The sequence below is a fragment of the Rhodococcus sp. MTM3W5.2 genome, assembly GCF_001984015.1.
In the GTDB taxonomy this organism is placed as follows: domain Bacteria; phylum Actinomycetota; class Actinomycetes; order Mycobacteriales; family Mycobacteriaceae; genus Rhodococcus_G; species Rhodococcus_G oryzae.
The window spans coordinates 3597565-4058937 of sequence record NZ_CP019572.1; the positions used below are offsets into that span (position 1 = coordinate 3597565).

Annotated in this window: 296 protein-coding genes, 6 tRNA genes, 3 rRNA genes and 58 pseudogenes; 132 read left to right on the forward strand and 231 right to left on the reverse strand. The window is 67.9% G+C overall.

Annotation, left to right across the window (positions count from 1 at the left end):
- Positions 1-120: 120 nt before the first annotated feature.
- Together BTZ20_RS29080 and BTZ20_RS29085 are read right to left on the reverse strand one after the other, a co-directional pair.
- Positions 121-483 carry an alkaline phosphatase D family protein gene (locus BTZ20_RS29080; protein ID WP_262982483.1) on the reverse strand — a complete coding sequence of 121 codons (363 nt, stop codon included), beginning with the start codon at positions 481-483 and terminating at the stop codon, positions 121-123.
- Positions 484-533: 50 nt separating this feature from the next.
- Positions 534-1295 (reverse strand): annotated as a pseudogene (locus BTZ20_RS29085) (alkaline phosphatase D family protein); the annotation flags it as partial.
- Between the two features lie 841 nt (positions 1296-2136).
- On the opposite strand from BTZ20_RS29085, the gene BTZ20_RS16465 reads away from it, so the two are divergent.
- The 8 genes and pseudogenes from BTZ20_RS16465 to BTZ20_RS29880 all read left to right on the forward strand — a co-directional run.
- Entirely contained in the window at positions 2137-3093 is a 957-nt protein-coding gene (locus tag BTZ20_RS16465; protein ID WP_077042107.1) for a LysR family transcriptional regulator, read from the forward strand.
- Positions 3094-3399: 306 nt separating this feature from the next.
- Positions 3400-4368: a glycoside hydrolase family 5 protein gene (locus tag BTZ20_RS16470; RefSeq protein ID WP_223263366.1), complete on the forward strand. Its 969-nt coding sequence runs from the start codon at positions 3400-3402 to the stop codon at positions 4366-4368.
- Between the two features lie 5 nt (positions 4369-4373).
- The gene (locus tag BTZ20_RS28180; RefSeq protein ID WP_223263367.1) at positions 4374-4550 is read left to right on the forward strand and encodes a hypothetical protein; all 177 of its coding nucleotides are present in this window, start codon (positions 4374-4376) and stop codon (positions 4548-4550) included.
- Positions 4551-5371: 821 nt separating this feature from the next.
- A complete protein-coding gene (locus BTZ20_RS27310) occupies positions 5372-6091 on the forward strand; it encodes a hypothetical protein (protein ID WP_077042108.1) in 720 nt (239 codons plus the stop codon).
- 104 nt (positions 6092-6195) lie between these two features.
- Positions 6196-7080, forward strand: a complete 885-nt coding sequence (locus BTZ20_RS16480; protein WP_077042109.1) for an Ig-like domain-containing protein — start codon at positions 6196-6198, stop codon at positions 7078-7080.
- A gap of 113 nt (positions 7081-7193) precedes the next feature.
- Positions 7194-7778 (forward strand): hypothetical protein, encoded by a 585-nt coding sequence (locus BTZ20_RS16485; RefSeq protein WP_145982313.1) that lies wholly within the window; start codon positions 7194-7196, stop codon positions 7776-7778.
- 265 nt (positions 7779-8043) lie between these two features.
- Positions 8044-8817, forward strand: coding sequence for an Ig-like domain-containing protein (locus BTZ20_RS29090; RefSeq protein ID WP_077042111.1), 774 nt, complete (start codon positions 8044-8046; stop codon positions 8815-8817).
- 8 nt (positions 8818-8825) lie between these two features.
- A pseudogene (locus tag BTZ20_RS29880) lies at positions 8826-8963 on the forward strand (Ig-like domain-containing protein); the annotation flags it as partial.
- 2 nt (positions 8964-8965) lie between these two features.
- Here BTZ20_RS29880 and BTZ20_RS29095 read toward each other — a convergent pair.
- On the reverse strand, positions 8966-9094 hold the full coding sequence (locus BTZ20_RS29095) for a hypothetical protein (protein ID WP_262982484.1): 129 nt from the start codon (positions 9092-9094) through the stop codon (positions 8966-8968).
- A gap of 542 nt (positions 9095-9636) precedes the next feature.
- On the opposite strand from BTZ20_RS29095, the gene BTZ20_RS16500 reads away from it, so the two are divergent.
- The 5 genes and pseudogenes from BTZ20_RS16500 (at position 9637) to BTZ20_RS16520 (ending at position 14595) form a co-directional block, all read left to right on the forward strand.
- The gene (locus BTZ20_RS16500; protein ID WP_077042113.1) at positions 9637-11280 is read left to right on the forward strand and encodes a beta strand repeat-containing protein; all 1644 of its coding nucleotides are present in this window, start codon (positions 9637-9639) and stop codon (positions 11278-11280) included.
- 141 nt (positions 11281-11421) lie between these two features.
- Positions 11422-11724: pseudogene (locus BTZ20_RS28200) on the forward strand (WhiB family transcriptional regulator); the annotation flags it as partial.
- A 281-nt stretch (positions 11725-12005) separates the two neighbouring features.
- Positions 12006-12821 (forward strand): tyrosine-protein phosphatase, encoded by an 816-nt coding sequence (locus BTZ20_RS16510; protein ID WP_077042115.1) that lies wholly within the window; start codon positions 12006-12008, stop codon positions 12819-12821.
- An 83-nt stretch (positions 12822-12904) separates the two neighbouring features.
- Entirely contained in the window at positions 12905-13390 is a 486-nt protein-coding gene (locus BTZ20_RS16515) for a hypothetical protein (RefSeq protein WP_189636485.1), read from the forward strand.
- A 71-nt stretch (positions 13391-13461) separates the two neighbouring features.
- Positions 13462-14595 (forward strand): nitronate monooxygenase, encoded by a 1134-nt coding sequence (locus BTZ20_RS16520; protein WP_077042116.1) that lies wholly within the window; start codon positions 13462-13464, stop codon positions 14593-14595.
- 3 nt (positions 14596-14598) lie between these two features.
- On the opposite strand, the gene dinB is transcribed toward BTZ20_RS16520, so the two are convergent.
- The 3 genes from dinB to BTZ20_RS16535 are packed head-to-tail and all read right to left on the reverse strand — an operon-like array spanning position 14599 to position 17376.
- Entirely contained in the window at positions 14599-15873 is a 1275-nt protein-coding gene (gene dinB, locus BTZ20_RS16525; RefSeq protein WP_077042117.1) for a DNA polymerase IV, read from the reverse strand.
- A 27-nt stretch (positions 15874-15900) separates the two neighbouring features.
- The gene (locus BTZ20_RS16530) at positions 15901-16461 is read right to left on the reverse strand and encodes a GNAT family N-acetyltransferase (protein ID WP_223263368.1); all 561 of its coding nucleotides are present in this window, start codon (positions 16459-16461) and stop codon (positions 15901-15903) included.
- A 60-nt stretch (positions 16462-16521) separates the two neighbouring features.
- The gene (locus tag BTZ20_RS16535; protein ID WP_145982314.1) at positions 16522-17376 is read right to left on the reverse strand and encodes a helix-turn-helix domain-containing protein; all 855 of its coding nucleotides are present in this window, start codon (positions 17374-17376) and stop codon (positions 16522-16524) included.
- On the opposite strand from BTZ20_RS16535, the gene BTZ20_RS16540 reads away from it, so the two are divergent.
- A complete protein-coding gene (locus BTZ20_RS16540) occupies positions 17375-17869 on the forward strand; it encodes an SRPBCC family protein (RefSeq protein ID WP_223263369.1) in 495 nt (164 codons plus the stop codon). The two genes, BTZ20_RS16535 and BTZ20_RS16540, sit on opposite strands and share 2 nt — an antisense overlap.
- A gap of 127 nt (positions 17870-17996) precedes the next feature.
- Positions 17997-18809 (forward strand): hypothetical protein, encoded by an 813-nt coding sequence (locus BTZ20_RS16545; protein ID WP_077042119.1) that lies wholly within the window; start codon positions 17997-17999, stop codon positions 18807-18809.
- Positions 18810-18891: 82 nt separating this feature from the next.
- Here the strand turns inward: BTZ20_RS16545 and BTZ20_RS16550 are convergent, their stop codons facing one another.
- Positions 18892-19689 carry an Fpg/Nei family DNA glycosylase gene (locus BTZ20_RS16550; protein WP_077042120.1) on the reverse strand — a complete coding sequence of 266 codons (798 nt, stop codon included), beginning with the start codon at positions 19687-19689 and terminating at the stop codon, positions 18892-18894.
- The gene (locus BTZ20_RS16555) at positions 19690-20163 is read right to left on the reverse strand and encodes a ribose-5-phosphate isomerase (RefSeq protein ID WP_077042121.1); all 474 of its coding nucleotides are present in this window, start codon (positions 20161-20163) and stop codon (positions 19690-19692) included. It abuts the gene before it with no gap.
- A gap of 62 nt (positions 20164-20225) precedes the next feature.
- On the opposite strand from BTZ20_RS16555, the gene BTZ20_RS16560 reads away from it, so the two are divergent.
- The gene (locus BTZ20_RS16560) at positions 20226-21098 is read left to right on the forward strand and encodes a M48 family metallopeptidase (RefSeq protein WP_411269077.1); all 873 of its coding nucleotides are present in this window, start codon (positions 20226-20228) and stop codon (positions 21096-21098) included.
- 76 nt (positions 21099-21174) lie between these two features.
- Here the strand turns inward: BTZ20_RS16560 and BTZ20_RS16565 are convergent, their stop codons facing one another.
- Positions 21175-21417 carry a hypothetical protein gene (locus BTZ20_RS16565; protein ID WP_223263370.1) on the reverse strand — a complete coding sequence of 81 codons (243 nt, stop codon included), beginning with the start codon at positions 21415-21417 and terminating at the stop codon, positions 21175-21177.
- A 113-nt stretch (positions 21418-21530) separates the two neighbouring features.
- On the opposite strand from BTZ20_RS16565, the gene BTZ20_RS16570 reads away from it, so the two are divergent.
- From BTZ20_RS16570 to BTZ20_RS16580, 3 genes are all read left to right on the forward strand, one after another.
- Positions 21531-22103 (forward strand): TetR/AcrR family transcriptional regulator, encoded by a 573-nt coding sequence (locus BTZ20_RS16570; protein WP_317616043.1) that lies wholly within the window; start codon positions 21531-21533, stop codon positions 22101-22103.
- 245 nt (positions 22104-22348) lie between these two features.
- Entirely contained in the window at positions 22349-23551 is a 1203-nt protein-coding gene (locus tag BTZ20_RS16575; RefSeq protein WP_223263371.1) for an LLM class flavin-dependent oxidoreductase, read from the forward strand.
- A complete protein-coding gene (locus tag BTZ20_RS16580) occupies positions 23548-24609 on the forward strand; it encodes an alcohol dehydrogenase catalytic domain-containing protein (protein ID WP_077042122.1) in 1062 nt (353 codons plus the stop codon). Before BTZ20_RS16575 ends, BTZ20_RS16580 begins: the two co-directional genes overlap by 4 nt.
- 68 nt (positions 24610-24677) lie before the next feature.
- On the opposite strand, the gene BTZ20_RS16585 is transcribed toward BTZ20_RS16580, so the two are convergent.
- The gene (locus BTZ20_RS16585; RefSeq protein ID WP_077042123.1) at positions 24678-25289 is read right to left on the reverse strand and encodes a DsbA family protein; all 612 of its coding nucleotides are present in this window, start codon (positions 25287-25289) and stop codon (positions 24678-24680) included.
- A gap of 212 nt (positions 25290-25501) precedes the next feature.
- Between BTZ20_RS16585 and BTZ20_RS16590 the strand changes: the two genes are divergently transcribed.
- The 4 genes from BTZ20_RS16590 to pepN all read left to right on the forward strand — a co-directional run bounded on the left by BTZ20_RS16590 (position 25502) and on the right by pepN (position 31143).
- Positions 25502-26734: an NAD(P)/FAD-dependent oxidoreductase gene (locus tag BTZ20_RS16590; RefSeq protein WP_077042124.1), complete on the forward strand. Its 1233-nt coding sequence runs from the start codon at positions 25502-25504 to the stop codon at positions 26732-26734.
- Positions 26735-26839: 105 nt separating this feature from the next.
- Entirely contained in the window at positions 26840-27241 is a 402-nt protein-coding gene (locus BTZ20_RS16595) for a YciI family protein (RefSeq protein WP_077042125.1), read from the forward strand.
- On the forward strand, positions 27238-28485 hold the full coding sequence (locus BTZ20_RS16600; RefSeq protein ID WP_077042126.1) for an RNA polymerase sigma factor: 1248 nt from the start codon (positions 27238-27240) through the stop codon (positions 28483-28485). Before BTZ20_RS16595 ends, BTZ20_RS16600 begins: the two co-directional genes overlap by 4 nt.
- 81 nt (positions 28486-28566) lie before the next feature.
- A complete protein-coding gene (pepN, locus tag BTZ20_RS16605) occupies positions 28567-31143 on the forward strand; it encodes an aminopeptidase N (protein WP_077042127.1) in 2577 nt (858 codons plus the stop codon).
- 87 nt (positions 31144-31230) lie between these two features.
- Here the strand turns inward: pepN and BTZ20_RS16610 are convergent.
- The 3 genes and pseudogenes from BTZ20_RS16610 to BTZ20_RS16620 form a co-directional block, all read right to left on the reverse strand.
- Positions 31231-31700 (reverse strand): annotated as a pseudogene (locus BTZ20_RS16610) (DUF5130 domain-containing protein).
- Positions 31687-31943: pseudogene (locus BTZ20_RS16615) on the reverse strand (hypothetical protein). Before BTZ20_RS16615 ends, BTZ20_RS16610 begins: the two co-directional pseudogenes overlap by 14 nt.
- 63 nt (positions 31944-32006) lie before the next feature.
- Positions 32007-32669: an HNH endonuclease gene (locus tag BTZ20_RS16620; protein WP_083742712.1), complete on the reverse strand. Its 663-nt coding sequence runs from the start codon at positions 32667-32669 to the stop codon at positions 32007-32009.
- A gap of 153 nt (positions 32670-32822) precedes the next feature.
- Between BTZ20_RS16620 and BTZ20_RS16625 the strand changes: the two genes are divergently transcribed.
- The gene (locus tag BTZ20_RS16625; protein ID WP_145982315.1) at positions 32823-33218 is read left to right on the forward strand and encodes a globin; all 396 of its coding nucleotides are present in this window, start codon (positions 32823-32825) and stop codon (positions 33216-33218) included.
- Positions 33219-33286: 68 nt separating this feature from the next.
- A pseudogene (locus tag BTZ20_RS16630) lies at positions 33287-34875 on the forward strand (glycoside hydrolase family 13 protein).
- A gap of 6 nt (positions 34876-34881) precedes the next feature.
- Here BTZ20_RS16630 and BTZ20_RS16635 read toward each other — a convergent pair.
- From BTZ20_RS16635 to BTZ20_RS16675, 9 genes and pseudogenes are all read right to left on the reverse strand, one after another.
- Positions 34882-35568 carry a hypothetical protein gene (locus tag BTZ20_RS16635; RefSeq protein ID WP_077042129.1) on the reverse strand — a complete coding sequence of 229 codons (687 nt, stop codon included), beginning with the start codon at positions 35566-35568 and terminating at the stop codon, positions 34882-34884.
- On the reverse strand, positions 35561-36013 hold the full coding sequence (locus tag BTZ20_RS16640; RefSeq protein ID WP_257017437.1) for an acyl-CoA thioesterase: 453 nt from the start codon (positions 36011-36013) through the stop codon (positions 35561-35563). Before BTZ20_RS16640 ends, BTZ20_RS16635 begins: the two co-directional genes overlap by 8 nt.
- A gap of 17 nt (positions 36014-36030) precedes the next feature.
- Positions 36031-40918: pseudogene (locus BTZ20_RS16645) on the reverse strand (NAD-glutamate dehydrogenase).
- A 96-nt stretch (positions 40919-41014) separates the two neighbouring features.
- A complete protein-coding gene (locus tag BTZ20_RS16650; RefSeq protein WP_077042130.1) occupies positions 41015-41437 on the reverse strand; it encodes an acyl-CoA thioesterase in 423 nt (140 codons plus the stop codon).
- 3 nt (positions 41438-41440) lie between these two features.
- A pseudogene (ettA, locus tag BTZ20_RS16655) lies at positions 41441-43119 on the reverse strand (energy-dependent translational throttle protein EttA).
- Positions 43120-43229: 110 nt separating this feature from the next.
- Positions 43230-44395, reverse strand: a pseudogene (locus BTZ20_RS16660) (lipase family protein).
- A 148-nt stretch (positions 44396-44543) separates the two neighbouring features.
- A pseudogene (locus BTZ20_RS16665) lies at positions 44544-45670 on the reverse strand (alpha/beta hydrolase family protein).
- Positions 45671-45744: 74 nt separating this feature from the next.
- Positions 45745-46214: pseudogene (locus BTZ20_RS16670) on the reverse strand (single-stranded DNA-binding protein).
- A 163-nt stretch (positions 46215-46377) separates the two neighbouring features.
- The gene (locus tag BTZ20_RS16675) at positions 46378-47031 is read right to left on the reverse strand and encodes a TetR/AcrR family transcriptional regulator (RefSeq protein ID WP_077042131.1); all 654 of its coding nucleotides are present in this window, start codon (positions 47029-47031) and stop codon (positions 46378-46380) included.
- A gap of 138 nt (positions 47032-47169) precedes the next feature.
- On the opposite strand from BTZ20_RS16675, the gene BTZ20_RS16680 reads away from it, so the two are divergent.
- Positions 47170-48126 (forward strand): oxygenase MpaB family protein, encoded by a 957-nt coding sequence (locus BTZ20_RS16680; RefSeq protein WP_083742713.1) that lies wholly within the window; start codon positions 47170-47172, stop codon positions 48124-48126.
- 3 nt (positions 48127-48129) lie between these two features.
- Here BTZ20_RS16680 and BTZ20_RS16685 read toward each other — a convergent pair whose 3' ends face one another.
- Both BTZ20_RS16685 and BTZ20_RS16690 read right to left on the reverse strand, forming a co-directional pair.
- Complete coding sequence (locus tag BTZ20_RS16685; RefSeq protein WP_077042133.1) at positions 48130-49068, reverse strand: serine/threonine dehydratase; 939 nt, start codon at positions 49066-49068, stop codon at positions 48130-48132.
- A pseudogene (locus tag BTZ20_RS16690) lies at positions 49065-51093 on the reverse strand (cytochrome c oxidase assembly protein). The gene BTZ20_RS16685 and the pseudogene BTZ20_RS16690 overlap by 4 nt, the downstream one beginning before the upstream one ends.
- Positions 51094-51215: 122 nt before the next feature.
- On the opposite strand from BTZ20_RS16690, the gene BTZ20_RS16695 reads away from it, so the two are divergent.
- Positions 51216-51289, forward strand: a tRNA-Arg gene (locus tag BTZ20_RS16695).
- A 110-nt stretch (positions 51290-51399) separates the two neighbouring features.
- On the opposite strand, the gene BTZ20_RS16700 is transcribed toward BTZ20_RS16695, so the two are convergent.
- From BTZ20_RS16700 to BTZ20_RS16710, 3 genes are all read right to left on the reverse strand, one after another.
- Positions 51400-51837 carry a hypothetical protein gene (locus BTZ20_RS16700; protein ID WP_077042134.1) on the reverse strand — a complete coding sequence of 146 codons (438 nt, stop codon included), beginning with the start codon at positions 51835-51837 and terminating at the stop codon, positions 51400-51402.
- 168 nt (positions 51838-52005) lie between these two features.
- Positions 52006-52779: an Ltp family lipoprotein gene (locus BTZ20_RS16705; RefSeq protein WP_145982316.1), complete on the reverse strand. Its 774-nt coding sequence runs from the start codon at positions 52777-52779 to the stop codon at positions 52006-52008.
- A 388-nt stretch (positions 52780-53167) separates the two neighbouring features.
- Positions 53168-54925 (reverse strand): DUF2252 domain-containing protein, encoded by a 1758-nt coding sequence (locus BTZ20_RS16710; protein ID WP_317616046.1) that lies wholly within the window; start codon positions 54923-54925, stop codon positions 53168-53170.
- 774 nt (positions 54926-55699) lie between these two features.
- Here BTZ20_RS16710 and BTZ20_RS16720 point away from each other — a divergent pair.
- From BTZ20_RS16720 to BTZ20_RS16735, 4 genes are read left to right on the forward strand one after another with little or no spacing between them, the layout of a single operon-like run.
- On the forward strand, positions 55700-56515 hold the full coding sequence (locus BTZ20_RS16720) for a 3-hydroxyacyl-CoA dehydrogenase family protein (protein ID WP_077042135.1): 816 nt from the start codon (positions 55700-55702) through the stop codon (positions 56513-56515).
- On the forward strand, positions 56512-56796 hold the full coding sequence (locus tag BTZ20_RS16725; protein WP_077042136.1) for an acyl carrier protein: 285 nt from the start codon (positions 56512-56514) through the stop codon (positions 56794-56796). Before BTZ20_RS16720 ends, BTZ20_RS16725 begins: the two co-directional genes overlap by 4 nt.
- A complete protein-coding gene (locus BTZ20_RS16730; RefSeq protein ID WP_077042137.1) occupies positions 56789-57895 on the forward strand; it encodes an acyl-CoA dehydrogenase family protein in 1107 nt (368 codons plus the stop codon). Before BTZ20_RS16725 ends, BTZ20_RS16730 begins: the two co-directional genes overlap by 8 nt.
- A complete protein-coding gene (locus tag BTZ20_RS16735; RefSeq protein ID WP_077042138.1) occupies positions 57853-58944 on the forward strand; it encodes an HAD-IIIC family phosphatase in 1092 nt (363 codons plus the stop codon). The genes BTZ20_RS16730 and BTZ20_RS16735 overlap by 43 nt, the downstream gene beginning before the upstream one ends.
- Before the next feature lie 702 nt (positions 58945-59646).
- On the opposite strand, the gene BTZ20_RS16740 is transcribed toward BTZ20_RS16735, so the two are convergent.
- From BTZ20_RS16740 to BTZ20_RS16870, 25 genes and pseudogenes are all read right to left on the reverse strand, one after another.
- Positions 59647-60309 (reverse strand): O-methyltransferase, encoded by a 663-nt coding sequence (locus BTZ20_RS16740; RefSeq protein ID WP_077042139.1) that lies wholly within the window; start codon positions 60307-60309, stop codon positions 59647-59649.
- 638 nt (positions 60310-60947) lie between these two features.
- Positions 60948-61364 (reverse strand): acyl carrier protein, encoded by a 417-nt coding sequence (locus BTZ20_RS27315; protein WP_223263372.1) that lies wholly within the window; start codon positions 61362-61364, stop codon positions 60948-60950.
- A gap of 11 nt (positions 61365-61375) precedes the next feature.
- The gene (locus tag BTZ20_RS16750; RefSeq protein ID WP_262982485.1) at positions 61376-62329 is read right to left on the reverse strand and encodes an SDR family NAD(P)-dependent oxidoreductase; all 954 of its coding nucleotides are present in this window, start codon (positions 62327-62329) and stop codon (positions 61376-61378) included.
- Positions 62290-64290: a polyketide synthase dehydratase domain-containing protein gene (locus BTZ20_RS29100; protein WP_189636487.1), complete on the reverse strand. Its 2001-nt coding sequence runs from the start codon at positions 64288-64290 to the stop codon at positions 62290-62292. The genes BTZ20_RS16750 and BTZ20_RS29100 overlap by 40 nt, the downstream gene beginning before the upstream one ends.
- Complete coding sequence (locus BTZ20_RS29105; protein WP_262982601.1) at positions 64218-66524, reverse strand: type I polyketide synthase; 2307 nt, start codon at positions 66522-66524, stop codon at positions 64218-64220. The genes BTZ20_RS29100 and BTZ20_RS29105 overlap by 73 nt, the downstream gene beginning before the upstream one ends.
- Positions 66525-66563: 39 nt before the next feature.
- Positions 66564-67228 (reverse strand): annotated as a pseudogene (locus tag BTZ20_RS29110) (beta-ketoacyl synthase N-terminal-like domain-containing protein); the annotation flags it as partial.
- Positions 67229-67305: 77 nt separating this feature from the next.
- Positions 67306-67386 (reverse strand): annotated as a pseudogene (locus BTZ20_RS29885) (hypothetical protein); the annotation flags it as partial.
- Positions 67387-67907: 521 nt separating this feature from the next.
- Positions 67908-70538: a non-ribosomal peptide synthetase gene (locus BTZ20_RS16770; RefSeq protein ID WP_077042145.1), complete on the reverse strand. Its 2631-nt coding sequence runs from the start codon at positions 70536-70538 to the stop codon at positions 67908-67910.
- A complete protein-coding gene (locus BTZ20_RS29120; RefSeq protein ID WP_262982602.1) occupies positions 70535-71383 on the reverse strand; it encodes a condensation domain-containing protein in 849 nt (282 codons plus the stop codon). Before BTZ20_RS29120 ends, BTZ20_RS16770 begins: the two co-directional genes overlap by 4 nt.
- The gene (locus tag BTZ20_RS29490) at positions 71383-73317 is read right to left on the reverse strand and encodes a phosphopantetheine-binding protein (protein WP_411269078.1); all 1935 of its coding nucleotides are present in this window, start codon (positions 73315-73317) and stop codon (positions 71383-71385) included. Before BTZ20_RS29490 ends, BTZ20_RS29120 begins: the two co-directional genes overlap by 1 nt.
- Positions 73214-74953 (reverse strand): non-ribosomal peptide synthetase, encoded by a 1740-nt coding sequence (locus BTZ20_RS29130; RefSeq protein ID WP_077042148.1) that lies wholly within the window; start codon positions 74951-74953, stop codon positions 73214-73216. The genes BTZ20_RS29490 and BTZ20_RS29130 overlap by 104 nt, the downstream gene beginning before the upstream one ends.
- Positions 74950-75507, reverse strand: a complete 558-nt coding sequence (locus tag BTZ20_RS29135; protein ID WP_317616047.1) for a condensation domain-containing protein — start codon at positions 75505-75507, stop codon at positions 74950-74952. Before BTZ20_RS29135 ends, BTZ20_RS29130 begins: the two co-directional genes overlap by 4 nt.
- A complete protein-coding gene (locus tag BTZ20_RS29140) occupies positions 75426-78173 on the reverse strand; it encodes a non-ribosomal peptide synthetase (protein WP_077042150.1) in 2748 nt (915 codons plus the stop codon). The genes BTZ20_RS29135 and BTZ20_RS29140 overlap by 82 nt, the downstream gene beginning before the upstream one ends.
- A complete protein-coding gene (locus BTZ20_RS29145) occupies positions 78107-79684 on the reverse strand; it encodes a condensation domain-containing protein (RefSeq protein WP_145982320.1) in 1578 nt (525 codons plus the stop codon). The genes BTZ20_RS29140 and BTZ20_RS29145 overlap by 67 nt, the downstream gene beginning before the upstream one ends.
- Before the next feature lie 14 nt (positions 79685-79698).
- Positions 79699-80919, reverse strand: coding sequence for an AMP-binding protein (locus tag BTZ20_RS29890; RefSeq protein WP_411269155.1), 1221 nt, complete (start codon positions 80917-80919; stop codon positions 79699-79701).
- Positions 80893-82169: pseudogene (locus BTZ20_RS29895) on the reverse strand (condensation domain-containing protein); the annotation flags it as partial. The gene BTZ20_RS29890 and the pseudogene BTZ20_RS29895, both read right to left, overlap by 27 nt.
- Positions 82170-82380: 211 nt before the next feature.
- Positions 82381-82605 carry an MbtH family protein gene (locus BTZ20_RS16815; RefSeq protein ID WP_077042154.1) on the reverse strand — a complete coding sequence of 75 codons (225 nt, stop codon included), beginning with the start codon at positions 82603-82605 and terminating at the stop codon, positions 82381-82383.
- Between the two features lie 105 nt (positions 82606-82710).
- Positions 82711-83169 carry an acyl carrier protein gene (locus BTZ20_RS27325; RefSeq protein WP_189636488.1) on the reverse strand — a complete coding sequence of 153 codons (459 nt, stop codon included), beginning with the start codon at positions 83167-83169 and terminating at the stop codon, positions 82711-82713.
- A 268-nt stretch (positions 83170-83437) separates the two neighbouring features.
- A complete protein-coding gene (locus BTZ20_RS27330; protein ID WP_189636489.1) occupies positions 83438-83980 on the reverse strand; it encodes an SDR family NAD(P)-dependent oxidoreductase in 543 nt (180 codons plus the stop codon).
- Positions 83905-85557 carry a polyketide synthase dehydratase domain-containing protein gene (locus BTZ20_RS16830; RefSeq protein WP_077042156.1) on the reverse strand — a complete coding sequence of 551 codons (1653 nt, stop codon included), beginning with the start codon at positions 85555-85557 and terminating at the stop codon, positions 83905-83907. Before BTZ20_RS16830 ends, BTZ20_RS27330 begins: the two co-directional genes overlap by 76 nt.
- A gap of 170 nt (positions 85558-85727) precedes the next feature.
- Positions 85728-88309 (reverse strand): annotated as a pseudogene (locus BTZ20_RS16835) (type I polyketide synthase); the annotation flags it as partial.
- A complete protein-coding gene (locus BTZ20_RS16845) occupies positions 88309-90141 on the reverse strand; it encodes an acyltransferase domain-containing protein (RefSeq protein ID WP_411269156.1) in 1833 nt (610 codons plus the stop codon). The gene BTZ20_RS16845 and the pseudogene BTZ20_RS16835, both read right to left, overlap by 1 nt.
- Before the next feature lie 180 nt (positions 90142-90321).
- Positions 90322-91333: pseudogene (locus BTZ20_RS29900) on the reverse strand (polyketide synthase); the annotation flags it as partial.
- A 2238-nt stretch (positions 91334-93571) separates the two neighbouring features.
- Positions 93572-95002 (reverse strand): DUF2252 domain-containing protein, encoded by a 1431-nt coding sequence (locus tag BTZ20_RS16865; RefSeq protein WP_077042161.1) that lies wholly within the window; start codon positions 95000-95002, stop codon positions 93572-93574.
- Between the two features lie 122 nt (positions 95003-95124).
- Positions 95125-95655, reverse strand: a complete 531-nt coding sequence (locus BTZ20_RS16870; RefSeq protein ID WP_077042162.1) for a DUF1269 domain-containing protein — start codon at positions 95653-95655, stop codon at positions 95125-95127.
- Between the two features lie 475 nt (positions 95656-96130).
- On the opposite strand from BTZ20_RS16870, the gene BTZ20_RS16875 reads away from it, so the two are divergent.
- A complete protein-coding gene (locus BTZ20_RS16875) occupies positions 96131-96412 on the forward strand; it encodes a hypothetical protein (RefSeq protein ID WP_077042163.1) in 282 nt (93 codons plus the stop codon).
- A 240-nt stretch (positions 96413-96652) separates the two neighbouring features.
- Here BTZ20_RS16875 and BTZ20_RS16880 read toward each other — a convergent pair whose 3' ends face one another.
- A complete protein-coding gene (locus BTZ20_RS16880; RefSeq protein WP_145982325.1) occupies positions 96653-96859 on the reverse strand; it encodes a hypothetical protein in 207 nt (68 codons plus the stop codon).
- Positions 96860-97155: 296 nt separating this feature from the next.
- On the opposite strand from BTZ20_RS16880, the pseudogene BTZ20_RS16885 reads away from it, so the two are divergent.
- Positions 97156-98291: pseudogene (locus tag BTZ20_RS16885) on the forward strand (N(5)-(carboxyethyl)ornithine synthase).
- Positions 98292-98349: 58 nt separating this feature from the next.
- Here BTZ20_RS16885 and BTZ20_RS27340 read toward each other — a convergent pair.
- From BTZ20_RS27340 to BTZ20_RS16905, 4 genes are all read right to left on the reverse strand, one after another.
- Entirely contained in the window at positions 98350-98520 is a 171-nt protein-coding gene (locus BTZ20_RS27340) for a hypothetical protein (protein WP_169310514.1), read from the reverse strand.
- Between the two features lie 113 nt (positions 98521-98633).
- On the reverse strand, positions 98634-98885 hold the full coding sequence (locus BTZ20_RS16895; protein WP_077043777.1) for a hypothetical protein: 252 nt from the start codon (positions 98883-98885) through the stop codon (positions 98634-98636).
- A gap of 14 nt (positions 98886-98899) precedes the next feature.
- The gene (locus BTZ20_RS16900; RefSeq protein ID WP_077042166.1) at positions 98900-100072 is read right to left on the reverse strand and encodes a fatty acid desaturase family protein; all 1173 of its coding nucleotides are present in this window, start codon (positions 100070-100072) and stop codon (positions 98900-98902) included.
- Between the two features lie 25 nt (positions 100073-100097).
- A complete protein-coding gene (locus BTZ20_RS16905; RefSeq protein WP_223263815.1) occupies positions 100098-101153 on the reverse strand; it encodes a ferredoxin reductase in 1056 nt (351 codons plus the stop codon).
- A gap of 193 nt (positions 101154-101346) precedes the next feature.
- Here BTZ20_RS16905 and BTZ20_RS16910 point away from each other — a divergent pair, with 193 nt between their 5' ends.
- The 3 genes and pseudogenes from BTZ20_RS16910 to BTZ20_RS16920 all read left to right on the forward strand — a co-directional run bounded on the left by BTZ20_RS16910 (position 101347) and on the right by BTZ20_RS16920 (position 104105).
- Positions 101347-101964 (forward strand): TetR family transcriptional regulator, encoded by a 618-nt coding sequence (locus tag BTZ20_RS16910; RefSeq protein WP_083742719.1) that lies wholly within the window; start codon positions 101347-101349, stop codon positions 101962-101964.
- Between the two features lie 59 nt (positions 101965-102023).
- Positions 102024-102949 (forward strand): annotated as a pseudogene (locus tag BTZ20_RS16915) (LysR family transcriptional regulator).
- A gap of 115 nt (positions 102950-103064) precedes the next feature.
- Entirely contained in the window at positions 103065-104105 is a 1041-nt protein-coding gene (locus BTZ20_RS16920) for an FUSC family protein (RefSeq protein ID WP_077042168.1), read from the forward strand.
- Here the strand turns inward: BTZ20_RS16920 and BTZ20_RS16925 are convergent.
- Positions 104080-104796: an HNH endonuclease family protein gene (locus BTZ20_RS16925; protein ID WP_077042169.1), complete on the reverse strand. Its 717-nt coding sequence runs from the start codon at positions 104794-104796 to the stop codon at positions 104080-104082. The genes BTZ20_RS16920 and BTZ20_RS16925 overlap by 26 nt on opposite strands.
- 136 nt (positions 104797-104932) lie before the next feature.
- On the reverse strand, positions 104933-105499 hold the full coding sequence (locus tag BTZ20_RS27345) for a hypothetical protein (RefSeq protein WP_077042170.1): 567 nt from the start codon (positions 105497-105499) through the stop codon (positions 104933-104935).
- Between the two features lie 188 nt (positions 105500-105687).
- On the opposite strand from BTZ20_RS27345, the gene BTZ20_RS16935 reads away from it, so the two are divergent.
- The gene (locus tag BTZ20_RS16935) at positions 105688-106491 is read left to right on the forward strand and encodes a TetR/AcrR family transcriptional regulator (protein ID WP_077042171.1); all 804 of its coding nucleotides are present in this window, start codon (positions 105688-105690) and stop codon (positions 106489-106491) included.
- On the opposite strand, the gene BTZ20_RS16940 is transcribed toward BTZ20_RS16935, so the two are convergent.
- Positions 106473-107456, reverse strand: coding sequence for an endonuclease/exonuclease/phosphatase family protein (locus BTZ20_RS16940; protein ID WP_077042172.1), 984 nt, complete (start codon positions 107454-107456; stop codon positions 106473-106475). The two genes, BTZ20_RS16935 and BTZ20_RS16940, sit on opposite strands and share 19 nt — an antisense overlap.
- Before the next feature lie 78 nt (positions 107457-107534).
- Positions 107535-108776, reverse strand: coding sequence for a PucR family transcriptional regulator (locus tag BTZ20_RS16945; RefSeq protein WP_223263374.1), 1242 nt, complete (start codon positions 108774-108776; stop codon positions 107535-107537).
- Between the two features lie 238 nt (positions 108777-109014).
- Between BTZ20_RS16945 and BTZ20_RS16950 the strand changes: the two genes are divergently transcribed.
- Entirely contained in the window at positions 109015-109869 is an 855-nt protein-coding gene (locus BTZ20_RS16950; RefSeq protein ID WP_077042173.1) for an alpha/beta fold hydrolase, read from the forward strand.
- Positions 109866-110447, forward strand: a complete 582-nt coding sequence (locus tag BTZ20_RS16955; RefSeq protein WP_077042174.1) for a DUF4203 domain-containing protein — start codon at positions 109866-109868, stop codon at positions 110445-110447. Before BTZ20_RS16950 ends, BTZ20_RS16955 begins: the two co-directional genes overlap by 4 nt.
- On the opposite strand, the gene BTZ20_RS16960 is transcribed toward BTZ20_RS16955, so the two are convergent.
- Positions 110420-111754, reverse strand: coding sequence for an MFS transporter (locus BTZ20_RS16960; protein WP_077042175.1), 1335 nt, complete (start codon positions 111752-111754; stop codon positions 110420-110422). The genes BTZ20_RS16955 and BTZ20_RS16960 overlap by 28 nt on opposite strands.
- A gap of 10 nt (positions 111755-111764) precedes the next feature.
- Positions 111765-112973, reverse strand: a complete 1209-nt coding sequence (locus BTZ20_RS16965; RefSeq protein WP_077043780.1) for an amidohydrolase family protein — start codon at positions 112971-112973, stop codon at positions 111765-111767.
- Positions 112974-113035: 62 nt separating this feature from the next.
- Here BTZ20_RS16965 and BTZ20_RS28240 point away from each other — a divergent pair, with 62 nt between their 5' ends.
- The 6 genes and pseudogenes from BTZ20_RS28240 to cmrA all read left to right on the forward strand — a co-directional run bounded on the left by BTZ20_RS28240 (position 113036) and on the right by cmrA (position 118873).
- The gene (locus BTZ20_RS28240) at positions 113036-113725 is read left to right on the forward strand and encodes a hypothetical protein (RefSeq protein ID WP_223263375.1); all 690 of its coding nucleotides are present in this window, start codon (positions 113036-113038) and stop codon (positions 113723-113725) included.
- Positions 113650-114408 carry a glutamine synthetase gene (locus tag BTZ20_RS28245; protein WP_223263816.1) on the forward strand — a complete coding sequence of 253 codons (759 nt, stop codon included), beginning with the start codon at positions 113650-113652 and terminating at the stop codon, positions 114406-114408. The genes BTZ20_RS28240 and BTZ20_RS28245 overlap by 76 nt, the downstream gene beginning before the upstream one ends.
- 141 nt (positions 114409-114549) lie before the next feature.
- Positions 114550-115230, forward strand: a complete 681-nt coding sequence (locus BTZ20_RS16975) for an SMI1/KNR4 family protein (RefSeq protein WP_145982326.1) — start codon at positions 114550-114552, stop codon at positions 115228-115230.
- 178 nt (positions 115231-115408) lie between these two features.
- Complete coding sequence (locus BTZ20_RS16980; RefSeq protein ID WP_077042177.1) at positions 115409-115936, forward strand: PadR family transcriptional regulator; 528 nt, start codon at positions 115409-115411, stop codon at positions 115934-115936.
- A gap of 87 nt (positions 115937-116023) precedes the next feature.
- Positions 116024-118053, forward strand: a pseudogene (locus tag BTZ20_RS16985) (FAD-dependent oxidoreductase).
- Positions 118054-118069: 16 nt separating this feature from the next.
- Positions 118070-118873 (forward strand): mycolate reductase, encoded by an 804-nt coding sequence (gene cmrA / locus BTZ20_RS16990; protein WP_077042178.1) that lies wholly within the window; start codon positions 118070-118072, stop codon positions 118871-118873.
- A gap of 287 nt (positions 118874-119160) precedes the next feature.
- Here the strand turns inward: cmrA and BTZ20_RS28250 are convergent, their stop codons facing one another.
- Positions 119161-119388: an RGCVC family protein gene (locus tag BTZ20_RS28250; RefSeq protein WP_223263376.1), complete on the reverse strand. Its 228-nt coding sequence runs from the start codon at positions 119386-119388 to the stop codon at positions 119161-119163.
- A gap of 241 nt (positions 119389-119629) precedes the next feature.
- Between BTZ20_RS28250 and BTZ20_RS17000 the strand changes: the two genes are divergently transcribed.
- Both BTZ20_RS17000 and lysA (BTZ20_RS17005) read left to right on the forward strand, forming a co-directional pair.
- Positions 119630-120652 (forward strand): beta-ketoacyl-ACP synthase III, encoded by a 1023-nt coding sequence (locus BTZ20_RS17000; protein ID WP_077042179.1) that lies wholly within the window; start codon positions 119630-119632, stop codon positions 120650-120652.
- A 104-nt stretch (positions 120653-120756) separates the two neighbouring features.
- The gene (lysA, locus tag BTZ20_RS17005) at positions 120757-122100 is read left to right on the forward strand and encodes a diaminopimelate decarboxylase (RefSeq protein ID WP_077042180.1); all 1344 of its coding nucleotides are present in this window, start codon (positions 120757-120759) and stop codon (positions 122098-122100) included.
- Here the strand turns inward: lysA (BTZ20_RS17005) and BTZ20_RS17010 are convergent.
- Together BTZ20_RS17010 and sigJ are read right to left on the reverse strand one after the other, a co-directional pair.
- Complete coding sequence (locus BTZ20_RS17010) at positions 122097-123287, reverse strand: NAD(P)/FAD-dependent oxidoreductase (protein ID WP_077042181.1); 1191 nt, start codon at positions 123285-123287, stop codon at positions 122097-122099. The two genes, lysA (BTZ20_RS17005) and BTZ20_RS17010, sit on opposite strands and share 4 nt — an antisense overlap.
- Before the next feature lie 80 nt (positions 123288-123367).
- Positions 123368-124309 (reverse strand): RNA polymerase sigma factor SigJ, encoded by a 942-nt coding sequence (gene sigJ, locus BTZ20_RS17015; protein ID WP_077043781.1) that lies wholly within the window; start codon positions 124307-124309, stop codon positions 123368-123370.
- A gap of 139 nt (positions 124310-124448) precedes the next feature.
- Here sigJ and BTZ20_RS28255 point away from each other — a divergent pair, with 139 nt between their 5' ends.
- A complete protein-coding gene (locus BTZ20_RS28255; RefSeq protein WP_223263377.1) occupies positions 124449-124991 on the forward strand; it encodes an AMP-binding protein in 543 nt (180 codons plus the stop codon).
- The gene (locus BTZ20_RS17020) at positions 124955-126109 is read left to right on the forward strand and encodes an AMP-binding protein (protein WP_223263378.1); all 1155 of its coding nucleotides are present in this window, start codon (positions 124955-124957) and stop codon (positions 126107-126109) included. Before BTZ20_RS28255 ends, BTZ20_RS17020 begins: the two co-directional genes overlap by 37 nt.
- Before the next feature lie 62 nt (positions 126110-126171).
- Here BTZ20_RS17020 and BTZ20_RS17025 read toward each other — a convergent pair.
- Positions 126172-128018 (reverse strand): annotated as a pseudogene (locus BTZ20_RS17025) (helicase HerA-like domain-containing protein).
- A gap of 116 nt (positions 128019-128134) precedes the next feature.
- On the opposite strand from BTZ20_RS17025, the gene orn reads away from it, so the two are divergent.
- The gene (orn, locus tag BTZ20_RS17030; RefSeq protein WP_077043782.1) at positions 128135-128734 is read left to right on the forward strand and encodes an oligoribonuclease; all 600 of its coding nucleotides are present in this window, start codon (positions 128135-128137) and stop codon (positions 128732-128734) included.
- Between the two features lie 88 nt (positions 128735-128822).
- Positions 128823-128895, forward strand: a tRNA-His gene (locus tag BTZ20_RS17035).
- Between the two features lie 89 nt (positions 128896-128984).
- Here BTZ20_RS17035 and BTZ20_RS17040 read toward each other — a convergent pair.
- On the reverse strand, positions 128985-129566 hold the full coding sequence (locus BTZ20_RS17040) for a CGNR zinc finger domain-containing protein (RefSeq protein WP_077042182.1): 582 nt from the start codon (positions 129564-129566) through the stop codon (positions 128985-128987).
- An 83-nt stretch (positions 129567-129649) separates the two neighbouring features.
- On the opposite strand from BTZ20_RS17040, the gene BTZ20_RS17045 reads away from it, so the two are divergent.
- The gene (locus BTZ20_RS17045) at positions 129650-130528 is read left to right on the forward strand and encodes an NAD(P)-dependent oxidoreductase (protein WP_077042183.1); all 879 of its coding nucleotides are present in this window, start codon (positions 129650-129652) and stop codon (positions 130526-130528) included.
- Positions 130529-130613: 85 nt separating this feature from the next.
- On the opposite strand, the gene BTZ20_RS17050 is transcribed toward BTZ20_RS17045, so the two are convergent.
- Positions 130614-131759 (reverse strand): L,D-transpeptidase, encoded by a 1146-nt coding sequence (locus tag BTZ20_RS17050; protein WP_411269157.1) that lies wholly within the window; start codon positions 131757-131759, stop codon positions 130614-130616.
- Between the two features lie 365 nt (positions 131760-132124).
- Here BTZ20_RS17050 and BTZ20_RS17055 point away from each other — a divergent pair.
- A tRNA-Lys gene (locus BTZ20_RS17055) sits at positions 132125-132197 on the forward strand.
- 108 nt (positions 132198-132305) lie between these two features.
- Here BTZ20_RS17055 and BTZ20_RS17060 read toward each other — a convergent pair.
- Together BTZ20_RS17060 and BTZ20_RS17065 are read right to left on the reverse strand one after the other, a co-directional pair.
- Positions 132306-132790: pseudogene (locus tag BTZ20_RS17060) on the reverse strand (hypothetical protein).
- An 8-nt stretch (positions 132791-132798) separates the two neighbouring features.
- The gene (locus BTZ20_RS17065; protein WP_077042185.1) at positions 132799-133020 is read right to left on the reverse strand and encodes a DUF3618 domain-containing protein; all 222 of its coding nucleotides are present in this window, start codon (positions 133018-133020) and stop codon (positions 132799-132801) included.
- A 126-nt stretch (positions 133021-133146) separates the two neighbouring features.
- Here BTZ20_RS17065 and bcp point away from each other — a divergent pair, with 126 nt between their 5' ends.
- The gene (gene bcp / locus BTZ20_RS17070) at positions 133147-133620 is read left to right on the forward strand and encodes a thioredoxin-dependent thiol peroxidase (protein WP_077042186.1); all 474 of its coding nucleotides are present in this window, start codon (positions 133147-133149) and stop codon (positions 133618-133620) included.
- Between the two features lie 15 nt (positions 133621-133635).
- Here the strand turns inward: bcp and BTZ20_RS17075 are convergent.
- From BTZ20_RS17075 to BTZ20_RS29505, 5 genes and pseudogenes are all read right to left on the reverse strand, one after another.
- Positions 133636-134981 (reverse strand): annotated as a pseudogene (locus tag BTZ20_RS17075) (dipeptidase).
- A gap of 33 nt (positions 134982-135014) precedes the next feature.
- Positions 135015-135491: a hypothetical protein gene (locus BTZ20_RS17080; protein WP_077042187.1), complete on the reverse strand. Its 477-nt coding sequence runs from the start codon at positions 135489-135491 to the stop codon at positions 135015-135017.
- Entirely contained in the window at positions 135491-136960 is a 1470-nt protein-coding gene (locus BTZ20_RS17085) for an APC family permease (protein ID WP_077042188.1), read from the reverse strand. The genes BTZ20_RS17080 and BTZ20_RS17085 overlap by 1 nt, the downstream gene beginning before the upstream one ends.
- A 171-nt stretch (positions 136961-137131) precedes the next feature.
- Positions 137132-137482, reverse strand: a complete 351-nt coding sequence (locus tag BTZ20_RS29500; protein WP_317616048.1) for a TetR/AcrR family transcriptional regulator C-terminal domain-containing protein — start codon at positions 137480-137482, stop codon at positions 137132-137134.
- Complete coding sequence (locus BTZ20_RS29505) at positions 137386-137937, reverse strand: TetR/AcrR family transcriptional regulator (protein WP_317616049.1); 552 nt, start codon at positions 137935-137937, stop codon at positions 137386-137388. The genes BTZ20_RS29500 and BTZ20_RS29505 overlap by 97 nt, the downstream gene beginning before the upstream one ends.
- A gap of 66 nt (positions 137938-138003) precedes the next feature.
- Between BTZ20_RS29505 and BTZ20_RS17095 the strand changes: the two genes are divergently transcribed.
- The 3 genes from BTZ20_RS17095 (at position 138004) to BTZ20_RS17105 (ending at position 140534) form a co-directional block, all read left to right on the forward strand.
- The gene (locus tag BTZ20_RS17095; RefSeq protein WP_077042189.1) at positions 138004-138975 is read left to right on the forward strand and encodes an ATP-binding cassette domain-containing protein; all 972 of its coding nucleotides are present in this window, start codon (positions 138004-138006) and stop codon (positions 138973-138975) included.
- Positions 138972-139751 carry an ABC transporter permease gene (locus BTZ20_RS17100; RefSeq protein ID WP_077042190.1) on the forward strand — a complete coding sequence of 260 codons (780 nt, stop codon included), beginning with the start codon at positions 138972-138974 and terminating at the stop codon, positions 139749-139751. Before BTZ20_RS17095 ends, BTZ20_RS17100 begins: the two co-directional genes overlap by 4 nt.
- 93 nt (positions 139752-139844) lie before the next feature.
- Complete coding sequence (locus BTZ20_RS17105) at positions 139845-140534, forward strand: TetR/AcrR family transcriptional regulator (RefSeq protein WP_245220990.1); 690 nt, start codon at positions 139845-139847, stop codon at positions 140532-140534.
- A gap of 8 nt (positions 140535-140542) precedes the next feature.
- On the opposite strand, the gene BTZ20_RS28260 is transcribed toward BTZ20_RS17105, so the two are convergent.
- The 5 genes from BTZ20_RS28260 to BTZ20_RS17125 form a co-directional block, all read right to left on the reverse strand.
- The gene (locus BTZ20_RS28260; protein WP_223263817.1) at positions 140543-140818 is read right to left on the reverse strand and encodes a TipAS antibiotic-recognition domain-containing protein; all 276 of its coding nucleotides are present in this window, start codon (positions 140816-140818) and stop codon (positions 140543-140545) included.
- Positions 140734-141306 (reverse strand): MerR family transcriptional regulator, encoded by a 573-nt coding sequence (locus BTZ20_RS17110; RefSeq protein WP_223263380.1) that lies wholly within the window; start codon positions 141304-141306, stop codon positions 140734-140736. Before BTZ20_RS17110 ends, BTZ20_RS28260 begins: the two co-directional genes overlap by 85 nt.
- Before the next feature lie 2 nt (positions 141307-141308).
- Positions 141309-141788 (reverse strand): DUF6194 family protein, encoded by a 480-nt coding sequence (locus BTZ20_RS17115; RefSeq protein WP_223263381.1) that lies wholly within the window; start codon positions 141786-141788, stop codon positions 141309-141311.
- A 111-nt stretch (positions 141789-141899) separates the two neighbouring features.
- Positions 141900-142316, reverse strand: a complete 417-nt coding sequence (locus tag BTZ20_RS17120) for a holo-ACP synthase (RefSeq protein ID WP_077042191.1) — start codon at positions 142314-142316, stop codon at positions 141900-141902.
- The gene (locus tag BTZ20_RS17125; RefSeq protein WP_077042192.1) at positions 142316-151645 is read right to left on the reverse strand and encodes a type I polyketide synthase; all 9330 of its coding nucleotides are present in this window, start codon (positions 151643-151645) and stop codon (positions 142316-142318) included. The genes BTZ20_RS17120 and BTZ20_RS17125 overlap by 1 nt, the downstream gene beginning before the upstream one ends.
- Positions 151646-152233: 588 nt before the next feature.
- Here BTZ20_RS17125 and BTZ20_RS17130 point away from each other — a divergent pair.
- Entirely contained in the window at positions 152234-152749 is a 516-nt protein-coding gene (locus BTZ20_RS17130) for a hypothetical protein (protein WP_077042193.1), read from the forward strand.
- A 66-nt stretch (positions 152750-152815) separates the two neighbouring features.
- On the opposite strand, the gene BTZ20_RS17135 is transcribed toward BTZ20_RS17130, so the two are convergent.
- Entirely contained in the window at positions 152816-154315 is a 1500-nt protein-coding gene (locus BTZ20_RS17135) for an MFS transporter (RefSeq protein ID WP_411269079.1), read from the reverse strand.
- A gap of 141 nt (positions 154316-154456) precedes the next feature.
- Between BTZ20_RS17135 and BTZ20_RS17140 the strand changes: the two genes are divergently transcribed.
- The gene (locus tag BTZ20_RS17140; RefSeq protein WP_077042195.1) at positions 154457-155083 is read left to right on the forward strand and encodes a TetR/AcrR family transcriptional regulator; all 627 of its coding nucleotides are present in this window, start codon (positions 154457-154459) and stop codon (positions 155081-155083) included.
- A gap of 13 nt (positions 155084-155096) precedes the next feature.
- Positions 155097-155180, forward strand: a tRNA-Leu gene (locus tag BTZ20_RS17145).
- Between the two features lie 90 nt (positions 155181-155270).
- Here BTZ20_RS17145 and BTZ20_RS17150 read toward each other — a convergent pair.
- The 5 genes from BTZ20_RS17150 to BTZ20_RS17170 form a co-directional block, all read right to left on the reverse strand.
- The gene (locus BTZ20_RS17150) at positions 155271-155633 is read right to left on the reverse strand and encodes a hypothetical protein (RefSeq protein WP_145982327.1); all 363 of its coding nucleotides are present in this window, start codon (positions 155631-155633) and stop codon (positions 155271-155273) included.
- Between the two features lie 42 nt (positions 155634-155675).
- Positions 155676-156071 carry a hypothetical protein gene (locus tag BTZ20_RS17155; protein WP_077042197.1) on the reverse strand — a complete coding sequence of 132 codons (396 nt, stop codon included), beginning with the start codon at positions 156069-156071 and terminating at the stop codon, positions 155676-155678.
- Positions 156072-156158: 87 nt separating this feature from the next.
- Positions 156159-156803, reverse strand: a complete 645-nt coding sequence (locus BTZ20_RS17160) for a DNA alkylation repair protein (RefSeq protein WP_077043784.1) — start codon at positions 156801-156803, stop codon at positions 156159-156161.
- A gap of 14 nt (positions 156804-156817) precedes the next feature.
- A complete protein-coding gene (locus BTZ20_RS17165; RefSeq protein ID WP_077042198.1) occupies positions 156818-157210 on the reverse strand; it encodes a VOC family protein in 393 nt (130 codons plus the stop codon).
- Positions 157207-157491: an ArsR/SmtB family transcription factor gene (locus BTZ20_RS17170; RefSeq protein ID WP_077042199.1), complete on the reverse strand. Its 285-nt coding sequence runs from the start codon at positions 157489-157491 to the stop codon at positions 157207-157209. The genes BTZ20_RS17165 and BTZ20_RS17170 overlap by 4 nt, the downstream gene beginning before the upstream one ends.
- Positions 157492-157770: 279 nt before the next feature.
- Here BTZ20_RS17170 and BTZ20_RS17175 point away from each other — a divergent pair, with 279 nt between their 5' ends.
- The 3 genes from BTZ20_RS17175 (at position 157771) to BTZ20_RS17185 (ending at position 159783) form a co-directional block, all read left to right on the forward strand.
- A complete protein-coding gene (locus tag BTZ20_RS17175; RefSeq protein ID WP_189636493.1) occupies positions 157771-158943 on the forward strand; it encodes an MFS transporter in 1173 nt (390 codons plus the stop codon).
- Between the two features lie 88 nt (positions 158944-159031).
- The gene (locus BTZ20_RS17180) at positions 159032-159427 is read left to right on the forward strand and encodes a transcriptional regulator (RefSeq protein WP_077043785.1); all 396 of its coding nucleotides are present in this window, start codon (positions 159032-159034) and stop codon (positions 159425-159427) included.
- A complete protein-coding gene (locus BTZ20_RS17185) occupies positions 159424-159783 on the forward strand; it encodes a DUF3817 domain-containing protein (protein ID WP_077042201.1) in 360 nt (119 codons plus the stop codon). The genes BTZ20_RS17180 and BTZ20_RS17185 overlap by 4 nt, the downstream gene beginning before the upstream one ends.
- A gap of 243 nt (positions 159784-160026) precedes the next feature.
- On the opposite strand, the pseudogene rdgB reads toward BTZ20_RS17185, so the two are convergent.
- The 11 genes and pseudogenes from rdgB to BTZ20_RS28265 all read right to left on the reverse strand — a co-directional run bounded on the left by rdgB (position 160027) and on the right by BTZ20_RS28265 (position 167019).
- Positions 160027-160643: pseudogene (gene rdgB, locus BTZ20_RS17190) on the reverse strand (RdgB/HAM1 family non-canonical purine NTP pyrophosphatase).
- The gene (gene rph, locus BTZ20_RS17195) at positions 160636-161424 is read right to left on the reverse strand and encodes a ribonuclease PH (protein WP_027499784.1); all 789 of its coding nucleotides are present in this window, start codon (positions 161422-161424) and stop codon (positions 160636-160638) included. Before rph ends, rdgB begins: the two are co-directional and overlap by 8 nt.
- A 26-nt stretch (positions 161425-161450) precedes the next feature.
- The gene (locus tag BTZ20_RS17200; RefSeq protein WP_077043786.1) at positions 161451-162209 is read right to left on the reverse strand and encodes a cyclic nucleotide-degrading phosphodiesterase; all 759 of its coding nucleotides are present in this window, start codon (positions 162207-162209) and stop codon (positions 161451-161453) included.
- Between the two features lie 107 nt (positions 162210-162316).
- On the reverse strand, positions 162317-162982 hold the full coding sequence (locus BTZ20_RS17205) for a rhomboid family intramembrane serine protease (RefSeq protein ID WP_083742721.1): 666 nt from the start codon (positions 162980-162982) through the stop codon (positions 162317-162319).
- 15 nt (positions 162983-162997) lie between these two features.
- Positions 162998-163960: a PLP-dependent cysteine synthase family protein gene (locus tag BTZ20_RS17210; RefSeq protein ID WP_077042202.1), complete on the reverse strand. Its 963-nt coding sequence runs from the start codon at positions 163958-163960 to the stop codon at positions 162998-163000.
- Between the two features lie 6 nt (positions 163961-163966).
- Positions 163967-164239: a MoaD/ThiS family protein gene (locus BTZ20_RS17215; RefSeq protein WP_077042203.1), complete on the reverse strand. Its 273-nt coding sequence runs from the start codon at positions 164237-164239 to the stop codon at positions 163967-163969.
- Positions 164187-164681, reverse strand: a complete 495-nt coding sequence (locus BTZ20_RS17220; RefSeq protein WP_077042204.1) for a Mov34/MPN/PAD-1 family protein — start codon at positions 164679-164681, stop codon at positions 164187-164189. Before BTZ20_RS17220 ends, BTZ20_RS17215 begins: the two co-directional genes overlap by 53 nt.
- A 27-nt stretch (positions 164682-164708) precedes the next feature.
- Positions 164709-165771: pseudogene (locus BTZ20_RS17225) on the reverse strand (P1 family peptidase).
- An 11-nt stretch (positions 165772-165782) separates the two neighbouring features.
- Complete coding sequence (locus BTZ20_RS17230; RefSeq protein ID WP_077042205.1) at positions 165783-166358, reverse strand: DUF2017 domain-containing protein; 576 nt, start codon at positions 166356-166358, stop codon at positions 165783-165785.
- Between the two features lie 47 nt (positions 166359-166405).
- Positions 166406-166741: an ATP-dependent Clp protease adapter ClpS gene (gene clpS / locus BTZ20_RS17235; RefSeq protein ID WP_077043788.1), complete on the reverse strand. Its 336-nt coding sequence runs from the start codon at positions 166739-166741 to the stop codon at positions 166406-166408.
- Between the two features lie 20 nt (positions 166742-166761).
- Positions 166762-167019, reverse strand: coding sequence for a hypothetical protein (locus BTZ20_RS28265; RefSeq protein ID WP_223263886.1), 258 nt, complete (start codon positions 167017-167019; stop codon positions 166762-166764).
- Here BTZ20_RS28265 and BTZ20_RS17240 point away from each other — a divergent pair.
- The 3 genes and pseudogenes from BTZ20_RS17240 to BTZ20_RS17250 all read left to right on the forward strand — a co-directional run bounded on the left by BTZ20_RS17240 (position 166913) and on the right by BTZ20_RS17250 (position 170837).
- Positions 166913-168164, forward strand: a pseudogene (locus tag BTZ20_RS17240) (nicotinate phosphoribosyltransferase). The gene BTZ20_RS28265 and the pseudogene BTZ20_RS17240 sit on opposite strands and share 107 nt — an antisense overlap.
- A gap of 9 nt (positions 168165-168173) precedes the next feature.
- On the forward strand, positions 168174-168782 hold the full coding sequence (locus tag BTZ20_RS17245) for an isochorismatase family protein (RefSeq protein WP_077043789.1): 609 nt from the start codon (positions 168174-168176) through the stop codon (positions 168780-168782).
- Positions 168783-168807: 25 nt separating this feature from the next.
- A pseudogene (locus BTZ20_RS17250) lies at positions 168808-170837 on the forward strand (ATP-dependent DNA helicase).
- An 11-nt stretch (positions 170838-170848) separates the two neighbouring features.
- Here BTZ20_RS17250 and BTZ20_RS17255 read toward each other — a convergent pair.
- The 3 genes from BTZ20_RS17255 to glgP form a co-directional block, all read right to left on the reverse strand.
- Positions 170849-172171 carry a diacylglycerol/lipid kinase family protein gene (locus tag BTZ20_RS17255; RefSeq protein WP_077043791.1) on the reverse strand — a complete coding sequence of 441 codons (1323 nt, stop codon included), beginning with the start codon at positions 172169-172171 and terminating at the stop codon, positions 170849-170851.
- Position 172172: 1 nt separating this feature from the next.
- Entirely contained in the window at positions 172173-173597 is a 1425-nt protein-coding gene (locus tag BTZ20_RS28270; RefSeq protein ID WP_223263382.1) for a DUF2252 domain-containing protein, read from the reverse strand.
- Positions 173598-173672: 75 nt separating this feature from the next.
- Positions 173673-176261, reverse strand: coding sequence for an alpha-glucan family phosphorylase (gene glgP / locus BTZ20_RS17265; RefSeq protein WP_077042206.1), 2589 nt, complete (start codon positions 176259-176261; stop codon positions 173673-173675).
- A gap of 130 nt (positions 176262-176391) precedes the next feature.
- Here glgP and BTZ20_RS17270 point away from each other — a divergent pair.
- From BTZ20_RS17270 to BTZ20_RS17280, 3 genes and pseudogenes are all read left to right on the forward strand, one after another.
- Positions 176392-178397: pseudogene (locus BTZ20_RS17270) on the forward strand (alpha-1,4-glucan--maltose-1-phosphate maltosyltransferase).
- The gene (glgB, locus tag BTZ20_RS17275; RefSeq protein ID WP_077042207.1) at positions 178394-180598 is read left to right on the forward strand and encodes a 1,4-alpha-glucan branching protein GlgB; all 2205 of its coding nucleotides are present in this window, start codon (positions 178394-178396) and stop codon (positions 180596-180598) included. The pseudogene BTZ20_RS17270 and the gene glgB overlap by 4 nt, the downstream one beginning before the upstream one ends.
- Positions 180598-182030, forward strand: a pseudogene (locus BTZ20_RS17280) (metallopeptidase). Before glgB ends, BTZ20_RS17280 begins: the two are co-directional and overlap by 1 nt.
- A gap of 69 nt (positions 182031-182099) precedes the next feature.
- On the opposite strand, the gene BTZ20_RS17285 reads toward BTZ20_RS17280, so the two are convergent.
- The 3 genes from BTZ20_RS17285 to BTZ20_RS17295 all read right to left on the reverse strand — a co-directional run bounded on the left by BTZ20_RS17285 (position 182100) and on the right by BTZ20_RS17295 (position 184712).
- Entirely contained in the window at positions 182100-182987 is an 888-nt protein-coding gene (locus BTZ20_RS17285; RefSeq protein WP_077042208.1) for a tetratricopeptide repeat protein, read from the reverse strand.
- An 83-nt stretch (positions 182988-183070) separates the two neighbouring features.
- Positions 183071-183433: a DUF3817 domain-containing protein gene (locus BTZ20_RS17290; RefSeq protein WP_077042209.1), complete on the reverse strand. Its 363-nt coding sequence runs from the start codon at positions 183431-183433 to the stop codon at positions 183071-183073.
- A gap of 85 nt (positions 183434-183518) precedes the next feature.
- Positions 183519-184712 (reverse strand): acetyl-CoA C-acetyltransferase, encoded by a 1194-nt coding sequence (locus BTZ20_RS17295; RefSeq protein ID WP_077042210.1) that lies wholly within the window; start codon positions 184710-184712, stop codon positions 183519-183521.
- 90 nt (positions 184713-184802) lie between these two features.
- Between BTZ20_RS17295 and mce the strand changes: the two genes are divergently transcribed.
- Positions 184803-185282 carry a methylmalonyl-CoA epimerase gene (mce, locus tag BTZ20_RS17300; protein WP_077042211.1) on the forward strand — a complete coding sequence of 160 codons (480 nt, stop codon included), beginning with the start codon at positions 184803-184805 and terminating at the stop codon, positions 185280-185282.
- A gap of 83 nt (positions 185283-185365) precedes the next feature.
- Positions 185366-186337: a hypothetical protein gene (locus BTZ20_RS17305; RefSeq protein WP_077043792.1), complete on the forward strand. Its 972-nt coding sequence runs from the start codon at positions 185366-185368 to the stop codon at positions 186335-186337.
- On the opposite strand, the gene BTZ20_RS17310 is transcribed toward BTZ20_RS17305, so the two are convergent.
- Together BTZ20_RS17310 and nucS are read right to left on the reverse strand one after the other, a co-directional pair.
- On the reverse strand, positions 186318-186620 hold the full coding sequence (locus BTZ20_RS17310; protein ID WP_077042212.1) for an ATP/GTP-binding protein: 303 nt from the start codon (positions 186618-186620) through the stop codon (positions 186318-186320). The genes BTZ20_RS17305 and BTZ20_RS17310 overlap by 20 nt on opposite strands.
- A gap of 20 nt (positions 186621-186640) precedes the next feature.
- A complete protein-coding gene (gene nucS / locus BTZ20_RS17315; RefSeq protein ID WP_077042213.1) occupies positions 186641-187315 on the reverse strand; it encodes an endonuclease NucS in 675 nt (224 codons plus the stop codon).
- 93 nt (positions 187316-187408) lie between these two features.
- Between nucS and BTZ20_RS17320 the strand changes: the two genes are divergently transcribed.
- From BTZ20_RS17320 to BTZ20_RS17330, 3 genes are read left to right on the forward strand one after another with little or no spacing between them, the layout of a single operon-like run.
- Entirely contained in the window at positions 187409-188968 is a 1560-nt protein-coding gene (locus BTZ20_RS17320) for an adenylate/guanylate cyclase domain-containing protein (protein ID WP_077042214.1), read from the forward strand.
- A gap of 52 nt (positions 188969-189020) precedes the next feature.
- The gene (locus BTZ20_RS17325) at positions 189021-189383 is read left to right on the forward strand and encodes an MmcQ/YjbR family DNA-binding protein (RefSeq protein ID WP_077042215.1); all 363 of its coding nucleotides are present in this window, start codon (positions 189021-189023) and stop codon (positions 189381-189383) included.
- 24 nt (positions 189384-189407) lie between these two features.
- Complete coding sequence (locus BTZ20_RS17330; RefSeq protein ID WP_077043793.1) at positions 189408-189719, forward strand: antibiotic biosynthesis monooxygenase family protein; 312 nt, start codon at positions 189408-189410, stop codon at positions 189717-189719.
- Between the two features lie 168 nt (positions 189720-189887).
- On the opposite strand, the gene rrf is transcribed toward BTZ20_RS17330, so the two are convergent.
- From rrf to murA, 4 genes are all read right to left on the reverse strand, one after another.
- Positions 189888-190004, reverse strand: a 5S ribosomal RNA gene (gene rrf, locus BTZ20_RS17335).
- A 120-nt stretch (positions 190005-190124) separates the two neighbouring features.
- Positions 190125-193252, reverse strand: a 23S ribosomal RNA gene (locus BTZ20_RS17340).
- Between the two features lie 339 nt (positions 193253-193591).
- A 16S ribosomal RNA gene (locus BTZ20_RS17345) occupies positions 193592-195106 on the reverse strand.
- The 16S, 23S and 5S rRNA genes sit together here, the layout of an rRNA operon.
- 623 nt (positions 195107-195729) lie before the next feature.
- Positions 195730-197001 carry a UDP-N-acetylglucosamine 1-carboxyvinyltransferase gene (gene murA / locus BTZ20_RS17350; protein WP_077042216.1) on the reverse strand — a complete coding sequence of 424 codons (1272 nt, stop codon included), beginning with the start codon at positions 196999-197001 and terminating at the stop codon, positions 195730-195732.
- A 619-nt stretch (positions 197002-197620) separates the two neighbouring features.
- On the opposite strand from murA, the gene BTZ20_RS17355 reads away from it, so the two are divergent.
- Positions 197621-198199 carry a cob(I)yrinic acid a,c-diamide adenosyltransferase gene (locus tag BTZ20_RS17355; RefSeq protein WP_077042217.1) on the forward strand — a complete coding sequence of 193 codons (579 nt, stop codon included), beginning with the start codon at positions 197621-197623 and terminating at the stop codon, positions 198197-198199.
- An 84-nt stretch (positions 198200-198283) separates the two neighbouring features.
- Here BTZ20_RS17355 and BTZ20_RS17360 read toward each other — a convergent pair.
- From BTZ20_RS17360 to BTZ20_RS17405, 10 genes and pseudogenes are all read right to left on the reverse strand, one after another.
- Positions 198284-198705 (reverse strand): annotated as a pseudogene (locus BTZ20_RS17360) (DUF2550 domain-containing protein).
- Between the two features lie 177 nt (positions 198706-198882).
- Complete coding sequence (locus tag BTZ20_RS17365) at positions 198883-199620, reverse strand: SDR family NAD(P)-dependent oxidoreductase (protein ID WP_077042218.1); 738 nt, start codon at positions 199618-199620, stop codon at positions 198883-198885.
- Positions 199617-201074: a class I adenylate-forming enzyme family protein gene (locus tag BTZ20_RS17370; protein ID WP_083742723.1), complete on the reverse strand. Its 1458-nt coding sequence runs from the start codon at positions 201072-201074 to the stop codon at positions 199617-199619. Before BTZ20_RS17370 ends, BTZ20_RS17365 begins: the two co-directional genes overlap by 4 nt.
- Positions 200971-201228 carry a hypothetical protein gene (locus tag BTZ20_RS27350; protein WP_189636495.1) on the reverse strand — a complete coding sequence of 86 codons (258 nt, stop codon included), beginning with the start codon at positions 201226-201228 and terminating at the stop codon, positions 200971-200973. The genes BTZ20_RS17370 and BTZ20_RS27350 overlap by 104 nt, the downstream gene beginning before the upstream one ends.
- Positions 201229-201251: 23 nt before the next feature.
- Positions 201252-202898 (reverse strand): long-chain fatty acid--CoA ligase, encoded by a 1647-nt coding sequence (locus BTZ20_RS17380; RefSeq protein WP_077042221.1) that lies wholly within the window; start codon positions 202896-202898, stop codon positions 201252-201254.
- Positions 202892-203392 carry a cold shock domain-containing protein gene (locus BTZ20_RS17385; RefSeq protein WP_077042222.1) on the reverse strand — a complete coding sequence of 167 codons (501 nt, stop codon included), beginning with the start codon at positions 203390-203392 and terminating at the stop codon, positions 202892-202894. The genes BTZ20_RS17380 and BTZ20_RS17385 overlap by 7 nt, the downstream gene beginning before the upstream one ends.
- An 11-nt stretch (positions 203393-203403) precedes the next feature.
- Complete coding sequence (locus BTZ20_RS17390) at positions 203404-204249, reverse strand: SAM-dependent methyltransferase (RefSeq protein WP_077042223.1); 846 nt, start codon at positions 204247-204249, stop codon at positions 203404-203406.
- Complete coding sequence (ccrA, locus tag BTZ20_RS17395; protein ID WP_077042224.1) at positions 204246-205535, reverse strand: crotonyl-CoA carboxylase/reductase; 1290 nt, start codon at positions 205533-205535, stop codon at positions 204246-204248. The genes BTZ20_RS17390 and ccrA overlap by 4 nt, the downstream gene beginning before the upstream one ends.
- A gap of 45 nt (positions 205536-205580) precedes the next feature.
- The gene (locus BTZ20_RS17400; protein ID WP_077042225.1) at positions 205581-206354 is read right to left on the reverse strand and encodes a thioesterase II family protein; all 774 of its coding nucleotides are present in this window, start codon (positions 206352-206354) and stop codon (positions 205581-205583) included.
- A 45-nt stretch (positions 206355-206399) separates the two neighbouring features.
- Positions 206400-216308 carry a type I polyketide synthase gene (locus BTZ20_RS17405; RefSeq protein WP_077042226.1) on the reverse strand — a complete coding sequence of 3303 codons (9909 nt, stop codon included), beginning with the start codon at positions 216306-216308 and terminating at the stop codon, positions 206400-206402.
- A 367-nt stretch (positions 216309-216675) separates the two neighbouring features.
- Here BTZ20_RS17405 and BTZ20_RS17410 point away from each other — a divergent pair, with 367 nt between their 5' ends.
- Entirely contained in the window at positions 216676-217617 is a 942-nt protein-coding gene (locus BTZ20_RS17410; protein WP_077042227.1) for a hypothetical protein, read from the forward strand.
- A 79-nt stretch (positions 217618-217696) separates the two neighbouring features.
- Here BTZ20_RS17410 and BTZ20_RS28275 read toward each other — a convergent pair whose 3' ends face one another.
- The 5 genes and pseudogenes from BTZ20_RS28275 to BTZ20_RS17425 form a co-directional block, all read right to left on the reverse strand.
- A complete protein-coding gene (locus BTZ20_RS28275) occupies positions 217697-218248 on the reverse strand; it encodes an acyl carrier protein (RefSeq protein ID WP_223263383.1) in 552 nt (183 codons plus the stop codon).
- Positions 218185-223860, reverse strand: a complete 5676-nt coding sequence (locus tag BTZ20_RS17415; protein WP_223263384.1) for a type I polyketide synthase — start codon at positions 223858-223860, stop codon at positions 218185-218187. The genes BTZ20_RS28275 and BTZ20_RS17415 overlap by 64 nt, the downstream gene beginning before the upstream one ends.
- 86 nt (positions 223861-223946) lie before the next feature.
- Positions 223947-225527: pseudogene (locus BTZ20_RS28280) on the reverse strand (type I polyketide synthase); the annotation flags it as partial.
- Positions 225528-225578: 51 nt separating this feature from the next.
- Positions 225579-232349, reverse strand: a complete 6771-nt coding sequence (locus BTZ20_RS17420) for a type I polyketide synthase (RefSeq protein ID WP_189636496.1) — start codon at positions 232347-232349, stop codon at positions 225579-225581.
- Positions 232286-237856 carry a type I polyketide synthase gene (locus tag BTZ20_RS17425; RefSeq protein WP_083742726.1) on the reverse strand — a complete coding sequence of 1857 codons (5571 nt, stop codon included), beginning with the start codon at positions 237854-237856 and terminating at the stop codon, positions 232286-232288. Before BTZ20_RS17425 ends, BTZ20_RS17420 begins: the two co-directional genes overlap by 64 nt.
- 452 nt (positions 237857-238308) lie before the next feature.
- Here BTZ20_RS17425 and BTZ20_RS17430 point away from each other — a divergent pair, with 452 nt between their 5' ends.
- Positions 238309-238797 carry a VOC family protein gene (locus BTZ20_RS17430; protein ID WP_077042230.1) on the forward strand — a complete coding sequence of 163 codons (489 nt, stop codon included), beginning with the start codon at positions 238309-238311 and terminating at the stop codon, positions 238795-238797.
- Between the two features lie 55 nt (positions 238798-238852).
- Here the strand turns inward: BTZ20_RS17430 and BTZ20_RS29165 are convergent, their stop codons facing one another.
- The 11 genes and pseudogenes from BTZ20_RS29165 to BTZ20_RS17515 all read right to left on the reverse strand — a co-directional run bounded on the left by BTZ20_RS29165 (position 238853) and on the right by BTZ20_RS17515 (position 297376).
- A complete protein-coding gene (locus BTZ20_RS29165) occupies positions 238853-242200 on the reverse strand; it encodes a type I polyketide synthase (protein ID WP_262982487.1) in 3348 nt (1115 codons plus the stop codon).
- Between the two features lie 213 nt (positions 242201-242413).
- Positions 242414-247826: pseudogene (locus tag BTZ20_RS28295) on the reverse strand (SDR family NAD(P)-dependent oxidoreductase); the annotation flags it as partial.
- 65 nt (positions 247827-247891) lie between these two features.
- Complete coding sequence (locus BTZ20_RS17455) at positions 247892-254113, reverse strand: type I polyketide synthase (protein WP_223263386.1); 6222 nt, start codon at positions 254111-254113, stop codon at positions 247892-247894.
- A gap of 28 nt (positions 254114-254141) precedes the next feature.
- Complete coding sequence (locus BTZ20_RS29180; protein WP_145982334.1) at positions 254142-259517, reverse strand: type I polyketide synthase; 5376 nt, start codon at positions 259515-259517, stop codon at positions 254142-254144.
- Between the two features lie 51 nt (positions 259518-259568).
- A pseudogene (locus tag BTZ20_RS26840) lies at positions 259569-265873 on the reverse strand (type I polyketide synthase); the annotation flags it as partial.
- A complete protein-coding gene (locus tag BTZ20_RS17480) occupies positions 265867-268701 on the reverse strand; it encodes a type I polyketide synthase (protein ID WP_077042233.1) in 2835 nt (944 codons plus the stop codon). The gene BTZ20_RS17480 and the pseudogene BTZ20_RS26840, both read right to left, overlap by 7 nt.
- 17 nt (positions 268702-268718) lie before the next feature.
- Positions 268719-273550 (reverse strand): annotated as a pseudogene (locus tag BTZ20_RS28305) (type I polyketide synthase).
- Positions 273547-279396: a type I polyketide synthase gene (locus tag BTZ20_RS17490; RefSeq protein WP_145982336.1), complete on the reverse strand. Its 5850-nt coding sequence runs from the start codon at positions 279394-279396 to the stop codon at positions 273547-273549. The pseudogene BTZ20_RS28305 and the gene BTZ20_RS17490 overlap by 4 nt, the downstream one beginning before the upstream one ends.
- A complete protein-coding gene (locus BTZ20_RS17505) occupies positions 279369-290405 on the reverse strand; it encodes an SDR family NAD(P)-dependent oxidoreductase (protein WP_411269080.1) in 11037 nt (3678 codons plus the stop codon). Before BTZ20_RS17505 ends, BTZ20_RS17490 begins: the two co-directional genes overlap by 28 nt.
- Complete coding sequence (locus BTZ20_RS29185) at positions 290384-293587, reverse strand: type I polyketide synthase (RefSeq protein WP_077042237.1); 3204 nt, start codon at positions 293585-293587, stop codon at positions 290384-290386. Before BTZ20_RS29185 ends, BTZ20_RS17505 begins: the two co-directional genes overlap by 22 nt.
- Positions 293588-294583: 996 nt before the next feature.
- Positions 294584-297376 (reverse strand): helix-turn-helix transcriptional regulator, encoded by a 2793-nt coding sequence (locus BTZ20_RS17515; RefSeq protein ID WP_223263387.1) that lies wholly within the window; start codon positions 297374-297376, stop codon positions 294584-294586.
- Positions 297377-298886: 1510 nt separating this feature from the next.
- Between BTZ20_RS17515 and BTZ20_RS29905 the strand changes: the two genes are divergently transcribed.
- Both BTZ20_RS29905 and BTZ20_RS29910 read left to right on the forward strand, forming a co-directional pair.
- On the forward strand, positions 298887-299093 hold the full coding sequence (locus tag BTZ20_RS29905; RefSeq protein WP_077042240.1) for a transposase: 207 nt from the start codon (positions 298887-298889) through the stop codon (positions 299091-299093).
- Positions 299074-299424, forward strand: a complete 351-nt coding sequence (locus BTZ20_RS29910) for a transposase (protein WP_411269158.1) — start codon at positions 299074-299076, stop codon at positions 299422-299424. The genes BTZ20_RS29905 and BTZ20_RS29910 overlap by 20 nt, the downstream gene beginning before the upstream one ends.
- A 603-nt stretch (positions 299425-300027) precedes the next feature.
- Here the strand turns inward: BTZ20_RS29910 and BTZ20_RS17535 are convergent.
- The 21 genes and pseudogenes from BTZ20_RS17535 to argS form a co-directional block, all read right to left on the reverse strand.
- Positions 300028-300405 carry a F0F1 ATP synthase subunit epsilon gene (locus BTZ20_RS17535; protein ID WP_077042241.1) on the reverse strand — a complete coding sequence of 126 codons (378 nt, stop codon included), beginning with the start codon at positions 300403-300405 and terminating at the stop codon, positions 300028-300030.
- Positions 300406-300411: 6 nt separating this feature from the next.
- Positions 300412-301860 (reverse strand): F0F1 ATP synthase subunit beta, encoded by a 1449-nt coding sequence (atpD, locus tag BTZ20_RS17540; RefSeq protein WP_027503030.1) that lies wholly within the window; start codon positions 301858-301860, stop codon positions 300412-300414.
- A 4-nt stretch (positions 301861-301864) separates the two neighbouring features.
- Positions 301865-302836, reverse strand: coding sequence for a F0F1 ATP synthase subunit gamma (locus BTZ20_RS17545; RefSeq protein WP_077042242.1), 972 nt, complete (start codon positions 302834-302836; stop codon positions 301865-301867).
- Positions 302837-302885: 49 nt separating this feature from the next.
- Entirely contained in the window at positions 302886-304529 is a 1644-nt protein-coding gene (gene atpA, locus BTZ20_RS17550) for a F0F1 ATP synthase subunit alpha (RefSeq protein ID WP_077042243.1), read from the reverse strand.
- 67 nt (positions 304530-304596) lie between these two features.
- Positions 304597-305421, reverse strand: coding sequence for a F0F1 ATP synthase subunit delta (locus BTZ20_RS17555; protein WP_077043794.1), 825 nt, complete (start codon positions 305419-305421; stop codon positions 304597-304599).
- A gap of 5 nt (positions 305422-305426) precedes the next feature.
- Positions 305427-305986, reverse strand: a pseudogene (locus BTZ20_RS17560) (F0F1 ATP synthase subunit B).
- Positions 305987-305995: 9 nt separating this feature from the next.
- Positions 305996-306247, reverse strand: coding sequence for an ATP synthase F0 subunit C (locus tag BTZ20_RS17565; protein WP_077042244.1), 252 nt, complete (start codon positions 306245-306247; stop codon positions 305996-305998).
- A gap of 69 nt (positions 306248-306316) precedes the next feature.
- Entirely contained in the window at positions 306317-307096 is a 780-nt protein-coding gene (gene atpB / locus BTZ20_RS17570) for a F0F1 ATP synthase subunit A (protein WP_077042245.1), read from the reverse strand.
- Between the two features lie 361 nt (positions 307097-307457).
- Positions 307458-307955 carry a hypothetical protein gene (locus tag BTZ20_RS17575; RefSeq protein WP_083742733.1) on the reverse strand — a complete coding sequence of 166 codons (498 nt, stop codon included), beginning with the start codon at positions 307953-307955 and terminating at the stop codon, positions 307458-307460.
- Positions 307956-307965: 10 nt separating this feature from the next.
- Complete coding sequence (locus tag BTZ20_RS17580; protein WP_145982339.1) at positions 307966-309186, reverse strand: glycosyltransferase family 4 protein; 1221 nt, start codon at positions 309184-309186, stop codon at positions 307966-307968.
- Positions 309173-310525, reverse strand: a complete 1353-nt coding sequence (gene glyA / locus BTZ20_RS17585) for a serine hydroxymethyltransferase (RefSeq protein ID WP_077042247.1) — start codon at positions 310523-310525, stop codon at positions 309173-309175. Before glyA ends, BTZ20_RS17580 begins: the two co-directional genes overlap by 14 nt.
- Positions 310522-311189 (reverse strand): annotated as a pseudogene (locus BTZ20_RS17590) (L-threonylcarbamoyladenylate synthase). Before BTZ20_RS17590 ends, glyA begins: the two are co-directional and overlap by 4 nt.
- Positions 311190-311295: 106 nt before the next feature.
- A pseudogene (gene prmC / locus BTZ20_RS17595) lies at positions 311296-312194 on the reverse strand (peptide chain release factor N(5)-glutamine methyltransferase).
- Between the two features lie 60 nt (positions 312195-312254).
- On the reverse strand, positions 312255-313334 hold the full coding sequence (gene prfA / locus BTZ20_RS17600; protein WP_077042248.1) for a peptide chain release factor 1: 1080 nt from the start codon (positions 313332-313334) through the stop codon (positions 312255-312257).
- 149 nt (positions 313335-313483) lie between these two features.
- Positions 313484-313717, reverse strand: coding sequence for a 50S ribosomal protein L31 (rpmE, locus tag BTZ20_RS17605; RefSeq protein ID WP_027503018.1), 234 nt, complete (start codon positions 313715-313717; stop codon positions 313484-313486).
- Between the two features lie 233 nt (positions 313718-313950).
- Complete coding sequence (gene rho / locus BTZ20_RS17610) at positions 313951-316086, reverse strand: transcription termination factor Rho (RefSeq protein ID WP_077042249.1); 2136 nt, start codon at positions 316084-316086, stop codon at positions 313951-313953.
- Between the two features lie 365 nt (positions 316087-316451).
- Positions 316452-317384 carry a homoserine kinase gene (thrB, locus tag BTZ20_RS17615; RefSeq protein ID WP_077043796.1) on the reverse strand — a complete coding sequence of 311 codons (933 nt, stop codon included), beginning with the start codon at positions 317382-317384 and terminating at the stop codon, positions 316452-316454.
- A 29-nt stretch (positions 317385-317413) separates the two neighbouring features.
- On the reverse strand, positions 317414-318502 hold the full coding sequence (gene thrC / locus BTZ20_RS17620) for a threonine synthase (RefSeq protein ID WP_077042250.1): 1089 nt from the start codon (positions 318500-318502) through the stop codon (positions 317414-317416).
- A complete protein-coding gene (locus tag BTZ20_RS17625) occupies positions 318495-319808 on the reverse strand; it encodes a homoserine dehydrogenase (RefSeq protein ID WP_077042251.1) in 1314 nt (437 codons plus the stop codon). Before BTZ20_RS17625 ends, thrC begins: the two co-directional genes overlap by 8 nt.
- Entirely contained in the window at positions 319801-321228 is a 1428-nt protein-coding gene (lysA, locus tag BTZ20_RS17630; protein ID WP_077042252.1) for a diaminopimelate decarboxylase, read from the reverse strand. Before lysA (BTZ20_RS17630) ends, BTZ20_RS17625 begins: the two co-directional genes overlap by 8 nt.
- On the reverse strand, positions 321225-322877 hold the full coding sequence (argS, locus tag BTZ20_RS17635; RefSeq protein ID WP_077042253.1) for an arginine--tRNA ligase: 1653 nt from the start codon (positions 322875-322877) through the stop codon (positions 321225-321227). Before argS ends, lysA (BTZ20_RS17630) begins: the two co-directional genes overlap by 4 nt.
- A 121-nt stretch (positions 322878-322998) precedes the next feature.
- Between argS and BTZ20_RS17640 the strand changes: the two are divergent.
- Both BTZ20_RS17640 and BTZ20_RS17645 read left to right on the forward strand, forming a co-directional pair.
- Positions 322999-323917: pseudogene (locus BTZ20_RS17640) on the forward strand (DUF3105 domain-containing protein).
- Between the two features lies 1 nt (position 323918).
- Positions 323919-324698: a DUF305 domain-containing protein gene (locus BTZ20_RS17645; protein ID WP_077043797.1), complete on the forward strand. Its 780-nt coding sequence runs from the start codon at positions 323919-323921 to the stop codon at positions 324696-324698.
- Between the two features lie 54 nt (positions 324699-324752).
- Here the strand turns inward: BTZ20_RS17645 and BTZ20_RS17650 are convergent.
- A pseudogene (locus tag BTZ20_RS17650) lies at positions 324753-327132 on the reverse strand (phosphoketolase); the annotation flags it as partial.
- A gap of 135 nt (positions 327133-327267) precedes the next feature.
- On the opposite strand from BTZ20_RS17650, the gene BTZ20_RS17655 reads away from it, so the two are divergent.
- Positions 327268-327343 (forward strand) — tRNA-Arg (locus BTZ20_RS17655).
- A gap of 133 nt (positions 327344-327476) precedes the next feature.
- On the opposite strand, the gene BTZ20_RS17660 is transcribed toward BTZ20_RS17655, so the two are convergent.
- The 3 genes from BTZ20_RS17660 to BTZ20_RS17670 form a co-directional block, all read right to left on the reverse strand.
- Positions 327477-327845 (reverse strand): nuclear transport factor 2 family protein, encoded by a 369-nt coding sequence (locus BTZ20_RS17660; protein ID WP_077042254.1) that lies wholly within the window; start codon positions 327843-327845, stop codon positions 327477-327479.
- A gap of 154 nt (positions 327846-327999) precedes the next feature.
- Entirely contained in the window at positions 328000-328839 is an 840-nt protein-coding gene (locus tag BTZ20_RS17665; protein WP_077042255.1) for an SDR family NAD(P)-dependent oxidoreductase, read from the reverse strand.
- Between the two features lie 125 nt (positions 328840-328964).
- Positions 328965-329660, reverse strand: a complete 696-nt coding sequence (locus BTZ20_RS17670) for an SDR family NAD(P)-dependent oxidoreductase (protein WP_077043798.1) — start codon at positions 329658-329660, stop codon at positions 328965-328967.
- A gap of 142 nt (positions 329661-329802) precedes the next feature.
- Here BTZ20_RS17670 and BTZ20_RS17675 point away from each other — a divergent pair, with 142 nt between their 5' ends.
- Positions 329803-330636 carry a helix-turn-helix transcriptional regulator gene (locus tag BTZ20_RS17675; RefSeq protein WP_223263824.1) on the forward strand — a complete coding sequence of 278 codons (834 nt, stop codon included), beginning with the start codon at positions 329803-329805 and terminating at the stop codon, positions 330634-330636.
- Here BTZ20_RS17675 and BTZ20_RS17680 read toward each other — a convergent pair.
- The 5 genes and pseudogenes from BTZ20_RS17680 to BTZ20_RS17700 all read right to left on the reverse strand — a co-directional run bounded on the left by BTZ20_RS17680 (position 330596) and on the right by BTZ20_RS17700 (position 336618).
- Positions 330596-331630, reverse strand: coding sequence for a TIGR03617 family F420-dependent LLM class oxidoreductase (locus BTZ20_RS17680; protein WP_083742734.1), 1035 nt, complete (start codon positions 331628-331630; stop codon positions 330596-330598). The two genes, BTZ20_RS17675 and BTZ20_RS17680, sit on opposite strands and share 41 nt — an antisense overlap.
- A 7-nt stretch (positions 331631-331637) precedes the next feature.
- Positions 331638-332764, reverse strand: a pseudogene (locus BTZ20_RS17685) (3'(2'),5'-bisphosphate nucleotidase CysQ).
- Positions 332761-334623, reverse strand: coding sequence for a sulfate adenylyltransferase subunit CysN (cysN, locus tag BTZ20_RS17690; RefSeq protein ID WP_077042256.1), 1863 nt, complete (start codon positions 334621-334623; stop codon positions 332761-332763). Before cysN ends, BTZ20_RS17685 begins: the two are co-directional and overlap by 4 nt.
- Positions 334623-335549, reverse strand: a complete 927-nt coding sequence (gene cysD, locus BTZ20_RS17695; RefSeq protein WP_077042257.1) for a sulfate adenylyltransferase subunit CysD — start codon at positions 335547-335549, stop codon at positions 334623-334625. Before cysD ends, cysN begins: the two co-directional genes overlap by 1 nt.
- Positions 335550-335646: 97 nt before the next feature.
- Complete coding sequence (locus BTZ20_RS17700; protein ID WP_077042258.1) at positions 335647-336618, reverse strand: IclR family transcriptional regulator; 972 nt, start codon at positions 336616-336618, stop codon at positions 335647-335649.
- Positions 336619-336709: 91 nt separating this feature from the next.
- On the opposite strand from BTZ20_RS17700, the gene BTZ20_RS17705 reads away from it, so the two are divergent.
- Genes BTZ20_RS17705 through BTZ20_RS17715 form a run of 3 tightly spaced genes read left to right on the forward strand, consistent with a single transcriptional unit; the run spans position 336710 to position 339848 of the window.
- Positions 336710-337876: a DUF1214 domain-containing protein gene (locus tag BTZ20_RS17705; RefSeq protein ID WP_077042259.1), complete on the forward strand. Its 1167-nt coding sequence runs from the start codon at positions 336710-336712 to the stop codon at positions 337874-337876.
- 7 nt (positions 337877-337883) lie between these two features.
- Positions 337884-338666, forward strand: a complete 783-nt coding sequence (locus BTZ20_RS17710; protein ID WP_077042260.1) for an SDR family oxidoreductase — start codon at positions 337884-337886, stop codon at positions 338664-338666.
- A gap of 45 nt (positions 338667-338711) precedes the next feature.
- Positions 338712-339848, forward strand: coding sequence for a sulfotransferase family protein (locus BTZ20_RS17715; RefSeq protein WP_077042261.1), 1137 nt, complete (start codon positions 338712-338714; stop codon positions 339846-339848).
- Between the two features lie 64 nt (positions 339849-339912).
- Here BTZ20_RS17715 and BTZ20_RS17720 read toward each other — a convergent pair whose 3' ends face one another.
- A complete protein-coding gene (locus tag BTZ20_RS17720) occupies positions 339913-340404 on the reverse strand; it encodes a MarR family winged helix-turn-helix transcriptional regulator (RefSeq protein WP_083742735.1) in 492 nt (163 codons plus the stop codon).
- 109 nt (positions 340405-340513) lie between these two features.
- Between BTZ20_RS17720 and BTZ20_RS17725 the strand changes: the two genes are divergently transcribed.
- Positions 340514-340864, forward strand: coding sequence for a rhodanese-like domain-containing protein (locus BTZ20_RS17725; protein ID WP_077043801.1), 351 nt, complete (start codon positions 340514-340516; stop codon positions 340862-340864).
- A 24-nt stretch (positions 340865-340888) separates the two neighbouring features.
- On the opposite strand, the gene BTZ20_RS17730 is transcribed toward BTZ20_RS17725, so the two are convergent.
- A complete protein-coding gene (locus BTZ20_RS17730) occupies positions 340889-341437 on the reverse strand; it encodes a hypothetical protein (protein WP_077042262.1) in 549 nt (182 codons plus the stop codon).
- Between the two features lie 236 nt (positions 341438-341673).
- On the opposite strand from BTZ20_RS17730, the gene BTZ20_RS26855 reads away from it, so the two are divergent.
- Entirely contained in the window at positions 341674-342048 is a 375-nt protein-coding gene (locus BTZ20_RS26855) for a hypothetical protein (protein ID WP_077042263.1), read from the forward strand.
- A 42-nt stretch (positions 342049-342090) separates the two neighbouring features.
- On the opposite strand, the gene BTZ20_RS17740 is transcribed toward BTZ20_RS26855, so the two are convergent.
- Both BTZ20_RS17740 and BTZ20_RS17745 read right to left on the reverse strand, forming a co-directional pair.
- Entirely contained in the window at positions 342091-342933 is an 843-nt protein-coding gene (locus tag BTZ20_RS17740) for an alpha/beta fold hydrolase (RefSeq protein ID WP_077042264.1), read from the reverse strand.
- Positions 342930-344722: pseudogene (locus tag BTZ20_RS17745) on the reverse strand (N-acyl-D-amino-acid deacylase family protein). The gene BTZ20_RS17740 and the pseudogene BTZ20_RS17745 overlap by 4 nt, the downstream one beginning before the upstream one ends.
- A 100-nt stretch (positions 344723-344822) precedes the next feature.
- On the opposite strand from BTZ20_RS17745, the gene BTZ20_RS17750 reads away from it, so the two are divergent.
- A complete protein-coding gene (locus BTZ20_RS17750; protein ID WP_077042265.1) occupies positions 344823-345461 on the forward strand; it encodes a TetR/AcrR family transcriptional regulator in 639 nt (212 codons plus the stop codon).
- Here BTZ20_RS17750 and BTZ20_RS17755 read toward each other — a convergent pair.
- Genes BTZ20_RS17755 through BTZ20_RS17765 form a run of 3 tightly spaced genes read right to left on the reverse strand, consistent with a single transcriptional unit; the run spans position 345458 to position 349126 of the window.
- The gene (locus BTZ20_RS17755; RefSeq protein ID WP_077042266.1) at positions 345458-346528 is read right to left on the reverse strand and encodes an ABC transporter ATP-binding protein; all 1071 of its coding nucleotides are present in this window, start codon (positions 346526-346528) and stop codon (positions 345458-345460) included. The genes BTZ20_RS17750 and BTZ20_RS17755 overlap by 4 nt on opposite strands.
- Complete coding sequence (locus BTZ20_RS17760) at positions 346525-348090, reverse strand: ABC transporter permease (RefSeq protein ID WP_077042267.1); 1566 nt, start codon at positions 348088-348090, stop codon at positions 346525-346527. Before BTZ20_RS17760 ends, BTZ20_RS17755 begins: the two co-directional genes overlap by 4 nt.
- Before the next feature lie 4 nt (positions 348091-348094).
- On the reverse strand, positions 348095-349126 hold the full coding sequence (locus tag BTZ20_RS17765) for an iron ABC transporter substrate-binding protein (protein ID WP_077042268.1): 1032 nt from the start codon (positions 349124-349126) through the stop codon (positions 348095-348097).
- A 194-nt stretch (positions 349127-349320) separates the two neighbouring features.
- Here BTZ20_RS17765 and BTZ20_RS17770 point away from each other — a divergent pair, with 194 nt between their 5' ends.
- Positions 349321-349527, forward strand: coding sequence for a (2Fe-2S)-binding protein (locus BTZ20_RS17770; RefSeq protein WP_027502064.1), 207 nt, complete (start codon positions 349321-349323; stop codon positions 349525-349527).
- An 89-nt stretch (positions 349528-349616) separates the two neighbouring features.
- A complete protein-coding gene (bfr, locus tag BTZ20_RS17775) occupies positions 349617-350102 on the forward strand; it encodes a bacterioferritin (RefSeq protein ID WP_077042269.1) in 486 nt (161 codons plus the stop codon).
- Here bfr and BTZ20_RS17780 read toward each other — a convergent pair.
- The 5 genes and pseudogenes from BTZ20_RS17780 to BTZ20_RS17800 form a co-directional block, all read right to left on the reverse strand.
- Positions 350081-351130 carry an SRPBCC family protein gene (locus BTZ20_RS17780; protein WP_223263388.1) on the reverse strand — a complete coding sequence of 350 codons (1050 nt, stop codon included), beginning with the start codon at positions 351128-351130 and terminating at the stop codon, positions 350081-350083. The two genes, bfr and BTZ20_RS17780, sit on opposite strands and share 22 nt — an antisense overlap.
- The gene (locus BTZ20_RS17785; protein WP_077042270.1) at positions 351127-351432 is read right to left on the reverse strand and encodes an ArsR/SmtB family transcription factor; all 306 of its coding nucleotides are present in this window, start codon (positions 351430-351432) and stop codon (positions 351127-351129) included. Before BTZ20_RS17785 ends, BTZ20_RS17780 begins: the two co-directional genes overlap by 4 nt.
- Positions 351433-351595: 163 nt before the next feature.
- Positions 351596-354831 (reverse strand): annotated as a pseudogene (locus tag BTZ20_RS17790) (arabinosyltransferase domain-containing protein).
- A gap of 141 nt (positions 354832-354972) precedes the next feature.
- A tRNA-Cys gene (locus tag BTZ20_RS17795) sits at positions 354973-355043 on the reverse strand.
- 61 nt (positions 355044-355104) lie between these two features.
- Entirely contained in the window at positions 355105-356298 is a 1194-nt protein-coding gene (locus BTZ20_RS17800; protein ID WP_077042271.1) for an MFS transporter, read from the reverse strand.
- A gap of 114 nt (positions 356299-356412) precedes the next feature.
- On the opposite strand from BTZ20_RS17800, the gene BTZ20_RS17805 reads away from it, so the two are divergent.
- The 3 genes from BTZ20_RS17805 to BTZ20_RS17815 are packed head-to-tail and all read left to right on the forward strand — an operon-like array spanning position 356413 to position 358716.
- The gene (locus BTZ20_RS17805) at positions 356413-357237 is read left to right on the forward strand and encodes an SDR family NAD(P)-dependent oxidoreductase (protein ID WP_077042272.1); all 825 of its coding nucleotides are present in this window, start codon (positions 356413-356415) and stop codon (positions 357235-357237) included.
- A gap of 39 nt (positions 357238-357276) precedes the next feature.
- Positions 357277-357810: a MarR family winged helix-turn-helix transcriptional regulator gene (locus BTZ20_RS17810; protein WP_077042273.1), complete on the forward strand. Its 534-nt coding sequence runs from the start codon at positions 357277-357279 to the stop codon at positions 357808-357810.
- A 27-nt stretch (positions 357811-357837) separates the two neighbouring features.
- Positions 357838-358716: a hypothetical protein gene (locus tag BTZ20_RS17815; protein WP_189636500.1), complete on the forward strand. Its 879-nt coding sequence runs from the start codon at positions 357838-357840 to the stop codon at positions 358714-358716.
- A gap of 30 nt (positions 358717-358746) precedes the next feature.
- Here BTZ20_RS17815 and BTZ20_RS17820 read toward each other — a convergent pair whose 3' ends face one another.
- From BTZ20_RS17820 to BTZ20_RS17840, 5 genes and pseudogenes are all read right to left on the reverse strand, one after another.
- Positions 358747-359523, reverse strand: coding sequence for an enoyl-CoA hydratase (locus BTZ20_RS17820; RefSeq protein ID WP_077042275.1), 777 nt, complete (start codon positions 359521-359523; stop codon positions 358747-358749).
- On the reverse strand, positions 359520-360434 hold the full coding sequence (mmsB, locus tag BTZ20_RS17825) for a 3-hydroxyisobutyrate dehydrogenase (protein ID WP_077042276.1): 915 nt from the start codon (positions 360432-360434) through the stop codon (positions 359520-359522). The genes BTZ20_RS17820 and mmsB overlap by 4 nt, the downstream gene beginning before the upstream one ends.
- Positions 360431-361564, reverse strand: coding sequence for an enoyl-CoA hydratase/isomerase family protein (locus tag BTZ20_RS17830; protein ID WP_411269081.1), 1134 nt, complete (start codon positions 361562-361564; stop codon positions 360431-360433). Before BTZ20_RS17830 ends, mmsB begins: the two co-directional genes overlap by 4 nt.
- Positions 361565-361568: 4 nt before the next feature.
- Positions 361569-362708 (reverse strand): annotated as a pseudogene (locus BTZ20_RS17835) (isobutyryl-CoA dehydrogenase); the annotation flags it as partial.
- A gap of 7 nt (positions 362709-362715) precedes the next feature.
- A complete protein-coding gene (locus BTZ20_RS17840) occupies positions 362716-364221 on the reverse strand; it encodes a CoA-acylating methylmalonate-semialdehyde dehydrogenase (protein ID WP_077042277.1) in 1506 nt (501 codons plus the stop codon).
- Positions 364222-364526: 305 nt separating this feature from the next.
- On the opposite strand from BTZ20_RS17840, the gene BTZ20_RS17845 reads away from it, so the two are divergent.
- Both BTZ20_RS17845 and BTZ20_RS17850 read left to right on the forward strand, forming a co-directional pair.
- Positions 364527-366203 carry a sulfatase-like hydrolase/transferase gene (locus BTZ20_RS17845; protein ID WP_083742738.1) on the forward strand — a complete coding sequence of 559 codons (1677 nt, stop codon included), beginning with the start codon at positions 364527-364529 and terminating at the stop codon, positions 366201-366203.
- Between the two features lie 122 nt (positions 366204-366325).
- Positions 366326-367105, forward strand: a complete 780-nt coding sequence (locus BTZ20_RS17850) for an SDR family NAD(P)-dependent oxidoreductase (protein WP_077042278.1) — start codon at positions 366326-366328, stop codon at positions 367103-367105.
- Between the two features lie 10 nt (positions 367106-367115).
- On the opposite strand, the pseudogene BTZ20_RS17855 reads toward BTZ20_RS17850, so the two are convergent.
- A pseudogene (locus BTZ20_RS17855) lies at positions 367116-367876 on the reverse strand (SWIM zinc finger family protein).
- Positions 367873-370722, reverse strand: a complete 2850-nt coding sequence (locus BTZ20_RS17860) for a DEAD/DEAH box helicase (protein ID WP_077042279.1) — start codon at positions 370720-370722, stop codon at positions 367873-367875. The pseudogene BTZ20_RS17855 and the gene BTZ20_RS17860 overlap by 4 nt, the downstream one beginning before the upstream one ends.
- A gap of 105 nt (positions 370723-370827) precedes the next feature.
- Between BTZ20_RS17860 and BTZ20_RS17865 the strand changes: the two genes are divergently transcribed.
- The 4 genes and pseudogenes from BTZ20_RS17865 (at position 370828) to BTZ20_RS17880 (ending at position 373649) form a co-directional block, all read left to right on the forward strand.
- Positions 370828-371145, forward strand: a complete 318-nt coding sequence (locus tag BTZ20_RS17865; RefSeq protein WP_077042280.1) for a hypothetical protein — start codon at positions 370828-370830, stop codon at positions 371143-371145.
- A 106-nt stretch (positions 371146-371251) separates the two neighbouring features.
- Complete coding sequence (locus BTZ20_RS17870) at positions 371252-372199, forward strand: esterase/lipase family protein (RefSeq protein ID WP_077042281.1); 948 nt, start codon at positions 371252-371254, stop codon at positions 372197-372199.
- A gap of 106 nt (positions 372200-372305) precedes the next feature.
- Positions 372306-372764 carry a hypothetical protein gene (locus BTZ20_RS17875; RefSeq protein ID WP_077042282.1) on the forward strand — a complete coding sequence of 153 codons (459 nt, stop codon included), beginning with the start codon at positions 372306-372308 and terminating at the stop codon, positions 372762-372764.
- A gap of 103 nt (positions 372765-372867) precedes the next feature.
- Positions 372868-373649, forward strand: a pseudogene (locus BTZ20_RS17880) (shikimate 5-dehydrogenase).
- An 83-nt stretch (positions 373650-373732) separates the two neighbouring features.
- Here the strand turns inward: BTZ20_RS17880 and BTZ20_RS17885 are convergent.
- Positions 373733-374572 (reverse strand): LysR family transcriptional regulator, encoded by an 840-nt coding sequence (locus tag BTZ20_RS17885; protein ID WP_077043803.1) that lies wholly within the window; start codon positions 374570-374572, stop codon positions 373733-373735.
- 129 nt (positions 374573-374701) lie between these two features.
- Between BTZ20_RS17885 and BTZ20_RS17890 the strand changes: the two genes are divergently transcribed.
- Positions 374702-375403, forward strand: a complete 702-nt coding sequence (locus BTZ20_RS17890) for an SDR family NAD(P)-dependent oxidoreductase (protein ID WP_223263389.1) — start codon at positions 374702-374704, stop codon at positions 375401-375403.
- A 73-nt stretch (positions 375404-375476) separates the two neighbouring features.
- Here BTZ20_RS17890 and BTZ20_RS17895 read toward each other — a convergent pair.
- The 8 genes and pseudogenes from BTZ20_RS17895 to guaD all read right to left on the reverse strand — a co-directional run.
- A pseudogene (locus tag BTZ20_RS17895) lies at positions 375477-376460 on the reverse strand (IS481 family transposase); the annotation flags it as partial.
- Positions 376457-377641 carry a Cmx/CmrA family chloramphenicol efflux MFS transporter gene (locus BTZ20_RS17900; protein WP_077042284.1) on the reverse strand — a complete coding sequence of 395 codons (1185 nt, stop codon included), beginning with the start codon at positions 377639-377641 and terminating at the stop codon, positions 376457-376459. The pseudogene BTZ20_RS17895 and the gene BTZ20_RS17900, both read right to left, overlap by 4 nt.
- 266 nt (positions 377642-377907) lie before the next feature.
- Positions 377908-378771, reverse strand: coding sequence for a sulfurtransferase (locus tag BTZ20_RS29190; RefSeq protein WP_262982611.1), 864 nt, complete (start codon positions 378769-378771; stop codon positions 377908-377910).
- Positions 378757-379248, reverse strand: a pseudogene (locus BTZ20_RS29195) (O-acetyl-ADP-ribose deacetylase); the annotation flags it as partial. The pseudogene BTZ20_RS29195 and the gene BTZ20_RS29190, both read right to left, overlap by 15 nt.
- A gap of 79 nt (positions 379249-379327) precedes the next feature.
- Positions 379328-380897: pseudogene (locus BTZ20_RS17910) on the reverse strand (molybdopterin-dependent oxidoreductase).
- Between the two features lie 102 nt (positions 380898-380999).
- Positions 381000-382265 carry a serine hydrolase domain-containing protein gene (locus BTZ20_RS17915; RefSeq protein WP_077042286.1) on the reverse strand — a complete coding sequence of 422 codons (1266 nt, stop codon included), beginning with the start codon at positions 382263-382265 and terminating at the stop codon, positions 381000-381002.
- Between the two features lie 91 nt (positions 382266-382356).
- Positions 382357-383136: a glucosamine-6-phosphate deaminase gene (gene nagB / locus BTZ20_RS17920; protein WP_077042287.1), complete on the reverse strand. Its 780-nt coding sequence runs from the start codon at positions 383134-383136 to the stop codon at positions 382357-382359.
- Positions 383137-383193: 57 nt separating this feature from the next.
- A complete protein-coding gene (gene guaD / locus BTZ20_RS17925) occupies positions 383194-384576 on the reverse strand; it encodes a guanine deaminase (protein WP_077042288.1) in 1383 nt (460 codons plus the stop codon).
- Positions 384577-384664: 88 nt separating this feature from the next.
- On the opposite strand from guaD, the gene BTZ20_RS17930 reads away from it, so the two are divergent.
- Positions 384665-385105, forward strand: coding sequence for a VOC family protein (locus BTZ20_RS17930; RefSeq protein ID WP_077042289.1), 441 nt, complete (start codon positions 384665-384667; stop codon positions 385103-385105).
- Positions 385106-385172: 67 nt separating this feature from the next.
- Positions 385173-386423 (forward strand): benzoate/H(+) symporter BenE family transporter, encoded by a 1251-nt coding sequence (locus tag BTZ20_RS17935; RefSeq protein ID WP_083742739.1) that lies wholly within the window; start codon positions 385173-385175, stop codon positions 386421-386423.
- Here BTZ20_RS17935 and BTZ20_RS17940 read toward each other — a convergent pair.
- Positions 386398-387084, reverse strand: coding sequence for an alpha/beta fold hydrolase (locus tag BTZ20_RS17940; RefSeq protein WP_077042290.1), 687 nt, complete (start codon positions 387082-387084; stop codon positions 386398-386400). The genes BTZ20_RS17935 and BTZ20_RS17940 overlap by 26 nt on opposite strands.
- An 83-nt stretch (positions 387085-387167) precedes the next feature.
- Here BTZ20_RS17940 and BTZ20_RS17945 point away from each other — a divergent pair, with 83 nt between their 5' ends.
- Together BTZ20_RS17945 and BTZ20_RS17950 are read left to right on the forward strand one after the other, a co-directional pair.
- Positions 387168-387575, forward strand: a complete 408-nt coding sequence (locus BTZ20_RS17945; protein ID WP_077042291.1) for a helix-turn-helix transcriptional regulator — start codon at positions 387168-387170, stop codon at positions 387573-387575.
- 15 nt (positions 387576-387590) lie between these two features.
- A complete protein-coding gene (locus BTZ20_RS17950; protein WP_077042292.1) occupies positions 387591-388043 on the forward strand; it encodes an acyl-CoA thioesterase in 453 nt (150 codons plus the stop codon).
- Between the two features lie 47 nt (positions 388044-388090).
- Here BTZ20_RS17950 and BTZ20_RS17955 read toward each other — a convergent pair whose 3' ends face one another.
- The 3 genes from BTZ20_RS17955 to BTZ20_RS17965 form a co-directional block, all read right to left on the reverse strand.
- Positions 388091-388708 (reverse strand): TetR/AcrR family transcriptional regulator, encoded by a 618-nt coding sequence (locus tag BTZ20_RS17955; protein ID WP_077042293.1) that lies wholly within the window; start codon positions 388706-388708, stop codon positions 388091-388093.
- 334 nt (positions 388709-389042) lie between these two features.
- On the reverse strand, positions 389043-390074 hold the full coding sequence (locus tag BTZ20_RS17960; protein ID WP_077042294.1) for a phosphotransferase family protein: 1032 nt from the start codon (positions 390072-390074) through the stop codon (positions 389043-389045).
- 40 nt (positions 390075-390114) lie between these two features.
- Positions 390115-391350: an acyl-CoA dehydrogenase family protein gene (locus BTZ20_RS17965; protein ID WP_077042295.1), complete on the reverse strand. Its 1236-nt coding sequence runs from the start codon at positions 391348-391350 to the stop codon at positions 390115-390117.
- A 245-nt stretch (positions 391351-391595) separates the two neighbouring features.
- On the opposite strand from BTZ20_RS17965, the gene BTZ20_RS17970 reads away from it, so the two are divergent.
- The 7 genes and pseudogenes from BTZ20_RS17970 (at position 391596) to BTZ20_RS18000 (ending at position 399546) form a co-directional block, all read left to right on the forward strand.
- Complete coding sequence (locus BTZ20_RS17970) at positions 391596-392981, forward strand: cytochrome P450 (protein WP_083742740.1); 1386 nt, start codon at positions 391596-391598, stop codon at positions 392979-392981.
- A gap of 54 nt (positions 392982-393035) precedes the next feature.
- Positions 393036-394444, forward strand: a pseudogene (locus BTZ20_RS17975) (cytochrome P450).
- Positions 394445-394459: 15 nt separating this feature from the next.
- A complete protein-coding gene (locus BTZ20_RS17980) occupies positions 394460-394828 on the forward strand; it encodes a DoxX family protein (protein ID WP_077042297.1) in 369 nt (122 codons plus the stop codon).
- A 149-nt stretch (positions 394829-394977) separates the two neighbouring features.
- Positions 394978-396066: a pyruvate dehydrogenase (acetyl-transferring) E1 component subunit alpha gene (pdhA, locus tag BTZ20_RS17985; protein ID WP_077042298.1), complete on the forward strand. Its 1089-nt coding sequence runs from the start codon at positions 394978-394980 to the stop codon at positions 396064-396066.
- The gene (locus BTZ20_RS17990; protein WP_077042299.1) at positions 396063-397040 is read left to right on the forward strand and encodes an alpha-ketoacid dehydrogenase subunit beta; all 978 of its coding nucleotides are present in this window, start codon (positions 396063-396065) and stop codon (positions 397038-397040) included. The genes pdhA and BTZ20_RS17990 overlap by 4 nt, the downstream gene beginning before the upstream one ends.
- A 12-nt stretch (positions 397041-397052) precedes the next feature.
- Positions 397053-398299, forward strand: a pseudogene (locus BTZ20_RS17995) (dihydrolipoamide acetyltransferase family protein).
- 38 nt (positions 398300-398337) lie between these two features.
- Positions 398338-399546 (forward strand): annotated as a pseudogene (locus tag BTZ20_RS18000) (MFS transporter).
- A 262-nt stretch (positions 399547-399808) separates the two neighbouring features.
- Here BTZ20_RS18000 and BTZ20_RS18005 read toward each other — a convergent pair.
- The 3 genes from BTZ20_RS18005 to BTZ20_RS18015 are packed head-to-tail and all read right to left on the reverse strand — an operon-like array spanning position 399809 to position 402680.
- On the reverse strand, positions 399809-401233 hold the full coding sequence (locus BTZ20_RS18005) for an NAD(P)(+) transhydrogenase (Re/Si-specific) subunit beta (RefSeq protein WP_077042300.1): 1425 nt from the start codon (positions 401231-401233) through the stop codon (positions 399809-399811).
- Positions 401233-401565 (reverse strand): NAD(P) transhydrogenase subunit alpha, encoded by a 333-nt coding sequence (locus BTZ20_RS18010; RefSeq protein WP_027501548.1) that lies wholly within the window; start codon positions 401563-401565, stop codon positions 401233-401235. Before BTZ20_RS18010 ends, BTZ20_RS18005 begins: the two co-directional genes overlap by 1 nt.
- Entirely contained in the window at positions 401565-402680 is a 1116-nt protein-coding gene (locus BTZ20_RS18015; RefSeq protein WP_077042301.1) for a Re/Si-specific NAD(P)(+) transhydrogenase subunit alpha, read from the reverse strand. Before BTZ20_RS18015 ends, BTZ20_RS18010 begins: the two co-directional genes overlap by 1 nt.
- A gap of 252 nt (positions 402681-402932) precedes the next feature.
- Between BTZ20_RS18015 and BTZ20_RS18020 the strand changes: the two are divergent.
- From BTZ20_RS18020 to BTZ20_RS18030, 4 genes and pseudogenes are all read left to right on the forward strand, one after another.
- A pseudogene (locus tag BTZ20_RS18020) lies at positions 402933-403309 on the forward strand (DUF488 domain-containing protein).
- Positions 403306-403461, forward strand: a complete 156-nt coding sequence (locus BTZ20_RS27365; protein WP_189636501.1) for a hypothetical protein — start codon at positions 403306-403308, stop codon at positions 403459-403461. Before BTZ20_RS18020 ends, BTZ20_RS27365 begins: the two are co-directional and overlap by 4 nt.
- Before the next feature lie 10 nt (positions 403462-403471).
- Positions 403472-404308 carry a maleylpyruvate isomerase family mycothiol-dependent enzyme gene (locus BTZ20_RS18025; protein ID WP_077043805.1) on the forward strand — a complete coding sequence of 279 codons (837 nt, stop codon included), beginning with the start codon at positions 403472-403474 and terminating at the stop codon, positions 404306-404308.
- Positions 404308-404940: a Type 1 glutamine amidotransferase-like domain-containing protein gene (locus BTZ20_RS18030; RefSeq protein WP_077042302.1), complete on the forward strand. Its 633-nt coding sequence runs from the start codon at positions 404308-404310 to the stop codon at positions 404938-404940. Before BTZ20_RS18025 ends, BTZ20_RS18030 begins: the two co-directional genes overlap by 1 nt.
- A 43-nt stretch (positions 404941-404983) precedes the next feature.
- Here the strand turns inward: BTZ20_RS18030 and BTZ20_RS18035 are convergent, their stop codons facing one another.
- The 3 genes from BTZ20_RS18035 to BTZ20_RS18040 all read right to left on the reverse strand — a co-directional run bounded on the left by BTZ20_RS18035 (position 404984) and on the right by BTZ20_RS18040 (position 405729).
- Positions 404984-405163, reverse strand: a complete 180-nt coding sequence (locus tag BTZ20_RS18035; protein WP_077042303.1) for a hypothetical protein — start codon at positions 405161-405163, stop codon at positions 404984-404986.
- Positions 405164-405174: 11 nt separating this feature from the next.
- Complete coding sequence (locus BTZ20_RS29200) at positions 405175-405309, reverse strand: hypothetical protein (protein ID WP_262982491.1); 135 nt, start codon at positions 405307-405309, stop codon at positions 405175-405177.
- A gap of 171 nt (positions 405310-405480) precedes the next feature.
- Complete coding sequence (locus BTZ20_RS18040) at positions 405481-405729, reverse strand: hypothetical protein (protein WP_077042304.1); 249 nt, start codon at positions 405727-405729, stop codon at positions 405481-405483.
- 407 nt (positions 405730-406136) lie between these two features.
- Here BTZ20_RS18040 and BTZ20_RS29515 point away from each other — a divergent pair.
- The 7 genes and pseudogenes from BTZ20_RS29515 to BTZ20_RS18075 all read left to right on the forward strand — a co-directional run bounded on the left by BTZ20_RS29515 (position 406137) and on the right by BTZ20_RS18075 (position 415573).
- A pseudogene (locus BTZ20_RS29515) lies at positions 406137-407607 on the forward strand (wax ester/triacylglycerol synthase domain-containing protein).
- 70 nt (positions 407608-407677) lie between these two features.
- The gene (locus BTZ20_RS18050) at positions 407678-409894 is read left to right on the forward strand and encodes a glycerol-3-phosphate 1-O-acyltransferase (protein ID WP_223263392.1); all 2217 of its coding nucleotides are present in this window, start codon (positions 407678-407680) and stop codon (positions 409892-409894) included.
- Positions 409891-411324 carry an HAD-IB family hydrolase gene (locus BTZ20_RS18055; RefSeq protein WP_077042305.1) on the forward strand — a complete coding sequence of 478 codons (1434 nt, stop codon included), beginning with the start codon at positions 409891-409893 and terminating at the stop codon, positions 411322-411324. The genes BTZ20_RS18050 and BTZ20_RS18055 overlap by 4 nt, the downstream gene beginning before the upstream one ends.
- 209 nt (positions 411325-411533) lie before the next feature.
- Entirely contained in the window at positions 411534-412532 is a 999-nt protein-coding gene (locus BTZ20_RS18060; protein WP_077042306.1) for an alpha/beta hydrolase, read from the forward strand.
- A gap of 148 nt (positions 412533-412680) precedes the next feature.
- Complete coding sequence (locus tag BTZ20_RS18065; protein ID WP_077042307.1) at positions 412681-413823, forward strand: UDP-N-acetylglucosamine--N-acetylmuramyl-(pentapeptide) pyrophosphoryl-undecaprenol N-acetylglucosamine transferase; 1143 nt, start codon at positions 412681-412683, stop codon at positions 413821-413823.
- Positions 413820-414833 carry a GDP-mannose 4,6-dehydratase gene (locus BTZ20_RS18070; RefSeq protein WP_077042308.1) on the forward strand — a complete coding sequence of 338 codons (1014 nt, stop codon included), beginning with the start codon at positions 413820-413822 and terminating at the stop codon, positions 414831-414833. The genes BTZ20_RS18065 and BTZ20_RS18070 overlap by 4 nt, the downstream gene beginning before the upstream one ends.
- Before the next feature lie 116 nt (positions 414834-414949).
- The gene (locus BTZ20_RS18075) at positions 414950-415573 is read left to right on the forward strand and encodes a DUF4232 domain-containing protein (protein WP_077042309.1); all 624 of its coding nucleotides are present in this window, start codon (positions 414950-414952) and stop codon (positions 415571-415573) included.
- Between the two features lie 89 nt (positions 415574-415662).
- On the opposite strand, the gene BTZ20_RS18080 is transcribed toward BTZ20_RS18075, so the two are convergent.
- Both BTZ20_RS18080 and BTZ20_RS18085 read right to left on the reverse strand, forming a co-directional pair.
- The gene (locus BTZ20_RS18080; RefSeq protein ID WP_077042310.1) at positions 415663-416808 is read right to left on the reverse strand and encodes a hypothetical protein; all 1146 of its coding nucleotides are present in this window, start codon (positions 416806-416808) and stop codon (positions 415663-415665) included.
- Complete coding sequence (locus tag BTZ20_RS18085; protein WP_077042311.1) at positions 416805-417062, reverse strand: hypothetical protein; 258 nt, start codon at positions 417060-417062, stop codon at positions 416805-416807. The genes BTZ20_RS18080 and BTZ20_RS18085 overlap by 4 nt, the downstream gene beginning before the upstream one ends.
- A 349-nt stretch (positions 417063-417411) precedes the next feature.
- On the opposite strand from BTZ20_RS18085, the pseudogene BTZ20_RS18090 reads away from it, so the two are divergent.
- Positions 417412-418781: pseudogene (locus tag BTZ20_RS18090) on the forward strand (FAD-binding oxidoreductase).
- Positions 418782-418790: 9 nt separating this feature from the next.
- Here BTZ20_RS18090 and BTZ20_RS18095 read toward each other — a convergent pair.
- From BTZ20_RS18095 to BTZ20_RS18110, 4 genes are all read right to left on the reverse strand, one after another.
- Positions 418791-419171: a hypothetical protein gene (locus tag BTZ20_RS18095; protein ID WP_077042312.1), complete on the reverse strand. Its 381-nt coding sequence runs from the start codon at positions 419169-419171 to the stop codon at positions 418791-418793.
- A 30-nt stretch (positions 419172-419201) separates the two neighbouring features.
- The gene (locus BTZ20_RS18100) at positions 419202-419738 is read right to left on the reverse strand and encodes a DUF3558 domain-containing protein (RefSeq protein WP_223263393.1); all 537 of its coding nucleotides are present in this window, start codon (positions 419736-419738) and stop codon (positions 419202-419204) included.
- A 78-nt stretch (positions 419739-419816) separates the two neighbouring features.
- Positions 419817-420200, reverse strand: coding sequence for a hypothetical protein (locus BTZ20_RS18105; RefSeq protein ID WP_077042313.1), 384 nt, complete (start codon positions 420198-420200; stop codon positions 419817-419819).
- A 24-nt stretch (positions 420201-420224) separates the two neighbouring features.
- Positions 420225-420761, reverse strand: coding sequence for a DUF3558 domain-containing protein (locus tag BTZ20_RS18110; protein WP_223263394.1), 537 nt, complete (start codon positions 420759-420761; stop codon positions 420225-420227).
- 185 nt (positions 420762-420946) lie between these two features.
- Here BTZ20_RS18110 and BTZ20_RS18115 point away from each other — a divergent pair, with 185 nt between their 5' ends.
- The gene (locus tag BTZ20_RS18115; protein WP_077042314.1) at positions 420947-422005 is read left to right on the forward strand and encodes a T3SS (YopN, CesT) and YbjN peptide-binding chaperone 1; all 1059 of its coding nucleotides are present in this window, start codon (positions 420947-420949) and stop codon (positions 422003-422005) included.
- 44 nt (positions 422006-422049) lie between these two features.
- On the forward strand, positions 422050-423003 hold the full coding sequence (locus BTZ20_RS18120) for a S1 RNA-binding domain-containing protein (RefSeq protein WP_077042315.1): 954 nt from the start codon (positions 422050-422052) through the stop codon (positions 423001-423003).
- Positions 423004-423097: 94 nt separating this feature from the next.
- On the opposite strand, the gene BTZ20_RS18125 is transcribed toward BTZ20_RS18120, so the two are convergent.
- From BTZ20_RS18125 to BTZ20_RS18145, 5 genes and pseudogenes are all read right to left on the reverse strand, one after another.
- Positions 423098-424126 (reverse strand): pyridoxal phosphate-dependent aminotransferase, encoded by a 1029-nt coding sequence (locus BTZ20_RS18125; RefSeq protein WP_077042316.1) that lies wholly within the window; start codon positions 424124-424126, stop codon positions 423098-423100.
- A pseudogene (locus tag BTZ20_RS18130) lies at positions 424123-425177 on the reverse strand (3-oxoacyl-ACP synthase III family protein). Before BTZ20_RS18130 ends, BTZ20_RS18125 begins: the two are co-directional and overlap by 4 nt.
- A 2-nt stretch (positions 425178-425179) precedes the next feature.
- Positions 425180-425854, reverse strand: a complete 675-nt coding sequence (locus tag BTZ20_RS18135) for an SRPBCC family protein (RefSeq protein ID WP_223263395.1) — start codon at positions 425852-425854, stop codon at positions 425180-425182.
- A gap of 14 nt (positions 425855-425868) precedes the next feature.
- A complete protein-coding gene (locus BTZ20_RS18140; RefSeq protein ID WP_077042317.1) occupies positions 425869-427539 on the reverse strand; it encodes a thiamine pyrophosphate-binding protein in 1671 nt (556 codons plus the stop codon).
- A gap of 321 nt (positions 427540-427860) precedes the next feature.
- Positions 427861-429003, reverse strand: coding sequence for a patatin-like phospholipase family protein (locus tag BTZ20_RS18145; protein WP_077042318.1), 1143 nt, complete (start codon positions 429001-429003; stop codon positions 427861-427863).
- Positions 429004-429140: 137 nt separating this feature from the next.
- On the opposite strand from BTZ20_RS18145, the gene BTZ20_RS18150 reads away from it, so the two are divergent.
- A complete protein-coding gene (locus BTZ20_RS18150; protein ID WP_077042319.1) occupies positions 429141-432377 on the forward strand; it encodes a DEAD/DEAH box helicase in 3237 nt (1078 codons plus the stop codon).
- A 3-nt stretch (positions 432378-432380) separates the two neighbouring features.
- Here BTZ20_RS18150 and BTZ20_RS18155 read toward each other — a convergent pair whose 3' ends face one another.
- Complete coding sequence (locus BTZ20_RS18155) at positions 432381-432992, reverse strand: TetR/AcrR family transcriptional regulator (protein WP_077042320.1); 612 nt, start codon at positions 432990-432992, stop codon at positions 432381-432383.
- 61 nt (positions 432993-433053) lie between these two features.
- Between BTZ20_RS18155 and BTZ20_RS18160 the strand changes: the two genes are divergently transcribed.
- Positions 433054-433989 carry an NAD-dependent epimerase/dehydratase family protein gene (locus BTZ20_RS18160; RefSeq protein ID WP_077042321.1) on the forward strand — a complete coding sequence of 312 codons (936 nt, stop codon included), beginning with the start codon at positions 433054-433056 and terminating at the stop codon, positions 433987-433989.
- Between the two features lie 21 nt (positions 433990-434010).
- On the forward strand, positions 434011-434337 hold the full coding sequence (locus BTZ20_RS18165; RefSeq protein WP_077042322.1) for a GNAT family N-acetyltransferase: 327 nt from the start codon (positions 434011-434013) through the stop codon (positions 434335-434337).
- A 10-nt stretch (positions 434338-434347) separates the two neighbouring features.
- On the opposite strand, the gene BTZ20_RS18170 is transcribed toward BTZ20_RS18165, so the two are convergent.
- From BTZ20_RS18170 to BTZ20_RS18215, 12 genes and pseudogenes are all read right to left on the reverse strand, one after another.
- On the reverse strand, positions 434348-434881 hold the full coding sequence (locus tag BTZ20_RS18170) for an LpqN/LpqT family lipoprotein (protein WP_077042323.1): 534 nt from the start codon (positions 434879-434881) through the stop codon (positions 434348-434350).
- Complete coding sequence (locus BTZ20_RS18175; protein WP_145982341.1) at positions 434874-435713, reverse strand: hypothetical protein; 840 nt, start codon at positions 435711-435713, stop codon at positions 434874-434876. Before BTZ20_RS18175 ends, BTZ20_RS18170 begins: the two co-directional genes overlap by 8 nt.
- A 162-nt stretch (positions 435714-435875) precedes the next feature.
- Positions 435876-436877 (reverse strand): hypothetical protein, encoded by a 1002-nt coding sequence (locus BTZ20_RS18180; RefSeq protein WP_077042325.1) that lies wholly within the window; start codon positions 436875-436877, stop codon positions 435876-435878.
- Positions 436874-437173 carry a hypothetical protein gene (locus BTZ20_RS18185; protein ID WP_077042326.1) on the reverse strand — a complete coding sequence of 100 codons (300 nt, stop codon included), beginning with the start codon at positions 437171-437173 and terminating at the stop codon, positions 436874-436876. Before BTZ20_RS18185 ends, BTZ20_RS18180 begins: the two co-directional genes overlap by 4 nt.
- Before the next feature lie 377 nt (positions 437174-437550).
- On the reverse strand, positions 437551-438015 hold the full coding sequence (locus BTZ20_RS18190) for an HNH endonuclease family protein (RefSeq protein WP_077042327.1): 465 nt from the start codon (positions 438013-438015) through the stop codon (positions 437551-437553).
- Between the two features lie 3 nt (positions 438016-438018).
- Positions 438019-439533, reverse strand: a complete 1515-nt coding sequence (locus BTZ20_RS18195) for a class I SAM-dependent DNA methyltransferase (RefSeq protein ID WP_077042328.1) — start codon at positions 439531-439533, stop codon at positions 438019-438021.
- A 401-nt stretch (positions 439534-439934) separates the two neighbouring features.
- A complete protein-coding gene (locus BTZ20_RS18200; RefSeq protein WP_077042329.1) occupies positions 439935-440669 on the reverse strand; it encodes a hypothetical protein in 735 nt (244 codons plus the stop codon).
- Positions 440659-441081 carry a hypothetical protein gene (locus BTZ20_RS26860; RefSeq protein ID WP_145982342.1) on the reverse strand — a complete coding sequence of 141 codons (423 nt, stop codon included), beginning with the start codon at positions 441079-441081 and terminating at the stop codon, positions 440659-440661. Before BTZ20_RS26860 ends, BTZ20_RS18200 begins: the two co-directional genes overlap by 11 nt.
- Before the next feature lie 514 nt (positions 441082-441595).
- Positions 441596-442345, reverse strand: a complete 750-nt coding sequence (locus tag BTZ20_RS18210; protein ID WP_077042331.1) for a restriction endonuclease subunit S — start codon at positions 442343-442345, stop codon at positions 441596-441598.
- Positions 442346-443009: 664 nt separating this feature from the next.
- Positions 443010-443354, reverse strand: coding sequence for a type I restriction-modification enzyme R subunit C-terminal domain-containing protein (locus BTZ20_RS28330; RefSeq protein WP_411269082.1), 345 nt, complete (start codon positions 443352-443354; stop codon positions 443010-443012).
- Positions 443355-443446: 92 nt separating this feature from the next.
- A pseudogene (locus BTZ20_RS29915) lies at positions 443447-443731 on the reverse strand (hypothetical protein); the annotation flags it as partial.
- Positions 443641-446568: a DEAD/DEAH box helicase family protein gene (locus tag BTZ20_RS18215; RefSeq protein ID WP_223263397.1), complete on the reverse strand. Its 2928-nt coding sequence runs from the start codon at positions 446566-446568 to the stop codon at positions 443641-443643. The gene BTZ20_RS18215 and the pseudogene BTZ20_RS29915, both read right to left, overlap by 91 nt.
- 870 nt (positions 446569-447438) lie before the next feature.
- On the opposite strand from BTZ20_RS18215, the gene BTZ20_RS18225 reads away from it, so the two are divergent.
- Both BTZ20_RS18225 and BTZ20_RS18230 read left to right on the forward strand, forming a co-directional pair.
- Entirely contained in the window at positions 447439-448029 is a 591-nt protein-coding gene (locus BTZ20_RS18225; RefSeq protein ID WP_077042332.1) for a T3SS (YopN, CesT) and YbjN peptide-binding chaperone 1, read from the forward strand.
- A 152-nt stretch (positions 448030-448181) separates the two neighbouring features.
- Positions 448182-449531, forward strand: coding sequence for a T3SS (YopN, CesT) and YbjN peptide-binding chaperone 1 (locus BTZ20_RS18230; RefSeq protein ID WP_083742742.1), 1350 nt, complete (start codon positions 448182-448184; stop codon positions 449529-449531).
- Between the two features lies 1 nt (position 449532).
- On the opposite strand, the gene recD is transcribed toward BTZ20_RS18230, so the two are convergent.
- From recD to recC, 3 genes and pseudogenes are all read right to left on the reverse strand, one after another.
- Positions 449533-451383 (reverse strand): exodeoxyribonuclease V subunit alpha, encoded by a 1851-nt coding sequence (gene recD, locus BTZ20_RS18235; RefSeq protein ID WP_077042333.1) that lies wholly within the window; start codon positions 451381-451383, stop codon positions 449533-449535.
- Positions 451380-454699: pseudogene (locus BTZ20_RS18240) on the reverse strand (UvrD-helicase domain-containing protein). Before BTZ20_RS18240 ends, recD begins: the two are co-directional and overlap by 4 nt.
- Positions 454657-457919 (reverse strand): annotated as a pseudogene (recC, locus tag BTZ20_RS18245) (exodeoxyribonuclease V subunit gamma). Before recC ends, BTZ20_RS18240 begins: the two co-directional pseudogenes overlap by 43 nt.
- Before the next feature lie 207 nt (positions 457920-458126).
- Here recC and BTZ20_RS18250 point away from each other — a divergent pair.
- Entirely contained in the window at positions 458127-461339 is a 3213-nt protein-coding gene (locus BTZ20_RS18250) for a protein kinase domain-containing protein (protein ID WP_077042334.1), read from the forward strand.
- Positions 461340-461373 lie beyond the last annotated feature (34 nt).

Here is a 461373-nt window from a genome sequence, read left to right on the forward strand (position 1 = left end):
ATATGCCGGATGACCGCACCAACCGACGGCCGGTTGCCCCTACCTGAGTACAGGTAGGGGTCGACCAGGCGCTCCGTTCCGGTTGCCTACGCCGACGGGGTGATGTGGTCTTGCTACTGGTCACAGGGTCTCGATCACCGGCTGCCCGGCCGGGGTGCGCAGCGCCTTCGTCGTCTCCACGCCCGAGTTCGGGTTCAGCTTGTCGACGGTCCGGAACTGGAAGCGCGCCTGGGCCGCGTCGACCTCGAGAACCCCGTAGCCGTGGCCGACCATGTCGGCGTGCTTGACGTGCGGGTTCTTGGCGCGCCTGCTCGCCTCCTCGGCGCGCGCCCCAGCGGCGCCGCCCTTACCATCTCCTGTGTTGCCAGAAGTGACCGACGGAACGACGAACTCGACCCCCGCCCGGCGGGTGCCGGGCGCATTGACCTGGGCACCGCTCGCCGTGCCCGGCGCGAACCCGGTATCCCACAACTCGCCCCCCACCCGTCGTGGTCGTCACCCGTCACCAGCACCAGGTTCTCCACCGACTGCGCCGCGGTGGACAGGATCTCGGTTCGCTCGGCGCCATAGCCGTCCCAGGTGTCCAGGTATCCCCGGGCACCATCGTCCGCAACCACCATGCCCATCATCATGTTGGCGTTCGCGACCACCTTCCAGCGGGCATCCGACCTGGTCATGCCGTCGAGGAGCCACCGCTTCTGCGCGGCGCCGAGCATGGTCCGGCCCGTCGCCTCTGTAACGGCGCAGGCGGTGGCGTCAGTGTCGCCACACGGCTGCCTGTCGCGGTACTGCCGGGTGTCGGGCGCGAACAGCTCCACGGTCTTGCCCACCCGCAGCGAGCGGTAGGTGCGTGTCGGGTCGCCGGCAAAACGCGGAACCGGCATGTGCTCGAACCACGACTGCCACGCCCACTGCTTCTTCTGCTGGAATCCGATCGCGGAGTCGATGTCCGCGACCACCGGGGACGTCCAGCCGTCCTTGCTGTAGTTGTTGCGGAACTCGTGGTCGTCCCAGATCGGGATGAACGCGTGCTGACTGTGCATCTGCCGCAGATTTTCGTCGGTACGGTACTGGCGGTACTTGTCCCGCATGGCGTCGATGGTCTGCGGGAACACGTTGGTCGAGAAACCCCGGACGCCGGGCTTGGTGAACTCGTACACGTAGTCGCCGAGGCACACGACGAAGTCGAGGTCCTCCGCGGCGAGATGCCGGTGTGCCGCGTAGTAGCCGTCCTCGAAGCCCTGGCAGGTGAACCAGCCGATGCGGACCGGCTCGTTGGAGTCGGCGGGCCGCAGCGTCCGGAAGCGACCGACCGGCGACTCGCCCCGTTACCCCGAAACTGGTAGTAGTAGGTCTCCCCGGAGCCAGTCCGTTCACATCGAAATGCACTGTGCCGTCGGCATCTTCACGTACCTGAACCCGCTCGGCGAGCACCGGGCTGGACAGGTCCTCCCGCTTCGAGACGACCAACGCCAATTCGCCACCCGCGCCGCTGCTACCAGCACTGCCGCTGCCGAGGCTGCCGGTCCCGAGGCTGCCGGTGGCGCTGCCGGTTCCCCCGCCGCGCCCACGCGCGTCCACAAGGTCGCGCCGTCGGTGCGCGGCACCCCGGCCATGACCCCGTTACCGAACTCGGGGTTACGTATCAGCCCAGCCCCGCCATCGGGGGCCTGGCGGAGGACGGGCGTGGCGTTCGCCGCGGCGGGCAGCAGGGTCGCGCCGCCGAGCACGGACAGGCCGGCCAGGAACGCGCGGCGGGAGACGTTTGCGGGCGGAAGGGACACAAGCCACCTCTGGTGCGGTAGGGACAAATTCTCGACGACCCTAAACGTGAACGATCTGTTCCGCTGTTTTTTTCTGCTGTTCACCAACCGAGCGATCTAGCTGTTCTGTTTGCGCTGCGTCGGCATCGTTCACCCCACATCAGCCATGATCGTTAGCCGGCGCCACAAAACCGCGGAGACAGGGACTATCGCCGTCTGACGGTCGCCCGGCAATGGAGACTCGGACTGATGCATGCCAACCAGAGTCGGACGTACCCGGCTGGCCCCCGCCAACCATGTGAAGTACAAACAGACGGCTCACAGCGAGTGATAGTCCTTGACAGGCCACGGCGTCGTCGTACACTTTCGCGCCATGGAGCTCCAGACGCGTCAGCTACGCTACTTCGTCGCGGTCGCCGAGGAGCTGAGCTTTACCCGCGCCGCCCAGCGCCTGCACATCGCGCAGCAGGCCTTGAGCGCACAGATCAAGCAACTGGAACAAAGTCTCGGTGTGGTGCTGCTGACCCGCACCACACGCAGCGTGACCCTCACCGCCGCCGGTGCCGCGTTCCTCGAGGACACCAGCGCACTGCTGGCGGCCCTCGACGACGCCGTCGAACGCGCCCTCTCGATGGAACACGGCGAGAACCAACGGCTGGTCCTCGGCTTCACCGAGGGCGCCGCGCTGATCCTGACCGAACCGATCATGTCGGCCTTCCGTGACCGCCACCCCGGCGTCACCATCGAGATGCGCCAGTTCAACTACGACGATCCATCCGGCGGGCTCAACGACCGGTCGGTGGACGTGGCCTTCGTGCGACGCCCACTCACCACGGAGGGCATCGACTTCGAGACCCTGTTCCGCGAGCCACGGATGGCGATGATGCGGGCCGATCACCCCCTTGCCGCCCGCGCCTCGGTGACCGTGGCCGACCTGATCGACGAGCCGATATTCGGCGCCGCGACCACCGACGCGGCATGGAATGCGTACTGGGAACTCGACGACCACCGCGGCGGGAAACCCGGGCGGGTGGTCTCCCGCTCGACCACACTGCTCGAGGAATTCCAGAAGGTCGCGGCCGGAGTGGGCATCGTGGTCACAGTGGCGTGTGCGCGCTGGATCCCCTACCCGGGGGTGACACTGGTGCCCATCGCCGACGACCAGCCCTCCGAAGTCGCGGCGGCCTGGCAGGGCGACAGCGACTCGACACTGGTCCGCTCGTTCATCGACGCCGCCATCCGGGTCCGCGACGCGCGCCCGGACCTGGTCAAGCGGCTCGAGGACCCCGACCTCACCGAACGGACGATGCCCACCCTGATTCCCTACTGACAACGGAACCGTTGTCAATCCATCCGGAAATCAGTGTTTCTCTTACCTATACATCCGACCTAGAGTCTCTGTCGTTGGACCGTCCGGACTGGGCGGACCAACCCGATGAAGGCACCGGTCCCACCTGACCGATGCCTGGCGACCGCACGCTGACCCGCACGAATCCCGCGAGCAGCCGATCCGGCCCGCGCGAGCTCCGCGCATCGCCCATCGAGTAATACGGCCAGACCCGCGGCCAGCGGGTTCGTCCTGGGCATTCGCCCAGCGGAGAGGTGAAAGATGTCGTCACGAGGCCGAATTCTTTTCGTGGCACTGACTTTGCTGTTCGCCGCTGCCTCGGTCCAGCAGGTGTCCGCGCACGCTACCGAGCCCGCCGGATGGACGCTTCCCCGCCTCACCGTCACCGACGGGGCCATCACGGATGCGACCGGACGGACGGTGCTGCTGCGGGGCGCGAACATCAACCAGCTCAACGACTACGCCCACAACGAGCCCGCGCTCGCGACGACGGCGCCGCTCGAGCGCGCCGACTTCACCGGCATGGCCGCCCAGGGTTTCAATGTCGCCCCGCTGACCTTGGCCTGGTCAGCGCTCGAACCCACCCCCGGCGCATTCGACGAGGCCTACGTGGCCAAGATCCACAAGGCCGTGAACGATGCCAAGGACCACGGCATCTACACCGTGCTCGACATGCACCAGGACGCATGGGGCAAGGCCCCGGCCTGGGCCACCCTCACCGACGGCTGGAGCACCTGCACCCTCGGCGGCCAACGCGAGACCTCCCCCGCCGTGGCCCGCTCGTTCCAGAACTTCTACGACGACACCCAGGGCATCCAGGGCCACCTGGTCAACACCTGGGCTCGACTGGCAGGCGAATTCAAGGACGAACCCACGGTCGCCGGCTACGACCTGCTCAACGAACCCAACCCCGGACTGCGCGACCCCATCACCGCGGCCGATCAGATCCGCCGGTACTACCAGCGCGCGATCACCGCGATCCGACAGGCCGAGTGGGGATGGTTCGGCGATCCGGCCGCAGACGCCGCGAACGTCGACCGATTCGTCGACGCCATGAACGAGCACCGGATGGGCGGTGCCTGGTGGTCATGGAAGCAGGCCTGCAGGGATCCGTACGCCGTCGGTGGCGGGACCACCAGCAAGCCGCAGGGCAACGTGAACAAGATTGACTGCCCCTCCGGCCGGCTCATCGGACTGGTCGACGAGTTGGCCCGACCGCTGTCGCGCGCCTACCCCCGCGCCGCCCCGGCACCCTGACCACGGTGACCGAACGCGGCTTCACCGGCGCAGGCGTTGGGCGCCTCGAGGCCTGGCATCCGGGTGCCGAGCGTCCGGGCCTCGACACCGCCAACGTTGCCGACATCACCCTGACCCGAATCGAGGGCGGCTGGCGGTTGACCGGAAATACGGCATGCACCTATCGAGTCACGAAGAACTGAAACACCCTCCGGGAGAAATGTATCGAAGGCCCACCCATCGATAAATAATTGAATTAATAACCGATCGGTATGTTTGCGGTGCACCCGACACCCAGATCACGGCAAGGTAACCACCGTGCCCAACTTCGGCCGTTCATCGCCGCCATAAACCTGCGATCCGGCCAAGATCTCGATACACGAGGTGACGTGGCGCGCCTACGGATCCACCCGCGAATCACCGCCACTCCGGCCCGGTCACCCACCCCGACTGCATTGCGCAGTAGCCCGTCCTACCAGCATTAATACCAAAGAACGCCGTCAGTGACGCCCCTGCCCCCAGGGGCGTCAGACGCATGCCCGGACACCTCCGCCGATGGGCTCGGCCATGAACAGTCGATGAACTCTCGCCCAACTCTGCCAATTTCGATAGATCCTATAACAGAACGATATACAACCCCGTGATCTTTTCGTGAAATAGCCCACCCTTGACCGTTTCCTCGTGGTAAGAATTACTCCGCCGCAACACTCACTGCTTGCGGCACGAATGAGAAGAACGAATCAAGGAGAGAACACATGGCAACGTTGTCCGCAGCGATCGAGACCGTCAGCACCATCATGTCCGTCATCAAGACGCTGCAGTCGCTCAGCTGACGGCCGGGGGCCGCTGAACTCCCGAGGTGCACCGGCCCCGTGACCGCCCCACTGTGATCGCCCTCGCCTCCACCGGCGACGCGACGCAGTAGGGGTCCCGTTTATCGCGGCGCCTGGACCGCCCAGGCGCCGCGATAACCACCCCGGTCGGCCGCCGGCTTGACCGCATCAGAAGAGAAGCAGGTAGATCTATGCAGTCGAATACCGCTCGTCGCATCGCCGCCCTCGCGGCGGTGACCGTGCTGCCGGCCGGGCTCCTCGGGGTCGGCGCAGGCGTCGCGAACGCCGAAGACTCGGACTGTGCCCAGTCCAGCCACGACACCAAGAACGACCCCAGCACGGTGTGGATCACCCACACCTACGACAAGTCCGTCGCCGCGGCCGAGTTCGCCGCCGGCACCAACGTCACCTACAAGATCGTCGTCGGCACCACCAGCATCGGTAACCCCTACGTCAACACCATCCGCGACTATCCGCCGGCCGGCTTCGGCAAGCCCGTCTCCGTGAAGGTCACCGCCTTCCACCTCATCGGCGGACAGAAGACCGAGGACGTGACCCCGGACGAGACCGACGACGGCGGTTGGCGGGCGAGCAGCACCGGCTGGTTCGTCAACTCCGGCAACCCGGTGACCGCCGAGTTCACCTACAGGGTCCCGGACCGCGCCGCCACCGGCGCGGCGATCACCAGCGGCGGCATCGACGTCAGCGGCACCGTCGGCGTCGGGGCCAGGCGCGAGAACCTCAGCGCTTGCTTCAAGGTGCGCGGGAAGAACCCGGGTGAGGCCACTCTCGGCAGCATGGACGGTGCCGGCGTCGGATCCACCGAAGGTCAGCTCAGCTCCACCGGCTCGATCGACGAGGTCCTCGGCGACACCATCACGCGAGTCATCAAGAACCTCGGCGGAAGCTAGCCGCCCAACTGTCGCTCCGGCGCCGCGGTCTGGCGCCGGAGCGACGGATCATCCACCAACGCGGCGGCGTCCGCGGTGACGCCGCACCGACCAAGGGAACACCCATGGCACACCGAACAACCACCCGCACCATCGCCGCAGGCGCCGCCACCACACTCGCCCTCGGCGCACTGGCCTTTCTGACCACCGGCGTCGCCCACGCCGACCCCCGAACCCTCACCTGGGACGACGGAGCCTCCCACTTCACCCGCACCATCACCAACGAAACCCCCGCCCCCGGCGAAACCATCACCATCAGCACCAAGTTCGAACGCACCAACTCCACCGACGAAAAGCTCGACTGGGTCAAGGACTTCCACCCCACCTGCCTGACCTACGTCTCCGGCTCAGCCACGCTGACCGACAACAGCGGCCCCCACACCATCGAGCCCTACCTCGACATCCAGCCCGGCTTCATCGCCGCCGACTTCAACGCCACCAGCTACCGGGTGACCGTCAAGCAGAACACCGCACCCGCCACCCTCAGCGCCCAATACAAGGTCGGCGCCGACTGCGCCCGCGACATCGGCCTCCAAACCGGCATGGACTACAGCGGATCCCTCGGCGCCGGCAACTACAGCACCAAGGGCCCCTCACTCACCGTCGGCAAGGCGAACACCACCACCACCCTCGCCCCCGTCACCGGAGCCAAAGTCGGCACCACCTCCACCCTCACCGCCACCGTCACCCCCGCCGCATCGGGCGGCACCGTCACCTTCAAGGACGGCGACACAATCGTCGGCACCGCCTACGTGGGCGCCGACGGGACGGCCACCGCCCAGTGGTCTCCCGCCAAGTCGGGCAATCGCACCATTAGCGCCGCCTTCTCCGGCACGAACACCACCAAGGCCTCCACCGCCAACGCCACCGTGTCCGTCGCGCCCGAAGCCGGCGACGGCGGCGGCAGCCTCGGCTCCCTCGGTTCCCTGTTCGGCGGCTTCGGCTCCTAGCTGACAACCGATTCCGGGCTCCGGCGTCCGCACTCGTGGCGCCGGAGCCCCGCCCCCACAGCCCGCGGCGACGTCACGTGACGTTCTTTGGCCGCACGATCAAAGGAATACTCATGGCTTCTCGAAACATGATGCGCGGCATCGCTTCCGGCGCGGCAACTACTCTCGCAGCCGGCGCGCTGACCCTCCTGAGTACGGGCATCGCCGGCGCCGCCACCGCCAACATCACCTGGGACGATTACTACTCCCATTTCACCCGCACCGTCAGCAACGCCACTCCCAACGCGGGCGAGATCATCACGGTTAGCACGAAGTTCGAACGAACCAACTCCACCGACGAAAAGCTCGATTGGGTCAAGGACTTCCACCCCACCTGCCTGACCTATGTCCCCAACTCGGCGAAGCTGAACAACCAACCCGTCGAGCCCTACCTCGACATCAAGCCCGGTTACATCGCCGCCGACTTCAACGCCACCAGCTACCGGGTGATCGTCAAGCAGAACACCGCACCCGCCATCCTCAGCGCCCAATACACGGTCGGCACCGACTGCGCCCGCGGCACAAAACTGACCACCGGCATGGACTACAGCGGATCCCTCGGGTCCGGCAGCTACGGCACCAAGGGCCCCGCGATCACGGTCAGCTACCTCACGCCCGGAGGCGGAGCAGGCTCCCTCGGCTCCATCTTCGGCTCCTAAGTAACACAACGGCTTCCGCCGACCACCACCACGGAAACCACCCCTGACCCCGAGCTCCGGCGCCCTGCCCTCGCAGGCGCCGGAGCCCGGACCCCTCACAGCGCCTGCGGCGACGCCCATGGCCGCACCGATCACAAGGACACACCCATGGCACACCGAGCAACCACCCGCACCATCGCCGCAGGCGCCACCACCGCACTCGCCCTCGGCGCACTGGCCTTTCTGACCACCGGCGTCGCCAACGCCGCCCCCGAACCATCGACTGGTGGGACGGAAACTCCCACTTCACCCGCACCATCACCAACGAAACCCCCGCCCCGGCGAAACCATCACCATCAGCACCAAGTTCGAACGAGGCAACTCCACCGACGAAAAGCTCGACTGGGTCAAGGACTTCCACCCCACCTGCCTGACCTACATCCCCGGCTCAGCCACCCTGACCGACAACAACGGCCCCCACACCATCGAGCCCTACCTCGACATCCAGCCCGGCTTCATCGCCGCCGACTTCAACGCCACCAGCTACCGGGTGACCGTCAAGCAGAACACCGCACCCGCCACCCTCACCGCCCAATACAACGTCGGCGCCAACTGCACCACCGACGGCGTCGCCCTCCAAACCGGCATGGACTACAGCGGATCCCTCGGCGCCGGCAACTACAGCACCAAGGGCCCCTCACTCACCGTCACCAACGCCAACTCCACCACCACCCTCGCCCCCATCACCAACGCCAAGGTCGGCCAGGCCTCCACGCTCACCGCCACCGTCGCACCGGCAGCCGCGGGCGGCACCATCGAATTCAAGGACGGCGACACCATCCTCGGCACCGCCCCCGTCGGCGCCAACGGAACCGCCACCCACCAGTGGACCCCCAGCGCTGCCGGTGCTCACACCATCCACGCCACCTTCTCCGGACGCGACGGCGTCAACGGTTCCACCACCACCGCACAGGTCACGGTTACCGAAGCCCCGGTCACCGACTCGACCACCACCCTCACCCCGTCACCGGCGCCAAGGTCGGCACCGCCACCACCCTGAAGGCAACAATCAACCCCGCCAACGCCGGCGGCACCGTCACCTTCAAGGACGGCAACACCATCCTCGGCACCAGCCCCGTCGGCGCCGACGGCACCGCCACCTACCAGTGGACCCCGGCCGCCGCCGGTGCTCACACCATCAACGCCGACTACTCCGGCCACGGCACCACCAACGCCTCCACCACCCACGCAACCATCACCGTCGCCACCACCGGCGGCGGCAACGGCGGCGGCAACGGCGGCAACGGCGGCGGCAGCCTCGGCTCCCTCGGCTCCATCTTCGGCTCCTAAGTAACACAACGGCTTCCGCCGACCACCACCACGGAAACCACCCCTGACCCCGAGCTCCGGCGTCCGCCCTCGTGGCGCCGGAGCCCGGACCCCCTCACAGCGCCTGCGGCGACGCCCATGGCCGCACCGATCACAAGGACACACCCATGGCACACCGAGCAACCACCCGCACCATCGCCGCAGGCGCCACCACCGCACTCGCCCTCGGGGCACTGACCATCTTCGGCACCAGCGTCGCCAACGCCGCCCCCGAACCATCGACTGGTGGGACGGCAACTCCCACTTCACCCGCACCATCACCAACGAAACCCCCGCCCCCGGCGAAACCATCACCATCAGCACCAAGTTCGAACGAGGCAACTCCACCGACGAAAAGCTCGACTGGGTCAAGGACTTCCACCCCACCTGCCTGACCTACGTCCCCGGCTCAGCCACCCTGACCGACAACAACGGCCCCCACCCCATCGAGCCCTACCTCGACATCCAGCCCGGCTTCATCGCCGCCGACTTCAACGCCACCAGCTACCGGGTGACCGTCAAGCAGAACACCGCACCCGCCACCCTCAGCGCCCAATACAACGTCGGCGCCAACTGCACCATCGGCGGCGGTGCCCTCCAAACCGGCATGGACTACAGCGGATCCCTCGGCGCCGGCTACTACGGCACCAAGGGCCCCTCACTCACCGTCGCCAAGGCGAACTCCACCACCACCCTCGCCCCCATCACCGGCGCCAAAGTCGGCACCGCCACCACCCTCACCGCAACCATCACCGGCGGCACAGCCGGCCAGACTGTCGAGTTCTACGACGGCACCACCAAAATCGGTAGCACCGGCCTCAACTCCAACGGCACCGCCACCTTCGCGTGGACCCCCACCACCGCAGGCAACCACGCCATCTCCGCGAAATTCCCCGACACCGCCACCACCAACGGCTCCCAATCCGCGCCGCAGACCGTCCAGGTCACACAAAACGTCAACTCCACCGTCGCCCTGGCCCCCATCACCAACGCCAAGGTCGGCCAGGCCTCCACGCTCACCGCCACCGTCAACCCGGCAGCCGCCGGTGGCACCATCGAATTCAAGGACGGCGACACCATCCTCGGCACCAGCCCCGTCGGCGCCAACGGAACCGCCACCCTGCCCTGGACCCCCAATGCCGGCGGCGGACACACCATCCACGCCGCCTTCTCCGGACGCGACGGCGTCAACGCCTCCACCACCACCGCACAGGTCACCGTCGCCGAAGCCGACGTCAACTCCACCGTGGCCCTCGCCCCGGTCACCGGCGCGAAGGTCGGCACCGCCACCACACTCGCCGCCACCGTCGCTCCGGCCGCCGTGGGCGGAACCATCGAATTCAAGGACGGCGACACCGTCCTCGGCACCAGCCCCGTCGGCGCCGACGGCACCGCCACCCTGCCCTGGACCCCCAGCGCCGGCGGCGGACACACACTGCACGCCAGCTTCTCCGGGCGTGACGGCGTCAACCCGTCCACCACCACCGGGCAGGTCACCGTCGCCGAAGCCGACGTCAACTCCACCGTGGCGCTGGCCCCGGTCACCGGCGCGAAGGTCGGCCAGGCCACCACGCTCACCGCCACCGTTGCTCCGGCAGGTGCGGGTGGCACCATCGAATTCAAGGACGGCGACACCGTCCTCGGCACCGCCCCCGTCGGCGCCGACGGCACCGCCACCCACCAGTGGACCCCGGCCGCCGCCGGTGCTCACACCATCCACGCCGCCTTCTCCGGGCGTGACGGCGTGAACGGTTCCACCACCACCGGGCAGGTCACCGTGGCCGAGGCACCGGTCGACAACACGAACTCGACCACCACCCTCACCCCCGTCACCGGCGCCAAGGTCGGCACCGCCACCACCCTGAAGGCAACAATCAACCCCGCAGGCGCCGGCGGCACCGTCACCTTCAAGGACGGCACCACCATCCTCGGCACCGCCACCGTCGGCGCCGACGGCACCGCCACCTACCAGTGGACCCCCACCACCGCCGGTGCTCACACCATCAACGCCGACTACTCCGGCCACGGCACCACCAACGCCTCCACCACCCACGCAACAGTGACCGTCGCACCCACCGGCGGCGGCAACCCCGGCACCGGCGGCGGCAGCCTCGGCTCCCTCTTCGGCGGCCTGTTCAGCGGCTTCGGCTCCTGAGCTAACAACCTGCCACAGGTCTGTTCCCGGCCGCATCGGCCGGGAACAGACCCTCCTGCCGGCGCCGACCCCGAGCATCCGGGCCCGCCCCGTACCCCACGTTGTCCGTCAGCTCTGTTTTAGTGAAAAGCACTCCGCGACATGATCAATACCCTTGGCCGCCCGCACACCGACCTCATCGACGCACCCGGAAGCTGGGTCGCGCAGGCTTATTGCCGCTTCGGTGACCCTGACAGGATGTTCGTAAGGGGCTCGAGGAAGCAACGAGAGGCCGCCACGCTCTGCGAGCACTGCCCCGTCATCCTCGAGTGCGGAGCTGATGCCCTGAACAACCGAGTCGAGTTCGGTGTCTGGGGAGGAATGACCGAATGCGAACGGCGAAAACTGACGGCGCTTTACCCGCGTATCGAGTCGTGGGCCGACTTCATCGCACAGGCACGCCGCCGCGCCCGGCCGCGGCGCAACGTCCTCGACGTCGCGCCACCGGGTGACCGGTACCCACCGATTGCGCCGGCGGGTACCACGCCCCGCGACCGACCCGCACCGGCATCGGTGGAAGCCACCCATCGACCACGTCGGCATCCACATGTTCCGGGGACCTACGCCCGGGCCACGTAGGTACGGCATACGGCAGCGGTGGCGACGGGGAACCACCAGATCAACGTTCACGAAATACCGGCCCGCCCGGTCCGACGGGCCCACGAACGAGAAGAGGAGAACCTTCCATGTCCCACCGAAACCTCGTCCAGGCCAAGTCGGCGGCGATACTCGCCCTGACCGCCGGCCTCCTGCTCGCTCCCGCCCCGTCGATCGCCGCGGCCGCACCGACGCCGGTCGTCGCGTCGACCTCGGTCGACCACTCGCTGCACCTGACGGGGGCGCCGAATGCCCGCGACCTCGGCGGCTACACCACCACCGACGGGAAGAGCGTTCGATCCGGGCTGGTGCTGCGCAGCGACGCGCTCACCGCCCTGACCGCGGACGACCTGGCCAAGCTCGTGCAGCTGAACGTCAAGACGGTCGAAGATCTGCGGACCACCTACGAAAGGGTGCTCGGACCGGACAAGCTCCCCGCAGGCGCCACCTCGCAACACCGCGACGTGACCGGCGGAAACCTGGTCACTGCGATCACGATGAAGGACCTGGGGCAGTTCTACAAGGTCATGCCCAGCAATTCCGACGCCTCCGCCGCGTTCCGGGCCGTCCTGCTGGACATCAAGAACTCCCCCGATACGGTGCTCTATCACTGCAAGAGCGGGAAGGACCGAACCGGCTGGCTGTCGGCGGTACTGCTAACGATCCTCGGCGTCCCGCGCGAGACCGTGAACGCGGACTTCATGCTCAGCAACGAGTACGTCGGCGCCGGTGGCGGAACGGGCAGCCTCGGGAGCAGCAATTCTGATCACGTGGAGCAGGCCTGGCTCGATTCCGCCTTCGCCACTGTGGACCAGAAGTACGGCAGCTTCGACAACTACGTGAGCCAGGCGCTTGGTCTGACGAATCAGGACGTCACCGCGCTGAAGGCAAAGCTGCTCAGCTGATCGGGGATCGGGCGCCCGCGCCTGGTGAACACCCCGCCATTCGACACGCAGCCTGTCACCGAGACCGATTGGTGACAGGCTGTGTGTTCCAGACGATCTTCCGGATCGGCACCATCCTCGGCGCGGACGTGGACAACCAGATCACCGCGCTCTTCCAGAAGAGTCGGCTGCTCAAGATCCGCGGCAGTGACAGCCCCTTCGTGTTCGTCTGGGGTCAGGACGTGACCGCGGCCATGGTGCAGGCCGTGGTGGGCACTCGCACCGGGATCTTCAACGTCGCGGGCGACGGATCCATGACCATCGACGAGATCGCGGCCGAACTGGGCAAGCCGACCATGTCGGTGCCCGCAGACCTGGTCCGCGCCGGCCTCTGGGCAGGGCGGGCACTGGGACTGACCGCCCACGGCCCCGAGCAGACCAAGTTCCTGCAGTACCGGCCCGTGCTCAAGAACGATCGACTCAAGCACGTGTTCGGGTACACACCGCAGTACTCGACGAGGGAGGCCTTCGCCGCGTGGCGGGCCGCCCGCGGCTCCGTCGCCACCATGGTCCAATCGCACGATTCGTAACCAATCAGGACTCCCGCGACTACGGTGGAACTTGTTTCAGTCTTCCACCGCTGACAGTGTAGGAGTGCCGCATGCACACCCCCCTTTGCGACGAACTCGGCATCGAGTTCCCCATCTTCGCGTTCACCCATTGCCGCGACGTCGTGGTCGCCGTGAGCAAGGCTGGCGGCTTCGGCGTCCTCGGAGCGGTCGGGTTCACACCCGAGGAGCTCGAAATCGAGCTGAAGTGGATCGATGAGCACATCGGCGACCACCCGTACGGTGTCGACATCGTCATCCCGAACAAGTACGAGGGCATGGACTCGAACCTGTCCGCCGACGAACTCACCACGATGCTGCAGTCGATGGTGCCGCAGGAAACCCTCGACTTCGGACGCAAGATCCTTACCGACCACGGTGTGCCCTTGCCTGACGACGGCAACGAGAACGCGTTGCAGCTTCTCGGCTGGACGGAGGCCACAGCCACCCCGCAGGTCGAGGTCGCGCTGCAGCACCCGAAGGTGACGCTCATCGCGAACGCGCTCGGCACGCCGCCTGCGGACATGATCAAGCACATCCACGACGCCGGCCGCAAGGTCGCCGCCCTGTGCGGCTCGCCCTACCAGGCCCGCAAGCACGCGGACGCGGGCGTGGACATCATCATCGCCCAGGGCGGCGAGGGCGGCGGACACTGCGGCGAGGTCGGATCGATCGTGCTGTGGCCGCAGGTCGTCAAGGAGGTCGCCCCGGTGCCGGTGCTCGCGGCGGGCGGTATCGGCAGCGGCCAGCAGATCGCGGCGGCCCTGGCCATGGGCGCACAGGGCGCCTGGTCGGGCTCGCAGTGGCTGATGGTCGAGGAGGCCGAGAACACCGCCGTCCAGCAGGCTGCCTACGCGAACGCGTCCAGCCGGGACACGGTGCGCAGCCGGTCGTTCACCGGCAAGCCGTGCCGGATGCTGCGCAACGACTGGACCGAGGCGTGGGAGAAGGACGGCAACCCCGAGCCTCTCGGAATGCCGCTGCAGTACATGGTCTCCGGGATGGCCGTGGCGGCCACCCACAAGTACCCGGACGAGACCGTCGACGTCGCGTTCAACCCGGTCGGCCAGGTCGTCGGCCAGTTCACCAAGGTAGAGAAGACCTCGGCGGTCATCGAGCGCTGGGTCCAGGAGTACCTCGAGGCGACGGGCACCCTCGAGCAGCTGAACGCTGCCGCGAACGCCTGACGGTCACTGATCGGGGAGGATCGGGACGCTGTCACCGCGATCCTTCCCGAGCAGGGCCGCCCGCGTGACGGCCACCGCCCCGAACCGGTCCCGGACCGAGTCCAGCGCGGTGTCGAGGGCGGTGACTTCCCGCGGCGCCCGCTCCGCCGCCCCTGCCTCGAGCTCGAACGGCAGCGCCAACTGCTCGGCACCCTCGCGGTCGAGGTTGGTCAGCGCGACACCGATCAGCGTCAGCCCCTGGCCGAGAATCATCGGCCGGGCCTGGTCGAGCAGAACGCGCACCGTGGACAGGATCGTCTCGGTGCGGGCCGTCGCCTGCGGCAGCGTGAACGAGCGGGTGGCGCGGGCGAAGTCCGCAAATCGCATCCGCACGACCACGGTGCGACAGACCCGGCCAGCGCGGCGGAGGCGCCGCGTGACGCGGTCGACCAGCGCGGCGGCGAGCGCGTCGATCTCCGCCTGGGATCTCGGCCTGCGCCCGAGCGCGTGCTGGGCGCCGATCGAACGCCGCCTCGTTCCCGTATGCACGCGGCGCGAGTCTCGTGCCCAGGCCAGTGCGTGCAGATGTCGCCCCGCCGCCTGGCCGACAACGGCGGCGAGTTCGCGTTCCGGTAGCACCGCCATCTGTCCGACCGTGGCTATGCCGTAGTCACGGAGCTTGCGCGAGGTCACCGCGCCGACACCCCACAACCGCTCGACCGGAAGGGGGTGCAGGAACTCGAGCTCGCGATCCGGAGGGACGAGCAACAGCCCGTCCGGCTTACCGACGGCACTGGCCACCTTCGCGAGGAACTTTGTACGGGCGATCCCCACGGTAATCGGCAGCCCGACTTGCTCGCGGACCTCGCGCCGCAGCCGGGAGGCGATCTCGAACGGGGTGCCGGACACCCGGCGCAGCCCCCCGACGTCGAGGAACGCCTCGTCGATCGAGATGCCCTCCACCAGCGGGGTGGTGTTCCGGAAGACCTCGAACACGGCCCTGCTCGCCTCGGCGTAGGCCGACATCCTCGGCCGCACGACCACCGCCTGCGGGCACAGCCGCAACGCCTGCCCTCCGTTGCTCGGCGTCCGTACGCCGAATGCCTTCGCCTCGTAGCTGGCGGCGAGCACCACACCCCCGCCGACGATGACCGGCCGGCCCCGCAGCGACGGGTCGTCCCGCTGCTCGACCGAGGCGTAGAAGGCATCGAGATCGGCGTGCAGGATCGTGGCGTCGGCCCTGGCCGGCTCCGTAGGCGAGGGCGAGGGCGGAAACGCTGCACGATCGGACACGAACATATGTTCGCATCGGGCACCGACAGTCCGCTACCCCCGCGGCCCCCGATACATTCGCCACACCTCGGGCCCGTGGTCGATCGTGATGTGCCCCGCGATCGAGAACCCGTGACGCTCGTACAGAGGCAGGTTTCGGCGGGTCGCCGTATCCAGCCACACTGCGTGGCCCGCGCGGTCCATCTCCGCGAGCCCCGCGGCGAGCAGATCGCCGCCAAGCCCACGCCCCTGCGCCCCGCGGGCGACCCCGATCGTCGCCAGAAGCCACGCGTCGCCCCAGGAGCCCATCGCCGACAGTTGCTCCTCCGCGTCCGTCATTCGCAGGAACCGGTCCCCGTGCAGCTCGGCGATGGACGCGAGAACCGATTCGTCCGGAGGCGACACGTCGGGAGGAATGAAAGCGACCACGCCATTCCGGTCGGCGTCGATATACGCGAGACCATGCGGCACGGCCATGTGTTCGAGGTACAACCGTTGAAGCCCGCCCACCCGCTCCTCGTGCAAATCGGCTTGGACGCACCACCTCGTCCAGGGATAGTCGGCGAAAGCCTCCCCGAGAACGGACGCTGCGCGGTCCAGATCCTCTGCCGCCAAGGGTCGAATCGAGATTTCCATACCGCACTTCATCACGACCCACAGTCCCGACGAAAGTGATTATTCGGACATGGACCCGACGGGGCGGGGCGGCTCGGCGAGCGTTTCGTCAGGCGACAGCAGCGCCCGCACCGCACCCGGAGTCCGGCCCAGGTGGGCGCGCATCGTCCTGGTCAGGTGGGCCTGGTCGGCGAACCCGAGGTCCGCGGCGAGTACCGCGAGGTCCCGCTCCCCGCCCTCGAGCCGAGCCAGCGCCCTGCCCACCCGGACCCGGTTGCGATAGCGGGTGACGGAGACACCGGTGACCGCGGTGAAGTGACGACTCAGCAGGAACGGCGACACCTCCAGTGCGCCCGCCAGCGGGATCAGCCCGTCGGATCCGGGGGCATCGTCGAGGATCGCCGCCCTGGCGTCGGCCACCAGCGACCGGCCGCGCGCGCCGGACCGGATCCGGGGTCGCGCGTCGCCCGTGACGCGCGGCACGACCTCCCCGACGAGCCCCACCAGTTCCTCGGCGACCGCGAACCCGACGTCGCCGCTCCCCGCCGCCAGGAGCAGCCGCCGATGCCACAGTTCCACCCTGGCATCGACGTAGAGGTCCGCGACGGGCGGCGCCGCTGGGTCGCCCGCGATCGAGTGCCACAGCTCGGTGCCGATGTCGATCGAGGTGCAGAGGTCGCCGCCGACGGGATGTGCGAACCGCTCCTCCTGGCCCGGTCGGCCGAGGTAGGCGGTGGTCCGGTCCAGCACCGATTCGGCTCCGTCGGCCCGACGCAGGAACCGTCCCGCCCGCACGAGCACCAGCCGGTGATCGTCGTGGCACTCCGGATCCGACCACGCGGCGTGCTCGCCGGCACAGGTGACCGCCCAGGCACTGAACTGGGGCGACTCCGCGATCCGCGCCGCCGATTGCATGAGGAAAACGCTACGCGCGGCCACCGACACGGGACCGCAAAATGTTCAAGACGAGCGGACCGATGGAGGGGCACGCTCGGGTCATGGCATACATACGCACCGAAACACTCGTCGACACCACCCCGAGCGCGCATGGGATGCGCTCCGCGACTGGGGTGCGCTGCACCAACGCCTGGCCGCCGGGTTCGTCACGGACACCACCATCGACGGGGGCGACCGGATCGTCACGTTCGGCGACGGCTCGGTTGTCCGCGAACGGCTGGTCGCGCTGGACGAGTCGGCCCGCCGCCTGTCGTGGTCGATCGTCGGCGGGCCCTACGAGCATCACAACGGGTCGGCCCAGGTGTTCGCCGAGAGCGATGGCCGCACCCGATTCGTCTGGATCGCGGACGTGCTGCCGGATGCACTGGCGGACCGCACCACGGCCATGATGGAGCTCGGCACCAGCGCGATTCGCCGAACCCTCGAGGGCGACCGGGTGCGCGGCGGGTAGCCGTCGGGCTGCGGCGCAGACCACACCGCTCGACGCGATGCCAGGGGGGCAGTTCCGCGACGGCGAGCACCTCCGGATCGCCGGTAGGCTGGGACTCGTCCGATTTGTCCCCATGGGAAGGCCCCCAGTGGAACTCCTCCTGATCCTCGCCGTCATCGGTGTCGTCGTGTTCCTGGTCATGAGAAGCCAGAAGCGCTCGGTCGGCCACACCGCCACCCAACTCGAGGACGCCAAGGCGGACGCGCGCCAGGCGATCGAGCGGCTCGGCGGCCAGGTCTACAACCTGACCGGCACCGACATGGCCTCGAAGCAGGCCCTCGCCGACGCGTCCGAGCGACACATCGCGGCCGGCTCGCAGATCGACCAGGCCAACAGCCCGGCGCAGGCCCGCCTCGCGAAGCAGACTGCGCTGGAAGGCCTCTACTACATCCGTGCCGCGCGAACGGCGATGGGGATGGACCCGGGCCCCGAGGTTCCGAGCATCGACGGCCAGCGCGCCGCGGGCGAGGTGACCGAGAACCGGGACATCGAGTTCGAGGGCCGTCAGGTCTCGGCTTCCCCGAACCCGTCCCCGCGCACCCCGAACTACTACCCGGGCGGTCGCGTCGCGGGTCGGCCCGTCCCGGCCGGCTGGTACTCCGAGCCCTGGTGGAAGCCGGCGCTCGTTGCGGGCGCGTGGGGCGTGGGCTCGATGTTCCTGTTCTCCGCTATGTTCGGCGGCATGGCCGGTGTGCCCTATGACGCGCAGGCTTTCGAGAGCGGCGCCGGCGACGGCAGCGACGCGGGCGGTGGCGATGCGGGCGGCGACGCCGGTGGCGAAGGTGGCGACGCGGGCGCCGACGCCGGCGGTGACACGGGCGGCGGCGACTTCGGGGGCGACGCCGGTGGTGGCGACTGGGGCGGTGGCGATTTCGGCGGCGGCGACTTCGGCGGCTTCTAGGACTGCTCTACGAATTTCGGCAGGATTTCGGCAGGATTTCACCCGCTTTCCGGGCGAAATCCTGCCGAACTCGTTTGACGCCTCAGACCGACTGACAGGTCGGGCACCAGAACAGGTTGCGCGCCTTCATGACCGAGTGGGCGATCGGCGTGCCGCACACGCGGCAGGCCGATCCCGTTCGGCGGTACACGTAAGTACGCGGGCGGTCCTTGGCGTACGCCGGCTCGCCGTTGTCGTGCTCGGGGTGCACCACGTGCATCTTCCCCCGCCGGACACCGACCTTCATCAGTGAGACGAGGTCTGTCCACATGGCATCCCATTCAGCCGTACCCAGCCGCGCGCCGGGGCGGTTCGGGTTGATCCCGTGCCGGAACAGCAGCTCGGCCCGATAGACATTGCCGACCCCGGCGATCACCTGCTGATCCATCAGCAGTGCGCCGATCGCGTTCTGCGACTTGGAGATCCGGCGCCACGCCCGCGCGGGGTCGGCGTCGGGACGCAGCGGGTCGGGGCCCAGCCGTACCTCTAGTGCGCGCAGCTGGGGCTCGTCATAGATCTCGCAGGCGGTCGGCCCGCGCAGGTCGGTGCCGATCTCGGCCCCGACCATCCGCATGCGGACCTGGCCAACCGGCGTGCCCATGGGCAGCGGGAGATCGGTGAACTTGCCGTACAGCCCGAGGTGCACGTGCACGATCAGGCCCGACTCGTAGTGGTGCAGCAGGTGCTTGCCCCACGCCTCGGCCCGGACCAGGACCCGGCCGTCGACGCTCGCCGCTCCGGACTCGAACCTGCCCTGCGGGCTGGACACACGAACGGGAGCACCGGCGAAGTGTCGCTGGTGCTCCCGTGCGAGTCGGTGGAGAGTGTGACCCTCGGGCACTCAGGCCTCGGGCAGGGCCGGCGGCACGCCGGTGCGCTCGTACTCGGACAGGATGTCGATGCGCCGCTGGTGCCGCTCCTCGCCCGACCACGGGGTCTCGAGGAACGCGTCGACGATGGCAAGGGCCTCCTCGAGCGAGTGCATCCGGCCGCCGATGCCGATCAGCTGGGCCTTGTTGTGCTGGCGCGCGAGCTGGGCGGTCTCCACGCTCCATGCCAGGGCGCAGCGGGCGCCGGGCACCTTGTTCGCGGCGATCTGCTCGCCGTTGCCGCTGCCGCCGAGCACGATGCCCAGGCTGCCCTCGTCCTCGACCACGCGGCGCGCGGCCTCGACGCAGAACGCCGGGTAGTCGTCCACGGCGTCGTACACGTGGGCGCCGCAGTCCACGGCCTCGTGGCCGTTCGCGGTGAGATGGTCCTTGATCTGGTTCTTGAGTTCGAAGCCTGCGTGGTCGGCACCTAGGTATACGCGCATGTGTCGATTCTGACAGGTCGGCGCGGCGACCCCGGACCCGACCACGAATAGGGTTTGTCCACATGGAGCAGTTCCCACCCACGATCACGCATCACTCGCCCGTCCACCCGGCCCCCGGATTCGCGCCACCGCAGATGCTCCCGCCGCGAGGGCTCTCTCCGTGGGGTATGCCGATCCGGCACCACTTCGAGATCCCGTTGCTGATCCTGTCGATCGCGACCACCGTGGTGGCCTACCTGGTGTCGATCGCGCTGATCGCCTCGGGCGCGCTGGAGCCGTGGGTCATCATCGTGCTGCTCGCACCGATCCTGCTGTTCTTCGCCCGCGGCCAGATGTACGCCGCGCAGCGTGTCAACGGCGTGAAGATGACGCCGACCCAGTTCCCCGACGGCTACCGGATGCTGGTCGAGGCGGCAGCGCGGTTCGGCATGCCGCAGGTGCCCGACGGCTATGTCGTCCTCGGCAACGGTCAGATCAACGCGTTCGCCTCCGGCCACGGCTTCCGGCGGTACGTGGTGGTCTACAGCGACCTGTTCGAGATCGGCGGCCAGGCACGCAATCCCGATGCACTGGCGTTCATCATCGGACACGAGGTCGGGCACATCGCGGCGGGCCACACCTCCTACTGGCGCCAGCTCGGCATGTTCGCCTCCAACTACATCCCGGTGATCGGGTCCTCGCTCTCGCGCGCGCAGGAATACACCGCCGACAACCACGGGCTGTGCAACCGTCCACACGGGGCACCGGGCGCGATCGGCGTGCTCGCCGCGGGCAAGTACCTGATGAGCCTGGTCGGGTTCGACGAGATGGCGGACCGGGCCAGGACCGAGCGCGGGTTCTTCCCCTGGCTGGTGAACATCCTGTCCGGCCATCCGGTGCTGACCTGGCGCGCCGCCGCCCTGCGGGACCGCTCGCGCCACGGCCGGGTGTTCTAGCCGGCGACCTGCTCGCAGTGCGCACGGACCCGGCGGTGGTCCGGATCCACCCAGCCCTTGGACTCCGCATAGTCGATCATCGCCACGAACCGGGGCAGCCAGCCCTCGCCGCGCAGGGGGTGGCTGCGCACTGCCCCTCGAGGGCGCCGATGTCGAGCCAGACGTGGTCGCCATCAACGGTGCCCCATGCGCCCAGCGCGGCGGCGGCCCGTTCCCGGTCGCGATCGCCAAGCACGGTGACCGCCAGACTGGTGAACTCGTCGACCCCCGTCAGTTCCACCGTTGCCACGGCCTCGCGAAGGTCCACCTCGAGCTGCATCTCGTACCCGCTTCTACCCAGGACCGACCACATAACTGGATCAGTTGATTGAATCGTTGAGCCCATTTGATGCCATGACCCCACCCATGTCAAGGGTGTGCGAAACTCTCGACATGTCCACCCCGAACCAGAACCGTCAGGGCAACGCCACCCGAATGCGCCTGGTGAAGACGGCCGAGAAACTCTTCGCCGCCCAGGGTGTGGACGCCGTGTCGATCCGGGCCGTCAACTCGGCCGCCGGGCTCGGGCCTGCCTCGGTGCATTACCACTTCGGCTCGAAGGACGACCTGCTGGCGGCGGTCCTCCTCGATCTCGGCGGCGCGGTCCGCGACCAGATCCGGATCAACGTAGACCGACTCGCCGCATCGCCCGTCCCGCCGACCGCAGACACCCTGGTTCGTGCCGTCACCGAGCCCTATCTCGAACTCGTACTCCGACAACGCGTCCGGGGCATGCGATGGGTCAAGATCATCGCGCAGATATCCCAGGAGGGACATCCGGCCCTCGAGGCCACGGGCCAGCACGTCGACGAGAGCCTGCTCGATCAGGTCCGCCGCGCGTATCCACACTCCGACCCGGACCGCCTTCAGCTCCGCTGGGCGATCTCGGTGATGGGTTTCCTTCAGGCACTGGGCCGGGCCGACGAGTGGAGCCACGGCGCCGGCCGCCTCTCCCCGAGGACCTGACGAGCTTCTATGAGGACCTCGTCGTCTTCGTCGTCGGCGGCGCCGACCGACTGCTCGGCTCCTGACCCACCGACAGGGAACCGGAAATCCACACCTTCGCACGAGTGTCCACTCAGCGGGAGATTTTTGGATCAGTTGATCCAGTTCGGTGATAGAACTGCGGACAGGCGGATGTGATGCCGCTCACTCCGAATGCCGACCGCCTCGATCCCCCTCCCCAGGGCCGGCACCCACCTGTCAAGGAGATGACGCTCGTGTGGACCACCGATTCGATCAAATTCGGCGCCTTCCTCGCGCCATACCACCCGCTGAACGCCGATCCCGCGCTGCAGCTGCGCCGCGACATCGACCTCATGGAACACCTCGATCACCTCGGCTTCGACGAGGCGTGGATGGGTGAGCACCACTCCACCGGCGCCGAGATCGTGCCCGCCCCTGACCTGTTCATCGCGGCGGCCGCGGAGCGGACCGAACGGATCCGGTTCGGCACCGGGGTCACCTCGCTGCCGTACCACCATCCGCTGGTCACCGCGGACCGGATCACGCAGCTCGACCTGCAGACCCGCGGCCGGCTGATCTTCGGCACCGGCCCAGGCAAGATCCCGCTCGACGCGCACATGATGGGGATCAATCCCTCGGACCAGCGCCGGATGCAGGGCGAGGCCCTCGAGGCGATCCTCGCGCTGCTGCGCGGCGAGGTCGTGAACATGGAGACGGACTGGTTCACCCTGCGTGACGCCCGCGCGCAGCTGCCCACCTACAACCCGGCGGGCATCGAGATCGCGACCGCCTCGACGATGTCCCCCAACGGATCGGTGCTCGCGGGGACCCACGGCCTCTCGCTGCTCTCGCTCGCCGCCAGCTCCCCAAGCGGATTCGACGTCCTCGATCGCAACTGGGGCGTCTACGAGAAGGTCTGCGCCGAGAACGGGCACGTCGCCGACCGGTCCACCTGGCGACTGGTCAACCCGATGTTCCTCGCCGAGACGCGGGCCGACGCGGAGCGCGCGGTGAGCCGCCGGATCGACTCGATGGCCGCCTACGTCAACCGGCAGACCGGTCAGAACCCGGACTGGGCGCAGACCCCCAAGGGGATCATCGACCAGTGGCGGGGCGACACCCTCGGTGAGTTCGGTCAGGCCATCATCGGCACCCCTGACGAGGCGATCGCCCAGATCGAGCGGCTGATCGAGAAGACCGGCGGGTTCGGCACCATGCTGATCCTGCACGTCGACATGGCGAACTGGGAGGACACCAAGCGCAGCTACGACCTGTTCGCCTCCGAGGTGATCCCACACTTCAAGAACCGCAACGCCGGCCGCGAGGCCAGCCTCCAGTTCGCCGAGGACAACCGCGACTACCTGCTCGGCGGCCTGATCGGCGCGATCACCAAGGCACACACCGACTACTACGGCCAGCCCGCCGAGACCGCAGGAGCACAGGCATGAAGGCAGCACAGTTCAGCGACGGCGCGTTCACGGTCGCCGAGGTCCCGGATGCGCCCGCGCTCGCGCCCGCTCAGGTCCGCATCGACGTGACCGCCTGCGGCATCTGCGGCAGCGACCTGAGCATGTCGAAGGACCCGTGCCGGTTCGTGCACGTCGCCGAGAACGCGGGCTATCCGCTGGCAACCTTCGACACCGACCGGCCCGTCGTCCTCGGCCACGAGTACGCGGGCATCGTGTCCGAGGTCGGTTCGGCCGTCACCGATTTCGCCGTCGGCGACCGAGTGGCGGGTATCGGGCTTGCGACCGACACCACGACCGGCATCCCGAAGATCATCGGGTTCTCCAACGAGTACCACGGCGCGTTCGGCGAGCACATCGTCGTCGACGCGTTCTGGGTCCGGCACGTCCCCCAGGGTCTCTCGCTCGAGCACGCCACCCTGGCCGAACCGCTGCACGTCGGCGAGATGCACATGCAGCAGTCCGGCCTCACCCCCGCCGACTCGGCACTGGTGATCGGTTGCGGCACCATCGGGCTCGGCGCCATCGTCGCGGCCAAGGCCCGCGGGGCGCAGCTGGTGATCGCGTCCGAGCCGTCGCCGAAGCGGCGCGAGCTCGCCGCGAAGATGGGCGCCGACATCGTCGTCGACCCGAACGAGCAGGACCCGATCGAGCTGTGGAACCAGATGGTCGCCGAGGGCAACACCCTCGTGGGCCAGGCGGGCGCGGGCATCCTGATCGCGTACGAGTGCAGCGGCAGGGCCGGGATCCTGGGCACCCTGATGCACACGATGCCGTTCAACTCGCGGATCCAGGTGCTGGCGGCGCCGTTCGGCGACGAGACGATCATTCCGGTGGTGGGACAGTTCCGCCGGATCGCGATCAACTTCGGCCACGGTCCGTACGAGAACGCCTACGACATCACCCTGCAGCGGCTGGCCGACGGCGAGATCGACGCCGAGGCCATCATCACCGGCCGGGTCGGGCTGGACGGCGTCGCCGAGGCCTTCACCGCGCTGCGCGACCCCGAAGAGCACGTGAAGATCCTCGTGCTGCCCTAGGCGGCTCCGCCGCCCGTGAGTCCTTCTGGCCCACCACGGGACCAAAAGGACTCACGGGCGCGTAGCGCCTACTCGAAGGAGGGGTCCTCGGTCCGGGTGCGCTTGAGCTCGAAGAAGTGCGGGTACGACGCCAGCGCGACGGTGCCGTCCCAGACCCGGCCGGCGTCCTCGCCCCGAGGGATGCGCGAGAGCACCGGGCCGAAGAAGGCGACGCCGTTCACGTGGATGGTCGGGGTGCCGACATCGGGACCGACGGCATCCATCCCGGCCTTGTGGCTGCGACGCAGGTCCTCGTCGTGCGCGTCGGTGTCGGCTGCCGAGGCCAGGTCTGCGGGCAGGCCCACCTCGGCCAGCGCCTCCGCGATCACGGCCGGGAAATCCTTGTTGTTCTGATCGTGGATCCGGGTCCCCATCGCGGTGTACAGCGGCAGCAGCACCTCGTCGCCGTGTTCCTTGGCCGCGGCGATCGCGACCCGGACCGGACCCCACGCCTTCTCCATCATCGCCTGGTATTCCTCGGGCAGATCGCGCCCCTCGTTCAGGACCGCAAGGCTCATGACATGGAAATTCGCCTCGATGTCACGGACCTTCTCGACCTCGAGGATCCAGCGCGAGGTGATCCAGCACCACGGGCAGAGCGGGTCGAACCAAAAATCGGCGGTATCCCTGGTGTCACTCACGGGCTGCTCCCCTGTCTTCTCGTCACGGCTGTCGGCGCGCTCATCTGGTGGGGACCCGTCACCGACGGGTCCATTCGTAGGCAACCACCGATCGGACCGAATGCTTCCCGGCCGAGAAGCCCCTACCGGATGACGGTCGGCAGTAGGGTCGACAGCAGCGCCATCAGGACCGTTTTCGTCACAATGCAGTGTCTCGAACGGAGTGTGAGGACATGTCACCGAACCGTACGTTCGTGATCGTCGGCGGCGGGCTCGCCGGAGCGAAGACCGCGGAAGCCCTGCGCGAGAAGGATTTCGACGGCTCGATCGTCCTGCTCAGCGCGGAGGACCACCTCCCGTACGAGCGGCCACCTCTGTCCAAGGAACACGTCGCGGGCAAGAAGGCCCTCGCCGACTTCACCGTGCATCACGGCGACTGGTATCGCGACCACCACGTCGACCTGCGGCTCGGCACCACCGCCACCGCCCTCGACCGCGACGCCCACGAGGTACGACTGCCGGACGGCTCGACGCTCGGCTACGACAAGCTCGCGCTGGCCACCGGTTCGCGCTCGCGGCGACCGCCGATCCCGGGTTCCGACGCCGCAGGGGTGCACTATCTGCGCACGATCGAGGAGTCCGACGGCCTGATCGGCGCGCTGGAGGCGGATTCTCGCCTGGTCGTGATCGGCGCCGGGTGGATCGGACTCGAGGTGGCCGCCCAGGCCCGCGAGCGCGGTGTCGTCGTCACCGTCATCGAGTCCGCGGCGCTGCCTCTGCTCGGGTCCCTCGGCCCCGAGATGGGCACGGTCTTCGCGGAACTGCACCGCGAGCACGGCGTCGACATGCATTTCGAGGCCACCGTGGAGGAGATCACCGCCGACGCCGGGCGGGTCACCGGGGTCCGCCTCGCGACCGGCGACGTGCTGCCCGCCGACGCGGTGCTGGTAGCGGTCGGGGCGCAACCGAACGTCGAACTCGCCGAGCAGGCCGGGCTCGCGGTGGACGGCGGGGTGCTCGTGGACGCGGGCATGACCACGAGCGACCCCGACATCGTCGCGGTCGGCGACATCGCGGCGCAGCAGCACCCGGTGCTGGGCACCAGGATTCGCGTCGAGCACTGGGCGAACGCCCTCAACCAGCCCGCCGTCGCCGCGGCGACGATGCTCGGCAGGCCCGCCGAGTACGACAACCTGCCTTACTTCTTCACCGATCAGTACGACCTGGGCATGGAGTACGTCGGATACGCACCGACCGGCGGGTACGACCGCCTCGTCGTGCGGGGCGACGTGACCCGGCGCGAGTTCGTCGCATTCTGGCTGGGCGGGGACAACAGGGTGCTGGCAGGCATGAACGTCAACGTCTGGGACGTGACCGACGCCGTCAAGAAGCTGATCACCGCGGGCGAACCGGTCGACCCGGCCCGCCTGGCCGACGAGTCGACACCGCTCGACCAGATTGCATGACCTGAATCACACCCCTCTCTCGTAGAAGTGTGTCGGGAGAGCCTGCCCGGCTCCGTCCTACCCATGAGAGCGCCACTAGGGCGCACCCGACCGAAGGAGCCGACGATGAAGTACATGCTGATCAAGACCTACAGCGAGGCCGCGTACTGCGATTCCCCGATCCACGAGTGGGAGCCGAAGGACATCGAGGCGCACATCGACTTCCAGCGCGCGCTCGGCGAGCAACTGGCCGCATCCGGCGAACTGGTCGAGGCCCAGGGGCTGGCCGGGCCGGACCAGGCGCGCATCGTCAGCTCCGACGGCCGATCCGCGCCGGTGGTGACCGACGGGCCGTTCCCGGAGACCAAGGAGTTCCTGGCCGGATACTGGATCGTCGACGTGGACAGCGCCGAGCGGGCGGTGGAGATCGCCGCGCAGGCCTCGGCGGCCCCCGGACCCGGCGGAAAGCCGATCGGCGAGTACATCGAGGTGCGCGCGATCATGAGCGCCCCGCCCACCGATCAGTGACCTTCCCACCCTCCGACGACACCGAGGACCTGCTGCGCGAACTCCGGCCGCAGGTCCTCGGTGCCCTCGTCCGACGGTTCGGCGACTTCGCCGCCGCCGAGGACGCGCTCCAGGAGGCGCTCGTCGCCGCCGCCACGCATTGGCCCACCGACGGTCTGCCCGACAATCCACGCGGCTGGCTCATCCAGGCCGCCCACCGGCGCATGACCGACGCCATCCGCGCCGACGCGGCCCGCCGGAACCGCGAGGCCGTCGCTGCCGGGCGGGAGCCGACCCGGCCTGCCGACATCGCCACGCCGGATCGGGACGACACGCTCGCCCTGTTCTTCCTCTGCTGCCATCCGGCGTTGTCGCCCGCGAGTGCGATCGCACTGACGCTGCGCTCGGTCGGCGGGCTCACCACCGCCGAGATCGCGCGGGCCTTCCTGCTGCCGGAAGCGACCATGACGCAACGGATCACCCGCGCCAAGAAGCGGGTGGCCGCCCTGGATCGGCCCTTCGCGGTGCCGGAGTCCGGGCAGTGGCACGAACGCCTCGACGCGGTGCTGCACGTGCTGTACCTGATCTTCACGGAGGGCCACGCCAGCACGTCCGGCCGACAGGTGCGTCGCGCGGACCTGTCGGCGGAGGCGATCCGACTGAGGCGGGCGATCCATGGCCAGCTGCCCGACGATCCCGAGGTCGCCGGGCTACTGGCGCTGATGCTGCTCACCGATGCGCACCGCGCCGCCCGCACCGGTCCGCGCGGGGAACTGGTCCCGCTCGCCGAGCAGGATCGCAGGCTGTGGGATCGCGAGGCGATCACCGAGGGCGTCCGGCTGACGACGACGGCGATCGGGCACGGGCTGACGGGCCCCTATCGGATCCAGGCCGCGATCGCCGTGCTGCACGCCCAGGCGACGAGCACCGAGGACACCGACTGGGACCGCATCCTCTCGCTCTATCGTCTGCTCGAACGCGTCGCCCCGAATCCGCTGGTCACCCTGAACCTCGCGGTCGCAACCGCCATGGCGCATGGTCCGTCCGCGGGTCTGGATCTGATCGCCGCCCATCAGGACCAGCTGTCGGGCACCCATCGGCTGGCCGCCGTCCGAGCCCACCTGTACGAGATGGCAGGCGAAACGCCCAGCGCCGTCGTCGAGTACACCGTCGCCGCGAACAGCACCCCCAGCATCGCCGAACGGGACTACCTCATCCTGCGCGCGGCCCGCCTGCGCGGCGAAGTCGGGACTGACCGGTCGTGAGCGTGCGCATCTCGTGATGGGATGGACCCGAGAGGTCAAGCCTCGACACACATCCGTCCCCGATCACGAGGAGCGTCCGACGTGGCCCCACCGAACCTGACCCGCGAGCAGGCAGCACAGCGGTCCGCGCTGTTGAGCGTCGACAACTACCGCATCGAGCTGGACCTGACCGACGGTGACGGCAAGCCCGGCGAGCACACCTTCTCCTCCCGCACCACGGTCACCTTCGGCGCGACGGAAGGAGGCGACACCTACATTGACCTGATCGCGACCGCCGTCCGCAGCGCCACCCTCAACGGCGCTGCCCTCGACATCACCGGGTACGACGAGTCCACCGGCATCGCGCTGACCGGCCTGGCCGAGCGCAACGAGCTGATCATCGAGGCGGACTGCGAGTACTCGCACACCGGCGAGGGCCTGCACCGCTTCGTCGATCCCGCCGACGGGTCGGTCTACCTCTACTCACAGTTCGAAACCGCCGACGCCAAGCGGATGTTCGCCTGCTTCGACCAGCCCGACCTCAAGGCCACCTTCGACGTCACCGTCACCGCGCCCACCGACTGGCAGGTCATCTCGAACTCGGCCGTGGTCGAAACCCTCGCCGCCACACCGGGACTGCACCAGTTCCGCACCACCCCGAAGATGAGCACCTACCTCGTCGCCCTGATCGCCGGGCCGTACGCGCGGTGGACCGACGCCTACACCGACGAGCACGGACACATCCCGCTCGGCATCTACTGCCGCTCCTCGCTCGCCGAGCACATGGACGCCGAGCGGCTGTTCACCGAGACCAAGCAGGGCTTCGGCTTCTATCACCGCAACTTCGAGGTGCCCTACGCCTTCGGCAAGTACGACCAGCTGTTCGTCCCCGAGTTCAACGCGGGCGCAATGGAGAACGCGGGCGCGGTGACCTTCCTCGAGGACTATGTGTTCCGCTCCAAGGTGACCCGAGCGTCCTACGAGCGCCGCGCCGAGACGGTGCTGCACGAGATGGCACACATGTGGTTCGGCGACCTCGTCACCATGACGTGGTGGGACGACCTGTGGCTCAACGAGTCCTTCGCGACGTTCGCGTCGGTGCTGTGCCAGTCCGAGGCAACCGAGTACGTCAACGCATGGACCACCTTCGCCAACGCCGAGAAGTCCTGGGCGTACCGACAGGATCAGCTGCCCTCCACCCACCCCATCGCCGCCGACATCCCGGACCTCGCCGCGGTCGAGGTGAACTTCGACGGGATCACCTACGCCAAGGGCGCGAGCGTGCTCAAGCAGCTCGTCGCGTACGTCGGGCTCGATCCGTTCCTGGCCGGCCTGCGCGCCTACTTCAAGGAGCACGCGTTCGGCAACGCCACCTTCGACGACCTGCTCGCCGCGCTCGAGCACTCGTCCGGCCGGGATCTGTCCGACTGGGGCGCGCAGTGGCTCAAGACCACGGGGCTGAACATCCTGCGGCCGGAGTTCACGGTCGCCGAGGACGGCACCTTCTCGTCCTTCTCCGTGCTGCAGGGCCGCGCGGAGCCGGGCGCGGGCGAGTACCGCGTGCACCGCCTCGCCGTCGGCATCTACGACGACGTGGACGGCAAGCTGGTGCGCACCGAGCGCATCGAGCTGGACATCGACGGACCGCGGACCGAGGTGCCCGAGCTGGTCGGGGTCGCTCGCGGCAAGTTCGTGCTCGTCAACGACGACGACCTCACCTACTGCTCGGTGCGGCTCGACCCGGATTCGCTCGCCGTGCTGATCGAGCGCATCGGCGACATCGCCGAACCGCTGCCAAGGACGCTGGCGTGGTCGGCGGCCTGGGAGATGACGCGGCAGGCCGAGCTCAAGGCCAGGGACTTCGTCGAACTGGTGCAGCGGGGCGTCGGCGCGGAGACCGAGGTCGGGGTCGCGTCGCGGCTGCTGATGCAGGCGCACGCCGCCCTCGGCAGCTACGCCGAGCCCGGCTGGGCGAACGAGACCGGCTGGCCCGGCTTCGCGAACCGGCTGCTCGAGCTGGCCAGGGAGGCCGAGCCGGGTTCCGATCACCAGCTGGCCTTCCTCAACTCGCTGACCTCGGCGCGCCTGCAGCCCTGGCACACCGAGGTGCTGCAGGAGCTGCTCGACGCCGATCCGGCGACCGTCGGGCTGCCGGGGCTGGTGGTCGACACCGACCTGCGCTGGCGGTTGGTGCAGGCGCTGGCGGTGGCGGGCGAGGTCGACGCGGACGGCACCGAGTCGCCGTTCATCGACGCCGAGGCGCAGCGGGATCCGACCGCGGCCGGTGTCCGGCAGGCTGCGGCCGCACGGGCGGCCCGGCCGCAGGTGGCGGTCAAGGAGCAGGCCTGGGCGACGGTCGTCGGCGACGACTCCGTCCCGAACATCACCGCCCGCGCGATCATCGCCGGCTTCGCGGTGCCGGGTCAGGGCGAGCTGCTCCAGCCGTACGTGACCCGGTACTTCGCCGATATCGCCGACGTCTGGGCGCGTCGCTCCAGCGAGGTGGCGCAGACCGTGGTCGTCGGCCTGTATCCGGCCTGGTCGATCACCGAGGCCTCGGTCGCGGCGGCCGACGACTTCCTGGCCGGTGACCATCCGCCCGCGCTGCGCAGGCTGGTGGTCGAGGGCAAGGCCGGGATCGTGCGCGCGCTGCGGGCGCGCGCCTTCGACGCCGGCTGACCCACCCCGGAAACGACCGAAGGTGCCCCTCACGCGGAGAACCGCGTGGGGGCACCTTCGGTCGAAGCGGAGTGTGCCGGGGTGGGACTAGCGCACCGCGATGGCCGCGCTCATCACGCGGATCGCGCTGACCAGGCCGTCGATCAGGTCGGCCTCCCGAAGGAGGACACCGCGGCGGTCACGCCTAGCTGCACGACCCGGTCGGTGACCCGATCGGCGACCTTGCGTCCTGAGCGGATCTCGATGGCACGCTGGTTGGGCGAGACCGCGATCAGCACCGAGCGCTCGGCCTCGGGGGTCTTCGGGAACAGCGCGTCGGCGCCCGCCGCGGTGTCCTCGCCGAGATCACCGATGAACGCGTTGAAGCGCACCTTGGTCGACCTCGTGGCGTCGGTCATCGCGTCGTCGAGGGCCACCAGCTCGTCCACGCTGAACGGCAGGTCGTCGAAGGGATCGCCGGCGCGGTGCACGCCCGAGACGCGGCCGCTCGCGGTCACCACCGAGCCCACCGGGAGCTCGGACTCGATCACCGCCGGGAAACTGCTACCACCTGCCACTTGCCGAACCTCCGATCAGATCTGCGGATCCGGACTCGATGGCCGCGTGCCCGCCGTGGTGACCGACCGTCACCTCGTCGACCGCGGACCACAGCACCGGCTTGTGGGTCCATTCCTCGTCCAGCGAGTAGTGCGCGGGGGTGGTTCCTGCCACCGGCTTGGCCAGGTAGCACAGCCCGCGATGATCGCCGTGATGAGCGCAGGGATCCCTACGAAGATCAGCGATGTCTCAAGAATGCTCACGCCCCAAACCGTAGCCCAGTGCGCCTGAAATTGTGCCGTCGGGGCCACCTCGAGATCGGACGTTTACGCAGCGCCCTCGCCGAGGTAGCGCAACCACACCGGGTCGAGTTCCTTGGTGCTCGCCAGCAGCCGCCAGTGCTGCCCCTTGGGCGGCACCAGGGCGGCCCGCAACGTCCAGCCGAGCTCGCTGAGAAGCTTGTCGGCTTTGCGGTGGTTGCAGGGCGCGCAGCAGGCCACGCAGTTCTCCCAGGAATGTCCGCCGCCCCGGCTGCGCGGGATCACGTGGTCCACGGTCTCCGCCTTGTCGCCGCAGTACGCGCAGCGGAAGCGGTCCCGGTGCATCAGCGCGGCCCTGGTCATCGGGATCCGGGCCCGATAGGGCACCCGCACGTAGTTGCGCAGCCGGATCACGGAGGGGACCTGCACCGACCAGCCGGCGGAATGGAGGACCTGGCCGTCCGGGTCCTCGTGGACGGCGCTGGCCTTCTCGCACACAAGCAGGACGACGGCCCGACGGACGGGGAGCGCGGTGAGCGGCTCGTAGGTGGCGTTCAGAAGCAGCACCCGGCGCTTCACCCAGGAAGGAACCGCGTCGTCCTCACCTGGGGTCGAGGGTCTCAGACCCTCGTCTAGCACTTGCAGCGGAGAAGCCCCCGATCCCCGCGGCAGGCGGGCATCAGTGGGCTGGAGTTGTCGGTGCGCTCGGGCGCTGTGCGAGTTCTTCATGCGACCTCCGGGAAGATTGCTCCCAAGTTGACCACGGATGGCCTGCTCGCGCACGTCCATTTGGTACAAAGATGCAGGACTTTCGGTGAACAACCGATGACAACACGAGCGCGTCGACGTCACGGCGCGAGTACGGGCACAATGGACGCCGACATGACTGATGCCGAAGTGAGCTTCTACGAAGCGGTGGGCGGAGCCGAGACGTTCCGCAAACTGACCGCGCGGTTCTACGAGGAAGTGGCGAAGGACGAGATCGTCCGGCCGCTCTACCCAGAGGAGGACCTCGGACCTGCCGAACGCCGCATGCGGATGTTCCTCGAGCAGTACTGGGGCGGCCCGCGAACCTACTCCGACGAGCGCGGACATCCCCGGCTCCGGCTGCGGCACCAGCCGTTCCGGATCGGTCCGATCGAGCGCGACGCGTGGCTGCGCTGCATGCACATCGCGATCGCGTCGATCGACGAGGCCACCCTCGACGAGCCGCACCGCCGCGCCCTCATCGACTACATGGACATGGCCGCCGCCTCGATGGTGAACTCGCCCGTCTGATCGGCGCGAACCGGGCCACATCCCGCCGAAGTCGTGCTGCCCGGACAGGTTTGGCACTATGTCTCCCTGTGACCACTGACGAGACCGTGCCGGAGACAACAGATCCCTGGTGGACGAACGCGGTCTTCTATCAGATCTATCCGCGTTCCTTCTCCGACTCCAACGGCGACGGCGTCGGCGACCTTGGCGGCGTCCGCGACCGGCTCGGGTACCTCGAGCTGCTCGGCGTCGACGCCATCTGGCTCAGCCCGGTGATGCGCTCGCCGATGGCGGACCACGGCTACGACGTCTCCGATCCGCGCGACATCGATCCGTTGTTCGGCGACCTCGAGGTGATGGACGCGCTGATCGCGCAGGCGCACGCGCGGCGGATCAGGGTCACCATGGATCTGGTGCCCAACCACACCAGCGTGGAGCACCCGTGGTTCGCGGCCGCGCTTGCAGCCGGGCCTGGCAGCCCCGAGCGGGCCCGCTACCACTTCCGCGACGGCCTGGGCGAGGACGGCGCCGAGCCGCCCAACAACTGGCCGAGCATCTTCGGTGGGTCCGCCTGGACCCGGGTCACCGAACCGGACGGCTCCCCGGCCAGTGGTACCTGCACATCTTCGCCCCCGAGCAGCCGGACCTGAACTGGGACAACCAGGAGGTCGCCGACGACCTCGCCGCCACGCTGCGGTTCTGGCTGGACCGCGGCGTCGACGGTTTCCGGATCGATGTCGCGCACGGCATGGCCAAGCCGGAGGGCCTGCCGGACTACGACTGGGAATCCAACCGGCTCCTGAGCAACGACGACAACGACCCGAGGTTCAACAACCCGGGCGTGCACGAGATCCACCGCGGCCTGCGCAAGGTGATGAACGAATATCCCGACACGGTGGCCGTCGGCGAGATCTGGGTGCGCGACAACGAGCGCTTCGGCGAGTACATCCGGCCCGACGAACTGCACCTGGGCTTCAACTTCCGCCTCGCCGAGGCCGAGTTCGGCGCCGACAGCCTGCGCGAGGCCATCGAGAACTCGCTCGGCGCGGTTGCCGCGGTCGGCGGCACCCCCACCTGGACGCTGTCGAACCACGACGTCGAGCGTGAGGTCACCCGCTACGGCGGCGGCGAGATCGGCCTGGCCAGGGCCCGCGCCATGGCCGTTGTCGAGTTCGCGCTGCCAGGGGCGGTCTTCATCTACAACGGTTCGGAGCTCGGGCTGCCGAACGTCGACCTCCCGGACGAGGCGCTGCAGGACCCGGTGTGGGAGCGGTCGGGGCACACCGAACGCGGACGCGACGGTTGCCGGGTCCCCGTGCCGTGGGAGGGCGCGACACCGCCGTTCGGCTTCAGCTCGACGGAGACGTCCTGGCTGCCGATGCCGCCGGAATGGGCCGATCGCACCGTGGAGGCGCAGATCGAGGACGTGACGTCCACGCTGTCGCTGTACCGGTCCGCAATCGAGCTGCGGGCCCTGCGACCGGAGTTCTCCGGCAACGAGATCGATTGGTACGGAAGCCCGTCCGGTTGCCTGGCCTTCCGCCGACGCGGCGGGCTGGTCTGCGCGCTGAATGCCACGGATGCGCCCATCCCGCTGCCGCCGGGAGAACTGCTGCTCGCCAGCGCCCCGCTGGTGAACGGGGAGCTGCCCCCGAACGCGGCGGCCTGGCTGGTCTGACGGGCGTCAGCGGCGCACGGTCAGCCCGATCTCGCCGCCTCGCCTGCTGTACACGGTGCCGAAGCGTGCGTCCATGCGCAACCAGGTCTTGGTCGCGCGCACCCGCACCATCTCGGCCGCGTCGATGCGCTCGAGATCGACGGCCGCGGTCATCGGATCCGAGCTGACCTGCGGGATGAATCCCATTGCGGCCAGCGCGAACACCGTGCGCATGGACACCCCGACGAGCTCGCCCGCACCCTCGACGCTTAGCACCTCCTGCGCGAGCAACGAGGCAGGCGGGCCGTGGCTGCTGCCGTGCTCCTTGGCCAGCGCCGCGCCCTGCTGAGCCAGGTCGATCAGTACCCGGGCCGGAACGTCGTCGATGTGTGCGAAGCCGGCCTCCGGCGGCAAGGCGCCCCGCCAGGCCGAATCCATCGAGAAGCCGGGGTCGATGTCGGCGCCCGCGGCCCCGGTCACGCCGCGCAGCAGTCCGTCACCCGCGGCGGAGGTGTCGTCCGGGCTGATCCGCCCGGAGACGACCCGCGCGGCGAGCGCGTCGAAACCCGTCGGGACGAAGGCCACCAGTCGACCCTCGTCCCGCTGCCGCATCCGGACGATCACCGCCTCGTCCAACCGGATCGCCCTGGCGAGGAAGGTCGCGAGGTTCTCCCGTTCGCCCGCGTCCGGGATGGTCAGGACCCGCTCATGCACGCTTCCACTGCTCCAGGTACTCGCGCTCGGGTGCCGTCAGCCTGCGCAGCCGCTGGGTGTCGATGTCGAAGGCGGCGATCTGCGTCGAGGCCACGATCGACGGTGCCGAGTCCGGCGCGGCGCCGCCTGCCCGCACCTCGTACCCGATGGTGAAGTCCACGGCACGGACCGACTCGATCCACATGAGCACGTCCAGTGGGCCGTCGTCGTGCCGCAACTGGCCGCGGTAGCGCACGTGCAGGTCGGCGATCACCGCGCCGTCCCGGAGGGTGACCGTCGGCCTGCCGTCCTCGAACAGCCACGGGATGCGCGCCTCCTCCAGGAGGGTCACCATCCTCGCGTGGTTGATGTGCTGGAAGACGTCCATATCCGACCAGCGCACGCCGACCTTCGTGTGGAAGCCGACCGCAGCCGCGGTCACCGACCCTGACGTTTCGACGCTCAAACTTCGATCCCTTCCGATCAGGTGCCCGCTCCGCGCACCATGCTGCGAACCTGACGCGCCGCCACCGAGAGCGTCGCGAGGTCAAGCGTCCCAGACTCCGCGATCTCGCCGAGAGCTGCCCTTGCCCTACTCAGCCGGGACGAGTTCGACGACTCCCAGTCCAGGATCTTCTCCTCGGCCGTCTCGTCCGGCTCCCCGCCCGCGAGCACATCGAGAGTGAGCGAGCGCAGCGAGCTGTACAGGTCGTCGCGCAACGCGAGCCTGGCCAGCGAATGCCACCGGTCACCGCGCTCGAGACCCGAGATGGCGGTGAGGAATCCGTCGATCCCGAGGCGCTCGTCGAGCGCGTAGTAGAGCTCACCGACCTCCTCGACCTCGCGGTCGCTGATGTCCGAGATGTCGATGATGTCGAGCGACGGGAACCCGTCGAGCAGGCCGTACACCCGCCGCGCGAGCGGCTCGGGGCAGCCGTGCTCGACCACATGGGACATCCGGGTGGTGAGGTCCGTGACGTGATGTCCGCGCAGCCAGTTCGGGAGTTTCGGGGTCATCGCGCGGACCCGCGCGGCGTACCTGTTGATCTCCGCGCCCACCGCGACCGGCTGCGGACGGTTCGACAGCAACCACCGCGCCGCCCGGTCGAGCATCCGGCGCGATTCCAGCGTCAGCTCGTCGGCCACCATCGAATCGATGGGCGCCTCGCGGATGTCGCTCCACACCGTGCGCAGGTCGAAGATCTCGGTCGCCGCGGTGAAAGCCCTGATGGAGTCGGTACTGCTCGCGCCTGCCTCCTCGGCGAGCCGGTACGCGAAACTGATCCCGCCGAAGTCGATGGCCTCGTTGGCCAGGATGGTGGCCACGATCTGCCGGCGCAGGCGATGCGACTTGATCTGCCCGGCGAACCGCTCGCGCAGCGGCCGCGGGAAGTACCTGGGCAGCCTCACCGCGTAGGTGTCGCTGTCGGGCAGCTCGCTCGCGAGCAGATCGTCCTTGAGCGCGAGCTTGACGTGGGCGAGCAGGGTGGCCAGCTCCGGAGAGGTGAGGCCGGTGCCCTCCTGCAGTCGCTCCTCGATCTCCATGGGTCCGGGCAGGGCCTCGATTTCCCTGTCCAGCCCACGACGGGCCTCGAGCGCGGTGAGTTGGCGCGCGTGCACCCCCAGCATCGCAGGGGCGTCGGCGCGGGAGGTGCCCATCAGGTCGTTCTGGTCGATGTTGTCGCGCAGCACCAGACGCGACACCTCGTCGGTCATCGAGGCGAGCAGACCGTTGCGCTCGGCCGCGGGCAACGCGCCGCCGCTGACCGCGGTGTCCAACAGGATCTTGATGTTGACCTCGTGGTCGGAACAGTCGACGCCCGCCGAGTTGTCCATCGCATCGGTGTTGATCCGGCCGCCCGCGAGGTCGTACTCGATCCGGCCCCGCTGCGTCACCCCGAGGTTGCCGCCCTCGCCGATCACCCTGGCGCGCAACTCGTTCCCGTTGACCCGCACCGGATCGTTCGATTTGTCGCCGACGTCCGCATGGGTCTCCGTGGTGGCCTTGATGTAGGTGCCGATCCCGCCGTTCCAGAGCAGGTCCACCGGCGCGCGCAAAATCGCCCGCACCAGCTCCGGCGGTGACAACTCGGTGACGTCCTCGTCGAGGCCCAGCGCCGCCCGCGCCTGCGCGGTCAGCGGCACCGACTTGCGCGAGCGGTCCCACACCCCGCCGCCAGCACTGATGAGGGCCGGGTCGTAGTCCGCCCACGAGGAACGCGGCAGTGCGAAGAGCCGTTCCCGTTCGAGGAAGGACCTCGAGGCGTCCGGGTCGGGGTCGAGGAAGATGTGCCGGTGGTCGAAGGCCGCGACCAACCGGATGTGCGGGCTGAGCAGCATCCCGTTCCCGAACACGTCGCCACTCATGTCGCCGATGCCCGCGACGGTGAAGTCCTCAGCCTGGGTGTCGATCCCCATCTCACGGAAGTGCCTGCGCACACTCACCCAGGCACCCTTGGCCGTGATCCCCATGGCCTTGTGGTCGTAGCCGACCGAGCCGCCCGACGCGAAGGCATCGCCGAGCCAGAAGCGGTACCGCGCCGCCACGTCGTTGGCGAGGTCGGAGAACTGGGCGGTGCCCTTGTCCGCGGCCACGACGAGATAGGTGTCGTCGCCGTCCCTGCGCACCACCCGGTCCGGCGGCAGCACCACCCCGGTCGCGGGTTCGACGTTGTCGGTGACGTCGAGCAGGCCGGAGACGAACAACCGGTAGCAGGCCTGCCCTCCGCGAGGAGCGCCTGCCGGTCCACCGCCGGGTCCCCGGTCGCCGCGGGCGCCCGCTTGACCACGAATCCGCCCTTCGCGCCGACCGGCACGATCACGGCGTTCTTCACCGCCTGAGCCTTGACCAGGCCGAGGATCTCCGTCCGGAAGTCCTCCCGGCGGTCCGACCAGCGCAACCCGCCACGGGCCACCGGACCGAATCGCAGGTGCACGCCCTCCACCCGCGGCGAGTAGGCGAACACCTCGAAACGCGGTCGCGGTTTCGGTAGTTCGGCGATCTGCTGGGGGTTGAGTTTGAACACCAGGATGTCGCGGGGGTCGCCTGCCTCGTCGGTCACGTAGTAGTTCGTCCGCAGCGTGGCCAGGACCAGCCCCAGCATCCCGCGCAGGATCCGGTCGGCGTCGAGGCTGACCACCTCGTTGATCCGGTCGCGCAGCTCGGCAGCGAGCTCCTCGGCACGCTGCGCCGAGGCCCGGTCGGGATCGAAGATCGACCGGAACAACTCGACCAGCAGCCCGGTCGTCTGACCGTGCTCGATCAGCACCCCCTCGATGTGGAACTGGCTGTACGGAAATCCCGCCTGGCGCAGGTACTTCGAGTACGCGCGCAAGACGGTGGCCTGCCGCCACTCGAGCCCGGCCCGCAGCACCAGCTCGTTGAACCGGTCGGGTTCGGACCGGTCGTACCAGACGGCGGTGAAGGCGTCGGTGAACCGGTGCTGGAGGGCGAGCGCCCTCGTCGACTCGATGGTCCTGTCCACCTCGTCCAGCTCCGAGTCCAGGTTCTCCCCGACCGTCGCATCGACCAGTTCGGGGGCCGCGGACAGCCCGAAATCGTAGATCCAGCACGGCAGCCCGTCCGGACGGACCACCCGGTACGGCCGCTCGTCGAGCACCTCGACTCCGAGGCTCTGCAGCACCGGCAGCACCTGGCTGAGCGAGACCCCCGCACCGCTGATGTACAGCGTGAAGCGCCACTGACCCGGTCGGGCGTCCTTGTGCCGGTACAGCTTCAGATCGATCGCCTCGCCTGCCAGGGCCTCCAGGCGCGCGATGTCCCTGACCGCTCGCGCGGCGTCGAAGTCCTGCTTGTAGGCCTCGGGGAACGCCGCGGCGAAGCGCTGCGCGGTCACCGAGGTCACCGACGGCTCGGCCGCGACGGCGTCGAGGAGGTCGTCCTCCCACGCCCTGGTCGCCGCCGCCAGCATCGACTCGATCCGCTCACGGTCGCCTGCCGAGAGCTGCGCCGACGACGGGGGCACGTCCGGCCCCTTGTGGATGGTGAAGTGCACCATCGCAAGATCCGATTCGGTGACCCTCGCGCTGTACTCCAGCATCCCCCGCCCAGTTCCCGCAGCAGAATCGACTGCATGGCCAGCCGAACCCGCGTGGTGTAGCGGTCGCGGGGAAGGTAGACCAGCGCGGACGTGAACCCGCCGAACTGGTCGTCTCGGAGGAACAGCCGTACCCGCCTGCGCATGCCGATGGCCAGCACGGAGGTGATGGTCTCGTACAGGGTCTCGGTGTCACTGGAGAACAGCTCGGTGCGGGGGAAGGACTGGATGACCTCGAGCATCCGCTGGCCGGAGAACGAACCGATGTCGAATCCGGCCCGTTCGATCACCGTGCGCGCGCGTCGCTCGATCACCGGGATGTCGAGCACGTTCTCGTGCAGCGCTGTCACCGTGAACACGCCGACGAACCGGTGCTCGCCGGTGATCGCACCGTCACCGTCGAGACCGGTGACGGAGACGAAGAACGGGTACACCGATCGGTGCACCGTGGCGGGCGCCGCCCCCTGCGCGAGCAGCAGGATGGGACGATCGACACTGAATTCGGGTGCGGGCAGGTCGATTCGGTGATCGGCCACCGATGCCGCGCCGAGCACCCCCAGCCCGCTCTCGGGCACGATGTGGGCGAGCGGGCGCCCGTGTTCGCCGGGATCCCGGAACTCGTACCGCCGGTAGCCGAGGGTCATGAAGTGCCCCTCCGACATCCAGCGCAGCAGCGCGGCGGTGTCCCTGATGTCGACCGCCCGGTACCCCTGCGGTTCTCGTTCCGCGAGCGCATCCAGATGCTCGGCGAGCACCAACTGGCCGTAGCGCATCGCGTCCGCATCGGCGATCACCTGCCGCACATCCGAGAGCACATCACGGACCGCGTCGCCTGCCCCGGCGAGCGCGTCCGGGTCGGTGGTCGGATGCAGCAGGACGAGCATCCAGGACTCGGTGAGTAGTCCGGCTCCGGCCGCCGTGCCGTTGACGAGCACGTCGAGGAGGCCGCCGTCCGGATCGCGCCGGACCTGGAAGACCGGATGGATCAGCTCGGTGACCGTGATACCGAGGCGGGCGAGCAGCGCCATGACCGACTCGACCAGCAAGGGCATGTCATCGGTGACGATCTGCACGGCGGGCTGGCCGGGCAGCGGCTCGAGCACCCGCGACACCGCGTCGCCGGCAGGGCGGCGCGAGGCGAGTTCGAGGTGGGTGCCGAACACCCTTTCGGCGTCGGCGCTCGGGAGCCCCGGCGACCCTGCCCAGTCGATGTTCCTGAAATACACATCGCGGACCCCGTCGAGGCGGGAGACGAGGTCAGCGGGCAGGCCCATCGTGGCCCCGTGGTCGAAGCGATCGGCAGATCTGGTCATCTCGCGGCCCACTCCCCTGGTCGAACTGACGTGACGGGTGTGCACGTCTGAGCCTAACCGCGGGGAGCGGGACGAGAGGTGAACTGACGGCGCCCTCTAGCGCACCGTTTCCGTGATCGCGTACTCCGACAGCACCGATCGCTCCAGTTCCGTGAGCGGAACCGACGTTTCGGTCTTCACGTCGAACCGCACCATCACCGCGTCCGCGACGCCACAGGTGACCCCGTGGACGTCGCGGAACAGGTGACGGACACCGAACGAGGAGTTCCCGACCGCAAGGACGGACACCTCCACGGTGACCGGGCCCGACTCGTCGGTGATGGGCTTGAGGAACTCGATCTCCATCTTGCGCACCACCATCGCCGACGGACGCACGCCGGCCGGGAAGACCCGCTCGCGGAAGAACTTCACCCGCGCTTCCTGTGCGTACTCGAGGAAGAGGGTGTTGTTCACGTGGCCGAGGCGATCGGAATCGCCCCAGCGCACCTGAACCTCGCAGGTGTAGACCTTGTTCGGCACGTTCTAGCCCCGGGTGAGCTTGCGGTGGGTGACCCGGTGCGGCCGGGCCGCGTCGGCACCGAGCCGCGCGACCTTGTTCTCCTCGTACGCCTCGAAGTTGCCCTCGAACCAGTACCAGGCCGCCTCGTTGTCGCCGAAGGCACCTTCCCAGGCCAGGATGTGCGTGCAGGTCCGGTCCAGGAACCAGCGGTCGTGCGAGATCACCACGGCGCAGCCGGGGAATTCCTGCAGCGCGTTCTCGAGCGAGCTGAGGGTCTCGACGTCGAGGTCGTTGGTCGGCTCATCGAGCAGGATCAGGTTGCCGCCCTCCTTGAGGGTCAGCGCCAGGTTCAGCCGGTTGCGCTCACCACCGGAGAGCACGCCCGCGGGCTTCTGCTGATCCGGGCCCTTGAACCCGAAGGCGCTCACGTACGCGCGCGAGGGCATCTCGTTCTGGCCGACCTCGATGAAGTCGAGTCCGTCGGAGACCGTCTCCCAGACCGTCTTGGTCGGGTCGATGTTGGCCCGCGTCTGGTCGACGTAGCTGAGCTTGACCGTCTCGCCGACCTTGACGGTCCCCGAGTCCGGCTCCTCGAGCCCGACGATGGTCTTGAACAGGGTGGTCTTACCGACGCCGTTGGGACCGATCACGCCGACGATGCCGTTACGGGGCAGCGTGAAGGACAGGTCCTTGATCAGCAGACGGCCGTCGAAGCCCTTGTCGAGGTTCTCGACCTCGACCACGACATTGCCGAGGCGCGGCGGGGTCGGGATCTGGATTTCCTCGAAGTCGAGCTTGCGGTGCTTCTCGGCCTCCGCGACCATCTCGTCGTAGCGGTCGAGGCGGGCCTTGCTCTTGGCCTGGCGGGCCTTCGCGCCGGAACGGACCCAGGCGAGCTCCTCCTTGAGGCGCTTCTGCAGCTTCTGGTCCTTCTTGCCCTGGACCTCGAGTCGCGCGGCCTTCTGCTCCAGGTAGGTGGAGTAGTTGCCCTCGTACGGGTAGAGCCGGCCGCGGTCGACCTCACAGATCCACTGCGCGACGTGATCGAGGAAGTACCGATCGTGGGTGACGGCGAGGATGGCGCCCGGGTAGGCGGCCAGGTGCTGCTCGAGCCACAGCACGGACTCGGCGTCGAGGTGGTTGGTGGGCTCATCGAGCAGCAGCAGGTCGGGCTTGCTCAGCAGCAGCTTGCACAGCGCGACGCGGCGCTTCTCACCGCCGGAGAGGTGGGTGACGGGCTCGTCGGCCGGGGGCAGCGCAGCGCGTCCATCGCCTGCTCGAGCTGGGAATCGATCTCCCAGGCGTCGGCGTGGTCGAGCTTCTCCTGGAGCTCGCCCATCTCCTCCATGAGCTCGTCGGAGTAGTCGGTGGCCATCAGCTCGGCGATCTCGTTGTAGCGCTTGAGCTGCACCATGGTTTCGCCGAGGCCCTCCTCGACGTTCTCGCGCACCGTCTTGGTCTCGTCGAGGTGCGGCTCCTGCATCAGGATGCCGACGGTGGCGCCGGGCGCAAGGAACGCCTCGCCGTTGCCCGGCTGGTCGAGTCCGGCCATGATCTTGAGGATGGAGGACTTACCCGCGCCGTTCGGGCCGACGACACCGATCTTCGCGCCCGGGTAGAAGCTCATCGTGACGTCATCGAGGATGACCTTGTCGCCGTGCGCCTTGCGCACCTTCTTCATCGTGTAAATGAACTCCGCCATGGCGACCAGAGTATCGGGACGACCGGCGACTCCCCAATCCACACGGACCTACGGCTCGATCTGCGGCGAGCCACGACCGAGTCGCGACCCGCCGCAGGTCAGCTAGGGGTTCAGGCAGTCCCGAACAGCGACCGCACGAACGCGGTCAAATCGGGCAACGCCTCGAACACCGACATCCCATGGGTACCGGTGTACGACCGGAACGTCACCGGCTGGCCGGCCAACTGCAAGTCGGCTGCGAGCTTCGCGCCGAGCGGGTACGGGACGGTCTGATCGCGCAGTCCATGCCCGATGAACACGGGCCGGTCGTAGCCGGTGGTGGGGACCGCGAGGTAATCGCGCATGGCAGAGCGGAACATCTCGTTGTCGAGCGGCTTGCTGAGCATCTCTCCGACACCGAAGGTTCCTGCGTGCTTCTGGAGGGGACGAAGCACATGCTCTCGGCGGTCTTGACCAGCTCGCGACCGGCCGGGCTGAGGTAATCGCCGATCGGCAGATCCGGTCGGGCCGCCTGCATCCCGTTGACCACGTACGCGGCGAATGCGGTCAGCCCGTTCAGCCCGAGATTCGGGAAGCCGGGACCGCCCAGCGGAAAGAGCAACTCGAGGTTCGCCGGGGTCCCCGTGGCGACCGCGCCGCGGTAGTCGAGCTCCGGTGCGTACCGAGTCGCCTCGTGCGCGGCGAACATGGCGGCGTGGCCGCCCTGGGAGTGCCCGACGACAACCCAGGAGGGCGAGAGCTCGGGCGTCACCTCGCGGGCCGCCCGGACCATGTCGATGACCGACCGGCCCTCGCTGCGCCCGTGCAGGTAGGCATGGGTTCCCTCGGTGCCGAGCCCCACATAATCGGTAGCGACCACCGCGTAGCCCTGCCCCAGCCACGCCGAGACGTAGTCGCGGGTGAGCGCGGTGACGTCGAATCCGAGCGCGGGCGCGCAGTCGTCGCCGACGCCCGTGGTGCCGTGTGCCCAGGACACCACCGGCCAGCCGCCTGCGGGCGCGGTTCCCTTCGGCAGGTAGACGGCTCCGGTGCTGAGCGCGGGCGCCCCCGTCGGACCCTCGGTCCAGTACGTGAGTTGGCGCGATCCACTCGCTGCCGCGCCGACCTCCGCGGCCACCGGAAGGGCCTTGTCGGCCACCACCGTGCCTGGTTCGTGGACCGGATCCGCCGCGGCCTGCCCGGCGGCCGGCACTGCCAGGGCCAACACCGCCAGCACGGCCGCGCCTGCGCGCAGGCCGAGGCGATGCCCAGCAGCGCGCCCGAATTCGAACTTCATCGTGTTCCCCACCCTTGGTTGGTTGTCTGTGCGGTCCCCTTGACGGGCTCCGGACTCGGTGCAGCGTAGTACCCAGACGCGGTCACGACTCGCAAAACAGGACACTCGTCCAGTCACCAGCCGCCGACGCCCACTCGCGGGCGGCCGGTCAGCGGATCAGCGGCTCGACGAACGCCATCGAGTCGGCCGACGAGGCCCCGAGGCTCTCGCCGTGCCCGGCACCCGGGTAGGCGACGAACCTCACGTCCGACCCGGCGCGTTGAAGGTCCGCGACCAGCTTCAGCGTCAGCACGATCGGCACCACGGTGTCGGCGGTGCCGTGCCCGATGAACAGGGGCCGGTCGTACCCACTGATCGGCACGCCCAGATAGTCGGCGAGCGCCGATCGGATCTCGTCGTCGCCGAGCGACCGCGAGAACAGCTCGCCCACCTGCACCCCCGCGACCTGGGGAGCCAGCTCGGGTGAGCAGAGACGCTCTGCCAGCCCCGCCAGTTCCCGCCCGCGCGGCGACAGGTAGCTGTCGAGGTCCAGGTCGGGTCGGGCCGACCGCAGCCCGACGATGGTGAACAGGGAGAACGTGGTCAGCCCACGCAGCCCGAGGTTGGGGAAACCCGGACCGCCGAACGGGAACAGCTGTTCTAGGTTCGACGGTGCACCGATCGCGACCGCGCCGCGGTAGTCCAGGTCCGGCGCGTACGTCGTCGCCTCGTTGGCGGTGTGCAGGGCCGCGTGCCCACCCTGCGAGAGCCCGATCACCACCCATCGCGGCGAGACCCCCGCGTCGATCGTCCGGGCCGCCCGCACCATGTCGATCACACTGTGCGCCGCGGCCTTCCCGTCGAGATACGGCAGCACGCCTGGCGTCCCGAGACCGATGTAGTCCGTCGCCACCACCGCGTACCCCCGCGCCAACCAGTCCTGGAGGTAGGCGGACTCGATGGCCTGCGGCCCGGTCATCGAGGGCGCGCACTGATCGGACACCCCGATCGTCCCGTGCGCATAGGACACCACCGGCCAGCCGCCCTCGGGGCCGGCCCCGGAGGCAGATACACCGCCCCGGTGCTGGTGGCGGGGGCACCCCAATGGTCGGCGGTGGCGTAGGTGAGGCGGTACGCCCGCCCGGTCCCCTGGACCCAGAGCTCTCTCGGCATGTCCTGCACCGCGATGACCGATCCGGGTGGTGCGGGGGCCGCCGCGGCGGTGCCGGATCCGACCGACACAGCGGTCATCGCGGCGACGATCAGGACCACGACCAACAACCTCAGGCGTGCCATGCGAGCCGCCCCCTCACCTGACGGGAAGACTCCTCAGCCTATGCCGCCGCCGTGACCGAAATGCCCGTTATCGGTCAGCTCGCCCGGAGCGCCGGATCGAGGCCCGCCCCCGCGAGGTCCCCTTGACCGCGCTCCGACTCCCCGGCCCCCAGGTCCGCGTCCGGCTCCACGGACTGCGACGCCTTGGGCGCACGGTCGAGCCTGGCTCGGCAGCGAGCCAGGTCGGGGCCGACCGCGCTGGCGCGCATCTCCAGGTCGGCGCGGTCCACCCCGTCCTTGGTCGTGTACTCGTTGGTTCGCAGCTGCCCACAGGCGATCACCGGATCCCCCTTCATCAGCGAGGCGCCGACGCCCGCCACCAGCCGCCGCCAGCAGGTCACCGTCAGGTAGAGGGTGCCGCCGTCTGTCCACTCCCCGGTCGAGCGGTCCTGCCGCCTGGTGTTGCTCGCCATCCGAAAGCTGAGCACCTCCTCCCCGAGTTCGTTGGCCGCTTGACCGGATTGGTGATCACGGTGCCGACCACCGCCGTGTGCGTCTCGTACATGTCGTTCCCCCTTGGCATCCGTGGGCCACGCGGCCCCTCGATGCCAGCGTCCCCCGTCGGGTCGCCGGATTGTGGCCGCGGACGAATCTGTGGATGAACGGATCCGATGTCCACAGATACGCGAAAACGGCCACACGGGAACGCGATTCGTCCCACCGGCGTGCTATCGGGCGGACGGACCCGAGGTGATCGTGGCGGCCAGCGCCCCCGCGTAGGTGACGAGTCGCTCACTCGAATAGGTGGTGGGGTCACTGACCGCGAGCCTGCCGAGCATCTCGGCAAACGAGAGCATCGTGTGGGCCAGCAGCACCGGGTCCAGACCGGCCAGTCCGGGCTCAAGCGCGATCCCGGTCCTGGCCAGTTGCTCTGCCCTCACCAGCACCGCCGCCCGTGACGCGCGGAGGTGTTCCTGATACTCCACCGGAGCCTGGTCGGGTGCGGTCAGGATCAAGCGCCACCGGGTGGGGTTGTCCACCACGACGCGCACGAACGAGGACACCGTTCCCGCGTAGGCCGCGGCCGGACCCAGCGCGGTGAGGTCGGTCGGCATCGCGGCCATCACCTGCTCGATCGCGCGCCGGTGTTCGCGCTCGAGCAGCGCCGCGACCAGCTCCGCACGGGTGCGGAACACGTTGTAGAGCACCGGCTTCCCGACGCCGGCCTCCGCCGCGACGGCCTCCATGTTCAGCTCATGCAGGCCCGACCGCCCGGTCACCTCCACCGCGGCGTCGAGCACCTGGTCACGGCGCTCCGCCGGCGGCAGTCGCGGCGCGTACTTGCGTCGCGGGCGCTCATCCGCCGTGTGCGCTCTCGTCATCGACCCACCTCCGCGTCCACCTTAGGGTCCGCCGCTCGCGGGCCTTCCCCGCCGGACCAATGCTACGCAACCGTTGTATTCACCGAAGACAATTGCTACGGTCGCGTTGTATTCACCAAACGCGCCGGAGGAGACACGATGAGCGAACCCCGCATGCTGGCCGACCGAGGCTGGCCGTTCGATCCCTCGCGCAGGCGCGAGGACAACGGCTTCTTCGGGCCGGGATCGCCGACGTGGAAGGTCTGGACCAATCCGACCGCCCTGCTCGGGTTTCAGCGCTCGGTCACGCTCGAGCACTTCGATCCCTTCCTGACCGCCGCGGTCGCCGACGCCAAGGGGATCTACCTGGACCCGAGGGGGCGTCTCGACGGCACCCTCTCCTACTTCCTGATCGTGGCGGTCGGGGACGCCCGTTCGGCCATCGAGACGTCCGAGCTGCTGATGCGGGTGCACGCGAAGGCCACCGGGATCGAGCCGATCAGCGGGCAGCGGTACAGCGCCAACAGCCCCGACAGCCAGCTGTGGATCCACGTCACCGGGTGGCACTCGGTGCTCAAGTGCTACGAGATGTTCGGTCCCGGACCGCTGAGTCCGAACGAGGAGGCCCGGTACTGGGCCGAGTGCGCCGTCGCCGCCGAACTGCAGACCTGCAAGCCCGCGGACATCCCGCGCTCGCGCGCCGAGGTGCACGAGTACTTTTCCGCCGTGCGCCCTCGGTTGTGCACCTCCGAGCGGGCCATCGAGGGCATGCACTATCTGCTGCGCACCCGATTCGGGAAGGACCGGCTCGCCCTGTGGGCGATGAGTCGGCTGATGGCCCCCGCGACGATCGCCACCCTGCCGAGGTGGATGCGTGAGCTCGGCGACTTCGATCAGCCCGCGGTGGTCGACCGGGTGGTCACGCCGCTCGCTCGCGCCGCAGTGCGCGCCACGAGCAATCCGCGAACCGAACTGGCCGTGGTCAAGCGCCTGCTCCCGGCGACCCATTCGGTCCTCGACCAGCACTTCAACGGGGCGCCGCCGGTGCGTGCGGAGACCGTCACCCCGTCGGCGGCCCGTGAGCGCTACGGGGCTCGGGCGGGGCGGCCCGCGTAGCGGCTAGCCCGTGGGCAGCGTCGTCGGGTCCGTGTTGGCGCCACAGATCACGGCGGCGACCCGCTCCCCCTCTGCCGGCGCGTAGGCGCCGCTGAGCAGGGCGGCGATCGGCGCGGCCGCCGCGTGCTCGACCGCCAGCCGGAACTCGCGCCACAGCAGGTTTCGTGCCTCGGTGATCGCCTCGTCCTCGACCAGCACCGAGCCGATCCCGGTCCGGCGGGCGACATCCATGGCGATGTCACCGAGTCGGGTCGCACCGAGCGCGTCGGCCGCGATGCTGTGCACCGCCACGTCCACCGGAGAGCCGGCGGCGAGCGCGGAGCTCAGGGTCGGTGCGCCGCTCGGCTCGACCCCGACGACGGACTTCTCCCCCTCGAGCGCTGCGGCGATACCCGCGACGAGTCCGCCGCCACCGACCGCGACCAGCACCGTGTCGGCCTCCGGCACCTCCTCGGTCAGCTCGAGACCGACCACCCCCGCGCCCGCGACCACATCGGGCAGGTCGTAGGCGTGCAGCTGCTGGGCGCCGCGCTGCGCGGCGATGGCCGACGCCCGGACATATGCGTCCGCGTAGCGCTCGCCGTCGAGCACGACCTCGGCGCCGAGCGCGCGCAGCCGATCCACCTTCACCGTGGGTGCCGCGGCCGGGACGACCACCGTGCACACGATCCCCAACATCCCGGCAGCCGTGGCTGCCGCGATCCCGGCGTTGCCGCCGGACGCGATCACCACCGGCGAATCACGGTGCGCGCCATCCCGGTTCAGCATGGCATTGAGGCTGCCACGGATCTTGAACGAACCACCGAGCTGCAGTTGCTCGAGCTTGAGCGCGACCGGGATGTCCCCGCCCGGCGTCGGCAGGACCACCCGGAGCACCGGGGTCCGCCGAACCAGGGGGCCCACCCGCTCCCGCGCGGCAAGCACCTCCTCGCGGGTGGTCACCGACCGGCTTCGTTGTCTCGCCGCGCCAGCTCCGCGAACATGGCGTTGTGCGCCGCGAGCTCGGCATCGTCATCGCGGTCGGCCGCACGATCGACTCGCTTGGCCGTCTTCTCGTCGCTACGCGACCACTGCACCAGCAGCGCAAGCATCACCAGCACGAGCGGGATCTCGCCGGTGGCCCAGGCGATGCCGCCGCCGAGCCGCTGATCGCCGATGAGGTCAGCGTTCCAGTCCAGGCCGAGCGCCCGGTAGTACCAGCCACCCATCACCTCGCCCATGCTCATCAGCGCGATGCCGAAGAAGGCGTGGAACGGCAACGACCCGAACACCATCGCCAGCTTGGTGATCGGCTGCAGGTTGCGCGGCGCGGGGTCGATGCCGATCACCACCCAGTAGAAGAGGTAGCCGCTCAGGATGAAGTGCACATTCATCAGCAGGTGCGCGCCGTGCGAATCGAGCGTGGCACCGAAGATGCCGCCGAGGTACAGGGCGTAGAAGCCGCCGACGAAGAGCACCGAAGCCACCAGCGGATGGGTCAGGAAACGGGACACCGGGCTGTGCAGCGCGGCCAGCAGCCACTCGCGCGGACCGGGCACCCCCTTGGGCCCGGCCGGGACAACGCGCGCAACGCCAGGGTCATCGGGCCGCCGAGCACCAGCAGCACCGGCGCGAGCATCGACAACGCCATGTGCGCACCCATGTGCACGCTGAACACCGCGGGCGAGTACCTGCCCAGGCCCGACGAGGTGGCGACCAGGAGCGTCGCGCAGCCAAGCACCCAGGCGATGGTGCGGCCGACCGGCCACGTGTCCCCGCGCTTGCGCAGCCGTCGAACGCCGAGCAGGTACACCACCGCCATGATGATCGCCGCGGTGCCGAAGATGAGGTCGAAGCGCCAGTCGAACGCGAGCTTCGCGAACGTCGGCGGGCCATCCAGGTTGTAGCCCAACTGCACCTCGGTCGGGGTCGGGTTGATGTTCTCCGCGGGGGCGGTGTCCGGCCGAGGCCGACGGCGATGCCGATGGTCGCGGCGAAGATGATCGCCTCGCCACCCGCGAAACGGATCAGCGGGCCACGGGCCGTCGGGTCGGCGGCCAGCGCGGGCAGCGCGCTGCGCCGCTGCAGGTAACCGAACACGCCCAGGACCACCAGGGCCACGGTCTTGGCCACGAGCAGCCAGCCGTAGGTGCTGGTGAACAGCTCGCTCAGCGGCAGCCGCACCAGTCCGTTGAGGACACCGGAGATCGCCATCACGACGAACGCGACCGTGGCGACGTTCGAGAACCGGCGCGTCGCGACGTCGGTGTACGCACCCCGTCTGCGCGCGTGCGCGAGCAGCGCGAACAACCCGCCAGCCCACAATGCCGCGGCGACGAGGTGCCAGATCAGGCTGTTGGTGGCCAGGTCGTGCGATCCGCCGGAGGAGGAGTGCCCGGTCAGCGCGAGCGGCATCAGAGTGGCGACGCCAAGCAGCAGCAACGCCGGTGTCCAGGACCAGCGCAGGATCAGCCGCGTACCCACCGCGAGCAGCACCGCCAGGATCGCGGTCGATCGCCACGCGCCCGCGAGCTCGATCTGTGGGATCGCCTTCCAGAGGTTGGCGGGCTGGATGGCCGCGCTCAGCGGCTGACCGGAGGTGTCCGAGACCGTCAGCGGCACCAGGACCAGCGCGCAGGCAGCCCAGACGATCGCGGCATTTGACGCGGTGCGCACCGCCCGGTAGCCGTCGACGTCGAGCACCCCGCTGCGCTGCGGCGGCACCAGGAACGCGGCGAGCAGCAGCGACCCGATCGCGAGGACGGCGGCGACCTCACCGGCGGCCTTGACTGCCGGCAGTCCGTAGGTGGTGAGCGGGCCAGGGTCGGGGATGCCGAGCAGCACCAGCGCGTCCGAGGCGGACAGCCCCACGATGATCGCCGCGACCAGCCCCGCGATGATCCCGAGCGTCACGAAGATCGGTACCGAGTTCTCCCCCGCCCTTCGGATCGGCGACGGGGCGGAGGGGGCGAGCTCGGGTGATGCCATGCCCACAAGGGTAGGAGGCGCGCGCCTGTCGGGTTCGTCCAGGTTCGCCGACCCGTAAGCGAACCTATCGAATATTGGTCATGGTTACCGGTAGACTCCGGACCCGATCCTTCGCGGATCACGCCTCCGTAGCTCAGTTGGATAGAGCAAGAGCCTTCTAATCTCTAGGTCGCAGGTTCGATTCCTGCCGGGGGCGCTCAATACCTGCAGGTCAAGCCGCTTTTTGGGGAGGCTGTATCGGGGTCATTCCCTCCGCGTTCCCTCGGGATCTCTTGGCGAGCCCGAAAGCACCCGATCCGATCACCCTCAGAGCAGACCCTTCGCCGACAGCCAACGATCCCACTCCGCGACTGCTGCCTGCCCCAACTCGATGGCGTCGCGCTCGTCATCGTCAACGAGAACCGTCCATATGTACTGGGTTGACCCGCCCGCGCTCCCCACGTTCTTCAGTACACCGTCGCTATCCACGACCGCTTCAGCGACAGGCACCCGAATTGTCACCCCTTGCCCGACAACCTCGGCGTGAACCTCGCTCTTGGTCCAGCTCGGCTGGGTCAGCTTCAGATGCTTCGACCCGTTCGCGATGTCACGAACCGCTGGCAGCACGTCGGACCCCTTGAACAAGGCCGTTAGGTCACTCTTCAAATGCTTGGTTTCAGGCGAACAAGAGATCCAGTCCTTCAGGTGAAACGCGTCCTGAAAAAAGTGGTAAAGCGCATCGCGTGCAGCGGCACTGTCCAGCATTCCGCCAGCACTGCCTGCTTCCTCCAGCCGTCGGAGCGACCTAAGCATGCGCTTGTACTTGCCCGCAATTCCGCGATGCCGGAAATGTTCGGGTCCGAGCCCGCTGAGGGATCGATGGGCGAACTGAGTTAGACGACGATCGCGATAAGTGTGTCGATCCACAGAGGATCAATACGCTGCGTTGGCTCCGTACTCAGCTTGCGCACTCGTAAATCCTTCGTACTCAATTTGTTCGATCAGTCCCGACTTCGAGAACGACGTCATTTCGAGGTACTCCGCGGCCTTCAACGCAGCCTGCTTGTTCCAGTCCACGTTCAGGCTGTCCACTGCGTACGTCGCATCCTCAGTGGAGAAGTCTTCATACTCAAGCTGTTCGATCAGTCCGCTGTGAGAGAAGGCAGTCATGTCGATGTACCGCTGGGCGGTCCGGGTGGCGTTCCGCTGACTGGAACTCACCTGAGGCTTGGCCGGGGCAGGCGCTGGTGCTGCCTTCGGTGCGGGTGCGGGTGCGGGAGCGGGAGCGGGCGGAGGCGCAGGCGGTTGGAAGGTGATGGGTTCCGGTAGCTCTGCCTTGCTGAGTGCCGGGGCAGGGGCGGGCACCTGAGACGCGCTGGACGCTGGCACCTCCGTACGTTGCACCGTCTCCGGTGCGCTTGCGGAGGCAGCGACGCTTGTCGCCGCCGCGGTCGACTCGTTGTCACCCTTTTCGTTTGCCGTCGAGACGCCGATGATGCCCACGACGAGGGCCAACGCCCCTGCCCCGATCAAAATCGATTTCCGCTTGCTCGACCCCTCCGGCGAAGGCTCAGGGCTTGGCCCTGTCTGATCGCCCGCAAAGCGGATCTGGTCGGTCCACCGCTGCCCATCCCATTTACGCTCGAATCCCGGCCGATCCGCTGCCGGATACCACCCTTCGGCCCACTGCGGCTGCTGCTCGTTCAAGGTCTCCCCCTCTGTAGGTAATCGGTTGAATACGCTATCGGGACACAGACCACCCCATGAGGATTGGAGTGGTCTGTGTGTCCCTATTCGGATGAATATCGCCGAAGCCTGAGCCTCAGCAGCGCCCGCTTGCTGCCGCTTGAACCGCTCGGACCTTCTCAGCGCGCTCCGCGGCCGAGGCGGCCTGCCACTCCGGCGACTTCTACATAAGGGACAAGAGCCCCTCGGCGGCTTCCTTCCGACTCACCGGCTTGCCGAGCGCGCCCTGGGATACCGCGTAGTCCAGGTACGCCTTCGTGTCGGCACAGACCGCGGAGTAGCTCGTCGCCGGAGGTCGGCTGGGTGCCACCACCCTCGGAGCACCGGAGCCGGCGTCTTGGTCGCGGGTTCACTCCCGTTGCGCGGTGATCCGGCCGTCGGCGATCGCCTCCAGCAGCGCCGCGTGGTCGCGGGCGTTCTGGTCCGCGTAGGTCTCGGCGAATTCCGTCAGCGCCTTGTCGAAGTCGTCGTCCGAACCGAGGTACCCGGCGATGGCGAACCGGTCACCTGCGCGTGCATGCGCGAACGCGACAACGCGGGCGCAGAGCCGGCCGTAGAGGGCCATCAGGTCGGCGGACATGGTCTCGATGACCGCCGAGCCCTTGCCGTCGCGCAGTTGACGGACGTAATAATCCCGGACCGTCCCGTTTACGTCGGGCCCCTGCTGCCAACCCAGGAGGATGTCGCTGGCGGCCTGGATCACCCGCTGCCCGGCCACGACGCGTTCGCCCTGGTTCGGATAGGACGGACCCTCCAAGTATCCGGAAAGGACCGACGGCCCTGCCTCCTTGGCCTGCAGGAACAGCGGGTCGCCGCCGGGACCGACGAGAAGGATGATCCAGGCGCGAGTGCCGACACTGCCCACGCCTACGACCTTCCGTGCGGTCTGGACATATTCGAAGCGATCGAACAGGACACGTCGCGCGGGTTCGAGGGTGTCGCGATATTCACGTAGCCGCTGGACCAGCTCACGGTTGATCTGCGCGGCTTCGGTGTCGCTGAGGATCTCCTCGAGGGGGGCGATCAGCGGCGGCGCGCTCACGATCCGCGGTTGCCCGTTGTGCATCGTGGTCAGTTTGGACAGCGCCTGCATGCTGTCGCGGCCCCAGGATTTACGGATCGTCTTCTGGACACGCTTACGCGTCGAGGAGTCCAGGACATCGCGGAGCTCGTCCAGTTGCGCGGTCGCGTCGATGTGGGCGTAGCAGACCGCCAGCTCGCCGCGATTGGCCTGGTAGGTCATCGTTTCGCGGTACTCGGCCGCGCACGCGCGGGCGATACGTTTACGCTGCTTGCCGGTGAACCCGTTGTCGCGACCGGCGACGGCGAGGCTCGCGACGAGCCTCTTGAGATCCCATTCGAATGGTCCGGGATAGGTTTCGTCGAAGTCGTTGAGGTCGAAGGCGAGTTCGCGTTCCGGTGTCGCGAACAGTCCGAAGTTGCTCAGGTGGGCGTCCCCGCAGAGCTGGGTGTACAGACCCGTTGTCGGGGCGTGTGCGAGGTCGTGGGCCATCACCAGCGCGGCGCCTCGGTAGAACGCGAACGGCGAGTCGGCCATCCGCCCGTACCGGATGGGGAGGAGTTCCTGGACCCGGGTGGAGGCCTGGGACTCGAGCAGGCCGACCGCGTCACGGTCGGCGGTCGGACCGTGTTCGGCGATGACGCCGAACGGGATCCGGCGCCGAACCTTCTCCCCGTGTTCGAGCTGGCCGCCCGGGTCGGGCGGCCGACCGCACCGGCGGGTCGCAGGCCGGAGAGCGTGTCCAGTTCTGTCATGGCGTGATCCCTGAATGGAGTCGTCCGCGGATGGGGATCCGCCCTGACGCCGGCTGTCACTTCTGTGGGGTGGATGTGCGGGCGGCGTCGGCCCAGCAGCGACCTCGGGGCCCGACCCGCTGATCACCACGGTCACCCAGCGGGCGCTAGGGTCGATCTCGAGCAACAACGCCTTGACCAGTAGGGTCAGCGGAACCGCTAGCAGCACACCGAGGGCGCCGAGCACCGCGGCCCAGAACACCAACGACAGGAAGGTCACCGTTGCGCCAAACCCGACGGCGTCCCCGACGCACTTCCGCTGGATAACCGACCGGATGACGAAATTGATCACGCCGTAGGTTCACGATGACTCGGTGTAGTCAGGCAGCACCGATGCGAGCTGCCCCGAGGAGAGCACCAATGCCTCGGCGATCCCAATCACGATCAGGTACACAGTCGCCAGCGCCACGACCATGCCGATCCAGGGGCGCCAGCCGCGCCGCTAGGCCGCGACCTGGATGGGCTGGACGGCGATGGTGAGCGTCAAGGCCAGGAACACCAGGCCGAGTACGGCGGAGGAGAGCTTCATCCCGCCGATGGTCACGACCGGCGCCGGCCGCGGCCAACAGCACGATGAGGCCGCGGGGAATCGCCCACGAGACGGGGGCACCGCCGCCGGTTGCAGGGCGGACTCGTCAGCCACATCTACGTCGCCTCCTGCCGCTGGCGCGGATCGCTGGGTGCCAGCCTTCGCAGATACGTCGCAGACCACATCCACCGAAACAGGTGACGACACACGCGCGTCGGGGATCAATGGACAGGTCGAGCGATGACCCGGAATCACCTCTTACGGACGCCGGAGCCTCATGCAGATCAATGCAATGCCAGGTCCAAGAGCCCGCGGGCACCTCAATATGGCGCTTAACCAGCTCATTATCATCGGAGCGCCGACCCCAGCCAGTTCGTTAGCCGCGCGACAACGTCGCAAATAATCTGTTCCACAACGGTATTCGAGATGTTCACGATCTGCCGAGAACCAGTCCGTCTGCTAAGGTAGCGGCCGACAGGGGGTCGTTGTGGAAACCAATTCAGCACCAGGCTTTCTCGCTGTGCTCGGCGGGGGGTGATGGGATCGGGTATCGCCGCGATGGCGGCCGGCCATGGACTACCGGTCCTGCTTGTCGATCTTGACCAGTACGTGCTGACCCAGACCCGATCCCGGATCGACCAGCATCTTCGTCACGCACAATTGCTCTCGGCCCTACCCGCCGACCGCGCTCCTGCGGCGGTGCGCACGACGACTTCGATACACGATACCGAGGGTGCGATCGCCGTCATCGAGGCGATCACCGAGCAGGTAGATCTGAAGCGCCTGGCCCTGACCGAGGTATCGCAGGTCATCGCACCAGGAACACCGTTGGTCTCCAACACATCCGGTATTCCGATCGACGAACTAGCCGAAGGGCTGCCGAGATCTGCCGACCTGGCAGGGATCCACTTCATGAACCCGGCCTATCTCATCAACACAGTGGAAGTGATCCAGGGTCCCCGCACGGCGCCGGAGATCATGGCCGCCGTGATGCGGCTACTCGAGGAGCTCGATCGCCGTGTGATCGTGGTACAGGACGCGCCGGGCTTCGTCACCAGCCGGCTCCTGCACCCGATGCTCAACGACGCCGCCCGCATCGTCAGTGCGGGCATCGCGAGCGTCGAAGCAACGGACCTGCTAATGCAGGACTGCCTCGGGCACCCGACCGGTCCGTTACGGACAGCGGATCTAATCGGGCTGGACAATCTGGCTGATTCGCTTACGGCACTGTACGAACGCACTGGCGAGGAGCGATTCCGCCCGTGCGAGTTGCTGCTGGACAAGGTGGAGAAAGGACAGCTCGGCCGCAAGTCTGGCCAGGGCTTCTACAAGTACGGAGGGGATTTCTCGTGACATCCGAACAACTGCTGGCAACCGGTCCCGCCGCCCGGGAGGCCGTGCGAGACGCGCTGGTGAGATTCCTTGAGGAACGTCTGAAGACGACGGTGACCGCCGATCAGGATCTATTCGCGTGCGGCCTGGTGAATTCGATGTTCGCCATGGAGCTGGTGGTCACGATAGAGCAGCTGTTCGGTGTGGCGATCGTTGGACCGGATCTGCAGCTGGTCAACTTCCGGTCGGTCGATGCGATGACTGACCTGGTTCTCCGACTACAATCCGCCGACGGTGCCTGATTCGCTGGACGAGAGCCGGGCAGCGATCGACACAGCGGTGGGCGATCACGCCGAATCATGGGATCGCACCGGACTCATTCCGCTGACGGTATTGCGGGAGCTCGGCACCCGCGGTCTGCTCTGTGCCCAGGTTCCGATCGAACACGGAGGGATCGGCTACAGCAGTCTGCTCACAGGCCGGCTCGCTGCCCATACCGGCAGCCGTTGCAGCTCGCTGCGCAGCGTGATGACCTCACAGGGTATGGCAGCGTGGACGATTCAGCGGATGGGCGATGCCAAGCAGCGGCGCCGCTACCTCACCGAGCTGACCGGCGGGTCGCTGGCCGCGGTCGGTTTCAGCGAACCGGAGTCCGGTAGCGATCTGTCGACCATCACGACGCGGATCGTCCAGGATGGCGATTCCGTGGTTCTAACCGGTCACAAGGTGTGGATGACCGCCGCGCACTATGCAGATCTGCTCGTTACCATCGCCCGCTACGGCGATGAGGCCGCCGCGGTGGTCGTTCCCGCGACCGCCGCCGGGGTGCGGGTGGAGAGGATCGCCGATCCGCTCGGCTGCCGCGCCGCCGGACATTCCGATGTCCAGTTCGATGAGGTGCGACTTCCGGTGAGCAGTGTGCTCGGAGGTGGCGGACAATCACTACCGATGCTGATCACCACCGCGCTGGCCTACGGCAGGATGTCGGTGGCCTGGGGCTGCGCCGGCATCCTGCGAGCCTGTCTGGCGGAGGCGACCGCACATGCCCGCTCGCGCAAGCAATTCGGCAAGCCGCTCGCCGAGCATCAGCTGATCGGACGGCATCTCGCCGAACTGTTGGTTGCCGAGCAGGTGACGACCCGAACGTGTGAACATGCCAGCCGCAGTTGGGATTCCGGCGCTCCAGAGCTGGTGATCGACAGCGTGCTTGCCAAGCACGTGGGCGCGAGCAACGCCGTGCGGGGCGCCACGTCGGCGGTACAGGTTCTGGCCTCGGGCGGCGCCAGGGACGGCGGATCGGTCGCGCGCGCCTACCGCGACGCGAAATTGATGGAAATCATCGAGGGGAGTACAGAGATATGTCAACTGATACTGGCTCAACACGCCCTGACGCTACGGTAAAATGCCTGGTCTGGGACCTCGACAACACGGTGTGGGATGGTACCTTGCTTGAGGACGCCGACGTCACGCTCGCCGATTCGGTGGTCGAGGTGATCGCAGCCCTGGACGCGCGGGGCATCCTGCACTCGATCGCCAGCAAGAATGATCATGACCTGGCCTGGTCCCGTCTCGAAAAGCTGGGTATCGCACAATATTTCGTTTTCCCGCAAATCGGCTGGGGCCCAAAGTCGGCGTCCGTTCGCAATATCGCCGAGCAGCTAAACTTCGCGCACACCGCGATCGCCTTCATCGACGACCAACCCGCCGAACGTGCGGAGGTGAATTTCCACCTCCCACAGGTGCGCTGCTATCCACACGACAGCATCGCAACGCTACCCACACTTTCCGAATTCAGCCCGCGCACAGTCACGGTCGACTCGCGGCGCCGCCGGCAGATGTATCAGGCGGGATTCAGCCGCAATGCCGAGCGCGCCGCGTTCGCCGGTCCCGATGAAGCGTTCCTGCGCAGCCTGGAACTCGAACTGCAGATCCTCCGGGCCGACGCCCTGGAAATCTCCCGGGTCGAGGAATTGACCCTGCGCACCAGCCAGATGAACGCCACCGGTGTCCACTACTCCGCCCGGACGCTACGCGAACTGTGCGCGGACACCGGGCACGAGGTCTTGGTCGCCTCGCTCACGGACCGGTTCGGCCCGCACGGCGCGATCGGGGTGCTGCTGCTCGAAAAACTGCCCGAGCGCTGGCATCTCAAACTGTTGGCGACCTCCTGCCGGGTGGTTTCGCTCGGTGCCGGCGCGGCGATCCTGAACTGGCTGACGGATCAGGCTGCCCGTGCGGATGTACATCTGGTCGCGGATTTCCGCGCCACCGAACGTAACCGGATGATGGAAATCGCGTATCGCTTCGCGGGTTTCACAGATGCCGAATGCGGATGTTTGCCCGCCGACGCCACGACGGCGGGCCTGCAACGCCTACACATGGTGCCCGAACGCCGGCCGGTGCCGGACGTCATGCGCATCGACGCGGTTGACCTAGTGACTGCGGCCTAGGCGCACTGGCCGCCGGACATTGGTGACGATGCGGCGAGCTGACAAGACGATATATTCGACAGACGTGCGAGGTTGTCTAGGAACGCACCGATTCAGGGGCACTTCGTGTCCCACCGCAATGCCCCAGTATCGGAGTATGGTCGGATGCGGCTGGCTCGTTTGTGTCGTCGGGGACCATTGGCCGCTGCGACGGTCCAACCGAACGATTTCACGTCGGCCCACAAAGCCAAACGGTAGGCTCCAACCCCGCCCCGGCGATATGCCGAGGGCCTCGCGGCCGTCGGGTCCGTCGCGGCTCGGCGGCCAGCTCTTGGGTCGTAACCGAGCCGGCGGCCGCCGATTCGCTCCGGCGGCGTGCTGATGGCCCACACGATCATGGCATCCACCACTACCGCGAGCTTGCGGCCCCCACCTGCTGTCAGCTTCGGCGGTGCGCTGCCAGGTCCCGTCCGACGCCCAGCGGCGATGCCGCTCGTAGTCGGTTTCCAATTGCCGTAGCGTTCGGGCAGATCCCGCCACGACACCAGGGTGTGCACCGGAAAGGGATTCCATCGACCGCTGTTCGGTGATCAGCCCACCGATGCCCCTGCGGCTCCAGCAACGCCCACTGCACATCGGTCAATTCATGAGGCCGAATCATGTTGGGCGGGTATCCGTACCCTCCCAACCTCTACCGGACAGGCCCTCGCCTCGCTTTCCGCCTCATCGCTTACGGACGACGGTGATGCCGTCAGCCATAGCAAGCATAGTCAGGTCGACCCGCTCGTCGTCGCGCAAGAAGGCGTTCAGTTCGCGGATCGCCATCGTATCCGGATCCACAGCGACCGGATCGGCCACCCGGCCGAAGAACAGCGTGTTGTCGACCACGATTAGACCACCGGGTCGCACCAGCGTAAGGAGCTCTTCATAGTAGCATCGGTAGTTAGCCTTATCCGCATCAATGAACGCGAAATCCACGCTGTCGCGGCCCCATTCGGCAGTCAGTTCAGGGAGAGTCGCGCTCGCGTCGCCGATCCGGACCTCAATCCGGTCCGTCACCCCGGCCCGCTCCCAGTAGGGTCGCCCAATCGCGGGCCACCGGTCGCTGACATCACAGGTCACCAGGCGCCCGCCCGGCGGGAGCACCCGCGCCATGCACAGGGTGCTGTATCCGGTGAAGGTGCCGACCTCCACCACCGTGGCCGCGCCTGTAACCGCGAGCAGGAAGGCCAGCAACTGCCCCTCCTCGGCCATTACCTGCATCTGGTAGCCCATAGGGTATCTCACGGTCTCCTCGCGCAGTTCCCTCAGGATCACGTCCTCGCGCAGGGAGTTGTCCCGCAGGTAGTCGAGCAGTTCCGGGGAAAGCGTCGTCTGATCAGCCATCGTGGTCCTGATTCTCCTGTGCCGTTGAAAGATTCGATGGGATGCCGAGGCGGTTGACCAGACCGAATTGCTCCGCTTCGGAAGAGATGTGCAGTCTGGCCATGCCGCTCGGCCGCCGCGTCCGCACCCGACTCCCAGCGTGGCCAGGAGGGTTTGCAGGCGCAGTGCGAGTCGGTTCCCGCGCCTCGTCGCCTTGCCACGATCTGGGGCGGTCCCGCCTCGAGTTCGACCAGCCCGTCGATCGAGTCGATGCCAGTGGCCCCGCCGGAGCCAACTCCGTGCCCGGCTGCGAGTCCGGCTGCCGACGAACTCGAGCAGCCGAACACCAAGATGGCAGACAGCCGCAGACCCGTCGGCCGCGAGTCATAAACCCTTCTGCTGTCAGCAAGCAAGTAGCGCATGGTGTTCCCCCACCCGAACTGAGCAGGGGCTCGCATCGTTGCGGCACCGAACGGCACGATGCCACGACCAACCTTGAGTTGAAGGCGTTTCTCCTCATCACCGTTGCCGACTGCCCAAGACATGTCGAACTGTCCTGCTGCCCGCGTCCATATCCGTAGTGGACTGCCGTACATCGTCGCTGGACAGACACGGCTGTACATCCTCGCGCGCTAGTTTCAGCACCGCATCCAAGATGCCTATCTCCCGAAAGCGCTCAAAGGGCACGGAAGCCAAGAACCGGCGGACATCTCGCTCATCGCCCACGCTGGCCCGCTGGGGCGCATGACTATTGGTGATCTGTTGGAGCAGTTGTGTGGTGACGGCGTGGGGGTGGGGTGCTCGAAGACGAGGGTGGCGGGCAGGGTCAGTCCGGTCGTGGTGTTGAGCCGGTTGCGGACCTCGACTGCGGTCAACGAGTCGAATCCCATGTCCTTGAAGTTGCAGTTCGGGTCGATCGCGCCGGGCCCGTCATGGCCAAGGACCACCGCAACCTGGGCGCGGACCAATCCGAGCAGAACCTCGCGCTGTTCGGGTTCAGTCAGTCCGATTAGTCGCTGCGGCGATGCCGGATCAGATACCGTGGCGCTCGCGCCCGCGGTGCGCCTTGGCCTCACAACCAGTTCTTTCAGTATAGGGGGGTGTGGGCCTGTGCTGCCAATGTTGGTAGATCGAGCCGGGCGGCCATGACCGTGGCCAGGTTCTGTGCGAGTGCGGCGTCGAAGAATGCCAGGCCTTGTTCGTCGGACATGCCGAGGAACCCGCGGCTGATTCGTACGGTGTCGGATTCCCTGAGGGAGCTGGTCATTGCGGTGTTCATCGCCCACAGTCCCCACGCGATGGAGGTGGCTGGCAGGCCGTGTGCGCGTCGGTGTTGGGCGAGTCCATCGAGAAAGGTGTTTGCGGCGGCATAGTTGCCTTGTCCGGCTGATCCGATGACGCCCGCGGCGGAGGAGAACAGCACGAACATCGTCAGGTCCAGGTGCCGAGTCAGCTCGTGCAGATGCCACGCCGCGTCGGCTTTGGGCGCTAACACGGTATCGACCCGGTCCGGGGTCAACGAGGCGATCACCCCGTCGTCAAGCACACCCGCGGCGTGCACGACACCGGTCAGCGGATACTCGACCGGGACCGTGGTCAGTAGTTCCGCGAGCGCCGCCCTATCCGACACATCACAGGCCACGACCCGTACCCGAGCACCCAACCCCGTCAACTCCGCCACCAACTCCGCCGCACCCGCGGCGGCGATCCCCTGACGACTGGTCAACACCAACGACCCGACACCATGAACCCCCACCAGGTGCCGGGCGACCAGACTACCCAAACCACCCGTGCCACCGGTGATCAACACCGTCCCACCCGACGTCGTCGTGTCAGGGTCTGCGGGGATCGTCAGGACGACCTTACCGACATGGCGTGCTTGGCTGAAGAACCGGAAGGCTTCGGGGGCTTGATGAATGCCCCATGCCTGCACCGGAAGACGGTTGATCGCACCACTATCGAACATGACGGCGAGTTCAGCGAGCATGTGCTGGATCCCGTCTATTCCGGCGTCGAACATATCGAATGCCTGATAATCCACCCCGAATACTGAGCGACGACCTCCTGGCTGTTGCGTATGTCAGTTTTGCCCATCTCTAGGAAACGTCCGCCCCGCGGCAGCAACCGCAACGAGGCATCGACGAACTCGTCGGCCAGGCAGTTCAACACGACATCCATTCCTTGACCGCTGGTGGCCTGGAGGAACTCGGCCTCGAACTCGAGCGTCCGTGAATTCGCGATGTGTTGTTCATCGAAGCCCATGGTCCGTAGCGTGTCCCACTTGCCGAGGCTCGCAGTGGCAAAGACGTCCATGCCCCAATGTCGGGCCAACTGCACCGCTGCCATACCTACCCCACCAGTGGCGGCATGCACCAACAACGTCTCTCCCGACCGCACCCCGCCCAGATCCTTCAAACCATAGTAGGCCGTCACGAACACCGCTGGGATCGCGGCGGCCTCGGCGAACGACCAGCCTGCTGGGATCCGTGTGACAAGACGTTGATCCGTGATCCCCACCGAGCAAATACCACTCGCTATGAAGCCGTACACACTGTCCCCTGGTGCAAGGTCGACCACTCCCGGACCAACGTCGAGAACCACACCGGCACCCTCGCCCGGCAAGGTTCCCCAAGGCAATTGCACGACACCGAGCGCGACCAGAATATCCCGGAAGTTCAACCCAGCCGCGCGCATCGCTATCCGAACCTGCCCTGATTCGAGCGTCTCGCCGGCCGGCGGATAGACCGCGAGCTCCAGACTGTCGAACGAGCCCATGTCGCCAACTTCCAGCCGCCACGGTAGTTTCTCGGGCGTAGCCAACATCGAGTCATGGGGTACTCCTGTGGCTCGAGCCCTATGCAGAACACCCTTACGGATCGCGACCTGCGGTTCCTGTGATGTCACCAGCGTCGCAGCGAGTCCCGTGAGATCCGCGGTGTCGAGGCGTTCGATGGGGTCGGTGTCGGCGAGCACGATCCGGCCGGGATTCTCTGACTGCGCCGACCGCACCAGACCCCACACCGCCGATCCAGCCGGATCGGTGACGTCCTCACCGGCCACGCCCACCGCACCACATGTCAACACCACCAACGTGCTCGCCGCGAACCGTTCTTCCCGCAACCACCCCTGCAACACGACCAACACCTCATGGGTAGCGCTGTGTACCCGCGTCAGCACATCGGTGTCGGTGCGTCCAGCAGTGGTTCGCATGTCAAGCACGACCACCGGTGGTGGTGTCCGCTCACCGATATCGATCCAGTCGGCGTAGAACACGACCGGAGCAACCGCAGCCGACGACGCCGGTTCGGAGACCGCCGGTAGCGGCGTCCAGTGCACGATGTGGAGACGCTCGCGCGCCGTGGTGGTGGTGGTGAGATTTTCGGCGGTCACCGGTCGTGAGGCGAGCGACTGGATCGATATTACCGGGCTGCCGGTTTCGTCGGCGACCTCGATCGATACCGCATCCCCACTGTGGGGAGTGATGCGGGCACGGACCACCGAGGCCCCCGTCGCATGCAGGTTGATCTTCTCCCACGCGAACGGCAATGCCACGATCGAGTCTTCGTCGCGGCCTGCGAGCGTCGCGTGCAGAACGGCGTCCAGCAGCGCGGGGTGCAATCCGTAGCATTGCGCATCGGTGACCGGCTCGGGCAGCGCGGCCTGCACGAACAGGTCCTTGCCACGCCGCCATACCGCTTGCAGGCCCTGAAATGTGGGGCCGTACTCGTATCCGGCCTCGGCTAACCGATCGTAGAGACCGTCGATCTCCACGGCTACCACGCCCGACGGCGGCCACACCAAAAACTCCGCCGAATCATCCACCACCACAGCCGCGGTGGTGGCGGCGGAGGTGACCAGGCCGCGCGCGTGCAGCGTCCACTCCGGATCACCATCCTCGACACGGGAATACACCGATGCCGCCCGGGACTCTACCGCCCCGGCGCTCTCGCCGGCTGCGGCGATGTGGATTTGGATTTGAACGGCGGTGTCGGTGGGCAGCACCAGGGGGCCATCAGAGTGAGTTCCTGTATCACCGGGCAACCGACTTCGTCACCGGCGCGGAACACCAACTCCACCAGCCCGGTGCCGGGCACCAACACCACCCCATCCACCGCGTGATCTCTTAGCCACGGGTGAGTAGTCAGCGACAACCGACCCGTTACAGTGACCCCACCCGACTCCGGTGACGCCACCACCGCCCCCACCATGGGATGACCCGCCGCCACCAGTCCCAATGCCGCCGCGTCCGCGGGTACCACCGCGTCCAACCAGTAACGGCGCCGTTGGAAGGCATAGGTCGGAAGTTCCACCCGCCGCGCACCGCTACCGCGGAACACCGCCTCCCAATCCATGACCACACCCGCCACATCCAGCTGTGCCAGCGAACGTAGGAACCGGTCCATGCCACCTTCATTGCGTCGCAGCGACTCGACCACGAGTGTTTTTCGTCCCTGCATGGTCAACGCTTCGGCGGATTCCTCGATCCCCAACGTCAGCAACGGATGCGGGCTGGTTTCAACGAAGACGTTGTGCCCGTCGGCCAGCAACGCCGCGGTGGCTTGGTCGAAACGAACGGTCTCCCGCAGATTGCGGTACCAATACCGGGCATCCAACCCGGCCGTGTCCATCACCGCACCAGTCACCGTGGAGTAGAACGGCACTTGCGAAGACCGTGCCGTCACACCCTCGAGCGCATGCAACAACCCCGCACGCAATGACTCGACGTGCGCGGAATGTGCCACGAAGTTGACATCAGGAACGGTCCAACGCATCACTCCTTGTCCGGACAGGATCCGCTCGATCTCTGCGAGAACGGTGGGGGGCCCGGATATAACGACTGATCTTGGTCCGTTGACCGACGCGACGGAAACTCTGTCGGAGAATGGCTCGATCAGGGCGTTGACCCGTTCGAGTGTGTCAACGATTGAGAGCATCGCGCCGTGACCAGCCAGGTCGGTCAGTGCCCGTGAACGAAAGATGACGATCTGCGCGGCGTCGTCGAGCGAGAGCGCGCCCGCGACGTGAGCCGCAGCTATCTCACCCTGAGAGTGGCCCACCACCGCGTCGGGGACCACCCCGACCGAACCCCACAACTCCGCCAACGACACCATGACCGCGAACAACACAGGCTGCACCACATCGACCCGATCCAGCGACGGCGCCCCCGCCGATCCCCGAACCACCTCGATCAACGACCAATCCACCCATGGCGCGAACGCCTCTGCACACTCGGCCATCTTCCGCGCAAACACCGGTGCGGTATCCAATAACTCCCGGCCCATTCCCGCCCACTGCGCGCCTTGACCTGGGAATACGAACACCGTCCGCCCAACAGTCCCCGGCGCCCCGGTGACACCTTGCACGAGGTTGCCTGTCGGGGTCGCCTCGATCAACGCGGTCAAACCCGCCAGCAATTCGGTCCGGTCAGCGCCAACCACCACCGCCCGGTTCTCGAATCGCGACCGGCCTGAGACCAACGACCACCCCACATCCACCAAATCCAATCCCGGATGCCGCTCCAACAACGTCGACAACCGACGTGCTTGGCCCGCCAACGCCTCCCGCGACCGTCCCGACACCACCCACGGCACCGAAACCAGATCCATACCACCAGCTGCCCCGGTGATATCGGTCGCATCGGTGTCGGTGACATGGGTGGTGTCCGCAGCGATGACGTTGGTGGCTGGGGCTTGTTCGAGGATGACGTGGGCGTTGGTGCCGCTTACGCCGAAGGAGGACACACCCGCTCGGCGTGGGCGATCGTCGGTTTCCCATTGTTGATGGCCGACGAGAAGTTCCACTCGTCCGGTCGACCAGTCCACATGCGTCGTGGGGGTTTCCACGTGAAGTGTCGCGGGCATGATCCCGCGGCGGATCGCCTCGATCATTTTGATGACCCCGGCGACCCCGGCCGCGGCCTGGGTATGTCCGATGTTGGATTTGATCGAACCCAGCCACAATGGCCGCTCCGCCGGACGATCCTGCCCGTATGTCGCCAACAACGCCTGTGCCTCGATCGGGTCACCCAAAGTCGTTCCTGTGCCGTGCGCCTCCACCACGTCGACCTCGTTCGCGGCCACCCCAGCGTTCGCCAACGCCTGCCGGATCACCCGCTGTTGTGACGGACCATTCGGCGCGGTCAACCCATTGGACGCACCGTCCTGATTCACAGCCGAACCTCGGACCAACGCCAGCACCTCATGCCCCAGCCGCCGCGCCTCCGACAATCGCTCCATCACCAACACGCCGGCACCCTCGGACCACCCCGCCCCGTCTGCGGTCTCCGCGAACGACTTACACCGCCCATCCACCGCCATGCCCCTCTGCCGCGAAAACTCCACGAAAATCCCGGGCGACGCCATCACCGTCACCCCACCCACCAACGCCAACCCACACTCCCCCGACCGCAGCGACTGCACCGCCTGATGCAGCGCTACCAACGACGACGAACACGCCGTGTCCACCGAGACCGCCGGACCCTCCAACCCCAACAGATATGACACCCGCCCCGACACCACACTCGAGGCCAACCCTGTAAGCGCGTAACCCTCCCCGCCCCCGTCGCCGACCCTGCGGCCCTCGGAATAGGACTGGCCCGTCATTCCCATGAACACGCCGGTCGCTGACCCGTGTAGGGATCTCGGGTCGATCCCGGCCCGTTCCAACGCTTCCCACACCGTCTCCAGCACCAAGCGTTGTTGAGGGTCCATGGCGATCGCTTCGCGGGGGCTGATCCCGAAAAACGCCGCATCGAACTCGGTGACTGCATCGAGGAACCCCCCTCGCGCGCATACGATTTGCCGATCGCATCCGGGTCCGGGTCGAACAATCCGGCCAGGTCCCAGCCCCGATCGGTTGGGAATCCCGACACGACGTCACGGCCCTCGGCCACGACCCGCCACAGATCCTCGGGGAGTCGATCCCACCGGGGAACCGACATCCCATACCCACAATCGCGACGGGCTCCGAAATTGTCCTCGAAATCTTGTGGTTTTCGGTACGCAGGCGTTCGGCCTCGGTAAGCGACAGCCGGAGCGCCTCAACGAGCCGATCTCGAGAGTCAGACATTTGAATTCCCTCCGAAGTTTTGGATCTCATACGCAGCTCAAAGCTCGTACCTCTAATACTGATCACACACAGAATCAGAGATGCCACTTAATCAAATTGATCACCCCAAGGTCACTACGGCCTCGGCTCACTCTAGCGACTGCCGACCTCAATCGAGCCGATGAAGAATTGATGACAATGTGGGACCAATATAGTCCAGGGCTTTCGGGTGCATCATCTCGTTGTGCCCGAAGGGCACCTGATGAACCTCTACGCCGCCGGCAATATAGGGTTCCCACTCCTTAGCCGAATCTCGTTTTTCACGGCCGTCCTCACGGTTTGCCAAAAGAGCACTACATCACCATGAAAAACTTGGGGAATATAACCCGTGATCAAATCTATACCCTGCCTGAGAGATTCTTGCATCCCTTGCAAAGTCGATTCGTCGAGCGCAATGTCGAGTATGCCGACCCTGCTCGGTAGCTGCTCCGCCGGTATACCGAACGGATGATCACCAAATTCTGGGATTTCGAAATTCTTAGTATTCGCGATAGGATCCGAATCCAGTATGATCAACATTTCAATACTCTCATCACGCGCCTGAAGTTCGGTTGCCATAGCGTGGGCGACCACACCCCGAGCGACCAGCCCAGCAGCCTGTACGGTCCCGTGGATTGAACATGGCGGATCTGATCGACATAATCCGCGGCCATTTCCTGCAACGTCGACGGCACAGGCTGTGTGCCACTGACCGCTCGCTGCTGCAGGCCATATACCGGATAGATCGGGTCGAGATAGCTGAGCAGGCCGGAGTACGACCAACTCAGACCGCCTCCCGGATGGATGCAGAACAGCGGCGTAGCGCTACCTGTTGCCCGCAGTGGCAACAGAACATCAATTCCATAGAGAGTCCCGGCAGCCCGGTCCAGCATTGGCGCGAGCCGGGCCGCTGTCGGTGCCTCGAACACGGTCCGGATCGGGACCTCCACCCCCAACACCGTACGAATCCGACTGATCAGCCGGGTCGCCAACAGCGAATGCCCACCCAAATCGAAGAAATTGTCGTCGATCCCGACCCGCCCGAGCCCGAGCACCTCGGCGAACAATCCCGCCAAAACCTGTTCCTGCTCGTCACGCGGTTCCCGATACTCCACCCGCGACACAAACTCAGGTTCCGGCAACGCCCGCCGATCCAACTTCCCGTTCGATGTCAGCGGCAAACCCTCCAACACCACCACTGTCGCCGGCACCATGAACTCCGGCAACCGATCCGCCACATATCGCCGGACCACACCACCATCGACCACATCAGCTGTGCGACCAGGCACCACGTACCCGACCAACTGCTTACCCAACTCGCCGGCATCACGAGCCACCACCACCGCCTGCGACACCCCCGGATGCGCTGCCAGCACCGACTCGATCTCCCCCAGCTCCACCCGGAACCCACGCACCTTCACCTGATCATCGACCCGCCCGACGAACACCAGCTCCCCCGATGCGGTCCACCGCACCAGATCCCCCGTGCGATACAACCGAGACCCCACCGGCCCGAACGGATCGGCCACAAACCGCGACGCCGTCAACCCCGCCCGACCGCGATACCCCCGACCCAACTGCGCACCAGCGATATGCAACTCCCCCGGAACACCGATCGGGACCGGCGACAACCACGAATCCAGCACGAACACCCGCATATTGGCCAACGCGGACCCGATCGGCACCGACACACCGTCGAAACTCTCCGCAGGCTCGAAGGCGCGACAGGTCGCGAAAGTCGTTGTCTCGGTGGGCCCGTACACGTGCACAACACGCGTCCTGGGACACATCCGTAAGGCACGCCGGAATACCTCCGGTGGCATCTCCTCACCGCCGGTCCACACCTGATGCAAACTCGCAAGCGCGTCAGGACACTCATCGAGGAGCAACTCGAACAGCCGGGTCGTGAGAAACGCCGCCGTGACTCCGTTCTCGGCCAACACCCGAGTCAGTGTCGCGATATCAGTCCGGCCCGGCGGCGCAACGACAACCCGACCACCATTGGTCAGTGGAGCCCAGATCTCATACGTGGACGCATCGAACGCCACCGACGAGTGCATCAGAACACTGCCGTGCGCACCATCACGCCACACCGGCTTCGACACAAACGCCGCAACATTCCGATGAGTGATAGCAACACCTTTCGGCACACCAGTCGAACCGGACGTGTAGGTCAGATACGCCAAATTCTGTGGCTGCACCACGACACCCCAGCCATCCTCAGCCACGATGTCCACCCCAAGTGTGTCGAGACAAAGATGTGATATTGCATTGTGGGGCAGCATTATTGCGGTATCGGAATCGGTCACCGTGATCACCGGGGCGGCATCAGTGAGCATGAACTCCAGCCGATCCGAGGGATACCCCGGATCGATCGGCAGATAAGCCCCACCGGCCTTAAGCACGCCCAGCAGCGCCACGATCAGATCCGCCGACCGCGGCAACGCCACCGCCACCACGGTCTCCGGCCCCACCCCACGCGAAATCAGCACCCGCGCCAAACGATTGGACTCACGATCGAGCTCCGCGTACGTCAACGACCGATCCCCACACACGACCGCAACCGCATCCGGAACCCGCTCAACCTGCCGCGCGAACAGCTCCGGGATCGTTGTGTGCGGCACCGGTACCGCGGTGTCGTTCCACGCCTTCAACACCAGCTGTCGTTCAGTCTCGTCGAGTAGATCTATCGACCCGACACAACCATCCGGATCAGCAACCACCTGATCCAGCACCCGCACAAACCTAGCCACCAATGTCTCGACAGTGCCCAGATCGAACAGATCCGTCGCATACTCCACCAACCCACCCCACCCGCTGCCGAGCTCGGCATCGACAGAGGACGCGTCCGCGATATTGAAGAACAGATCCATCCGCGATGTGCCGGTCGACACAGGAATCCAGCTGAGGTCTGCATCAGGGAAACTCAAGTTCGCTGACTCGTTGTTCTGGAATGCCAGCATCACCTGGAACAGGGGATGATGCGCCGGAGACCGGACCGGATTGAGCAACTCGACCAGCAACTCGAACGGCGCGTCCTGATTCGCATACGCCGCCAGAGCTTTCTGTTTGACCTGAGCCAGGATCCGGGTGAACGACACCGCCGAGTCGACAGCAACACGCAACACCCAAGTGTTGACGAAGAACCCGACCAAATCGGTCAACGCCTCATCGGTGCGACCGGCGATGGGTGATCCGATCGGGATGTCCCCCCGCCACCGAGCCCAGACAACAACACCGCCAGCGCCGACTGCAGCACCATCGACACCGTGGTCCCCTCGCGGCGAGCCAACCGCTCCACCCTCGCGCGAGTCCAGGCATCGATCTCGAACGGCACGACGCCACCACGGTAGGAAGCCACCGGCGGGCGAGGCCGGTCGGTCGGCAACCGCAACAGTTCGGGCAACCCGGCAAGTTCAGCTCGCCAGTAATCGAACTGCTGCGCGATCAACGAGTCCGGATCCTGCGGATCTCCCAACAACTCCTGCTGCCACAGGCTGTAATCGACGTACTGCACCGGCAACGGCACCCATTGCGGATCCCCACCCTGCCGCCGCGCCGAATACGCCTGCGACAGATCCCGCATCAACGGCCCCAGCGACCACCCGTCCGCAGCGATGTGATGAACCAGAAGCATCACCACGTACTCGGCCGGCCCACAACCGAACACATCGACCCGCACCGGGATCTCACCCGCCAGATCGAACTCATACCGCACCGCCCGCTCCAGCGACGCTTCCAACTCCCCCGCCTCGACATCGACCACCGACACTGGCACCTCGACCTCGCCAACCTCGAGGACCTGCTGCACCGGCACGCCATCTGTTTCCAGGAACACCGTGCGCAACACCTCGTGCCGGGCGACCACATCACCCACCGCTGCCCGCAACGCCGACACGTCCAACACACCCACCACGCGCAAAGCAATCGGCATGTTGTAAGTCGCCGACGGGCCTTCGAGCCGATGCAGGAACCACAACCGCTGCTGAGAAAACGACAACGGCACCATCACTTAGCTGCCTTTCGGTTCATCTTGCGCAGGACGGGTCGACGTGACGGGCCCAACTCCGCCCATCTGAGCTTCAGCTCCGCCACTGTCGGCGCCTCGAACACGGTCCGGATCGGGACCTCCACCCCCAACACCGTACGAATCCGACTGATCAGCCGGGTCGCCAACAGCGAATGCCCACCCAAATCGAAGAAATTGTCGTCGATCCCGACCCGCCCGAGCCCGAGCACCTCGGCGAACAATCCCGCCAAAACCTGTTCCTGCTCGTCACGCGGTTCCCGATACTCCACCCGCGACACAAACTCAGGTTCCGGCAACGCCCGCCGATCCAACTTCCCGTTCGATGTCAGCGGCAAACCCTCCAACACCACCACTGTCGCCGGCACCATGAACTCCGGCAACCGATCCGCCACATACGCTCGAACTCCGGCAGCCAGGAGACCGGCCTGTGGGTTGTTGGTGCATCTCGCAAGATCAACGACCGGTACCGGTGCCGAATACACGTCAGTCAAATATCTGCCGTCTACAACCGATGACTCGACAAACACCGCATCCATACAATCCCGTTGTGCAGACCACGTGACCGAAGTAGTGAAACCCAGTTGTCGGCCAAGGGCACACAGATCTTCCGGCAGCAAACCAGAGGGGCGTTCTCCCACCTCGATAAGCATCGACTCTGTCCCCAGCAGCCCTCCATCGGCTACTGGCTGCCCGACCCGGATACGGTGCGCTGCGCGAACCTCGTCGACCAGCCCGGCATGCGGAATGCCGGTGACACGGACACAACCATCACGCCACCCCGCCAGTAGAGACTGCAAGCGATCACGATCAACGAATCGCACCTGCGATACCTCCGCCACCGATAGCACCGAAGCCGGCCCCTTACGGAGGGTGACGTCGTAGCGGTATCGAGTCAACTCGTTGACTGCTAATCCTCGCTTGAGTTCGATATCTACCGCGGCGATGTCGCCAAAGACATCAGCAAGCGCAGAGAAATACTCTGGAGACGCCAGCAGCTCTTGTTCGCCTGAAAGGCTTCGACGCACCCGATCCCGAACAGCCGAAGGATCGTCTCCTCCACCGTGCGCAATTGCCACTCCTGTGGCAAATTCCTCGAGCAATGTCAGATTCCGAATATCTCCAACAAATACAGCACCACCGGGAGCCAGCAACCGCAACGCCTGTGCGATAACCCTGCGAAGATAGCTCTCACTCGGGAAGTACTGGATGACCGAGTTCAAGACTACGGTATCGAAGTGCCCTTCGGGCAGTCCCGTAACGTCATCGGCCGCCCGGACATGCAGAGAGACTCGATCAGCCCAATCAACACCCAACCCCTGTAAATCCCGTGCAAGCTTATCGATCGTTACTGGGGAAAAATCGGTAGCCCAATACTCCTGACATTCCGGCGCCAATTGCGAAAGCAACAGTCCGGATCCAACACCGACCTCAAGCACACGCCCGAGACCCGTCCCACGGATCTGATCCACAGTCGCTGACTGCCACTCGCGCATCTGCTCCACGGCGATTGCCGAGTCCGAGTAGCTGCTCTTCCAGACCGAAAAATCTGTGCCAAAAGCCACTCCTTGCGGATCCTCGACATATTCCGCTGCCGAGTACAGATCGTCATAAACACGACGCCATTGCTCGACAATCTCCTCGCCTCCGCCGACATCGGCTGCGCGGTCGGGCACCACGTACCCGACCAACTGCTTACCCAACTCGCCGGCATCACGAGCCACCACCACCGCCTGCGACACCCCCGGATGCGCTGCCAGCACCGACTCGATCTCCCCCAGCTCCACCCGGAACCCACGCACCTTCACCTGATCATCGACCCGCCCGACGAACACCAGCTCCCCCGATGCGGTCCACCGCACCAGATCCCCCGTGCGATACAACCGAGACCCCACCGGCCCGAACGGATCGGCCACAAACCGCGACGCCGTCAACCCCGCCCGACCGCGATACCCCGACCAACCTGAACACCCCCACATACAACTCACCCACAACCCCAACCGGGACCGGCTCCAACGCCGCCCCCAGCACATATACCTGCACATTCGCCAACGGCGACCCGATCGGCACATCACCAACGACTTCGTCCCCGGCGCCGACAGCGAAAGCCGTAACAAACACCGTCGCTTCCGTCGGCCCATACCCGTTGACCACCCGAGCATCCGGGTTCAGCGCCCGCGTACGTGCAATCACAGCTGAGGTCAGGGCCTCGCCGATGTAGACGACTGTGTCGGCGTTGATCGGTGTGCGGACATTGTCCAATACCTCGACGAACGCCGACGGCACGGTACTGACAACACTTCCGGACCAGCCATCCTGCTCGGAAAGAACCAGCACGTCACGCACCAGCTCCACAATCCCGCCCAGGCACAAGGTCGCGAAGATCTCGAAGACGGAAACGTCGAACGCTGTCGATGTGCTGGCCAGCACGCGCGACAACCCATCCTCGCCAAGGATCGCGGCCACCGCTCCGACATTGCTCGCCACGTTGCGGTGGGTGATAGCCACGCCCTTCGGTGTGCCGGTGGAGCCGGAGGTGTAGATCAGGTACGCCAGATTGTCCGGATGCGGCCGGCAGCGGTTCTCGCTGTCGGTGAGGGACTCGGCCACCGGGTCGAGTGCACCGACTCGCTGATCGATAACCAGCCGGGGTGTGGCCGTGTCGGGCAAACTCTGTGCCGTGACCTGGTCGGTGATTATCACCAGCGGGGCGGCATCAGTGAGCATGAACTCCAGCCGATCCGAGGGATACCCCGGATCGATCGGCAGATAAGCCCCACCGGCCTTAAGCACGCCCAGCAGCGCCACGATCAGATCCGCCGACCGCGGCAACGCCACCGCCACCACGGTCTCCGGCCCCACCCCACGCGAAATCAGCACCCGCGCCAAACGATTGGACTCACGATCGAGCTCCGCGTACGTCAACGACCGATCCCCACACACGACCGCAACCGCATCCGGAACCCGCTCAACCTGCCGCGCGAACAGCTCCGGGATCGTTGTGTGCGGCACCGGTACCGCGGTGTCGTTCCACGCCTTCAACACCAGCTGTCGTTCAGTCTCGTCGAGTAGATCTATCGACCCGACACAACCATCCGGATCAGCAACCACCTGATCCAGCACCCGCACAAACCTAGCCACCAATGTCTCGACAGTGCCCAGATCGAACAGATCCGTCGCATACTCCACCAACCCACCCCACCCGCTGCCGAGCTCGGCATCGACAGAGGACGCGTCCGCGATATTGAAGAACAGATCCATCCGCGATGTGCCGGTCGACACAGGAATCCAGCTGAGGTCTGCATCAGGGAAACTCAAGTTCGCTGACTCGTTGTTCTGGAATGCCAGCATCACCTGGAACAGGGGATGATGCGCCGGAGACCGGACCGGATTGAGCAACTCGACCAGCAACTCGAACGGCGCGTCCTGATTCGCATACGCCGCCAGAGCTTTCTGTTTGACCTGAGCCAGGATCCGGGTGAACGACACCGCCGAGTCGACAGCAACACGCAACACCCAAGTGTTGACGAAGAACCCGACCAAATCGGTCAACGCCTCATCGGTGCGACCGGCGATGGGTGATCCGATCGGGATGTCCCCCCGCCACCGAGCCCAGACAACAACACCGCCAGCGCCGACTGCAGCACCATCGACACCGTGGTCCCCTCGCGGCGAGCCAACCGCTCCACCCTCGCGCGAGTCCAGGCATCGATCTCGAACGGCACGACGCCACCACGGTAGGAAGCCACCGGCGGGCGAGGCCGGTCGGTCGGCAACCGCAACAGTTCGGGCAACCCGGCAAGTTCAGCTCGCCAGTAATCGAACTGCTGCGCGATCAACGAGTCCGGATCCTGCGGATCTCCCAACAACTCCTGCTGCCACAGGCTGTAATCGACGTACTGCACCGGCAACGGCACCCATTGCGGATCCCCACCCTGCCGCCGCGCCGAATACGCCTGCGACAGATCCCGCATCAACGGCCCCAGCGACCACCCGTCCGCAGCGATGTGATGAACCAGAAGCATCACCACGTACTCGGCCGGCCCACAACCGAACACATCGACCCGCACCGGGATCTCACCCGCCAGATCGAACTCATACCGCACCGCCCGCTCCAGCGACGCTTCCAACTCCCCGCCTCGACATCGACCACCGACACTGGCACCTCGACCTCGCCAACCTCGAGGACCTGCTGCACCGGCACGCCATCTGTTTCCAGGAACACCGTGCGCAACACCTCGTGCCGGGCGACCACATCACCCACCGCTGCCCGCAACGCCGACACGTCCAACACACCCACCACGCGCAAAGCAATCGGCATGTTGTAAGTCGCCGACGGGCCTTCGAGCCGATGCAGGAACCACAACCGTGTCTGCGCGAACGACAACGGCACCCACTTCGGACGTGCCTGCACCGTCAAAGCCGCGCGAGCCGATCCCGCCGTTCCCAGCATTGGCGCGAGCCGGGCCGCTGTCGGTGCCTCGAACACGGTCCGGATCGGGACCTCCACCCCCAACACCGTACGAATCCGACTGATCAGCCGGGTCGCCAACAGCGAATGCCCACCCAAATCGAAGAAATTGTCGTCGATCCCGACCCGCCCGAGCCCGAGCACCTCGGCGAACAATCCCGCCAAAACCTGTTCCTGCTCGTCACGCGGTTCCCGATACTCCACCCGCGACACAAACTCAGGTTCCGGCAACGCCCGCCGATCCAACTTCCCGTTCGATGTCAGCGGCAAACCCTCCAACACCACCACTGTCGCCGGCACCATGAACTCCGGCAACCGATCCGCCACATATCGCCGGACCACACCACCATCGACCACATCAGCTGTGCGACCAGGCACCACGTACCCGACCAACTGCTTACCCAACTCGCCGGCATCACGAGCCACCACCACCGCCTGCGACACCCCCGGATGCGCTGCCAGCACCGACTCGATCTCCCCCAGCTCCACCCGGAACCCACGCACCTTCACCTGATCATCGACCCGCCCGACGAACACCAGCTCCCCCGATGCGGTCCACCGCACCAGATCCCCCGTGCGATACAACCGAGACCCCACCGGCCCGAACGGATCGGCCACAAACCGCGACGCCGTCAACCCCGCCCGACCGCGATACCCCCGACCCAACTGCGCACCAGCGATATGCAACTCCCCCGGAACACCGATCGGGACCGGCGACAACCACGAATCCAGCACGAACACCCGCATATTGGCCAACGCGGACCCGATCGGCACCGACACACCGTCGAAACTCTCCGCAGGCTCGAAGGCGCGACAGGTCGCGAAAGTCGTTGTCTCGGTGGGCCCGTACACGTGCACAACACGCGTCCTGGGACACATCCGTAAGGCACGCCGGAATACCTCCGGTGGCATCTCCTCACCGCCGGTCCACACCTGATGCAAACTCGCAAGCGCGTCAGGACACTCATCGAGGAGCAACTCGAACAGCCGGGTCGTGAGAAACGCCGCCGTGACTCCGTTCTCGGCCAACACCCGAGTCAGTGTCGCGATATCAGTCCGGCCCGGCGGCGCAACGACAACCCGACCACCATTGGTCAGTGGAGCCCAGATCTCATACGTGGACGCATCGAACGCCACCGACGAGTGCATCAGAACACTGCCGTGCGCACCATCACGCCACACCGGCTTCGACACAAACGCCGCAACATTCCGATGAGTGATAGCAACACCTTTCGGCACACCAGTCGAACCGGACGTGTAGGTCAGATACGCCAAATTCTGTGGCTGCACCACGACACCCCAGCCATCCTCAGCCACGATGTCCACCCCAAGTGTGTCGAGACAAAGATGTGATATTGCATTGTGGGGCAGCATTATTGCGGTATCGGAATCGGTCACCGTGATCACCGGGGCGGCATCAGTGAGCATGAACTCCAGCCGATCCGAGGGATACCCCGGATCGATCGGCAGATAAGCCCCACCGGCCTTAAGCACGCCCAGCAGCGCCACGATCAGATCCGCCGACCGCGGCAACGCCACCGCCACCACGGTCTCCGGCCCCACCCCACGCGAAATCAGCACCCGCGCCAAACGATTGGACTCACGATCGAGCTCCGCGTACGTCAACGACCGATCCCCACACACGACCGCAACCGCATCCGGAACCCGCTCAACCTGCCGCGCGAACAGCTCGGGCACCGTCATATTCTCCGCGACAGCATCCGGATCCGGATCCGGATCCGGATCATTCCACTCCACCAGCACACGGTGACGTTCGTCCTCACCGAGAAGATCGATCGCACCCACCCGCATATCAGGATCGACTGCTACCGCCTCCAAGATCCGTATCCATCGGGCAATTAGTGACTCCACCGACGACCGCTCGAACACATCGGTGCGAAACTCCACCACACCGCTGACGCCAGCATCGGCGCCATCGCGATGTTCCGACAGGCTGAAGGCCAGATCCATCCTGGCCGTGCCGGTTTCGATAAATTCGGGGCGGACCGCGAGGCCCGGCATCTCGATATCGCCTTGGGCTGTGTCGTCCCAGGCAAGCATCACTTGGAACACCGGATGATGGCTCAGCGCTCTGGTCGGGTTCAGCATCTCTACCAGACGCTCGAAGGGCACGTCCTGGTGAGCGTAGGCCTGCAGGCTGCGTTCGCGAACCCGTGCGAGGAGCTCGCGGAAGGTGGGGTTGCCGGAGAGGTCAGTACGCAACACCAGCGTGTTCACGAAAAACCCGACCAGCTCGTCCAATTCTTCGTCGGTGCGGCCGGCGGTGGGTGATCCCAGCACGATGTCATCGCCGCCCCCATACGCGACAACAGCGTTGCCAGGGCACCGTTGAGGATCATGAACATACTAACACCGCAACGCTGCGCAAGTTCCCCGAGCCTGGCGTGCAGTCCCGCAGACCATGAGACGGGTATCCAGCCGCCATCATGGGAATTGACCGGTGGATTGGCCCGGTCCACCGGTAGTGCGATCCGCTCGGGCAGGCCCGCCAGCGCTTGTTTCCAATACGTTGTCTGCACGGCCAGCGGACTTTCCGGATCGGACTCCGCACCAAGCACTGCACGCTGCCAGAGCGTGTAGTCCACATACTGCACCGGCAGCGGCGCCCATCCCGGCTCCCGGCCCTCGCGACGAGCGGTATAGGCGAGACCGAGGTCCCGTAGGAGCGGGCGAATCGACCCGCCATCACCGGCGATATGGTGCATAACCACCACCAGCACGTATTCGCCCCGGCCCTCGATAAACAACCACGCTCGCATCGGGATCTGTGATTCCAGATCGAATGCGTACCGCACCGCCGCGTGCACGGTGATCTCCGCTTCCTCGCTGCTAGAATCTATGGTCGTCAGGATCGGGCCGGCATCCTCGACCGGTAGCACACACTGGTATGGGACACCATCGGCGTCGGGGAACACCGTCCGCAAGGTCTCGTGCCGGTCCACCAGGTCGACGAACGCCGCCGTCATCGCCGCCGGATCCACCGAACCGGTCAAACGTATGACCCACGGAATATTGTAGGTCGGCGACGGGCCTTCGAGCCGATACAGGAACCACAACCGTGTCTGCGCGAACGACAACGGCACCCACTTCGGACGTGCCTGCACCGTCAAAGCCGCGCGAGCCGATCCCGCCGTTCCCAGCATCGGCGCGAGCCGGGCCGCTGTCGGAGCCTCGAACACGGTCAGGATCGGGACCTCCACCCCCAACACCGTACGAATCCGACTGATCAGCCGGGTCGCCAACAGCGAATGCCCACCCAAATCGAAGAAATTGTCGTCGATCCCGACCCGCCCGAGCCCGAGCACCTCGGCGAATAATCCCGCAAGAATCCGTTCGTGTTCCGTATCTGGGGCCCGGTATTCGGCCTGAGACGCGAACCGCGGCGCAGGCAATGCCCGCCGGTCCAGCTTCCCGTTGACCGTCAATGGGAACTCATCCACAACCTCAATCGCCGCAGGCACCATATGTCCGGGCACCCGCGTCGACAGATACGATCGCAACACCCCGGGCAGGGCATCGACGTCGGTATCGTCGGCGCGGTCGTCCCCAGCCACGGCAATGACATACCCGATCAACCGCCCACCGCCATCGTCGGCGATCACAACCGCACGCTCCACACCGGGATGCGACATCAGCACCGACTCGATCTCGCCCGGTTCCACCCGGAACCCCCGGATCTTGACCTGATCATCGGAACGGCCCAAATACTCCAACTGGCCGTCGTCTCGCCACCGCACCAAATCTCCCGTGCGATACATACGACCACCAGCAGAATCGAACGGATCGGCCACAAACCGCGTCCCCGTCAACCCCGCACGCCCCAGATACCCCGAGCCACCCCCGCACCCGACACGTACAACTCACCCGCAACCCCCACCGGCACCGGGTCCAACGCAGCCCCTAGCACATACACCCGTACGCCCGACAACGGGCCACCAATCGGAACGCCCGCACCGACCGAGGCCTCGGACAACGGCCCACTCATCGTCGCGCACACCGTTAACTCGGTCGGCCCATACGCATTGACCATCGTCCTGTCCGTCGCCCACGCGGCGACCAGCTCCACAGAACATGCTTCGGCAGCTACGACAAGATGGGTGACGGACAACAGCTCCCCGCGAGGCACCGTGCCGAGCACTGTGGGAGTCAAGGTTGCGTGCGTTATCCCGAACTCGGCTACCAACGCGGCAAGACCCTCGCCAGTCAGAACTCTCTGCTCCTGCAGGATCAACGCCGCTCCTGAACCCAAAGCCATTGTCAGTTCCCAGAACGCTGCATCGAAGCCTACGGATGCAAACTGCAGCACCCGACTACCGACGCCGACACCAAGACAGCGGATCTGATTCCCAGCCAGGTTCCCGGCACCGACATGGGTAGCGATGACGCCCTTGGGCACACCGGTAGATCCCGAGGTGTAAATCACGTAGGCGGTGTTGAGCGGATGCAGTGGCCGTATGCGATCGGCGTCGACAACCGGGGCGTCGTCATAGCCCGTCAGCAGGCGGATGGTCTGTGGAGTGCCGATCGTCAGGACCGGTAGTCCGGGATGCTCAAGCACACCACAGTCCTCGTCGAGGGAAACCCCCAAAATCGGCGCGGCGTCAGCAAGCATGAATGCGACGCGATCAGCCGGATAGCCCGGATCGATCGGCAGATAAGCCCCACCGGCCTTAAGCACGCCCAGCAGCGCCACGATCAGATCCGCCGACCGCGGCAACGCCACCGCCACCACGGTCTCCGGCCCCACCCCACGCGAAATCAGCACCCGCGCCAAACGATTGGACTCACGATCGAGCTCCGCGTACGTCAACGACCGATCCCCACACACGACCGCAACCGCATCCGGAACCCGCTCAACCTGCCGCGCGAACAGCTCGGGCACCGTCATATCCTCCGCGACAGCATCCGGATCCGGGGCATTCCACTCCACCAGCACACGGTGACGTTCGTCCTCACCGAGCAGATCGATCGCACCCACCCGCATATCAGGATCGACAGTCGAGGCGAATGCCCGGACCAACCGCATGAAACGCTCATGATGGTCGGTCACGCTCTGCGCATCATGCACATTCCCATTCGCAAGAAGGTCGATACGCGTGCCGCTCAAGTCGGAGCCGTTGTGTATGACGAACGAGGCGTCATCTACGCGACCGATCGACACGTTATGTACAGAAATCCCATTGCCGGCGAAATCGAAATCATAATCGAACCCCGCGAAGTTAAGATTTAGCCCGAACAGATGATCTAGGCCGCCCTTCAAACGAAGATCACGGGCAATATTCTCCCCACGATATCGCTGATGCCATACCGCTTCTCCGATTTCGCGGGCCACGATATTGACGAGCTCTGCCACCGACATTCCCGGATGCACCGGTATCCGCAGCGGCACAACATTCGACACCATACCCGGAATCTTTCTCAATTTCGCAGAGAATCGTGCGGCTACGGGCAGCCCGATTACGATATCCAGCTCACCAGTTGTACGATGAAGGAGGATGATCGCTGCCGCAACCAACAGCGCCGGGTAGTGGGCTCCACATCTCTCAGCGAGATCACGCAGGGTTTTCGTCTCAGTTGCCACGAGGTAGTTTGTTCGCCGAATAACCGAATCGCTCGACACTTCCAATTTTCCGGCAAATCGCACCGCTTCCGGAATATCGACGAGACGTTTGGCCCAGTAATCCCTATCCGTGGAGTAGTTATCAGAATCCCGGTACGACTCGTCCTCACTTACCAACTCACGCAACGACCCGAACTCCGGATCCGACGGCTCCACACCGGCAACGCGTGCATTATAAATCTCGGCAACGCGCCTGGCAATAAGAGATAGTCCCGTCCCATCTATTACGATGTGATGATAGCTGTGATACCACATATACCTATCGGCCTGCAGTTTGAACAACGCAAAGGCAAAAGCGGTCCACACTCCAGTCGCATAGGACTATTGATCTCCGATGATATCCATTTCAGGGCTTCAGCGTCAGGATCGGAACTATCGGCGAGATCGAATACATGGAAAGTCCATTCGGAAAGTTCTTCAATATACTGATACACATTGCCGTCAGCTTCGACAAAGCGAGCCCGAATGGACTCGGCTTCAAGTACTACCTGCCGGGTTGCACTCTCCATGAGGTCAGAGTCGACGGGTCCGAAGATTTCTAGGTATTCACCAGCGCGATAGTCAGCTGATTGCGGGCTCAGCTCTTGCGCAATCCAGATCTCATATTGCGCCGCAGTCAACGGCAGGTGGATACTTTTCCCGGAAAACTGACCCATAGCCCAGCACTCTCCCCTGATGAGATTCGCCAGTAGCAGGCAAAAAGCTCTGAAGCTGCTTCTTTACCCGAACCGGCATGAAATGTAAAGCGTCATGAATTCATATGACAAATACCTGAAGCATACGCCCAAATTTCGATAGTCGAATTTACCCAGAAGGACAGGTGACATCGTCAGCTCGCCCATGGGCGGGAATATCGACCAGCAGAGTTCAGGCGGGATCTTTGCCCCTCATAGCTTCTCGCAAGCCCTTCGGTCGCATATCAGTCCAGTTATTCTCGATGTATTCCAGGCAAGACGATCTCGAGTCTTCACCGAACACTGCGTTCCACCCCGATGGAACAGCCGAGAATGCCGGCCACAACGAATACTGCTCCTCTTCGTTGACCAGGACGTAGAAACGGCCAGTTTCGTCATCAAATGGATTAGTAGACACAACAATCTCCTTCGATCCTGAAGCTCTCTACAGCCTCACCACGGCCATCATCTTCGTATACGACGGCCTGCCATTGTCAATAACGAAAGCAGTCTTGCCTTGGAGTCACGTTCCGGACTCTCTCGCATCTCTGCCGGTTTCCATCGCAAGACTAATTAGACTATCAACATCCAGATCATCGATCGACCTTCCTTCAGATGTCGAGTCGTTGATGAAATCATCCGATGTCGAACCAACCGCCATGCCACCGAGAATGGACATAAGTTCATTCCGACGCACTCTAACTTCAGGAATTTGGCGAAGCCTGCTAAGGACTTCTCGCTCGAGATCCGAAAGACTATCGTTGTTGAACGGTATCCCAGACTCAATGTATTCGGCAGCTGCACGCGGGGTGGGATGGTCGAATATTAGTGTTGCCGGAATAGCAAGGCCCGTGGCACTACCTAGCTGGTTCCGCAATTCAAGGGCAGAAAGCGAGTCGAAACCCAATTCCTTGAAGTTTCGAGACTCACCGATTGCGCTTTGGTCAGCGTAACCAAGAACGGCCGCAATCTCTCGTTGCACTAGGCCTAGGATCACCCGGATCCTTTCCGGGTGAGTCAAGCCTGCTAGCTCGGCGTGCAAACCACTACCTGGAGCCAAATCGGTCGTCGTGGCCGACCTGCGCATGCGTGGAACCAGATCTCGTAGTACGGGGGACAGTGCCTCCGGCCAGGCTGACGTCGTCTGCACAGCCATCTCGATACGGGCCGCGGCAACTGCGGGATGCTCGAGGCTAATGGCCTGATCGAATAAGGCCCGGCCTTCCGCGGGCGTAAGGACCCGAATACCACTACGACCCCAGCGCGCGGTGTCGGTCTCGCCGAGCCGGTCGGCCATCCCCGCCCCGAGGCCCACGGCCCCAGGCGATTGAGGTCGCTGCCAGTCCTTCAGCCTGTCGGTATTCCGCCAGGGCATCGAGGAAACTGTTGGCCGCTGCGTAGTTGCCCTGTCCCGGCGAGCCGATCACGCCGGCCAGCGAGGAGAACAACACGAACAACCCCACCTCGGCGCCGCGTTCGCGCAGTGCCTCGTGCAGCCACCACGCCGAGTCGGTCTTGGCGGCCAGCACCACGTCCACCCGCGCCGGGGTCAACGCCGAGATCACCCCGTCGTCGAGCACACCCGCTGCATGCACCACACCCGACACCGGGTGGTCCTGCGGCACCTCGTCCAGTAACGCCGCGACCCCCGCCCGTGTCGACACATCGCACGCCACGACCTTTACCGCCCGGGCACCCAACTCCTTCAGCTCACCGACTAGCTCGCCGGCACCAGCCGCGTCCGGGCCACGCCGACTGGCCAGCACCAGCGATCGCACCCCGTAACCGGACACCAGATGCCGGGCCAGCAACGCACCCAGCCCCCGGTCCCACCGGTGATCACCACCGTGCCACCAGCCACCCGCTCGGCCACCGGCACCTCCTCGGGAGATACAGCCAGCGCCGAGATGCGCTGGAGTCGGGGGACGAACAGTGCGCCGGCCCGCACCGCCATCTGCGGCTCCCCGACCGCCAGTACTGCTGTGAGCAGTGCCGCGGTCCCCTCGCCTGCCAGCCCGCCCGCGGTATCGATATCGGCAAGCACGAACCTGCCCGGTACCTCCGACTGCGCCGACCGCATCAAACCCCACACCGCGGCCGCGGCCAGATCCGACACGGCACCCGAGGCCACCGCCACTGCACCCGAGGTCAGAACCAGCAGCGTCGAGGATGCGAACCGTTCCGCCGCGGTGAACTGCTGGACCACTGCCAGCACCGACGACACCCGCGCATGTACACCCGCCACCGCTGCGTCGGCGGTGGTCACGGAACGGGCAGCAGCTGTCGTATCACGCAGATCCAACACCACTAACGGCGCTACCGGAGCCGTCTCGCCAGATTCGATCCCGGCCACATCTGACCACGCTTGATAGGACACCGTGTTGACGCCCGCATTGGCCGCGACGGGCTTCCAGTCCACACGCAGGAGCGGATCTCCTGCCCGCGTGCTGGTGTCGAGCTGCCCTGCCGCAATCTCACGCAGGCTCAGCTGACCGATCGACAGCACCGACCGCCCGGATTCGTCGACCACTTCGACCGCCACACCGGATGCCGTCTTGGTGATCCGTGCCCGGACCGATTGGGCACCCACCGCGGCCAAGCGGACCCGTTCCCACGCGAACGGCAACCGCGGCACCGCACCTGTGGCCGGATCCAAGATCAACACCTGCAGTACTGCGTCGAGTAGTGCTGGATGCAGGCCGAAACCATTAACGGTGTCCGCGGGCAGCCCCGCTTGCACGAACATCTCGTCGCCGCGGCGCCAGATCTTCTGCAGGCCTTGGAATACCGGTCCGTACTCATGGCCAACCTCAGCGAAATTCTCGTACAGGCCGACGACGTCGACCTGTAATGCACCAACCGGCGGCCATTGCTCCCACTTTGATTCCGCGTCTTCACAGATCATGTCTGCGGCAGTGAGTGCGCCTCGCGCGTGTAGGAGCCATTCCCCGGCGCCAGTGTCGCGCCGAGAGTAGACAGTGACGGCGCGGTCGCCGCTGTCGTGGTCGGCGGCACCGACCACGACCTGCACGTAGCGGGCGCCGTCTTCGGGTAGCAGCAGAGGGGTCAGCACGGTCAGCTCCCGCAAGTACGGAGTCCCGGTTTCATCTCCCGCGCGGATAACTACCTCGACCAGCCCCGTCGCCGGGAACAGTGCTACCCCGTTGACCCTGCAGTCAACTAGCCACGGCTGAGTTTGCAGCGACAACCGGCCGGTGACGACCACACCCCCGGTATCGGGCAACGACACCACCGCACCCAGCAACGGATGCCCGGCAACAGCCTGTCCCAGCGATTCCGGGTCTACTGCGAAGCCGCCGGTGTTCATCCAGTATCGGGTGTGGTCGAAGGCGTAGGTGGGCAACCCCACCCGCGGCGCTATGCCCTGAACGGCTGCGGGTAGCATTGCAGCCCAATCGATTCCAGCACCATTGGTATCCAGGACCACGGCCGCGGACACCGCGGTGAGGACCTGGTCTCGGCCACGCCGCAACACCGGCACCACCGTGGCGTCCTGACCCCGAGGGTCTGCTGGATCAACGCGCTCAACCCGCCATCGGGGCCAGCGACCACGAACCGTGATCCACCTGCGCCCGCGAGCGCGGCGATCCCGTCGGCGAACCGCACCGTGCCACGCACATGCTCGACCCAGTACCGCGGCGAGGTGTGCACCCCGCCCACCGGGGCCTCGGCCGCGGTAATGCTGCCGTCGAGGTTGGACACCAGCGCGATCTGCGGTGACCGCCACGACAATCCCTCCAGCACCGATAAGAAATCCCCGAGCATCGGGTCCATCAACCGGGAATGGAACGCATGCGACACCCGCAACCGCGTCACTCTCCACCCAGCCTGCTCGGCAGCGGCGCTGACCTGTTCCACCGCCGCGGCTTCACCGGAAACCACCACCGAGGAGTCACTGTTGACCGCCGCGATGTCCGCCCCTTCGACACCGGCCAGCAAGGCCTGCACCACCGACACCTCGGCACCGACCGCGGCCATCGCCCCACCCTCGGGCAAGCCCGCCATTAGCCGCGCCCGCGCCGCGACCAAGGTCACCGCATCACCCAAATCCAGCACCCCGGCCGCATACGCCGCGGCGACCTCACCGATCGAATGACCGGCCACCGCGTCCACGCTCACACCCCACGACTGCAGCAGATGCCACACACCCACACCTACCGCGAACAGTCCCGCCTGCGCATACAGTGTGTTGTCCACCAACCCATCGGCATCGGCGGTCGTGTCGTCGCTCCACAGCACCGCACCCACCGACAGCGGCCCTGCCAGTCCCAACCGGTCGTCAAGCAGTCCGACGGCCTCCTCGAACGCGGCCGCGAACACCGGGAACGCCTCACACAAACCCTGGCCCATCCCCACCCACTGGGATCCCTGACCCGGGAACACCAGCACGGTCTTCCCGCCCACCGCACCCCCAGCCGCCACCCCGCGGATCACCTGCGCAGCCTCACCACCGGAGGCCAACACATTCAACCCGTCAAGCAGCGACTGCCGGTCGCTACCGACGATCACCGCGCGATGCTCGAACCGGGAACGCCTCAGCAACTCCCGCCCCACCGACACCGCATCGGCCCCGGGCTCGGCTATCAGAAACTCGTGCAACCGGCGCGCCTGCCCGGACAACGCCGCCACCGACCGCGCCGAGATAACCCACGGCATCGGCCCACCCGACGCACCTGACGAGGCATCGTTGGCGGCCGAAGCCGCCGAATCGTCTGCCCGAAAAGCGATTTCGCCGCCGCTGGTGACGACAATGCTCGCCGGTGCCTGCTCCAGGATGACATGAGCGTTGGTGCCGCTGATACCGAAGGAGGAAACACCCGCCCGACGCGGACGTCCATCCTGGCTCACCCAGTCCCGGGCCTCGGTGAGCAACTCGACCGCACCGGCTTCCCAGTCCACGTGCGAGGACGGGGCATCGACGTGCAGGGTTCTCGGCAGCCGCTGGTGCCTCATGGCCTGCACCATCTTGATCACACCCGCCAGCCCGGCCGCGGCCTGGGTGTGCCCAATATTGGATTTGATCGATCCCAGCCACAGTGGATTCTGCGCTGCCCGGTTCCGGCCGTAGGTCGCCAGCAACGCCTGCGCCTCGATCGGATCCCCGAGCCGGGTCCCGGTGCCGTGGGCCTCGACCACGTCTACCTCGCTCGCCGACAGGCCCGCATTGGCCAGAGCCCGCCGGATCACCCGCTGCTGTGAGAGCCCGTTCGGGGCAGTCAATCCGTTGGAGGCGCCGTCCTGGTTCACCGCGGTACCCCGCACTACCGCCAGCACCTCGTGCCCCAACGCCCGCGCCCGCGAGAGCCGCTCGACCACGAGTACGCCCGCACCCTCAGCCCAGCCGGTGCCGTCGGCGGCCTCTGCGAACGACTTACACCGGGCATCCGGCGCTAACCCTCGCTGCCGGGAGAACTCGACAAAGATCTCTGGGTCCGCCATCACGGTTACGCCTGCAACCAGCGCCATCGAGCAATCACCACCACGCAGTGCCTGTACTGCTTGATGCAACGCCACCAGCGACGATGAGCACGCGGTATCCGTCGACACTGCTGGCCCCTGCAAACCCAGCACATACGCCACGCGACCCGACACCACACTCGCCGCGCCGCCGGTCAACCGGTAACCCTCACCATGATCCGACGCCAGCTCCATGCCGGTTGAACTTGCCCCGTATTGACTAAGCGCGGCATCAAACACGCCAGCGAACACACCGGTATCGCTGCCCCGCAGGCTTAGCGGATCGATACCAGCATGCTCGAGGGCCTCCCACACCGTTTCCAGCAGCACCCGCTGCCGGGGATCCATCGTGACCGCCTCGCGCGGGCTGACCTCAAAGAACCCGGCATCAAACAACCCAGCCTCATAGAGGAACCCGCCCTCACGCACATACGACTTACCTACCACCCCGGTTCCGGATCAAATACCGCATCGATGTCCCAGCCACGATCGATCGGGAACCCGCCGATCGCGTCTACCTCCTCGGCGACCAGCGACCACAACTCGTCCGCCGAGGCGACTCTGCCCGGGAACCGGCATCCCATACCCACGATCGCGATCGGCTCGGACACCTCCGTCGCAAGCACTGCCGGAGACGCCGGCACTAGCGACTCGGCAACGAGGGGACCTGGTGGCAAATAAGCTCAGCCACAGCCTCGGGCGTCGGATAATCGAAAATCAACGTCGCCGGGAACAATAAACCCGTCACTGATTCAAGGGACTTCCGAAATTCCAATGCCGTCAGCGAATCGAAGCCGAGACTCTTGAAGCTAAGCCTAGAATCAATCGCGCGGACATCTCCATAAGCCAGCACATGTGCGGCTTGCTGTCGGACGACATTCAAAGCGGCGTTTAGATGTTGGTCTGATGGCAGACCTGCCAATAACTCGGAGAGAGGCACTCCTTTAGTTGCAACTCCGTCTGCAACTTCAGCAGTCTTGTCTTCTGCTGATTGTGCGTCTACAATGCTAGAGCTTCGATAGAGGCTGCTGTTTGACATTCGCTGACGGTCGAAGGCGTAGGTGGGCAACCCCACCCGCGGCGCTATGCCCTGAACGGCTGCGGGTAGCATTGCAGCCCAATCGATTCCAGCACCATTGGTATCCAGGACCACGGCCGCGGACACCGCGGTGAGGACCTGGTCTCGGCCACGCCGCAACACCGGCACCACCGTGGCGTCCTGACCCCCGAGGGTCTGCTGGATCAACGCGCTCAACCCGCCATCGGGGCCAGCGACCACGAACCGTGATCCACCTGCGCCCGCGAGCGCGGCGATCCCGTCGGCGAACCGCACCGTGCCACGCACATGCTCGACCCAGTACCGCGGCGAGGTGTGCACCCCGCCCACCGGGGCCTCGGCCGCGGTAATGCTGCCGTCGAGGTTGGACACCAGCGCGATCTGCGGTGACCGCCACGACAATCCCTCCAGCACCGATAAGAAATCCCCGAGCATCGGGTCCATCAACCGGGAATGGAACGCATGCGACACCCGCAACCGCGTCACTCTCCACCCAGCCTGCTCGGCAGCGGCGCTGACCTGTTCCACCGCCGCGGCTTCACCGGAAACCACCACCGAGGAGTCACTGTTGACCGCCGCGATGTCCGCCCCTTCGACACCGGCCAGCAAGGCCTGCACCACCGACACCTCGGCACCGACCGCGGCCATCGCCCCACCCTCGGGCAAGCCCGCCATTAGCCGCGCCCGCGCCGCGACCAAGGTCACCGCATCACCCAAATCCAGCACCCCGGCCGCATACGCCGCGGCGACCTCACCGATCGAATGACCGGCCACCGCGTCCACGCTCACACCCCACGACTGCAGCAGATGCCACACACCCACACCTACCGCGAACAGTCCCGCCTGCGCATACAGTGTGTTGTCCACCAACCCATCGGCATCGGCGGTCGTGTCGTCGCTCCACAGCACCGCACCCACCGACAGCGGCCCTGCCAGTCCCAACCGGTCGTCAAGCAGTCCGACGGCCTCCTCGAACGCGGCCGCGAACACCGGGAACGCCTCACACAAACCCTGGCCCATCCCCACCCACTGGGATCCCTGACCCGGGAACACCAGCACGGTCTTCCCGCCCACCGCACCCCCAGCCGCCACCCCGCGGATCACCTGCGCAGCCTCACCACCGGAGGCCAACACATTCAACCCGTCAAGCAGCGACTGCCGGTCGCTACCGACGATCACCGCGCGATGCTCGAACCGGGAACGCCTCAGCAACTCCCGCCCCACCGACACCGCATCGGCCCCGGGCTCGGCTATCAGAAACTCGTGCAACCGGCGCGCCTGCCCGGACAACGCCGCCACCGACCGCGCCGAGATAACCCACGGCATCGGCCCAAAACCAAACGAAACTACCTGCGTATTCGCATCCGACTCAATCCTTTGGGCCGAACCAAAAACAACGTGATAGTTCGCGCCCCCCAAGCCAAATGACGACACTCCACCATAAACACGAGATCCGCCTGGATGCCCGGACAGTTCAATCGTCTCAGTTGGGACCGTGAGATTCAGGCCAAGAAGGTCAATCCGATCACCAGACCTTCTAAAGTTTCTACTTCCAGGAAATTTCTGATGCCACAAACTAAGCGCTGCCTTAATTGCACCAGCTATTCCGGCAGCAGCATCCAAATGTCCAATATTCGCCTTGACCGAACCAACAGCCAGCGGCCCATTCGTTCTCACTGCACCTATGGCGTCGCCAAGCGCAATAGCCTCCGCAACATCGCCCAATTTCGTCCCAGTGCCGTGCGCTTCAATAAATCCAATACTATCAACCGAGACTTCAGCACCCTCAATTGCCCGTCGAATCAATTTGGCCTGCGCACAAGAATCTGGAGCGACTATCCCGAAATTGGCACCGTTGCCACCGGCGGCTGTACTGCATAGCTCGGCATAAATCTTCCCACCCAAATTCTTCCTTAACGAAGATGCCATCAGGAGAACAACACCCCCGCCTTCTCCAGGCACAAAACCGTCGGCACGCTCGTCGAATGGGAAGCACTCACTTCCAGGAGACACCACTCCCAGCTTGCTCAGATCGTGAATTCGATCATCCTTGCTAACAAAGTTGACCCCCCCACAACCGCGATATCTATTTCCCCTGACAGAATTCCTCTATAGGCAAGATGCATCGCAGCGAGCGACGATGATTGCCCGGTGTCAACAACAATGCTCGGCCCGTCAAACCCGAAAAATGCGACAGCCTGTTTGCGATAAACGAATTGCTCAATCCTGCTACAGATGAATCAATTCCCCCATTTTGAGTAACTCCAGTGACATGGTCGCCCGTCGAGCCAATATAGACTCCAATGCGGCTGCCTTCAATGGCGCCCACGGGAACTCCCGCGTCCTCAAACGCCTCCCACGCCATTTCGAGCACTAGCCGCTGCCGGGGATCCATTGTTGACGCTTCACGAAGCGAGATATCGAAGAACCCGTTGTCGAACCAGTCTGCATCTTCGATGCAATTCAACCGAAAATCATCTCGACCCAAACGTGAAACCGCCCCGTTAGGCAAAGACGAACCGCCCCCTTTTGCCAGGAGCATTCTCCAGAATTCATCGGGTGTGTTAGCACCCGGAAACCGGCAAGACAAACCAACTACATCAACTTGCACAAAACCCCCCAACTAGAAACAGCAAACTCCCCCACCCAGTACGCGGAATTGATTACTGAAGTAGTTGCTCTAAGTTGCCTCAAGATATCATTGGTCACATGCCCCGTCAATCCTACGGAGCAAATGTTTGTGTTAAACATTTCAGAACTACTTTCATATTCCACCAGTTCGACTCTCACGCTCTCGCCGAAGCCGATCGGCCCCACATCGGTTCCAAAAAACTACGGTGAAGTGATCAGCCGCAACCACGTCTACGACCTCCGAGCTACCCCCGGGGCCGTGGCTGCACTTGGACCACAAGTCAGTCGCTCAACCCAGAGTCCTAGGACTGCTGTGCCAAGCATCGGCGATACGATGTGCGATATATAGGGTGTTCCACCAATCGCGTACCGTCCGCCACCAGTGTCACAGGTTGATGGCGCCTCGGGTGCAGGTGAAGCTGTTTCCGCAGACCCACATCTGGGCGACGTCCGCACACACAGTGAGCACGCCTTTCCGCCCAGGCGGCAACCATGGCCAACCCGGTAGATACGCGATGCGGATCCGCTGCCGATAACCTATTGCGCGAGAACGGCATTGGTGCTTCCAGTTACCGGGTCCTCACGCGCGGGAGCAGGCACACCGAAGGGACTCATTTCGCACAGGAGCGACGAGCCTTCCGGATAGGCTCCGGCGACGCCGAGCATGAGTTCGCTCATCTTCGCCGCCAGGCCGAGCTGTATGGCGGGGCCTTGTCCACCCACTGGTGAGCTACGAACGCTGAAGAGTAATGCGGAGCCCCTTGGCGATACGGTCGAGGTGCACCGACTCCAGCGGGCATGCGGGGCGGGAGCGCGGGAGCGCGCAAACCCAGCCTGAACCTGAACTCCGGACCTCAGCAAGTCCGAGTCCACGTTCCCGTACCAGCGTGGGGCTTCCGGGCTTGTATGGCGAGGCGCCCCGTGGTCGAACGGGCGGGTCCCTAACGTACCGCAAGAGACCGTAGTGACTGGCTCGTGGGCTTCCTCACTCAACCGGCCAGCGGGTTGACTCAAAGAGGGGTCTGGCTTCGCCACGGTCTCCGTCAGCGGCCTGGCTCAACACAGGAACGTCACCGGAGCCGGTGGCCGGAATTCGGAACGCCGGCAGGGGATACCCCTAACCAGATGACGCGAAGGTTGCATCGGTGATCGTGGTCGGCATCGACATGCACAAGTCCACCCACACCACGACCGCGGTCGACACCACCGCGAACACCGACCTTGGCTCAATCCGGATCAACGCGTTGTTCTACGACTACGCCCAATTGATGACCTCGTCGAAACCGAGGCCGGACCGTACTCGGTCCGTAGAGTACGCCTCTGGTCTCGGCCACCGCCTCACCCAATGGCTCATCAGCCGGAGAGGGGCCGCGGTCAATGTACCGTCGACGCGACAGCCCGAGTGTGGGAACCCTCCCACCCCCGCCGACGCAATAGTGACTGCATTGACGCGGTAGCGGCCGCATGTGTCGCATTCAGTGACGGCGACTTTCAGCCAGTCACCCCGGAAGGACAGCTCTGTCCTCCGGATCCTCGACGAACGCCGGACCGACCTGGTCAAACAGAAGGGCCGGCGGGATCGAGACGACTTCGCCACCGAGGGACGCAGCCAACCGTGCTTCAACTTGCTGTGTGAGCGGGCAACAGAGCTCCATCCACTGGTATCGCAATCGCAACCTCGTAGCTAGATTCAATCGACACACGCGGCACGTTCAGACCCTCCCGCGCCGACTGCGTGAGCGACTGCAATTGCTGGGCGAAACGAAGGACGTTGGACTTGCCTCTGTTGTTCTGCCCCCGATCAGGTTGATCTTCCTGAGGGTTCCCAACAATTGCAGGTATCCGTGGAAGCTACGGAAGCCTCGAATACCGATACCGTGAAGAAGCGGTTGCATGCCGCCATTTCATCAGCCCGCTGGTCGAATCGTCTGTGCAGCCCCCAGCGACACGGCTACCTATGTTAGCGATGGCCAGGCCACCGCTTTTGGAATCTAGGTCATCACTACTTCACCTGGCTAGTGTCCAAACCCAGACGGGTCCAATTCTGATCGGCACTGGGATGACAGCAGTGGGCACCGTCACTCCTCGACCAACGCAGCCAACACCTCAGCCGCCGACCATTCCTGCGAAAACGACACGACCCCGAAGGTGGAGTGGATTTAATGGTCGATCGCGAATGCGCAGCAGCACGCGGACACCCCAAATCGGCTGGCATACATCACGACTCCCGGTGCGCGGTGATCCGGCCGTCGGCGATCGCCTCCAGCAGCGCCGCGTGGTCGCGGGCGTTCTGGTCCGCGTAGGTCTCGGCGAATTCCGTCAGCGCCTTGTCGAAGTCGTCGTCCGAACCGAGGTACCCGGCGATGGCGAACCGGTCACCTGCGCGTGCATGCGCGAACGCGACAACGCGGGCGCAGAGCCGGCCGTAGAGGGCCATCAGGTCGGCGGACATGGTCTCGATGACCGCCGAGCCCTTGCCGTCGCGCAGTTGACGGACGTAATAATCCCGGACCGTCCCGTTTACGTCGGGCCCCTGCTGCCAACCCAGGAGGATGTCGCTGGCGGCCTGGATCACCCGCTGCCCGGCCACGACGCGTTCGCCCTGGTTCGGATAGGACGGACCCTCCAAGTATCCGGAAAGGACCGACGGCCCTGCCTCCTTGGCCTGCAGGAACAGCGGGTCGCCGCCGGGACCGACGAGAAGGATGATCCAGGCGCGAGTGCCGACACTGCCCACGCCTACGACCTTCCGTGCGGTCTGGACATATTCGAAGCGATCGAACAGGACACGTCGCGCGGGTTCGAGGGTGTCGCGATATTCACGTAGCCGCTGGACCAGCTCACGGTTGATCTGCGCGGCTTCGGTGTCGCTGAGGATCTCCTCGAGGGGGGCGATCAGCGGCGGCGCGCTCACGATCCGCGGTTGCCCGTTGTGCATCGTGGTCAGTTTGGACAGCGCCTGCATGCTGTCGCGGCCCCAGGATTTACGGATCGTCTTCTGGACACGCTTACGCGTCGAGGAGTCCAGGACATCGCGGAGCTCGTCCAGTTGCGCGGTCGCGTCGATGTGGGCGTAGCAGACCGCCAGCTCGCCGCGATTGGCCTGGTAGGTCATCGTTTCGCGGTACTCGGCCGCGCACGCGCGGGCGATACGTTTACGCTGCTTGCCGGTGAACCCGTTGTCGCGACCGGCGACGGCGAGGCTCGCGACGAGCCTCTTGAGATCCCATTCGAATGGTCCGGGATAGGTTTCGTCGAAGTCGTTGAGGTCGAAGGCGAGTTCGCGTTCCGGTGTCGCGAACAGTCCGAAGTTGCTCAGGTGGGCGTCCCCGCAGAGCTGGGTGTACAGACCCGTTGTCGGGGCGTGTGCGAGGTCGTGGGCCATCACCAGCGCGGCGCCTCGGTAGAACGCGAACGGCGAGTCGGCCATCCGCCCGTACCGGATGGGGAGGAGTTCCTGGACCCGGGTGGAGGCCTGGGACTCGAGCAGGCCGACCGCGTCACGGTCGGCGGTCGGACCGTGTTCGGCGATGACGCCGAACGGGATCCGGCGCCGAACCTTCTCCCCGTGTTCGAAGCTGGCCGCCCGGGTCGGGCGGCCGACCGCACCGGCGGGTCGCAGGCCGGAGAGCGTGTCCAGTTCTGTCATGGCGTGATCCCTTGAATGGCTGTCGTCCGCGGGTGTGGCCTGGGTTGCAGCCTGCGCGGCCGCGGCGGCGGGCGCCTCCCCCGATGAGGGTGATCTGCCCGACCGCCCGGACCGTGACGTTCTCAGCTCTTGGTCGCCTCGTCGATCTCCTTGCTGACCTGCTCGGCGTCCGCCTCGAGCTGCTTCTTCGTCACCTTGGCTGCGCGTTTGAGCGCCTTCTCGACCCGCGCCTCGACATCCGTCGCCGCGATGACGATCAGCCCGCTGTCACCCTCGTCGAGCAGCTCACCCACCTCCTTGAGGTCGGAGCGGCTCATCCCGGCGGCGACGTGCCCGCCGAGCGCCCCGAGACCGGCGCCGCCGGCGCCGCCCAGCAACAGCCCGGCCCCGAGCCCGACGGCGGGGAACAGCGCCACCAGCGCGCCCCCGACCAAGCCGATGCCGAGTCCGCCCCAGGCACCCTGCCGGGTCGGCTGCTCATGCTTCTTGACGATCTTGACCTTGCCCTTGTCCGTCCGGGTGATGACGGCCGCGTCGTAGGTGTCGACCAGATGGAGCTCGACGTAGAGGTCGTGGATGGCGTCGTAGTCGGCGATCGCGGCGTCCTCCGAGTCGTAGACCGCCGCGAGCAGAGCGAATGTATCCATGGCCATGGGTTCCTCCAGAGGGTTGTGTCCGGCAATGGGTCGTCGTCCGGCTTCCAGCCTCGACACCCTCGGCGCGGGTGGCATCCCCCAAAACGGGTGACCACGGAGCGTGGCATCCCGCCGCCGACGCAAACGGCCAAAATCGGTGGCGAATTCCTGCAACATTGAACCAAGACCCGGCGATATACAGGGTTGAGGTGAGTCCCCATGACGGACAGTTGTGCCGCACGGCGTTCCGGAGCGGGTGGTGGACCAGACCGCGGGCATTTCGCGGTGGCCACCTGCCGCTCGCCACCGCCCCTGCGACCGCGCGTTCCCTGATCGCGCCCAAGGATTCCGGATCGCCCTGTGCGGTCGCCGGAAGTCAGATAGGCGTTGCCGTCCTCACGAGCGGTGGGCGGGAATTGCTCGACTGGTGCGCCTCGCGTTCAGTTGCGATCACACCGCTCACCCGTGAAATACCCATGAAGGTGGCAAGAAGATGGACCTCGAAATGCTCGAGAAGCTGATCGATCTCATGAGCAAAGTGATGGACATGATGGGCGGCATGCAGGGCGGCGGAGGCGGAGGCGCCGGCCCCTGGGCAGCCTCGGTGGAGGCGGCAGCCTCGGATCGTGATCGAGCGCCCCTGAAGGAAAGGCTCTCGGCCCACTCCGCCGGGGGCCTTTTCTCGTCACAGTTGCCTGGTGACCGCGGACGGGGGTCGCGATCTCCTCTGTTCCAGTCGTGGACAGGCGATCACCGCGCTAGTGTTTTTACCTGACTCTTGGCGACTCCGTGGAGGTGCGCTATGGAAGTGGCCGCACCGTACGGCGCGATCCGAGCTCTCATTCCTGCGCGAAGTCCGTCGCCCCCAGCCGCCGACACGACCTGCCGACTCTACGGCGACTGAATTGGATCATGGCCATCCAAACCAGTATTGGAGTCCTGCAATGAATCCGACCAAATCTCTTGCCGCGTCTGCGCTCATCGTCGTCGCCCTCGGCGCCGGAGCGGGAACCGCCTACGCCCAGCCCGCGGTGGCCCCGCCCCCTGGCGCCGAAGCCGTCTCGGACGCGATCTGGCCCGACAATCCCACCAAGCAGTCCGCCTTCGATGCCTTCGCCACCGAGGTCGCCGTCGGCTGGGGGAACGGCGGCGCGCAGGGCGCGCTGATCGGGCTCGGCGTCGGCGCGGGCGTCGGGTGCCTGTCGATCTTCCCCAACTTCATCGCCGGGTGCATCGTGGGCGGCGTGATCGGCGCTGGCGTCGGTGCCGTGAACGGGATCAAGGATTCCAATCCGAAGGTGATGCCCGCATTCGACAAGCTCCTGGCGACCCCTGAGGTCGGGGCGCAGCGATTCGCGGCGCCGATCCCGGCGCCGCGATCTCATCCATCTGCGTCGGGCGAAGCGGGACGTGCCCTAGACTCCGACCGGACGCCATCGCACAATCGTTCGAAGTCACGCCGCCCGTGGCCCACGGCCTGCAATAGGCAGGCATCACCAGTTAAGGGCGCACTTGAACATGCTCCGTCTCGGAATCACGTCGAACTCACACAAGGAAAACGAGCACCGGCTCCCGATCCACCCCTGCACCTCGAGCGAATCGACGCGGGGCTCCGCGAGCACATCTACCTCGAGCGCGGGTACGGCGAGCACTTCGGGATCCTCGATGAGCAGCTGGCCCCTCTCGTCGCGGGCCTGCTGTCGCGCGAGCAGCTCATCGCGACCTGTGACGTCGTCCTGATCGCCAAGCCGCTCGCGGAGGATCTCGCGCAGCTGAGGGAGGGCCAGGTGCTGTGGGGGTGGCCGCACTGCGTCCAGGACGCGGCGGTCACCCAGCTCGCCATCGACCGGCGGCTGACCCTGATCGCCTTCGAGGCGATGAACCACTGGACGGCCGACGGTTCGCTCAGCCTGCACGTCTTCCACAAGAACAACGAGCTGGCCGGCTACTGCTCGGTGCTCCACGCCATGCAGATCGCCGGGTCGACAGGCGACTACGGTCGCCGGCTGCGGGCCGCCGTGATCGGCTTCGGCGCGACCGCCAGGGGCGCGGTCACGGCACTGAGCGCGCACGGCGTCCACGACGTCGAGGTGCTCACCGTCCGCGGGATCAGCGCGGTCGGCGCGCCCATCCACTCCGCCCGGATGGTGCAGTTCGACCACGACGACGCCGACCCGCGCCGCAGCCACGCCCACACCGAGCGCGGTCGCGTCCCGGTGGCCGGATTCCTCGCCGAGCACGACATCATCGTCAACTGCGTCTTGCAGGACACCGACGCGCCGCTGACCTTCCTCGCCGACGAGGATCTCGATTCACTCGCACCGGGCACGCTGATCGTCGACGTATCCTGCGACGAGGGAATGGGATTCAGCTGGGCGCGGCCGACGTCGTTCGAGGAGCCCACCTTCGAGGTCGGCAACAACGTCGTCTACTACGGCGTTGACCACAGCCCGTCCTACCTGTGGAACTCCGCCACCTGGGAGATCAGCGAAGCGCTGCTCCCCTATCTCGCGACCGTGCTCGGCGGGCCCGCAGCCTGGGATGCGGACACGACCATCCGGCGGTCCATCGAGATCCGTGACGGGATCGTCCAGAATCCCAGCATCCTGTCATTCCAAGAGCGCTCACCGGATTATCCGCACGTCCAGCTCTGACGATGACGTGGTCCGCGCCGACGGTAGTCGGTGCGGACCCGCTCCCAATCTGCGCGCCCTACTTCGTCGCGCCCTTGCGCACCACCGTCAGCTTGTGCAGCCGCGAGGAGATCCGCTTGTCGTCGCTCCCCCGCAGCAGGGCGATTCCGGAGCGGATCTCCTCCACCGCCCAGGTGCCGGCAGTATCCGAAATATGCACCAGGTCGCCGACCTGAACTGCCTCACTCATCGCCGTTCTCCGCATCCACTACTCCAGGCGGGCACGTGACACCGTCCCGCCGATCATCATCAGCTGGGTCAATTATCACGCGCCGGGCGCGGGGTGTCGCAGACGGGCGGCGACTACTTGTCGGCGGGGCCCTCGCCGCCGTCCGTCTCGCCCTCCACGACGTCCGGTTCCTCGTCGGCGGCGTCCGCCTGCGCCCGCTTCGACGCCTCGCGCATCTCGATGCCGTCGGTAATCCAGTCGCCGATCTCGCGGGTCACGTCCCGGACCGCGCCCGCGATGATCATCGCGATCTTGCCGACGTGCGTGGCCCCGGACTCCGTCAGCTCCTGCACGGTGTCCTTGCGTCGCTCGAACTTGCTCACCATGGACGCGTCACCTCTCACGCTGTGGCCTTCTGACGTTCGACGATAACACCGGGAGCGGACTCGGAGCCGGTCAGGAACGGCGGCAAAGCGAGCTTGAAGATCTTGCCCCACACCGATCCGATCTGCTTGAAGAAGCCGCCGGTGTTGTACGGCAGGCCGTGCTTCTCGCACAGAGCCCGCACATGCGGCGCCATCTCGGGATAACGGTGCGCCGGGATGTCGGGGAACAGGTGGTGCTCGATCTGGTGCGAGAGGTTGCCGGACATGATGTGGAACAGCGGGCTGCCCTCGATGTTCGCGCTGCCGAGCATCTGGCGCACGTACCACTGCCCCTGCGTCTCCTCCGCGGTCTCCTCCTCACTGAAGGTCTGCACTCCCGTCGGGAAGTGCCCGCAGAAGATGATCGAGTAGGTCCACAGGTTCCGGACCAGATTGGCGCTCGCGTTGCCGAGCAGGGTGGTCACGAACAGCGGGCCGGTCAGGGCCGGGAACACGATGTAGTCCTTGAGGACCTGGCGACCGGCCTTGCGCCACATGCCCTGCAGCAGCGGCTTGACGTCGTGCCACTTCCGCTTGCCCTTGACGATGTTCTCGGTCTCGAGATCGTGCAGCATCACGCCCCACTCGAAGAAGACCATGAGCGCGAACGCGTAGACCGGGTTGCCCAGGTAGTACGGATTCCACTTCTGGGCCTCGTCCATCCGCAGGATGCCGTAACCGATGTCGCGGTCGCGGCCGACGATGTTGGTGTAGGTGTGGTGCATGTAGTTGTGCGAGTGCCGCCACTGGTCCGCGGGGCACACGGTGTCCCATTCGAAGACCCGCGAGTTCAGGCCCGGTTCACGCATCCAGTCGTACTGGCCGTGCATGACGTTGTGGCCGATCTCCATGTTGTCGAGGATCTTCGAGATGCCGAGGGCACCGACGGCGGCGAGCCAGAACGGCGGCAGGAACCCGAGATACATCAGGCCACGGCCTGCGACCTCGAATCCACGCTGGGCCTTGATGATCTTGTAGATGTACTCGCGGTCCTGATCGCCGAGATCGGCGACGATCCGGGCGCGCAGCTCGTCGAGTTCGCGTCCGATCTCCTCGACCTGCTCGTAGCTGAGCACGATCGGGGCGGTGGTCTCCTCGTTCTTCGCGCCGCCGAGGAACGGCAGCGTCGGGATGGACAAACCGAGCATGGGAGTTCTCCTTGGTCGAAGGTGATCAGATGTCGACGGAGACGTCGCCGACGGCCGCCGAGATGCACAGCTGGATCGGCTGGTCGGGGTCGGAGTCGGTCTCGCCGGTCCGCAGGTTCCTGGTGCAGCCGGAGGTCTTGACCGCGGTGCAGGAGAAGCAGATCCCCATCCGGCACCCGTACTCGGGAGTCAGACCGGCGGCCTCCGCCTGTTCGAGCAGGCTCGCCCCCGAGTTCTGCGCCGTCACCCCGGACGAGGTGAAGGTGAGCAGTCCGGTGGCGTCCTCGTCGGCGGCGACCGGGGCGGTGAACTCCTCGGTGTGCAGCCGTTCGACCAGCCCTGTCCGGACGAAGTGCTCGCGGACCCCCCGCATCAGCCCGGGCGGGCCGCACAGGTAGGTCTGGGCCTCGCCGTGCCAGGGCGCCGCGGTCTCGAGGTGCTCGCGCCCGAAGAAGCCGTGCAGGTCGCCGCCCTCCGGCTGGCCGGTGTAGGCCAACACCACCCGCACGTTGTCGCGACCCGCCACCAGCTGGGCCAGCTCGTCGCGGTGGGCCACGTCCCGCTCGGTGTCGGCGTAGTGCAGGAAGGTGATCTCGCCGTCGTGCCCCTCGTCCAGGAGGGTGCGCAGCATCGACAGCACCGGCGTGATGCCGCTGCCACCGCTGATGAGCAGGATCTTGTCGGGCCTGCGAGCGGGCATCCGGAACACCCCGTCGGCCTGCGAGAGGCTCACCACCAGCCCGGGATGGGCGTTGGCGTGCAGGTACTGCGACACCAGGCCCTGCGGGTGCGCCTTGACGGTGAGCTCGATGCGGCCGTCCGCACGATGCTGCGAGCAGGCGGGCGAATAGCACCGCGTGTGCCGGACACCGTCGATCACGACCCCGATCTGGACGAACTGACCGGCCTCGAAGCCCCGCCACTGCCGCGTGGGGCGCAGCGTGAGGGTGACGGTGTCCGCGGTCGTGCGGCGCACCTCGGTGACCTCGGCCCGCAGGTCGCGCACGGTGGCCATCGGGTTCACGAGCTCGAGGTAGCGGTCGATCTGGTGCGGGGTCGCCATCGCCTCGAAAAGCGACATCAGCGAGAGCCGACGGATTCCGGTTCGGGTCTGCAAGGTCACCACGGCCTCCTTGTTTGAGAGTTTCAGTGAACACTCGTACACAAACAAGTGTGTCAGGAAGTACCAGGTAGATGTCAACCCCAAGGGATATGTGACGCCGATTACAGCCCGGTCGTACACGGAACAAGTGAACACACATACACTGATTTCCGTGACCGAACCGGAGAGCAGGGCAGAACGCAAGGAGCGCACAAGGACGGCGCTCCTCGACGGAGCCCTCGAGCTACTGGAGGACCGCAGTTTCGCGAACCTGAGCCTGCGCGAGGTCGCGCGGTCGGCCGGGATCGTCCCGACCGCGTTCTACCGGCACTTCGCCTCGATGGACGACCTGGGCGTCGCCCTGGTCGAGGACAGCATGCGAATGCTGCGCCGGATGCTGCGCGAGGCCCGCCGCGACCCCAGCGCCAAGAACGCGGGTGCGTCGCTGGAGATCCTGCTGCGGCAGGTGCACGCGCACGAGGGCCAGTTCCGGTTCCTCAGCCGCGAACGCTACGGCGGCGTCGCCGAGGTGCGGCGGGCCATCGCCTCCGAATTACGTTTGTTCGCAAGCGAACTCACCATCGACCTGTCCCGCGTTCCTGGCCTGTCCGAGTGGGAGGTCGAGGACCTCGAGATGGCCGCCGATCTGATCGTCAACACGATGATGTCCACCGTCGTCAATGTCCTCGAGGTCGATCAGCGCGACGAGCGCGAGGTGATCGCGCGCGCAGAACGCCAGCTGCGGCTCATCATGATCGGGATGGGCGGCTGGCGGTCCGGGCCGCGGTAGGCACTTCTGACCACTGCGTTCGGCGCCCGGCCGCGCGCAGGGACGTGGTCGAATAGGCCATGCAGTTCCGCCAACTCGAGTACTTTGTGGCGCTCGCCAGGGAGCGACACTTCGCTCGCGCCGCGAGCGCCTGCTTCGTATCTCAGCCTGCGCTGTCGGAAGCGATCCGCAAGCTCGAGCACGAACTGAAGGTTCCGCTGGTCCGACGCGGGCGCGCCTTCGAGGGCCTCACCCCGAGGGCGAACGGCTGGTGCCGTGGGCCCGACGCATCCTGGCCGACCACGATCTGCTCAAACAGGAGGTCGCGGCGCTGCAGACCGGCCTCACCGGCGAGCTCCGGCTCGGTGTGATCCCGGCGGCGTCGACAACCGTCGCGCTGCTCACCGATCCGTTCTGCGCGGAGCACCCACTCGTCCGCGTCCAGGTCCAGTCGAGCCTGCGGTCGGCCGAGATCATCGAGCGAATCCGCCGATTCGAACTGGACGCCGGGATCATCTACCCGGACGGTCAGGACACCGCCGACCTTCTCGTCACCCCGCTGTACGAGGAGCGACACGTACTCGTCGTGGGCGGTGAACTGCTCACCGGCAGATCGGACACCATCGATTGGCCGGATGCGCTGGAACTACCGATGTGCCTGCTGAACAAGGGTATGCACGGCCGCCGGCTCATCGACGATGCGCTGGCCGCACTCGATCTGGCCGCGACTCCGCAGCTCGAAACCGACTCCGTGGTCACGCTTCTCGCCCATGTCGGCACCGGCCGCTGGGCGAGCATCATCCCGCAGGCCTGGCTTCGCAGCCTGGCCCCGACCGCGGGCACGCGCGTGCTGCAACCGGCCGGCCCGTCGGTCTCCGCCCGGGTGGCGCTCGTCACCGCCGCGGCCGAGCCCGGCTCGGTACTGACCCGCGCCCTGATCCGGACCGCGCAGTCCGCAGGCATCGATGCCGCGCTGCGCGGACCGTCCTGGCCCGCGGCCGACTGACACCCTCCGCCCGATCGGCCGCGCCTATCGAACGTTCGGAAACGCGTCTTGGACATCCGCGGCACCGCCCGTGAGACTGAGATCCATTCCCACGGACGACGATCGGAGTACCTCCTTGCGCGCGGCACCGGCACGTCGACTGCTCAGCGTCGGCCGCGTCGAGAACGACCACCTGCACGCGGGCCGGGTCGCGATCGGGCTGATCGTTCCCGGGCTCGTACTGGTACTCGTCGGCCGCCCCGACCTGATCATCTACGCCGTCTTCGGATCGTTCACCGGCATGTACGGCCGGTCCGAATGCCACCGCGAGCGACTCCGGCATCAGGTGCAGGCGAGCGCGGTGCTGCTGACCGGCATCGGCATCGGCCTTCTGCTGTCCGGCCTCCACGCCCGCCCGTCGGTCCTCGTGGTCACCGCGGTCGGGTTCGGCGCCATGGGATCACTGGTGACGGACCGGCTCGGTCTCCGACCCGCGGGCCCGTTCTTCGGGATCTTCGCGCTCGGCGCCGTCGTCGCCGTCCCGGCCGGCCACGTCGCACCCCTTGCGGCCCTGTCGATCTGCGCCGCGACGGCACTGCTCTGTATCGCCGTCGGCCAGTCCGGCTCGATCCGTGCCCCTGCCGTTCAGCTCGAGACGTCCGTTCGGCGGATGAACCCGGACGATGGACTGAGGGCCTCGGAAGCGTTGGTCCAAGCCACGCGCTACGCACTGGCCCTCTCGCTCGCAGGCGCGGCGGGGCTCCTCCTCGGGATCGGTCACCTCAACTGGGCCTTGGCTGGCGCCGCCGTTCCGTTGGCCGCCACCGACGCGCGCAGCCGCGTCTATCGCGGCATCCATCGCGTGCTGGGCACGGTCGCCGGACTCGGCGTCGCCGCCGCGCTGCTCCTACCGGACCTGCCTGCGACCGTGCTCGCCATCCTCGTGATCGCCCTGATGTTTCCGACCGAGTTGTTCATGACGCGCAACTACGGCCTGGCCATCGGGTTCTTCACGCCGTTGATCATGCTGATGACCGAACTGGCCGACCCGACCGAGCCGTGGGCGCTCCTCGAAGCCCGGGTGATCGCCACCCTCGTCGGAGTCGCCGCGGGCGTCGCGGTCGCGGTCGTCACCCACCGACCTCGGGCCTCTAGCAGGACGCGAGCACTCGCGTGATCGCGTCCTTCTCCGCCTGAGTGACCCACAGTCGATAGGCGGCCTTGACCTCGACCTGCTTCGAGACGTAGGTGCACCGGTACGGCTTCGCCGGCGGCAGCCACGTCGCCGCATCGGCGTCCGACTTCTGCGCGTTCGTCGGGCCGTCGACCGCGAGCAGGTTCCGCGGATCGTTGGCGAAGTCCCGACGGGTCGACTCGTCGAGTTGCTGCGCACCCTTCTGCCAGGCGTCGCTGAGCGCCACCACGTGGTCGATCTGGACCGCGCTGGAAGTGCCCGAACCGCGGGTGAACGCGATCGACTTGCCGGTGTACGGATCGTGCAGGGTGCCGGTGAGCACGATGCAGTTCCTTGTCCCCGGCTTGACCGTCGTGTCGACGAGGTCACGGGCGAGGATGTCGTTGCGGGTGTCGCAGCCGTTCCTGCCGCCCGCGACGGTGACATCGTCGGTCCAGGACTGTCCGAACTGATCGCGCGAGTACCCCGTCTTGGGTGCGCGGCCCTTGACCGGGATCGTCTCCAGCGTGGCGAGGGTGGCGGCCACCCCGTCGGCCTGGGCGCTACCGGAGTCGCCCGCACTCCCGGTCGGCATCGCCTCCGCCGCAGGAGCAGCGCAGCCGGCTAGGGCCAGTGCGGCCACCGCGGTGGCGATCAGGAAGAGACGCGGACGGACGGCCGAACGAAAACGCAAGGGGAACTCCTGTTCGAGATGTGAGCGGGCCGCCCAGTATGGCGCACAAAGGGGTCGGTCCCCGCGCGACGCGCGGGGACCGACCCCTTTGTTGACCCACATCACGGACCTGGTGCGGTCCTGATGCGCATCGCGGCTAGCGATGATCCCGGACGATCGGTCCGGACTGGTCGCGATGGTCGCGGACGATCGGTCCGGATCCATCGGAAGGCCCGACGATCACGCCACCGGGCGGGTTCGGGTCGACCCCGTCTCCCCGATGATCGCGAACGACGGGATCGGAAACCGGGCCAACGGGTCCCGGCTCGACCGGGTCCACCACCGGACCGGGATCCACCGGACCGGCGGGCGGCGGGACCACCGGATCGGCCACGGGTCCGCCGGGCTTCGGACCAGCCGGGCCGCCCGGGTTCTGACCCACCGGTCCGACCGGGTTCGGACCCACGGGCCCGACCAGACCCGGAACCGTCGCCGCGTCGACCGGTGCCACGACGGCCCCCTGTCCCACACCGCCACCCGTGGCGCGGCTCGTGCCCGAGCCCGGTACGACCGCGCCCCCCGGCCCGACCGGGGCGTCCACGCTCGTGGCCGTTCCCGGATCGGTGTGCGATGCGATCGACACGGCACCGACCCCGGCGAGGGCGATGGCGGCGACCGCCGCGGCCGAGGCGATGATGGTGCGGGTCATGGTGGTCTGGCGCATGGGATGTCGCTCCGTTCGGGTGGGTGTCGGTTTCGAATTCAAGAGTCGCCCGCCGCGCCGTTTCCCGAAACACACCCAAGGGTGAGCAATCCGCTCCCCCTGCTACCCCGTTCGGGCCCGCCACACACCCAGGCCTGGATGCCGAGCGCGACCGCACCGAACACTGAGCCGGCGGGGAAACGAGGAGAATGTCCGGTGTGACGTCAAAAAAGGAGGGGCCCTCCGATCCCGCCCGCACCCTCGGACTGCTGTGGGGGCTGCGTGGGAGGGCCGGGCGCAAGGGCCTGACCGTCGAGGCGATCGTGGCCGCGGGCATCGAACTCGCGGACGCCGAGGGCCTGGACGGGGTCTCGATGAGGCGCGTCGCCGACCGGCTCGGTTCCGGTGCCATGTCGCTGTATACGCACGTACCGAGCAAGGACGACCTGGTCGACCTGATGCACGACAGCGTGCTCGGCGGCCTCTACGCGGATCTCGACGAACCCGCCCTTGCACCGGGCGGATGGCGCGGCGGCCTCGCGTTCATCGCCGCCCGAAACTGGGATCTCTACCAGCACCACCCCTGGATGCTCCAGCTCGTCGGGATGCGTCCCGTCCTCGGCCCGAACACCGTCCGCAAATACGAGGCCGAACTGAGACCGCTGGACGGAATCGGCCTCTCCGACATCGAGATGGACTCGGTCCTGACGCTGGTGTTGACCCATGTGGTCGGGACCGCCCGCCTGCTCGTCAGCGTCGGCGCGACCGCGGAGAAATCCGGGCTGACCGACGCGCAGTGGTGGGACCTCGTCTCGCCGACCCTCGAACGACTGATGGACCCCGCCGAGTTCCCGGTGTCCGGGCGGGTGGGCGAGGCGGCCGGGACCGAGTTCGAGTCCACCGGAGATCCGGTTCACGCGCTCCGATTCGGGCTCGACCGCATCCTCGACGGCGTCGCGGTCCTGATCAGCGAACGGACGCCGTCGGTCCCGGGTCAGTCGGAACCGGAGTAGTCGTCGGGGGCGTTCAGGTCGATCTCCGCGACCACGCCGCGGTGATCCGAACCCGGCAGGTCCACCGCCTCCGCGTTCACCGCAACCGCCCCGGAGACCAGGATGTGGTCGATCCCCAGCACCGGGGGCCACCAGCGGTCAGCCGGATAGGTGCGCAGCACACCGACACCGGACTGCTCCGCCGCGTCGCTGTACCCGTCGCCGATCAGGGCCCGGAACTGCGCGTGATCGTAGGTCGCGTTGAGATCGGCGCCCATGATCACCGGCTCGCCGCGCCCGCGGAGACCCTGCAGGATGTCGCGCACCTGGCCCATCTCCCGGGACCACGTCGTCGTCTGCGGGCGGGGCCAGGGTGGCAGCGGGTGGGCCGCGACCACCATGAAGGGCCGCTGCTCCGGTTTGTGCACCCGCGCGGAGACCATGTTCAGCACGAAACCCATGTGCTCGGTCTCCTCGCTGATCGGGTGTCGGCTCCAGATCCCGGTCCCACCGCCGCCCCACTCCATCGGTCGCAGGTACCGGTACGGCAGCTCGGCGTCCAGACCGGCGGCACCGAGCTGCGGGATCGCGCCGTCGGTCAGCTCATTGACCGTCAACACATCGACGCCCCGCGAACGGACCTGCGCGACAAGGGCTTCCGGATTGCCCTGCCCGAAGAGGATGTTCGCCTGCATCACCGTCAGCTCCGGGTCACCGTCGGAGGCACGGTCGCCCAGGTACAGCGGCAGCTGCGTCCACGCCGCGGCCGCCACCACCACCGCCGCGACCGCAGCCCCGACCCAGTGGCGCGTACAGGCCAGCGCCGCAAGGCCGACCACGCCGCACGCCATCAGGAACGGCGCGAACGACGCGAGCACGACGAGCACCGTGGCCGTCGAGTCCAGGTAGTGGGCGAGGACACCCACCGCGCCCGCCAGCACCGCCGCCCACCCGAGGGCCGTCACCGTCCATCGAACCCACCGCATCGAATCCCCCTCGTGCTCACGGTTCCGGATCGCCGCGAGCCCTCCACTATGCCCGAGACGGTCCGCGGGGCCCTCCGCTCAGCCGATCGCCCTGCGTGCCGCCAGCGCCGCCCCCACGTGCGGGAGGTCTGCGGGGTCCGCCGGGTTCAAACCCGTCAGCTCCGCGACGCGCCGCATGCGGTAGTCGACGGTATTGGCGTGTACCTGCAGCGCGGACGCCGTCGCGCGGCGGTTCAGTCCGCTCGCCACATAGGCCTCGAGAGTCTGCATCAGCTCCGGCCTCGCGACCAGCGGCTCGAGCAGGCCTGCGAGTTCGGGGTGTGCGGGGCTCGGCCTGCTCAGCTGATACTCGAGCAGCACGTCTCGCAGCCGGTACAGCCCGGGCGGGCGGCCCGATCGCGAGATGAGCGCGATGATCTCGGCCGTCTGCTCCACCGCCGCGGGCACCTCGGCCGGAACCGCGACCAGCGCCGCCGCCCGGATCTCGGTGCCCACCACCGCCTGCGCGCGATCGATCATTCGTTTCAGCGCCTCCCATTCCGGCGGATTCCCCGGGCACGGGATCAGGGCCGTCCCACCGGTGCTGTCGATGACGGTGAGCGCAGGCTCCCCGGTGATCCGGTCCAGCTCGGCCTGCAACCTGCGCAGCTTTCGTCTGCCCGCCACCGTCCCGCTGACGCCGTCGCCACGCTCGTCGACATGCTCCCCGATCGACAGGCTCATCGCGAGATAGTGCGGGGCGAGGCGGAGCCCTGTTCGCTGCGCGATGGCGTCCAGGGGCTCCCCCGCGACCAGCGCGGCCATCAGCGAGCGGCGACCGGAGTTCTCCTGACTGTCCATGATCTGGCGCTCCTCGAGGTACGACGAACTCACCTCGAGGGTCAGCTGGCGCAGGAAATCGAGCACCATCACCGTGATCGTCTGAACGTCGCCGATGTCGCCGGGTTCGGCGTCGGCGAACAGTTCCTCGGCCGCCATCCCGATGCCGACGTGGTACGCGTGCAGCACGGCATCGAGTGGGACGCCCTCCTCCGCGCGTCGGGCCGAGGAGTTCCGCTGTTCGACGAACTCGGCCTTGCGCCCGGGCCGACGCTCACGGATGAGCGTCGCGAACAGTTCCATGTTGTGGTGCACGATGTCCGCGATCTCGCCCTGCACCACCTCGTGCGGCAGCTGCTTGTAGATCGGCAGGTCGTCGACGAGGCGCTCGATCACCGCGGCGGTCAGGTCGGTCGCTGCGGCGTCCAGCCAGTTCGCCACCGACCGTCCTGCGATTCGCAGGGGCTCGTCATCGCGGACCCCACCATTGGCAATCGTCACAGTTCACTCCCGAAAACCCCTCGAGTACCACGCCGCGTCACCTGGTATCAAAAGATACTTAGCATGCTTCCGGAACCGGACGAACCGGATCGGCCGATGCGCTCACCTCATCGTCACAAACCCCGGGCACACGGCCGAAAGTGTGCACGGTCGGGGCCGCCACGAATGTCGCCCTTTTCGAGGCCCGAGCGGTAATCTCAGCCATACCGGGCATGCAACGACGAGCGTTGAGGGACAAATGGATTCCGTGGACGATCGCAGGCACACCGCAGTGACCGCCGGCGGGCTCACCTTCGACGTCGAGGACTCCGGTCCCGCCGACGGACCCCCGGTCGTGCTGCTGCACGGCTTCCCGGAGACCTCGGCATGCTGGCGCCCGCTGACCCCGCTGCTGACCGCGGCCGGCCACCGGGTGATCGCGCCGTCGCAGCGCGGCTACTCCCCCGGCGCGCGACCGGTCGGGGTCGAGCACTATTCGATCGAACTGCTCGGCGCCGATGTGGTGGCCCTGATGGACGCGACCGGTATCGCGTCGGCACACCTGGTCGGGCACGACTGGGGTGCGGTGGTCGCCTGGTGGCTCGCCGCACACCACCCCGAACGCGTCGCGAGCCTGACCGCGGTGTCCGTTCCGCACCCGTCCGCGTTCGGCTGGGCGCTGCGCGAGGATGCGGACCAGCAGAAGCGGTCGCGCTACATCGGTGTCTTCCGGAATGGCCAGGTGGCGGAGAAGTTGCTGCTCGACGACGACGCCAAGCGCCTGCGCGCGGCGTACGGGGACCTCGACCCCGATCAGGTCGCCGAGCACGTGCGGGCCCTCACCGAGCCGGGCGCGCTCACGGCCGCACTGTCCTGGTACCGCGCCATGCGAGCCGACTTCGGCGGCATTCCATCGGTCCGGGTGCCCACCACCTACGTCTGGGGCTCCGCCGACGAGGCACTCGGCCGCGCCGGCGCGGAGCGCTGCGGCGAATTCGTGGACGCGCCTTACCGTTTCGTCGAGCTCGACGGCGTCAGCCACTGGATTCCGGAACAAGCACCCGACGCGCTGGCCGAAGCGGTCCTCGCGCGAATCGAAGGGAACGAAGAATGAGTGGTATCGCGGTACTCCTGGTCGGTGTCGTCCTCTGCTTCTGGGGCATCGGCTCGTTGCACGTCGCGGTGCTCGCCGCCGGCTTCGGGCTCGGCTGGCTGATCGCGGACCTGTTCAACGCCTCGCTGACGACGCTGATCCTGTTCGCGCTCATCGGCGCAGTCGCATCGTGGGTGGTCACCACGCTGATCTTCAAGTTCTCCGCCTACTTCATCGGCGGCCTGACCGGCGCGATGGCGGGCGCGAAGATCGCGGACGTACTCCAACCCGGGGACAACAACTGGGCGCTCAGCGGGATCGTGATCCTCGCGGTCGCGGTGGCGTCCGCGTTCCTCGCCGACAAGTACCGGGCCAGGGCGCTGCTGTGGCTCACCTCGATCGGCGGCGCGAGCATGATCCTGGCCGGCCTGGGACGCACCAGCGACACGCTCGCCTTCCTGCACGAACCGGAGGCCGGGTGGGAGCAGGTCACCTCGACCCTGCTCTGGATCGCGCTCGCCGCGGCCGGTTGGATCGTGCAGCGGCGACTGTTCGCCGACAAGCTCAAGATTCAGACCGACGAGCGCTCGCGGCGGTAGTCGCGCTCGGGCGCCCGCACCGGCAGCACGGCCGCCAGCCCGAGCGCCAGCACCACGAGCAGGCCGACGATGCCGGCCCGATCGCTGGCGAAGAGCCACGCGAACACCCCGAACAGGGTCGGCGCCAGGAACGAGACCGCCCGGCCCGTGGTCGCGTACAGGCCGAACATCTGCCCCTCCCGGCCGGTCGGGGTGATCCGCACGAGGAAGGTCCGCGACGCCGACTGCGCGGGGCCGACGAAGACGCACAGCAGCAGCCCGAACACCCAGAACGCCACCGGACCCGAGACCACCAGCAGGATCCCGCCGGCCACCAGCATCGCGGCGAGAGACGCGACGATGACCGTCTTCGGCCCGAGGGTGTCGTCGAACCGCCCGGCCGCCAGTGCCGCGACCCCGGAGACCACGTTCGCGGCCACGCCGAAGAGCAGCACGTCGGAGGCCGCGATGCCGTAGACGTTGACCGCGAGGACCGCGCCGAAGGTGAACACCCCGGCCAGGCCGTCACGGAAGAGCGCGCTGGCGAACAGGAACCCGACGGTGCGGCGATCCGCGGTCCACAGCTCCTTGAGGTCGCGCCACAGCACACCGTAAGAGGCGAAGAACCCCGCCTGGGCCGCTCCAGGATCGGCCTCCGTGCGGGGCAGCTCCGGCACGGCGACCAACACGGGGATCGCGAACGCCGCGAACCACAGTGCCGCCACCAGCGCCACCATCCGGATGTTGAATCCCCCGTCGGTGCTCAGGCCCAGCAGTCCGCGGGTGTCGCCGTCGCCGACGATGAACCCGAAGTAGCAGACCAGCAGCAACACGATGCCGCCGAAATAGCCCATCGCCCAGCCGAACCCGGACACCCTGCCCACGTTGGCCGGGGTGGACACCTGGCGAAGCATCGCGCTGTAGGGCACCTCGGCGAGCGTGAACAGGACCGACCCGATGCCGAGCAGGGCCAGCCCGGCCCACAGGTATTGGTACCGGTCCTCGATCAGGAACATCGCCGCCATCACGACCACCACCGCCGCCGTGAGGAACGCGAGCGAGCGCCGTCGGTGCCCGGTCGCGTCCGAGCGCTGCCCGGTGACCGGCGCCAGGACCGCGATCAGCAGGCCGGAGGCACCGAGCGACCATCCGAGCCATGTGCTCGCCGAGATCGAGCCAGGCAGGTCGTCGCCGACCGCGTCCGTGAGGTACACGGAGAAGACAAACGTGACGATCACGGCGTTGAACGCGGCCGAGCCCCAGTCCCACAGCCCCCACGCGAAGACCTGCTTGCGGGTGACGCCGGTACCGATCGCCGCGGGGCCCATGACCGCGAGCCTAGGCGAGCGAACCGCGTCCGGCGCCCCCGTCGTCGAGACCGTATGCGCGGCGGGCGTTCTCCGCGGCGATCAGGTATGCGATCCGCTCGGCGTCCCGCTCGGACCAGGCATCGCCCTCGACTCCCGCCGACAGGAAGTCCGACAGCGCGCGGCGGAACAGCATGGCGCTGACGTGGAACAGCTCCGGCAGCCCGTAGCCGTCGGAGGAGAACAACACCGAACCGAAGGGGGCGAGTTCGAGCAGTTCGGCCACCACCTGGCCTGCCCGGCTCCCGACGTTCTGCACCGCGAGGCCGACATCGACGAAGACTTGGTCGAACACCTGCGCCAGGCAGCCCGCGTTCCGATGAAAGGGGTACGTGTGCAGCAGCATGATCGGCACCCCGCAACCGGCCGTTGCACGCAGCAGCGGCGCCAGCAGCAGCGGATCGCAGCGGCCGAGATCCGCATCGGCGTCGCCGAATCCGGTGTGGAACTGGATCGGCCGACCGAGATCGACGGCGGTCCAGATCAGGAACCGGATCAGCGTCTCGTCGGACAGCCGGATCGGCGCGCCCCGTTCGATCCCGGCCGCCCACCGCACGGCCGCGGCGGCCACCTGATTCGTGGGCGGACGATCAGGGGCCAGATCCAGACCGACCCGATACGCCGCGATCGACTTGAAGCCGATCGCGGTCGCCGCCTCGGCCGCAAGACGGTCCCGGCAGGTCTCGACGAAATCGCCCGGGCCATGGGTGGCGATCACCCGCTCCGCGACCGTTTCGAGCCGGACGATCTCCCGCGCCGAGGCCCCGGCACAGGCGGCCAGCTCGTCCGGCGAGGTCAGTCCGTCGGACCGAAAGCCCGTGTCCACGAGGAACTCGGAGATCCCGGCGCCCCGCAACAGCCGCCCGGCCACCTCGTCGGAGCCGAGCTCGGCGCGGCGCGCGAGGTAGTCGTCGGCTGGCGCGTGCGGTGGCAGGTCGAGTACGGGGCCACACAGGCGCCGGACCGCGAGGCCGACCTGGGTGTCGAACAGCGTCCCGTGCCAGCGACCGGGCGCATCGGCCTCACAGAGCAGCGATTCGAACCCGGCCCGGTCGAGTGGGCCCCGCACGATCCCGTGGCAGTGGTGGTCGACGAGCGCGATCTGCCCGACGAGCTCCTCCAGGCGCCGTTCGCCCGGTCTCGATGGCCGCGCCGACGTATCGTCTGAGGATCGTGCCATGACCGCCATTCTGCCGCTGAACGGCAATCGCCGCTGATCAGAGACCGCGCGAAGGAGCCGCAATGGACCGGGACGAGCGTGAGCGGCGGGCCGCGGAGGCCGGCCCGGTGGCGGCCCGGCTGGCCGATCAGGGCGTGGTCGGGGTGGCGCTCACGTGGGTCGACAACAGCGGGATCACCCGGACGAAGGCGGTCCCGGTCGATCGGCTGGCGAACGCCGCGTCCTGGGGCGTCGGCGCGTCGCCGGTGTTCGACGCGTTCGCGACCGACGATTCGATCATCGCGGGCCGCTGCGCGGGTGGGCCCGTGGGCGACCTGCGGCTGCTGCCGGACCTGAACCGCGCCGTCGCCCTCGCCGCGCAGCCCGGCTGGGCGTGGGCGCCCGCCGACCGCTACACGCAGGACGGCACGCCGCACCCGCAGGACGCCAGGGACGTCACCCGTCGCGCGGTCGCGGCACTGGCCGACGCCGGCCTGACCGCGAAGTCCGCGATCGAGGTGGAGTGGACCCTCGGGCTCGACGAGGACGACTTCGTGCCCGCCACCCGCGGGCCCGCGTATGGGTTCACTCGGCTCGTCGAACACTCGGACTACCTGGCGGACCTGCTCACCGCGCTGCGCGAACAGGGCGTCGCGGTGGAGCAGATCCACCCGAGTACGCGGCCGGCCAGTACGAACTGTCCGTCGCCGCCGAGGATCCGCTCGGCGCCGCCGACACCTTCGTGTTGGTACGCGAGACGATCCGGGCACTGAGCGCCGACCGAGGCCTGCGCGCCTCCTTCTCCCCGAAGGTGGTGGCCGACGGCGTCGGGAACGGCGGCCACGTGCACCTGTCCATCTGGCGCGGCGGGGTGAACCTGCACGACGGCGGCGACGGGCCCTGCGGCATGACGGACGCCGCGGAGTCCTTCGCGGCCGGCATCCTGCACAGGCTGCCCGCCCTGCTCGCCGTCGGCGCACCCTCGGTCGCGAGCTACCTGCGACTCGTTCCCGGCCACTGGGCGGCTCCGTTCCAGGCGTGCGGCCACGAGAACCGCGAGACCGCGCTGCGCCTGATCACGGGCAGCCGCGGCGAGGAGGGCCGCGCGGCCAACCTGGAGGTCAAGGTCCTCGATCAGTCGGCCAACCCGTACCTGTGCCTCGCCGCGCTGATCTTCGCCGGCCTGGCCGGGCTCGCCAGGCCGTCCCGCCTGCCCGCGCTGGTGGACGTCGACCCCGCCTGGCTGAGCGAGGACGAGAGGGCCCGGCGTGGGATCCCCGAGCTGCCCGGCACGCTCGCCGAGGCCACCGATGCGTTCGAGGCCGACGCTGTGCTGGGCGCGGCGTTCGGGCCGGAGCTCGCCGCCACCGTCATCGACCTCCGACGCGCCGAGGTCGCACGTTTCGCCGACTCGAGCCCTCAGGAGATCGTGGCCGCGCTCCGCTGGGTCTTCTGACCATCGTGTGTCGAGTTGCAGCGAAGATTGACAGGACGCGCCTGCACACCTTGACCGAGGTCGGGCGTGTCGGACGCGCCTGTCTATGTAGGTGTGTCACCGCACCCAGAGACATGTCGTCGCATCCATCAGGATGTGAGCATGAAACGCGCGCAAACGTACGCGGACCGGATCGCCGAGATCCTGACCGGCCTCGACCGACTGCGAGAAACCGATCTGAAGACCACTGTCGTCTCGCTCGGCGACCGGGAGGTCATCGGCTACAGATGCCGCATCCACGGGGCAGCCGTGCATCGCTACGAGCACGCTGCTCCTGCGGACCCGGACGTCCTCTCGGCATTCGAGAATCGGCTCGGCGCCGGCCTTCCGGCCGACTACTTCGAGTGGATCACCCGGGTGGGCGACGGCGGAGCCGGACCGATGCTCGGACTGCTCCCGCTGGCGCAGGAGGCCGAGGATGTCGCGATCGACTACGCCGCGGACTTCCCCTTCACCGCCGAGCGACCCTGCCCGCCCGCCGCCGAGGACTCCGAGTTCCAGTGGTCGGCGAACATCGGCCGGATCCACCGAGGAGCGACATTCCTCGCGGACGAGGGATGCGGCATGTACAACCTCCTGATCCTGCGCGGCCCGGCCGCGGGGCAGGTGTGGTGGCACAGCTACGAGCACGCCGCCGCGCTGCCGGCGCTGCACCCGGACACCCGCGAGCCGCTGACGTTCCTCGACTGGTACGAACTCTGGCTCGCCCGCGCCCTCGATCCGGACGTTGACCAGGTGGGGAGCTTTGCTGAGTTCACCGATCACGGTGCGAACCACGCCTGAGGTGTCACGTTCCCCCTGCAGCGCGGTTGCGACGACGATCGCCGGGTGTCCTTCGTGCTGGTCCATGGGCGCCGAGCGGAGCGCAGCGTAGGACGTGGCCCGGAGTTCGCCGAGAGGAAGACTTCACTAGCTATGAACTCAGTTGCATAGTCTCCTCGTTGCATAGATACTCGACCCCGTGGCACTCGAACATGCGCTGTTGGTCTCGCTCTCCGAACACTCCGGGTCGGGATACGAGCTCGCGCGTCGATTCGACAAGTCCATCGGCTACTTCTGGAACGCCAGCCACCAGCAGATCTACCGCGTGCTCAAGCGGATGGACGAGGCCGGATGGGTGGACGGCGAGACCGTCGGCCAGGACGGCCGCCCGGACAAGAGGGTCTACCGCGTCAGCGATGCCGGCCGCGCCGAGCTGCGACGGTGGATCGCGGAACCGACCGAGGCCGGGAACCTGCGCAACGAGCTGGCGGTGAAGATCCGCGCCGCATCCTTCGGCGACCTCGATGACGTTCGCGCCGAGGTCGGCAGGCACCGCGACGACCACGCCAGGCGACTCGAGGTCTACCGACTGATCGAGAAGCGAGACTTCCCCGCACCCGACCGACTGTCCGGCACCGACCTGCACCAGTACCTGGTCCTGCGCGGCGGCATCCGCGTCGAGGAGGGCTTCACCGCCTGGTGCCAGGAGGTGCTCGATGCGCTGTGAACCCTTGTCGCTCCGCGGGCTCCGCTCCTGCACCCCTGACCCCGACCCCACCACTCCAGCCCGAGTCCGACCCGAAAGGCCGCCCACGTGAGCAACCCGTACCCGAACCTGTTGTCCCCGTTGGATCTGGGCTTCACCACGCTCCGCAATCGCGTGGTGATGGGCTCGATGCACACCGGGCTCGAGGACCGCACTCGCGACATCCCGAAGCTCGCCGCGTATTTCGCCGAGCGGGCCCGCGGCGGCGTCGGCCTCATCATCACCGGCGGCTACGCGCCGAACCGCACCGGCTGGCTACTGCCCCTCGGGCCAAGCTCACCACCCGCAAGGCCGCGACGCTGCACCGCGAGGTCACCGACGCCGTGCACGCCGAGGGCGGCAAGATCGCCCTGCAGATCCTGCATGCCGGCCGGTACTCCTACCAGCCGTTGAGCGTGTCGGCCTCCTCGATCAAGGCCCCCATCAACCCCTTCCGGCCCCGGGCGCTGACCGGCCGCGGCGTCGAGAGCACCATCGGCGACTACGTGCGCTGCGCGGAGCTCGCGCAGTCCGCAGGCTACGACGGCGTCGAGATCATGGGCGGCGAGGGGTACTTCATCAACCAGTTCCTCGCGGCCCGCACCAACAAGCGCAAGGACAAGTGGGGCGGCAGCGCCGAGAACCGGCGCCGCTTGGCGGTCGAGATCGTGCGGCGCACCCGCGCGGCGGTGGGGCCGAACTTCATCATCGTCTTCCGGCTGTCCATGGCCGACCTCGTCGAGAAGGGCCAGACCTGGGACGAGATCTCAGCCCTGGCAACCGAACTCGAGGATGCCGGCACCACCATCATCAACACCGACATCGGCTGGCACGAATCTCGGGTGCCCACCATCGTCACCTCCGTGCCGCGGGCGGCCTTCGTCGAGTTCACCGCCAAGGTCGCCGCGGCCGTGTCGATCCCGGTCTGCGCGTCGAACCGGATCAACATGCCGGAGGTCGCCGAGGAGATCCTCACCCGCGGCGACGCCGAGCTGATCTCGATGGCCCGGCCGATGCTCGCCGACCCCGACTGGGTCCGCAAGGCCGAGACCGATCGCAGCGACGAGATCAACACCTGCATCGCCTGCAACCAGGCCTGTCTCGATCACGCTTTCGTCCGCAAGAACGTGTCCTGCCTGCTCAACCCTCGCGCCGGCCGCGAGACCGAGCTGGTGCTGGCACCGACCAGGCGGGCGAAGAGCGTGGCCGTCGTCGGCGCCGGACCCGCCGGTCTGTCCGCGGCCCTCGGCCTCGCCCAGCGTGGCCACAGTGTCGACCTCTTCGAGGCGGGCGCCGAGATCGGCGGCCAGTTCGGCATCGCCCGGCGGATCCCCGGCAAGGAGGAATTCGCCGAGACGATCCGCTATTACACCCGACAGCTGGAACTGAACGGCGTGAAGGTGCACCTGGGCACCAGGGTCGATGCCGGCCGGCTCGCCGAGGGCGGGTACGACGAGGTGGTCCTCGCCACCGGGGTGACCCCGCGGATTCCGAGCATCCCCGGCATCGACCACGCCAGCGTGCTCTCGTATGCCGAGCTCGTCCGCGACGGCAGGCCCGTTGGCGACCGCGTCGCGGTGATCGGCGCCGGCGGCATCGGCGTCGACGTCTCCGAGTACCTCACCCACGCCAGCTCCCCCACCCTCGACCTGGACGAGTGGAAGCGGGAGTGGGGCGTCACCGAGTCCGACACCGCGCCCGGCTCGCTCACCGCGCCCGCGACCGAGCCGTCTCCACGGGAGGTGTACCTGCTCCAGCGCAAGCCCGGCCAGATCGGCGCGCGACTCGGCAAGACCTCCGGCTGGGTACACCGGGCCGCCCTGAAGAAGAAGGGCGTGCACCAGCTCTCGGGTGTGAACTACGAGCGGATCGACGACGAGGGGCTGCACATCACCTTCGGCGAGAAGCGCGAGCGCCCGCAGGTCCTCGCCGTCGACAACGTGGTGATCTGCGCGGGCCAGGAATCGGTGCGTGAGCTCGAAGGCGACCTGGCCACGGCAGGGGTGACGACGCACGTGATCGGCGGGGCGGACGTCGCGGCCGAACTGGACGCCAAGCGGGCCATCGAGCAGGGCACCCGCCTCGCGGCGGCGATCTGACCGCTAGCCTGAGCCCGTGAGCCTGCCTACCCCCACCCCTGATTCCCGCGCGGTCGTGACCGGCGCCTCCTCCGGCATCGGCGAGGCGCTGGCCACCGACCTTGCCGCGCGCGGATACTCGCTGATCCTGGTGGCCCGTCGCGGCGACCTGCTCGACGCGCTTGCGGCGAAGCTGACCGCGGCGCACGGCGTCGAGGTCGAGGTCCGCGCGGTCGACCTGTCCGATCGAGACCAGCGCGGCACCCTGGTCGACGAGCTCGCCGAGCGCCAGATCAGCATTCTGTGCAACAACGCCGGGATCGCCACGTTCGGGCCGGTGTCCGAGCTGGACCCCGCCTACGAGCGGGCCCAGGTCGAGCTCAATGCCGTTGCCGTGCACGACCTCACGCTTGCCGTGCTGCCCGGAATGGTCGCGCGGGACTCCGGCGGCATCCTCATGGTCGGATCGGCGGCCGGCAACATGCCGATCCCGAACAACGCCACCTACGCGGCAACCAAGGCGTTCGTGAACACCTTCTCCGAGTCGCTGCGCGGCGAGCTCACCGGTACCGGCGTACACGTCACCCTGCTGGCCCCCGGCCCGGTGCGCACGGAGATCCCGGACCCGGCGGAGGCCTCGATCGTCGACAAGCTGGTTCCCGATTTCTTCTGGATCTCCAGCGAGTACACCGCCAAGTTGTCGCTGGACTCCCTCGCGAAGAACAAGATGCGCGTGGTGCCGGGCATCCTGAGCAAGGGCATGTCGGTGGCGGGCCAGTACAGCCCGCGCGCGGTGGTCGCGCCGATCGTCGGCACGTTCTACAAGAAGCTGGGGGGCTAGCGCGCCCACCACGGCCAGCTCTCCTTCGATCCTGCGTCGAGAACCCGGGAAACTGATCTCTTCCACAAGATAGTTCGGCTAAGTTCACGACTACGCCGGACGACCGGCGACAAAGAAAGTCGGAGGACACCATGGAATTTGTTGGCTCTGTCGCCGGTATTGCGCAGATGGTCATCGGCACCATCCTCGCCAACACCGGATCGGGGGTTCCGGCTCCGGCTGGTGAACCAACACCCGGGTTCGGCTCGCGGGCGCGAGCCGAACCCGGGTGTCACACCATCCCTCGTTCAGTACCGGGTGTAGTGATGCCCGATCACCTGCTCACCGGCGCAGATGCACTTGCGTTCGAGGTGTCGGTCCGAGGTCGCGGCGCAGAACCGAGTACCGAGCGCATCGTGAGAATCGAGGCTGTGCGGGCACACCGGACAGGACGGCGAGGATTCGAAGGCCTGATCAGGGCTGGGTGACGCAGAGTCTGTTTGAGGATTCGACACATCGGTCGGGTTCGACGCCATGGCGGCGCTCCAGTTCTCGGCCCTTCGCCTGCGGACCGGTTGGGCGCCGAGGACGACATGGCTTGACCGCGCATATTCGAATTGCCCTCGACATCCACGACGCTACTCTTCCCCGACTGACCCGTCGGGACCCTCTCGACACCTAGGGGGCGATCGGTGCCCCTAGGGTGCCTATCGTCCGGCCCGGCCAGGACCCACTCTGAAGCGGCAAGACAACATCCGCCGTATCAGGAGATGAACGATGGCCGCCCCGATCACCGCCACCACCGGCTCACCGCACAGCGCCATCGTCGGGCTCGGGGTGTACCGCCCGGCCCGCATCGTCGACAACGCCGAGATCTGTCAGAGCATCGACTCGAGCGACGAGTGGATCCAGACCCGCTCCGGGATCAAGACCCGTCGGTTCGCCGGGCCGGAGGAGTCGATCCTCGAGATGTCCGTCGCGGCGGGACACCGCGCCCTTGCATCGTCCGGGGTTGCGCCCGAGCGGATCGGCTGTGTGATCGTCGCGACGTCGACCTACCTCTACCAGTCGCCTGCCGTCGCCCCGCAGATCGCGCACCGGCTCGGCGTCTACGGGGCCGCATTCGATGTCTCAGCCGGGTGCGCCGGCTTCTGTCATTCCCTTGCGGTCGCCTCCGACATGGTCCGCGGCGGCAGCGCGGAACACGTCCTGGTCATCGGCGTCGAGCGGATGAGCGAGTGCCTCGACATGACCGACCGGACGACCGCGTTCATCTTCTCCGACGGTGCCGGGGCCGTGGTGGTGGGACCGTCGCAGACTCCGGGGATCGGGCCGGTCGAGTGGGGCTCGGACGGATCGCAGTCGAATGTGATCCGCCAGGCCCCGTCCTGGGATGCATACCGCGACAATCCCACCGGGCCGCGGCCGACCGTCAAGCTGGACGGGATGGCCGTGTTCCGTTGGGCGGCATTCGAGATGGAGAAGGTCGCCAGGGCCGCGCTGGACCGGGCGGGCGTCGCGCCCGAGCAGTTGGACGCCTTCGTCCCGCACCAGGCGAACCTCCGGATCACCGACATCATCGCCAAGCGACTGGGACTCTCGCCCGATGCCGCGGTCGCGCGCGACATCGTCGACGCAGGCAACACGTCGGCGGCGTCGGTCCCCCTGGCGATGGACACGCTGCTCCGGTCCGGCGAGGCTCCCGCGGGTGGCACGGCGCTGCTGATCGCGTTCGGGGCGGGGCTGTCCTACGCCGCACAGGTGGTCACGCTGCCCGCGAACGCCGATTCGTCAGCATGACGTCAAGCCGTGACGGCTCGGCGTCAAGGTCGTGTCAGGGGCCGTGTCCACGCGCCCGAAGGCGAGTACTCCGGAGGGTGAACCATCACCCCTAGGAGAACCCGGTGACCCTTCTCGACATCTTCCCGTCACTCCGCTCGGCCATGTCCCCGCGGCTCGATCCCGCGGTGTGGCCGATCAACACCCACCACGACGAGCACGGCCGGATCACCGTCGGCGGCGTCGCATTGTCGGATATCGCCGACCAGTACGGAACGCCGAGCTACGTGATCGACGAGCTGGACGTCCGGCACCGCTGTCGCACCTACCGCGAGATCTTCCCTGAGGCCGAGATCGCGTACGCCGGAAAGGCGCTGATGACCCGGGCGCTCGCCTCCTGGGTGAGCCAGGAGGGGCTGGCCCTGGACGTGTGCTCGGCCGGGGAACTTGCCATCGCCCTGTCGGCGGGCGTCGACGCGCGCCGAATCATCATGCACGGCAACGCCAAGACCCCCGCAGAACTCACCGCCGCCCTCGATGCGGGCGTCGGCCGCATCGTCATCGACTCGCACACCGAGATCGTGGTCCTCGGCTCGACGCTCGACCACAAGCAGGACGTCCTGGTCCGGGTCACCCCGGACATCGACGTGCACGGACACCGCGCGGTCCGAACCGGCGTGGCGGACCAGAAGTTCGGGTTCCCCATCGAACACGGTCAGGCGGACGCCGCGATCAAGCGCGTACTCGACCAGCCACACCTGAACCTGATCGGCCTGCACTGCCACCTGGGGTCGCAGATCACCGATCCCGAGCACTTCGGCGCCGCGGTGCACCGGATGATCGCCCAGATGACTCAGGTGTACCACGATCACGGACTGATCCTGACCGAGCTCAATCTCGGTGGTGGCCATGCGGTCTCGTACGGATTCGATGACATGCCCCTGGACCTCACCCAGCTCGCCTCGACCATCGAGGACGCGCTCGACGAGGCATGCGCGCGGCACCGGTTCCCGCGGCCGCGGATCACCCTCGAACCGGGCCGTGCCATCGTCGCCAGGTCGGGCGTGACGGTGTACCGGGTCGTGTCCGTCAAGCACATCGAGGGCGGGCGTACCTTCGTCTGCGTCGACGGCGGCATGAGCGATAACCCCCGCGTCTGCCTCTACGCGGCCAGGTACAGCGTCGCCCTCGCCAACCGCCATCCGGTGGGCGCCCAGGTTCCGGTCACGGTCGCGGGACGGCACTGTGAATCCGGTGACGAGCTGGCGGTCGACGTGCACCTGACGGCCGACGTGCGCCCCGGCGATGTACTGGCGATCCCCGGGACCGGCGCCTACCACCACGGGCTCGCGTCCAACTACAACTCGGTGGCCAGGCCGCCGATCATCGCGGTGTGCAACGGCTCAGCCCGCGAACTGATCCGTCGCGAGACGATCGACGACCTGCTCCGGAGGGAATCCTCGCTCTAGCCGCGTCGCGGGGTGACGAGGCCGGATTCCACTACGCCGGTTGCCGCAACGTGTCGGCGGCGGCTCGGCAGCAGCAGGGTCGGGTGGCCGATACTCCAGGCCGCGCCCGAACAGACGAACTCCTTGACGCGTGCGGCCGCCCTGCCCGTGATAGCGGTGGACTTGGCCTGATCATCGGGAGTCACGAACTGGATGATTCCATCGCGGCGCCCCAGGCTGATGCACTGGAAGTTGTAGCCGATCGTGGTCTCGGGGACCTCGCGACCGGTCAAACGTGCGGCGAGGGCATCGGCGGCCTGCCACGCCATCGGTCCGCCCGAGGCGCAGGACATCCGCAGTGGTTTGCCGCCCGCGCCGTCGGCGAGCGCGGCGTCGCCGACGGCGTAGACATCGGGGTGCGAGACCGAGCGCATGGTGGCGTCGACCACGATCTGTCCGGTGTCGGACACCTCGAGTGCGGTTGCGGCCGCGAGCGGGTGCGCGGCGAAGCCCGCCGTCCACACGGTCAGCTCGGCCGGGATCTCCCTTGCGGCACCGTCGATCACGGCGCCGGCGGCGACACGCGTGATGTCGATGTGGTCGTGGACGGTGATGCCGAGCCGGTCGAAGGCGCCGCGCAGATGACGCTGGGCCTTCTCACTCAGCCAGTCGCCGACGACTCCGCGGGCGGCGATCGAGACCGCGAGATCCGGCCGGGTCTCGGCGATCTCGGTGGCGGCCTCGATGGCGGTCAGGCCGCCGCCGACGACCACAACCGTTGCGCCCGGTACCAATTCGCTCAGCCGCGCCCGCAGCCGCAACGCGGCCTGCTTTCCTGCGACGCCGTGGGCGTACTCGGCGACACCGGGGATGCCGTGGTCGGCGCCGGTGCTTCCGAGTGCGTAGACGAGGCTGTCGTAGCCGAGGGACTCGCCACCCTCGAGGTCGACGGTCTTACGGTCGACGTCGACTCCGGTGACCAGCGCGGTCACGACCCGCACGCCGGTGCCGGCGAAGTACTCACGCAACGGGCGGGGGCGCAGATCCTGACCGGCCGCGAGCTGGTGCATGCGCACCCGTTCGACGAAGTCGGGGTCGGCGTTGACGAGGGTGATCAGGACGTCGTCGCGGTGCAGTCGCTTGGCGAGGCGACCGGCGGCGGTGGCTCCGGCGTACCCGGCTCCGAGGACGACAATGCGGTGCTTCATGGCTCGCTCCTATCGGTGTGGACTCACCTCCTGAACCGGATAGGCGCGCGATCCCTGACACGAACCGTGTGTGATGTGGGTCACCACGTGACGGCGAGGGGGCTGTGCAGGCCCTCCGCCTCCCACTGGTGCGCGATGCGGCCCAGCTTCTCGGGGTTGACCTGGATGTGGACCGCCGCGATGCCGTCAGGGGTCACGTCGAGGGCGAAGACGGCGAAGACCCGGTCACCAACCTGCGCCAGCACGCCGGGGCCGCCGTTGACCACGCAGGCGTAGAACACCGGATCGCCACCGACATAGCGGCGCTTGGCATCGGTCAGACGGAACGCGTGGGCCAGGTAGCGCGCGATCTCGTGCGCACCGAGCACCGGCGTCTTGCGGGCCGGGATCCGGCCACCGCCATCGGCAACGCCGACCGCATCGTCGGCGAGCAGCCGGATCAGCGGGTCGGTGTCGCCGCTGAGGACCGCGGCGAGGAATTCCTCGACGATCCGCCGCGCGGCGGCCTCGTCGACCGTGGCGCGGGAACGCCCGGTGACATGCTGCTTGGCCCGCCGGTAGATCTGCTGACAGTTCGACTCGCTGAGGTCGAGGATCTCGGCGATCTCGCGATGGGAGTGGCCGAACGCCTCGCGAAGCACGTAGACCACGCGCTCGTTGGGCGAGAGCCGCTCCATGAGCAGGAGCATCGCGAGGGAGACCGACTCGCGCTGCTCGGCGGTGTCGGCCGGACCGAGCATCCGGTCTCCGGCCAGCACCGGCTCCGGGAGCCACTGTCCCACATAGGTTTCCCGCCGGGCCCTGGCCGAGGTGAGCTGATTGAGGCAGAGATTGGTGAGCACCTTCGTCAGCCACGCCTCGGGCGTCTCGATCCGGTCCCGGTCCGCCGCGTGCCAGCGCAGGTACACGTCCTGCACCGCGTCCTCGGCATCACCGGCCGACCCGAGCAGCCGGTAGGCGATCGCCTCCAGGCGACCCCGGGAGGCCTCGAACAGATCGGCCTCATCGGCACTGAGTGTCATCGCCCCATGGTCGGCCATGCGCGCGGGCGGTGTCCACCCGCAGCCACCGACACGAGCTGTCGGGTACCCATTGGCACGATCCTTACCGCCGAGTAAGTTACCGGGGGGCTGTGGCCGTCGCCGCAGCGGAATACCCCGCGTGAGTGAGGACACCGCCGAGATGCCGAGCGTTACCGGAGCAACCGACCTACTCAAGGGACTCGTCCCCGTCACCAAGGCGGGCATCGTCGGTCCGATGGGCCCGAGCAGGCTCGCCGGCGTCGTTTCCGCCTGGTACCAGTGGGACTTCACCGCGGGCGGCCTGCTCGCGGTGGCCGCGCGCCGCGACGGCGACCGGATCGCCGTCATCGACGACCGCGGGCCGATCAGCTACCGGCAGCTCAACTCGGACGCCCACGCGCTCGCCGCCGCGCTGCACGGGCGTGGGCTGCGCGAACGCGGGCGGATCGGCATCCTGGCCCGCAACCACCGCGGTTTCCTGATCGCGATGGGCGCGTCCGCACGACTCGGCACCGACCTGGTGCTGCTGAACACCGGGGCCTCGACCACCCAGCTCGCAGAGGTGCTGGCGGAACAGAAGATCGACTGGCTGCTGGTCGATTCCGAGTTCACCCCGCTGCTGACGGACACGGCCCCCGGGTCGCGGTGTTCGCCGACGCGGAGCCCGCGGAGCGTCCAGTAAGCGCCGACGCGGAGCGGGTGGGCTTCGAGGACCTGCTCGCGGACGGGCGGCGGAGCACCGCACCGCTGGCGCGCCGCCCGAGGCGCGGCCGGATCGTCGTCCTCACCTCCGGCACGACCGGCACCCCCAAGGGTGCGAACCGGCCGGAACCGCGCAGCTGGATGCCCGCGTCCGCCCTGCTCTCGCGGCTGCCCCTGCGTAGCGCGGAGACCACCGTCGTCGCCTCGCCGATCTTCCACACCTGGGGCCTGGCCGCCGCGCAGGTCGGCCTGGCCCTGCGCTCGACCATGGTGCTCGCCCGCCGATTCGACCCGGCCGCCACCGTCGCCCAGATCGCCGAGCACCGGGCCACCGCGCTGTGGGTGGTGCCGACGATGTTGCAGCGGATCACGGATCTGCCCGCCGGCGATCGGGACGTCGATCTCTCCACGCTGCGGGTGATCGCGGCCAGCGGCTCGGCGATCCCGACCGGGGTGGTGCACAAGACCTTCGAGGTGTTCGGGTCCGTGCTGTACAACTTCTACGGCTCCACTGAGGTGAGTTGGGCGTCGATCGCGCAGCCGCACGAGCTGCGTGAGCACCCCACCACCGCCGGCCGTCCCCCGCTCGGGACCGTCGTGCGGATCCTCGACGATCGCGGCCACGAGGTGCCGCACGGCACCGTCGGCCGTGTCTTCGTCGGCAACGGAATGCTGTTCGAGGGCTACACCCGCAGCGGGAGCGAGAAAGAGATCAGCGGCGGGCTGATGTCCACCGGTGACCTGGGGCACTTCGACCCGTCCGGCCTGCTGTTCCTCGACGGACGCAGCGACGACATGATCGTCTCCGGCGGCGAGAACGTCTATCCGCGCGAGGTCGAGAACCTGCTCAGCGAGCTGCCCGGGGTGCTGGAGAACGCCGTCGTCGGCATCGACGATCCGGAGTTCGGCGCGCGGCTGGCCGCCTACGTGGTGCGCACCGACGACCCCGAAGGCGCGGGCCTGACGGAGGACGGGATCAAGTCGCACGTGAAGGCGCACCTTGCCCGGCACTGTGTCCCGCGCGAGGTCGCATTCCTCGACGAACTCCCCCGCAACCCGGCGGGCAAGGTGGTTCCCCGCCTGCTCCCGAAGCCCTAGGCGGCTGCGCCGCCTGTGCGCGGTTGACGAGTCCATGGACTCGTCAACCGCGCACAGGTGCGTCAGCGCTTGCGACGGCGGCCGGTGCCGAAGATCGAGCGCGAGATCTCGCGTCCGGCGACGGTCGCCGCCGACCGCAGGAAGCTCTTGACCGCGCTGTTCTCCATGATCCGTTCCACGGCGCTCGGCTCGTCCGGCGGCGGGGCGGCAGGTCCGGCAGATCCGGCAGGGCGGGCGGCAGGTCGATGCCGTCCGCGTTCGGCGCGCCGGACACGCTGGCCGTCAGCTTCTCGTAGGCCGATTCCCTGTCGATGGTCTGGCCGTACTTCGCGTGCAGCGGACTCGCCGCGGCCGCCGCCCTGATCGCCGGCTCACCGATGGTGTCCATCAGCGACCGCGGCGGCGGGATCTTGGCCCATGCCACCGGCGTCGGCGCGCCCTTCTCGGACAGCACCGTCACCACGGCCTCACCGATGCCGAGCGAGGTCAGCGCCTTCTCCAGGTCGTAGTGCTCCGTCTTCGGGTAGGTGCGAACCGTCTTGTTCAGCGCCTTCTGATCGTCCGGGGTGAACGCGCGCAGGGCGTGCTGGATCCGCGCACCGAGCTGCGAGAGCACGTTGTTGGGAACGTCCGTGGGCAGCTGGGTGCAGAAGAACACACCGACGCCCTTCGAGCGGATCAGCTTGACGGTCTGCTCCACCTGCTGCAGGAACGCCTTCGACGCGTCCGTGAACAGCAGGTGCGCCTCGTCGAAGATGAACACGAGCTTGGGCTTGTCCACATCGCCGACCTCGGGCAGCGTCTGGAACAGGTCGGCGAGCACCCACATCAGGAAGGTGGAGAACATCACCGGGCGGGCCGCCTGCGCGCCCAGCTCGAAGAGCGTGATGATGCCCTTGCCGTCCGGCCCGACCCGCAGCAGATCCTCGGTCTCGAGCTCCGGCTCGCCGAAGAAGGTGTCACCGCCGTCGGCCTCCAGGTTGACCAGCGCGCGCAGGATCACGCCCGCGGTGGCCGAGGAGACCCCACCGATGCCCTTGAGGTCGGCCTTGCCCTCGTCGGAGGTCAGGTGCGCGATCACCGAGCGCAGGTCCTTGAGGTCGAGCAGCGCGAGGCCCTGGGTGTCCGCCCAGTGGAAGATCAACCCGAGCGTCGACTCCTGGGTTTCGTTGAGCCCCAACACCTTGCTCAGCAGGATCGGCCCGAAGCTGGTGATACTCGCGCGCACCGGGATACCGATACCCTCGGTGCCGAGCGAGAGGAACTCGACAGGGAACCCCGTCGGCACCCAGTCCGTGATGCCGGTCGAGACGGCCCGCGCGACCATCTTCTCGCTCGACTCGCCTGGCGCGGAGAGCCCGGACACGTCGCCCTTGACGTCGGCCATCACCACTGGCACGCCCGCTGCCGAGAGCTGCTCACAGATGCCCTGCAACGTCTTCGTCTTGCCGGTACCGGTCGCGCCCGCGACCAGTCCGTGCCTGTTGATCGTGGCGAGCGGGATCCGGACGCGCGCAGCGGGATCCACGACACCGTCGACGATCACCGTGCCCAGCTCCAGCGCCGCGCCCTCGAACGCGTAGCCCGCGGCGATCTCCTGCGCGGCCGGGCTCGGTGCCGCGGCGGTCTCGACCGGGGCGGGGGCGGCCTCGGCGGGAGCCGCTGCGGCGGGCGCGGCTTCGGCCGCAGGAGGTGCGTCGACCGGCGCCGGCTTGGCCGGGGTCTTCGCCGCCTGGACCCGCGCGGCCTCGGCCGCCGCCTGCTCGGCGGCCTGCGCCGCCGCCAGCGCCTCGGCCGCCACGCGGGCGGCCTCCTCGGCAGCGGCCTTGGCCGCCTTGGCCTTCTCCTCGAGCGATACCGAGTCCACCTGTGGAGCGGATTCACCGGATGAGGTTGGATCCACCGTCATTCATGCCCTCCTCGGAGCGACAACGTCGTCGAATGTGTCCGCCGCCGCCCAGCCGACCGGGCTCCGAAGCGACCAGTTGACCTTAACCCGGCCATGGGCTGACTACTGTGTTCCTGGTGCAGGACAAACTTGTGTGGATCGATTGCGAAATGACCGGACTGCGGCTCGGCACGGACAAGCTGATCGAGGTGGCCGCGCTGGTCACCGACAGCGATCTGAATGTGCTCGGAGAAGGCGTTGACATCGTCATCCACGCCGACGACGCCGCGCTGGCCGACATGCCCGACGTCGTCAAGGAGATGCACGAGCGCTCCGGACTGACCGAGGAGGTGCGCCGGTCGACGGTGACGCTCGAGGAGGCCGAGCAGCAGGTGCTCGCCTACATCCGCGAGCACATCCCCGCCGCGGGCACCGCCCCCCTTGCCGGCAACTCGATCGCCACCGACCGCGGATTCCTCGCCAGGGACATGCCCGCGCTCGACGAGTACCTGCACTACCGGATGATCGACGTGAGCTCGATCAAGGAGCTGTGCCGGCGCTGGTATCCCCGGATCTACTTCGGTCAGCCGGAGAAGGGGCTCGCGCACCGTGCTCTGGCGGACATCCAGGAATCCATCCGCGAACTCAAGTACTACCGACGGACCGCATTCGTCGCGGATCCCGGCCCCACCACCGACGACATCGCCGCGGTCGTCGAGGATCTGGTCGCCGAATAGATATCGATTGGCATTCCGGCGACGAGTCAGGCTAATATCGTGCACGCCGATACGGAGCAGCCCGCAAGGGTGAAACCTGACGGCAATGGTGACTGTAGTTCAGTTGGTAGAGCACCAGGTTGTGATCCTGGCTGTCGCGGGTTCGAGTCCCGTCAGTCACCCGAAGAGAACGCCCCCCGACTCCGGTCGGGGGGCGTTCTCCGTTTCCCGAGACTCGGCGAATTGTCGCCAGGGGCCGCGCCTGCCGCGCTCACGCGCGGTTTTTGAGCGCGGCCTTCTTGGACTTGTTGCCACAGGTGTTCATCGAGCACCACCGACGATTGCGGCCGCGGCTGGTGTCCACGAAGAGGCCGCGACAGTCCTGGTTGCGGCACGCCGTCACGCGGGGTCGCACCGGCCCACCGAGCACGTCGATCGCGGACCGCGCAACGATGCCGAGCCCATCGCGCACGGGGCGCCGAGAATCGGTGGACCACATGACCTTCCCCTGTTCGTCGAGCATCGGAAAGGCCCGGGTGTCGCGGGCCAGTGCGTTGATGGTCTCGCGGTCGTCCGGATCGGGCTCGCTCCCCTCGGCAACCGCAGTGCCGACCCGGTGGATCGCTTCGCGAAGGTCGCGCGCCGTCGCGAGATCGGCTGGCGCCGCGACTGCGCCGAGAAGCCGCAAGCCGGTCGCGTCGAGCCAGGCGGTGAGGCACGCCGCGTCGACGAGGCGTTCCCTTCGGGCGCCGTGCCGATCGGTGAGGGTCGCGGTGAAGCGGAACGGCAGGTACTCGTTGTCCAGCCGGAACGGCGGGGCGTCTGCGGCCTGTGCGGATTCCCGTGCACTCATAGAACCATCTTAGATGGTTCCCGTTCGGTCGCCTCGTGGCATAGTTGAACCGTCTTGAACGGTTCACATGGAAGGTTGTCGAGATGAGCGGTGTCGCCGTGGTCGGGTTGGGGTCGATGGGTGCCGCAGTCGCCCGTAACCTGCTGAGGACGGGCCACGAGGTGGTCGTGTGGAACCGCAGCCGCGCGCCCGTCGACGAGCTGGTTTCCGAGGGCGCACGCGCCGCGGCTGACGTCGCGGACGCGTTCGACACGGGCGTGGTGCTCTCACTACTGGCTGACGATGCGGCCGTTCGTGAGGTCTTCCTCGACAGCGGGGTGCTCGACACCACGACGGCCGGCGCAGTGCACGTGAACCTGTCGACGATCAGCCCGGCGCTGGCTCGCCTGGCGGCGCAGCGTCATGCCGAGCACGGCGTTGGCTACGTTTCCGCCCCGGTGTTCGGGCGAGTCGCGGTCGCCGAGGCGGGACAGCTGAACATCGTCACAGCCGGTGACGCGAATGTGGTCGCCCGCATCCAGCCGATCCTTGACGCGATCAGCGCGCGCACATGGCCGATCGGAGAGGACCCGGCGCAGGCAAATGTCGTGAAGATCGCGGGAAACCTGGTAATAGCGTCTGCGATTCAATCACTGTCGGAGTCGGTCAGCCTCGCCGAGCGTGCCGGGGTCGACGCCGCCCGCCTGGTCGAGGTGCTCACCTCGACCATCGTCCCGGGGCCGGTGTACACGAGCTACGGGGACCTCGTCGTCCGGCGCACCTACGAGCCGGCCGGATTCTCCACGGTTCTCGGCCGCAAGGATGTAGACCTGGCCCGCGCCGAGGCTTCCGCCCACGGCCTGACCTTGCCTGTCGGCGATCTGCTCTCGACACTCCTAGGCGACGCGATCGAGGCTGGACGTGGCCGCCAGGACTGGGCGAGCCTCGCCGAGATCCAGCGCCACCGCCAGACCGACTCCTGACCGCCCGTCGACGTGCGACCCCGTCGCCCGACGACGAGGGCCCCGCAACCCTTGTGGGTGCGGGGCCCTCGCCACGGTCGCGAGATCAGGCGTTGCCGGCCTTCCATGTCGCCCACGGGATGTTCCAGTCACCGAGTCCGTCGGTGCCGGACAGCGTGCCGCCGACGGTGTTCTTCACGATCGTCAGGTCGCCGCGCTTGGTGTTCTCGAACACCCACCGCGCGTTGGCCGGGCTCAGGTTCAGGCAGCCGTGGCTGACGTTGGCCGAGCCCTGGTCCCCCACCGACCACGGCGCGGAGTGGAAGAAGATGCCGCTGTACGACATTCGGGTCGCGTAGTCCACGGGGGTCTTGTAGCCCTGCGGGGAGTTCACCGGGACGCCGTACGTGGACGAGTCCATGATCAGGTGCTCGAAACGGTCACCGATGATGTACACGCCGTTGTCAGTTGGCGAGCTGTCCTTGCCCATCGACGTCGGCATCGTCATGACCACCTGGCCGTTGCGCTCGAACGTGACCTGCTTGGTGTTGTCGTCGGCATACGCGATCATCGAGTCGCCGATCCGGAACTCACGGTGCTCGTTCGCCTGACCGAACAGGGTGCCGCCGAGGTTGCGGCCGAAGACGTTGACATCCACCGTCACCGCGGTGCCAGGGGCCCAGTAGTTCTCGGGACGCCAGCGCACCTCGCGGTCGTTGACCCAGTAGAAGGCGCCAGGCACCGGCGGGTTGGTGACGACGGTGATGGCGTCCTGCGCGGCCTTGCGGTCGGGGATCGACTCGTCGAACTGCACCGCGACAGGCTGGCCGATCCCGACGACGTCCCCGTCCCCCGGCATCACGTATGGCTTGGTGAGGTTGCCGGGCGAGCTGGTGGTGAAGCTCGACACCGTCGTGCTCGCACCGCCCAACCCGAAAGCGTCGGCCTGCAGACGGTATTCGCCGTTGTACTTGAGCGGCTGCGTGTTCACCCAGGACTGACCGTCCGGGGCGATGGCGCCTGCCACCGGGTCGCCGGACGCGTCGAGCAGCGTCACCTTCGACAGCTTGCCGTCCGCGACCCGGACCGCGACGGGGTCGCCGGGCGAGTGCCCGACCGCGCCGTCCGCCACGACCGACGTCACCTTCGGCTTGATCAACTCGAACACCGGGTTCAGGTCGATGGCCGCCTGCGCGGGCGCCGCCTCGGCATCCTCACCGAACTGCACCGTGCACCCTGTCGCCACGAGCATCGCTGCCGCTGCGAGAGCCACCGCACTCAGCGTTCCCCGTATGGTCGCCACCCTGATCCCCACCCTCATGTCCTCGAAGCCACTAAACACACCATCCACAACCGGCCGCCACAGGGCGCACACCGGACGCGCAGAGCTGTGAACTGCCATGATGCCAGGCTCGGCGCCATGCCAGCCAACAGCGTCCCGGCCGACCCAATAACGTTCATATTCCAATCGCCGCCCAGGCCGCGCGCGTTACCCCGCACAGCGCCCTGACCAGCCCGTCGAGTGCCGAGGGGGGCTGATTTGCATTCGCTCGGATCGCTCGTCTAATGTTCTCCACGTCGCAGAGAGCGGGGCGCGAGTCCCGAGCGAGTGACAATGCGCCTATAGCTCAGTTGGTAGAGCAAGTGACTCTTAATCACTGGGTCCGGGGTTCGAGTCCCTGTGGGCGCACACGAGAAGGCCCCGACCGTCACGGTCGGGGCCTTCTTTGTCGTCGGACGGATCGACATCCTTGCGTGGAAGGGCCGCGCGGGGCTCGGTTCTCAGTTCGCCCGGTCCTCAGTTCGCGAAGTGCCGTCGCAGCTTTCGGTGCCGGTGCGCGAAGAACCGGCCGAGCACCCGCTCGAGCAGCCCGGGCAGCCAGGGGACGGCGGCGATCGGACCGCGCGGCTCGAAACGGACGCGGTCGTGCACGAGGGTTCGTCGTGCACCCTCGGCGGTCAGGGTCCGCTCGTGCTCCCATGTCCGCATCGAGGCCATCGTCGAACGCTCGAGGAACCGGTGGCCCGGCTCCAGTTCGGCGAGCATCAGGTCGTCATGGTCGAACGGGACGATGCCGAACAGGTACAGCCGGCATCGCCCGACCTTGCGGCCGACCTCGACGGTGTCCACCGTCAGCCCCGCGCGCCCCTGGGCATCGCCATCCGCAGCAGCGGCATCATCTCGTCGTTGATGCCATGAGGGGTGACGATCCGCGCCCAGACGGCCTCGCGCGGTGCCTCGACGACCGAGGTCCGCTCGAAGGTGCGGAATCGGGTGGACACCGCGTCGATCAGCGGAAGATCTTGCGCAGCACCAGTACCGCGACCAAGGCGCCCGCGCCGATCAGGGCGAACTTGACCGGCGGCTCGTTGATCTTGGCGACCAGGCCTGCCTTGGCGTTCTCGACCAGTCGCTTCGGGTTGGTGCGGACGCTCAGTTCGTCGAGCGTGCTGGCGAGCTGGTTGCGCGCCTGCTCGATGTCGCGCTCGATGCTCTCGGTGTCCCTGGGCACGTGGATCCCACTTTCTCTCATCGTCGACCTTGCTTGCCATGACCGTACCGGTGCGGTGCGCGTGGGCGCAGGGAGGAACCGCCGACGTCAGGTGGCACGACCGCGGCTGCCAGTAACCTGGTCGGCGTGACCGAGAACATCAGACTCGCCGCCGGGGACACCGCGCCCGGCTTCACCCTGCCCGACGCCGACGGCAAGGAGGTCTCGCTCGCCGACTACCGCGGACGCAAGGTGATCGTGTACTTCTACCCGGCGGCCAGCACCCCCGGCTGCACCAAGCAGGCCTGCGACTTCCGCGACAACCTGGCCGAGCTGAACGGCGCGGGCCTGGATGTCGTCGGGATCTCCCCCGACAAGCCCGCGAAGCTGGCCAAGTTCCGCGACAACGAGGAGCTCACCTTCCCGTTGCTGTCGGATCCGGAACGCGAGACGCTCAAGGCCTGGGGCGCGTTCGGCGAGAAGACCATGTACGGCAAGACCGTGCAGGGCGTGATCCGCTCCACCTTCCTGGTCGACGAGCAGGGCAAGGTCGAGGTGGCCCAGTACAACGTCCGGGCCACCGGTCACGTCGCCAAGCTGCGCCGCGACCTGTCCGTCTGATCCCGACCCAGTAGATCAGCGGGTAGCGGCGAACCGTCCGAGGAACAGCGCCTCCGCGACCGCGAGGTTCTCGATCTCGGACGGGTCGACGCTCTCGTTGGGGGCATGGATGAGGCAGCGCGGCTCCTCGACCCCGAGCATCACGATCTCCGCACCGGGGACCATGGTCGCGAAGACGTTGCAGAGCGGGATCGAGCCGCCCTGCCCCACCGTGCCGAGCGGCTTCCCGAAGGCCTCGGCCATGGCGTCGGCGAGGGCCGCATAGCCGGGCCCGTCCGTGCTGGCGCGGAACGGCGATCCGATCTGCTCCGGTTCGACCGTCACCCGCGCGCCCCACGGCGCGGCGGCCTCCAGGTGCGCGATCAGCGCATCCTGCGCCTTCTGCGGGTCCATCCCGGGCGGCACCCGCAGGTTCAGTCGCGCCGACGCCCTCGGCTGGATCGCGGCGGCCGATCCCACGACCGGCGGGCAGTCCATCCCGAGGATCGTCAGCGCGGGCCTGGCCCACACCGAATCCGCGACGGAACCCGAACCGGGCAGGCCGACCCCTCGAGCACCCCTGCGTCGGTGCGGAACTGCGCCTCGGCGTATTCGGCGCCGTCCCAGCGCTGCCCGGAATCCAGGCCCTCGACCACGGTGTTGCCGTCCTCGTCACGGAGCGTGGCCAGCATCTGCACCAGCGCGGCGAGGGCGTCGGGCGCAGGCCCGCCGAACATCCCGGAGTGCACCTCCCCCGCCATCGTCTCGACGTGCACGACGACATTCGCCATCCCACGCAGGGTGATCGTCGCCGTCGGCTCACCGACCTCTGCGTTGCCGGTGTCCACCACGAGGATCATGTCGGCCTCGAACAGTTCGGGGCGCTGCTGCACCAGTTCCTCGAGGCCACCGGTGCCCATCTCCTCGGAACCCTCGGCCACCACCCGGATGCCGACCGGGAAAGGTGTGCCGAGCGCGCGCAACGCGAGCAGGTGCATCACGATGTTGCCCTTGCAGTCCGCCGCGCCGCGCCCGTACCAGCGGCCGTCGCGTTCGGTGAGCTCGAACGGCGGGGTGTGCCACAGCTTCTCGTTGCCCGGCGGCTGAACGTCGTAGTGGCAGTAGAGGAGAACCGTCGGAGCGCCCTCGGGCCCCGGCTGGTGCCCGACGACGGCGTTCGAGCCGTCCGGGGTCTCGATCAGCTCGACATGGCCGATCCCGGCCGCGACGAACGCGTCCCGCACCCAGTTCGCCGCGTCCGTGCACCCCTGCGGCGGGAACTGACGGGGATCGGCCACCGACTTGAAGCCCACCAGCGTGGCGAGCTCCGTGCGCGCCGTGGGCATCAAGTCCCTTACCTTGGAGCGAATCTCGTCCGGCATTGCCACCTCCTGGAGAGTCACCGACGGCTGCCGCTAGCTGCCGTCGACAAGTTTCAGATCGTTCAGGGTTTCCTCGAACTCGGCCGACTGATCCGGGCAGTAGACCTCGATCACCAACCGCGCCCCCGCCACCGCGTCGTGGGTCGCGAGAATGGGTCGCTGGCCGGGCCCGGCTGCGCCGCTGACGAGTTGCTGATTGAGCAGACCGGTCTTGAGCGCGTTGCCCGGGTCGGTGCACGCGGCACCGCCGTCCGATCCGAGCACCCGCGCGGTCGCCTCGACGTCGAGGGTGCCCAGGCCCGCCGCCTCGAACCGCTGGGCGAGCTCGGTGGCCTTGGCGTCCGCCTCGTCGGTGCGTTTGTTCTCGTTGAAGGTGACCAGACCCCAGGCCGCCAGGCCGACGAACACCGCGAAGGCCGCCAGGTAGAGGATCCAGTGCGTGTTCTCCGGCCGCTTGTGCAGATCGTCGACGGCGGCCACGTCGAGCTCGCCCTTCTCCGGTGTGGTCATCACGCCTCCTTCGCCAGCGGGTCGGCCGAGACATCCTGTTTCCATGAGGGTTTGCGCAGGGCAAGGATCAGGAGCGGGACACCGATCCCGACGATCCCGAACCCGCCACCGACGATGAGGATGTAGACGAAGACGCTGCCGCCACCGAACTGAGAGGGCGGCACGAACCCGATGCAGAACGCCGCGAGGCTCGAGATGATGCCGACCCAGCAGAGCAGGAACAGCGCGGGTGCACGGTAGCCCCGCGGCTGGTCCGGCCGGTTCTTGCGCAGTCGCATCGCGGCAACGAACATCAGCAGGTACACCACGAGGTAGACCTGGGTGGTGATCACCGACAGGATCCAGTAGGCGCTGGAGACCTCCGGGATGAAGGCGTACAGCAGCGCGATGAGGGTGGTCACGACGCCCTGTGCGACCAGGATGTTCTGCTGGACCCCGTGCTTGTTCAACCGCTGCAGGATCGGTGGCAGGAACCCGTCCTGCCTGCCGATCATGAGCAGCCCCTTGGAGGGCCCGGCCAGCCAGGTCAGCATCCCGCCCAGCGATGCGGCGATCAGCATCAACGCCAGAATCGGTGTCGCCCAGCCGAATCCGAAGTGCGCGAAGAAGATGTCGAAGGCCTGCATCACGCCCGCGGTGAGCGAGAGCTTCTCGGCGGGCACCACCCAGCTGATCGCGATGGCGGGCAGGATGAAGATGGCGAGCACCAGGCCCATCGCGACGAACATCGCGCGCGGGAACTCCGTGGCCGGCTTGCGCAGGCTGGAGACGTGGACGGCGTTCATCTCCATCCCCGAGTACGACAGGAAGTTGTTGACGATGAGCACCAGGCTCGCGATCCCTGTCCACGCGGGGAGCAGCGCGCTGAACTCCATCGGCGCCGCGGATGGGTTGCCCTGCCCGAGGAACACCACGCCCATGACGATCAGCAGAACGCCCGGGATCAGGGTGCCGAGAACGAGTCCGGCGCTGGAGAGTCCGGCCACGGCCTTCATCCCTCTCGAGGAGACGAAGACCCCGGTCCAGAACAGGGTGACGATGATGATCGCGGTGTAGAGCCCGTTCGAGGCCAACGCCGGATTGATCACGTAGGCGAACGTGCTGGCCACGTAGGCCAACAGCGTCGGGTAGTAGAAGATCGTCATCGCGAACTGGCACCAGACGGCGAGGAAGCCCGCCTTGTCGGAGATGCCCTCGCCCACCCAGCGGTACACCCCGCCGGACCAGCCCGAGGCGAGCTCGGCCGCCACCAGTGAGGTCGGCAGCAGGAACACGATCGCCGGAACGATGTAGAGGAACACGCACGCGAGGCCGTATATCGCCATCGACGGCGCGGAGCGCAGGCTGGCGACCGAACTCGTGGTCATCATCGCCAGCGCGATCCAGGTGATGTACTGCTGCCTGGGTGCGACGGGGAGTCGCCTCGGCGTCGCGGCGCCGTCCGCCGGACCCTCTGTGTCAACGCTCATCGGTTCCCACCAATCGACGTCGGACCGGGTCACCGACGCGACCGCGGGCTTCCCCTTGCACTATTCCCCCGGTGCAACGGATCTGCAGCGGATCACGCGCTTCCAGGTCGCGAATTCACCCGGTTCGGATGAGGGGTGCGCGCCCGCGACGCCGGCTGAGCACCGACCTCCTCAGCGGTGTGCGTCGACCAGCTTCTCGATGCCGTCGAGCATCAGGCCGAGCGCGAAGGTGAAGTCCGCGTCCTCCCAGTCGACGTCGGGGTCGGCGTCGAAGGCGCCGTCCGCGAGCGCCCCGGTCAGGTGGGGGAACTCCGCCGGGGCGAGCAGGCGCGGCAGCAGCACCGGATAGTCCAGTGCGGCGGCGTACTCGGGCGACACCGTGGCGGAGGCAGCCGCGAAGTCCGCTGCGAAGCGCGCGCGCCCGATCACGTAGAGCGAGGTGTTGAGGACGATCTGGAAACGCAGCGGCTTCGGCAGCGGGGTGTCGGCCAGGCAGCCGAGTCCGGCCTCCAGCCACGCCATGTTGTTGGGTCCGGTCGGTGGCACTCCCCGAGGGACAGCTGCAGCCACCACGGGTGCCGCATCAGCGCCTCGTACTCGGAGGTCGCCCACTGCGCCAACGCCTCCCGCCACGGCGTACCCGGCTCGATGTGTGGCGCGGGCCCCACAACCCGGTCGCTGATCAGCTCGATCAGCTCGTCCTTGCTCTTGACGTACCGATAGAGCGACATGGTCGTGAAGCCCAGTTCCTTCGCCAGGCGGGCCATCGACAGCGATGCGGCACCCTCCGTGTCCGCGATCTCGATTGCGGTGTCGAGGATCCTCTCGATGCTCAGCCCGCGGCGCGGACCCCGACTGCCCGGTTCGGCCAGCCCCCAGGCCAGCTTGACGGCCCGTGGCAGATCCCCGGCCCCCGCGTTGTCCGCACCACTCGTATCCATTTCCGTACCGCTCCCGTCGTCACCTCTTGCGCTCATCGTAAAACTGTGTACCTTATAAACCGAAGTATATGACATACACAGTTTTGCGAAAGGGACGATCCCATGACCAGACCCGAATCCACCGGCGCGATCTCCGTCGCCGGGCTCACCAAGTCCTATGGCGACCACACCGTGCTCGACGGACTCGACCTGTTCGTGCCCGAGGGCGGGGTGTTCGCCCTGCTCGGCGCCAACGGCGCGGGCAAGACCACCACCGTCCGGATCCTGTCCACCCTGCTGCCCTTCGACTCCGGCACCGTCACCGTGGCCGGCCATGACCTGCCCCGATCGGCCCAGCAAGTGCGGCGCAGCATCAGCGTCACGGGTCAGTACGCGGCGGTCGACAAGCTGCTCACGGGCAGGGAGAACCTCGCGCTCATGGCCGAGCTCAATCACCTCGGCAGGCGGGAATCGCGGCGCCGCGCCGCCGAACTCCTGGACCGCTTTGCTCTCACGGACGTGGCGGACCGGCGGTCCGAGACCTACTCGGGCGGCATGCGACGGCGCCTCGACCTGGCGATGAGCCTGGTCGCGAACCCGAAGGTGGTGTTCCTCGACGAGCCGACGACCGGACTCGACCCGCGCAGTCGCCGCGACATGTGGATCGTCATCCGCGAGCTGGTCGCGAGCGGCGTGACCATCTTCCTCACCACCCAGTACCTCGACGAGGCCGACGAGCTCGCCGACCGGATCGCCGTCATCGACGGGGGCCGGATCGTGGCCGAGGGCACCGCCGACGAGCTCAAGCGGCTCGTCCACGGCGGCCACATGGAGCTGCAGTTCACCGATCCCGCCCAGCTGGACCGGGCCGCGGGCGCGTTGCCCGGGTCCGTCACGCGCCCCGAGACCCTCACCGTCGAGGTGCCAACCGACGGCAGCATCGCGTCCCTGCGGGCCCTGCTCGACCGCATCGACGACGACATCTCGGTCGAGAAGTTCGCCCTGCACACGCCCGACCTCGACGACGTCTTCTTCGCCCTCACCGGCTCGCCCCGCGACGCCGACGCCCCGACCACGAAAGCAGCAGCCCGATGAGCACCCAGACCTTGCCCCGTACCGCCGTCGCCGCCGACTCGCTGGCGATGCTGCGCCGCAGCCTCAAACACCTTCTGCGAAGCCCGGACTCGATGATCATGGCGGTCGCGCTGCCGATCATGCTGATGCTGCTGTTCGTGTACGTCTTCGGTGGCGCGATCGACACCGGCACCGCGTACATCAACTACGTGGTGCCCGGAATCATCCTGCTGTGCGCCGCCTTCGGCGCCTCGACGACGGCGGTCGGGGTCTCGTCCGACATGACCGAGGGCATCATCGACCGATTCCGGACGCTGCCCATCGCCCAGTCCTCGTTCCTGACCGGGCACGTGCTCGCCAGCGTGGTCCGCAACCTGCTCACCACCGCGATCGTCTTCGCGGTCGCCTTGCTGATGGGCTTCCGCCCGACCAGCGACCCGATGAAGTGGCTCGGCGTGATCGGGATGATCGCGGCCTTCGTCTTCGCCCTGTCGTACCTGTCGACGGCCCTCGGCCTGCTGGCGAAGAACCCGGAGGCGGCGGGCGGGTTCACCTTCGTCATCATGTTCCTGCCGTACGTCAGCAGCGCCTTCGTGCCTGCCGAGACGATGCCGACCTGGCTGCGGTGGTTCGCCGAGAACCAGCCGATCACCCCGATCATCGAGACGGTCCGCGGCCTGCTGATGGGCACCCCGATCGGCAACAGTGCCTGGCTCGCGGTGGCCTGGTGCGCGGCGATCGCGGCGATCGGGTTCGTCTGGGCCAACGTCCTGTACCGCAACCGCGTCACCCGGTAGCTCCTCGAGGTATCCGATACCCCGGGAAACACCCAGAACCCGGGGTTCATCGGATCCGGCTACAAAGACGGATAACCTGGACAGGTGGAGTCCATGACCAGCAGCCGAACCTCGCGCCGCGCGGACCCGGCCCTGGAGGCTGGTGCCGACCCAGCCGCGCTGGAGGAACTGCTCCCCCGCAAGCGGCCGACCCAGGAGCGCAGCAGACGAAAGTTCGACGCCCTGCTCGCCTCGTCGCGGGACCTGCTCACCGATGTCGGGTTCGAGTCGTTCACCTGCGAGGAGGTGGCGTCTCGGGCCGATGTCCCGATCGGCACGCTCTACCAGTTCTTCGCCAACAAGTACGTGATCGTGTGCGAACTGAACCGGCAGGACTTCACCTCGGTGCGCGATGAACTCGAGCAGTTCAACGGCGAGGTGCCCTCACTCGACTGGCTTCGGTTCCTGAACAACTTCGTCGATCACCTGGCGAAGCTGTGGACCTCGGACCCGTCGCGGCGCGAGGTGTGGCTGGCGATGCAGTCCACCCCGTCGACCAGGGCGACCGGAAAGATCCAGGAGCGCCAGCTCGCCGAGCAGATCTCCCGGATGCTCGCCCCGCTGACCCCGCGCACCGAACGCGACCGCCGCACGATGATGGCCGAGGTCCTCGTCCACGTCGTGTACTCGATGCTCAACTTCTCGGTCCAGGACGGGCAGAGCCACGCGGACGCCGTCGACGAGCTGAAACGGCTGATGGCCGCCTACCTGCTCGTCGCCGAGAAGGAATCGCGCTCCACCTGAGCGAATGGTCACGAACCGGCGCGGTCGGCGTTCGCCACGATCGCGTCGTGCACGTACCACGCGAACCCCGGTGCGATCTCGTCCCACTGCGCGACGGTCGCCGGGTCGGACACGTAGTGCGCGGCCACCTTTCGGTGCTGCCGATGGCTGCAGGGAAAGAACCAGCGCGCCAGGTGCGTCCGGTGATCCTCGGCGGCCCTCATCGCGACCTCGCCGTCGGCGGGCTCCCCCGCCGCCAGCGCCGCCGCGAAGGCAGCGATGTCGGCGTCGGCCTCCGCCTTGATCGCCGCCCAGTCCTCCTTCGTGTAGGCCGCCGCGTGGGCGTCGACCCCCACTGCTCCTCGACCTCCGCGAGCGCGGCGCCGAAGCGGTCGGTGTCGAAGATCTCGAGCTGCTCCGCGGCCGTCAGCGCGATGCCCGAGCCGTGCGCCCGCAGTTCGCGTTCGACGGCGTCGAGCAGGCCGTCGATGCGGGCCCGACGCTCGCGCAGCAGCCGGTGCTGCCGACGCAGGTGCGCGTCCGGGTGCACCGCTGGATCGGCCAGGATCTCCGCGATCTCGTCGAGGCCGAACTCGAGCTCGCGGTAGAAGAGGATCTGCCGCAGCCGCGCGACATCGGCATCCGTGTACCGCCGGTGGTTGGCGCTGCTGCGCGCGTGCGGCGTGAGCAGCCCGATGGCGTCGTAGTGGTGCAGGGTCCGCACCGAGACGCCGGACAGCCGCGCGAGGTCCCCGACCGTGTAGCCGTCGTCCATCACTCGATCATCGCCCATCGTCACCCGGTCCGGCGGCGGCGCGCGGCGCGCGCGTGGGCCCGGCCGAACAGGTCCCGCACCAGCGGGAGGTTCGCCCTCGTGGGACACACGATCGACACCCAGGACTGTGCGGCGTACGTCGGGTGCGGCAGCAGCCGGTCGCCGACGGTGAAGTCGATCCCGTGCGAGTGCTCGGCGTGCGCGGCCGGTGGGTAGCCGAGCAGCTCCTCGAACCCCGCCCGACCGACGCCGAAGTTCACGCGGAACGCACCGTCACGATCCAGCGCCGAGTAAGTGTCCCAGCCGGGCACGTCCCGGGTCACAATCGTCGCGAACGGGAACTTCCGGTCCGGGTCGACGTGGACGAACGAGTCACCCCAGGAGGCTTCGGGCGCCCCGCTCGCCTCGTCGGCGGTCACCACGACCACCCCCGGCAACCGCGTCGCCGCGTCGATCACGTCCTGCTCCGTCAACGCCTCGTCGTTCTCGTCTGTAGTCATGCCGCCACGCTAGGACCTCACGTTGCGTCAGGTGCAAGGCCGCCGAACAGAAACGAGGCCGGCCCGCGGATCGCTCCGCGGGCCGGCCTCGTCAATCCGTCGTCCGTTCGCCTAGTCGGCGACCGGCACCACCAGGTCGGGTTCCTCGATGACGACCATGGCGCCTGCCATGTCGCCGTCGTGGGTCAGCGACAGGTGGATGATGGCGCCGGGCAGGAACTCCGCGGCCTCGTCGTGCAGCTTGATGCTCGGCCTGCCCCACGCGTCGTTGACCACCTCGATCTGCGCGTAGGCGTTGTCACCCACTGACGGCGGACGGGCGAACCGGGACGACGCCCATGCCTTGATCACCGCCTCCTTCGCCGCCCAGCGCACCGCGTAGTGGCGGGCCGGGTCGGGGCTCTTGGACTCCGCGTAGCGGCGCTCCCCCGGCCGGAAGCTGGACAGCATGGCCGTTCCCGGACGGTTCATCTGCTCCGCGAACTCGGTGACGGTGACCAGGTCGTATCCGATTCCCAGGATGGCCATCACTGGCACCCCGGCAATCCGGATCGGTAGACATCGTCGGCACCGAGCCGGGCCTGCTCGTGCAGCAGCACGTCCGCCTCGAGCTGACGAGCCGCCTTCGCGGGCACCGCATCCCCGCCGAAGCGACGGTCCGCGGGCCGCTCGTACAGGTCCGCTCCCCCGCACATCGCCGACGCGAGTCGACGCTGCCCGGCGATCGTGCGCTCCTGAGCCTTCGCCAGGTAGTCCGCACGCGCGGCCGCCGGGATCGACTCGACGAACGCCTGCGGGTGTACCACCGCGATCAGGCCGGACACGTGACCGAAGCCGAGGCTGGTCAGCAGGCCCGCCCGGAGCGGGAGCCGCTCGCCGAAGCGAAGCGGTTCGCGCGGCCAGACCAGGTGCGAGAACTCGGTCATCTTCTCGTCCACGCAGTCCAGGCTGCGGTTCGGCGGGATGACGCCCTTGGCGAGCACCTGGCACAGGCCGATCAGCTGGAACGCCGCGGCGCCACCCTTCGCGTGCCCGGTCAGGCTCTTCTGCGAGACCACGAACAGCGGGGCCCCCGCGCTGCGACCCAGCGCCGCCCCGAGCCGCTCATGCAGCTCGGCCTCGTTCGGATCGTTTGCGGCCGTGGAGGTGTCGTGCTTGGACACCACGGAGATGTCGTCCGCGGTGACACCGAGCGCGTTGAGCGAGAGCGCCAGCTGCGAGTCCTGGCCGCCGCGTCCGGCACCGAGCGCGCCGATCCCGGGGGCCGGGATGGAGGTGTGCACGCCGTCGGCGAACGAGCCGGCCCACGCGACCACACCGAGCACCGGCAGTCCCATCTCCAGCGCCAGGTCGCCCCGCGCCAGCAGGATGGTGCCGCCGCCAGCGGATTCGACGAACCCGCCGCGCCGACGATCGTTGGCGCGCGAGAACCGACGCTCGTCGATCCCCTTCGCCAGCATGTCCTCCGACTTCGCCGTCGCGGACATGTCGCCGAAGCCGACGATGCCCTCGATGCCGAGATCGTCGAACCCGCCCGCGACCACCAGCTGCGCCTTGCCCAGCCGGATCTTGTCGACGCCCTCCTCGACGGACACCGCCGCCGTGGCGCAGGCCGCGACCGGGTGCACCATCGCGCCGTAGCCGCCGACGTAGGACTGGACGACGTGCGCCGCGATGACGTTCGGCAGGGCCTCCTGCAGGATGTCGTTCGCGCGGGACTCGCCCAGCAGGGTGTCGATGTAGAGCGAGCGCATGGACGTCATGCCGCCCATGCCTGTGCCCTGGGTGTTCGCCACCGCGGAGGGGTGCACCCAGCGCAGCAGCTCCGACGGGGTGAAGCCACCGGTGAGGAACGCGTCCACCGTGGTGACCAGGTTCCACAGGCCGACCCGGTCGACCGATCCGGCCATGTCCGCGGGGATGCCCCACTTGGTGACGTCGAATCCGGTCGGGATCTGCCCGCCCACCGTGCGGGTGAGCTTCGCCTTGCGCGGCACCCGGATCTCGGTGCCGGCCCGACGGGTGACCTGCCAGTCGCCGCTGTCAGGCACGGCCGCAGCGACGGTGTGCTCGGGGTCGGACTCGACGAAGGCCCTGGCCTCCGCCTCGCTGCCGACCACGAAGGTGAGGTCCTTGTCGAGGAACACGGAGGTCAGCAGCGGGGCCGTGTTGTCCACCATGGCGCCCTCGTCCCCGTAGGTGCGGATGCCGCACCTCTCGACGACGGTGTCGTGGTAGCGCTCGGCGATCTCCGCCTCCGGCACGAGTTCACCGGTCTCGGTGTCGTACCAGCCCGCGACCGGGTCGCTCTCCCAGGTGACCAGACCGGTGTTCCATGCCAGCTCGAGAACGCCTGCCGCCGAGAGCTGCTCGTCGACCTCCATCTCGAAGCGGGTACGGGACGAGCCGTAGGGTCCGAGCTCACCGGCACCGACGATGACCACCAGGTCGGACGGATTCACGTCCAACTCGGGCCACGACGGCGCGGCCGGGGCGTCCCCGATCCGCGGCGGCGCGGGCAGCGCGTCGACGGTGTCGGCCGTGTCCTCCTCGGGCTCCTCGGCCGCCGCCTTCTCGGCGTCGGCCGCCTCGCGGGCAAGGGCCACCAGGTCGAGGTCGACCTCCGCCAGACCGCCGGTCAGGTCCAGCTGGACCGGCGCGGCGGCGGCCGCGGTGACGGTCTCCTTGGTGCAGGCGGCCAGCAGCTGCTCGGCCATCTCGTCGGTGGACCAGGTGCGCACACCCTTGGCCTCGACGGCCTCGACCATCGGGTCGTTGCCGCCCATCAGCCCGGTGCCGCGCACCCAGCCGATCAGCGCGTGCACGAGGGTGACGCGCTCGGCCCAGGTCCGCTCCGCGTTCCAGCGCATGACGACCGCGTCGAGCGCGGCCTTCGACTCGCCGTAGGCGCCGTCGCCACCGAACAGGCCCCGGTTCGGGGAGCCCGGCAGCACCACGTGCAGGTGGGTGTCGACGTCGCGGTCGTAGCCGATCCTCGACAGCCCGCCGATCAGCCGCTCGACAGACCACAGCAGGACCCGCATCTCCATCTCGGCGCGGGCGCCCGCGTCGGAGAGCTCGCCGCCGACCCGGGGCGCGGCGAACGGGAAGAGCATCGTCGGGGTGACGGCCTCCTTGACCAGCTTCTTGGCTCCGCCGGCGGTCTCCGTCTGCTCCTCACCGATCCAGGAGATCAGCGCGTCGACATCCGCGTAGGACGCCATGTTGGCGGGCACCACCCAGAGGGCTGCGCCGGCACGGGCGTTGGCGCGGTACAGCTTCCGGTAGAAGCCGAGCCGCTCGGAGTCCAGGCGCGAGGTGGTCACGAAGACCGTCGCGCCGCCGCGCAGCAGGCCACCGGCGACCGAGGCCGCGATGGACCCCTTGCTGGCGCCGGTCACGACCGCGACCTGGTCGGCCCAGACGCCGGGCTCGTCATCGGTGACGGCCGCCGCCGCGGCGATGTCGGCGTACACCTGGACGAGTTCCTCACGGCCCTCGGCCTCGGCGCGCTGACGCCACCAATCCGCATGCGCGGCCACGGCACTGCCTGCGCCGGTGAAGTCCGCCTCGGTCACGGAGACCACGGTCGCGTGGTCGCCGATCCACAGCCGGGCCAGGTCCTCGCGGGCGGTCGCCCACCGGTCGTCGATCAGGACGGCCTTGCGTGCGTCGAAGGCCGGCGCGACCAGACGCGGCCAGTCCGAGCCCAGCTCCGCGGACACCAGGTCCACCAGCGCGGAGTCGGTGTCGGCCGGGCCGGAGGCGACCTCGTCCGACAGTCCGAGCTGCTCGAGCACCAGCCGGGCCGCGGAGGCGAGCACGCCGTTGCGGCCGGTGATGTGCTCGGTGAACTCGCCGAGCGCGGCCGCGTCCACGGTGCCGCCTGCCCCGCCGCCGGTGGCGGGCAGCGACACGGCGACGCCCCGACGGGAGGCGACGGACTGGACGGCGGCGTCGATCACCGCGTCCACTGCGGCGCCGTCGGAGAGAGCGCCCTCGTGCAGGCCGCCGAGCGCCCCGCCGCGAACACTCGACCCGTCACGGGTGCCGAGCGCCACCTCGGCGGTGACGTGGCTGGCCCAGCCGGATCCGAGCTCCCACACCTTCGCGACCCGCTCCGCGATCGCGGCGGGACGACGGCCCGAGGGTCCGAACACCTTGCGCAGGTGGTCGTTCACCGAGTCGGTGAGCACCGGACCGAACGGCTTGTAGGTGCGGGCCAGCTTGTTGACGGTGACCGCGAGCGAGCCCATGTCGGCATCCGCCGCGCCGTCGATGGCGCCGAGGGACAGCTCCGCGCCGAGGTCGACGAGCAGCTGGTTGCGGCGCGAGGACACACCGTCGCAGAGCGCCTCGATGGTGTCGACGGGGCCGATCTGGTCGGGACGCAGCTTGGTCCACAGTCCGATGAGCACGGCGGTGGCGTCCGAGGCCGAGAACGCGATGTCGTCCGGACGCGGGCCGCCGGTGGCCGCCGCCGGGGCGGCGACGGGTGCGGGCGCCGCCGCGGCGGCGGGTGCCTCCGAGGCCGCTTCCGCCACCGGCGCAGCCACATTCCCCGTCGCTTCGCTCGCCTCGTCGTCCTCGACGGGCGCCGGGTCGGTGTCGGTCGAGAAGACGATGCCCGCCTCGCGCTCGATGTTGAGCACCTCGACCGGGTTGCCGAAACGACCGGGCAGCTTGAGGGTCTGCGAGGCCAGGTTCGCCACGGTGGGCACCGCGCCGAGACCGATCTCGACGAAGCGCTCGACCCCGAGGCCGCCGTCGGCCTCGTCGCCGAAGAGCAGGTCCTGCGTCTCGATCCACCGGACCGGGCTGGCGAACTGCCAGGCCAGCAGCTCGGCGAGAACCACGCGGGTCAGCGCGGACGGGTCGGCGGCGTGCGCATCGAAGTCGGCGAGCACCGTGGCCAGCTGCTCCGAGGGCACCAGATCGGCGATCTCCTGCACGAACTCACGCTCGAGCGAGAAGGGCTTCGGCACCAGGTTCGGGATGTACCGCCCGATCAGGATCGCGGGATCGATTTCCTGCGGCAGCAGCGCGAGCAGCCGTTCGCGGAAGTCGTCCACGCCGCCGCGCAGCACGGTGGAGTGGAACGGCACGTCGATGCCGGGGATCTGGATGTAGGCCCGCTTGCCGCCGAAAGCCTCACGGCGGGTGTCGATCTCGACCTCGAGCGCGTCCAGACCGGCGACGGTGCCCGCGATCGCGTACTGCGAGCCGCGCAGGTTCAGGTTCACGATCTCGAGGAACTCACCGGTCTCCGAGGCGACGCCCGCCACGAACTCCGCGAGGTCCTCGTCGGCGACGCCGATCTGCGACGGCCGGATCGCGGCCAGACGGTAGTTCGAGCGGCCCGCCTCGTCGCGGGGCACAAGGGCGTGCATCGCGGACCCGCGCTGGAACACGACCTCGAGCACTGCCTCGAGCGGCAGCACCCCGGCGACCGCCGCGAGCGCGTTGTACTCGCCGACCGAGTGACCGGCCAGCAGCGAGTCCTCCACGAAGGCGCCTGCCTCGCGCAGCTCGGCCACCTGGGCGACACCGAGCACGGCCATGGCGACCTGGGTGAACTGGGTCAGGTGCAGCACACCGTCCGGGTGCTTGTGGGTGACCCCGCGTGCCTTGAGGGCGGTCGGGTTGTCGCGGACCACGGCCAGGATCGAGAAGCCGAGCGCCTCGCGGGTGTGCTTGTCGGCGCGGTCCCAGATCTCCCGCGCGGCCTTGGACCGGGCGCGGGCGTCGAGGCCCATGCCGGGGCGCTGGATGCCCTGACCGGGGAAGGCGTACACGGTCTTCGGCGCGGCGGTGCGGCCGGAGGCGACCATCACCAGGTCGCCGTCCACCCGGCAGCCGACCTCGATGACCTCGGCGCCGCCGTCGTAGGCGACGCGGTCGACGCGGACGTCGATCTCGGCGCCGGGGCGGACCATGCCGAGGAAGCGGGCGGTCCACGCGGTCAGCCTGCGCGGCGGCACGACCGCCGACGGGTCGATGGCGGTGACGACCTGCTGGGCGGCGGCCGAGAGCCACATGCCGTGCACGATCGGGCTGCCGAGCCCGGCGAGTAGCGCGGCCGCGTCGGAGGTGTGGATCGGGTTGTGGTCGCCCGAGACGCCCGCGAAGGCGCCCATGTGCCGCGGCGCGACGATCGTGGCCTGGCGGCGACGGCGACGCGGGGTGTCGGTGACCGCGTCGGTCAGCGAACCTCCTGCGCGGGCCGGGTCGGCCAGCTCACCGGCACCGGTGCGACCGCGGATCGCGAAGCGCTCCACCAGCTTTGCGAAGGTCGGCGCGGCGGTGCCGTGCTCGCGCATGGCCCCCACCTCGACGTGCACCTCGACGACGCGACCCATGTCGGTGTCGACGACGGCGACGGACTCGGCCTTCACGGTGAGCACGCTGGTCTCGGTCGGGATCGCCCCGACGAGGTCAACGGCGTGGTCGAGGTGGACCAGGTCGAGCATGCCCTCGATGACGTGCGCGCCCTCGGCCGTGGTGGCGGCGCCGAGCACCGCGAACACGGCGGGCCAGCAGGCACCGACGACGACGTCCGGCACCGCGCTGGCGCCGATGGCGAGCGACTCGGGCAGCCCGGCACCGGTGACGCCCGCGTGGTCGGCGACCCGGTCGGGCACCCAGGCGAGGTTGACGCGCGCCACACCGTTCTTGACGGCGGGCAGGTCCTGGCCTGCCGCGACCCCGAGCAGCGCCGACATGGCGGCCTCGGCGTCCGCCGCGGTCACCACCGGGGCGCCGCCGTCGCGGGTCGAGGCGGGCACGGTGATCCGGATCCGCACGGCGCGGTCGGCGAGCAGCGGAACGGTCAGCTCGGCATGCTCGGCGTCCACCACGTTCAGGGTGGCACCGGTCCTGGCGTGCGTGGCGCTGTCGCCGTCGACCGTCCAGTCGGCCAGGTCACCGAGACGGTGCACGGGGTTGCGGGTCAGGCGCGAGGCCCACAGCACGTCGGGCGCGGACAGCACGACGCCGAGCAGGCCTCGGGCCGTTGCCGCGTGCCTGCGGCTCGCGACGGCGGTCGGCGCGGCACCTGCGGCCAGCAGCTCGTCGGTGGTGGCGCGCTCGAAGCGGTCGAGCAGGTCGCCGACCGGCTCGTCCACCTCGGTGATGCCCGCGACGGCGACGGTGCCCGGGATGATGCACACCTGGTCGGCGGTGTAGCGCGGATCGTGCGCCTGCCACAGGGAATCCGAACGCCACCAGCGGCGGACGTCCTTGTCGATGACCGGCACGAAGTTGACCGGCTTGCCCGGGGTCTTGCACAGGGCGGTGAAGAACGGCACGTCGGCCGGGTGCAGCACGACGGAGCCCGCGTCCGGGTAGGCGGCCTTGAGGGCGCACAGCGCGGCCTCGGGGCGCTCGAGGACCAGCTCGTCGTTGAACAGGGTCCGGATCGGGCCGCGGTCGTTGCGGTGCAGCCGGGCCTCGGCGCGGCGCAGCATCTCGGCGAAGCGGTCGCGCCAGGTGCCGTCGAGCCAGACCGACTCGGTCGCGTCGGCGTACGCCTCCGCCCAGTCGGTGCCGCAGTCGAACGTCTTGGCCGAGTCGATCCCGACGGCCAGCTCCAGGTAGCGGCGCAGCCAGCGCTCGTAGGTCATGGTGGCGACGTCGCCGAAGTACGGCTTGGCCGTGATGTCGAGCGCGGCGATGATCTCGTCGCGGCGCTCTGCGACGGCGTCGGCGTCACCGGCGACCTCGTCGAGCAGGCGGCCGGTGCGCGAGGCGGCGTTGTCGATCTCGTGGATATCGGCGCCGAGCTGGCTGCGGCCGGAGGCCATGCCGCCGGTCGCGGTGCCCGCCCCGACCCAGTCGGCGGTGCCGGGGGTGTCCACCAGCAGCTGCTTCACGTCAGGCGCGGTGGTGGCCTCGAGCGTCGCCATGGCGGCGGTGCCCACGAGGATGCCGTCGACCGGCATCGCCGGGTAGCCGGCCTCGGTGGACCAGCGTCCGGTCAGGTAGTCGGCTGCCCGCTCGGGGGTGCCGATGCCGCCGCCGACGCAGATCACCAGGTTCGGCCGGGCACGCAGCTCGGCGTAGGTGGTGACGAGCAGGTCGTCGAGGTCCTCCCAGGAGTGGTGCCCGCCTGCCTTGCCGCCCTCGATGTGCACGATCACCGGGAAGTCGGGGACCTCGTTGGCGATCCGGATGACCGAGCGGATCTGGGCGACCGTGCCGGGCTTGAACGCGACGTGGCCGATGCCGACCTCGGACAGCTCCTCGATCAGCGCGACGGCCTCGTCCAGCTCGGGGATGCCCGCCGTGACGATGACGCCGTCGATCGGGGCGCCCGCTGAGCGCGCCCGCTGCACCAGCCGCTTGCCGCCGAGCTGGAGCTTCCACAGGTACGGGTCCAGGAACAGCGAGTTGAACTGGACCGCGCGGCCCGGCTCGAGCAGGGTCTGCAGCTCGGCGACCCGGTCGGTGAAGATCTTCTCGGTGACCTGGCCACCGCCTGCCAGCTCGGCCCAGTGGCCGGCGTTGGCCGCCGCGGCGACGATCTTCGCGTCGACGGTGGTCGGGGTCATGCCTGCGAGCAGGATCGGCGAGCGCCCGGTCAGCCGGGTGAACGCGGTCTCGACGCCGACCTTGCCGTCGGGCAGCGAGACCAGGGTCGGCTTGAACTCGCTCCAGGCCTTCGCCACCTCGGGCGCCGCGCCCGGGGTGATGAGGTGGCGCTGGCCCACGCGCGTGGACGCCGCGACGATGCCGACGCCGTGCCCGCGCAGCGAACCGGCCGTCATGCGGGTGAGCAGGTCGCCGGGGCCGAGGTCAAGGACCCAGGCCGCGCCCGCGTCGACCACGGAGTCGACGGCCGCGACCCAGTCGACGGGGTCGACGAGGCAGAGGCTGGCCAGCTTGCTGGCGAGCTCGGGGTCGAGTCCGCAGCGGACGGCCCATGCGCCGACCGTGTCGACGGCATCCGCGAGCGCCGGGTGGTGGAAGCCGATCTCCACCGCGAGCGGCTCGAAGACCGGTGAGAACACGGCGCCGCCGCGCTTCTTGGCGTCGCGCTCGCGCGCCTCGTCCTCGGCGATCTGCTCGGCCCGCTGCTGGACGCGGGCCAGCTGCGCCGGGGTGCCGGAGACCACGACGCGACGGCGGCCGTTGCGGATGGCCATCACGGCGGCGCGCTCGGCGTCGACGCCCGCGGCGACCTCGTCCACGATGGCCTGGATGCGATCCGGGTCCACATCGGAGATGGCGAGCATGGGGGCGCGCTCGGCGCCGCCGATGACGCCGCGACGGCGGCCGACCAGGACCGCGGCCGCGCCGATCAGCTGCGCGATGGCCAGGAGGGAGCCGTCGGTGGCGCCGCCGTCGGCGACGGCCTGCACGCCGAGCATCCCCTGCGAGTGGCCGATCACGGCGACCGGCGCGTGCTGGGCGGGGTCGAGGCCCTGCAGGCGCAGCGACCGCAGGGACGCGAGCTGCGCGAGGAAGACGCCGGGCAGCGAGACCGAGGCGGAGGTGAGCGCCGCGGCGGACGGACCGGCCGGGGTCACGTCCTCGTCCACGACGTCCTGCTCGAGGATCCAGCCGATGGGGTCGAAGCCCGCGGGCCGGACCACGAGCAGGTCCTGCGCGACGGGCGCGAGGAGGGCGGCCGCCTCGTTGACGAGGTCGGTCATGTCGGGCTCGAGGCCGTTGTCGCGGATCAGCTCCTCGAGGGGGGCCAGCCATGCCGCGCCCTGGCCGCCGAACGCGAGGGCGTACGGCTCACCGGCCACGAGCCGATCGCGCAGCGCGGACTTCGGAGACCCGGCGCGCGCAGAGATTCGCGACCCTCCGGTGCCGCTTCCCTTACCCACGGGCGTGCTCTCGTCGATCGTCACGATTGACTGTCCTCTCCTGGTCGATGCCCACCGAGATCTCGGGCCACACGCGGCCATCGGCAGGCCACGGACGGATCTTCGGGGACGCGATCAGGCTCGCACAGAATGGTGAGGATTTCCTCACGTTTGCGACCTGGACAAGCGTTCTACCAGGTAGTAGGCGTGACGCAGGTCACAATTAGGCTTCACAAGTGACTCGCGGGTAAGGAGAGAACGCGCTGGCCGGACCGAAAACGGCCCGGCGCAAAACCTGAGGAACCCCTCATATTGATCGTTACCAACTCGTTATCAGCGGCTCCGCCGCCCGTGCGCGAGTTGCACCCCGATGGGGGTGAAAAGCGCGCACGGTTCCGACTACCCCGACAGCCCGCCGAGTCGCCGCGCGAGGGCCTGCGTATGGCAGATTCAGATCTTCACAATGACGCCAGCGGACGCGGCTTTCGTCGACCCCCGACCGGCGCCCTGCCGGCATGCGGTGATTGCGCCGAGCGGCCGGCCCTCCCCGATCCGTCGGTTTCACGCCCAGGGCAAGTAAAGATCGATACTGTCTGGTCTGTTTCAGCCACGATCACGTCGGAGGACCCTTACATGCGCTTGACCTCTCGCGCTGCACTCATTGCGGCGGTTTCGATCCCGCTGGCCGTTGTGGCCCCCACGCAGGCGTCGGCGGCCTCGGCAGGCGACGTCACCTTCGCCTACACGGTGAACGGATCGACGGTGACCAACACGATCACCAACAACTCGGGCGCCACGCAGGCGTGCACGACTGCGGTGACGCCTGCGCCGGGCTGGGTGTTGCCGCCGGCCGCCGACGTCTTCGTCGACCAACCGTTCCTGTACACCACTGACGCGGTCGATCCCGGCACGGTGACACACACCGTGACGGACATCCCCGACGGCACCTATGTCGTATGGGCCGCCTGCGGCCTCGGCACCGGCCCCACCACCTTCTGGATATCGGACTACCCAGGCCTTACGGACTACATGACGCGCTTCCCTGACCGCACCGTATTCCCCGTGCAACAGAAGGCGACAGTCGTCACCCTCCCCCGCCTCGAGGGCTCCGGCAGCCTCGCGGACATCGGTGCGATCTTCGGGAGCTGACACGCAGCCGGCGCGCTATCCACACCGAAGGCCCGAACCGATCCCGGTGCGGGCCTTCGGTTTACGTCACACCCGAATCACGGCCTCCGCCTCACCCGACGCCGGTTCCCCCGGTGCCTCGACGAAGTCGCGGGACCGGATGAGCAGCAGCGTCGCGACCGCCGCCAGCGCCGCGGTCGCCGAACCGATCAGCAGGATGCCATCGAGCGCCTCCGCGTATCCGGTGCCGGCGGCCTGCGCCGCGAGCCCACGGAGTTCGGGCGGCAGCGAACCGATCGCCGACGCGGTGCTGCCGCTGCTGACCGCGTCCGCGAACTCCCCCGCCCGGCCCGCGAGCGGACCCTCCGACAGGGCCGCTCGTACCGAGTCGTCCATCCGCGAGGCCAGCAGGCTGCCGAGGGCGGCGACGCCGGTCGCGATGCCGACCTGTCGGAACGTCGAGTTGATGCCCGAGGCCATGCCCGCGCGGTCCTGCTCGACCACCCCGACCGCGGTCGAGGCGAGCGGCGGGTTGATGAGCCCGGCGCCCGCTCCCGCAACGAGGAAGCCGGGAACGAACTGGGTCCAGCTGCCGGCCGGGTCGACGTCGCGCATCAGCCACAGTCCGGCCGCGACCAATACGAACCCGGGGCCAATCAGCCAGCGCACCGGGACCACGTCGCTGAGCCGGCCTGCCACCCCCGCGGTCACGAAGATCGCCAGGGTCAGCGGCAGGAACCGCAGCCCAGTCTCGACGGCCGAGTAGCCCTGGATGCCCTGCAGGAAGATCACCAGATAGGTCAGCAGCGAGAACAGCGAGGCGGAGATGGCCCACGCGGCGATCAACCCGCCACCGAAGGTCGGCACCCGCAGCAGGCTGAGGTCCAACATCGGTGCGGCCGAAGTCTTTTCGATGACGACGAAGGCCACGAGAAGGACCACGGAGGCCACCAGCGAACCGGCCACCGTGACCGACCCCCAGCCGTCGACGTGGCTGCGGATCAGCCCGAACACCAGCGCGCCCAGCGCGGTACTGAACGTCACGCAGCCCGCCCAGTCCACCCGGTGCGCGGTCGGCGCCCGCGACTCGTCCACCCGCAGCAGCGTCACCGCCAGCGCGGCGATCCCGATCGGGAGGTTGACGAAGAAGATCCACCGCCAGGACAGCCCGCTCGTGAGCGCCCCGCCGAGCACCGGACCCACCGCGACCGCCACACCGGTGACAGCGCCGAACACGCCGAAGGCGACGCCCCGCTCGCGCGGTGCGAACGCGGCCGCCAGCAACGCGAGGGACGTCGCGAACATGATCGCGCCCCCCACGCCCTGAATGGCGCGCGAGACGGACAGCAGCACCAGCGAGCCGGCCACCCCGCAGAGCAGCGATCCCACGGTGAACACGACGAGGCCGACCGCGAAGACCAGCCGCCTGCCGTACTTGTCCGCGATCGTTCCCGCGGTGAGCAGGAAGGCCGCGAGGGTGAGCGCGTAGGCGTCGATCACCCACTGCAGATCGGTGAGCGAGGCGCCGAACTCGCGCTGGATGTCGGGCAGCGCGACATTCACGATCGTCACGTCGAGCAAGAGCATGAACACCCCTGTGCATACGGCAATCAGGGTCCACCATTTCCGAGCCATGACCCACCCCTTTCCTGAGTGTGTACTCAAAAATAACATCATTTCTGAGCATTGGCTCAAGAATCTTTTCGCGCCCGGTAGGCTCGGCTCACCATGACCACCGCACCCGCCCCGCGCCGCGGCAGGCCACCCTCCGGCGGCCGCGAGGAGATCCTGTCCGCCACCCTCGCTGTGCTGCGCGAACGCGGCGTCGCGAAGCTGACCACCCGTGAGGTCGCGAGGCGGGCCGGGGTGTCCGAGGGCAGCATCTACTACCACTTCACGGACCGTTTCGGCCTGCTGCTGGCGGTGTTCGAGCGGGGGCTGCGCCCGCTGGCCGACCTCAATCAGCGCGGGTTCGCCGGGCCCGACCTGCGCGCCACGCTTGCCGCGTTCATGGCGGCGGTCGAGGCGTTCCTGGACCCGGCGATGGATGTGCTCACCGCGGCACAGTCCGATGCCGAGCTGCGCGAGGCGCTCGGAACGCACATGCGGGACAACGACCTCGGCCCGCATCGCGGGATCACGATGATGGGCGCCTACCTCGAGCAGCAGCAGCGCCTCGGCGTCGTGCGCGCCGACGTCGATCCGGAGACGGTCGCCTACACGCTCGTCAGCGGCTGTTTCATGCGCGCCTCACAGGAGCGGATGGTCGGCCACACGCTCGGGGTCGCCTCACGCGAGCAACAGCTGGACATGCTCATGACGCTGCTCGCGCCCACCGAGGACGCCGTGAAGTAGTCTGTTTCGGCACGCGCGAGTGGCGGAATTGGCAGACGCGCCAGGTTTAGGTCCTGGTGTCTCAGGACGTGGGGGTTCAAGTCCCCCTCGCGCACCATGGCAGTTTGACGAACGGCAACGAACGAGGTCACGACCCACAAGGGGTCGTGACCTCGTTCTCATGATCCGTCGCCGAGAGCGGTTTCAGTCAGTGTTCACCGGTGTACAAGTGGCAAGCGACCGACCAGGCGACACAATCGGCGGGCACCGTTCCCGGTTCGCGACCGCATACAGTGTGCGCGGCAAGGATGGGTTCGAACGCAGCCCGCAACGGACCGATGTCGTCATCGTCGAGCGCCCACCACAACTGCGTTCCGTCCGTCTCGCCGACATGCGCAGGTGAGACCGCACTCGTCCACTCGGCCGCGAGATCGCCCAGCATGCTGCGGTCGTCGCTTCCCGCGCCGGCCCCCTCGTCGAGCACATCGAGCCCGGCCGCACACAACGCAGACACCACCTCGTGCACGGCACCACTCAGGCCGAACAGACTCACTACCATCACCGCGACCACGCGACACGCTCCCACCCAGACTGCGTGCCAGGCGATCTGCACTCAGCCGGCAGCATTGGTCTCGAGATCGTCGATGCGGCTCTTCAGTCGCTCGATCGTCATGCGCACACTCCAGATGAGTTCGACGAGACTTTCTTGCATGACGGGAATGTCCATGATGTCGGACAACTGGCGCCACAACGCCATCGTGGATTTTCGATGGGAATCGTATGCGGCCTGGAGCGCCACCAACTGGACCTCTGCGGGGACTTTCTCTCTCACGTCCGGCCCGTACGGCGGCGGTTCCTGTCCGTGCCAGGGCGACCACTTCGATCGGGCCTGCTCCTCGGTCATCTTCGCCAGGGTTTCCAGCACCGTGCGGCACGCCGCGGGTGAGGACAGGATCGCGTCAAGGCATCGGTGGTAGTCCGGCGGCACCATCTGCTTGTGTTCCGACATCGGCTATCGCTCCCGTGTACTCCGTCCGGAGACGAAGAGAGCGACTGTACACATCCAGACGCGCGAAACGACCACTAGCACCGGACATCACTGGACGCGCTGTCGGCGCACCATCTCGTTGATCCAGGCGGGAGCGAACGGCGACGTGCAGTTCGGCGGCGTCGGGTAGTCCTTGAGCACCTCCAGGCGCTCACCGATGTCGATCGCCCGGGCACGGAACTCGGCGTGCTCGATCCCGATCTGGGCCAGGCAGTGGTTCATCGCCCACTGCAGGCGATCCGGGGCGTCTGCCATCTCCGCCTCGATGATGTCGAGCAGGCCCGCGAAGTCGAGACCCTCGGGCTTCTTCGCCACGCGTTCGGTCGTCAGTGCCCAGCCGGCACTCGCGACGACGGGATCCGGATCGGCGAACCAGGCCAGGCGCAGCTCCTCGGAGTGCGGGTTCTTCTTCACCACATAGTTCACGAGCCAGTCGTGCACCTTGGGGGCGCGCGCGTCGCGCAACATCGCGTCCAACTCGTCGCGGCCGAATGCCTTCGGGCGGCAGATCAGGATCGCCAGCAGTCTCGCCGCGGTGTCCCCTGTCGCCCAGAGCTGGCGCGAGAGTTCCTCCTGCGTCTTCAGCCGCTTCGCGATCGCGCGCAGTTTGCCGAGGTTCACCCCGTGATCGTCACCGTGCTTCTCGTTCACCGCGCGCGCCTTCGGGTCCTCGAGCGCGGCGAGTTCGGCCATCACCTCGGCCAGGGTCACGTCGACTTCTCCGTGATGATCTGGATGAGGTTGCCGCACGTGTCGTCGAAGACGGCCACGACCGCGGTCCCGATGTCGGTCGGCGGTTGCGTGAACACCACGCCCCGTCCTGTCAGCCGGGCATGTTCGGCCTCGACATCGTCGACGGCGAACTGCGCGAGCGGAATACCGTCCTCGGCGAGCGCATCCCGATACGGCTTCACCGCAGGATGGCGCGCCGGCTCCAGCAGGAGTTGCGGGCCGTCGGGTGATTCGGGCGAGACGACCGTGAGCCACGAGTCGTCGCCGAGGGGAATGTCGTGGTGCTTCGTGAAGCCGAGCACATCGGTATAGAAGGCGAGGGCTGCTCGCTGGTCGTCGACGAACAGACTCGTCAGATTGATTCTCATTGATCGTCACTCTCTCGGACAGGCCATCGTCTGCTGATCTCGGCGAGTGGCTCGGAATTGAAGTAATGAAATTTGGATCGTCCACGTCGCTCCGACACGACCAGGCCCGCCGACTCGAGCACGCCGAGGTGCTGAGAAATCGCCTGACGCGTGAGCCCGAGACCATGCCGCACCGTGAGCAGGGAACAGATCTCGAACAGCGTCTGGCCGTCGCTCGCCGCCAGTTCGTCGAGGATGACACGCCTCGTCTCGTCGTCCAGAGCACGGTAGACGTTGACCACGACCCCACCATAGGCAAGTCAGTGCTTGCATATCAAGGCGTACCGGAGACCTCGAGGCCTCGCCGGTCCTGGGCATTCGAAACTCCGCCCTTAAGTCACATTTATATAACGTCACCTACCGCACACTCGGCCCATTCGCCATACTCCGTTGCGGTGTCGAGCGCGGCACCGCCGAATCGAAGCGGGAGATGCCGAATGACAGCCGTTGGTGCCGAAGGGCTCGAAGTCAGTCAATCGGATCTGGGTGGGTCACCGCGGGCGTTTCCCGCCCGACTGGCGATGGCGAACCTGGGACTCTTCCTCTCCGTGCTGACGCCGGTGGTGGTCACGCTCCAACTGCGCGTCGAGCACCTCGATCCCGCTCAGAAGGAGAACACCCTCGGACTGGTACTCGGCGTCGGCGCATTCCTCGCGCTGATCGGGAACCCGCTCGCCGGTCGCCTCTCCGATCGGACGTCCTCACGTTTCGGTCGGCGCAGGCCGTGGCTGATCGGCGGCGCCGTGGTGGGCACGGCAGGCCTGACGATCGTGGCGTTCGCGCCGTCGATTCCGGTGCTGCTGGTCGGATGGTGCCTGGCACAGCTGGCCTTCAACGGGGTCATGGCCGCACTGACGGCGACCATCCCCGATCACGTTCCCCCCGCCCAACGAGGATTGGCCTCGGGCGCAATGGGATTCAGTCAGATGCTGGCGCTCATCGTCGGCGTCGGGCTGGTCACCGTTGTGCCGGGGACCGCGAAGATCCTGGTGCCCGCCGTGGTCGGCCTGATCCTGATCACCGCCTTCGCGGTCACCCTCCCCGATCCGCAGGCGCCCGCCCCCCGCGATCGGTTCTCCCTGCGGATGTTCGCGGGCAGCTTCTGGGTCAATCCGCGGCTCCACCCGGACTTCGGATACGCCTGGCTCACCCGGTTCCTGGTCATGCTCGGCGTCTCGATGCCGATGACGTTCCTGTTGTTCTTCCTGCAGGATCGGCTCGACCTCTCCACGGACGAGGCAGCCACCGCACTCGCGACCCTGGTCGGCGTCAGCTACACCTGCACGGCGATCGCCGCTGCCCTCGGCGGCTACATCTCGGACCGGGCGGCACGCCGCAAGGCCTTCGTGATCGGGTCGGCACTCATGCTGTCGGCCGGACTCGCGGTCCTGGCCATCGCGGACAGCTTCGCGATGGTGATGGTCGCCGAGCTCCTTCTCGGGATAGGCACCGGGTTGTTCTTCGCGGTGGACATGGCGCTGGTCACCGAGGTGCTCCCCGACCCGAAGACCGCGGCGAAGGACCTCGGCGTCATCAACATCGCGAACACGCTGCCGCAGTCGCTGGCGCCTGCCATCGCGCCGCTGATCCTGGCCGTGGGGCCCGACAAGAACTATCCGCTGCTCTTCACCTTCGCCGCGATCAGCGCGTTGATCGGGGCCCTGCTGGTCACCCGGATCAAGGGAGTCGCCTGATCATCGCCGACAGCGGGGCCCCGTGAGGGTGATCCACGCCTCGCAGGCTCCGTACCGGCGGCTCCGCCGGCTCGGGTACCGTCGTTGTGTGGCCAGTTCACCCTCCCGTCGCAGACCAGCGCTGATTCTGTTCGTCGTCATCGCTGCGGCCGGGTGTCTCGCTCTCGGCTGGTGGCAGTGGACCCGTTTCGAGGCCGTCGGCGGTACCGGGCAGAACCTGGGTTATGCATTCCAGTGGCCGCTGTTCGCGGCGTTCGTGGTGTACGCCTATCGGCGGTTCGTGCAGCTCGAGGACCGTGACCCGTCCGAGGACGCGGCCTCGGCCTCCGAGGTCCGCGAGATCCCCGCCGACGTGCTGCCCACGCGCACCCGGTCGGGCGACCAGAAGCTGGATGCGGACAACCCGGACGACGAAGCCCACCAGGCGTACAACAACTACCTCGCGCAGCTCAGAGCCGGCGAGGCCGATAGGAGCAGCACGTGAGCACGGCCCCCGACGAGACCGTCACCGCGACGCCCGTTCGCGACACCAAGAAGATCGCCTCGGCGCTGCTGCGCTACCGCGTCCTCGCCTACGCCACCGGCATCTGGCTGCTCGTGCTCACCGCGGAGATGGTCGCGAAGTACGTGTTCAAGGTGGACAACCTGCCGAGCTGGATCGCGATCGTGCACGGCTGGGTCTACTTCGTCTACCTGATCCTGACCATGGATCTCGCGGTGAAGGTGCGCTGGCCCGTCGGCCGGACCATCGGCACCCTGCTCGCGGGCACCGTCCCGTTCCTGTCGTTCTTCGTCGAGCACTGGCGCACCCAGCAGGTCAAGCGCGACTTCGGCGTCTGATCGCCCGGCGGCGAACCGCTAGGACCCGCCACCGCCCATGATCACGGGCTGACCCGTCAGGTAGGCGATCAGATACGTGATCCAGCCCTGCGGCGTCACGGGAATCATCATCGGCGACATCTGCACGTCCTCACAGCGATGGTCGGGGCGCAGGCCGCCCCGCTGGCCCGTCGAGTGTGCACCTTCCGACGCATCGCCCGAAAGGGGACGCGCGGAACTGCACAGTCGACGGGCGGCCGGAACCTAGCTGCCGGCCAGCGCGGCGATCGCGGGCACCAGTTGCGCCAGCGCCCGGCCGCGGTGCGAGGCCGCGTCCTTCTCTTCGGGGGTCAGCTGCGCCGCCGAGCGCGACTCCCCTCCGGCACGAACACCGGGTCGTACCCGAATCCGCCGTCGCCGCGGGGCTCCCTGGCGATGGCGCCGGGCCACGTTCCGCGCACCACCGACTCCTCGCCGCCGGGCACCACGAGGGCGCAGGCGGAGACGAAGGCCGCGCCCCTGCGCTCGTCCGGCACGTCGGACAGCTGCGCGAGCACCAGCGCGGTGTTCGCCGCGTCGTCACCGTGCCCACCCGACCACCGCGCCGACAGCACCCCCGGCATCGCGTTCAGCGCGTCCACCTCGAGCCCCGAATCGTCAGCGATGCACGGCAGCCCGGTGGCCGCGGCGCCGTCGCGGGCCTTGGCCAGCGCGTTGCCCTCGAAGCTCGTCTCGGTCTCCGGCGCCTCCGGGAACGGCGGCACCTCGTCGAGGCCGACGAGGTCGATGCCGCTTACCCCGGCCGCCTCGAGCACGCGCCGAAGCTCCTTGAGCTTCTTCGCGTTTCGGCTCGCGACGAGAAGTCGAACGGCCTCAGGCACCGAACTTCTTCTTCGCCGCCTCGGGCTCCTTCGGCTCGGGCAGCTCACCCGGGTACGGCAGCGCGAGCGCCTGCTTCTGCACCTCGAACAGCTGCTCGCAGCCGGCCAGTGCCGAGTCGAGGAGCTTGTCCAGCGTGGTGCGCGGGAAGGTCGCGCCCTCTCCGGTGCCCTGCACCTCGACGAGCGTGCCGGTGTCCGTCGCGACGACGTTCATGTCGACCTCGGCGCGCGAATCCTCCTCGTAGGGCAGGTCGAGCCGAACCCGGCCGTCGACGACGCCGACGCTGACCGCGGCGATCGCGCAGGACAGCGGCTGCGGGTCGGCCAGCCGGCCTGCCGCGCGCAGGTAGGTGACGGCGTCCGCCAGCGCGACATAGGCGCCGGTGATCGCGGCGGTCCTGGTGCCGCCGTCGGCCTGCAGCACGTCGCAGTCGATGGCGATGGTGTTCTCGCCGATCGCGGCGAGGTCGATGCAGGCGCGCAGCGAGCGGCCGACCAGCCTGCTGATCTCCTGGGTGCGCCCGCCGACCTTGCCCTTGACCGACTCGCGGCCGCTGCGGGTGTGGGTCGCGGCTGGCAGCATCGCGTACTCGGCGGTCAGCCAGCCGAGGCCGGAGCCCTTGCGCCAGCGCGGCACGCCCTCCTCGACGCTCGCGGTGCACATCACGCGGGTGCCACCGAATTCGACGAGAACCGATCCGGCCGGATGGCTCGTGAAGCCCCGGGTGATCCGTACCTCGCGGAGTTCGTCGTCCGCCCTGCCATCCAGTCGTCTGCTCACGGGCGCAAGCCTAGACGTCCCGCGACTCAGATCTCGAAGACGTCCCCGGGCGAGACGGCGTGAACGGGTCCGGAGAACTCGGCCTTGGCCTCGGCGATGACGTCCTCGCGGGAGGTCCACGGCGGGATGTGCGTGAGCAGCAGCTCGCCGACCCCGGCCCTGGCCGCGACCTGTCCGGCCTCGGTGCCGGAGAGGTGGATGCCCTTCGGACGGTCGGGGTGGTGGGTCCAGGAGGCCTCGGCCAGCAGCACATTCGCGCCGCGGGACAGCTCGACCACCTCGTCGCACATCCCGGTGTCGCCGGTGTAGACGAGGGTCCGGCCCGCGGGATCGCTGATCCGCAACCCGTACGCCTCCGGCGGATGGAACACCCGGCGCGAGGTGACGGTGAGCGCGCCGTGGCTCATGGAGCCGCCGTCGGTGAAGGCGCGCAGGTCGATCGTGTCGGAGATGTCGTCGTACTCGCCTCCGCACTCCGAGGACGCGGCGCCGATCCGGCAGGCGGTGTCCGTCGGTCCGCAGACGACGGCCCGGCCGGCAGGGGGATTGGGGTGGTACCGACGCCACACCAGCAGCCCCGGCAGGTCGAGGCAGTGATCCGCATGCAGGTGGGTCAGGAAGATCGACACCTGACCGGGGTCGGCGTAACGCTGCAGCGCTCCGAGCACGCCGGGGCCGAAGTCGAGGACCGCCGGCGGGGTGTCCGGAGCGGTCAAGAGGTAGCCCGAGGCGGGCGAGTCGGGACCCCCGACGCTGCCCGAACAACCCAGGACGGTGATGCGCATGTTTCCCATGCTGCCACGACCACCTGATCCGGAAAAAGCTTCGGGTGGAATCGAGACCAAACGCGGCCCCGTAGTCCGCTGCGCCGGGCGTCACACCTGCGCGTTCGCTACCGGTTCAACGCCTTCGCCTCGCGCGCCTTGCGGACGTCGGAGGCCAGCACCCAGGCGGCGACGACGCCGCCGATCGCGCCGAACAGGTGCCCTTCCCATGAGATCCCGGGCTGGCCGGGCAGCACGCCCCACAGCGCCCCGCCGTAGATCACCAGCACGACCAGCCCGAGGGCCATCTGCCCGAAATGCCTGGCGAAGATGCCGCGGGTGATCAGGTAGGTCAGCCAGCCGAACACCAGCACCGAGGCGCCGAGATGGTTGTTCACGGAGCCGAAAAGCCACACGCCGACACCGCCGATCACCCAGATGATGCCGGTGGCCGCGAGCCCGCGTCCGATGCCCGACAGCATGACCAGGAACCCGAGCACCAGCAGCGGGATGGTGTTCGCGACCAGGTGTGCCCACCCGCCGTGCAGTACCGGCGCGAAGACGATCCCCCACAGGCCGTCGACGGTCCGCGGCTGGATGCCACCGTTGTCGAGGCTGCCCTTGACGAGCATGTCGATGAACTCGAGGACGTACAGCCCGACCACGAAGCCGCCGATGACCGCGGCCGCCTGCTGCCACATCGGGCGCTCGGCCGCCTGCCTCGTCGCGGGCGGGTTCGACGGCACCGACAGAGCGGGGTTGGTGTACTTGAACGGGTCACCCGGGGTGCTCATCCGAACCTCTTTCCGTCACGCCCACAGCTGCCCCTCCAGGGCCGCCTCCGCATCCTCGAGGGTACCGGCGTACGCACCGGTGGACAGATACTTCCAGCCGCCGTCGGCCACGATGAAGGCGATGTCGGCGCGGGTGCCTGCCTTGACCGCCTTTGCCGCGACCCCGAGCGCCGCGTGCAGGACTGCCCCGGTCGAGACGCCCGCGAAGATGCCCTCCCGCTCGATCAGTTCCCTCGTCCGCCGCACCGCGTCGAACGGGCCGACCGAGAACCTCGAGGTGAGCACCGACTCGTCGTACAGCTCGGGGATGAAGCCCTCGTCGATGTTGCGCAGGCCGTAGACCAGTTCGCCGTAGCGCGGCTCGGCGGCCACGATCTCGATCCCCTGGACGTGTTCGCGCAGAAAGCGTCCCGTGCCCATCAGGGTGCCGGTGGTGCCGAGGCCCGCCACGAAATGAGTGATCTCCGGCAGGTCGCGCAGCAGCTCCGGTCCGGTGCCCTCGTAGTGCGCGGCCGGGTTCGCCGGGTTTCCGTACTGGTAGAGCATCACCCACTCGGGGTGCTCCGCGGCGATCGCCTTCGCCCGCGCCACTGCCTCGTTGGAGCCGCCGCGTGCGGGCGAGTCGATGATCTCGGCCCCGAACATGGTCAGCAGCTGCCTGCGCTCGATCGAGGTGTTCTCCGGCATCACGCAGATCAGCCGGTACCCCTTGAGCTTGGCGGCCATCGCCAGCGAGATCCCGGTGTTGCCGCTGGTCGGCTCCAGGATGGTGGCGCCGGGCGTGAGCAGTCCGTCCCGCTCGGCCTGCTCGATCATCCGCAGCGCGGGTCGATCCTTCACCGAGCCGGTGGGATTGCGATCCTCCAGCTTGGCCCACAGCCGCACCGGCGCCTCGCCGGTCCAGCGTGGGGACAGGTGCGGCAGCCCGACCAGCGGTGTGTCGCCCAGGGTCTCGATCAGCGAGTCGTACCGGGCCACCGCGGATCAGCCTCCGGCGACGGCGGGCAGGATGGTGACCGAGTCCCCGTCGGCCACCTCGGTGTCGAGTCCACCGGAGAAGCGCACGTCCTCGTCGTTGACGTACACGTTGACGAACCGGTGCAGCTTGCCGTCGTTGATCAGCCGGTCCTTGAGCCCGGCATGGTTGGCCTCGAGGTCGTCGATGACCGCGGCCAGGGTGGAACCCGTTGCCGGCACCCGCTTCTCACCGTCGGTGTGGTTGCGGAGGATGGTGGGGATGGAAACGATGACGGCCATCGGGGCTCCTAGTGGGGTTCTGTGCGTACGGGTAGCTCGGCACCACGTCGACCGGTTCCTCGGTGACCACGCCGTCGACGATCCGGTAGCTGCGCAGCTCGTGCGTGTCCGGATCACGGGTGGAGATCAGCACATAGTGCGCGTCGGGTTCGGAGGCGAAGGAGATGTCGGTGCGACTGGGATAGGCCTCGGTCGCGGTGTGCGAGTGATAGATGACCACCGGCGCCTCGTCGGCCGCCTCCATCGCACGCCACAGCCGCAACTGCTCACCGGAGTCGAAGCGGTAGAAGGTCGGCGAGCGCTCGGCGTTGATCATCGGGACGTGCCGCAGTGGCTGATCGCTGCCCTCGGGGCCGGCGATGATGCCGCAGGCTTCATCGGGATGATCGGCACGAGCGTGCGCGACCATCGCCTCGACGAGGTCGGATCTGATCACCAACACCTGCGCCTCCCGATGTGTTCGCCCAGCTTAGACGTCGAATGCTGACGGAAACAGCTCCCGATAGCTCGGTATTCCCGCGACCGGCGTTGCCGCGAGGACGGCGCCGACGATCGCCCGCGACACCGCGTCCGCCGCGGCCGCGCACACCGCGTCGAGCAGCGCCAGCTCCGCGGGGAAGGCGGCGGGCATCGGGACCGGGGCGGCCGCGGGCGCCCTGGTGCCGGTCGCGAGGGCGAACAGCGTGTCCCCGTCGAGCGGCGAGTGCGCGGGCCGGATCGCCCGGGCCAGGCCGTCGTGGCCCGCGACGGCGACCCGCCTGCAGCCGGCCTTGCTCAGCGCGGCATCGGTCGCCACCACCCCGATCGTGGTGTTCAGGACGGTGCCCTTCTGCCCGAGCTCGATCGCCGCGGCCAACTCGGCGGCATCCGGGACCCTCAGGCCCCAGCTCGCTGCCTCGGCCACCCCGACCCCCACGGCAGACCGGTGCCCGGATCGAACACGGAGCCAACGGGATTGGCGACGATCAGCGCCGCGACCGTGACGCCCTCGGCCGCCCCGGCACCGAGCACGAGGCTGGCGGTGCCGACGCCGCCCTTGAGCACCCCCGCACGCGCCCCGACCCCGGCGCCAACCGATCCGACCGCGAACTTCTCGGCCGCCGCCTCCGCCGCGAGGAAGCCGTGATCCGCGGTCGGCCGCACCGACCAGTCCCCCACCGGCAGGTCGAAGATCACCGCACCCGGCACGATCGGGACGACGTGACCGTCGGCGTCCATCGGGATCCCGCGGCCGTGCTCCTCTAGCCAGCGCATCACCCCGTCCGCGGCGGCAAGCCCGTAGGCGCTGCCCCGGTCAGCAGCACCGCGTCCGCCTGCTGGACGGTGTGGCTCGGATCGAGCAGGTCGGTCTCGCGGGTGCCGGGTCCGCCACCTCGCACATCGACGGACGCGGTGGCGCCGCCGGGCGCAAGCACCACGGTGCAGCCCGTCGCCCGGCCGGATCCGAGTCCGGCGTCCCGATCCAGCTCGTGGTGGTGCCCGACCAGCAGGCCCTCCACATCGGCAAGCGAGTTCCGCGGCCCCGTGCGCACCCCCGCGCCCGTCACGGGACCAGGACCTGTACCAGGGAGTCCTGCATCCAGGTGAGCCAGTGGTAGACGTCCAGGTGCGGAGCCCGCGGGTCGTCGGGCTCGAGCTCGTCCGGGGTGTCGGCGTCGATGCCGATGGTGGTCCCCAGGGCCAGGCGCACGTCGTTGAGGCCCGCGAGCCACGCATCGGCCTGTTCGGGGGTCAGCGAGACCTTGCCACCCTCCGGCGGCACCGTCTGCAGGATCACCGAACCCGCCGCCAGCTTGGCGTCGATGATCTCCGGCTCGTGCAGACTGCGCAGTGCCGCATTCATATTCGCGCCCTGCGCCTGCGTGCCCTCGCGGTCGGCCTCGGCCCGGTAGAAGTTCGGCAGCAGGCGGGCCAGCGTGGCATCTGTTGGGGCGTCACTGTTCCCGGTGCGCAGACCGGTCAGTTCGGCGAGGTCGTCCTGTGGCACCGCGGCGGCCCGGTCCTCGAGCAGCGCCAGGACAGACGAGACCAGCGACCTGAGAACCGAGGCCTCTCGTGCGTCCATCTCGGAGCGAATCTTCACGCCGCCCAGCGAATTCTTTCGGCTCCATGTGCGCACGTTGCGTACCTGCGGGTCCTTTCAGGATCGGTGGTCGGGGATCTCCGCTAGCTGTCGCGCTGCATCGTCGCCCACAGCCCGGCCTGGTGGAGACGGTTCACATCGTGCTCCATCTTGTCGCGGGATCCGGACGACACGACGGCTTTGCCCTCCTTGTGGACCTGCATCATCAGGTCGGTGGCCCTCGCCTTGCTGTAGCCGAACAGCTTCTGGAAGATGAAGGTCACGTAGTGCATGAGGTTCACGGGGTCGTCCCAGACGACGGTCACCCAGGGCTTGTCCTCCGCTTCCAGGATCTCCTCGACCTCGGATTCGGCTGGCGTGACCTGCGGCGACGCTGCGGGCATCCTCGCCATGGGAATAGTTGTCGGGCACTGGGCCATGCCTCCAGAGTACGACGTGCTCAGGAAAGAGAAAACCTCCGAACGCAGGACGGGCACGCCCGCGCATCACAGGTCCGCGACTCGTATGGTGGGCGCGTGACGAACAACGCCTCGGACTGGTCCCAGCCGAAGACGAGCACCGCGCTGCTCACCGACCAGTACGAGCTGACGATGCTCTCGGCTGCGCTCGGTGACGGTTCGGCGCACCGCCGCTGCAGCTTCGAGGTCTTCGCGCGCAGGCTGCCCGCCGGACGCCGGTACGGCGTCGTCGCAGGCATCGGCCGGTTGCTCGACGCGCTGCCCCGCTTCCGGTTCGGCGAGCCGGAGCTGGCCGTCGTGTCCGAGTTCCTGAACGAGCAGACGGTGGACTGGCTGCGGAACTACCGCTTCTCCGGCGACATCGACGGCTACCGGGAGGGCGAGCTGCACTTCCCGGGCTCGCCGATCCTGTCGGTGCGTGGCACCTTCGCCGAATGCGTGCTCCTCGAGACGTTGACGCTCTCGATCCTCAACCACGACAGCGCGATCGCCTCCGCCGCCGCACGCATGGTCAGCGCCTCCGCCGGCCGGCGGATGATCGAGATGGGCTCGCGGCGTGCCCACGAGGAGTCGGCCGTGGCCTGCTCCCGCGCGGCGTACCTGGCCGGGTTCACCGCCACCTCGAACCTGGAGGCCGTCCGCCGCTACGGCGTGCCGGGCGCGGGGACCAGCGCGCACGCGTTCACGCTGCTGCACAACACCGTCGCAGGCCCGGACGAGGCGGCCGCCTTCCGCGGTCAGGTCGCGGCGCTCGGACTCGGCACCACCCTGCTGGTGGACACCTACGACATCACCGAGGGCGTCAAGACCGCCATCGCCGTCGCGGGCCCGGAGCTCGGCGGCGTGCGGATCGACTCCGGCGATCTCGGTGTGTGGGCCCGCCAGGTGCGCGCGCAGCTCGACGACCTGGGCGCGACGAAGACGAAGATCGTGGTGTCCGGCGACCTGGACGAATACGCGATCGCGGCACTGCGCGCCGAACCGGTGGACACTTATGGGTGGGCACCGCGCTGGTCACCGGCTCGGGCGCACCCACGGCGGGCATGGTCTACAAGCTGGTGGAGGTGGAGGGCATCCCGGTGGCCAAGCGCAGCAGCCACAAGGAGTCGCGCGGGGTACCAAGCGCGTGCTCCGCTTCGCCCGGCCCACCGGCACCGCGGTCGAGGAGGTCGCCTTCCCTGCCGACGCGCCCGCGCCCGAGAGCGGCGGTCTGATCGCGCACGACCTGCTGATCCCGATGGTGCGGGGCGGCGAGGTGGTGGCCGGTCTGCCCACCCTGGACGAGGGCCGCGACCTGCTCGCCCAGCGGCTCGTCAGCCTGCCGTGGGAGGGACTCAAGCTCTCCCATGGCGATCCCGCGATCCCCACCCGGTTCGTGGGCTAGGTGACGGCGATGAACCCCACCGACTCCCCCGTCACCCCGAAGCGGGCGCTGATCGTCGTCGACGTGCAGAACGACTTCTGCGAGGGCGGCTCGCTGGCCGTCGCGGGCGGCGCGGCGGTGGCGGCCGACATCTCCGCCCTGCTCGGCTCCCCCTCGGCAGGCGAGTACGACGCGATCGTCGCCACCCGGGACTTCCACGTCGACCCCGGCGCGCACTTCTCCGACGAACCCGACTACGTGGACAGCTGGCCGCCGCACTGCCGGGCCGGGACGCCAGGTGCCGGGTTCCATCCCGCCCTCGACCTGCGATCGGTCGAGGAGGTGTTCTCCAAGGGCGCCCACTCGGCCGCCTACTCGGGCTTCGAGGGCTCGGCGGCGTCCGGGCAGTCCCTGGCCGACTGGCTGCGTGCACGCGAGATCGCCGCCGTCGACGTGGTCGGCATAGCCACCGACCACTGCGTCCGCGCGACCGCGCTCGACGCGGCGCGCGAGGGCTTCGAGACCAGGGTGCTGCTGCGGTACACGGCCGCGGTGTCCCCCGACGCCGTGCCGTCGGTGCTCGAGCGGCTCCGCGGCGCGGGCGTCACCCCTGAGGGTCAGGTCGCTGCGGGGAACTGACGGCGGCGCCGAGTAGCCTTGGTCGGTGCCTGAACTCCCCAACGTGCCCGACCTGCTCTCCGTGGCGGTGCAGGCGTTGGGCGGCGCCGAACGCACCAACCAGCTGACCATGGCGTCGGCGGTCGCGCACGCCATCGACACCGGCGAACACCTCGCCGTGCAGGCGGGCACCGGTACCGGTAAGTCGCTCGCCTACCTGGTGCCCAGCATCCGGCACGCCGTCGAGAGCGGCCGCACCGTTGTCATCTCCACCGCCACCATCGCGCTGCAACGCCAGCTCGTCGACCGCGACCTGCCCCGCCTGTCCGATGCCCTCGCCGGCGCGCTGGGCAGGCGGCCGGAGTTCGCGATCCTCAAGGGCCGCAACAACTACCTGTGCCTGAACAAGATCCACACCGGCGCAGCCGAGGAACCGGAGAACGCGGAGCTGTTCGACGCGTTCGCGATCTCCCGGCTCGGCCGCGAGGTGCAGCGGCTGACCAAGTGGTCCTCCGACACCGAGACCGGCGACCGCGACGAGCTGGTGCCAGGCGTGAGCGATCAGTCGTGGCGCCAGGTGAGCGTCACCTCGCGCGAATGCCTTGGCAAGTCGAGCTGCCCGGTCGGCGAGGACTGCTTCGCGGAGCGGGCGCGGGCCGAGGCCTCGAAGGTCGACGTGGTGGTCACCAATCACGCGATGCTCGCGATCGACGCGATCACCGGCATCGCCGTCCTGCCCGAGCACGACGTGGTGGTGATCGACGAGGCGCACGAACTTGTCGACCGGGTGACGGGGGTGGCCACCGCCGAGCTGTCGCCGTCGACCATCAGCGCCGCCGCGCGCAGGTGCGTCAAGCTCGTCGAGGAGCAGGATGCGGACCGATTCGAGGCCTCCGCGGAGGGCTGGGACGCGGTGCTCGAGGAGCTGCACGCAGGCCGCTGGGAAGGACTGCCCGACGGCGCGGGCCACGCACTGGCCGCCGTCCGCGATGCGGCCTGGGCGGTGCGCACGGCGATCGGCCCGGCACGGCCTGGGATGAACGCCACCGATCCCGAGGCGGCCGCCGCCCGCAACGCGGCGCTCGCGGCCGTCGACGAGGTGCACGACAACGCCGTCCGCGTGCTCACCGCGTTCGACGAACCGGACCCGGCCAAACGCCGCGACGTGGTCTGGCTCGCCGACGAGGAGCGGCGGGGCAAGCTCGTGCGGATGGCACCCCTGTCGGTCGGCGGGCTGCTTCGCTCGCGGCTGTTCGCGGAGTCGACCGTGGTGCTCACCTCCGCGACCCTGACCGTCGGCGGATCGTTCGACGGGCTCGCGGTGAACTGGGGTCTGCCCGCCGAGTCCGGCACCCGCGTCGATCCGGCGATGGCGACCGGCACCGAGGCGCCCGCGGACGAGGCCGCCCTCCGGTGGAACTCGCTCGACGTCGGCTCGCCGTTCGACCACGCCAAGGCCGGCATCCTCTACGTCGCCAAGCACCTGCCCGCCCCGGCCGGGACGGGCTGGCGCCGAGCTATCTCGACGAGATCGCCGAACTGGTGACCGCGGCAGGCGGCCGCACCCTCGGCCTGTTCTCCTCGATGCGCGCCGCGAAGGCCGCCGCCGAGGTCATGCGCAAGCGCCTCGACACCCCGGTGCTGTGTCAGGGCGACGACGCCACCGGGCAGCTGGTCCGCGCGTTCGCCGAGGACGAGGCCACCTCGCTGTTCGGCACGCTGTCGCTGTGGCAGGGCGTTGACGTGCCCGGCCCGTCGCTGAGCCTGGTGATCCTGGACCGGATCCCGTTCCCGCGGCCCGACGATCCGCTGCTGGTGGCGCGTCAGCGCGCGGTCGAGTCCCGCGGCGGCAACGGCTTCCTCTCGGTGGCAGGCAATCACGCCGCGCTGCTGCTCGCGCAGGGCGTGGGGCGGCTGCTGCGCAGCGTCGACGACCGCGGCGTGATCGCGATGCTGGACTCGCGGCTCGCGACGGCCCGCTACGGTGGCTACCTTCGCGCCTCGCTGCCGCCCTTCTGGGAGACCTCCGATCCCGAGGTCGTGCGCAAGGCGCTCGCCAGGCTGACGGCGGGCTGAGCCCCCCCTTACTACCTCGGCCGGTGCGCCCACCCGGCCAGCGCGCGGAGCCGAACCCAGTCGACCGCGACCTTGAAGGGCGGCACCCCCGGGCGGTCCCTCGGCAGCCGCACCCGCAGAGCCCCCGGCCGGATGGTGCACCGCACCGGCGTCGCGAGAATGAGCGATTCGCCGTCGACGCCGACCGGTACCTCCTGCGCGTCGGCATCGACGGTCACCTCGCGGACAGTGTGCTGGGTCATGCCGCGTTCGTGCGCGCGGTTGAGCAACCCGACGGCCTGGCGCGCGCCCTCCACCGCCACCGTCACGACGCCGAGCACGCCGCGGTCCAGTCGCGCCCGGCGGCCAAGACCCGCGAGGTCGCTGGTCTGATAGGGGCCGTTGCTCACCAGCACCGCCTGCGGGCCCTCGACCGTGAGCCCGCCCGTTCGGGCGGTCAGCCGTGCCCCCGCGCTCCCGCCCAGCAGGTCCGGCAGCATCCGGAGCACTGTCCCGGTCTTGTCGTTCCGGTACGCCGGGCTCTGCACCACCTCGGCGTACACCCCGAACGAGGCGTTGTTGACGAAGGTGCGCCCGGCGATCTCCCCGAGGTCGACGCGGACCTCGACGCCGTCGCGCAACGCCTCGAGGCCGGCAGCCGGATCGTCGCGATCGAGCCCGAGATCGAGCGCGAAGTGGTTGCGGGTGCCCGCACTGATCACCAGGAACGGTAGGTCGTGTTCGGCAGCGACCCCGGCGACGAGCGCCTGGGTCCCGTCCCCGCCCGCCACCCCGAGCAGGTCGGCGCCCCTGCCTACCGCATCGCGGGCCAGCGCCTCCACATCGATGGTGTCCGGTCCCTCGAGCAGGGCGACCTCCGCGCCGAGCTCCTCGGCCTTGCGCTGCAGCCCGAACCTGGCCACCTTGCCGCCACCCGAGTGCGGATTCATCACCAGAAACGGCCGCCGGGGCGGCGGGACGGTGCGCTCGTCCATCACGGACTCGGCGCGCTCGGCCTCGAGCGCGGTGCGGGCGCAGAGGGCCGCGAGGAGCACGAGCGCGTACGAGACCACCACCACCCACAGCAGGTTCGCGCTGACGAACGCGGACAGGACCGCGATCGGGACCAGCACGGCGACACCCAGCCAGATCCACCGCGGCACGCCGCGATGGGTGAGGAACCAGTACAGGGCCGCCACCATCACCACGACCCCGCCGATGCCCGCGGCGAGCAGCACCAGCGTGCTCAGCAGGCCCGCGGCCACGATCGGGACCACGGCCGCGGCCACGGCGGCCGCGAAGGCCGCCCTCGCCCACCAGCGCCGACTCCGGCCTGTGTCGTCGTCCCCGGCCACGTCAGAGTCCGGACCGCGCGGCGATCCGCCCACCGGCGATCGCCTCGAGCAATGCCGCGTGATCGTGCGCGGTCTGCGCGGCGTAGGACTGTGCGAACGCCGTGATGGCCTCGTCGAACTCGGCGCTGGACCCGAGGTACTCGGCGATCGCGATCCGGTCGCCCGCCCTGGCGTGCGCATAGGCGAGCGCGCGGCCACACAGGCGCCCGTAGAGCGTCATTCCCGTCGGCGTCATCGCCTCGATCACCGCTGACCCCTTGCCATCTCGCAATTGCCGGAGATAGTAGTCGCGCCGCACGCCGTCCACCCCGATGCCCTGCTGCCACCCCAGGAAGATGTCGCTTGCGGCCTGCATCAGCCGCTGACCGTGGACCACGCGCTCGCCCTCGTTCTCGAACGAGGGCCCCTCGAGGTAGCCAGACAGCACGGACGGCAGCGCCTCCTTGGCCTGCAGGAACAGCGGATCCTCGTCGTCGACGCCGCGCATCAGGATGATCCAGCATCGCGTCCCGACGCTGCCGACCCCGACCACCTTGCGCGCCACCTGGATCAACTCGAACTGCTCGAGCGGCACCCGGCGATCCCACTGCAGCGTCGAGCGGTAGTCGCTCAGCCGCTGTTGCAGTTCGCGATTCAACTCATCGGCATCCGCGTCGGCGAAGACCTCCTCGATCGGGACCAGCAGGGGCGGATTGCTGAGGATCTGTCGCCTGCCGTCGACCACCGTGGTCAGCTTCCCCAGCGCCTGGACGCTGTCACGGTTCCACGACTTCTCCAGCGTCTTGCGCATCCGCTTGCTCGACGACGAGTCCAGTTGATCGGCCAGCTCCACCATCTCCTCGGTGGGCTCGATGTGGGAGTACCACACCGCCAGGGTGCCCCGCTCCGCCTGGAGCGCCATCGTCTCCCGGTACTCGGCGGCACACGCCCTGGCGATCCTGGCCCGCTGTTTGGTGCTGAATCCGGTATCCCGCGACGCGACCTCGAGGCTGGCAACCAACCGCTTGACGTCCCACTCGAAGGGGCCGGGATAGGTCTCGTCGAAGTCGTTGATGTCGAACGCCAGCCTGCGCTCCGGTGTCGCGTAGATCCCGAAATTGCTCAGGTGCGCGTCCCCGCACAGGTGTGTGTTCATGCCCGTCGACGGGGCGCGCGAGAGGTCGTCCGCCATGACGAGGGCGGTGCCACGGAAGAAGGCGAACGCCGAGGTCGCCATCCGCCCGTATCGAACCGGGACGAGCTGCGGGATGCGCGCCGCCGCCTGCGTCTCGAGCAGGCCGATCGGATCACGCACGGCGGCGGGGTGGTGCTCTGCGAGCGCCGCGAACGGCGTCTCCCTGCGCGCGGCGCGACCTCGCTCCGCGCGCTCGGCCCTGCTCGGGTGTGCACCCGATTCCGCTGCCGGCGCCACGGTTTGATTGTCCACCCCGCAGACCGTCCCCGCGTCGGGTTCGAGCGCATCCGTGGACAGGAGACGGCGCGGCGCGGCGTCGCGGTCCGCCTACAGGTGCGGCACCGCCAGCAGGCCCAGTTCGGCGTCGGAGGCCAGCAACGGGTGGTGCGGCAGCACCCGCACGGTGTAGCCGACCGAACCGGAGTGCGGGACCGTGGTGTCGGCGACGAACAGCTCGCCGAGCTCATCCGAACCCGCGTGCCGCATCGGCACGGTGATCACGTCCGTCAGTTCCTCGTCCGCCCCGACCCGGCCGAGCACCGCCTGCACGGTGACCTCGGCGATGGCGAGACCGGCGAGCCGCACGTACGCACGCAGCGACAGGTCCGCCCCGATCACGGGGGTGTCCGGCAGCCCGGAGCTGTCCACCTGAACCACCTGCACGTCGGACCACGCCGCCTCGACGCGGCCGCGGTACTCCGCGACCTGCCGCGCCGCCGCGAAACCGTCCGCGACCACGGCCCGCGCGGACCGGGCGGCAGGCGCGTAGTAGTCGACGGCGTAGTCGCGAACCATTCTCGACGCCAACACCTTCGGGCCCAGATGCTGCAGGGTGTGCCGGACCATCTGCACCCAGCGGGCAGGCACCCCGTCCGCGTCCCGGTCGTAGAACTTCGGCAGCACGGACCGCTCCAGGAGCCCGTACATCGCGCCCGCCTCGAGGTCGTCGCGGCGCACCTCGTCGGTCACGCCGTCCGCGGTGGGGATCTCCCAGCCGTTCTCGCCGTCGAACATCTCGTCCCACCAGCCGTCGCGGATGGACAGGTTCAGCCCGCCGTTGAGCGCCGACTTCATCCCCGACGTGCCGCAGGCCTCCAGCGGCCGCAGCGGGTTGTTCAGCCACACGTCGCAGCCCCAGTACAGGTACCGCGCCATCGACATGTCGTAGTCGGGCAGGAACACGATCCGGTGCCGGACGTCGGCCTCGTCCGCGAAGCGCACCACCTGCTGGATCAGCGCCTTGCCGCCCTCGTCGGCCGGGTGACTCTTGCCCGCCACCACCAGCTGCACCGGCCGGTCGGGGTCGAGCAACATCGCCCGCAGCCGGTCCGGATCGCGCAGCATCAGGGTCAGCCGCTTATACGTCGGGACCCGGCGGGCAAAGCCGACGGTCAGCACCTCGGGATCGAAAACACCCGAAACCCAACCGAGTTCGGCGTCGGTGGCGCCGCGCTCGAGCCACGATGCCCGCACCCGCCTGCGGACCTCCTGCACCAGCTGCTCGCGCAGCGTGTTGCGGGTCGACCACAGGTCGGCGGGCGCGATCTCCTGCAGCCGCTCCCAGCCGCGCGCCTCCTCGACCAGCTCGGGTCCCACCGCGCGGCGGGCCAGGTCCATCCATTCCCTCGCCGCCCAGGTCGGGGCGTGCACGCCGTTGGTCACCGAGCCGATCGGGACCTCGGCGGCATCGAATCCCGGCCACAGGCCGTTGAACATCTCCCGGCTGACGATCCCGTGCAGCTTCGAGACGCCGTTGGCGCGCTGTCCCAGCCGCAGTCCCATGTGCGCCATGTTGAACACCGACGGGTCGTTCTCGCGGCCGAGGTCGATGATCCGATCCACCGTCAGACCGGGCAGCAGGGCGGACTCGTTCTCGCCGCCGACCCCACCGAAGTAGTGCCGGACGAGATCGGCCGGGAAGCGGTCGATGCCCGCGGGCACCGGGGTGTGCGTGGTGAACACGGTGGCCGCCCGCACCGCGGCGAGCGCGGAGTCGAAGTCGAGGCCGGACCCGGTGATGAGCTCCCGAATCCGTTCCACCCCGAGGAAACCCGCGTGGCCCTCGTTCATGTGGAAGACCTCGGGGTCGGCGAGCCCGAGCGAACGGGTGTACGCGCGCACCGCACGCACACCACCGATGCCGGCGAGGATCTCCTGCTTGATCCGATGGTCCTGGTCGCCGCCGTACAGCCGGTCGGTCACCCCGCGCAGCTCCGGGTCGTTCTCGGCGATGTCGGAGTCGAGCAGCAACAGCGGCACCCGCCCCACCTGGGCGATCCACACCCGGGCCCGGAGCACCCGGTTGCCCGGCATCGCGACCCGCAACAGCACCGGGGCCCCCGAGTCGGGCTCGGTGAGCAGCCGCAGCGGCAGGCCCTGCGGGTCAAGCGAGGGATAGTGCTCCGCCTGCCAGCCGTCGGCCGTCAGCGACTGACGGAAGTAGCCGGATCGATAGAGCAGGCCAACACCGATCAGCGGCACCCCGAGATCCGAGGCGGCCTTGAGGTGGTCGCCTGCCAGGATCCCGAGGCCGCCCGAGTAGTTCGGGAGCACCTCGCTGACGCCGAACTCCATTGAGAAGTAGGCGATCCCGCCGGCCAGGTCGGCGCCCTTCGCCTGCTGGTTCTGGTACCAGCGCGGTTGGCCGAGGTAGGTGTCCAGGTCCTGCTCGAGCCGGTCGAGCTCCGCGACGAAGTCGTCGTCGATCGCCAGTTCGTCCAGGCGGGCGGGCGACACCTCGCCGAGCATCCGGATCGGGTCGTGGCGGACCTGCGACCACAGCGAGGGGTCGATCCGGCCGAACAGATCCTGGGTCTCGGGATGCCAGGACCAGCGCAGGTTCGTCGACAGCTGCTCGAGAGCGGCCAGCCTGGCGGGAAGGTGGGCACGGACGGTGAACCGACGCAAGGCTTTCACCCTGCGAAGACTACCCATCGCAGGCGCTTTTGGGAGGGCAGCCTGCGGAGCGACCCGGGCTTCCTACGCGTTGCACGGGACCCGAGATTCGGCCAGCGCTTCCCGTACGACTACCCGTAAGGTCTAATCCATGACCGGGCGGATAGGCATCGACGACGTCGCCCCCGAGATCTCGGGGGACGCCACCCCGCGAAGGCGGTCGTCGGCGAGACCTTCCCGGTGTCGGCGACGGTGTGGCGCGAGGGGCACGACGCGGTTGCGGCGACCCTCGCCGTGCGCGGGCCGGAGTCGACCACCACCATTCGGATCCCGATGTCCCCCGGCCCGTTACCGGACACGTTCGCGGCGGTGTTCACACCCACGAGCGTCGGGGCGTGGAGCTTCCGTGTCGAGGGCTGGGGCGATCCGATCTCCACCTGGCGGCACAACGTGGAGGCCAAACTGTCGGTCGGCCAGGGCGCCGCCGACCTGGCCAACGACCTCGAGATCGGCGCCCGCCTGTTCGAGCGGGCCGCCAAGGCGGTGCCGCGCGGGGACCGGCCGCGGTGCGCAGCGGTCGCCGCCGCCCTGCGCAGCGATCAGCAGCTGCCCGCGCGGGTCGCCCCCGCCTTCGCGGCCGACATCGCCGAACTGCTGCGGGTGTACCCGCTGCGCGACCTGGTCACCAAGGGCCGCAGCATCCCGGTGTGGGTCGACCGCAAGCGCGCCCTCGTCGGCGCCTGGTACGAGTTCTTCCCCCGCTCGACCGGCGGCCGTGCCCCCGACGGCACCCCCAGGCACGGCACCTTCGCGACGGCGGCGGACGACCTCCCGCGGATCGCCGCGATGGGCTTCGACGTGGTCTACCTGCCCCCGATCCACCCGATCGGCCGGGTGAACCGCAAGGGCCCGAACAACTCGCTGACGCCGGGTCCCGACGATGTCGGCTCGCCGTGGGCGATCGGCGCGGAGGAGGGCGGCCACGACGCCGTACACCCCCGCCTCGGCACCATCAAGGACTTCAGGAACTTCGTCGCAAGGGCTCGTCGATTGCGGCTCGAGGTCGCGCTCGACCTCGCCCTGCAGTGCGCACCCGATCACCCGTGGGCGCAGCAGCATCCGGAGTGGTTCACGGTGCTGCCCGACGGCACCATCGCCTACGCCGAGAACCCGCCGAAGAAGTACCAGGACATCTACCCGGTCAACTTCGACGACGACCCCGAGGGCATCTACGCCGAGGTGCTGCGGGTGGTGCGGTTCTGGATCAAGAACGGTGTCAAGATCTTTCGGGTCGACAACCCGCACACCAAGCCACCGGACTTCTGGGAGTGGCTGATCGCCGAGGTGAAGCGTTCCGATCCGGACGTGCTGTTCCTCTCCGAGGCGTTCACCCGACCCGCCCGGATGTACGGCCTGGCCAAGCGCGGGTTCACCCAGTCCTACACCTACTTCACCTGGCGGGTGAACAAGCACGAGCTCACCGAGTTCGGACTGGAGATCGCCGCCAAGGCCGACGAGGCCAGGCCCAACCTGTTCGTCAACACGCCGGACATCCTGCACGAGAGCCTGCAGCAGGGCGGTCCCGGCATGTTCGCGCTGCGCGCCGCGCTGGCCGCGACCCTGTCTCCGACCTGGGGCGTCTACTCCGGATACGAACTGTACGAACATGTTCCGCTGCGACCGGGCAGCGAGGAATACCTCGACTCCGAGAAGTACGAGCTGCGCCCCCGCGACTTCGACGGCGCCCGCGCCCGCGGTGAGTCGCTGGAGCCCTGGCTGGCGACCCTGAACCGGATCCGCCGCGCCCACCCCGCGCTGCAACAGCTGCGCAACATCACCTTCCACCACACCGACAGCGACGCACTGATCGCGTATTCCAAGTTCGACCCGACCACCGGCGACGCCGTGCTCACGATCGTGAACCTCAATCCGTACGGGGCGGAGCAGGGCATCATCTGGCTCGACATGCCCGCCCTCGGGCGCGACTGGCACGACCACCTGACCGTTCTCGACGAGGTCAGCGGCGAGCAGTACCACTGGGGCCAGGCCAATTTCATCCGACTCGAACCCTGGCGCGCGGTCGCCCACATCCTCGCGTTGCCCGCCGTTCCCTACCCCGCGCGGCTACCGCTCGCCCACCGCGCACCACGCACATGAGCGCGGATCGGGTCGCGCAGGTCGCGGCGCCCCCACCCGCCGACCTCGCCCGGCTCGCCGAGGGCACCCACCACAACCCGCACGCCGTCCTCGGTGCGCACGCGCATCCCGGCGGCACCGTGATCCGGGCGCTGCGCCCCAACGCGGGCGAGGTGTCGGCCCGCATCGGGGGCGTCGACCACCCCCTGCAGCCGGTCTCCGACGGGCTGTTCAGCGCGGTCGTCCCCGTCGAGGACCTCATCGACTACCGGCTGGTGGTCGAGTATCCCGGCGGACACACCGTCGTCTCCGCGGACGGCTACCGGTTCCTGCCGACCCTCGGTGAACTCGACCTGCACCTGTTCGGCGAGGGCCGACACGAACGGCTGTGGGAGATCCTCGGCGCGCACCCGCGCAGGTACACGACCCCGGACGGCGAGGTGGCAGGCACCTCCTTCGCGGTGTGGGCGCCCTCGGCGCGGGGCGTCGCGGTGATCGGCGACTTCGACGGCTGGGGCGGGCAGACCGCGCCGATGCGCATGCTCGGGTCCAGCGGGGTCTGGGAGCTGTTCGTCCCCGGCGTCGGGCCCGGCGACCTGTACAAGTTCCTGGTACACGGCAGCGACGGCTCCGTCAGGGAGAAGGCCGACCCGATGGCGTTCGCCACCGAGGTGCCGCCGCGCACGGCCTCGATGGTCGGCATGAGCACGCACCGGTGGGCCGACGCCGAATGGATGGCCGTCCGCGCGCGCACCGACCCGAACCTGGCCCCGATGAGCGTGTACGAGGTGCACCTGGGGTCCTGGCGTCCCGGCCTGAGCTATCTCGAACTCGCCGACCAACTGTCCGCCTATGTCGTCGAGCAGGGCTTCACCCATGTCGAACTGCTCCCTGTGGCCGAGCACCCGTACGGCGGATCCTGGGGTTACCAGGTCACCTCCTACTACGCCCCGACCGCCCGCTTCGGCTCCCCTGACGACTTCAGGGCCTTCGTCGACCGGATGCACCTCGCGGGCGTCGGCGTCATCGTCGACTGGGTGCCAGCGCACTTCCCGAAGGACGACTGGGCGCTGGCCCGGTTCGACGGCGGCCCGCTCTACGAGCACGCCGATCCCCACCGCGGCGAGCAATTGGACTGGGGCACCTACGTCTTCGACTTCGGTCGGCGGGAGGTGCGCAACTTCCTCGTCGCCAACGCGCTGTTCTGGATCGAGGAATTCCACATCGACGGGCTGCGCGTGGACGCGGTCGCCTCGATGCTCTACCTCGACTACTCGCGACCCGAGGGCGGCTGGACGCCGAACATCCACGGTGGACGGGAGAACCTTGAGGCCGTGGCGTTCCTACAGGAGATGAACGCGACCGTGCACAGGCAGCACCGCGGCGTGGTCACCATCGCGGAGGAATCCACCGCGTGGCCGGGCGTCACGCGCACAACCAACGTCGGTGGCCTCGGCTTCAGCATGAAGTGGAACATGGGCTGGATGCACGACACCCTCGGCTACCTCGGCCGAGACCCGGTGCACCGCAGCTTCCACCACCACGAGATCACGTTCTCGCTGATGTACGCGTGGAGCGAGTGCTACCTGCTCCCGATCAGCCACGACGAGGTGGTGCACGGCAAGGGCACGCTGTGGACCCGGATGCCGGGCGACGACTTCGCCAAGGCCGCGGGCCTGCGCACCCTGCTGGCCTACATGTGGTCGCACCCCGGCAAGCAGCTGCTGTTCATGGGGCAGGAGTACGGCCAGCGCACCGAGTGGTCGGAGGAGCGCGGGCTCGACTGGCATCAGCTCGACGAGGGATACGTCGGCGAGCTGCACCGCGGGATCCTGGCGCTGGTACGCGATCTCAACGCCACCTACCGACGCCACCCGGCGCTGTGGACGCTCGACAACTCCCCCGGCGGGTACTCCTGGATCGACGCGAACGACACCGAGAACAACGTGCTCAGCTACCTGCGGTACGGGTCCGACGGGTCGATCGTGGCGTGCCTGTTCAACTTCTCCGGCTCGGCCCACTCGGAATACCGGGTCGGCCTGCCCGAGCCCGGCCGGTGGGTCGAGATCCTCAACACCGATGCCGCCGCGTATCGCGGCGCCGGGATGGGTAACTTCGGAGCCGTGACCGCGACCCTGCAGCCCTGGCACGGGCGACCCGCGTCGGCGTCGGTCGCGCTGCCGCAGAACGGCGCGATCTGGCTGAGCCTGGAGCGTGGCTGATGCGCCGCCGCCGATCCGTGCTCGCGGTCGCCTCGATGGTCGCCGTCGCCGCGGTCGTCGCGGGCTGCTCCGGGGCGATCGACGGACGCGCCGTGTCGATCTACGACAATCCCTTCACGGTGGCGGGTCTGCCCGCGACCTCCGGCCCCAGCGGCCCCCGCGACGGCGTGCCCGACGCCCAGCTCCCGGTTCGTGGCGCGGACGGCTCGGCGGCCGATGTGCTGGCCACCAACGCCGTGGACGACATCGCGGCGTTCTGGCAGTCCGAGTACCCCGGGTGTTCGGCGGCGACTTCAGGCCCGTCACCGACCTGCTCTCCTGGGACCCGGACGCGGATCGGGCGCAGGCCCCGACATTCTGCGGCGACAACACCCACGGATTCGCCAACGCCGGCTACTGCACCCGCGACGGCTCCATCGGCTGGGACCGCACCGTGCTGCTGCCCTCGCTCATCGAGACCTTCGGACCGATGTCCGTGGTGATGGTCATGGCCCACGAGTACGGGCACGCGGTCCAGTACGGCTCGGGACTCGCAGGCGACGACGACTTGACGCTGGTGCTCGAGCAGCAGGCGGATTGCTTCGCAGGGGCCTACATGCGGCACGTCGCCGAGGGCGATTCCGAGCACTTCACCCTCAACACCTCCGACGGGCTCAACTCGGTGATGGCGGCGATGGTCGCGGTGCGCGACAGCGACCCGAACGACCCGGAATCGGTGCACGGCTCGGCATTCGAGCGGATCACCGCGTTCCAGATCGGCTTCACGGACGGCGCCAAGTCCTGCACGAAGATCGATGAGACCGACGTGCTGTCGCGGCAGGCCGAGCTGCCCCAGCAGTTCACCACCGAGAGTGACACCGGCGAGATGCCTGTCACCGAGGAGTCCGTGCAGCTGACGGTGGACTCGCTGCAGGCGCTGTTCGACCTGCCGCAGAAGCCGGCCGTCGACTTCGCAGGGGCGGACACCGGGTGTCCGGACGCGGAGGCCACGCAACCGGTCTCCTACTGCCCGGCGACGAACACGATCGGCGTCTCGCTGCCCGAGCTGGTCGAGCGCGGCACCCCGAACCCGGAGTCCGGGGACGAGTTCGACGCCGACGTGCGCGGCGACTTCGGCGCCTATGTCCTGGTGGCCTCACGCTTCACGCTGGCCGCGCAGGCGCATTCCGAGAAGTCGCTGACCGAGGCCAAGACCGCGGTGCGGGCGGCCTGCCTGTCCGGCGCGTGGACCGCGGCGACCGCCGTGGGCGAGGCGGGTGGGCTGACCCTGTCCCCCGGCGACCTCGACGAGGCGGTGTCCGGGCTGCTGAGCGACGGGCTGATGGCCAGCGACGTGAACGGGAACACCGTGCCGAGCGGCTTCGCGCGCGTGGACGCCTTCCGCTCGGGAGTCCTCGGCGGCGAACAGGCCTGCGAGAACCGCTACGGGTGATGCGGCTCCGCCGCCTGTGCGCGAGTCTTACCCCGATCGGGGTAAGACTCGCGCACAGGCGCGAAGCGCCTAGTACAGGGCGGACGCGAGCTTGCGACGGGCGGCGATGACGATCGGATCGGCGGGGTCGAACAGCTCGAACAGCTCGAGCAGTCGGGTCCGGGCGGAGTTCCGGTCGTCGCCCGCGGTGCGGCGGATCGTCTCGATGAGACGGGCGAAGGCCGCTTCGGGCTGCTGGCTGTAGAGCTCCATGTCGGCCGCGTCCAGTTGGGCGGTCACGTCGGCGGGCTCGGCGTCGGCCCGCGCGACGGCGTCGGGGTCGAGGTCCTGCACGCGGGCGATGAACCGGACCTGCCTGATCGCACCGAGCGCCTGCACGTTCGCGGGCTCCGCGTCGAGGATCACCTGATAGGCGGCCTCGGCGCCGGCCAGGTCACCCTCGCTCAGTGCGGTCTCCGCCGCGACGAACCGCGGGTCCTCGGGCTCCTCGGGCTCGCCATCGCCCTCGGACTGCGGCGCGCCGGAGAGCTTGCCCGCGGTCGCCTGCAGCACGGCGTCGATCCACTGTCCGAGTTGCGGCTCATCGCCATCGAAGTCCGCCAGCGGACGTCCGGCCGCGACCGCGACGACGGCGGGCAGCGCCTGCACGCCGAACGCCTGCGCGATCCGGGGATCGCTGTCGACGTTCACCCGGGCCAGCACCCACGATCCGTTGCCCGCCGCGGCGAGCGCATCCAGGGTCGGGGAGAACACCGCGCTGGCAGGCATCGACGCCGCGTACAGCTCGACGACGACGGGAACCTGGGTCGATCGGGCCAGCACCTCGGCCTCGAAGTTGGCCTCGGTCACCTCGACGACCGCCGCAGACGCGGCACTCACGCCGTTCGCTGTCGGCGGGCCTGCGGGCGCGGCCTGCGCTCGTTCCTTGAGGGCGGACAGATCCACCGCGCCGGTCATGGCGGCGGCCGCCGCGGCCGATGGACGTGAGGGTGGGCGGGAACCGGGTCGAGTCACATGTTCAGTTTGTCACGATCGACGGCTCAGCTCAGCGCGGGTGCCGGTTCCTTGTCGCTGTCGACCGAGAGCTCGGCGAGACGGCCGGTGCGCACGGCCCAGGCCTCGAACACGATCGTGCCGAACGGCGGGACGCTCGCGACCAGCGCCCAGAAGGTGGTGACCAGCGACCACGAGAGCTTCTTCGCCGTGACGATCGCCACCAGGACGTACAGCACGAACACCGCACCGTGGATGGGCCCGAAGACCTTCACGCCGATCTCGTTGCCGTCTGCGGGCAGGTACTTGAAGGCCATGCCGATCAGCAGGCCGAGCCAGGTGATCGCCTCCAGGACCGCCACGAAACGGAAGCGCTTGGCCCACGTGCTGAGATCGAAGATGTTCGCCATGGGCCCCATTGTGCCCGACGCACTACGACGCCCCGTAGTTGAGGCCGTCGAGCTCGACCACGGGGCGTCGCGGCGCTGCCCTCGGCTACTGCTTGGGCACCCGGATGATCAGGGCGTCGCCCTGACCGCCGCCGCCGCACAGCGCGGCCGCACCGACGCCGCCGCCGCGACGGCCCAGCTCGAGCGCCAGGTGCAGCGCGATCCGCGCACCCGACATCCCCAGCGGGTGCCCGATCGCGATCGCGCCGCCGTTCACGTTGACCTTCGACTCGTCGAGTCCCAGTTCCTTCGTCGAGGCGATGCCGACGGCGGCGAACGCCTCGTTGATCTCCACCAGGTCCAGGTCCTTCGGGTCGATGCCCTCGCGCTCGCAGGCCTTCGCGATCGCGCGCGCCGGCTGCGACTGCAGCGTCGAGTCGGGGCCCGCCACCACGCCGTGCGCGCCGATCTCGGCGATCCAGCTCAGGCCCAGCTCCTGCGCCTTGGCCTTGCTCATCACCACCACCGCGGCGGCACCGTCGGAGATCGGCGACGCCGAGCCCGCGGTGACGGTGCCGTCCTTGCTGAACGCCGGACGGAGCTTGCCAAGCGACTCGACGGTGGTGTCGGCGCGGATGCCCTCGTCCTCGGCGAACACCACCGGCTCGCCCCTGCGCTGCGGGATCTCCACCGGCACGACCTCCGCCTCGAAGAGCCCGTCCTTCCAGGCCCGCGCGGCGTTCTGGTGCGAGGCCGCCGCGAACGCGTCCTGCGCCTCACGGCTGATCAGCTGGTCGTCGGCCTGGTTGCGCTGCTCGGTCAGGTTGCCCATCGGCTGGTCGGTGAAGATGTCGTGCAGGCCGTCGTAGGCCATGTGGTCGCGCAGGGTCACGTCGCCGTACTTGAAGCCCTCGCGGCTCTTCTCCAGCATGTGCGGCGCCCGCGACATGGACTCCTGACCGCCCGCGACCACGACGTCGAACTCGCCGGCCCGGATCAGCTGGTCGGCCAGCGCGATCGCGTCGACACCCGAGAGACACACCTTGTTGATCGACAACGCGGGCACATCCATCGGGATACCCGCCGCAACGGCCGCCTGCCTGGCGGGCATCTGGCCGGCGCCCGCGGTCAGCACCTGGCCCATGATCACGTACTGCACCTGCTCCGGCGCGACCCCCGCCTTCTCCAGGGCACCCTTGATCGCGATGCCACCCAGATCGGATCCCGAGAAATCCTTGAGCGAGCCGAGCAAACGGCCCACAGGGGTCCTGGCTCCGGCGACGATGACTGAACTGCTCACGGCTTCCTCCAACGATCAACACGGGTGGTCAGCGACCAAAAGTCACATCCCAAAGAGAACTACAAAGACGGTAGCGCTACCGTCATCGACATGACGAACTCCGCCCCCAACGCCGCCGCGTCCGTACTCGCTTCCGACCTGGTGACGGCCATCGACCACGTCGGCATCGCGGTGCCCGATCTCGACGCCGCCATCGCCTGGTACGGCGAGCACCTCGGCCTCGTGTCCACGCACGAAGAGGTCAACGAGGAGCAGGGTGTGCGCGAGGCCATGCTGTCCGTGCCCGGCAGCCCGGCAGGCGCCACCGCGATCCAGCTGCTCGCCCCGCTCAACGACGACTCGACCATCGCCAAGTTCATCGCCCGCAGCGGCCCCGGCCTGCAGCAGCTCGCCTACCGGGTCAGCGACCTCGACGCCATCTCCGAGCGCCTGCGCGCGGGCGGCGTCCGGCTGCTCTACGATGCCCCTCGCCGCGGCACCGCGGACTCGCGGATCAACTTCCTGCACCCCAAGGATGCGGGCGGCGTGCTGGTCGAACTGGTCGAGCCGGCCGCAGACCCGGCACACTGATACTGCGCCAACCCCCTTTCAGCACTGTGGTTCGCCCGAGCGCATCAACCACATCACCACCGGAGCGACGGTAAGTTATGACCATGCCCAACGAGATCCAACTGCCCTTCAACATCGTGCGGAAGGGCTACGACCGCGACGAGGTACGCAACTACTTCGAGCGCTTCGACGCGGAACTCCGGGTCACCGCGACCGATCGTGATGCGGCGGCGGCGCAGGCCCGGGACCTCGCCCAGCAGTTGGAGGACTCCCGCGACGAGATCGACGACCTGCGCAAGGACGTCGACCGACTGTCGGTTCCGCCGACGACCGCGGAGGGCATGAGCGAGCGCATCTCCCGGATGCTCCGCCTCGCCTCCGACGAGGCCTCGGAAGTGCGGGCAACGGCCCAGTCCGAAGCCGCCGAGTTGGTGTCCATCGCCGAGCAGGACGGCGCCGCGCTGCGCGGCAAGTACGAGGGCCTGCTCGCCGAGCTCGAGGATCGCCGGAACGCCATGGAGGTCGAGCACACGCAGACCATGGCGACCGCGCGCACCGAGGCCGCGCGTCTCGTCGAGAAGGCGCAGTCCGAGGCCGCTCAGCTCCAGGCGGATTCCGAGGCGCGGCGCAACGAGGTCCAGCAGGACTTCGAGATCACGATGAGCGAGCGCCGCACCAAGGTCGTCAGCGCGGTCAACGAGCTCGAGGCCACCAGCAAGGCCGAGGCCGAGCGCAGGCTCACGGACGCCACCAACGAGGCGCGCAGGCGACTGCAGACCGCGACCGAGCAGGCCGAGAAGCGGATCGCCCACGCGAAGGAACTCGCCGAGGAGCTTCGCGTGCTCCGCGGCCGGGTCCTGGCTCAGCTGCTGGGAATTCGGGGACAGCTCGATTCGGTGCCCGCGATGCTCGCCTCGGTCAACCGCGAGGGCGAACTCCTCGACGGGGCCGGCGACTCAGCCGGACGCAACACCCCGGCCAAGGACGAGGACGAGGACACCGACGGTGGCGACGCACCCGAGGCGTCCGAGAAGTCGGAGAAGTCCGAGGAGTCGGTCAAGACCAACGTCGGGTGATCCCGCGCGACCCGCGGCCGTTCCAGCACCCGGTGTGCCAGTGCCTGCGTTCCTCGGCCCCGCCGAGTTCGTCCGCAGGCCAGGCCACCAGGTGCGGGACGCCGGGCCGGATCTCGTGATCACAACCGGGGCAGCGATAGTTCTTCGTGGCGCGCGACCCCGGCACCGGGCGGACCAGGTACCGCTCGTCGTCGTATCCCGCGGGCCCGGAATCGATCCGCGACTCCCAGCCGCCGGCAGGCGTCGGCCGGTCGGTCCGGTGTCGCTGATTCCGTCTGGGCATGACTACAGCCTAGGTTTCGATCAGAACAGCCGGAACTCGGTGCTCTCGGTCCCCCGCAGTTTGTCGTAATCGAGTGTCAGGCAGCGGATCCCGCGATCTTCCGCGAGGGTCCGCGCCTGGGGCTTGATCTGCTGCGCGGCGAACACCCCGGTCACGGGCGCGAGCAGCGGATCGCGGTTCATCAGTTCCAGGTAGCGGGTCAGCTGTTCGACACCGTCGATCTCGCCGCGGCGCTTGATCTCCACGGCGACCGACGCTCCGTCCGCGTCCCGGACGAGCAGGTCCACCGGACCGATCGCCGTCATGTACTCACGCCGGACCAGGGTGTAGCCGGAACCGAGGGTCTCGACGTGCTCGGCCAGCAGTTCCTGCAGGTGCGCCTCGACCCCGTCCTTGATCAGGCCCGGGTCGACGCCGAGCTCGTGCGAGGAGTCGTGCTCGACCTCGTGGATCGTGATCCGCAGCTCCTCGCCGGCCTTGTTGGTCACGATCCACAGCTGGGTGCCCTCCTCGCCGTCGTTCTCGACGAGCCAGCACGGCGGGCTCATCCAGTTCAGCGGCTTGTACGCACGGTCGTCCGCATGGATGCTCACCGAGCCGTCGGACTTGACCAGCAGGAGCCTGCGCGCCTTCGGCAGGTGTGCAGTGAGTCGTCCGACGTAGTCGACATGGCAGCTGGCAATCACGAGGCGCACTCGGAACACCCTAGAGCACCCATCGGTGCGCGCCGCAGACCCGCCACGCCGCGCCGGGTCACCGGGTGGTCAACCCATTACGCTGGAGCGACCATGCCGCTCCCGTTCCGCTCGATCGCGCCGCTGGGCTCGCGGCTGCTCGGCGCCCCGGACGAGAGCCCGCGCCGCCGCCGGATCCGCGTCCAGGTGCTGCTGACCGCAAGCCTGGTGCTGTCCAACCTGATCGGCGCGCTCGTGGTCGGCGCGCTGATCACCGTGGTCGTGCCCGGTCCGAGCCTCTACGACCTCAACTACCTGATCGTCAACGCGGTGATCGGGCCGGTCTACATCGCCCTGGCCGTCGCGGTCGGCGTTCTGTGGGGCACCCTCCGCGCGACGAAGGACCTGCGGTGGGCCATCGAGAACCGGGAACCGACCAGGGAGGAGGCCGCGGCGGCGCTCGCGATGCCGTGGCGCCTGACCCGGATGCAGGCCCTGCTGTGGACCATCGGGCTCGTCCTCTTCACGGTCAGCTACGGGCTCATCGACCCGGAGTCCATCCCCAAGGTCGCCTTCACCATCGCCATGGGCGGGGTCACGGTCTGCGCGTTCAGCTACCTGCTCAGCGAGTTCTCGTTGCGTCCCGCGGCCGCGCGCGCCCTCGAGGCGGGCGACCCGCGCCGGGTGCGCATCGCGGGCGTGACCGGCCGCAACATGCTGGCCTGGACCCTGGGCACCGGGGTGCCGGTGGCCGGCCTGATGCTGATCGCGGTCTTCAGCTTCATCCGCCCGGAGCACGTTGACGTGGACAAGCTCGCGGTGTCCATTCTCGCGCTCGGCGCCATCACCCTGGTCTTCGGGCTGGCGCTGACCCTGCTCGGGGTTGGCGCCACCGTGGCGCCCATCCGCGCGGTCCGGGCAGCCATGGTGCGCGTCGAACACGGCGAGCTCGACACGCAGGTGGTGGTCTACGACGGCACCGAGCTCGGCGAGCTGCAGAGCGGCTTCAACCGGATGGCGGAGGGCCTGCGCGAGCGCGAGCGGATCCAGGAACTGTTCGGCAGGCACGTGGGACACGAGGTGGCCGAGGCCGCCATCAAGCGCAATCCCGAGCTCGGCGGAGAGGAGCGCGAGATCGCGGTCTTCTTCATCGACCTGGTCGGGTCCACCGAGCTCGCTGCATCCCGGCCACCGAAGGAGGTCGTCGATCTGCTCAACCGCTTCTTCGATGTCGTGGTCGACGAGGTGGACCGGCACGGGGGTCTGATCAACAAATTCGAAGGCGACGCCGCGCTCGCGATCTTCGGGGCGCCCGTCGAGATCCAGGACCCCGCAGGCAGCGCGCTCGCCGCCGCCCGCGCCATCCGGACCCGGCTCATCGTCGAGGTGCCGGACTGCAGCGCCGCGATCGGCGTCGCCGCGGGCACCGCCGTCGCGGGAAATATCGGCGCCCGCAAGCGATTCGAGTACACGGTCATCGGGGATCCGGTGAACGAGGCGGCCCGGCTGTCCGAGCTGGCCAAGACGATCGACGGCGCGCTCGTCGCCTCCGATCGCGCCGTCCAGCGGGCGGGGACCGACGAGTCCCGGCGCTGGGAGCTCGGCGACTCGGTGATCCTCCGCGGGCGCAACGTCGCCACCCGCTTGGCCACCCCCGTCCGCAAAGCGCCGTAGCGAGGCTCTCCCGACCGCGCTCGACGTCGGTGGGCTCTGGTAGATGTGGGGCATGGGTGTGACTGTCGACGAGTTCCTGACAATGCTGGACACGTTGCCCGAGACCGAACAGAGCGGCGGTGGCGGCGGTAGCTGGGTGTCGCTCAAGGTCAACGGCAAGGGCTTCGGTTATGTGTGGGAGAAGACGGAGACGGTCGGCCTCAAGACCACCCTCGACGAACAAATCGCGCTGGTGTCCGAGCGCCCCGACGTGTTCGAGATCCAGTTCACCACCAACCAGTTCGGGTGGGTCGTGGTGCAGCTGGCGAAGATCGAACCCGACGAACTGCTGGAACTCGTCACCGAGGCCTGGTGCCTGACCGCGCCCAAGCGTCTCGTCGAAGCACACGAATTCGGCAGTCTCTACGACGAATAGCCCCGTGCCTGCGAGGATGCGGTGGTGATCCTCGAACATGCACTCCTGCAGGTGAAGTCCGGTCGCAGCGCCGAATTCGAGACCGCCTTCGGTCGGGCCGAACAGATCATTTCCAGCATGGTGGGGTTCCGCCGGCTGTCCCTCTCACACTGCCTCGAGCGTCCAGGCACGTATCTACTGTTGGTCGAGTGGGACACCCTGGCAGACCACGTCGAGGGCTTCAGGAAGTCGCCGCAGTACGCGCAGTGGAGCTCGCTGCTGCACGACTTCTACGACCCCTTCCCGACCGTCGAGCACTACGAGCAAGTCGATTTCGCCGATTGGACCACCAGCTGAGGCCTCGAGTGTGCAGGTATGGGGCATCGCCCGAGTAGAGACGCCAATAGGTGCACACTCGGCCGGCCGCGGTGGTGTGGCTGGTGTATGTGTTCGTGCCCTGGATATGCGAAATGCCTCGCATCGCAGTCTCTTTCAAGACTGTGATGCGAGGCATTCGCAATTTATGTTCGGCGGTGTCCTACTCTCCCACACCCTGTCGAGTGCAGTACCATCGGCGCTGGAGGGCTTAGCTTCCGGGTTCGGAATGGGGCCGGGCGTTTCCCCTCCGCTATGGCCGCCGTAACTCTGTGAAATTTTCACACGGAACCTGGTCACAATCCAAATCATGTTTGGAATCGTTTCCGGTTCTTGAAACAAATCGTGTGTTGTTTCAGATACCGCACAGTGGACGCGTAGCTTCTTTGTGGTAAGTCCTCGGCCTATTAGTACCAGTCACCTGCACACGTTACCGTGCTTCCAGTTCTGGCCTATCAACCCGGTGGTCTGCCGGGGCCTTACCCCCTCAAGGGGTGAGAAACCTCATCTTGGAACAGGCTTCCCGCTTAGATGCTTTCAGCGGTTATCCCTTCCGAACGTAGCTAACCAGCGGTGCTCCTGGTGGAACAACTGGCACACCAGAGGTTCGTCCGTCCCGGTCCTCTCGTACTAGGGACAGCCTTCCTCAAGTTTCTAACGCGCGCGGCGGATAGAGACCGAACTGTCTCACGACGTTCTAAACCCAGCTCGCGTGCCGCTTTAATGGGCGAACAGCCCAACCCTTGGGACCTACTCCAGCCCCAGGATGCGACGAGCCGACATCGAGGTGCCAAACCATCCCGTCGATATGGACTCTTGGGGAAGATCAGCCTGTTATCCCCGGGGTACCTTTTATCCGTTGAGCGACACCGCTTCCACTTGCCGGTGCCGGATCACTAGTCCCGACTTTCGTCCCTGCTCGACCTGTCAGTCTCACAGTCAAGCTCCCTTGTGCACTTGCACTCAACACCTGATTGCCAACCAGGCTGAGGGAACCTTTGGGCGCCTCCGTTACATTTTGGGAGGCAACCGCCCCAGTTAAACTACCCACCAGGCACTGTCCCTGAACCAGATCATGGTCCGAGGTTAGATGTCCAATACGATCAGAGTGGTATTTCAACAATGACTCCACGAACACTGGCGTGCCCGCTTCACAGTCTCCCACCTATCCTACACAAACCGAACCGAACACCAATACCAAGCTATAGTGAAGGTCCCGGGGTCTTTTCGTCCTGCCGCGCGTAACGAGCATCTTTACTCGTAATGCAATTTCGCCGAGTCTATGGTTGAGACAGCTGAGAAGTCGTTACGCCATTCGTGCAGGTCGGAACTTACCCGACAAGGAATTTCGCTACCTTAGGATGGTTATAGTTACCACCGCCGTTTACTGGGGCTTAAATTCTCAGCTTCGCTCCGAAAAGCTAACCGGTCCTCTTAACCTTCCAGCACCGGGCAGGCGTCAGTCCGTATACATCGTCTTACGACTTCGCACGGACCTGTGTTTTTAGTAAACAGTCGCTTCTCACTGGTCTCTGCGGCCCCACCCAGCTCACGGAGTAAATCCGATCACCAGACGAGGCCCCCTTCTCCCGAAGTTACGGGGGCATTTTGCCGAGTTCCTTAACCATAGTTATCTCGATCGCCTTAGTATTCTCTACCTGACCACCTGTGTCGGTTTGGGGTACGGGCCGTGTAAAAGCTCGCTAGAGGCTTTTCTCGGCAGCATAGGATCACTGAATTCGCCTCAATCGGCTATGCATCACGTCTCAGGATATGTGTGGCACGGATTTGCCTATGCCACTCCCTACACGCTTACACCAGTATTACCACTGACTGGCTCAGCTACCTTCCTGCGTCACCCCATCGCTTGGCTACTACCAGATCAGGTCCCGCGCATCCCCCGACCATGATCCCGAAGGAACATTGGCCGGCTTCAGGGCGGTTAGTATCACTGATTCACCATGGGCGCGTTTACACGGGTACGGGAATATCAACCCGTTGTCCATCGACTACGCCTGTCGGCCTCGCCTTAGGTCCCGACTCACCCTGGGCGGATTAACCTGGCCCAGGAACCCTTGGTCATTCGGCGGAAGAGTTTCTCACTCTTCTTTCGCTACTCATGCCTGCATTCTCACTCGTGCAGCCTCCACGCCTGGATCACTCCGACGCTTCCATGGCTGCACGACGCTCCCCTACCCATCCATACCACTGCCCAAGTCCCCGCAGGAACAAGGAGGTGTATTGCATGAATGCCGCAGCTTCGGTGGTGTACTTGAGCCCCGCTACATTGTCGGCGCAGGATCACTTGACCAGTGAGCTATTACGCACTCTTTCAAGGGTGGCTGCTTCTAAGCCAACCTCCTGGTTGTCTTCGCGACCCCACATCCTTTTCCACTTAGTACACGCTTAGGGACCTTAGCTGGCGATCTGGGCTGTTTCCCTCTCGACTACGAACCTTATCGCCCGCAGTCTCACTGCCGCGCTCTCACTCACCGGCATTCGGAGTTTGGCTGATTTCGGTAAGCTTGTGGGCCCCCTAGACCATCCAGTAGCTCTACCTCCGGTGAGAAACACGCGACGCTGCACCTAAATGCATTTCGGGGAGAACCAGCTATCACGGAGTTTGATTGGCCTTTCACCCCTACCCACAGCTCATCCCCTCAGTTTTCAACCTAAGTGGGTTCGGGCCTCCACGACGTCTTACCGTCGCTTCACCCTGGCCATGGGTAGATCACTCCGCTTCGGGTCTAGAGCATGCGACTGGACCGCCCTATTCGGACTCGCTTTCGCTACGGCTGCCCCTCACGGGTTAACCTCGCCACATGCCACTAACTCGCAGGCTCATTCTTCAAAAGGCACGCCATCACCCCCACAGCAAGCTGTGCAAAGGCTTTGACGGATTGTAAGCGCACGGTTTCAGGTACTATTTCACTCCCCTCCCGGGGTACTTTTCACCTTTCCCTCACGGTACTAGTCCGCTATCGGTCACCAGGGAGTATTCAGGCTTATCGGGTGGTCCCGACAGATTCACAGCAGATTTCACGGGCCCGCTGCTACTTGGGAACCATTCACGAGAGCCGGGAAGTTTTCGTCTACGGGATTCTCACCCTCTACGACAGGCCGTTCCAGACCACTTCGACTAACAACCCGGTTTCTTACTCTCGCCCACCACGGCAGTGATGAGAAGAAAGGCCCCACAACCCCACGCACACAACGCCTGCCGGCTATCACATGTACATGGTTTAGCCTCTTCCGCTTTCGCTCGCCACTACTCACGGAATCACTATTGTTTCTCTTCCTGTGGGTACTGAGATGTTTCACTTCCCCACGTTCCCTCCACACGCCCTATATATTCAGGCGCGGGTAACCACACATCACTGTGGCTGGGTTTCCCCATTCGGAGACCCTCGGATCTCAGCTCGTTTGACAGCTCCCCGAGGCTTATCGCAGCCTACTACGTCCTTCATCGGCTCCTGGTGCCAAGGCATCCACCGTACGCTCTTAATTACTTACAACAAAGATGCTCGCGTCCACTGTGCAGTTCTCAAACAACACACAACCAGAAAACCATCATGCAGACACCAGCCAAAGGATGTTCCCACCCCTCACGGTATGACCTGCGGTCTCCCACTTGTAAGTTCTTGCCTAGAAAGAAACACTCGCGTGTTCTCTCAGGACCCAACAGTATGCCGATATAACCGCGACTCCCACCAGCACTGAGGCCGGCGGTAATGAGTCGATGTGCTTGTCAGCGTCCACCCATGAGCTCCCGCAGCGAAACAGTGTTCACTAAACGGGCTCTGCCAGACACGACCTCGACTGTTCGAGGACGTCTGCTGGAGAATGCTCCTTAGAAAGGAGGTGATCCAGCCGCACCTTCCGGTACGGCTACCTTGTTACGACTTCGTCCCAATCGCCGATCCCACCTTCGACGGCTCCCTCCACAAGGGTTAGGCCACCGGCTTCGGGTGTTACCGACTTTCATGACGTGACGGGCGGTGTGTACAAGGCCCGGGAACGTATTCACCGCAGCGTTGCTGATCTGCGATTACTAGCGACTCCGACTTCACGGGGTCGAGTTGCAGACCCCGATCCGAACTGAGACCAGCTTTAAGGGATTCGCTCCACCTCACGGTCTCGCAGCCCTCTGTACTGGCCATTGTAGCATGTGTGAAGCCCTGGACATAAGGGGCATGATGACTTGACGTCGTCCCCACCTTCCTCCGAGTTGACCCCGGCAGTCTCTTACGAGTCCCCACCATTACGTGCTGGCAACATAAGACAAGGGTTGCGCTCGTTGCGGGACTTAACCCAACATCTCACGACACGAGCTGACGACAGCCATGCACCACCTGTATACCGGCCACAAGGGGGCTACATCTCTGCAGCTTTCCAGTATATGTCAAACCCAGGTAAGGTTCTTCGCGTTGCATCGAATTAATCCACATGCTCCGCCGCTTGTGCGGGCCCCCGTCAATTCCTTTGAGTTTTAGCCTTGCGGCCGTACTCCCCAGGCGGGGCGCTTAATGCGTTAGCTACGGCACAGATCCCGTGGAAGGAACCCACACCTAGCGCCCACCGTTTACGGCGTGGACTACCAGGGTATCTAATCCTGTTTGCTACCCACGCTTTCGTTCCTCAGCGTCAGTTACTGCCCAGAGACCCGCCTTCGCCACCGGTGTTCCTCCTGATATCTGCGCATTTCACCGCTACACCAGGAATTCCAGTCTCCCCTGCAGTACTCAAGTCTGCCCGTATCGCCTGCCGGCCCATCGTTGAGCGATGGGTTTTCACAGACGACGCGACAAACCGCCTACGAACTCTTTACGCCCAGTAATTCCGGACAACGCTCGCACCCTACGTATTACCGCGGCTGCTGGCACGTAGTTAGCCGGTGCTTCTTCTGCAGGTACCGTCACTTTCGCTTCGTCCCTGCTGAAAGAGGTTTACAACCCGAAGGCCTTCATCCCTCACGCGGCGTCGCTGCATCAGGCTTTCGCCCATTGTGCAATATTCCCCACTGCTGCCTCCCGTAGGAGTCTGGGCCGTGTCTCAGTCCCAGTGTGGCCGGTCACCCTCTCAGGTCGGCTACCCGTCGTCGCCTTGGTAGGCCATTACCCCACCAACAAGCTGATAGGCCGCGGGCCCATCCTGCACCAGTAAACCTTTCCACCAAAAGCCATGCAGCCTTTGGTCATATCCGGTATTAGACCCAGTTTCCCAGGCTTATCCCGAAGTGCAGGGCAGATCACCCACGTGTTACTCACCCGTTCGCCGCTCGTGTACCCCGAAGGGCCTTACCGCTCGACTTGCATGTGTTAAGCACGCCGCCAGCGTTCGTCCTGAGCCAGGATCAAACTCTCCGTTGAAGACTCTAGATTTCACAGGCGAACCTGCTAATCAGTCATAGACATCGAGTCAAATCACTAGCATTCAAAAACTCAAACTAGCTTCAAACACTGGCCCCTCTCCGACGGAAGAAGGAAAAGAGCCAGCAAATACCCACACCAAATGGTGTGGAGTACCAAAATTTGGCACTGACATTCATCGGCACACTGTTGAGTTCTCAAAGAACACGCACACACCATCACCACCAAGCTCTCACATTCACTGAGAGTTGTTCTCGGCCGCTCCGGGGCAACTGTTCCAGCCTATCTCATCGAGCAGACCCGGTCAAAACCGGCCCCGCCAGAAGAAGAAGGCAGTCGAAGACAAAGCCGGTCGAAACCGGCTCTAAACTTCGGGATTGTCTGGCGCCTGACGTCCAACCTCGTGTCCCGCGCCTCTCGGCCGGGTCGGTGTCCGTGTCGCTCTGACTCGACAAAAGTTACGCGGCGGCGAACGCTGTGGCAAATCGCCATGTCGCGGCCCATTCGACTCGGAAGTTGCCAGGTCAGAGAGCTTGAACGGGCGGCGGAACCGGCATTTCGGGGGGAAATCGATCACTGTGACGCCGGACACTCCCGCCGCTCCCCCGGACACGACGGCTCGGTCAGCCCGCCACCGCCGGGGCAGGCACCCGCTCGATCACGCCGCCGAGAGCCGTCAGGTTCTCGACGAATCTCGGGTATCCGCGGTCGATGTGGAAGACGTCGTGGACCTCGGTGACGCCGTCCGCCACCAGACCTGCCAGCACCAGGCCGGCACCGGCCCGGATGTCCGAGGACCACACCGGCGCGCTCGAGAGCTGCGGGATCCCGCGGACCACCGCGTGATGTCCATCGGTGCGGGCATCGGCGCCGAGCCGGATCATCTCCTCGACGAACCGGAAGCGCGCCTCGAAGACGTTCTCGGTGATCATCGACGTGCCATCCGCGACGGCCGCCAGGCCGATCGCCATCGGCTGCAGGTCGGTCGGGAATCCCGGGTACGGCAGGGTCGCGTAGTTCACCGCGGTGGGGCGGCCCTCCTGCACGATCCGGAATCCGTCCGACTCCATCGCGACCTGCGAACCCGCGGACCGGAGCTTGTCGAGCACCAGCGAGAGGTGCTTCGGGTTGACCCCGCGCACCCGCACATCCCCCCGGGTCATGGCGGCCGCGATCCCCCACGTCGCCGCGACGATCCGATCCCCGATCACCCGATGAGTTGTCGGCTGCATGGTCTTGACGCCCCGAATGGTCAGTGTCGTGGAACCGGCACCCTCGATCAGGGCGCCCATTCGCCTGAGCATGTTGCACAGGTCAACGATCTCGGGTTCGCGGGCGGCGTTGTCGATGACGGTCTCGCCCTTGGCCAGCACCGCGGCCATCAGGATGTTCTCGGTGGCACCGACCGACGGGAACGCCAGCCGGATGGTGGCTCCGTGCAGGTCGTCCGCCTCCGCCACCACGCACCCGTGCTGGATCTCGCTGCGTGCGCCGAGCAACTCCAGTCCGGACTGGTGCATGTCCAGTGGACGCGACCCGATCGCGTCACCACCGGGGAGCGCGACCACGGCGCGCCTGCACCGCGCGACCAGGGGCCCGAGCACACACACGGACGCTCGGAACTGGGTCACGGCCGGGAAGTCGGCGTGGTACTTCGGCTCGGCAGGGGTCGTGATGCGCGCCTCGTCCCCCTCGAGCACCACCTCGCAGCCGAGTCCGCGCAGTACCTCCGCCATCAGCGGGACGTCGAGGATGTCCGGGCAGTTGGTGATGGTGGTCGTGCCCTCCGCCAGGAGGGCAGCCGCCATCAACTTCAGGACGCTGTTCTTAGCGCCGCCCACCGAGACCTCACCCGTAAGACTGTTGCCGCCGGTGACAAGAAAGCGCTCACTCACAGTCGCACAGCCTAGTTGTTGCGATTCATAGGGTTGGTCACGCGGTAGGGACACGTCGTGAACACGGGTACTGGTCTCAATCCAAGGATGAAAACTGCGACCAACCCATCCGAGCCCCGAAAGGGACTTGTGTCTCCCACTGCAATGCCCCGCTCACTTCAGCCGGAACGCTGGGAAGCACTTACACCGTTGCGTGGATCGCCTGATCTCGCACGTCGCCGCCGAGATCAGGCGCTCCCGTCAGTACCTGTCAAAGTGGACGAACCGGTGCCGCACCAGCGGAGATGCGACCCTGCACGACCGGGCAAACGTCACGCACCACCAACCCACCACCTCGGCCTGGGATTGGTCGACAGGATCGAGACGCTGTGGCGTGCACGGAAGAGGTCCGCCCGCCGCCTCGCCAGGGTACGGCATCGTTCATTCGGCAGGCCACGCCAACGTCAAGATCAAACGCACAACCGCATCCTCACTGAGGAACTTTCGCGGCGCCGCGGGGCCAATTTTTGAGTAGTGAGCCGCCCACCAGCTACTCGACTCCACACCGGCGGCACCATCGTCATTGCCCAATTAACCAAGCCCGTAGTACCGCCTCGCAGCTGAGCGGTACCGTTAGCCAATGCCTGTGCATTTGACGCGAATCTACACCCGGACCGGCGACGACGGAACCACCGGGCTGAGCGATTTCTCACGAGTGTCGAAGAATGATCCCCGCCTCGTTGCCTACGCGGACTGCGACGAAACGAACGCGAGTATCGGCGTCGCGCTCGCTTTGGGAGCGCCGGCCAAGGAGATTGTCGAGGTGCTGTGCCAGATTCAGAACGATCTGTTCGACACCGGTGCCGACCTGTCGACTCCGATCGTCGCGGAGCCCAAGCACCCGCCGCTGCGGATCACACAGTCCTACATCGATCGGATCGAGGGCTGGTGCGACCTCTTCAACGGGCGACTCGAACCGCTGAGTACCTTCATCCTTCCGGGTGGAACTCCTCTGGGCGCCCTTCTACACTCCGCGCGCACAATCGCACGTCGTGCCGAGCGGTCCGCGTGGTCGGCCGTCCAGGCCAGCCCGGACGACACGAGTGCGCTCCCTGCCAAGTACCTCAACCGACTCTCCGACCTACTGTTCATCGTCAGCCGGCTCGCCAACCCCGGTGGCGAAGTGCTCTGGAAGCCCGGCGCAGGCGGCAACGCCTAGTCCTCGCGCCGGAACGACAAAGGGGCGGCCTGATGATCTCCCTTTTGCATATCGGGTGTTCAAATTGCTCTGGTCGTTGCCATTTCATGCCGGACGCCCCCGCATGGAGCGTCCGGGCGGTCTTGATTCCACCCACGACAGGAATGCGGTACGTGCGCCTCGATCGAGCGCGATCTCATAGGTGCGATCCCCGTCCACGACCTTGAGAATCACGATTTCGTCAGTCATAATGTCGTACTCGTTGCCGGTGGGCCCACGCAGCGCGCAGACCTCGATGCCCTGCCGACTCATCCTGGTGTCAGGTCCAGGACGCAGGCTCGACAGCTTGAAGAAGACGAGGGATCTCTCGCCGTAGCGCACCACACCGTGCCGCCAGCCGCTCCCGGCCGCTGCCGGGATGATGCGCAGGATCGCCGCGGTACCCCACGCCGCAGCACTGTCAGGCGATACATGAAAGCCGCGGCCAAGACCGCGAGCAGCACAATCAGAATGATGAGAACAACCATCCCGATCTGCAATGCCACATGTCCCTTCGCCCACAAGCGTCGATGCCTCGTGGACATTCAATCACGGCGCTTCGTCGCCCCTAGCTCCGGGCCGCGGCAGATCCGGTGCCTTCTTGACAGTCCGAAGTTCGAAGAATCCTGACTCTTCAGCAACGCGCCATCGGCCAGGTGGTCCGATTAGGCCGTCAGACCACCATCTACGACAAGGACATGGCCGGTAATGAAAGCGGCGGAGTCTGACGCCAGGAACTGGACAGCCTTTGACACATCCGACGGCGACCCCAATCGGCCCAGCGGGGTGCGGCGGCAGATCTGGTCCAGCTGGTTCGGGGTCAGTCCATGACTCAGCTCGGTCGTGAGATACCCAGGGGCAACGGAGTTCACCGTGATACCTCGCGGACCCAATTCCCTCGAAAGCGATCGGGTCATCCCATCCAGTCCAGCCTTCGTGGCGCTGTACACCGCCAAACCCTGATAACCGGCGATTCCAACAACCGACGACACGTTCACAATCCGCCCACGCGTCCCCGCTGCGAGCATCTTTCTGATAGTCGCCTTTGTAACAAAGATCGAACCTTTCAAATTCAAGTCGATCACGGTGTCGACGTCGTCGGCAGAGGTCAACCCAAGAACACCGTCCCGGGCAACACCCGCATTGTTGACAAGAATGTCGATACCACCCCAGTGCCGGTACACCTCATGGATGAACGAATCTGCAGCGGTGCGGTCGGCAACATCGACTGCCGAATAGAGCAGGCGCGGCGCAACCAACTCGTCGGACATCAGCTTCTCGAGGAACGGTGAGCTCGATCGGCTGCACGTCGCGACCCGGTCTCCCGAGTCCAGAAATGATTGAACCAGATCCGCACCAAGCCCTCGGCTGCCGCCGGTAACAACTACTACACGTGCACTCATTCTTTTCGCCTATCAAGTTTCATTTGAACCACCGACAAGGAATCCACCATCTTCACGATCCTGGGGCGATGTGCCTCCGGCAGGACCTCGCACGCCAGAGCGATGTCTCTACGAAGATCAAGGAGGTCACATCCGGGTTGCGCGACGACGTCAGCTGCCACGATGTTCCCTGTGATCGGATTGGACCGACCGAATACACGGACCAATTCGACGCCGGCAACATTGCCGATGATCTCCTCGATCGGTAAAGGCGGAACCTTGATGCCTCCGACGTTGATCACGTTTCCTACCCGGCCGACGAAATGAATACGCCCGTCCCGAAGCTCAACCAGATCTCCTGTGGAAATCCAATCGTCCGCAACAACTTCAGAACCGTGATAGCCGAACATGCCGACCCTCGAACGAGCATGCAGTTCACCCTCCGAGATGCGGAGCTGCACACAATTGCCTACCTTCCGATCCAGAACTTCCTCAGGCAGACCCGCCCTTCCATCGCTCACTGCGATTGCTGATCCAATCTCAGTCGTCGCATAGATGTGTGAGATCCTCGCGGTAGGAAAACATGACGCCAGCTGCTGAAGCAGGGATTCAGACACTGCCTCACCACCGATAGTGATCTGACGAAGCTCCGGTGGCCGCAGTTGGCCCCTACTCAGCAGCGCGAGCAGCATTCGCCAGAACGTGGGAGTGGCGCTGACATGTGTCACTCCGTAGTGGATCATCGAGTCGAGTGCAGCAGCCGGCCGATTCTCCGGCGGTATAACTAGCGTTCCGCCTGTATTCAGTACGTGCGCGAGCAGCTGCAGCCCCGCGTACTGATTCACGTTGTACACAAGTAGCCAGGTCGTGCCGGCGGAACTTGTCGGGCCCCTTCCCTGAGAAGCGGAAGCGATCAGACTTCGGAAGCGATGCCGGGTGGCCTTCGGCGTGCCAGTCGTTCCGCTAGTCAACACCGCCAGTGATCGCTCGTTTTCAACATCGTCCTTCATCCCGCCGACGGCCGAGTCCCCCTCACAGACGATCACGACTCCACCATCTGATTCGAGTGAAATCTGCACGTGGCCGAAACGTTCGGCAAAGTCGAGCGCCTCTTCGCTGCTGATCTGCGCAGGGTAGAGGCACGCCTCAGCACCCACGTCACACGCCGCGAATAGGAAGGTGATCGAGTCGAGCGCATCGTCGGCCACGTAGCCAACGGACATGCCCGAGAATCGGCGCAGCTGTTCAGCCAGCGCAGACACCCGAACCAGGAAAGCCCGGTAGGACAACGTGGTGCTCTCCGTACAGAGAAAGGCAGTGTCGCCGTCCGCGCGAACACGCTGCCGCAGTAGATCGGTCAGCATGGACCGGTCAACGGCTCGCGCCGGGCGCGGACACTTGCTCGTAGTACTCTGCAATGCCGTCCACTGTATCCGGGAACTGTCCGGCCGAGTAGGGGTCGTGTCCGAAGACATCCTCCAACTGAGCGGAGAGTTCCGCGAACTCCAGCGAGCTGAAGCCGAGCTCGGCGCTCAACTTCGCGCCGGGCATCAATAGGGCGGCGCCGGTGGGCCGCTGAGACAGAATCGAGGTGATCGTTTCGGCGATCACGCCACGGTCATTGGACATGTACATAGCTCCTTTAGAAGGGATCACTGCTGGCCGGAAACCCGCAGGTCGATCGGTGAACCAGGTTCGAAAGCATCGCGGATACGCTTCTTGTCGAACTTGCCGACGCTCGTCTTCGGAATTTCTCGGACGAAGGTCCAGAGATCCGGAAGCTGCCACTTGGCGAACTTCCCGATGAGGTGCGCGCGGAGGGCAACCGGGTCGGGCTCCGCCCGCTCCTTGAGCACCACGACAACAAGCGGACGTTCCCCCCATTTGTCGTCCGGGACACCAACAACGGTGGCCTCCGCAACATCGGGATGGCTCATCACGTCGTTTTCGAGCTGGATGGACGAGATCCACTCGCCGCCGGACTTGATCAAGTCCTTGGCCCGGTCAACGAGGGTCAGGAATCCGTCCGCAGTGATGTAGCCGACGTCGCCGGTTCGCAACCAACCGTCCTCGAACGAGTCCATGCCCTGGGGTTCTGCTGCGCCGGTGTAATAGGAGGAGGTGATCCACGGGCCTCGAACCTGCAGTTCGCCGACGGATCGTCCGTCTCTGGGCAACACGATCCCGCCCTCATCGACGAGGCGCGCATCGACGCCGACCGGAATCTTGCCTTGGCTCACGCGATAAGCCGGCTCGGCGGCGGCATCGCAGTCCACGGGCGGTCGCGCGACTGTGACCAGCGGCGACGTTTCGGTCATGCCCCAAGCGCCCATCAGTTGCACCCCGTACCGCTCCCGAAAGCCCGCCATCAGATCGTGCGGCAGAGCGGCGCCTCCCACCATGACCTCCCGCAGATGACCGATATCCTGTGGCCTGCTGTCGAGTTCTGCGAGGACACCGGTCCAGACGGTCGGCACCGCAGCTGCAAACGTCGGCTTCCCCTCCTCCATGATGCTTAGCAGGTCCGTCGGCTTCACGAACCGGTCCGGAAGCAGCAGGGCCGCTCCCGCCATCAGACAGGCGTGCGGCAGGCCCCAGCCATTAGCATGGAACATCGGCACCACCGGTAGCACCGTGTCGCATCGGCCGATCGCCAAACCGTTCGCGCTGCACAGGAACATCGCGTGCAGCCAGTTCGAACGATGTGAGTAGACAACGCCTTTCGGGTTGCCAGTGGTCCCCGAGGTGTAACAGATCGCAGCCGCGGAATACTCGTCGACCGAGGGATAGGGATACTCGGCTTCCGACTGCTCGCGCATCAGCGTTTCGAAGCTGTGGAACTCGACCCCCGAAGCCGAACGGACAGGCAGGGGGCCGTCGACGACGACCACGCGTTCGACCGTAGGCATCTCGGGCAGACATTCGAGGAAGGTCTCCAGCAGCGACCCGTCGACGAGGACGACCCGGTCCGCCGCCTGCGTTGCGACGAAACCGACCTGTGCGGGAAGCAGCCGGATATTGAGCGGATGGATCACCGCGCCCATCGCCGGTATGGCGTGATAGGCCAGGAGATGCTCGTAATTGTTCCACATGAATGTGCCGACCCGATCGCCGAGAGCCACACCGAGGCCACTCAGCACATGGGCCAGTCGAGAGCCGTCGCGGCCGAGCCGCGCGAAATCGGCGTGCCGGAACCCGGAACCGGTCCAGGTCGAAATCGACGTGCCTGGAAACAACTCCGCACCGTGTCGCAGCAGAGTGGCCTGCGATAGCGGCGCGGTCCCCATGGTGCTCAGCATTCTCGTCCGATCTCGAGCCGGTCGGTGACCGGGGTACCCAATGGCGCGAGCCGGTGGTGAACCGCCGTCCGCAAGCCGTACTCCTCCACGAGCGCCATGAATCCCCTTCTTATCCTCTCAATTTCGTGACCGTTGACATCCGGCGCCTCCGCGATGTTGAACTCGGCGGACAACGCGTCGTGGGCGGCAGACCTGTCCACCTCGGCCGAGCTGTCGGCATTGGCCGCGAGCAGCGCCTGTGCCCAGTTCTCGGTGCCGGCACCGGCACCGGCACCGGCACCGGCACCGGCACCGGAGACCGTGACATTCATCGCATATCGTCCGCGATCACCACAGCGCGCCTCGAAGACAACGCGCGGTCCCGGTAGTACAACAGATTGGTCGACGAGCATATTATTGACACGGAAGAAAACGTCATCATCGTGCGAATCAGACACGATGAAGCCCTTTCCATTGGGCTCGTCGAAACGCAAAGCACGGCCGGTCGACGACATTCTCGTTCCTTTCAATTCTTGGTAGCCGACAGCATCCCGTAGCCGAGAATCCCCTGATCCCACATCTGTTCCAGAACGCCGCAGGAGTCCACGAACTCCTGCCAGGAGCCCTGGCCGATCAGCGCGGAGACCTCGGCCCGGTGTGCCAGCCCGTTCGCCCGCCATCGGGAGAAGGTGGGACGCACCTGGGCGGACAGATCCCGCCGCAGGTCCACTTCGAGCCCCGCCGCCGCAGCGAGTTCGGCGTAGGTATCCAGCGTTTCCATCCGCGCATCGCCGAATACCCGGCTCAGCAAGCCGAATTCGGCACGCAGCGAACGCACCAGCTGGAAGGTGACCGGCTGGACCAGCATAATGTCGCACAGTGTGAAGCGGCCAGCCCGACGCAGCACACGACCGCACTCGCGCAACAGCCCCGCGCGATCTCGCATCAGATGTGATGACTCCAACGCCCATACTCGGTCAAAGGATTCGTCGGCGAACTCATTGTGCATACCATCGCGAATCTCGAATGTCAGCGACTCGCTCAACCCCGCCGCGGCGGCCTTCGCACGTGCCCGCGTCACACCATGGGCGCTGGTACTGATGCCTACCCCGACCAGTCCGTGCTGTCGGACCGCCCAGCGGGTCGAGGTCCCGACGCCACAACCGACATCGAGAAAGCGGTCCCCGGAACGGAACTCGGCCGCGGCGGCCATCAGCATGGTCAGTCGCTGCGTCGCCGACGGCAACGGCTCGTGAGCCTCGTCGAAGACTCCGTAGTGGAGATCATCGCCGAGCAGCAAGGCCCAGGCGTCGGTGACCCGGTCGTAGTGCGCCGCCGGACTGATGTCGACGGGAGGGTGTTGCGTGGTCAATTTCCCGACATCCCTTCGGTCGACGACAGATTTGCCGAGGAACCGACCCTCACGGCCGAATTCCCGTACGACTGACAGCCCTCCACCATGTCCTGGTGCGCACGTCCGATCTCGTCGAACGAATAGACCCGGCCGAGTCGGGGATTCAGCTTGCCCATCCCCGCGAGTTCGATCACCGCGCGGCACTCGCTGAGATTGGCGAAGTGCGAGCCCTGGAGTCGTTTCTGCCGCATCCACAGCACTCGCAGATCGAGCGTGCCGATAAATCCGGACGTAGCACCGCACAACACCACCATTCCGCTGGTATCACACACGTAGATCGAGGTCGGCAGCGTGTCCTCACCCGGATGCTCGAAGACGATGTCCGGCGACCGGCGCTCACCCAGGATCTCCCATATCGCTCGGCCGAATCCGCGGACCTCCGAGGACCATTGGTTCGACTCGGGCGTACCCGGGTCCGGTTGTTGTCCCCAATGATCGAATTCGCGACGGTCGATCACCCCGACCGCCCCGTTTGCCAGGCAGTAGTCGAACTTGTCCTTGCCGGACACCACGCCGATCGCCCGGCCACCGAACAGATCGACCAGCTGGCATGCCATGGATCCAAGCCCACCCGCGGCGCCCCACACCAGCACCACGCTGCCCGGTTCGACTCGGTTCGGCACCCAATGCGTCAACTGCCGATAGGCGGTGGCCGCCGTGAGCAGGAAACAGGCGGACTCCTCCCAATCCAGGTTGTCCGGCTTGGGAAGGCACTGAAACTCCGCAACCAAGGCGAACTGCGCGAACGAGCCGTAGTTGAGTTCGTAGCCCCAGGTCTTCTGGCTGTCCGACATCATCGGGTCACGACCGAACCGGATGTCTTGTGCGCGTTCGTCCCAGCGGGCACCGACCATCAGGACCTGGTCACCGACGGTGACGCTACGCACGCCTTCGCCGACAGCCCAGACGATGCCGGAACCCTCGGAACCACCGATGTGGAACTTCTCCGGCTCGCCGTTGCGGTTTCGGGCTGCGACGACATCCAGCGGTTGCCCCATCGCCGCCCAGGCGTTGTTGTAGTTGACGCCGGCAGCCATCACAGCCACCAGCACGAAGCCCGGCGGGATCGCCGGAACATCGACGAGTTCGGTGCGGAAGGCATCGACCGGGCTACCGTATCGCTCCGGCCGGATCACCGAACCGTACATCTTCTCAGGCACCACTCCGAGTTCGGGTAGATATCCGATCTCGAATATCTCTTCGGTCGTCGCGTACGACCGGGATCTCAATACTACTTCACTCATCAGCTTCCACTCATTCCACCGACAAAACCACGGCGCTCGCTCCGACTACGGCTGCGTACCAATACCCGAGACTTCAGAGAGGATCGACGTGCGCATATAGTCCACAACCGCTCCGATGCGGTCGTTGATATAGAAATGCCCGCCCGCGAACATACGCAGATCAAACCGCGCCGTGTGCTGTTCCCACCGGGCCATCCCTGCTACGGGTGCACGATCGTCGCTTTCCGGAGCGAGCGCGTAGATCGGGTAGTCGATCTCATGATTGCGCACGGCCTCGAGATTGCGCTGGTAATCGATCAGCAGACCATAGTCCTTGCGCATGACATCGACCGCCGCGGCGAGGAAGTCGCTGTCCATCACTCGCACGTCTGTGCCGCCGAGTGCCGTCATCTCGGTGATCGCCGCATCGGTCGACCGCACGTCGGGAAGCGTCCATTCGACCGAGGGCGCAACGCGTGCAGAGACGAACACACCGAGGAGCCGTGCGGCGTCCGAATCCGACCAACGAGAGGCGATTTCGTAGGCCACCGCCGATCCCATGCTGTGGCCAAAGAGCACGACCTGCCCCGGCGCCCTCCGCTCGATGTCCGCGTGAATATCAGCCGCGAGCGCGTACAGACTCCGCGGCATCGATTCGCGCCGGCGGTCGTGCCGCCCCGGATATTGCACGGCGAACACTTGGAAGTGCTCCGAGAGCGCCTCGGACAAACGATAGTAATAACTCGCCGCACCGCCTGCGTGCGGAAGGATTACCACCGATACGTCGGCGCCTTCATTTGTATGGAATCTTCGCAGAGAATCCGCGCTGATGTCGGTCATTCCGCACCCATCCTCGTCTCAGGTTTTGTATTCATTTCCACGGGCTCAGCCGAATTCGGCATCAATCAGGGACATCAATTCATCACCGGAGATGTCGCCGAGATCGTTGGCACGATCCTCCTGGCCCTCCAACTCGGCAAGGGCATTTCGTAGACGGCCAGCGAGCGCGCCGCGGGCACGCTCGTCGGACGATGCCGACACCACGCTCGCGATGAGCCGATCAACTTCTTCGAGGTAGGCCTCGTCCACGGCAGGCTCTTCGACGACGATCTGCGCCGCGAGGTACGAGCCGAGCACAGCCGGGGTCGGGAAGTCGAAGAGCAGCGTCGCGGGCAGCCGCAGCCCGGTGACCTCACCGAGCCGATTACGCACCTCGACCGAGGCCAGCGAATCGAGCCCCAGGTCGGTGAAGGGCCTGTTCGGACCCACCGCGCTGGGCGAGGAGTGTCGAAGAACCGAGCTCGCCTCAGCGCGTACGAATTCGACCAGGAGCGATTCACGCTCCGCGGCATCGAGGCCTGTCAGCTGTCGAATCAGCGCGCTGGTCCGGTCCATCGGCGGACTCGGCACCTGGTTTGGCGTACTAACAGTTGGCTCGATGAGCACCGGAGCGAGATCGCCAGCCCGCTCGCGCAGGCGGACACGGTCCAGCTTGGCCGCGATCAGGCTCGGCACGCCGAGGCCGGTCGCGGCGTCCAGCAGTGCCAAGCCCTCACCGTCCGAGAGCGGGAACAGCCCCGCACGCCGCACGCGCTCGTGGTCGGCGGCGGTGAGTCCACCCGCCATGCCGCTGCTTCGATCCCAGGGACCCCACGCCAACGCGACCGCGGGCAACCCTTGCGATTGCCGTTGCTGTGCGAGCGCGTCGAGAAAGGCGTTAGCTGCCGCGTAGTTCGCCTGGCCTGCGGAACCGAAAGCCCCGGCGGTGGAGGAGAACAACACGAAGGCTGACAGATCCAGGTTGCGGGTCAGCTCGTCGAGATGGACGGCGGCATCGAGTTTCGGACGCAGGACGGCATCGATCTTGCTCGGAGTCAGTGTGTCGAGGACACCGTCGGCCACGACCCCGGCCACATGCACGACCGCGCGCAACGGCCGGTGCGAGGGCACGCTGTCGATGAGGTTCGCCACCGCGGTCCGGTCGGCGACGTCGCAGGCGACAAGCTGGGCCTCGGCGCCTAGTGCGGCGAGCTCGGCGAGCAACTCGGCGGCTCCGTCCGCCTCGGGACCGCGACGGCTGGCCAGCACGAAGCCGCGGACACCGTGCCGTACCGCGAGGTGTCGCACCACCAGGGCGCCGAGCCCGCCGGTCGCGCCCGTAACCAATGCCGTTCCCGCGGAGTCCCATTCGGCAGCCACCGAGTCACTCTTCAGCGGTGCGAGCCGGGGAGTCAGCATCGCGCCTGCCCGGACCGCAAGCTGCGGCTCACCGCCGAGTTCGGCGGGCAGCGGCGGATCCGACTCGCCATCGAGATCGATAAGCACGATCCGTCCCGGATACTCGGCCTGGATCGACCGCACCAGGCCCCAAATCGGTGCATGTGCGAGATCGAGCACGCCTTCGTCGGCGCGCGTCGCCACCGCGCGCCGGGTGGTCACCACCAACCGAGAGCCGTCATTCCTGTCGTCCGACAACCACGTTCGGATGCGGTCCACCGCGTCATCGACCACCGCGTGCGCCGATCCGATCAGATCACCGGCTGTGCCGTCGGTGTCGAAGTTCATCCATTCGGTCGACATGTTCGCCTGCTCGGCATCCGCCGCGGCCGGGACCCACGCGAGCTTAAACAGTGCGTCTGCCTCCGACTTGCGGATACGGTCGAGCTGCTCGCTCGGCAGTGACCGGGTCGACAGCGCGTCGACCGAAAGCACCGGGCGCCCCTCGGGATCGACCGCAATGATACTCAGTTCGCCCGATCCGAGCGGCGCGATGCGGACACGGACATGCCGGGCACCGGCACGGTGCAGCCGCACCCCTTGCCAGGAGAACGGCAGCAATCGTTCGTGAACTCGGTCCTCCTGCGTCATGCTCGGCGCCCGCAGCGCGGCATCGAGCAGGGCCGGATGGAGCCCGTAGCGCGTTGCGTCGACCTCGGCCGGCAACTCGATCTCAGCGAACACCTCATCGCCGCGGAGCCACACCTTACGCAGCCCGCGGAAGGCGGAACCGTAGGTCAACCCAGCCAGCTCGGCGCGTTCATCATAGCCAGTCACCGAAACGACATCCGCGTCGACCGGCGGCCAATCCACCTGAACGGGTTCGCTCGGCTGCTCGGCCACAAACGTGCCTGACGCGGCTTTGATCCACGCTTTGTCGCCGGTGTCGTCAGCACGGAAGTGGACGGTGAACGAGCGCCTGCCGTCCCCGTCCGGGCTGCCGGCCAAGAGCTGGATTCGGATACCGCCGGACAACGCGACCGGAGCCTCCAGCGTTAACTCGTCGACAAGCGGACAGCCGAGCTGCTCGCCCGCCGCTACCACGATGTCGAGCAGTGCGGTGCCCGGCAGCAGAGTGACACCATCGATGCCGTGCTGAGTGAGCCACGGCTCCCTCGCTGGGGACAGCGTGCCGATGAACAGCCATCCGCGTGTCCCGGGGAGTGCCAGGCCGGCGTCGAGCAACGGATGCGGCGCCAAGTCGAGACCGAAGTCGCTCGCCGAACCGGGTGCCGACCGTGCTTCGAGCCAGAAGCGCTGGTGCTGAAAGGCGTATGTAGGCAGATCTACTCGGCAGCCCCCTCGCGCCGCGAAGTATATTGGCCAGTCGACGGCAACCCCTCGGCTGTGTAGTCCGGCCAGGGCGGTCGACACCGTGTCCTCTTCGGAATGGCCCGCGCGCAGTGCGGGGAGCGCGGGCGCGACGCCGGAGTCGTGCACCAGCGCGCTCAGCGCACCGTCGGGTCCGAGTTCGAGGAGGGTGAGTTCACCCAACGCGCCCGCCGCACGGAGGCCATCGGCGAAGCGCACGGTATCGCGAACGTTGCGAACCCAGTAATCCGGCGAACCGATATCCGCGGCCGAGGCGATCGCACCGGTCACCGTGGAAACGAAGGGGATCTGTGGCGGCGAGAACTCCAATCCGGCGCACACCGCTGCGAACTCGTCGAGCATTGGTTCCATCAGACACGAATGAAACGCGTGCGAGACGCGCAGCCGTTTGGCCCGGATGCCCCGTGCCGCCAGCTCGGTCTGTGCCGCCGCAACCGCGTCGAGGCCGCCGGACAGAACGACCGAGGTCGGTCCGTTGACGGCCGCTAGCTGCAGTCGCTCGGAGCATATCGCCCGTACCTCGTCGGCACCGGCGCTCACCGACAGCATCGCCCCGCCTGCCGGAAGCTGCTGCATCAATTGGCCGCGTGCGGTGACCAGCGCAACGGCGTCGGGCAGCGACAGCACACCCGCAACGTGCGCCGCAGCAATCTCTCCCGCCGAATGTCCAAGCACGACATCTGGTTTCACACCCCAGTGCGCCAAGAGATGAAAGAGCGCGACCTCGAGGGCGAACAGCGCGGGCTGCACGTATCCGGTCTGCTCGAGTGCCTGCTCGTCGGTGAACATGACCGTGCGCAACTCCCGGTCGAGCACCGGGTCGAACTGCGCGCACACCTCATCGAGCGCGTCGGCGAAGCGGGGGTACGCGTCGTACAGTTCGCGGCCCATACCCACCCGCTGAGTACCTTGCCCGGCGAACAGCATGACGAGCTTTGCACGCACCGAGACACCGGTGACCACCTCCGGTGCGGAGCCTCCGGTGGCCAGGATGTTCAATCCGCGCTGCAGGTCTTCCGCCGTCCGGCCGAGGATTACGGCCCGGTGGTCTAGGTGCGCTCGGCCGGCGGCCAGCGACCATGCCATGTCCGCGGGCTCCGCATCCACCGTCAGGAGGCGGGTGGCCTGAGCGCGAAGCGCCACGGCCGAGCGTGCGGACACGGTCCAGGGCAGCAGTGGCGTACCCGATTGTGTCCGGGGCGCTTCGGGGTCGACCGGCGCCTGCTCGATGATGACATGCGCGTTGGTCCCGCTCACCCCGAAGGCCGACACGCCGGCGCGACGGAGTTGGCCGGTCTCGGGCCACGGCATGTTCGCGGCCACCGGCTCGACCGCACCACTCGACCAGGCGACATGTGGGGTCGGTTCGGTGAGATGCAGCGTTCTCGGAACCATGCCGTGCTGGAGGGCCAGCACCGTCTTGATCACGCCTGCCACACCTGCGGCGGCCTGGGTGTGCCCAATGTTCGACTTCACGGAGCCGAGCAGCAGCGGCCGCTCGCGCTCCTGCCCATAGGCCGACAGCAAGGCCTGCGCCTCGATCGGATCACCAAGGGTGGTCGCTGTGCCGTGGGCTTCAACCATATCGATGTCTGCGGGCATCAATCGAGAAGCGGCGAGCGCCTGCTGGATAACGCGCTGCTGGGACGGTCCGTTGGGCGCCGTCAGCCCGTTGGAGGCGCCATCCGAGTTCACGGCGGACCCGCGAAGCACCGCGAGCACCCGGCGTCCATTGCGACGAGCGTCGGTAAGCCGTTCCATCACAAGGAAACCGACACCTTCGCCCCAGCCGGTCCCGGTGGCCGCCCGGTCGAACGGACGGCAACGGCCGTCGCGCGCCAGGCCGCCCTGCCTAGAGAACTCGACGAACCCGACTGCGGTTGACATGACGGTAGCGGCACCGGCGAGGGCCAGCGAGCATTCACCACGCCGGAGGGCTTGACCGGCCAGATGCATCGCGACGAGAGAAGAGGAGCAGGCAGTGTCCACCGTAACGGCAGGGCCCTCGAGCCCGAGGTGATAGGAGATCCGGCCGGACAGCACACTGCTGACGCCGCCGGTGAGGGCATAGCCGTCGGATGCCACCGAGGACGACATCAGCTGGGCGGCATAGTCGTGCGACGCGCCGCCGACGAATACACCAGTGTCGCTGCCACGCAGCGAGAGTGGATCGATACCCGCGCGCTCCAGTACTTCCCACGAGGTCTCTAGGAGCAGCCGCTGCTGTGGATCCATGGCCATCGCCTCGCGCGGCGAGATGCCGAAGAACTCCGCGTCGAATCCGGCCGCGTCGTCGAGGAATGCGCCTTCCCGGACGTAGGAGGTACCAGGCTGCGTACCCTCTGGGTCGTACAGGCGCTCGAGATCCCAGCCCCGATCGGTCGGGAATGGCGTCACCGTGTCGACACCGTCGATCATCAGCTGCCACAAATCCTCCGGCGACTCGACTCCGCCCGGGAACCGGCACGCCATGCCGACGATCGCCAGAGGCTCGTCGACGTACTCCGCTGCCGGTAGCGGAGTCAACGGAGAAACATTGCCGAAAAGTTCATTTCGCAGATATCGGACAGCAGAGTTCGGTGTCGGATGGTCGAAGACCAGCGTGGTGGGCAAACGCAGACCGAGTTCGGCGGCGAGCCGGTTGCGTAGTTCGACCGCGGTGAGGGAATCGAACCCGAGATCTTTGAACACCGTGTCTGGACCGATGGCCTCTGGTGACGAATGGCCGAGCACCGCCGCGACTGCGACACGGACGATGTCGAGCACGACCTCGCGTTGCTCGCCGTCGGTAAGCCCGTCGAGGGCGAGCACAACCGCTGGTCGATCGACATCAACCGCAGCCCGCTGATCGCGGAGACCCGCTACCACGTCAGGGATTTCGCTGATCAACGCGCTCGCCCGACCCGTGGTGAACGTCGGGGCGAAGCGATCCCACTCCATGTCGGTGACGGTGAGGGCCGTCTCACCGTCCTCGAGCGCTTCCTGGAGTGCGCGCAGAGCCAGCTCCGGCGCCATTAGGCGAAGTCCGAGCCGGCGCGCTTTGGTGGCGACCTCATCGTCTACCATCCCGCCCCCGGCCCAACCGCCCCAGGAGATCACAGTCGCCACCGCACCGCGCTGGCGACGGGCGCGAGCCAGCGCGTCCGCGTACGCATTCGCGGCGGCGTAGGCCGCTTGACCGGCACTGCCCCAGACCGCGGCACCCGAGGAGAACAGGACGAAGGCGTCCAGCGGCCGGTCCGCGAGCAGTTCATCGAGATGGCGCGCACCTGCCGCCTTGGCGGCGTGTACGGCCGCGAACTCCGTCGCCGACATAGTCGACAGCGGTTGGTACTGCGGCACACCCGCGGTGTGAACTACCGCGTCGATCTGCGGTAGGTCGCCGAGCAAGCGGGCAAGAGCGAGCCGATCCGACACATCACAGGCGGCGAATGTTACTGCGGTGCCGAGATTTTCGAGTTCAGACCGGAGCGCGTCAGCACCGTCTGCGCCCTGTCCGCGACGGCTGACCAAGACGAGATGCTCGGCGCCCGTGGCGGCGAGCCAGCGCGCGACGTGCGCACCCAGCGCCCCCGTGCCGCCGGTCACCAGAACCGTGCCGCGGGGCCGCCACCGGCCAGCAGACCCTACCGAGGAAGTGCGGCGAGCCCGGACCATCCGGCGCGCGAACAGACCGGAGCTGCGAACGGCCAGCTGATCCTCGCCCACGGGCGCCGCGAGCAGTCCGGCCAACCGGTCCAGCGCGCGGTCGTCGAGTTGCGCAGGCAGATCGATCATTCCGCCCCAACGGTCTGGAAATTCCAACGCCGCAACAATTCCAAGACCCCACAGCTGCGCCTGCTCGGGGCTGCGAAGTTGATCCGAAAGACCCGTGGTGACAGCGCCATTCGTCACGCACCATAACCGGGTGTCGAACGCACCATCGAGCGCACGCACCAGATCGAGAGTGGCGACGACGCCATTCGTCAACGTGGGATGATCTGGCGACGGTCGTTCATCCAGCCCCAGCAGGGACAACACCCCTGCGATGTCCGCAACCGCGAGTGCGGGCCGCAGGGTGCTGGTAGTCGCAGTGACCACTTCCGCGCCGCGCGCCCGCAGGCCGTCAACCACGCGATGCACCAACTCGTGTGCCGCGCTGTCGTCGGGGGCGAGCACGATCCAGGTGTCGCGTGGCATGGCGGCGCGGGCACCCGAAATCGGTTGCCAGCGAATCCGATACCGCCACTGATCCACCGTGGACCCGGCGCGATTGTCCCGCCGCCAACTCTGCAGCGCGGACAGCAACTCGCCCCAGGAATCCGCCTCGTCGTCAGGTCTGCCAAGTGTCCTGGCGAGCGCCTCGGCGTCGCCGCCTTCGACCGCGGCCCAGAAGCTGTCCTCGATCTGGTCGTGCGCCGATCCGCCGAGCGAATGTCCGGCGCCGGACTGTTGCTCGATCCAGTGCCGTCCACCCTGAAATGAGTAGGTAGGCAACGGGACTCGGACAGGACTGAGTGCGCCGAGATGTGCATTCCAGTCCACGTCGACACCGGCAACAAAGGCTTCTGCCAGCGCAGTGAGAAAGCGCTCCGGTCCGCCCTCCTCCCGCCGCAGCGTGCTCAACAGCACGGGCTGCACACCCGTCGATTCGACGGTTTCGAGTACCGAAGGGCCGAGTGCCGGATGCGGGCCCAGCTCGAGGTAGGTGGTGTAGCCAGCCTCCGCGAGAGCACGGACTGTCACTCCGAACAGGACGGGCCTGCGCGCATTGCGAAACCAATAGTCGGCGTTCAGCTCGATGGGATCGATCAAGCCACCGGTCACGGTGGAATAAAACGCTGTGCCACAGGCCTGCGGCGACACCGGGGCCAGGTCACGCAGTAGCTGCTCACGCAGCGTGTCGACCTGCGGCGAATGACCAGCACCGGTGATCCCATGCAACCGCCTGGTGTGAATCCCTTCGGCATCCAAGTCCGTGACCAGGGCCTCCAGCGCGGCCTCTTCCCCAGTGATCGCCACGACGGAGGGACTGTTGACAGCGGCCACCGAGAGCCTACCGTCGAACCGCTCGATTCGGGCCAGGGCCGCCTCGTATGACAGTGCCACCGACGCCATCGCGCCCTTACCCGACAGCCGGGTCCACGCCTTAGAACGCAAGCAGACCACCCGCGCACCATCCCGGAGCGAGAGTGCTCCGGCGACACAGGCCGCGGCGACCTCGCCTTGCGAATGACCGACTACGGCTGCTGGGCGCACCCCAAAGGCGTCCCACAATCGGGCTAGCGACACCATCACCGCAAACAGCACCGGCTGCAGCACATCAATGCGCGATAGCGGCGGAGCGGCTGGATCGCCGAGAAGTACCTCGGTCGGCGAGTAGTCGACGAATTCCCCTAGCGCGCGTTCACATTCGGCGAATCTTTGACGGAATACCGGAGAAGACTTCAACAGTCCGGCAGCCATTCCCTGCCACTGTGTGCCCGCGCCAGGGAAGACGAACACCACGCCTCCGGCGGCCCTTGCGATGCCTTGCAGCACGCGGGCATCGGCCCTGCCCTCGACGAAAGCGTCTAGGCTCGCGCGAAATTCGCCCTGGTCGGTGGCCAGCACGACCGCACGTCGGTCCAACGCGGTTCTGGTCGCCAGCAGCGAGAATCCGATATCGGCTACTCGAACGTCCGAGTGCGCTTCGGCGAAGGTCGCGAGCCGCCGCGCCTGCGCCCGCAGCGCGTCGGTGTCATGAGCCGACAAGACCCAGGGCAGCAGGGCGGAGTCCAGCGGGGAAGTACTACCGGGCTCGGAGGTTAGGACCGGCTCGGGCTGATCCTGTTCGAGGATCACGTGCGCGTTGGTGCCGCTGATACCGAAGCCCGAGACGGCGGCCCGACGAGGTCGATCCGCCTCGGGCCATGGCGAGGCCTCAGTGAGCAGCCGGATCGCGCCAGAGGACCAATCCACGTGCGGCGTCGGCTGATCCACGTGCAGGGTTTTCGGGACGAGGCCGTGCCGAATTGCCTCGACCATCTTGATTACCCCGGCCACGCCCGCGGCCGCCTGAGCATGACCGATGTTCGACTTGATTGAACCGAGCAGCAGCGGACGACCGCTATCGCGACCGCGGCCGTACGTCGCCATCAACGCGTCAATCTCTATCGGGTCGCCAAGGGTGGTACCGGTTCCGTGTCCCTCGACGACGTCAATGTCTGCTGCGGTCAGTCCGGCGTCGGCCAGCGCAGCGCCGATGACCCGCTGCTGAGCCACGCCGTTGGGGGCCGACAGTCCGTTCGACGCGCCGTCTTGGTTGACCGCTGAGCCACGGATCACGGCCAGCACCTGATGGCCGTTGCGCCGCGCGTCGGTGAGCCGCTCGAGAACCAGGACCCCGACGCCCTCTCCCCATCCCATGCCGTCCGCGGCCGCCGCGTAGGAACGGCAACGACCATCTCGAGGGAACACCTGCTGCCGACTCATTTCGATGAGCACGGTCGGCGTCGTGATCACGGTCGCGCCGCCAGCGAGGGCAAGGTCGCATTCGCCACGCCGCAGCGACTGTGCGGCTAAATGCATGGCGACCAGCGAAGACGAACATGCCGTGTCAATCGTAACTGCTGGACCCTCAAGGCCGAAGGTATAGGCGATGCGTCCGGAAGCGACGCTGGCGGCATTTCCGGTCAGCAAATGACCCTCTACGTCGTCGGCCGCACTCAGCGCCAGATTGCGGTAGTCGCTGCCAACGAGGCCGACGAAGACTCCACTCTGGCTGCCGCGGAGTCCGGCGATATCCAGGCCCGCAGCCTCAAATGCCTCCCAGGAGGTTTCCAGCAGCAGTCGATGCTGTGGATCCATCGCATCGGCTTCCCTGGGGCTAATGCCGAAGAGGGCGGCGTCGAAGCGATCGATGTCGGTAAGGAAACCACCGGCTCGGGTGTACAGCTTGCCGGGACGACCGGGTTCCTCGTCGTAGACAGCGTCGAGATCCCACCCTCGGTCGGTGGGCAGGTCGGTCACGTTGTCCAGTCCGTCGACCGCGACGCGCCACAGTTGTTCAGGTGAGGCGATTCCGCCCGGAAACCGGCAAGCCATGCCGACCACGGCGATCGGCTCGGCTGTTCGAGACTCTGCTTCAGCCAATTGCTGCTGCGCGCGATGCAGTGAGGCGGTGACCCAACGGAGGTTCTCCCGCAGTTGCTGCTCTTTCGCCATCTGAAATCTCTTTCTCTCTGCTGCCATCGGGAGCTACACCACTCCGATGCGGCCAGCGATCGACCATGCGCGCAGAGGAATCCGGTTGGGTGAGAACGCCGTACGAGTCGGAGAATAGCGGTGTTTCCACCCCTGCCGACAACCCCTGCGGCACCCCTCGAAGGCGCCAGAATCCCGAACTTCGCACGCCGGGTCGGCAATGTCGGCGAAACTACGATCTTGTGGAAGGCGAACGTGGAGCAGCCGTCGGCTTTGTCGACCTACGCGACTCACAGGTGAAGAAACAATAGGGGTGATTCAGGGGTGTACACCCAGGGGAATCCTGCACGGACCATGTACAGGTACCCTCGGAAGGAGAAAACAAGGTATGACACTACAAGAGCAGCTCACGAAAGACGGATTCGTCCACATCGAGGGATTTCTCGATGTCCGGGAGATCGACTATCTCCTCGAATTCTCGAATAGTATCGGCCACGGCACGGGCGCAGGCTACCTCGGCAGGAGACTCGTCACGGCGATCGATGATCCTTCCGGAATCACCGCCTCGGTGCAGGAAAAGATCAAGCAGTTACAGATCGATCTCTTTGGATATCACATGACACTGACGCAGAGTGCGTTGTTCTCGGTAGATCCCGACGCACCCGAACAATCAGCGAATTTTCCATTCCATCAGGAACACGGAAGCTTCTACGATCTGGGCGAGCACCTGCGGTACACGAATCTGTACATCGTCCTCGACAAGGCCGAGACTGCCGAGTCGAATGTCACGGTGATTCCCTTCTCGGAGCTCGCGAGAATCGAGCCGGATCTCCATGAGCTAGCCGTTGGCGCGGGCGCGGCTCGATACACCGCCGGGATGCGCTTCGACGACAACACCGGTAGTTATGTCTCGTTCCGAGCCGACCTCGAATCAATCGCGCAAACGCCGCAGCTGTCAGCGGGAGATCTGCTGGTCTTGCGCGGGGATATCATCCATCGGACGCAGAACCAGAAGTGCCGACGGACCGCTATATCGATCCGGACCGTCGCGCCCGACGTCGAGTGCCACAGGAACGTTTTCGATATCTGCTGCGGCACCAAGCTCGCTTTCATGCTCGGCGACAGCAAATACTTCGGTACACGCGACTTCATATTCGAGGATTCAGGGCTGGAAACCATGACGGCGGAGCAGCTACAGCACGGCAGGAACGCCCTCATGCATCTTACCGAACCCACCGACAAGGCCACTCGGGTGGCGGAGCATATTTCCGCATTCTCCGCAAAGCTGCAAGGAATGCAGAAGAGCCTCCAGGCCGCCGCTCGAGGTTGAATGCATACCTGGCGGTGCGGGCGAGCTTTCAATCCCGCCCGCCCCGCCAGCGTACGCTTCACGCACCTTTCGGTTCACCTCAGTCCTTGCCGAATTCTGTCCGGATGAATGCGAAAAGATCATCGTCACTCGCCGATTCGATTCGGGCGGTCATACTATCCGTCCCTGGTTCTTCGCAGATCCTCGCCAACGCACGTAGTCGGGCCGCCACCTCTGCACGAAGCTGGGTATCGATATTCCTGGCAGTGAGGCTGGTGCCGAGGCGCTCGATGTAATCGAGTACGGACACATCCGCGTCGGTGCCCGCGGTCTCGAATTGCTCCAGCAGGTACTTTGTCAGCCCGCCGACAGAGGGATGGTCGAAGACCACCGAGGGTGCGATGTGCACCCCGGTCTCGGCGACGAGCCGTTTTCGCAGCTCCATCGCACCCAGCGAATCGAGACCCAACTCCCGTAAGGCGCGGTCCGTCGTCACTGCGCTCGGTGAGGTATGCCCCAAAACCCCGGTGACATTTCTGCGTACGCACTCAAGGAGCAGCTGTTCCCGCTCCGACGTCGGCGCCGACTCTATCCGTATCCGTAGCGCGGACGGCTCCCCCTGAACTGCCACGACCGTTGCGATTTCCCGCACCTCGGGGATTGCCGAAAAGAATGCGTCGAGCCGGGTGGTGCGCTCCCCGCGGCCGACAGCCGGTTCCATTCCACGTCGGCAACTACCAGATGTGGCTCGCTGTGCCGCGCCGCACGTTGAAGCGCGCCGAACGCGGAGCGCGGAGCCATTCTCGGCATCCCGTTGTCCTCCGCCAGTCTGCGCGCCGACTCGCCCATACCGGCGCCGGCCCATGGACCCCATGCGATAGACGTCGCCGCACGACCCGCGGCGCGCCGTCGCGCCGCCAAGGCGTCCAAGAACGCATTGCCCGGCGCGTAGTTGCCCTGCCCGAACGCCCCGAAAGTGGCTCCGGCGGAGGAGAACAGCACGAAGGCGGACAAATCCAAGTTCCGGGTCGCGGCGTCGAGATTGGCCGCGCCCAAGAGTTTGGTTCGGAGCACCTCATCCATCCGGTCGGCGGTGAGTTCGTCGATCATGCAGTCGTCGAGAAGGCCCGCCGCGTGCACGACCCCAGTCAGCGGATGGCCGCCAGGAAGACGGTCGAGCAACGCAACCACGGCGTCGAGGTCGCCTACATCACAGGCCTCGATGCTCACCTCGACGCCGCGGTGCCGCAGCGTCCGACAAAGGTCGCGCGCGCCCGGCGCATTAATTCCTCGCCTGCTGGCCAGTACCAACCGCTCGACCCCGCTGTCAACGAGCCACCTGGCCGCTTCCGCACCGAGTGCGCCGGTACCACCAGTCACCAGCACTGTGCCGGCGGGTTCCCACGGCGCCACGCTCGAGAGCGCCGCGCGTTCGAGGCGTCGAGTGAAGATGTCCAGGCCACGCACGGCAAACTGATCGGGCTCCGCCGCTCCGGCTAGGATCCCACCGAGCAGCGAAGCATGCTGAGCGTTCATAGATTTCGGCATATCGATGATGCCGCCCCACCGATCGGTGCATTCATTCGACAGCACACGAGCCAACCCCCACAGTGTCGCTTGATTGACCCCGGTGACCGCGTCGCTCGCCCCCACCGCGACAGCGTCCTGGGTGATGATCCACAAGGGCTCGAATATCTGTGCGTCCCCGAGCGCCTGTGCCAACATCACCGTAGCCGCCAGTCCGCGCGGGACTGCGCTGAACTGTGCGTCCAACTCGTCGTCCAGTGCGAGCAGGGAGACCACCCCGGATATCGGACCGCGGATCGCGTTCCGTACGCGACGCGCGACCTCGGCGCGGTCGTCGGCCCGCGAGACGACAACCGGAACGAACTGCGGCCCGGCGAGTAGCAGTTCGGCTACACCAGCTACCGACGAATCAGCACTCGCAATCAAAAGCCAACTACCATGCTGGCTTTCGGTCGGCGGCTCGGTCACCGAAGTCCATCGCGTTCGATAGGTCCAGCCGTCGATAGCAGAAAGGTCCTGCTGCTGCCGTCGCCACTGCGCCAGCGCGGGGAGCGCATCGGAGAGCGGAAGCCTGGTGTCCAGGCCCGTGTGTCGTTCGAGCTCATCGGGGTCGGCGAGGGCGACGAGGTCCCAGAACGCGGCGTCCGCGACATCCGCGGGAGATATCGAAGTAGGCGTGGCCCAGTACCGCTGTCGCTGAAAGGGATACGTGGGTAGATCGACGAACCGACCGCGGCTGAGGTAGCGATCCCACAAGACCGGCACCCCGTGGACGAACAGTTCCGCAAGGGCGGAAACCAGCGCGACCGGCTCGTGTCCCGACGCCCGCGCGGCCGCGACCACCACGGTCGAACCATCCTCCGACAGGCATCCACGCACCAGCGGCGCCAGTGCTGCCTCCGGGCCGATCTCGAGAAAACTGGTGATCCCGTGCTCGACGAGCGTATGCACGCCGTCTGCGAATCGGACGGTTTCCCGGGCGTGCCGAGACCAGTAGCTCGGCGAACTGAGTTCCTCCGCCGAGACAGGATCGCCTGTGACGTTCGACACCAGCGTCACACGCGGTGGGGCAAACTTCACACTCGCACAAACGGATTCGAACTCCGCAAGCATCGGGTCGAGCAACGCCGAGTGGAACGCGTGCGATACCGTCAACCATTTGGATTTTCGTCCCTGCTCGGCGAACCGGTTGACGACCTGTTCCACGGCAGCTCTATCGCCGGAGATCACCACCGCAGCCGGACCGTTCACTGCGGCCAAAGACACCATTTCGCTGAGCCATTCGTTGACTTCAGACGCCGATGCCTGGAGTGCGGCCATCGCACCGCCGGCCGGCAACGCCTGCATCAACCGGCCGCGCGCCACCACCATGCGTGCGGCGTCGGGCACCGATACGGCGCCGGCCGCACACGCCGCCACAATCTCACCCACCGAATGACCGAGCATCGCATCCGCAGCCACGCCCCACGATTCGAGCAACCGCGTCAACGCAACGCCGAACGCCAACAGTCCAGGCTGCGCATACTCGGTGCGGTGCAAGGAGTCCGGCTCATCGAAGACGATGTCGCGCAGCGAGCGACCGATGAGCGTATCGACCTCCGCACACACCTCGTCGAATCCGTTCGCAAACGCTGGGAACGCCACGTACAACTCGCGCCCCATCCCGACTCGCTGCGCACCCTGGCCGGAAAACACGAACGCCAGCCGACCGTCGTAACGTGCTGCCACCGATACGTCATCGCGCAGCGCCGCGGCCGCACCCGACAGCAACTCGTCTCGGTTCCTGGCCACCACTACCCTGCGATGGTCCAGATTCGCTCGCCCGGTGGTCAACGACCACGCCAGGTCGGCGAGCGGAAGCTCCGCGCTCGCGGCGACCAGTTCCCGCAGCAACTCCGTTTGGGCGCGCAGCGCCGCCTGGGTATCGCCCGAGATCACGAACGGCAACACCATTTCGCGCGATTCGGGATTTGCCTTCGGCCGTCCGACATCTGGCGTCGCAGGCTCGATCGCCTCGGCGAGGTCCGGTGCTTGCTCGAGGATGACATGTACGTTGGTCCCGCTGATCCCGAAGGACGACACCCCGGCACGACGCACACGCCCCACCTCCGGCCAGGGCCGCGCCTCGGTCACCAACTCCACCCTGCCCGACGACCAATCCACCTGCGACGTCGGCTCATCCACATGCAATGTCTTGGGCAACACACCATGGCGCATCGCCTCGACCATTTTGATCACACCGGCCACACCCGCAGCCGCCTGCGTATGACCGATATTCGACTTCACCGATCCCAACCACAACGGCCGACCCTCCGGGCGACCCTGACCATAGGTCGCCAACAACGCCTGCGCCTCGATCGGATCACCCAGCACGGTCCCAGTCCCATGCGCCTCAACCACATCAACATCCGCGGTGGTCAGCCGTGCGTTCGCCAACGCTTGACGGATTACCCGCTGCTGTGCGCGACCATTCGGCGCCGAAAGCCCATTCGAGGCACCGTCCTGATTCACCGCGGTGCCGCGTACCACCGCCAAAACCCGATGTCCCAGACGACGAGCGTTCGAAAGACGCTCCACTAACACCACACCAACGCCTTCGCCCCACCCCGTGCCATCAGCACCCGCGGCGAACGATTTGCACCGGCCACTCCCCGACAGACCACCCTGCCGCGAGAACTCCACAAACGCAAGCGGCGAAGACATCACCGTCACACCGCCTGCGATCGCCATCCCGCAGTCGCCGCTACGGACCGACCGCACCGCCCAATCCAACGCTACCAACGATGACGAGCACGCCGTATCCACCGTCACCGCAGGACCTTCCAGTCCGAACACATACGAGATCCGCCCCGACGCAACACTGCCGAGAGCACCGGTGAGTAGATGTCCATTGGTCTGGTCGGGCATGCTCATCAGGTCTCCGCCGTAGTCACGACCGGATAGACCGACGAACACACCGGTGGAACTGCCACGCAACGACATCGGATCGATGCCCGCGCGCTCGAACAACTCCCACGACGCCTCCAGCAACAACCGCTGCTGCGGATCCATCGCCAATGCTTCACGCGGCGAGATACCGAACAAACCCGCATCGAAATCAGTTGCCTCATGCAGAAATCCACCCGCCGACGTGCCAAGGCCGGCCAACGCACGGACGTCCCAATCTCGATCGGCCGGGAAATCGGAGATCGCGTCGGTGCCGGAGAGTACGGCCCACCACAGGTCGTCCGGATCGGCGATTCCACCCGGGTACCGGCAACTGGTCGACACGATGACAATGGGATCGTCGTCGGCAGCGGCGAACGACGGCACAGTACTGAGTTGCCCGGTCACCGCATTGCCGGTCAACTCCGAATCCAGATGCGCGATTAGCGCGTCCGCGGTGGGGTAGTCGAAGACCAGACTCGCTGGCAGCCGCAGGCCGATCGTGGCACGCAACCTGTTCCGAAACCGAACGGCCGAGAGCGAGTCGAATCCGAGTTCCTGAAATGTCCGCCGCGGCTGGAACGCTCCGGGAGATTCGTATCCGAGGACCGCTGCCATATCCCTGAGCACGGCTTCTTTCAACGCCTTCGTTCGCTCCGCGGCGGACAGTCCGGCGAAGAGGCTCGAAGCCGCCTCTTTCGTAGTCTCGGCACTGTCGACCACCGGCTCGGCTACGGCCAGTTCACCCGGGGCGAGAATGGTGTTCCGCGGCCAGAATTCGCTGCGCTGAAAGGCGTAGGTGGGCAGCTCTACCCGCTCACTAGGTACCTCCGGCGACGCCTTCGCCCAGTCGACTGCGGCACCATGCACCCATGCGTATGCCAGCGCGGCGAATACCTGTTCCGTTCCGCCCGCGCTGCGACGCAACGTGCCGACCGATACCGCCGCGATGTCTTTATCGCCGAACGCCTGCTCGACGGCGGGCACCAAGACAGGATGGGATGACACCTCCACGAAGAACCGGTAGCCCTCGTCGAGCAACGTGTCGATGACCGGCGCGAACCGAACAGGCTCGCGCAGGTTCTCCACCCAATACGCGGTATCCATCTCGGAACCGTTGAACAGCGTCCCCCGCACAGTCGAATAGACCGGTATCCGGCCTGCCTTCGGGGTGATTCCGGACAGTGCATCTGTGAGTTCCGCCACCACATCATCGACTTGGGCCGAATGCGACGCGTAGTCCACCTCGATCCGACGAGTGCCTACATCGATCTGAACGCACTCGGCCACCACTTCGTCGATAGCTGAGTTCTCGCCCGAGATGACCGTTGTGGTCGGCCCATTGAACGCGGCGACGCCGACACGATCACCGAATCGGGCCAGTATCGGGCGAACCTGAGCTTCCGGGAGCGACACCGATACCATTCCGCCGCGACCGGACAGTCGCGCGGCGATCACTCGGCTGCGCGTGACGATTACCTCGGCAGCGTCGGACAGACTCAACGCACCTGCCACGCAGGCTGCCGCGATCTCGCCCTGCGAGTGCCCGACCACGACATCGGCTGTGACACCATGCGATTCCCACATCGCTGCCAGCGCCACCATCACCGCGAACGACACCGGCTGCACGATGTCGACGCGGCGCAACGAATCCGCGGTGCCCGCCAGGGCATCCAGCAGCGACCAGCCGGTCAATGGGTCGAGCACGGCCGCGCACTCCTCGATCCGGTCCGCGAAGACCTTTGAGGAAGATAGCAATTCACGACCCATTCCGGCCCATTGCGCGCCCTGGCCCGGAAACAGGAAGGCCACCTTGCCGTCGTTCAGGCTCCCGACTGTGACCCCGGCGGTCGGCTTCCCGCGGCCAAGGCGTCCAGGCCGGCGAGGAATCCACCTCGACTCTCAGCCTGTACCACCGCGCGGCATTCAAGCACCGCACGCGATGTCGCCAGCGCGCGCCCGATCCCGGACAGCGGTACCTCGGGATTCGCGGCGACGAAATCACGTAGCCGTCGTACCTGAGCATGCAAGCCCGCGTTGCTTCGCGACGAGATTACCCACGGAAACGACTCCGCGTCTGACATTCCCGCGCCCGACGACCGAGCAGACGCGGTGTCCGACGTGCCCGGAGCCTCGGCCAGGATCACATGTGCGTTGGTCCCGCTGATGCCGAAGGACGACACACCTGCGCATCGTGGGCTGTCCGCCGCAGGCCATGGGCGCGCCTCGGTCAACAACCGCACCGCACCCTCTGCCCAGTCGACATGAGGCGTCGGTCGATCGGCATGCAGTGTCTTCGGCAGCACGCCGTGCCGCATCGCCATCACCATCTTGATCACCCCGGCGACGCCCGCGGCAGCCTGGGTATGACCGATATTCGACTTGATCGATCCGAGCCACAGTGGTTGATCGGCAGGACGGTCCTGACCATAGGTCGCGAGCAATGCATGCGCTTCGATCGGATCGCCCAATGCGGTACCGGTGCCGTGCGCCTCAACGACATCGATGTCTCCGCCCACCATCCGGGCATCGGCCAATGCTTGCCGGATGACTTTCTGCTGGGCCGGTCCGTTTGGCGCCGTCAACCCGTTCGATGCGCCGTCGGAATTCACCGCGGAGCCCTTGACCACCGCGAGTACTTGGTGACCGTTGCGCACGGCGTCGGAAAGCCGTTCGAGCAGGACAAGTCCGACGCCCTCGCCCCATCCGGTGCCGTCCGCATCCGCCGCAAACGCCTTGCAGCGGCCATCGGTTGCGAGCCCGCCCTGCCGGGTGAACTCCTCGAACGCAAGGGGCGTCGACATCACCATCACACCGCCGGCGAGCGCGAGGGAGCATTCGCCAGCGCGCAGTGCCCGCACCGCCAGATGCATGGCGACCAGAGACGACGAGCACGCCGTGTCGATGGTCATTGTCGGGCCCTCGAGCCCGAAAACATAGGAGATCCGACCGGACATCACGCTCGCCAAGGCGCCGACGACCGCGTGCGCGGCTGTCTCCGGGTCGGTCGCGCGCGACACGTCTCGGTACTCCTGTCCAACGGTGCCGACAAAGACGCCGGTATGACTTCCCCGCAGCGACATCGGGGCAATCCCGGCCCGCTCAAGCAGTTCCCAGGACCCCTCCAGCAGCAAGCGCTGCTGCGGATCCATCGCCAATGCCTCGCGCGGTGAGATGCCGAATAGACCCGCGTCGAAATGCCCGATATCGTCGATGAAGCCGCCAACGGGAACATCACCGAGGGCTTCGAGATTCCATCCGCGGTCCGACGGTGCTGTGCCGACCACGTCCGCGCCGCTGGACACCAAGTCCCACAGTCGTTCCGGTGAATCCACCCCACCCGGAAGGCGGCAGCTCATCGCCACAATGGCGATCGGTTCCGACTCTCGTGACTGGAACTCACGCAACCGGTCCCGCGTTTGTTGCAGCTCGGCGGCCGCCTTCTTGAGGTAGTTCCGGAGCTCGTCCTCATTCGCCATCGGCACATCCAACCCTTCGAAACCAGATAGTCGAGCCAGCGCAGCTGGAGGTCACCGTTCGCCGTCGATGAAGTCGAAGAGCGCGGCGTCGTCCGCCGTCTCGAACCGCACCGCCTCGCCCAGATCCTGAGCGCGAAGCTGTCGATCGATCTCAGACAGTCGTGCTAGGAGATCCCGCCGCTCCCCGGCAGCCAGATCCACCTCGGCACAGCTGCGCGCCAACGCTTCGATGTCCGCGAGCAACCGGCCGGCCGAGGCCTCGGCCGGAGCCAGCACCGTCCGGAGGTGCTGTGCCAGGGCGGTCGGTGTCGGGTAGTCGAAGATGGCGGTGGGCGAGAGCTTTACCGCGGCGGCAGCTTGTAGTCGATTGCGGAACTCGACCGCGCCGAGCGAATCGAAGCCCAAGTTCTGGAACGCCTGATCTGGCTTGATCGTCTCCGGCGTTTCATGGCCGAGCACCACGGCGGCGTGCGTTCTCACGATCGACAACAACAGCTGATGTTGCTTCTCGGCGGCCAATCCGGCCAGCCGACTCGCGATCTGCGCCGGCAGATCGGCACTCGCGACACGGCGTACGCCACGCACGAGCCGGGTGAATACCGGTGCGGCCGTTCCGGATGCGGCCAACGCAGCAGTATCCAGGTGCGCGGGCACTACCAAAGGATACCCGACGGCCCCAGCAGCATCCCACAGCGCCAAGCCCTGCGTCGCGCTCATCGCGGTGAACCCGCCACGACTTAGCCTCGCGGTGTCCCGGTCGTCCAGTCTCGCCGCCATGCCGCTCGTCGGCGCCCACAGGCCCCAGGCCAAGGCGGTGGCAGGCAAGCCACGGTGCTGTCGATGCTGAGCCAAGGCGTCGAGGAAGGTATTGGCCGCCGCGTAGTTCGCCTGTCCTGGCGTACCCACTACCCCGGAAGCCGAGGAGAACATCACGAAGGCCGCAAGATCGCGATGCCTGGTCAGCTCGTGCAGATGCCACGCAGCATCGACTTTCGCACCGAACGTTGTGTCCAGGTGTGCGCGGTCGACCGAAGTGAACACAGTGTCCGCCAGCGTGCCCGCGGCATGGATGATCGCGGTCAACGGGTGCCGCCGCGGGATCGCGTCCAGCGCCGCGGCCAACGCATCACGGTCGGAAACGTCGCAGGCCGTGATCGTTACTCGAGCACCGAGACCGGTCAGTTCGGCAGCCAAGCCGGCGGCGCCCTCCGCCGCCGGGCCGCTACGGCTGAGCAGTAGCAACTGCCGAACTCCGTGCTCGGCCACCAGGTGCCGGGCAACCAACGCGCCGAGCCCACCGGTGCCACCCGTGATCAGCACCGTGCCACCGTCTGTCCAGCGCGGCGGTATGACGAGCGCCAGCTTGCCTACATGACGGGCCTGGCTCAGATACCGCAAGGCCTCCGGTGCTCTCCGTACGTCCCACGCCGCGGTCGGTAGTGGTCGCACAACGTCGGCGCGGAACAACTTGGCCAACTCCGACAGCATCTGCCGGATCCGGTCCGGGTCGACATCGAACAACGCAAAGCTGTGGTATTCCACGCCAGGATGGATGTCGGCGACCGCCGCGGCGTCGCGCAGATCGGTCTTGCCCATCTCGAGGAACCGGCCGCCACGCGGCAACAATCGTAGCGAGGCATCGAGCGGATCACCTGCCAACGAGTTCAATACGACGTCGACGCCGCGTCCACCGGTCACCGCCAGAATCCGCTCCTCGAACTCCAGGGTGCGCGAATCTGCTAGATGTTGATCGTCAAATCCCAATGCGCGCAATGTGTTCCACTTTGCCCGGCTGGCAGTAACGAACACCTCCAGCCCCCAATGCCGGGCAAGTTGGATCGCGGCCATGCCGACCCCGCCTGCACCCGCGTGGATGAGGATCGATTCGCCATGTCGTACCCGCGCCAGGTCGGCGAGCGCGTAGTACGCGGTGAGGAAGACAGCGGGAACCGCGGCCGCGGTAGCGAACGACCACTCGGCGGGCATCTCGACCAGCAGCCGATGATCGGTGACCACGACCGAACCGATACCGGTGAACGTCCCCATCACCCGATCACCGGGCGCGAAGTCCGTCACGTCGTCAGCGACTTCGAGAACCTGGCCCGCACCCTCGCCACCGAGCCCCGCATCCGGATCGGGGTACATGCCCAGCGTGACAAGCGCATCACGGAAGTTCAGCCCGACCGCTCGGACAGCGATGCGCACCTGGCCTGCGGACAGCGGCCGCCCTGCCTCCGGCCACTGAGCCACGAACAGATTGTCGCTGTTCACGGTGCCCTTGCCGGCGACCTCGAGCCGCCACTGCGGATACCGCGCCATCCCGGCCACGATGTCATCGCCCGCTCGAATGAGCCTCGGCACCCGAAAAGCGCCGCGCCGCATCGCCAACTGAGGCTCGTCGTACGTGGCGGCAGCGGATACCGCTCTATCGATGTCGGCCCAATCATCCACATCGACCAGCACAATGCGCCCGGGGAATTCGGTCTGCGCGCTGCGCAGCAAGCCCCAGACCGGTGCGTGCGAAAGATCGGCCACGTCGTCGGCGCCGTCGACGGCTATCGCCGATCTAGTGACGACGACCAGCCGGGTGGAATCGAAACGCCCGTCGGACAACCACTTCTGCACGCTTTCGAGCACCGATCCGACCTGATCACGCACCAAATCGCCGAACTCGACCGCCCGACTGCCTGCCCCGGCCTCGCAGCGCAGCACTGCTACCGCGGAGTGCTCCGCGGGCACGGATTCTGCTGCGATATCGAACCATTCGGCCGAACCCGCGGCCGAATCGTCGTATCCCTGCAGTGCTGTCCAGTCCACGACGAACAAGGAGTCGGCGGCCGCCCCCGGACCGTCTGCGAGTTGCTCGAGTTCGACCGCACGGAGCGTCAACCTGTCGATGGTCGCGACGGGTGCGCCCACGGCGTCGGCCAACCGGATCGCCACCCGATCCTCGCCGACCCACGTCATCGCAACCCGGAGCCGGGTCGCGCCGGTCGCGTGCAATGTCACACCAGTCCACGCGAACGGTAGCAATGTCCGATTCGGCTCGCCCGTGCACGCGACAATGTGCAAGGCGGCGTCGAGCAAAGCCGGATGCAGTCCGAAGCGGCCCGCCGCCGCGATCGCCGGCTCGGGCAGCACCACCTCGGCGAAGACTTCTTCGCCGCGTCTCCACGCACCCTGCAGACCGCGGAAAACCGGCCCGTATTCGTAACCGAGCGCGGCCAAGCGCGGATAGGCATCGGCGATGTCTATCGGTGCCGCGCCCGGCGGTGGCCAACGCGTCAAGTCCGTCGCGGCTTCCGGCATGGTCGGCTCGCCCGGCGACAGCACACCCTCGGCGTGCAGGGTCCACCGGGGATCCGGACCGCCCTGTTCGACCCGCGAGTAGATCGACGCCGCTCGAGCACCGGACTCATCCGGCTCGCCGATGACGACCTGCACCTGCAGACCGCCCCGCGCGGGGACGATCATCGGCGCCTGCAGCACCAACTCGTGCACCCGCAGGCTGTCGACTACGTCCCCGGCGTGAAGCACAAGCTCGATCAGAGCCGCGCCCGGCACGAGCACCACACCACCGACCCCATGATCGGCCAGCCACGGGTGGGTGTCCAGGGCAAGCCGCCCGGTCAGCGCGATGCCGGCGGAACTCGGGTTCCGGACGATCGCCCCCAGCAGCGGATGAGTCGAGGAAGTCAGTCCGAACCCGGCCGCGTCGCCCACGTCTCCGGATCGCTGCAGCCAGAACCGCTGACGCTGGAAGGCGTAGGTCGGCAAATCCACCCGAGTCCCGCCGTACTCAGCCACCATGGCTTCGAACCGCACATCGATGCCCGAAACATACAGCGCCCGCAGTGACTCCAACAGCGCGCCGGTTTCGCTGCGGCCGCCCCGAAGAATCGGCGCCACAACGATATCGGATGCGGTGGCGAACGACTGTCGCACGACGCTCGTCAGCGTGCTACCCGGCCCGACCTCGACATACCGACGCACCCCAACGGATTCGAGGAACTCGATGCTCTCCGCGAACGCAACGGTCTCGCGCACGTGCCGCGTCCAGTAATCCGGTGTGCCGAAATCACTCCCCGCGACACCTCCGGTGAGGTTCGAAACGATCGGAACCTTGGGCGCAGCCACCGCGACCGACCCAGCGACGGCGCCGAATTCGTTCAGGATCGGGTCCATCAACGCCGAATGGAACGCGTGCGATACGGCGAGCAGGGTCGCCTTGTGCCCCTGCTCCCGCAGTGCGTCCGCGACCGCGAGCACGCCGGCTTCCGGTCCAGAGACAACCACCGAGGCCGGCCCGTTAATCGCGGCGATCCCGACCCCCGCGCCCAGCAAGGGCGCGACCTCGGCCGCTGGTACGGCCACTGCGGCCATCGCGCCGCCTGCGGGGAGTCCCTGCATCAGACTGCCTCGGGCGGAGATCAACCGTGCCGAATCTGGCATCGACATAACCTCGGCGACACAGGCCGCCGTCAGTTCGCCGACCGAATGTCCCACCAGATAGTCAGGTCGAACGCCAAACGATTCCAACAACCGATACAGTGCGACTCCCACGGCGAACAACGCGGGCTGGGCGAAGACCGTCTGATCAAGCAACCGCGCGTCGTCGCCCCACATCACCTCGCGCAGCGGGCGTGGCAGATGCTGGTCTAGCTCGTCGATCACCGCATCGAGCGCCCCAGCGAAGGCCGGGAACGCGTCGTACAGTTCACGCCCCATCCCCAGCCGCTGTGACCCTTGTCCAGGAAAGACGAATGCCGTCTTGCCGTGCACAGCCGCAGGGCCCAGCGGCAAAGCGTCCGCGTCCCCCTCGGCCAGCTCGGCCAATCCGCGCAACAGCTGCGACCGATCGGCGGCGACCACCACGGCGCGATGTTCGAAGACCGACCGACACAGCAGCGAGTGGCCGACATCCAGGAGGGGCAAATCGGGATGATGGATCGTGAACTCCAGCAAACGAGAGGCTTGCTCCCGCAATGCGTCCGAAGTCTTAGCGGAGAGAACGAAGGGCAACTCAGCGACTAACGGCCGGGCGATCCCGGCGGAAGGGTCTGCTATCTCAGGTGCCTGCTCGAGAATGACATGCGCGTTCGTGCCACTGATCCCGAACGACGACACCCCCGCACGCCTCAGGTGCCCCGCCTCCGGCCAGGGTCGGGTCTGGGTCGCCAACTTGACCCCACCCGACGACCAATCCACCTCCGGCGTCGGCGAATCGACATGCAACGTGGCAGGCAGTACGCCCCGGCGCATCGCCTCGACCATTTTGATCACACCGGCCATACCCGCGGCCGCCTGGGTATGACCGATATTGGATTTGATCGATCCCAGCCAGAGTGGACGCTCCCGATTGTGACCGTAGGTGGCCAACAGCGCCTGTGCTTCGACCGGATCGCCGAGCGCCGTGCCGGTACCGTGCGCCTCGACCACATCCACGTCAGCGGTGGCCACGCCGGCGTTCGCCAGCGCCTGACGGATCACGCGCTGCTGCGCCGGGCCGTTCGGCGCCGTTATTCCATTCGACGCGCCGTCCTGATTCACCGCCGACCCACGCACCACGGCAAGGACCCGGCGCCCGGCACGGCGAGCGGACGAAAGACGCTCCACCAACACGACACCGACACCCTCACCCCATCCTGTGCCGTCTGCACTCGCGGCGAAGGACTTGCACCGGCCATCCGAGGCCAGCCCGCCCTGTCGCGCAAACTCCGCGAACGCCACCGGGGACGACATCACCGTCACACCACCAGCAACGGCCAACTCACACTCACCGCCGCGCACCGAGCGCACCGCCAAATCCAATGCCACTAACGACGACGAACACGCCGTATCCACGGTTACCGCAGGCCCTTCCAAGCCGAACACATAGGAGATCCGCCCGGATAGCACGCTGCCCGCGCTGCCGGTCAAGATGTGTCCTTCGGTCTGCGCCACCGATGCCCGCACCAACGAGTCGTAGTCCTGCCCGTTGCTGCCAATGAAGACACCGGTTCCGTTGCCGCGCAGCGATATCGGATCGATGCCGGCTCGCTCGAACAACTCCCACGACGACTCCAGCAACAACCGCTGCTGCGGATCCATAGCCAACGCCTCCCGCGGCGAAATACCGAAGAATGCCGCATCGAAATCGGCAGCGCCGTCGAGGAAGCTACCCCCGCCGAGCCCACGTGTAGCTGCGCGATCCCAGCCACGGTCTGTCGGAAAGTCGCCCAGCGCTTCGCGTTCGGAGGCCACCAGGCTCCACAGCTCATCCGGCGACGCGACGCCGCCGGGAAAACGGCAGGACATGGCCACGATCACCACGGGGTCGTCGTCCGCCCCGGAAGCAGGCAGTGCGGGTCGATGGTCGCCCCCCGTTCCGTTCCGGACGTCGCGGAGATAGCGGTGCACGGCACGCGGCGTCGGATGGTCGAACGTCAATGTCGTGGGCAGGGCGAGACCAACAGCCGCGGCGAGACGGTCCCGGAATTCGACCGCCATGAGCGAGTCGAAGCCCGATTCCTTGAACGATCGCTGCGGGAGAATATCGGCCGCGGACGCGTGCCCGAGCGTCGCTGCCACTGTGTCGAGAACGAGGGTGCTGAGCATCCCGTCGTGGTCTGTGTCCGGTGCTCCAGCGATATACCGTTGTGGCAGAACATGATCCGGGTTCGAATTGGCCTTGACCTCGGGGAGGTCACCGATCAACGGGCTGGGACGAGCGCTGGTGAACAGCGGCGCGAACGTGGGCCAGTCGATGTCGGCGACGATCAGGTGTTCGTCACCGCCGCCGATCGCCCGCCGCAAGGCTTCGATCGCCAGATCCGGATCCATCCCCCGCAGCCCGTGCCGCCGCAGGTGCTCCTTCGTGTCCGCGGCCGACGCCATCCCCGCCGCGGCCCAACTCCCCACGCGACCGCGGTCGCGGGCAGGCCGCCCGCGCGGCGTCGGCGCGCGAGACCGTCGAGGTAGGCGTTGCCCGCGGCATACGCGCCCTGCCGTCCGCTCCCCCAGGCGGCGGCGCCGGAGGAGAACAGGACGAACGCCTGCACCGGATGCTCCCGGGTCAGCTCGTCCAGCAACGCTGCCCCCGTCACCTTCGCCGCGATATCGTCGGCGAGTTCGTCGACGCCGAGGGTGTCTAGCGAGGCGAACCTCAGCGCGCCCGCCGCGTGGAACACGGCCGTCAGCGGCTCGGGCAGGTCACGAAGGAGTTCGGTCACCGCTGTTCGATCAGTGATGTCGCAGGCGGCGATAGTCACCGCGGCGCCGGTGGACGCCAGCTCAGCGGCGAGACGGTCCGCTCCCGGCGCGGCATCGCCCCGCCTGCTGACCAAGACGACCGCGTCCGCGCCATTTGCGCATACCCACCGCGCCAACCGGGCACCAAGACCGCCGGTACCGCCGGTGATCAGCACCGTGCCGGTCGGTCGCCACGGCTCGACGTCGCGCCAGGTGGCACGCACCATCCTTCGTGTGAGCGTGCCGGAGGACCGGATCGCTAGCTGATCCTCCGCGCCTGCCGCGGTGATCACCGCGGCGAGACGATGCGGTTCCTGCTCGTCGGCGTTCGGAGACAAGTCGACCAAGCCGCCCCAGCGTCGAGGATGTTCCAACGCCGCGACTCTGCCGATCCCCCACACCTGGGCCTGCGCCGGACTCGGTGGCGGATCGGTCGGCGACACGGCGACCGCGCCGCGGGTAACCGACCACAACGGCGCCTCGATAGCTGCGTCGCCCAACGCCTGGAGCAGGACGATCGTGTGCGCCACCCCGCGCGGGACCGGCTGGTGGTCGGCCAGCGGTCGTTCGTCCATCGCGAGCAAAGACACCACACCGCTCAGCGGTGGCAGCGCGCGAAGCCGTTCAGCCAGCAGGTCTCGGCCGTCGCCGTCGACGGTATAGCGGATGACCACCGCCGACTGCCCGATCACGGCGCAGATCCGCTGGTCATCGATGTGCTCGGCCGAGGCGACCAACCAGGTGCCGGACGGCTGAGCCGTCGGCATCGGCACCGGGCGCCAGGTCTCGCGGTACAACCACGATTCGATGCCCGCGACCGGTGTGATCGTCCGCGATAACGGCGTCAGCCAGTAGCGCTTTCGCTGAAACGGATAGGTGGGCAGGTCGATCGGCCGCCCCGGTACGCAGCACGACTCCCAACGGACCGGCACACCGGCCACATAGAGCTCCGCGAGCGCGCCGAGTGCGCTCACGGATTCGGCCCGACCGGGCCGCAGTGCGGCGACCACGACCCTGGAATCGTGGTCCGGCAAGCATTCCCGCACCATGGCGGATAATGTCGCATCCGGCCCCAGCTCAAGGAACCGTGTGACACCGCGCTCGGCCAAGGTACGCACTCCGTCGGCGAACCGGACCGCGCCACGGGCATGACGCACCCAGTAGTCGGGGCTGCCCAGCTCCTCGGCCGTCACCACCGCGCCGGTCACATTCGACACCAAGGGAATCCGCGACGGACGAATCTCCATGCTCACGCAGACCTCGCCGAACTCCGCCAGCATCGGATCCAGCAACGGCGAGTGGAACGCATGCGAGACCGACAGCGCCGTGGCCTTGCGACCCAAAGCCGAGAAATGCTCTGCGATCGGTCGAACCGCATCTTCGGCACCCGAGAGCACCACTGCCGCAGGTCCGTTGACCGCGGCTATGGTCACGAGTCCGGACAGCAGGGGTCTCACCTCGTCCTCTGTCGCCTGAACCGCCACCATGACCCCGCCCTCGGGGAGCGCCTGCATCAACCTGCCGCGCGCCACCACCAATCTGGTGGCGTCTTCGACCGACAGCACCCCAGCGGCACATGCGGCTACGATCTCGCCGACCGAATGCCCTGTCACGAAATCGGCTGTCACACCCAAGGATTCGATAAGTCTAAACAGGGCGAACTCCACCGCGAACAGCGCGGGTTGGGCGAACTCGGTACGATTCAGGTCCTGCTCCCCCGTTCCGAACACAATGTCGCGGAGCGAATTGCACATTTCCGGATCGGCAGCGGCGCAAACCGCGTCGAACGCATCGGCAAATACTGGGTACTGCGCGTACAGTTCTTCGCCCATGTGCGGCCGCTGCGCGCCCTGGCCCGAAAACAGCAGCGCTACCCGTTCATCCGGACGGGCCGGATGCGCACGTGTCGCGCCGCGCGCCACCGCGGCCAAACCCGCGAGCAGCTCGGCTCGATCGTTGCCGACCACCACGGCGCGACAATCCAGTTCCGCCCGTGTGGTAATCAGCGAAAACGCCACATCGGCACATTCCGTCGTCGGATTGTCTGCGAGGTAGTCCAGCAGCCGAGAAGCGCTCTGCTGCAGAGCGGACGATGTCTTGCCGGTCAGGACCAACGGAGGTGCGGCAGGCAGGGATCGTGCGCTATCCGGCACGCTGCCCTGGCCCTGGGGCGCTTCCTCCACGATCACGTGTGCGTTGGTTCCGCTGATACCGAACGACGACACCCCGGACCGCCGTGGACGATCCAGTGCTGGCCACGAGCGGGCCTGCGTCGCCAGCTCCACGCCACCGGCGTGCCAATCAACTTTGACTGTAGGAGAATCCACATGCAGGGTCGCCGGCACCAGCCCGTGCCGCATCGCCTCGATCATCTTGATCACCCCACCGACACCGGCGGCCGCCTGGGTGTGACCGATGTTTGACTTCAGCGACCCGAGCCACAATGGGCGATCGGACGGACGATCGCGCCCGTACGTCGCCAGTAGGGCCTGCGCCTCGATCGGATCGCCCAGTCGAGTGCCCGTACCGTGCGCCTCGACCACATCGATATCCGCGCCGGTCACCCCGGCGTCAGCCCATGCTTGGCGAATAACCCGCTGCTGCGCCATCCCATTCGGCGCGGACAGGCCGTTGGAGGCGCCGTCCTGGTTGATCGCGGTACCCCGAACCACCGCAAGAACCCGGTGGCCGTTGCGCCGCGCGTCCGAAAGTCGCTCCAACAGCACAGTGCCGACGCCCTCGCCCCACCCGGTCCCGTCAGCCGCATCGGCGAACGATTTGCACCGCCCGTCGGCGGCGAGGCCACCCTGTCGCGAGAACTCCAGCAGCAGAGCAGGCGTCGCCATAACGGTCACGCCTCCGGCTACCGCAAGCGTGCACTCCCCGCTGCGCAGTGCGCGAACCGCGTAATGCAGCGCCACCAACGAGGACGAGCACGCGGTGTCGACCGTGACAGCGGGCCCCTCCAGTCCGAAGGTGTAAGCGATGCGGCCGGAGGCGACGCTCATGAGATTACCGGTGAGCAGATATCCGTCAGCCTGCTCCGGCATGCTCGTCAGATCGCCGGCGTAGTCGCGCCCCGACATGCCGACGTAGACGCCCGTCTGGCTGCCCCGCAGCGACTGCGGGTCGATCCCGGCGCGCTCGAACAGCTCCCAAGAGGCCTCCAACAGCAACCGTTGCTGCGGGTCCATCGCCGCCGCCTCGCGCGGCGAGATACCAAACAGCTCTGCGTCGAATTCCGCTGCATCGTACAGAAATCCGCCCTGTCGTGTGGCGTCCGAACGCAGCCGATTGACATCCCAGCCACGATCTTCGGGAAGTGTCGAAATGACATCCGCACCCTGCTCAACCAGCTGCCACAATGCCTCCGGCGACTTGACACCGCCGGGGAACCGACAACTCGCACTCACGATCGCAATCGGCTCACCCGGCTCACCCGGCTCGGGCACACCGGAGTCCGCATCGGTTGTCCCGGTCAGTGCCGCCGTGATGTGCTCGGCGAGCAGCCGCGGGGTCGGATGGTCGAAGACAACGGTCACCGGCAGCGTCAAACCTGACGCAGCGTTGAGCCGATTACGTAGTTGCACCGCGCTCAGTGAATCGAAACCCAATTCGCTAAACGATGTGGATAGCCCGGCCGTGTCGTCGCGTCCGAGCACCACGGCGATCTCGGTGCGGATCAGCTCGTTCACGAATCGGATCTGCTCGGCCTCGCCGCGTCGACCGGTCTCGTCGACCTGCTCGGTCACTGCCGCTTGCTCAGGTGCCGCCCGCCCTGATCCTAAGTCGGGCAGTATGATACGCCGCGCGCCCGTGCCCGTGAAGTGCTGGGTCCAATCAACGTGTACACCTTCGACGTACGCTCGGGCGACCGAACTGAGAAATTGGTCGATTCCGCCGTGCCCACGACGCAACGAACCGAGCGCCGTCGCCTCGACACCGGCCGTATCGAACAGGTCGTGCATGGTCATCGTCAATGCCGGACGCGGGCTGACCTCGACGAAATGGCGATATCCGTGGTCGAGAAGCCGGCCGACCGCTCGGTCGAATCGCACCGGCTGATACAGGTTGCGAGCCCAATAGTCGCCGGTCAGTGAGAGCGCGTCTACGAGGTCGCCGTCGACGCTGGAGCAGAAGGGGACTCGTGCGTCGGCTGGGCAGATCGACCGCAGGGCCCGGATCAGTGGCGCCCGCACGACGTTCAGCTCGGCAGTGTGCACCGCCACGTCGACCGGCACCCGTTGTGCGCGGATGCCCTGTTCAGTGAGCTCGGCGAACACCGCGGCGACGGCCTCCGGATCGCCGGAAACCACGCTGGCATGGGGCCCGTTGAATCCGACCACCTCGATCTTGCCCGCGATGTGCGGAAGATGCGGTGCGATCCGGTCGGCCGACAATGCCGTGACCAGCATCGCGCCCTGCCCGGACAGCTTGGCCTGCTCGGCGCTGAAGAACGTCACGACTCGCGCACTGTCATCCAGCGAGAGGGCAGATGACACAGTGGCCGCCGGAATTTCGCCGAGGCTGTAGCCGAGCACCGCGTCGGGTTCGACACCGAGGTCGCGCCACAGTGCGGCCAGGCCGACCGACACCGCCCACGAACTCGGCTGCACAACGTCGATTCTGTCCAGCGTGGGCGAACCCGGTGCACCGCGTAGTACATCGACCACCGACCAACCGACCAAGGGCGCGAGCGCCCGGTCGCACGCCTCGACTCGCGCGCGGAAGATTGGCGCGGAATCGAGCAGGTCAACTGCCATACCGGGCCATTCCGCCCCCTGACCCGGGAACACAAAAACCGCGCCCGCTCTTGGCTTCGCCAGCCCGAGAACGGTTCCCGGCAGCGGCGCCCCCGCAGCCAGGCCGGCCAGCTCGGTATCCACCTGCACGCCGCTCGTCGCGACTATCACCGCCCGATGCTCGGCCGCCGCATCGATCCCTGCGACCGAACAGGCGACGTCGATCAGTTTCTCTTCCGGATGATCCTGCAGAAAGTCCCGTAGATTCGCTGCTCGTCGCCTGAGGCCCGGCGCGTCGGGCGCCGACAGCACAACAAGCACCGGCGTAGACAAGTCATTCACAGGATCATTCGTCATCGTACTTGGCACTCCCGCCGTATAAAAGACACCGGCCAGGACGCGTCCGGTTCCGAGCTGGTTTCCGGTAGGGCAATCGGCTCAGGCGAATAGTCTTCTGGCCGACACTTGGGAAATGTATCCAAGCGCCCCCCTAATCCAACACCCCTATATGCCCCCCGCAATCATCGAGGTCATTTTCACCGAGGAAGAATTGTGCTCTGCCCAGTATCGCCGGACGGAATTCACCATCCGCGTGCACCACTGAAGAGCCCAGAACCACTCCGCTGCCACCCCTATGGGACCCCTGGGCGTCGGCACGATCCGGCCGGGTAGCGTCGGTTGACAGCAATATTCAGGTTGATAATACTGACCTGGATATCAGAAAACAGGCCGAATCAGACGATTCGCGCGACAACGATATCTGCTCGCCGCCAGAAAGGAAACCCGTGTCAAAGAATTCCGCACGAATCATGGCTTTCGAACTCGGAAGTAAGAACCTAGGCAAGGCACAGACATTCTACGAACAAGCTTTCGGCTGGACATTCACCGACGGCAGCAACGGCCCTGGCGATCCGTTCGGCTTCGCCAATGCCCCTGAAGGAAGCAATATTCCGTGGGGCACGGTCTGGAATACCAATCTAGGTGGCGACCGCGAGGGCAATCCCGCGGAATACCGGGACGTACCCGATGAGTATCTGGCCTTCGTGCTCCTTGTCGATGATCTGAAGGAGACGTGTCGCCTGGTTGAAGAGGCGGGCGGCACCATCACGCTGCCTCCGATGACCAACGACGACGGCACCTTCGACGCTGCCCATATCCGTGACGTGAACGGCAACATGATCGGGCTGTGCTCGATGAACGTGAGCAGCGATTCGACGCCGCACCCCAACCCGGTGCCCCAGGAGATGATCGGCCAGACTCCCCTGCCAGACGCGCTGCTCGATCAATCGAACGACTGATCCACAACCCACGAAGGGCCTTCCTCCCGCTGCCGGGAAGAAGGCCCTTCGTGCGTCAGGGAGTTCCTGTCACGATCCGCTGCGTGAACCACTTCTCCATTGCCGCGGCGGTCTCGTCAGCACCCTCTTCGATCAGGCTGAAATGCGTACCTGAGACGCGAGCCAGATCATGGCGCAACGACCACGTCGCCCACACGCCATCGGTGGACTCGTCCGGCGTCGCACCGACGAACAAGGTCGGCGCGGCGATTTCGACCGGCTCCCACTCGGTAAACAGCGCGAAGTATCCGGTCATTGCGGTAAGGCCGATATCCTCCATGTCGCCGTGGCGCGCTCCCTGGGAGGCGAGCTGGCGCATCATCGCGGGCTGGATCTGTACCGCCCCCTCGCTACCAACCTCGAAGGTATCGAGCAGGACCAACCCCGCGACGTCGACGCGGCGCTGTTCCAGGCATGCCGCGACCGAATGCGCGATCGTGCCGCCCGCCGAACGCCCGACGAGCAGCGCGGGGCGACCGGCGGCGATCCGCTCGACCTGGTCTGCCAGGTGCAGAACCAGCGCCTGCCAGCTCGCCGGCAGCAGCTCGCCCGCGACGAATCCCGGGAGCGGAAGCACCCAGAGCTCGCGCGTACCGTCGAAATGCCGAGCCAGACGCACGAACTCGAACGGACCGGACAGCGGACTGGCGGACGTGAATCCGATCAGCACCGGTTGCTGATCGCCGTCGGCCAACTGCACCGGTTCCCTGATCAGGACCGCTTCGTCGGCAGTTGTGAACGACGGTCGCAATCGTGCTGCGGCCACAGCCATTTCGTTTGCCTCCACATATCGACCGGCCATGCAGGCATCAAAGTAGAGCGAAGAAATAGTGAGAGACGGCGCCGCAATCGCGGCGTCTTGTTCAGCCGCGAGGGGCGGCAGATCCGCCCGCGTTTCGTTCCCAAATTCGGCCCGCACGCAGTCGATCAACGCCTCGGTGGTGGGATGGTCGAAGACGAGGGTCGCGGGCAGTCGCAACCCGATGGCCGCATTGAGCCCGTTACGCAGTTCGATCGCGGTCAACGAATCGATGCCGAGTTCCTGAAAAGTCCGGTGCGGCTCGAGCTGCCCGGCACCGTAACCGAGTGCGGCCGCCACTTGTGCTCGCACGATCTCGCCGAGCACCTTGTCCCGCTCGCTCGGCGACATCCCGGACAACCGACCGCGCGGCGAATCGGCCTCGGAGACAGCCTCCCGACGCCGAGGTAGTCGTACCAATCCGCGCAGTATCTCGGGCACTTGCCGCATCGCTACGGCGGCGGCACGCAGTCTCGCCACGTCCAGTCGCATCGGCACGACCACTGCGGCATCGCTGGAAACCGCGACATCGAACAGTGCCAGGCCATCCTCGGCCGACAATGGACTGATGCCGCCACGCTCGATGCGCTCGAGGTCGGCAGGCGACAACTGGCCGGTCATCCCCCCGGGTTGCGCCCACATGCCCCAGGCCAGGGAGACGGCGGGGAGGCCGAGTCCGTGCCGGTGCTGCGCCAGTGCGTCCAGGAACGCGTTCGCGGCAGCGTAATTCGCCTGCCCAAGACCGCCGAGCACCCCCGACGCCGAAGAGAACAGCACGAATTCCGACAGCGGCAGGTCTTTGGTCAGCTCGTGCAGGACAAAAGCGCCGTCGACCTTCGGGCGCAACACCGCATCGGTGCGCTGCGGAGTGAGCGACGAGACGACACCGTCGGCGAGCACCCCCGCGACATGGACCACGGCGGTCAACGGATGTTCAGCCGGAATCGTAGCCAGTAGATCGGCGACCGCGGCGCGGTCGGCGACATCGCACGCCACGGCGGCGACCTCGGCCCCGAGCGCGGTGAGATCGGCGGTCAACTCCGTGACCGCGCCGCTGCGACTCGCGAGCACGAGGCGTTTGCTTCCGTGCTCGGCCACAAGATGCCGTGCGACGAGCCCACCGAGCGCGCCACCCGCGCCCGTGATCAGTACGGTGCCGCGGTCGAATCCGTTGGGCGTCGTCCTTTCCGCCGGCGCCATCCGAGCGAGCCTTGGGACATGAACTACCCCGGCGCGCAGCGCAAGCTGCGCTTCGTCGGTCCGGGCGAGGGCGCTCGCCACGGCGTGGGTATCCACGGCGGACTCCGTGTCCAGCAACATGATTCGTCCAGGGTGCTCCGCCTGCGCCGACCGCAGCAGGCCCCACACTGCGGCATGCGCGGGGTCGATGCCCACCTCGTCGACGGTGACCGCCACCGCATCCTGTGTCACCACAACTAGCCGCGACGCCTCGAAATGCGCGTCGCTCAGCCACGACTGGACCAGCGCGAGCGCGGCATGCGTTGCCCGATGCGCCCGCTCGGCCACATCGGCACCCTCGATCGCAGACAACCGAACCGCAACCGTCTCCGGCGGTGGATACCCCGCGTCCACCGCCGCGGCAAGCGCCGCCAGATCGCCGAACGACTCACCGTCGAAGGCCGGCCCCGTCGCGCCGAGCACGACCAGCCCAGCAATCTCCCGCGACATCGGTGGGGCCGCTTGCCAACTCAGCTCATAGAGCGATTCGACGGCGCTGCCCACCTCGGAGCCGCCAGCGCTGATCGCCCGCATCGCATACGATTCCGCGGCAGCGACCAGGGCACCCGAGCCATCGCAGACCACCAGGGCCAAGGTGCCAGAGTCGATCGCGGTCAGCCTCGCCCGCAGCGTCATCGCCCCGGTCGCATGCAGTGTCACCCCATTCCAGGAGAACGCCAGCCTGCCCATCTCGGTGCTATCCCAGCCGGGCAGGAAGGACAGCGGATGCAGCGCGGCATCGAGCAAGGCGGGGTGCAGTCCGAAGCGGCGCGCGTCGTCCACGCACTGTTCAGGCAGCCGCACTTCGGCGAACACCTGATCATCGAGAAGCCACGCCGCACGCAGACCACGGAAGGCCGGACCGAACTCGAAGCCGGCGACGGCCTGCCGGTCGAGCAGATCGCTGATATCCAGTTCGATTGCCCCACTGGGCGGCCACACGGTCAGATCGACATCGGGTGCGACCCGATGCGTGGACAACGCGCCCGACGCGTGTCGGGTCCACGGTGTGTCCGGCGCGTCGGAGCGCCGCCCGTGCATCGCGAATGTCCGCCGCCCCGCCGCATCGGCGGCGCCGACCTCGACCTGGATGCTCACCTCCCCGTCGGCGGGCAGGGTCAGCGGCGCCTCGAGGACGAGCTCCTCCACGGTGTCGCAGTCGATCTGATCGCCCGCCCACATAGCCAGGTCGACGAACGCCGTGCCGGGCAACAGCACCGTGCCCGCCACGGTGTGGTCGGCGAGCCATGGCTGACTCGCCAGCGACACCCGGCCGGTGAACACCGCACCGTCCGAATCGGCGAGCACGACCGCGGCGCCGAGCATCGGATGGCCCGTCGCCGTCAGGCCCGCGGCGGAGACGTCGACGGCCGCGGCGGTGAGATCCAACCAGTAGCGCTGACGCTGAAATGGGTAGGTCGGCAGCTCGACCCGCCGTCGCACCGCGCTCGTCGGAGTGTGGAAGGCCGCCCAGTCCACCGCATGACCGTGCACGAACAGCGCGGCGACCGCCGTCAGTACCGTCTCCGGCTCCGGTCGATCGGCGCGCATCGACGCGACTGCGACCCGCGCTACCGCCGGCTCCCCGTCGAATTCGGCCAGTATCGAACCGGTCAATGCTGCGTCCGGCCCCAGTTCCAGGAAACCTGCCACGCCGCGCTCGACCAGCGCGCTGATGCCATCCGCGAAGCGGACCGACTCACGGACGTGGCGCACCCAATACTCCGGGGTGGCCATCTCATCCGAGACCACACCGCCGGTCACGTTCGACACCACACCGAGGCGCGGGCTGCTGAATTCGAGCCTGCCGCATACCTTCGCGAACTCCGCCAGCATCGGCTCCATCAGCACCGAATGGAATGCGTGTGAGACGTTCAACCACTTGGTCTTTCGCCCCAGCGTATCGAAATGCTCTACCGCGCACCGCACATCGTCCGCGGCACCGGAGACGACCACCGACTCTCGGCCGTTCACCGCCGCGATCGCGGCGGTGCCGGTCAACAGCGGCCTCACCTCGGCCTCGCCGGCCTGTACCGCCACCATCGCGCCGCCTTCGGGCAATGCCTGCATCAGTCGGCCACGCGCCACGACCAGACGTGCTGCGTCGTCGACCGACAAGATTCCGGCCACACACGCGGCGGTGATCTCGCCGACCGAGTGTCCGATCACGTAATCTGCGGTGCGGCCCCCGACTCGACGAGCCGGTACAACGCCAACTCGAACGCGAACAACGCGGGCTGCGCGAACTCCGTGCGGTGCAACAGCTCCGGATCGCCCTCGAATATCAACTCGCGCAACGAACGGCGCAACAGCGCGTCGATATGCCCGCACACCTCGTCGAAGGCCGTGGCGAATACCGGGAACGCCTCGTACAGCTCCCGGCCCATGCCGACCCGTTGCGAGCCCTGCCCCGAGAACACGATCGCCACTTTCCCCGGCCGAGTCCGTCCGACAACGACATTCGCCGCTGCTCGATCCTCGGTCAGGGCGAGCAGACCGTCCGACAGCTGAGCCCGGTCCCGCGCCACGACGACGGCACGCCGATCCAGCGCCGCCCGCGACGTCGCCGAGGTCCACGCCAGGTCGTGCAGCACCGTCTCCGGCGCCTGGTCGAGCAGCGACAACAGCCGACCAGCCTGTGCCCGCAACGCCTCCGGGGTCTTACCCGACAACACCAACGGCACCAGTGTACTCGAATCATACTGCGGCACAGCGCCGTCGGACTCTTCCGCCGGCGCCTGCTCGAGGATCACGTGCGCATTGGTACCACTGATCCCGAAGGAGGACACTCCCGCGCGGCGCGGGGCCTGCAACGCGGGCCACGCCCGCGTCTCGGTCGCGAGTTCGACCGCTCCGGACGACCAATCCACCTGCGATGTAGGCGAATCCACGTGCAGTGTCGCAGGCACCACACCTCGACGGATGGCCTCTACCATCTTGATCACACCGGCCACGCCGGCAGCCGCCTGGGTATGACCGATATTCGACTTGATCGATCCCAGCCACAGTGGCCGGTCCCGATCTTGACCGTAGGTCGCCAGCAAGGCCTGCGCCTCGATCGGATCGCCCAATACCGTTGCCGTACCGTGCGCCTCGACCACATCCACATCTGCGGCCGTGAGACCCGCGTTCGCCAACGCCTGACGAATCACCCGCTGTTGCGACGGACCGTTGGGCGCCGAAAGCCCGTTGGACGCGCCGTCCTGATTCATCGCCGATCCGCGTACCACCGCGAGAACCTGGTGTCCCAAACGGCGAGCCGCAGAAAGTCGCTCCACCAACACCACACCAACACCCTCACCCCATCCTGTCCCATCGGCACCCGCCGCAAACGATTTGCATCGACCACTGCGCGACATGCCACCCTGCCGCGAGAATTCGGCGAAGGACCCCGGCGTCGAGAGCACCGCGACGCCACCGGCGAGCGCGAGATCGCACTCGCCGCTGCGGACCGACCGCACCGCCCAGTCCAACGCCACCAAGGACGACGAGCACGCCGTATCCACTGTCACCGCCGGACCTTCCAGACCGAACACGTAGGAGATCCGGCCCGACAGCACACTGCCCGATGTGCTCGTGGCCAGGTATCCGGCTGTTTCGGGGCCCGCGAGAACCGATTTCACGGCGTGGTCCAGTGGTGTGCCACCGACGAACACACCGGTTCGGCTGCCGCGCAACGACAACGGATCAATACCCGCCCGCTCGAACAACTCCCACGACGACTCCAGCAACAACCGCTGCTGCGGATCCATCGCCAACGCCTCACGCGGCGAGATACCGAACAACTCGGCATCGAATTCCGTGGCGCTCGGCACGAATCCGCCCGCGCGCACAAAGGCGGTCCCCGTATCGTCTGGTCCTGGGTCGTAGACCGGCAGCTCCCAGCCGCGATCATCGGGAAACTCGGTGATCGCGTCGACACCGTCGGCCACCAGCGACCACAGGTCCTCCGGCGACTCCACCCCACCCGGATACCGGCAACTCATCGCCACGATGACCACCGGATCGCCATCGTCGGCGTCGGCGATTGCCGAAACCACTACTGCCGCAGTGCTCGACGCGCCGAGCAGTTCGTCACGCAGAAACTCGCTCACCGCGACGACGCTCGGATAGTCGAACACCAATGTGCTCGGCAACGCGAGTCCGGTCGCGGTCTTGAGACGGTTGCGCAGCTCGACCGCGGTCAGCGAATCGAAGCCCAGCTCCGCGAACGGCCGCGTCGGTTCGATCGCTTGCGGCCCGGCATGTCCGAGGACCGAAGCGACCGCGCCGCGCACCAGATCGGCCAGCACATCCTGCTGTTCCGCGGCCGACCGATCGCGCAGTCGGGCAAGCAGCTCTCGATCACCTTCGCCGGCTGTCGGTTCGGCGACCGCGACGCCGGGCAGCTCGCTGATCAGCCGGCTGGGTCGGGCGACGGTGAAGGTTTCGGCGAACCACGCCCAGTCCACATCCGCGACCGTCACCAGGGTGTCGCCATGGCCGACCGCGGCGGCGAGCGCGTGCACCGCGACCTCGGGGTGCATGTGCCGCAGGCCGCGCCGGCTGAGCAATTCCTCCGCCGCGCCCTCGGCCATGCCGCCGCCACCCCACATACCCCACGCGATCGAGGTCGCGGGCAGGCCGGAAGACTTGCGGCGCAACGCCACTCCGTCCAAGTGGGCATTGCCCATCGCGTAGACGGCGTTGGCCGCGCTCCCCCAGGATGCCGAGCCGGAGGAGAAGAGGACGAACGCATCCAGGTCGAGCTCGCGCGTCAGCGCGTCCAGGTTGTCCGCGCCTACCACCTTCGCGGCGTTCGCAAGAGCCAGCTGCTCGGCGGCCGTCTCCGAAATCGTTGCGTGGTAAGGGATTCCCGCGGTGTGCACCACCGCGGTCAGTGGCAGCTCGGCGGGAATTCGCGACAGCACGTCCGCGAGAGCCCCGCGGTCGGCGACGTCGCAGGCGGCGAAGCTCACCCGAGCGCCCAGTGCGTCGAGTTCCGCGGCCAGGCCGACCGCGGTCGCGGCCTGGTCACCACTGCGGCTGACCAGCAGTACATGCTCAGCCCCATGGGCAGCTGCCCAGCGCGCCACGTGGCCACCGAGCGCACCCGTCCCACCGGTGATCAGGACCGTGCCGCGGGGGTGCCAGGCACCGCCGTCGATCGCATCCGGCACCAGCCGGCGGCCGAGGACCGCGCTGTCGCGTACCGCGATCTGATCCTCGCCGTGCGGCTGGGTCAGTAGCGCGGCCACCAGCGAGACGACCTGCTCGTCGACGGCTTCCGGGAGGTCGATCAGACCACCCCAGCCGCGCGGTTGTTCCAAGGCCGCGACCCGGCCCAGTGCCCACAGCTCGCTGTGCGCCGGAATCGGCTGCGGGTCATCGCTGCCGATCCACACCGCGCCGCGCGTCAGGCACCAGTGCGGTGCGTCCGTCCCGGACTCGGGCAGTGCCTGGGTCAATGCCAGCTGTGCCGAGATCGCGGCCGGCAGCGCCGCGTGTACCGGATCGGGCCGGTCGGTAAAGGCCAGTAGCGACAGCACACCGCGCACCGGCTCGTCCGCGACCACGGCCCGGATCTGTTCCGCCAGCGCCGCGGGATCGACACCCGGCTCGACCGTCAGCAGCACACAGCGTTTCGGGTCCAGACCGGCGAGCAGAGCGGCGAGCACGCCGTCGGCATCGTCGTCGACCGGCCGCACCATCAGCCAGCGGTCCGGCGGTGTCGCCGTGGTCACCGAGAACCGCCGCCAGGCATCGACGTGCCGCCAGGCACTCGCATCGGCCTTACGGCGCGCCCGGCGACGCCAATCACCCAGTGCCGCAACGATCCCGTCCGAACCCGCCGCCGGGTCAGCTTCGACGAATTCGGCGAGCGAGCGCACGTCGCCGCCCTCGACCAGATTCCAGAACTCCGCATCGAGGGGATCGGTCGCGGGCACGATGGAATCAATGGACGCCCACTCTAACCAGAACCGGTGGCGCTGGAAGGCATAGGTGGGCAGCTGGATTCGCCGAGCCGCCGAACTCGCGTACAGCGCATCCCAATTCACCGCCACGCCGTGTGTCCAGGCCCGCGCAACCGTGGCAAGCAACCGATCCCGGCTGCCCTCCGCGCGACGCAACGTGCCCATCGCCACCGCGGCCGCCTCACTGCGATCGATCCCCTGCTCGATCGCGGGCACCAGCACCGGATGCGAACTCACCTCGACCAGCACTCCGATGTCCTGCGCTAGCAACACCTCGATCACCGACGCGAATTGCACCGGCTCCCGCAGATTCTCGACCCAATATCGCGCGTCCATCTCAGCACCGTCGAGGTACCCGCAGCGCACCGTCGAATACACCTGTACCCGACCGGCCTGCGGCGCGATGCCGGTCAGCACCGCCATCAGTTCCTCGGCGACCGTGTCCACCTGCACCGAGTGCGACGCGTAGTCCACCTCGACCCGGCGGGCTCGCACCTGCGCCGCCGAGCATTCAGCCAGCAGTTCGTCCAGGGCGGAATTCTCACCCGAGATCACCGTGCTCACCGGCCCGTTCACCGCCGCGACCGAGACGCGGTCACCGAACCGGGCGACCAGGTCGGCGACCTGCTCCGGCGGCAACGCGATCGATACCATCCCCCGTGGCCGGCCAATCGCTCTGCGATCACCCGGCTCCGGGCCACCACCACCCGGACCGCGTCCGCCAGCGTCAACGCGCCCGCGACACAGGCCGCAGCGATCTCGCCCTGCGAGTGACCGACGACGACATCCGGTGTGACACCGCACGATTCCCACACCGCCGCCAACGACACCATCACCGCGAACGACACCGGCTGCACCACGTCGACGCGATCCAGCGATTCCTGCTGTCCCGCCACGAATTCCAGCAGCGACCAGCCGGTCAGCGGATCCATCGCCGCCGCGCACTCGCGCATCCGCGCGGCGAAAACGGCGTCGGTCTCCAGCAGTTCGCGCCCCATACCTGCCCATTGCGCACCCTGCCCCGGGAACACGAAGGCCACCCGGCCGCCGACCCGATCGCCGGTCACAACCTCCGGGCCGAGTTCCCGGCGGCAATCGCGTCGAGTCCGTCGAGGTATCCCGCGCGATCCGGCGCCACGATGGCCGTCCGGCGCGCCAGCGCCGCCCTGGTGGTCAGGGCGTAGCCGATATCGGTGAGTGTCGAATCATGCTCGGCGGCAACATAGTCACGCAACCGTGCCGCCTGTGCGCGCAGCCCGACCTCGGTGCGGGACGACAGTACCCAGACCGGGGTGGTCACCTCGTCGGACGGGGCAACCGCCGATTCGGTGTGGTCCGCAACCGCTTCCAGGATCAGGTGCGCATTGGTGCCGCTGACACCGAAGGCGGATACGGCGGCGCGGCGCGGGCGCGCTACGTTCGGCCACGACTGCGCCTCGGTCAGCACCTGGACCGCGCCTGATGACCAATCCACCTCGGGCGTCAGCTCATCCGCGTGCAGTGTCTTGGGCAGGACGCCGTGCTGCATCGCCGCGACCATCTTGATCACCCCGGCCACACCGGCGGCGGCTTGGGTATGACCGATATTCGACTTGATCGACCCCAACCACAGCGGACGATCCGCCGGGCGATCGCGGCCGTAGGTGGCCAGCAAGGCCTGCGCCTCGATCGGATCACCCAGCGCCGTGCCGGTACCGTGCGCCTCGACCGCATCGACATCCGCGGTGGTCAGCCCCGCACTCGCCAGTGCCTGGCGAATGACTCGCTGCTGCGACGGACCGTTCGGGGCAGTCAAACCATTCGACGCGCCATCCTGATTCACCGAGGAACCGCGCACGACAGCAAGCACCTGGTGCCCCAGCCGCTGTGCCTGCGACAGCCGCTCCACCAGTACCAGGCCGACGCCCTCGCCCCACCCGGTGCCATCCGCACCGGCGGCAAACGACTTACACCGAGCGCTGCGCGACAACCCACCCTGCCGAGAGAACTCCACGAACGCGCCGGTTGTCGACATCACTTCCACACCACCGGCGATCGCCGTCTCGCACTCGCCGTTGCGGACCGAGCGCACGGCCCAGTCCAGTGCGACCAAGGACGACGAACAGCCCGTATCGATCGTCACCGCGGGGCCTTCGAGGCCGTACACGTACGAGATGCGCCCGGACAGCACGCTGCCCGCGGTACCGGTCAGCACATAGCCGTCGGTCGCCGAACCACCGAACAGTGCCTTCAGCGCATGATCCTGCGAACTGCCGCCGATGAACACACCGGTTCGGCTGCCGCGCAACGACAACGGATCAATACCCGCCCGCTCGAACAACTCCCACGACGACTCCAGCAACAACCGCTGCTGCGGATCCATCGCCAACGCCTCACGCGGCGAGATACCGAACAACTCGGCATCGAATTCTGTTGCGGTCGAAACGAACCCGCCCTCACGTACATACGTCGTTCCGGCGGCGGCGCTGTCCGGATCGTAGATCGACAGGTCCCAGCCGCGATCATCGGGAAACTCGGTGATCGCGTCGACACCGTCGGCCACCAGCGACCACAGGTCCTCCGGCGACTCCACCCCACCCGGATACCGGCAACTCATCGCCACGATCACCACCGGATCGCCGTCATCGGCGACCGCCGAAACCAGCGCTGCGGGCGTCGATTCCAATGCACCGATCAGCTCGTCACGCAGAAACTCGCCCACTGCGACAACGGTCGGATAGTCGAACACCAACGTGCTCGGCAACGCCAATCCGGTCGTCGTCTTGAGACGGTTGCGCAACTCCACCGCGGTCAGCGAATCGAAGCCCAGCTCCGCGAACGGCCGGGTCGGCTCGATGGCCTGCGGACCGGCATGCCCGAGCACGTACGCGACCTGGCCGCGCACGAGATCGGCAAGGAAGCGTGCCTGTTCACTCGCGGGCAGTTCGCGCAGGCGGATCAGCAACTCCCGATCGCCGGTCGAGGACGAGCCGGACCCGGCTCCCTCGACACCCGGCAGCTCGCCGATCAACCGGCTGGGGCGGGCGATGGTGAAGGTTTCGGCGAACCGGCCCCAGTCCACATCGGCGACCGTCACCAGCGTGTCCTCGTGGCCGACGGCGGCGGCCAGCGCGTGCACCGCGACCTCGGGGTCCATCGGCCGTAGTCCGCGGCGGCCGAGCGACTTTTCGGCGGCGCCTTCGACCATGCCGCCACCACCCCAGACGCCCCAGGCGATGGACGTCGCGGGGAGGCCGGAAGCCTTGCGGCGCAACACCAATCCGTCCAGGTACGCATTGCCCATCGCATAGACGGCGTTGCCCGCGCTACCCCACGATGCCGAGCCCGAGGAAAACAGCACGAAGGCGTCCAGCTCGAGGTCCCGGGTCAGCACATCCAGGTGCGCGGCGCCCGCTACCTTCGCTGCGTTGGCGAGCGCTAGTTGCTCGGTGGTCGTGTCTGAGACGAGCCCGCCGAAGGCGATTCCCGCGGTGTGCACCACCGCGGTCAACGGCTGCTCCGCCGGGATGCGGCCGAGCACCGCGACCAGCTCGGCCTGATCCGTCACATCGCAGGCGGCAAAGCTCACCCGAGCGCCCAGCGCCTCGAGCTCGGCGGTGAGGACGGGCGCGGACTCGGCTTGGTCACCACTGCGGCTGACCAGCAGTACATGCTCGGCCCCATGGTTGGCTGCCCAGCGCGCCACGTGACCGCCCAATGCACCCGTCCCACCGGTGATCAGGACCGTGCCGCGGGGCTGCCAGGCACCGCCGTCGATCGCATCCGGCACCAGCCTGCGGCCCAGGGCCGCGCCGTCGCGTACCGCGATCTGGTCCTCGCCATGCACGGCGGTCAGCAGCCCGGCAACCTGGCCGATCGCGGCCTCGTCGATGGTCTGTGGCAGGTCGATCAAGCCACCCCAGCCGCGCGGGTGTTCTAGTGCCACCACGCGTCCCAGCGCCCACAACTGGGTGTGCGCCGGAATCGGTGGCGGGTCGTCATTACCGGCGCGCACCGCGCCACGGGTCAGCCACCACTGGGGTGCGTCGATCGCCAGATCCGCCATCGCCTGAACGAGAGCCAGGTTCCCGGACACCGCCGCGGGGACATCCGGGCGAAGCGCATCGGCCAGGCCGGTGAAGGCCAGCAACGACAGGACGCCAGTCACGTTCCCGGTGGCATCGAGCGCCGCCCGGATCTGCTCGGTCAGCGCCGCCCGGTCCGCCTCAGGATCCACCTGTACCAGTATGCAATTCGGCGGCGTCAGACCCGCGAGCACGGCCGCTAGCACGCCCTCCGCGTCGTCCCCGGCGGGCCGCACGATCAGCCATCGGTCCGGCAGCGGTGCCGGGGATACCGAAAAGCGCCGCCAGGCATCGACATGTCGCCAGGCGTTCGCATCGGCCTTACGGCGCACGCGTCGACGCCAATCTCCCAGGGCCGCAACGATCCCGTCCGATCCTGTCGCCGGATCCGCGTCGACCAGATCCGCCAGCGAACGGATATCACCGCTCTCGACCAGTTCCCAGAACTTCGCGTCCACGGGATCGGCCGCGGGCACGGTCGGCGCACCCCAGTCCAGCCAGTAGCGCTGGCGTTGAAATGCGTACGTAGGCAACTCGACCCGTTGCCCGGACGGCTCCCCGCATGCCACCGACCAACCCACTACCACACCGTGCACCCACGCCTGCGCGAGCGCGGCCAGCAACCGATCCCGACCACCATCATCACGACGCAACGTCCCCAAAACCAACGCCGACGCGCCACTGCGATCGATACCCTGCTCCACCGCGGGAACCAGCACCGGATGCGAACTCACCTCGATCACAAACCGATAGCCCTGCCCCAGCAGTGCCTGCACTGCCTCATCGAAAAGCACAGGAGCACGCAGATTCTCCACCCAGTAGGCGGCATCCAGCTCCGAACCATCCAGCACCTTGCCGCGCACCGTCGAGAACATCGACACCCGGCCACGCTGCGGATCGACATCACCCAGCGCCTCGACCAACTCCGCCGCCACCGCATCGACCTGCACCGAATGCGACGCGTAATCGACATCGATACGCCGCGCCCGCAACCCCGACGCCACCCACCCGGCCACCAACTCGTCCAGCGCTGCGGTCTCACCCGAGACGACAGTGCTCTGCGGCCCGTTCACCGCCGCGACCGACACCCGATCACCGAACCGCTCCACAGCCTCCCGAACCTGCTCCGCCGCGAGCGAAACCGAAGCCATACCACCACGACCCGACAACTCCGCCGCGATCACCTGACTCCGCCGGACAACGACCTTCGCCGCATCCGCCAAACTCAACGCACCAGCAACACACGCCGCGGCAATCTCACCCTGCGAATGACCAACCACCACATCCGGCGTGACACCACACGACTCCCACACCGCCGCCAACGACACCATCACCGCAAACGACACCGGCTGAACAACATCCACCCGATCCAGCGAACCCTGATCCCCAGCAACAACATCCAGCAACGACCACCCGGTCAGCGGATCCATCTCGGCCGCACACTCGCGCATCCGCGCCGCGAAAACCCCATCGGTCGCCAACAACTCACGACCCATCCCCACCCACTGCGCCCCCTGACCAGGGAACGCAAACACGACCTTGCCGGCCCGCGCTGCCCCACAGACGACGGTCGCGGCATTCGCGCCGTCGGCTACCGCCGCGAGCCCGGCGTCGAGATCCGCACTGTCCGTGCTGATCACCACGGCGCGATGCGGTAGCGCGGCACGCGTCGTCGCCAGCGCATGGGCCAGGTCGGGGTGCCGGATATCCGGTCGGTCGTCGATAAAGGTGCGCAGCCGGTCTGCCTGGGCGCGCAGCGCCTCAGCCGATCGCGCGGACAGCACCACTGGCAGGACCCCAGGCTTGCCGTCCCCTACTCGCGTCGCCGCGTCGTCGTGCGGCGGCGCTTCGGGCGCCTGCTCCAGCACGATATGGGAATTGGTGCCGGAGGCGCCGAACGAGGACACGCCGGCCCGGCGCGGGCGGTCACCCGAGGACGGCCACGGCACGGTATCGGTCAGCAACCGCACCGCGCCGGCCGACCAGTCCACCTGTGTCGTCGGCTCATCCACGTGCAATGTCTTGGGCAGCACACCGTGCTGCATCGCCAATATCACTTTGAGGACACCGGCGACGCCCGCGGCGGACTGGGTATGGCCGATATTCGACTTGATCGACCCCAACCACAGTGGCTGCTCCCGATCCTGACCATAGGTCGCCAGCAACGCCTGCGCCTCAATAGGATCACCCAGCACCGTGCCGGTGCCGTGCGCCTCCACCGCATCCACATCTGCGGGCAGCAGCCGAGCATCGGCCAGCGCCGCCTGGATCACCCGGCGCTGTGACGGACCGTTCGGGGCGGTCAAACCATTCGAAGCCCCATCCTGATTTACCGCGGAGCCACGCACTACCGCAAGGACTCGGTGTCCCAACCGCTGTGCCTCCGACAGCCGCTCCACCAGCACCAGGCCGACACCCTCACCCCAGCCGGTCCCGTCAGCGCCCGTCGCGAACGACTTGCACCGGCCGCTCTGCGACAACCCACCCTGTCGCGAAAACTCTACGAACGCACCGGGTGTCGACATCACCGTCGCCCCACCGGCGACCGCCAGCCCGCACTCACCGCTGCGCACCGACCGCACCGCCAGGTGCAACGCCACCAACGACGACGAGCACGCGGTATCGATGGTGACCGCCGGACCCTCGAGGCCGAACACATACGACAGCCGGCCCGACAGCACGCTGCTCGCGGTGCCGGCCAGCCCGTAATCGGAGCCACCGAGCGCCGCCTTCACCGCGTGATCCTGCGAAGTACCGCCGATGAACACACCGGTTCGGCTGCCGCGCAACGACAACGGATCAATACCCGCCCGCTCGAACAACTCCCACGACGACTCCAGCAACAACCGCTGCTGCGGATCCATCGCCAACGCCTCACGCGGCGAGATACCGAACAACTCGGCATCGAAATCGGAGGCGGTTTCCACGAATCCACCGACCGGGTCGACAAACGACTCGTCCGCTGCCCCGCCGCTCAGCGCGCCCCGATCCCAGCCGCGATAGGACGGCGGCGCTCCGATCGCGTCCACACCGCCGGATACCAACTCCCACAACTGTTCCGGTGAATTCGCCGCACCCGGGTAACGACAACTCATCGCCACGATCGCGACCGGCTCGCCGGGCCCGGACTCGACCTCCTGTAGTCGCTTACGCGTCGCCTGCAAATCCAGCGTGACCCGCTTGAGGTATTGCCGCAGCTTGTCCTCGTTGTTCACAACCATGTCCTCTTCCACCAGTTGTTCGGCGCGGTCACAGCACACCGAGGTCGTTGTCGATGAGATCGAAGATCTCGTCATCGTTCGCGGCGTCCAGGACCGCCGCGCCGCCGGACTCGTCCGCACTGTCACCGAGCTTCGCCAGCAGGGTCTGCAGCCGGATCGCGAGCTTTGCCTTCGTGTCGGCGTCGCAGTCCATCGCCACGACTTCCCTACCGAGCCGATCGAATTCGTCCAGGATCAACGGCTCGCCCGAGCCCGAACCACCCGCCAGTTCGGCCGCGAGGAATTCGGCCACCGCGCTCAGCGTCGGGTAGTCGAAAACCAGCGTGGCGGGCAACGCGGTGCCGGTCGCCGTGGACAGCCGGTTGCGGAACTCCACCGCGGTCACCGAGTCGAATCCGAGCTCGGCGAACGGGCGCGCCAGATCGTCGGTGTGCTCGCCGGAATAGCCGAGCACCAAGACGATTTCGGCGCTGACGACGGCACTCAGCAGGTTCCGTCGCTCGGTGTCGGTCAGCCCGGCGAGGCGTTCCCGCATCTCCGCTCCCGCGCTCGTCTCGGCGTCGTCCACCGCCCGCAGCGCCCGTGCCGCTTCGGGAACCTCGCTGATCAGCGGGCTCGGCCGGACGAAGGTGAACGGGGCCGCGAAACGCGCCCAGTCGATGTCGGCGACGGTCAGCTGGGTTTCCCCGTGCTCGACCGCCTGCAGTAGCGCACCAAACGCCAATGCGGGGTCCATCGGGCGGACGCCGCGCCGGGTGAGCACATCCTGCGCGGCGTCGTTCGCCGTCATGCCGCCGCCGTCGCCCCAGTTGCCCCACGCAACGGTGGTCGCGGCCAGTCCGGCTGCCTTCCGGTGCCTGCCCAGCCCGTCGAGGAAGGCATTGCCCGCCGCGTAGGCGGCGTTGCTCCCGCTTCCCCACGACGCCGAGCCGGACGAGAACAGCACGAAGGCCGCCAGGTCGAGAGCACGGGTGAGCTCGTGCAATGCCAGCGCGCCGCCCACCTTCGCCGACATCGCGGCCGCGAACTCGGCGATGGACGTCTCCGCGACCGGACCTTCGACCGGCACGCCCGCCGCGTGCACGACGGCCGTCAACGGATGCTCGGTCGGAACCGCCGCGAGCAGTTCCGCCAGCGCGTCTCGATCGGCCACATCGCAGGCCGCCATCGTCACGCTCGCACCGGCCGCGCGCAGTTCGGCGGTCAGTCCGACGGCCCCAGGCGAATCCGTGCCGCGCCTGCTGATCAGCAGCAGATGCCCGGCGCCGTTGGCCGCCGCCCAGCGCGCGACCCTGGCACCGAGACCGCTTGCACCACCGGTGATCAGCACCGTCCCGCTCGGATGCCAAGGGGTGCTCGCGACAAGGGGGGCCGAGGCCCGGGTCAAGCGCCGGCCGAAGGCCTGACCGCCGCGCAGCGCGAGTTGATCCTCCTCGGTGCGGTCCCCCAGCAACCGAAGCAGCGTGCTGAGATCGGCGGCGGTCACGCTAACCGGCAGGTCGATCAGCCCGCCCCACCGTTTCGGGTACTCGAGCGCGGCAACGCGGCCGACGCCCCAGAGCGGGGCCTGGGCCACGCCACCGACGAGGTCTGCCGGATCGACCGACATGGCGTCGCGGGTGACGCACCACAGGCGGGTATCCAGATCGCGGTCGTGCAGTGCCTGGAGCAGCCGCACCGTGCTCGCGAACCCGTTGTGCAGCAACGGATATCCGGTGGCCACGCGCTCGTCCAGTCCGAGCAGCGACAGCACGCCGACCGGCGCGGCCAGGCCGCTCAACCGCTCGGCCAGGTCGGCTCGATCGGTCTCCGCGCCCACCACCATCGAGACGACGTCGGCGGTCCGGCCGAAGGCATCGATGATCGCGTCGGCCAGCGACCGATCGATCTGTTCGGGCAGCAGGACCAGCCAGTTGCCCCGGGGCTCGGCACCGATCGGCGTTACGGGGGTCCAGGTTTCGCGATACCGCCAGGATTGCACGATCGATTCGTCCTGGCAGCGATGCCGCCACTTCCGCAGGCCGGGCAAGACCTCGCCCAGCGTCTCGGCATCCACGTCCATGGACGCGGCCAGCTCACCCAGATCGACGCTCTCGACGGTCGCCCAGAACGCCGCGTCCGCACCGTCGCCCGGTAGCGCGGGCGCGGTGATCTCCGGCCAGAATCGACGGTGCTGGAAGGCGTAGGTGGGCAATTCGATGCGGTGCGGGAGCCGGTCGCCGTACCAGGCGGCCCAGTCCACGGGATGACCGTGGACGTAGAGCGACGCCAGCGCCGACAGCAGCGTCGCCGGTTCGTCCCGATCGGCGCGCAACACCGGCACCGCGACCGTCGCCGAATCCGGGTCGGCGGCAAGGTTTGCCAATACCAGCCCGGTCGTCGTCGCGTCCGGGCCCAGTTCGACGAAGCTCTGCACGCCCCGTTCCGTCAGTGCTTGCACACCCTCGGCGAATCGCACCGCCTCGCGGGCGTGGCGCACCCAATAGGTCGTCGAATTCAGTTGCTCCGCCGACACCGGCTCGCCGGTCAGGTTCGACACCACCGGGATAGCGGGTTCGGTGAATTCGATGCCGGCGCAGACTCGTTCGAATTCCGCGAGCATCGGATCCATCAGTGCGGAGTGGAAGGCGTGCGAGACCGCGAGCCAGGTGGTCTTGCGCCCGAGAGCGGCGAAGTGGTCGGCGACCCGGCCGACCGTCGCGCGCTCACCGGACACCACCACCGATCGGGGTCCGTTGACCGCGGCCAGGCAGGCGAGCTCGTGCAGCTGCTGCGCCACTTCGTCCTCGGTGGCCTGGATCGCCACCATCGCCCCGCCCGCCGGCAGCGCCTGCATCAACCGGCCGCGCGCGACCACCAGCCGCGCCGCGTCCGGCACCGGCAGCGCACCGGCCGCAGCGGCGGCGGTGAGCTCGCCCACCGAGTGCCCCATGAGGAAATCCGGTGTCACGCCGAAGGATTCCAGCAGGCGGAACAGTGCGATACCCATCGTGAACAGTGCGGGCTGGGCGAACTCCGTGCGCTCGAGCACCTCGGGCCGGTCGACGTCGAACACGATGCCGCGCAACGACGTACCAAGCAACGGATCGATCACCGCGCAGACCTCGTCGAACGCCGCGGCGAACACCGGGAACGCCGAGTACAGCTCCCGGCCCATCCCCGCGCGCTGCGCGCCCTGGCCGGCACAAATGAAGGCGACCCGGCCCGGTCGTGTCCGGCCGGTGCGCACGGAGCCGATCGAATTCCCCTGTGCCAGCGCTGACAGACCCGCCGACAGCTCGTCTCGATCCGTGGCGAGCACGACCGCACGATGCTTGAATCCGGCCCGCGACAGCAGCGACCGTGACACCGCCGACGGATCCGGCTCTGGGGCGTCGTCCAGGAAAGACAGCAGCCGCAACCCTTGCGCCCGCATTGCCGCCACCGACTTACCGGAGAGCACGAAGGGCCGTACCATCGGCGAAATATGCTGCGGCACATCGTAGGCCACCGCCGCCTCAGGCGCCTGCTCCAGGATCACGTGCGCATTCGTGCCACTGATCCCGAACGACGACACCGCGGCACGCCGTGGCCGCCCCAGCTCGGGCCACGGTCTGGTCTCGGTTACCAACGCGACCGTACCCGCCGACCAGTCCACCTCCGGCGTCGGTTCGCCGGCGTGCAGGGTGGCGGGCACCACGGCGCGGCGCAGGGCCTCGACCGCTTTGATCACGCCTGCCACGCCTGCCGCGGCCTGGCTGTGGCCGATATTCGATTTGATCGAGCCGAGCAGCAGCGGGCGATCAGGCCTGCGATCGCGGCCGTAGGTGGCCAGCAACGCCTGCGCCTCGATCGGATCGCCGAGCGCGGTGCCGGTGCCATGCGCCTCGACGACATCGATATCGGACGGCGACAGGTCGGCACGCCGCAGCGCGTCGCGAATAACCCGTTGCTGCGCAGGACCATTCGGCGCGGTCAGCCCGTTCGACGCACCGTCCTGATTGACCGCCGAACCGCGCAGCACCGCGAGCACCTGGTGCCCATTGCGTTGTGCGTCCGAAAGCCGTTCCAGCACCACCAGACCCACACCTTCGGCGAAGGCCATCCCATCCGCCGCCGCGGAAAACGCCTTGCAGCGGCCGTCCTTCGCCAGCGCGCCCTGTTGCGAGAATCCGATGAACCCGGCGGGCGAGGACATCACCATCACGCCGCCCGCCAGCGCGAGCGAACATTCGCCGGTCCGCAGCGACTGCGCCGACAGGTGCATGGCGACCAGCGACGACGAGCACGCGGTGTCGACGGTGATCGCGGGTCCTTCCAGCCCGAACACATAGGACACGCGGCCGGACAGCACGCTCGAAACGTTGCCGGTCATCGACAGCCCGTCGATATCACCGAGCCGGCCACCGCCGAGCTGCGGCACCGGGTTGGCACCCACGAAAACACCGGTTCGACTGCCGCGCAACGCCTGTGCATCGATCCCCGAACGTTCGAACGCCTCCCACGCCGTCTCCAGCAGCAGTCGCTGCTGCGGGTCCATGGCGATGGCTTCACGCGGCGAGATCCCGAAGAACGCCGCGTCGAAATCCGCTACGGCGTGCAGGAATCCGCCATGTCGCACATATGAGGTGCCCGCGTTGGCGGGGTCGGGATGGTACAGATTCTCAATCTCCCAGCCGCGGTCGGTGGGGAAGCCGGAGATCGCATCGACCCCGTCGGCCGCGAGCCGCCACAGCTCCTCGGGCGAACCGACGCCGCCCGGGTAGCGGCAGGCCATGCCGACGATGACGATCGGGTCGTCCTCGGGAACCGCCTGCTCGAGTGCCACCGACGTATCCATCGGATCGATGCCGAAGGCCTCGGCGAGCAGATAGCGGGCCAGGTCGTTCGCGGTCGGGTAGTCGAAGACCATGGTGGACGGCAACTTCAGGCCGCTCGCCTCGACGAGCCGGTTGCGCAGCTCCACCGCCGTGAGCGAGGTGAAGCCGAGCTCCTGGAACGCCCGGTCCGGCTCGACGTCCTTCGAGCTCGCGTGCCCGAGCACCACCGCGACCTCGGTGCGGATCAATTCGAGCACCAGCGCCCGACGGTCCGGCTCGGCCACCGTGGAAAGCCGTTCGCGCAGTGCCGAATCAGGCGCCGCGGCGCCGGCCGCGGCGGGCGCGTACTCGGCGAGAATGCGCCGGACCTCGGGCACCGCGCCGAGCAATGGACTCGGACGCGCCATGGTGAACAGCGAAACGAAGTTCTCCCAGTTGACGTCCGCAATGAGCAGGAACGTCTCCGCCCGGTCCAAGGCAGCGTGCAACCCGGCGAGCGCTAGGTCGGGATCCATCGGGGGCAGCCCGTGCCGGGTCTGCCGCTCGCCGAGCACCATCCCCTCGACGAGATTGGTGCCGTCCCACAGGTTCGGTGTGCCCCACACGCCCCAGGCAATGCACAGCGCGGTATGTCCGCGGGCCCGGCGGCGTTCGGCCAGGGCGTGCAGATGCGCGTTGGCCGCACCGTACGCACCGTGCGCACCGCTCCCCAGACACCGGCCACCGAGGAATAGAGCACGAACGCGTCGAGGTCGATGGCTTCGGTCAGCTCGTCCAGATGCACCGCGCCCGCCACCTTGGCGCGCGTCATCCTGGCGAATTCCTCGACGGTGGTACCGGGCAGGGTCGCGACCTCCAGCGAGGCGGCCGCGTGCACGACCATCCGCAGCGGCGCGGCGTCGGTGTGCGTGAGCGCCACCAGCGTCGCGGCCGCCGCGCGGTCGGCGATATCGCACGCGACGATCTCGACCTGCGCGCCGAGCGCGCGCAGCTCGGCCGCCAGCTCGGACGCGCCCTCGGCCGCCGGACCGCGACGGCTCGCGAGCACCACCCGCTCGGCGCCGTGGCGCACCGCCCAGCGCGCCGTGACCGCGCCGAGCGTGCCGGTGCCGCCGGTGACCAAGAGGGTGCCCCTGGTCCGCCACGCCGGGGTGTCCGCCGCGCCGAGGGTCGGCGCGGGCACGATCCGCCGGGCCAACACACCGCCGCGACGGATCACGACCTGGTCTTCGCCTGCCGACCCGGCGAGGACGGCGGCGAACTTAGCGAGCGTCCGGTCGTCGAGCGTGAAGGGCAGGTCGACCAGGCCACCCCACCGCTGCGAATGTTCCAGTCCGACAACAGGTCCCAGGCCCCACAGTTCGGCCTGCACCGGGTCGGGCGCCGCGGTGACCGCGGCCCCCCTGGTCACCAGCCACAGAGGCGCGGCGATTCCCGCGTCGCCGAGCGCTTGGATGAGGGCCACGGTGGTCGTCGTCGAATTGCCCAGGGAGACAATGCCGGAGGCGTAGGTGCAGTCGGCGACCGCCGCGGCGAGCACGGACCGGTCGGCCGAATCGACTTCGAGCACGGAAGCGTCGGCCAATGTCTTTGCCACGGCGACGACATCGCGATCGCCGGCCCGCCCGGCGGGCACGACGATCAGCCACGATCCCGAGACGACGCCCGAGACCTCGACCGGCTGCCAATCGACGCGGTAATGCCACGAGTCCAGTACGGACGCATCGCGCCTGCGCCCGCGCCACGCGGCGAGGCCGGGCAGAACATCGGTCGCCACCTGTGCGTCGACCGCCAGACCGGCGGCCAGCGCGGCGACATCCGCACGCTCGACCGCTGTCCAGAACTCGGCGTCGGAGGTGCCGGTGACCGAATCACGGTTCCCTGGAGCCGACTCCAGCCAGTAGCGCTGATGCTGGAACGCGTAGGTCGGCAGCGCCACCCGCGCCGCGCCGTCCAGCAGGGGACGCCAGTCCACCGTGGCGCCGCGCGCGTAGACCTCGGCGAGCGAGTGGATCAGGCGATCCAGGCCGCCGTCGTCACGTCGCAGCGAACCGATGGTCACCGCGGGCCGATCGGTCGACTCGATCGCCTCTTGGATCGCGGGCACCAGCACCGGATTCGAACTGACCTCGATCAGGAATCGGTAGTGCTCATCCAGCAATTCCGCGATCGCCGGGAAGAATCGCACCGGCTGCCGCAGGTTCTCCAGCCAGTACCCGGCATCTAGTTCCGATCCGTCGAGCGACCGTCCGCGCACCGTCGACCACAGCGGAATCCGCCCGCGGCGCGGCGTCACCCCGGCCAACTCCTCGACCAGCTGCTCGGCGATCGCGTCCACCTGTGCCGAATGCGACGCGTAGTCCACCTCGACCCGGCGCACCCGCACGTCGGCCGCGCGGCACTCGGCGATCACCTCGTCCAGCGCGGCATCGTCACCCGAAATCACCGTCACCGCCGGGCCATTCACCGCCGCCACCGAGACGGCGTCGCCGAACCGGGCGATCAGCGGCTCGACCCGGTCCACGGGCAAACCCACCGACACCATGCCGCCCTGGCCGGACAGCCCCGCCGCGATGATTCGGCTGCGCCCGACCACCACCTTCGCCGCGTCGGCCAAGCTCAACGCCCCCGCGACGCAGGCCGCGGCGATCTCGCCCTGGGAGTGCCCGACCACCACGTCCGGCACGACCCCGAAAGACTCCCAGACCGCCGCCAGCGACACCATCACGGCAAACGACACCGGCTGCACCACATCGACGCGGTCGGCCGATTCCGCCGCGCCCGCCAGGGTTTTCAGCAGCGACCAGCCGGTCAGCGGATCCAGCACGGCGGCACATTCGGCGAGCCGAGCCGCGAAAACCGGGCTGGTGCGCACTAATTCGCGTCCCATGCCGACCCACTGCGCGCCCTGACCGGGGAACACGAACGCCGTCCGGCCGGTGCCTACTCGCCCGGTGATCACCTCGGCCGCCGACTCGCCACGGGCCACGGCATGCAGCGCCGCTATCAGTTCGGCGCGGTCGCGCCCGAGCACCACCGCACGCTCGTCCAGCGCGGCGCGGGTGGTCGCGAGGGACCATGCCACATCCGGTAGGGCCGCGCCGTCCACCAGGAACGACGCCAATCGAGCCGCCTGGTCGCGCAGTGCCGTCGTGGTCCGCGCGGACAGCACGAAAGGCCGCACAATCGCCGAATCACGACGCACTACCGCGGTTTCCGGCACCGGCTCGGGCACGTGCTCCAGTACGACATGCGCGTTGGTGCCACTGACGCCGAACGACGACACACCGGACCGCCGCGGCCGATCGGACACCGGCCAGGAGGCGGCCTCGGTCGCCAGCCGAACCGCGCCCGCCGACCAATCCACCTGTGGTGTCGGCACATCGACGTGCAGTGTCTGCGGCACCACACCGTGCCGCATCGCCTCGACCATCTTGATCACGCCGGCGACGCCCGCCGCGGCCTGGGTGTGGCCGATATTCGATTTCAGCGAACCCAGCCACACCGGGCGGTCCGCGGCCCGGTCCTGTCCATAGGTCGCCAGCACCGCCTGCGCCTCGATCGGGTCGCCCAGCGTGGTGCCCGTGCCGTGCGCCTCGACCACATCGATATCGGCCGAGGACAGGCCCGCATTGCGCAGCGCCTGCCGGATGACGCGCTGCTGCGAAGGTCCGTTCGGCGCGGTCAGCCCGTTCGACGCGCCGTCCTGATTGACCGCCGTGCCGCGCACCAGCGCCAGCACCGGATGGCCGTTGCGGCGCGCATCGGACAGCCGCTCCAGCAGGACGAGCCCCGCGCCCTCGGACACGCTGGTCCCGTCCGCGTTCGCCGCGAACGACTTGCTGCGCCCGTCGGCGGCCAGGCCGCGCTGCCGGGAGAACTCGATGAACGTGCCCGGCGTCGCCATGACGGTGACACCACCCGCGAGCGCCATGGTGCATTCGCCCGCACGCAGCGCCTGCACCGCGGAGTTCATCGCCACGAGCGAGGACGAGCACGCCGTGTCAACGGTGAGCGCGGGGCCTTCCAAACCGAAGGTATACGAAATCCGGCCGGAGACAACGCTTCCGGAGACACCCGTGGCGAGAAAACCCTCGACCCCTTCCGGTATCTCGCTGACCTGAGCGCCGTAATCGTGGTACATCACGCCCGCGAACACACCGGTGCGGCTGCCGCGCAGCGACAGCGGATCGATGCCGCCCCGCTCGAAGGCCTCCCAGGCGAGCTCGAGCAGCACCCGCTGCTGCGGATCCATCGCGATCGCTTCCCTGGGAGAGATGCCGAACAGCGCGGGATCGAAATCCGGTGCGCCGTAGAGGAATCCGCCCTCCCTGGTCAGGCTCACGCCACGCTGTTCGGCGCTGAAGAGCGCCGACATATCCCAGCCGCGGTCCAACGGGAACGACGCGATCGCGTCGCCACCGTCGGCGACGAAGCGCCACAGCGCTTCCGGCGAATCGATGCCGCCCGGATAGCGGCAGCTCATGGCAACGATGGCGATGGGCTCGTCGGTGCTCGCCGAAACACCCTGCGCCACATCCGGCGTCGTGCCCTTGCCGGTCGCCGTTTCGAGGAGGAAGCCGGCCAGATCCGCCGGATTCGGATAGTCGAAGACCAACGTCGCGGGCAGGCGCAGCCCTGTAACCGCCGCCATCCGATTCCGGAACTCCACGGCGGTGAGCGAGGTGAAACCGAGCTCCGCGAACGCGGCGGTCGGACCGACCTGCCTGGCGCCCTCGTAGCCGAGAACCGTGCCCACCTCCTCGAGCACGAGATCGAGCAGCAGCTTCACCTGTTCGGCACTGGGCACGCCGGCGAGCTTGCGCAGCAGTGACCGGTTCCCGGACCGGCCGCCCGCGCGCGCCCGCTGCGGGGTGCGGACAAGGCCGCGCAACAGGCCCGGCACCGCCCCGGCCTCGACCAGCGCGCGCAAGGCGACCTGGTCCACGCGCAGCGGAACCACCACGGCCCGGTCGATCTCACGGGCGGCGTCGAGCAGTGCGAGGCCTTCGGCGGGGCTCATGCCGACCACGCCGGACCGGTCGATGCGCTCGACGTCGGCCGCCGTCAGATCCGCGGTCAGTCCGTCCGCCCGGGCCCAGCGTCCCCACGCCAGTGCGACCGCCGGAAGACCCTGGGCCCGACGGAGTTCGGCAAGCGCGTCGAGGTAGGTGTTGGCCGCCGCGTACCCGGACTGGCCGGGCGCACCCAGCACACCGGAGGCCGAGGAGAACAGGAGGAAGGCGCTGAGCTCACGCTCGCGGGTGAGCTCGTGCAGATGCCACGCCGCGTCGACCTTGGGGCGCAACACCGTTGCCAGCCGGTCCGGGGACTGAGCGGTGAGCACACCGTCGTCGAGCACCACGGCCGCGTGCACCACGGCCGTCAGCCGGGGCAGCCGGTCGAGCAAGCCGGCCAGCTCGGCGCGGTCGGCCACATCGCAGGCGAAGATGGACACCTCGGCACCGAGTGCCGTGAGCTCGTCCAGCAGTTCGGGCGCGCCCGGCGCGTCGATGCCGCGCCTGCCGACCAGGGCGAGCCGACGCACCCCGTAGCCGGTGACGAAATGCCGCGCCAGGTCGGCGCCGATGGTCCCGGTGCCACCGGTGATCAGCACGGTGCCCTCGGGATCCCAAGGCTGCGCCGCACGGCGCTCGCCTGCCGCCACTCTCGTCAGTCGCGGCGCAGTGAGCACCCCGCCACGAATCGCGAGTTGTGGCTCACCGCTGCGCGCGGCGGCGGGCAGCAGGTCCCGCGATCGCGGATCGTCATCGATATCGACCAGCACGAATCGGTCCGGATGTTCGGACTGCGCCGAACGGATCAGACCCCACAGCGCGGCGCCCGCGAGATCGGGCGCCGTCGTGTCGGCGTCCGTCGTCATCGCCTGCCGAGTCACGAATACCAGTTGTGCGTCGTCGAATTCGGCCGCCCCGAGCCAGGTCTGCACGATCTCCAGCCCGCGGACCACCTCCGCGTGCGCGGCATCGGCGTCCGGCCGGCCCGGCCGCACCGGCAGCAAAACCAGGTCGGGTACGGGTGCGTCCGCCGCCAGCGCGGCCAGCTCCGCCGCGCCGACCGGCCGGTCGTCCGCGCTGAGATCGATCCAGCCGCTTGCCTTTCCGTCGCCGGCCGGCACCGGCTGCCAGCTCACCTGGAGCAGATCATCAGTCTGCCGCGCCGACGCGGGCATCGCACGCAGGACGACGGACTCCGCGGTCAGCACCGCGTGACCCTCGTCGTCGGCAATCCGCACGGAAACGCCACCGGACGCGCCCTTGCCGAGCCGGACCCGGAGCACGGACGCCCCGCTGCGGTGCAGGGTCACCCCGCGCCAGGCAAACGGCAGCTGCGGTCCGGTCGCGGACGCGGTGAACGTGCCGAACGCGAGAGCGTGCAGCGCCGCGTCGAGCAATGCCGGATGCAGCCCGAAACGATCGGTGTCGCCGAGGGATTCGACCGGACGCACCTCGGCGCAGACCTCGTCACCGCTGCGCCATGCGGCGACCAATCCCTGGAAGGCCGGGCCGTAGACCATGCCGAGGGCGGACAGGGTGTCGTAGAGACCGTCCAGCTCGGCATCGGCGACCGGTTGCGCACCCGCGGGCGGCCAGGGCCCGGAATCGTCGCGGCCGGCCGATTCCGCCCGGGTCAGCACCGCGTTGGCATGGCACTGCCACGCGTCGTCGTCGGTACCCTCGGCGCGCGAATGGATCGACAGCGCGCGCCGGCCGTGCTCGTCCGCGGGCGCGACGGCGACCTGAAGTTGTGTCGCGGTCTCGGCGGGCAGGACCAGCGCCGCCTCGAGCGTCAATTCCTCGAGCTGGTCGTAACCGTCGAGCGCACCGGCCCGCAGCGCCAGCTCCGCGAACGCGGTGCCCGGCAGCAGCACGGTGTCGCCAACCGCATGATCGGCCAGCCAGGGATGGGTTCGCCGGGAGAGCAACCCGGTGATCACCACTGCCCCGAGCTGGCCACCGACACCGCCGCCGCGAGCAACGGGTGATCGACGGCGGCCAGGCCCATGGCTCCGGGATCGCCGGGTCGCGCGGCGATCTCCATCCAGTAGCGGGTTGCGTCGAAGGGATAGGTCGGTAGGTCGACCGGACGGCCGTCGGCGCTGTCCAGGATCGATCGCCAATCCACCGGCAGACCTGCGGTATACAGCACGGCCAGCGAGGTGATCAGCCGCCGCCGGCCGCCGTCGTCGCGGCGCAGCGTGCCGGTCACCACCGCCTCGACGCCGACCGCTTCGGCGGTCTGTTCGATGCCAACGGTGAGCCATGGATGTGCGCTCAGCTCGACGAAGGTGTGGTAGCCATGGTCGATTGCCGTGCGGATCGTCCGATCGAATTCGACGGCTTCGCGCGCATTGCGGTACCAGTACTCCGGTCCGAGCTCCGCCGCATCGAGCAGTTCGCCGGTGACCGTCGAATAGAACGGCAACGCGGCGGCCTGCGGCTCGATCCCGGCCACGGCATCGAGCAACCGATCCCGCAGCGGTTCCACTCGATCGCAGTGGCTGGCAACGGTTCCCGGAAGCATGTGGGCCCGCACGCCCTCGGTCTCGCAGGCGGCCACCAGCTCCAGCAACTGATCTTCGTCGCCGGCGACGATCGTGGTGGTCGGATTGTTCACCGCGGCAACGGTCAGCGCGGGACGGGCGCGCAGTCGCTGCCGGACGTCCTCGACCGGTAGTGCGAGCAACGCCAGCGTGCCGTTTCCGACGAGTTCGTCGGCGAACAACTGCGAGCGACGGACGGCAATCCGCGCCGCATCGTTCAATGACAGCGCCCCGGCCACGCAGGCGGCGGCGATCTCGCCCTGCGAGTGACCGATCACCGCGCCGGCCTCGACGCCGTAGGAACGCCAGAGTTCGGCCAGCGAGACCATCACCGCGAACAGCACCGGCTGCCATATCTCGGTCAGCTCGGACGGCGGCGCCTCGGACCGCAGGACATCCAGCACCGACCACTCGACCAGCGGGTCGATCGCCGCGGCGCATTCCGCGAGCCGGGCGGCGAAAACCGGTTCGGTGGCGAGCAATTCGGTGACCATTCCGGTCCACTGCCACCCGTGACCGGGGAAGACGAACACCACGCCGGTGCGCGCTCGCCGCACACCGGCGCGCACGATGTTGTCCGGAAGCTGTTCTGCCGCCAGCGCAGCCAGCGCGGCCAGCAGCTCCGCCCGATCCTCGGCAACGACAACCGCACGCTCATCGAGCGGCGAACGCGTGGTCGCCAACGACAGCGCCACGTCCCGCAGTTCCAGTTCCGGCCTGCTGCCGAGGTACCCGTGCAGTCGCAGCGCTTGCTCGCGCAAGGCCTCGGAAGTTTTGCCCGACAACAGATATGGCAGCACGGCAGGCGGATCGTCGGCGCGCTCGAGCGGAGCTGAGACAGGAGCCTGCTCCAGGATCAGATGGGCGTTCGTTCCGCTCACGCCGAACGACGACACGGCCGCGCGACGCGGCCGGTCCGCATCGGACCAGGCCTGCGCCTCGGTCAACAGCCGGACGTGCCCCGCGGACCAATCAACGTGCGGGGTCGGCTCATTCACATGCAAGGTCTGTGGCAGCACGCCGTGACGCATCGCCATGACCATCTTGATCACGCCTGCCACGCCCGCGGCGGCCTGCGCGTGGCCGATATTGGATTTGATCGAGCCGAGCCACAGCGGACCCGCGCCCTGGTGATCCTTGCCGTAGGTCTCGACGATGGCCTGCGCCTCGATCGGATCACCCAATACCGTTCCGGTGCCGTGTGCCTCGACGACATCGACCTCCGCACCGGTGAGGCGCGCATTGCCGAGCGCCTGGCGGATCACCCGGCGCTGGGCGGCGCCGTTCGGCGCGGATAGACCGTTCGACGCACCGTCCTGATTCACCGCGGAACCGCGGATGACGGCCAGCACCGTGTGCCCGTGCCTGCGCGCGTCGGACAGCCGCTCCAGCAGAACCAGACCGGCGCCCTCCGCGAAACCGGTGCCGTCGGCGGCCGCGGCAAACGCCTTGCATCGTCCGTCCTCGGCCAGGCCGCGCTGCCTGGACACCTCGATGAAGGTCGACGGCGTGTGCATGACGGCGACGCCACCACCGAGCGCGAGCTCGCATTCGCCGTTGCGCAGGGCCTGCACGGCCAGATGGAGGGCGACCAGCGACGAGGAACAGGCCGTGTCCACCGTGACGGCGGGCCCGTTCAGACCGAAGGCGTAGGAGATCCGGCCCGAGAGCACGCTGCTCGAAATACTGGTGAGCACTTCACCTTCGAGCGAGGTGCCGGCGGCGGCCAGCACCGAAGGATGGTCGCCGGAGCCGCCGCCGACGAACACCCCGATCCGGCGGCCTTCCAGTGACAGTGGCGCGATACCGGCCCGTTCGAAGCTCTCCCATGCGGTGTGCAGCAACAAGCGTTGCTGGGGATCCATGGCGCCGGCCTCGCGGGGCGAGATGCCGAACAGGCGCGTGTCGAACATGCCCGGCTCGTCGAGGAAGCCGCCTTCCCGGGTATAGCTGTGCCCACGCGCCTCGGGATCGGCGTCGAACAGCCTGCTCAGGTCCCACCCCCGGTTCGACGGGAACTCGCCGATCGCATCCGTGCCGTCGGCGACCAAACGCCACAGGTCATCGGGCGATTCGACACCGCCCGGGTAACGGCAGCTCATCGACACGATCGCGATGGGCTCGGCGGCCGCGCCTGCCATCCGTTCATTCTGCTTGCGCAGCCGATCGTTCTCGAGCAGGGTGCGGCGCAGGGCCTCGGCGACGTCGCGCACTGACTTCTCCACGTTCTTCCTACTTCCCATCACTCGAGTTCGCTGTGCTCAAAGGCCATGCGCACGAGTTCGTCGGTGTCCATCGCCAAGATCGCGTCGCTGTCGTCGTCGATGCCGGGCAGCTCGGCCGCTCCGTCGCCGAGATCCAGCAGCAGATCCAGCAGTCCCGCCTGGCGCAGCCGGTCCAGCGGAATGGTGCGCAGCACCTTCCGGACGGCGGTCTCGGCCGGATCGGCGGCGGCATCGGTCGCCGGATCGCTCATCAACTCCGCTGCCAGATACCGCGCCAGCGCGAGCGCGGTGGGGTGATCGAAGACCACTGTCGTCGGCAGACCCACGCCGGTCACCGCCCTGAGCCGGTTACGCAGTTCCACCGCCGTGAGCGAGACCAGGCCGAGGTCGAGCAGCTTGCGGTCGGGGTCGACCGCCGCCGGGTCGCCGTGTCCGAGGATCGCCGCCGCCGCACCGCGGACCAACTCGAGCAGTCGGCGTTCGCGTTCCGGCGCCGCGTATCTGGCCAGCTCGGTGGCCAACGCCGTACGCACCGAGTCGGTGTCGACATCGTCGGCGGCCGCGGCCTCGAGCAGCGCCCGTGCCGCCTCTGGAATCTCGGCGAGCAGCGGGCTGGGCCGGACCGCGGTGAACACCGGCGTGAACAGTTTCCAGTCCAGGTCCGCGACGGTGGACAAGACCTCGTCGCGTTCGACGGCGGCGACCATGGCGACCATCGCCGGGTCCGCCGCCATGTCGCGAATTCCGTGGCGCGCCAAGAGATCTCCCGCTTCCGCAGCCATCCCGCCGGTCCAGCTGCCCCAGGCGATGGCCGTCGCGGTCCTGCCTTGGGCGCGGCGGCGCACGGCCAGTCCGTCCAGGTAGGCGTTGCCCGCGGCGTAGGCGCCGTTCTCCACGCTGCCCCACGAGGCGGCACCGGAGGAGAAGAGCACGAACGCGTCCAGATCGCCGGTGAGCTCGTCGAGGTGCGCGGCGCCGAGCACCTTCGCCGCCTGGGCGGCGGCCAGCTCGGCCACAGTCAGCTCGACCACCGGCCCGCGGTGGTTGACCCCGGCGGCGTGCACCACCGCGGACAGCGGTGCGTCGGCGGGGATGGCCGCGAGCAGCGTGACGAGCTGATCACGGTCGGCCACATCGCACGCGGCAACCGTCACCTCGGCGCCCAGCGCGCGAAGTTCGGAGGTGAGCTCCGCCGCGCCCGGTGCCGCAGGCCCGCGCCGGCTGGTGAGCACGAGGTGGTCGGCGCCGGCACCGGCGGCCCACCGCGCCACGTGCGCACCCAATTCGCCGGTGCCGCCGGTGATCAGCACCGTGCCCCGGGGCCGCCATTCGCGCACCCGCGGCGCATCGGCCAGCGGCGCGCGGACCAACCGACGCCCCAGCACGGCGTCCGCACGGACGGCAAGCTGGTCTTCGCTCGAATCGCGCAGCACCGCCGCGGCGATGGCGGCGGCCCGATCACCGATCTCGTCGCCGCAGTCGAGCAGACCGCCGAAGGCCCGGGGCTGTTCGAGAGCCAGCACGCGGCCCAGTCCCCAGATTTGCGTCTGCTCCGGGGAAACCGGTGGATCCGTGTCGGCTGCGGACACGGCGGCGTGGGTTCCGAGCCACAGGCGCCCGTCCACATTCGCGTCGATCCACGCCTGTGCGACCGTCAGCGCCAGCGCCGGCGCAGCAGAACATTCCGGGCGCCCGGCGTCGTCCTCGGCGACGAGTGCCAGCGCACCCTCGATGTGCTCCAGGCTGCGGAGCCGATCGGCCAAGGCGGCTCGATCGATATCGTCGGGCAGGTCGATCGTCACCAGTCGCGCGCCGCTCGCGGCGAGCGCGTTCACTATCGGAGCGAACGGTTCTCGATCGGCCTCGCCCCGGGCGAGCAGCAGCCAGGTCGACGGAGCTGTCGCGGAGCCGGACAGGTCGATCGGAGACCAGCTCTCCCGGTAGCGCCACGAGTCCACCGTGTGGTCACGCAGGGCTCGGGCACGCCAGTTCGACAGCGCAGCAACGAATTCGGCTGTTTCGACGCGGCCCGCGTCGATGTCCAGCAGCCCGCCGAGCGACGTCAGGTCACCCGCCGCGACGTCCTGCCAGAACGCCGCCGAGACCGGATCGGCGATGTCGGGCGCGATCGAACCCGCCTCCGCAGCAAGCCAATAGCGCTGATGCTGAAAGGCGTAGGTAGGCAGGTCGATCCGGCCACGGACACCGCCGCCGTGATATGCTGACCAATCCACCTGACGACCGTGCACGAACAATGCGGCGGTTGCGGCCAGTACCGCCTCCGCTTCGTCCCGGTCGGCGCGCAGTGCGGGCACGACGATCGATGCCCGATCCGGATCGTCCTCGAGGTTGGACCACACCGGCCCGGTCAAGGTCGCGTCCGGGCCGATCTCCAGGAAACCGTGCACCCCGTGCTCGGCCAATGTCGCGATCCCGTCCGCGAATCGCACGGTCTCCCGCGCGTGCGCCACCCAGTAGCCCGGTGACCGGAACTGCTCGGCCGTCGCCAACGCGCCCGTCCGATTCGACACCACCGGCACCATCGGCTCGGCGAACTCGATCCCCGCGCACACGGTGGCGAACTCGTCCAGCATCGGCTCCATCAGCGCCGAATGGAACGCGTGCGACACCGTCAGCCAGGTCGTCTTTCGGCCTAGTCCGGCGAAGTGTTCCGCGACCTGTTCGACCGCCGACCGGTCGCCGGACACCACCACCGCGTGCGGACCGTTCACCGCCGCCAGACCGGCCGACTCGGAAAGATGCGGCGTCACTTCGTCTTCGGTCGCCTGGATGGCCGCCATCGCACCACCTGCGGGCAACCCCTGCATCAATCCGCCGCGCGCGACCACCAGCCGCGCCGCATCCGCTACCGACAACATTCCGGCGACACACGCGGCCGAAATCTCACCCACCGAGTGACCGATCACGAAATCCGGTGACACACCGAAGGACTCGAAGAGCCGGACCAATGCCAGTTCCACCGCGAGCAACGCGGGCTGAGCGAACTCGGTCCGAGCCAACACCTCCGCATCGCCGTCGAACACGATGTCGCGCAACGACCGTCCCAGCAGCGGATCCAGGTGCCCGCACAGCTCGTCGAAGGCCGCGGCGAACACCGGGAATGCCTCGGACAACTCGCGTCCCATCCCCACCCGCTGGGCACCCTGTCCGGCGAACACGAAGGCCAACTTGCCCGTGCGCTGCGGCCCGCTGACCACTCGCGCCGCCGAACCGCCGTCGACCACCACCGCGAGCCCCTCGGCCAACTCGGCCCGGTCCTGGGCCAGCACCACCGCTCGGTGCTCCAGCGCGGCCCGCGACGACACCAGCGACCACGAAATATCGGCGAGTGCTGGTGCCGGCGAAGCATCCAGGAACGACAACAACCGGGCACACTGCGCCCGCAAGGCCGCCGCCGATCTACCGGACACCACGAACGGCAGTACCAGCGGCGCACCCGCCGGCTCGACGGCCTCGGCCGCATGCTCCGGCGCCTGCTCCAATATCACATGGGCGTTGGTGCCGCTGATCCCGAACGACGACACCCCCGCCCGGCGCACCCGGCCGACCTCCGGCCACGGCCGCGTCTCGGTCACCAGCTCCACCGCACCAGCCGACCAATCCACCTGCGGCGTCGGCGAATCCACATGCAACGTCGCAGGCACCACACCACGGCGCAACGCCTCGACCATCTTGATCACACCGGCCACCCCGGCAGCCGCCTGGGTATGACCGATATTCGACTTGATCGCCCCTAGCAGCAACGGCCGATCCCGATCCTGACCGTAAGTCGCCAGCAACGCCTGCGCCTCAATAGGATCACCCAGCACCGTGCCGGTGCCGTGCGCCTCCACCACATCCACCTCGGCGGCGGTGAGGCCCGCGGCGGTCAGGGCCCGCCAGATGACCCGCTGCTGCGACGGACCGTTGGGAGCCGTCAAACCATTGGATGCGCCATCTTGATTGACGGCGCTGCCGCGCACCACCGCGAGTACCGGGTGGCCGTTGCGTTGCGCGTCGGACAGCCGCTCCAGCAACAGCATGCCGGCGCCCTCGCCGAATACCGTTCCGTCGGCGCTCGCGGCGAACGGGCGGCAGCGCGCCTGCCGGGAAATGCCGTCCTGCCGGGCGAACTCGGCGAAGACGGTCGGCGTAGCCAGCACCGTCACGCCGGCTGCCAACGCGAGCCCGCATTCCCGGCTCCGCAGCGCGTGCACCGCGAGATGCAGACCCACCAGCGCGGACGAGCAGGCGGTATCGAGCGTCACCGCAGGCCCTTCCAGCCCGAACGCGTAGGCCACCCGTCCGGAGACAATGCTCCCCGACGTTCCCGTCCCCAGGAATCCGGCGACCTCCTCGGGGACGGACTGCGCCCCCGCGGCGTAATCGTGGTACATGACGCCGGCGAAAACACCTGTCCGGCTGCCGCGTACCGACAGCGGGTCGATGCCCGCTCGTTCGAAGGCCTCCCACGACAATTCCAGCAGCAGCCGCTGCTGCGGGTCCATCGCCAGCGCCTCGCGCGGCGAGATCCCGAACAGTGCGGGATCGAAATCGCCTGCGCCGTCGATGAATCCGCCGCCATGTCCCTGATCGTCGAGGAACACCGGCCAGCCGCGATCGCGCGGGAACGCCGAGATCGCGTCGGTGCCCTCGGCGACCAGCTGCCACAGCTGTTCCGGCGAGGCGACGCCCCAGGGTAGCGGCAGCTCATCGCCACGATCGCGATCGGCTCCTGCGCCGCCGCTTCCAGCTCCGCAAGTTGCTGCCTGGTCTGTAGCAATTCGGTGGTGGCGCGCCGCAGGTAGGTGCGTAGTTTCTCGTCGCCGTCCATGGCGTTCCCCATCAGACTGTCCCCAGGTTGTCGTCGAGCAGGTCGAACAGTTCGTCGTCGCTCGCGGTGGTGAGGTCGGCGAGCACCGGGCCTGCCTCGTCGGCCGTATCGGTGGCCAGTGCGCGCAGGCGCAGCCGGATCTTCGGATGCTCGACGCCCGCGTTCTGCTGCTGTCGCAGCAGCTCTTCGAGCAGTTCCAGGTGCGCCGCAAGTTCCGCGCTCGCGTCCACGGCCCCGAGCCCCAGTTCCCGGCACAGCTGCTCGGCCAGCGCCATCGCGTTCGGGTGGTCGAAGACGAGCGTGGGCGGCAGCGTGAGACCGGTACGCGCGGCGAGCCGGTTACGCAGATCCACCGCGGCCAGCGAATCGAACCCCAGATCGCGGAACGACAGCTCGGTCTCGACAGCGTCGGAACTCGAATGACCCAGTACCGCAGCCACTTCGGCCACCACCAGCCGAGCCAGGTCGTCGAGCTGTCGTTCGGGAGTCATCCGGGAAAGCCTGCGGGTCAGCGCATCTGAACCCGCGCCGTCGCCCGCCGCGACGCGCCTGCCCGCACCACGCACCACCGCACGCAGCAGCGGCGGCACCGGACCATCGAAGACGGGCAACCGCATCGGCATCAGCACCGCGGCATCGACCGTCGCGGCGGCGTCGAACAGTCGCAGGCCATCCGGGACCGACAGCGAGTCCGCCGAGCTGTCGTGGCCCGTCCGCCACATTCCGGCGTCCCATCGGCCCCATGCCAAGGACAGCGCGGGCAGTCCGGCGGCCACCCGGTGCCGGGCGAGCTCATCGAGAAAGGCATTGGCCGCGGCGTAGTTCGCCTGGCCCGGCGTCTGGAAGACACCGGAGGCCGAGGAGAACAGCACGAATGCCGTCAACGGCATGCCCGCGGTCAGCTCGTGCAGGTGCCACGCGGCATCAACCTTGGGGCGCAACACCTTCGACACCCGTTCCGGTGTCATCGCCGTCACGACGCCGTCGTCCAGCACGCCCGCCGCATGCACGACACCGATCAATGTCTCGCCGTCGAGCAGGTCGCGAACCGACGCTCGGTCGGCCAGATCGCACGCGACGATCCGGACCTCCGCGCCGAGCCCGGCCAGTTCGGCCCGCAGCTCCGCGGCTCCGCGCGCGGCGGCGCCCTGCCTGCTGGTCAGCAGCAACCGGCGCACGCCATGAGCGGTGACCAGATGGCGGGCCACCTCGGTGCCCAGCGCCCCCAGCGCACCGGTGACGAGCACCGTACCGGCGGTGTCCCAACCGAAGCCGGATCGTTCGCCGACGGTGGCCGGGACCAGCCGCGGCACGGTCAGCACACCGGCACGGCCGCGGACCTCCGACTGTCCCGCCGCCAGCGCCGCCGACATCGACTCGCCGGAGACCTCGTCCAGGTCCACCAGGACGAAGCGGCCCGGATGTTCGGCCTGCGCGGAGCGCACGAAGCCCCGCACCGCAGCACAGGTGAGGCTGCCCGCCCGGGTGAGCACGGCCAGCCGCGACCGCCCGAATCGGGCGTCGGCCAGCCAGAGCCGCACGACTTCGGTGATCCTGCCCACGGTTTCGTGGGTATGCGCCACCGGGTCGGCCGCATCGGCAATCGGCACCAGCACCGTTTCCGGTACCGCTTCGATATCGGAAAGCGATGCCACACAACGTACTTCGGCACCGTCCCGGCGCAGTGTGGCGGCCACCGGATCGCGATCGTCGCCGAGCAGCAGCCAGGCGTCGACCCGATCCACCGCACGCGGCTGGGCCTGCTCGGTCCACTCCATGCGATACATCGAGTCGATCGGGGCGACCCGCGGGGTGAGCCGCTCCGTGCTGATCGGACGCACAGCCACGCTGCCGACCGTCGCCACCGGGACTCCGGCGGAATCCGCCAGCTGCACCGCGAATCCGTCGTCGGTCTGGCTGATCCGCACCCGCACGGCCCGAGCCCGGGCCGCATGCAGCGACACCTCCCGCCAGGCGAACGGAACATAGGCCTGATCGGCCTGCGTGGACACCGCGGCGAAGGCGGCGCTGTGCAGCGCGGCATCCAGCAGCGCGGGGTGCAGGATGAACGTGTCGGTCGCGAGCTCGTCGGCGAGTGCGACCTCGGCGAAGATCTCGTCACCACGCCGCCACGCCGCGCGTAAGCCACGGAACGCCGGGCCGTACTCCAGGCCCGCCACCGCCAGGTTCTGGTACAGCTCGGCCACATCCAACGCGGTCGCGTCGACCGGAGGCCATTGCGCGAGCTCGAAGGCGGGCTCCTCGGCGTCGGGCCGGGCCGACGCCGTGGCGTGCAGTGTCCACGCCTCGTCGCCGCGGGCCTCCTCGGGCCGCGAGTACACGGTCACCACCCTGCGGCCGGCCTCGTCGGGCTCACCGACCGATACCCGGAGCTGCACCGCGCCGTCGAGCAGCAGCGGCGCCTCGAGGGTCAGTTCGCCGAGTCGAGGACAACCCACCTGATCCGCGGCCCGGACCACAAGCTCGACAAGAGCCGCCCCGGGCACCAGCACCAGCCCGCCCACCCGGTGGTCGGCGAGCCACGGCTGATCGTCCACCGACAGCCGGCCGGTGAACAGCAGCGCACCGGAATTCGGCAGCGTCACGGCCGCGGACAACACCGGATGACTGGTCGCGGTGGCGCCATGATCCGACGCGTCGGCGAGCCGCACCCTGCCCTGTGGCCAATGCCTGCGATGCTGGAAGGCGTAGGTCGGCAACGATATCGGCCGGATGGTCGCGGGCAACGTCGAGCGCCAGTCGACCGCGCACCCGCGCACCTGAAATTCGGCGAGCGAGGTCAGCAGCCTGCGCATGCCGCCGTCGCCGCGCCGCAGTGTGCCGACCGCGACCAGGTCCGCGTCGAGCTGGCCGATGCCGGACAGCAGCAGCGGGTGCGGGCTGACCTCGACGAAGAAGCGGAACTCGGCCTCGGCCAACGCCCGCAGCGCGGGTTCGAACAGCACTGTCTGCCTGAGGTTTCGGTACCAGTAGCCGGCGCCGAGCTCGCCACCGTCGATCACCGCACCGGTCACCGTGGAGAACATCGGGACGGTGGTCGGCCGCGGTGCGAGCCCGGCCAGCAGATCGGCCAGTTCCGCCTCGAGCGGTTCGACGTGCGCCGAATGCGACGCGTAGTCGATACCGATCCGTCGGGTGCGGATCCCTTGCTCGGCGCAGGCTCGGATCAGCTGCTCCAGACCTGCCGGAGCGCCGGACACCGAGGTCAGCTCGGGGCCGTTCAAACCGCCGATCTCCAGATCGGATTCGAGCGATTCGAGCAAACCCCGGGTCGCGTCGGCCGAGAGCTCCACCGACACCATGCCACTGCGGCCCGACAGCCGATCCGCGATCAGCTTGCTGCGCAGCACCGCAACCCGCGCGGCGTCCGCGAGACTCAGCGCACCGGACACACAGGCGGCAGCCAGTTCGCCCTGGGAGTGTCCGACGACCGCGTCGGGTCGCACACCGTGCGCCCGCCACACCTCGGCCAGCGAGACGAGCATCGCGAACCAGACCGGCTGCAGCACGTCGGTGCGCTCGAGCGGCGGAGCACCCTCGACACCGCGGACCACATCGAGCAGCGACCACCCCGACAAGGCATCCAGTGCCGCAGCGCATTCCGCCATCCGGGCGGCGAACACCGGCGAGTGTTCCAGCAACTCCTGCCCCATGCCCACCCACTGCGATCCTTGGCCGGGAAACACGAAGACGGTCTTACCGGCGCGGGCTCGTCCCGCGCCTCGAACGAGGCCCGGCGACGAACTACCCGACGCCAGATCCACCAGGCCCGAGACGATTTCGGCCCGATCGTCGCCGATGACGACGGCTCGGTAGTCGTGTGCGGCCCGGGTCGTCGCCAGCGCACCGGCGAGATCGGCCAGGTCGACCTCGGCATCGCCGGCCACCAGCGACCGCAGCCGATCCGCCTGGGCGAGTAGCGCTTCCGGCGACCGAGCCGAGATCGGCAGTGCGACGGTCTGCGGCGACGAGTTCGGCGCTGCGGGCGCGGCGTGGACCGGCTGCGTCGCGCTCGCCTGCTCCAGGATGACGTGCGCGTTGGTCCCGCTGAAGCCGAACGACGACACCGCGGCCCGGCGCGGCCGGTCCGACTCGGGCCACGCCTGAGCCTCGGTCAGCAACTCGACCGCACCCGCCGACCAGTCGACGTGCGGTGTCGGTTCGTCCGCGTGCAGGGTGCGCGGCATGATGCCGTGCCGCATCGCCTGCACCATCTTGATGATGCCGCCGACACCGGCCGCCGCCTGGGTGTGGCCGATGTTCGATTTCAGCGAACCGAGCCGCAGCGGCCGGTCCGCCGGACGACCGTTGCCGTAAGTGGCCAGCAGCGCCTGCGCCTCGATCGGATCGCCCAGCGTGGTCCCGGTGCCGTGCGCTTCGACGAGATCGACATCGGCCGTGGACAATCCGGCGTTGGCGAGGGCTTGCCGGATGACGCGCTGCTGGGCGGGTCCGTTCGGTGCGGTCAGCCCGTTGGACGCGCCGTCCTGGTTGGTCGCCGAACCGCGGACCACGGCCAGCACCGGATGACCGTTGCGCTGCGCGTCGGCCAGCCGCTCGACGAGCAGCACCCCGACACCTTCGGACCAGCCGGTGCCGTCGGCGTCCGCCCCGAACGCCTTGCACCGGCCGTCGGCCGCGAGTCCGCCCTGTCGGGCGAATTCGGCGAACGGACCGGGCATGGCCATCACGGTCACACCGCCGGCCAGCGCCATCGTGCACTCGCCTGCGCGCAGCGCCTGGGCGGCCAGATGCAACGCGACCAGCGACGACGAGCAGGCGGTGTCCACGGTGACCGCGGGCCCCTCGAGTCCGAAGGTGTAGGCGATCCGGCCGGATGCCACGCTGGCCGAGCCGCCGGTGGCGAGGTACCCGGCAAGTTCCTCGTCGCCCTGCACCAGTGCCGTGTAGTCGTGGTACATCACGCCGGTGAACACGCCGGTTCGGCTGCCGTGCAGCGTAACTGGATCAATCCCGGCGCTTTCGAATGTCTCCCAGGTGGTTTCGAGCAGCAGCCGCTGCTGCGGGTCCATCGCCAAGGCCTCGCGCGGCGCGATACCGAAGAAACCGGCATCGAAATCGGCTACGTCGTATAGGAATCCTCCGTGTCGGACCGGGCCGAGGCTCTGGTCCATCCGCCACCCACGATCGGTCGGGAACGGCCCGACTGCATCCGCCCCATCGACGACCAGCTGCCACAGCTGCTCGGGCGAGCCGACACCGCCGGGATACCGGCAGGCCATGCCCACGATCGCGATCGGATCGTTCAGCGCGGTTGCGGGCCGGGTCACCGCTTCGCTCGCCGCGCCTCTCAGCAGCACGTCGGACAGCTCGTCGTGTAGATAGCGAGCCAACGGGGGAACTGCCGGATAGTCGAACACCAAGGTCGCCGGGAGGCGCAGTCCGGTCGCCGCGCCGAGCCGGTTGCGGAACTCCACCGAAATCAGCGAGTCGAACCCGAGATCGGCGAAGGCGGCCGACCGGTCGATCGGATGCGTGTTCTCGTGACCGAGCACCGCCGCGGCATGCTCGCGCACGAGGTCGACCAGCGTATCGAGCTTTTCCTCGGGAGATAGACCGGCGAGACCGGCGAGCGCCGGATTCTTGGGTCCGCCAGCGGCGGCCACTCGGCGGGTGCTCGTCGGCACTAGGCCGCGGAGCAGCGCGGGCACGACAGCCTGGGCACGCAGCGCGGCCAGGTCGAGCCGCGCGGGCATGAGCACGATCTCGTCGCGCGCGAGGGTCGCGTCGAACAGCGCTAGACCTTCGGCGTCGGTCAGCGCGGACACGCCGGATCTGGCATGCCAGTCCTTCATCGAGTCGTCAAGCCGGGTACCCATACCGCCGTCCCACAGCCCCAGGCGATCGACTTCGCCACCGCGCCAAGGCCATCGCGGTACTGAGCGAGCGCGTCGAGGGCCGCGTTGGCCGCCGCGTAGTTGCCTTGACCAGCGTTGCCGACCAGGCCCGCGGCCGAGGAGAACAACACGAACGTGGCGAGCTCCGCGGTGCGGGTCAGCTCGTGCAGGTTGACCGCGGCGGCAACCTTCGGACCGAGCACGGTGTCCATCCGCGCGGGTGTCAATGCTGTGATCACGCCGTCGTCGACCACACCGGCGGTGTGCACAACGGCGGTCAGCGGATTCGCCTCGGGGATCGAGGCCAGCACTGCGGCCAGCGCGGCGCGGTCAGCGGCGTCACACGCGAGGATGCGCGCGGTGGCACCGAGTCCCGCCAGCTCTTCCGCGAGTTTCGCAGCGCCGGGTGCAGCGGGACCACGCCTGCTGAGCAGCACGAGATGATCGACACCGTGCTCGCGGGCCAGATGTCTAGCTACGGCCGAGCCGAGCCCGCCGGTTCCGCCGGTGATCAGGACCGTTCCCTTCGGATCGAGCACGACCGGCGCGGCGGCGGCCTCGGGGACCCGAGCCAATCTTGGCAGATAGACAACTCCGGCGCGCATCGCGATCTGCGGCTCATCAGTCTCAGGCACCGCAACGAGGGCATCTGCACTGTCGACGAGACGGAACCGGCCCGGATGCTCCGCCTGTGCGGAGCGCACCAAGCCCCACACCGCGGCCGCGGCCGGATCAATGCCTCGTTCGTCACCGATCACGATCGCGCCGCTGGTCACGATGACAAGCTCCGAGTCATGAAGGCGTTCGTCGGCGAGCCACTGCTGGATCAACGCCAACGTGCGGTGCATTGCCGTGCGAATCGCGCTCGTAAGATCGGCATCTGCCGTTGTGGACGAGATCTCGACGGCGAAGCGAGCCGGTGCGGCGGTCCCTGCGTCGAGATTGTTCGACAGCACCGACAGGTCGGCATTGCGGGCAAGATGCGCCACGGACGCGGCGGAACGAGACCATTCGACGCGGAACAACGAATCGCCCACTCCAGCACGCAATTGTGCACCGACGACCGGGCGCAGTGCGAGCATACCGACGCGGAACACCGGCTCTCCGGCCGGATCATGGGCTGAGATGGTCAAGGTGCCGGTGCCGGACGGGGTGATGCGTACCCGCAGTCGCGTCGCGCCGATGGCGAACAACGACACGCCGGTCCAGGCGAAGGGCAGCCAGGTGCCCTCCACCTCCGTTCCGGTATCGACAGCGGCAACCCCTTGCAATGCCGCGTCGAACAGCACGGGGTGAATCCCGAAATGTCCTTGGATGTTCTGCAATTCGTCATCGATCTCGACCTCGGCGAAGATCTCGCCCGCCCGCAACCACGCGGCGCGGACCGCACGGAAGGCCGGGCCGAAGTCGATTCCGTTCGCCGCAAACCGCGCGTACAGTTCGTCCACCGAGAGGGCAGTGGCCGCACTGGGCGGCCACGCGTCGCCGTCGCGGACGCCCCGCTCGGTCTCCGCAGTCACCAAGCCCGAGGCATTGCGGACCCAGGGCACATCACTATCCCGGCGCGAGTAGATGTTCACTGCCCGACCGCCTGCGTCGTCCGGCGGGTCGATCACCAGCTGCACCTCGACACCGCCGATATCCGGAAGCAGCATCGGCGCCGCCACCGTCAGCTCGGCCACCCGCGGACAACCGATCCGTGCACCCCCGGCCAATGCCAACTCGACCAGCACCGTTCCTGGTACGACAACAGCGCCGGAAACCTGGTGATCGACCAACCAGGCCTGTGTGCTCCGCGTCCACCTACCGGTCATCACTACGGTGTCCGGCTCGGCCAGGGCGATCGTCGTGCGCAGCAGTGGATGACCGTCGGCGAACGCATCGACCGCGGACAGCGGTGCCTGCGGCGGCCAATAGCGGCGATGCTGGAATGGGTAGGTCGGGAGATCGACATGCACGCGTCGGCCTGCTGGGAACAACCCGGTCCAGGCCACGGGCAGCCCGTGGGCATGCAGGCGCGCCAGCGCAGCGAACACTGCGTCGACTTCCGGATCGTTCATGCGCAGTGCGGCCACGGCCACCACGCCGTCGACCGCTGTCTCCTTGGCGAGGGCAGTGAGCGTGCCGTCGGGCCCCAGTTCCAGCAGCGCGGTCACCCCGGACCGCAGCACCGCGCCGATGCCGTCTGCAAAGCGGACGGCATCGCGAGCATGCCGAACCCAATAATCTGGTGTAGCAACCTCTTCCGACGCCACAGCACCGGTCAAGTTCGACACCAGGCCGATCCGTGGACGGCCAAAATCGAGTTCGGCACATACCGCCGCGAACTCGTCGAGCATTGGGTCCATCAACGACGAGTGGAACGCGTGCGATACCCGCAACCGCGACGTCTTGCGACCCGAGTCTCGGAGATGCGCTGCCACGGCCTCGACCGCGGCGGTGCGGCCGGAGAGGACGACCGAGGTGTCGCCGTTGATCGCCGCTATATCGACACCATCGGTCAGCAGCGGTGTCACCTCGACCTCGGCAGCCTGCACGGCCACCATCGCCCCGTTCGCGGGCAGCGCTTGCATCAGGCGGCCGCGCGCCACAACCATCCGGGCCGCGTCCGCGAGGGTCAGCACTCCCGCGACGCAGGCGGCGGTGATCTCCCCCACCGAATGACCCATCACGAATTCCGCTGAAACACCGAATGATTCGAACAACCGAAACAACGCGATCTCCACAGCGAACAACGCGGGCTGCGCGAACTCTGTCCGGTCCAGCACCTCAGTGTCACCATCGAATACCAGATTGCGCAGCGACCGTTCCCACCACCGATCCACGCACGCGCAAACCTCGTCGAAGGCGGCGGCGAATACGGAGAACGCCTCATACAGCTCTCGCCCCATTCCGGCGCGCTGCGATCCTTGGCCTGAAAACAACACGGCCAGACATCCTTCCGGCACGACGGCGGTAGACTCCGCGGTCGCGGCGCGGCGCAGGCCCGCAATCAATTCGGCGCGGTCGCGCCCAAGGACCACGGCACGGTGCTCCAGTACCGCGCTACCGGTCGCCAACGACCATGCCAGATCGGTGAGCGAAACGCCCGGATCGTCCTCCACCCTTACCAACAGCTGCCTGGACCGAGCCCGCAGCGCGTCGGAGGACTTGCCCGACAACACCATCGGTGTCACCGGCAGGTTCGCTGTGCTCGTCGGCTCCACCTCCGGCTCCAACCCCTGCTCTAGCACGACATGGGCGTTGGTCCCGCTGAACCCGAAGGCCGACACGCCGGCTCGACGCGGGCGTCCGTGCTCCGGCCATTGGCGCGTCTCAGTCACCAATTCCACTGCGCCCGAGGACCAGTCGACGTGTGGCGTCGGCTCGTCCACGTGCAGGGTCGCGGGCAGCGTCGCATGACGCATCGCCTGGACCATCTTGATGATGCCCGCGACGCCCGCGGCAGCCTGCGTGTGTCCGATATTCGACTTGATCGAGCCGAGCGCCAGTGGATGCGAGCGTTCTCGGCCATAGGTGGCCAGCAGCGCTTGGGCTTCGATCGGATCGCCGAGCGTGGTCCCGGTGCCATGCGCCTCGACGGCATCCACGTCGGTGGCACGCAGCCCGGCGTTTGCCAATGCCTGCTGGATAACCCGCTGCTGCGACGCGCCATTCGGTGCAGTCAACCCATTGGACGCACCATCCGAGTTCACCGCTGTCCCTCGCACCAGCGCAAGCACGGGATGGCCGTGCCGCCGTGCGTCCGAAAGCCGTTCCAGCAATAGCAATCCGACACCTTCGGACCAGCCGGTGCCGTCCGCGCTCGCCGCGAACGCCTTGCATCGACCGTCGGGCGCCAATCCCTTCAGCCTGCTGAACCCGATGAATGACGTCGGCGTAGACAGCACCGCCGCGGCGCCGGCGAGCGCGAGCGAGCAGTCGTTGTTACGCAAGGCCTGCGTCGCAAGATGTAGCGCGACCAGGGCCGACGAGCACGCCGTGTCCACCGTGACCGCCGGGCCTTCCAGCCCGAATGTGTAGGCGACCCGACCAGAGGCCATGCTTGGGGCGGAACCCGCGCCCACGTGTGCCGACAGTTCGTCCGACCCCGCAGGGAACAAGTCGGCGTAGCCAGTGTACATCGTGCCAGCGAAAACCCCGGTCTTGCTGCCGCGCAGCGAAGACGGATCGATGCCTGCGCGCTCGAATGCCTCCCATGCGGTCTCCAGCAGCAGTCGCTGCTGCGGGTCCATCGCAATCGCTTCGCGCGGGGAGACGCCGAACAGGGCCGGATCGAAATCGGCCACCTCGTCGAGAAAACCGCCCTCGTTGGTATAGCTGGTGTTCGGCCGGATCCCGGTCGGGTCGTAGAGCGCCTCGAGGTCCCAGCCGCGGTCCACCGGGAACTCCGTGATGACGTCGCGCCCTGAAGCCACCAGTTCCCATAGGTCTTCCGGCGACCGCACGCCACCGGGGAAGCGACAACTCATCGCCACGATGGCGATAGGCTCATCGATCGGCCCCGCGGCGAGGGGTAACGATGCCGTCGTTACGGCCCGATCGAGCACCGTGTCCAGCAGGAACTCGGCGAGCACAGTCGGCGTCGGATGGTCGAACACAAGCGTGGACGGCAGCCGCAACTCTGTCACCGAGCTGAGCCGGTTCCGTAGCTCGACCGCGGTGAGCGAATCGAATCCGAGCTCGGCGAATGGGCGGCCCGGATCAATCGCGGCAGCGCCGCGGTGTCCGAGCACTGCCGCGACTTGGGTGCGGACCAGGTCCACGACCAGTCGCCGCTGCTCCGCCGCGGTCGCACCCGAGAGCTCCGAAGCGAAACCGATTGCAGCGGAGGATGCCTCGGCGTCGATGAGGGTGCGCAGGAGCGCCGGCGGAGTTTCCGACCGCATCGCCGCGAGATCGAGTCGCATTGGCAGCAGAACCGCGTCGTCGGCATTCGTAGTTAGGTCGAACAGGGTCGTGCCGAGCGATGCCGAGATCGGCAGAACACCGGCCCGCCGCAGCCGCCGCGCGCTCGTTTCATCGAGACCCGCCGCCATGCCGCCGCCCGCCCACTGGCCCCACCCCAGCGCCGACGCGGGCATTCCCTGCGCGCGCCGCCACCGAGCAAACGCATTCATGAATGCATTGGCGGCGGCGTAGTTGCCCTGTCCCGCACCGCCGAAAGTACCTGCAGCCGAGGAGAACAGCACGAAAGCTTCGAGGTCGAGCGCGGCGGTGAGTTCGTGGAGGTGGAACGTGGCATCGACCTTCGGGCGCAAGACGGCATCCAACCGCTGCGGGGTCAATGCGGACAGCACACCGTCGTCGAGCACACCCGCGGTGTGCACGACCGCTACAAGTGGGTGTCGCGCAGGCACCCCGTTGATGAGCGCAGCAAGCGCGGTCCGATCGGTGACATCGCATCGCGCCGAGGTCACCTCGGCACCGAGATCGGCCAGCTCGGCAAGTACCTCGTCGGCCACGCCACCACGACTCACTAGAATCAGGTGACGGACACCGTGTTCCACCACCACATGCCGGGCGATCACAGTGGCCAGTGCGCCGGACGCGCCGGTGATCAGCACGCTGCCCTGCCGGTTCCAGGAGGTACGGGCCTCCGCGGGCAACTCGGCCCGCATCAACCGCGGCACCCGAATTTCGCCACCGCGCACGGATAGCTCCGGCTCGTCCGTCTGTGCGAGCGCCGCGATCAAGGCTGAGCTGGGCTGCGCGTCGAGGTCGACCAACAGCAATCGGTCCGGAAACTCGGCCCGCGCCGCACGAACGAGGCCCCAGATCGCAGCGTCGACGAGGTCGACCGGGTCGTCGTCGCCCGCCGCACCGCGCGTCAGGAAAGCGATTCTAGTCGTCGTCAGTCGGTCGTCGGTCAGCAAGGACTGGAGATCGTCGAGGGCGCGTGCGGTTGCCGCGCGGGTTGCCGAAGGCACGTCCGCGTGCGAGTGGTCCGGGAGATACGGCAGCACGATCAGCTCGGGCGACGGCTCGCCGGCCTTGAGCGCGGCATGGAACGCTGCTCGGTCGTCGTACCGGCAGAATGGAAGATTTTGTGCTGGGCCGATACTCACCCAACGGGACGTCTCGTTGGGCGGCACGGGTAGATCGGTGACGACCCACCCGACGCGGAAGATCGCGTCGCGCGCGCTCGCCGGTGGCCCGCTCGGCCCCCGTCGCATGCCTAGCAGCGGATGGACGGTATCCGTCGATGATCGCTCGGGCCAGAAGCGAGTGCGTTGGAACGCGTAGGTCGGCAGGTTCGGGTGCTGCCGCATGTCGCTCGGCAGCACCTCGGTCCAGTCGAGCGGTACGCCGTGCGTCCAAGCCTGTGCGAGTACGGTCAGCAAGCGGTCGCGGCCGCCGTCGTCGCGGTGCAACGTGCCCACGGCCACCGCGGTGACCTCGGCACGATCGATGCTCTGCTCGATCGCTGGGATCAGCACTGGGTGCGAACTCACCTCGAGCAGCACCCGGACGTCCTGCGCGAGCAATGCCCCGATCACCGATGCGAATCGCACCGGCTTGCGCAGGTTCTCGATCCAATAGGCGGCGTGGAGTTCGGAGCCGTCCATCGGTGCGTTCCACACGGTCGAATACAAGGGAACCCGGCCGCGCCGCGGACTGATTCCGCTCAGAACCTCGAGCAGTTCGCCTGCCACGTCATCGACCTGCGCGGAATGCGACGCGTAATCGACGTCGATCCGCCGCGCCCGTACCTGCACTGCAGCACAGTCGGCCACCAGCTCGTCGAGCGCCGAGACCTCGCCGGAAATCACCACGCTCTCAGGGCCATTCATTGCCGCGATGGACACGCGCGCACCGAAGCGGACGATCAGCGCTTCGACTCGCTCCGATGGCAACGCGATCGACACCATGCCGCCATGGCCTGCGAGCCGCTGCGCGATGACCCGACTACGGGCCACCACCACCTTCGCCGCATCCGCAAGACTCAACGCGCCCGCCACGCACGCCGCTGCAATCTCACCTTGTGAATGACCAACCACCACATCCGGTGTCACACCACACGATTCCCACACCGCAGCCAACGACACCATCACCGCAAACGACACCGGCTGAACAACATCCACCCGATCGAGCAGCTCCTGCGGCCCCGCCACAAAATCCAGCAAAGACCACCCGGTCAACGGATCCATCACCGCAGCACACTCAGCCAACCGAGTGGCAAAAACAGAGTCCGACACCAACAACTCACGACCCATACCCACCCACTGGGCACCCTGACCAGGAAACACAAACGCCACCCTGCCGTTTACCCGGCTGCCGGTCAGCCCGGGCGCACCGGCCGCCACATCGGTGAGCCCACGGATCAGATCGTCTACGGCACCGGCCAGCACGACCGCGCGGTGATCCAGCGCCGCGCGCCCCCTTAGCAGCGCCCCGGCGATCTCCGCGAGCGCGACATCCCCCGTCGCACCCAGGAAATCGACAAGCCGCGCAGCCTGCTCTGACAATGCCGCAGGCGTCCGGCCCGATATGACGAACGGCAGCACCGACCCCGACGGGCCAGCAGTTTCGACCGGACGGTCGTCGTGCGGCGGCTGTTCGATGATGACGTGGGCGTTGGTACCAGTCACCGAGAACGACGACACCCCGGCCCGGCGCACCCGGCCCGTTTCCGGCCACGGCTCAGCCTCGACCGCCAGCCGCGCGACGCCCGCCGACCAGTCGATATGTGGGCTCGGCGCATCGATGTGCAGCGTCTTAGGCACCACGCCATGGCGCATCGCCTCGATCATCTTGATGACGCCAGCCATGCCTGCGGCGGCCTGTGTGTGACCGATATTCGATTTGATCGATCCGAGTAGCAGTGGGCGCGCCGGATCCCGGTCGCGGCCGTAGGTGGCGATCAGGGCCTGGGCTTCGATCGGGTCGCCGAGGACCGTGCCGGTGCCATGTGCCTCGACGACGTCGATGTCATCGGTGCTCAGCCCAGCGTTGCGGAGCGCCTGACGGATAACCCGCTGTTGCGCGGGGCCGTTGGGCGCGGTGAGCCCGTTCGAGGTGCCGTCCTGATTGATCGCGGAACCACGGACGACCGCGAGCACTGGATGGCCGTTGCGACGCGCGTCCGACAGGCGTTCCACCAGAACGAGTCCCACGCCTTCAGACCAGCTCGCACCATCGGCGGCAGCGGCGAAGGATTTGCAGCGCCCATCCGGTGCCAGGCCACGCTGCTTGCTGAATTCGATGAACGATCCCGGCGTCGACATGACCGCGACACCACCGGCCACCGCCAGCGAACAGTCCCCGGCGCGCACCGCCTGTGCTGCGAGATGCAGCGCCACCAGTGCTGACGAGCAGGCTGTATCGATCGTGACCGCGGGACCTTCGAGCCCAAAGGTGTAGGAGATGCGGCCGGAGGCCACGCCGCCGGAACTACCCATGCCGACATAGCCGATGAGGTCGTCGGCGGCACCGCCGAGCCCGGCCGCGTAGTCGTGGTACATCACCCCGGCAAAGACACCGGTCCGGCTGCCCCGCAACGACAACGGGTCGGTACCCGCCCGTTCGAACAGCTCCCATGTTGTCTCGAGCAGCAACCGTTGCTGCGGGTCCATCGCTAGCGCTTCACGCGGCGCTATCCCGAACATATCGGCGTCGAAATCCGCTGCATCGGGCAGGAATCCGCCCTCGCGGACGTAGCATGTGCCGTGCTGATCGGGGTCTGGGTCATACAGGGCTTCGAGATCCCAGCCCCGGTCGGTGGGAAAATCGGAGATCGCGTCGACGCCCTCGGCGACCACGCGCCAGAGCGCGTCGGCATCACCGATGCCACCCGGATAGCGGCAGGCGACCGCGACAATCACGATCGGATCATCGTAGTCGGATGCCAGAGCTATCGGCGGCTGCGCGGCACCTGGGTCGACGCCTGAAAGCTGAGCTTGGAGGTGCGCGACCAGTGTTTCTGTATTGGGATAGTCGAAGACCAGCGTCGCGGGCAGCCGGAGCCCGGTTGCGGCGTTGAGCCGGTTGCGTAGTTCGATCGCGGTGAGCGAGTCGAAACCCAACTCGACGAAGGTGCGTCGTGGCTCCAGTGCCTGGGCGGATGTGTAGCCGAGTACCGCCGCGACCTGGGCATGCAGGATGTCCAGCAACGCCTTCGCAAGTTCCCGCTCGGGCAGTGCCGCCAATCGTCCGGCGGACGCGTCGCTCGTCGCGACCTCTCTCCGACGCGCGGGTATGCGCACCAATCCCCGTAAAACAGCTGGCACCCAACCTGATTCGGCGGCACTGGCGCGCAGCTGGGGCAGGTTGAGTCCGATCGGGGCGACCGCGGCGTCGGCGCTCGCGATCGCCTGGTCGAACAGAGCCAGACCGTCGGCGACCGACAGCGGGACCACACCGCCACGCTCGCCACGTTCCCGATCGGCCTCCGACAGGCGGCCGGTCATCCCGCTCGGCTGCGCCCACATCCCCCACGCCAGCGCGGACGCGGCCAAACCCGCCACCCGACGCCGTTGCGCCAGGGCGTCCAGGAAGCAGTTCGCCGCAGCATAATTGGCTTGGCCGGGGCTGCCGAGCACACCCGCCGCGGAGGAGAACAACACGAATGCCGACAACGGCAGGTCCTTGGTCACCTCGTGCAGTACCAGTGCGGCATCCACCTTCGGCCAGAGCACCGCGTCGATCCGGACAGGGGTGAGCGCGGTAACGATGCCGTCATCGAGGACGCCCGCCGCGTGCACCACTGCCGTCAGCGGATGTTCGGCCGGGATCGCCGCAACCATGGCAGCCACCGCGGCGCGGTCGGCGATATCGCACCCCACCACCGTCACCTGCGCGCCGAGCTCGCTCAGCTCGGTGGAGAGGTCGCCGACCGAGCCGCTGCGACTCGCCAACAGCACGCGCCGGACCCCGTGCTCGACGACAAGATGCCTGGCGATCACCCCGCCGAGAGTGCCGCCCGCACCGGTGATCAGGACCGTGCCGGTGCCGAAATCCGGTTCGGCCGAACTCTCCTCGTCAGCGATGCGGTCAAGTCGTGGTGTTAGCAGTCGATCGCCGCGCACGGCCGCCTGCGAGTGCTCCACCGCGGCACGGGCCGCGGCGATCCCGCTGGCGGTGTCGCCGTCGATATCCAGCAGCACGATCCTGTCGGGGTGTTCCGACTGCGCCGATCGCACCAGGCCCCACACGGCGGCGTGTGCGAGGTCACCTGGAGCTTCGTCAGCGGTGACCGCGACCGCGCCGCGAGTCGCGACAACCAGCCGCGCGGCGGCAAATCGGTCATCAACGAGCCACGACTGGACCAATGCCAGCGCGTCGTGGGTCGCCCGATGAACGTGACCGGCGTCCGCGTCGCCCCTGGTAGCCAACAGCGCGACAACAAGATCGGGCAATTCGAAGCCGTCGTCCAGCGCCGCCGCTAGCGCTGCTACGTCGGCGAACGCGACGCAGCCTGCCGTCGCCGGACCGATACCCAGGACGACCAGAGGAACCGTCGAGGGCGCAGGCGGCGCGGTGACTGGATGCCAACCGACCCGATACAGCGCAGCGGACTGTCCGGGCGAGGAAAGGCTCGCCATTCCGATCGCACGAACCGCGAGCGATTCAGCGGTCATCACCGGGCGCCCCAGGCCATCACAGGCCAGCACCGACACCGCGTCGGTGCCGATCGCGGTCAGTCGCACCCGTAGGGTGGTGGCACCGGTCGCGTGCAACGTCACCGCCCGCCACGAGAACGGGAGTTTGCCCTCGGTTGCCGTGTTCCATCCCGGCAACAGCGACGACGCGTGCAGCGCTGCGTCAAGCAGCGCCGGATGCACGCCGAACCGCTCCGCCTCGGACGCGATGTGCTCGGGGAGTGCGACTTCGGCGAATACCTCGTCGCCACGCAGCCACGCCGCGCGCACCCCTTGGAAGGCCGCTCCGTAGTCGAAACCAGCTGCTGCCGTGCGCTCGTAGAGGTCCGAGACGTCGGCAGGGTCTGCGCCCGACGGCGGCCATTCGGTCAGCTCCACATCGGCGCGCACACCAGCGGTGCACAGCACACCGGTCGCATTCCGGACCCACGACTCGTCATCCAGGTGCCCGAGCCGGGAATGGACCGAAAATGTTCGGCGGCCCGAAGTATCCGCCGAGCCCACCTCCAGCTGTACCGCGACGCCACCGTCGGGGGCAGCATCAGTGGCGCCTCGAGCGTCAGCTCCTCGATCCGGTCGCAACCGAGCTGATCGCCCGCGCGCCAAGCCAGCTCGACCAGTCCTGTGCCGGGGACCAGCACGGTGTCCGATACCGCATGGTCGGCGAGCCAAGGATGGGTCGCCACCGAGAGCCGTCCAGTGAACAGTAGTCCGCCGGAATCGGCAAGGACAACCGCCGCGCCGAGCATCGGATGTTCCGCCGAACGCAGGCCCGCCGAGGTGACGTCACCGATGCCCGTAGTCATCTCCAGCCAGAACCGCTGCTGTTCGAACGCATACGTGGGCAGGTCGACTCGTGCGCTCGGCCGACCGTCGAGAATCGGATGCCAATCCACGGCCAGTCCGTTGGCCCACGCTTGCGCCAGCGACTGCATCATCCGACGCTGACCACCCGCGTCCCGCTGCAATGTCTGGAGGGCGACAGCGGGCGCCTCGCTCGCATCGATCGCCTGCTCGATCGCTGGCAAAAGGATCGGATGCGAACTCACCTCGATGAACGTCCGGTACCCGTCGCCCAGTAGCGCTTCAATCGCGGGCAAGAATCGGACCGGCTCACGTAGATTCTCAAGCCAATATGCGGCGTCCAGCTCTGCGCCGTCGACCGGCCGACTGCGCACGGTCGAATACAACGGTGTTCGAACCTGCCGCGGGGTGATCGCGGCGAGCGCTTCCAGCAACTCGAACGAGACCGAGTCCACCTGCGCTGAATGCGATGCGTAGTCTACATCGATTGTCCGCGCGCGCACACCGTTGGCATCGCACTCGGAGACGATCTCATCGAGCGCACTACGCTCCCCCGAGATCACTGTGGCAGCAGACCCGTTCACGGCCGCGACCGACACCCGGTTGCCAAAACCTGTGATCAGCTCGGCTACCCGGTCCAGTGGCAGCGCCACCGACACCATGCCACCACGACCGGCGAGCCGCTCGGCGATCACTTGACTGCGCCGCACCACCACCTGCACCGCATCCGTAAGACTGAGCGCACCCGCCACATACGCGGCAGCGATCTCACCCTGCGAATGACCAACCACCACGTCCGGCGTCACACCGAACGATTCCCACACCGCCGCCAACGACACCATCACCGCAAACGACACCGGCTGAACAACATCAACCCGATCCAGCAGCCGATCCTGTCGGCCGGCAATCACATCCAGCAGCGACCACCCAGTAGCGGGATCCATCACCGCGGCGCACTCGCGCACCCTAGCAGCGAAAACCACACTGGTCTCCAGCAGCTCACGGCCCATCCCGGCCCACTGTGCGCCTTGTCCAGGGAACACAAAAGCCACCCTGTCGCCCAGCGCCTCACCGACCACAACGCCTGTGGGTGTATCCCCCATGGCTAGCGCGTCCAGCCCACGGACGAATTCGTCACGATCGGCGGCGACCACCACTCCGCGGTGCTCGAGTGCCGCACGTGCGGTCACCAACGCCGAGGCGACATCGGCCAAGGCCGCGTCTGGGTTCGCTCGGGTGTATTCGCGCAGCCGCTCCGCTTGCGCACGCAGTCCCGACGCGCTCCTCGACGACAGCACCCACGCGAGCGGGCGATCGTCGAGCAAGCCTGTCGAGTCGGTGCGGCCCGCGGCCGGTTCTTCGCCTTCTGGCTCGTGCGCCCGCCCCGGAAGCGCCTGCTCCACAATGACGTGGGCATTCGTTCCGGATACGCCGAAGGACGACACAGCTGCCCGGCGCGGCCGATCCACTCGAGGCCACGGCCGCAGCTCAGTGACGAGCTCTACCGCACCGGACGACCAATCCACCTGCGGGCTTGGCTCATCCACGTGGAGCGTAGCGGGCACGACCCCGTGCCGCATCGCCTCGATCATCTTGATCAAACCGGCGATGCCCGATGCCGCCTGTGTGTGTGCGATGTTCGACTTTATCGAACCCAGCAACAGCGGCCGGTCTACGGGACGGTCCTGACCGTAAGTTGCCAGCAGTGCCTGAGCCTCGATCGGGTCACCGAGCACTGTGCCGGTGCCGTGCGCCTCCACCACATCCACGTCCGCGGCGGTCAACCCGGCATTCACCAATGCCTGCCGAATCACTCGCTGCTGCGATGGACCGTTCGGCGCGGTCAAGCCGTTGGACGCCCCGTCCTGGTTTACTGCCGTGCCACGGACGACTGCCAGCACCGGATGCCCATTGCGCTGCGCATCCGACAATCGCTCCAGCAGCACCAGACCCGCACCCTCACCCCACCCGGTGCCGTCGGCGGCTGCCGAAAATGACTTGCACCGGCCGTCGGTGGCACCGCCACCTTGCCGCGACATGGTGACAAAAGCTGCCGGGGTCGCCATCACGGTGACCCCGCCCGCGACTGCCATCGAGCATTCGCCGGACCGCAACGACCGCACCGCGAGATGCAGGGCCACCAGTGACGAAGAGCAGGCCGTATCGAGGGTGATCGCGGGCCCTTCCAGGCCGAAGCAGTACGACACGCGTCCCGACGCAACGCTTCCGGCGACCGCGGTCGCAAAATGGCCCTCGAGTTCAGCAGGCAGAGCAGTCTTCGAGGCGTAGTCGTGGTACATCACGCCGGCGAAGACCCCGGTCCGGCTACCGCGCAACGACTGCGGGTCTAACCCTGCTCGCTCGAAAACTTCCCACGACAACTCCAAGAGCAAGCGCTGTTGCGGATCCATCGCCAAGGCCTCACGCGGGGAGATCCCGAACAGCAAGGGGTCGAAGTCGCCGGCATTGTGAAGGAACGCTCCATGCTTTGTCGACGATGTTCCCGCGCGGCCGGAGTTCGTATCGAACAGGGTCTCTACGTCCCAGCCACGGTCGGTGGGGAACTCCGAAACCGCATCCCTGCCTTGGGCCGCGAGGTCCCATAACCGCTCGGGCGTATCTGCACCGCCCGGGTAGCGGCAGGACATACCGACGATCGCGATGGGTTCGCGCTCAATCTTCTCTAGGTCGTCTATCTGACGATGCGCTTGTCGCAGGTCCGTCGTCATCCGGCGGAGGTATTCGACAAGCTTTGCTTCGTCCGCCAACGGGGGCCCCTTTTCACGCTAAACCGGGTACAGGCTCACCAGGGCACAGATCAGCACACCGGCGATAATGAAATATAAGCGCGACTTGCCCCCTAGAGCCAACCCCTAACACGCCCCTTAACCCAAGCCCGGAAACAACACTTAAATTCACTTGAAGGAGAATAGGAGCATTCGGGACGCTAGGCGTTTCACACGGCGTCAAGGACCACCCTGCAGTGTGCTCCAGATCGCCCGCTTTACATGCTCGCCAGCCGTTAGCTACAGACGGGCCGTTGGCAGCAATCCACCAAAACAGATGAATTTGCGTGCAGGTTCAGGCGCTGCAAATATCTGGCTACCGCCAATCCGACACCGCTCGGCACAGAATGGATCTTGACCATCGATACCGAGATAATACCGTTTTGATCGCGATCCGGAATGGCAATCAGCAGAAAGCCAATTCATCGATCGGATACACCAAAGGTCACCATGTAAGCAGCCGAACTTAACCCTCAAGCTACTGGTGCCGAAGTCGGCCGTAGAACCCGCACGAACCCAAATCCTAAGCAGGTATTACACACCGCATCAACAGCGATCAATCTCGTTCGCCATTGTGGGGATTCTGCGACCGGTTGATTGAGCGGCAGCACCTTCCCGGCATAGATGCAATCGACTCAAAGCCGCGAGTAACGCTCAAAGCGAACGAACATATCCTTCCGTCCACACTGATCCAACCGCAACAATCGGTGGGCGCAACAAAACTCTGCCACTAATGCTGCGCCCCGCTCATACCAAGAACACAAGGTCGAAGTCCTCGCAATACTTTCAGCCTTCGAATCCCCAGAAGGGGCAAAAGTAATACACAGAACCATACCCACCCGCTTGTGACACATCAGGCTTCGAGACTTACGGCCACGGGACTACCGATAGCTCTCGACCTAGAAATCAATGAGCAGGAATCTGCACGATCTTCAAACTCAATCTATTTAACGCAATGTAAACCAACTTCGTGGCGCATCATGCTCTACCCGCAACGTATGTTCGCATTACAATTCCAATCTCCTTGCGGCCAGATAGCCCTAGCTTGCGGTATACACGAGTCAGGTGCTGCTCAACTGTACTGACTGTTATGTTCATCTTTCGACTGATTTCGCGGTTCGTGTACTCCAACGCTGCCAGTCTGGCAACCGCTGTCTCCGAGTCGGTCAGTACGACCAACTCGGACGGCGCCGAATCCGTACCTTCAGTGGCATGGAGATGTGCCATGAGATCCGTAGACAGGCGCTTGGTGCACAAATCCTCCAGCCCTGCAGACGAGGCCAAGGCCCAAGCCTTGCGAGCGGTTGAACGCGCCCGGCTTGATACACTCAAGTCCCGGAAAGCCATACTGAGCTCCGCGAGAACACGCACACTCTCTGCCGTCTCGGTCGTCGTGGACAGCACCGCCAGTGCTTCCTGTAGCAACGAAGGACGTTCCCTCGTGGGCCGGGCCGCAGCTGAGACCCGCAACGAAACAGCCCTGGCGCGCGGCGTATCGGCGCCGGGACGCTTGCATTGTTCGTCAGCAAGGACTCGAGCCCGGTCATGATCACCGAGAGCGATACAGGCCATTGCTGCTGAGGTACGCCACGGAAGATAGGCAGGGCTGTCGATACCCCATTTCACGATCAAGTCCCCGCATGCGGTGAAATCCTCCAGTGCAGCAGCTGGGCGAGCCGTGGCCAACAGATACTCTCCGCGGGCGTGGAGATAGTTCAACCCAAACGGTGTATTGAACATCGATTCGGGGACCGGAAAATTCAGCCACTTCGCAGCGGCATCGGTCTTCCCGGTTGCTGTGCATGCTGAGATGATAATCGATAGCGGAGCTCCAAGGGCGATTCCCCATCCCGAAGTCGAGATCTGATGGAGCGCCGTGGTTGCACAGTCCTCGGCAAGAAGCAAATCACCTTGATGCTCTGCGGCGGCAGCCTTGGCATAATTAAGTGAGGCGGCTAGACTTGACGATCGAATCGGTTGAGTAGCAGGCTTCAGCAGTCGATCACACCAGTGAATCGCAATGTCTGGCCGTCCCGCATAGACCAGAGCAAGAAGCGCCGACGCTGGCTCGCCGACGGATTCATTTTCCCATAACCGCCCCGTAAGCAGCTCTTCGAGCATCGCTATTGTCTCGGGGTTCCCGCCAGCCGCCATCACCTCCCGCAGAAGACCGATCGCGTGGCGCCGGCGTCCAGTGAACCTGTCTCCCGATACGCTTTGAGATGGATCGACCCATTCCTCTAGTGCCGTCGCAGCCAATGGCGGACAGATGTAGCTGAGCCAAGAACGTACGAAATGGAGTTCCCCGGTATCTTGCTGATTCCTAGGGTCAAGACGGTTGCCCAGCGTCTCCAGACATGACCTCGCCTCGTCCAGGCGTCCATGCCAGACAAGATGTCGGATCAACAGCAAGGCGTCGACTCGATCGAGGTGCCCTGCCGCGTTCGAACCAACTAGCCGATCGAGTCCGCGCGCGGCCAGCGCAGGGTCAAACGAGCTATCCACGGTAACACGCACGAAATCCACTGCAGCCCTATCGCTCTCGTTCGCGCATCGAGTTTCAGCCAACTGCAGGCACTCCATCGCCAGCTGCCTGTCCTCAATTCGAACCGCTTCGATAGCCGCGTCACGCAGCACCTGACCCGCCCAAGGCTCGGTCGCCGAACCTGCGGCCACCAGATAGCGGGCAACCTCCAAAGGCTCTCTGCCTTCGTCGAAACATAGACGAGCAACGTTGCGATGCAGTTGGATCTTCTCCGCGACGGGCAAGCATTCAACTATCGCCTCACCCAGCAGCGGATTCCGGAATCTGCCAGAAGCGACTAGCCCTGCCGCCGAGAGACTGCTGACGACATCATTCACAACGCAGACCCCGATGCCCGTCAACCGTACAAGCCTGCCGATGGTGGCTTCATCGCCCAGTATTGCCAGACTAGTCCCGAGCTGGACCGCAGTCTCGTCCATGCTGTGCAAGCACGCCAGCGCCGCCTGCCCCAAATCAAGCCCACATATGCGGCGAATGTTCCAATCGTCAAGCGACAAGTCACCAGACTCGGCCCACCAGCGACATTGCTCCGCGAACGCTCGGACCAAACGCGGATTGCCTCCCGTCAGCTCGAGACAGTCAGCCGAGAGCGGCCCCGCCGATTGCTCGCCCACGATACCGACGAGCATGTGATAGATGTCGCTAATCCCCAGCAGACCCAGCCGTAGATGACGTATTCCCGGGCACCTCGAGAACTCGGCGTAAGATGCCGACGGTGAAATCGATGGGCCGAAGGGCCTTGTGACCACAATCAACACCGGAATCGATCCCAACCGCCGAAGCACGTAGGACAAGACCTGGAGTGAAGCCTCGTCAGCGTAATGCACATCATCAATTGCGATGACGAGCTTCACCTTACGAGCAATGTCCGCGATCGCGACTCCGAGCCTATGCATCGGGCCCGCCAATACCTCACCCGTCCCCATTTCCGCATCCCTCAGAATGGCGAGTGCGGAGTAATAGAGAGATTCCACCTCACAATCTACAGCCTGTTGTTGAAGTAGCTGTGCTAGTATCCCCAGAGGCAAGTCACGCTCGGCGCGAGCTCCAACAGCGGACCAAAAACAAACATCAGCGGGCAGCCGCGCTCCAAAGGCCTGGACCACCGAAGTCTTCCCCGCTCCGGAAGCTCCGGTTACTATGACGACGCGCCCCTCGGAACCGGATATCTCCCCGAACACATCTTCCAGCGCTTTCATTTCCCCTGCGCGCTCATCTAATTGCAACGGTCAAACCTCCCCACTTAACGAATACACTTAGCGGCCGACCGGGCGTGGACCCCTAAATTAGATTCCCCAGCCTCCGCGTAAATGCACTCGTAGGTCCTCAGAGGACTTCCGCCGCTGAGATTCAACTCAATCCCATTAGCAACAGACTGAACGCCGAATCACCATGACTCATACGAGGGGTTACGCCTGAAGTTTCAGACCAGGGAACCCGGATCTAAAGAGACCCTACGGCCCGAAAACAAATGCACCTAAGTCCGACCCAAAAGGGGTCTCGACCTGCGTTCTTCACAGCACAGTTCAAGACTTTCAAAATTGGGCGAAACGACTTCATGCCACGCGAGCATCGAAATAAGAAATATGACAAATCAATGCGTTCCCCCCCCCCCAAAAAAATTAAGCAAACACAGTATCCGTCCAGCGGATCACAGATCCCCGACACAGGGCCGCCGAGAAAACCATCGGCCGCGAGTCCACGACTTTGGAACCTCGGCAGCATCTTCATCGAACAACACCTCGAGTACACCTACGCTCTAGCTCAGTCCCACCCCACCCAAACGTCACGAACCCCCAAATCGCTTTGTCAGACAAGTGAACTCGCGAGCTCATGGCTGAGAGTATCCAAACCTGCCAAGGCTAGCAAGCCGAAACCGACAATCCCGACGAGCAGTGCCGCAACCTCGACCCTTGAGCGCGAGATGGAGCCGGGACAGCTCCAGACTATCAATTACCCATGGTTCACGCAGGGCGTTTCGGACGAATCATGTTACTGCGCAGTACTACTCACAATTGACGCCTCAAGTAGTCCGTGGCAACCACGATCCCATGAACGTCCGCGGCGCCATGTGACACCGACCCCGCTAGCGTTCGAGGGCGGGCACCCACGACTGAAGAGACAGGAGCCCCTGGCCTCGTAGCGAACACACTGACATACCAGCATTATCCGTACACCTCGGAAGCCCGTTGTTGACGCCATCCCCCACATAGCTCCAGTCTTCCCAGGACGTCATCGCTCGCCATCGTCCCTACGAACTAGCGGTTGTGCCTTCTCTGGCCTAACCAAAGTAAGAACTCACCACTCGGGACGGCGGCTACCGTGGGAACGTCTAGATGGGGGTGGGTCCGGACTTGCTCTGAAACGCCGGTCGTTGGCCAGCCTGGGAGGATCGACAGTGACCGAATAGCTGGAACCAATCGCTACCGAGGTGCATCCACAGCAACTGCTGAGAAGGCTCATGACTGGGCCAAATCTGGTGAGCCCGACCTGCCTACTGAACCGTTTGATGAAGGACGTGCTGGAGACGGCGGTAGACGCGGAGACAACCGAGCACTTTGGTTACGACATAACCGACCCGGCTAGCCGCGGTAGCGGGAACTCGCACAACGGAACCCGACAGAAGACCTACTGACGGAATTGGGCCGTCGAGATTGAGACGCGAAGAGACACCGCGATGCCTCGTCCAACCGCAGATTGTCAAGAAGCGCCAGCACGGACTAACCGGGGGACGAGATGGTCCCGTCTTTGAGCGCGAAAGGACTAACAACCGGCAAGATTGCCATCCACTTCGCCGAGGTCCACGACGTGAGCGTTTCAAAGGACTCCATCAGTCCGACCATTGACAAGGTCGTTTCCGCAATGATGGAGTGGGCCAACCCACCACTCGACCAGATCTACCCGGGTGGTGTAGATCGATGCGATCCGCTTCAAAGTTCCTGATGGGCAGGTCACCAACCAGATCATCGATGTCGCGATCTGCGTCAGGCCGTCAGGTGAACACGATATCCTCGGCCAGGAGACCAGCGACGGTGGCGAAGATCAAAAATGTAGCTCATGCTACGAAGATCAAGAACCCGGCGTCGCGGATACATGCGTCATCTTGCGCGACGCCCTCGAGGGGCTGTCTGATACGGTCACCACCGCATGGGATCCCACGGTCGTGCAGACCAGCGTCATCCAACTGATCCACCGCACATTCCGGTATGCCTCGCGCAAGTCTGGGGACGAGATGAATCGCGATGTGGAGCCCTTCCCCACAGCTCCGTCATAGTCCGCAGCCAAGGAACGATTCCCGGAGTCGCCAGCAAATGAGGTAACCGATACCCGGCGTATCAAACAGCTCGGAGAATGTGACGAGCGAATCGTTCGTTTTCAACTTGCACGCGGAATCTATCGGGTGATCCGCCCGACCACAGAAAACCGAGTCGGTCAATGCCCGCTACCTGCGGGCGGTGCGGGCCCGCAGCGGGGCGATGGGGTAGAGGCCCGCAATGAGCGCCTTCGCTATCATTTCCGCGGACGCATCACACCGAACGGAAAACCGATTTCCATAACGTATCCACCGTTCGTCGGACAGCCTGGACATGCTGCCCGCGACAAGCCTACGCCCGATCACTGGCGAAATCGCCATGAACCCGGGCGAGCAAACCGCGTCACACAGAAGGCACCTGGCCGAGGCTGATTGAAGTGACCCAACGCCAACGTCATTGATCAATCGAAGGAGGATATGCGTTCTCGTGGTGACTGCCAGATCCGCGCTCGCGAACTGACGCCGAGCAACGAAAATTCTGTACCCAGGCACGACGGCTGCCGATGAGAAACTCCACTGAGCTTCTCATCGGCAGCAGTTCACTCGAACACAGTCGATCGTCGATCAGGCGTTTGCAATCGCACCGACCGCGCGCAACTGACCCTTCGCGATCGCGATCGCCTTGAGATCCTCGGTCGTCTCCGCCAGGACCGCCTTGGCGGCCTCGACATCGACGTCGCCCGCGAAGTCCGCGGACTCCGCCAGGATCGTGACGGTGGTGCCCGTCACCGAGAGGAAGCCACCGTGTACCGCGGCGACGACGCGCTCGCCGTCGGCGGTGGTGATGGCGACCACGCCTGCCTCGATCAGCTGGCCGAGGACCGGCTCATGTCCGTACATGATGCCGATCTCGCCCTCGGTGGTCTGAGCGCTGACGAGCGTCGCCGAACCCGACCACAGCCGCTGCTCGACGGCAACCAGCTCAACAGTCATCTCAGCCATTGTCGACTACTTCCCGGCGATCTTCTTGGCAGCGGCCTCGACGTCGTCGAGTCCACCGCAGCTGTTGAACGCCTGCTCGGGCAGGTGATCGAACTCGCCCTTGCAGACGCGGTCGAAGGCCTCGATGGTGTCGCGCAGCGGCACAACGGAGCCGGCCTCACCCGTGAACTTCTCGGCCACGATGAAGTTCTGGCCGAGGAACTTCTGGATACGGCGCGCGCGGCCGACGAGGATCTTGTCCTCTTCCTGCAGCTCGTCCATACCGAGGATGGCGATGATGTCCTGCAGTTCCTTGTACTTCTGCAGGATCCGCTTGACCTCGTTCGCGACGCGGAAGTGCTCCGCACCGACGATGCCGGGCTCGAGGATGCGCGAGGTCGACGTCAGCGGGTCCACAGCGGGGTAGATACCCATCTGCGAAATCGGACGCGAGAGCTCGGTGGTCGCATCGAGGTGAGCGAAGGTGGTCGCGGGCGCCGGGTCGGTGTAGTCGTCGGCGGGGACGTAGATCGCCTGCAGCGAGGTGATCGAACGGCCACGGGTCGAGGTGATGCGCTCCTGGAGCTCACCCATCTCGTCCGCCAGCGTCGGCTGGTAACCAACGGCGGAGGGCATACGACCCAGCAGGGTCGAGACCTCGGAGCCGGCCTGCGTGAAACGGAAGATGTTGTCGATGAAGAGCAGCACGTCCTGGTTCTGCACATCGCGGAAGTACTCCGCCATGGTCAGCGCCGACAGGGCGACGCGCATACGCGTTCCCGGCGGCTCGTCCATCTGACCGAACACAAGGGCGGTGTCCTGGAGAACGCCCATCTCGGCCATCTCGAGGTGGAGGTCCGTGCCCTCACGAGTGCGCTCACCGACGCCTGCGAACACCGAGGTGCCGGAGAACTCGCGGGCGATACGGGTGATCATCTCCTGGATCAGAACGGTCTTGCCGACACCGGCACCACCGAACAGACCGATCTTGCCGCCCTTGACGTACGGGGTGAGCAGGTCGATGACCTTGATGCCGGTCTCGAGGATCTCGGTCTTGCCCTCGAGCTGATCGAAGGCGGGGGGCTTGCGGTGGATGCCCCACTGCTCGCCGTCGCGACCGAGGCCCGGGGTGTCCAGGCAGTCACCGAGGGCGTTGAACACGTGGCCCTTGACGACGTCACCGACGGGAACCGAGATCGGCTTTCCCGAGTCGACGACCGCCGCGCCGCGGACCAGGCCGTCGGTCGGCTGCATCGAAATGGTGCGCACCAGGTTGTCGCCCAGGTGCTGCGCCACCTCGAGGGTCAGCGTCTTCGCGACCGTCGGCAGAGTGACCTCTGCGTTCAGCGCGTTGAACAGAGAGGGAACGGCGCCACGCGGGAACTCAACGTCCACAACGGGACCGATGACCCGCACGACCCGGCCGGACGTGGTGCCCGAGCCGTTCGCGTTGGTTTGGGTTACTGCTGCGGTCATGTGTCTAGTCACTTCCTGCGCTCGAGGCGAGCGCATTCGCGCCACCGACGATCTCGCTGATTTCCTGGGTGATCTGTGCCTGGCGCACCTGGTTGGCCTGGCGGCTCAGGGTGTTCACCAGCTCGTTTGCGTTGTCCGTTGCCGCCTTCATGGCGGTACGACGTGAAGCCGACTCCGAGGCCGCCGCATCGAGCAGCGAGGAGTAGATCCGGGTGCTGATGTACTTCGGCAGCAGCGCCGAGAGCAGCGTCCCGGCCTCCGGCTCGAAGTCGTACTGCGCCGTCGGATTGGCACCGTTCGAATCGGAGAGCATGTCCTCCCCGAGCTCGAAGTTCTCGTCCTTGTACTCGACCTCGAGCGGAGCCATCCGCCGGACCTCCGGCGTCTGGGTCAGCATCGACACGAAGCGGGTGTAGACGATGTGCAGTTCGTCAACGCCCTCGACCGTGCCCTCGCCGTTGTACGCGGCAACCTCGGCGCCCGACCCGGCCATGAACAGCTCGACCAGGTGCCGGCTCGCCTTCGCGGCATCCGCGTAACCCGGCTGCTGAGAGAACCCGGTCCAGGCGCCCTTCAGGTCGCGATCACGGAAGGTGTAGTACGTCAGGCCCTTCGCGCCCATCGCGTACAGCACCGGCTCCTTGCCCTCGGAGCGCAGCAGCTGGATCAGCTCCTCCGCCTCCTTGAGGACGTTGGAGTTGTAACCGCCGCACATACCGCGGTCGCTGGTGACGACCAGCACGGCAGCCCGCTTGGGCTCCGGCCGCTCGTTCAGCAGCGGGTGGTCGAGCGACCCGGAGGCGCTCGCCAGCGCGGAGAGCACCTTGGTGATCTCCTCGGCGTAGGGCTTCGACGCCGCAACCCTGGCCTGAGCCTTGGTGATGCGGGAGGTCGCGATCAGCTCCTGCGCCTTGGTGATCTTCTTGGTCGAGTTGACTGACTTGATACGTGAGCGCAGTTCGCGCAGGCTTGCCATCTACTCAGTCACACTCCCTTCCCACGAGATTCCGACACGGCAGTCACGCTCACTTGCTGACGTGCTTGCGAGTGACGGAAACCTGCTCCTGGCTGACCTCGTTCGCGCCGAGTGCCGAGGCCTCGGCCTCGTTGACCACGCGGCTGCCGTCGGAGGCGATGAAGCCTTCCTTGAACTTGTCGGTCGCGGCCTTGAGGTCGGCGATCGAGTTCTCGTCGAGGGCCTTGCCACCCTTGATGGACTCGTAGACCGAGCCCGCGTTGCGGTGCAGGTCCTCGAGCAGCTCGGACTCGAAGCGGCGGACGTCGCCGACCGGCACCGAGTCGAAGATGCCTTCGCCAGCGAGGTAGATCGAGATGATCTGGTCCTCGACGGCGATCGGGGAGTACTGGTCCTGCTTGAGCAGCTCGACGAGACGCTGTCCACGCTCGAGCTGTGCCTTGGAGGCATCGTCGAGGTCGGAGGCGAAGGCCGAGAAGGCCTCCAGCTCACGGAACTGGGCCAGCTCGAGACGGAGCGAACCGGAGACCTTCTTCATGCCCTTGGTCTGCGCGGCGCCACCGACTCGGGAAACCGAGATACCGACGTTGATCGCCGGGCGGATGCCCTTGTTGAACAGGTCGGACTCGAGGAAGACCTGACCGTCGGTGATGGAGATGACGTTGGTCGGGATGTAGGCCGAGACGTCGTTGGCCTTGGTCTCGATGATCGGCAGTGCGGTCAGCGAACCGCCGCCGAGCTCGTCGGAGAGCTTGGCCGAACGCTCCAGCAGACGGGAGTGCAGGTAGAACACGTCACCGGGGTACGCCTCGCGGCCCGGCGGACGACGCAGCAGCAGCGAGATGGCGCGGTACGCCTCGGCCTGCTTGGTCAGGTCGTCGAACACGATGAGGACGTGCTTGCCCTGGTACATCCAGTGCTGGCCGATGGCCGAACCGGTGTACGGGGCGAGCCACTTGAAGCCGGCCGAATCGGAGGCCGGGGCCGCGACGATGGTGGTGTACTCCATCGCGCCCTGCTCCTCGAGGGCCTGCTTGACGCCCGCGATGGTGGAGCCCTTCTGGCCGATCGCGACGTAGATGCAGCGAACCTGCTGCTTCGGGTCGCCGGTCGCCCAGTTGGCCTTCTGGTTCAGGATGGCGTCGACGCAGACCGCGGTCTTGCCGGTCTTGCGGTCGCCGATCACCAGCTGGCGCTGTCCGCGGCCGATCGGGGTCATCGCGTCGATGGCCTTGATGCCGGTCTGCAGCGGCTCCTCGACGGGCTGACGCTCCAGCACGGACGCGGCCTGCAGCTCGAGGGCACGGTTCTCGGTGCTCTCGATCTCGCCGAGGCCGTCGATGGGCTGGCCCAGCGGGTTCACCACGCGGCCGAGGAAGGCGTCGCCGACCGGAACGGACAGCACGTCGCCGGTCCGCTTGACCTGCTGGCCCTCTTCGATGTGCTCGTAGTCACCCAGGATGACGGCACCGATCTCGGTGGCATCCAGGTTCAGCGCCACGCCGAGCACGCCGCCGGGGAACTCCAGCAGCTCGTTGGCCATCGCCGAAGGCAGGCCGGTGACGTGCGCAATGCCGTCACTGGTGTCGGACACCGCTCCGACCTCCTCGCGGGAGGCCTCCGGGGAGTAGCTCGCGGTGTAGTTCTCAATCGCGCTACGGATCTCGTCGGAGGAGATCGTCAGCTCCGCCATGTTTTTCCTGCTCTCGGTATCTGGTCTTCGAATATCTGGAGTTTGAGGTCGGCCGCGGCCGCCGGGACTACTTGAGGGTCTTGCGCAGTGACGCGAGACGTCCCGCCGCACTGCCGTCGATGACCTCGTCGCCCACGCGAACGACAAGGCCGCTCAGGAGCTCGGGGTCGACCTCCACGTGCACGGTGACCGGCTTGCCGTAGGTGCGGGTCAGGATCGCGGCGAGCCGCTCCTCCTGATCGGCGGACAACGCCGAGGCGCTTCGCACATGTGCGACCGCCTTGTCGCGTCGCGCCGCCGCCAGTTCCGACAGCTCGTTGAAGGCATCCGCGGGTGCGGTCCGCAACCGGCCTGCAGCCTGGGTGGCCAGGGCCTCGGTGATCGCGGTGACCTTGCCGTAGAGCAGCTTGGTCAGCAGTTCGCGCTTGGCCGCGGTGGGCGTCGCGCGATCGGACAGCGCCTGCTCGAGGTTCGAGTCGCCCGCCACGATGCGGCCGAGGCGGAAGAGCTCGTCCTCGACGGTGTCGAGCTGACCCTGATCGTCGGCCGCCTTGAGCAGCGACTCCCGACCGAGCAGCACCAGCGAGTTCCGCAGGTCAGCCGAGCTCGACCAGTCCTGGGACACGGCCGCCTTCAGCGTCGCGAGGGCCTCGGCCGAAACCTTGGCCGAGAACACCTGCTCGGCCAAGGCCTGCCGAACCGCCGCGGGGGCCGAGGGGTCGGACAGCGCGGCACTAAGCGTGCGCTGACCGTCGAGAACCTCGACCACCGTGAACAGCTCGGCACCGGTCTGTGCCGCAGCTGCAGTCGCCGCGCCGACCGAAACTCCGGCCAACGCTGATTCCAGGGCGCTCCTCGTATGAGTCAGCGCCTCCCGGCTTGCTGCGTACATGGTGCTCACTTTCCGGCTGCGGAGTCAGCGCTGACGGCGTCCAGTTCGCTGAGGAAACGATCGATCGAACCCGATCGCTTGACCTCGTCGGCCAGAGACTCGCCGATGACCTTCTCGGCCAGATCGACCGCGGTCTTGCCCAGGTCGCTGCGCAGTTCGGTGACGATCTGCTGACGCTGAGCGGCGAGCTGGCTGCTGCCTGCGGCCACGATGCGGTCGCTCTCCAGCTGTGCCTGGACCTTCATCTCGGCGATGATCTGCTGGCCCTGGGTGCGGGCATCCTCACGGATGGCCGCGGCCTCGGTCCGTGCCTCGGCGAGCTGGGCGCGATACTGCTCCAGCGTCTCCTTGGCCTCGGCCTGAGCCTCCTCGGCTCGCTGGATGCCGCCCTCGATCTGCTCAGTGCGCTCGGCGAGAACCTTCTGGAACATCGGAAGGACGATCTTCCAGAAGACGAACCCAACGACCACCAGGGCAACGATCGACCAAGTGATGTCATACGTCGCGGGCAGGAGGGGGTTATGTTCCTCCCCTCGGCCGCGAGCAATGCGATGGTGGTTGACATGGTGTGTTCTTAAAAGATGAAGCCGGCGACAATGCCGAGCAGCGCCAGAGCCTCGACCAGTGCGATACCGAGGAACATCGTGGTACGCACCTGACCAGCCATTTCGGGCTGACGGACCGTGCCCTCGATCGCCTTACCGACGACGATGCCGATGCCGATGCCCGGGCCGATCGCGGCGAGACCATAGCCGACTGCACCGAGACCCCTGAACTTGGTCTCTTCCTGCGCGAGGACCTCAACTGCCTGAAGAGCAACGCTCATTTGGTGTTCCGTTCCCTTTCTGTTGCCCACCGCCGGTCGGGAGTGGGTCAGGTCTAACGATATGAGTGGTCAGTGCGAGTCGGCGTGGATGGCCAAGTCGATGTACACCGAGGTCAGCAGAGCGAAGACGTACGCCTGCAGGAAAATCACCAGCAACTCGAAGAAGGTGAAGGCGATACCGGCGGCCAGCGAGGCCACACCGAAGACCGCCTGGAACCCTTCAGATGTGAAGAGGAAATACTGCGTGGCACTGAAAAAAAGCACCAGAAGGATATGCCCGGCGAGCATGTTGGCCATGAGTCGGACCATCAGCGTGAACGGCCGGAGCACGAAAGTTGAGAAAAACTCGATCGGGATCAGCAGGAAGTGCACTGGAAGCGGCACACCCGGCACCACCACGCTCGACTTGACGTACTTGAAGAAGCCGTACTTTTTGATGCCCACGTAGTTGAACACGATATACGCCAGTGCGGCGAGCACGAGTGGCATACCGATTCGCGCGTTCGGCGAGATGTTCAGGAAGGGAATGACGCTCGCAACGTTGCTCGCCAACACGAGGAAGAAGATGGTCGTGATGACAGGCAGGAAACGCTTGCCCTGTTCCTTGCCGAGGATCTCTTCCGCGATGTTGATCCGGACGAAATCGAGAGCAATCTCGCCAACGTTCTGAATGCCGCGCGGAACGATCTTCGGGCTACGCATCGCGATGATGAAGAACAGTGCTACCAGCGCCGACATCCCCAGGCGGATGAGCATCAGACGGTCGAGTTCGAAGGCGGTGCCCTCAAAGAGCACTGCAGGCGGGTAGAAATCATCGAGTGACGGCGGATGGTATTCACCCGCGGCCATGAAGGTGACGCTCAGCGGTCTCTCCCGTAGTCGTGGCCGCAGGCGGCATCGCCTGCGGTTCGATCGGACATTGACGATCTAACAAGTCGACAAGGTCGGCTCGCGTATTCGTCAGCTGCTGTGGCCGATGCACTCGGCCCCGCGTCTGTCGGTGTCGGCGGACTGTCGTCGACTCGGTGGTCCCCGACCAGCCATTTCCGAACACGCGGAAGTGGCGATCGTGGTCACCTGCGAGGATGCCTGACCCGGCGAAATGTGTGTTTCGCGTAGTTTCGGCTCTCGCTTGGCCCTGACCCTACCAATACAACTACGACGTTGTGTAGATGGGGTCCTGCTTGACCGATTACGACAGGTCGTCGTACTACTTTTCGTCGGATTCGGTCTCACCGGATGGGCCGTCCTGCTGTGCGGGAGCGCCGTCCGACTGGGTGGGAGTGACATAGGGCACCTTCACCTTGAGCAGCCCGTATGTCTCGGCGCCGAGCACGATGATCAGGGCGAGCACCATCACGATGACCAGCGCCTGCTTGCTGTAGAAGTCCATCCCCTTGAGCACGCCCAGGACCAGGATCGCGAGGATCATCTTGAGCAGCCAGCTGCCCAGCAGGACCGCACCCGAGGTGGCGGGCGGGAGCTTCTCGGTGAACAGCACCGCCAGCGCGGTGCACAGGATGAAGCCGCCACCGACGGCGACGCCGATCAACGCGCCCCACAGTCCGGGCAGGCCTGCCGCCACGAAGGCGATGATCGAACCGATCACCGCGAGCGCGATCAGGCCGATGACGCCATAGCGAACCGCTGCGCGCAGCGGAGCGGACTGGTCGGGCACGGGTTCCGGAGAGAAGGTCACGGTCCGCAAGCCTAGCGGGCTACGACCGGCCCGCCCGATCGCGACCGGGGACCTGCTTCAGGCGCAGCGACGGCACAGCGGTGACGACCAGCGCAAACACCAGGCCTCCCGCCACCAGCAGGACGACGATCCGCCGATCGAGCAGGGCCGAACCGACGGCGCCGAAGGCGAGCACGCCGACCCACAAGTAGATCAGCAGGACCACACGCCGGTGCGAATGCCCGATCTGCAGAAGCCGGTGGTGCAGGTGCATCTTGTCGGGGCTGAAGGGGCTGCGTCCGGCCCTTGTCCGCCGGACCACCGCGAGCAGCAGGTCGAGGATCGGGATGAACATCACGGCGCCCACCAGCAGCAGCGGCGAGAGCAGACCGAGGATGTCCCTTGTGCCGTAGGCGCTGAGCGGGATCCGGCCGGAGGCGCTGGTGGAGATGGCCGCCAGCATCAGGCCGATCAGCATCGAGCCCGAGTCCCCCATGAAGATCCGGGCCGGCTGGAAGTTGTGCGGCAGGAAGCCAAGGCACGCACCCGCCAGCGCGGCGGCCAGCATCGCGGGCGGATACGCACTCACGTCACCGCCCTGCTCGTGCAGCAGGCCGACCGAGAACACGCAGATCGCCAGCGCCGCGATCAGCCCGAGCCCGGCCGCGAGCCCGTCGAGGCCGTCGACGAAGTTCATGGCGTTGATCATCACGACCGCGATCAGCACCGTCACCAGGCCCGACTGCAACTGATCCAGCACAAGCGTGGTGCCGTTGAAGGGCAGGTACAGCACGAACCAGCTGACCCCCATCACCACCAGCACGCCCGCCGCGGTGACCTGGCCGACGAACTTCGTGAGCGCGTCCAGTCCCCACCGGTCGTCGATGATCCCGACCAGCACGATGACGCCGCCGGAGACGAGCGCCGCCGGGATGTCCTTGGTGTTGTAGTCGAATCCCCTGGCCAGCGCGGGCAGTTGCTGGGCGAACAGCAGGGCCGCGACGAATCCGACGTACATGCCGACGCCACCGAGCCGGGGCGTGGGCGTGACGTGCACGTCTCGGTCGCGCGGGACGGCAACGGCGCCGAACTTGAGGGCGAACAACCGGACCGCCCCGGTCGCCAGGAACGTGATGACCGCAGCGGTGAAGAGCACCAGCAACAGTTCCCTGATCGGGACCCCGGCCCCCCGGCCCGACTGAGCGAGCAATTCTGAATGGGCGGCGATCACGTCGAAGAGGCTACCGTCACCGCGCGCCATCCCCTGCCGCTGCACTCGTCTGCGTCGCCGGCCGGGGATAGGCCGGCTTTCGCGCCACCAACTCCGAGACCTCGTGCGCCACGTCGGCCAGCTCCGCGTCGCCCGCGGTGGTGCCGTCCTCGGCCCGCACCGCCCTGGCGATCAGCGCACCGACAGCCGCGCAATCGTCGGCGTCGAAACCCTGCGTGGTCACCGCCGCCGATCCGACCCTGATCCCGGACGCCACCATCGGCGGCGCCGGATCGAACGGGATCGCATTCTTGTTCAACGTGATTCGGGCCGCGTCGCAACGCCGCTCGGCCTCGGCGCCTGTCACCCCGAGCTCGCGCAGGTCCAGCAGCGCCAGGTGGGTGTCGGTGCCGCCGGACACCGCGCGCATGCCGCCCGTCTCGAGTGCCTTGGTCATCGCCGCGGCGTTGTCGACCACACTCGAGGCGTAGGCCCGGTAGTCGTCTGTCGCCGCTTCCTTCAGCGCTACCGCCTTGGCCGCGATCGAGTGCATGAGCGGGCCGCCCTGGCTGAAGGGGAATACCGCCTTGTCGACGGCCTTGGCGTGCTCGGCCCGGCACAGCAGCATGCCGCCGCGCGGACCGCGCAGCACCTTGTGGGTGGTCGCGGAGACGACATCGGCGTACGGCACCGGCGACGGGATCGCGCCGCCTGCCACCAGTCCGATGAAATGCGCGGCGTCGACCCACAGGATGGCGTCCACCTCGTCAGCGATCTGCCGGAACTTCGCGAAGTCGATCAGTCGCGGATACGCGGTCGCGCCCGCGACGATGATCCGCGGCCGATGGGTCAGCGCGAGGTCACGGACCTCGTCGTAGTCGATGAGCTCGGTCGACTTGTCCACGTGATACGGGATCGGGGTGAACCACTTGCCAGAGAAGCTCACCTTGGACCCATGGGTGAGATGGCCGCCGTGCGGCAGGCTCATCGCCAGCACCGGGTCGCCGGGCTTCGCGAACGCGGCGTACACCGCGAGATTTGCATTGGCCCCGGAATGCGGCTGCATGTTGGCGTGCTCGGCCCCGAACAGCGTCTTGGCCCGCTCGATCGCCAGGCTCTCGGCGCGGTCGACCTCGGCGCAGCCGCCGTAGTACCGGTGACCCGGGTACCCCTCGGCGTACTTGTTGCTCAGCGTGGACCCCAGCGCCGCCAGCACCGCGGGGCTGGTCAGGTTCTCGCTGGCGATCAGCTGCAACCCGCCGCGCAGCCGGTCCAGTTCGGCGAGGGTGATCTCGGCGATCTCCGGGTCTGTCCGTTCGAGCTCGGAGAAGTCCGGGCCCCAGAACGCCTGATCGGCGTGGGCCTGCCGCGGGGAACCCGCCTGGCTCACTCCGGTACCCGTCCCGGCAGCAGGCTCTCGATGGTCACGCCGAGTACTTCCGCGATGTCCGCGGCCGCGACCGCCCCCTCGCGCAGGATCCGCGGCTCGTCGGCCGTCAGGTCCACGATCGTCGAGGCGACAGCGTGCTGGGCGGGGCCACCGTCCAGGTACACCGATGCGGCGCCGCCGAGCTGATCGCGGGCCTGCTCGACGGTGGCGGCTGGCGCGTGCCCGGAGATGTTCGCGCTCGACACCGCGAGGGTCCCACCTCACGCAGCAGTTCGAGCGCCACCGGGTGCAGCGGCATCCGCAACATCACGGTCCCCCTGGTGTCGCCCAGGTCCCACGCCAACGAGGGCGCTTGCTGCACAACGAGACTCAGCCCACCGGGCCAGAAGGCGCGAATCAGCTCACGCGCCTGCGGCCGCACCGTGAAGACGAGTCCGTCGATGGTGTTCCACGAGCCGACGAGCACCGGAACCGGCATGTCCCGTCCGCGGCCCTTGGCGCGCAGCAACGCGGTGACGGCCTCGCCGTCGAAGGCGTTGGCCGCGAGTCCGTAGAGGGTGTCGGTCGGCACGACGACCAGGCGCCCGGCCTTGAGCGAATTCGTCGCGGCAGCGATGCCCGCCTCGCGCGAATCGGTGTTCCGGCAGTCGTAGACGATGCTCACTCCCCCATCCTTCCATCCGCGTCGATCCGTCGCAGACACACCTCGTCGTTCCGCAGGCTCCACGCACCGAACCATTGGGTCGTTCCGCAGGCTCCACGCACCGCGATCAGTGCCCGCGGGCCGCCTCGGCCTCCGTTGCGACCCGGCGGGCGACCACGAACCGGGGCTTGCCCGCCAGGTCCGGATGCTCGGCGACCTCGCCGAACACCCGACGCTCGCGCAGCAGTGCCGCCACCTGACCGCCGTTGGTGTCGTCGTGCTCGATGGCAAGGGCGCCGCCGATCTTCAGCCAGCGCGCGATGTTGGAGACCATCGGGGTGATCACCGACAGCCCGTCCGGCCCGCCGAACAGAGCCAGGTGCGGGTCGAAATCCGCGACCTCGGGATCGAGCTCGGCACCCTCGGGGATGTACGGCGGATTCGACACCACGATGTCGACCTTGCCCTCGAGCTCGGTGAGCAACGACCGGTCGGTGACGTCGCCCTGGTGCAGCGTGATCGGGGTGTCGCCCTCGTTCGCCCTGGCCTCGGCATTGCGGCGGGTCCAGGCCAGCGCCGCGGGATCCAGTTCCACCGCGTGCACGATCGCGTCCGGGCGGGCGTTCGCCAGCGCCAGCGCCAGCGCCCCGGTGCCCGCGCACAGGTCGAGGATCACCGGTGGATGCGCGGGATGTCCCTCCAGGAAGGCGAGGGCCCACGCGAACAGCAGCTCGGTCTCCGGTCTTGGCACGAAGACCCCCGGACCGACCTGGAGGTCGATGTCGCCCATCGACGACACACCGGTGAGGTACTGCAGCGGAACCCGCTCGGCGCGCCGGGCGACCAGCGCGCGGTACCGCTCGATCACCTCGGGGTCGACGAGCGGCACCAGGCCGAGCCTGGTTCGTTCCACCCCACGACGTGGGCGGCGAGCAGTTCTGCATCCGTGCGGGGACTGTGTACGCCCGCCTCCTCGAGCAGCGTGGTGGCCTCGAGGATCGCGAGGCGGAGGGGTTGACGACTCACCCGTCCAGCCTGCCATGGGCCGCCGCAGGAACCCCGCATTCCCCGACCGTGGCCACGTGGCTACTCGACGGCGAGCCTGGCTTCCCGGTCCGACTTGCCGAGCGCATCCAGCAGCGCGTCCAGATCGCCGTCGAGTACGGCGTCGAGGTTGTGCGCCTTGAACCCGATCCGGTGGTCGGTGATCCGGTTCTCCGGGTAGTTGTAGGTACGGATGCGCTCGGAGCGGTCCACGGTGCGGACCTGGCTCTGGCGTCCTGCCGAGGCCTCGTCCGCGGCGGCCTCCTCGGCAGCCGCCTGCAGACGGGCCGCGAGCACCTGCATCGCGCGCGCCTTGTTCTGTAGCTGCGAGCGCTCGTTCTGGCAGGTCACGACGATGCCGGTGGGCAGGTGGGTGATCCGGACCGCGGAGTCGGTGGTGTTGACGCCCTGGCCACCCTTGCCGGACGAGCGGTACACGTCGATGCGCAGATCGGTCTCGTCGATCTGCACCTCCTCGACCTCTTCGGGCTCCGGGTAGATCAGCACGCCCGCCGCGGATGTGTGCACCCGGCCCTGGGACTCGGTCACGGGCACCCGCTGGACGCGGTGCACGCCGCCCTCGAACTTCAGCCGGGCCCAGACACCGTCGCGGGTGTCGCCCTTCGACTTGATCGACAGGGTCGCGTCCTTGTAGCCGCCGAGATCGGAGATGTTCGCGTCGAGGACCTCGACCCGCCAGCCGTGCCGCTCGGCGTAGCGCAGGTACATCCGGGCCAGGTCCGCGGCGAACAGCGCGGACTCCTCGCCGCCCTCGCCGGACTTCACCTCGAGCACGACGTCGTCGCCGTCGTGCGGGTCCCGCGGCGCGAGCAGGTCGGTGAGGGCGACGTCGAGCTCGGCGACCTTGGCCTCCAGCTCGGGCACCTCGGCGGCAAAGCTCGAGTCGTCGGCGGCCAGCTCGCGAGCCGCCTCCAGGTCCTCGCGCGCGGCCTGCAGCTTGGTGTGGGTGGCCATGATGGGAGCGAGCTCGGCGAACCGCTTGCCGACCCGGCGGGCGGCCGAGGGGTCGTTGTGCAGGGACGGGTCGGACAGCTGCAGCTCGAGGCCGGCGTGCTCGGCCAGGATGTCATCGATCGCCGACGGCTGGGTGGTCCCCGCCATGGTTCGCTCCTCGGTTGTCGGCAACCCCGAGGGGATGCCGGGCAGTGCAATGGGTGGATGTTGGCGCCGGGGTCCGGCGCGCGCACCACGGGTACAAAAAACCGACGCCCGGCCTGCAATGGAACACAGGACGGGCGTCGGCGGGACAGCTAGCTGTCGGCGTCGGCCTTCTTGCCGGCGCGCTTGCCGTAGCGAGCCTCGAAGCGCGCGACGCGTCCACCGGTGTCGAGGATCTTCTGCTTGCCGGTGTAGAACGGGTGGCACTGCGAGCAGACCTCGACGTTGATGCGTCCGGACTCCTTGGTGCTGTGGGTCTCGAACGTGTTACCGCAACCGCAGACGACGGTGGTCGCCACGTAGTTGGGGTGGATTCCTGCCTTCATGGTGTCCCTTTCGGTGGTCGCCGGGTCGCCTTCGCCAATCGAAGCCGTGAACCGGAACCGGACATTGTTGTACTCGCACGCGGCGAGTGCCACGGGCGCGATCGTTCATTCTGCCAGAACGCGTGCATCAAGTCCTAACGACCAGGTGCCACGATCTGTTCCCGACCGGCGCCGACACGAGGCAGGCCCCGGAAACCGCACGGTTTCCGGGGCCTGCCTCGTCGCACGAGCAACTAGTCGTCGTCGCCCATCGCTCCCGGCGCGGTCTTGGAGACCTGCATCAGGAACTCGAGGTTGTTCTTGCTCTTCTTGAGCCGGTCGATCAGCAGATCGATCGCCTGGTGCGAGTCAAGGCCGGAGAGCACCCGGCGCAGCTTGTGCAGCACCGCGGCCTCGTCCGGGTTGAGCAGCAGCTCGTCCTTACGGGTTCCGGACGGGTTGACGTCGACCGCAGGGAAGACCCGACGCTCGGCGATCTTGCGATCGAGCTTGAGCTCGGCGTTGCCGGTGCCCTTGAACTCCTCGAAGATCACGGTGTCACCGGTGGAGCCGGTCTCGACCATCGCGGTGGCGATGATCGTGAGCGAGCCGCCGTTCTCGATGTTGCGGGCCGCGCCGAGGAACCGCTTCGGCGGGTACAGCGCGGTCGAGTCGACACCACCGGACAGGATTCGTCCCGAGGCGGGCGACGAGTTGTTGTACGCGCGGCCGAGTCGGGTGATCGAGTCGAGCAGCACGACGACGTCCTTGCCCTCCTCGACGAGGCGCTTGGCCCGCTCGATGGCGAGCTCGGCGACCGAGGTGTGGTCTGACGGCGGCCGGTCGAAGGTGGAGGCGATGACCTCACCCTTCACCGAACGCTGCATGTCGGTGACCTCTTCCGGACGCTCGTCGACCAGGACGACCATCAGGTAGCACTCGGGGTTGTTCGTGGCGATGGCGTTCGCGATCGCCTGCAGCACGCTGGTCTTACCGGCCTTCGGCGGGCTGACGATGAGGGCGCGCTGGCCCTTACCGATCGGCATCACCAGGTCGATGACACGGGTGGTGAGGATGTTCGGCGTGGTCTCGAGACGCAGACGCTGATTCGGGTAGAGCGGCGTCAGCTTGCCGAACTCGGGCCGCCGCTTGGCCGCCTCGACGTCGCCGCCGTTGACGGTGTCCAGGCGGACCAGCGGGTTGAACTTCTGACGCTGGCTGCCACCGCCGCCGCCCTCACCCTCACGGGCGACGCGGACGGCACCGGTGATGGCGTCACCGCGACGGAGCCCGTTCTTGCGGATCAGGTTCATCGAGACGTACACGTCGTTCGGGCCCGCCAGGTAACCGGAGGTCCGCACGAAAGCGTAGTTGTCGAGCACGTCGAGGATGCCCGCGACCGGCTGCAGGACGTCGTCCTCGCGGATCTCCATGTCGCGGTCGACGCCTGCGCCGCCGCCCTCGCCGCGGTCGCGTCCACGACGACGCTCACGGAACCGGCGTCCCCGCCGACCCCGGCCGTCCTCGTCCTCGCCGCCGCGGTTGTCGTTGCGACCCTCGCCGCGCGGGCCGTTGCCGCCCTGGTTGCGCTCACCCTGGTTACGCTCGCCCTGGCCACGCTCACCCTGATTGCGCTCACCCTGGTTACGCTCGCCCTGGCCACGCTCACCCTGATTGCGCTCGCCCTGGTTACGCTCACCCTGGCCACGCTCACCCTGGTTGCGCTCACCCTGGTTGCGCTCACCCTGGCCACGCTCGCCCTGGTTGCGCTCGCCCTGGTTGCGCTCGCCCTGGTTGCGGTCGCGACGGTTGCGCTCGCCGGCCTGCTCCTGACGGGGCTGGCGGTCGCCGCCCTGTTCGGTCGCGGGGGCCGTCGATGCCGTCGACTCACCCTGCTCGGGCGAGCCGGCCTGGCGAGACGACCCGCGGCGCTGCCGGTTTCGGCGGCCACCCTGCTCGCCCTCGGCGGACTCGGCGGCCTGCGCTGCCGGACGCTCGGTGGTGGCGGGCGCCGACTCGGCGGCGGGGGCAACGTCGGCGACCCGCTGCGGCGCGGTCGTGACCTCGCTTGCCGCGGCCTCGACGAGAGCCGCCTTGGGCGCCGACTTGGTGGCAGTGGAGCCGCCCTGACGCTCCTTGATGGCCGCGATCAGGTCGCCCTTGCGCAGGCCGGAGGTTCCCTTGATGCCGAGCTCGGTCGCGAGTCCGCGCAGCTCGGCCAGCACCATGCCGGACAGGCCGGCACCGCGCCGGGCCTCGGCGCGCTTGGTGGAGGCTGCCACCGCGTCGCCGGTGGCTTCAGAAGTTCGTGCAGTGCCGCCGGCCTGGCTCGCCGCGGACTCAACCGGGGTATCGAGAGCAGGTGTGGCGATCAGGTCCGTATCGGTCACGGAGATCCTTTCCTTCCCTCGCTCGCGCGGCGCGTGTCGAGGGTTCGTCCCGAAGCTCAGCTCACTCGCTGAACTCGGTTATGCCGGACGTGTTCGCTGGATGGAACTATCGGCTCGTCCGCCCCCGTGGCCTCTCGAACAGGCACGTTCCAAGTCGATCACCGCGGAAATCACGCGAGGGAATCGAGCCAGGTGCGTCTACCCCTGCCTCGGCAGTCCCGGGGTACGGGAGCCAATTCTCGGAGTGAATGCCCTGGTAGAACACCGGCGTCTGATGCGCACGATGGGCGAACGACCCTCAGGATAGCCTCCAACGGGGCCGCGGGCAAGGACCGACCCGCCGGTATCGAAGTCCGGTCAGCCGATCAACCGACCTGCACACCGTCCGCGACGCCGAGTTCGAGCACCCGGAGCCCGTCCGCTTCCGCCTTGGCGCGGAGTTCGTCGGGGAACGCCCTTGTCGACAGCGCCAGCACGGTGGGGCCCGCGCCCGAGACCGTCGCCGCGATACCGGACTGCCGCAGCGTTTCGATCCAGCGTGTGGTCAGCGGCAACGCGGACGCCCGCTGACTCTGGTGCAGCCGATCCTCGGTCGCGGCCATCAGGAGGTCAGGACGACTGGTCAGGGCCACTACCGCCAGCGCTCCCCTGCTGACGTTGAAGGCGGCATCGGCGTGCGGAACCAGATCCGGGAGCAGGCCCCGTGTCTGCGCCGTCGAGGAACGCTCCGACGGCACCAGCGCCACCACCCGGATGTCGGGGTGCACGTCCAGTCGCACCGCGGCGTAGGTGCGCGGCGAGTCCGCGACGCCGGTGTCCTCGGACCAGGACACCACCGCGCCGCCGAGCACGCTGGCGGACGCGTTGTCGGGATGGCCCTCGAACTCGGAGGACAGCTGGACCAGCTGCTCCTGGGTGAGTGCCAGCGCCGGGTCGAGCTTGCTCGCCAGCCCGTTCGCCACCGCGAGCCCGCCGACCGCAGCCGACGCGGACGACCCGAGTCCGCGCGAATGCGGAATCGCATTGCGGCACACCACGTCCAGACCATCGGCCCAGACGCCGACCGACTCGAGCCCCCGCTCGATCGCACGCACGACCAGGTGCGACGGGCCCCAGGGCACGTCCTCGGCGCCCTCGCCCTCCACCCGGATCGTCAGCCCCGCATCGGTGGTCGTCACGGTGATCTCGTCGTACAGCGCCAGGGCCAGCCCCAGCGTGTCGAAGCCCGGACCGAGGTTCGCCGTCGACGCGGGCACCCGTGCGGTCACGGTGAGCCCGGCGGGCAGCGTCTGAGTCATCGTGCTCCCTCCGATGCGCGGTGCGACCACTAGACGAGCTCGAGCGCCGCGGCAACCGCCACCGGGTCGACCGGGATCGGCTGCACAGCAGGCATTCCCGCGAGCGCCGTGTCGGGATCCTTGAGTCCGTTACCGGTCACGGTGCACACCACGGTCTGCCCGGCGTCCAGCCAGCCCTCCTTGTGGGCGGCGAGCAGGCCTGCGACCGAGGCCGCCGACGCGGGCTCGACGAACACGCCCTCCGTGCGGGCGATGAGCCGGTAGGCCTCGAGGATCTCCTCGTCGGTTGCGGCGCGGAAGACGCCGTTCGACTCCTCCTTGGCCGCGACGGCACCGTCCCAGGACGCGGGCGAGCCGATGCGGATGGCGGTGGCGATGGTCTCCGGGTCCTTGACCGGGGCACCGTGCACCAGCGGAGCCGCGCCCGCCGCCTGCACGCCGAGCATGCGCGGACGAACCGAGGTGATCCCGTCCGCGTAGTACTCCGAGTACCCCCGCCAGTACGCGGTGATGTTGCCCGCGTTGCCGACAGGGAGGGCGTGGATGTCGGGCGCCTTGCCCAGCGCATCGCAGATCTCGAACGCCGCGGTCTTCTGTCCCTCGATGCGCACCGGGTTGACCGAGTTCACCAGACCGATGGTCGGGAACTCGGCGGTGGTCTTGCGGGCCAGCTCGAGGCAGTCGTCGAAGTTGCCCTCGACCTGGATGATCTTCGCGCCGTGCATGACGGCCTGGGCCAGCTTGCCCATCGCGATCTTGCCCTGCGGCACCAGCACCGCACAGGTCATGCCCGCGACGGCCGCGTAGGCCGCGGCCGAAGCCGAGGTGTTGCCCGTCGAGGCGCACAGCACGGCCTTCTGGCCGCGTGCAAGCGCGTCGGTGACGGCCATGGTCATGCCGCGGTCCTTGAACGACCCGGTCGGGTTGAGACCCTCGACCTTGAGGTGGACCTCGCACCCGGTGATCTCGGACAGGTGGGCGGCGGGCAGCAGCGGGGTACCGCCCTCGCGCAGCGTGATCGTCTTCCAGTTCGGCCCGATGGCGAGTCGATCGCGGTACGCCTCGATCAGCCCAGGCCAGGGGGTGTGAACGGGAGTGTGCAGGCGGGGGCTATTCACTGGAACCTTCCAATCGGAGAACACTGGTGACCGCGGTCACGAACTCGAGCTTGCCGAGGGCCGCAACGGTTTCGGACAGGGCCGCGTCGGTCGCCAAATGGGTGACCACGATCAGCCCGGCTCCGTTGCCCATGCCCTCCTGACGGACCGTCGAGATGCTGACGTCGTGCTTGGCGAACTCAGCCGCGACCGCCGACAGCACGCCCGCACGGTCCGCGACCTGCATGTTGACGTAGTAGCGGGTGGGGATCTCGCCGATCGGCGCGATCTTGAGGTCCGCGTACTTCGACTCACGGGGGCCGCGGCCGCCGTGCACCCGGTTCCTGGCCGCCATCACGAGGTCGCCCATCACGGCCGAGGCGGTCGGCGAGCCACCGGCACCCTGCCCGTAGAACATGAGCCTGCCCGCGGCCTCGGCCTCGACCACGACCGCGTTGAACGCGCCGTTCACGGAGGCGAGGGGGTGATCGAGCGGGACAAGCGCCGGGTAGACCCGGGCGGAGATCCGCTCGGAGCCGTCCGCGCCGTTGATCCGCTCGCAGATCGAGAGCAGCTTGACCGTGCAGTTCAGCGACTTGGCCGCCTCGAGATCCGCCGAGCTGATCTTCGAGATGCCCTCGCGGTACACGTCGGCGGCGGTGACGCGGGTGTGGAACGCGATCGACGCGAGGATCGCGGCCTTCGCCGCGGCGTCGTAACCCTCCACGTCCGCGGTCGGATCGGCCTCGGCATAGCCGAGCCGGCCCGCCTCGGCGAGAGTGTCGGCGTAGTCGGCGCCGGTCTCGTCCATCGCGGAGAGGATGAAGTTGGTGGTGCCGTTGACGATTCCGGCGACCTTGTTGACCCGGTCGCCCGCGAGCGACTGCGTCAGCGGGCGGATCACCGGGATCGCGCCCGCGACCGCGGCCTCGAAGTACAGGTCGACACGCTTGTTCTCGGCTGCCTCGGCGAGCTCGCCGGTGTAGTCGGCCAGCAGCGCCTTGTTCGCGGTGACCACCGACTTGCCCGAGTTGAGGGCGGCGAGGATGAGCTTGCGGGGCACCTCGATGCCGCCGATCACCTCGACGACGATGTCCACGTCCGCGCGCGTGACCAGAGAGTCCGCGTCGGTCGTCAGCAACTCGGCCGGAACCCCGCGGTCACCCTCGATCCGGCGCACCGCGATACCGCGCAGCACCACCGGTGCGCCGACCCGTGCCTCGAGCTCGCGGGCGTGCTCGCGCAGAATTCGCACGACCTCACTGCCCACGTTGCCGAGGCCGAGGACCGCCACACCGATCGCGGCATTGCCACTCGGTTCAGTCATGTTGCTGTACCTCCAAGCTGAGCAGATCTTCCACTGTTTCCCTGCGCAAGATCAGTCGGGACTGACCGTCACGCACCGCGACCACGGCAGGCCGGGTGAGCAGGTTGTAGCGGCTGGACATCGAATAGCAGTATGCGCCAGTGGCGGCGACCGCGAGCAGATCTCCCGCGTTGACGTCCTCCGGCATCCAGGCGTCCCGGATGACGATGTCGCCACTCTCGCAATGCTTCCCCACCACGCGGGCGACCACCGGGTCGGCCACGCTGTCGCGCGAGACCAGGCGCGAGTCGTACTCGGCCTGATACAGCGACGTGCGGATGTTATCGCTCATCCCGCCGTCCACGCTGATGTATCGCCGGGTTGCGTTGGCACCCAAGCGAACATCCTTGACCGTTCCGACCTCGTACAGGGTCACGGTGCCCGGTCCCGCGATCGCCCGGCCCGGCTCGACCGCGAGGGTCGGCACCGGCAGTCCGGCGAGCGCCGACTCGGTGGCGACGATGTGCGCGAGCTTGGCCGCCAGGTCGTCCACCGGCGGCGGGTCATCGGTCGCGAGGTACGAGATCCCCATCCCGCCGCCGAGATCGACGATCGAGATCTGCGAGGACTTGTCCACCCCGAACTCGGCGACGATGGTGCGGAGCAGCCCGATCACGCGGTGCGCGGCGAGCTCGAATCCGTCGACCTCGAAGATCTGCGAGCCGATGTGGCTGTGCAGCCCGACCAACCGCAGGTTCTCGGTGGCGAACACGCGGCGGACGGCGTCCAGTGCCGATCCGTCCGAGAGCGAGAACCCGAACTTCTGGTCCTCGTGGGCGGTGGCGATGAACTCGTGGGTGTGCGCCTCGACGCCGACCGTGACGCGGATCAGCACGTCCTGCACCACACCGTGCGCGCCGGCGACGCGATCCAGCCGATCGATCTCCTGGGTCGAGTCGAGCACGATGTGCCCGACACCCGCGGCCACCCCGGCCTCGAGCTCGGCGACGGACTTGTTGTTGCCGTGCATGGCAATTCGCTCGGCCGGGAAGTTCGCGTGCAGCGCGATGGCCAGCTCGCCGCCGGAGCAGATGTCGAGCGACAGTCCCTCCTCGGCGACCCAGCGGGCGACCTCACCGCAGAGGAACGCCTTCGAGGCGTAGTGCACCTTGCCGGTGGGTCCGAAGGCACGGGCCATGTCGCGGCACCGGGACCGGAAGTCGTCCTCGTCGATGACGAACAGCGGCGTGCCGTACTGCTCCGCCAGCTCGGTGACGGGCACCCCGGCCAGCCGGACAACGCCGTCCTCGCCGCGGGCGGCGTTGCGGGGCCAGACGGCGGCGGGCAGTGCGGTCAGCTCGGCCGCGGACTCCGGCCGCGGCGGCAGTCCGGGCGCGTGCGGGATCTCCGCGTGCTTGGGTCCCGCCGGATGCGCGCTCACATTCGCTCCGGTGCGCTGACGCCGAGCACGGCGAGTCCGTTGGCGAGCACCTGGCGGGTCGCCGCGCACAGGGCCAGCCGGGCCGTGTGCAGATCGCCCGCGGGCTCGTCGCCCTGCGGCAGCACCCGGCAGTCGGTGTAGAAGCGGTGGTAGGTGCCTGCCAGCTCCTCCATGTACCGGGCGATCCGGTGCGGCTCCCGCAGCTCGGCCGCCGCGGCCACCACCCGGGGGTAGTCGCCGATGGTGCGGATGAGGTCGCCCTCCCGGTCGTGGGTGAGCAGTTCCAGCTTCGGGTTCTCGGTGGAGATGCCCAGCTCGGCCGCGTTGCGACCCAGCGAGGCGAGCCGAGCGTGCGCGTACTGCACGTAGTAGACGGGGTTCTCGCTGGTGGTGCTGGTCCACAGCTCGAGGTCGATGTCCAGGCTCGAATCCACGGAGGACCGGATCATCGCGTACCGGGCGGCGTCGACGCCGATTGCCTCGACCAGGTCGTCGAGGGTGATGACGGTGCCCGCCCGCTTGCTCATCTTCACCGCGACGCCGTCGCGGACCAGGTTCACCATCTGACCGATCAGCACCTCGACGGTGTCCGGGTTGTCGCCGAACGCGGCGGCCGCGGCCTTGAGCCGGCCGATGTAGCCGTGGTGGTCGGCGCCGAGCATGTAGATGCACAGGTCGAAGCCGCGCGAACGCTTGTCCTGGAAGTAGGCGATGTCGCCCGCGATGTACGCCGCGTTGCCATCGCTCTTGATGACCACGCGGTCCTTGTCGTCACCGAAGTCGGTGCTCTTGAGCCACCAGGCGCCGTCCTCCTCGTAGAGGTTCCCGGACGCCTTGAGGGTCGCCACCGCAGTCTCGACGGCGCCCGACTCGAAGAGCGAGTTCTCGTGGAAGTACACGTCGAAGTCGGTGCCGAACTCGTGCAGGGTCTTCTTGATGTGGTCGAACATCAGCGCAACGCCGATGGACCGGAACGTCTCCTGACGCTCGTCGGCGGGCAGCGCGAGCGCGTCCGGCCGCTGCCGGACGACCTCCGCGGCGATGTCGGAGATGTACGCCCCCGCGTAGCCGTCCTCGGGCGCCGGGTCGCCGTTGGCCGCGGCGATCAGCGACCGCGCGAACCGGTCGATCTGGGCGCCGTGGTCGTTGAAGTAGTACTCGCGGGTGACGGCAGCGCCCTGGGCGGCGAGGATGCGTCCGAGCGCGTCACCGACCGCGGCCCACCTGGTGCCGCCGAGGTGGATCGGTCCCGTCGGGTTCGCCGAGACGAATTCGAGGTTGATCCGCTTTCCTGCCAGCGCCTGGGACGAACCGAAGGCCTCGCCCGCGGCAATGGCGTTCGCGACGATGACGCCCTGGGCGGCCGCGGCCAGCCGGATGTTGAGGAATCCCGGACCGGCCACCTCGACGGTCTCGATGCCGTCGGTGGCGGTCAGCGCGTCGGCCAGCCAGGTCGCCAGATCGCGCGGGTTGGCGCCCGCCTTCTTGCCGACCTGCATGGCCACGTTGCTGGCGTAGTCCCCGTGCTCGGGGTTGCGGGGGCGTTCGACGGCGAGCGTCGCCGGGAGGACGCTCGCGTCGAGCCCACGCTCGGCGAGGACCTTCGCGGCGGTCCCTCGGAGCAGTTCGGCAAGGTCGGCAGGAGTCACAGGTATCTATCCTATGGTCTGGCCGTTCAGGGCCTGCGCTCAGGCACTGAACGTAGAGTGGGGCCCCGGCGGGACCCACCGCCTCCCTGAGACTGTCCCACCACCGAAAGAGCACTCACCGATGCCAAGCGGTTCGGAAAATCGCGGCGCCAAGAACTCGGGCGCCAAGTCAGCCAAGGCCATCAAAGCCGCCAACAAGAGTGCCGGCGGCGCCAAGCCCAAGGCCGGGCTCCCCAAGCAACGCAACATCCCCTGGCTGACCATCGGTGCGGTGGTTGCCGTGCTGGCCCTGATCGGGGTGCTCGCGGTGAACCTGTTCCCGAAGTACCAGGACAAGGCGGAGGCCGACAAGTTCGCGCCGAGCTCCGAGAACAAGGATCCCTCGATCGAGATCGACGGCGTCGTCCGGAACGAGTACCCCCGGCGCTGCACGTGAGCGCGACGCAGCGGGTGGCCTACGACAAGACCCCGCCGTACGGCGGCCCGCACGACGCGACGTGGGCCACCTGCACCGGCATCGTGTACCCGAACGCGATCCGCACGGAGAACGCCGTGCACTCGCTCGAACACGGCGCCGTGTGGATCGCCTACAACCCGGACAAGGTCTCCGACGACCAGCGTGACGCGCTGGCTGACCGGGTCGACGGCAAGTCCTACATGCTGATGTCGCCGTACCCGGGCCTCGACTCCCCATCTCCCTGCAGAGCTGGGGACACCAGCTCAAGCTGGACGACGCGAGCGACCCGCGGATCGGCCAGTTCATCGCCGCGCTGCGCCTGAACAACTTCGGGGTCTACCCCGAGGTCGGCGCAAGCTGCTCGACCATCCCGGGCGCGTTCGACCCGGACAACCCGCCCGCCTTCGACGGCTCGGCGCCCGGCCCCGACGCGGTGCCGATGAACGGCGAGGGCCTGGCACAGGATCAGGGCGAGCTGGGCACCGGCGGAGCGCCCGGCGGACTGCCAGGCGGCATGCAGCTGTCGGACCTCCAGGTCCCGCCCGCCGTCCCCGAGGCACCGGCACCGGCGCCGGCTGGCTGACATGTCTGATCAGACCGGAGCCGAACAGCACACAGTCGAGCAGCAGGCGCCCGAGCAGGCGCGAGAGGGTGGCAAGCGCAGTCAGCGCACCGCCCTCGCCGTGCTCGGCCTGATCGCCGCCGTCGCGATCGGGTTCGCCATCGGCTTCCTGGCGAGCCTGCCGCTGCGTGACGACGGCGCCGCCGACCCGGGCGCTGGCTCGGTGGACGTCGGGTTCGCGCAGGACATGACCGTGCACCACAACCAGGCGGTGGAGATGTCGGCGATCGCGATCGCCAATGCCACCGACCCGATGGTCCGCGACCTCGCGTACGACATCCTGACCACCCAGCAGAACCAGATCGGCCAGATGACCGGCTGGCTGTCGCTGTGGAATCAGCCGCTGCTCCCGACCGGTGACTACATGACCTGGATGAGTTCGGACGAGTCCGGGCACGGCGGGGACGGGCACGGCCACGCGGAATCCGGCCACGACATGGGTGCGATGACCTCCGCTGCCGAAGCGCCCGCGTCGACGGGCGCGATGCCCGGCATGGCCAGCTCCGAGGACATGGCCGCGCTGCGGCAGGCCCGCGGACCGGCCGCCGACGTCCTCTACCTGCAGCTGATGCTGCGTCATCACCAGGGTGGCCTGCCGATGATGGAGTACGGCGCAGAGCATGCCGAGGTTCCGACCGTCCAGATGCTGGCTCAGACCATGGTCGACACCCAGCAGAGCGAGGCGGACCGGATCACCGCGATGCTCCAGGAGAAGGGCGCGGCTCCGCTGCCGATGAACTGACCGTCCCGCCTGCCCACGGTCAACGCGTCGTGGGCCCGGCGGGGCGGTCGACCCCCACGTCCATTCGCGCACCTCGGGCATGTCCTCGAGGTGCGCGACGACGTAGTCGCGGTGCCGCTCGAGCTGACCCCGGCAGTACCGCGCGAGCTCGTCGCCGCGCTGGGGCACCCGGCGGGCGCGGCGCAGCGCCTCGAGCACCAGGTCGTATCGGCTCATCCGGTTGAGCACCACCATGTCGAACGGCGTGGTGGTCGTGCCCTGCTCGTTGAACCCCCGGACGTGGAAGCGGTCCGCGTTCGGTCGGCCGTGCAGCAGCTGGTGCACCGCGCGTGAGTACCCGTGGAAGGCGAACACCACGTCGGTGTCCTCGGTGAACAGCTCGGCGAAGCTCGCGTCGGTGAACCCGTGCGGATGCACGTCCTGGGCATCAGCGCCATCAGGTCGACGACGTTGACCACCCGCACCCGCAGGTAGGGCACCCAGACGCGCAGCAGTTCGGCCGCGGCCAGGATCTCCTGGGTCGGCACGTCCCCGGCGGCCGCCAGCACGACGTCCGGCTCGTCCGGCCTGCCTGCCCCGTCATCCTCGGTCCCCGCCCACCGCCACACCGAAGCGCCTGCGGCACAGTGCCGGTGGGCCTCCTCGAGGCTCAGGTACTGCAGGTGCGGCTGCTTGTCCACGACGATCAGGTTGACGTGGTCGGTGCTGCGCAGGCAGTGGTCGGAGATCGAGAGCAGCGTGTTCGAGTCCGGCGGCAACCAGATCCGGACCACCTCGGGTGACAGCGGGATGGCCGCGTCGATCATGCCCGGGCCCTGGTGGCTGAAACCGTTGTGGTCGTTGCGCCAGCAGGTGCTGGTGAGGAGCACGTTCAACGAGGAGACCGGTTCCCGCCATGGCAGCGTCCGCGCGTGTTGGAGCCACTTGGCGTGCTGGATCAGCATCGAAACGCTGACCATCGCGAACGCCTCGTAGCTCGCGAACATCCCGTGCCCGCCCGCCAGCAGGTATCCCTCCAGCCATCCCTGGCACAGGTGCTCGCTGAGGACCTCCATCACCCGGCCGTCGGGGCCGAGACCGTCGTCGTGCTCGGTGACCGGCAGTTGCCAGCAGCGGTCCGTCGTCTCGAACACCGCGCCGAGCCGGTTGCTGGCGGTCTCGTCCGGGCAGAAGAGCCGAAAGTCGCCACCACCGTCGGACCGGGTGCCCGCCGCGTAGATGTCACGCAGCATCTCGCCGAGCACCCGGGTGGTCTCGTGGAGGGTCGTCCCGGGCTCGGGCACGTCGAGGGCGTAGCGCTCGAGTGGCGGGACCGGCAGCGCCCGGCGCAGCCGCCCACCGTTCGCGTACGGGGTGGACCCCATCCGCTTGTCTCCCGCAGGCGCGAGGGCCGCGAGTTCGGCTGCCAGCGTGCCGTTCTCGTCGAAGAGCCGGTCCGGTCGGTAGGACCGCATCCATCGCTCGAGCTGTGCGAGATGGGCCGGGTTGGTGCGCACCGCCGACAGCGGCACCTGGTGCGCCCGGTGCGTGCCCTCGACAAGCACGCCGTCGACGGTGTGCGGACCGGTCCAGCCCTTCGGGGTGCGCAGCACGATGGCGGGCCACCGGGGCGCGTCGGGCGAGGCGGTACCGGCGCGGGCCGCCCGCTGGATCGCGGTGATCGACTCGTGTGCGGCATCGACCGCGGCCGACAGCGCGCGGAACACGAGCCTCGGGTCGTCGCCCTCGACGAAGACGGGCGCCCACCCCTGCCCGGAGAGGTAGGCGGCGACATCGGTGTCGGCACTGCGCCCGAGGACCGTCGGTCCGGCGATCTTCGCGCCGTTCAGGTGCAGGATCGGCAACACCGCACCGTCCCGGCGCGCATTGAGGAAGGCCGGCAGCTTCCAGGAGGCGGACAGCGGGCCCGTCTCCGCCTCCCCGTCGCCGATCACGCACGCGACCAGCAGGTCGGGCCGGTCGAACGCGGCTCCGGCGGCGTGCGCGAGCGCGTAACCGAGTTCGCCGCCCTCGTGGATGCTGCCGGGGGTCTGCACGCTCACGTGGCTCGGCACCCCACCCGGCGCCGAGAACTGACGACACAGCCGCTCGATCCCGGCCGCATCCGCGCTGACCTGTGGATAGATCTGCGAGTAGGTGCCCTCGAGGTAGGTCGCGGCCACCAGCGCCGGGCCACCGTGCCCCGGACCGGTGACGTACAGCCAGTCCGCGTCGGTGCGGCGGATGTGCCGATTGAGCACGGCATAGATCGCGGACAGTCCGGGACTGGTCCCCAGTGTCCGAGCAGCCGCGGCTTGATGTGTTCGGCACGCAACGGCTCTCGCAGCAATGCGTTGTCCCGCAGGTAGATCTGGGCGACCGTCAGATAGTTGGCGGCGGCCCACCAGCGCAGGTCCAGGTCGAGTTCGGCATCGGAATAATCCTGATCGGCCATCGACGAGCCCTTCGGTATTCGTGGCGGACACCGGGTGCGTACCAGGCACTTTACCCAACCGGGGGTCCAAATATGGATCCGGCCGATCGTGGGTTACGCTAACCCCGCCCAATGGCACGCCGGAAGTTTCGGCGGGCCCCCGTAGCTCAGGGGATAGAGCGTTCGCCTCCGGAGCGAAAGGCCGCAGGTTCGAATCCTGCCGGGGGCACCACCATCACCAAGAACCATCGATGGATCGGTGCATTTCTTGCCGCGATCAGCGGACTCTCTTCACACTGTGTGGCGCGAACGCGCGGAAACCGCCATTGCGCGCACAGAATGTGAGCGCAATGCGGTCCCGACAGCTAGTTGCCGAGCGCCGTCAGCGGCGTCATGTCGAAATAGTCCCGCCAGGCCACGATCTTGCCGTCCGGCGCGATCTCGAAGACGCCGACCACCGGCAGGTCGATCTGCTTGCCGTTGATCGCGAACACGTCGGTGCGCTCGTTCATCACGATCGAGCCGTTGGCCACCTGGTGGTGCACGTTGAACGCGATGCCGCCGAACGATCCGATGAAGCCCGTGATGAAGTCCTTGATCGCGGACTTCCCGACCACCGGTTCCATCGGGATGTTGTGGTAGACGGCATCTTCCGCGAAATACTCCACGATCGCATCGGGATCGGCCTGCGCCCAAAGCGCGCAGAACTCGGTGACGACGGACTCCGGATTCATGGGTTCCCCTTCGGTTGGTGGTGTTCGTGTGCCGAAACCTTCTCACGCGGCTCCCCCGCCTGTGAGTGATCCGCAACCCCACCGGGTACAGATCACTCACAGGCGGCGGAGCCGCAATTCCCATACCGCCGGACCTCCGCCTCCCGCGACGCGGTCAGCCGCCGAACTGCACCACGGGAGTGACACGGCCCAGGATCATGTCGGTGCGCGGCTGCAGCGCCGGATCGAGGGCCTCGGGCTGGGGCACCACCCAGTACCGTCCCTCGGCGATCTGGGCGAACACCCGCTCCGCGTGCTCGTCCGGGGTGAGTCCGTGCTCGTCCGCGTCGTTCTGGAGCCACTGCTGGAAACCCTGCACCTCGGGCGGGGTGTCCGCACCGGGGCGCGCGGCCCGGAAGATGTCGCTCTTGACGTGCCCCGGCGTCACCACGGACACCCTGATCTGCGCCTTCTTCATCTGCATCTCGTAGTGCAGGCTCTCGGTCAGCGCCAGGACGCCGAACTTGGTGACGCTGTACGGGGCCATGAGCGGGCTGGGCAGCAGACCCCCGACCGAGGACACGTTCACCACCCACGCCGGGGTCCCGGCAGCGAGCATCCTCGGCACGAAGGCGCGCAGGCCGTTGACGTACCCGCCGATGTTGACGCGGAGCATGGCGTCCCAGCGCTCCGCCGGGATCTCCCAGGAGTACCCGAATGCCATGATCCCGGCGTTGTTGACCAGCATGTCCACCCCACCGAATCGCTTGCAGGCCCGCTCGGCCAGCGCCTCGACGGCGGCCGGGTCGGCGACGTCGGTCACCACGGCCTCCGCCTCGGCACCCCGCCCGACGAGCTCCGCCCGCAGCGACTCGGTCCGCTCCGCGTCGACATCGGCCAAGACCACCCGCATGCCGAGGTCCGCGGCGTGCCGCGCGAGGCCCGCTCCGATCCCGCTCGAGGCGCCGGTGATGACCGCGACCTTGCCTTTGAATACCTGCTGCGCCGATTCCATGGCAATCTCCGTCCTGAGTTCGATTGCCCCCGAGGCTAGGCCGCACCGGAGCGCCCGAGGCACCCTCGACCCGATGGGTGGAACAGTCGCCGCGCGCGGCTACCCGACCGAACGGATGACCCGCATCACCAGCCGACCGGCCCGGATGCCGCGAAGAACGACCCCGTCGGGCCGTCGACGCCTATGCCCGCCATCCGCACGATGATCGCGGCGCCCTCGGCCACGGTCTGGGTGCCGCTGTTTCCGTTGAGGTCTGTCGCGGTGTAGCCGGGGTCGACCACGTTGACGCGGAAGCGCGGCAGCGCTTTCGCGTACTGGCTGGTGATCATGTTCACCGCGGTCTTGGACGAGGGATACCCGATGCCGACGAGACCGGCCTCGATCCGGTCAGGGTCGGTCGTCACCGCGAGTGAGCCCATGCCGCTGCCCACGTTGACCACGACGGGCGCCGCCGACCGATCGAGCAGCGGGATGAACGCGTGCATCATGCGGACGATGCCGAAGACGTTGGTCTCGTACACCTCCCGCACCTGGTCCGCACGGGTGTCGCGCGGATGGTCGAACGTCCCTCCGATGCCTGCGTTGTTCACCAGCACGTCGAGCACGCCGTCGCGCTGCTCGATGTGGGCGGCCGCCGCGGCGACGGACGCGTCGTCGGTGACGTCGAGCGGGACGTGCCGCGCACCGAGCGCGGCTGCCGCGGCCTCCCCGCGACCGGCGTCGCGGGCACCGAGGTAGACGGAGTGGCCGGCCTCGATGAGGGCGCGGGCGGTTTCGAATCCGAGGCCCTTGTTGGCTCCGGTGATGAGTGTGATGGTCATGTCCCCACTGTCGGCCGCCGCGAGCCCGCTGCCCAGGCGTCCCGTCATCCTGGGAACGCCAGTACCACCCTCGCGGATGCGAGACGGGCGATACTCGAGACATGAGTGCTGACGAACGGGAGCTCGGCCGAATGCTGCGCGCCTGGCGCGACCGGGTGGATCCCGGCGAGGCCGGCATCTCCGTCGGCCCCAAGCGGCGGTCCCCGGCCTTCGACGGGAAGAGGTCGCGCACGCGGCAGGCGTCTCGGTGGACTACCTCACGCGGCTCGAACAGGGGCGCTCGCAACATCCTTCGCCGCAGGTGCTCTCGGCGCTGGCCCGCACCCTCCGGCTGACGGCCGCCGAACGCGACCACCTGTACCTGCTTGCCGGCCTCCTCGCACCGTCGGCAGGCACCATCGACGCGCATGTGACGCCGGGGGTACAGCGCCTCGTCGAGCGGATGCGCGACCTGCCGGTCGCCGTCTTCGACGCGCGCTGGACGCTCATCACGACGAATCCGCTGTGGGACGCGCTGATGGGCGCACCGCCGACAGGTGATGCCCGTGCACGAAACCTGCCGTGGCTGATCTTCCTCGGCGGACCGGCCCGGGTGCGCCACACTCCCGAGGAGCGGTTGGCGCTCGAGTCCGCGGTCGTCGCCGACCTCCGTCAGGCGAGCGCCCGCTACCCGCGCGACCGCGAGCTCGCCGACCTCGTGCGCGGGCTTCGAGCGGAATCGCCCCGGTTCGCCGAGCTCTGGGAGCACGCCGAGGTGACCACGCACACCGCCGACCGCAAGACGATCGAGCACCCCGAGGTCGGAACCATCACGCTCGACTGCGACGTGCTGACCGTGCAGGGTGCCGACCTGCGGATCGTCGCCTACTCCGCGGAGGCAGGCAGCCCCGATGCTGCGGCGCTCGACCTGCTACGGGTCATCGGCGAGGCACCGCTCAGTCCAGATCGCGCAGTTTCCGCACCACATCGGCCATAGCGCGGTCGCGCGTCGGATCCGCGGGCAGCGGCAGGGTGACCGCGTCGGCCAGCCCGCCGATCCGGTCGTGGATCAGCTCGGGCAGCTCCCCGTAGCGCGCCGACGGCAACATCACGTCGAGCACCTCGTCGGTGACCAGATCCGGCAGCCGGTCCCAATCGTTCGCCCGGACCATCCGGGCCAGCGGTTCGCGTAGATCGCCGAGGCCGCAGCGTTCGAGCTCGCGGCGGTACTCCGGGGTCGAGTACAGGAAGGCGAACTGGCGCCGGTGCCGCTCGCGCTCGGCGTCGAGGTCGGCCTCCGTCTCACCGGTGATCACCTGGAATCCCGCGACGAGCTCGCAATCGGCCGGGTCCCGGCCCGCGGCCGCCGCGCCCGCCGCCAGCGCCGGGCGGACGTCCTGCTCCAGGAACGACGGGCTCGAACCGGTGGGGTGCGTGATCAGCCCGTCTGCCACCTCCCCCGCGACCGTGCACATCCGGCGGCCGACCCCACCGAGGTAGATCGGCGGGGTCGACGCCTGGGCGTCGGTCGAGTCGTGCGGGTTGAAGTACGGCTGCATCCGGGTGAAGCCGTAGTGCTCGCCCTCGAAGGGCGTCAGCTGTCCGGTCCGGAACGTCTCGAACGCCGCCCGGACCACGTGGACGTACTCGGCCATCCGCGCCGCAGGCTCGGCCCAGGGCATCGCGTACCGCTGCTCGATGTTCTGCCTGATCTGGCTGCCGAGGCCGAGGTGGAATCGGCCGCCTGACATCCGCGCCAGGTCCCATGCCGTGTACGCGGTGAGCAGCGGGCTGCGGACGAACGCCAGCGCGACCGACGTCCGCACCACGATCCGGGAGGTGCTCTGCAACGCGATCAGCGCGAGCAGGAACGGATCGTGCACCGTCTCCGAGACGTGCATGCCGTCGTAGCCCGCCGCCTCGACCCGCCGGGCGTAGGCGGCGACATCGCCGAGCCCCATCCGCGGATCCGCTCCTGTGAAGACCTTCACGCCGCCGTCACCCGGCCGCTGGGTGCGGCTCGATGATCGCCAGGATCGACTCGATCTCCCCGCCCGGTACCGAGAAGTGCTCGGTGATCGCGACGGTGATGACGTGCTCGCCCGCGCCCATGTCGAGCAGGAAGCGGGCCACCACGTTCGGCCCCCATTCCCGGAACTCCAGGTCCCGGATGCCGGTGATCGGCTTGTACTGGTCGCCGTGCTCCAGCTCGGCGATGATCTCCGGCCCGGAATCGCCCGTCCGCTGGCCGTTCTCGACCCGGAAGCAGTCCGCCGCCAGCCGCACCTTGCTCGCGTCGTGGCTGACCAGGCTGCTCAGATACTCGCGCGCCATCGCCACCCGCGGACTGTCGGCGGGCGCACCGGTCAGCGCGGCGATCCCGTCGAGCAGCGGCCGGGCCAGCTCGGGCCTGCAGATGACCAGGTCCGGCAGGTAGGGGTGCGCCTCGTTGTAGACCAGCGGTGTCCCGTCGATCCGCGAGCAGTGCAGGCCGGCGGCCTGCGCCACCCCGACGGGCGCCGCCGAATCCCACTCCCACTGACCACCGGCGTGCACGTAGGCGTCGGCCTCGCCGCGCAGCACCGCCATCGCCTTGGCACCTGCCGAGCCCATCGGCGCGACGTCGGCGCCGATCCGCTCGGCGAGCGCCCCGATGAACTCGGGAGGGCGGCTGTCGCTCACCAGGATTCGGGGCGGGCCCGCCCCGCCGGACCCGCCAAGAGGGCCGACCCACTCACGTAGACCTCACCAAGCGCGGGCTGGGCGACGGCGGCGGCCGTGATCCCCGTGCCCCGTTCCCACAGCGCGACGTGCACCGCCCAGTCCGGACGTCCCGGCAGCCCGTACTCCCGCGAGCCGTCCAGCGGATCGATGATCCACACCCGCGGATTGTCCAGGCGGGCACGGTCATCCGCGGACTCCTCGGACAGCACGGCGTCGCCCGGCCGCCGCTCCCCGAGCAACCCAAGCAGCAGCGTGTTCGCCTCCTTGTCGCCCCTGCGCCCGAGCTCACGCGCCTGCGTCTTCTCGAGCGGGGACTCGCCCAGCTCGCGGTTCCTCAGCTCCAGGAGGAGTTCGCCCGCACGGGTGGCCAGTTCGCCGGCGAGCGCGGCATCGGTCGTCATAGGTTGAGATACTCCATGATCGTGGCGGCCTGGGCGACGGGATCGCCGTCCTCGGGTCGCAGCACCAGTTCGGCGTTCGTCGGCGCCTCGTACGGGTCGTCGACTCCGGTGAAGCCGGTGATCTCGCCCGCCCTCGCCTTGGCGTACATGCCCTTGGGGTCGCGGGCCTCGCACTGCTCGATCGGGGTGTCGATGAACACCTCGATGAACGGCAGGCCTGCCGCGATGTGCTGGGCCCGCACCCGATCCCGGTCCTCGCGATACGGACTGATCAGCGAGGCGACAGCGACCATCCCCGCATCCGCGAGCAACTGTGCGACCTCGCCCACCCGCCGGACGTTCTCGGCCCGGTCCGCGGCACCGAAGCCGAGGTCGGAATTGAGCCCGTGCCGCAGGTTGTCCCCGTCCAGTCGGTAGGCGGGCACGCCGGAGGCCACCAGCCGTCGCTCGAGTTCGACGGCGACCGTGGACTTCCCGGACGCGGACAGCCCGGTCAGCCACACCGTCGCGCCCTTGGTGGCGCGCTCGGCACGGGAGACCGACGCGGCGTGCCAGACGACCTTCGACTCCTTGAGCGTGGGCCCGAGGATCATGCCTGCCGCGACGGTGTTGCCGGTCGACTCGTCGACCAGGATGAAGCTGCCCGTCACCCGGCTGCGACGGTACGGGTCGAACAGCAGCGGCTGCTGCGTCTTGAGCTGGATCCGGCCGATCTCGTTGAGCGACAACGACTGCGCGACTTCGTCCCGGTGCAAGGTATTCACGTCTAGCCGGTAGTCGAGCCGGACCACCTGCGCCTTGGTGGACTTGGTGGTGTGCAGCAGGGTGTACCGGGTGTTCTCGGAGAGCGAGGACTGTTCGGTGAGCCAACAGACCATCGCGTCGATCTCCTGGCCGACCTGCGGGCGGTTGTTCGGCCGGCAGAGCACGTCGCCGCGGCTGACATCCAGGTTGTCGGCCAGCGAGATCGTCACCGCGGACGGCGCGAACGCCTCCTCGATCACGGTGCCGCCTGGACCGAAGATGGCCTCGACCGTGGAGGTGAAGCCCGAGGGCAGCACGACGACCTCGTCGCCCGGCTTGAACACGCCGCTGGCGACGGTGCCCGCGTAGCCGCGGAAATCGTGCAGCTCGGCGTCGGTCTGACGCTGCGGCCGGATCACGTACTGCACCGGGAACCGCGCGTCGATGAGGTTGCGGTCCGAGGCGATGTGCACGTCCTCGAGGTGGTGCAGCAGCGACGAGCCCTCGTACCAGGGCATGTTCTCGGTGCGGGTGACGATGTTGTCGCCCTTGAGCGCGGAGACGGGAATGAACGTCAGGTCGTGCACGTCGAGCTTGATCGCGAACTGCCGGAACTCCTCCTTGATCTCCTCGAAGCGCTCCTGCGACCAGTCGACAAGGTCCATCTTGTTCACGCAGAGCACCAGGTGCGGGATCCCGAGCAGGGTGGACAGGAAGGCATGCCTGCGGGTCTGCTCCAACACGCCCTTGCGCGCGTCGACCAGGATCAGCGCGAGGTCCGCGGTGGAGGCCCCGGTGACCATGTTGCGGGTGTACTGCTCGTGACCGGGGGTGTCGGCGATGATGAACTTGCGGTGCGGGGTGGCGAAATACCGGTGTGCGACATCGATGGTGATGCCCTGTTCCCGCTCGGCGCGCAGCCCGTCGGTGAGCAACGCGAGGTTGGCGTACTCGTCGCCGCGCTCGCGGCTGCTGCGCTCGACCGCCTCGAGCTGATCCTCGAAGATCGACTTGGAGTCGTAGAGCAGCCGACCGATCAGCGTCGACTTCCCGTCGTCGACGCTGCCCGCGGTGGCGACGCGGAGCAGCTGCAGGGCGTGGTGGGACTGCGACATCAGAAGTACCCCTCCTTCTTGCGGTCTTCCATCCCGGCCTCGGAGATCCGGTCGTCGGCGCGGGTGGCCCCGCGCTCGGTGATGCGGCTGGCCGCCACCTCGGTGACGACGGCGGCCGCGGTGGCCGCCGAGGACTCCACGCAGCCGGTGCAGGTGGCATCGCCGACGGTCCGGAACCGGACGAGCTCCTCGTACGGCTCCTCCCCCGGGAGCAGCGTCAGGAACCTGGTGTGCGCCAGCAGCATTCCGTCGCGCGGCACCACCTGGCGGCGGTGCGCGTAGTAGATGGCGGGCAGCTCGATCTGTTCCTCGAGGATGTACTGCCAGATGTCGAGTTCGGTCCAGTTCGACAGCGGGAACACCCGGATGTGCTCGCCCTTGCGGTGTTTGCCGTTGTAGAGGTTCCACAGCTCGGGTCGTTGCGCACGCGGGTCCCATTGCCCGAACTCGTCGCGGAAGCTGAACACCCGCTCCTTGGCGCGCGCCTTCTCCTCGTCGCGGCGTGCCCCGCCGAAGACCGCGTCGAACTCGTTGTCGCGGATGCCGCGCAGCAATGCGTGCGTCTGCAGCCGGTTGCGACTGGCCCGCGGCCCCTGCTCCTCGGTGACGCGGCCCGCGTCGATGTCGTCCTGCACGCTCGAGACCACGAGGCGGAGGCCGAACTCCTCGACCACGCGGTCCCGGAATTCGATCACCTCGTCGAAGTTGTGGCCGGTGTCGACGTGCATCACCGCGAAGGGCAGCGGCGCAGGCCAGAAGGCCTTGGCGGCGACGTGCAGCATCACCACCGAGTCCTTGCCTCCGGAGAACAACAGAACGGGTCGCTCGAAGGTGGCGGCCACCTCACGGAAGATGTGCACCGCTTCCGCCTCGAGCGCGCCCAGGTGGGACAGCTCGTAGGCGGGTGGTGCGTGTCGGGTTGTCATGTGCGGCTCCTCGACTGGATCGGGGTCCGAGCCATCGGTACATTTTTGTACCGGGGCGGTTCGAAATTGAAAGTCTGAGCCGACAATAGAACGTGTTCTAGGTCGGGTCAATCCCCCCGCCGATCGACGCCGGACCCGGATCCGCGCGCCGGTCCGGCCACCGCCCACCCACCTCCGCCGTCACCGCGTCGGCCGCCGCCGCGAGGGCCTTTCCGCGACGTTCGACCTCGGCGCCGCTGATAGACGAGCCCACATCCAGGGTCAGGACCAGCGACTGGTGCCCGTCGGCGTCGTAGGCGGGAGCGGCGATCAGGCTCACCGGATGCTCCGCGTCGGCGGCGAGCTCGCGCCCGAGGTACACCCGCTCACCCAGGCTCGAGACCATCTCGCCGAGCAGCTCGCGGATCTCGGACGGCAGGTCTTGCCCGGCGACGCCCTGCATGAGCGAGAAGAGCCTGCGCCCCATCGGGGTCAGCCGCTCGACGAGGTAGCCCGCATCGCGGCAGTCCTCGACGACCTCGCGCAACAGGTCGCTGTCGAGCACCACCGGCAGCGTCGGTTCGCGACGTAACCACGCCTCCAGGTCGTCGTCGGCGCTCCACAGCACGTACATGAGCCCCACCGGGGGCGCGAACGGGTACGCCTGTCCCACCTTGACCGCGGTCCGTCCGCCCTTCATCCCGGCCGGCGTGGCCACCTCGAGGATCATGATCCGGTCGCCCACCACCGCGGACGCCGTACAGACGGACCCGAACTCGGCGGCGAGCCGGTCGAGGTGCGTGCGCGCGATCGGACCGACCGCGAAGCCACGCTGCGCCGCCCGCCCGGCGGCGATCAGCGCGGGCCCCAGCCCGTAGGTCTTCGACGCCGGATCGCGGGTGAGGTAGCCGCCGGAGACCAGCGCGGAGAGGATCCCGAGGCAGGTCGGCTTGCTGATGGAGAGCGCGCGGGCCAGCTCGGACAGGCCGAAGCGCTGTTCCTGGCGGGCGACCAGGTAGTCGAGGACCTGCACCACCCGCTCGGTCGGGGGCGAGCGACGCCCGGCGACGGTGTCCTGCTCTTCAGCCATTGACCACTCCTTAGAACACGTTCTATTGTCGGACCATCACCGGTCTACCACCTAGGTACATATTTGTACCACTTGAACGCGAGGAGCGGGAGTGCTGACAGAACCCCTGGCCGAGGCCATCGCCGAGGCCGAGAAGCTGGTCGAGGCCGCCCCACACATCCGGTCCGAACAGGACCTGCTCGAGGGCTACCAGTACCTCGCGGGCGGGATCCTGGCCACCGTGCACGCCGCGTGGGCCACCGAGAAGACGCACCCCACCTTCATCCAGGGCACCGGCCCCTACATGAAGATGGGCCTCGACAACCCGGACACCCTGTACTTCGGCGCCCGGATCAACGGCGACGCGGAGTACGTCGTCACCGGGAGGCGCGGCACCACGGCCGATCTGAGCTTCCAGGTGCTCAGCGGCAACTACACCAACGCAAACGTGCCGGGCAGCGTAACGGCCTTCGACGACCGCGAACTCCACATCGAGGACGACGGATCATTCGAGGTGACCTTCGGACCCGGCCCGGCCGACGGCCGCACCAACCACTTCACCCTCGCACCGGACTCCTCGCAGCTGGTCGTCCGCGAGGTCTACAGCGACTGGAGCCAGCAGCGCGGCACCATCCGGATCGATCGGGTGGACCGGATCGGCGTGCCCGGCGACGCCCTCACCAAGGAGGAGACCGCGAAGCGCTTCGCCAGGGCGGGCAAGGCCCTGGTCAGCCGGGTCAAGACCTGGCTGCAGTTCCCCGAGTGGTTCTACCTCAAGCTCCCGGTGAACACGATGACCGAACCGCGGCTGACCCCCGGCGGCCTGGCCACCCAGTACTCGTCCGTCGGCCACTACGAGCTCGCCGACAACCAGGCGATGATCATCACCGTCCCGAAATCCGATGCGCCGTACCAGGGTTTCCAGCTCGGCAGCCTCTGGTACATCTCGCTCGACTACACCGGCCACCAGACCTCGCTGAACAACGCGCAGGCCCAGGTCGATCCCGACGGGATGATCCGGATGGTGGTCAGCGAGCGCAATCCCGGCGTCACCAACTGGATCGAGACGGTCGGGCATCCCCGCGGATACCTCCAGTTCCGCTGGCAGCGCACCTCCCGCGAGTTCACCCCCGCCGACGGACCGACGGTCGAGGTGGTCAACCTGGACGAGGTCGCGTCGACGCTGCCGTTCCACGAACAGAACAAGATCACCTCGGAGGACTGGACCGCCCGCATCGCCGCGCGCCAGGCCGCCGTCGCCAACCGGATGCTGGGGTAATACGACCATGACAAATCTCTTGCAGGACAAAGTCGTTGTGATCTCGGGTGTCGGACCCGCGCTCGGCCGCACCCTCGCGCTGCGGTGCGCCGCCGCCGGGGCCGACCTGGTGCTGGCCGCCCGCACCCAGTCCCGGCTCGACGAGGTGGCCAAGGAGGTCACCGACCTCGGCAGGCGCGCGGTCACGGTGTCCACCGACATCACCGACCAGGCCTCCGCCGAGAGCCTGGTCGCCGCCAGCGTCGACGCCTACGGCAAGGTGGACGTCCTGGTGAACAACGCGTTCTCGGTTCCGTCGATGAAGCCGCTCGCACGCACCGACTACCAGCACATCCGCGACAGCATCGAGCTGACCGTGCTCGGCGCGCTGCGGCTGACCCAGCTGTTCACCCCCGCCCTCGAGGAGAGCAAGGGCGCGGTGGTGAACATCAACTCGATGGTGCTGCGCCACTCGCAGGAACGCTACGGCAGCTACAAGATGGCCAAGTCCGCCCTGCTGGCGATGTCGCAATCGCTCGCCACCGAGCTGGGCCCCAAGGGGATTCGGATCAACTCGGTCGCGCCCGGCTACATCTGGGGCGACACCCTCAAGCAGTACTTCGAGCACCAGGCGAAGAAATTCGGGATCACCGTCGAGCAGATCTACGAGCACACCGCGGCGGCCACCGACCTCAAGCGGCTGCCGGAGACGGAGGAGATCGCGGACGCGGTGATCTTCCTGGCCTCCTCGATGGCCAGCGCCATCACCGGCCAGTGCCTCGATGTCAACTGCGGCGAGTTCCACCACTAGGAGTGGAGCCCGCGGAACGACCAGACAACACAGAGAAGGCACCACATGACTGAACGCACCACTGTCGGGACCGTCGAGGATCTGCACGCCTCGGCCACCCGGATGACCGGCCTGACCGACTTCGGCACCGACGACTACACCGAGGCGCTCGGAGTCCTGCTCGACTCCTACGCGAGCGACGAGGACCTGACGCCGTTCGGCAGCAAGATCTCTCGCGTCTTCCTGCGTGGCGCTCTGGTCGCGCGACTGCTCAGCGAGGCCGCGTGGAAGCAGCACCCCGAGCACGCCGACGTGCCGATCGAGCGGCCGATCTTCGTGACCGGACTGCCCAGGACCGGCACCACCGCGCTGCACCGGCTGCTGACCGTCGATCCCGCACACCAGGGCCTGGAGATGTGGCTGACCGAGATGCCGCAGCCGCGTCCGCCGCGCGAGACTTGGGAGTCGAACCCGGTCTTTCAGGGCATCGAGGCCCAGTTCAGCAAGCACCACATCGAGCACCCCGAGTTCATGGGTGTGCACTACATGTCGGCGGGCGAGGTCGAGGAGTGCTGGCAGCTGCTGCGCCAGACCTTCAAGTCGGTGTCCTACGAGTGCCTGGCCAACCTGCCGACCTACTCGAAGTGGCTCGAGGGGCAGGACTGGACCAATGCCTATGCGCGCCACAAGAAGAACCTGCAGCTGATCGGCCTGCCGGATCGGGACCGCCGGTGGGTGCTGAAGAACCCGAGCCATCTGTTCGCACTCGACGAGCTGCTCGCGGTGTACCCCGACGCGCTGATCGTGCAGACCCACCGCGCGCCGAGCACGATCATCCCGTCCGTGTGCAGCCTGGCCGAGCAGGCGACCGCCGGCTGGTCCAACAAGTTCAAGGGCGAGGTGATCGGCCGTAGCCAGCTCGAACTGTGGGCGCGCGGACTCGAGCAGTTCAACGCCGCACGGGCCCAGCACGATCCGGCTCAGTTCATCGACGTCGACTACCAAGATTTCGTCGCCGACCCGCTCGGCACCGTCGAGGGGATCTACACCCGCTTCGACCTCCCGCTGACCACCCAGGCCCAGCAGGCCATGGAGGCGATGCACGAGGAGAGCCGGTCCGGCGACCGGCGGCCCGCCCACAAGTACACCCTCGAGGAGTTCGGGCTCACCGCCACCGAGGTGGAGGAACGCTTCGGGGCCTGACCGGATACTGCGGTCGCGGCGTCCACAGTGACGCCGCGACCGCCGACCCGGCGGTCGCCGACGATCAGGCCGGCCGGGACCCGGCTCGGCCGTCGGTGGCTGCTGCCGGCTCGAGGACCTTCTGCAACGCAGCCGTGACCGTGCGGAGTTCCTCGTCGTCCAGCCCGTCCGCGAAGCGCTCCGCGATGCCACGCAGGTAGATCGGCGCGGCCTCGCGGTATCGGCGCCTGCCTGCGTCGGTGATCGTCACGAACGCCGACCGGCGATCGTCCGGATTCGCGTCTCGCCGTACGAGCCCATGGGTCTCCATCTCGGCGACCAGGCGGCTGACGCGGGTACGGCTGAGCACCACCCGCTCCCCGAGGTCGCTCATGCGCAGCGCGGTGTCGCTCGGCCCCGCCAGTTCGAGCAACACGTCGTACCAGGCCAGCGGCAACCCGGTCGTGCGTTTCAGGTCGTCGTCGAGCTCGGGCACGAGCCGCGCGTGGACCTGCAGGAGCGCGCCCCACGCGCTCGTCTCCAGGTGACGCCTCCTGGAATTCCGTGTTGCTGCCACCGGGGCAGTCTAGCCAAATCCACCCCACCAGTTGCGTGCGTACGCACATTGATATTAAATGTGCGTACGCACGCACATGAGTGCGGGTGACCCGATGGAAGGTGACACGATGACCGAGCTGATCTCGCGCGACGAACTGGCCGCCGCGCTCCGCGACGACTCCGTGGTGCTCCTCGACACACTCCCCGCCGACTACTACGACAAGGCGCACATTCGCGGCGCACTGAACCTCGTCGAGGCCGACGTGGAATCCACAGCAGCGCAGGTCCTTCCGGACCGAAATGCGGCGATCGTGACCTACTGCGCGAGCATCTCGTGCCGCAACAGCGAGATCGTGGCCAATCGGCTCCGCGAACTCGGCTACACGAACGTGCGCAAGTACCGTGAGGGCATCGCGGACTGGGAGTCCGCCGGCCTCCCGATCGATGGCTCGAGCATCCAGGAGCGCGTCACCGGGTGACCCGGCTCCAGGCGACCCCGCCCGTCACGCGACCTCCGGCACCCCGCCGGCGTGCAGGGCGGGGATCACCTGCAGCAGTGCCTCCGCGATCTCCTCGCCCACCCGCTCGAACGCTTCGCGGCGCAAACCCACCGGATCGCTGATCGACTCGCCGCCGGGACGGACGTTGTCGCGGCCCGCGGCGATCTCGTACACGGTCCGCGCCCCGGTCAGCCACACGATGCGGTGCGCCTCCGGCAGCGTGAAGCTCCGGTCCGCGGCCTCCGGCAGCTGTCGCACCACCTCGTCGCGCACGGACTCCGACATCGCCAACACGAGATCGGCCCGTTCGATCAGCGCGGGCCGCAACCGACGTGCGACAAAGCCCGACGGATCGCCGCCGAGCCCGCGGAGCACGTCGGCCGCGACCGGCTCCATCGGGAACCCGACCAGCGCCCTGGTCCCCGCGCTCTCCGCAGTGAGCGTCGTCGCACCAGCCGAGGCCGGTCCCAGCTCCGCGGCAATGGCGATCGCGAGGCGCTCGGCGATGGCCGAGCGGCACACGTTGCCGTTGCAGACGAACAAGACGTGCATGGCGGGGACAGTAGCCACGCCCCCGTGCCACCGCGAGTGCAGAACTCGGAATTCGCAGGGCGATCGCCTGACATTCACTGACCCGACCCGACGGGTACATCGACCCGCTACCGCCCGGCAATCCCCGGCCGGCCGGAAACAGGTAGGAATACCCGTAGTTCCACGGTCGCCGGCAAGGACGAGGACGTGAACAGTGTGATCCACATCACCTACCGTCCCCCATTGCCGAGGCTCAGATGCACCAGGACCAGCACGTATTCCCCCACCCCGCACCACCGTCGGCCGGCGACGACAACGACGCCGAGCGAATTCGAGCGTGGCGTCGACTGTGCGACGCGCTCGAACGCGCGGGCGGCGCCAGTCCACACGCCCGATGGGTGATCGATTTCGCGATCACCTGGGCGCCATTCGGCGGCGCGAGCCCGGCCGAGCTGCTCGAGACGTTCGGCGTCACACCCGCACGGTTCCACCAATTGCTCCGCGAGGCACTCGAACCGCAGGGCGCCGTCCCCCACCTGGCAACGCTCAAACGCCAACTGAGCGACTCGATCCTGAGGGCCTGGGCGGGCGCCGGTCGCCCACACCATCGCCCCGTCCGACGCGCCGCGTGACGGTAGGGATACTCCGTCACCGCCCGACCAGGAGATCGGGGCCTACTGCGAGTGGGCCACCAGGTGTTCACCGAGCAGCGCGTCCAGCCGCTCCGGCGCCTCGTCGGGGATCCAATGGCTGACCCCCTCGAGGACCTCGAACTTGTACGGGGCGTCGACGTACCGCGGCGTCAGGGCGGCACCGACCGGCCCGATCGCGGTGTCGCCGTCGCTCCACACGTGCAGGGTGGGCACCCGCACGCTGGCCGACGCCCGTCCCGGCGTCGTGAAGGCCATGCCGCGATACCAGTTCAGTCCGCCACGGGCCCTTGCCTTCTCGCGCATCGGAGCGGCGTCGCGGGTCGCGTCTTCGGGCGACATCCCGGTGGCGATCAGCTGCCGGCGGATCCCGCCGCGGGACAGGAGCAGCTCCGGGAGCACGGGGACCTGGAAGGCGAGCATGTACCAGGACTTGAGCACCTGACTACTGGTGAGCACCGCCCGAACGAAGGCGGCCGGGTGTGGCACGGACAGCGTCGTCAGGGTTCGTACCAGGTCGGGGCGGGCCGCCGCGGTACTCCATGCGGCCGCGGCTCCCCAGTCGTGACCGACCAGGTGCACCGGCCCCACCCCCGACTGCTCGATCAGGGCCACCACGTCCGCGGTCAGCTGGGAACTGCGGTAGGCCCAGCGAGATCGCGGCCGGGCACCGGGTGAGGCCCCGCGCAGGTCGGGCGCCAGGGTCCGGAAGCCGCGCCGGTGCAGCAGCGGCGCCAACCGATCCCAGGAGCGGGAGTCCTGGGGGAACCCGTGCAACAGCACGACCGGCGCCCCGTCGATCGGGCCGGCATCCCGGACGTCGAAGGTCAGGCCATCACGAGTGAAGGCGGCGATCCGCTCGCTCATGCCCGCGACGCTACCCGGACTTGCGTGCCGACACCACGAGCCTTCGCGCCCGCGGGCAGGAACTGCCCGATCTTCTCGACGCCGAAGCCGGGGGTGAACTCGCCGTCCCGGTAGACGAGCCTGCCGTTGATGACGGTGGCCACCGCCGCGGCGTCGCTGCGGTTCACCATTCGGCGCAGGCCCCCGTACTCGGGCACCGCCTCCTCGAACAGCCCGTCGACCGAGGCGTCCAGGCCCGCGGGATCGATCACCACGAGATCGGCGCGGTCGCCCTCGCGCAGGTGGCCCGCGTCGATGCCGTACCAGTCCGCGAGCTCGCCGGTGAGCCGGTGGATCGCACGCTCGATAGTGAGGAAGGGCTTGCGTGCGGACTGGGCGTCGTTGACTCGCTTGAGGAGTCGGATCGGGTAGTTGTAGAACGCCATGTTGCGCAGGTGCGCGCCCGCGTCGCCGAACCCCATCTGCACGCCAGGGCTGGCTGCCAGCTTGTCGGCGAACTTCGGCCGGTGGTTCGCGACCGTGGTCCGCCACCTCAGCGCCTTGCCGTACTCCACCACCAGGTCCAGGTACGCATCGACCGGGTGGACCCCCTCTCGTCGCCCACCCGGCCGAAGGTCTTGCCGATCAGGGTCTCGTCGGGGCACCCGACGATGACCGCGTCGTAGAAATTGCGGTGCCAGATGCGCGGCGAGAACTTGTTGTCATAGTCCTTGCGGAACCAGCGGCGGTACTCCTCGTCCTGGAGCAGCGCGTTACGTTCCACCTCGTTCTTGAGATGCAAGGCTGCGGCACCCGCGCCGAATTCCTCGAACACCACCAGGTCGATGCCGTCCGCGTACACGGTGAACGGCACAGGCAGGTGCTGCCAACGGAAGTTCGTCTTGGCGAAGCGATTCAGCAGCGGCGCCGCCGTCAGCATGAAGTACACGATCGCGGGGTAGGCCTTGGAGTCGGCACCGGAGAGCAGCGAGGTCTTGAGCGCCTTCTTCCGCCCGATCGCCGAGCTCTCGACGAAGAACGCGGCCACGTTGGGGTGCAGGTTGATCGTCGGTGCGCTCTGCAGGATCTTGCCGCGATCACGCAGGATCCGGTTGAGGAAGCGGAACTCGCGCCAGCGCGCGTACGTCGACGGCAGTGAGCGCGAACGGTATTCGTCGCCGTCGATCTTGTCGAGGGCGTTGGTCATCGACGACAGTCCGAGGAACCCGGCGTCGATGGCCTCGGTGAGCATCGAGCCCATCCGGTCGAGCTCGGCGGCGGTGGGCTTGGTCTTCTTGTCCGTGCCGCGGCCGAGACCGAGGACGTGGGTGCGGATGTCGGAGTGGCCGATGAAGCCGGCGACGTTCGGCCCGAGCGGCAGCGCGTTGAGCGCGTCGACGTACTCCGCGGGCCCGCGCCAGGTCTTGTGCTCCTCCAGGATCCGCAGCACCGACTCGCGCGGCACGGCCTCGACCCGGCTGAACAGGTCCGCGCACTCGCGCGGGGTGGAGTAGACGGTCGAGAGCGAGCAGTTGCCAAGCACCACGGTGGTGACGCCGTGCCGGACCGACTCCGGCAGCCCGGGGCTGACCAGCGCCTCCGCGTCGTAGTGGGTGTGCACGTCCACGAAGCCAGGCAGCACCCACTTGCCCGCCGCGTCGATGACCGCGGTGTCCGGCCCGACGGGGAGCGCGGCGGTGGAGACCGTCACGACGACGCCGTCCCGAATCCCGAGATTGCGCAGCTGACCGTCGGTCCCGGTGCCGTCGAACCACAGGCCGCCGTTGACCACGATGTCGAACTCGGGCATTGTCGCGCTCCTCACATCGAGTAAGTGTTACCCGAGGTTACATATCTCGTTGAGTAGAAGTCAATGGACCGGTTGAGCATTACTCAATAGAGTGCTGGGCATGGCCGCTGCCCCTCGCTCCCCCGCCGATCGGCGCGCCCAGATCCTCGAGATCGCGGTGCGGATGCTCGAGTCCGAGTCCTTCGACGACCTGTCGATGGACCGGGTGGCCGCGGAGGCAGGCGTGTCGTCGCCGCTGCTGTTCCACTACTTCAAGAACAAGCAGGGCTTCCGAAACGCGGTGCTCCAGGCCAGCGCCGAGGCCCTGCAGCAGCGGATGACGCCCGACCCGACCCTGCCGACATCCGCCCAGCTCCGCGCCGGCGTGGAGACCTTCGTCGACGCGGTGGTCGCGCACCCGACGAGCTACCTGGCCGTGATGCGGTTGGCGGGCAGCGGGGACGAGGGCATGCGACGGATCTATCGCGGGATGCGGCGCACCTTCACCGACTGGATCGTGCGCGCGCTGGCCGAACTCGGCCTGCCCGCCACTCCCGCCGTCGACGCGGCCGTGCAGGGCTGGCAGGCCTTCATGGAGGAGGTGGTCCTGTCCTGGCTGGACGAGCCGACCATGACCCGCGTCGAGGTGATCGAGCTGTGCGAGCGGGCCTTCTACCACCTGCTGCCCGCCGCAGGCCTCGACGTCGAGCAGATCGCCCGCGCGCTGGCCGCCAGGCAGCCGAATACCGCCTCGCCCTAACCGTTTGGGCCCGCGGCCGGGAACACCTCGGCCTCACCCAGCACCTCGATGGCCACCAGCGAGCCGACCGCGGGAGTGCGGGTGCCTGCCTGACGGACCCTGATGTGCGTCGGCGAGGAATTGAGGGTGATGTCGAGCAGCGCCTGCGAGCCGAGGAACTCGGTCGCCGTCACTGTCCCGACCTTGCGCCCGTCGGGCGCCGCACCCAGGTCCGAGGCCACGATCTGTTCCGGGCGTAGCAGCATCCGGCCCGGCCCCTCGAACGCGCTCGCCCGCACCGGGATACGGCCAAGCACGCAGTCCGCGACGCCGCCGGCCACAACGGCGGGGAGCAGGACGCACTCGCCGAGGAACTCGGCGGTGAAGATGTCCACCGGACGGTGATACACCTGCTCCGGCGGGCCGACCTGGGTGAACCGACCAGCCCGCATCACCGCGACCTGCCCGGCGAAGGAGAGGGCCTCCTCCTGGTCGTGGGTCACCAGGATCGTCGTCACCCCCGCCGCACCGAGCGTCTGCGCCACCGACTTCCTGGTCGAGGCACGCAGGCCGGCGTCCAGGGCGCTGAACGGCTCGTCGAGCAACATCACCTCGGGCTCGCGGGCGAGCGCGCGGGCCAGCGCGACCCGCTGCTGCTGTCCGCCGGACAGCTCGTGCGGCCGCCGCCGTGCATAGGACTCGTCGAGCGAGACCATCTCCAGCAGCTGCGCGACCCGCCTGCCGGACCGGGCCCGGTCCCGCAATCGCGCGCTCCGCAGGCCGAAGCCGATGTTCCCCGCGACGGTGAGATGCGGGAACAGCGCGCCGTCCTGGGCCACGTAGCCGACCCGCCGCCGGTACGCGGGCACCACCCGGCCGGGCCGCGCGACCAGGGCCCCTGCGATCGACACCGTCCCGGCGTCGGGGCTGTCGAACCCCGCCACGACCCGCAGCAGGGTGGTCTTCCCGCAGCCCGACGAGCCGACCACCGCGGTGGTGGTGCCGCGCTCGACCCGCAGGCTCACCGCGTCCAGGACCTCGGTCGGGCCGTAGGACTTCGACAGGGATTCGATCTCCACCTCGCTCACAGGCCGGCCGCCTTCTGGGACTGCCGCAGCAGCAGGTAGGTCATGGGCAACGCCAGCAGGATCATCGCCAGTGCGAAGGGCGCGGCGGCCGCGTAGTCGAGCTCGCTGGTCAGCGACCAGAATCGGGTGGAGAGCGTCCGGGTCCCGTTCGGCGCGAGCAGCAGCGTGGCGGTCAGTTCCGTCACGATCGCCATGAACACCAGCGCGGCGCCCGCCGCGGCCGCGGGCGCGGTCAGGCGCAGCGTCACCCGCACGAAGGTGCTCGCCTGCGAGCGTCCGAGCGCGGCCGACGCCTCCTCGAGCCCGACCGGAACCTGCGCCAGGCCCGAGCGCAGCGACACCAGGGCCCGCGGCAGGAACATCAGCACGTAGGCGGTGATCAGCACGATGACGGTCTGGTAGAGCGGGTTCGCGTAGCGGATGGTGACGGTGATCAGCGCCAGCGCGGTGACGATCCCCGGCAGCGAGCTCGTCACGTAGTTGCAGCCCTCCACCATCCTGCTGAACACCCCCGGTCGCCGCACCGCGATCCAGGCCACGGGGAACGCCAGCGCGGTGGTCACCGCGGCGCCGAGCAGCCCGAGGGCGAGGGTCTGCGCGAACGCGGGCCACAGTGTGCCCGTCCGCCAGACCTCCGTGCCGCCGATCCGCAGCCAGCGCGCGATGGTCCACAGCGGGACGCCGAGGGCCGCCACTGTCAGCGCCACGAGCCCGAGCGCGGCGGGAACCGAGCTCCACCGCAACCGGATCCGGTCCGGCCGATGGGGCGCACCCGAGCCCACCCGCGCGTACCGGGCGGAGCCCCTCGCCGCGGCCTCGGCGACGAGCAGGACGAGGCAGCACAGCACCAGCACGCTCGCGAGCATGCTGCCTGCGGCACCGTTGAAGGTGGACTGGAACTGCTCGTAGATCGCCGTGGTGAAGGTGTCGAAGCGGAGCAGCGCGAACGCCCCGTACTCGGCGAGCAGGTGCAGCCCGATCAGCAGTCCCCCGCCGAGGATCGGCAGCCGCAGCTGCGGTACGACGATCCGGAAGAAGACCCGGTACGGACCGGCCCCGAGCGCGCCCGCCGACTCCTCGATGCCCGGGTCGAGCCGACGCAGGGTCGCGGCGACGGGCAGCGCGACCAGCGGGAAGTAGGAGAGCGTGGCGACCAGCACGCCGGACCACAGCCCGTGCAGGGACGGGATCACGCTCACCCACGCGTAGCTGTTGACGAACGCGGGCACCGCGAGCGGCGCGGCCAGGATCGGGGCCCAGTACCGGTGCCCGACCACCGTGGTGCGCTCGACGATCCAGGCGGCGCCGACCCCGAGGACCATGCAGACGGGCACGGTGATGACCACGAGCGCGACGGTGTTGCGCAGCAGCTCCCCGACCCGGGGCCGGAAGATCAACGCGGATGCCGTTTCCCAGCCGGTGGCGATCGTGGTGGCGATGACGTACCCGAGCGGGATGAGGGTGCCCGCCACCAGCACCGCGACCATCACCGCGACGACCGGCGGCACCCGCCGTCGCTCCGAACGCCCGGATCGCGGGCGCGCGAGCGTGGGCGCGATCATCGCACTAGAGGAGGCCGGCCTCGGTCATCAGCTGGGTGACCTTCTGGCTGTTGAGTTTCGACGGATCGACGGTCGGCGCCTGCAGGTCCGCGAGCGGCACCAACGCCGGATTCGACGGGACGTTACTGCCGACCGCGTACTCGAACGAGTCGCCCTTCTGCAGGATCTCCTGGCCGGACTTGCCGGTCACGAACCTCAGGAACTGCTGCGCGGCAACGGCTTTGTTGCTCGACCCGAGCACGCCGCCGCCGGATACGCTGACGAACGCGCCCGGGTCCTCGTTCTTGAAGTAGTGCAGCGCGGTGTTGGCGCTGTTCTCGCCCGTCTTGGCCTGGTCGCCGAACCAGTAGTACTGGTAAATGATCCCGCCGGGCACCTCCCCCGCGTTGACGGCCTTCATCACGGCGCTGTTGCCCTTGTACGCGACGGCGTTCTCCTTCATGCCCGCCAGCCATGCCCGCGTCACGTCCTCCCCCTTGAGCTCGAGCAGTGCACTGACGATGGCCTGGAAGTCGGCGCCCGACGGCGAGGCGGCCCAGCGCCCCTTCCAGCTCGGGTCCTGAAGGTCGAGCAGCGACTTCGGCAGCTGGTCCTGCGGCAGCTTGTCCTTGTTGTAGACGAAGACCGTCGAGCGCGCCGCGATCCCCGTCCACTTCCCGGTGGACGGCCGATACTGCTGAGGCACCTGCGCGAGGGTGTCGGGATCGAGGTCGGTGAACAACCCCGCGTTCTCGACGAGTGCCATCGCGGGCGAGTTCTCGGTGAGGAACACATCGGCCGGGGACGCCCCGCCCTCGGCGACGATCTGATTGCCGAGCTCGGTGTCGCCGCCGTTGCGCAAGTTCACCGTGATCCCGGATTCGGCAGTGAATTCGTCGACCCATTCCTGGGTGAGCGATTCGTGCTGGGCGTTGTAGACGGTGATCTGCTCGGGCTCGTTCGCCGGGGTGTCCGAATCGTTCGCGCAGGCGGTGAGGCCGACCAGCGTCGATGCCAGAAACGTCGCGCCCGCGATCGTCTTCCATCCTGCTGCCATGACGGTGCCCTTCGGCCGCTGTGACCATCGGGGAATCCCCGATGAGGATTGCCTCAGCAACGTACACCCGTGGGTGTGTCCGCGGGCCGCGATCGACCCACCATCAAGATCAAAAAGTTGGGTTAGCCTACCCTTTTCAATGGCCGATTCTTAGTGTAGCCTTCGCTGAGGAAGCAGGGCTGGAGGATCTCGACATGTACGTCTGCGTTTGCGAAGCGGCCACCGAAGAACACGTGCAGCAATGCATCTCTGCGGGGGCTCGCACCGCCAAGCACGTCGCGCTGGGCTGCGGCGCGGGGCGCGGGCGCGGCTGCGGCATGTGCCGCGACCGGATCAAGTCGATGATCGAACAGCACTACGCCACCGTCGTCGAATGCGAGGCAGAACCGATCAGCGCCTAGTTGCGATTCGTGCACAAATACACCGAGTGAATTCACCCGGTGAGGGTTAGGCTGAACCTAGTGTCCAGCCCACCCCCACCGGAGGTGTCATGCGCGGCGACGATGAGGTCATTGCTCTTCTGAACGAGCAGTTGACCAGTGAACTCACAGCGATCAATCAGTACTTCCTGCACTCGAAGATGCAGGCCAACTGGGGTCTGACCAAGCTCGCGGAAAAGACGCGAGAGGAATCCTTCGAGGAGATGCAGCACGCGGAGCTGCTCACCGACCGGATCCTCATGCTCGAGGCCCTGCCCAACTATCAGCGACTGCTGCCGCTGCGCATCGGACAGACCATCCGGGAGCAGTTCGAATCCGACCTGTCAATCGAGATCGAGGTGGTTCAGCGCCTCCGCCCCGGCATCACGATGTGCCGCGAAAAGGGCGACCACACGAGTGCAGGCATCTTCGAGAAGATCCTCGCCGAGGAGGAGGACCACGTCGACTACCTCGAGACCCAGCTCGAGCTGATCGACAAGCTCGGCGAGCAGCTCTACCTCGCGCAGACCGTGGATCAGCCGCCGACTGCCGGCTGACCCCGCAGACACCCGAGCCCGGCAGGTGACCACCTGCCGGGCTCGTCGCTCTCACGCGGCGATCGGCGTACGCCCGGAGAACGCCGCGAGCCGATCGATCGGGGTGGCGTCCCCGGCCGGGGTGACCTCCTCGGCGAACGACGATCCCCGACCGCCGGGGACGAGAGCCTCGGCGAGACCGCGGACGTAGTCCACGAGCTCATCGGAGATGCGGAGGGACTGACCGCTCGCCTGGGCGAAGTCCCAGGCATGCAGCGTGAGTTCGATCGGCAGGATCCCGGCGGCGAACGATGCCGGAATCTGCGAGCCACCTGAGCCGGGCACGGTGCCGTCGAGGTCGACCGTGTGCCAGGCGTCGATGGCTCGGCCGGCGAGGGTCGAGACGCGGTTCTCCAGCGATCCCGATACGGGACCGGACTCGGGGCGCCGGCCATGGCGCCCAACTGGACCAGCGAGGCGAAGAGGTGCTCGGCGAGCTCGTGACAGGTGAACTCCGCACACGGCGTCGGCTTGGACCGATCCTCGGTGGTCAGATTGCGCAGGATCGGTTGCAGCACCGCCAGGGCCGCCTCCGCCGCCACCACGGGGGTGAGGTTCTCCGGCGCGTAGGCCCACTCGTCGGGCCCGGCATCGCCGGTGGCGGCCATACGCTCGAGACGCTCGAAGTAGTGATCCCACCCTTCGGCATGGGACTTCGCCTGCTCCGCATTGAGCCCCTCGTGGACCAGCGTCACCAGTGAACCGCCGTCGGTCGGCTCCACGGTCACGGTGACCGTGGACCCGTCGTACGGCAGATCGGCGTTGTCGCCCCAGCCCCAGCCGAACACGATCCGGCGACCCGGCTCGACCTCACGGAAGGTGCCCTCCGCGATGTGCCCCGGGGTGACCGTCCACCGGTAGGAGCCCCCGGCGCGCAGATCGACCACCGCCGAGACAGTCTGCCAACGGCGCAGCCGCTCCGGCTCGGTGAGCAAGGCGAACGCCTCATCAGGGCTGATCGGCAGGACTGCTGTCTTTGTGTACGTCATGACTCGCTCCTCATGGTGTGTGCGTCGGCGACCAGTTGGTCGAGTTCGTCGGTCCAGAACTTGTCGATCTCGGCCTGCAACTTGAGCAGCCCACTCGGCAGGACTCGGTAGATCCGCTGTCGGCCGACCTTCTCGGCCTCGACCAGCCCGGCGTCGGCCAGCACCAGGAGGTGCTGGGAGATCGCTGACCGGGTCACCGGGAACTCGGCAGCGACCTCGCTGACGGTCCTCGGTCGCCCCGCCAGCAACTGCAGGATGCGTCGCCGGTTCGGCTCGGCAGCAGCAGTCAGCGGGTCAGTCACAAGAAATACGTTAGCAGCGACTAACGCATCTGTCGATGCCGTCTCGGCCGCCGCGAAGGGGATGCCCCACTCGCCGCACAGCTGGTGCTCTCACGTGTCGGGGCCGACCAGTGATGGCCGGCCCCGACGGTCGAGCGAAGGCGGGAATCGAATCCCGGCCGTGTCACCAAGCGATGTTGATCGGGCCGGGATCCCACGCGCCAGAGCGCCGCACGGTCACGGTGTCCAGTTGTGCCGGTTCGGCATTCGGGTCGATGCGTGTGTACTGCTCGAGACTCCCCCAGTCCCCATCGCGGTCCCAGTCCCCGTCGAGATAGGTCGGGAGGGTGCGGCCGGTGACCACCAGGTCGATCCAGCCGAGGGGGCCCCCGCCGAAGTGGTCCTGCCACAGGCTCGTCATCACCGCGGCAGGGCGGTCCGGCAGGATGCGGTACTCCGGGATCTCGGCGACGCCGAGGCGGTGGTTGAACGGCCGCTGGCACGGGAACTGCAGCGCCACCGACCAGTCGATCATCGTGGGTGTGTCGGCGCCGATCAGATCGTTGAGGGTCCGGGTCTGCGGGACCCTCGGCGGCGTGACGGCGACCCACTGGTCGGGGTCGGTGTCGCCGTCGTCGACGACGATCCGGACGGCGTTCGCCTCCGCGGGAATTTGGTCGAGCGGCACCCTGAGGTTCCGCCACGAGGGGGCGGGTCCGATGTCGATGGTCGGGGCGCTGCCCAGCTTCTGGACGGTTCCGTCCCCGCCGCGGACACCGTAGTCGAGTTCGACGCGGGCCCGGGGGTGGCGATGCCGTCGCTGTTCACCGAGTGCACCCGGCCCGCGACGGACATCGAGACGAGGTCACCCTCGGCGGGCAGCGCGTACCAGTCCGAGATCAGCGACGCGGGTCCGCTTGCCCCGAAGGAACCGAGCACGGGCGTGGTCGAGGGATCGAGGCCGAACGGCAGAGCGACGCTGCTGCCGTTGATGCCGGAGGCACCCTGGCCACCGGCGGTGCCTGCCGCGTTGCTGGACTTGGCGTCCTCGTTGTCGAGGGAGGTCGCCATGCCCTCGGAGGCGGCCTTCTCGTCGGAGGTCAGGTCGGCGGCCACCCCGTTCGGGGTGAATCCGGCGCTCTGCGCGGCGAGCGCGTTCGCCGGTGTGGTGGTGAGCGGTTGCAGCATGGAGGCGTTGGTGTCGGTCTCGACGAGCACGTCCTCGGCCAGGCCACAGGAATGTCCGGCGAGGGCCCCGACGTTCGACTTCGCCAGCGAGAACGACGGGTATTGGGCGATCGCGCCCTTGGTCATCGAGAGCACGAAGAACACGACGATCGCCCCGGCCGCGACCGTCAGCGGCGGAATCGACCAGAGTCGGCCCGGCCGGGCGGCCGGATCTTCGTGGGGTTCCCGGAGAAAGCACCACGCGGCGACGAGCAGCATCACCGCAGTGAGACCGAGCAGGATGGTGCCTGCGCCGAACCCGGCGATCATCACCGGCTTGTCCCACCACGGCACGCCCCAGGCCGACACGTACCACCAGCTGTTGCTGCTGGTGAACGCGAGCGCGAGCACGAACAGCACGGCGGCGGCGAACAGTGCCCGGTTGCGCCGCGACCGGAGCACCAGCGGGCCGACTGCGACGGCGGTCAGCACGGCGAGCGAACCGGCCAGGCCGGCATAGATCCCGAAATGGTGCGTCCACTTCGTGGGCGTGAACATCATCAGCACCATCGCGGCGATCGTGATGCCGATGATCCGACGCGACGGCCCCGCTGCGGTTCCTGGGATCCGGCCCCCACGGCGCAGCATCACCACCACGCTCGCGACGATCGAGAGCACCATCACGAACACCCCGAAACGACGGGCCAGGGACCCGTCGGCGTTGATCATGAACAGCCAGTCGTAGCGCTTGTACTCCTCGAACCACGCGTTCGTCGGCGGAATCGTGTGCACGCGCTGCATCTCGACGAAGGCGGCAAAGGTCTGGTCCGCGAACACCGCGACCAGGATGACCAGGCCCGCCGCGACGATCGGGCCGAGAACCGCAAGGTAGCCGACGGCCTTGGCGCGCGCGGCGACGATCGCCAGCACCGGACGGGCGCCTGCGATCAGCGCACCGAAGCAGATGATCCCGGATGGCCCGACGGTCACCGTGAGCGCGCCGATCAGCACGGCGACGGCGGCGGGCAGCAGGCGCCTGGTCGCGATGGCACGTTCGACCGAGCACCACGTCAGCAGCACACCGGTGGCGACGATCGGCTCGGGCCGCAGGCCGTTGTTGTAGGGCAGCCAGAACGCCAGGAACACCAGCCCGCCGGTCCACAACGCCACCCGGTTGTTGCGGACCGCGGCGCCGAGGCGCGGGGCCACCTCGCGGCTGATCACCAGCCAGCACACGATCCCCGCGACCAGTGCGGGGAGCCGGACCCATGGGCTGGCCGTGGACACCTTCGTCATCAGGGCGAGCAGGTCGTAGTACGGGGTGCCGAACGGCGTCTCCGGGACACCGAACCAGCGGAAGTAGTTCGCCATGTACCCCGACTCGAGCGACGTCCTGGCCATCGTGAACTGGTAGCCGTCGTCCGAGGTTGTGGCGCCGATGAAGTGCCACAGCAGCAGCGTTCCGATCACCACCGCGTCGATAGGGCGGAACCTCCACCAGCGCGCGGGCAGGAACCGACGGGCCCGGCGACCGTCGAGGCCGTCGATACGGTGCAGGCCGACGAGGGCGACGGCGGTCGCGAGCGCCGCGACGATCATCGCGACGAGCTTCATCGCCGAGGGCGTCGACGTGAACCGGGTGTCGAGGTCCGCGCGCACGGCCAGGCCCTCGGGAACGGCGCCCCTGAGGTCACTGAACACGCCCACCATCTGCGGCCGGAAGTCGCCCGCGAGGGTGATCGGGTCCTCGCTCTCGACCGTGGCGGTGGTCCGCTCCGCGTTCGAGGTGACGGTGACCGAACGCCCGTCGAGTTCGTCGACCGGGATCGACAGCAGGGTGTGGTCGCGCTGGACGATCTCGAACTGTGCGGGCCCGCCGTCTGCACCGGGGCTGACCCGGGCGACAACGCCGTACCGGGCCGCGTCCGCCGCGCCGACCGGGGCGGTCGAGACCACGACTCCCCCTGTGTCGGACAGCTGCGCCGCCGCAGTGGCGGGGATGGTCGCGTCGAATTCGAGGGGCGCGTACGACACCAGCGAAGCGTCGACGCTGGTGATCGAATCCGTCTGCGGCCAGGAAAGACTCGCGCTCTCCTGTTGCACCGGGAGGAACGGCACCGACAGCGCGGCCAGGATCGCGAGAACGGACGACACCACCGCAGCGAGGCGTACCCGACCGGCCTCCACGCGGGCCACCCCTTCCGGGTCCGGTCGGCTGGGCTGCGGTCGTTCGTCTACTGCGCTAACGGTCACGCCGATCGATGCTAGACGGCAATCCCCCAGAACGTTCCAGATGGTTTCTTTCTGTCGCCACTCGACGTGGCCGGCCCCCTCGACCGAGGCCACCGCGCAGACGAATCGGGGCCGGCCCCTGCTGGCCGGCCCCGACATTTGAGCGAGTGACGGGAATCGAACCCGTGTTGACGGCTTTGCAGGCCGGTGCCTAACCACTCAGCCACACCCGCATCGATAGGACACTCTGCCGACGCGCAGGCGATCCGACCAGGGTTCGGCTCAGCGTGATTCTTAGTCCGCCGGGCTCGGCCGCCGCAGCGCCGACAGCGCACTGAACCCGGCGGCCAGCAGGGCGAACGCCACCGAGCACACCGCGAAGGCGGTGCCGCCGAGCGTCGTGAGGCCCAGCACGGTGGTGCCCGCACCCGTGCCGATGTAGAGCACCGAGTTGTTCCAGGACACCGCGGGCGCACGACGCTCGGCCATCACGGTGGTCAGGTACACCTGTGCGGTGCTGAAGAACGCAGTGCCGCAGAAGAACGCGAGCACGAACCCGGCAACGCACACCTGCCAGGTCTCCGCGGTCGCCGCGACCCCCAGCGCCACCGCCAGCACCAGGCCCCACCCGACGCTCAGTTCCGAGACGTGCCTGCCCGCCGAACTCCACCGGTCGATCAGCGGTCCGGAAACCATCGAGCCGATCAGCGAACCGATCCCGACCACCATGCCCACCAGTCCGAGCACCCCGGTCTCGAAACCGAACTTCGTAGCGAACAGCGCTCCCGCGTATGCGTAGGTGCCGAGGCGAGCGGCCTGCACAAAGAAGTTGCCGGCCATGATGGTCCGGAACACCCCGACCTTCCACAGCCCGAACGAGGACCTCAGCGCAGACAGCGGCCGACCGGACGATGCGGTTGCCCGCACCGATTCGCGCAGCCGCAATGCGATCAGTGTGCCCGCCGCCACCAGTCCGAGCGCGACCGCCGCAAAGGCGAACCGCCAGCTCGACCCGGCCGCGGCAAACGTCGCCAAAGGAACCCCGACGATCTGACCGCCCGCATAGGCGGCCGACCCCCTGGCGATCGCGCGGCCACGTTCGTGCGGCGCCGCGGTCTCCGCCAGATAGGCCCACATCGCCGGACCCACGAGGGCTCCGCCGATACCGCCGATCGCGCGGGCCGCGAGCAACCAGCCGAGTCCCGGCGCCAGCGCGCACAACAACTCACCGGTCGCGAAAACCGCGATCCCGGACAGGATCACCCGTCGACGCGGCAGGTGTTCGGTGAGCGCCCCGACCAGGGGGCTGGCGATCGCATAGGACAGACCGAACACCGTGACCACCCAGGCGGTGGCGGCGATGCTGGTGCCGAAGTCCCCGGAGATGGTCGGCAGCAGCGGGGACGCCAGGAACAGCTCTGCGCCCATCAGGAAGAACACCGCCTGGATCAGGGCGTGCTGGCGCCAGGGTGTGTGCGGCTGCGTCAAGACTCTCTCCTTCGCCGCCGACGCTACCGCGACGGCTCGGCCGCCCCCGCGATCGACTCCCGCTGACAGGGAAGCGGCGGTGCCCGGCCGCGCCCTGGCTCCTACGGTTCGGTCATGACTGCATTCGACTTGCGGGACCTGGCGGGCACCACCGCGGTCGTCACGGGGGCGGCCTCCGGAATCGGCGAGGCGATCGCCCGCCGGGCCGCCGGGCTCGGAATGCGCGTGGTACTGGCCGACTTCGACGGCGCCCGGCTCGACGAGGTGGCGCGCGAGATCGCCGCCACAGGAGCCGAGGCACTCGCCGTGCGCTGCGACGTGACCGACCCCGATGACCTCGAACGGCTGGCCGCGGCAACCGCGGACCGGTTCGGGTCGGTGCGCCTGCTGGTCAACAACGCGGGCATCGACAGCACCGGACGGCTGTGGGAGCTCGACCCGGAGCGCTTCGACCGCGTCCTCGGCGTCAACGTCACCGGCGTCTTCCACGGGATCCGCGCCTTCGTCCCGCGGATGCTCGCGGCAGGCGGGCCCGCGCACATCGTCAACACCGCCTCGATCGGGGCCGTCACCACCGTCCCCACCCAGGCCGCCTACTGCGCCAGCAAGCACGCGACCCTGGCCATGACGGAGTGCCTGGCAATCGAACTCGCCGCCGAGCGGGCGCCGATCACCGTCGCGGCGCTCCTGCCCGGCCCGGTGCACACCGCGATCTACGAGTCCGCCGGGTCGGACGGTCCGGCCGGCGCCGCCACCCGGGACCGGATGGAGGCATTCCTCCGCGAGAACGGGGTGACCCCAGAGCAGGCCGCGGACACGATGTTCGAGGGTCTGGCCGCGGGGCGGTTCTGGATCTACACCCATCCCGAACGCGCCGACGACCTGTTGCGGCTGAGGGCCGACCGCCTGACTGGCCACCTGGCGCCGACCGCGCCCTGAGATACCTGCTGGTGGCGGTCGGCGTGGGATGATGGCGGAATGCCGCCTTCGTCACCTTTGCCACTCGATCCGATCGAGGAGGCCCACCGCCAATGGGAGGAGCACGGCTGGGGCGATGTCGCGGACGGGATGGCCGCGGTCACCTCGCTGATGCGCGCGCAGCAGATCATGATGGCCCGGGTCGAAGAGGTGCTCAAGCCGACCGGGCTCACCTTCTCGCGGTACGAACTACTGACGCTGCTCACCTTCACCAGGACCGGCGCCCTGCCGATGGCGAAGGCCAGCGCGCGTCTCCAGGTGCACCCGACCAGCGTCACCAACGCCGTCGATCGGCTCGAATCCGCGAAACTCGTTCGCCGAGTTCCGCATCCGAGCGACCGTCGCGCTACTCTGATCGAAATCACCCAGGCCGGCCGCGATTTGGCTCTCACGGCCACCGAGCAGCTCAACACCCAGGTCTTCGCTCAACCCGGATTGTCCGCCGATAAGCTCGACACCCTCGTGCGGATTCTCGCGGAGCTCCGCCGTAGCGCGGGCGACTTCGACACCGGGGACGCACCCACCAAGTGGTGAGCTGATCAGCGAGCAAGGAGTGCGACGTTGGTGCTGGTTCTTGGCGTGTCGGCGGGCGCTAGTGGAGCGCGCGCGGTGCTGGCGCACTCGGATCGACCGCATCACGAACCGGTGGCACGCTGCGACGTTCGGCGGCGCCCCGGCACGACCATCGGCGAGCCGGTCATCTCCGCGATCCGCACCCTGCGCGCCACCGCCGTAGAGCAGTCCGCGTTCATCGGCGCGACCGCGGTGACCCTGCGCACCGGCATCGATCCCGATGTGGTGGAGAGCGCCACCGCCGCGACCACCCGGCAGCACGTGCGGGTGGTTCCCGAAACCTCCGCCCAGTTGCGGTATCTCAGGTTCACCGGTCGGCTGCCGCGCCGCGGCTCGGTCCTGCTCTACGACGTGGGGAGCTCGGGGCTGGCCGCCTGCGTGGCGGACACGGTGTCCGGCGAGGTGCTGGCCGCGCGCCGCAGCGCGGTGGTCGGCGGGGACCAGTTCGACCGTCTCGTGCAGCAGCACCTGGCGGGCCGTGGGATCCACCTCGAGCAGGCGGCGTGCCGCGATCTCAAGGAGCAGCTCGGGTTCGAGCGGATCGTCACGGCCAAGGACCCGGAGACCGGCGCCTGCCAAGTGCTGACGAACAACGATCTGGCGGGACTGGCCGCGGACGCCGTCGCCCACTCGAGCACGGTGCTGCGCAGCATGATCCGTGAATCGGGCACCACCCCGTTGTCGATCGTGCTGCTCGGCGGCGGCGCACACACCCCGGCTCTTGGCTCACGCCTTGAGGCGCTGCTGCGGATCCCGGTGGTCATGCCGCCGGAACCGGCCTCGGTGGCGGGGCGAGGAGCAGTGCTCCTCGCCGCCGCCACCGGCATGCCGTCCTCACGCCGAGGTCCGGCGCTCAGCGGCTGGTGAAGCGCGGCGGCTGGTGAAGCCGGGCCATTCCTAGCTGTTGGTGAACTTCGGCGCCCGCTTGTCCACGAACGCCGCCATGCCTTCCTTCTGGTCCGCGGTCGCGAACGTCGAGTGGAACACCCTGCGCTCGAAGCGGACACCCTCGGTGAGGGTCGTCTCGAAGGACCTGTTCACGCTCTCCTTGGCCATCATCGCGATGGGCAGCGACATCTCGGCGATGGTCGTCGCCGTCGCCAACGCCTCGGTGAGCAGGTCGGCCGCGGGCACGATCCTCGAGACCAGGCCGGCGCGCTCGGCCTCCTCCGCGTCCATGTTGCGCCCAGTCAGGCACAGGTCCATCGCCTTCGTCTTGCCGACGGCGCGGGTCAACCGTTGCGAGCCACCGATTCCCGGGATCACCCCGAGCTTGATCTCCGGCTGGCCGAACTTGGCGTTGTCCGCGGCGAGGATGATGTCGCAGAGCATGGCCAGCTCGCAGCCGCCGCCCAGCGCGTAGCCGGCGACCGCGGCGATGGTCGGCTTGCGGGCCGAGGCGAGGCGATCCCACGCCGCGAACCAGTCGTCGAGGTACATGTCCATGTACGACTTCGGCGCCATCTCCTTGATGTCGGCGCCCGCGGCGAAGGCCCGCTCGGACCCGGTGATGAGGATCGCGCCGATCTCCGGATCGCGCTCGAGGTCGACGACCGCGGCCACGACCTCGCCCATCAGCTGGGCGTTGAGCGCGTTGAGCGCCTTCGGCCGGTTCAGCGTGATGACGCCGACCCTGCCCTTGCGTTCGAGCAGGATGGTCTCGAAGTCGCTCACGCGTTCTCCTCGTTCGCACGTCGGCGGATGTCGTTGACGATGGCGGAGAAGTCCAGCGTGCCGCCGGTCTCCTCGTGGAACCGGGAGTAGATCTCCGCGGCCCGAAGACCCAGCTCGCCGGGAACACCGTTGCCGCGCAGGGCGTTCGCGGCCAGGCCGAGATCCTTGTCCATCAGGGCAGCCGCGAAGCCCGGCTGGTAATCGTTGTTCGCCGGGCTGGTCGGCACCGGTCCCGGCACCGGGCAGTAGCTGGTCAGGGCCCAGCACTGGCCGGACGCGTTGGACGCCACGTCGAACAGCGCCTGGTTGCTCAGACCGAGCTTCTCGCCGAGCACGAACGCCTCGCTGATCGCGATCATGGACACGCCGAGGATCATGTTGTTGCAGATCTTCGCGGCCTGGCCGACGCCGGATGCGCCGCAGTGCACGACCTTGGCGCCCATGACCTCGAGCAGCGGTCGCGCCGACTCGAAGTCCGCCTCGTCCGCGCCGACCATGAAGGCCAGCGTGCCCGCGGTCGCGCCTGCCACGCCGCCGGAGACGGGGGCGTCCATGCCGCGGTGCCCGGCCTTGACCGCGAGGTCGTGGGCCTGGCGGGCATCCGCGACGTCGATGGTCGAGCAGTCGATGAACAGCGTGCCGGGGGCCGCGGCCTCGAGCAGTCCGCCCTCGTACAGCCCGAGCACGTGCTTGCCGCTGGGCAGCATCGTGATCACGATGTCCGCCCCTGCCGCCGCGTCGGCGGCGGACGCGACGACCGAGATGCCGTCGCGGGTGGCCTGTTCCAGTGCCGCCGGCACCAGGTCGAAGCCGTTGACCTGGTATCCGGCCTTGGCCAGGTTCGCGGCCATCGGGCCGCCCATGTGACCGAGACCGATGAAGCCGATCCGGAGGTTGCCTGCGGCGCTCATGACTTTCCTTCCCCAACGCTGCTGAGTTCCTGGGTGTTGCCGAGAGTGATCGAGCTATGGGTGTGTCCGCCGGGGACGAGGCCGAGCTCGAACGCCCCCAGACCCGCGAAGAACCGATCCACCTGCTCGTCCGTGACCGCCTCCAGGGTGGCGGGCGACCAGGCGGGATTGCGGTCCTTCTCCACCACCTGCGCGCGGATGCCCTCGACGAGGTCGTGAGAATCCAGGCAGGCCGAGGACACCCGGTACTCCTGGTTCAGCACCTCCTCGAGGCTGTCGAGGTCGCGCGAGCGGCGCAGCGAGCGCAGCGTCACCTTCGCCGCGGTCGGCGACTTGGCGAGGATCTGGTCCGCCGCGTCCGCGGCCGCCGGGATCCCGCTGTCCCGCAGCCGCGAGACGATCTCCTCGACGGTGTCCGCCGAGTAGGCGTCGCCGATCCACCCCTTCTGCGCCAGCAACGCGGATTCGGGTGCGGGCTCGGTGAACTCCTCGAGCGCGCGCTCAAGGGGCCCGGCGGCGAGCGCGGCCAGGAAGGCGGGCACGCGGCCGGACGGGATGAAGTGGTCGGCCAGCCCGCAGGCGATGGCGTCGCCCGCGGTCAGCCGCGCGGTGGTGAGGGCGATGTGGGTGCCGAGCTCACCCGGGGCACGCGAGAGCAGGTAGGTGCCGCCCACATCGAGCACGAATCCGATTCCGGCCTCGGGCATTCCGATCATCGAGCGCTCGGTGACGATCCGGACGCTGCCGTGCGCGGACACCCCGACGCCGCCGCCCATCACGATGCCGTCCATGATCGCGACGTACGGCTTGGGGTAGCTCGCGATCGCGGCGTTGAGCACGTACTCGTCGCGCCAGAACTCGCGCGAGCCGTCGCCGCCGTCCTGGGCGTCGTGGTAGATCGAGACGATGTCGCCGCCGGCGCAGAGCCCGCGCTCCCCCGCGCCGGTGAGCACCACCGCGCGCACCTCGTCGTCGTCGGCCCATTCCGCCAGCGCCGCCGCGAGCTGGTGCACCATCGAGTGGTTGAGCGCGTTGATCGCCTTGGGCCGGTTCAGGGTGAGCAGGCCGAGGCCGTCGCGCTTGTCGACGATCACCTCCGCCTCGGTCACCTCCGCTGCGCCCGCGCTCACGCTGCCCCGCCGTTCCGACGACGGAGCGGGCGATGACCACCCGCATGATCTCGTTGGCGCCCTCGAGGATCTGGTGGACCCGCAGATCACGCACGATCTTCTCCAATCCGTACTCGGACAGGTAGCCGTACCCGCCGTGCATCTGTAGTGCCTTGTTGGCTACGTCGAATCCGGTGTCGGTGGCGAATCGCTTTGCCATCGCGCAGAGTTCGACCTTGTCGTTCGCGTCCTCGTCGAGCGCGGCCGCGGCCCGCCACAGCAGGGTGCGTGCGGCCTCGAGTTCGGTCCGCATGTCCGCGAGCTGGAACTGCAGCGCCTGCGAGTCGAGCAGCGGCGAGCCGAACGCCTTGCGCTCGGCCAGGTGGTTGACCGCCTTCTGCAGCGCGGCCTGGCCGCCGCCGACCGAGCACGCCGCGATGTTCAGCCTGCCGCCGTTGAGCCCGGACATCGCGATGCGGAATCCGTCGCCCTCCTGACCGAGCAGGTTGGCGGCGGGCACCCGCACCTCGTCGAGGATCACCTGACGGGTCGGCTGCGCGTTCCAGCCCATCTTCTTCTCGTTGGCTCCGAAGGACAGGCCCTCGGCGCCCTTCGGGACGATGAACGCCGAGATGCCCTTGGCGCCTGCGGATCCGGTCCTGGCCATCACCACGTAGACGTCGGAGGTGCCCGCGCCGGAGATGAACTGCTTGACCCCGGTGAGCAGGTAGTCGTTGCCGTCCCGCACGGCCTTGGTGCTCAGGGCCGCGGCGTCGGAGCCGGCACCCGGCTCGGTCAGGCAGTAGCTGCCGAGGTGCTCCATCGAGGCCAGTGCCGGCACCCACTGGTGCCGCTGCTCGTCGGTCCCGAAGGAGTCGATCATCCAGGTGACCATGTTGTGGATGGACACGTAGGCGGCGATGGACGGGCAGCCCTTGGCCAGCTGCTCGAAGATCCGGACGGCGTCGAGCCGGGTGAGTCCCGACCCACCGACGTCCTCGCTGATGTAGATCCCGCCCATGCCGAGCGAGCCGGCCTTGCGCAGCACGTCCACCGGGAAGTGCTTGGTCTGATCCCATTCGATCGCGTTGGGGGCCAAGTACTCCGAGGCGAAGTCCCGAGCGGTGTCGCTGATCGCCCGCTCGTCATCGGTCAGGGTGAACATGGTGTTCCTAATCCATCGTCGGGATGACGAAGTGGTTGGTCGCGTGCTCCTTGGTGCCCGAAGGCCAGCGCTGCGTGACCGTCTTGGTCTTGGTGTAGAAGCGGAAGGAGTCCGGGCCGTGCTGGTTGAGGTCGCCGAAACCGGACCGCTTCCAGCCGCCGAAGGTGTGGTACGCGATCGGCACGGGGATCGGGACGTTGACGCCGACCATGCCGACGTTGACACGAGCGGTGAAGTCACGCGCGGTGTCGCCGTCACGGGTGAAGATGGAGACGCCGTTTCCGTACTCGTGCTCGGTCGGCAGGCGCAGCGCCTCCTCGTAGTCGGCGGCGCGAACCACCTGAAGGACGGGTCCGAAGATCTCTTCCTTGTAGATGCGCATGTCCGAGGTGACATTGTCGAAGAGGGTGGCGCCGGCGAAGAACCCGCCCTCGTGGCCTTCGAGGGTGAAGCCGCGGCCGTCGACGACCGCCGTTGCGCCCTCGTCGATGCCGATCTGCACGTAGTTGTTGACGCGGTCGAGGGCGTCCTGACTGACGAGGGGACCGAAGTCGGCACTTTCGTCGTCGCTGCGGCCGATCTTCAGCTTGGCGACGCGCTCCTTCAGCTTCGCGACGAGAGCGTCTGCCGTCTCCTCGCCGACGGGAACGGCGACCGAGATGGCCATGCAGCGCTCGCCTGCGGAGCCGTAGCCGGCACCGATCAGGGCGTCGGCGACCTCGTCGAGGTCGGCGTCGGGCATCACGATGGCGTGGTTCTTGGCCCCGCCGAAGCACTGGGCGCGCTTGCCGTTGGCGGCCGCGGTCTCGTAGATGTACTGCGCGATCGGGGTGGAGCCGACGAAGCCGACCGCCTTGACCCGGTCGTCGGTGAGCAGCACGTCGACGACCTCCTTGTCGCCGTTGACCACGTTGAACACGCCTGCGGGCAGCCCGGCCTCGACGAACAGCTCGGCGATGCGCAGCGGCACCGAGGGGTCACGCTCGGACGGCTTGAGGATGAAGGCGTTGCCCGCGGCGAGCGCCGGTCCCGCCTTCCACAGCGGGATCATCGCCGGGAAGTTGAACGGGGTGATGCCTGCGACGACGCCGAGCGGCTGCCGCATCGAGTACACGTCGATGCCGGTGCCCGCGGACTCGGTGTACTCGCCCTTGAGCAGGTGCGGAGCGCCGAGCGAGAACTCGATGACCTCGAGGCCACGCTGGATGTCGCCCTTGGCGTCGGGAATGGTCTTGCCGTGCTCGGAGGAGAGCAGTCGCGCGAGCGAATCCATCTCCAGCTGCACGAGCTGGAGGAACTTCATCAGGACGCGGGCACGCTTCTGCGGGTTGAACGCGGCCCACTCACGCTGAGCGTCAACCGCGTTGGCGATGATCGCCTCGGTCTCGGCCTTGTCGGCGAGCGGCACGCGCGACTGCACCTCACCGGTGTTGGGGTCGTAGACGTCGCCGAACTTGTCGGAGGTGCCGGGGACGCGCTTGCCACCGACGAAGTGGGTGAGTTCCTGAACCATTTTCTTGGACCTGTTCTCGCTAGGGCGAATGCCCGCGCCGACCCCATGGCATCCCACGGGTGCGCGGTGCGGAGTTCCGGATATGTTGTCATCCTATAGTTGGATGTCCATGTATGTCTAGAGGTTGCGCCGACCAGGCGAGGGTCCCGGTCCCGTCGAACAAGATCATCCGAAACAGGGGGTAGGGACGCCGCCGACGGAGAACAATCACGGTCACAAGGTGCCGGCCGGACCGCCGGCGGGCGCGCGCGAATGGGCAAGAACCTGTCAGCTGCACTCTCTCGTCTCAGGATGGAGATCGCCCGATGGAGCCCCAGACCGAACCCGACCCGTGCGCGATCGAATCACCTCACTGCTCGGACGGGTCCGCCGGAATCTCCGCGGCGACGACCCGCAGGACCTTCCTCGGCGCCGCGGGCGCCCTTGTCGCGGCCGGCGTGGCCGGGATCGGCTCGACCGGTCCGCGGGCGACGGCCGCCGAAGGGGCAGGCACACCCATCCATCGCCCGAACATCGTCGTGATCATCACCGATCAGGAGCGGCACCCGATGCACTGGCCCGCGGGCTGGGCGGACGTGAACCTGCCGAACCGCAAACGCCTCGCCGACCACGGGCTCTCCTTCACCCGGTCCTTCTGCAACAGCGCGATGTGCTCCCCCAGCCGAAGCACCTTCTTCACCGGCCTCTACCCGGCCCAGCACGGGGTCACCGCCACCCTGACCGAGGGCGGGACGGTCTCGCCCACCGAACCGCAGCTGCAGGTCGGCGAGCAGAACATGGCCCGGGTGCTGGAATCCGCCGGCTACAACGTCCATTACCGCGGCAAGTGGCACATGAGCAAGGGCGCGGCGGGCGGCGACCCGAGCAGCGCCGACATCGCGGCCTACGGGTTCCAGGGCTGGGTCCCGCCCGAGGGCGGGCAGGACACCAACCCGGATCACTTCGGCGGCGGCTGCGCCGACATCGACCAACGCATCGCGAACGAGGCGGTCGAGTTCATCGGGGGCCAGGGCGGCGACGGGGGCGCGCCGTTCGCGCTGATCGTCTCGTTCATCAACCCGCACGACGTGCTGGCCTACCCCCAGACGTGGGACGCGCTGAACGGCACATGCAACAACTACGGGACCGAGGCGACGCAGGCGTTCAACCAGGGCATCTCGCTGCCGCCCAGCGTCGACGAGATGCTCGCGCTCAATCACAAGCCGACCGCCCAGATCCAGTCTCAGCTGTTGCTCGCGGCCGGGCTCGGCCCGTTGATCGGCCCCCAGGCGGCACAGAACTACGTGAACTTCTACGCCTACATGCACAAGGTGGTCGACGACCACATCGGCGCCGTCCTCGACGCGCTCGAGGCCAAGCAGGGGCTGATCGACCGGACGGTGATCGTCCGGATGTCCGACCACGGCGAGATGGGACTCTCGCACGGTGGCCTGCGCCAGAAGATCTTCAACGCCTACGAGGAAACGCTCCGGGTGCCCCTCGTCATCAGCAACCCGGTGATGTTCCCGAGGCCCGTGCAGACGGACGCCATGGCCTCGCTCATCGACGTGGTGCCCACACTGGCCACCCTCGCGGGCGCGGACCCCTCCGCATGGCGATTCCTCGGCACCGACCTGATGCCGGTGGTCGCGGACGCCGCCGCGCACCCGAACAACCCCACCGCGGCGGTGCAGGACAGCATCCTGTTCACCTACGACGACCAGAACTGCGCCACCCCCGACGGCCAGTTCATCGTCACCCAGCCCAACCACATCCGCTGCATCAGGGACACCCGCTGGAAATACTCCGCGTACTTCGATCCGGCGGGCGTCGCCTCGCCGCAGTACGAGCTGTACGACCTGGTCGACGACCCCCTCGAGATGCACAACCGCGCCAACCCGCTCAACGTCGGCTACTACGCCCCGGAGCAGGCCGCTGCCATGCACGCCGGGCTGTTCGCCGCGATGGCTCGGACGGGCACCACCCCGGCCCGCGGGCTGTAGGCGGCTGCGCCGCCCATGAGTCCTTCTGGTCCCGTAGCGGGCCAGAAGGACTCACGGGCGGCGTAGCCGCTGAGCGGGACGAGGGGGTTGTGGGCGCCCCCGGGCGGGTCGACGCTGGGTACATGTCTGAAGCCACCAACACCCCCGCGACCCTTACGACCGCCGTCATCGTGACCGGCGGCGCGTCGGGCATCGGCCTCGCGTCCGCCCGCTCCCTCGCCGAGGCCGGCCGTCCGGTCGCCCTCTGGGACCTCAACGAGGCGAAGGCCAAGACCGAGGCCGAGGCCATCGCCGCCGAGTTCGGCGTCGACGCGATCGGCGTCGCCGTCGACCTGAGCAACCCCGACCTGTATGCCGACGCGCTGGCCACCACCCGCGCCGCGCTGCCGAACATCGGCGGACTGGTGCACGCCGCGGGCGTCGTCGACCAGGGTTCGCTCGAGGGCGTCACTGTGGACGTGTGGGACCTCGGCATCAACACCCACCTGCGCCCGCTGGTGCTGCTCACCAAGGAGCTGCTGCCGGACTTCAAGGCGAACCCGGGCTCCGCGATCGTCGGCATCTCGTCGATCAACGCGCACCTGGGCAACGCCATCAACCCGGTGTACAGCGCCGCCAAGGGCGGCATGCTCGCGGTCGTCCGCTCGCTCGCCGACCGGCTCGGGCCCGACGGCATCCGCATCAACTGCGTCTCCCCCGGACAGATCCTCACCCCGATGCTGCAGCCCACCGTCGATCTGCTGCCCGAGGGCACGTTCGAGCGCCGCATCCTGATGGGCCGCCTCGGCCGCCCGGAAGAGGTCGGCCGAGTGGTCCGCTTCATGCTGTCCGACGAGGCCAGCTACATCACGGCCAGCGAGCTGGTCGTCGACGGCGGAAACATCTCCTCGCAGCGCATGTAGAAGTCGGGCGTCACCGCCCGCCCAGGATCCGGTAGGTGGCCGTCAGTTCGCGGAGCGCGGCGGCCACCACCGGCTCCTCCACCCCGCCCGCGCGCAACGCCTTGCGCAGCGGCTCCGGGGTGAGATCGTCCGGCGCGGGCCGGAATTCGACCCGCGGCAGCGGCGGCAGCTCGATCCGGTCCCCGAAGTAGTCGTCGAGATCGGGCGCGGACTCCGCGTCCGCCCCTCCGAGTCGAACGAGCGGATCAGGGTGTCGAGGTCGAGCCCGCGCAGGGTGAGGATGACCAGCGGCTCGGTGTCCAGCCGCTGCGCGGTGAGGTAGACGACGGCCGCCGCGTGCTTGCACGGCCAGCCCTGGTCGGGGCAGGTGCAGCCGAAATCCAGCTCGCCGGACTCGGTGGGCAGCAACAGGTCCCCGAGCTCGATCGGCACCGTCCCCGACGCGAGGGTGGCGAGCATGCCCGGTGTCGAGCGCACTCGGTCGATCAGCACGTCGACGGTGTCGGGGTCGAGCGGGCGGAGGGTGAACGTCGCGGTGAACGGGTCGATCTGACTGCCCTGAACCTCGCCGACCACCGCTCCAGGCGCGATCCGATAGCTGATCACCTGTCCCGCGCGGGCGGAGCCGCGCCCACGTGCGATCCGGCCGGAGTCGGCGATCTTCTCCATCGAGGACACCAGCGCGCGGCCCCACCAGGACTGCGCAAAGGGGCCGCCGCGCGCCGCACGCTGGGTGCCGAACTGGCTGAAATCGGTTCGCCGCCGGCTCATTCGCCCACCGCCTCCTCGCCGAGCATCATCAGTTCGCGGAGCTCATCGGTGGACATCTCGGTGATCCAGTTCTCGCCGGTGCCGACGGCGAGGTCCGCCAGCTCCGACTTGCTCGCCAGCATCGCGTCGATCCGCTCCTCGAGGGTGCCGACGCACACCAGCTTGCGGACCTGCACGTCGCGACGCTGACCGATACGGAAGGCCCGGTCGGTGGCCTGGTTCTCGACTGCGGGGTTCCACCAGCGGTCCAGGTGCACAACGTGATTGGCCGCGGTGAGGTTGAGCCCGGTTCCGCCGGCCTTGAGTGAGAGCAGCATGACGGGCGCGAGGTGACCGCCCTGGAACCCCTCGACCATCGCGTCGCGCTTGGCCCGCGACACCCCGCCGTGCAGGAACGGCACCTCGGTGCCGAACCGCTCGGCCAGGTACGGGGCCACGAGGGAACCGAACTCACGGAACTGGGTGAACAGCAGCGCGCGCTCGCCGTCGGCGAGCACCGACTCCAGGATGTCCTCGACGAGGCCGAGCTTGCCGGACCGGTGGCTGCCGCGACGCAGCATCGGCGAGCCGTCGCCGAGAAAGTGCGCCGGGTGATTGCACACCTGCTTGAGCCGGGTCAGTGCGGCGAGCACCGCGCCCTTGCGGGCGGCACCCTCGGTGTCCCTGATCCGTTCCATCATGTCGTCGAGCACGGCCCGGTAGAGGGAGGCCTGCTCGGCGGTGAGGTTCGCGCGCACGGTCATCTCGAACTTCTCCGGCAGGTCCGAGATCACCTCGGGATCGGTCTTGACCCGGCGCAGCACGAACGGCGATGTCACGGTCCGCAGCCGCGCCAACGCGCCCTCGTCGTGCTCGCGCTCGATGGGGACGGCGAACCGGGCCCGGAACTGCTGGGCGCTGCCGAGCATCCTCGGGTTCACGAAGTCCAGGATCGAGCGCAGCTCGTCGAGCCGGTTCTCGACGGGGGTGCCGGTCAGCGCGAGCCGGTGCGCCGCCGGGATCGCCCGCGCCGCCCGCGCCTGGGCGGTGCCCGAGTTCTTGACGTGCTGGGCCTCGTCGAGCACCATCCGGCGCCAGCTCTGCTCTCCGAGGGCGGCGGTGTCCCTGGCCAGCAGCGCGTAGGTGGTGATCACCAGGTCGTGTTCGGCCACCACCGCGGTCAGCTGCTCGCCGCGCAGACGGTCGGTGCCGTGGTGGACGAGCACCCGCAGCCCCGGCGTGAACCGGGCTGCCTCGCGCTGCCAGTTCCCGACCACGGACATCGGACAGACCAGCAGCGTCGGCCCAGGGCGCTGCGCCCCCGCGGCGCGTTCGTGGGCGAGCAGCGCGAGCAGCTGCACCGTCTTGCCCAGGCCCATGTCGTCGGCGAGCACCGCGCCGAGCCCGAGGTCGCTCATGAACACGAGCCAGTCCAGCCCGCGCCGCTGATAGGGCCGCAGCCGGGCCTCGAGCCCGGGCGGCTGCGGCACGCTGGTCGGCCGCGCTCCCGAATCGAGCAGTCCCGCAACCCAACCGGTGGCCGTGATCTCCTCCACCGGCACCGGCGGCGGTTCCGGCGCGGTGAGCTCGCCCAGGAGGTCGGCGAGGGTGCGCCCGCCGTCCCCCGCCTGCCGGATGACGTACTTGGCGGCCCGCGCGAGGACGGTCTTGTCGGCCTGGACCCACTGTCCCCGCAGCCGGACCAGGTCGGTCTTGGCCCGGGTCAGCTGCGCCATCTCGGCGGGCGTGAGCACCAGGTCGCCGAGCGCGAGCTCCCAGTTGTAGGCGACGAGCTGGTTCATCCCGACCGCGCTGTCCTCGCTGTCGGCCGCGACCGGCGGGCTGGTCACCCGCAGCCGCAGCGACGGGGCCACCACGCTCCACGCGCGCGGCAGCATCAACGTGACGCCTGCGTCGCCGAGCACCTGGGCGCCGTGCGCGACCAGATCGGTCACCACCTCCAGCGGCAGCAGCAGGTCCAGGCTGTCCGGGTCCGACGGCACCGCGCGCAGCATCGGGTAGGCGGCCATCGCCTCGGCGAGCTTGCGCACCCCGACCGTCAGGGCCTTGGGGTCACCGAGGTGCACCGGCACCGGGCTGGGCGCCTCGCCCTCGGGCCGCAGGCAGACCTGCAGCCGCCAGAGCACCAGGGCACCGTCCTCGGGGGCGCGCTCGTCGTCGTCCTCCGGTTCGAGAAGCCGCAGGACCAGGTCCGGCTCGTCCACGGTGAGGCTCTGCCGCCACTGCTGCAGATCGGTCGCGATCCGCTGGGTGCCCTCGGCGAACGGGGTGCCCGCGGCCAGCGCCGCGAGCAGCGGGTGCTCGCCGCCGTCGCGGTCGCCGAGCAGCTCGCGCGCGATCGGATCGGTGATCTCGAAGACGAAATCCTCCAGCACCTTTCGCGCGCCACCCGATCCGCGGAGCACGGCGGGCGTCGCCGCCGCCAATTCCGAGATCCAGGCCCGCTGCCGATCGCCGCCGACGAGCCGCCACCGGGCCCACCACTGGCCGTCCGCGCGCTCGAGCTCGGGCACCACCCGGCCCGCCCGAACCCAGCTCCGCACTCCCCTGGCGACGTGCGCGAGGAAGCGGAGGTCGCCGGGCAGACCCGGAGCCGGGCCTGCGGGGAGGTCGAGCAGCAGCGCGGCGGCCGCGGGCGGCGCCAGCGCGAGGGCGGGCACCGTCACCTCGCCGAGGGTGCCGTCGCCGTTCGGCAGCGACACCGTGACCCGGTGCCGGAATCTGCGGTCCAGGGCCCGCCGCAGCGAGGCGGGCAGGTGCTCGATCTCGTCGTCGACCGGCTCGGGTGCACCGCCGTCGCGCCACAGCATCAGCCCCGATCCCGGGGACCACACCGCGTGCACCATCAGCCCATCCAATCAGGCAGCCACGACAAACCGCGACGACGCTGGATTAATCCGTCTGACCAGCGGGATAATGGGCCATTGGGCGAATCGCGTCGGGAGCGAGAGATGACCATCCTGGTTCAGGTGCTCGAGCAGGGCTACTCGCACAGCACGCCGTGGCAGCAGCGCAGATACCAGTTCGTCGACGCCGCACACATCGTCGGCCTGCGGCTGGACGGGCAGTCCGGCGTGTGGCTGGACATGACCCGGCCGGGTGAATCGCACCAGCTGGCGCTGACGCCCTCGCCCGACCTCTCGGTCTACTTCCTGATGCGGGTCTTCGACGACATCGCGAACTGTGAGCGCCAGGGCGGCTCCTGGTTGATCGGCCACGACGGCAGCAACCTCGAGTCGATCACGGCCACCCGCTTCCCGATGCCCTGAGTGGCCGGTACCAGAACGTCCGGTTTCCCCCCTATGCAACCAACCGAGCAATTGCTAGGTTGCTGTGATCCGCAATCACAGTGATCCACACAACAATGGGGGGCACATGTTCCGAGCGTCACGCACCGCGGCCTTCGTCCTGTCGCTGGCCGCGCTGGTCCTGCCGTTCGGGGCGGCGGGGGCCGCCCAGGCCGAGCCGCTGCCGGAGAACTACAACTTCTTCGCGGGCATCCCGAACGAGCTGGCCAACCCCGGCGGCTCGCTGCCCGGCGCGAACGACTTCGGGTGCAAGCCGACCGCGGAGCACCCGCGACCAGTGGTGCTGGTGCACGGGACGGGCGGCGGGCAGCAGACCAACTGGGGCGCCTACGTCCCGATGCTCAAGAACGCGGGCTTCTGCGTGTTCGCCCTGACCTACGGCGCGATTCCGGGTGCGCCCTGGCCGATCTCGGCGATCGGCGGGATGGGCCCGCTCGAGAACAGCGCCGGTGAGTTCAAGACCTTCGTCGACCGGGTGCGCTCCGCCACCGGCGCCAAGACGGTGGACGTCGTCGGCCACTCGCAGGGCACGCTGATCCCGACCTACTACCTCAAGCACCTCGGCGGCGAGGGCACGATCACCAACTACGTCTCCGTCGCGCCGCCGTGGCTCGGCCTGACCACCCTCGGCGTGAACGCGTTGCCCGCCTACGCCGCGCGACTGGGCGTGCCCGAGACCTCGATCCCCGTCTGCCAGGGCTGCGGGCAGATGACCGCCGAGTCGGAACTGATCAAGAAGATCAACGCCGGTGGCACGCCCTACGTCAAGGGCGTGAACTACACCAACATCTCCACCCGGTACGACGAGGCGATCGCCCTCTCGCAGGGCCAGGTGCAGGGCCCTCCCGGCTACACGGTGAACAACATCGTCGTGCAGGACACCTGCGCACAGGACTACTCCGAGCACGCTGCCATCGCCGGCTCCAAGCGCGCGGCGTACATGGTGTTCAACGCTCTCGACCCGGCGCACCTGCGCGAGGTGCCGTGCATGTTCGTCCCGCCCTTCACTGGCTGACCGTCCGTTTGTCGGTGACCGGTGTCCCGGTCACCGACAACCGGAACTGCCAGGCCAACCTGCCGAGGTACCGTCGGAACACTGTCCGACGGCGATCCGGAGCGCCATGTCTCGTGCCACGCTCGGCAAATCGATCGCGATCAGCGGCCTGGTGCTGGCCGGGTTGTTCGGTGCCTGCGCCCCTGCAACGGCGGATCCGACGCAGGACAGGTGGGTGAAAATCCCGAACACGGCGACCATCGCCGACGGAATTGCCTGCGGCGGCCGCATCGGCGGCGTCACCGTCGCCACCGACAAGCTCCCCGGGCTGGTCTACGTTCGACTGAACGCGACGTTCGTCGGTATATCGACGACGCGAGGAGAGCTGTGCTCGGTATTCGCAACGCTGCACTGGCGGAACCTGGGTACCGGTGCGGGATCGTGGTCCGCCCAGGTCAGTGGCGCGGTGTTCGACTTCCCGGCGGAGCCGTGGACACACCTGGAGACGGGCTCCGGCCGCGTCGAGGTCACCCTGACCACCGATCGTCCGCACCTCCCCAGCGTCACCGAAATCAACGTGTATTGAGTTGGCCGGCCGACCGGGTGGACCGCCGACGGCCGACGGCGATACCGTCGAGCGGGTGAGCCGAACCATCCGAGAAGCCCTGAACAAGGACACCCGCCTGTGCATGTCCCTCGCGGCGCGGCCGTCGAACATCGGCACCCGGTTCCACAACTACCTCTATGAGGAACTGGGCCTGGACTTCGTCTACAAGGCGTTCACCACCACGGACCTGCCCGCCGCCATCGCCGGCATCCGGGCCCTCGGTATCCGCGGCTGCGGCGTCTCGATGCCGTACAAGGAGGCGTGCATCGAGCACGTCGACGTGATGCACGATTCGGCCGCCGCCATCGCCTCGGTGAACACCATCGTCAATGAGGACGGCGTGCTGCACGCCTACAACACCGACTACGAGGCGGTCGCGACGCTGCTCGCCGAGCATCGGGTCCCCCGACGCTGTCCGCGGCCGTCGCTGGCAGCGGCGGGATGGCCAAGGCCGTGGTGGCGGCGCTGCGCGACAACGGGTTCGGCGAGGTGACGGTCATCGCCCGCAACGAGGTCACCGGGCGCGCGCTCGCCGACCAGTACGGCTTCGGCTGGCGCGCGGAGCTGGGCGAGCTGCGGCCGGGGCTGCTGGTGAACGCCACCCCGATCGGGATGTCGGGCGGGCAGGGGGCCGACGGCCTGCCCTTCGACGAGGACGCCGTCCGCGCGGCCGAGGCCGTGTTCGACGTGGTGGCGTTGCCGCCCGACACCCCGCTCGTGCGGGCCGCGTCGGCGCTGGGCAAGACCGTCATCACCGGCGCCGAGGTGATCGCGCTGCAGGCCGCGGCCCAGCTCGAGCTCTACACCGGGGTGCGTCCCAGCCCGGACCAGATCCGCCGAGCCTCCGAGTTCTCGCGGTCCTGATCGGGTGGGACGAAACCAGGGCCTGTCGCCAGACCCGTTTTGCGTCGAACCACGCGACCAGCGGCATGTGCGGATGGTATCGGCTAGAGGTGTACCGCCGTACGGACAAGGTCGGCGACGGCTTGGGATCTGCTGTGTGGCGGCCAGGCGATGACGGTCGTGACGGCCGGCGCGTCCGGCACGGGCACAATGGCGTGATCGTCGCGTAGCTGGGCTCGGAGCGATTCGGGCATGAGCGCGCAGGCCCGGCCGAGCGCGATCAGCTGGGTCAATTGGGTATGGTCGCGAACCTGTGGGCCGGGGCCGTCGGGATAACTCCCATCCCGTCGAGGCCACCGTGGCAGGGGCAGGTCCGTCAGGGCGTTGACCTCGGCCATCGACATGTGGGGTCGGTCGGCGAGGGGGTGCCCCGCGGGCAGGACCACGACCTGGTGTTCGGTGTGCAGGTCCTCGGTGTCGAATCCGGCCGTCGTGTCGTAGGGCCGCTGGAGCAGAGCAACGTCGGCACGCCCGTTGCGTAGCAGGCCTTCCGGTTCGCCGGGCCCGCAGAGCATCATCTCGACTGCGACAGCGGAGGGGTCGGCGGCGTAGGCGTCCAACAGCTTCGACAACAGTTCTCTGGACGCTCCCGCCTTGGTGGCCAGCACTACGCCGGCCCGGTCGGTGGCGGCGCGGCGGGTGCGGCGCTCGGCGGCTTCGACCGCTTCGAGGGCGAGCCGGGCCTCCTGCAGAAGCACCGACCCGGCCTTGGTCAAAGTGATTGCGCGAGCGGTGCGGTGCAGCAGGACGACTCCGAGCCGCCGTTCGAGCTGCTGGATGGCTCGCGATAGTGGGGGTTGCGCGATCGAGAGCCGTTGTGCCGCCCGTCCGAAGTGCAACTCCTCGGCGACGGCGACGAAGTATCGCATCTCCCGCGTCTCCACCTGGCCATGGTATCTGGCGATGACCACGACCAATACCCGTGCGGTATCGCCGCCCACCCGATCGGTCTTGGACGCTGCATCCGGAATCGCGGCAGGATCGGCGGCGTGAGTGAACAGACGATTGCGCTGGTGACCGGCGCGAACAAGGGAATCGGATACGAGATCGCCGCTGGCCTGGGCGCGCTCGGCTGGCGAATCGGTGTGGGCGCGCGTGATCGGCAACGCCGCGACACCGCGGTGGAGAAGCTGCGCGCGGCTGGGACCGATGCGTTCGGTGTGCCGCTCGATGTGGCCGACGATGCAAGTGTGGCCGCCGCGGCCGAATTGATCGCCGACCATGCCGGAGGGCTCGATGTTCTGGTCAACAATGCCGCGATCACCGGCGGCATGCCGCAGACACCGACCACGGTCGATCCCGCGACCGTGCGAATCGTCGTGGAAACCAACGTGATCGGGGTCATCCGGGTGACCAACGCGATGCTGCCGATGCTGCGCGCTTCGGCGTCACCGCGAATCGTCAACATGTCCAGCAGCGTCGGCTCGCTTGCCCTGCAAACCACACCCGACATCGACATGGGTCCGGTTCCCGCCGCCTACTTGGCCTCGAAGACCTTCCTCAACGCCCTCACTATCCAGTACGTCAAGGAACTGGGTGATTCCAACATTTTGATCAACTCCGGCTGTCCCGGTTTCACTGCCACCGACCTCAACGGTTTTCGCGGCGTCCGTACACCGCAACAGGGTGCGGCCGTCGCGATTCGCCTCGCGACCCTGCCCGACGACGGCCCGACCGGCGGATTCTTCGACGACGCGGGAACGGTGCCCTGGTGACGGCCGGTGACGGCGTCATCGACAGGATCAAGGATCTGGTCATCTCGTTCGCCCTAGGTGTATGAGGGCTGGCGTTGGTGACACCTTCCCGCAATCGAGACGCCGGTGGCCGACCGCCTGCGCTTGAGTGTGGTCGGTGATAGTTGTAGTGGACGTTCCAGACGGCGATTGCTGCTGAGCGCGCGTCCTCACTGGTGAATTCTCGCGCGTAGAGCAGTTCCTCGGCGAGGATCCGCTGGTAGCGCTCGACCTTCCCGTTGTGACGGGGTGTGTACGGCTTCGTCCTCTGATGCCGGGTGTGGTTGCCGATGATCCGGGCGAAGTCGCCGGAGCGGTAGCAGGCGCCGTTGTCGGTGACGATGCGGTGGATGTGGGTGATGCCGTGGGCGGCGAACCAGACCTTCGCCCGCAGCAGGAACGCCGCCGCGGTCGCGCCCTTCTCGTCGCTGAGGGGTTCGGTATAGGACAGCCGGGAGTACCCGTCGACGGCTGAGTGCAGGTAGGTGTAGCCGCGCTTGGCACCCGCTGACTTGGCGCGCCCGGCGGCCTTGGCTTGGTCACTGTCACGGCCATGGACACGCCATCCGCCGCCGTCGGGGATTCGGCCGACCTTCTTCACGTCAAGGTGCACCATGTGCCCAGGCCAGCGAGCCGTGATCTTCCCCGGCTTGCGGTTGTTGTCACCGTCAGGATCGATGAATCGGCGGCGACTGAGCCCGAGCCGGGTGAGGTGTCGAGTCACAGTGCGCCGGTTGATGTCGTGGCCCAGGTCGGCGAGCTCGTCGGTGATGCGCTGGGCTGACCACTTGTGCTCGCGCCGCCAGGTCTCGATCTGCTCGATGACCCATGCGGGCGTCGAGTTGGGGCTCCGGTGCGGCGTCGATGGTCGGTCCAGGAGCCCGGCCTCACCATGGTGTCGCCACCGGTTGACCCACTTCGAAGCGCAGGCGCGTGAGATGCCCATCTCAGCTGCGACGTGAGCGATCGGCCGAGTTCGGCATTGGTCGATGAGCCGACGACGGCCCTCGACGCTCAGCGGAGCATTCGCGTGAGTCACCCGACGACCTCGACACTGCGGTTCCGTGGTGCGATCAGCCCCAGCGATGGAAGCAACATGAGCAGGGCGACCCCGGTCAGGACGGAAGCCACCCATACGGGCCCCAGGTCACTGGAACCCGACAACGCCACGGCCCCGATTGCCGGGCCGGCGGCGGCTCCGATGTTGAGCGCGGCGGTGGCGTAGGAACCTCCCATGGTGGGTGCTTCGGATGCCGCGTAGAGCACCCTCGCGATCAGCGAGCTTCCCACCGCGAACGCCAGGACGCCCTGGACGATGACCAGGATCAGCAGCAACACGGGGTGTGTCGCGACGAGTGCGAGAGCCAGCCACCCCAAGAACAGGAGGGGAGAGCCCACGCCGAGAATCAGACGAGGGTGGCGGTCGGAGAGCCGCCCAGCAGTAGTGACTCCGACGAAGGATCCGATGCCAAACAGGACCAGGGCCAGTGGGACCCACACCTCATCCAGTCCAGCGGTCTCGGTCACGACGGGTGCGAGGAAGGTGAAAACGGCGAAGGTTCCGCCGTTGATCAGGGCTCCGAGCAGCATTGCCACGAGCAATCGGGGCGCTCGGAGCTGGGCGAGCTCGAAGGTCAGAGACGCCTCACCGTCCGCCCCTTCCCAGGATTGCTCTGTGCGAGTACGGATCCCGGTGAGGATGCCGGCTGCGGCGGGGACGCACAGCAGCGCGACCGCCCAGAACGTCGAACGCCACCCCATCGCGGTGCCGAGCAGCGCGCCCGCCGGGACGCCTGCAACGGCAGCGATCGTTGTACCGGACAGAAGGACCGCCAGGGCACGACCCTTCTGGTCCGGTGCCACAAGACCAGTCGCGGTGCTGAGCGCGACGGCCAAGAACCCGGCGTTGGCAACCGCAGCCACAACACGGGTGGCGAACAGCACGGAGAAGGAAGGGGTTGTCGCGGCGACGACGTGGCAGAGAGCGAAGACCACCACACACCCGAGGAGTGCGGTCCTTGCGGGCCACCGACGGGCAAAGGCAGCCATGACAGGCGCGCCGACGATCATCCCGACCGCGAAGGCGGAAGTGAGCAGTCCGGCGGTCCCGACCGACACATCGAGGCTGGTGGCGATGTCGGGCACGAGGCCGGCGAGCATGAATTCCGAGGTGCCCATGGCGAAGACCGCGAGGGCAAGCAGATAGAGAGCGAAAGGCATCGAGTTACTCCGAGGCGAGGGAACGGACAGAAGGCGTCTCGTCACCACGGCCAGCCCGATGGAATACCCGAACGGCCGCCCACGCATACAGCAGTGGACGGAAGGCTAGAACCTCAGTGGCTCAGGGGGCTGACGGCGTGACCGAAAGCCCCCACAGTGTCCGATTCGGGGCTCGACATGCGCCTCACTCTACTGGTGGTCACTTGGCACCGCACATCCGTTTGGCCGAACCACGCCATCGTCATCAACGTCCAGCCCCGCAACACCTAGGGCGTCGGGCCGGTCGCCACGGGACGATCCGGATCGTTGGACCACTGCGACCACGAGCCCGGGTACAGCGCCGCCTCGACCCCGGCGATGGCGAGCGCGGCGACCTCGTGCGCGGCCGTCACCCCCGAACCGCAGTAGACCGCGACCGGCGCCGAACCATCGGCACCCAGCCCGGCGAACCGTCGGCGCAGCGCCTCGGCGTCCGCGAATCGTCCGGCGCCGTAGAGGTTCTCGCTTGTGGGAGCGCTGCGTGCCCCCGGGATGTGGCCGGCGCGCGGGTCGACCGGCTCGACCTCGCCGCGGTATCGCTCGGCGGCGCGGGCATCGAGCAGCACCCCGTCCACCGCGAGCTCAGCGGCCTCGCCCGCCGTCACCGTCGGCAGGTGTCCGGCGGTGAGCTCCACGTTCCCGGTCCGCACCGGTTGGCCCGCACCGGTTTCCAGGTCGAGTCCTGCCGACGTCCACGCGGACAGCCCGCCGTCGAGCATCCGGACGTCGGGCACCCCGGCCCAGCGCAGCAGCCACCAGGCGCGCGCGGCGGCCGTGTTCCCGGTGGCGTCGTAGACGACGACAGCGTCGCCGGTGTCGATCCCCCACCGCCTGGCCGCGGACTGCAAGTCCTCGACCTCGGGTAGCGGGTGCCTGCCGTGTTCCGGCGCGGGCGGCGCGGCCAGCTCGGTTTCCAGGTCCACGAACGAGGCACCGGGAATGTGCCCGTCGTGGAAGTGTTCCCGGCCGTTCGGGTCGCCGAGCGCCCATCGGACGTCGAGCACTACCGGCGGCTGGGGCGCGCCCAGCCGGGCCGCGAGTTCCTCGGCAGTGACGAGCACCCCGAGCTCGCGCCGCAGCAGTGCGGCCATCGGCTCGCCGAAGGCGACGAAGGTGACCGTCCGCACCGAGGTGCCGGAGCTGCGGACCGCGGCAACCGCCTGGCGCACGGCGTCGGCGTGCGGCCATCCGTAGCTGCCCGCCGAGATCAGCGGGAAGGCCACCGTCCGCGCGCCGAGCTCGTCGGCCACCTGGAGGCTGCGCGTGTCGGCCGACAGCAGCACCGCCGACCGGTCCTCGTCGGTCGAGTACACCGGGCCCACCGCGTGAATCACCCAGCGCGCGGGCAGATCTCCCGCGGTGGTCGCGACGGCGTCGCCCGCGGGCAGCCCGTCCGGCAGCGTGCTCGCGCGCAGCCGTCGACACTCCTCGAGGATGCTCGGGCCGCCTGCCCGGTGGATGGCTCCGTCCACTCCCCCGCCGCCGAGCAGTCCGGAGTTCGCCGCGTTCACGATCGCGTCCGCCTGGACGGTGGTGATGTCCCCGCGAATCACCTCGATAGCCACCATGGCCACACCGTACCGCCGCCGAGTGTGCAGTTGTCGGGGCGAACCGCCAGGAAGCGCGACGGCAGCTGCACACTCGGCGTCAGCGCACGGTGATGGTGCGGCTGTGCCAGCCGGTGGAGCCGTCGGGGATCGGCGCGGCACGCTCCTCGGTCTGGACGTTGCCGTCGAGGTCAGTGGCGCGCACCTGCACGTTGTGCACCCCCGCGGGCGCATCCCACTGCCAGGACCACTGGCGCCAGGTGTCGACGGAGTACTGCGGCGCAAGGGTCGCGGGCTGCCACGGCCCCTCGTCCACCCGCACCTCCACCCTCTCGATGCCCCGGTGCTGCGCCCAGGCGGTGCCCGCGATCGTCACCCGTCCCTCGGGCACCGGCGCGAACGCCGCGGGCAGGTCGATCCGGGACGCCGTCTTGATCGGCGCCCTGTCCCCCACCCCCGTTTGGTCCAATACGCCTGCGCCCGATCGAATCTGGTGAGCTCCCAGTCGACGACCCACTTGGTGGCCGAGACGAAGCCGTACAGGCCCGGCACCACCTGGCGGACCGGGAACCCGTGCTCGAGCGGCAGCGGCTCGCCGTTCATCGCGATGGCCAGCAGCGCGTCGCGGCCGTCGCGCAACACCTCGACGGGCGTACCGACGGTGAAGCCGTCGACGCTCGTCGACAACAACATGTCCGCGTCACCCTGCACCCCGACCTCGTCGAGGAGATCCGCGATCGGGAATCCGACCCAGGTGGCATTGCCCGCCAGCTCACCGCCCACCTCGTTCGAGACGCAGGTCAGGGTGATCCGGCGCTCGATGGGTGTCCGCCGCAGCAGCTCGTCCCAGCTCAGCGTGACCTCGCGGTCCACCATGCCGTGGATGCGCAGGCGCCAGTCCTCGGTGGTCAGTCTGGGCACCTGCAGCGCGGTGTCGATGCGGTAGAACACCGGGTTCGGGGTGATGAACGAGGTCGCGCCGGGGATCTCGAGGTCGACCCCTGGCTGGATGGGCGCCGCCCGGTCCGCGACCACGGGAACCTTCACCCGACGCCTGCTCTCGAGCACCCCGCTCAGCTGCTGGTTCAGATGCCGTCCGGCGACCCCCGCAGCGGCGGCCACCGCGATGGCGACCGAGGCGATGACCAGGAACCGGCGCCTGCCCATCCCCCGTCGCTGCCGGGCGAGGGTTCGTCGAGTTGAGCGGTGAGCAGCCTCAGCACGGCGATGCCCAGGATCACCCCGACCGCCGTCGGCACGACATCGGCGCCGCTCGCGCCTGGCCGGTTGTAGGCGGCGTACATCCCGACCAGTCCGAGCCCGGCGAGGATCGCGCTGCCGTAGGGCCGCGACGGCCGTTCGACGATGCCCGCGATCGCGGCGATCACCGCGATGAGGACCGACATCCCGACGAACAGCGCCGGCTTGTCGCTGGTGCCGAAGGTCGTGATGGCGAACTCCCTGGCCCAGGCCGGGCTGCGGTCGACCGTGGTCGATCCGACCGCGAAGAAGGGCGACGATTCCGGGCCGGTCAGCGCCGACAGCAGTTCGCCGACGCCGAGCACCACGCCCGCGGCGATCACCCCCGACACCGCCCGCGCGATCAGCCGCAGCGCCGCGTTCCTGGCGGCGGGGCTCCCGTCCGTTGACGTCGAACTCGTATCCGGCATGCCCGCCTCCGCTCCCTTGCATGGTAGTTCGCAAGGTCTTCGGAGCCGATGGGTCGCGCGGATGGGTACGTCACCGGAATGGGCGCGCTCGGGCGCACCCGATCAGCGGGTGGGCTCGGTCGACTGGGTCGTCGCCTCCGGGGTCGTCGACTCCGCGGCCGGCTCGGCGGCGCTCAGCCGGTACACGTGTTCCGGGGAGATGATCTCGGTGATCGCCGTCGCCAGCTGGGTGCTCGGCTCGCCCCCCTCGTAGGCGATGTCGGTGTTGGTCATGATGACGAGCGTCGTCTTCTGCTCCGGCAGGTAGACCGTCACGGTCTGATATCCGGGCAGGCTGCCGTTGTGCCCGATCCAGCCTGCGGCATTGAACACGCCCAGCCCGTAGCCGACGTCGGGGGGATAGCCCGGCGCATTCACCGTCTCGAGCCGTTGTGCCTGCGTCTCCGGCTTGAGCAGGGTGCCGGTCGCGAGCACCGGACCCCAGATGTGCAGATCCTCGAGGGTCGAGATCATCGCGCCAGCCGCCCAGCCCCAGGACGGATCCCAGTCGGTGGCCGTGGCTTCCTTGCCGTCGGCGGTCTGCACGGTGTACCCCTGCGCGTGCGGGCTCGGGAACGCGTTGGTGGTGGGGAAGTTCGTCTTCTCCATGTGCAACGGCTGGAGGATCCGCTCGTTGATGTAGTCCGGCAGCGACAGTCCGCTTTCCTTCTCCACCACGAGTCCCAGCAGCACGTAGTTGGTGTTGCAGTACTGGAATCCCTGGCCCGGCGGGAACGTCGCCGGTTGGGCGAACGCATAGTCCAGCAGCTGCTGCGGGGTGAAGGGCGCCTTGGGGTCCGCGAAGAGCGCCTGCTGGAACTCCGGGCTCTCCGAGTAGTTGGCCAGCCCGCTCTGCATGCGGGCCAGCTCCCGGATGGTGATCTGATCGCCTGCGGGGACGCCGTCGATGTACTTCGAGATGGGGTCGTCGAGACCCACCTTGCCCTCGTCCACCAGCTGCAGGATGGCGCTGGCCGTGAACGTCTTGGTCAGGCTGCCGATCCGGGTGTAGAAGTCGGTCTCCATCGGCGCGTCGGTGGACTTGTCGGCGACGCCGAAGGCCTTGACGTACTTGCCGTCCGGCCCCCAGACGCCGACGATCGCGCCCGGCACGGACGTCTTGGTCATGGTCGCGTTGATCGCGTCGTCCAGGCGCTGGGCGACGGCGGAATCCATCTCCGCGCTCGGTTCGGCGCCTGCCGGTGTGGTGCTGGCCGCCTGGTCCGAGGTCGAATCGTCTGCGCATCCCGCCGCTATCAGCAGGGTGACGGCCGCCGCCGCCAACAACCCCCGCCGCCGATGTGTCCTGGTCACGACCTGTGCTGTCATCGCCGGGTCCCGTCGTCAGACGTGCAGTTGCCTGCAGAACCTACTCCGTACCGACCGGTCCCACCCCTCGTTTCACCGAAGCACCGCCCTGTCAGAACTGCTGCCAGGTCGGCTTGTGCCGCAGCGCGTACCGGTAATAATCGGCCAACGCGAGTCGGTCCGCGGCCGCCTCGTCCACGACCACGGTCGCGTGCCGGTGCAGTTGCAGCACCGACGCCGGGCAGAACGCGGTGAGCGGACCCTCCACCGCCGCGGCGATGGCGTCCGCCTTGCCCGCCCCGACCGCGACCAGCACCAGGTGCCGGGCCTCGCCGATGGTGCCGAGGCCCTGGGTCAGCACGTGGAGCGGGACATCGTCGACGCTGCCGAAGAAGCGGGCGTTGTCGAGGCGGGTCTGCTCGGTCAGCGTCTTGATGCGGGTACGTGACGTCAACGACGACCCGGGCTCGTTGAAGCCGATGTGTCCGTCGGTGCCGATCCCGAGCAGCTGTACGTCGATGCCGCCTGCCGCGGCGATGGCGGCGTCGTAGCGGGCGGCCTCCGCGGCCAGGTCCGGTGCCTGTCCGTCGAGGCCGTGCACCCGTTCGGGGTCGAGGTCCACCCGATCGACGAATTCGGACCTGATCACGGAAAAGTAGGACTGTTCATGGCTTTTCGGGAGGCCGACGTACTCGTCGAGCAGGAACACCCGGGCGGACGAGAAGTCCAACCCGTCGTCGTGGTGCCGCCGGATCAGCTCGCGGTAGCTGCCGAGCGGTGACGACCCGGTCGCAAGGCCAAGCGTCGTCGGGCCTCGGCGCACGGAGTGCTCGACGATGTCGGCGACGGTCGAGGCGACTTCGTCTGGCGTGGACCGGATCACGATCTCCATGTCACTTCCACCCTACCGACGACGGCCACCGCCGGCGGGTCGGCTCGATCACGGGGGTCAGGTGGAGCCAGGCCGCAGATAGACCTGCCTGCCCATCGCCCACGTCTGCTCGATCGCGCGGTCATCGCCCACCACCATCAGGCCGAACAGCAGGTCCGCCGCCTGCTCGAGTGTCGGCGGCGTACCGTCCTCGGCGATCAGGGACTGCCGCCAGCGCAGCGCAGGCGGCCCGGCATTGCAGTCGAGCACGACGAAATCGGCTTCCTTGCCGGGGGCGAAGTTGCCGACCAGATCGTCTATGTAAAGTCCTTCGGCGCCGCCAAGCGTGATCGACCAGAAGCCGCGATAGGCCGAGAGCTTGTTGCGCTCGGCCTCGGCAGGATCATCGAGCTTGCCGTTGTTCATCATTCCGACTTTGTAGGCCTCATCCAACACGTTGAGCATGGACAAGCGGTTGCCGCCGCCGATGTCACTGCCGAACGACAGCCTGACGCGGTGTGCCGGGTCGGTGGCGCGGCCGAGGCGGAACAGGCCGCTGCCGAGGAACAGATTCGAGCACGGGCAGAAGGTGACCGCCCCGCCGCTGGCCGCGAGGCGGCCGAACTCGTCGTCGGACAGCCACACGCCGTGGCCACCCGAGAACTTCGGCCCGACGAGCCCATACTTCTCGTAGACCGCGACGTAGTCGGCGCTGTCCGGATACAGCTCGCGCATGTCCTCGCATTCACCGGTCGTCTCCGCCAGGTGCGTGTTGACCCAGCAGTCCGGATGTTCGCGCTTCAGGCGCTCAGCGGCGGCCATCGTGTCGGGCGTGCAGACGTGCGCGTTACGCGGCGTGATTGCGTACAGACCGCGCCCTTGCCGGTGGTAGCGCTCGATCAACCGCTTGCTGTCGCGATAGAAGTTCTCGGCGCTGAGGGAATAGCCATCCGGCGCCAGGCGATCGATGCCGGTCAGGCCGGCGATCAGCCGCATGTTGCGCCGCGCGGCCTCGTCGAACAGCTCCTCTGTCGCGGCCGAGGCGGTGGTGGTGAAGGCCTGGCAGGTGGTCGTGCCCGAGGCCACCAGACTGTCGAAGAAGCGCCCCGCCGCCTCACGTGCGTAGGCGCGGTCGGAGAACTTGATCTCCTCCGGGAACACCCACTTCTCCAGCCAGGGCAGCAGATGCTCGCCGAACGCGCCGATGACCCGGGTCTGCGGAAAATGCACGTGGCCGTCGATGAAGCCGGGTAACACCAGCCGGTCGCTGATGGTCGTGACGGCCAGCCCCGCGTGCCGCGCGGCGACCTCGTCATGCGCGCCGAAGTCGATGATCCGGCCGTCCTCGACGACCAACAGCCCATCCGCGTGGAACCGCGCCGCGTCACTTTCCCGTCCGACATGCCGCCACGGATCGTCGATGAAGTCGAGGAACGAGGCCCGGATCCCGAACACGGTCACCGCGCAACCGTGTCATCGCGTGACACCCGAGTCAATGATCGGCCGTTGCTCGCTCCAACGGCAAGACAACAGTTGGAGGATGGATCCCATGGCACACGTCAAGCGTTTCGACCACATCGGCATCACCGTCGCGGACCTCGACTCGGCAACGGCGTTCTTCGTCGGACTGGGTCTCGAGGTGGAGGGCACCGGATCCGTGGAGGGCGAGTTCGTGGAGACCGTCTGCGGCATCCCAGGCGCGCACTGTGAGATCGCAATGCTGCGGCCGCCAGGCGGAGGGTCCCGGCTGGAGCTCGCGGCCTTCGTCACCCCCGACCACGTGCCCGGATCGCCGACGGCGATGGCCAACGAGCTCGGGCTGCGCAACGTGTCCTTCGAGGTCGGCGACCTCCAGGCGGCCGTCGACGCGGTGGCTGCGGACGGGTTCGGGCTCATCGGCGGCATCGGCGAGTACCAGAACAGCGTGCGGATGGCCTACGTGCGTGGGCCCGAAGGGATCATCGTGTCGCTGTTCGAGCAGATCGGCTGACGCAAGAAGGTCCGCCCCTAGCCGCGGCGGGGGCGCCACGACCGACCGCGACAGGGGCTGCGGCAAGATGGCGGTCGTGTCACGAACCCTCGAGCCCGATCCGACGGGAGCCGAACAGACGGAGCCCGCGGTCGCGCGCGAGCCGGGCCTCTCGCACCCGATCAGCGCGGGCGTGGTCACCGCCCTCGTCGGCTTCACCAGCTCCTTCGCCGTGGTCCTCACCGGCCTACGCGCCGTCGGTGCGAGTCCCACCGAGGCCGCATCCGGCCTGATGGCGCTGTGCGTCACCCAGGCGATCGGCATGCTTTGGCTCTCCCGCCACTACCGGATGCCGATCACCCTGGCCTGGTCCACCCCCGGCGCCGCGCTGCTGGCCGGAACCGGACTGGTGGTCGGCGGATGGCCCGCGGCGGTGGGCGCCTTCATCGTCGTCGGCCTCGCGGTCACGCTCACCGGCCTGTGGCCCCGGCTCGGCCGGCTGATCGCGTCGATTCCCACCGCGCTCGCCCAGGCCATGCTCGCCGGGGTGCTGCTCCCGCTCTGCCTCGCCCCGGTCACCGCCTTCCGCGACTCCCCCGCCGCGGTCGCCCCTGTCGTTCTCGTCTGGCTGGTCCTGCTGCGGTTCTCCCGGCGCTGGGCCGTGCCCGCGGCCTTCGCCGCGGCCGCCGCGGTGATCGCGATCAGCATCGCGTTCGGCGACGGCTCCCTGGACACCTCCGCGCTCGCACCGACCCTCGACCTCACCGCCCCGCACTGGACGTGGCAGGCGCTGGTCGGCATCGCGGTCCCGCTCTACATCGTGACGATGGCCTCGCAGAACATCCCAGGAACCGCGGTGATGTCGTCCTTCGGGTACCGGGTGCCGTGGAAGTCGGCGATGACCGTCACCGGCATCGGCACCGTGATCGGCGCACCCGCCGGCGGCCACGCGATCAACCTGGCCGCCATCAGCGCCGCCCTGGCCGCCGCCCCCTCCGCGCACCCGGACCCGAAGCGGCGCTGGGTGGCCGCCTTCACCGCGGGCTGCTCCTACCTGGTGCTCGCGCTGTGCTCGGCGGCGCTCGCGGCGCTGGTCGTCGCGGCGCCGCAGGGCGTGGTCGAGGCCGTCGCGGGCCTGGCACTGCTTGCGACGCTCGGCGGCTCGCTGGCGGCGGCGGTGGCCGACGAATCCGACAGGGAGGCGGCGGTGCTCACCTTCCTGATCGCCGCGTCGGGCGTCGGCATCCTCGGCATCGGGTCGGCCTTCTGGGCCCTCGTCGCCGGGCTGGTCTTCCGGCTGGTGGTGCGCGGCGTCAGGCCCCGGCCGCGAACTCCTTGAGGATCTGACCCAGCGACGCCGGGTCCTGCAGCATCGGCAGGTGGCCTGTGGCCATCTCGCGCCGCCACCGCGTTCCGAGCTCGTCGGCGTACCGGCCCTGCAGCGCCGCCGGGAACTCCTTGTCCGCCGTCGTCACGACATAGCCGGTGCGCGCGGGCAGGGTCCGCGGCGAGACGCGATCCCGGTAGAGGCGCTGCGATTCCGGCGCGAAGTCCGCCACGACGCGCGCGATGTCGTCCTCGCCGAGACCCGCGCACAGGCCCGAGCGGATCGCCTTCTCCGGCGGCCTGGTACCCGCGACCCGCATGATCAGCCCGACGATGTACCGCTGTGGCGCGGGCAGCGCACCCAGGAACGACCGGCCCGCTGACGGCACCGAGGCCGCGACAGCGAGCAGCCCGCCGACGCGCTCGGGGGCGAGGGCCGCGACCTCGCTCGCCACCACCCCACCGATCGAATGCGCCACCACGGTGAACTCACCGTCGGGCGCCTGCGCCAGCACCGCCTCCGCGTAGTCCCGCAGCGTCGCATCCGCGCGCTTCGGGTATGACGCGACGACCGAGTCGACGGGCAACGAGGCCCGCACCTCGTCCCAGGTCCAGGCCGGAAGTCCTGCGCCGCTGAGGAAAACGATCGGTGTCGACTTCGGTTCGGTGTTCATGCGCACTCCTTGAATGTGAGGGTGAACGCAACAGTAGACAGAGAGCCCGACAAGCAGGTGTCGGCTTCTATAACCTTGTCGCCATGGCCTTCTCGAAGTCCACCGACCCGCACTTGACGCTGCGGCGCATCGAACGCCAGCACGCGGTGATCGAGTGCCTGCGCGCCCGGTCGCCGGAGTTCACGACGGCCCGCGCGCTGGCCGACACCGTCCGCGTCACCCCACGAACCGTCGAGCGCGACATCGCCCGTATGCGCGAGGCCGGTATCCCGATCGAGGTCCGCAACGGGCCGGGCGGCGGGTACGCCATCGACGCCAGGCGGCACGTCGACCCGATCACGCTCACGCCCGGCGAGGCCGCGGCCCTCATCGTCTCGCTGGTCGCGCTCGGGCCCACCGCCACCGATGCCGCCGGTTCGGCGATGGCCAAGCTCGTCGATTCGCTGATCCATACGACGCCACCACCGAGGGGGCTGTCCCGACACGCCTGATCTAAGGTCGCCACCATGACCTCCGCCCAATCCGAACCCACCGCCGCCGACTACCCCGTGCTGTGGCCGGTACCCACCCGCTGGGCGGACAACGACCACTACGGCCACGTCAACAACGTCACCTACTACTCGTACTTCGACACCGCGGTGAACGGCTGGCTGATGTCGGCAGTCGGCGTCGACATCCGCGACCTGCCCGCGATCGGCGTTGTCGCCGAGACCTCCTGCAGGTATCACAGCGAACTGAGCTTCCCGGACCAGCTGCAGGTCGGCCTGTCGGTGGCCCGGCTCGGCGCGCGCAGCATCGTCTATGCGCTGGCGATCTTCCGGGTCGGCGAGCGCGGCGCGCTCGATCTCGCCGCGACGGGACGCTTCGTGCACGTCTACATCGACGCGCAGACCCGGCGCCCGGTGGCCATTCCCGAGGAGATCCGCAACGCGGTGAACCAGTTGACCCCGCCGTCCTGAGCCGGGAAACTCCCCCGCTCGGGGTCACGCGCCCGCCGACGGAACGATCAGCCGGTCGGCGCGACCGCTCGTTGCAGCTGTTCGGCGAAGTGGACGAAGGACCCGACCATGTCCACCTCGTCGTCGACCAGCCACTGGTTTTCCAGCCCCTCCACCGCGGCGACCAGCACCAGGGTGGTCATCCGCGGGTCGACGTCGCGGCGCACCGAGCCCGCCTCGATACTGCGGCGGAGTGACGATTCGACCAGCGATTGCAGGAACTTCTGTCTACCGGTGACCCACTCGCGGGCGGGATGCTCGGATCCCGTCGCCTCGGCGGCCGTCAGGTGCGCGAGCTGAACGAGCTCGCGATTCTGGACGTTGTGGCGCACTATCCGAATGAGGAAGGCGATCAGCTCGGCGAAGTCCATCTCGGACAGGGTCTCGGGATCCGTGCCCGTCGCGTGCAGATCCTGCACATCCCGCTCGGCGAGCACCGCCATGAGGAGCGCCGCCTTGTTGGGGAAATGGTGCAGCAGTCCGGGCTGGGAGATCCCGGCCTCGGCCGCGATCTTCGCCACGGAACTGCCCCGATAGCCGTGAACCGCGAAGTGCTCCAAGGCGATCTCGAGGATCCGCGCACGCGACAACTTGCCCGAGCGTTCCGCGGAGTCAGTGGTGGCCATGGCGGTGAAGCGTAGTCGCCCCGATATCGACGCCCCGGAAACGCCGAACGCCCCGCTCTCGGGAAGCGGGGCATTCGATCAGGTCCGAGTATTCACGTCGTGGTCGAGGGCGTCGTGGTCGAGGGCTTCGACGAGCCCGACGTGAGACCGCCCGTGAGGCCGCCGAGCACCGAGATCAGCTGGCTCAGAATGTTGTCCATGTTGTTCCCTTCAGTGTGATTTTTGCCACCGTGTTCCGGCTCACAAAGAAGTGTGCACGCCGATCCCAGATCCGTCTAGCGGATTGACGGTTTCTTTTACAAGATTCTTTTGGTCACGATTTGCATACGATTAGCTACCGGAGGCCGGCCTTGCGCGCGATGTCCATCGCCTGGGCCACGATGTCGTCGATCAACTTCGTCGACGGCGCTCCCACGGCGGCCGTGTTCCGCGGATCCTCCATCGTCCGCCGCAGCACCCCCTCGGCGATGATCGAGATCTTCCACAGGGCGAGCGCGTGCCAGAACCCGAGCGCGGCCGGATCCCTGCCGGTCTCCTGCATGTAGGCCTTCGTCAGCTCCTCCCTTGTCGGGAAGCCCTCCAGCGTCGACGCCGCGAAGGGACCGGGCACCTCGTCCTCCGCCTGCGCCCAATACGCCAGCAGCGCACCGACATCCGCGAGCGGATCACCGAGCGTGCACAGTTCCCAGTCCACGACGGCGACCACCCTGCCGTCGTCGCGCGCGGTGATCACGTTGCTCAGGTGGAAGTCGCCGTGCACCAGCGTCAGCTCGGTCTGCGCGGGGATGGACCGGGTGAGCAGCGCCGCCAGCTCCTCGACCGCCGGGATGTCGCGGGTCTTCGACTTCTCCCACTGCCCCGACCAGCGCCTGAGCTGACGCTCCGCGTACGGCGAGTGGCTCGCGAGATCGTCGAGGCCGGCCAGCTCGAGATCGACCGCGTGAATGCTGGCCAGCGCCTTCGGCATCGACAGCCCGGTGGCCCGTCGACGTTCGGGCGTCAGCTCCTTTGCCACCCCGATGCTGTCGATCACCACACCGTCGACGAAGTTCATCAGCATCAGCGGTGCGTCGGTGATCGCCGGATCCTCGGTCAGCGCCAGCACCTTCGGCACCGGCACCCCGGTCCCCTGCAGGGCGGACAGGATCCGGTACTCCCTGGCCACGTCGTGTGCGGACGCCAACAAGTGCCCCAGCGGCGGCCTACGCAACACCCACTGGCCACCACCCGAGTCGGACACCAGGTAGGTCAGGTTCGACTGGCCGTTGCCGATCCGCTTGAACTCGAGCGGCGCGACGGCACCGACCCCCATGTCGGCGATCCAGTTCGACACCGCCTCTTCGTCGAGTCCTACGGCGTTGCTCATCGGGTTCCCTTTCCTGTCACGGACTGTGATGCGGTGTATGTCATTTCGCGGCTGCCACGGCCTCTTGGGCTGCGAGTCGATATGGCTGCAGCTCCTGACGTGCGATGGTCCGTTTGTGCACCTCGTCGGGGCCGTCGGCGAGCCGCAGCGCGCGCAGGTGCGCGTACATCATCGCCAGCGGGAAGTCGTCGGACACCCCGCCGCCGCCGTGCACCTGGATCGCGCGGTCGACGATCTTGAGCGCCATCTGCGGGGCGGCCACCTTGATGGCGGCGATCTCGGTGCGCGCCTCCTTGTTGCCGACCGTGTCCATCAGCCAGGCTGCCTTGAGGGTCAGCAACCGGGCCATCTCGATCTCGATGCGCGCCTCGGCGATCCAGTCCTGGATGTTGGCGCGCGCGCTCAGCGGACGACCGAAGGTGACCCGGGTCGACGCCCGCAGACACATCAGCTCCAGCGCCCGCTCCGCCATCCCGACCGCGCGCATGCAGTGGTGGATGCGCCCCGGGCCGAGCCTGGCCTGGCTGATCATGAAACCCGCACCGGCACCGGCCAACACGTCCGCATCGGGGACGCGGACGTTCTCGAACAGCACCTCGGCGTGCCCCTCGCGGTCCTGGTAGCCGAACACCGGCAGCCCTCGCACCACCGTGATCCCGGGGGCGTCGATCGGTACAACCATCATCGACTGCTGGCTGTAGACAGGCCCGTCGGGATCGGTCTTGCCCATCACGATCAGCACCCGGCAGTTGGCGTGCAACGCATTCGAGGTCCACCACTTGCGCCCGTTGAGCACCCAGTCGTCGCCGTCGCGGACCATGGTCATCTGGATATTGGTCGCGTCCGAACTGGCGACGTCGGGCTCGGTCATGGCGAACGCGGAGCGGATGGTGCCCTCCAGCAGCGGGCGCAGCCAGCGCTGTTTGTGCTCCTCGGTGCCGAACAGCGTGAGCACCTCCATGTTCCCGGTGTCCGGCGCCGAGCAGTTGCACGCCTCCGACGCCAGGTGGCTCCGTCCCATGATCTCCGCCAGCGGGGCGTACTCCGAGTTGGTCAGCGCCGGCCCGTACCCAGGATGCGGGTGAAAGAGGTTCCACAACCCCCGTGACCGCGCCTCGACCTTGAGTTCCTCGATGATCGGCGGCTGGAAGTGCGGGTCCGCCGACTCGCGCATCTGCTGCTCATACACCGCTTCGGCCGGGTAGATCCGCTCGTCCATGAAGGCCAGGAGCTTGTCGCGGTACTCCTGACAGCGTTCGGTGGGTGCGAAATCCATCTGCTTCCCTCTCCCTGGATCAGCGTGCCCGTGACGGCCGCGACCGCGGCGGAATTACCCAAGCAGCGATGCTAGTTCGCGGATGCCGTTACCACCTGCGGACGCGGATATCGCCGCCGAGCCGCAACAAATCGGGGCCGAATTGGTTTCGCCAGACCACCAAACGTGACCAGGGGCGAGCGCCGAGGGGCGACAAACACGCCCGAAGTGCGCGAGAATCAATCATGGCTCGTCCGCTTCCCGCGATGACCACCGACACGCTGCCGCACCCACCGCACCGGCTCCCGGTGCTGGGCGACGTGCTCTCAGCCGATGCCGCCCGTCCCGCCCAGCGGCTGGCCGAACTCGCCGGGTTCCTCGGCCCGATCTACGAGACCAAGATCTGGGGCCGGCACCTCACGGTCGTCTCGGGGCCCGCGGCGTACGCGGAACTCGGTGACGAGAAGCGGTTCGGCAAGCACGTCGGCTTCGCCTTCGCGGCCTCCCGCGAGTTCCTCGGCGACGCGCTGCCCACCGCGTACAGCGACGAACCCAACTGGGCGCGAGCGCACAACATCCTGATGCCCGCCTTCACGCTCTCCGCGATGCGCAACTATCACGACATCATGCTCGAGACCGTCGGCGAGTTCCTCGCCCACTGGGACACCCTGGCCGACGGGGACACGACCGTCGACGTGCACACCGACACGAGCAAGCTGACGCTCGAGACGATCGGCCGCATCGGCTTCGGCTATCACTTCGATTCGTTCACGCGCAGCGAGCCCGACCCCTTCGCCGTCGCGGTGGCGCGCATGTTCGCCTACATCGGGCGCGCCGGGTTCCGCATCCCGGTGCACTGGCTGGAGAACGCGGTCCACGGCAAGGACATCAGGCAGAACGCCCGCGATGTCGACTACATCAGGCACGTGGTCGACGACATCATCCGCGAGCGCCGCCGTCACCCGGACGGTCAGCCCGACGATCTGCTGGCGCTGATGCTCGGCACCGCGGACCCCGAGAGCGGGCAGCGTCTCGAGGACGAGAACATCCGCAACCAGGTGATCAGCTTCCTCAGCGCCGGCCACGAGACCACTTCCGGCACACTCTCGTTCGCGCTGCATCTGCTCGCGACCCACCCCGAGATCGCGGATCGGGCCCGTGCCGAGGTCTCCTCGCTGTGGCAGGCGGGCACGGAGCCGGACCCGGTGTTCGCCGACATCCACAAGCTCAAGTACGTGCGCAGGGTCGTCGACGAGACGCTGCGCCTGTGGCCGATCGCCCCCGGCTACTTCCGGGAACCGAAACAGGACACCACCCTCGGCGGTCACGTCGTCCGGAAGGGCCAGGCCCTGCTCGCGCTGACCCTGCGGGTGCAGCGGGACCCGGTGTGGGGCCCGAACCCGCTGGCGTTCGATCCGGACCGGTTCCTCCCGGAGCGCGCCCGCACCCGCCCGACCGGCATCTACAAGCCCTTCGGCACGGGCATGCGCTCGTGCATCGGACGCCAGCTGGCCCTGCACGAGTCCACGCTGGCGCTGGCGCTGATCCTGCACCGCTACGAGCTCGATCCCGTGCCGGGCTATCGGTTGGAGGTGGCGGAGGAGTTCACGCTCAAGCCCGTCGGCCTGCGGCTGGGTCTGAGGCGACGCTGACGAACCGCGGCGTTGGGCGTGTTCCGCCGCCCACACGCGCGCAGGCACGCCAAGATGGAGCCCATGGCAGTTCTCACGGTCGATCGTCCGTCGATGCCCCACCCGCCGCGCCGGATCCCCGTGCTCGGGACCTGCTCGACGTCGATGTCACCAAGCCGACGCAGAACGCGATGGCCTGCGCGCAGCGTCTCGGCCCGATCTACCAGCGCAAGATCTTCAACTATGTGTTCACCTTCGTCTCCGGCGCGGACCTGGCCACCGAACTCAATGACGAGAGCCGGTTCCAGAAGCACGTCGGCGTCGCGCTGCGGAACCTGCGGCCGATCGGGAATGACGGGCTGTTCACCGCCTACAACTCCGAACCGAACTGGTCGAAGGCCCACAACATCCTGATGCCCGCCTTCACCCAGTCCGCGATGCGCAGCTACCACCAGACCATGCTCGACACCGTGCGCGAGCTGATCGTGCACTGGGACGAGCGCTGCGACTCCGCCCCGGTCGAGGTAACCCCTGACATGACCAAGGTGACGCTCGAGACGATCGGCCGTACCGGCTTCGGATACGAGTTCGGCTCCTTCGACCGCGCCGAGCAGGACCCGTTCGTCGGGGCGATGATCCGCTCACTCCGGTTCGCGCAGAAGGCCTCGTTCACCATCCCGATCCCGATCCTGGACCGGGCGATCAAGCGCAAGGCGATCCGCAGGAACCAGGCCGACCTGGCCTACATGGCCGAGGTGGTCGACGAGGTGATCCGCTCGCGCCGCGCGAACCCCGAGGAGCACCGCGACGACCTGCTCGGCCTGATGCTGTCCGCCGAGGATCCCGAATCCGGTGAGCGTCTCGACGACGAGAACGTCCGCGACCAGGTGATCACCTTCCTCATTGCCGGTCACGAGACCTCCTCGGGCGCCCTGTCGTTCGCGCTCTACTACCTGGCGAACAACCCGGAGATCGCCGAGCGGGCGCGCGCCGAGATCTACTCGATGTGGCCGCAGGGCACCGACCCCGATCCGGCGTTCGAGCAGATCCCGAAGCTGCGCTACGTGCGGCGCGTCCTCGACGAGACGCTGCGCCTGTGGCCGACCGCGCCCGGCTACATGCGCGAGGCCCGCGAGGACACCGTGCTGGGCGGCCGCTACCCGATGAAGGCGGGTGACGCCGCGTTCGTGCTGTTGCCGCAGCTGCACCGGGACCCCGTCTGGGGCGACGACCCGGACGCCTTCGACCCGGACCGTTTCCTGCCCGCGAACGTCCGCACACGCCCGGGCCACGTCTACAAGCCGTTCGGCACCGGGATCCGCTCCTGCATCGGCAGGCAGTTCGCGATCCACGAGATCGTGATGGCCCTGGCGCTGCTGCTGCACCGCTACGACCTCGAGCCCGAACCGGACTACGAGCTGGACGTCACCGAGCTGCTCACCCTCAAGCCGGAGGGATTCCGGCTGCGCCTGCACCGACGCTGACAGCGAAGGACACCCATGGAGATCCTCACCATCGTCTGCACCGTCCTCCTCGCCGTCGCCGCGCTCGGCGCGGGGGTGCCCAAGGTGATGCTGCGGGGGCCTGCCTGGATAGCGCTGCGCAGGCGCGGGCTGAGCGCCGCGCGGGTCCGCTTCATCGGCGCGGCGGAGCTCGCGGGCGCGGCGGGGCTGATGGTGGGCCTGTACTGGTGGCCGGTCGGGATAGCCGCGGCCGTGGGTCTGCTCGTGCTGTTCGGGTCCGCGGTCGCCTTTCACATCAGGTATGGCGACTTCGGCAACCCGGACTCCGGAAACGACGCATGGACGGCGTTCGCACTGGCGAATCTCTCGGTGATCGTGATCGCAACGCTGCTCGTGACGAACTGATCGTATCTGCAGGTCAGAACGGTGTCAGCGGCTCGACGACCGGCTCACTTGCGCCCCGCTCCCAAAGGTGGATGCTGAGAAGTAAGGACACATCGAGCGCCGCCGAGGTCTCACGAGGACCGCCCCGGCACAGCAGCGAGGAGGGTCCGGTGTCCGAGAAAATCGACTACCCGGTCCAACTCATCCAGCCCGACGGGGCCCGGGTACACGGAGCCGGCTACGCGGGCGAGGTCACCGACATCGGCCCGGCGGAGCTGCGCGGCCTTTACGAGGACATGGTGGTGCTGCGCCGCGTCGACGCGGAGGCCACCGCCCTGCAGCGCCAGGGACAGCTGGGGATCTGGGCGCCGAGCCTCGGTCAGGAGGCGTCCCAGATCGGATCCGCACGCACCCTCGAACCGGACGACTACGTCTTCACCAGCTACCGCGAACACGGACTCGCGTACTGCCGCGGCGTGCCGCCCGCGCAGTGGCCCCCGCTGTGGCGGGGCGTGGCGCTGTCGAACTGGGATCCCGCCGAGTTCAACCTGACCAATCCGGCCATCGTCGTCGGCTCGCAGGGGTTGCACGCCACCGGCTATGCGATGGCCGCCCACATGGACGGCGCCGAGATCGCGGTCATGGCGTACTTCGGCGACGGCGCCACCAGCCAGGGCGACCTGTCCGAGGCGCTCGGGTTCGCCGCGAGCTGGGGCGCGGGCGTGGTCTTCTTCTGCCAGAACAATCACTGGGCGATCAGCGAACCGGTGCAGCTGCAGAGCCCGTTCCCGCTCGTGGCCCGGCCCCGCGGTTTCGGGATCCCTGGCATCGCGGTCGACGGCAACGACGTCCTCGCCGTCCTCGCGGTGACGCGGACGGCCGTGCGGCGCGCGCGTGAGGGCGGCGGGCCGACCTTCATCGAGGCCATCACCTACCGGATGGGCCCGCACACCACCTCCGACGACCCGACCCGCTACCGGACCGGCGCCGAGATCGAGCACTGGCGCGCCCGCGATCCCATCGACCGGCTCCGCCGGCTGCTGCTGCGCGAGGGCGCGATGGACGAGGAGTTCACCCGCGGGGTCGACGCCAAGGCCGCCGCGGCGGCCGGGGACCTGCGGGCGGGCGCCCTCGCCCTGCCCGACCCGGCTCCGCTGACGGTGTTCGATCACGTGTACTCCGACCCGCATCCGCTGATCGACGAGGAACGGACGCGGTTCTCGGCGTACCTGGACACTCTCGAGGAGGCGCGGTCATGACCACGATGGCGCTGGGCGCCGCGCTGAACGCCGGGCTGCGCAGGGCCCTCGAACGCGACCCGAAGGTGCTGCTGATGGGCGAGGACATCGGCAAGCTCGGCGGCGTCTTCCGGGTCACCGACACGCTGCAGAAGGACTTCGGCGCCGCCCGCGTGATCGACACCCCGCTCGCCGAATCCGGCATCATCGGGACCGCGTTCGGGATGGCGCTGCGCGGCTACCGGCCGGTGTGCGAGATCCAGTTCGACGGGTTCGTCTACCCTGCCTTCGACCAGATCGTGTCCCAGGTCGCCAGGATCCACTTCCGCACCGGGGGCCGGGTGCGGGCGCCGCTGACGATCCGGGTGCCGTTCGGCGGCGGAATCGGTGCGGTGGAACATCATTCGGAGTCCCCGGAGGCGCATTTCGCGCACACGCCCGGCCTCCGCGTGGTCGCCCCGTCCACCCCTGACGACGCCTTCCACATGATCATGCAGGCCATCGCCGCGGACGATCCGGTGGTGTTCTTCGAACCCAAGCGCCGGTACTGGGACAAGGGCGAGGTGGACCTCGACGCACCCGCTGCCCTCGACCTGCACCGGGCCCGGGTCGCGGCCCCCGGCACGGACGTCACCCTTGTCGCGTACGGGGCGATGGTGGCCACCGCGCTGTCGGCGGCCGAGATCGCCCGGCAGGAGGGGCATTCGATCGAGGTGATCGATCTGCGCTCGCTCTCCCCGATCGACTTCGACACCATCGAGGCCTCCGTCCGCAAGACCGGGCGCCTGGTCGTCGCGCACGAGGCCCCAGTGTTCCTCGGTCTCGGGTCGGAGATCGCCGCCCGGATCACGGAACGGTGCTTCTACCAACTCGAGGCGCCGGTCGCCCGGGTCGGCGGGTTCGCGACGCCCTACCCGCCCGCCAGATTGGAGCGGTACTACCTCCCCGACCCGGACCGCATCCTCGACGCGGTCGACCAGACGCTCGCCGCCTGAAGGGACATTCCCGTGCACCCAGCGAACGAGTTCCGGCTGCCCGACCTCGGCGAGGGCCTGACGGACGCGGAACTGGTCCGGTGGTCGGTCGCGGTGGGTGACATCGTCGAACTCGATCAGGTGATCGCGGAGGTGGAGACGGCAAAGGCGTTGGTGGAGTTGCCCTCCCCCTTCGCCGGGACGGTGTTGGCCCTGCTCGCCGAACCCGGCACCATCGTCGAGGTCGGGGCGCCGCTGATCCGGATCGGCGAGCCCGGCGCGGGCGACTCCCCGGCGGAGCGGCGCCGCCCGCCGCGGAACCAGCGGACCATCCGGCCACGCTGGTGGGGTACGGCCCGACCGCCGCGCCCGCGAGCCGGAGGCGAAAGGCCATGCCCGCCCCCGGGTCCCCGGACCTCGAACGCGCGCGGCCCGACGCGAAGCCCTCCGCGCGCAGGCTGGCCCACGAGCTCGGCATCGACCTGAGCGACGTGCAGGGCACGGGGTTCGGTGGGGCGATCACCCCCGAGGACGTTCGCGCACACGATGTTCCACGAGAAACGACTCGGCCCCAGGACGTGACGTCGCCGCGCGAGACCCGCACGCCGATCCGGGGCGTGCGGCGACAGACCGCGGACGCGGTGACCCGGAGCGCGTTCACCGCCCCGCACGTCACCGAGTTCGTTACGGTCGACGTGAGCGCGTCGATGGAACTGATCGATCGCCTGCAGGCGAGTCCCGCCTTCGCCGGCCTCGAGCCGACCCCGCTCGTCCTGGTGGCCAAGGTCCTGCTGGTGGTGCTGCGCGAACATCCCTCCCTCAACTCGAGCTGGGACGAGGAGCACCAGGAGATCGTCACCAAGCACTACGTCAATCTCGGGATCGCGACCGCCACCTCGCGCGGACTGCTGGTGCCGTCGGTGAAGGACGCGCACCTGATGAGCCTGCTCGAGCTGACCCGGGCGATCCACCAGCTCGTCGAGACCGCCCGAGCCGGCCGGTGCACGCCCGCCGACCTCTCCGGCGGCACCGTCACGATCACCAACGTCGGGGTGTTCGGCGTGGACACCGGAACCCCGATCCTGAGCCCGGGCGAGGCGGCGATCCTGTGCCTCGGCGCGATCGCGCCACGGCCGTGGGTGGTCGACGGGGAACTCGCCGTCCGCTCGGTCACCACCCTGGGGCTGTCCTTCGATCACCGCCTGGTCGACGGCGAACAGGGCTCCCGCTTCCTCGCCGATATCGCCGCGACCCTCGCCGATCCACTCACCCTGCTCTGACCGCCCGGCCGGGCGGACGGCCGGGGTAGAAAGAATAGGTGCGCCCCAACAGCCCGACCCTCGCGGATCCCGCCCGGCTCCGCCGGGCCCGCGCCGCGATCTTCGGCGTCTTCGCCGTCAACGGATTCCTGCTCGCCGCGTGGGTCGTGCACATCCCGGCCATCTCGGATCGCACCGGCATCAGCCACGCCACCCTCGGCTGGCTGCTCCTGCTGCTGGCCGGCGGCGCCCTGATCGGCATGCAGGTGGCGGGCCCGCTCGCGGACCGCTACGGCAGCCGACTGATGGTGATCCTCGCCGGGGTGTTCATCTCGTTCGGGGTGATCGGTCCGGGGCTGGCGACCGACGCGGTCTGGCTCGGCGTGGCACTGACCGTGTTCGGGTTCGGCAACGGCGCGCTGGACGTGTCGATGAACTCGCAGGCCGTGCACGCCGAGCGGCTCTACCGGCGGCCGATCATGTCGGCCTTCCACGCGTTCTTCTCGATCGGCGGGGTCGTCGGGTCGCTGCTCGGCGCCGCCGCCCTTGCCGCCGGGTGGTCGCCGCTGACCTCACTGGCCGTCGCGGCCGCGATCGGCTTCGTGACGGTCGCCGGGTGCGCCCCCCTCCTGCTGCCGCACGTCGCCCCGACCACGCCGCCCCGACCAGGTGACCCGTCGAGCTCCCACCACCGGGGCCTCGCGCAAGGTGCTGGCGCTCGGCGCGCTCGCCTTCGCACTGTTCCTGTCCGAGGGGCCGCCAACGACTGGAGCACACTGCAGGTCAAGGAGCACCTCGGGACGTCCGACGCGACGGCCGCGCTGGCCTTCGGCGCGTTCGCGCTGATGATGACGGTCGGCCGGTTCGGTGCCGACCGGGTCAGCGCCGCGCTCGGACCGGTCGCGGTGGTGCGCTACGGCACGCTGATCGCGGCCGCGGGCATCGGGATGGTGGTCGTGTCCGGCTGGGTGTGGCTGACTCTGGCCGGGTGGGCACTGTTCGGGCTCGGCCTGTCCGGCTGCATCCCGCAGATCTTCACCGCGGCAGGCAACCTGAGCGTCGGATCGGCGGGGGTGAACATGTCGCGCGTGGTGGGCATGGGCTACGTCGGGCTGCTCGCGGGTCCCGCGTTGCTCGGCTGGCTGACCAAGCTGATGCCGCTGACCGCGACCATGGTGGTGCCGTTGGTGTTCGTACTGCTGGCGTCGCGGTACGCGGGACTGGTCGGTCGTCCCCGCGTGCCGAGCGAGCTCAACCAGTCCGTCTGAGCACCCGGCGACTTCGGGCGATTCGACCACCGCGCCGCCGGGCTCCTTATAGGTTCGGGCCGCGCACCACCGATTTCACAGAACCAAGGAGCCATCGCCCATGGGCAGCAACGACGACGTCAATCCCCTCGCCGGAGTGATCGCGATGATCACCACCGCCCTCATCCCGACCGGCAGCATCATCTTCTAGACACAGAGAACGCCGAAGGCGCCCTCCCCGATCGACTCGGGGAAGGGCGCCTTCGTCAGCGAACGCGTCGGGCTAGAGCGCCTTGAGCTCCTCGGTGACCGCGGCGACCATCTTCTTGGCGTCGCCGAACAGCATCGAGGTGGTGTCCGCGAAGAACAGCGGGTTGTCGATGCCTGCGTAGCCCGAGGACATCGACCGCTTGAGGACGATGACGGAGCGGGCCTCGTCGACGTTGAGGATCGGCATGCCGTGGATCGGGCTGCTGGGATCGTTGCGCGCGGCGGGGTTGGTCACGTCGTTGGCGCCGATGACGATGGCGACGTCGGTGCGCGAGAACTCACCGTTGATGTCGTCCATCTCCTTCATGGCGTCGTACTCGACGTCCGCCTCGGCGAGCAGCACGTTCATGTGACCCGGCATACGGCCAGCGACCGGGTGGATCGCGTACTTGACCTCGACGCCCCTGGCCTCCAGCAACGCCGCCATCTCCTTGACCGCGTGCTGCGCCTGCGCCACCGCCAGACCGTAACCGGGGACGACGATGACCTGGTTGGCGTACGCCATCTGGATCGCCGCATCCGAGGCGGAGGTCGCCTTGACGGTGCCGCCGGTCGCACTCGCGCCGCCCGCCGCGGCGGCGTCGCCACCGAACGAGCCGAAGATGATCGCCGGGATCGACCGGTTCATCGCCTTCGCCATCAGGTTCGTCAGGATGGTGCCCGACGCGCCGACGATCATGCCGGCGACGATCATCGCCTGGTTGTTCAGTGCCAGACCCGCCGCGGCCGCCGACAGACCGGTCAACGCGTTGAGCAGCGAGATCACCACGGGCATGTCGGCGCCGCCGATCGGCAACACCACGAACAGGCCCATGACACCGGCCGCGACGAGCAGCCCGACGATCAGCAGCGAGGACTGCGGGTCACCGTCGGCATTGATGCCGATGAACACGGCCAGTCCGATCGAGACAAGCGCGAGGATCATGTTCGCTACCTGGAACGCCTTCGCGTTCGAGACGAACACCTTCTCCACGTTCTTGTTCAGCAGTTCCTGCAGCTTCGCGAACGCCACCAGCGAGCCCCAGAACGAGACCGAACCGATGATCGCGGCGAACAGCGATCCGACGATGAACGGTGCCGAGGGCACCGCCTCGACGGCGGTGAAGCCGTCGGAGTTGAGGAACTCGGCCCAGGCGATGAGCGCGACGGTGCCACCGCCGACACCGTTGAACAGCGCGACCAGCTGCGGCATCGCCGTCATCTTGGTGCGCAGCGCCGGCGGAACGCCGAGAACGACGCCGACAAGCAGGCCACCCGCGATGAGGGCCCAGTTATCCGTGTCGCGGATGTCGATCAGGACTGCGACCACCGCGATCAGCATGCCCACCGCGGCGATGTAGTTGCCGCGGACCGCGGTCTTCGGACCTGTGAGGCCGGACAGACCGTAGATGAACATCGAGAACGCGACGATGTAGAGGATCGTGACGAGGTAGCCCATCAGGCGTCAGCCCCCTTCTTCTCGGCCGCCTTGGGAGCGTCCTTCTTGGGCTTGAACATCGCGAGCATGCGGTCGGTGACGACGAAGCCGCCGACGACGTTCAGGGTGCCGAACACCAGCGCGACGAACAGGATGATCTTGATGCTCCACGGCGCATCGCCGGGCAGGTGACCGAGCACGACAAGCGCGCCGAGCACGACGATGCCGTGGATGGCGTTGGTGCCCGACATCAGCGGCGTGTGCAGGGTGTTGGGCACCTTGGAGATGACCGCGAAGCCCACGAACCCGGCCAGGACCAGGATCGCGATGTTCGCAAGAAGTTCGTTGTACATCAGGGGGTTGCCTCCTTGCGGGTGACGCACGCGGCGGCGAGCACCTCGTCGTCGAAGTCCGGCGCGAGCGCGCCGCTCTCGTCGAGCATCAGCTCGATGAGGGCGTACAGGTTCTTCGAGTACAGCTCGCTCGAGTGCTCCGGCATGGTGGCCGGCAGGTTCAGCGGGGAGCAGATGGTCACGCCGTGCTTGACGACGGTCTGACCGGGTTCGGTGATCTCGCAGTTGCCGCCGGTCTCGCCCGCCAGGTCGACGATGACGCTGCCGGGCTTCATGCCCTCGACGGCGGCGGCGGTGACCAGGCGCGGGGCCGGACGGCCGGGCACCAGCGCGGTCGTGATGACCACGTCGAAGCCCTTGATCGCGTCCTCGAGCGCCTGCTGCTGCTGGGCCCGCTCGTCCTCGGTCAGCTCGCGGGCGTAGCCACCCTCGCCCGCCGCGTCGATGCCCAGGTCCAGCCACTGCGCTCCGACGGAACGGACCTGGTCCGCCACCTCGGGTCGCACGTCGTAGCCGGTGACGCGGCCGCCGAGACGCTTGGCCGTGGCCAGCGCCTGCAGGCCGGCCACGCCGACGCCTAGCACCAGCACGGTGGCCGGCTTGACGGTGCCCGCGGCGGTGGTGAGCATCGGGAAGTACCGGGTGGACTCCGACGCGGCCAGCACGACGGACTTGTAGCCGGCGACGTTGGCCTGCGAGGACAGCGCGTCCATCACCTGGGCGCGGGAGATGCGCGGGATCGCCTCGACGGCATACGCCTCGACCCCGGCATCCGCGAGCGCGGCGATGCCGGTCTCGTTGGTGCGCGGGGCGAGGAAGCCGATCAGCTTCTGGCCGGCGCGCAGCCGGGCGGTCTCCTGGGCGTTCGGGGCCGCGACCTTGAGGACGACGTCCGCGGACCACGCGTCGCCGATGGTCGCACCCGCCTCCTCGTACAACTCGTCGGGCATCAGGGCGCCGAGCCCCGCACCGGACTCGACGATGACGTCGAGGCCCTTGCCGCGAAGCGTTGCGACGACCTTGGGTACCAACGCGACCCGGCGTTCGCCGTCGTTCGTTTCCCGAACGACGCCGACCGTTGGGCGCGGCTGCTTAGAGCTCTGCGATGTATCCAACTGTCTGTTTACTTCCTGCGGTAGGTGGATTTGGAACCGCGGCGGACGGCGGCACCCGTGCGACTTGCGGATGATGACCCAGCTGGCACGAAGTTCACAACACTAGCCAGAGTGGCGCCACGATAGGGGATTCTCATCCCAGCGGGTGGAAACTGAATCGAATCCGAACAGGACCAATCGCCCAACTCGGACATCGATATGTGGCACCGGTCACACGCGTAGTCTGGGTTTCCGACCGCATCGGAGGTGCCGATGAGCAGGCAGACCAAGCCGACCGTCACGATCGAGCGCGTCTACGACCACCCCGAACCCGAGCCGGGTGCCCGGGTTTTCGTCGACCGGCTGTGGCCGCGGGCATCCGCAAGGACGCATTCCATTACGACGACTGGGCCAAGGACCTCGCGCCGTCGACCGAACTGCGCCGGTGGTACAGCCACGAGGAGGCGCACTTCCGGGAGTTCCGGGCGCGCTACCGCGCGGAGCTCGAGTCCGATTTCGGCCAGGAGGCCATCGCCCGCGTCCAGAAGCTCGCGCACGGTCGTCCGCTGGTCCTGCTCACTGCGACCAGGGACCTCGAGCACAGCCACGCCGAGGTGCTCGCCGAGTTCCTGCGGGAGTCGGACTCGTGAGCGACGACATCGGCGGCGACCCGGCCTGCTGGCTCGACCGGGTGTGCCCCGAGTGCGGGGCGTTCCTGCCCGACGGGACCGAGAACGGCTGCCCGCGGTGCGCGGGCGACGCCGAGCCGCATATCCCCGCGACCCGCCTACCCAGCACCTAGAGTGGCGCCGGTGAGCGATGCGAAGCAGCCGACGCTGATCGACCGTGAGCCGTTGACCGCCGCCCTGTTCGAGGAATGGGACATCCTCGACGGCCTGCTGGCCGGGCTCACCGATGAGCAGTGGTCCAGCCCGACGCCGCTGCCGGGTTGGACGGTGCACGATGTCGTCGCCCACCTGATCGGCATCGAGTCGATGCTCAGCGATGTCGAGCCGCCGCTCGCCGCGGACGAGGTGCCCGACTCCCCCCACGTCCTCAACGCGATCGGCGCCTTCAACGAGCGCTGGGTGGCCGGCCTGCGCTCGCACAGCCACGCCGAGGTGCTGTCCCGGTTCCGCGACATCATCCGGACCCGCCGCGAGGCGCTGTCGGCGATGACGCAGGCCGACTTCGACGCCCCGTCCATGACGCCGGTCGGCCCCGACAGCTACGGCCGGTTCATGCGCACCCGGCTGTTCGACTGCTGGTTCCACGAGCACGACATCCGCGACGCCGTCGGCCTGCCCGGCGAGGAGGGCGGCCCGCGGGCCGAGTACTCGTTCGCGGAATTGGTCGGGGGCCTCGGCTTCGCGGTCGGTAAGAAGGGCGGCGCACCCGACGGCTCGACCGTGACGTTCGCGCTCACCGGCCCGCTCGCCCGCGACATCCACATCGCCGTCCACGGCCGTGCCGCCGTCGTCCCCGCCCTTGACGCGCCCGCGACCACGACGCTGCGGCTCGATTCGCGGCTGTTCACCCGGCTCTGCGGGGGACGGGCATCCGCCGCGGATCATGCCGGGGAGATCGAGGTGCTCGGCGACGAGGCCCTCGGCCGCCAGATCGCGGCCAACCTCGCCTTCACCATCTGATGCGACTGTTCCTGTCCTCGTACAGGTTCGGGGCCGACCCCGATCGACTGCTGAGCCTGCTCGGCGAGCCCGGCCCCGTCGCGGTGATCGCGAACGCCACGGACGCCTGGGAGGTGGGACGCGACTCGGCGGTGGTCAGCGACGTCACGCCGCTGCGCCGGATGGGCTTCGACGCACGAGAGTTGGACCTGCGCGAGTTCATCGGCGACCCGGAATCGCTGCGCGCGGAGCTGACGAGGCAGTCGATGGTGTGGGTGCGCGGCGGCAACACCTTCGTCCTGCGCGCCCAGTTCGCGCGGAGCGGCGCCGACGTGGTGCTGCCGGAGCTGCTGCGTGCCGACACGCTGGTCTACGCCGGGTACAGCGCGGGGGCCTGCGTGATGTCGCCGTCGCTGCGGGGGCTCGAACTGCTCGACGATCCGGAGGAGGTCGGGCCGGCCTGCGGGACGCCGGTGATATGGGAGGGACTCGGCCTCGTCGACCAGGCGATCGTGCCGCACTTTCGATCGCCTGGATACGGGAGCGAGGAGACGGCCCTGATCGAGGAGGTCGCGGAGCGCTACCGGCTGGCGGGCACCCCGTACCGGACCCTGACCGACGACGACGCGATCGTCATCGACACCCGGATATGAGTGGTGGCCGGGCCCGCGGGCCCGGCCACCAGTCAGCCGTTGGTCAGCCGAATCCGACGATCCGGTCGGCCGGGATGTGGACCGGCAGGAGCGAGGGACGGCGCGTCGTCTTGAGCCTGCGGCGCGAGACCTCGTCGGCCCCGTCGAGAAGGGCGTCGACGAGGAGCTCCGGATCCCGCCGCCAGGCCGACCCGATCACCTCCACCGCATTGTCGGTGAACAAACCCGAATCGGTCAGGGCGTCGCGCCACTGCGCGAACTCTCCCCGCGCACCAGATCGATCGCCCAGGCGTCGATCTCGCCGCCGTCGAACTCGTACGACAGCACGGCGCTGACGAGGTCTTTTGTGTGGGATCCCAGGTCTCTCATCGTGTCGGTCCCTTCGTCAATACTGACGGCATCTTCGCTGTAACACTGTGTGGTGCTGTGGCGATAACTCACGCTATCGCCGTTTCCGTGCCGAGAACGTTCGGCTCGCCAACGATCTGATAACAGAGTGACTGGCGTGACGAATGTGACTCATGTGGCATGCGAATGCCGCTATCCGACCCTCACCCCGTCGAGCAATGCGTCGACGAGCAACTCTGGGTTTTTTGACCAGGCGGTCCCGATGGTGTCGACCACCGAGGGGGTGAACATTCCCGAGGACCCGACCGTGTCGAGGTACTCCCCGAACTCGCCCGACCTGATGGCACCGATCACCACCTCGTCGACCACGTCACGGTCCTCGAACTCATAGGCGAAAATCGCGCGGATGATCCCGTCGACTCCACTGGGCAGCCCGCTCATCGCCCACCTCTTCCCGATTCATATCGGACGCCTCCCGAAATTGGTCGACGTCTACGTGTAACGCATTCGCGCTACCGAGCGATAGGGGGAAACCTAACCCAGCGGGCGGGGAGATTGGGTTGCCGTTGTGAGAACCTTCGGTTACGAACCGACAACTCTGCTGTTTATTGGATCACGCTGGCGTTATAAGTCCCCGCGGTCTCTTTCGAGCGAGGTCACCAGGGTGCCGCCCCTGCGAAACGAGGACATCCGGGTCACCGAGTAGCCACCCGCACCAGTGGCCACCGGGGCCCCGAAACCCTGTGCGTCCCCCACCCGACGGGTCCACACTTGCTGTGTGGCGCTCCGCAGGCTCTGCGCCGGTAGCGCCGACCGCGGGAGGACTCGACGACCGAGGGAGTGCGGGCATGACCGACGGCGTTCCGCAGATACCACCGAGCGCGGTCGACGTCGACCTGTCCGCCGTCGCGGACGGCTGGGACCGGTCGATGTCCGACCTCGAGACCGGCATGTGGCGGATGGAGGAGTCCCAGCCGCGGTTGCGCACCCCCATCGTCGCGGTCGACCTCCTCGATCACCCGCCGGACTGGGACCGGCTGGTGCGGGCGCACGAGTGGGCCTCGCACATCGTGCCCCGGATCCGGATGCGCGCGGTGGAGCCGGCGTTCGGCCTCGGCAACCCGGTGTGGTCGGTGGACCCCGAGTTCGACCTCGGCTATCACCTGCGCCGCATCCGGCTGCCGGAGCCGGCCGACTTCAACCACGCGCTGCGCATCTGCAGGCACCTGGGCACCGAGCCGTTCGACAAGGCTCGGCCGCCGTGGGTGGCGATGCTCATCGAGGGCCTCGACGACGGCCGTGCGGTGTACGTCGTCAAGACGCACCACAGCATGACCGACGGCATGGGCGGCATCCGGATGATGACGCTGCTGCACAGCCGGCGGTCCGCGCCAAGCCCCAACAAGCCGGACCGGCTGCCGGCGCCGCCCGAGCACCTGTCCCACTTCGAGGCCCTCGGCCAGGACGTGCTGACGGAGGTGCGCAAGGCCCCGGCCGGATCACCGGGCTCATCGCGGGCGCGACCAGGACCGCGGTGGGCGCCCTCGCCGACCCGATCGGCACCGCGGGCGACGCCCTCGGCTATGCCAATTCGCTGCGCCGCATCGTCACCCCTCCCCGGCGACGGGATTGCCGCTGCTGCGCGGTCGCGGCCTCGGGCGCTGGTTCGGCGTGCTCGAGGTGGGCCTGCCCGAGTTCAAGGCCGCCGCCCGCGCCGCGCACGGCTCGCTCAACGACGCATACGTCGCCGCGCTGCTCGGCGGTTTCCGCCGCTACGCGCAGGCCCACGGGCAGCAGATCGGCCCGATCCCGATGGGCATGCCGGTGAACATGCGGGCGGCCTCGGACCCCTCGGGCGGCAACCGGTTCGCGGCCGTCCGGTTCGCCGGGCCCGCCGCCGAGGAGGACCCGGTCGAGCGGATCAAGAAGGTGCGCGCCATCGTCCTCGGCCTGCGCGAGGAACCGGCGATCGACGCGATCGACCTCGCCGCGCCGCTGCTCAAGCGGTTGCCGAACTGGCTGCTGGCGGACTGGTACCTGTCCCAGTCCACCGGCCTGGACCTGCAGGCCAGCAATGTCGCGGGTGTCCCGGTCCCGGTGTATCTCGCTGGGGCCCGGATCGAGCGGATGTTCCCGTTCGGTCCCGCGCCCGGCTGCGCCGTGATGGCGACCCTGGTCTCGCACGTCGGCACCTGCTGCATCGGGGTCAACCTCGACACCGCCGCGGTCACCGCTCCGAAACTGTTCATGCGCTGCCTGCAGGAGAGCCTGGACGAGGTGGTCGCCCTGGCCGACCCGAACGAAGGGACGCAACGATGACGAGCACGCAGCACCCTCGGGTCTATCTCACCGAGACCGTGACGGCGGCCGAGGACGACGTGCTGCGGTCATGGCTCAGCAGGCGCCCCACCGAGACCGGGCAGCCCCCGACCGCGGTGCCGATCGGCGGCCAATCACTGGCCGAGCTCACCCGCAGACAGGACGACCCGATGCTCACCCCCGTGCGCGTGGTGTGGCTGCCACCGCCCGACAACGGGCATCGACACAATCTGCGGGATGCGCTGTCCCCGCGGGATCCGCTGCACCCGGGCCACGGCGCACAGCGGCGGGTGCTGCGCAGCGACCCGGCGCGCTGCCAGGTGATCGAGGGCGAGCCCGCCCCCTCAGCGACCTCAAGCGCAGGCTCGACGAGAGCGGCGGCGGGTCGCTGCCGGAATACATCCGCAGGCAGGCCGCCCTCGCACTGGAACGGGCCGAGCGTGCCCTGCTCGGCAATCAGTACAAGGTTTCCCGGTTCGTGGCCGAGGAGATCACCGACACCGCCCGCTACCACGCAGGCATCAGCGACCTGTCCCTGCGGCTGAACGTCCCGCAGGAGGAGGTCGACAAGCGGGCCAGGGAAGCACTGGGCGAGATGGTGGCCGCGCAGAGCAGGCGCGCGATCGCCCTGTGGGATCGGCTGGGTCGCTACTTCTCCCGCGCCTACCGGCTCGACGTCGACACCTCCCGGTTCACCGAGCTGCGCGAGCTGAACACGGAGCACTCGCTGGTGTTCCTGCCGAGTCATCGCTCCTACCTGGACCCCCTCGTGCTGCGGCCGGCACTGCTCGCGAACGACCTGCCCCTCAATCACGTGATGGGCGGGCTGAACGTCAGCTTCTGGCCGATCGGGCCGATCAGCAGGCGCAGCGGCACCGTCTTCATCCGGCGCAAGTTCGACGGCGACGAGGTCTACAAGTGGACGCTGCGCGAGTACATGCGCTATCTGCTCACCAAGCGGTTCAACCTCGAGTGGTACATCGAGGGCGGACGCAGCCGCACAGGAAAGCTGCGGCCCCCGCGCTTCGGGCTGCTCACCTATCTGACCAAGGCCTATCAGTCCAGCGGCATCAAGGACGTCTACCTGGTGCCCGTCTCGCTCACCTACGACCAGCTCTACGAGGTCAGCGCGATGGCCGCCGAGGCGCACGGCGAGGCGAAGACGAAGGAGAGCCTGCGCTGGATGGTCGGGTACGTGCGCGCCCAGGGCAAGCGGCACGGCGTGGCGCACGTGACCGTCGGCAGGCCGCTCTCGCTCGCCGAGTCGCTCGGCGGCGAGAAGGATCTGCGGCTGGCCATCCAGAAGACCGCGTTCGAGGTGTGCCATCGGATCAACGAGGTCACCCCGATCACGGTGTCGTCACTGGTCATGCTCGCCTTCCTCGGCATCGAGGACCGCGCACTCACCGTCCCCGAGCTGGCCTTCATCCTCACGCCGCTCGTCGACTACATCTCCGCCCGCTCGCTACCGACCGCAGGCGGTGTGGACCTGCAGAACCCGCAGGTGTACCGCAAGGCCCTGGACACGCACGTGGAATCCGGTGTGCTGCAGTGCTTCGACAAGGGCGGCACCCGCGTCTACTACCTCGGCAAGGACCAGCATCTGGTGGCGGCGTTCTACCGCAACAACACCATCCACTTCTTTGTGGTCCGGGCGATCACGGAGCTGGTGCTGTTGGGCGCCATCGAAGCGCAGTACAGCAACCTGGAGGTCGACGGCTGGATCGAGGCGAAGCGGATCCGCGATCTGCTCAAGTTCGAGTTCTTCTTCAGCGACCGGGACACCTTCGAGCACGACATGCGCCGGGAGATGGGCCTGATCGACCCGGAGTGGGAGAGCAACCTCGACGATCCGAAGCTGGCCGAGAACATGCTCGACCGGGTACGCCCCTACCTGGCGCACCGGGTCCTGCAACCGTTCCTGGAGGCCTACGAGGTGGTGGCCGATCAGCTGGTTCACACCCCGTTGTCCGGGAAGTTCAACGAGAAGGACTTCATCACGACGTGTCTCGCGTTGGCCGAGCAGCGGCGGCTGCGCCAGCAGATCGCCAGCAGCGAGTCCATCTCGAGCGAGCTGTTCGGCACCGCGCTGAGACTGGCACGCAACCGCAACCTGGTCGAGGCCGCCGACGGGGACGCCGAGGGCGATCTGGCGCGGCGGCGAACGGCATTCGCCGCCGAGATCCGCACCCTGGTCGCCCGGATACGGCATATCCGCGGCCTCACCCAGGGGCGCCTCGACCAGTTCCGGGAGCCCGGCATCCTCCCCGAGGAGCGTGATCTGTGAGCGATGTGGACGCGTTGCACAAGGCCATCGCCGCCGCCGAGCCCGGACCGCGGACCCTCGCCGCGTTCGACCTCGACGGCACCCTGATCAGCGGCTACTCCGCGAGTGTGGTGTACCGGGATCGGCTGCGCCGCTTCGACATCAGCCTGGCCGAGCTGCTGCGCACCACCGGGGCCGCGATCGACACCCAGTTCCGCGGCGCCGACGTCGGCGGGCTGATGCGGATCGGGGTCCAGTCCCTGGCCGGGCGGATGGACGACGAGTTGCGCGAGTGGGGGCAGCGGCTGTTCCGGCAGGAGATCGCCGGGATGATCTACCCGGAGGTCCGCGGGCTGCTCGCCGCGCACCGGCGCGCCGGGCACACGATCGTGATGGCCACCTCCGCCACGCCGTACCAGGCCCAGTGGGTGGCGGCGGACCTCGACATCGCGGACGTGCTGTCGACGGAGCCGGAGGTGGTGGACGGGATGCTCACCGGCGAGCTGACCACGCCGCCGCTGTGGGGGCAGGCGAAGGCCGACGCGTTGCGCTCGTATGCCGCCGGGAAGGAGGCGGACCTGTCCCGCAGCTTCGCGTATTCCAATGGCGGCGAGGATATTCCGATGCTGGAGTCGGTCGGCCATGCGGTGGCGCTGAACCCGGACCGCAAGCTGACCGGCGTCGCGCAGCGGAAGGGCTGGCCGGTGGTGAACCTGCGCAAGCCACAGCTCGGCGCCGATCCGGTGTCGGTGGTGCGGACCTCCACCGCGGTGGGCGCGCTGATGGCGACGGCCGTGGCAGGCGGCGCGGCCGGGTTGGTGTTGCGCAACCGGCAGAGCGCGGCGAATCTCGTCGGCACCTTCGGTCCGGATCTGGCCCTGGCGATCTGCGGGATCAACGCGAAGATCAGCGGCAAGGAGAACGCGTGGAGCGACCGGCCCGCGGTGTTCATGTTCAACCACACCAGTTCGCTGGACATGCTGATCGTCGGAAGCGTGATCCGTCGCGACGTGACCGGGGTGGCGAAGATGGAGGCGTCCCGCGATCCGCGGTTCGTGCCGATCGGCGCGCTGCTGGACGTCGCCTACATCGACCGGTCGGACAGCGAGAAGGCGAAGGCCGCGCTGGCGCCCGCGGTGGACAAGCTGAAGTCGGGCATCTCGATCGCGATCTCGCCGGAAGGGACCCGGACGGTGACGCCGCGCCTCGGCAGGTTCAAGAAGGGCGGCTTCCACCTGGCTATCCAGGCGGGGGTGCCGATCGTGCCGATCGTCATCCACAACGCCGGAGAACTGATGTGGCGCAACTCACTTGTCGCACATCCGGGCACGGTATATGTCGACGTGCTGGAGCCGGTGAGCACCGAGAACTGGACCGTGGAGACGCTCGACAAGCATGTCGACGAGGTGCGGACGCTGTTCGAGGAGCGCCTGCACGACGGGCACCAGTAGGGCCGGATCGCCACCCGGTTCCGATTCGGCTGGGCACCTTTGTGATGTAGAACTCGCCGATTTCGGGTTGCCCCAGGAGGGCTTCCATTTCTTAAGGTTCGCTAATAATTCGTCCGTACCTTCGTGCCCGATGTGGGTCGGGGCGGCGCCACTCTCCGCTGGGGCGGCCGCTGCACATCGCACGGACAGGACGGAACCCAGTAGTTTTGATGAGCATTGCCAGACCACAATGGACCAACCGACTTCTCCAACGCCTGCTCACCGTCACAGCGGCGCTGCTCGCGTGCGCGATGCTCGCGGGGATCTCGGGTCAGGCGACCGCCGGCGCCGCGCCCGTCGCACACCGCGCGCCGTCGGGTGGGTACGAGGAAGTGTGGGTCCCCTCGGAGATGGGCCCGATCAAGGTGCAGATCCAGTGGGCATCCCGCGGCGGCAATGCCGCGCTGTACCTGCTCGACGGGCTGAGGGCGCGTGACGACCGCAACGCGTGGACGTTCGAGACCAACGCGCTCGACCAGTTCCGCAACGACAACGTCACCCTGGTGATGCCGGTCGGTGGCGAATCCAGCTTCTACACCGACTGGATGGCGCCGTCGAACCTCAACGGACAGCAGACCACCTACAAGTGGGAGACCTTCCTGACCCGCGACCTGCCGAACTACCTCGAGACCCGCGGCGTCGCCCGCAACAACAACGGCGTGCTCGGCCTGTCGATGGGCGGCTCCGCGGCAATGACGCTCGCGGCGCACCATCGCGACCAGTTCACGTTCGCCGGCTCCCTGTCGGGTTACCTCAACCTGTCCGCACCGGGCATGCGGGAAGCCATCCGTGTGGCGATGCTCGACGCCGGTCGCTACAACGTCGACTCCATGTGGGGCCCGCCCTGGTCGCCCGCCTGGTTGCGCAACGACCCGTTCGTCCAGGCCGAGCAACTACGCGGCATGTCCCTGTATGTCTATGCGGCGAGCGGCCTTCCGGGCCCCTACGATCAGCCGAACGCTCCGATCGAATACTTCAACACCGCGGCGGGCATGGGACTCGAGGCACTGGCGCTGGCCAACACCCGCGCCTTCGAGTTCCGCTTGAACTCGTTGGGCATCCCGGCCACATACAGCTTCCCGGCCAATGGCACCCACTCGTGGCAATACTGGTCCGCCGAATTGTGGAAGGCGCGCCCCCAGATCCTGGACACATTGAACGCATGGTGAGACTGCCCATTCGTTTGGCGAAGCGCCCGGCGGCCTGGAAGTTCCAGGACGCCGGGCGTTTTTCGTTGCTCGGCCCGGCTGCGATGCCCGCTGCCCGCCCGATTCGGGATCTAACGGAGCTCTAATCTCGGTCGCGCACAGTGCGGACATGACATTCGAACCGCGATCGACGCTTCGAGTCGCCATTGGCGCGGGCGGCACCGGTGGACATATCTATCCGGGTCTTGCCGTCGCCGAGGCACTGCGCGAAGACGCCGACATTCAGATCGACTTCTTCGGAGCCAAAGGCAGACTCGAAGAAACACTCATCCCCGCGGCGGGCTACCGACTTCATACCTCTGAGGTCGATGGCCTGAACGGCATGCGCGGCAGCGCGAGGGCGGCGACACGACTCGTGCGAGCCAGCGCGCACTGTGCGAGGCAGATCCGTGAACTCGGCATCGACGTCGTCTTCGGCACCGGCGGATATCCCAGTTTGCCGATTGTGCTGGGCGCCCGCATCGCGGGCATACCGACGCTGATTCACGAATCCAACGCCGTGCCGGGCCGAGCGAACCGCCTGGGCGCGTTGTTGTCGTCCCGGGTCGCAGTGGCGTTCCCGGAGGCGGCGCGCTCATTCACCCGCAACGAGGTTCGGGTGGTCGGGACACCGCTGATGCGGGAGATCGCGAACCTCGACAAGCGTGCGCTTCGCGACCAGGCCCGCGTCATTTTCGGTGTGGAGCCGGGCCAGAAACTCGTCGTCGTGTGTGGCGGCAGCCTCGGATCTCGCCGGCTGACCGATACCGCGCTGTCGCTGGCACGCGAGTGGCGCGGCCGCGGCGACATCCGCCTGGTCGTGAAGACGGGGCCCGAGCATTTCGCGGAGGCGTCGACCGCGGTCAGGGACGTCGGCAACGTGCTGGTGCTGCCCTACCTGGCCAGGATGGGCCTGGTGTACGCGGGCGCCGACGTCTTTGTCGGACGGGCAGGCGCGATGACGGTCGCCGAGATCTCCCATGTTGGCGTGCCCAGCGTCCTCGTGCCCTACCCGCACGCGATCGGTGACCACCAGCGCCACAACGCGCAGGCGCTCGTGGCTCGCGGCGCCGCCAGGATGCTGGCGGACGGCGATCTGCGCGCGGCAAGCCTGGCGCGATCGATCGACGACCTTCTCGGCAAGACGACCGAGCACACGTCGATCTCGGACTCCCTCCATCCGAGACCGAACGAGTCTGCGAAAAAGGTGGCGAACTGGCTCCGGCAGCTCGGCGGCCACAGGTCCGCGGCATACGAACCCGTCAACGCATGAACACCTCAAACGAAGCAGGTTTACCCGTGAATGAATTCTGGTCCGGCAGAAGAGTCTTGGTCACCGGCGGTGAGGGCTTCATCGGCAGCAGCCTGGTCGAACAGTTACTTGCCCAAGGCGCGGAGGTACGAGTCCTGGCGCACTACAAGCCTTACGCGTCGGCCGGCTTCCTGTCGGAGCACCTGGACGATATCGAGATGATCGCGGGAGATGTCCGCGACAGCGGGCAGGTGCTCGATGCCGCGGAGGGCATCGACACCATCTTCCACCTCGCGGCACTGATCGGAATCCCGTACAGCTACCAGGCTCCCCTGACCTATCTCGAGACGAATGTGCTGGGCACCCAGAACATCGTCGACGCCGCGCGCCGACGCGAGGTGCGACGGGTCGTCCACACGTCGACGAGCGAGGTGTACGGAACCGCGCGAGAGGTGCCCATTTCCGAGGCGCACCCGCTGCAACCCCAGTCGCCCTACTCCGCATCGAAGATCGCCGCGGACATGGTCGCGCTGTCGCATTTCCACTCGTTCGATACGCCGGTCTCGGTCTGCCGTCCGTTCAATACATTCGGCCCTAGGCAATCGCCGCGCGCCGTGATTCCCGCGATCCTGCACCAGTTGCATTCCGGCGCAGAGGAGATCGCCGTCGGCGCGCTGACCCCGACCCGGGACTTCACCTATGTCGAGGACACCGCCCGCGGCTTCATGGCGATCGCGGAGTCCGAGCGGGCACTGGGCCAGACGATGAATCTCGGTACCGGCAAGGAAATCTCGATCCGCGACCTGATCGGCCTTCTCATCGAGATCACCGGTTCCTCCGCCTCGATCACCGAAGACGACTCACGTCAACGCCCCGCGGGCAGCGAGGTCCATCGGCTGGTGTCCGACAACCGTCGCGTGCGGGAGCTGACGAACTGGAGCCCGCAGGTCTCCCTGCGCGACGGGCTCACCCGCACCTCGGAGTGGGTCAGGGCTCACCCGATCACCGATCCCCGCCGCTACCGCGTGTGAAGTAGGCCCACCTGACACGAGGGCGCGTTCTAGTAGTCGGGACCTGCGCAAACGATTCGGCGAGCAGTCGAGGCACTAGCATTTGTGATGTCCGATGCCGAAACGGAGGGGATGACATGACCCGTACCCGGATTGTCGCCGTACTGCTCGCCACCTCGGCCCTGACGCTGGCCGCGTGCGATTCCTCCGGCACCGAGGGCAACCCGACGGCCGCGCCCGCACCGACCACCGCAACCACGACCTCCAGCGAGGCGCCGCCGGTGGACACGACGGCCGCCGGTCCCCCGCCGCCCACCACCGCTCCGGACGACCCGAACACCTGCGCCGCCACCGAGCTGATGCTCACGTCCGGACAGGTCGAGGGCGCAGCAGGGTCGACCATGATCCCGCTGGTGTTCACCAACATCGGCGGCCGCACCTGCCTGCTCGACGGCTTCCCCGGCGTCTCCTACGTTGCCGAGGAGCACGGCCCCGAGGTCGGCGCGCCGGCCACACGCTCCGGCGCCGGCCAGGGGCCGGTGGAGCTGACGTCGAACGGCAAGGCGACCGCCCAAGTGCGCGCAATCCAGGTCGCGAACTACCCGCCCGACCTGTGCGATCCGAAGCCGGTCGCCGGGCTGCGGGTGTTCCCGCCGAACGCGTACGCCTCGCTGTTCCTGCCGTTCCCGGGAACAGGGTGCGCGAAGGCCGGACCGGAGGTCACGCAGCTCGAGGTGACCGCGGTGGTCGCGGGCGGGTAGTTCCCTCACGCGGACGACGACGACTCTTCATTGGGCAGGGCCGAGGATGGAGCGCCCTGTCCGTTGCTCGCAGAACCGGATGGGGAGGACTAACTGGACGAGGTCCCGGGCGTCGGGGTTGTGGGCTGAGGCGCGGACGTCCCGATCTCGACCAGCTGCACGGTCGGCCCTACCTCTATATCGGCCTGAGGACCGGACAAGGAGCGGGTTCTCATGAGCCCGTCTTGTCCGAGCTCATGAACGGCGCGCGCCGTCGACCCTTCCGGCAGAGTCACATGCAGGGGTGCAGCCGGCACCTGTAGCTCGCGATCAGCGTTGACGTCCCACACGGGTGCAGCGCGCCAGACGGCCACGAAGAACGTGCCGTCAGACTTTTGGAGCAGCGAGGTCTGGATGTCGCGCGCTTGAGTTGCGAGCGAGTAGTCGAGCCGGCCCGGCTGGAAGTTCGCACCCTGTGGGTCGGACAGAAGGTGAATCAGGCCCTGAAGAGCCTTGAAGGACTCCTTCGGCTCACCGGTGGAGTCGAGCAGCCCGAAGTTGGCCTCCTTGTCGTTCGGATTGGCCTTCTGGTCGGCCAACTCGTACAAGAAGGCCCGCCTGATCCCCGCGTCGTAGCTGCCGAGAAGGAGTCGCGGGATATAGGTGGCTGCAGCTGTTCGACTCACGCCTGAGTCAGATGTGGGGCTGTTGTAGTAACCGGTCTCGGTGCTTATCACCGGCCGCTGCGCTGTGACCGGTCGTGCGATGTAGTTGAGGTTCCAGAGCAGGCTCCCATAGCCGTTCGAGCCCCATCCTTTCGTCTCTGGGTTTCTGTCGGACGGGTAGTTGTGAATGTTGCCGTAGTCGGTAAGGCCACTCAGATCGCCTAGAGCCCGCGTGGATTCGGCCTTGGTCAACGAGGGCCCGATGATTCCGATGCCATTCAGGGTCGGAGTAGATCGCACCGTTGAGGCCAGTTGCTCCTGAACGGTGCGCGTCCTTGCCGCCCAGTCTGAGACCTTTTGTGCATCTGGTTCGTTGACGCCTTCGAGTGTTCTGACGGCGTTGTTTCCGCCGGACCACGCGACGACATCGGCAAGCTTGTTGAAGTCGGTGGCTTGGCCCCGAGTTGTCTGCATGGAGGAAATGAGGTTGAACTTCATGCCGGACTGAGCGAGGTCGCGCAGGCGCTGATAGTAGGTCGAACTAGCGCTAGCTGCCGGATCGGTAAAGATCCCGTCACGGAGGTTCTTCACCCCAGCTCGAGCAGCCTGGGCTTGATGATGTCGTCGTATCGGTCATAGATGGTGTCGGTGTAGTGCAGGTGGACATTGACGCCGATCGAGTCGACGAACGCCGCGGCGGAGGACGCCTGCTGGCCAGGACCGGCGGTCGAAGCAACCGGAGTGGCGGCCACGCTCGGCGCGGATACGAGCAGGGACGTGGCAGTGAGGGCCGCCACGGCAAAGCCGACCACGACGCGAGTTGGGGAGGTGAGATGCATGCCCATGCGACCATGATGACCGCTTCGGACCGTTACGTCCGCAGTAGGCCTTGCCGCCGAGCACCGCCTCTGGCCGGGTCCGGGGCCGTCGCGGTCCGAGCCGGGGTACCGACAGTTTCCTGTTCGCCAAGTCCCGCATCGAGTTCGATACCGGCTGCCTCAGCAGGTCGATGGCCGTCGAGGTCTGATCACCCATCGTGACGACTATGCCCGCGAGGGCCATTGTCCGCGACTGATTCTCTGGTGCCCACCTCACCGATTGGGCGCGCGAGTATTGGCCGCTCGATGGTGGCGTTTTGCCCGCCCAGTCGGAAACATCCGATAAGGGCTGCGAAACTCGGAGCATGATGGTGGCATGTCGACCGCCGACCTCTCCGAACTCGTCGCCGCGCTGCCCGACGGTGCGGTGCTCACCGATCCGGACCTGACCGAGGGCTACCGCCAGGACTGGGCGGCGGACCCGAACGCCGGCCGCCCGCTGGCGGTGGTCCGCGCGACATGCACCGAGGACGTGCAGGCGGTGATGCGGTGGGCGTCGGCGCACCGGGTCCCCGTGGTGCCGCGCGGCGCAGGGTCCGGTCTGTCCGGCGGCTCGACCGCGGTCAGCGGCGGCATCGTGCTCACCACCGAGCGGATGCGGGAGATCAGCGTCGACCCGGTCACCCGGATCGCGGTGGCGCAGCCGGGCCTGTTCAACGCGGAGGTGAAGAAGGCCGCCGCCGAGCACGGGCTCTGGTATCCCCGGACCCGTCCTCGTTCGAGATCTGTTCCATCGGCGGGAACGCCGCGACCAATGCGGGCGGGCTGTGCTGCGTGAAGTACGGCGTCACCACCGATTACGTCCTCGGCATGCAGGTGGTGCTCGCCGACGGCACCGCCGTTCGGCTCGGCGGCCCGCGCCTCAAGGACGTCGCCGGGCTCTCGCTCACCAAGCTGTTCGTCGGCAGCGAGGGCACCCTCGGGATCATCACCGAGCTGACCCTGCGTCTCATCCCCGCGCAGCCGCCCGCCTCGACCGTGGTGGCGTCGTTCGGTTCGGTGCAGGACGCGGCCGACGCGGTCCTCGCGATCACCAGGAACCTGCGGCCCGCGATGCTCGAGTTCATGGACCATGCCAGCATCAACGCGGTCGAGGACTCCGTGCACATGGGCCTCGACCGGAAGGCGCGGGCGCTGCTGCTGGCGCAGTCCGATGCGCCGGGCGCGGTCGCCGCCGAGGAGATCGCGGCGATGGTCGCGGCCTGCGAAAAGCACGGTGCCACCGAGGTGTTCGCCACCGACGACCCCGCCGAGGGCGAGGCCTTCACGGTGGCCCGGCGGTCGGTGTTCCCGGCCGTGCAGGCGCTCGGCAGCCTGCTGCTCGAGGACGTCGGGGTACCGATGGACGCGCTGCCGCGCTTGATCACCGGTGTCGAGCAGATCGCCGAGGATTGCGACGTGCTGATCTGCGTGGTCGCGCATGCCGGCGACGGGAACACACATCCGCTGATCGTGTTCGACCCCACCGACCCGGACGAGTCGGATCGCGCGCAGCGCGCGTTCGGTCTGGTGATGGACCTGGCGATCGCCTTGGGCGGCACCATCACCGGCGAGCACGGGGTGGGCCGGCTCAAGCGGGACTGGCTGCCGAGTCAGCTGGGCGAGGACGTGATGGAGCTGAACCGGCGGATCAAGGCTGCGTTGGACCCGGACGGGATCCTGAACCCGGGGGCGATGCTCAAGTAGGTCGGCCGGTCAGAGCGGGGCGCCGGCGCTGTTGATGCCGGCGGCGCCGCGTTCCTCCGAGGCGGAGTACATGGCCTCGATCTTCTCGAATACCTGCTGCATCTCCTGGACCACCGCGATGTGATCGGAGAGAGCCTGGTCGAGGGAGTAGTCGCCGCCGACGGCCTTCTTCTCGAATTTGGTAGCAAGGTCGACGCCGGACTTGAGGCGGTCGCCGAAGCCATCGATCGTCGAGAGCGACTGCGCGCCCTTCTGCAATTCCTTCAACTGCGAGACGAAGTCAGCGCATCGCTGGCCGCAGCGCTGTGCGACATCTGGCTCGAGGTACAACGTGCCACCGTCGACCGCTGCGCCCAGCCCACGAAAATCTGAAATTCCCTGATCTGACATGGCGATTCCTTGGCTTCCTCGAATCAGCTGCTACGACGGGATTTGCGGCGCGAGATCGTTGGCCACGCGCATCGCGACCGCACACGGCTCTTCGACCACGGGATCGACGCCGAGATAGCTGATCCGAATAAGTGCAGTGCCCCCGCGAGACTCGAGAGCGACATCGCATCGTCGGCCTTCAGTGTCAGACACTTCGCGGTAGGAGACGCCCGGGCGACCACCTATGTCCACGTTCTCGAACTTCGTGTTCTTCTTGTTCGATCGAACCTCATCGATCGTGCGCGTCGTTGCAAACAGGGTGAGGTCATAGGCCGGTCCAGCCCAACTGCACACATTCCAACCCGGCTGCTTGACGCCGATAATGTCGCGGGACTCGGTGGCCGGGTCCATCTCAACAGCTCGCAAAGCATCGTCAGAGATGTCATCGCACGGACTGAACACCGGCTCACCGGCCCCAGTCGCGACCGCCTCGGCCTCCCCCGCCACGGTCTCCGAACCACACCCGGCCAGCGCCAACGCACCACAAACCAGTCCGACCCCGACCAGACCCCGCAACTGCACTCGCACCCGACACTCCCCACTCCCGGCCGATCGATACCGGTCCACCCTAGATAGACGCACTAACGGGCCCTGCCGTTCCGTGTTTCAGCGGTCAAGCGGCGCGCCCGCGCTGTCGATACCCGCGATGCCGCGTTCCTCTGAGGCGACATACATCATTTCGATCTTCTCGAACGTCTGCTGCATCTCCTGAACAACCTTGATGTGGTCGTCGAGCGCTTGGAGCATCGAATACTCGCCGCCGACAGCCTTCTTTCCGAACTTCGCGGCGAGCGTTGCGCCTGATTGCAGATCGCCGAAACCGTCGATCCGTTCAAGGCCTTTCGCTTTGAGCTGGATGTCCTGTAGATCGCCGACAAACTCGGCGCATCTCTGTGCACACCGTTGGGCAGCTCCACGCTCGAGATACAAGTTGCCGCCGTCGATGGCAGCACCCACCGCACCCCAGTTCGACCCTTCGCCCTCAGACATTGCGACTCCCCTCAGGTTCGAGTTCTAGCTCGGAATGTGCGGCAGAAGCTGTCGAGCCGTTCGTGCGGCGACGGCGCACGGTTCTTCCACGACCGCCATACCACCCAGGTACGAGATCGAGATCATCACGGCCCCACCGTTCGAGTCGAGCGCCACGTCGCAGTCGCGCCGATCCTTGTCCGCTACCTGCCGAAATGAGGTGCCCGACCGGTCGCCCAGATCAACAGGATGAAACTCTTCGAACTTCTTGTTCGATCGGACGTCGTCCATGGTGTACGTCGTCGCGAATATCGACAGTGCATGCTCCGGTCCACGCCACATACAGATGTTCCAGCCGGGCTGCTTGACGCCCGCGATGTCCTGCGATTCCGTCGCTGGATCTAGCTCGACACCACGCAACGCCTCATCTGGAATGTCATCGCACGGACTGAACACCGGCTCCCCAGCACCAGCCCCAACCGCCTCGGCCTCCCCCGCGACAGTCTCCGATCCGCATCCGACCAGCACCAACGCTCCACACACCAGCCCGAACCCGGCCAGACCCCGCAACTGCAACCGCACCCGACACTCCCCACTCCCGGCCGATCGATACCGGTCCACCCTAGATAGACGCAGCGACCCGCTCATCGGTTCCACCGTGCGGCCGGATCGAGATGTCCCCGCCGGGCTCGCTTCCCGGACATCGTCGGACCCTCACGATAGGTTTGCTCATGTCAGGGGTTCCACGACACGCGACAGGGGGAACGATGACCGAGAGTTTCGACGACAGGATCGAGCAGGCCTGGGCCGACTTCCAGTTGGTCCTCGCCGACCATGTCGCTGCCATGGTCGACGACGACCTCCTCGCGTTGGAGCTGGGTGAGGAGTCCTCGGTGGAGGGCTTCGTTCCGTGCGTGCAGTTCCTGGCGTGGGGCGGCGACCAGGTGCGATGTGAGGTCCCGTCCAACGCGTACCTCGATCCACGGCACCGGCTGTCGAGCGAGGATGAGGCGCGGCTGGTCGAGCTGGGCTGGCATCGCCCCACCCGGGCACCCGAGGACGAGCCGGACGCGGGCTCGCCTGCGTTCTTCGTCGACAAGGCCGCGAACTGGGCCGATCAGCTCGCCGCGATGGCGATCACCGTGTTCCGGGAGACGTGGAGCGTGCCGCATCCGAGCTTCCTGCGGACCGAGGCGGTCGGGACCCTGGAGGCGCTCGAGTTCGAACCGGACCTGCCGGACGAGGAGTCGTTCGCGCTGGACCTGGGTGCCGCGGTGGTCCCGCGCGACGACGAGCACCTCTACGAGCTGGTCGGGCTGACCCTGTCACGCCTCTTCGACGAGCCGCCCGGCGACGACGGCCACAGCGACTTCATGCTCGCCCTTGGCCGGGTGGTCGGGTTCGTCGGGCCGCACCTCGACGGCGGCGAGGTGCAGGTGCGGGTGCCGCTGGTGCGCGAGGTCAGCGACCGGACCCGCGCCAGCGAGCTGATCGCCGACCTGAACCGCAGGTGGCCGCACCTGAAGTTCACCCTGGCGACGGACCGGGTGGAGGCGTGGGCCGCCGTGCTCGCAAATCCGTATGTCCCGCAGCACCTCATCGATATGCTCGAGCAGCTGTTCTCGTTCGCCCAGACCGTGGACGACGAGTTCGCGGCGCGGTTCGGCGGGCGGCTGGAGGGATTCCCGGAGCCCGACCCCGTACCGATGGAGGTCGACCACGGGGAGTTCACCACGCCTCCCCCGGCGCCGGCCCCGAAGCCACTTCGTCAGATGGAACTGTTCACCGACCCCGGTGAGCAGACCCTGTTCGACGAGCCGAGCTGACGGGCACCCGCGCCCACCCCGTACACCCAAGACCGGATCGGATCATGCGTACCAGGAAGAAATCGGACAACGTCGCGGCGCTGGTCCACCAGCTCTACAACGAGCGCGAACGCGCGTGGGCCGCGGCACTGGTCACCGCCCAGACGTTCCTCGACACGCTCGCCGACGACGTGCTCGAGGACCTGGACCGGGACCGGCTCAACGCCAAGACGGCCCGGATCAAGGATCGTGAGCGCACCGCGGACAAGGTCCGGCGCCGGGTCGCCGAAGGGCAGATGGCCCGACCGGCCACCACCGACGACATCGCGGACGCCATCCACGACCTGGTCGGGATCAAGGTGCTGTGCAAGACGCCGCGGGACCTATCCGCGTTCACCGAGAAGCTGTACGAGGCCTGCACCTCGCCCGCCTGCTCGGTGCGCCTGGCCGTTCCGCCGCGGGACTACGTGGCCCATCCCAAGGACAGCGGCTACCGGGCCTATCACGCGGTCCTGATGATCAAGGTCGCCACCCACGAGGGTGATCTGGGCGTCAAGGTCGAGGTGCAGGTGAAGACGCTGCTGCAGGACGCGTGGGGCGAGCTGACCCACGAGGACATGTACAAGCCGGGTAAGGCGCTCAAGCCCAACGAGTTCCACCAGGACGTGGCGCGGCAGATGGCCCAGCTGCTGGACAACGTGGACTCCATGGCCGACCTGCTCGCGGCCGAGCTCGACCGGCAGACTGCGCAGCTCGACGCCGACCCGGACGGGACGGCGCCGGAGGGTTCGGAGGAGCCGACGGTCTACGCGCGGGTCACCCGCACCGGCCCGCGCTACGCCCTCGCTGTCACCCTCGACGGACGGCAGGGGCTGATCCCGGCGCGCTCGGTCCGCAGGCTCGTGGGGTCGAGCGCCCGGATCAACGTCAGCGATTACCTCGACGTCGGCGACATGGTCGACGTCCGGGTCGAGGAGACCGACACCGCGCTGTACTACCACCCGGTCGCGCTGAGCTGACTCAGCGAACGCACCGCCCCCACCTGGACCTCCCCTCCCCACGAGTCGCGACCACGGCTCGCGAGCGAGGTTGGCACAGAGGCCGAGCATGGGCTCACATCGTCCGCACTGCCCGCAGCACCGCGCGGCCGGCGGCGGGGTCGCCGACCGCGATGCGGGCGCTGCCGTCGGGGTAGGACTTGGCCACTATGCCCGCGCGCTGCAGCGCGTCCGCGGTACGCGGCCCGCTCAGGTAGAGGAAGTTGGCGTGACTGGACGGCACCCGAAGTCCATGCTGCTGCAGCCGGTTCCGCAACCGTTCGCGTTCGGCGATGATCCGGGCGACCCGGGCCTGCAGTTCGTCCTCGGCCGCATAGGACGCGGTCACCGCCGCCACCGCCGCGCAGCTCATTCCGAACGGCAATTGTCGGCGTCGCACACGCGCCACCAGGTCGTCGGCTCCGAATGCGTAACCGATGCGCAACCCGGCCAGCCCGAAAGCCTTCGAAAATGTCCGCAGCACCAACACATTGGGGTGACGGCGGATGATGTCGTGCACGTCGACCGCGTCGGCGACGACGAACTCGACGTAGGCCTCGTCGAGGATCACCACCACCCGCTGGGGAATCGAGGACAGGAACATCTCCAGGTCGGCTGCGGAGACCAGGGTGCCGGTGGGGTTGTGCGGTCGGCACAGCACCACCAACCCGGTGCGATCGTCGACCGCCTCGCTCATCGCATGTAGTTCTTGGCGGCCGCTGTGGTCGAGCGGCACGGTCACCGCGGGTATGCCGATCATGTCGGCCATGATCGGGTAGCCATCGAACGTGGGTGTCGCGAACACCATGGATTCGCCGTCGCGGATCGCGGTCTGCATGATCTGCATCGCCACTCCGGTGGCGCCCGATCCGACGACCACCTGGGTCGGCTGCACGCCGATCCGCTGCGCGATGATCTGCGGCAGTCGTTGCGGTAGAAACTCCGGGTACCGATTCGCCTGGGCCATCTGTTCGTGGAGCGCTGCCAGCACCGATGGCAACGGCGGGAACGGGTTTTCGCTCAGCCCGAGCTCGAACTGACGCGCCGGGCGGGTCCCGCCGCCCGCCACCGACGGCGTCGGCATCTTCGCGACGTCGCCGGTCATGTCGCCGGTCCCGCTCCCCAGCGGACGGCCGCGGCACCGGCGAAGTCGCCTGCGTGGGCGAACGCGGCCATCAACACCAGTGACCCGTTGCCGATGCGCCCGTCGCGGTTGGCGGTGTCCAGTGTCACCGGAATGCCTGCGCCGAACAGGTTTCCGCATTCGTCGAAGGTGTCCGGATGCTGCTCGGGGTCAGCTGCATGGCCTCGCGCCAGTTCCGCAGGAACAGCCGGTTGGGTTGGTTGGTGACGAGGGTGTCGACCTCGGTGGACTGCACTCCGATCCGGTCGCAGACTGCCAGCGCGACCTCCGGCACCAGTCGGTTGCCGCGGGCGAACACCTTGGTGATCTTGGACTCGGTGAACCCCACGCAGACCTGCCCGCGGCCCGGCTCCCAGTATTTGCGATCGGAGACCGGAACTGCCTCGAACGTCATGTCGCCACCGAACTCCGGATGGGTGTGGCATTCGATGCCCAGGATCGGCGCGTCGTCGGATTTGGTCAGCAGGCCGACCCCGCAGCCGTCGCCGGGGACCGGGGCGTGCGCCAGCCCGCGGATCGCGGTCTGGGTGAAGACCTGTCCCGCACAGTTCTGGGTGGCGGCGATCAACGCCGTTGTGGCATCGGTGCTCTGCAGGATGGTCCGGGCCAGCGCCATCATCTGCACGAATGACGCGCAGCCGCTGTTGTGCACGTCGATCACCCAGTCCGGTCGCAGCCCCAACCGGCGGGCCACCTCCGGGCCGCTTCCCAGGACGGGATTATCGGGCAGCTGGGTGTGGGTGAGCAGCACATCCACGCTGGAGATCGCGTCCGCGCCGTGCCTGTCGATCAGCGGCGCCACCGCGCGCTCCACCATGTCGACCGCCGTCTCGTCACGGGCCACGTGGTGCCGATACCTCGGTGAGCGGAACATGACATTCTTCGCCATCCGGTCCGAGCGGGCGAATTGGGTGAAATAGTCTGTGGGAACACGATTTTCCGGCAGGTAGCTGGCGACGTCGACCAGGCTGACCGCAGGCAGGGGCGCTGTCATAGGTGCGTGCACTGTCATGCTCATGTCATCCACTCCGGCTTGATCGGTAGTCCGTGGGCGGCGCGGTACTCGCAGATGGCCTTGAGGTTGTCGATCTCCAACTGGTGCCCGGCGGAGAACATGTCCCAGAAGTCGCCGACCCATACCGGGCGGTCCGCCGGCGCCGTCTCCGGGTAGGGGTTCTCGTCGTAGAACGGGTGGCGGCAGTTGTTCCACAGCACCACTGATCCGGGCGCGTTCAGCACCACCTCCGCGTCGACCACCCGCATCAGATAGATCATCCACAGGTGTTGGCCCTGGTCCCACGCGCAGTGGTAGTCCACCGTCATCGCGTCGGAATCGGTGACGGTGCGCACGAAGCATTTCGTCTGGTCGCCGAGTCTGTCCTGGGAGACCCACAGCCCGGGCTCGTCGGTCTCGGTGAACCCGCGGAGGCTGTAGGTCCACTCCTCCAGGCACCGGGTGTCGGCAAGGTACTCGTACACCTGCCGCGGCGGCGCCGCGATGTAGGCGTTGACCGGGCAGAACCGGCCGAACACCTGCTCGTGCGGGTACACCGACCGCAGCATGTCCATGATGATCGGCGTGGTGGCCTCCCGGTCGGAATTCTCGATCCGCAGGACACCCGGGATTTCGTCCTCGGTGATGTCGCTGAGAGCGGGAAGGCCTGTCGGGGCGGGAGTCTTGATGGTCACGAGTTCTCCTTTGATCAGGGGTGGGTCAGGAACGGCAGGAAAGGTGGTATTTCGTCGGGATCGCAGTCCACCGAAACGAACGACGGACCCTCGGTGTGGGCGCTGCGGGCCAGCGCGTCGGTCAGGTCGCCGGCGCTTCGCGCGGCGAATGCCGACAGTGTCGGGAACATCGCCGCGATACCCTCGCCGAGCAGGGTCGGCCGAAATCGGTTGAAGCTGTAGCGATTTCGGTAGAACAGTTGCTCGCGGGTCACGCACATGGCGTGCGCATTGTTGTTGAAAATGATGAACGTCACCGGCAGGTTGTGCTCGATCGCGGTGTGGATCTCCAGGCCGTGCATGAAGAACGCGCCGTCGCCGGCGATCACAAATGTCCTTCTGTTCCGGGTGAACGCCGAGCCGATCCCGGCGCCGAAGCTATAGCCCATGCCGCCCATCCCGAGGGCGACCACGAATCGCCCACCGCGGGGCGCCGAAAGATGATGCACGACGGACGCGCCGGTGTTCCCGGCGTCCGCGAAAACGTCCGACCCGGACGGCAGCATCGCGCCGATCGCCTCCACTGCCTCGCGGTAGCGAAGTCCCGGCCCCGAGGAGTCGGGCACCTCCAGCGTCGTCAGGGCCTGCGGGGCTGCTGGTTCCGGTTCGCCGTCGGAGTGGAACACGGCCGCGAGGTCGGCCAGCGTCGAACCGAGGTTCATGCCGACCGCGTGTGTCGTGGGCAGATAGGGCGGTTCGGCGCCGATGCTGGCCACGGGCACCGCGGCCAGCGCCCCGTCGAGGCCGGCCCGCGCGGTCATCGGCATCCGGGTGCCCACCAGCAGACACAATGCCGATTGCCGTACGGCGTCGACGAGTTCGGCGTGGCCCATCGTGCCCGCGACACCGCAGAATCCGCGTTCGTCGGGGGTGTAGCAATCCTTCGCATCCGGTGCCACCCCGACCGCCGCGTCCAATGCGACGGCCAGTGCGCGCAGCTGCGGGCGGGCGTCGTTGCGCGCTACCTGATCGCCGACGACGAGCACGATTTTCCCGGTCCTCCTGGCTTCGGCGATCATCGCGGTGACGCGGGCCAGCCCGATGCGATCGTGAACCACCCGGCGGGCGGGTGGGGTGAACCGGGGCACCGTCACGGTGGCTTGCTGAACATCCTTGGGTAGCAACAGCACTCCCGGCCCACCGCGCCGGGCGGCGGATACCGCCCGCTGCAGGTGCTCGGCGATGTCCTCGGGCCGCTCGACCCGCGCGCAGTAGCGGGAGATTTCGGAGAACAACCGCACCGCGTTGATCGACCCGGCCCGGCCGCTGGAATCCTGGAATGCGCCATTGCCCTCCGACGCCGTCGGTGGCTGACCGACGACAGCCAGTACCGGCACACGTGAGGTGAAGGATTCGGCCAGGCCGGCGACCAGGTTCATCGCGCCGCCGCCAGAGGTCGCGGCGACGACACCGAGCCCGCTCGTCGAGCGTGCGTACCCGTCGGCCATCGTGACCGCGGAGAACTCGTGTTTCGCCACCACTCCGGTCACGTCCACGCCGGCGTCGAAGATGGCGTCGTAGAGGTCCTCGATATTGGCGCCGTCCACCCCGAAGATGTGCCGAACTCCCAGCGCGGTCACGGAGTCGACAAGATAGTCGACGACTCGCCGCTGTGTGTTTCCGTGTGCTCGACCGCTCATGCCCATGCGGTGGTCCTCCCGAAACTCTCGGGCCTGTCCCTGGGCGATAGCCACACCTTGTTGCCGGGGTTATCCTCGAAAGCGCTGGGCCTACCCAGAATCTTTGCCATTGCTAAGTTCCTTTGGGTTCCAGGGTCGTCCCAAACCATCAGCTCGACCACCCACCCCAAGGTGCAAATCTCTAACCCCCGACGGCTTGACACGGGACGAACCGTGCGCGCAGCGACTGAACCGGACGACGGCGGGAGCCTCCGGTTTTCGTGACAACTGGATCCACTGCGAGAAGGCGCTTCGATAGCGTGAGGCCGCGGTTGTGCGCGACGTGTCCTACCCGGATTCGACCAACTCGACGGCACGCCCGAGCTCGGCCGCCTCTCGAGCGAAGGTGGGGTCGAAGAAGAGGAAGCTGAGCAGATCACCTCGATCTGCCGCCTCGCCGCCGATCAGCCGGGCCAGGGCCCACAACGACGGGTTCTGCGTGCCTCGCAGGCAGGCGAATTGTTCGCGGAAGATCCTGTCGGCGAGCGCGGCAATTTCACCGGCCTGGTCCAGGGAGGGACCGGCGAAGATGAAACTGATCTGGCGAGCGATCTCCGGGCATACCCGCGCATGTTCGTTGCGGCGTTCGATCGCGCGCAGATCCTCGATCATGCGGTCGGCCAGCATTGCGCGCATGGAGAGCGCCGCGGCCCCGAATACGTCCGGTTTCCCGGTGTGAATGAGCTGCTCGCATGGCCGCCCGGTCGGCCAGGTCCGGGGATGCGTCGCGACGACTCCCAACAGGTCCGCACCGAAATCGATCGCGGGCTTGAGGGGCGTGTTCAGCAGCAACCCACCGTCGACGTACCAACCGGACCAGCGCGGCGGCTCGCTGACGTACACCGGGCGGAAGAGTGCAGGCACGGCTGAGGAGGCGAGCACATGCTCGACGTCGAGTGTCGTCTCCACGTACCTGATGTTGCGGCTCGCGTCGTACCGCGGGAGTTTCACATCCGGGTGCTTCTCCACGAACACGACCGTTCCCCGCGTCGCCACGGACGTGGCGGTCACCGCGACGGCGCCGATCGTTCCCGCGGCGATATTCTCGTGCAGCCTGTCCCACGGCAGCATTCGCTTCAGCGTGTCCCGCAGTGGGTCGGTGTCCAGCAGGCTGGGAAGACGTACCGGGATTCCGGCGATCTGCGCCAGGTAGCGCAGCCCGCTCCCGACGATGCTGTTCACCGGCCCGAAGACATCGTCCAGCCTAAAGAAACCCCACCGCCGTGCGAGTTCGTCCGCCGCCCTCACCAGTCCGAGGTCATAGAAGCCGCCGAGCCCGATCACATTCAGGGCGCCTGCGCTGGTGCCTACCAAGATCAACGGCGGGGTGTTGTCCGCGGCCATCCGTTTCGCCAGCGTCACCATGGCGCCTGCTTCGAACGCACCTCGTGCGCCCGCTCCCGCTACGACCAGCCCGATGCGTTCAGCCACGATCCGCCCCAATCGACGCACGCGTTTCGCCTCGCTGACTGACGGTACTCCCGCAGGCGCGACGACACGAGGACGACCAACAGACGTTCGGCGGGCTCGCGACCTGCGCTGTCTCCCCCACCGACTACCGTCTAGCCATGCTCACGCCCGCCGATCGCGACCACACCATCTCCACCCTGGTGCGGGCGGTCGGGCAGACCACCTACGACCGCGGGGTCCGCTACGCCCGCGGCGGCTCAGTGCTGGAGCTGGACTGGCTGGCCGCGGAGCGGCGGGCGGTCGGCCTGGTCGACGGGACCGAGCTGTACCGGACGTCGGCGGTGTTCAGCCTGCGCGCCGAGCGGCTCGAGTTCGCGCGCGGCGAGTGCAGCTGCCCGGTGCGGCTGAACTGCAAGCACTCGGTCGCGCTGACGGTCGCGCTTCTCGACCAGCCGGACACGCAGGCGGTCGCGGCGCCGCCGTCCTGGGAGGAGCTGCTGGGCGCCGCCCTCGGCGGCGAGGACCGGCGCGACGGCGGAACCGTCCCGCTGGCTGTGCAGCTGACACTGACCCCCGGTCCCCGCTCCCAGTTCTGGCGGCTGTACGCGAGGCTGGCCCGGCCCGGCCGGTCCGGCTGGGTCAACGCGAACATGAACTGGGCGAACCTGCCGACCATGCACGAGGTGGATCCCCGGCACCGGGACCTGCTGAGCGAGCTGCACACCGTGCATCAGCTGGGCGGGCGCAGGCGCAGCGGCTACGGGTCCGCCGAGAAGGACCTCGACCTCACCACGATCACCAATCGGCGGCTGTGGGCGCTTCTCGACGAGGCCGCCGGCGCGGGCATCGAGCTGCTCTACGGCACCAAGGAGCTGGGCGCGCTCCCCCACCCCGGCACCGCCGAGCTGTGCGTGGACATCGACGACACCGGCGGCGACCTCGTCGTCACCCCGACCGTGCGCACCGACGACTCCGATGGGCCCGTGGTGGTGCTCGGCTTCCTCGGCGAGGACGCGCACGGGGTGATCTACCTGCGCCCCGACGACCCGCAGGCCACCGCCCCCGCGCAGTGGCCGTTCCGGATCGCCCGGCTGTCCGGCACGGCAACCCGCGCGATGCAGGAGCTGGCGATCGCCGGCGCCTCCATCACCGTGCCCGCCGCCGACGCGGACCGGTTCGCGACCTCCTACTACCCGCGGCTGAGCCGGGCCGCGAGCGTCCGCTCGGCCAACGGCTCGTTCACCGCGCCGACGATCGAGGGCCCGACGCTGCTGCTGGACGTCGCATACCAGGCGGGGCACCGGGCCCGGCTGCACTGGCGGTTCCGCTACGCCGTCGGCGACACCGACCACGAGGTGGAGCTGGCGGCGCAGGGTTCCGACGAGTCGTTCCGGGACGCGGCCGGGGAACGGTCGCTGCTCGCCGGGTTGGACCTGCCGCTCGAGCAGCACCGGCTGCTCGGCCCCGGCGGCGGGCTGCTGGCGCGGGTGAGCCTCGACGGCCTCGACACCGCGCGGCTGACCACCGAGCTGCTGCCGCTGCTGCGCGGGCGCGAGGACATCGAGGTCCGCGTGGAGGGCACCGCCGCCGATTACCGCGACGCAGGCGACACCCTGAGCATCGGGGTCGGCACCGACGCCACCGACAGCGGCGACTGGTTCGACCTGTCCATCACGGTCCGCGTCGAGGACGCCCCGGTGCCGTTCCGGGACCTGTTCGCCGCGCTGACCGCGGGCCAGTCCCACCTGCTGCTGCCCGACGGCGCCTACCTCTCGCTGGACAAGCCCGAGCTGCAGCGGTTGAAGGACCTGATCGCCGAGGCCGCCGGCCTGCACGAGCAGGACCCGAACGGGTTGCGGCTGAGCCGCTTCCAGGTCTCGCTCTGGGAGGAGTTCGCCGCGCTCGGCGTGGTCGAGCGGCAGGCCGCCCGCTGGCGCGAGCAGGTGCAGGGGCTGCTGGACGTGGCGACCTCGTCCACCCTCGACGCACCGGCCTCGCTGCGGGCGACGCTGCGGCCGTACCAGCTCGACGGGTTCCGCTGGCTGAACTTCCTGTGGAGCAACGGGCTCGGCGGCATCCTCGCCGACGACATGGGCCTCGGCAAGACGGTGCAGTCGCTGGCGCTGATCTGCCAGGCGCGGGAGACGAACCCGTCCGATCCGCCGGTGCTGATCGTGGCGCCGACGTCGGTGGTCTCGAACTGGGCATCGGAGGCGGCCCGCTTCGCCCCGCACCTGCGGGTGGTCGCGATGTCGGAGACGGCGTCGAAACGCGGTGCGCCGCTGGTGGAGTCGATCGAGGGTGCTGACGTGGTGGTCACCTCGTACACCCTGGCCCGGCTCGACGACGAGGAGTACGCGGCGCACCGCTGGTCGATGCTGCTGCTCGACGAGGCGCAGTTCGTCAAGAACCACCGGTCCAAGGCGTACCTGACCATGCGCCGGATCGACGCGCCGACGAAGATCGCGATCACCGGCACCCCGATGGAGAACAACCTGATGGAGCTGTGGTCGCTGCTGTCGATCACCGCGCCCGGGCTGTTCCCGAACCCGACCCGGTTCGCCGAGTACTACCGCACCCCGATCGAGAACGGTGGCGACGTCGAACTGCTCGGCCGGCTGCGGCGGCGGATCAAGCCGCTGATCCTGCGCCGCACCAAGGAACAGGTCGCCTCCGACCTGCCCGCGAAGCAGGAGCAGGTGCTCGAGGTGGAGCTGTCGCCGCGGCACCGCAAGCTCTACGACACCCACCTGCAGCGCGAGCGGCAGAAGATCCTCGGGCTGGTCGAGGACGTGGACGCCAACCGGTTCACCATCCTGCAATCGCTGACCCTGCTGCGCCGGCTGAGCCTGGACGCGTCGCTGATCGACGAGACGCACGCCTCGATCGCGTCGGCGAAGATCGACGCGCTGCTCGAGCAGCTGGAGGACGTGATCGAGGGCGGCCACCGGGCGCTGGTGTTCAGCCAGTTCACCGGCTTCCTGGACCGGGTGCGCACCCGGCTGGACGCCGAGGGCGTCGGCTACACCTACCTCGACGGCCGCACCCGGGACCGCGCGAAGGTGTTGGGCGAGTTCAAGAACGGCGACGCGCCGGTGTTCCTGATCAGCCTCAAGGCGGGCGGGTTCGGGCTGAACCTCACCGAGGCCGACTACTGCTTCCTGCTCGACCCGTGGTGGAACCCGGCATCCGAGGCGCAGGCCGTGGACCGCACCCACCGAATCGGGCAGACCCGGAACGTGATGGTGTACCGGCTGATCGCCAGGGACACCATCGAGGAGAAGGTGATGGCGCTGCAGGCCCGCAAGTCGGAGCTGTTCGCCAGCGTGGTGGACGAGGGCGGGGCGTTCAACGCGACGCTGTCCGCCGAGGACATCCGGGAGCTGTTCGGGTAACGCTCAGTTCGCGAGCCCCGCGGCGGACGCGAGCGCCCCGACCACCCAGTCGTCGTAGTCCGTTGCGCTCCAGCCCCGTTCGTCGATGAGCAGGGCGTGGGTCTCGGGGCTCTGCAGCGCCAGTCCGACGTCGACGCAGCGGTCCACGTCGAGGCCGTCGACCTTGCCGGCGAGCGCGGTGGCCAGGTGCCGCAGCACCGTCTCGTGGTGTTCGCAGGTTGTCGCCCACAGCTGCGCGACCTCCGGGTCCGCGCCCGCCGCCGCGCGCACCGCCAGCAGCACCGGGCCCACCCGGTCCAGGATCAGCCGCGCGCCGTGCACCTGGATCCGCAACTGCGCCATCGGGTCCGGCTCGGCAACGGCCTGAGCGACCCACGGCCGGTCCAGCGTCGCGATCGGCTCGTCGTCGCCGGCGATCGAGACGTCGAGCAGCGCGGCGAGCACACTGCGCTTGTTCCCGAACACGAAGTAGACGGTCTGCACCGCGACGCCCGCCTCCGCGGCGATCGCCTTGATGGTGGTCGACGCGTAGCCGGTGGTGGTGAACAGCGTGCGCGCGGCGGTGAGGATCTTGCCCCGCGCCGGCGCCTTGTCGTCGTTGATGGGTGTTGCCACATTCTGGAGTGTAGATCTAGAGTGACGCACTAGAGCATCACTCTAGCGATTTGGAGACGGCATGACCTCGGTACTGGTTCTCGGCGGATACGGCGCGGTCGGCGCGCACCTAGTCACGCGGCTGCGGGCGGACGGGGTCGATGCGCTGGCCGCGGGCCGCGACCCCGCGCGGGCCGACCGGGTCGTCGACCTGGCCGATCCCGCGTCGCTGACCGCGGCGCTGGACGGGGTGTCCGCGGTGGTGAACTGCGTCGGCGCCGAGGACCCGGCGGTCGCGGCGGCAGTCGCCGAGCGAGGGATCCCGTTCGTGGACATCACCGCGACGTCCGAGTACGCGCAGCAGCTCGAGCGGGTGGAGGGCCCGGTGCTGCTGGGCGTCGGGATAGCGCCCGGCCTGAGCAGCCTGCTCGCCGCCGAGGCGGCCCGCGCGGGCGGTCCGGTGGACGTGCTGATCGGGCTCGGCGCCGGCGAATCGCACGGCCCCGCCGCAACCGCGTGGACGTACGGGCTGCTGGGCAAGCGCTTCGACGACCCGGACGGCTCGCAGGTGCGGAACTACACCCGGCCGAGGCAGTTTGACCTCCCAGCAGAGGCGGGCTACCCGCGGTTCCCGGCGCTGCGCACGGACTTCGCCGACCAGCACCGGCTGACCGCAATGCTCGGAGTCCCCGTCCGAAGCTACCTCAAACTGGACTCCCGCCTCGCGACCCTCGGCCTGGCCGCACTGACCTGGGCGCCGAGGGTCGCGGCCCTGGTGCCGGCCGGCGGCATGCCCGGCGGCGACGGTTGGGTGATCGCCGCGCGCGGCGGCGACGGCCGGTCGTTGTGGGCCACCGGCCGCGGGCAGTCGCAGGCGACGGCGGTCGTCGCGGCGCTGGCGGTGCAGCGTGTGCTGCGGAGCCCGATCGCCGCGCCGACGTGGCTGCACGAGACGATCAGCTTGGATGAGCTCCGACCGGCGCTGTCGGAGGCCGGAATAGCACTCGGGACCGAATAGTTGATTCGGCTAGTACCCCGCATGGGTAACGTGCGAGGCATCCTCCCGACGAAAGGACCCGTCACCGTGGCGCACCGCATCGAGCACAAGCCGGCCGAGAACCGGTTCGAAATCCACGTCGACGACGCCCTCGCCGGGTACGCCGACTACACCGTGATCGACGGCATCCGGGACTTCGACCACACCGTCACCGATCCCGCGTTCCGTGGGCAGGGGCTGGCAGGCAAGCTGGTCGCCGCGGCACTGGACGCGACGCGGGCGGACGGGATCTCGATCGCGACGTCGTGCTCGTATGTGGAGAAGTTTGTCGAGCAGAATCCGGAGTACCAGGACCTGCTGGCCGCGTAGCGCCGCGGCGTTAGCGCTGTGAGATCGCGAGACCGAGATTGAGGACGGCGACGTCAGTCGCGAGGTCGCCGTCCCGGCTCGCGAGAGATGTCACGGTTAGTTGGGTGAGGTACTGGCCCTGTTCACCGTCGGTCACGACGTAGCGGGTCGTGGCATCCAGGTTCCAGGGCTCGACTGTGTAGACACCACGGATGAACGCCGACGGTCGGCCGTTGAAGTCGCCGGTCGACAGTTCGACGTCCTGCCACCCCGGCAGTCGCCGTGAATCGGCGAACGCCCGTGCCAGTATCTCCCCCGCCGCGACCGCTGACGTGAGTCGCCCGTGCGTCAGTACTGCATTCGGGGTGAATCCCTCGGCCCCGGCGCCCGGACACACCAACACCTGGGCAGCCCCCGGGACCTCGCCAGCTGGGAGTTCGGACCATCCCGGCAGGACCGGGACCGAGACCACCGACGGGTCGCTTTCCGACGGGACGCATTCGATGCCCTGCGAGGCGAGGTATTCCGCGATCGTTAGATCGGCCGGGTTCGGCGCGTCAGGCATCACCCGAAAGCCCCTTCACAGAATCCGACGACTTGGCGGACCGCGCCGCCCGAAACCGCTGGCGCAGCGGCGGCGGGCAAAGCAGCTCACGCGCATCGGGGCGCTCGAGGATGTCGCGGCGGTCAGGGTTGTCCTTGAGGAACTGCAACAGGGACAGCAGGGTGTTGGGTTCGGCTACGAGAAGGTGGGCCAGGACCGTGACCTGATCATCCGTGTCATACGCGAGCCGCTCCGTCTTGGTGCGCGTCGTGGTCGATCTGATCCTGATGATGGGATTTCGGACCTCGATGAGACCGCCGACGATCTGCTCGTCCGGTGTGAATTCGACGATGTCGTCCCACGGCAAGAAGACGTCGACCGTCTTGGCGGAAAGTCCACGCCACCGCCGCGTGTACCTCCGGATACCCACCTGCGAGATGGTCAGGACTGTCGGCGCGCGGAACGCCAGGAAGAACCCGAACGCAGCCAACGCGATTCCGCCGCAGGCTAGAAGAAACCGTGCCTCACCAACATCATCGGGGTTGAGGAAACTCCCGGTCGAATCGAGCCCGAACGACCATCCGATCGCGGTGACAAGCGCCAAGGTGGCGACAAACCCAAGTCCGATGAGCAGGACGAGTAGGTACCTTCGCATCGGAATTCGGATACCCGTGCCGTCGGAAGTGATCCGTTTTGATGGACGCAGGTGGCGGAATCCGGCCATGCTCATCGATCCCGCCATGCCGCAACACGACAAGACCAACAGTCCCATTGCCACGACGATCGCCGAGAACTCGTCCTGACGCACGCCTTTCATCGCGACAGCGATGGCAACGGCGGCGAGGGCAGCCATCGCCACCAGACCGACTAAGGGCCCGATGCGCAGTCGTTGAGGCCACTCGCTGCGGGGCTCACGTCTGGTAGCGGCGACCGAACGCCGTTCCCAGTTGGCGCTGGAGTGTTCATGTTCGCCCCTCTGAGGTACCCGGCGCACTCACGGGGCTTCGAGGCCACGTCAATCCCAGACCCATTGAATACCTTTCGATCCGGCATATCCTGTTGCGGCACCGACACCGGCACCGACCACCAACCCGACGACGGTCCCGAGGCCGGGGACGACCGACCCCGCGGCGGACCCTGCGGCCGCGGACCCTGCCATCGAGCCCAATGTCGTGCCAAGCCATAACCCGGCCCCCGCGCCCACGCCTTCGGAGACGATTGCTTTCGTCGGATCCATCCCGCCGTCGATGTCGTTTACGACGGCGGGCACCGTGCCGACGACGGTCCAGAACGGCCCAAGACCACGACCGATCGTCCGCGCGACATCGTCGGCCGAGGAGGTTGCGGCGCCAACCAGTCCAGCCTTGGTTGCATCTGCCACGACACCGATCGACGACGCGGCAACGGTTGCCGGTACGTCGGGCTTCCAGGTGAAGATGTCCTTCTTCTCTTCCACGACCTTGCCGGGCACGGCGGCATCGCCGGCTCGCTGGAGCGCGGCCGTCGCGCCCTGTATCCGGCCCGCCGCGTCGGTTGCGGCCGCATTGGCCTGCCGCAGAGCCCCGACCACCGCAATAGTGAGATCAGCGGCTTCCTTTTGGATCCGTATTGCCGCGATGTCGGCCATGCCTGGTGGGGCGAGCGCGATCATTGCAAGAAGTCCACTCGGATCGACCTCGCCAGTGTCGCCGACCCGGTAGCCCCGAGCATGAGCACCGGCCACGATAGCGACAAGGTGATCGCGCGCCGCCTCCACGATTCCGGCGCCCATCCGGTACTCGTCCGCGACCTCGGCGAGGGCTCCGAACACGCCCCGCCCGAGACGCTGTTCCTGCACAACGCGCCCGGCCGCAGCGGTCGCCGCCGTGCCGTGCCACGTTTCGGCGAGGGCGTCCTGTTCGGAGGTGAGGCAATCCACCTGGGCGTCGATCTTCGCTACGAGTGAGGCGATGCCTTCGGCTGTTGTCCGAAGCGCGTGAACGTTCCAGGACTTGACCTGCGAGACGGTCGGGCTCATGAGGGAACGTCCATCACGTGCAGCTTCGCGGTGAAGTCGGCCTCCGCGACCTCGTAGTCATTCGCGGTGCCGTGCGCGATGTTCGAAATTGTCACAAGCCGCGAGCAAACATTTCTCAGCGCCGCAGTCGTCGCTTCAAATCCGTCTGCGCAGACGACCGAGAATTGCGTACCCGGGAGCGCCTGCTGCGAATCCGCAAACGGCGAGCTGACGTCGAGTCCGGCGATCGACTCGGATACTCCCGACACCGCGTCTCCGAATCTGCGCAGCATCGCTGGATCAACCTTCAACGACATTTCGATTCCCCCAAACCGACTTCTCAGTCCGAAACCCTAACAGCTCGGAAAACATGAGCCTCAGGGCGCGAACTCGCGGCCGTCTGAATCGCCCGGCATGTCCAGCGGTGATGGCTTGGTGATCGGCCGCTACAGACTCGTTGCCGCCACACTGGACGCGACGCGGGGCCGCCTGGAGATCCTTGGCCGCGGGCGTTGAGAAAGATCACGACCGCCCCAGCACAGGTAGGTGCGGTCAGGAGCTATCGAGGCGGCGGCCGGGGTCTTGTTCGACGCCTTACGCCGGTGCACTGACGACGATCTCGTGCACCGGCGTCGCCTTGTTGGCCGCGATCAGCTCCTGCCGTGCCCTCCGCGCATGGGGTCAGCCGGGTTGCTCACGGTCGCAATTCCTCGATCCGGTCGGGCGACCAGATCTTGTCGGCCAGCGCCAGGACGAGCGCACGGCGCTCCTCCTGCTCTGCCTTGCCGAACGTCTCGAACGGCCGGAACGGCAGTTCCTCGACGTCCCGGAACTTCGCGAACTGCGGCTGGTGCTGGTACACCGACGCCGTGAAGCTGGCGGCGTATACATTCTGCTTCGCGTAGTGCGGGGCCTTTTCCGCGAATGACTTGTCCTGAAGGCTCCGATTCACGTCCGCACGCAGCAGCACCAGTCCGGCCACGTCGTTGCGCCAGGCGTCAAAGTCCTGCTCGGACTCGAACTCGGCACCATCCCGGTCGTAGCTGTCCGAGCGGACGTGCTCGATGTCGTACGAGTTCTTCTGACTGCGGTTGACGTAGCTATCGAATTGGTCTGCCTGCCCGGCGCCGATCTCGACGTAGGCGTCCGGCCGACCCATAGATTAGCCCCGATCGGCGACCTCGGCGGCGCGGGCCGCCAAGGCGTCGGCGACGGCGGAGAACTCGGCGAGCGCGGCGCTCAGGTCCTCGACGATCTCCTGCGCGATGATCTCCGGCGGTACCCCGTCGTCGGTGTCGGTCAGTGATGGGTCCTTCAGCCACGTGATGTCGAGGTTCGCCTTGTCCCGCGCGACGAGCTCGTCATACGAGTAGGGCCTGAACCGCTCAGACTCGACCCGTGCAGATCGATCGTCGGCGTTGAATGCCTCGACGAACGGGGCTAGGTGCTCGTCGCGCAGCGGCCGCTGCTTGAGGGTGAAGTGTTCGCCGGTTCGGAAGTCGTACACCCACAGCTTGTCTGTCCACGGCTGGCTGGGCCGGGCCTGCTTGCGGTCGAAGAACAGCACATTCGCCTTGACCCCGCCCGCGTAGAAGATGCCCGCCGGCAGGCGTAGCAGGGTATGGACGTCATAATCCTTGAGTAGCCGCCGACGAATGGTCTCGCCAGCGCCGCCCTCGAACAGCACGTTGTCCGGCACGACCACTGCGGCGCGACCGTCGACGGCGAGCAGCGACGCGATGTGCTGGACGAAGTTGAGCTGCTTATTGGTGGTCGTGACCCAGAAGTCCTGGCGGTTGTAGGCGACATCGTCGCGCTCGGCCCGGCCGCCGTCACCGACGACGGTGATCGACGACTTCTTCCCGAACGGAGGATTGGCCAGCACCATCGACGCGGAACGGGCCGGCTTGGTCGCCAGCGCATCGTGCACGTCGATCACTGGGTCGCCGGTCGCCTGCCCGATGCCGTGCAAAAACATGTTCATCGTCGCGAGCCGGGCAGTACCGTCGACCAATTCGACGCCGCGGACGGTTCGGCCCTCGCTCAGCGCGGTCCGCTGCTCGGGGGTGATGGAGTCGCCGTGATGGGCGCCTAGGTACTCGACCGCGGCCAGAAGGAACCCGCCCGTCCCGCACGCGGGATCGACGAGGGTGTCCGCTGGCGTCGGGCGCATCACGTCGACCATGGCGTGGATCAGGGTGCGCGGAGTGAAGTACTGGCCCGCACCAGACTTGACGTCTGAGGCGGACTTCTGCAGCAGACCCTCGTAGGCGTCGCCGTTGAGGTCGCCTCCGATACTCGACCAGTTCTCAGACCCGATCAGGTCCACCACGAGCTTGCGCAGCAGCGCAGGTTCCTGAATCCGGCTCTGCGCCTTACGGAAGACGACGCCGAGGTTGGTGGTCTCTTTTCCAAGCTCGCTCAGGATTCGGCGGTACTCCTCCTCGAGCGCGACGCCGTCAAGCTCCGCGAGGCGGTCCCAGGAGATGTCGAGGTCCGCCGGCAGGATCTGGACTGGGTTCATGAAGTTCTGCTGACGCTCGTCCGCCATCTTCAGGAACAGCAGGAAGCTGAGCTGCTCGACGTAGTCGATTGCAGAGACCCCGGCATCCCGCAGGACGTCGCAGTAGCTCCAAAGTTTGTCGACGAGGCGGCGAAGTTCAGCGGCGTTGCTCACCGGTCGAGGGTAACCGGTGCACTATCGAGACCACCGCTCCGGATCAGCCATGAATGCCGAAGGTCACGGAGGTGTCGTACTAGCAGGCCATGACGTCCGATTGCCCGCTGATTAGAGCGCGACGGTCGCGCGGACGGCATCGCACTCGCGGTCGCCGCTGCGGCCGACTGAGGCGCTGGAACTTTCACCAATTCGTGAATAACCGGACGTCTGACCGAGTCCCCGGCAGACCCGATTGCCTACACATCCAGCCTGAGGCGATTAAGTGAATGAAGGTAGGCGCGCCGTTGACTCGGTCGAGCGAGGCATGACCGCCGCTCCTCTTACCCTGGAATCGACCTCATCGTCGAACTAACGGCAGTACGCCCCACGCGCGCGCCTGACCGTCGAATAGCCCAGGGTCAGCGCGGCGAAACCCGTGCTTCGATCCGGCAGAGCAGCCGCAGGTGCGGCTGCGCGTCAGGATTCACCCTCTCGGCGACAATCTCGAGCCCGCTCGAGCGGGCCTGGAGGTCCTCAAGGTCAGTGAGAAGCCAGTCTGGGACATACCCCACAGGCTCGCCACTGCCGACGCAGATCAGCTGCGCACGCTCGTTCACCGGGTTGTCGGGCTCGGAACGCAGCTGCAGTCGCTGCCCGTCTTCGACGCAGGCCAAGCGTGCGCCATCCGCATCGAGGTAGCGGACGCCCGAGGCCAGGAAGCGACTGGTGACGACGCCATCTGCATCGGCCACCAGATCGTCGACCAGATGGAAGGTGTCGGTCGCCCGAGGGCCGCCGGTGCGAGCGAGCAATTCCATCGGAGTATCCAGGTCCGGCGAGTCGATTCCCAGGGAGTGCAGGTAGTCGGGAAACGAGTCGCGCTTGCGCGACATCAGCCGGTTCACGAAGAACGCGGGCAGGCCAGCCGAGACGTAGGTGCGGCCCAGGTCGGGAAACTGGGTGAGTGGATAGAAGTCCGCGGCGGCGCGCGCGTCGTCGGTGTAGGCGAACGCGTACCGACCGTCGGTGAGTTCGGACAGTGCCCCGACTCGGATGAACTGTCGCGACTCGGGGTTCTGCCAGATCAGGAACAGACGCCGGGAAACCTCGGGATCGGCGATGGAAACCGCCCGAGATGGCGCATCAGTCACCATGGAGGATCCTTTCCCGATTGAGGTGGAGAAGCTTCACCCTGAAGGTACGCCCCGCCTCCGACAGGTAGTCCGTCGGAACATTTGCGAGCACGGACTCGATGTCGTGGTTGTTGAGGTCGGCCAGCATGTCGAGCCAGTACTCGCGGACCCCGCTGCCGGTGAGGCCGAGTGCGGTGGAAGCGAGGTGGACAAGGCCGGGCCTGTCGCCGAAGTGATGGCTTCGCCCGCGTCGCGCCCACCGTGCCAGCAACTCGTCGTCCTCGGCGAGTGCCAGGACCTGCGACTCCGGTTCCTGGAATCCGAGTGCGTTCCCGTGGTCGAAGGACGGTGAGAGCCGGAGCATTCCGGCATGTTCGATCGCGGCCCAGTTCTCGTGGTGGCGGTCTCTGCCGGCGACCCACGCATCGAGCATCAGATAGCCGGCCCACGCGTCGAACGCAGTCCGGATAGGCGGCCGACAGGGACTTGGAGCCGTGACTCCACTGAGTGCGACGTGTACCGCTTCAACGGTGTAGCGGAGGTTCTGGCGTGCAACCTGCGAGTCGTACTCCGGATCGGTGCGGGCGAGGAGTTCGTTCCCGTGAATCAGACGATCGCCTGGTGCCAGCACAGAGAGCGACAGCACACCTCGTCGGCCACCGTGCAGTGCGGGGATTGCGGTTGCGGTGGGGACCGACAGCAGCGTGGCCAGTTCGTGGACGGCCCACTCGACCCTATCCTCGCCCATGGTGCGGCCGTGCCGAATCCGTGCGTACTTGAACAGGTAGCGGCCTTCGTCAGGCGCACGGACCCAGAACTTCTCCTTCGTGCCGAGGGTTCGTCGGTGGTTCGAGGCTGGTCGGCATCCGGTGTCATCGTCCAGTCGTCGACCGCCTCGACCCGCCATTCGTGGCCCACGGTTTACCTGCGGCAGCGTGCGGAGTAGGTCATTCTGCGGCCGCTACCTTCCGTCGGCGGCGTGGCGCGGCGCCCGACGGCTGGTCGCGGATCTTCGCGAGCGCGACGTTCGCGGGCTCGTCGGTGGGGTCCTGGTCCACGAGCTCACCGTTGAAGGCAGCGCGGAGTAGCGAGCGGCGGAGTGCGGCGGAGCGGGTCAATGCGACGTCGAGTGCCGACTTAAGGCGCGACTCGGACTCCAAGGCAGCCGTCACGCTCTCGACGATCGACTTCTGCTCCTCAGCCGGAGGCACCGGGACAGGAAACGCCTTGATCGTCTTCAAGCTGACAGACGCCAGATTCACGCTCTGCTTGCCGTTTCGCATGAACCAGGATCGGCCGAATGAATTTGCGTGCCAGGCGATCAATCTCGGGTCGACCTCCTCGGGATCGACCCGAACCCGAAACACGTGGTTCTGATGCAGGCAGTTCGGAATCTGGTTCTCCCAAATCCACCCTCGGCCCAGCTTGTCGCGGTCGCCACCCTCGTTCAGGAGCACGTCGCCGTTCTGGAGGGTCAGCTTCTCGACCTGTTTTGGCGTGGCCCTGATCTCGGTGATGCGGTCGAGGTTGAGGTGGCCGGCCTGCACGTTCGCGACACGCAGGTACGGATGGAGGGGAAAGGACTCGTCGCTCTGCTTCTTCGCATCCTTCGTGATGCCGCCGACGACTTCCCCAATTTCACCCAGGCGTCTCCAATTCCACGACGGCGGCAGTCGCGGAAGGCCTCCATCGATCACGTCGGCGGGAGCGGGTGGCGCGGCGTTATTGGTCTCGGATATCGCGATCCCGGACGAGAAGTTAATCGCTTTATTGCTCAGGTTTTCGGCCCTCGCCTTCGCCTGATTCAGGGTCAGCTCGGAGGCGTCCAGGCGGGAGAGGTGGTCTTCGAGGGCCTCGACGATGCGGTGCTGCTCGGGGAGTGGGGGAGTGGGATCTCAATCTTCGCCAAGTTCTTGCGCGAGATCCTTCGTCTAGTTGTGCCAGTAGCGAACTCATCAATCTTGGATGACACTTCCTCACAGTTGATGGTCCACATGAGCCACCGCGGGTAAACGACTGCGGGATCCGGACGAAGGACTGCAACGTCGACAACTGTCGCAGCCCTGTACGGGAAGTTTGGGCAGAGACATGCTCGGCCGAGTGGATCAGGCATTCGTGCGATCAGCACGTCATCTTGCTGTAGGGCAGTGCAACGAAGACTATCGAACGCCTCGTCGTTCATCCACCGTGAGCTCTTGTCCTTGAAGGTGCCAATGCCGATGTCGGCCAACTGGACGAGTCGATTCGATCCTGACGGGTCTTGGTCCTTGGACTCAACCCAGTCTCCGTCGCTGAATAGCCCGGCGCTGCCGAGCTCCCCCAACGTCGTCCATGCCCAGCCGTCTGGCAGGGGACTCTCACTCACGCGATCAGCTCCGTGTTCAACTCATCCAACAACTGCAACGCAGCCTCTCTGCTCGTGATCTTGAAGTCGGCCGCGAACCGCTGGCTGCCGCCGAGATCGCTGAACGGAATCTGATCGAGGTCGGTAATCTCCACGGCGACATTGGTTTTCACCACATCCACGATGGTTCCAAGCCAGCGCCGCTGCTGGTCCGTGTACTCGACGCCACGTCGTTGCTGCTCGACCAGCCAGGTTGCGAGCCGGTCCTCCACCGCGGAGGCGAATGGTCGGATCTTCGAATCATCCTGTGCGCCGGCATCCTTCGCGAGTTCGAAGCGCAGGATCGACACCAGATCCGGCACCTCGACCTTGTGCTCGGGTCGGCCAGCTCGCCGAGCTCGGCGTACGCGCGCCACAGCGTCTCGATACTGCCGATCGCGGGCACCCGCGCCACCTGCTCGGCGAGCGCCTTGAGTTCGGCATAAGTCGGTCGGCCCGGCGCGCTGCCGTGCAGCACCTGAAGCACCGTGATCTCGTCGCGGTGCTCGGCGAGGTACTCCCGGAACGAACGGACCGGCTCGTGAGTCCCCTTGCCGTACGCGACACGGTCGGTGCCGAGCAGCGTGTCCGCGTTGACCTGATCGAAGATCAGGTCCTTCTTCCGGCGGATGTCGAGGATCGCTCTGCGCAACTCGGGGTTCGAGAGCGGAGCGATGCCATCGTGAAGCTGGTTGGCCACCTCCGCTTTCCCTCCTCGCTGCTCGGCATCGAGCACGGCATCGGAGTCGCTCGCGGCGGCGATCCGCTTCGCGATCTCGCGGAGCTCGACGCCGTCCGCGGCCTCGGCCAGCTCAGCGGACTCCGAGGCGTCGAGCTGCGAGGCCAGCTTGGCCAACCGCACCGCAAGGCTGGACGCCTCGTCGGGGTGATCGTCAGAGTGCCTGCCTTTTGCAGGAGCTTCTCCAGCGACACCGACGGGTCGCGTTCCATCGGCGTCGCGTCCACCAGAGGCGACTCGGTGACCCCGACCGCGTCGACGATGACAAACCGCTCCTTCTTGAAGCCCTTCGCGACATCCGGGGTCAGTGCCGCGTAGTCGTCCGCCCCGATGATCCGGGAGCCACGGCCCTTCATCTGCTCGAAGTACACCGCGGAACGCACCGACCGCAGGAAGAACACGCACTCGATGGCGCGCACATCGGTGCCCGTGGCGATCATGTCCACCGTCACCGCGACGCGCAGCGACGGGCTGTTGCGGAAGTCCTGCAGCAGCCGCTTGGGGTCGTTGCCCTCGCCCTTCGACTTGTAGGTGATCTTGGCGGCGAAGTCGGCGCCCTCGTTGAACACCTCGCGTACCTGCTCGACGATCACATCGGCATGCGCGTCCGTCTTCGCGAAGATCAGAGTCTTCGGCACCGCCGACCTGCCCGGGAAGATCTCGGTGTACAGCCGGTCCCGGAACGTGGTGAGCACCAACCGGATCTGATCCTCGGTGATCACGTCCCGGCCGATCGAATTCCCGGTGTACGAGTAGTCCTCGTCGAGTTCCAGGTAGCGCTGCGCCCGGGTCCGGCGATCCCGCACCGGAACGACGGTCTTCGCTTCGATCGTGGCGCCTTGCTCGGTGATTTCCGTGCGGATCTTGTAGACGTCGAAGGGGACGTTGACCCCGTCGATCACCGACTCTTCGTAGGTGTACTCGCTCACCAGATTCTGGTCGAAGAAGCCGAGGGTCTGCTTCGTCGGGGTCGCGGTCAGTCCGATGATCGGGGCGTCGAAATAGTCCAGGACCGCACGCCAGCGTCCGTAGATCGAGCGGTGGCATTCGTCGACGATGATCAGGTCGAACGCCTCCGGCGGCACCTCCGGGTTGTAGACCGCATCCACCGGCGACTCCGGCTCGACGAGTTCACCGTCCACATCGTCGTCGACGTCCGCGTCGGGCAGGTCCTTGCCCTGCAGCATCAGGAACAGCCGCTGGATCGTGGAGATCGCAACGTTCGTCGATCCGAGGACGGCGTGGCCGGCGAGGCGCTGCACGTTGTAGATGTCGCCGAAGCGGCGGCCGTCGTCGATCGGGACGTAGTTGTCGAACTCGGACTGGGCCTGCTCACCGAGGTTGTTGCGATCGACGAGGAACAGAATTTTCGAGGCGCCTGCGTGTTTGATCAGCCGATAGCTCGACGTGACGGCGGTGAATGTCTTGCCGGCGCCCGTCGCCATCTGCACCAGGCCGCGAGGGCGGCTGCCCGTGAGGGACTTCTCAATGCCTTTGACAGCCTTGATCTGGTTGGGGCGCAGCCCCTTCGGGTCGAGCTCCGGGATGTGCTGCAGGCGTGCGCGGAAGGTGGGTGCATCGGGACGCTCGTCGGCCTGCTGCATCCATGACCGGATGGTCTGCGGCTTGGCGAAGGTGAACACCTCCCGGGACCGCGGTTTCGGGTCCAGCCCGTTCTTGAACCGGGTCTCCGCGCCGGTGGACTCGTAGAGGAACGGAAGCGGCTCGCCGCGCCGCCAGGCCGCGAGCTGATCCTCCTTCCGCAGACCTACCGAGTACTTAGCAGTCTGATGCTCGACCCCGACGAGCGCGGTGCCCTCACGCTTGGCCTCGATGACGCCGACCATCTTGCCGTCGACATAGAGGATGTAATCGGCGAAGCCGGTCGAGAGTCGGAACTCGCGCACCGCGACGCCGACCCCCGCGGACGGGTTGACATCGGCGTAGTCCTGGACCACCCAGCCCGCCGCGGCGAGCTGAGCGTCGATTACGCGGCGCGCCTGCACCTCGTTGAGTGGGGGTCGGCGGCGGAACGCCTTGGAAAAGGTGCTGCCGGTGGCGGTGGACACCTTCGTCGGTTCGCGGGAGGCGAGCGCGCCGGAGTCCTGCAGCGCCGCGAGCTGTTGCTCGAGGGCGGCCAGTCGCGCGGCGACCGCAACTTCGCGCTGCTGGGCGTCCGCGAGTTCCGCCTCGGCGGCCCGCCGCGCCTCGGCCTCCGCCGCCTGCGCGGTCTTGGCAGCGTCGAGCACGGTCAACGTCTCGGTCAGCTCGGTCTGAGAGGCGGCGAGCCGACGGTTGATCGCGTCGAGCTGCTCCTGGTCGCCGGGTTCGACAACCTTCGGTGGCATGGGCGGGCGCGGTGCGATGAAGCTGCGCGGCCTCTGATCGTCGGGGGCGAGTGCAAGCCGGAGCAGGTTGCCGAGCTGCCAACATTGTTCCACCGACCGCAGTGCGGCTCGGACGTTGAACAGGTGGCTGTGGGTGGCCTCGTTGCCGATCTGCCGGATGTTGTGCAGAGCGTCGGCAGCGGCCTCAGTGAGCACTCCGGCGCGTTCGAGGGCCTTGATCCGTTCGAACTGCTTCAAGCCGTCGAACCGGGTGCCGCTACGCCGGATCAGCTGTTCGGCGAGTACCTCGCCGAACTGGCGACACTTGATCAGCGCACCATTGGGATCTGTGTAGACACCGGACTCGGCGCCGGCCCCGTAGATGGTGAGCAGGGGCTCGATCGGCGCGAGAAGTCCGAAGTTCACCGACTCGCGGGCGGCATCGAGCAGTCTCGGATCTACGGTCAGCATTCGGCTCCCCCACGTCGTGTTGTTCGCAGGCAGATCCTAGTGGACCTCCCGGTCCCCGACCTGCGTCGACACCGTCGATCAACGAATCGGCCTCCGAAATCCGAGCCGCATTTAAGTCACCACCTGGTCGCTGAACACCCGACGCTCAATCGAACGGTTTGCCGGCCGCGCCTCGTTCTCCGGGAACGCGGCCACGCATCTTGGGCACTGATACGTCCGCCCAGCGCCCCCTCGGCATCTCATTTCCTTGATAGCGAGACGGACCCCGCCGTGCGTCGCCCTCACGGTCACGCCTAGTCACGGCGTCTCAGAGGTTCATCCCTGAAGTGCATCCGAATTCGTCGATGTAGAGGAATTGGGATTAGGAACCGCGAAGAGAGATGGTGACGCCGAGCCGCCTGGGATCCACGGGCTGGACAGCAGCGGCGACCTGATCGCCGAGCTTCACCCCAGCGATCATGCACGCACTCGAGACACCGGCGACAGAGCTGTCGATCCGCGATGCATGCTGCGCAGCGCGAGCTGGGGTTCCTCCGAACCACCGACGAAGCCGGATGACATCGAGAATGGGGACCGGTGCTCACTCATCCCACGTCGGCAAGAATGGTACTCGAATGGCGAGATCAACCAAAGAACGAAGTCACGACCTCTTTCGAATTCATGACCTCGTTCGTCGCAGTACGTGGAACTTCTCGTACTGCTGGCAAAGGGCGAATGCACCCGAGTTCCCGGAAACAGACCGTTCACCCAACATTTGGCCTGGAGACCGGCGCGTCCGGTCGCCGCAGTGCACAAGGTAGGCACTGCGGCGAAGACCCTCGCCCCGCGATATTGTGGTCCAGCACTCCGCCGATGCAGGACAGAGGACTCATGAGCGACCACGACACCACCGACGACCAGCCGCTTCAGCTAGACGGTGCGTTTGCCATCGCGACCGACACGCGCGACAAGCTGCACTCCCTGTCCGTGCGCACCCTCGCCGAGCTGCTGGGCTCCGAGCCGGACACCGACGAGGACGGCGACATCGCGATCCCCGTGCACGGCTTCGCGGTGTACGTGACGGTCGCGGACGACGGACCGCAGCTGCACGTGTGGTCGTCGATCGTCACCGGCATCACCGACCGCGCGCAGGCCACCACGCAGCTGGTCGCGCTGTCGGAGGAGTGGCCGCGCCTGCGCTTCGCGCTCAGCGAGGAGCACCTGCTGGTCTCGACGCTCGTCGACGCGGACCCGTTCGCGCCGCAGCACCTGCTCAACCTGATCGACGAGATCCACGACCTCACCCACGACCTCGACGACGACTTCGCGGCCCAGTTCGGCGGCACCATCGACTGCGACGCCGACGACGACAGCTACGCCGGTGACTGCGATGGCGGGGGCTGCGGCGGCGACTGCGCGTGCGGCGACAACGGCGAGCACGTCGAGGGCGACCTCGGCATCACCGCGACGACCTCCTCGTAGTCGAACCAACCAAGCCAGCACGGAGCAGGCGCTCGGCAAAAGCCGAGCGCCTGCTCCGTCGCGTCCTGGGCCAGAAAGTCGGTCTCTCGCGTTACCCTGCATGCCGACGGTCGGGAGTGCGGCCGGAGCGCGCTGCAGATGGGACCACACCGTTGCCGGACCTCGAAAAGTTCGACCAGGCCGTCGAACTGGCGTGGCGTGAGTTTCGCGGCACCCTCGCCGACCACATCGGCACGATGCGCGGCGAGGACATCCTCGTGGTCGAGCTCGCGGAGGAACCGGGCGTCGGCGGCTACCTCCCCTGCGTGCAGTTCCTGGCCTGGGCCGAGGACCTGGTGCGCTGCGAGGTACCGTCCAACGCCTTCCTCGACCCCCGCTTCGCGCTGTCCCCCGCCGACGAGGCGCTGCTGATCGAGCTGGGCTGGCAGCACCCCACGTGCGCGCCCGACGACGATCCCGGGGACGGCTCGCCCGCCCACTTCCTCGACCGCACCGTCCGGTGGTCCGACCAACTCGCCTCGATGGCCGTGGCGGCCTTCCGCGACGTGTGGAGCGTGCCGCACCCGAGCTTCCTGCGGGCCGAGGCCATCGGCAGCCGGGCCGGCCATCTCACCGGCCCCACCGTGCGGGACTGGCTCGCCTCGGACGTCGACCCGATGCTCGCGGTCGCCCCGCGCGACCCGGACCACCTGCGCGATCTCGTCGAGGCCGCCCTCACCGACCTGCTCGGCGACCAGCCGCAGGTCGACAGTGACGGCGACTTCGTCCTGACCATCGAAGGGCACGCGGTGTTCGTGATCCCGCACGCCACCGAACCCGTCGTCCGGCTGTGGGTGCCGCTGCTCTACCGGATCGGGGGCCGAACACGTGCCGCCGAGACGGTCGCCGACCTCACCGCACGCTGGTCGCACCTGCGGTTCGTCCTGCGCGAGGATCGCCTCAACGCGGTGATCGAGGTGCCCGGATTTCCCTTCGTGCCACGTCATCTGACCGACCTGCTCGACCGGATCACCGCCTTCCTCGCGACCGTGGACCGATCGTTCGCCGCCCGTTTCGACGCCGTCGGCTATCGCACCACCCCCTCTCCCTCCGCCGACCACGAGTGCGTCCCGGACGTGCCGCCGTCGCTGATGGCGGTGATGCAGCTGGTGCTCTTCGGCGAGGGGGACCTCGCGGCCGAGACGGCCGCCGACGTCTGTGAACGCGACCGCACCACCATCCTCGAGTACATGCGGATCAGCGCGGAACGCGCGGCGGAGTGGCGTGGTTCGCTGGAAAAGGCTCGCGCCGAGGCGGATCCGGACGAGATCGCGCTGTGCGAGGGCGAGGCCGCGGCCTGGTCCGATACCCTGGCCGCGCTCAGCGGCGCCCTCCGGGTCGTCAGCTTCTCCCGGCCCGGGCTGGCACCCGCGCCCCCGTGGAACCTCCGCGGCAGATGGAGCTGTTCGAGGACCCGGCCGAGCTCACCCTGTTCGACGACCCCCGCTGAGCTGGCCCCCTGAACTACCCCCGCCGCAACCCGCTCGCCCGCAACACCCGCCGCCGCACCCCGGCCCGCACCGAGGCCTCGTCCCCGACGATCCGGACGTGCCCGCGCGCCCGGGTGATGGCTGTGTACAACAGCTCCCGCGTCAGCAGCGACGACTCCTCGCCGGGCAACACCACGGACACCGTGTCGTACTGACTGCCCTGGCTGCGGTGGATCGTCATCGCGTACACCGTCTGCACGGCGGACAGCCGGCTCGGGTGCAGCAGCAGCGGCTCTTCGCCGCGGGCGAACGCGGCCACCAGCTCGCCGTCCCCGCGGTCCACCACCACGCCGGTGTCGCCGTTGTAGATCCGCACCTCGTGATCGTTCGCGGTCACCAGCAGCGGCTGACCGGCGTACCAGCGGTCCGGGTCCAGCCGGGTCCCGGTCGCTGCGCCGATCCACTCCATCGACGACCGCGCCCACCACTCCACGCCGAACGGGCCCTCGCGGTGCGCGCACAGCAGGCGGTGCGCCTCCGAGGCCCGCAGCGCCGCCGCGACGTCACCGGCCGAGGCGGCCTCGGTCACCGCCGCCGCGCCGGAGACCACGTCCGAGCGCAGCGCGGCCAGGTCGTCCGGCGCCACGAAGGACACCCCGTCCGCCCCGGACCGCAGGATCGCGATCACCACGTCCTCATCCCCGTCCCGCACCGCCACCGCCAGCCGGGCGATCTCGCCGCCGAAGCGGCGACCGCGGCTGAGCCGAACCACGCCGCCGCGCAACCGGTCCCGCTCCCCCGCGCCGAGCGCGGCCTCGTCGGGATCGTCGGCCGCGTCCAGGTCCGCGCCGACCACCCGGGCCAGCAGCGGGTTCTCCGTCCCGGTCACCGGCCGCGCCACCAGGTCCGCCAGCACCGCGCCCGCGTCCACCGACGTCAGCTGATCCGGGTCCCCCACCAGCACCAGCCGGGTGTCCGGTCGCAGGGCCTCGAGCAGCCGGCACATCATCGTCAGCGACACCATCGACGTCTCGTCGACCACCACCACGTCGTACGGCAGGTGGTTGCCGGCGTTGTACCGGTACCGGCTCGCGCCCACCCGCTGCCAGCCGAGCATCCGGTGCAGCGTCATCGCCGCCAGCCCGGCCGGGAGCTTCACGTCCTCGGCCTGCTCGCGCACCGCCTCCTGCAGCCGGGCGGCCGCCTTGCCGGTCGGCGCGGCCAGCCCGATCCGCAGCCCGGCGCCGTGCTCGGCGATCAGCAGCGCCAGCACCCGCGCCACCGTGTGTGTCTTGCCGGTGCCGGGGCCGCCGACGATCACCGCCGTCCGGTGGGTGGCGGCCACCGCCGCGGCGATCCGCTGCCGGTCCGGGGCGGCCGACCCGCCGAACAGCTCCGCCAGCCCGGCCCGCAGCCGGTCCTCGTCCACCGCGGGATGGCCGAGGGCGCGCTCGTCGAGCACCCGCCGGATGGTCTGCTCCTGCCGAAAGTACTTCTCCAGGTACAGCAGCCCGCCGTCCTCGGTGTCGACCAGCCGCAACGGGCGCAACGGGCCCTTGTCGCCGCCGATCACCAGTGGGCTGCGGCGCAGCGCCGCCAGCACGTCGGCGTCCTCGGGCCACGGCAGCGCCTCCAGGTCCACCGGCTCCCCGTCCGCGGGCACGTCGACAGTGACCTCGCGGATCCGGCCCAGGTCCAGGCACACCGAGCCGGAGCGCACCGCGCGCACCGCCAACGCGGTCGCCAGCAGCGCCGCCTCGGCCTCCTCCCCGCCGAGCGCGCCGAGCCGCAACGCGACGTGCACGTCCGCGGCGGCGAGCACCCCGGCCTCGTTGAACACCCGCAGCGCGCCCTTGCCGCGCTGCGCCACCTGGACCTCGGTCACGGCGCCCCCTCGATTCCAGCCAGCAGGTCCGACAGCTCGGTCACCAGCGCGGCAGGCGGGTACCAGTCGAAGACGCCCGCGCCCGCCGGGCTGTCCGGGCCCGCCATGCCGCGCACGAACAGGTACTGCACCCCGCCGAGGTGGGTGGCCGGGTCGTAGCCGGGCAGCCGCCACCGCAGGTAACGGTGCAGCGCAACCGCATACAGCAGCGCCTGCAGCGGGTAGTGGGCGCGCATCATCTCCGCGGCCATCGCCTCGGTGGTGAAGTCGGCGGTGGTGAGATCGCCCGGCGCCAGACGGTTCGTCTTGTAGTCCACCACCACGAACCGCGGCCCCGGCAGCCGCAGCACCGCGTCGATGCTGCCGGTGAGGTAGCCGCGCAGCGGGGCCGCGCCGAGGGTCTCGAACAGCGCCGCGTAGCCGGCGAGCGGGTCGCCGGCGGGCAGGTGCCTACGCAGCAGCGGCGCGACCCCCGCGAGGGTCACCTCCGCGTCGGCGTCCTCGCCGCCGGCGAGCGGCAGCTCGAAGTCCAGCTCCGGCAACCGATCCGACGGCGGGATCGACGCGAGCGTGTGCCCGTCACCCAACGGCGTGTGCAGGACCGGCACCAGCGCCGCAGCCAGCGCGTCCGGGTCCACGCCCGAGAACCCGGCAGCCACCGTCTCGCGGCAGCAGCGCACCAGCTCGGCCTCCAGGTCCGCGGCGGCGGTGTCGACCTCCTCCAGCACCGCGTGCACCAGGGTGCCGAACGCGGCCCCGGCGGGCAGCCCGTTCATCGGCGACGGCAGACCCACCGCGTCGGTGGGCGCGACCAGCGGCGGCTCGTCCGGCTCGTCGTCGAGCTCGGGTTCCTCCGCCTCGCTGCCGACACTGGGCGGGGCGTCGTGCGCGTGCGCGGTCAGCGCCGAGTAGGAGGTGCGCCGCCAGGCGGCGTCGAGGTCGCGGTCGAACCGCGCGGCGGCCAGCTCCCCACCTCCTCCTGTGGCGGCGTCCACTCCGGCACCACGATCGGGTCCGCGCCGACGGCCTCCACCCGCACCAGCTCGGAGTCGCCCGCCCAGGCCGAGAGCCGCTGCGCCACATCCGGATCGGCGGGCACCCGCTCCTGGGCCGGCACCGCCAGCTCGCCCGGCCGCCGGGACAGCAACATCCGGTGCAGCGGCGCCGCCTTCGTCGAGTACGCGGGCGCCCACCACAGCACCAGCTGGCACATGGCCCGGGTCAGCGCGACGTACAGCAGACGCAGCTCCTCCCCGGCCTCCTCGTCGTCGTGCCGCTTCTTGCGCTCGTTGTAGCCGGGGCCCTCGGGCCCGCCGACGTCGAGGATGCGGCGGCCGTCGGCGTCGTGCAGCAACAGCTTGTCCGGCTTCGGGTTCTTCGCCGCGTCCCACGCGTACGGCAGGTACACCAGCGGGTACTCGAGGCCCTTGGTGGCGTGCACGGTGGCGATCTGCACGGCCGCGGCGTCGCTGTCGAGGCGACGGCTGCGGTCGACGCCGCCGATCGCGGGGTCACGCATCCGGTCGGTGAGCCAGCGGGTGAGCGCGGTGAGCCCGAGGGATTCGGCGACCGCGGCCTCGTTGAGCAGCTGCGCGACGTGCCGCAGGTCAGTCAGGCGCCGCTCCCCCGCGGCCCGCGACAGCATCCGGGCCTCGAGCCCGCTCCACGCGGCCAGCCGCTCGAACAGCGCCGCAAACCCGGACTGCGCGAACACCGCCGACAGGTCCCGCAGCCGCCCGCCGATCTGCGCCACCGCGTCGTCGCCCGCGCCGTCGAGCTCGGCGGCGGTGCGCCCGAGCAGCGGGGTGAGCGCCGCCAGCCGCACCCGGTCCGAGCGGTGCGGCTGCTCGATCGCCTGCAGCAGCCACAGCCAGTCGCGGGCGGCGGGGGTGAGGAACACGCTCAGCCCGCCGACGGTGACCGCGGGCACCCCGGCCCGGTCCAGCGCGTCGTGCACGAGGGCGACCTGCGCGTTGGTGCGCACCAGCACCGCGATGTCGCCGGGCTCGACGGGCCGCGGGCCGGGGCCCCGGTCCACCGTCTGGCCGCCGCCGAGCAGCCCCACGATGTCCGCGGCCAGGTCCGCCGCCACCCGCCCGCGCAGCGGCCCGACGGCGGGAAAGCCGGTCTTGCCCAACGGTCCCGCGCCCGCGCGCGGCAGGTGCCGCAGCCGCAACGGCACCGCCCCGCCGATGCGCGACCCCTTCTTCGCGGCGTCGACGGGGTGCACCACGATCTGCGGGTGGCCGAGCGCGGCGCCGCCGTGCAGGTGCGCGAGCGCGTCCAGCAGCGGGGCGTCGCTGCGCCAATTGGTGGTGAGCTCCTGGTGGCTGTCGGCGGCGCCGACCGCGTCCAGGTAGGCCAGCACCTCCGCGCCGCGGAACGCGTAGATGGCCTGCTTGGGATCGCCGACCAGGATCAGCGTCGACTGCCCGTGGAAGGCGCTGCGCAGGATCCCCCACTGCAGCGGGTCGGTGTCCTGGAACTCGTCGACCAGCACCACCGAGTAGCGGTCGCGGACCCGGCGGCACGCGGCCGGGCCGTGCACGGGGTCGGTGAGCACGCCGTGCAGCAGGGCGGGCAGGTCGTCGAAGTCGCGGACGCCGACCGCGCGCTTGCGGCGGCGCGCCTCGGCCCGCACCGCGGCGGCGAACGCGGCCGCGTCCGCCGCAGGTGTGCCGTCCGCGTCGTCGGGCGCGAGGTGCGCCTGCGGGTCGAAGATGGCCGCCCGCGCCGCCTTTCGCGCCTCGCCCGGGGACAGCGACGGCGAGCCGCCGCGCCCGAAGGTGCTCAGGTACAGGTCGCCGATCACCTCGGCGTTGAGGTCGGTGGCCTCCTCGACCAGCACCGCGTCGGGGTCTCGTTCCCCGGCGATGCCGAGGCCGTCGAGCATGCGCTGGCAGAAGCTGTGGGTGGTGGCGATGGTGGCGGCGTCGAAGTCCGACAGGGCCTGCAGCAGGCGGCGCCGTCGCAGCGCCACGGTGTCGGGGTCGGCGTCGGCGAGGTGCGCGACGAGCGGGTCCCGGCTGCTCGACGGGTCCGCGAGCCCGGCCGCGGCGGAGGCGAACCGCTCCCGGGTGCGCTCGCGTAGCTCCTTCGTCGCGGCCCGGCTGAACGTGACCAGCAGCAGGCTCGCCGGGTCCACCCCGGCCTCGGCGACGAAGCGCGCGGCCAGGCCGACGATGGCGTAGGTCTTGCCGGTGCCCGCGCTCGCCTCGAGCACCGTGGTGCCCTTCGGCAGCGGGCCGAGCAGGTCGAAGGCGGTGCGCCCGTTCACGGTTCTCCCAACGTCTCGGCCGCCAGCAGCGGGTCCCACAGCTCGCGGGCCACCGCGCCGAAGACGCTGCCCTCCACCGGATCCGGCGCCGCGGTGAGCACGGACAGCGCGGGCGCGGCCCCGTACACGTAGCCGAGGTGCCGGTCGGTGACGTCGCCGAAGGTGCCGCCCCACTCCTTGCCCGCGGCCTCCATCGCCATCTCCACCGAGGCGCCGCCGGAGCGGCGTTCCGCGTACGCCGCCGAGGCGCCGGTCGCCATCGGCGGCGGCGCCTGCAGGCCCCGGTCGCGCAGCTCGACGAGGCGCACCAGCCGGGCCAGCGCGTCCTCGGGCGCGGTGAGGGTGGACTGCCAGGCGGGGCGGCGGTACTGGCCGCGGCCGGTGGTCACCGCGCGCCAGGCGCTCTCGCGCGGCCCGGCCGAGGCGGCGACCGCCAGCAGCTGCGCCCACGCCGTCAGGCGGTGCTTGGGCGCCAGCCGCGAGAACGTGGTCCGCGCGATCACCGTCCCGTACACGCCGCCGACGGTGCCGGTGAGCCGTCGGCCGGAACCGAGGTCGACGTCCACGTCGATCGTCTCGGCGCGGCCGGGCTGGCGTCCGGCGGCGGCGAGGGAGCGCACCGTCGCCTCGATCTCGCCGAGCGCGCCCTCCCCCAGGCCGAACGGCGGCAGCGTGCCGCGGCGCCACTCGGCGGCCCGGAAGTCCGCGACGCCGTCGGCGAAGTCCCGGTCGTCGGCGAGCAGCGTCGCGAGCATGCGTTCGCCGATGTCCCACTTCGCCAGCGGGTCCAGCTCCAGGTCCAGCGCGTCGGCGATGTCCTCGTCCAGCTCGGGGACCCGCAGCCCGAGCCGCTGTCGCAGGAACGCCTGGGTGGGGTGGACGAGGAACGCGACCAGCTCGGCGAGGTCGACGTCGCCCTGGGTGGTCGGCGGCAGCGGCGCCGCCAGGAACGCGGTCTCCGGTTCGGGTGGGCGCTGCGCGGCCCGCGCCCCGGCCAGCGCGGCGGCGTCGAAGCTGAACGGGTCCCCGGGCCGGAAGTTGCGGGCATCGAAGGGCTGCAACGGATGCCGCGTCAGCGCCGCGTCCTCGCGGCCCACCATGGTGTCGAGGACGTCGCACAGCTCGCTGAGCGGGATCGCGGGCGGCCGCCGCGAGCCGCTGACCGGGTCGGCGCCGGTGTAGAACAGCACCAGCTTCTCGCTCGCGGACATCACGGCGTCGAGCAGCAGCTGGCGGTCCTCGCTGCGCGGATCCCGTTCCCCCGGCAGCGGTCTGCGCGCGAGCACGTCGTCGCCGTCGACGCCCGCGCCGCGCGGGAAGACCTCGTCATCGAGGCCGAGCAGCACCACCACGCGGTGCGGCACCGAGCGCATCGGCACCATCGTGCACACGGTCAGCTCGCCGGTGCGGAAGTTGGCGCGGGTCGGCCGCCCGGCCAGGCGGGCGCGGAGCATCGCGCGCACGTCGGCCAGTCGCAGCTCGCGGTCGCCGCCGTGCTCGACGGCCGCGGCGAGCTCGCGCTGCGCCTGCCCCAGCTGCCAGGCGTCGCGCTCGCGCACGTCGACGAGCAGGTCCAGCGCCCGGGCCAGGCCCGCCGACCACCGGTCGGTCGGCTGCGGGCCGCGCAGCCCGCGCAGGGACACGTCGAGCCGGTCGACGAACTCGGCCAGCCGTCCGGTGAGGTCGATGTCGTTGCTGTCGACGTCGTCGAGCGGCAGCGACAGCGAGAGCCACTGGCCGTCCGCACCGTCCGCGGCGGCGCCGAGCAGGATGCGGTCCAGCGCCGACCGCACGGTGTTCTGCGGAAAGTCGCCGAGCCCGAAGTCGGTGCGCTGCAACGGCCCGATCCCCACCGCGCCCCGGCGGCGGTGGTCCACTCGCGCAGCCGCTCGAGGTCGTCGTCGGTGAACCGGAACCGGCGGCGGACGGGTTCGGCGGCGGCGAGGTCCAGCACCTGGCTCGCGGTGACGCGGCCGTCGGCCAGCCCGAGCAGCGTCGCGACAACGGCGAGCACCGGATTGGTCTGGTGCAGTGCGCGATCGGCGAGGCGCACCCGCAGTCGATGCCCGGGGTGGCCCACCGATTCCTGACCGAACGCGGCCCGCACCAGCGGCGCGTAGGTCTCCACGTCCGGGCACATGACGAGGACGTCGCGCGGCTCCAGACTCGGGTCATCCTGGAAGAGGTGCAGCAGGGATTCCCGCAGCACCTCCACCTGCCGGGCCGGGCCGTGGCAGGAGTGCACCTGCACGCTGCCGTCGGGCGCGGCTCCGGCGGCGGGCGCGCGGTCGGCGGCGATGTCGGCCTGCAGCCGGCCGAGCAGGGTGTCCGGGGTCGGGGCGACGCGGTGGTGTGCGTGCTCGATGCCGGGCCGGCTCAGCCGGGCCTGCAGCTCGCGAACGTCGCGGGCCAGGCCGGCCAGCAGCGGGTGCGTGACGGCGAGCGCGCCGTCGTCCTCGGCGCGGGTCACCTCCGGCGCGCGATCGGCCAGCGCCGCCCACATGCCGGGGCTGGGGTGCGGAACCCACAGGTGCACATCGCGATTCGCGGCGATCGCGGACAGCACGTCGAGCTGGGCGGTGGTGAGCCGGGTGGGCCCGAACACCGAGATCCGGTCCGGCAGGTCGAGCAGGCCCGGCTCCTCGCGCAGCCGGGCGCAGGCGTCGACCAGACGCTCGGCCGGGCTGGGGGTGCCGATGCGCCCGCGCAGCCGCCGCCACAGCTCCGCCTGCCAGTGCAGGTCGTCGTCGAGCGGGCCGTCGGTGCCGTCGGTGTCGCGTCCGGCAGCCCAGTCCTGAAGCATGGCCGGCCGCTGCGCGCCGTAGCTGCGGAACAGCTCGGTCAGGTGCGCGGCGGTGCCGTAGCGGCGGCCGCGCCGGTGGTCGTCGGTGCCGTTGCCGAGGTGTCGCGCCAGCACCGACGCCCACGGCTCGTCGAGAACGTCGTCGATGACGCCGAGCAGCGTCCAGAGCAGTCGCGCCGGGTTCCACGGATCCTCGTCCGCGGTCATCCCGGTCGCCGCGGCCAGCGCCTCGTCCACCAGCCGGGTCGGCGACGGGAACTCGATATTCGCCGCGACCCCGTCACCGTCCACAGCGCCGAGGGTGGCCGACAGCCGCTGCGTCAGCCAGCGCTCGACGCCCTTCGCGGGGACCGCGATCACCTCGCGGGCGAACGGGTCGGCCAGCGGGCTCGTCAGCACGTCGGCGAGCGCGGCCGCCAGGGTGTCGGAGCGTTCGGCGCGGTGCAGCGTCAGCACGTGCTCCCCTCTGGTTCGGACTCCCCGATGGTCGGCTCAGGCTTATCACAGCGCACCGACTACCCGGGCGGGGCGCGCACGATCGCTGGTAGAGCGCCCCGGGCCGGTGGCACTATGGAGTTCCGGAGCCAGGCCGGATCTGCTGCCGAGGTGAGTGCCGTGCCGCATCGTCCAGGACGCCATACGCGCGACAGGTCGACCTGACCGATGGCCGGAAACGACCAGTCCGCGGCCCAGCGCGATGTGACCTCCTCGGTGACATCGGAGCTGGCCGCCGCCGGGTTCACCGACGCGACCGAGATCGGCCGCGGTGGCTTCGGTGTCGTCTACCGCGGCACGGAGGCGACGCTGGACCGCACCGTCGCCGTGAAGGTGCTCACCGCCGGCCTCGACGAGGAGAATCTCACCCGGTTCTTCCGGGAGCAGCGGGCGATGGGTCGGCTCACCGGGCATCCCAACATCGTCAACGTGCTGCAGGTCGGCACCACCGCGAGCGGCCTGCCCTACCTGGTGATGCCCTATCACCCGCGACGTTCGCTCGACCTGCGCATCCGCGACAACGGTCCCGTGTCGCTCGAACAGGCATTGCAACTCGGCGTCAAGCTGGCAGGCGCGGTGGAGTCCGCGCACCGCATCGGCATCCTGCATCGCGACATCAAGCCCGCCAACGTCATCCTCACCGACTACGGCGAACCGGCGCTCGCCGACTTCGGCATCGCACACCTGCCGGACGAGTTCGAGACCGCCACCGGCACGTTCACGGCGACTCCGGCCTTCACCGCACCCGAAATCCTCGGCGGTGGCCCGCCCAGTGCCGCAGGGGACGTGTACGGGCTCGGCGCGACAGTGTGCTGCGCCCTCACCGGCCACCCGGCCTTCGAACCCAGGCCGGACCTGCGCGAACTCGACATCCCCGACGACGTGGCCGCCGCCGTCGAGCGCGCCATGTCCGCCGATTCGGACGCTCGCCCGACGGCGGCAGAGCTCGGCGACGTCCTGCGCGAGATCCAGTTCCGCCACGGTCTTCCGGTCGACGAGATGGCCCTGAAGTCCGTCGCGAGTCCGAAGCGCAGCGATCGTCGACCATCGACGAGCGACACGCGCCAGCTGACCGGATACTCGACGCGGGGCACGAAGGGAAACCTGCCAGCGGACCTGACGAGCTTCGTCGACCGTCGCAGCGAGCTGACCGAGGCGAAAGAGAAGCTGTCGACCTCCCGCCTGGTGACGCTCACCGGAATCGGCGGCGTCGGGAAGACCCGCCTCGCGCTGCGGATCGCGACGAGCACCCAGCGCGGCTTCCGCGATGGCGCGTGGCTGGTGGAGTTGTCCGACCTACACGACGAGTCGCTGCTGGCCGGCGTCATCGCGGCCGCCCTCGGACTGAAGTCCTTCTCGGCCCAGCCCATGCAGACGGTCCTCGCAGAGTTTCTCGAACCGCGCCAGACCCTGCTGGTGCTCGACAACTGCGAGCAGCTTGTCGACGCGGTGGCGGACCTGGCCCGAACCCTGCTGCAACGCTGCCCTGAGCTGCGCATTCTCGCCGCCAGCCGGGAATCGCTCGGCATCGCCGGGGAGGCGACGCTTCGGGTGCCGTCACTGAGCGCACCTGCCCCCGACCGGCGGCTCGATCTCGGGGCGCTGCCCAACTACGACGCCGTGACCTTGTTCGCCGACCGCGCCGCCGCGGTCGTGTCGGGATTCACGCTCACCGAGGACAACATGGCCGCCGTGGCCGGGATCTGCCACCGGCTCGAGGGATTGCCCCTGCCGATCGAGCTGGCGGCGGGGCGATTGCGGGCGCTGTCACCCGAGCAGATCCTGCAACGGCTCACCGACCGCTTCACGCTCCTGACCGGTGGCGGACGCACCGCCCCCACACGGCAGCAGGCCCTCCGGCTGTCGGTCGACTGGAGCTACGAGTTGTGCACGCCGGAGGAACAGCAACTGTGGGCTCGGCTGTCGGTGTTCGCGGGCAGCTTCGAGCTCGCCGCCGTGGAACATGTCTGCGGCGCCGACCTGACTCCGGATGCGCTGCTCGATCTGGTTGCGTCACTGGTGGAGAAATCGATCCTGATTCACGAGGAATCGGCGGCCACCGGCCGGTACGGACTCCTGGACACCATCCGCGAATACGGCCTCGAGAAGCTGGCGGAGTCCGGCGAGTACGCGGAGATGCGCCGACGCCACCGGCACTGGTTCCAGCGTCTGGCGCTGCGGGCGGAAGCCGACTGGATCGGCCCCCGCCAGCTGGACTGGATCGCCCGACTGAAGCTGGATCAGCAGAACTTTCGTGAGGCACTGGACGCCAGCATGACGGGGCCGAGCGACGCGGCGGTCGGCCTCCGGATCACGGCCGCGCTGTTCCCGTTCTGGCTCGCCAGCGGCCAGCTCAACGAGGGCGCCCACTGGACCGAACGAATGCTGACCGTCGAGGGCGTTCCGCGCGGCACGGAGTGGGTGCGCACCGTTGCCCTCGGCGCGGTGCTCAACGGCTTCCGTGGCGACATCGCTGCCGGCACGGAATGGGTCGGATGGGCTCGCGCGGCAGCAGATCCGGACGACCCGGTCGGCGCCGCGACCACCGACTACGCCGCGGCCCTTCTCGCGCTGACGACGAATGACGTGCCCACCGCGGCAACATATTTCGACTCGGCCCTGGAGAAGTGCCCCGCCGACAACGACCTCCTGCGGCTCGCCGTCCTGACCGGTGTCGAGGTTACCCGCGGGCTACTCGGACAAACGGCGACGGCGGCCGACTGCCTGCAGCAGATGCTGGACATCACCGAGCCGCGCGGCGAGGTCGTGTTCCGGGCGTGGGCCCTGCAGACGCTGGCGTTGACGGTGTGGCCGACCGATCCGCCGCGGGCGATGGTGCTGGTGGAACGGGCGCTGCGACTGTGCCGATCCTTCGACGATCCGTATGGCTCCTCGCTATGTCTCGACTGCCTGGCGTGGACCGCCGCGGCCGACGGCGACTACCCGAGGTCCGCGGTGTTGCTCGGCTCCGCACAGGCGATACGGCAGATGGGGGGCGTGCAGAGCATCGCAATCCCGAGCTGGCGCGCACACCACGACGAGTGCGAGCGGCAGACCCGCCAGGCACTCGGGCAGGAGTCCTACGACGCGAGCTACCGGGAAGGTGCCTCCAGAAGCTTCGGGAAGGCCGTCGCGTACGCACTGGCGGAGTCCTCCGCGCCGCCTCGGAGCCCGGCCGCCGCGGACAAACCCACCCTGACCAAACGCGAGCTCCAGGTCGCCGGCCTCGTCGCGGAGGGGCTGACGAACAGCGCGATCGCCGGCAGGCTTTTCATCGCGCAACGGACCGCCGAGGGACACGTCCAGCGCATGCTCGCCAAGCTGGGATTCACCTCGCGGACGCAGGTCGCCGCCTGGATGGTCGAACAGAACCGGGGCTGAGACCACGTTCGGATGGCACCATGGAGTTCCGGAG

What these genes read in the sequence shown, in the direction of transcription:
- BTZ20_RS16465 (WP_077042107.1), top strand. Translation starts at nt 2,137, where the DNA reads ATGGAGCTCCAGACGCGTCAGCTACGCTACTTCGTCGCGGTCGCCGAG.
- BTZ20_RS27310 (WP_077042108.1), top strand. Translation starts at nt 5,372, where the DNA reads ATGCAGTCGAATACCGCTCGTCGCATCGCCGCCCTCGCGGCGGTGACC.
- BTZ20_RS16480 (WP_077042109.1), top strand. Translation starts at nt 6,196, where the DNA reads ATGGCACACCGAACAACCACCCGCACCATCGCCGCAGGCGCCGCCACC.
- BTZ20_RS16485 (WP_145982313.1), top strand. Translation starts at nt 7,194, where the DNA reads ATGGCTTCTCGAAACATGATGCGCGGCATCGCTTCCGGCGCGGCAACT.
- BTZ20_RS29095 (WP_262982484.1), bottom strand. Translation starts at nt 9,094, where the DNA reads ATGGAGCCGAGGGAGCCGAGGCTGCCGCCGCCGTTGCCGCCGTTGCCG.
- BTZ20_RS16510 (WP_077042115.1), top strand. Translation starts at nt 12,006, where the DNA reads ATGTCCCACCGAAACCTCGTCCAGGCCAAGTCGGCGGCGATACTCGCC.
- BTZ20_RS16520 (WP_077042116.1), top strand. Translation starts at nt 13,462, where the DNA reads ATGCACACCCCCCTTTGCGACGAACTCGGCATCGAGTTCCCCATCTTC.
- dinB (WP_077042117.1), bottom strand. Translation starts at nt 15,873, where the DNA reads ATGTTCGTGTCCGATCGTGCAGCGTTTCCGCCCTCGCCCTCGCCTACG.
- BTZ20_RS16540 (WP_223263369.1), top strand. Translation starts at nt 17,375, where the DNA reads ATGAGGAAAACGCTACGCGCGGCCACCGACACGGGACCGCAAAATGTT.
- BTZ20_RS16535 (WP_145982314.1), bottom strand. Translation starts at nt 17,376, where the DNA reads ATGCAATCGGCGGCGCGGATCGCGGAGTCGCCCCAGTTCAGTGCCTGG.
- BTZ20_RS16555 (WP_077042121.1), bottom strand. Translation starts at nt 20,163, where the DNA reads ATGCGCGTATACCTAGGTGCCGACCACGCAGGCTTCGAACTCAAGAAC.
- BTZ20_RS16560 (WP_411269077.1), top strand. Translation starts at nt 20,226, where the DNA reads ATGGAGCAGTTCCCACCCACGATCACGCATCACTCGCCCGTCCACCCG.
- BTZ20_RS16565 (WP_223263370.1), bottom strand. Translation starts at nt 21,417, where the DNA reads ATGCAGCTCGAGGTGGACCTTCGCGAGGCCGTGGCAACGGTGGAACTG.
- BTZ20_RS16570 (WP_317616043.1), top strand. Translation starts at nt 21,531, where the DNA reads ATGTCCACCCCGAACCAGAACCGTCAGGGCAACGCCACCCGAATGCGC.
- BTZ20_RS16575 (WP_223263371.1), top strand. Translation starts at nt 22,349, where the DNA reads ATGACGCTCGTGTGGACCACCGATTCGATCAAATTCGGCGCCTTCCTC.
- BTZ20_RS16580 (WP_077042122.1), top strand. Translation starts at nt 23,548, where the DNA reads ATGAAGGCAGCACAGTTCAGCGACGGCGCGTTCACGGTCGCCGAGGTC.
- BTZ20_RS16590 (WP_077042124.1), top strand. Translation starts at nt 25,502, where the DNA reads ATGTCACCGAACCGTACGTTCGTGATCGTCGGCGGCGGGCTCGCCGGA.
- BTZ20_RS16595 (WP_077042125.1), top strand. Translation starts at nt 26,840, where the DNA reads ATGAAGTACATGCTGATCAAGACCTACAGCGAGGCCGCGTACTGCGAT.
- BTZ20_RS16620 (WP_083742712.1), bottom strand. Translation starts at nt 32,669, where the DNA reads ATGAAGAACTCGCACAGCGCCCGAGCGCACCGACAACTCCAGCCCACT.
- BTZ20_RS16625 (WP_145982315.1), top strand. Translation starts at nt 32,823, where the DNA reads ATGACTGATGCCGAAGTGAGCTTCTACGAAGCGGTGGGCGGAGCCGAG.
- BTZ20_RS16675 (WP_077042131.1), bottom strand. Translation starts at nt 47,031, where the DNA reads ATGACGAGAGCGCACACGGCGGATGAGCGCCCGCGACGCAAGTACGCG.
- BTZ20_RS16680 (WP_083742713.1), top strand. Translation starts at nt 47,170, where the DNA reads ATGAGCGAACCCCGCATGCTGGCCGACCGAGGCTGGCCGTTCGATCCC.
- BTZ20_RS16700 (WP_077042134.1), bottom strand. Translation starts at nt 51,837, where the DNA reads ATGCTGGACAGTGCCGCTGCACGCGATGCGCTTTACCACTTTTTTCAG.
- BTZ20_RS16720 (WP_077042135.1), top strand. Translation starts at nt 55,700, where the DNA reads ATGGGATCGGGTATCGCCGCGATGGCGGCCGGCCATGGACTACCGGTC.
- BTZ20_RS16735 (WP_077042138.1), top strand. Translation starts at nt 57,853, where the DNA reads ATGTCAACTGATACTGGCTCAACACGCCCTGACGCTACGGTAAAATGC.
- BTZ20_RS16740 (WP_077042139.1), bottom strand. Translation starts at nt 60,309, where the DNA reads ATGGCTGATCAGACGACGCTTTCCCCGGAACTGCTCGACTACCTGCGG.
- BTZ20_RS29105 (WP_262982601.1), bottom strand. Translation starts at nt 66,524, where the DNA reads ATGGAGCGATTGTCGGAGGCGCGGCGGCTGGGGCATGAGGTGCTGGCG.
- BTZ20_RS29120 (WP_262982602.1), bottom strand. Translation starts at nt 71,383, where the DNA reads ATGGTGCCGTTGTCGTTTTCTCAGCAGCGGTTGTGGTTCCTGCATCGG.
- BTZ20_RS29890 (WP_411269155.1), bottom strand. Translation starts at nt 80,919, where the DNA reads ATGCGGTTGGTCCGGGCATTCGCCTCGACTGTCGATCCTGATATGCGG.
- BTZ20_RS16865 (WP_077042161.1), bottom strand. Translation starts at nt 95,002, where the DNA reads ATGACAGAACTGGACACGCTCTCCGGCCTGCGACCCGCCGGTGCGGTC.
- BTZ20_RS16870 (WP_077042162.1), bottom strand. Translation starts at nt 95,655, where the DNA reads ATGGCCATGGATACATTCGCTCTGCTCGCGGCGGTCTACGACTCGGAG.
- BTZ20_RS16875 (WP_077042163.1), top strand. Translation starts at nt 96,131, where the DNA reads ATGGACCTCGAAATGCTCGAGAAGCTGATCGATCTCATGAGCAAAGTG.
- BTZ20_RS16880 (WP_145982325.1), bottom strand. Translation starts at nt 96,859, where the DNA reads ATGAAGTTGGGGAAGATCGACAGGCACCCGACGCCCGCGCCGACGCCG.
- BTZ20_RS27340 (WP_169310514.1), bottom strand. Translation starts at nt 98,520, where the DNA reads ATGAGTGAGGCAGTTCAGGTCGGCGACCTGGTGCATATTTCGGATACT.
- BTZ20_RS16895 (WP_077043777.1), bottom strand. Translation starts at nt 98,885, where the DNA reads ATGGTGAGCAAGTTCGAGCGACGCAAGGACACCGTGCAGGAGCTGACG.
- BTZ20_RS16900 (WP_077042166.1), bottom strand. Translation starts at nt 100,072, where the DNA reads ATGCTCGGTTTGTCCATCCCGACGCTGCCGTTCCTCGGCGGCGCGAAG.
- BTZ20_RS16905 (WP_223263815.1), bottom strand. Translation starts at nt 101,153, where the DNA reads ATGTCGCTTTTCGAGGCGATGGCGACCCCGCACCAGATCGACCGCTAC.
- BTZ20_RS27345 (WP_077042170.1), bottom strand. Translation starts at nt 105,499, where the DNA reads ATGCGCCAGACCACCATGACCCGCACCATCATCGCCTCGGCCGCGGCG.
- BTZ20_RS16935 (WP_077042171.1), top strand. Translation starts at nt 105,688, where the DNA reads ATGTCCGGTGTGACGTCAAAAAAGGAGGGGCCCTCCGATCCCGCCCGC.
- BTZ20_RS16940 (WP_077042172.1), bottom strand. Translation starts at nt 107,456, where the DNA reads ATGCGGTGGGTTCGATGGACGGTGACGGCCCTCGGGTGGGCGGCGGTG.
- BTZ20_RS16950 (WP_077042173.1), top strand. Translation starts at nt 109,015, where the DNA reads ATGGATTCCGTGGACGATCGCAGGCACACCGCAGTGACCGCCGGCGGG.
- BTZ20_RS16955 (WP_077042174.1), top strand. Translation starts at nt 109,866, where the DNA reads ATGAGTGGTATCGCGGTACTCCTGGTCGGTGTCGTCCTCTGCTTCTGG.
- BTZ20_RS16960 (WP_077042175.1), bottom strand. Translation starts at nt 111,754, where the DNA reads ATGGGCCCCGCGGCGATCGGTACCGGCGTCACCCGCAAGCAGGTCTTC.
- BTZ20_RS16965 (WP_077043780.1), bottom strand. Translation starts at nt 112,973, where the DNA reads ATGGCACGATCCTCAGACGATACGTCGGCGCGGCCATCGAGACCGGGC.
- BTZ20_RS28240 (WP_223263375.1), top strand. Translation starts at nt 113,036, where the DNA reads ATGGACCGGGACGAGCGTGAGCGGCGGGCCGCGGAGGCCGGCCCGGTG.
- BTZ20_RS16975 (WP_145982326.1), top strand. Translation starts at nt 114,550, where the DNA reads ATGAAACGCGCGCAAACGTACGCGGACCGGATCGCCGAGATCCTGACC.
- BTZ20_RS28250 (WP_223263376.1), bottom strand. Translation starts at nt 119,388, where the DNA reads ATGGCGTCGAACCCGACCGATGTGTCGAATCCTCAAACAGACTCTGCG.
- BTZ20_RS17000 (WP_077042179.1), top strand. Translation starts at nt 119,630, where the DNA reads ATGGCCGCCCCGATCACCGCCACCACCGGCTCACCGCACAGCGCCATC.
- BTZ20_RS17010 (WP_077042181.1), bottom strand. Translation starts at nt 123,287, where the DNA reads ATGAAGCACCGCATTGTCGTCCTCGGAGCCGGGTACGCCGGAGCCACC.
- sigJ (WP_077043781.1), bottom strand. Translation starts at nt 124,309, where the DNA reads ATGACACTCAGTGCCGATGAGGCCGATCTGTTCGAGGCCTCCCGGGGT.
- BTZ20_RS17040 (WP_077042182.1), bottom strand. Translation starts at nt 129,566, where the DNA reads ATGAGTGCACGGGAATCCGCACAGGCCGCAGACGCCCCGCCGTTCCGG.
- BTZ20_RS17045 (WP_077042183.1), top strand. Translation starts at nt 129,650, where the DNA reads ATGAGCGGTGTCGCCGTGGTCGGGTTGGGGTCGATGGGTGCCGCAGTC.
- BTZ20_RS17050 (WP_411269157.1), bottom strand. Translation starts at nt 131,759, where the DNA reads ATGCTCGTGGCGACAGGGTGCACGGTGCAGTTCGGTGAGGATGCCGAG.
- BTZ20_RS17080 (WP_077042187.1), bottom strand. Translation starts at nt 135,491, where the DNA reads ATGACCACACCGGAGAAGGGCGAGCTCGACGTGGCCGCCGTCGACGAT.
- BTZ20_RS17085 (WP_077042188.1), bottom strand. Translation starts at nt 136,960, where the DNA reads ATGAGCGTTGACACAGAGGGTCCGGCGGACGGCGCCGCGACGCCGAGG.
- BTZ20_RS29500 (WP_317616048.1), bottom strand. Translation starts at nt 137,482, where the DNA reads ATGGCGTGGCTGGAGGCCGGACTCGGCTGCCTGGCCGACACCCCGCTG.
- BTZ20_RS29505 (WP_317616049.1), bottom strand. Translation starts at nt 137,937, where the DNA reads ATGAGCGCAAGAGGTGACGACGGGAGCGGTACGGAAATGGATACGAGT.
- BTZ20_RS17095 (WP_077042189.1), top strand. Translation starts at nt 138,004, where the DNA reads ATGACCAGACCCGAATCCACCGGCGCGATCTCCGTCGCCGGGCTCACC.
- BTZ20_RS17100 (WP_077042190.1), top strand. Translation starts at nt 138,972, where the DNA reads ATGAGCACCCAGACCTTGCCCCGTACCGCCGTCGCCGCCGACTCGCTG.
- BTZ20_RS17105 (WP_245220990.1), top strand. Translation starts at nt 139,845, where the DNA reads ATGACCAGCAGCCGAACCTCGCGCCGCGCGGACCCGGCCCTGGAGGCT.
- BTZ20_RS17110 (WP_223263380.1), bottom strand. Translation starts at nt 141,306, where the DNA reads ATGGGCGATGATCGAGTGATGGACGACGGCTACACGGTCGGGGACCTC.
- BTZ20_RS17115 (WP_223263381.1), bottom strand. Translation starts at nt 141,788, where the DNA reads ATGACTACAGACGAGAACGACGAGGCGTTGACGGAGCAGGACGTGATC.
- BTZ20_RS17120 (WP_077042191.1), bottom strand. Translation starts at nt 142,316, where the DNA reads ATGGCCATCCTGGGAATCGGATACGACCTGGTCACCGTCACCGAGTTC.
- BTZ20_RS17130 (WP_077042193.1), top strand. Translation starts at nt 152,234, where the DNA reads ATGCGCTTGACCTCTCGCGCTGCACTCATTGCGGCGGTTTCGATCCCG.
- BTZ20_RS17135 (WP_411269079.1), bottom strand. Translation starts at nt 154,315, where the DNA reads ATGCTCTTGCTCGACGTGACGATCGTGAATGTCGCGCTGCCCGACATC.
- BTZ20_RS17140 (WP_077042195.1), top strand. Translation starts at nt 154,457, where the DNA reads ATGACCACCGCACCCGCCCCGCGCCGCGGCAGGCCACCCTCCGGCGGC.
- BTZ20_RS17155 (WP_077042197.1), bottom strand. Translation starts at nt 156,071, where the DNA reads ATGTCGGAACACAAGCAGATGGTGCCGCCGGACTACCACCGATGCCTT.
- BTZ20_RS17160 (WP_077043784.1), bottom strand. Translation starts at nt 156,803, where the DNA reads ATGGCCGAACTCGCCGCGCTCGAGGACCCGAAGGCGCGCGCGGTGAAC.
- BTZ20_RS17165 (WP_077042198.1), bottom strand. Translation starts at nt 157,210, where the DNA reads ATGAGAATCAATCTGACGAGTCTGTTCGTCGACGACCAGCGAGCAGCC.
- BTZ20_RS17175 (WP_189636493.1), top strand. Translation starts at nt 157,771, where the DNA reads ATGGCGAACCTGGGACTCTTCCTCTCCGTGCTGACGCCGGTGGTGGTC.
- BTZ20_RS17200 (WP_077043786.1), bottom strand. Translation starts at nt 162,209, where the DNA reads ATGCGCATCACCGTCCTGGGTTGTTCGGGCAGCGTCGGGGGTCCCGAC.
- BTZ20_RS17205 (WP_083742721.1), bottom strand. Translation starts at nt 162,982, where the DNA reads ATGAGCACCCCGGGTGACCCGTTCAAGTACACCAACCCCGCTCTGTCG.
- BTZ20_RS17215 (WP_077042203.1), bottom strand. Translation starts at nt 164,239, where the DNA reads ATGGCCGTCATCGTTTCCATCCCCACCATCCTCCGCAACCACACCGAC.
- clpS (WP_077043788.1), bottom strand. Translation starts at nt 166,741, where the DNA reads ATGGCCCAGTGCCCGACAACTATTCCCATGGCGAGGATGCCCGCAGCG.
- BTZ20_RS28265 (WP_223263886.1), bottom strand. Translation starts at nt 167,019, where the DNA reads ATGCCTGCGACGACGCCGTACCGGCGTCCGGCGGGCAGCCTGCGCGCG.
- BTZ20_RS17245 (WP_077043789.1), top strand. Translation starts at nt 168,174, where the DNA reads ATGAACCCCACCGACTCCCCCGTCACCCCGAAGCGGGCGCTGATCGTC.
- glgB (WP_077042207.1), top strand. Translation starts at nt 178,394, where the DNA reads ATGAGCGCGGATCGGGTCGCGCAGGTCGCGGCGCCCCCACCCGCCGAC.
- BTZ20_RS17285 (WP_077042208.1), bottom strand. Translation starts at nt 182,987, where the DNA reads ATGACCGGCGCGGTGGATCTGTCCGCCCTCAAGGAACGAGCGCAGGCC.
- BTZ20_RS17290 (WP_077042209.1), bottom strand. Translation starts at nt 183,433, where the DNA reads ATGGCGAACATCTTCGATCTCAGCACGTGGGCCAAGCGCTTCCGTTTC.
- mce (WP_077042211.1), top strand. Translation starts at nt 184,803, where the DNA reads ATGACGAACTCCGCCCCCAACGCCGCCGCGTCCGTACTCGCTTCCGAC.
- BTZ20_RS17305 (WP_077043792.1), top strand. Translation starts at nt 185,366, where the DNA reads ATGCCCAACGAGATCCAACTGCCCTTCAACATCGTGCGGAAGGGCTAC.
- BTZ20_RS17310 (WP_077042212.1), bottom strand. Translation starts at nt 186,620, where the DNA reads ATGCCCAGACGGAATCAGCGACACCGGACCGACCGGCCGACGCCTGCC.
- BTZ20_RS17320 (WP_077042214.1), top strand. Translation starts at nt 187,409, where the DNA reads ATGCCGCTCCCGTTCCGCTCGATCGCGCCGCTGGGCTCGCGGCTGCTC.
- BTZ20_RS17325 (WP_077042215.1), top strand. Translation starts at nt 189,021, where the DNA reads ATGGGTGTGACTGTCGACGAGTTCCTGACAATGCTGGACACGTTGCCC.
- BTZ20_RS17355 (WP_077042217.1), top strand. Translation starts at nt 197,621, where the DNA reads ATGCCTGTGCATTTGACGCGAATCTACACCCGGACCGGCGACGACGGA.
- BTZ20_RS17365 (WP_077042218.1), bottom strand. Translation starts at nt 199,620, where the DNA reads ATGAGTGCACGTGTAGTAGTTGTTACCGGCGGCAGCCGAGGGCTTGGT.
- BTZ20_RS17370 (WP_083742723.1), bottom strand. Translation starts at nt 201,074, where the DNA reads ATGTCTTCGGACACGACCCCTACTCGGCCGGACAGTTCCCGGATACAG.
- BTZ20_RS27350 (WP_189636495.1), bottom strand. Translation starts at nt 201,228, where the DNA reads ATGTCCAATGACCGTGGCGTGATCGCCGAAACGATCACCTCGATTCTG.
- BTZ20_RS17380 (WP_077042221.1), bottom strand. Translation starts at nt 202,898, where the DNA reads ATGCTGAGCACCATGGGGACCGCGCCGCTATCGCAGGCCACTCTGCTG.
- BTZ20_RS17385 (WP_077042222.1), bottom strand. Translation starts at nt 203,392, where the DNA reads ATGTCGTCGACCGGCCGTGCTTTGCGTTTCGACGAGCCCAATGGAAAG.
- ccrA (WP_077042224.1), bottom strand. Translation starts at nt 205,535, where the DNA reads ATGAGTGAAGTAGTATTGAGATCCCGGTCGTACGCGACGACCGAAGAG.
- BTZ20_RS17400 (WP_077042225.1), bottom strand. Translation starts at nt 206,354, where the DNA reads ATGACCGACATCAGCGCGGATTCTCTGCGAAGATTCCATACAAATGAA.
- BTZ20_RS17405 (WP_077042226.1), bottom strand. Translation starts at nt 216,308, where the DNA reads ATGGCGAAAGAGCAGCAACTGCGGGAGAACCTCCGTTGGGTCACCGCC.
- BTZ20_RS17410 (WP_077042227.1), top strand. Translation starts at nt 216,676, where the DNA reads ATGACACTACAAGAGCAGCTCACGAAAGACGGATTCGTCCACATCGAG.
- BTZ20_RS17420 (WP_189636496.1), bottom strand. Translation starts at nt 232,349, where the DNA reads ATGGATCCGGATCTGGCGATCGAAGCCTTGCGGCGGGCGATCGGCGGC.
- BTZ20_RS17425 (WP_083742726.1), bottom strand. Translation starts at nt 237,856, where the DNA reads ATGACGAATGATCCTGTGAATGACTTGTCTACGCCGGTGCTTGTTGTG.
- BTZ20_RS17430 (WP_077042230.1), top strand. Translation starts at nt 238,309, where the DNA reads ATGGCTTTCGAACTCGGAAGTAAGAACCTAGGCAAGGCACAGACATTC.
- BTZ20_RS29165 (WP_262982487.1), bottom strand. Translation starts at nt 242,200, where the DNA reads ATGCTCGGCGCCGCGGTCGTGCTCGCCGATTCGGACGGTGCGGTGTTC.
- BTZ20_RS17455 (WP_223263386.1), bottom strand. Translation starts at nt 254,113, where the DNA reads ATGGTTGTGAACAACGAGGACAAGCTGCGGCAATACCTCAAGCGGGTC.
- BTZ20_RS17490 (WP_145982336.1), bottom strand. Translation starts at nt 279,396, where the DNA reads ATGGGTACCCGGCTTGACGACTCGATGAAGGACTGGCATGCCAGATCC.
- BTZ20_RS29905 (WP_077042240.1), top strand. Translation starts at nt 298,887, where the DNA reads ATGGTCCCGTCTTTGAGCGCGAAAGGACTAACAACCGGCAAGATTGCC.
- BTZ20_RS17535 (WP_077042241.1), bottom strand. Translation starts at nt 300,405, where the DNA reads ATGGCTGAGATGACTGTTGAGCTGGTTGCCGTCGAGCAGCGGCTGTGG.
- atpD (WP_027503030.1), bottom strand. Translation starts at nt 301,860, where the DNA reads ATGACCGCAGCAGTAACCCAAACCAACGCGAACGGCTCGGGCACCACG.
- BTZ20_RS17545 (WP_077042242.1), bottom strand. Translation starts at nt 302,836, where the DNA reads ATGGCAAGCCTGCGCGAACTGCGCTCACGTATCAAGTCAGTCAACTCG.
- atpA (WP_077042243.1), bottom strand. Translation starts at nt 304,529, where the DNA reads ATGGCGGAGCTGACGATCTCCTCCGACGAGATCCGTAGCGCGATTGAG.
- BTZ20_RS17555 (WP_077043794.1), bottom strand. Translation starts at nt 305,421, where the DNA reads ATGTACGCAGCAAGCCGGGAGGCGCTGACTCATACGAGGAGCGCCCTG.
- BTZ20_RS17565 (WP_077042244.1), bottom strand. Translation starts at nt 306,247, where the DNA reads ATGAGCGTTGCTCTTCAGGCAGTTGAGGTCCTCGCGCAGGAAGAGACC.
- atpB (WP_077042245.1), bottom strand. Translation starts at nt 307,096, where the DNA reads ATGGCCGCGGGTGAATACCATCCGCCGTCACTCGATGATTTCTACCCG.
- BTZ20_RS17580 (WP_145982339.1), bottom strand. Translation starts at nt 309,186, where the DNA reads ATGGCGCGCGGTGACGGTAGCCTCTTCGACGTGATCGCCGCCCATTCA.
- prfA (WP_077042248.1), bottom strand. Translation starts at nt 313,334, where the DNA reads ATGGCGGGGACCACCCAGCCGTCGGCGATCGATGACATCCTGGCCGAG.
- rpmE (WP_027503018.1), bottom strand. Translation starts at nt 313,717, where the DNA reads ATGAAGGCAGGAATCCACCCCAACTACGTGGCGACCACCGTCGTCTGC.
- thrB (WP_077043796.1), bottom strand. Translation starts at nt 317,384, where the DNA reads ATGACTCAGACGCTGCCCGCCGGGCTCACCGTGACCGCACGGGTGCCC.
- BTZ20_RS17625 (WP_077042251.1), bottom strand. Translation starts at nt 319,808, where the DNA reads ATGACTGAACCGAGTGGCAATGCCGCGATCGGTGTGGCGGTCCTCGGC.
- BTZ20_RS17645 (WP_077043797.1), top strand. Translation starts at nt 323,919, where the DNA reads ATGTCTGATCAGACCGGAGCCGAACAGCACACAGTCGAGCAGCAGGCG.
- BTZ20_RS17660 (WP_077042254.1), bottom strand. Translation starts at nt 327,845, where the DNA reads ATGAATCCGGAGTCCGTCGTCACCGAGTTCTGCGCGCTTTGGGCGCAG.
- BTZ20_RS17665 (WP_077042255.1), bottom strand. Translation starts at nt 328,839, where the DNA reads ATGGAATCGGCGCAGCAGGTATTCAAAGGCAAGGTCGCGGTCATCACC.
- BTZ20_RS17670 (WP_077043798.1), bottom strand. Translation starts at nt 329,660, where the DNA reads ATGACCATCACACTCATCACCGGAGCCAACAAGGGCCTCGGATTCGAA.
- cysN (WP_077042256.1), bottom strand. Translation starts at nt 334,623, where the DNA reads ATGTCGCAGTCCCACCACGCCCTGCAGCTGCTCCGCGTCGCCACCGCG.
- cysD (WP_077042257.1), bottom strand. Translation starts at nt 335,549, where the DNA reads ATGACAACCCGACACGCACCACCCGCCTACGAGCTGTCCCACCTGGGC.
- BTZ20_RS17700 (WP_077042258.1), bottom strand. Translation starts at nt 336,618, where the DNA reads ATGGCTGAAGAGCAGGACACCGTCGCCGGGCGTCGCTCGCCCCCGACC.
- BTZ20_RS17710 (WP_077042260.1), top strand. Translation starts at nt 337,884, where the DNA reads ATGACAAATCTCTTGCAGGACAAAGTCGTTGTGATCTCGGGTGTCGGA.
- BTZ20_RS17715 (WP_077042261.1), top strand. Translation starts at nt 338,712, where the DNA reads ATGACTGAACGCACCACTGTCGGGACCGTCGAGGATCTGCACGCCTCG.
- BTZ20_RS17725 (WP_077043801.1), top strand. Translation starts at nt 340,514, where the DNA reads ATGACCGAGCTGATCTCGCGCGACGAACTGGCCGCCGCGCTCCGCGAC.
- BTZ20_RS17730 (WP_077042262.1), bottom strand. Translation starts at nt 341,437, where the DNA reads ATGCACGTCTTGTTCGTCTGCAACGGCAACGTGTGCCGCTCGGCCATC.
- BTZ20_RS26855 (WP_077042263.1), top strand. Translation starts at nt 341,674, where the DNA reads ATGCACCAGGACCAGCACGTATTCCCCCACCCCGCACCACCGTCGGCC.
- BTZ20_RS17740 (WP_077042264.1), bottom strand. Translation starts at nt 342,933, where the DNA reads ATGAGCGAGCGGATCGCCGCCTTCACTCGTGATGGCCTGACCTTCGAC.
- BTZ20_RS17750 (WP_077042265.1), top strand. Translation starts at nt 344,823, where the DNA reads ATGGCCGCTGCCCCTCGCTCCCCCGCCGATCGGCGCGCCCAGATCCTC.
- BTZ20_RS17760 (WP_077042267.1), bottom strand. Translation starts at nt 348,090, where the DNA reads ATGATCGCGCCCACGCTCGCGCGCCCGCGATCCGGGCGTTCGGAGCGA.
- BTZ20_RS17765 (WP_077042268.1), bottom strand. Translation starts at nt 349,126, where the DNA reads ATGGCAGCAGGATGGAAGACGATCGCGGGCGCGACGTTTCTGGCATCG.
- BTZ20_RS17770 (WP_027502064.1), top strand. Translation starts at nt 349,321, where the DNA reads ATGTACGTCTGCGTTTGCGAAGCGGCCACCGAAGAACACGTGCAGCAA.
- bfr (WP_077042269.1), top strand. Translation starts at nt 349,617, where the DNA reads ATGCGCGGCGACGATGAGGTCATTGCTCTTCTGAACGAGCAGTTGACC.
- BTZ20_RS17780 (WP_223263388.1), bottom strand. Translation starts at nt 351,130, where the DNA reads ATGACGTACACAAAGACAGCAGTCCTGCCGATCAGCCCTGATGAGGCG.
- BTZ20_RS17805 (WP_077042272.1), top strand. Translation starts at nt 356,413, where the DNA reads ATGACTGCATTCGACTTGCGGGACCTGGCGGGCACCACCGCGGTCGTC.
- BTZ20_RS17810 (WP_077042273.1), top strand. Translation starts at nt 357,277, where the DNA reads ATGCCGCCTTCGTCACCTTTGCCACTCGATCCGATCGAGGAGGCCCAC.
- mmsB (WP_077042276.1), bottom strand. Translation starts at nt 360,434, where the DNA reads ATGAGCGCCGCAGGCAACCTCCGGATCGGCTTCATCGGTCTCGGTCAC.
- BTZ20_RS17840 (WP_077042277.1), bottom strand. Translation starts at nt 364,221, where the DNA reads ATGGTTCAGGAACTCACCCACTTCGTCGGTGGCAAGCGCGTCCCCGGC.
- BTZ20_RS17845 (WP_083742738.1), top strand. Translation starts at nt 364,527, where the DNA reads ATGGAGCCCCAGACCGAACCCGACCCGTGCGCGATCGAATCACCTCAC.
- BTZ20_RS17850 (WP_077042278.1), top strand. Translation starts at nt 366,326, where the DNA reads ATGTCTGAAGCCACCAACACCCCCGCGACCCTTACGACCGCCGTCATC.
- BTZ20_RS17860 (WP_077042279.1), bottom strand. Translation starts at nt 370,722, where the DNA reads ATGGTGCACGCGGTGTGGTCCCCGGGATCGGGGCTGATGCTGTGGCGC.
- BTZ20_RS17865 (WP_077042280.1), top strand. Translation starts at nt 370,828, where the DNA reads ATGACCATCCTGGTTCAGGTGCTCGAGCAGGGCTACTCGCACAGCACG.
- BTZ20_RS17870 (WP_077042281.1), top strand. Translation starts at nt 371,252, where the DNA reads ATGTTCCGAGCGTCACGCACCGCGGCCTTCGTCCTGTCGCTGGCCGCG.
- BTZ20_RS17875 (WP_077042282.1), top strand. Translation starts at nt 372,306, where the DNA reads ATGTCTCGTGCCACGCTCGGCAAATCGATCGCGATCAGCGGCCTGGTG.
- BTZ20_RS17900 (WP_077042284.1), bottom strand. Translation starts at nt 377,641, where the DNA reads ATGCCTTTCGCTCTCTATCTGCTTGCCCTCGCGGTCTTCGCCATGGGC.
- BTZ20_RS29190 (WP_262982611.1), bottom strand. Translation starts at nt 378,771, where the DNA reads ATGGCCGCACTGCTGCGGCGCGAGCTCGGGGTGCTCGTCACTGCCGAG.
- BTZ20_RS17915 (WP_077042286.1), bottom strand. Translation starts at nt 382,265, where the DNA reads ATGACAGCACAGGTCGTGACCAGGACACATCGGCGGCGGGGGTTGTTG.
- nagB (WP_077042287.1), bottom strand. Translation starts at nt 383,136, where the DNA reads ATGGAGATCGTGATCCGGTCCACGCCAGACGAAGTCGCCTCGACCGTC.
- BTZ20_RS17930 (WP_077042289.1), top strand. Translation starts at nt 384,665, where the DNA reads ATGGCACACGTCAAGCGTTTCGACCACATCGGCATCACCGTCGCGGAC.
- BTZ20_RS17935 (WP_083742739.1), top strand. Translation starts at nt 385,173, where the DNA reads ATGGCGGTCGTGTCACGAACCCTCGAGCCCGATCCGACGGGAGCCGAA.
- BTZ20_RS17940 (WP_077042290.1), bottom strand. Translation starts at nt 387,084, where the DNA reads ATGAACACCGAACCGAAGTCGACACCGATCGTTTTCCTCAGCGGCGCA.
- BTZ20_RS17945 (WP_077042291.1), top strand. Translation starts at nt 387,168, where the DNA reads ATGGCCTTCTCGAAGTCCACCGACCCGCACTTGACGCTGCGGCGCATC.
- BTZ20_RS17950 (WP_077042292.1), top strand. Translation starts at nt 387,591, where the DNA reads ATGACCTCCGCCCAATCCGAACCCACCGCCGCCGACTACCCCGTGCTG.
- BTZ20_RS17955 (WP_077042293.1), bottom strand. Translation starts at nt 388,708, where the DNA reads ATGGCCACCACTGACTCCGCGGAACGCTCGGGCAAGTTGTCGCGTGCG.
- BTZ20_RS17960 (WP_077042294.1), bottom strand. Translation starts at nt 390,074, where the DNA reads ATGAGCAACGCCGTAGGACTCGACGAAGAGGCGGTGTCGAACTGGATC.
- BTZ20_RS17965 (WP_077042295.1), bottom strand. Translation starts at nt 391,350, where the DNA reads ATGGATTTCGCACCCACCGAACGCTGTCAGGAGTACCGCGACAAGCTC.
- BTZ20_RS17970 (WP_083742740.1), top strand. Translation starts at nt 391,596, where the DNA reads ATGACCACCGACACGCTGCCGCACCCACCGCACCGGCTCCCGGTGCTG.
- BTZ20_RS17980 (WP_077042297.1), top strand. Translation starts at nt 394,460, where the DNA reads ATGGAGATCCTCACCATCGTCTGCACCGTCCTCCTCGCCGTCGCCGCG.
- BTZ20_RS17990 (WP_077042299.1), top strand. Translation starts at nt 396,063, where the DNA reads ATGACCACGATGGCGCTGGGCGCCGCGCTGAACGCCGGGCTGCGCAGG.
- BTZ20_RS18005 (WP_077042300.1), bottom strand. Translation starts at nt 401,233, where the DNA reads ATGGGCTACCTCGTCACGATCCTCTACATCGTCGCGTTCTCGATGTTC.
- BTZ20_RS18010 (WP_027501548.1), bottom strand. Translation starts at nt 401,565, where the DNA reads ATGTACAACGAACTTCTTGCGAACATCGCGATCCTGGTCCTGGCCGGG.
- BTZ20_RS18030 (WP_077042302.1), top strand. Translation starts at nt 404,308, where the DNA reads ATGCGACTGTTCCTGTCCTCGTACAGGTTCGGGGCCGACCCCGATCGA.
- BTZ20_RS29200 (WP_262982491.1), bottom strand. Translation starts at nt 405,309, where the DNA reads ATGAGAGACCTGGGATCCCACACAAAAGACCTCGTCAGCGCCGTGCTG.
- BTZ20_RS18040 (WP_077042304.1), bottom strand. Translation starts at nt 405,729, where the DNA reads ATGAGCGGGCTGCCCAGTGGAGTCGACGGGATCATCCGCGCGATTTTC.
- BTZ20_RS18050 (WP_223263392.1), top strand. Translation starts at nt 407,678, where the DNA reads ATGGCTCAGCAGGCGCCCCACCGAGACCGGGCAGCCCCCGACCGCGGT.
- BTZ20_RS18060 (WP_077042306.1), top strand. Translation starts at nt 411,534, where the DNA reads ATGAGCATTGCCAGACCACAATGGACCAACCGACTTCTCCAACGCCTG.
- BTZ20_RS18065 (WP_077042307.1), top strand. Translation starts at nt 412,681, where the DNA reads ATGACATTCGAACCGCGATCGACGCTTCGAGTCGCCATTGGCGCGGGC.
- BTZ20_RS18070 (WP_077042308.1), top strand. Translation starts at nt 413,820, where the DNA reads ATGAACACCTCAAACGAAGCAGGTTTACCCGTGAATGAATTCTGGTCC.
- BTZ20_RS18075 (WP_077042309.1), top strand. Translation starts at nt 414,950, where the DNA reads ATGACCCGTACCCGGATTGTCGCCGTACTGCTCGCCACCTCGGCCCTG.
- BTZ20_RS18085 (WP_077042311.1), bottom strand. Translation starts at nt 417,062, where the DNA reads ATGGGCATGCATCTCACCTCCCCAACTCGCGTCGTGGTCGGCTTTGCC.
- BTZ20_RS18095 (WP_077042312.1), bottom strand. Translation starts at nt 419,171, where the DNA reads ATGTCAGATCAGGGAATTTCAGATTTTCGTGGGCTGGGCGCAGCGGTC.
- BTZ20_RS18105 (WP_077042313.1), bottom strand. Translation starts at nt 420,200, where the DNA reads ATGTCTGAGGGCGAAGGGTCGAACTGGGGTGCGGTGGGTGCTGCCATC.
- BTZ20_RS18115 (WP_077042314.1), top strand. Translation starts at nt 420,947, where the DNA reads ATGACCGAGAGTTTCGACGACAGGATCGAGCAGGCCTGGGCCGACTTC.
- BTZ20_RS18120 (WP_077042315.1), top strand. Translation starts at nt 422,050, where the DNA reads ATGCGTACCAGGAAGAAATCGGACAACGTCGCGGCGCTGGTCCACCAG.
- BTZ20_RS18125 (WP_077042316.1), bottom strand. Translation starts at nt 424,126, where the DNA reads ATGACCGGCGACGTCGCGAAGATGCCGACGCCGTCGGTGGCGGGCGGC.
- BTZ20_RS18140 (WP_077042317.1), bottom strand. Translation starts at nt 427,539, where the DNA reads ATGGGCATGAGCGGTCGAGCACACGGAAACACACAGCGGCGAGTCGTC.
- BTZ20_RS18150 (WP_077042319.1), top strand. Translation starts at nt 429,141, where the DNA reads ATGCTCACGCCCGCCGATCGCGACCACACCATCTCCACCCTGGTGCGG.
- BTZ20_RS18160 (WP_077042321.1), top strand. Translation starts at nt 433,054, where the DNA reads ATGACCTCGGTACTGGTTCTCGGCGGATACGGCGCGGTCGGCGCGCAC.
- BTZ20_RS18165 (WP_077042322.1), top strand. Translation starts at nt 434,011, where the DNA reads ATGGGTAACGTGCGAGGCATCCTCCCGACGAAAGGACCCGTCACCGTG.
- BTZ20_RS18170 (WP_077042323.1), bottom strand. Translation starts at nt 434,881, where the DNA reads ATGCCTGACGCGCCGAACCCGGCCGATCTAACGATCGCGGAATACCTC.
- BTZ20_RS18175 (WP_145982341.1), bottom strand. Translation starts at nt 435,713, where the DNA reads ATGGCTGCCCTCGCCGCCGTTGCCATCGCTGTCGCGATGAAAGGCGTG.
- BTZ20_RS18180 (WP_077042325.1), bottom strand. Translation starts at nt 436,877, where the DNA reads ATGAGCCCGACCGTCTCGCAGGTCAAGTCCTGGAACGTTCACGCGCTT.
- BTZ20_RS18185 (WP_077042326.1), bottom strand. Translation starts at nt 437,173, where the DNA reads ATGTCGTTGAAGGTTGATCCAGCGATGCTGCGCAGATTCGGAGACGCG.
- BTZ20_RS18190 (WP_077042327.1), bottom strand. Translation starts at nt 438,015, where the DNA reads ATGGGTCGGCCGGACGCCTACGTCGAGATCGGCGCCGGGCAGGCAGAC.
- BTZ20_RS18200 (WP_077042329.1), bottom strand. Translation starts at nt 440,669, where the DNA reads ATGGTGACTGATGCGCCATCTCGGGCGGTTTCCATCGCCGATCCCGAG.
- BTZ20_RS26860 (WP_145982342.1), bottom strand. Translation starts at nt 441,081, where the DNA reads ATGCTCGATGCGTGGGTCGCCGGCAGAGACCGCCACCACGAGAACTGG.
- BTZ20_RS18215 (WP_223263397.1), bottom strand. Translation starts at nt 446,568, where the DNA reads ATGCTGACCGTAGATCCGAGACTGCTCGATGCCGCCCGCGAGTCGGTG.
- BTZ20_RS18225 (WP_077042332.1), top strand. Translation starts at nt 447,439, where the DNA reads ATGAGCGACCACGACACCACCGACGACCAGCCGCTTCAGCTAGACGGT.
- BTZ20_RS18250 (WP_077042334.1), top strand. Translation starts at nt 458,127, where the DNA reads ATGGCCGGAAACGACCAGTCCGCGGCCCAGCGCGATGTGACCTCCTCG.